The following is a 443,649-nucleotide window of genomic DNA, read 5'->3' as shown; positions in this document are numbered from 1 at the left end:
AATCATAAAAAAGTGAGTTATTCTTATGTACATTTGATGCAACAGTTTTCAATACCATTCCTGAGATATTAATTAAGATGAATATAAAATATTCATTTTTTGAAATTGCTGTTTAGTGTCCAGTAACGATCTGTAATAATCAATATTATAAAATCATATTATGGCGTGTGAAATCAAAAAATCCGGCAATACGAATTCCACAATAGAAAAGCAGGAAGGAGACGATGGATTAATAATAGAACATGACACAGAAAAAACTTTGCTTCACCCATTTTTTGTGAGTGCTTTAAAAAGTATTTATAATCATGAGAATGAAGATGGCAAGCTGGCAGATACTACCGGTTTTGATGATAAGCGTAGAGATTAAAAGGGTACAGTATATTTTATAGTTTGCTTATCACAGGCTTATTTTAACCATGAAATCAATAAATATGAACTCTCAGAAAATAATACATAGCCTGAAACACAAAGAATTTATAAAAATAATTCATAAAGGAGACTGTTTTGAAGATGGAGCAGCTGTTTATGCTAAAGAAATTGAAGAAAATATTTTTCTTTTGTTCATCATCCTGAAAGATATTGATATTGAAAATATACAAGCACTCATTGCTCATTTTGACAGCTTCACCAGCATTGGACTGAAAGAACCGGAACAAATCATGTTTTACCTGTCTATTAAAGATAAAAATGACCTCCATTATTTCGAGCAGTATTTGAAAGCTTCCCATAACTAATACCATTGTCTGAATATGATATTTGAGAACGACACCTTACGGGATTCCGGGTTGAATGATAAAAATAATATGATAGAGAATGAGTCTCTGTTTCCACCTATAATCAATTCATACGGAGTGACGGCCTTTCTGATCAATTCTTTGGAGAAGATCAAAAATAATGCAACGTGTGATATCCTTAAAGGAACAATAAATGCATGCATTGAAGAGTATATTCTTCATATCCGTGAATTTCATTCCAAGAATACATCGTTTACTGATGAGAGAGAAACTGAAGTAAGGTTTGAATCACCTTCTTTCACTTTATATGCAAAAACAGCTTATTACAAGGTTTTGAAAGAGGAAGAATATATCAGTAGATTTCTTGATATTCTTGAGAACAACAAAACAGATTAGGTTTTGAGCAGTCTTATTGAAAATGCCTTTGAATTGTAATCAGATCTTAAAAAAGACCTTTCACACCATTTACAATACTTAATCATGAAAGCTGCTGTATTCATTTGTTCAGCAGCTTTCTGGTCTCTTTTATAATCGTTTTAAATGAACCTCACAAAATAAAATATTATGGAATTTCAACAGAATCTTCTCAATTATATAAGTCAGTTTCTGGTAGCCGCTGACGAATCTGTTTCAATTGCGGAAAGTGTTACTTCCGGTTGTCTGCAGCTTGCTTTCTCACAGATGTCGGATGCCCTTTTATTCTACAAAGGTGGAATGACAACTTATACGTTGACTGAAAAAGTGAGACTTCTTAAGGTAAACAGACCCGGACCCGATGATCATGACGGAGCGGGGGAAGCAATTTCTCAGGCTATGGCTCTCAGTGTGGCAAAACATTTTGAATCCGACTGGTCCATTTCTACAACGGGTTATTGCACCCCAGTTATTAATTCTGGATATAAGGTTTTCGCCTATTTTTCGTTTTCCTATAAAGGAGAAATAATTCTTACCAAAAAATTAGAGCTGCATCCTAAGACTCAGGCTTTAAATGCTCAGCTATACTATACAGAATTTATTCTTGGATGTTTTAAAAGTGAACTCAACAGGATGCTAATTCTAAAATAGACATTGGAGTTAAATGATAGTGTATACAAAAACTTTAATTTTTATTCACCTTTGGCTTTGTCTGCATAATTGCAAAATATGATGTTGTAAATGCAGACAGACTTTGGTAACCCACCTTATACGCTACTTCACTCAAAGTATATTGTTGGGTATCTATTAGCTCAATACTTTTTAAAACTCTGGTCAACTGAAGGTATTTTTGTAAGGTAATTCCTGTTTCATTTTTAAAAATTCTCTGGAGACTTCTCACAGACATTTGTGCTTTTTCTGCTAAAGAATCAATATCCAGATTATATTTAAAATTAGAATTGATATCATTGCATACAGGAATCATCATAAAAAAGTGAGTTATTCTTATGTACATTTGATGCAACAGTTTTCAATACCATTCCTGAGATATTAATTAAGATGAATATAAAATATTCATTTTTTGAAATTGCTGTTTAGTGTCCAGTAACGATCTGTAATAATCAATATTATAAAATCATATTATGGCGTGTGAAATCAAAAAATCCGGCAATACGAATTCCACAATAGAAAAGCAGGAAGGAGACGATGGATTAATAATAGAACATGACACAGAAAAAACTTTGCTTCACCCATTTTTTGTGAGTGCTTTAAAAAGTATTTATAATCATGAGAATGAAGATGGCAAGCTGGCAGATACTACCGGTTTTGATGATAAGCGTAGAGATTAAAAGGGTACAGTATATTTTATAGTTTGCTTATCACAGGCTTATTTTAACCATGAAATCAATAAATATGAACTCTCAGAAAATAATACATAGCCTGAAACACAAAGAATTTATAAAAATAATTCATAAAGGAGACTGTTTTGAAGATGGAGCAGCTGTTTATGCTAAAGAAATTGAAGAAAATATTTTTCTTTTGTTCATCATCCTGAAAGATATTGATATTGAAAATATACAAGCACTCATTGCTCATTTTGACAGCTTCACCAGCATTGGACTGAAAGAACCGGAACAAATCATGTTTTACCTGTCTATTAAAGATAAAAATGACCTCCATTATTTCGAGCAGTATTTGAAAGCTTCCCATAACTAATACCATTGTCTGAATATGATATTTGAGAACGACACCTTACGGGATTCCGGGTTGAATGATAAAAATAATATGATAGAGAATGAGTCTCTGTTTCCACCTATAATCAATTCATACGGAGTGACGGCCTTTCTGATCAATTCTTTGGAGAAGATCAAAAATAATGCAACGTGTGATATCCTTAAAGGAACAATAAATGCATGCATTGAAGAGTATATTCTTCATATCCGTGAATTTCATTCCAAGAATACATCGTTTACTGATGAGAGAGAAACTGAAGTAAGGTTTGAATCACCTTCTTTCACTTTATATGCAAAAACAGCTTATTACAAGGTTTTGAAAGAGGAAGAATATATCAGTAGATTTCTTGATATTCTTGAGAACAACAAAACAGATTAGGTTTTGAGCAGTCTTATTGAAAATGCCTTTGAATTGTAATCAGATCTTAAAAAAGACCTTTCACACCATTTACAATACTTAATCATGAAAGCTGCTGTATTCATTTGTTCAGCAGCTTTCTGGTCTCTTTTATAATCGTTTTAAATGAACCTCACAAAATAAAATATTATGGAATTTCAACAGAATCTTCTCAATTATATAAGTCAGTTTCTGGTAGCCGCTGACGAATCTGTTTCAATTGCGGAAAGTGTTACTTCCGGTTGTCTGCAGCTTGCTTTCTCACAGATGTCGGATGCCCTTTTATTCTACAAAGGTGGAATGACAACTTATACGTTGACTGAAAAAGTGAGACTTCTTAAGGTAAACAGACCCGGACCCGATGATCATGACGGAGCGGGGGAAGCAATTTCTCAGGCTATGGCTCTCAGTGTGGCAAAACATTTTGAATCCGACTGGTCCATTTCTACAACGGGTTATTGCACCCCAGTTATTAATTCTGGATATAAGGTTTTCGCCTATTTTTCGTTTTCCTATAAAGGAGAAATAATTCTTACCAAAAAATTAGAGCTGCATCCTAAGACTCAGGCTTTAAATGCTCAGCTATACTATACAGAATTTATTCTTGGATGTTTTAAAAGTGAACTCAACAGGATGCTAATTCTAAAATAGACATTGGAGTTAAATGATAGTGTATACAAAAACTTTAATTTTTATTCACCTTTGGCTTTGTCTGCATAATTGCAAAATATGATGTTGTAAATGCAGACAGACTTTGGTAACCCACCTTATACGCTACTTCACTCAAAGTATATTGTTGGGTATCTATTAGCTCAATACTTTTTAAAACTCTGGTCAACTGAAGGTATTTTTGTAAGGTAATTCCTGTTTCATTTTTAAAAATTCTCTGGAGACTTCTCACAGACATTTGTGCTTTTTCTGCTAAAGAATCAATATCCAGATTATATTTAAAATTAGAATTGATATCATTGCATACAGGAATCAGTCTTGTATCAGCAGGTACAGGAATTTCCAGGCCGCTGCTTTCCTTGCAGAAATTGGGAAGGCTCTTTAAAATAGCTTTAAAAAAGATATCCTGCTCTTCATTTTCATCAAGAGACTGGTTCCATTTTGAGGCATACAAAAGCATTTCTTTCAAAACAGGCGGAACAGCAAATACCTGAACATTCTGATAAAATTCATCTTCAAAAACAGATTTGAAAAGAAATACCATCAGATTAACGGTTTGTGCCTCTGAGGTAATTTTATGGGCTTTTCCTGAGGGAATCCAGATGACATGATGCTGTGGGACAAGATAAATTTTCCTGTCAATATGAAAATACTGATAACCTTCTTCCACAAATGTAAGCTGGGCACGGGTATGCCTATGCTCATAATCATCATGTTTCCAGTTTTTTTCGCACCACACATAAGCTTCTTTTTCTATTGAATCTACAAACTGGCTTTCCGTTTTTTCAATCAGGCCACATTTCATGTTGTCGTTTTGTATGTATATTTTGGCAAATTTAATAAAAACGACAGTAGTAATTTTGTATTATCAATGTAATAACTACATGATTAATTCAAAATATAATCTATATCTTATTCAGAATGAAAAAATTATGTCTTTTTTTTATTTTAATTTTATTATCTAATACCAACAACATCATGGCACAAAATAAAGCTAAAATATTGGTTCTTATCCATTCAGACAATGGCGGAACTTACGAACTGGCTAAAGAAATAGCCAAAGGAATGGAAAGCGAAAATAATGCAGTTCCTTATATCAAATTAGTCAAAGCCTCACAGAATCCAACCCTGAAAAATCTTCCTGTAGCAACAGTAGATGAACTCACATCTTATGATGGAATTGCTTTTGGTTCGCCGGTTTATTTCGGGAATATCAGTACGGGGATGAGTGAATTTTTATCGAAAACCGTTCAGTTGTGGACTAATAATGCTTTGGAAGGAGTTCCTGCCACTGTCTTCATGTCTGCCGGAAGTGGAGCAGGAAAAGAACTTGCGCTTCAGGCATTCTGGAACAGCCTTGCGGTACATGGTATGATATTGGTTTCTAATGGAATTCGTGGAACTGAAGAACTTAATAAAGCTATTCCACAGGGAAATACCGTTTTAGGAGTTACAAGCATGGCTTCTTTAAAAGATGTTGAAAGACCTACTAAAGGAGAAAGAAATATTGCTGAGCTTCAGGGGAAAAACTTTGCGAAAGTAGCATTGGCACTAAAAGATACCCGCCTGAAAAAAACTGTTGCTATTGCTGAACATCACCCAAATTTCAATGAAATATTGAAGCAGAAAAATATTACACTTCCACAGGTTCCAAAACCTGCAGGGAATTATCAGCCGTTTGTCCGTTCCGGAAATCTGGTATTTATCAATCAGGTTGCCCTGAAAGACGGGAAAATTTTCAATCCGGGAAAATTAGGTGTTGAAGTAAATGAGCAGCAGGTAAAAGACGCTACAAAAGTAACCATGCTGAACGTAATTTCAGTATTAAATGAAGCGGTGGGAGGAGATTTAAGCAGAGTAAAACAATGTGTTCAGCTTACAGGAATCTTTAATACCAAAGATGATTATACAAAACATGCAGATCTGATGAACGTTGCTTCCGACCTTGCTGTTGAAGTCTTCGGGGAAAAAGGAAAACATGCCAGAGCTACTTTGGGGGCATCTTCTATTCCTGTGGGTTCTTCTGTAGAAATTCAGGCTGTTTTTGAAGTAGAGTAAGCTGTTTTTTTTAAATTACAATACAGGTGTCTCAGATATACTCAGATGGTAAGGCTATAAATCCTAAACTATTGTCGGCTTGAACTAAATTCCTGTGTAAATCTGAGACCATTATGATTGAAAAATATTAGAAAAATGTAGAAAAAACTTCAGCAATCAAGGGAATACTCTGTTCCAGCTGTTCTTCAGAAAGTGCTCCATAACTCAATCTGAACCCATTTATATTATTTAGGCTGTATTGTTTAGGATGAATAATTTTAATGTTTTTTTCCAATAATAAAGCAGTTGTCACATCCCAGTCCAATTGTATTTTAGGAACAATCCAAAAAGCCAGACCACCTTCGGGCAAAGTAAAATCGGCAATATCTTTCATGTGCTTCTTCAACAATTCAAAAACAAAATCTCTTTTGTTCTTATAATGAACGGTTGCTTTTCTGATATGCTTTTTTATGGAACCTTCTTTAATGAGCTGAAGAACCGCGTGTTCCATAATGACATCTCCATGTACATCAATAATCTTTCTAAGATCACCAATTTTTTTTAATAATTCCTGATTTTTAGTAGCCAGATAACCGATCCTTAAAGCAGGTGCTACCACTTTGCTTAAAGTCCCGATATATACATAATTGTTCAGCTCAGGAAAACTTGAAACCGGAAGAATAGGACGATATCCGAAGTGAAACTCATTATCATAATCATCTTCAATGATGGTCATATTATATTGGTTTGAAAGCTCAATCAGTTTTAATCTTCTTGAAAGGCTTAGAGTAACTGTAGTAGGGTATTGCCTGTGGGGAGTAATGTAAATTGCTTTTATATTCTGATGCTGTTTTACAAGTTTTTCAATAATCTCAATACTTATTCCTTCCTGATCTACAGGCACGGACAAAAGTTGTGCTCCCGCATACTGAAACGCTTGCCAGGCAGGCTGATAGCCAGGATCTTCTACGATAACAATGTCACCGGGACTTAAAAGACTCTGAGCAGTCAGAAACATTCCCATCTGACTGCCCCGGGTAATGGAAATTTCATTTTCATGAATATGCATTCCGCGCTGATGATTAAGCATTTGCGAAATCATTTTTCTGAATTCTATGTCGCCATGTTCATCTCCATATCCCATCATCTGCCACTTTGCTTTGATGCTGAATATTTGCCTGTAAGCTCTTGCCAGTTCTGTCACAGGTGCAATTTTACTGTCGGGATGGCCATCATCGAAATTGATTAAAATCCCATTAGGAATTACCCGTCGATTAGGGGAATCATACAATTCTTCTGGATTTTTTTCATGTAAGACAGGGAGCTTTTCTGATACGAAAATACCTTTTCTTTCTCTCGAAATTACCCATTCTTCGTTGATCAGCACCTGATAGGCTTCTACAACAGTATTTCTGTTGATTTTCAAATTCTGTGCAAGATTTCGGCTTCCGGGAAGTGCATCGCCGGCTTTTAACCTTCCTGATCGGATATCTGTAATGATGGTGTCTGCAATCTGTAGATAAACTGCTTTTTCAAGCTTCTTATCAATTTCTAATTCTAATTTCCAAGGGCGTAGCATCTGGACTATCTGTTTATATAAAAACTGAATCATTTAAACAGTCCAAATATAGAATAATTTTGTCATGCAATAAAGCACAAAACCCTAATAATTTAAAAAATCATGAACAAAAAACAATTCAGTTCTAAAGACTTTCACGAAACTTTTGCAAGACCAAAGTATGTAAAGCCAAGCCATCTGATCCACAAAAATGTAGAAAATGCAGGAGAACACAATCAGTTTTCAACAGAAAGAAAACATCCGGTTTTCTTTGTAGATCTTCCGAGTAAGAATGTGAGCATGACGATTGGAGGACTGATTCCCGGACAGCAAACCAACAGACACCGTCATACTTATGAGACTGTATTATTTGTGATTGAAGGAAAAGGCTGGACAGAAGTAGAAGATGAAAGAGTATATTGGGAAGCAGGAGATGCCGTATACATTCCTTCATGGGCCTGGCACAAACATCAGAATTTGAGCGATACAGAACCTGCCAAATATATTGCCTGCGAAAATGCCCCTCAGCTGCAGAACTTAGGTGTCGCTTTAAGAGAAGAAGAAGGCAGAGACCTTTAATCGCAGAGATTTAAACCATTAAGATACTGGATATGATTTCCTTTCAAGGCGAAACTTACTATTCTTAATTACTTACGCCTTCTTAATGGTTTACAATTATTTTCAATTTTTAAATCAGCAAAACATGAAAAATGTTCCATTTAAAGGGATTATTGCTTATCCCATTACACCTTTTGACAAAAATGAAAAAGTAGACATTCCTCTTTTTAAACACCTGGTAGAAAGACTGATCACTTCCGGAAGCCACGGTATTGCTCCATTGGGAAGTACAGGGGTAATGCCTTATTTATCTGACGAAGAAAAGGAAGAAGTTACAGAAGCTGCTTTACAGCAGGTAAAAGGCAGAATTCCTACGTTGGTAGGGGTTTCCAATCTTACAACAGAAAAAACAATTCACCATGCTCAGTTCGCAGAAAAAGCTGGAGCAGATGCGGTGATGATTATTCCGATGAGCTACTGGAAGCTTACTGACGACGAAATTGTAACGCATTATGATGCTGTAGCACGTAAAATATCTATCCCGATTATGGCGTACAATAATCCGGCAACAAGTGGAGTAGACATGTCTCCGGCTTTGCTGAAAAGGCTGTTGGAAATTCCTAATGTAACCATGATTAAAGAAAGTACGGGAGATATTCAGAGGATGTATTATCTGAGAAGAGAACTGGGGGAAGATGTTGCATTCTACAACGGCTCCAATCCTTTGGCTCTGGCGGCTTTTTCTGCGGGAGCAAGAGGATGGTGTACTGCAGCTCCCAATCTTATTCCGGAACTGAATATCAGTCTTTATCATGCGGTGGAACAAGGTGATCTTGAGAAAGCAAAAAGAATTTTCTACCAGCAGTTTGATCTTTTAAAATTTATTGTGAACAAAGGATTGCCGAGAGCTGTGAAATCAGGTCTTAATATTTTGGGTGAAGATGGCGGGAATTTGAGAAGTCCTTTGAAACCTTTACATGAAAAAGAAACTGAAGAATTAAAAAATATTATGAAAATCCTTATCAATTAGTACAATCTTATAATCTTGTAAAAAAGAGGCTGTCTGAAAAGGACAGTCTTTTTTATGCTCTTTATTTTGAGAATTCTGTTTTTTTTATGGGTATTATTTTTTATCCAGATATTCATCATCCCTCCAAATACATAAAAGATTTTTTTCATTCTGTTAATTTTTGAGATTAGTAATCTGTCAAATATATTTTTTTGAATTTTAATTTAATTCCATTGAATTTCCTACATTTCCAGCTCTATAATTCTTTTTGCCATTTTCAGATTCATGCTTTCCGGAATTAAACCCATCAGAAAATTACGGAATGAATTTCCTTTTTCCCATTGCGAAATCTTTCCTATGGTACGGCTTGTATTGACGATATAATCCACCTTTTTTCTTCTGATATTTTGAAACGCTTCAAAAACAGCATTGAAATCCTGATTTTTTTCCAGCAGTTTTCCGATAATATAAGCATCCTCAATAGCCTGGCAGGCACCTTGTCCCATATTGGGAGTGGTAGCGTGGGCTGCATCTCCGGTAAGACATAAGTTTTCAGTATACCATTTAGGAATAGGTGAGAGGTCAGAAATGATATTACAAATGATATTTTCGCTTTCAGTAGCTTCAATAAGTTGTAAAACCAGGGAATCAAAATCTTTAAAAATATCTGCAAGTGATGCATCTAGGCTGAAGCTGTTTTCATTGATGCAGGCATACCAGTAAACCTTTTTTTTAGAAATTTTTACAAATCCGAAACGCTTTCCTTTGCCCCACATTTCAAAAGCTTCCTGATGATGTTTTTCAGGCAGATCAAAATCTACCAGGCCACGCCAGCATTTTTGACCGGAACTCCGTATGATACCGGTTTTTAAGATCTGATTACGGATAGGGGATTTGATACCGTTTGCTCCAAAAACGATTTTACTTTCAATCTGATTTCCGTTTTCAAAGTGTAAAATATAGTTTTCCTCTTTTCTTATTGTTTGCAGTGAATGATTTAATTGGAGACAGCCAGAAGGAAGGCTTTCCGCCAAAATCTTTTGAAGTTCGGCCCGGTGAATAGCAACATTGCAGGAATTATAGTGTGTTTCCAGTTCAAGGATTTCTGTTTTTGAGATGGTCTGCAAAGATTCATTGGCAATAACAATCCGGTGGATTTTATTTCCTGCATTCTCAATCTTTTCTTTCAAACCTAAGTGATTGAAAACCTGCATCGCATTGACCGCCATCATAATTCCGGCTCCTACAGGCTTTATTTCAGGAGTGGATTCATAGATCGTAAAATCATACTGATGTTGTTTCAGAACATTTCCGAGGGTAAGTCCCCCGATTCCGGCTCCTATGATTGAAATATTGTTCATGTATACTTTTTTAGTAGGATGTCACAACATTGCGAAAGATTCTAATTGCTTAACTTATAAACTTAAAATATAACTTTCCGATACTTTTTTAAAACCATACTTGCTGAAAAAATTATGAGCTCCATGATTGCTGACTCCGCTTTCCAGTAAAATAAAACTGATATTCCAGTTTTTAGATTCGTGAATCGCTTCCTCCAGAAGTTTACTTCCAAGAGACTGGCCTCTCACAGACTGGTCTAAAAGCATATCCTCCAGAATGGCATATTTTTTAAAAGGACTGTTGATCACATTAAAAACCATCATACCGACAATTTGCCCGTTTTCGTTTTCAGCAATCAGAATATTAACTTTGGAACTGCCATCGGAATTAAAATCGGTGATCAGCTGTTCTGTCAGAATCAGCTCAAGATCAGGATTCCAGTGGTGTGAGTCTATCGCTCTTCCGGACATCATTTCGCCGTGAGAAATATAAGCATCTGTTTTGTGGGTAATAAAAAAGTCTACAAGCTCTTTCACGCGGTTTTTATCGGTAAGCCATTGGGTTGTATATTTCATGAGGTGATGGTTTTTATTTAAAATTTTTCAGTTCTGCCAGCAATTTATTCTGCTTATTGATAACTTGATTGAGATGATCTGTTTTCAGAGGATGCGCATTCTGGTACTTTTCAATTTCAGGAAGTGTCTTTCTGATTTTGAATACAAGGTATTGATCATGAACTGCTGCTCTGTTTGCTTTTATTTTGGCGATGAGGTCCCGTATAGTCTGTGTTTTTATATCATATTTTTCAGAGCTGGCCTTTATCTCTTTTTCAATTTGTTTCTTTGTAACAGAATCGGTTACCGAATTGGATAATGCCGTTGCATCATTATAGTATGTTTCTGATTTTTGAATAACATCATCATACTCGGTAATTGCATCCTCAGTTTCCTGATTAATAACCGTTATTCTTTTGTCAAGATCCTGTAAAGTTTTGTCGTTTTTTACAAGCTCCTGATAGATTTCATGAACAAGGTTTCCTTCACGTGAGGAGTATCTGGTATTTTTTTTAATAGTTTCTGAAACTGAGGATTCAGCATTGTCAACTGCATTTTCTACGGTAGGAGCCTGGCGGTTATTTTCTTTGCAGGAAAGTAAAGAAAGTATCAGAACAGAGCCGAAAAATATTTTTTTCATAGTATGTTTTGTTTGGATTGAAAATCAGCATCATATCCAAAGCAGCTAAAATTAATCATTTCAATTCTAACACAACTGATAAAGGATATGATTTTAATTAGTTGAACAAACGTTGAAAAATGTTACATCCATAAAAAACGGAGCCTGAAAACAGACTCCGCCTATAAAGTTTTTTACGCTAAAATTATTTACCCAGGTAAGATTTAAGGATCTTGCTTCTGGTATTGTGTTTTAGTCTCTTAATTGCTTTTTCTTTGATCTGACGAACTCTCTCTCTTGTAAGATCGAAAGTTTCACCAATTTCTTCTAAAGTCATTGGGTGTTTTCCGTTCAGTCCGAAGTATAATCTTACCAAATCAGCCTCTCTTGGCGTTAAAGTATTCAATGCTCTTTCAATCTCGATTTGCAGAGATTCAAGCATCAGATCTTTATCAGGACTTGGAGATTCTCCTGAACGTAATACATCATAAAGATTAGAATCTTCACCTTCCACTAAAGGAGCATCCATAGACAGGTGTCTTCCGGAGTTTTTCATAGATTCTTTGATATCTTCCTCGCTCATGTCAAGAACTTCAGCCAATTCTTCCGGAGAAGGCGGTCTTTCATTTTCCTGCTCAAGGTGAGCGTATGCTTTATTGATTTTGTTGATAGATCCAATCTTGTTCAATGGTAATCTTACAATTCTTGACTGTTCAGCCAATGCCTGTAGGATTGATTGACGGATCCACCATACTGCATAAGAGATAAATTTGAAACCTCTAGTTTCATCGTACCTTTTTGCTGCTTTCATTAATCCTAAGTTACCTTCATTAATCAAATCGGGTAAAGAAAGACCTTGATTTTGGTATTGCTTAGATACAGATACTACGAAACGAAGGTTGGCTTTGATTAATTTCTCAAGTGCGGCTCTGTCACCTGCACGTATCCTTTGTGCCAATTCTACTTCCTCGTCCGCAGTAATCAGTTCCACTTTACCAATTTCCTGCAAATACTTGTCTAATGAAGCAGTTTCCCTGTTGGTAACCTGCTTAGTGATTTTTAATTGTCTCATTTATTTTTTCCTCAAAAAAGAGTTACTATAATATATACGTATGAAAAGGTATAAAGGTTACACAAGGTTCAATATTTTTTGTACAATGTATATTATAAAATGTATTAATGATTTTTTTAATAATAGGTTAAATCACTGATAACTAAATTGTTGTGTGTTTTGGTTTATAATTTAAAAAAATAAATATAAATTCTAAAAGAGGTAAATTCATTTACAAACTTTATAATTTCCTTAAACCTTAAACAAAAAAAAACGAAACCGAAGTCCCGTTTTTATATTTAAGAGTTATATTTTACATTATATTGGATTAAACAACCCGCAACTTGTAACTCGAAATCCTTGCTTAGAAAAGCTCATTCAATACTTTCGCCAGTCTTAATCCTCCGTAAAGAAGCTGTCTTTCCATCGTTTCATTAAACTTGTACTGATAGTCGTAAGACAATTTAGAATCGTTTGGAGTCTGTGCATAGATCTTATTGGCAATTTTATGAGAATCATACAGCCAGTCTTCCAGTGTTCCGGATTGAACCTGTGCTACTTCTTCTTTAGATTTGATATCTAAAAGCTTGGAATATTCAGTGTAGCTGTATTTTTGAGAATCTACTAACTTTCCATCCCAAACAGAGTGTAAATTGGTTTTTTCCCCGAAATACGTAACATTGATTTTGTTTCCGCCCAAATCTTCAGCCCTTCCTACGTGAAGTGGCTGTGCAAGGTCTCCCATAATGTGAATGAGGAAGATTAAAGCAATTTTTCTGTCTTTTTCAGAAGTGTTTTTGTCTTTGATCTGGCTGGATAATGTGTTTACCTGAGTATAAAGGCTTGGTCCTGCCTGTGCTTTTAAGTTTTGTTCAAAAGCTTTAAAATCAGTCATCGGATCAATGTTTACATAATGCCATGATGAAGCCTGCTTCCATGCACCTGTTGTGTCAGATTTGATAAAATCCGGCCAGTTTGCCCAGTAAGCCAGACGCTCTTTCCCCATGATCTTTTTAATCTCTCTTCTCGCTTTGCGGGAAAGGTGGTTTTCTGCAATGTCTGCAATCACTCTGTGTCCCGTTAATCCCCACGCATAAGAATAAAGTGAAGAGGCCATGAATGCTAAAATCAGAATTTTAGAATAAATACTTTTCATTTTAAATAACAATTTTCAGTCTGCAAAGATACGGCCCGCTTTCGGAATGAGCATACATAATCCTGAATTTATTCCATAAGATGATATTAATAAAATTTAATTTACATAAAAGCATAATCATCTTAGTTTTTAATAGATTAGAAAGTACTGAAGATAAAGGCAGAAAACTTTTTATATCCTATATAAAATCTAAAATAAAACCATAATTACAAACTTACTTTAAACCTTGAATCCTAAACAATTGGTTCTGAATACTTAATTTTAAATCCTAAAAAGCAAGTAAATTTTCCATTTACCGTATTTTCACGGAATTTGTAGAAAATTATTACTATTAATGTCAACTAATTATTATTTTTAAAATAAAATTGTTGTAAAAATATTTTTTCAAACTTATGAGATATATTATCTTTACAAGTCATAATCAGAGGAAACACTATGTATGAGAATAATATTGTAGATATGCATTACAATAAACTGCAGACAGATTTTAAGGCTGAAGCTGTGGCTGTAAACCTATTGAAATACCATCGTGCGGTAAGCAATATCTTCATTGAGCGTGTGGGGGTGAATGACCGTGCTTACCTGAAAGATATTAAAAGTATTTCAAGCAGTTATTTGGGATTTGATGAGGAAGTCTTTACTATACAGAGTTACAGAGAAGGCATTTACGACTATCTTCCGGAAGGGTTATTTCATCCGCCGTCCCTGGGGGCTTCCAGAAAGAATGTAGATACTGTGGTAAGGGAGATCCGGAAGCAGAAAAGGGTAGAAGATGATGCCCGCAGGTTTTTCCGTCCTTTTGAGCTGGAAGTATTTTTTACAGAAATCAGTGCTTTGCTTAAAGAATCAGAATTTGATATCACCAGTAATACGGATTCTTTGCTGGAAACCATAAGTGAGCTTTGGCCTATGATCAAAATGCTGGACGAGCAGAGTGCTTATATTTTCATGCATATTCTGCCGTTTTTCCATCAGATCAGGGGAGACAAGAGATGGTTTGAAAGATGCATGACTGCTTTTCTGCAGATACCGGTACAGGTAAGTTTTTCACCTAATATTATTGATGGAATTGAGAAAAATGATGATTCCATGTTACTGGGGAATTCAAGATTGGGAGTTACCTATATTCCAAGCGGACCTCATATGGACGGGCAGCGAAACTGGGTGGTGAATATTGGTCCTATTCCTTATGAGGATATGAAGAAGTTTATTCCCGGAAGTCCGTTTAGAAATGTACTTCAGGCTCTTTATGACTATTTTCTTCCCGTAACAGTGGATGTGGAAGAGAATTTTGTCACAGAAAAAGAGGAATATTCATTCAGTCTTGAGGACGATGAAAGAAATGCCAGCCGCCTTGGATACTCTACATTCCTCTAAATTATTTTATTATATTTACAGTTACCAACAAAGTATAAATTCGAAAAGAAACAAATGGAAATTTCTTCAGTAAAAGGTATTTTTTTAAGGTATATCTTAATGCCTTTAATCGCAATTATTATGATGGTTATACTCGGTGTAATCAGGAGAAATAAACCTGCGATAAAAATTAAAGTAATTATTATATACGTACTCCTTTGCAGCTTATGCCTGGCTATTCCGGGTTTTTTTGGATTTGCGGGAAACCTTTTTAATCCGTATTGGTATCTTATTGCGCAGGTGATCTACCTTATTTTGGGGATTATTCATGTGAATCTGTTGCATAAATATTTCAAAAAGCACATCGATTCTTTTGCAATGAGTATTCTGTTTGAATCTATCCTTTCATTGACTTGTATAGCCTTGGGCGGATATCTTTTCACACTGATCTTCAACTGGATGAGCAAAGGCACAGGATACGCTGTGATGGCTGCAACAAGTATGGTGATTTTTGTGGTTCCAATGGTATTTTATTACTGTTATATTCAGTTTATCAGTATCCCTTTTGATATTTATAAAACATGGAGATATTCTCCGGAGCAGAAACTTCCAGATTTTGAAGGTGCAGATTTTGACAGGTTAATGGTCCTGAATGTTGAGTTAAGCAAAAAATTAGAAGATACCAACCGTTTCAGAATTAAAGCGAAAACACTTCCTACAGGAGTTACGTTCGGAGATTGGTTCTACAGAGTAGTGGATGATTACAATCACAAAAATCCGGGTTCAATAATTCATCTTTCAGACGAAGGAAATGAGCCTTACTACTGGATCTTTTACACTAAAAAATCTTTTTTCAGTTTTAGAAAATATATAGATTTCGACCATGACATTACCACAAACAGCATTTCTGAAAATGAAGTGGTGATTTGTAAGAGAGTTATTCAGCATGAAGAGGAGGGAGTCACAAGAAAATCATAAACACAAAAATTAAAAAGTATTAAACATGATACAGCCTATTAAACATTTTGCCATCAATTGGGTGGATGGGATGAAAGTTTCCCAGAGACACCTTAATGATCAGGATAATTTCTTAATTGATACTATCAGAGATTCCAATTCCCTTGGGATTACTACATATAACTACGGACTTCTGCCTATTTCCAATGAATTTACAGACCGTACCATTTTTGATGTTCACAACACGGCAACCAATGATGTACAGCTGGTAATCAAGCGTTGCAGCGCTGTGACAATGGCAGGATACCGTATTGAGCTGACGGACAGAAGAATCAGCGTGAAATCATTAGCGAAATCAATGAATGAAGACCAGGCAGATGGAGAATATTATATTCTGATCTCTGTAAATCCCTTTGATAAAGTACCTTTCGGAGATATTGATCCTGAGGAAATTCCGCCGCGTCACCCAAGTGCACAGCCGAACCATCATATTGAACTGCTTCCTGTAACGTCTTTGAACAGCAGCTATTCAGGAGGAAATTATCTTATCATCGGTAAGGTAGATTTAAAAGGAAATATTGCTCAGGTAGATTCCAACTTTATTCCGCCTTGTACTTCCGTACAGAGTCATCCGGCTTTGGTAGACTATTACAGCAGCTATGCGAAGTCTATCGGAAACCTTCAGCAGTATGCTTTTAAAATCATTCAGAAAGCATCGCACAAAAACCAGAATACAGCGTTGGCACAAAACGTTAAGTTTTTGTGTACTACCATGGTAAATACTTTCGGCGATATGTATTTCCAGTTCAGAAATATTACGCCATGGCAGCCGCCTGTATTTTTAATTGAGTCTTTTGCAAGACTGGCACTTCATTTATACAATTCAACCCAGCTTCTTGTTCCTGCAGAATTGGAGGAAATGCTGAACTACAGTCTGGAATGGAGTGAGATTGCTCCTCATACTTTACTTAACCAGCTTTCTATTGTAGCAGAAACGAATTATGACCACCACAATTGTGGTGAACCTTTGCTTTATATCCAACAGATGTTGAGAAGCCTTGAAATTATTTTCTCTAAACTAAGCGAGCTTGATTATATCGGGCAGAGAAAAGAAAATATCATCGTTAATGAGCAGGAAGTTTCCACGAACACAAACCCAAAAAGAGGTTGGAGTGTTTTAGATTAGAAATTGAATCCCGGATGAAAATTCGGGATTTTTTATAGACGTTTTTAGGAAAAATTAAAAGTAAATTTGCTGTAAGGATCAATAAAAATGAATTTAGAAGTTATAAGACAGGATACTCCGGGATGTTCGGGTAAGATATTTTTAAACAGTGCAGGGGCTTCATTAATGCCCAAATCTGTTGTGGAGACAACCATTAAGTTTTTATATGAAGAACAGGAATTGGGAGGGTATGCAGCAGCGGTGCAAAACCCGGGTATCATCAATCAGTTTTATGAAGAGACGGCAAAATTGATTAATACAAAGCCTTCCCATATTGCATTTGTAAGCAGTTCTACAGATGGATATGCAAAAGCTTTATCCAGTATTGATTTTAGAGAAGGAGATTGTATCATTACCACCAATGATGATTATATATCCAATCAGATTGCTTTTATTTCTTTGCAGAAAAGATATCATATTGAAATCATCAGAGTGGACAATCTTCCTGACCATGAATTAGATCTTGAGGCCTTTGAAAATCTGATCAAAAAGTATAACCCAAAATTAATTGCTGTTACTCACATTCCTACTAATTCTGGTTTAATCCAGAATATAGAAGGAGTGGGGAAGTTGTGTAAACAATATGATGTTCTGTATCTTGTGGATGCTTGCCAGTCTGTAGGACAGATTGTGGTGGATGTTGAAAAAATCCATTGTGATTTTCTCACGGCAACCGGGAGGAAATTTATACGTGGACCAAGAGGAACTGGATTTTTGTATGTTTCAGATAAAGTATTAAACAAGAAAATGTATCCTCTGTTTTTAGATAGTTTTGGTGCTCAATGGACAGCATTTGATGATTTTCAGCTCAATGATACTGCTAAAAGATTTGAACTTTTTGAAAGACCTTATGCTGCTTTAGCTGGATTTGCAGAAGCTTTGCGCTATGCCAATGCCATTGGAATGGATCAAATAGAGATCTACAACCGCAAGTTAGCAGATACCTTAAGAATCAATCTGCAGAACTACGGTTTCAGAGTGTTGGATCAGGGAAATAGGTTAAGCAGTATTGTAACTTTTTGCCAGGCAGATGGAAAGGTTGAAAAAATTCATAAGGCTTTGAGTGATAACAATGTATTTTTCAAGGAAAACCGCAGAGAAGATGCACTCATTGATTTTACCTCTAAAAATGTAGATCATGCGATCCGTTTATCCCCTCATTATTTTAATACGATGGAAGAAATTGAAAGAGTATCACAACTTTTAGAAAATATCAACCATTAAAATGACGGTTTTAAATTTGAAGCGTCCTGGCATCCGCCAGGGCGCTTCAATTTTATTTTTTGTTCAGAAGATCAAGCGTATGTTCCACATGTCCGCCTCCTTTCCATTCATCGTGTCCCGGAATAATCAAAGTTGCCTGTGAATATTTGGTTTTCAGCTTTGTCATGGTTTGCGGCCATTGGGCAACGTTGGCTTCTCCTGTGTAGCCAAGATCAACGGCAGCTTTGCTCTTGACAAGACATCCTCCATCCAGTATTTTATATTTTGGAAACCAAACCACTACATTATCAGCAGTATGTCCTTCACCAAGAAAGTCTACCACAAATTTTTCACCACCAATACGGTAAAGTTTTCCTGTTTTAATAAGTTCAGTGGAAGTTGCTTTTCCGTCTTTCTTCAAAAGCTCATTGGTTTTCGCTGTAGCGTAGGTTTTGATTCCTTTGTTATTATAAAAGCTTAAATCTCCGGCTCTGTCATCATGTGAATGCGTTGCAAATACAGCAATAACAGGAAGGCTATGGCGTTTCTGAATAGTATCCAGCAAACTTTGATATTGGGTTTTCTGCCATGGAACATCAAACAAAACAACTCCTTTTTTGGTTACCAGATAAACGGCATTGGTAGAATATTCTTTACCTCCAAATACACCAAAAGTTTTATAAATATAAAAGTTGGGTTTAATCTGAGGTTCAATCACGAAATCTCTTACCTGAGTAGTCTGAGCATTTGCAAATGGACTTAGTAACATCGAAATAATAAAAAACGGAATGCTTTTCTTCATAATTTTTTGAGTAATAATTAAAGGTTGGGTATTTGTCGGAAAGACAAAGCCTGTAGAAAGTTTTGCAAACCTAGGTAAAAATAAATTTTCGGGTATTTAGAGAAGAAGAGTTTAACCGTTTTTTAACAGTTTGAGGAATAGAGTAAAAGTAGATTTATATGAATGTCAGACCTAACAGGTTTTTAAAACCTGTTAGGTCTATTTGGGATAGAGCATTAAGTAAAATTTTGCTGTAAGCTTAAAATCAGAATGATTAACCTTAACTATACTTTTCTCCTTACGATTCTTAATTGTTTAAATTTTTGAAAAACCTGATTTTTTTTAATGCAAATCTGTTCGGTTTATTTTTAAGTGGTAATGGTTTATTTCTTAACCAGTATTTTCTCAGTAGCTTTTTTGCTTAGAATTTCTGTTTTGCCCTCAATTTCTATCGTCATGGATTTATCAAAACTTTCTATTTTTACAATTTTCACTTTTGTATTGAGCAGCAATTTTCTGTCGTTCAGATACGTCAGGAAAGCATCATCAGAAAGGGTAACAGAAGCAAAAGTTACATTTTCTCCCGGTTCACAACTGCTTAATTTTTGTAAATCCTGGGCAATGATATTACCATCTTTATCGGGAATAGGTTCTCCGTGAGGATCAAATTTAGGATGATCCAGGATTTCGTCCATTTTATCAAAGAAGATCTGCGAATGCACATGCTCAAGCTGCTCTGCAATCTCATGGACGTTTTCCCAGCCGAAATTCATTTTTTTAACCAAAAACATTTCCGTAAGTCGGTGTTTACGAACGACCAGGGCTGCTTCACGTCTTCCATTTTCTGTAACGATTAAGGGTTTATAGGTTTCATAAATAACCCACTTTTTTTCTGCAAATTTCTTCATCATATTATTAACACTCGGCATTTTTACATTCAAAAATTTGCTGAGCTCATTAATCGTAACCTTTCCTTCATTGTCAACTAAATGAAACAAAGCTTTCAGGTAATTCTCTTCTGTTAGGGTTGTTTTCAAAATGTTAGATGATTTTCACTACAAATCTAACAAAATAAAATGGAAAGTTGGCTCTTGTTATTTTAACTTTTTTTACTTTTACTCTATGAAATTTTCATTCAAAAACGATTATTCTGAAGGCTGCCATCCTAATATTTTACAGGCCCTTTCACAGCATAATCTTGTACAGCAGGCTGGCTATGGAGAAGATGAGTATTCATTAAAAGCGAAAGCATTAATTAAAGAAAAGATCAACAGTCCGGATTCGGAAGTTTTTTTAGTTTCTGGTGGAACGCAGGCTAACTTAATTGTTATTTCTGCCATTCTAAAACCTTATCAGTGTGTAATATCTGCTGCTCCCGGGCATATCCTGAATAATGAAACAGGAGCTATTGAAGCTACAGGCCATAAAGTACTGAGCATTGAAACGGCAGATGGAAAAATAAAACCTTCAGATATTGTTCCTATTTTAGAAGGACACAGTAATGTGCCACATCAGGTGATGCCTAAACTGGTGTATATCTCGAACTCTACAGAGCTGGGAACAATTTACCAGGCAAAAGAACTGGAAGAACTCTCCGCATTTTGTAAGGAAAATAAATTATACCTGTTTATGGATGGAGCAAGGCTGGGGCATGGACTGACAGCAGAGATCAGTGATCTCACCCTTGAAAAAGTAGCTGCTCTTACCGATGTTTTCTATCTTGGAGGAACTAAAAACGGAGCTTTGATAGGAGAGGCAATTGTGATAAATAATCCTGTGCTGCAGGAAGATTTTGCTTTTAATATCAAACAAAAAGGAGCGTTATTGGCAAAAGGAAGACTGTTGGGAATTCAGTTTATGGAACTCATGAAAGACAATCTGTATTTTGAGCTGGCACAACATGCCAATCAGCAGGCGATGAAAATTAAAAAAGCTCTGCAGGAAAAAGGAACAGCTTTTCTTTCCGATACCTATACCAACCAGATTTTTCCTATTTTAAATAACGATCTTATTGAGGTATTGTCTGAAAATTTTGAATTCTATGTCTGGAAAAAAATAGATGAAAATTTTTCAGCTATTCGTCTTATTACTTCATGGAGCACAGGAAATGAAGCTGTGAACCGTTTTATTGAAATAATTAAACAGAATTAATATAAAATTAAAAGGCTGTCTCCAAAGTGTCATTCTGAACACAGACTGAAAGTCTGCGAACAAAGTTCTGGAATGTAGTGAAGAATCTCATCTGGTTGTTTATGATTGAGATTCTTCCTTCGTCAGAATGACAAAAGTCCTAGTGGACTTTTGAGACAGCCTCTTTTTTGTTTTATAATGGATTATTTTTTCAGAGCTTCGCTTACGGCCTTACAATCTGCAGGGCTTAGCTTCTGCCCGTCTTTATAACTGATTTTTTTCTCGTCAGCATATTTGGATTGTCCGTCTTCTTCTTTATGATCGCCAATACCTTCTGTTAAAACATTATCCTTTTGAAGAAAGTAGATATCTCTTTTGCTCTTTTTACCTTCAGAAGTAAATTCATACGTTAATTTCAGGGTATCTCCGGATTTGAAACCCGTTATATCTCCTTTTGAACTGTCTTTTTCACTGTTTTTATAAGATAATTTTCCGGTGATTGTTCCTAAATTGTCATCAATAGAAGCAAAAACACTGTCTTTTCCTGTAACCCCGATATAACAGAACGATTTTGGTCCAAGAGTATCTATTACAGGTTCTTCCACGGCAATGGTATCTGCTTCTACTTTGGGAGCCGGTGCTTCAGTTTTCTTATTACAGTTGATTAAAAAAGCTGATACAGCGCCCAATAAGATTAATTTTTTCATATCCTTAATTGTTAAAAATCAAATTTCTATTCTGCTAAAATAATAATAGTATTTGTATATTAAAAATAGGATATGAAGAGATAATGATTTTATGATGAAAATTAATATTTCAGAAAATGAATTTTAATGAAAAATATTAATTGAAAAAATACATTGAAATTATTAATACTTACGGCATGAATTAACAGGTCGCTCCTCTGGAGCTATAATTTTAAAGCAAATACGTTCTATTAACAGTTAGTTCTTATTAGAGCTGAATTTGATCCCATCGGGATCTACTGTTAATAGAAAAAATGAAGTCTCCGTAATAATAAAGCTCCGGAGGAGCGACCTGTTAATTATACTTTAATCTAATTGGACAACAATGTTTAAAAATATTGCTCATAATGAAATACTATTTTAATGCTCTTAAAACTGTCTAATGTTTTTAGGCATGAAAAATGATTTACTCTTTAAAATTGATTGTAATGAAAAAGATGGCGAAAGTGCTGAGTTTGGGATTATTTATTTTAGGTTTATTTTTTGTTCCGGCACAAGCGCCCCAGAATTATATTTATACTTCCTCAGTAGATCTGCATAGAATTGAAAAGATGATAACCCGCAAAGATATTGGCGGAGTACAGATTGTCTATAACTGGAAAGCTTTGGAAACATCAAAAGATGTATATGATTTTTCTGTTATTGAAAAAGATCTGAATTATCTGACAAGCCTGAATAAAAAACTATTTATACAACTTCAGGACAGATTTTTTGAACCACAGGCAAAATATATTCCTGAATATGTTTTGAAAGATAAAGAATATACAGGAGGATTGGTTCCTCAGTATGATAACCCGGGTGAAAATAAACCTGTTGGAAACGGTTGGGCTACCCAGCAATGGAATCCGGCTGTAAGGCAGAGATTTCAGAAACTGATAGCAGAGCTGGCAAAGAAATTTGACGGAAAAATTCAGGGGATTAATCTTCCGGAAACAGCAATCGATATTGATATGAAGAAGGATAAGACAGGCTTTAGCTGCGATCGTTATTTTCAGGCCGAATTGGAAAATCTGAAATTTGCGAGAAGTGCTTTCCGTTATTCTTACGTTCTGCAATATGTCAATTTCTTTCCTTGTGAATGGGAAAATGACCATCAGTATATGTCCAGACTATTTGATTTTGCTTACAAAAATAATATTGGGTTGGGCGGGCATGATATTGTTCCGGATAAAAAAGCACAAATGAAAAATTCTTATCCTTTTTTTAATCGATATAAAGGAAAGCTTTCTCTGGTAGCAATGGCCGTTCAGGAGCCTACTCTGACCTATAAAAATCCGAAAACCAAGAAACCTTTTACCAAAGAAGAATTTACCGAATATGCTGAAAACTATCTGGGCGTTAACATTGTTTTCTGGAGTGTGGAATCTCCCTGGCTGAGAGATCCCAGTTAATTATTCTCCTCTATACTTTTAATATTCCTCTAAAACCTCTTGCCGCATAGTAAGAATCTGCACCATTGTGATAAGTAAATACAGTATTGTACCGTCGGTCGCAGAAAACAGCACCTCCAAGTTCACGGATCTGCGTTGGTGTTTTGATCCAGCTTGAAGTCTTCTGGTCAAATTTTCCCAATTCCTGAAGCTGGCGGTATTCTTCCTCTGTTAAAAGTTCAATGCCCATTTCAGAAGCAGTATCAATGACGTTACTCTCTGGTTTGTTGGCTTTTCTGGCATCCCAGGCTGGATAATCATAGCATAAGCTTCGGCGTTTGGGACTTTCCGGAGAGCAGTCAACGAAGGAATATTCATCCGTTTTTTTATTGTAATCTACTACGTCGGGTTCACCTTCTGTGGTTTCCATTTCGTATAAAGACCGGATCTTTTCGGGATTGCTTTCCAGTTTTTGCTGAATTTTTTCCCATTTCAGATCTTTATGACGGTTCATATTTTTTTCGAAACGGGCTTTTAGTGTTTTTAAAAGCTCGTTGATTTGTTCCTGGGTCAGTTTCTTTTTCATGTCAAATTTTATTTTGTTATATGGATATGTTGAGTGGTATTGTTGGAATTGCGAAGACGCAAATTTTATTAATAATGCCTTGTTTAAAGACACTAGGATTTTATCTGCGATAAAATTTATTCATTTTAATCTTAAAACATTAATCAATAATAGTGATTTTTCTTTCTGCCGGTCTGAAGTACCAGGAAATAATGACCAGTACCAATAATAATACTGCCGGAAAAGTTCTTCCTGCTGTGTCACCCACGATAAGATGGGAAATTACAGCGCCTGACATAACAAAGAAAAAGCCTGCATACGCCCATTCTTTCAACAGTAAACGTTTAGGAATTAAGATCGCAATAACGCCCAGAATTTTCCATACTCCGATAATGGTCATCAGATAAGAAGGATAGCCGAGATTGGTGAAATTAGCCAGTTCATCTTTGTTTTTCATCAGTTGGACAATGGCCGTGGAAACCATTCCCAGAGCCATCCAAAGGGTAAATATCCAATAGATGATCTTTTTTCTTTTTTGTGATGGTTGTGGTGTGTTCATGATCTGTTTTTATAGTTAGTCGTTTAATCCTATTCCTTCCATGATTTTTGGAATACATTTTTCAATGCGGGCTTCACGGGTTTTGGACTGTTTGGCAGAAGAAAAGTGGAGTAGATAGGCTCTTTGTCTTCCGGGAGTTAATGCTTGGAAAGCTTCCTGTAATGCAGGATTTTGATCCAGCTTCTCCTGAAATTCCTCAGCTATTTCAAACTCTTTTGTTTTCTTCATTTCCACTTTAGCGCCTGATTCTTCTATTTCAACGGCTTCAAACATATACGAGCGAAGAACTTCCTCCATATCATTGATTTGCGCTAGCTCTGTAAAGCGGATCTGTCTTGCTGCCTGTACGTTTTTAGACTGCTGAATCAGGATATTGTCAGGATCTTTCATTAAAGCACCTTTGAAGAAGAGAAGGGCACAGTATTCCTTAAAACCGTGGATCAGGAAAATATTCTTCCCTTCATAAGTATAACAGGGGCAGCCCCATTTTAAATCTTCTGTAAGCTCTGTACTCAGGGCAATAGTTCTTAATTTTTCAAATTCTTCCTGCCATTGTCCGGCGTTTTCGAAGAAAAAATTAACTTTTGGATTCATTGTGTGGTATGTTTTAGGGTTTGAGAGTATTAGAGTGGGAGAGGTTTGAGTTATTCTGGATAGTATATAAACCTCGAACCTCGTATCTTGTATCAAATTCTGGTATCACCTATTATCTGCTACCTGCTACCTTTCACCTAATAATTCCTGCAAACGATTATGCGCCCTATTAATACCCTGTGCAAAAGGCATTTTCAGGTGCTGATCTCTGAAGTCTACAGATTTATAAATGGTTTGGATGGTAATTTTGCTGGTGGTATCTGTTAACGTTTCAAATTCCAGAAACTCGAACTGAGCCGGAAAAGGGGTGTTTTCCATCTGGAAAGTTCTTATAATTTTTTCATTCTGAACAATGTCATGAATAGCTCCATTGGCACTGAAAACTACATCTCCCTGAGGGTTTGATGTTTCAAAGCGGTAACTTCCATGTTGTTTGTTTTCAAACTGGGTTACTTTCGTTCCCATCCATTGTTCGAACAATTCAGCTTCTGTATACGCTTTGAAAAGAAGTTCTACAGGAAGATCAAATTCTCTGATGATGAAAATTTCCTGTTTGCCGTCTTCAGCCTGAATTTTTGTTTTAAGTTCCATATTTTGAGTTTGGTGTTTAAGTTTGAGGGTTTGAGAGTGGGAGAGTTCAAGGTTTAAAGTTTAATGTTGTTATCCTTTCACTGCTCATTGACGATTCATTTGCAAAGCAAAATTCACTATTGACACTGGTGTTCACAATTTAAACTTTGACATCCATTGTCTCTTCGTCTCTTCGTCTATTATCTTTTATTACTCTTTTTTCAAGTTCTGAAACGCTTTCATCACACTTTCCAGCTTGTTGAATTTCTCATCCCACATGTTGCGGAAGGGTTCTATAAAATCGGCTATTTCTTTCATTTTATTGGGATTCAGATGATAGATAATTTCTCTGCCGTTTTGTTCAGATCGCAGCAGTTCGCATTCTGTAAGGATCTGGAGATGCTTTGAAACGGTAGGTCTTGCCGTATCAAAATTGGAAGCTATAGCTCCCGCTGTCATCGACTGTGCCGCCACCAGCATCAATATAGACCGTCTTGTAGGATCTGCTATCGCCTGAAATACATCTCTTCTTAAATTCATCGTGTAGTTATTTGACTACAAATATATGTGTAGTCATTTAGCTACGCAAATGTTTTGTATAAAATTTTTGATTGTAATGAAAAAAGCTCAACAGTATAAGGTGATACATTGTTGAGCTTTGAATTTTTATAGGAGAAGTATGCTTAAGATCTTACTTCCCAATCTTCAACTATATTGATGGCTTCCCGCAGATAGAGATCTTTCTGAAGATTTTTAATCCATACCTCAGATTTGCTTTTGAATGCGGCATCGTTTTTCTCTCTTTCAATATCCTTTGGATACATCGTGAATGTAAGACCATTTTCCCATGTTTTTAATATTTTGAATTTATCATCCTCAGTTTTTCTCTGCTTCATCAGTCCGCTGTATTTCTGAATGCTTAAAGGCACTGTTTTTTCTTTCCCCAGATTTTCTCTCCATTGGGCATACTCAAGTAACAGTTTATAATTATCATTTTTAGCAATTCTCTCTGCACTTACTTTCTGCAAAGCCTGAATATTGAGAAAGTTTTGTTTATTGAAGGTTGTTCCCGGTATTTTATCCCAGGCCAATGCGTAGTCATCATATTTTTCACCTATCTCTGCATAAGAAAAGATATCTTTCATCGGGATATCTGAGCTTACTCCTTTTCTCTGTGTAGACTCTCCGGTGATCCTATAATATTTCTGAATAGTTAGCTTTACAGAACCAAAATCTTCTTCCGTATTTAAAAACCTGTTCAGATCTACAAATACCTGTACGGTTCCTTTTCCATAGGATACAGGAGATCCCATGATAACTGCTCTTCCGTAATCCTGCATCACACCGGCTAAAATTTCTGCCGCAGAAGCAGACAGTTCATTCTGTAGAATCACAAGTGGACCGTTCCAGATGGGCACTTCATTTTTATTTTTTAAAGTGGTAATCTTTCCATTTCCGTCTTTCACCTGCACATAAGGGCCTGCATCCATGAAAAGCCCCATAATATCACCAACTTCCGTTAAAGAACCACCGGAATTACCTCTAAGATCAAGAACAATTCCCTGAATATTTTGCTCTTTAAGTTTGATAATTTCATTTTTAATATCATCAGATGCATTTCTTCCGTCTTTGTCTTCAAAATCCGCATTGAACTTAGGTAAATTGATAAGGCCGTATTTCTTATCGGATGCATTTACGATAATACTTTTAGCGAAAGTGTCTTCAATCGATATTTCTTCACGGTTCATGGTTACTTCCTGAATTGTTCCGTCTTTTTTCTGTACCGTTAAAGTAATGGGCGTTCCTTTTTCCCCTCTGATTAATTTGATGGCTTCGCCGGAAAGCATATCCACAACATTGACAGGTTCCGTATCGGGCGTAGATTTTATTTTTAAGATCTTATCACCTTCCGTAAGCTGCTTGGTCTTCCATGCGGGAGCTCCAATGGATAATGTCCCGATATAAAGGCTTCCTTTCTTTTCCTTAATCACTGCACCTATCCCGATTATTTTTCCTTTGAAGTCCATTTCAAAATCCTTCCTTCCCTGCGGTGAATAATAATTGGTATGCGGATCAAAAATATGAGTATACGCATTCATGTACACAGTAAACGAATCCATTTTTTGCCTTTTCCTGAATCTGATAAATTTTTCTTCCAGAAGATCTTTAACATTTTCTGTCGCTTTTTTTATCTTTTCATCCTGGCTGAGTATTTTGGGCTTGCTGCTGTTTTCCTCATTGGTAGAATTATCCTTCTTTTTTTCTTCACTTTTCCTGTTCAGGGATTCTATTTCCTGAAGAATATTGTATTTTACATATTTCCGCCATTCATTATATTGCTGCTGCTTGTTGGCAGGTGCATTTTTTAGTTTAGGTTCCAAAGTAAGTATTTCATCTTCTTCCAGATTAATGGGTTTACTGAAAATGTCTTTGGTCATTGTATCAATTTCATCAATCCTTTGAGACAATTTATCCACGGTCAGTTTATAAAAAGTCAGATCTCCGGTGTTCAGAAAATCGTCCAGTTGGGTTTCATATTTACGAAACTCATCCATATCAGATTGCAGGAAATAGGTTTTTGTAGGATCTATTGATTCAAAATACTGCTTATACACTTCTTTTGAATACGCATCATTAATAGGTTTGGGGCTGTAATGCAGATAAGACAAAATATTCTTTGTATTGACCATGATGATCTGCATCTTTTCTTCTTCATTGCCGGGAGGACGGAAACCGAACGCAAAAAAGGTAAGCGGAAGAAATAGTAAAAAACGAACGGTTCTAAAATTTTTCAACATATTTTTGATTGTGCTTTTAATTGAAAACTATACTTGTTTTGTTGCCATTAATTAATCTTTTTTCAATTAATTGATTGAAAATAGCAGTAAACAAGAGTTTTCAATGTGCTTTTATAAAATCATGTGAATGTATGAAAAATATTGATAATAAGGAGTTGTGGAGGAGGATTTTAAGATAAGTTTAAGGTTTAAGAGTTATGTCACTTAATTACGCAGATTTTTTGATAAATTTTGATTTAATAAAAAACTCATGTATTAATATTATTTTTAGACAATTATGGCTTCAACAAATTTATTTATATTTACACTTACTAACCATGTCAAATGTTAACAGAGAATAAAATAAAAGAAGAGCTAAATTTAGCGTATGTATTATCTGTAGCTGCTTCAAAAAAATTTGCAACAGAGATTACAAGAGTAGATTCAGATAGTGTTGATGCCACTATTACATATAATGGATATTTATCGACAGACTCAATATTACATTCGCCTGAAATAAAGCTTCAATTAAAAGCTACTTCAGGAGCAAACATTGATAATGTTAACAATGAAATTGTATTTCCTCTTCCCATTAAAAATTATAATGATTTGAGACTTCCTTCAACATGCCCAAGATTATTAGTAATAATGTGCCTACCTGAAGATTCTGAAGATTGGCTTCGACATTCTGACAATGAACTGGTAATAAAGAAATGCTGTCATTATTTAAATCTAAATGGTTTTCCGGAAAGTCCTAATATATCAACAGTTACAGTGAGAGTACCATTAGCAAATACATTTTCTCCAGATTCTATCCATGAATTAATGGTTAGAGCATCTAAGCAAGAAATATTATGAGAAGTTTAGACAAAATATTAGATATTGCTTCCAACAAAATTGGTTTTCCAATTTTGCAAAAATATTTATTGAATAATGGTTTTAAAAAAATAGAAAGCAGAAGGACTGATTTGGCAGTTTTTTTTAAAGAGGGAAGCAGACCGATTGAAATAATTGTTCCTTTAAAAAGAGATTTTATAGATTATAAAGATTCAATAAAAAGTGTTTTAGAAAAGATTTCTATTTATGAGAATAGAAATATAGAATATATAATTAATGACTTAATAATTCCTCCTTCAGATATTATTCGTTTTAGAGTTGTAAATGAGGAAACTGAAAATGGATTAATATCTTTTCAAGATGGTTTTAATCTTTTAGAAAATGCAAAAAAATCATTATATGCAACAGCATGTGATATAGTTTCACCTTCAATTTACCATAAGAAGTTATACTCAAAACAAGCTACTCAATTTATAGATTCATGCTACTTAGGGCAAACTGAAAGAGGCAGTTTTATTGCATCAATTGTTTGCCCATTTATTAATTCTTCAATAGAAGAATCGGCTATTCAGCTAAGCTTATTTAATGATGAAGAAATATTAGAAACAAGTTTAACTAGAACGATCACTAAAAAATTTATCAAATCTTTACATGAGATTAAATCAAATATAGAAGTAGGGAATTATGATTTTTTAGAAGAGCAAATAAATACAGATAGGATAAGTGTTAATTTTTTAGAATCTATCGTTGAGTTAGGAGAATATGGTGATAAAGATAAAATTGATATTAGCATAAGTTGGTCAAACCATATAGAAAAAATCAATGATTTACCTAATGAAGTTAGTTTTACTAAAGACTATATACAGCCATTGGAATATATCATAACTAAATATACACCAAAAGATGAAGGAACAAAAGGTACATTTGTTGGAAAAATATCCGAAGCAAAAACGAATCCTGATCTTGAAAAAAGGAATTTTGGCGAAATTACATTTAACTTTATAAATGAAGAAAATAAGGCTATCAAGGCAAAATTAAACTTAAATCCTGAGCAATTTAGTGATGCCTTAAAGGCTTTTGATAGTGGATATCATGTGAAAATTGAGGGAGAGTTAATTTCACATGGCAGAAGTCATGTTATAAATAATCCAACATTTAAGATAATAGAATAAAAAAATAAGAGGACTAATTATCTTAGTCCTCTTATTATATTAAAATATCTAATTAAAAATTATTTTCCCTCAATCAACCTCTCCAACTTCTCAATCATTTCCCTCTGCTGCTGAAGCATACGCTCATAAAGCTCAACCATTTTGTCAAGAGGATTAAAAGTAGGTTGAATATTTACAGCATTTAAAGTGGATGTATCATTGCTTGTGAACGTATTAGAAATAATATTCACCGCCTGTTCCTCATCAAAATTCTCAATCGCTTCTGCAGGAACTTTCAAAATCTTCGCTACCTGCGCCAGAATATCAGATTCTACGGTTTCTTTTTGCTCTAAAAGGGAGATTTTCTTCTGGCTCCAGTCGTCGCCCATTTCAAAAGCCAGTGCTTCCTGCTTGATTCCCAGCATTTCGCGGAAACGCTTTATATTTCTACCCTGGTGTATTTTTTTATTTTGCATATCTGTGTAACTCATAATAACAAATATAAAGCTTTAGATTAAAAAAATAAAGCGCTGTTTTAAAATAAATACTATTCTAAAATATCTCTCTTTCAGAATAAAATATCCTTTCCTCAGATGGTTTATGCTTCTTATTATGCCTTCATTTGTAGAAAAATAACACCTATGAAAAGAAAAAGAAGAATGACCAGCAGCAGATATAATGAACTGAACAATCGTTACCTTACGGTTTTCCTCAAATCATTTTCAAGAGCGTATGGCAAAATAGTCTACTTCCCCGAAATAAGAATAGCAGGGAAGTGGGTACAACAATGTGGTTTTAAGGCAGGAGATAAAATACTGGTTACGGTGAGCAGAAACCAGATTATTTTGGAAAGGGAAGTGGATTATGAGGGATCAGTATGATTTTTTTGATTTTTCTGCCCAGTTCAGGATAAAGAGCAGGTCTTTTAAGATAAGCTACAAATGTTTTGATAACTGTTGACATTTCATTGATTGTATTAAAGTTACAAGACAAATGTATCTTATTAAAAACCATATTGCATTGAGGCAATATTAATTTTGAACGTAAATCTGTTTAAGATTTTGTAATAAATAGAGTCCGGTAATTAATCAGTGAAATATCTTATTTTTGAGGTAAAAATGAAATTGTAAAGCATTGATATATTTTGCTTTAGAAAGATAAAGTGGTAAGCGAGCGTATCTGGTGAAGTCCAGTGAAAAGTCTCTTGCAGATTTTTGGAATGTTAATCTGCAATATCAATTTGCTTCAGGAAAGATAATATTCTTCGGTTTTCTCCTGTTTATGAGAAAAATCGTTTCTTTATACGTAAAGAGTTTTTGCTTTTTTCTTTACAAAAATGTCTGTCCAAAAATATATGGAGTACAGTCATAAAAATGGCGATTCTATTCTGCTTTTTCACTAGGGTAGGTATTTTGTTTTTCTTATTAACACACTAAAAGGTGTGTTGTTTTATGGTTGCAAATGTATAAAATAATTGTATAAAACAAAAAAAATGAGATGAAATTATCCTGAGAATTTTAATGGTTTGCTGCTATGGAAAGCATGCTCAGGAAATTGCCTTATCTTTGCGGTTTCTATGCCTCCCGGCATTAATCAATATTATTTGAAAATGAAATTTTTATTAGACTTTTTATTCCGTGTTGTACAGCTTTTTACAGAACCTTATTTTTTAGTATTTCTTGCAGTGGTTATCATTGCTCTGCTCAAAAGAAAAAACAAAGGCAAAAACCTCAGAATAGGAGTTGGCTTCTTTGCCGTTTTAATGATCGTTTTTATAGGAAATGGCTTTCTGGGTAAACTGATTTCCGGATATTTGCAGAAAAATTATGTAAGTCCTGTTGCAAGTAAAAATAGAGTTCTCCAAAATCCCGTTATTGTTGTATTGGGTGGTGGAGTTGTAGACTTTGAGCACACAGAAAAGCTCCATACATTGTCTTATTCCAGATTGGTAACTGCTTATCAGCTGTACTATGAATACAAGAAAAATAATCTGCCTTGTAAAATAGTAATTTCCGGAAAAGGAAGAGGCTATACAAGTGAAGCAGAATTATTCCGTGAAAATTTTAAAAAGATGGGAGTATCAGATGCTGACATCATTAAAGAAGATAAAAGTATGAATACGTATGAAAATGCAAGATATGCCAGCAAGATCCTAAAACAGCTGGCTCCTTCTGATGTATATCTGGTTACCTCCGGATTTCACATGAAAAGGTCTGTGGCTCTGTTTCATACATTTGGATTAAAGCCTGTTCCACAAGCCTCAGATTTTATTGATACTGAAATTACTGTATTTCCTAACAGTTATAATGCAGCATTTACTTTTGTGATGCTTAAAGAAGTATTCGGAATATGGCAGGTACAGCTGTATAACAGTTTGGGATTGAATGGATAATTCTTAATTTTAATTAAAGGCTATCGCTAAAAAAAATTAACTATAAAACTAAATATAAACGCCTTTCAATTTTTTCTGAGATTACTTTTTATTCAAAACCGTGTATTTGACGGTGATATTTTAGATTTGAAATATTCAACTTATGATTATTATGAATGGTTAGTCTTCCTGATAAACAACCAATTAATTGAAAATTATCAGCAATTGAAAATACTCCTTTATCAAACATAATATGATGATTAGGGCAAAGACAAATAACATTATCAGGATTATCATCTCCAATATGTGGCTTACCTAATGGTCTAATATGGGCGCCTTCAGCATAATGGCCTAATTTGGTAGGAATAGTAATCTGACAAACTTGACATTTGAAATTGTATAATTTTTTTATTTGCCATGCTACTTTTGTGTCTCGTACAATTCTTAGAACTGTACTTTCTACAGTTCTTTTTATTCTTTTAGAATAATCTAATTCAATTTGATGTATTGTTTTTTTGGATTTATTATTGCCAGAATATTCTAAACGGAATCTACAAATTTTGAATCCACTTTTACCAATTTCTTCCCAAGCATCTACAACACTATATAGCCCTGCATATAAATACCCTTCTTTAGGTGAAAATTCTGACTTATGGGTAGAACCCCGGATAACTCTTACTGGTAATCCTTGGTCCATACTTATGATAAGCCCTGCATTTCCTTTTTCCCATACTTGGTCTTTTACCTGTTTTCCAGTGTTACTATCGTTACCGCCTGCACCTGTATAAACGATTTCTTCTCCAAAGTCTAGATCATCTTCATATCCTCCAGAAAGAACGATAGCGGAAGTGCCTTCATTTGAATTTCCATCTATTCCTGCTGCCCAATTTCTATGAAAACTGGTTGGCATCATTTCCCTTCTATTATTAAAATGATATCCTTCATCAATACCTTCTATCTCACCAAATATAATAGGTTTACTCACGGTTATTTTTATTTAAGTGCAAATTTATAATTTTAAATAAAAAAATAACCAAAAATGATTTATAATAGAATAATTTATTTTATATGCAATGTTTTTAATGTTTTTGTTTACGCAAACAAGACATGTAATACGCCAAAATAAGCCCTGTTTATCAAGTCAGTACCTATGCTATCTGACTGAAAATAGAGTGGATATAAGGACAAAATTGGCTTTCGCTTGATTATTTTGGGTTTGTAAAGGCTGCATAGAAAAATACACTAAACTTATCATGAATCATCTGTTAATGAATGTTTCATATCATCAACAATGAAAACAATGCTATTTTAATAGATAGTATTACTATTATAATTGTAGTATTTGATACAATGGTATAAGTTTTGCTTATTTTCATTATAGTTTTATATTTGTATTCATAATAATTACTACAATGGAATTTCAGTTAAAATTTAAAGTCAACGAAAATCTTTATCTTAAAGATCCTGAAAATAGCGAAATAGGCAAAGCTATTGTAAAAAATGCTATTGAGCTGATTTATGAAACAGGATTTGAGAACTTCACATTTAAAAAACTGGCACAGAAAATCAATTCTACAGAAGCTACCGTTTATCGGTATTTTTCATCAAAACATAAACTTCTTACCTATATTCTCAACTGGTATTGGTCTTACCTGGAGCTGATATCCAAGTTTCGCTTGCTAGAAATAAAAGATCCTAAAGAAAAAATAGATAAACTGTTAAACATTATTACACATCAGGATCACGCCAATACAATGATAGAAGATTATGACCTGGTAAAACTGCATACAATAGTTATTGCAGAAAGCAGCAAAGCCTATTTGGTAAAAGAAGTAGATGAAATTAATAAAGAAATGGTTTTCAGTCCTTTGAAAAGTCTTTGTGCTTTTTTTGGTGAAGTCATTTCTGAAGCCAAACCGGATTTTCCTTATCCCAGATCATTTGCAAGTACACTTTTGGAAACAGCTCATGATCAGCATTTCTTTAGTGAACATCTTCCAAAGCTTACAGATAATCATACCCCCAAAAAGGATCATAAAAATTTTGTGCTGGATTATCTGCGTTTCATAACCACCAATCTTTTAAAATAAACCGATCGATGGAAAACTCTCCAAAAAAATACAGCAGACAACTGTTTCAGTACATTACCAAGGACAAAAAAGATGTTACCAATATCTATTTTTACGCTATCCTCAATGGTTTGGTGATGCTGAGCATACCTTTGGGCATACAATCTATTGTCAGTTTTGTGATGGGAGCAACGATGGCAACTTCTATCTATATTCTGATCGCTTTTGTAGTTTTAGGAACTTGGCTGAGTGGTTTTTTCCGGCTGAAAGTAATGCAGATCATTGAGAAGATACAGCAGAAAATTTTTGTTGAATTTTCTCTTGCCTTTGCTGAAAAACTTCCTAAAGTAGATTTATCACAAACGAGAAAATATTATTTACCAGAACTTGTGAACCGTTTTTTTGATACCCAGAATCTGCAGAAGGGAATTTCAAAAATCTTACTGGAAATTCCGACAGCTCTGATCCAGATTTTATTTGGAATTCTGCTGCTCTCATTTTACCATCCCTGGTTTTTGGTTTTTGGAGCTTTAGTGGTGATCTGTGTGGTCATTATTTTCAGATTTACAATGGAAAGCGGAATCAAATCCAGTATTGAAGAAAGTGATAAAAAATATGAAGTGGCTTCCTGGATTGAAGATATTGCTGCATCTGTAAAAACATTCAAATTCAATTCTAAGAAGCAGATTCATCTTGCAGAAACTGATAATAGAGTAGTACAGTATCTTGATAATCGTACGGAGCATTTCAAGGTATTGGTTTTCCAATATAAAACGATCATTGCATTTAAAGTAATCATTACATTGGTAATGCTGGTGATTGGAACTTATCTTTTAGTAAACCAGCAATTGAACATTGGTGCATTCATTGCCACCGAAATTGTAGTGTTAAGTATTATGACAGCTGTCGAAAAACTGATCAAAAGTCTTGAAAGTTATTATGATGTAATCGCTGCGTTGGCAAAACTGAATAAAATTACCAATCTGCCCGAAGAAAAATTGGGCACTATAGATTTTGAATCTCAAAAAGGAGGTTTTGAAATAGAATGCAAAGAAGTACATTTTTCTTTTAACGATTATCAGAAAATTTTTGAAGATGTCAATTTTAAAATTAAAAAAAATTCGCTTACCGTTATTTCAGGTAAGTTGGGAGCAGGAAAATCTATGCTTCTGAATATGATCAGCGGTTTTTATGAACCCACTTCAGGGAGTATTCTTTTTGATAAAATACCGCTTAAAAATATCGATAAATCTTCACTCAGAAACCTGATTGGTTTGTATCTAAAAGATATGACGATAATAAAAGAAACCGTTTATGAAAATATAGTTCTGGGTCACAATGAAACAACAGTTGAGCAAATTCTGAAATTATCTGAAGAAATAGGGGTTGAAGATCTGTCCAGCCAGTTCAGCAACGGTCTTTTAACCAGGATTAGCGAAACGGATACTGAAGTATCCTTTAGCATCAAAAAGAAAATATTGCTGCTCAGAACATTAGTGGGCGCCAAAAAATTATTGATACTGGAAGACCCGTTTGAAGGAATGGATGATACTTTTAAAACTAAAATGAAAGAGTATCTTATAAAACTGAAACAGGTTTCTACAATCATTGTAGTATCAGAAAATGAAAACCTAATCAACGATGCAGATCAAAGGCTGCTGGTAGAAGACGGAACAGTGAAAACTTTATTTAACAAAAACTAAAAAAGATGGAATTGCAGTCAGTTAATAAAATATATCACATCCACAAAAAATCAAGGGTTAAAATATGGTTTCTTTTCATATTGATTGGAGGCATCATTATACTGTTTTTGCCGTGGACCCAAAACATCAAGGTAATGGGAAATGTAAGTACGCTTTATCAGGAACAGCGTCCGCAGCAACTCAATTCACCAATTCCGGGCAGAATCATTAAATGGTATGTGAAAAACGGTGATTATGTAAAAAAAGGCGACACTCTTCTTCAGCTTTCTGAAGTAAAAGAAGATTACCTGGATCCGCTTTTGGTAAAAAGAACCGAAATGCAGGTGGAAGCCAAAAAGGGTGTGAGAGATTATTACGAAGCCAAAGTTGGAACCACCAACAGCCAGATCCGGGCTATGAATTCCGCAAGAGATTTAAAACTGAATCAGCTTACAGTAAAAATCAGTCAGCTCAACAATAAATTGGCAGGAGAAGAAGCAGAACTGCAAGCAGCTAAAAACGAACTGAGAATGACTTCCGACCAATACGAAAGACAGAAGAAAATGTATGATGAAGGTTTGGTTTCGCTAACCCAATTTCAGCAGAGAAGTGTTTCTTACCAAAATGCTTTGGCTAAAAAAACAGCAACCGAAAATAAATTAGCCCAAACCAGACAGGAAATTGTGAATGTAAGCATCGAACAGAATGCAGTCATTCAGGATTATAATGAAAAACTGAGCAAAACCGAGGGCGACCGTTTCCAGAGTATGGGACAGATTGAAGGAAGTGACGGCGATATTGCCAAACTCGAAAATCAGGTTGCCAATTACAAAGCAAGACAAGGTTTGTATTTCGTGATTGCTTCTCAGGACGGACAGGTTGTACAGATCAATAAAGCCGGAATTGGAGAAATTCTGAAAGATGGTGAAAGTATCGGAATCATTGTTCCTGAGAAAGTAGATTACGCCGTAGAAGTTTACATTAAACCTGTCGATTTGCCTTTGGTAAAAGAAGGACAGCGTGTGATGTGTATTTTCGATGGTTTTCCGGCGATTGTTTTTTCAGGATGGCCGAATTCCAGCTACGGAACTTTTGCAGGAAAAGTGATTGCGGTAGAAAACAACATCAGTGCAAACGGAATGTTCAAAGCATTGGTGATTCAGGATAAAAATGAAAAACAATGGCCTCCGAAGATCAAAATGGGAACCGGAGTTCAGGGAATTGCGATTCTTAATGATGTTCCGATATGGTACGAATTGTGGCGAAATATCAACGGATTCCCACCGGATTATTATGAAGTAAAAACCGAAAAATCTTCAAAAGATGAAAAGTCTAAAAAATAAATTTTCAGCGCTTCTCGTTCTGGTTTGTATTCAGTTTTCTTTTGCGCAGGATTCTCTGAAACTCTCTCATCAGGAATTTCTGAATATTGTGAAGAGTTATCATCCGCTGGCTTTCAGATATCAGCTTCAGAATAAAATTGCCAATGCAGAAATTACCAAAGCAAGAGGAAATTTTGATCCGGTGATTGCAGGAAAACTGGGAGAAAAAAATATTGACGGAACAAAATATTACGAACAGAAAAATGTAGAACTCGGAATTCCTACTTGGTACGGAATCGACATTACCGGAAGTTACAATTATCTGGATGGAGAAAAACTGAACAGCAGCGAAACAAAAGGAGGTTTGTATCAGTTTGGGGTTACGGTGCCTTTGGCAAAAAATCTTTTGTATGATAAAAGAAGAGCAATGCTTGACCAGGCAAAATTCGGATTGAAAATGACGGAAGCAGAGCAGACTGTTCTTACCAACGAGCTTCTTCTTGATGCAGAAAATACATATTGGGAATGGGTGAAAACCTATGAAATCTACAAATTACAGAAATCGGCTGTAGAAATTAACAGAGAACGCCTTGAGCTTACAAAAAAAACATATCAGTACGGTGAAAGACCAGCAATTGATACGGTGGAAGCTGCTTCTCAATTACAAAGTTTTGAGCTTCAGGAAAGAGATGCTTATCTTGGTTTTGTAAAGAGTACTCAGGAGCTTCAGATGTATCTTTGGAAAGAAAATCAGGATTTTTATGAAATTTCAACGCTTATTTTTCCGTCTTCCAATCTCGATCAGCATTCCGGATATACAGATTATGATTTTTTGGTACAGAATTTAGAATCAAAACAGCTTCAGAATCATGCTTCACTGGAATATTATTTTCAAAAGCAAAATATTCTGGAAAGTGAAAAAAGACTGAAATGGCAGAGTTTTCTTCCAAAACTGGATTTTACCTATAATTTTTTCAATAAAGAAAATTACAAATCTGAATTTCTGCCTTTATTTGATAATAATTTCCAGTACGGACTGAAACTGGAGATTCCCATTTTCATGAGACAGGCAAGAGCAGATTATGAAATTGCCAAGCTGAAGATTTCTCAAAACCAGCTGGATTCTCAGCTTAAAACCCGTGAACTGGAAACCAAAATTGAAACCTATAAAAACGAAGTCAGTAATTATTTTACGAAGATTGATATTTCCACCAGGAATCTGAATAATTACCGCAGACTTCTGAATGCAGAGGAAACAAGGTTCAGCAACGGGGAAAGTTCTTTATTCCTGATCAATTCCAGAGAAAATAAATTACTGGATGCCAGAGAAAAAAATATTGAGCTGAAAGCCAAATTCCTGAAAAGCTATAACAAACTGAAATGGCTGAATGAGAATTTTTTGAGGTAAATAGTCTTACGGATATTTCTGGGAATTGAATGCAGGTAAGCTTGATATTTTTAAATGAGTTTATACTGAAGAAGTTCCCTGAAGCCGTTAAAAGCTATTGGGCAGGAAATATGTAAAAATAACGGATTCTAAGGAGGTTAATATTCTATTTCATTTCCGGAATAAAAATCCTATAATTTATATTATGTTAAATTGTATGTTATTTTAGTTTCAAAGATGTACAACCACACGTTGAATTTTATTATTTTACACTCTGATTGATACATCAGATTTTTTCAAGTAATATCTAACTCTATCTAAGTTGTTCTAATAGCTTCTAAGTATATCAAATTCATCTGCTTGCAAATTATTTTAGAAATGGCGGATTAAGGAATTTCTACATTAAGTCCTAAACCCGCCATTTTTGTAAACTGCTGTAAGCAGAAGTTTTTCTATTTATTTAATTTTTCTAATTCGGGTAATTCATTTTTGTACTTTTCAACGTCCCAAACTAAATTCCAATTTTTAACGTAGTCAGAAATTGGACCTAGACCAACTTCCTTCCTTCTTTTATCTACATTGTCAGGATCAATTAAAGGTAAAACATATAGAGCTTTGTTATGAGGATTGGTTCCTATCTGACTCCCGTATATTTGTTTTCTGCCTTCCCGGATTTCTATTCTGTCAATTAACAAAGCTAAAGAATCTGAACTTGCATTTCCTTTTGTTACCGCTTCTTTCATCATGGGTAAATATTTTTTTTGCGTTTCCAGATCTGAATGCTGAATCACAAGAAATAATGCACTATTGGCTTGTGCGCCTACTTTGTCTTTGCCAACCCAACCTTTTTCATCTAATATTTTTTTTACCTTTAATAAGTTAATTGAGTCTTTCTGTATTGTTATTTTCCAAAGATCATTCATTTCTTTAGATTCCGGACCGAATTTTTTTTGAGTTTCGTTCATTTGGATTCTGTATTTTTGGTCTTCCTCAAGAATTGCCAATAATTCAGCCTGCAATGGTTTGTCATAATTTGCTTCTAGTAAAGCTAATTTCTCTTCTAATTTTTCAATGGTTTTCCCCCACTCTTTTTTTGAATGTAAATTTTCTAAATCAGTATCAGAATTTAAGTGCTTTAGATTGGTCCAGCCTTTTTCTATTGATAAGTTCAGCCATTTAAATGCTTGTTTTGTATTTCCTGCCAAAGAAGATGAGCATGCCCCATTATATAAGTGACTTGGATTTTCACTTTCAATTTTAAAAGCTTTACTATATAAATCTGTAGACATTTTATAATCTTTTGTCTGATATAATTTATGAGCTTCACTTATTAATTTTGAATATTCCTGAGCATTAACACCTGTGAATAAAAATAATAATAACAAAGTGTAAATAGTGTTCCTCATTTTTTTGTATTTAATTCCTAATTTTTAGATGGTTACGTTTTGTTTTTCAGCTTAATTTAATTGATGTAATTTTCCTATAAAATCTTTTACCTGTTATAAGGGTATTCATTAACCCAATGAAAACCTCTCTTATTTAACTTATAATCTTCCTTTTTCTTTCTTATTGTTTTGATTTTTATAGAATCAATACCTTTATTTCCAGTAAAAACAATACTATCTTTTTGAGTACTGTAATGCAGGTAAGCATATAGGTCCTGATGATCTATTTTACGAAGCATAAGTGTGTTTTTTTCAGTATCTAAAACACTCTGAAACGTTTTAATACTGTCATTATTCAGGATTACTTTCGTCCGGCTTGGAGAAATGACTAATAGCTTTTTCCAGCCGACAGAATCACTGTTTGGTATTTCCTGGTTGTTTATTATAAATTTATCAACAATATACGCACCTTCCATTGGAACAGCCGGAGGCGTATAGAACAGTGCTGATGAAGAACTCAATATAAAAAAAGCTACTACACACCATTTGAGTCCAGTAACTGTAATACCCTTCCATTTTTTGTCGAATATTCTTTTTTGAAAGCGTAATTGCGATGGCTGTTGCAATACAAAAAAACGATATAAAGCCATTGCATCGCCGCCTACAATAAAAAGACAAAGCCAAACAATATGACTGGAAAATATTTTAACCGGCACATCATAAAAAAAATTCAACAGAGCTACATTGATCATCACCGTCATGGAAAAAAGCGCACCAAAAGTCTTGGTTCTCCTGAAAAGAAGCAAAAGTCCACCAATAACTTCTAACAATCCGGAAACAAATGTATAACCACTGGAAGCTCCCATCATAGTCCATACCATTCCCATTGGCGACATATCTCCTACTCTTTCTTCCAGCCTGCCAATTGTGTTGGCAGGAAACTGTCCGTCGTGAAGTTTTGCAAAGCCATACGAAAGCATTATCATAGCTACATAATAACGTGCTACTACTACCGTAAACCAATGTAAGTCTTTAAATGTCCGCTGTTTTTTGTCTGCGAAAAGTATAACGAGTGCAGCCACTACCGCTAAGCCAATATTTACAAGCACTACCCAATAATCTAATGTAGTATCGCCGCTACCAGTCATTGTAATATATTCTATCTGTTTTTGCTGAAAAACATTTTTACACAACCACAAGACACCACTCTTATGTATTCCCTCTAAAGGTGAAAACTGGGATGTAAAGATAAAAAGATACACATAAGAAATAATCCACAGATGCATGAAACGTAACGCAGCATTGCGCTTTTTTTGATTGGGAAAACTGATCGATTTTGTATCCATATTAATAATATTTATTTAAGGCATTTATTTTTCTGCATCCAATGCAAGCTTCTTTCTAAATTCAAGAGTTAGCTTGTAGCTTTCTTCAATTGGAACTTCCTTTTTTGATACTTTATTAATATCCTTGCCTTGTTCCGTCCATAAGTAAGGAAAAAAGTTGAATACCTGGTCGCCTTTAAGTTTTGCTACCTCACTTTTCCAATTTGTCCATCTGTATCCTTTATAGAACTGATCAAGATTTTTATTAAAGCAAAAATTCAAAAATTCAGTGTAAGTAAGGTCAAGAGGTTCATATTCCAAATTATCAGGAGCCAAATAATAAACTTTTCCTAAATCGCTGCCCAACCCACCACCATTAAGAATAAATATACCTCCAATTGCATCGTCAGCAATTAAAAGATATGGTATTGGCTGCCCATAATCTTCAAATGTTTTTCCTCTATTCCATTCTGGCAATGACCTGCTTAGCTTATCACTTCCTGAGCCAAGAATCCTTATCCATCCATTATCAACCAAAAGTCCCCCTGTCATATAAACAATTGAACCCATTGGAGATTTAGTGGTAACTTGAGTTTTATATAAGGCATCCTTTGCCTTGTTTGTATCCACAGGCAATATTTCCACTTTATTTTTTGCTGAGTCTATCCATTCTTTTACAAGAATCCAGCCTGGATCTTTATCGTTTATTAATTCATCAATAGAGCGCATTTTTGTTTGTCCATAAGTTGTTAATGAGAATAAGGATATTATAATAATTGTCAAATATCTTGTCATGCTTTATAGTTTTCTAAAAATATAATTAACTGTATACAGTGCTGCATCATTATTTTATCTCAATTTTGTTGTAAGCAATCCATCGTTTTAAATTACCCACCATTCTTTTTAAATGATCTTCATTCAGGAAAATATTGGTCCAATATTCAAATCTGTCGCACTGGATACTGATATAATAGTTCATAATGGCCAGACAAGCGAAAGGCAATAACTTTTTTTCTTCGGGAGTAATTTTAGTTACAGTCTCATAACCTCTTATAAAGCTGTCTGCTTTTACCTGATACTCTTGTTCGTTCAGATGGGTTGTAAATAACTGAAATAGAAAGTAAGAAATATCAAAGCATAAATAACCGTTACCACAAAAATCAAAGTCAAAAAATGTGACTTCTTTTTCATCATCAATGTGCAAATTGTCGAACCAGACGTCAAGATGAACCACTCCATATCTCATTTTCTGTTTGTCTTCATTTTCCATTTTTAGCGTTAAAAAATCAGAGAGACTTTCTAAAAATTCAATTTCGCTGGTATTTTTATTATAGAATTTTTTTGTTCTTATAACAGGATTCTTAAGCAGGTTTTCAGCGTTGTAAGACATTCTCATCAGCTTGATATTTTCTGTTGATTGATGAACTTTTGCTAAAGCTTGTCCAATCAGAAAGCTTGTTTCGGGTGAGAATTTTGCTGTTTTTATGCCTTTAGCATATGAAAATAAAACGCCAAATCTGATTCCTTCCGGAGCTTCAATTTTCTGGATAAATTTATTTGATTGATCAGCTATGGGAAAAGCAATTTGTCGGTCTGCCTCTTTCAGATGATTGAGAAGTCTTAATTCTTCTTCAATTTCTAATGGAGTTCGCCAATGATGGGTGTACACTCTAAAAACGTATTTGTTTTCACCATCATGAACGATGTATAAGTGGTTCATCGCAAGCCGAAATATATTGCATTCCGTTTTGTCAGTTAATCCATATTTTTCTTGAATAAGTTGACCAATTTCATAAGGTGAAAGTGTGCTGTTTATTGTCGTAAACTTTTCTGTCATTTAATTCTCGTTCGTTTCTGGTTATAAAGTGATGCAATTTCGTTAACGTTTTTTGGATTGGATTACAGAATTTTTTTTCAAATCCAAGATTTGTTGATTTTAATATAGTGTCTTTTAGTATTTATATCATTAATAGTTATGGGCAAGCAATGAAGAAGTTTCTGAGGTAAAAATTAAAAGTAAGAGTAAATACTTTTTTATCATGGCATTGGGGCTAAATATCAGTTAAGACTCAAATTTACGGATTGTGTTGATATAAAGTTTGTAATGATGCTAATGTTTTTTTATTTTATCCAATAAAAGCTCCAAAATCCGAAGATTTTGGAGCAGAGTTAAATAGCTAACTTTTCGGCTGTTCTACTATTGCTTGGTGATTTTATTGAAAAAAGTATCACCTTTAAAGATATAGTCTCCTGAAGGATATTCAGTCAGATCGATGGTATTTTTCCCTTTTCTAAACAATATATTTTTAATGAGGTTACCGTTATTATCATATAAATAAATATTTTCATCTGCTGAGGATTCCACGTTGATCACTCCTGTCGTTGGATTAGGATAAGCGGAAGTTTTCGTTTTTGGGGAAGCTTCTCTTGTTGACAGATAACAGCCTGAAATATAGGAATCTCCAATAATATTAAACCCTTTGTTGATCAGCTGTGCTCTGGCCAGCATAGCTTGCGGTGTAGAATAAACCAATCCTGTTGCATCTATAGTTCCGGACGTAATTGTTGAGTTCGCCCAGGTAGGATTATTATTCAGAGCGATGAGAAAGTTACTGTAATTCGTACATGATAAACCTGCATTTTTAAATCCGAAATAGATTGTATTCCAGCTGAAGTTTTGAAGCTTGATATTCCACGAAAAAATATCCTGGTCAAAATGTAAAGCACCCGCAAACATATTAAATCCGGCGAAATAATCAACCTTACTTACATCCCAGTTTCCTATGGGCTGATTGAACGATACTGCATTTTCAAACATATGCTCAAAATCTGTCACTTTACCTGTATTCCAGTTATCAAGAGGCTGATTAAATACTGTCGCATTATAGAATGTATAGCGGAAATTAGTTGCATTTTCTGTATTCCATGAATTTAATGGCTGGTTAAAAGCTGTGGCATCTGCAAACATGGAGGAGAAATCAGTTCCGGATATCGTATTCCAGGCAGAAATATCCTGATTGAAAGAAGATGCAGAAGAAAACATGCTGCTGAAATTGGTTACTTTTGCTGTATCCCAGTTTCCGATATTCTGATTAAACAGTGTCGCTCCGCTGAACATACCGCTCATGTCCGTAATACGGAATGGATTCCAGTAAGAAAATGAAGTATGGCCTGTCAAAGATGAACAGTTAAGGAACATTTGTGATAAACTGGTTATCTGTGTCAAATCAGGAGTATCTGCAGCCGTTACATTAAGATTGGGACAGTTGGCGAATGCTCTGTCGAATTGCTGAAGCCATGTTGTATTTCCCCACTGGCTGAGTTCTATGAGTTCCTGATTTCCACCAGGAGGCATGATGTCGGTATTGGCCCTGAACCCGTAAAATAATCCGTTACCGCCGGATACTTTTAATTCGTAAGTGGCCTGCAGAGGATCTGGATGGAATGATGGCCCAAAATATATAAGTAAAGGCTCATTGCTGCTAGAGGTTACATAATCAAACATCCCGTTATGCTCAGGATATCCTACTTCTTGCCAGTAAATGGTGTAATTGGTTCCTGTGCCGCCGAATTTTATTGAATGATCAATGATGCCGTTTGCATTGGGTTTCCAGATGGTAGTAAATTCATTCTGCGCATAGGAAATGCAAAATAAAAGGAGAAAAATGATTATTAGTTGTTTTTTACACATAATTTAAAAAAGTTGTTTTAAGGTTAAAATTGGGTTGGGTAAGACAATTAATTTCCCGGGATTCTTTATCTTATCTCTGATACAAAAGTACTGGCGCACAGCGACAAAACTCGTCGTATTATAATTTAATAGCCTTTTTTTTTAGTTTTTTTTGATGAAAATTTTTCTATAAAAACATGGGTGAAATAAGACCAATGCAAGAGCTATAACAAATAATAACCGTGTAAAAAAATGCAGCCGTCATTGAAATAACAACTGCAGAAAAATAAGGGTTTTATATGGTGATTTTCACACCGTTGGAAATCGTAATGCCGGGAAGCGGACTTAGGAATTTTAACTGAGGGTTTTGAAATCTTACTTCACAATTAGATCATTAATCTATAGATATTTATAGACAATTCGTAAGGATGTAATTTTTAAAATCCTGGAATGTGTTGAAATTCAGGTGCTAAAAAGTACCTTTTGTTATGTGAATTATTTTTATATTTAGTGAAAACTAAAAACCAAAAAAACTCTTTATGGACAAAATATTTTTTTTATTCTATTAGAATAAAATTTAACAATATTCTTTAAATAAAAAAACATCTTTTAAAGATGTTTTAGTATATACTTAATTCGATTGAATTTAAATTTTTTTCAGCTTCTATTGCATTCCGCCTGATCATTTCTAAATCATCTTTATTCTCTATAAACTCTTCATGAACTTGCATTCTGCCAGCAATCTTATTTTTTAAAAGTTCCCAAATTTTTTCTTTTGTTGTTTTCTTTGCATTAGTAGCAATATTAGCCGATTTACAAGTATATTTTCTTTTTCTAAAGGAATATATGGTGTAATGATAATCGTCTTTACTGTCATATAATTCAGTAATTAAGCCAGGAAGACCATTAAATTTATATGGTCCATATTGAAATGGTATATCATTTGTAAACCAAGCCGTCCAGATTCGTCCGTATTTCGTTGTTTCAGCTTTTTGACATTTAAAACCTAATATAATTTTAAATTCATTTTTTACTATCCAGTTTATATTATTAGGTTCTTCGTATGAATAATCAATATAATTTATCTCTGTTGTAACATATAATTTTGCAGACGTAGTACCAATTGTTTCTCGAAAATCTGTAACATACTTCATTGATTCATTTAAAGGTATATCTACTTTTTCCACTTCTAAAGAATCTGCTATATACTTATTCATGTTTTTAAAAAAAGAAGCATCCTGATTTATCAAAAGTGCAAATGTTGTAGTTTTTTTATATTTACTGGCTTTATTAAGTTTATAGTTTAATTTATAATCGGCTTCAAAAACTACATCAAATTTTTTCTGACAGTAAAATAAGGTTACAATTAACAAATTTAGTAATAGTATAATCTTTTTCATTTTTGCTCATTATTAAAAAAAGACCGCCACACTTATGACGGTCTTATTAGTAATTCTTTTAATTATTAGTGGCTGTATATCACTGTTACGACAGTTGAGCCTGCATGTTGAGGGCATGTTTCACCGTTTAAGTCTGTAAGATAGCCCGCTAATTGATTTTGTGACATGTGATCAGCGATAGTTTGACTAACTTGAAGTACTTTTCCGCATGAGGTTCTAAAAGGAAATGCACTTACTACACCAGCGATTAATAAAGCACCTAATAAAATCGTTTTTTTCATAATTGTTTTTTTAATGATTAGTTATTAATTTAAAAATGTATCTCAAAAATATAAAATAAATCAAATTAAGTGTGAATTATTTTTTTATGTTAAATAGCTCTGAAACTTGATTTTGCATAGATTAAAAAATTGCATTAAGAAAAATACGGTTTTCCGTAAACAAGTGTAAAATATAATTTTTACTGCAACTATGTAAGAGAATAAATTATAAATTTGGAATATAAATAAATTTAAATGGCGGAATATACTAATCAGGAAATAATGGAAATTATAACCTCTAATGCAGAAAAAATCTATTCAAATGTTCTTAAAGAAGAAAGAATAGCGAATGAGATTGAACAAGCTATAACACAACTCGAATATAATATTGTAGAACTCAAAACCATTCAAATAGAGCCTGATTTAAACTATCTAAATTCGTTTTACAAAGAAAGAACAGAAGAAAACATAAACCGTCTTAATTCGCCTTTAAAAGTTCCGAAACTAAGCCTTTATATTTGGTTATCTTCTTTTACAATGTTAATTATTAGTTTCGGAGTTTTACTTTTCGTCTATTCCAAAGCTTCTGAAACCAAAGCCCTTACCCAAAAAGAATATAAAGAACAGCTTTTAAAAAATAATGTGATCATATCTAAAGAAAATGCAGAACTTTTAAAAGATATGGATCTTTGGTTTAAAAGCGATCCACAATCAACACAAAAATTTATTCATTGGCGACATAATCAAAAATAAGAACTAATTAAATTTAATACAGACTGAAAGTATAAGGTACTGAGAGCTGAAATATTAAAAGTTATAAACAATAAGGTTTTCTTAAAACTAAGTTCTAATTTTTCTGATGAAATAATGGAATGTGAAATGGTTAAGATAAAATAATTATGAAATGGTAAGCATTCCGGATTTTGTTTCGATATTTTAAATTTTCACATAAAAAAGAGACTGCTTTTTTAAGGCAGTCTCGTGATTTTAATGTCATGCTTACTGTTAGCAAGTAGAACCGCACTCAAGTAATTTGATGTGAACTACACCATTCACAACACATTGTGTCTGGCATAAAGCATTAGTAACAACAGTGCTTACACCGCCCACTGCTCCACCTACTGTAGATCCAACGCCGGAAACTACTCCACCAACGATAGTACCTACACCGCCTACTACTCCGCCCACTACTCCTCCTATTCCACCTAGAAGTCCGCCGATTGGATCCAGTAATCCATTACCTGAAATAGCTTTTAATTCGTTTCTGTCTAATTTTTTTAAGTTTTTCATAACTATAATTTTTTATATGATTATTACATCACTAATATATGAATAATTATTTATTGATTGAAAATTAATTTAAGTAAATTAATTATATGTTATTATTGTTTAATATTTTATTAATATGAATATATTTTTATCAAAATATTAATTTCGATTATATGTGATTGATTTTCTAAAAGTTAAAAATAATAATTCAATTTGGGGAATTTTGAGTTATTATTTTTATACTAAATATCATTTATTATTATCTATTTTTTAATTGGTTTTAAATTTTAAATATTTATCTGTAGATAGACCTTCAGTAAGATAAAAACTCATCTTTGAAGCATTTAAATTGATTCATTCTGGAAAAAAGATAAGAGTAGAATAAAATTTATGTTCTTCTTGTAGTAAAAACCGTTCTGTTTATTGATAACGGAATCAAATTTTGTATTTTTGCTGACATACTTATATCAATGTCAGTTTTTTCAAATAATATACGCTTTTTAAGAGCCAGGAGGAAGCTCTCCCAACAAAATGTAGCCGATGAATTATTGATTTCAAGAGTTCGGTATTCAAAATATGAAAACGGAATTTCTGAACCTCCTATCGAACTGCTGGTGAAAATCTCAAAATATTTCCATGTAAGTATTGATCTTATGCTGTCTGTAGATATTGAGAAACATCCGGTAGATGAAATGCTAAAGCTTCCGGATAACAGAATTGTTCTTCCGGTAGCGGTAGATAATCAAGGAAATGATACCATAGAAATTATTCCCCAGAAGGCTTCAATGGGTTATCTGGAAGGTTATAGTGATATCGAATATATAGAAAGTCTTCAGCGTATTGCTCTTCCTTTTCTTACCAATGGAAAATACAGAGCTTTTCCTGCGGATGGGGATTCTATGCCGCCGTTCAGAAACGGATCTTATATTGTCGGAAAATACGTGGAGGGAATCAATGAACTGAAAGAAGGTAAAACCTATGTTTTTGTCACCTTAAATGACGGGATTACCTATAAACGTTTTAAAGAAAGGAAAGAAAATGCGATCTGCGTAAGTGCTGATAATTCATTTTATGAACCTTATGATATTCCTTTTGAAGAGGTAGTGGAAATCTGGCAGTATGCTTCAGGAATTTTCCCTGAAGATTTTGAGCCGGGTGATTATGAAAGCTACAATTTTAAAGAGATGTTCCGTGAACTGAGACAGGACATCAGGGATCTTGACAAAAAGGTTTCAGGCCGTCGCCGTAAGCAATCCTAATATTTACAATATTTATTAACATACTCCTGGTTTTTACACCGGGAGTATGTTTAAACTCTCTGGTTTAAGGGGATTCAATAGCGTCATAACTTTTCGGAGTCAGGATTACTTCGTTTCCTTCATTTGGTAATTTGTGTTCAATTGTTTTAGAATCAGTTTGTCGTCTTAGACTACTATAATCAACTTAATTTTAGATTTCTAAATAATTGTAATCCTGTTGTTATTTCCCGGATCATTTCTTTTTCCATGACACTAAAATCCATGTTGGGCTCTGCTTTATTCTCCCAGCTGGCAGTAAGTTCTGTAAGTTTTACCAACCCTGCTGTTCCTGCTGTTCCTTTGAGTTTGTGAAGAATCAATTTCAGATTGGTACTGTCTTTTTCAGCGGTGCTTTTTTTAATGTTTTCTTCAGCCTGAGTAAGTTGTTCTATTACAAGATCTAAAAATACTTTTCTGAAGTCTTCATCATCATCACCTATTTGTTTATTCAGAAGATTTATATCCAGATAATTTTCTTTATTTGAGGGAAGATTATTTTCATTAGGAATGTACTTCTTCAGCATTTCCAGCAGATCATTTTGTCTTAAAGGCTTAGGAAGGAAGTCATTCATCCCGGAATCCAGGCATTTTTCTTTTTCACCCAGTACATTTCCTGCAGTAACGCCAATAATCGGAACATGGGAATATTCCGGGAGTAAACGGATTTTTTTGGTTGCTTCAATACCATCCATTACCGGCATCTGAACATCCATTAAAATAATATTGAATATTTTTTCTTTACACTGCCGAACTGCCTGTAGTCCATCCGTGGCTTCCGTAAGCAGAGCATCGGGAATGAGTGAGCGCATCATTTTATGATTAAGAACCATGTTCACCGGGTTGTCATCTACAAGTAAGACCTGTGGCGACTGCATCAGTATGGAGGTTGCGGCTTCCGGCTGTGCGTTGTTGGTTATTTCTTTTTCAGTATTTTTTACAGCACGTCTCAATGTTTTGTAAAGCTCTTCGGACTTGATAGGCTTCAGCAGGAAGTAAGAATTGTTTTCCTGACGGAAAGAATTGATAACATCGTGTTCCTCAGAAGACGTATGGAGAATAATCAGAGGAGATGATTCATTCTGTTCCTCAAATAGTTCTTTGATTTTTTCTATGGTTTCCAACCCGGAAATAACAGGCATATGATAATCCATCAGAATAACATCAAAACGTTCTCCTGCCAGCAATATCTGAAGTGCTTCCATTCCGTTGGCAGCAAGCCTGGAATCTATATTTTTATAGGCAAGCATGTGCTGAATAATAATCCTGTTGGTTTCATTATCATCTACAATAAGGACCTTGTTTATATTCAGCTCTTCATCTTCATGGCTGTAGCACATTTCATAGGGAACCTCTATATCAAAATAGAAAACAGAACCTTCCTGAAGTTCGCTCACCAGTGATAAACTGCTTCCCATGTATTTCAGAATATTATTGGAAATGGTAAGTCCGAGACCTGTTCCTCCATACCTTTTGCTGATAGAGCTGTTTTCCTGAGTAAAGGCATTGAAAATATGCTGTTGTTTTTCTTTAGGAATACCAATTCCGGTATCTCTTACTGAAAATCTGAGTGTGATATTTTTGTTGTCTAAATTCAGTTTTTCTACTTTAAGTTCTATTTCTCCCTGTTCTGTAAATTTCACTGCATTGCCAAGAAGGTTGATCAAAATTTGCTTCAGCCTTGATTCATCCAGCCAGATGGTTTCAGGAAGTCCCTGTTCTATATTCAGCAGTAATTCTATATTTTTTTTCTGTGACTGGTAAAGGATAACATTAATTACCTGACCTACCATATCATAAATATTGGACTTTTCAACGATGAGATCCATTTTTCCGGATTCTACTTTGGAAAAATCAAGGATATCGTTGATAATACTCAATAAATTTTCTCCTGATTCATTGATATAATTAAGATATTGAGTCTGTATCTCGTTTAACGGAGTTTTTAAAAGGAGGTCGGAAAAACCGATCACACCGTTCAGTGGAGTTCGGATTTCATGGCTCATATTGGCCAGGAATTCAGATTTTGCTTTGCTGGCAATATCTGCCATTTTCTTGGCATTTTTCAGTTCTCTGTTGATTTTTACAGATCCTGTAATATTTTGTGCAGAAACAATAATTCCCCCGATAACATTATTGGAAAGATACCATGGGGTGACTTCTACGCTGTAATGCTGAATAATTCCCTTGCCTGGAACCTCTATTGCCATGTCTTCATTCTTGTAAGCCTTTCCCGCCAGTGCATTCTGATATATTTTTAATCTTTCATCTGGTACATTGGGAGAAATTTTAAACATGTTTTCACCAATAAGCCTGATGTCGTTCATCTGGAACTCTTCTTTCCAGCTCCTGCTTACAGAAACATAATTAAGATCTTTGTCAAACATCGCAACTGTAGAAGGTACATATGTAACAAAAGACTGCAGCATAGCCTCTTTTTTGGCCAGCTCAAGGTAGATTTTTTTGAATGTATCAATATTCTGAATGATTCCGTAGACTCTGGTGCATACTCCGTTTTCAAATTCAGGTATACCTTTTACTCTTACCCAAATCATCACGCCGCCATTCTGTACAAGCTGTAATTCTTCATCGTAGGGTACACCTTCTTTTATAGCTCTTTCCAATAAGAATTCCAGCCTTTCCCGGCTTTTTTCACTGTAAAAGCCCAGTGCATTTTCAAAATCCGGCTTAAAATTTTTATCTATTTTATGGATTTCTCTTGTAGACTGCGACCAGGTTACGGTATTATTTTTCAGATTCACTTCCCATCCTCCCACTTGGGCAACAGCACTTGTCTGTTCCAGCATCTTTTTGGTATGAACCAAATCTTTTTCCAAAGTCACTCTTTCTGTAACATTCAGTGCGGTGCTTACAACGTTAGGGTTTCCTTCTTTATTAATTTCAACAAGATTGTGGTACATCCAGATCATTTCTTCACCTTCTTTGGTTTTCAGGATCATGGTTCCGGAATCTTCATGATTTTTGTTGATCCGTTCGAGATATTGCTCAAGAAGAGGCCAGTTTTTTTGGGGAACAAGATCTTTTAAATTCAATCCTTCTACTTCTTCGGCAGAATATTGCAGGATTTCTCTCCCTTTTTCGTTGACAGCAATGATATTACCTTCCATATCATGCATACTCATCAATCCTATGGCATTTTCAAAGAAGTTTCTGAAGCGGCGCTCAGAGCTTTCCAGTTTAAGTTTTTCTTCAATGCGTTGGGTGATATTGATTCCGAAACAAAAAATCTCTGAATGGTTTTGATTGAGCTTTAAATACCATTCAATAATAATAGTTTGATTACCATCTATATTGGTTGTAGTAGTAAAAGTTACTTCTTCATCCGTATTGGGTAGGTTTTCGGAAAGTAATTGAAGTTGAGAATTATGATTTCCTATCAGGTCCAGGAAATTCTGATTGAGAATCTTACCTTTATCTCTTTGAAAAGTATTTTCAAAAGCCGGGTTAGCCTCTTTCAGTAAGAAGTCTTTATTCAGAACACAGATCAGGTTATTGGAAATAGTAAAGGTCTGTTGAAAATACTCCGCCTGGATATTTTTTCTTTTTCCCAAAAGGACTTTTGTAATGGCCTCTCCTATTTTTCTCAGCGTTGAAACCTGATCGTCTGTAATTGTTTTAGGTTTATAATCAATCACACAGATTGTCCCTAATACGAATCCTTCATCATCAATCAGAGGTACTCCTGCATAAAACCGGATTTCGCTTTCAAGAATAATTGGATTATCAGAAGATCTTTCATCTGACAAGGTATCATTGATGACTACGATGTCCCCACTTGCAATAGAATACTGGCATAAAGTGCTTTTCCTGTCTACAAGATCCATAGAAAGTCCCACACAGCTTTGAATGGTCTGGGTTTCGCTTTCCATCATGGAAATAAGCGCTGCAGGACAGCCTGTCACCATGCATGCTGTTTCTGCAAAAATGTCTAACTGGGGATCTTTTTCAAGATTTAAAAGATTAAAATACTCCAGTTTCTTCATTCTCTCTTCTTCATTTGCAGGAATTGGATACTTCTTCATATGTTATATCAACAATTAGAGATTTTTCTTTTTTCATTATTAAAAAAATGAAAATCAAGGCATTAAGGTTAATATTTTAAATGATTTAAAGTTATTTAAAACATTATTTTAATAAGTAAACCAAAGTACGAAATAATTTTGTATTCTATTACAGTAAATGTGTTAATAAAGCTATATGAATATTTATTTCAGATTAATTGAGAGAAATATTACATTTTAAAAGAAATAATACGCATTATGAAAATGAAAAAGTACCATGCGTAAAGTATGGTACTTAATGGATGAACCGGGATCAATATAAGTATTGATTATGTATTTTCTTAAGGTCTGACGATTGGTGGTTTAGAAAAAGTCCATTCCCGAATTTTCGGGAATGGACTCACCACTTATCATCATCCAAATCACAACTAAACTATGAACAGTGAGGCAATAGTTTGTGCATCGCTGCCACTTAAGATTTCGTCATAAGCTGCAGAACCTGCTGCTGCACCAAAAAGAGCGCCTGTATTGTAACCAGCCTGATTGGTATTGTCTTCTCCGGCATAAACAGGATTGGTAGCTGAAGGCATATTTCCTCCGTTTGCAAGTTCAATCCATCCTTTGTTGGCTCTCATTCTTCTTACCTGTGAGGCATGCCTTGCTTCAACGGAGTGAATCTGCAATGCTGCCTGAAGTACCACTTTGTTGGACATCACATTTCCGGCCTGTCCTTTATAAGCCCTTACTCCGGTATCTTCAAAGGCCTGGGCTAGGATAAGAAATTGGTTATAATCTGTAAAAGGCATGAAATTTCCGCCGGCTGTAAAATCAAAAGTAGGTTTATTTCCGGGAGTTGTTCCTAAAGAAGTCAGCGTGCTTTTCAGAAAGCTTACGTGAGCGGATTCATGTTTTGAAATCTGCATGAAAACGGTTCTGTCTCCATTGGGGATCAGTCCGGGGGTTGACAATCCTATGCTGTAGTATTCATTTTCGAGATATTCCAGTACCAATGCCAGTTGTAAAGCATCTGTAAGGGTACTTTTTAAAGCAGCACCTGTTAATGCCGTTTTTGTAGTTTCTGCTTTGGCAGGAGTAGCCATCATCGCCCCCAATCCAAGAGGTATTGCTGCTGTAGCTGCTTTTTTTCCGAATAAAGAAATATTCGTAATGGTTTCCAGTCTTGAAGCTTCTGTAGTGAAAAATTTGTCATCAGAAAGCTTATCCAGTAATCTAAGAATATTCATAATGTGAGTTTTAAGGTGAATGATTAGTTGATTCCTCTTTCTTTCCAGGTAAAAGGTGTTTTGATAAACGCTCCGGCAGCCATTACAATATCTTTCGGCTCTTTGGCAAGGTCAAGTCCATTGGCATCTATCACATCATCTCCTGAAAAATCTGCTGATCCGGGATTAATTAGATTCCGGATGGCAGAGGCATGTCTGGCTTCCACGGAAACTATCTTACCGGCAATCACAAGGTAAGCGGGATTGGAAATATATTTCCCTGCTCCATTGTAAGCTGCAACACCGGTATCTTCTAATGCTTTGGCTGTTGCTAGTACTGAGTTCCGATCATTAAAATTCACATTCGGATACTGGAATTCAAGTTTAGGAAGCACATGATCTGTGGCACCGCTGATTGCAACTTTGAAGAAATCACGGTGAATAACTTCGTGGTGATAAAGATCTGTAAAAACCTCTTTTTCAATACTGGAAATTCCCGTATAAAAATTGTTGACCACTTTCGTATAAAAATCTGCTTCCAACTGTTCCAAAGCATAGGCATAATTAAGTACACCTACATCTCCTGTTCCAAGATCGTACTTGGATTCTTCTATAATCTGGAAGTCATCATCATCATTACATCCAATGATGGTAAGACCTGCGATGGCTAATCCTACTCCACCTAATTTTAAAAAGTTTCTTCTACTTGTATCAAGGGTAGCGCCCTGATTAGAAACCTGAATTGTTTTTTTCATATTATTAATTTTTAGTGTTGGACACATAAGAGGAAGAAAAACAGCATAATGGATATGCTGTTTGAAATCTTAGAATTTATTATGGCATCAATACCGTGTCTATTACATGAATTACCCCATTAGATTGGTTCACATCGGCAATTGTTACTTTTGCGCTGTTTCCTTTTGCATCTTTTATGTAAAGATCTTTACCTTTTGTCCAGAATGTAAGGTCTTCACCCTGCACTGTTTTCATCATGCTTTTTCCGTTTCCTGATTTTACGGCTGCCCAAATTTCTTTGGCACTGTATCTTCCTGGAAGAACATGATAAGTTAAAATAGAGGTAAGCATTTCTTTGTTTTCAGGCTTTACAAGGTTTTCTACTGTTCCTTTCGGAAGCTTTGCAAAGGCAGCATCTGTGGGAGCCAATACCGTAAAAGGTCCTGAACCTTGTAATGTTTCTACCAGGCCGGCAGCTTTTACCGCAGCTACAAGGGTTTTGTGATCCTTGGAGTTGACAGCGTTTTCAATAATGTTTTTGGAAGGATACATAGGAGCTCCTCCTACCATTACTGTTTTTTCTTTCATCGTTTGTGCAGTTACCTTTCCGCTGAAAGCAAATGATAATGCTACCATTGCTAAAACTGTGATTTTTGAATGTGTGTTCATTGTGTTGATTTTTTAATTAATTGTATTTAATTGTGCTTTTAATGTCATTTACGAGTTAGGTTTTATTTTAGATTTAAAAAAAATAAAAATTATTTTAACTCATTGATTTATAGTGTTTTATTTTTTGTCCGGAACAAATTCAAGACAGATCGAATTCATGCAGAAACGTTTTCCTGTAGGTTTCGGACCATCATCAAAAACATGACCAAGGTGAGAATCACATCTTCCACATCGTACTTCGGTACGCTCCATGTGATAAGAGGTGTCTTTTCTGTACTTCACGCTGTTTTTATGGATGGGCTTATAAAAAGAAGGCCAGCCACAGGTGGTGGCAAACTTAGAGGTTGAAATAAAAAGAGAATTTCCACATACAGCACAATAGTAAGTGCCTTTTTCATCAAATTCATAATATTTCCCTGTAAAAGCAGTTTCTGTGGCACCTTCTCTTGCAACCTGATAGAGCTCTGGTTTTAAAATCTTTTTCCATTCGCTATTGCTTACTTTCAGAATATTTTCTGAGGTGTGAGAATAATAGGGATTTTTAGCTTTGAAAAGTGTGCTTTGTGCTTTATAACCTTCTAAACATAAGGCAAGGCAAAAAGCAAGTATTGTTTTTGAAACGAACGTTTTCATATTGATTTTTTTTAATTATTTTCTTAAAATCATTTACGAAATAAAAGTTTACTGAGATTTTGTTGGGAATTTATTTTATTTTATTACATTTGGATAGAAAAATAAAAGCTATTAAAACAACCTATTCTGAAGAGCAACTTATCGTTTTACTAAAAGAAAAAAACGAAAATGGTTTTCATTATCTATATGACCACTATTCCGGTGCGCTGTATGGGATTATTCTTCGAATCGTTCAGTCTAAAGAATACACCGAAGAAGTTATTCAGGATGTTTTTGTTAAAATATGGAACTCTATCCATCAGTATGATACTTCCAAAGGCAGATTTTACACTTGGATGATTAATATAGCACGGAATACCGCCATCGATTATTTAAAATCGAAAGCTTTCCAAAATGAACTTAAAAACCAATCACTTCCGGATTTCGTATATAATACTGCAGAGCTTTCAACCACTAATAATTCTTCCGATTATATTGGATTTAATAATGTGCTTGAAGGTCTGGAGGCAGACAAGCAAGAGCTTATAGACCTTGCTTATTATCAGGGATATACCCAAAACGAAATATCCGAGAAACTGAAGATACCGCTGGGAACGGTAAAAACAAAAATGAGAAATGCACTGATGAAATTAAAAGATTTGCTAAAAGATTATCAATAAATTGAACACTAAAGAATACATATCATCCGGAATTATAGAATCTTATATTCTAGGCCATGCTTCTCCTGAAGAAGCAGGGATTTTGGAGTGTGTGATGAAGAATAATGCTGAAGTAAAAACAGCTTTTGAAGAAGCACAAAAAACGTTGGAAGATCTGGCGACAGCTCAGGCTGTAACACCTCCAAGTGATTTGAAATCAAAGATCTGGAATAAAATTCAGCAGGAACAGACTGTTGAAGAAGTGTCTCCTTCCCTTCCTGCAGATCTCCCTGAAGTAAAAGGACGGACAGAAAATAATACAGACATAAAAGAGTATCAGAAAAATACGCCCTGGAAAACATATGCTATAGCGGCATCAGTATTATTCCTGGTAAGTGTTGGAGGAAATCTATTCTGGATGAATACTCAATCTGCCAATCAAAAAGAAATGGCTTTAATGATAGCAGATAAAAAGCAGCAGGATCAGGCTATGGAAAAAATGAACCGGAAGATTGATATGTTTTCCAATCCAGATATGCAGATGGTTATGCTGAAAGGGGTAGAAAAACATGCTGAGGCCAAAGCAATGGTTTTCTGGGATAAAAAGACAAAAGAAGTTTATCTGAATGCGGAAAAACTTCCTAAAGCCCCAGAAGGAATGCAGTATCAGCTTTGGGCAATAGAGGATGGAAAACCGGTAAATGCAGGAATGTACACCGAAGATAAAGACAGCAGGACTGCTTTGGCTAGTATTCCTAATGCACAGGCTTTTGCCATTACACTTGAAAAAGCAGGTGGAAGTAGTGTTCCTACTATGGAAAATATGTTTGTAATGGGGAAAATTTAAACCCATTTACACAAAAAAACAAGGCGGACACAATCAATCCGCCTCGTATCTCCCAAATAATTAAATATGAAAAAATATGAATGTCTATACCAGACAGGCCTTCAGCATCAGATCGTGAAGGTCTGTATTTTTAATAAACGGCTGTAAAAGTTCGTTTCCTGGACCATACGCAGCTACTTCCACATAATCTCCGGAATGATCCATGCTGATCCATCCTACAGAATTCCTGCTTTTTTGAATTTCTGAATATAATTTAAAAGGCAGTTTCTTATAATTATAAAGTCCTTCTTCTTTTTCAAGACCATTGTAGAAGCTTAACATATGCCTGGCTTCATCGTCATTCAGAGTAATCCTGTTGCTCTCATAGATCCAGTCTTTAATGTCTTTTACCGAATAGTCTTTGTGAATCTTGTTCAGAATATATTCATTGGTGTATTGGTAATCTGAAATGCTGTTAAAATTCTTGGTTGCATCTGTTCCGTAAATCGTTCCCGGATTGGCATTTCCATGGTCTGTAGTGATGATGACTAAAGTATTTCCGTCTTTTTCAGCAAAATCCATAACTGTTTTTACTGCTTCATCAAATGCCAGCTGATCATGGATGAGTGCTGCCACATCATTGGCATGGGCAGACCAGTCTACTTTTCCGGCTTCTACCTGAAGGACAAAACCTTCGGGATGGTCTTTCATCTGATTGATGGCTGTGTGGGCCATTTCAGCAAGAGTTGGCGTATTTTTATACTCCTGAAGATTCGCTCTGTCAATACTATATGGTAATGCTCCTGTACTGAAAATGCCTAATAATTTCTCTCCTTTTTTGATTTCTTTCAGATCATTTTGTGTTTTCAGAATCCGGTATCCTTTTTTGCTGTAAACAGCATAGAGGTCTTTTTTATCGTCTCTTTTTGCAGGGTTGAAAAATTCGTCTCCACCTCCTAACAGCACATCGAATTCAAGCTCTGCATACATTTCTGCAATTTGAGGTTCAGCATTTCTTTGGGAAGAATTTATACAGAATCCTGCGGGAGTAGCATGAGTAATGGTTACCGTAGTTACACAGCCGGCTTTCTTTCCTGCTTTTTTATATTGCTGCCATATGGGAAGGTGTTTCTCTCCGTTAGCTCCCATATTCAACGTCCCGTTTTTAACTCTGATTCCGCCTCCAAAAGCAGAACTTGCCGCTGCAGAATCTGTAACAATAGAACTTGCTGAAGCGGTGTCCATCAAAGCACGGGTTACTTTTTGGTCATGATACAGATTAAGCCAGTTACTACCCTTTCCTAAAATATTCCGTGAGTACAGATCTGCCATTGAAAGTGTTCCGAGGCTCATCCCATCACTTACCATAAAGATGATATTCTTCGCTTTTCCTTTATGGCGAAGTTCGGTATTCTTCCCGAAGCTCCAGAGATCAGATGGTGATAAGGTCAATAACCCTGAAAGCAGTGCAGATCCTTTTAGAAATTTTCTTCTGTCCATATTGTTTTTGAAATAGTGCTGAAAGTTATCGTATTTAAATTTTTATCGTAACATTGTCGCATTAATTGAAAGTTAATTTTAAATGTTCTTTGGAAACGGATCTTCAAAACTTTGTTTTTTGTCAAATAGTTCCTTTTCCCTTTCATTAATAAGACAATGTTGAAGGTCTGATAACATTTGATCTTTATCCAGATTCTGTCCGATAAAAACCAGTTCATTGATTCTGTCGCCCCAGTTTTTATCCCATCTGCTTTCTATAAATTTTTGGTTATCTACAAATGAAGAATACTGCACCCTGTGATTCATAGGCATACTACTCCACCAAACTCCTGCTTTTTCCAGTCTGAAAGAACCTCCTGCCTGGGAAAAATTTAAAGCATCATCAGGTCTTGAGGCCAGCCAGAACAAACCTTTAGCTCTGATGGCTCCTTCAGGATAATGATGATTCAGGTATTCCCAAAGTCTCATAGGATGGAAAGGCTTTTTATCTCTGAAAACCAATGAGCTTATCCCATACTCTTCAGTTTCCGGGGTGTGATGATCGGATTGTAATTCTTTTTGCCAGCCTGCAGATGACTGTGCTTTTTCGAAATCAAAAAGCTTTGTATTTAAAATCTTTTGAGGATCAATTTTTCCAAATTCTGAATGGAGAAGAACAGCCTCCGGATTCAGTTTCTTTATGGCTGCTGTTAAAAAACCAAGGGTTTCAGTATTTATAAGATCTGTTTTGTTTAAGATAATCACGTTGGCAAATTCAATCTGGTCGGTCAGAAGATTGACAATCGTTCTGTAATCGCCTTCCATATCAGTAAGATCACGATCCAGTAACATTTCATTAGAGCCAAAATCATTCATGAAATTGAAACAATCAACCACTGTCACCATTGTATCCACATAACTGAAACGGGACAGATCTATTCCACTCTCTTCATCAATATAAGTGAATGTTTGGGCAACAGGAATCGGTTCACTGATTCCCGTACTTTCGATAAGGAGATAATCAAAACGGTTTTCATTCGCCAAACGTTCTACTTCTACCATAAGATCTTCACGAAGTGTACAGCAGATGCATCCGTTACTCATTTCTACTAATTTTTCTTCTGTTCTGGAAAGGGTATTTTGGTTTTCAACAAGCCTTGCATCAATATTAATTTCGCTCATATCATTCACTATGACTGCTACTTTTAAGCCTTGTTTATTGTGAAGAATATGATTCAGTAATGTTGTCTTTCCAGCTCCCAGAAAGCCGCTGAGTACCGTTACAGGAAGTTTCTTAGTCATGATTTTAATGTTTATGATTTTTAAAATTGATCAGATGGCCAGTAATCAAACCGGCAGCTCCCATATAGATCAGAGGAAGATGTACTTCAAACAGAAAATCTGCCAGTATAGAAATAAAAATAAGAGCCAGTGATACCCAGAATAGAAACTTCAGCCATTGCTTTTCTATTTTCTTCGTTATTCTGAAAACTACAACAGCTCCAATGAAAAGGAAAACCAGATCAATATAAGGGTTATGTGATATTCCCAAGGGGACAATCAGTAATAATGGAAAGACGATACAATGAATCAGGCATAAAACAGCAGCGGAGATTCCTACAGCATCAAGAATTTTTGATTTCATAATAGTATGGATTAATTTTCTTATCGTAACTTTGTTGCAAAAGTAAAGATAAAAATTTAAATACCGCAACTTTGTTGCATTAAAAATGAAACAAGTCAGAAATACTCACGCCAAAACTGAAATTTTAAACCTGATTAATGGTTCAGAGGTAGCCCTTACCCACTCTGATATTCAGAAGAAACTGGGAGATCTGTGCAATAGAGTAACCATTTACAGAGTTCTGGAAAGGCTTGAAAACGAAGGTGCTATACATAAGATCGTCAATATTGACGGTGTGGTGAATTTTGCAAAATGCAGTGGGAAATGTACCCATGAACAACATTTTCACAATCATGTTCATTTTAACTGTAAGGAATGTCATTCCGTTACGTGTATTGAAAATGCTATTCCGGAAATCAGTTTGCCGGAACATTTTATTGCACAGGAATATAATTTTATTATCAGCGGGATATGCCCTAAATGTGCTGATCTTTAAAAGTAAAAAGGCAGAAAAGCGAATATGCTGATCTGCCTTTTTTATGGAAATAGAAATTCTTTTATAATGAAGAAATATAGACTTCTATTTTGGTTCCATCATAATTGAAGGTTCCGTCAGAATTCTTTTTACCCAATACCCATTTCATATCTACAGGTACTGCCCATGCAGATCCTAATGAAAATCCGTTAACAGATCTGATTTCGTTTCCGTTTCCCGTGGTAACAGCTGAATGAAAGAATGTCTTATCAATAAGTCTGTAAAAACCAATGGCTTTTCCTGCCGGAATGGGTGTATATCCATCCCATTTTTTTCCCGCCGGATAATTGAATAAGGTTAACCATTTCTGTCCTGCCGATTCTGCAAGCTGGGTAGGGCTTATCCTGGCGCCACGCATATACAATGCATAGGCTACCACATCATGACATACTCCACTGTTGTATTTCGAAATGTTCTCTTCACCTGAGAGAACAGCATGAGCAACGGGTGCTCTTTCAGATAGGGATAGCTGAGCCTTCCTGGCTCCTTCCGGTGTTATGAATGACATATTATACTATTTTGTTTGGTGAAGTAAAGGTACGGCTTTAAAATTTAATCACCGATGTTGGAAAATATTTCAAGTTTGGGCTAAAGCCCTTTTTATAACAAATAATACATTAAGTGGGTTAAAACCCGCCTCCATTAATATATAAATTCATTTGAAAGATTATCGTTAACAATTGATTAAAAAGGAAAAAAGATAAGCAATAAAATATCTAAGGAGTTATTATATTCAATAGGAACGGGCTTTAGCCCGTTTTAATAATATGCATAAAATCCTATGGCTTCAGCCAAAACTTAATAGTTGTAAAGTTTTGGTTGAAGCCTTTAATATGGAAATAACAAACAAGTGGACTAAAGCCCGCTCCTATTGATCAAAATGATAAAAATTTTCTAACAATAATACATGCATTCATAGCTGAAAAGTTTCCCATCTTTAAAAGTAAAAATAAAAATCCCTGCATCTCCATTCTGAATATGATATTCGTGTGGAGAAGAAATCCAGCGTGTTGAAAGCAGATCACCAAAATGGTTAACAAAATCCTTTTCATTATAGTTGGAGTCCATATGTTCATTTCCCAGAACTACAGCTTCACCGTTTTTGAAGGACATTTTGTAAATACTTCCGGAAACTTTTCCTTTATATTCTTCAAAGGCTACAATCATATCAGATGTTCTGTAAAAATATTGAGGTTCCCAGCCGCATTCAGGGGTATCCGGAATGTCTTTAACCTTCTGCATCTCCAGCTTTTTCATCTGTGTCTCTGTGATTTTTCCATTAAAAAGTTCAGAATTCTTCCATAAGAAATGCATATTCAGGTCTTTTAGCTTTTTCTCATAAGCTTCTGTTCCGGTTTTTTTTGCAAATTGATCTGCCAGAAGAAGTTCAAAATCAATATCTATTTTTGTATTTTCTATCCCTGAATAAGATTCTTTCCAGTAAAGCAATGCCTGTTTAAGGTTTTTATCTTCAAGCCATGCAATTTCACGTAACCTTCCCACCTGAGCCAGTTCTTTTTCCTTATTTTTACCTTTCACTGCAAGATAATCTTTCAGAATTTTGTCGTAGGTAAGTTCATTACCCAGATATTTCATTTGAATATATTCAGGATTTTCATGAAAATGGTCACCAATATAGATCCAGCCATCCTCATATAAAGGAACATAATCTATACAGACAAGTTCATTTAGAGCTGCTCTTCTTATCGGGATGCTTTCTGTAGTAGGGCCTTTTCGTACACGCAGAGTTCAGATACCTGTATATAAAAATGCGGACATTGATATCCCTCTTTTCCTCTATAGAAATATTGTAGTGGCTCACCCGCTGATTTTTTCCCATGCATGCTTTTTTGTAATGGCTGGCGGTCAATAAAACCAATATCACCGTTGCTTACCTGTACTTTATATTGCGTTTGGGTAGAATCCAGAACGTAAACCGAAGCTTCAGTAGAAAATATTCCTAAAAGATCTTTATTTTTTCCACTTTCACGAAAGAGATGTCCCCATTCAGAAGTGTAAACAGGGCGTTGGCCGGGGTTTTGTGCCATGGTATTGTAAAAGCAGCACTGAATCATGCCGGCTGCCAGTAGTATCTTATTCAACATATTGTAATTGGTATCCGTAAAAAGATAGGTTTATAATGACTTCTATGGTTATTCCTTCAAAAATAATGAAAATTGAGGGTTTGTCCTAAAGTTGTTGTTATTCAGAATGGGTATAAATTCCATCCTATTCATCTGTTTTCATTGGGTAGCGAAAATAAAAATACTATTTTTATCGCCCAAAAAAGTAAAGATTAATTATGCCGACTGATGCTTCTCTCAAGCTGATTCCGATGACAACTTTCGTGCTGGAGTATTATTCACATGAAGGATATGCCGATCTTCAGATTTTGAATCTGATGAATAATTATGCCAATTTCTTAAAGAAGCGTTTGACTCTTGGAATGTTTGTCCCTGTAGACCGTAAAGGAAATATCCTGAAAGAACCTAAAAATTATACGGCATGGAAATCTCTTGACCATAATGATGGGAAAAGAACGGACGTTGCAGGTTTTGAAGAATATGCTGAATACCAGAAGGCTGAACAGAATTGTATGTTTGAAGGCTTTAAGGTAGATTATAATGGATATTCCAAAGTAAGAATCATTGCTTCATACGACTCTTCTATTGAATTGTCTTTTAATAAAAATGACCTCCTTCCTACAGGATTCAATGATGTAGAATCACTGACTGTTTTTGATGATATCTTTTTAACATCCAGTGCTTTAAAAGCGATTGGGATAAAATGGTAAAATATTATATAATGAAAACCACTTATCAGAGCTGATAAAGGTTTTTTTAATGTTATTGATTTTCTAATATATTTTCAAGTTCTGTTATAAAATCTTTCTGTGCAGTATTGATCCGTTTTTGTGCTTCTTCTGAAGAAAACCATTCCCATTGATCCACTTCCGGAACTTCTATTATCTTACCCGATTTGGGTGGCCATTCTAATGAAAATGTATTGCTGTAAAGGTCAGAAGTCTCAATATCTCTTTCTAAAGCCCAGGCATAAACGGTTTTTCCGCCTTTTTGTTGAACAGGTGATAATCCGATGAATTTTCCTTCTATTGTTTTACCCGTTTCTTCCTTAAATTCCTTTAATGCATGCTCCAACGGATCTTCATCAGGAAGAAACTCTCCTTTAGGAATAGACCATGCCCCAAGATCTTTATTTCGCCAGAAAGGACCGCCGGGATGAACCAGAAAGTAATACAGACTGTATTTTTCTTTTTTAAACAGCAAAATCCCGGCACTCGTTTTCATAAGCTTAAAGGTTTGATTATTAAAGGTATGAAAAATAGATAAACCCGATGATCAATAAGATGAACCTTTCTTTTTAAACTCAGAAGGTGACGTTTGCTTGTATGCTTTGAATATTTTATTGAAGTGGCTGGCATCATTGAAACCCAGCCTGTCTGCAATTTCACTGATGTTATAATGGCTTTGCAGTAAAAGCTTTTCAGCAGTTTTTATTTTATGCTGCATAATATGCTGTTGTATGGAAAATCCAGTCTGTTTTTTGATGTGAATGCTAATATAGTTCGGGGAAAGCATAAATTCTCTGGCCAGATTTTCAATTTTCATTTTATCATTATCCAAAGCATTCACATTGATATAATACAGGATTTTCTCAATTCTGCTCACATTATGAGTGATCCAGCTCTTTGTTGTAGCATTTTGTATTGTATTTCGGATAAGAATAGTAATAATACTGCAAAAGAGGTCAGTAGTAATCTCTTTGGTATAGGTGTTTTTGTGACTGAACTCATACAGAAGAATACTGGCAAGTTGTAACAGATGGGTCCTGTCTGTTTTACTTTTAATCACCGATTCATATACAAAAGAATGATCTTCCATGAGGAGCTGTACAACTTTCTGAAGTTCATTTTTCTTAGCAGACAGCAGGTTTTCCCAGATATACTGTTCTGTAAATTTTATATAAATGAATTTTGTTTTGCTTTTAATTGAAAATTCATGGCCATCACTTGGTCTGAGAAGAAAAACATCTCCCTTTTTATAAGAAAAAGTAATGTTGTTGAGATGATGAAATCCTTTTCCACTTTCTATAATGATCAGTTCATAAAAATTATGATTGTGATATTCAACGTCCCAGCTTTCCTTTTCAATGCTGAAAACATTAAAAGAGTTGAAATTAACGATTCGTTTCATAGCAGAATGGATTTTTACAAATTTACCATTAATTTTTACAATATATACTGATGGATTATTGATGAATTTTGTCTTATCAATACATTCAAAATGAAACATATAAAACAATCAGTATTGCTGCTTGCATCAACAATTGTTCTGATGTCCTTTTCTGATCATCATGATAGGGACACAACAGAAAAAAAGCAACAGCATGAAAAACAGACTCTGGCAAAAAAATACTGGCCGAATGGAGCTCAATTGGTTATTTCCATTTCTATGCAGTTTGAAACCGGCGGACAGCCGGAAGGCGCAGAAAGCCCTTTTAGTGGAACACCGTTACCAAAAGGACAGCCGGATCTTCCTGCAGAAAGCTGGTACCGTTACGGAGGAAATGAAGGCATTTACCGGATGCTGGATTTATGGAAAAAATATGACATTAAAGTTACTTCTCATGTGGTAGGAACTGCTGCTGAAAAGTATCCTGAAGTTGCTAAAGCTATTGCACACGGAGGCCATGAAATTGCAGCTCATGGTTTTACCTGGGATAACCAGTGGAATAAAAATTATGCTGACGAACTGAATTTCGTAAAGAAAGGTGTAGATGTTGTGGAAAAGATCACAGGACAGAAAGCTGTTGGCTATAACGCTAACTGGCTGAGAAGAAGCCCGAATACCCTTAAAGTATTACAGGATCTTGGTTTTCTGTATCATATTGATGATTTAAGCCATGATGAACCTTTCATTACCAAAGTAAAAGGAAAGAACTTTGTAGTCATTCCTTATACGCTTCGCAACAATGATATTGTCAATATTGAAGGCAAACACTGGAGTCCCGATCAGTTTTTGGCCCAGCTGAAATTTGAATTTGACCGTCTGTATGAAGAAGGAGCTTCAAAGAGAAGAATGATGAGCATCAGTTTTCATGACAGAATAGGCGGAACACCTGCAATGGTACATGCCATGGAGGAATTTATTCAGTATACCCAACAAAAACAGGGAGTCGTTTTTATGAGAAAAGATGACATCGCTAAAATGGTGATGAATGATCCAGATACTCCGGTTGACAACAGCGAAGAAAAGTTTAATAAGTAAGGAAGCGGGAGGCTGGAAGAAGGAAGTTATTGAAGTCTGTAAAAGCAAATTAGAGAATGATTGAAAAACACAGTAAAAGTGAATCACAACAGATCTATACCTTCCCGCTTCCATCCTAAAAATACCACTATGAATACTACAAAAACAGCCTATTTTTTCCTTCGTGTATCGATGGGAATCAACTTTTTGGGACACGGATTGGTACGTCTCGTAAAACTACAGGATTTTGCATCAGGAATGATGAAAGGTTTTGAAACAAGCTGGCTTCCACAGCCATTGGTTCATCTTTTTGGTGTCGTTCTCCCCTTTCTCGAATTTACAATCGGTCTTCTGTTGATAATGGGTTTTAAAACCCGTATTGCCGCCATTGCCGGAGCTTCTCTGATTATTTTGTTGCTTTTTGGAAGCAGTACCGTTGAAAACTGGGAATCAATGGGTATTCAGATGATCTATGCAGGTTTGTTCTATATTCTGATCAGCAGAATTGATGATAACTACCTGGCTTTGGACAGGAAATGATAAAAAGCAAAAAGTTTGGACAGCTGGGGAAATAAAGGAAGTAAAAGAATATGGATTATTCGAATGCTTTAACCTTTACTTTCCTGGCTTTTTTCATGATCTGAGATTATGTTACAACTTCCATTGATTAAGTTACTTTGTTTTTAGAGTTATGCCCGAATTTTGTATCAGAAATAAAAGCAGCTGAAAGTATTGAGTTTATTTTCAGTGAAATAGATAACCTTCAAAATAAAAAATGATGCAAACTATATTAGGAGCCAATGGACAGATTGGAGAAGAACTTGCAAGAGAGCTGAAAAGGAATTATGCATCAGATATTCGTATTGTCAGCAGAAATGCTAAAAAAGTAAATGATACGGATACTGTTTTCTCAGCAGATTTATCAGACAGAGAAAAAGCCATAGAAGCCGTTAAAGGAAGTGAGATTGCTTACTTTACCCTTGGACTTCCCATGGATACCGGTTTATGGGAAAAACAGTTTTTGACCATCATGAAAAATGTTATTGATGCCTGCAAAATCAACGGTACTAAGCTGGTATTCTTTGACAACACGTATATGTATCCTCAAAATAATGAAGTTTTAACGGAACAAACGGTGTTTGCTCCTGTAGGACGAAAAGGAATGGTAAGAAAAAAGATGGCAGATATGCTTTTAAAAGAGATGAAGGCAGAAACAATAAAAGCTGTCATCTGCAGGGCTCCTGAATTTTATGGACCGGGAAAAACTCAGAGTATTACGGATAGCCTTATTTTCAATGCTATTAAAGAAAACAAAAAGCTAAAAGTTCCTTTAAGAGATGATAAACTTCGAAGCCTGATCTGGACTCCCGATGCAAGCCGCGCCACTGCTTTAATCGGAAATACTCCGGAGGCTTATGGGCAGACATGGCATTTACCGGTAGATACTCCATTAACTTATAAGGAATTTATTGCGCTGGCTTCAGAGATTTATGGGAAAGAATTTAAATATTCGGTTATTCCAAAGCTAGCCTTTTCAATTGGATCCTTATTTAATAAAAATGCAAAAGAATTGCAGGAGCTGATTCCCAGATATCAATATGATAACCTGTTTGATGATTCAAAATTCAGAAAGAGATTCCCGGAATTTAATGTAACTACTTACAGAAAAGGAATTGAGCAGATCAAAAAAGAACAGCAATCTGCAAAATAATCCTGTTAAAATAAGTATCTTAGAAACACCATTACCATAACCGAATGGCAAAACATGGAGGCCGATATGAGATTCTTCACTACATTCCAGAACTTCGTTTGCAGACTTTCAGTCTGTGTTCAGAATAACATACTTACTATATGGTATAAAAAAGAAATAAAATGAAAACACCCGAAAAAGTAACCTCCATCACAGCACTCCACAATTACCTGAAGCTGAAAAGACCTTCCAATCCTTTGATCAGCGTATTTGATTTTAATGAAGTGAATGTAGATGCGCAAACTATTTTGAGTGCTGTAACCACGGATTTTTATGTGGTTTCCATTAAAAAAGATTGTGCAGGAAAATGTAAATACGGCCAGCATTATTATGATTTTGAAGATGGAATCATGTATTTTATTGCTCCCCATCAGGTGTTGCAGTTTGAAGACATTCTGCTTTCCGAGGTAAGAGGAAGTGTGCTGGTTATTCATCCTGATTTTTTGCAGGGATATCCATTAGCCTCTGTAATAAAGGAATATGGTTATTTTTCGTATTCTGCTAACGAAGCTTTGTATCTTTCGGAAAAAGAAGAAAAATCGGTAACGGACATCCTTGATAACATCAGCAAGGAGATAGAAGCCAATATGGATGGTTTCACCCAGGATCTGCTGGTTTCCAATATTGATTTACTGTTAAAATACTGTGACAGATTTTACAACCGTCAGTTTTTAACCCGGAAAAAAGTGAATCACGATCTTTTGACCCGGCTCGAGAATATACTGGATGATTATTTTAAAAATGAAAAACTGCTGATCGATGGGATTCCTACTGTACAATTTGTGGCAGCTCAAATGAATATCAGTCCCAATTATCTGAGTGATATGCTAAGAGTTCACACAGGACAGACAACACAGCAGCATATTCAGAACAGAGTGATTGAAAAGGCTAAAGAACTGCTTTCTACAACCACTTTATCTGTTTCTGAAATTGCCTATAATTTAGGATTTGAACACCCACAGTCTTTTCACCGTTTGTTTAAAAACCAAACCACTGTTTCACCGTTAGAATTCAGAAAATCTTTTAATTAATAGTATGATGATAAAAAAAATATTGATAATCGTAACGAATGTAGATCAGTATGCCAGCGGTAACTTTAAAACAGGATTATGGCTGAGTGAGCTTACCCATATTTACCATGCAGCAAAGGAGAAAGGATGGCAGATTACCATAGCTTCTCCCAAAGGCGGAAATACTCCCATTGATCCTGAAAGTCTGAAACCTCTTGTACTGGATGAAATTTCAAAAAGGCATTACGAAAATCCGGATTTTATAAACGAATTAACGCATACAAAAAGTCTTAATGAGGTAAAGAATGAATCTTTCGACTGCATTTATCTGGCGGGTGGACATGGAACGATGTATGATTTCCCTGATAATACTACTTTACAGACTATGCTCAGAGAACAGTACGAAAATAATAAAATAGCCGCTGCGATCTGCCATGGAGTCGGCGGATTGCTGAATGTAAAACTTTCCAATGGAGAGTATATGATTAAAGGTAAAAATATCACCGGATTTGACTGGTTTGAAGAAACTTTGGCAAGAAGGAAAAATGAAGTCCCATTTAATCTTGAAGCGGCCCTTAAAGAAAGGGGTGTACATTATAAAAAAGCTTTTATTCCAATGACTTCCAATGTTGTGGTTGACGGACAATTAATTACAGGACAAAATCCTTTCAGCTCCAAAGAAATGGCAAAAGTAGTCGTCCGCGAGCTTGAAAAATAAAAACGGGCAATGATATAATGTATTTATATATGGTTTAATAAAAATAAAAAAACGCAAAGTTTTAATGGTTTCAGATTTTTACTAAAAATGAGTAATGATAGTGTCAATACATGGCATCATTAATATCTCCCCCAGATGCCTCAAAATAAAGTAAAACATTAAAATCTTTGCGTTAAAAAAAACACGTTTTTTACAAAGCTTGATTATAATCGGTTTATTATGATAAAATTGATTTTGTTATCGTAATAAGGCTCATCAGGATCACTACTATTCCTACCACAACAAACATTTTCTTTGTTGGAAGTTTTGCCGTAAGCATCGCAGAAAACGGAGCGGTAAAAACACCACCCAGCAAAAGCCCCAAAACAATATTCCAGTGATGGATTCCTATTGTGAAGATGAATGTAATGGCACTTGTTACCGTCAATAAAAACTTGGCAACGGTAGAACTTCCTACTACATAATGGGGAATCCTTCCCTCTTTGATCAGTGTACCGGTTACCAATGGTCCCCATCCGCCACCTGCAAAAGAATCTATAAAACCACCCGCCAGTCCCAATACTCTGAGATTGGTTCTTCTTTTGGATTTACCCTGTCCCGACTTTTTATCTTTGAATGCGTTTCTTAAAATATTAATACCAAGATACAAGGTGTAGCAGGCAATAACAGGTTTTACAATATGAGCATAATGTTCACCGTAATGAGACAGTGTTAAAGCACCTACTACAGAGCCTACAATAGCCAGCGGGAACAGCACCCAGACCATTTTCTTATTGACATTTCCCAGTTTGTAATGACTGAAGCTTCCGGCGGCAGTAGTAAAAGACTCTGCAGAATGAATGCTTGCACTTACCACAGGTGGCGGAACATTCAGCAATAAAAGAATTGTGGTACATATTACTCCATAGCCCATTCCCATGGATCCGGCGACAATTTCTGCCATAAAACCGGCAAACAGCATCCAGTAAAAGATATGGCCGTCCTTATTCAGAAAATACTGAATATCATCTGCAAGATCAAATTGGTACACCAAAAGTCCAAATAACCCCAAAAGAAGTAAAACTCCAATAATGGCAAGATAAATATTAGCTTTTCTCTGGGCTGTTTTGGTAATATTGATCAGTTTTTCTATTTCCATATCAGGTTTTGAAGAAACCTTTCCATCAGACAGGTATTCTGTAGTAATTTTGTTGAGTTCTTTCACCTTATAATTGAAATCTCCGGTGAGCTGATTGCGGATATGCTGCATATTATCCAACACATGATCCATCTCGTCAGGAATCACTTCGGTAAAGGTTTCTCTTAATCTTTTAGCGATGGTTGGAGATTTTCCATTGGTGGAAATGGCTATTTTAAGACTTCCTTTTTTAACAATGGATCCTAAATAAAAGTCACAAAGATCAGGTTTATCAGCAACATTCACCAATATACTTTTTTTCTGGGCTTTTTCTCTGATTTCCCTAGCCAGCTCAATATCATTTACCGCAATAATGGCAAGATCTGTATCATTAAAATCATCATCATCATAGGCTCTTTCGTGAAGGGTTATATTGGAAAACTGATTTTGCAAGGTTCTGACCTCAGGGATAATCTCTTTCGCTACCAGTTTGATAGAAGTTTCCGGTGAATTACCCAAAACAGATTCCAGTTTTTCAAGGGCAACCTTGCCACCGCCAATGATCAGCAGTGAAAGGTTTTCAAGTTTTAAAAATATGGGATATAAAGAATTGCTCATCCTGATTACAGTTTTAAGTCATAAGTAAAAGCGAGATAATACAGTCCTCCGATTTCAGGACCTGCGGCATACTGAAAATAACGGCGGTTCAGTAAATTGGTAGCTCCAATCTTAATATTCGCATGAATTTCAGGCAGTTTCCATGTTGCCTGGGCATCAATGGTGTAATAAGCCGGAATTGCTCCCGATGCCAAAGGGCTTTCCCACATAAATCCACTCTGCCATCTTGCGACAAGCGTAAATCCTATATTTTTAACAATTTCTCTGTTTCCTACACTTACATTCACCATCCATTTCGGAGTGTTGAAAGCAGTGATAAACAGATCTGAAGTATTACTGGAAGCCAGATCATTATAAGAAACATTGGTATTGATATTATAATTTCCTGTAATATTATAACGAATCCCTAAAGATGTTCCATAGCTTTTGTAGGTACTATTGCTGTTCGTATAAACCCTATATCTGTCCTGCTTGCTTCTATCGAGCATCGCAAGAACAGCAGTATTGCTTCCTACCTGGCTGTTTTTTGGAACCGCCACTTCTACCTGCCCAAGGAATCCTTCATAAATGTTATAATAGAAATCCCAGTCCAGCACCAGTTTATTATTGAAAAAAGTAGACTTATACCCTACTTCAAATGAATTGATCTTTTCCGGCTGTAACTTCTGCAGATTGGCTGCCGTTAAAAGCTGTTTGTTATCCTGAGCTGCCTGAGACTGGGTTTTTCCTGCATCTACATCTGCATTCACAGCTGAGGTGAATTTATCAATGGAAGCCAGCGTATAGGAATTTTCCAGATAACCTAATCCGTCATTTACTTTTGAAAGACCGCCTACTCTTCTTACATTTCCGTTGTTGACGAATGAAAGTGCTTCAAATAACGAAGGAAAACGATATCCGTTTTGAAAAGAAGCTCTGAAGTTATGCTGCTTTACAGGAGAATAGACCACACTTATTCTTGGATTCAGTTTAGCTTCAAATTCCGGGTTTCTGTCGATCCGTAAAGCGGCATTGATTTTTAATTTATCATCAAAGAAAAGTCTGGTAATTTGTGCAAAAGCTCCATATTTCTGATAAATAACATCTTCCCCGAAGGTACCGTTGGCTAAAGGAATATTTCTTTCATTGACCGGACGATTGAAATCAACAAAATTATTTCCATCCGGAGTAATGCTGTACAAACGGTAGTCTACACCAGCAATAAGGTTGAAAACTTTCACAAACCTGCTGAAATCGTAGGTAAGTTCCCCCTGATAAAAACGGGATTTCTGTTCAAGTTTTGCTCCTCCTGTTGCCGGAGCTCCTGCTACTCCTCCATTGGCTGAATCCCAGTTATTAATTCCGATGATGGTATTTTTTAATTGCTCAAAGGCTGCCGTTCCCGGTACAACTCTGTTTTTATCTGCTTGCTGACGGGCCAGGATAAATGCATCGTTAAGATTCGCACCTGCATTCAGATTATTCTGAAGAGCGGTCTGAAATATATTTTTCCAGTTGGTATTGGAAAGATTCGTCAGATCAAGATTATCTGCCAAAGGTTTCAGGTTATAAGAATCTCCTGTATTTTCTATGGATACATAAGCTCTGAAGGTCAGTTCTTTTCCTGTCAGTTCTACTTTATGATTCTGAACCGTGGCATTTTGCAAACGGATTTTATTTCCTCTCTGGAAAGTTCCATCCAGTAAGCCATAGCGGTACACATAAGAAGTTCTCCACTGATCTCCGAAACGGTAATATAATCCTGCGTCAAACTTGATATTTTTCACATCAGGACTCACCAGATCTTTCTCCAGATATCCTGTCCTCGAAACGTTGAATGTAGTAGGTTTCCCATTGTAATCCACTTTTACGGCTACACGATTATTTCTTTCATCACCGTATTTATTCCAAAGGTCTTCTGCCGGATTATTGGCGAGTGCAAAATTGGGATTGGCAGTGACTAATGATGCCGGATTCTGATCGGTCTGATTATTGGAAATCCAATCTGTTCCGCTGAAATAGGAAGCATTCACCTTAACGGCAAAGTTTTTATTAATCACTTTTGCAAAACGGATGGCACTTTCTCCCAGAGAACTTATTTTATGGTTCACATTGTCTACATGATTCACTCCGCCACGGAAATAAACACTTATTCCTTCAGACGTAAACGGATCTTTGGTCTGTAAGCTTGCCAGTCCGTTGATGGCATTCATTCCGTACAACGCTGAAGCCGCTCCCGGAGTGACTTCCATCGACTGGATATCCAGTTCCGTAGGTCCTATTGCATTTCCCAATGGTACACCCAACGTTGCCGACTGTACATCTACCCCGTCCACCAGCTGCATAAACCTGAAATTATTAGGCGAATTGAAACCTCTCGAATTAGGAATCTTTAAAGTAAGACTTGAGGTTAAAAGCTGTAACCCCTTTACATTTTCCAATGTCTCATAGAATGAGGCTGCCGGACTTTCCCTGATGGTTTTGATATCAATTTTTTCAATGGCTATCGGTGATCTTAATATCTTTTCCGGAACTCTGGATGCAGAGATCACTACGTCATCAATAATGGTATTCTGAGGGTTAAGTCCTACTGTTATTTTATTGGAAGGTGAAAGTATTTCAACGGTTTGACCTGTGAATCCATCTTTCTTAATTACCACCCGGAACGGAATGGTAACTCTTGTTCTGAGCTTAAAGTTACCTGCCTGATCCGTTAATGCGGTATCCTGCGTGTTTTCGATCTGTACTTTTACAGAATCGAGACCTTTGTGTGTACCTGTATTTTTGATGCTTCCGCTAAGCTCTATGAGTTGCTGCTGTGCTTCCGCCAGGTTAAAAAATAGAAATGTAAATGCGATAATGCCTGCTTTAGGTAGAAAATTTCCCTGCTTTTTGTTTTTCATTTTTTCTTCATTTTTTAGGTTGAGAATGAAGCTGTCTGAATTTTTACTTCTATGATGAAAGTCTTATATGCTGTTTAATATTATCATTGAAGGGCTTAGAATTCCTCCTTTGGAGGGGTGGTGAAAATTCAAAGAATTTTTGACGGGGTGGTTTAAGCCATTAATATTATTGCTGAGGTTGCTTCACCTTCGGTTCGCAATGACAGTCCGGTAAAGTTTCATAATAATTAAAAAAGACTTCAAACAGCTTAGATTGTATTGTTATTTAAGAATCAACAACACATACACATTCGTCTCCCTGAATGAAGAGGTTGAGTTTTTTTGTTTTTTTTCAGATCATAATGAAAAGTAGCCATATAATTAATTTAAAGTGTGTAAGTAACGGTATGAAAAATCGCCAAATGTTTCTTCTGCAAGTCTTTTCTGTACATATATTCCGAAAAGTTCATCCAGAGTGGTAAGAATTTCTTCTTCATTAATATTTTCTTTAAATTTTGTGTTCAGTCTCATTCCTAATCGGTCTCCTCCGATGTGAAGGTTATATTTCCCATAAGCTGTCCCAACAAATCCGATTTCAGCATTTGGGGATCTTCCGCAGCCATTAGGACAGCCGGTCATACGGATGGTAATATCTTCTTCCAACAGACCATATTTTTCAAGAATAGGTTCTATTTTCGTGACCAGAGAAGGCAGATAACGCTGAGCTTCCGCTAAAGCCAGTGAACAGGTATTCAGGGCAACACATGCAACAGAATTTTTACGTAAGGCACTTGCGTTGTTGGTATGTTCTGAAATTCCGTGTTCTTCTAAAATGTTTTCAATTTCGGGCTTATCTTTTTCATCAATGTCAGCCAGGATAAGATTCTGGTTACAGGTAAAACGGAAATTGGCTTTACCCGTCTGTGCGATTTTTAACAAACCTGATTTTAAAGGATATTCTGCTGTATTAAGGATTCTTCCGTGCTCTACAAATACGGTGTAAAACCATTTTCCTTCATGATTCTGAATCCAGCCGTAGCGGTCTTTTCTTTGTGTAAAATTAAATTCTCTGGCAGGTTCAAAGCTGAAGCCTGTTCTTTTTTCTACTTCAGCCCTATACTGGTCGATACCCAATTTATCAATTGTGTATTTTAATCTTGATAATTTTCGGTCGCTTCTGTTTCCAAAATCCCTTTGTACTGTGATGATTTCATAGACAGCTTTCAATACTTTTTCTTCGGTATCTACAAATCCAAGGATGGATGCAAGACGTGCGTAGGTAGCTTCATTTCCGTGAGTTGCTCCTAATCCTCCTCCGGCAGCGATATTGTACCCTACAATTTTATCATTTTCGATAATCGCAATTAAGGCAATATCATTGATGAATACATCCACATCATTATTGGGCGGAACAGCAATTCCTATTTTCAGTTTTCTAGGAAGATATCTGTCCTGATACAGAGGATCTTCCTCTGCTTTACGGTCTACCAGAAGTTCATCATCAATCCAGATGTCATAATAAGATTTCGTTTTAGGAAGGCACATCTCACTGATTTTTCCTGCCAGTTCGTAAGCTTCCTGCTGTAAAGGAGATTCCGAAGGATTCGCTGTACAGGTTACATTTCTGTTGACATCTCCACAAGCCGCAATCGAATCCAGATGCTGAAGATTGAAGCTCTGAATGGTAGGTCTTAAATGAGACTTTAATATTCCATGCAGCTGAATGGTTTGTCTTGTGGTTACTTTTATAGTTCCTGTGGAATGATCTTCAGCGGTTTCATTCAATCCTACCCATTGTTGCGGAGTTAAAAAACCACCGGGAAGCCTAAGCCTGATCATGTAAGAATACAGCCATTCCAGTTTTTTAGAGACACGCTCTTCCCTGCGGTCTCTGTCGTCCTGTTGGTACATTCCATGAAATTTGATCAGCGTCTGGTCATCTTCCCTTATGGCTCCGGTAAATTGATCAGCAAGGCTTTCTTTTAAAGTTCCTCTAAGCCCGTTGCTGTTGGTCTTAATCCTTTCTACCGGTGAAAGGTTTTCTTTATCGTTGTTCATAACTTGTTTCCTTTAATTTTTTGAGTACTTCTTTTAATACACATCTTTAGCATATCTGCCACTCAGCTCCATTTCTTCCAGATAGTTAACAGCCTCTTCTTTGCTGCGTTTTCCTTCATTCTGAATAATCGTGAGTAGGGTTTGTTCCACATCATAAGCCATGGGTTCTTTGGCTCCGCATATGTATACGGATGCTCCGCCTTCCAGCCAGTAAAATACTTCCTGAGCTTTTTGTTCCAACCTGTGCTGAACATACACTTTTTCATGGGTATCTCTGGAAAAAGCAAGATCTAAATGCGTTAAGCTGCCTGTTTTAATAAAATCCTGAAGTTCAGCCTGATAAAGAAAATCCGAAACAAAATTTCTGTCCCCGAAAAACAGCCAGTTCCTTCCTCCTGCGCCTGTAGCATCACGTTCCCAAAGGAATGATCTGAAAGGTGCAATCCCTGTTCCCGGACCAATCATGATGATATCTTTATCCGCTTCCGGCAGTTTGAAATGTCCAGCCTCCTGAATATAAAATTCCACTTCTTCTCCTTCTTTGAATTCACTCAGAAAACCACTGCATAATCCGTTATGTTTCCGATTGTCAATAAAGAACTCCGATTTGGCAACCGTAATATGAATTTCTGTGTCACCATGAGCTTCCGGAGAAGAAGAAACTGAGTAAAGACGTGGTGCCTGAGCAGTTAATATCTGCATTATTTCTTCAAACTCATCGGCATTTTTCACCGGATAAATCCTAAGCAGATCAAGAAGGCTTAATCTGACTTCCGGAATGGAATGTCCCGTTATTTTTGCATATTGAGCTACTACAGATTTAAGCAAATAGCTGATGTTAAGATTTTTATGTAACAATTCTTCAACTGAAGCTGTAACCTTAGATGTTTCTATCTGTTTCTGAGGATCAATTCCTGTCAGCGTAATAATTTCGTCCACTATTTCTTTAGAATTGAAAGGGATTACTCCCAGAGAGGCACCAGGCTGATAACTAAGTGCTTCTTCTGTTTCAATTTCTATATGATAGGTTTCTTTTGCAGACGTAATATCATTGAGATTGATGATGGCTGAAACTTTTCCCTGATATTTCTTTCTTCCGCTAGAAACCTTAGGTGTCGTGATGATTTTTGGACTTTGACCAGCATTTTTATGAACCGTTTCAAATACATGTTCTATCCAGTGAGAAGCTTCTTGCTCGTAATCGATATCACATTTCTTTAATGGAATGATACGCTGAGCACCCAATATTTCAAAACGTGAATCTACATCTTCTCCTGTTTTGCAGAACTGGGGATAGCTGCTGTCTCCCAAGGCGAGTACTCCATATTTAAGTCCGCTAAGATTAATTTCATTTTCATAAATATAATCGTAGAACTTTTTGGCAAGGGCTGGTGGTTCACCTTCTCCCTGAGTGCTGATGACTACGAAAAAGAACTCTTCTTTTGCCAGATCTTTGGGCTTGTATTGGGAAAGGTCAGCCAGTTTCACCTGAAGTCCTTTTTTCTTAACGATACCTGCCAGTGTGGTAGCCAGTTTTTTGCTGTTTCCGGTTTCTGTTCCGTAAGCGAGTGTTATTTTCTTTACAGCATTCTGTGCAATAGTATTCGTTTGCTGTGGTGGTAAAACGGCTGTGAGTGCTGACACTCCGGCAATACCTGCCAGATATCCGCTTGCCCATATAGCTTCATCTCGGGAAAGGTCTCCGGAGATTTGTTTTAATACATTTAATTTAGTTTCAGACAGCATATTCAAAGAAATTTTGAGTTGTTGGGATTAAACTTCCGTTTTCCACTGATTTGAAGTAAAGGCCTTCCTGTTCTGCATTTTCAAGCCATGAAAATTCTTCATGCAGATTAACAATTTTACCAACCACCACCAATGAAGGTGAAGCAAAGTTTTTGTCTCCGAATTTTTCATTAAAATCATCAAATGATGAAGTGTATACCTTTTGATAAGGTGTTGTAGCCTGTTCAATGACTGCAATTTTTTTATCACTTGAAATCCCTAGCTGTATAAGCTTTTCGACAAGAGGAGTAAGATTTCCTTTAGACATGTAGAAAACAAGGGTATCATTGGTCAAAGCAAGCTCTTTCCAGTATTCTTCACTTACGATTTCCGATTTATAATAGGTCAGAAAACGAACGGATGTAGAGTACCCTCTTGCCGTTAAAGGCATCCCTGCAAATGCAGCTGCTCCTAACGCCGCTGTAATTCCCGGAATGATTTCGTAAGGAATATGATTCTCTTTTAAAGCCTGCAGTTCATCAAGAATATTGGAAAATATGGAAACATCTCCCCCTTTGAGTCTTACAATGGTTTTATTCTGAAGAGCATATTCCACCATCAAAGTATTGATATGAGACTGAGGGGTGGAAGCATTTTTACTGCATTCTTTTCCTACATAAATGATTTCTGTGTTTTTATTAACGTAGGTTTCCAGAATCTCGGGGCTTACAAGGCGGTCACATAAAACGACATCAGCTTCTGCGATTGCTTTTACTGCTTTTACGGTGATCAGTTCAGGGTTGCCGGGTCCTGCACCGATAAGGTAAACCTTTGGTGATTTTATATTTGTTTTCATTGAAGTAGTTGTTAATTAAGGGTTTAAAAGAGTCCCTCTACCGACAGATATCTTTCTCCGGTATCGTAATTGATGGTAAGGATTTTAGCGTTAGGCGGTATTTGCGGTAAATGTTTGGCGATGGCTGCTAAAGAGGCTCCAGTAGAAACTCCGACAAAAAGGCCTTCTTTTTTAGCTGCCTTAAGCGCGTATTCATAAGCTTCTTCTTTGCCTACTGTAATTACTCCATCTAAAAGGGTAATATCCAGGATAGAAGGTACAAAGCCTGCTCCCAATCCCTGTAATGGATGTGGCGCGGGGCTTCCTCCGCTTAAAACAGGTGATAATTCCGGTTCTACTGCGAAAACTTTTACGTTTGGATATTTTTCTTTAACCACTTTTGCAATTCCAGTGATATGTCCTCCGGTTCCTACTCCGGTAATGATATAATCCAAGCCGTCCGGGAAGTCTTTTAGAATTTCCTGAGCGGTGGTTTCTACATGTACTTTTACATTAGCAGGATTGTCAAACTGTCTTGGAATCCATGAATTGGGGGTTTCTTCAGCCAGTTCATTGGCTTTTTCAATAGCACCTTTCATTCCTTTTTCTCTTGGAGTAAGCACGAATTCTGCCCCGTAAGCTTCCATGATTTTACGGCGTTCTATACTCATGCTTTCCGGCATGACAAGAATGAGTTTGTATCCTTTTACAGCAGCTACCAAAGCAAGACCTATTCCCGTATTTCCGCTTGTAGGTTCTATAATGACGCTGTCCTTATTTAATAATCCTTTGGCTTCTGCATCTTCAATCATTGCTAGTCCAATTCTGTCTTTAATGCTTCCGCCCGGATTGCTTTTTTCAAGTTTGATCCAGATTTCATGATCTGAACTGAAAAGTTTATTAATTTTCACGACGGGTGTATTTCCAATCGTTTCTAATGCATTCTGAAACTTCATATCTATCTATTTTTATTTTTTTAAATTACAAAGGTTAAAGATTCCGGTAAAGAACTATTATCCTTTATTTTTATTTCACTTTTATGGTAGACCAGAGAATTGGCGGGAACATCCTGTGTCACCCAGACATTTCCTCCTATGATACTTTCTCTGCCTATGGTGGTTTCGCCTCCCAGAATGGTAGCTCCCGAATAGATAATCACATCATCTTCAATATTGGGATGTCTTTTCTGATGGGCTTTTTCTTTGGAAACATTCAATGCTCCTAGGGTAACGCCCTGATAGATTTTGACATTGTTTCCGATAACCGTTGTTTCTCCGATCACGATTCCTGTTCCGTGATCGATGAAAAAAGACTTTCCAATGGTGGCTCCCGGATGTATATCAATTCCGGTTTTACTGTGGGCATATTCTGAAATAACCCGTGGTAAAATTTTCACTTCCTGAATCCAGAGCTGATGCGAAATACGGTAGACATACGTGGCAAAAAAGCCGGGATATGCCAGGTATACTTCTTCCAGAGAATCGGCGGCAGGATCAAATTCCAAAATAGATTTTGCATCCAGCACCAACTGATCATACAGTTCCGGCAAAACTTCATAAAACTTACCGACCTGTTTTTCAGTAAGGATTTTATCTCCTGTTACAATATTAATCAGATCATAAAGTGTTTTCTGAATGGCTTCAAAATTTTTTTTCAGCTGATCTTCAGTATTGTCACTCTGAGGAAGGAAAAGTGTTTCATACAAATCCTTTACCCATTTTTTTGTCTTTATTTTATCAAAGAATCCATGAATATTATTTTGTTTGGTCTGATGAATTCTTTGAATTAATTGATCGGAAATTGCCATTTTTTCTATTGAATTATACAGGCTGCTACCGTTGAATTGGACGTTTCATCCACCAAAATGGCAGAGCCTGTTGTTTTATTATTAGTAAAACTGTCATAGACCAAAGGCTGTGCCGTTCGGAGTGTAACTTTCACAATTTCATTCAGTTTAATTTCGCCATCGGCCTGTTCCCGGACAAGAGTATTGACATTGATCTTGTAATCTACCTCTTTTACAACTGCTTTTACAAGTTTGCTGTTCTGCTGCAAAAGGTATTTATTCCCCGGCTGCAGAGGTTTCTGATCCAGCCAGCATAAAAGAATTTCAAGGTCTTTTTCTATTGCGGGAACATGTTCTTCCGTAGTAAAAATATCTCCGCGGCTGACATCTACATCATGAGCGAGATGGATAACGGCAGGCTGACCTTCAAAAGCTTCTTCTTTTTCAATCCCATTGATCTCAATTTTGGTGATTTCAGTGGTCAGATCTGCGGGAAGAATATGAATTTTGTCTCCTTTTGTGAACTTTCCGCTTAAAATTTGTCCGGCATAGCCTCTGTAATCATGGAGTTCTTCAGTCTGAGGACGAATTACATACTGAACCTGGAAACGGCTTCCGTTATTTTTTTCTTCGTGCAGCTTTACTTCTTCAAGATATTCGAGAAGGGAATTTCCTTCGTACCAGTCTGTTCTGGAAGATTTTGAAACAATATTGTCTCCTTTCAATGCTGATATCGGGAAGTAGCTTACCTCATTTAATCCCAGATTTTCTGCAATTTTTGCATATTCTGATTTTATATTTTCAAAAACTTCTTCGGAATAATCTACCATATCCATTTTGTTGATGGCTACAGCTACTTTTTTCAGTTGTAATAAAGAGGCGATGATAGAGTGTCTTCTGGTCTGCTCAATCACACCTTTTCTTGCGTCAATCAGAATAACCATCAAATCAGAGTTGGATGCTCCGGTGATCATATTACGGGTATATTGCACGTGTCCTGGAGCATCTGCAATGATAAATTTTCTTTTTGCGGTTGAAAAATAGCGGTAAGCAACATCAATCGTAATTCCCTGTTCTCTTTCAGCACGAAGACCATCCGTTAAAAGGGCGAGGTCTACTCCGTCTTCATTTTTATTTTTGGAATGTTTTTCAAGGACTTCCAACTGGTCCTGCAAAATACTTTTGCTATCGTAAAGCAGTCTTCCGATAAGGGTACTTTTACCGTCATCTACGCTTCCTGCTGTTATAAATCTTAATATATCCATCCGATTGTAATTATAAATGATAAGTGATAAATTATGAATGATAATTGATAAAAATGCTTTGTGTAATCATTAATCAATTATCTTTTATCATTGATTAAAAATAGCCTCCTTTTTTTCGGTCTTCCATGGCGGCTTCTGTTACCCTGTCATCAATTCTGGTTTCCCCACGTTCTGAAATTCTGGTGGCTACAATTTCTTCGATAACAGCATCTATTGTTACAGCATTGGATTCTACAGCTGCAGTGCACGTCATATCTCCTACGGTACGGTAACGGATTTTCTTTGTGGTGATAATATCCTCTGGTTCTAGCACAACGTGGGAAGAATTGGCCAGCCACTGACCGTTAAAGTCGATCACTTCTCTTTCATGCGAAAAATAGATGGAAGGCAGTGCAATTTTTTCTCTTCGGATATAGTTCCAGATATCAAGCTCTGTCCAGTTGCTGATTGGGAAAACTCTTACATTTTCTCCTTTATGGATCTTTCCGTTGAAAATATTCCAAAGCTCAGGACGCTGAAGTTTAGGATCCCACTGTCCGAATTCATCACGAACGGAGAAGATTCTTTCTTTAGCTCTTGCCTTTTCCTCATCTCTTCTGGCGCCTCCTATACAGGCATCGAATTCAAATTCTTCAATCGTATCAAGAAGTGTATAGGTTTGCAGCCAGTTTCTGCTTGGGAATTTACCTTTAGCCTCAGTCAGTTTTTTACTTTTTATGGTGTCTTCCACTTTTCTGACTACCAGATCTACATCTAACTGTTTTACCAGCTGATCACGAAAATCCAGTACCTCCTGAAAGTTATGCCCGGTGTCTACATGAACAAATGTAAAAGGGATTTTCCCGTGGAAGAAAGCCTTTCTTGCCAGATGAGCCAGTACAATGCTGTCTTTTCCTCCGCTGAATAGTAAAGCAGGACGTTCAAACTGACCCGCAACTTCTCTTAATATATAAATAGATTCGGCTTCCAGCTGATCTAAATAGTTTAACTGATGTATTGACATTTTTTTCTTTTTTATTGATGAATATGCAGACCGCATTCTTTTTTGTTGGCATCTTCCCACCACCAGCGGCCGGCTCTGAAATCTTCCCCTTCTTTGATGGCTCTGGTACAGGGTTCACATCCTATGCTTACAAAACCCTTTTTATGGAGGTGATTGTAAGGTAAGTGATGATCTTTTACGTATGCTGTCACCTGTTCTGTGGTCCAGTGAAGAATGGGATGAAATTTTATGATCTTATTATCCGGATCCCATTCCAGCTGCGGCATGTTCTTTCGGTTGGGAGAATGTTCGGATCTCAAACCTGTAATCCATACTTTATAGCCTTCCAGTGCTTTTTTTAAAGGGTGAACCTTTCGGATAGTACAGCATGCTTTCCTCTTTTCTACAGATTGGTAGAACGAATCAGGGCCATTTTCTGTAACAAATTCTCTGAGCTCTTCCGTATCCGGATAATAGGCTTTGATGTTCTTTTTAAAGAAAGCCTTCGTAGATGTCCAGGTTTCATAGGTCTGCTCAAAGAGTCTTCCTGTATCCAAAGTGAAGATTTCAATATTTAAATCTTTTATCAGATGAGTGATGACCTGATCTTCATAACTGAAACTGGTTGAAAAGATCACTTTTCCCGGGAATCTTTCAGTCAGTATTTGCAGCCCATTAGTTTGAATAGAAGCTTCAGAAGCCTCTTTTACAAGATTTTCGAATTCATTTTTCAGACTGTTTTCCATTTTGAATTGAGATTTAAGTCTTGCAAATATATATAAAATTCTATAACTCCTATCAAAATAGTAGAATTTAAATGTAAAAAATTTTATTTTTCATTGATAAACTTTGTCAGAGTGGCTTCCATCATACTTTTTCTGGTTTTTTCACGAACGATGATTAATTCTTTTCTCAGATAGCAGATTGCTTCATCAACACAATCATCGCATGGTTCGTAAAAATTTAAAGATACACAAGGCGTAAGTGCAATGGGTCCGTCAAAAATACGGTAAATATCTGCTAATGAGACCTCATCTGGTGATTTTAAAAGATAATACCCTCCTATTTTACCCTGCTTGCTGTTGACAAGTTTGGCTCTTTTAAGTTCAAGAAGGATTTGTTCCAGAAATTTCTTGGGAATGTTCTCGTCCTGTGCAATAATGGAAGTTGGCAGAAAGCCCTGGTTATAATTCCTTGCTAATCTGACCATTGCTTTAAGCGCATATTTGCAACGTTTCGACATCATAATTTCTGCAAGTTATGATAAATTATTGTATAAATGAAATGTTTTTATAGCTGAAGAGTTTGTATTTTAACACAAAAGTCACAAAAGATTTTAAAACACTTAAATTGATTTTAAGTAACAGATAAATTGCTGAGAAGTTCACTAAAGCTTAAAAAAATCTTTGATTTTTTATTGCCTGAGATTATTTTAGTCTAAAAATATGCACAAGCATTTGTGTAAATCTGTGAAATCTGGGGGAAAAAAGTATTCAGTAAGTTCACTTTTTTTGCAATATAAAGTAAGCCAGTTCTCTGTCTTCTCGCGCAAGGTTTTCAATTCTGCCGAAACCGCTTTTCAGCAGTACTTTCTGAGATCCGACATTATCAAGATCGGTTACGGCAACGATATCTTTCTTATGATTTAATGAAGAGCAATAGTCAACAAGTGCTTTACATACTTCTGTCCCGAATCCTTTACCCCAGTAATTTTCGCCTAAGGTATATCCTATTTCTATCTGTTCTGGGTTGTCTAGAAAGATTCTTGCCAGGCACATTCCTACAAAATCCTGATTCTGAGCATTAAATATTCCCCATCTGCTGAATGAGCTTTCCTTGTAACTGCCCAATGCTTTGTCAAACATTTCTTTATACTCTTCAGGAGTTTTGTAAGGAAGATATCGGGTAACGTTTTCATTTTCAAAAAGAGTAGAGAATAAAGGAAATTCTTCAGATGTAAATTCACGGATGATAATCCTGTCGTTTTTATACTGCATTGAAATGTAATTACAGAATAAAAATACGTAAATAAATGAAGAATTGCTCATAAACAGGATAAAAAATTGGGCTTACAAATTAAGCCCAATCAACTGCATATGAATACTGAACTATTTTTTAATGAATTTCTGGGAAGATTTCCCTAAAGAAGTTTCAATATCAATTAAATAAGTTCCGCTCTGGCAGTTTTTAAGATCAACTTTATGGCCAGTAACCGGAGCATTAATCTTTCTTCCTGACAAATCATAAACAGTAACTGATTTAATTTCTCCTTTTGTTTTAATATTCAATACATCAGAAACCGGATTTGGATAGATAGATGTTTCTGAGTTTGTTGTATCAACGTCTGCAGTGGATAATAGTGTACAAGGTGTTGTAATACTGCCATATGGTTGTGTATTATATCTAAACTCAGTTACAGAATAACCGGAACCATTGGCCCCAACAATCAGTTTGAAATAGCCGTTAATATTGTAGCCTTCGAATTGGTTTCTAAAACCAACATAGGCTGTTTTACCAGACCAGGTAGTATATGTAGGAGTGTACACGTCAAGTTGTCCGGGAGTACCAATTGGGTAACCTATATTATTTGCATTAGTTATAGTGGTGCAGGCTGGAATTAAACTGATATTTCTTGTTCCTGTTTCACATACTAATCCTTTCCAATAAGTTTCCAATTTTAATTGATTTGCGCCATAGTACCAAGCGCCATATCCTGCATCATCACTAAGCTCCGGGTTAATGATAAAATATTTCCATGGAGCTCCGGAGTTGGTTGTTACGGTTGTTGCTATTGGGTTGGCATAGCTTTCCAGAGGAGTCCCTGTAACTATTTTATAAGGATCTTTATAAGAAAAAGTTAATGCTAAAGCTGTCGTTGACCCTAGTGAAGTTGTGCCTCCTGTTATAGCTGGATTCAGGAATGTAATTGATGAATTCAGGACCTGACTTTTGGGATGACTGGTTGCAGCACCATTTATGGTAAGTGTAGCAGTTGTTGGGCTTGTAACTACTATCGCTGCTGTTAGTCCTGCCGGTAATGAAGACGTGAAATGTGTTCCTGCTGTAAGAGTTGTTCCATTGGGTACGGCAAATGTTGCTGAATTTAGTGTAATTGTTGATGTAGGAGCAGAGGCTACTGTTCCATCTAATGACACCCTACCGCTATTGTCTAAGTTCTCTGTAAATGTACTGTTGCTAAGCGTTAGCCTAGGTGGCGTATTAGCAACTCCGGTTGCTGCTAAGTTGGCAGGCTTCCATAAATTTATTCTTGAAGGATGGTTTAATGCTGCCAGCATTCTGTTAACCTGTCCATTGGTAAACATTTTATAACAACCGGCAGAACCATTGTATCCCATATAGTTTTCAATATTTACTTTTTGGCCAAGACAATTGTTACCCGCTGTACATCCTAATCCTGAAGACATATTTTCTACAGGAGTGTCTGCAACTCCATCCCCATCATTACCTGGATTTGAAGTTGAACAAAGAACATTGAACGTGTGTTGAAGATTGAGCCAATGCCCAAATTCGTGAGTGAATGTATCAGAAAATTCGTTTGAAGCTACTGTTCCTGCAGCATTAAATATATAACGTCCATTATAAACAACTCTGGCTGTATTTACTGAAGTCATGTATGAATCCGGATACCAGGCAACTCCTGATTGATATAAATCCTTATTAGCATATAGGTCATTTTGGATATACACATTCATATACTTTGTATTATCCCAAGCATCGGTGCCAATTTCTGCATCATATCCGCCTCCATTGCCATATCCGCCTTTGAAAGGGTGAAATACTACTCCACTTGTTGCTTTTCCGGTTGGATCAATTTTAGCTAATCGAAATTCAATGCTTAAAGCTCCTCTGATAGATTGGAAGTCAGGATCTACAGTGTTTGAATCAGTGTTAATTCCATTGAAATTTAAGTTGATTTGTTCCAGTAAGTCAACTACTTTTTTGTAATTTACTTTTACATTACTTTGAGATTCTCCATACACATGAAAAACCACAGGGATGATGTAGGTTGGATTGCTGATCCTATTATTCAATGAATTTTTGTTTGATCCCATTTTTTTTATGAAATCTTGAGTGTATTTTTCAAATTTTTCATATTCAGCCTTAGATTCAGGATGCAGTTCAAAATGTTTTTTCATCATTTCATCTGCTTTACACTCATGAGGTCTGTTTTCTTGAGCAAAACCTATTATTGGAAATAGGGACATAATTAATAATGATTTAAATTTCATGGTTTTTTGGATTTGTGTGTTAATAAATTATTTGAATAATCAAATTGTTTTGGACTTAAAAATGTTTTGATTGTCTCTATATAGTCTTAGTTTTTAAAAGTTATATCATTAATAAGATGTTTTGTAAGAAATATTTCTAATTTTTTAGTGCTTTCAGATACAGCTTTGGAATTTGTTTGGGATGGCTCCAATGGTTCTGATTTTTTGCTTTCACAGGGATAGCAAAATAAGAACCCGATAAAAAATGCAATCTTCATAATAGGATGCATTGTAAGAGTTAGTGTTTTCATAAATAATAATTTTGTGTGTTATGTGATGTTTTTTAACTAAATCTTTCAGGGTTGAATATCTTTATCTCAACCGTTGGCTTTTGGTCATTGGCAAGCTCTGAAACTGTTTTCCCGAAAATAGGCCCGAGACTTAACCCCATCATTCCACCGCCTCCCGCAATAATCAGATTGTTCAATTTGGAAGATTGTCCTAAGTAAGGAAGTCCGTCCGGGGCACAGGGTCTGTATCCAAACCAGATTTCAGATTCTTTGGGTATTTTAACCTGGAAATCCGGCAAATAGCCAGGAATAGACCTAACGATTCCTTCTACTCTTCTCATATTAATTTTATCCTGGTGTGAAGCCAGTTCCATAGTTCCGCCAAAGCGGATCTGCCCGTTCATAGGGGTAACTGCAACCCTCGCTTCAAGTAATAAGGCAGCATGTTCCAAGGTATTGAGTGGGTTTTCTGGCTTGTGCATGAATGAATATCCTTTCCCAGGCATTAATTGAATTTTAATACCTGCTTTTTGAGCAAGTTCAGGTAAGAATGAACCTCCCGTCATGATAAACCTGTCTGCGGTAAACTGCTTATCATTGGCAATAACAGCCTTAATATGGTTTCCGAAAGTTTCAAAACCTGTTACTTTGTGATGGGGATGAAAAATTACCCCATTATTTTTAAGATAAGAGATCATTTGTTTCATCAGTTTCATGGGATTCATATGCCCGTCACATCTATAATTGACTCCTCCGATAACATCCAATTGGGTATTGGGTTCTAGCTTCTGAATTCCCTTTTTATCCAGAATATCAACGGGTAATCCCATCTTAATTGCTTTGTGGGCTAGTTCTATCTCTTCCTGTGCAACTTTCTCTGTTTTATAAAGCATCAAAATGCCATTCTGATGAAGTTCAAAATCAAATTCATCTTTTTGTGCAATCTCATTATAAAGTCTGCTGCTTGCCAGGTTAAGATCCCTGATGGCAGCCGCAGAATGATCAACATGTTTCTGGTTGGAATGTTTCAGAAACTTCAATCCCCAGGATATCAGGTTGGCATTGAGTGAGGGCTTTACATAAAACGGACTTTTACTATCAAACATCCATCGTATTCCCTGTGCAACAACTCCCGGAGCTGCCAATGGTGTAAAATGGCTGGGTACAATCATTCCTGCATTGCCATAAGAACAGTTGTCAGTAAGGTCATTCTGTTCCAGAATCTCCACCTGCCAGCCTTTTTGTAAAAGATAATAAGCTGAACTTAATCCTGCTATTCCTGCACCGATAATAAGTGCTTTTCCTTTATTTTGTGTCATATATTTATTTACATAACCTGAAATCCCTGCCAATAAGGATCTTCATCATCAATGATAATATGATTGTACCCCGTAATTCTTGCCCAGCCTTCTACTGACGGAACAATCGCTGCTCTTCCATCAATAGTTGTGGCTTCTTCAATTCTCCCGATAAACTGAGAACCGATATAGCTTTCATGAATAAATTCTTCCCCTTCCTTCAGTTTTCCCTTAGCATACCACTGAGCCATTCTTGCAGATGTTCCGGTACCACATGGTGAACGGTCTAAGGCATTTTCGCCTACCAACACCGCATTTCTTCCGCTGGCTTTAGGATCAGTAGGTTTACCCGTCCACTGAATATGACTTAATCCGGTAATATGTTCTATTTCAGGATGGATGAACTGATATTTTTCATTGAGTAATTTCCTGATAAGTTTTCCATAATGGATGAGCTGGCTGGCTGTAAAATCAGAAATATCTCTGAAGTTTTCCTGAGGATCTATAATAGCATAGAAGTTCCCGCCATAAGCCACATCGGCTCTTATAATTCCAAGATCCGGACATTCAACTTCAAGGTTTTCAGCATATAGGAAAGATTTTACATTGGTCAGTTTTACAGACTTAACTTTTTTCCCTTCCTGTACATAATCTATGAGGATAAGCCCTGCAGGCGTTTCCAGTCGTAATTTTCCAGGAATTTTGGGAACAACAAGACCTTCTTCAATGGCAATGGTAACCGTTCCGATGGTTCCGTGTCCACACATGGGAAGACATCCGCTGGTTTCAATATATAAAACCCCGATATCGTTATTTTCATCTACAGGAGGATACAGAATACTTCCGCTCATCATGTCATGACCGCGGGGTTCAAACATTAATCCTTTTCTAATCCAGTCGTATTCTTGCATGAAATGCAGCCTGCGTTCCATCATGGAATTCCCTTTTAAAATGGGTGCTCCTCCCGCAATAAGACGTACAGGACATCCACAGGTGTGTGAATCTATACAAAAAAATGTTCTGTTCATGTGGTCTGTATATTTAATGATTCTGAATTCATTACTCCATCCACCATTCTGCTGATTTGTAATGGGTTGCTGTTTTTTAATTCTTCGGGTAGAAATTCATCCGGCCAGTTCTGGAAAGAAATTGGACGAACAAAGCGTTTGACGGCATCCGGTCCTACGGAGGTAAAACGGGAATCGGTAGTAGAAGGAAACGGTCCTCCATGCTGCATGCCATACACAACCTCTACTCCTGTAGGCATTCCGTTGAATAATAATCTTCCGCACTTATCTTTAAGAAGATTGATCAGTTTACTATTCTCACGCACGTCTTCATTGGTAGCCGCAATAGTAATCGTTAATTGTCCTTTTAACTGTTGAGCAATTTTCCTAAGCTCTTCGTCAGTTTCACATGCTACAACAATACCAAACGGGCCAAAGACTTCTTCACTTAATACCGGATTATTCATGAAATTACTGGCACTGGTTGTTATCACTGAAGCATTTCCATATGAGCCTTCTGTTTCAGTATGTGCTGATGCAATCAATTCAACATTGGGTTGTGCTATCGCTGTATTTTTATTTTTCTCGAAGCTTTCAAATATACCTTTATGAAGCATATGGGCAGGAGCAACATTTTGAATTTCCACTTTTAAAGTACTGATAAAACGGTCAAGTGGCTTCCCTTTCAATGCAATAAACACTCCCGGATTGGTACAAAATTGCCCTACTCCCAGCGTTAAAGAAGCAATATATTCCTTCGCTAATACTTCTGCTTTGGTTTCAAGCAAGTATTGCAGGGCAAATACAGGATTAATACTTCCCATTTCTGCAAATACCGGAATAGGATTGTCACGGCGGTTGGCAATATCAAACAAAGCTTTTCCACCATTAAAAGAGCCGGTAAATGCAACAGCCTGGATGTCCGGATGCTGGGTCAGATAAGCGCCAATCTCGTAAGATTTCCCTGTAATATGGCTAAAAATTCCTTCTGGCCATCCGAAAGCTTTAACGGTTGCAGTTATAACATCAGCCATTATCTGTGAAGTCTGTGGATGTGCCGGATGTGCTTTTATAATGACAGGACAGCCTGCTCCAATTGCACTCGCAGTATCACCACCCGCTGTAGAAAATGCAAAAGGAAAATTACTGGCTCCGAAAACGACTACAGGTCCAATGCCTACATTGTATTTCCGGAGATCTCCTTTTTGCTTTTCAGGCTGAGAAAGATCAATTCTGGCTTCTGTATAGATTCCGGCAGATACTGCTTTTGCATAGCTTCTCCATTGTCCCGCAGTTCTGGCCTTTTCACCGGTAAGTCTGGCTAATGGTAATGACGTTTCGGAATGAGCGGCTGTTAAAAGCTCATCCCCCAAAGCTTCAATCTGATCCGCAACAGCATTCATAAATTCAGCCCTTTCATTGATGGTGGTATTCTTCAGGAACTGAAAGGCTTCAACAGCCAATTGAATTCTTCTGTCAATATTTTGTGTTGATGCTTCTTCAATCATAATTGTTTTTCCGGAGTTAATAGTAACGGACGTTTAGCTATACCTTCTTCAATAATTTTTTGAATCTTTTCTGCTTCTTTTCCATGAAGTTCAAGACGTGGCGCTCTCACATAAGGACTGCTTATTCCTTCTGCTGTTGCTGCCAGCTTAATATACTGGATTAGTTTAGGGTGAATGTCAAGTTCCAGCAACGGCATAAACCATCTGTAGATGGCTACAGCTTTGTCATATTCGCCTGTTTTAACATAGTTGTACATGGCCATAGTTTCGTTAGGAAAAGCATCTACAAGACCTGCCACAAGACCGTCTGCTCCAAGCATCAGGGTTTCCAGACAAATCGTATCTACCCCTCCTAGAATTTTGATTCTTTTTCCAAAGCGGTTAATCATTCTGGTTACATTCGCCAGATCTCTTGTCGATTCTTTAACGGCCTGAATGGTTGGATATTCAATAAGTTCCTCAAACATTTCAAGGGTAACATATATTCCATAATCTACGGGATTGTTATAGATAAGAATAGGAAGATCTGTAGCAGAAGCAACTGCTTTGAAATATTCAACAACTTCATGGCTGTCTGCTTTATAGCGCATCGGAGGAAGAAGCATCAGTCCGTCTGCTCCAAATTCTTTGGCTTTCTGAGCAAAGTTAACTGCATTTTTGGTTGTATTTTCAGAAAGGTTAAGAATGACAGGAATTCTACCTTGTGTTATCTTTTTCGCATATTTCAGCAGTTCAAATTTTTCTTCCGTTTCCAAAGCGCTGGCTTCTCCCAATGTTCCAGCGAGGATAATTCCGTGAACGCCAGCTTTAATCTGTGCTTCCGTATTGATGGCAAACATTTCAAAGTCTATCTCACCTTCTTTTGTAAAAGGCGTTAATACAGCGGGATAAATACCTTCCCAGTTTAGTTTTGTACTCATATCAAATAATATTTATCCAAAACTAGCAGAATTTCAAAACGGTAAATGTTAATATTTTAATATGTTCTAACCGTATTTTAACATGCCGCTTTTTATTGCTCTATTGTAGCCTCTTTATAATGCTTCAGGTATTCTTTAGGCGAATATTTCATAATGGACTTGAAAACCCTGTTAAAATTGGTAAGGCTATTGAATCCACTATTGAAAGCAACAGAAGAAATGCTGTACATGCTGCTGGCTGTCAGAAGTTTGCAGGCTCTTTGTACACGAAGCTCATTGAGATATTCAATATAAGTAATGCGGGTACGTTTTTTAAAAGAGCGGCAAAAAGCCTGAGGAGTCATACAGGCTTCTTTCGCAATAAGGTCGAGGGTAAGTTTATTCTGCGCAAAATTTTTCTTAATAAAATTCTGGGCATCTATAATTCTTTGGTCTGTATCGGAAATATGATTAGACAGATTCTTTTCTGAAGATAACGGAATATGCAAATGTCTGTTTTGCATAAGATGATTTAGAATTCTGATAAAATCTATGATCTGATCTACTCCTTTAGTCTTTTGTAATGCAGCAATATTTTCTCCAATGCTTTTTGTGAGTTTGGAAGCCACCTGGAAACCTGTTTCTGAATGACTGATGAAGTTTTTAAGTTCCTCAAATTCCGGTAAGACGAAAAAGGCTGAAATCTTCTTATGAGGATCAAAGAAAATAGAGATGGAATGAACCTTCTGCTTTTCATCTTTTTCAAAATTACCCCTGAAAACATGGGATTGATTGGCGCCCAGATAGAAAATGTCACCTGCTTCAAAATTAAAAAGATTCTGCTCTATAGCCAATGTTCCATGCCCTTTAAGAATCCACATGATCTGTGTTTCTGTATGACGATGGAAATAAGGATAGAAATTAGGCATAATATCTTCCTGGATGCGGATACTTTTGTTAGTATCGGCAGGAACAGAAAACTGGAGACTCTTCATAATATCAATACTTTATGGGAACACTCTACTCGTTAGGTTAAAATATTGCTGAAGTTAAACAAAATATGAACATTGAATATCATATTAAAATCCAAATTTTACAGAATCTTAATTTTTAATGAATAAAGAGTTATAAATAGTACAAAATCGTAACTTTAAATTTTTAAAATAAAAAGTATTCATAATATATGTTTTCAGCACAAACTTACCAAGACAGACGGGAAATATTAAAGAAAAGTGTATCTAACGGAATCTTACTATTTCTGGGAAATATTGAAAATCCTGTGAACTTTGAACATAATCCTTATTATTTTCGTCAGGACAGTACCTATTTATACTATTTCGGAATCCAGGAACCTCGTATCGCAGCCATTATCGATATTGATGAAAATAAGACCATCGTTTTCGGAGATGAACTGAGTATTGATGACATCGTGTGGATGGGCAGACAGGAAACACTGAAAGAGAAAAGTTTGAAATCCGGTGTACAGGAAACACAGCCATATGCAGAACTTGCCCGATATATAGTAAAAGCACAGACTTCCGGCAGAAAAGTTCATTACCTTCCTCCTTATCAGTCTTCCAATAAAATTTTACTGGGAGATCTTCTTGGGATTAAAATAGGAGAATTACAACCTTCTGTAGAAATGATCAGGGCAATTGTAAAACAGCGTTCCATTAAAGAACCTCAGGAAATTGTACAGATAGAAGAGGCCGTAAATGTATCCAATGAAATGCATTTGCTGGCAATGCGCCTCACTCAACCCGGGATGAAAGAATATGAAATTGCCAATGCCATCCAATACCTTGCTGCTAATAAAGAATGTCAGATGTCTTATCCTCCTATTGTGACGATCAACGGAGGTATTCTGCATAATCATTATCGTCTTAATACAATGAAAGATGGGGATCTTTTCCTGAATGATTCCGGAGCAGAAACAGCAATGGGATATGCAGGTGATCTTACCAGAACATTTCCTGTAGGCAAAACTTTTACAACGAAGCAAAAAGATATGTACGAAGTGGTTCTGAATGCTTTTAATCAATCTCAGAATCTTTTGAAACCGGGAGTACGATTTAAAGATATTCATCTGAAAGCAGCACAGCATCTGGTAGAAGGTCTTATTGATCTTGGACTGATGAAAGGAAATCCTGAAGATGCTGTAAAAAACCATGCTCATACGCTGTTCTTTCAGTGCGGACTGGGTCATATGATGGGTCTTGATGTGCATGATATGGAAGACCTCGGAGAACAATATATTGGCTATACCGAGGAAGAGCCAAAAGATACCAAAACATTCGGATTGAAATCTTTACGTTTAGGGAAAGCTTTGGAATCCGGTTTTGTAGTTACGGTTGAACCTGGTATCTATATGATTCCGGAGCTGATTGACATCTGGCAGGCTGAAAACAGGAATGCAGACTTTATTAATTATGATAAAGTAAATGAATACAGGAATTTCGGAGGAATCCGTGTGGAAGATGATTTCCTGATTACATATGACAATTACAGACTTTTGGGCAACGGATTAATTAAATCGGTTGAAGATATTGAAAATTACAGAGCTGAGCATTTAGCTTAATTCAAATACTATTTATGAAGAACATAAAAAAACTGACAGCTATTGCATTGTATTTCCTGTGCTTGTCACCATTCGCGGCACAGAAGACACAATGGACTCCAGATGGCAACGCTTATTATTCATTTACTAAAAAAGGGGTGGAAATTGTTGATCTATTGCATCCCGGAAAAGATCAGACGCTTTTAAACAGTAGTGAACTGATTCCTGCCGGAAGTTCTGAAGCCTTACAGGTACAGAGTTTTCAGGTATCTCCTGATGATAAAAGTTTATTGCTTTTTGCCAATACAAAGAAAGTATGGAGAGATAATACCCGTGGAGATTACTGGATTTTCGACAAAAATACCAAAAAGCTTACCCAGTTGGGAAAAGGATTACCTGCTTCCTCACTGATGTTTGCAAAATATTCTCCGGATGGAAAAAAAGTTGCTTATGTATCTAAGCATAATATTTATGTGGAAGATCTTGCCAGCAATCAGCAGACTAAGATCACTACAGATGGTACAGACGGAATGATCAATGGAACTTTTGACTGGGTATATGAAGAGGAATTCGGAACTCAGGATGGTTTCAGATGGTCGCCGGACGGCAGTAAAATTGCTTACTGGAAGCTGGATGCACGCGGTACGAAAAACTTCCTGATGATCAATAATACAGACAGTCTATATTCTTTTACCGTTCCGGTAGAATATCCAAAGGTGGGAGAAAATCCTTCCGGATGCAGTATCTGGTTTTATGATCTTGCTTCCCAATCTTCAAAGAAAGCCGATATTGCAGGGGATGAAAAGCAAAACTATATTCCAAGAATGGAATGGGTGCTGGATTCTAAATCCATTATTCTGCAGCAACTGAACAGAAAGCAGAATCAAAGTAAAATTATCGTAGCAGATGCCAATTCCGGAAGCAGTAAGGTCATTCACACAGAAACCGATGCGGCATGGATTGATATAAAAACCCGATGGAATGACAACGATCCAAAAGGCTGGGACTGGATTGATAATGGTAAAGAATTTTTATGGCTTTCTGAGAAGGACGGATGGAGACATATTTATAAAATAGATATGAACGGTAAAGAGACATTAATCACAAAAGATGCTTACGATGTAATTAAGCCAGAATTCTTTGATGTTAAAAACAACCAGATTTACTTTTTAGCTTCCCCGAATAATGCCACTCAGAAATACCTGTACAAAGTAAGTATGAAAGGAGGAAAAGCCCAAAAAGTAACCCCTGAATCCTATACAGGCTCTAATACTTATACGATATCACCCAATGGAAAAATTGCCATGTTTACCAATAACAGTATCGATGCATTTTCCGCAGATGCAGTGATATCACTTCCGGAACATAAAGAATTGGTTGCTGCCAAGAGGTCTGCAAAAGCAGATCCGGCAAAATCTAAAGCTGAATTTTTCCAGGTGACTACAGAGGATGGAGTTACCTTAGACGGATGGGTAGTAAAACCTAAAAATTTTGATCCAAATAAAAAATACCCAATCGTTTTCTATGTATATGGGGAGCCTGCTCTGCAAACAGTAACAGATGATTTTTATACCGGCTGGAATTGGTTATATACCGGAAATATGGCTGAAGACGGTTATTTATATGTTTCTCTTGAAAATCGGGGAACACCTTCTCCGAGAGGACGTGAGTGGAGAAAATCTGTCTATCGTAAAATAGGTCAGATGAATATCCGTGATCAGGCGATGGGAGCAAAAGCTTTATTTGCAAAATGGCCTTATATTGACACTTCAAGAGTTGCCGTATGGGGCTGGAGCGGTGGAGGTTCTTCTACCCTCAACCTTTTAGGGCAGTATCCTGATATTTACCAGACAGGAATTGCTATTGCACCCGTTGCCAATCAGCTATTCTATGATAATATTTATCAGGAACGTTATATGGGGCTTCCACAGGAAAACAGAGAAGACTTTGTCAATGGTTCTCCACTGGCTTATGCTAAAAATTTAAAAGGAAACCTTTTACTGGTTCATGGAACAGGTGATGACAATGTACATTATCAAAATACGGAAGTTTACATCAATGAACTGGTAAAATACAACAAACAATTTCAGCTGATGTCTTATCCTAACCGTAGCCACGCTATTAATGAAGGTGAAGGAACATCACTGCATCTGGCAACAATGTTTACAAAATACCTGAAAGAACACTGCCCTCCGGGAGCAAAATAAAAATATACAAAAACCTGCATTATTGCAGGTTTTTGTATTTAAAGAGTATTTGTTATTAAACCTGGTATTGTAAACTACGATTTAGTAATGATAATATAGTAACTTGTGTCACCACCGGTTGGTATATTGAGAAGACACTCATTGTGGGTTAACTGATTGGGTTCTCCGCTTACATATTGAAAGAAAAGTGCTACTTTTTGATTAGGTACTGTTGTTTGTAATGTATGCGTTAAGATCTGAGCATTTGAAAATGCATAAGATACATTTACTGTATTTCCAAAATTATCCCTGTTGGCGTTAATAATTCCTCTTGAAACAGTATTGGAAGTATAAATACTGCCGGATGCTGTGGCAAAAACGGTATTTATATTCATCTGTCCGGAAAAACTATAATTTTGAGTGTTATTATATCTGTTGCAACGAATTGATCCCCAGGCTTCAAAAGTATATACGCCAGGCTCAGGAATTACAATGTATCTGACATTACTTACCGACTGTCCATTCACTGTTGCTGAAGTATCTGTACCAAAAGTAAATCCTGCGCTATTCCCTTTTAGTCCGGCATCATTAATAATGGGAATATTGATATACTGATTGGGGTCATATAGCGAAAATCCGCCTGTGTTGTTAGTAGGCGAATACGTGGCAGGATAGTTGGAACGTTGCTGATAATACAAATATTTAACAGTGACTGGCATAATTACATTATTTCCAGAGGCATCCACTCCTAATTTATTGAAGGGAGGAGTATAAGCCGGTGATAAAAGCTTAGGTAAATTTTCATGCCTGATATTAAGTATTGCTGCAGAGTTTACATGTAATAAGGCTGTGGGCATGGAAGTTCCTATATTAATTCCCACATTTCCTGTATTGATTACTTTCATAAGTTCTGAAGCAGAAGAATTATTAATTTCCAAGGCTTTCGTTGCATTGGTATTGCTTTTAGAAACAACATCAAGAGTGGCAGTCGGCGTAGCTGTATTGAATCCTACATTGCTGCTTTGAGCAAATAAAAAGAAGGAAACAAATGTAAAGGGTATCAAGAATATTTTGTTCATTACCATTTTATTTGCAGTTATAACTTAGAAATAATCAATGTTGCTTTTTTTTCCAAACCAGCAGCACCTGAAAGAGAACATGCATTTGTGTTGAACTGATCTCCTGTTCCCCAGTTAGTAAATAGTGCAAGTTTCTGATTGGCTGTTGTAGTTGCTATAATAGAAAACATACTATTTTGTGAGGGATAATCATATTGCCCAGGACTGCTTAAATTACCAGTACTGTCACGTAGAGGAAATATATTGTTGCGTATACTGGTCTGTTCTTTATAAGTAGTATTTCCTGCAGATGCCAGATAAATACTGCTGACTACACCTATAAAATTGTTTCCATTATTACTGCCGGATATAGCACCAGTACAATTAATAGAATACTTTAAATTTAGTTTATATACGCCAGGATCAGGAATGGTAATGTAAATTACATTGGTTGCCGGATTACTTCCTCCGTAGATTCTGTTAAGCGTTGCAGATGTATCAGTGCCCAATGTTACATTTAGTGAATTACTGTCAATACCGGTTGTCTGGAAAGGCAAACTGTAGAAAATATTATTATTGTAAAGAGAAAATGCTGAAGTAGTCTGGGTGTTGTCGATCGTAATGTATGAATAAAGCACAGCTGGTACATAGGTACCTACATATCCATTGGCATCTACTGCAATAGGTGTTACACCGGATGCTAATTGGGGAAGATTTTCGTAACGGACACTTCCTTTGGTATGTAGCTTCGCAGTAGGGATAGGTGCGTTTATTCCCACATTCCCATTATCAAGAACTGTCATCATCTCCGTTCCTGTGGAATTGTTTATTTCTAATGCTTTTGTAGTATTGGTATTGCCTTTTGAGACGATATCCAGTGATGCAGATGGTGATGGCTGATTAATGCCCACCTGGGAATGGCTTAATGCAAAAGTAAGCACAAAAGCCTGTAATAATATTTTTTTCATCGTGTGTTATTTGCTCACAAATCTGCATCAAAAATCAAAACATATCAAATAAATAAATGCAACATAAATACATCACGCATACATCACAAATTTTGTATTTTAATGTAAGTATTTTGTTTTCAGATGTTTAATTGTTTTTTTTACTGCCTCAAAATAATTTTTTTTATTTAATAACTGTTTTCTTTTAATATAAAAAATATCCTGAAGAATAATTTTAACCTTCTTTTTACCACGGTTCAGAAAAATAAAATCACGTTCAGCAACTTAGGCCACCGGAATATGGAGATCAAGAAACATTAAATCTACATGATAAATACTTAAAAGACTGCTGGCATATACTGTATCTCCACATTTTCCTACGAGATTCAGTTCCTGATCTCTGGAGATAAAGCTTTCCAGTATTACAGCGGCAATAGGTTCATCTTCAATGGGTGTTTTGTTCCATATTTTTAAAGAGCAAATACCTGATATTTATGAATTTTATTCATTTCTCTTTAATAAATTAAAACTTACTAAAAGTAAAGATAAACAATACATATGATGAATGAATTTCTTTTAGATTAAAAGATAAGTTACAATAATAGAATCTATAGAATAATTCAACAGTTTCAAAAGAAGGTTTTTTGTGATATATTTCATAAATTTACGCTGCTTTATCAATCTGATGATAGTGTAAAATATTTCCAAGGTGAAAATTCACAACAAAAAAAAGTACCTTAGCTTCCTTAAATTTAAAAGAGATTTCCAGAAATACGGACTGGAAAAAGCGCGCAGTTATGAGCTTATCCTGCATTGGCTGAACAACAGGCTCAGCAGAAATCAGTTTCTTGTTCTTTCCGGAATTCTGGTAGGCTGTACAGCTGGTCTGGCAGGTGTTATTCTGAAAACGCTGGTACACAATATTCATTATTTCATTACCAATAAAGTTCATTTTGAATATCAGATATTATTTTATATTGTTTTTCCATTTTTGGGAATTGTTCTTACTACGATGATCGTTCTGACACTATTTAAAGGTCAGGATCGTAAAGGTATCGGAGCTATTTTATACGAAATTGCACAGAATTCAAGTATTGTGGCATCTGTTAAAATGTATTCTCAGGTGATACAAAGTGCGGTTACCGTTGGATTGGGAGGCTCTGCCGGATTAGAAAGTCCTATTGCTGTTACCGGAGCTGCTATTGGTTCCAATTATGCACAAACCTATAGACTTAGCTACAAAGAACGTACTTTGTTGCTGGCTGCTGGTGCTACTGCAGGGATTGCATCTGCTTTCAATGCTCCTATTGCCGGGATTATGTTTGCCTTTGAAATCCTTTTAACAGGCGTGGTCTTCACGGATTTTATTCCTTTGGTTGTTGCTGCAGTCTGTGGAAGTCTTTTGTCGAGGATTTTGCTTCAGGAAGACGTGCTTTTCAGGTTTTATACCAGAGATCCGTTTAACTATAAAAATGTTCCGTATTATCTTATTTTAGGAATTGTTACAGGGTTGTATGCCCGTTATTTTGTCATTATTTCTCAAAAAGTGGAGCATTTTATAAAAGGGCTTCAGCTTTCGAGACTTCGTAAAGCGATGTTTGGGGGAGCTGTGCTTTCTTTGCTATGTGTTCTTTTTCCTCCTTTATTCGGGGAAGGTTATGAGACTGTAAAGGCCTTTACCAACGGAAACACCTACTCTATTATTGAAAACAGTTTTTTCAGATATTTTGAGATCGGAGACTGGACGATTATCATTTTTCTGGTTCTGGTATTACTTTTAAAAGCATTTGCTACTTCATTTACCATATTCAGCGGCGGAAACGGAGGTAATTTTGCCCCTTCTCTTTTTGCTGGTGGAACTTTGGGGTATCTGTTTGCATTGGTTTGCCAGCATATTGGTTTTACAGATGTTCCGGTGACCAATCTTGTTTTGGTAGGAATGGCCGGAGCCATGAGCGGTGTTTTATATGCTCCTCTTACCGCAATATTTTTGATTGCTGAATCAAGTTTCGGATATGACCTGTTTATCCCGCTGATGATTGCTTCCATCATATCTTATCTGATTGCCAAATGGTTCTCCCCGATTTCACCGGAATTAAAATCCTTAGCGGATGAAGGAAAGATTTTCACGAATAAACATGATAAAAACCTTCTTTTCGCACTAAGAACGGAAGATTTTATAGATAAATATTCCCAGACCATTAATGAAAATGCCTCTGTTAGTCAACTTTTTGAAATGGTAAAGAACGGTAATAAAAATATTTTCGCTGTGGTGGATGAAAACAGAAAACTGAGAGGAGTCCTTACGTTAGATGATATAAGACCTTATCTTTTTAACAAAGAAATGGAAACATCCCAGACGGTAGCTCAGATGATGAAAGCTCCGCCAGCAATTCTTCACAGAGAAAATAAACCGTTGGATATCCTTCAGACTTTTGATGATACAGGTGTATGGAATCTGCCCGTTGTGAATAACAATAATGATTTTATTGGTTTTATCTCAAAATCTTCAATATTAATGAGCTACAGACAGCTTCTGAAAGAATATTCTGATTAATATTAGAAGCAAAAATGACAACCGTAAACCTGAATTCCCATCCTCTGGAGGGGTGTCAAAAATTCTTTGAATTTTTGACGGGGTGGTTAGCATCGTCAAACGATAAAAATCCGTTCAGCAATGAACGGATTTAATTTTAATCTATAATAAAGTTGAAAAAATTAGCTGCTTGCGTTATTCAGCAAAGCCAAATCTTCCTGATCAAGAGCAAGTTTCGGAGCATTGAACACGGTCTCCAGCTGAGATGCACTGGTAGTACTTACAATTGGAGCAGTGATCAATGGATTGGATAGCAGCCATGCCAGAGAAACCGTTCCCTGAGTGGTATTATGTTTTGCACTTACCTGATCCAGAGCTTTTAAAACTTCAAGTCCCTTAGGATTTAAATATTTTCTTACTCCCTCACCTCTTGCACTTTTTGCCAGATCTGCTTCATCACGGTATTTACCTGTTAAGAAACCTGCTGCCAGAGACCAATAAGGAAATACACTCAAATCAAACTGCTCTGCCAGAGGGGCATAGTTTTGCTCAAAACCTTCTCTTTCCATTAAGTTGTAATGGGGCTGTAAAGCAACATATTTAGGAAGATTATTCTTTTCAGCAGCTTCAAATGATGCTTTCAAACGTTCCGGTGATAAGTTGGAAGCTGCAATATAACGTACTTTTCCTGCCTTAATAATCTCATCATAAGCAGACAGGGTTTCTTCTACCGGAGTGGTATTGTCATCAAAGTGCGTATAATAAAGATCAATATGATCCGTCTGAAGTCTTTGCAGCGATTCATCTACAGATTGTAAAATATGTTTTTTGCTGATATCATAGCCATGTTCTTTCGTCTCCGAACCTACTTTGGTGGCCAAAACGATGTCATTACGGTTTGCTCTGCTTTTCATCCATTTTCCGATGATCTCTTCAGACTGTCCGCCCTTTCCATTCACCCACCATGAATACGTATCTGCAGTATCTATAAAGTTGAATCCGGCTTCAGTAAAGCGGTCCAGTATATCAAAAGACTGTTTCTCGTCCAGTGTCCATCCAAAAACATTTCCTCCGAAATTGATTGGCGCAACCGACAAATCGGTGTTTTTGATTTTTCTTTTTTCCATAAAAATAATTTTACTAAGTGATCCGTAAGGTACGGAATATTAAACCTTGAAAATATTCAAAATAGCCATTCTCTCTATAGCTATTATAAATGAAAATGCTGATTTTTCCTGGTTTTTTTTGGTTATTAAGAGTTTGTTGGAAATTGCAAAGACGCAAATAAATTAAACGCTAACTGCTTTAAGATGCAAAGGTTTTATCTCCGATAAAATTGAATACTGTTTATTTTATGTCTATTGCAAAAAGTCTTTGATTTTCTTGCGCCTTAAAGTAAACATTTTTTGCACCATTGCATTTCTCAAAGAAAAAATACATATATTATTAACTTTAAAAAATAAAAACAGCCATTTGAAAGCTGTTTTTATTATCTATCAATTAAAAAATACGGTTATTTTTCAACCTGAGGAATCTCAATAGCGTTAAGCTGAAGTTTATATTCCTGCAACTGAAGATGGATGGTTGATAAACCGTTGCTAAAGAATGATGATGCTTTAAAAAGTTCATGATAATACTCTATCCCTTCAAGAACATTTTTTTTGAAAGCATTCCATTTTTTTGTCTGCGAATGGGTAATCTGTACAGTGGATTCGGTAATTTCCTTTCTCAGATAATCCACATACATTTTCAGTTCATTAATGAACATATTCGGACGCTGGCTGTCGGGAAGAATATTGGTATTTCCGTAGATATGTTTTACCATTTCCGAAAGAGAAACTTCTTTATCAAAAAAGGCAATATTCGGTCCCGGACATATGACAACGCCCTGTTTTTCACCTTTAATTTCGAGGTTCTGCTCCATATATGCGGCGTTTACAAGTCCCACACACAGGCAGGCTTTATTAGTAATTTCCGATTTCTTTTTATTAAATTCCTTTTCTGTAAGGGTTTCCTTATTGTCGTACAGTTCCTTGAGTTTGATATCCTGGTACTTTCTGGAAGCGGTACAGGTTCCTTCCGGAGAAAATTCTTTGCTTAATGCCAGAAGTTTTTTGGGACATGAACTTCCATATTTCCCTTTTGCTTCTTTTTCAAACTTTAATCGTTCATTGGATGTTCCTTTTACCGTATTGAAAGGCACTCCTAATGGCGAAATATTGCTCAGATAAAAATCCTGTTCTTTTGATTGTAAAAGTAAATTTCGGGTTTCTGTATCTACCGATGTTGCTTCGGGCACCAGCAAAAACGGTGAACCCCATCCTACGCTGTCTACATGATAATTCGCCAATAAAAACTCGTGTTCTTCGGCAGTTCCTACTCCACCCTGAACCGTAATTTTCATTTCTAATGGCTCAGAAACTGTGGGTTTTCCTTTTTGCTCTAAAGCAGCTGTCATTAAGGCATGGGCAGATTGTATCAGGTCATTTTTTTTCTGCTTGAATTCTTCCATAATAGGCCCGAGAAGCATTCCTTCGGTAGCAAAAGCATGGCCGCCACAATTTAATCCGGATTCTATTCTGTATTCTGAAACCCACAATCCTTTTTTAGCCAGAAAGTTTCCCTGAATCATTGCAGAACGGAAATCGCTTACTTTCAGGATGATTTTCTTTTTGATGTTTCCGTTTTCGTCCGGAAAAAAATCTTCAAATTCTTCCATATAGCTGTATAAGCGGGGATTCATGCCTGCGGAAAGAACCATTGATGATGATAATTTACTTTTGGCGAATCCACGCAGTGAAGCATGAGCATCGTTATACATCACTGGAAGCTGTTCATTGTTTTGATAATTGTCTTTATCCACTTTCGTCATGATATTGACATCAATACTTCCCGGTTTTAAGTTGGATTCAATGAAGTTTTTGATATTGGAACTCCATTCATCTTTTTGATTGATCAGGTTTTGAAGGCTGTTTTTTAGATCTGAAGTATTTGGAAGCATGGCTATGAAGTCTTTCAAAGCCTCTTTATTTTTGCTGATCTCGTGTTTGAAAGATTCAAATTTTTCATTCACGATATCATCCACCATATCCAGATAAGCCGTAACTCTTCTGGCTCTGTAATCTTCTGTTTTTGTAGAGATCCCGAAATAGTCAAGATTGAACTTTTTATTGTAAAAGTTCTTCATTTTTTCCAGGATTTCATCATCAATGATGGAGATCACAGAAGAAATTCCATACTGGGCAACACGAATAGGACTGTCTATTGTGTAAGCCAGTCCCATTACCGGAATATGGAAATTGTGCAAAGGTTTTTGTGTCATAAAGTTCTGATAAAATTTTTTATTATTCATCTAAAAATCCTTTACAACTATTCACTGCTTAAAAATATTATTTTAAAATGAATTATGCATTAAATAATATTTTATATTGTGAAAAACATGTCAAATATCATTCTTTTAAATCGATTCCTGTGAAATTGTTACTGAGATACCATTAATTGTATGACTACCACATCAGCTATAGATTTTTTACTACATTTATTAGTTAAACGATAACCATATTTTCTCTCAGAAAATTAAAAATGAGATTTTTTCATGTATTATTCTTTTGGTTTTCATGGCTTCAATATTTATTTTTGGCAGTGATTTACTTGTCCAGTTTGAAGCAATGAAAGTAGATAAACTTGATGGACAATTTGGGTTTTATATTTTTGAAAAAGCAGCCTATACCAGTTTGATATATGCTGTTGTTGGTCTTATTTATGACACATACAAAAGAAAACTTAAATGATAACAAATAAAATATATACATTAAGCTTATTTTTTAGCTCTATATGGATTTTTTCCCAAAATGTCAATGAAGAGCTTATTCACTACTTAAAAGAGGCAGGAACGATTCTTATTACCAGTCATGAAGATCTCAGACTTGATATTGAAACGCCTGGCAAGAGTAAAACAATTTACAGAGACTTACTGAAAAATGGTGTTCCCAACCATGAAATCATCATAAATAAAGTAGTACTAACTCCTGAATCCAGACAGGAATTAATAGACATCATAAAACGGCAGAAAATTGTAAAAGCCTGGGATGGAGCTTTATGTTTTGAACCGCACAATACTTTGTTCATTTATAAAGAAAATCAATGGAAAAATATTGAGTTATGTTTTGGATGTAAACAGTACGGCCACAGTAAAAATCTACCCGTTAATAGAGAAGAATTTTTACACAGTTACCAGGACTGGATCAATCTTGAAGATTTTTTCAGAAAACTAGGGGTACAGTGGGAAGTTCCAAAAAAGAAATAAAAAAAGATCAGTGATTGACTGATCTTTTTATTTTACAATGATGTTTTAACGCTATTCAGCTTTATTTTTAAGCATCATCAGAAGGCTGTAAGCCCCTTTCTGTACAATTTTCTTATCCTTTAAAAAATCGGCTTTTATAATTTCCGTAAACTGATCATCAGAAATTCCGGTCATTACAGGAATCATTCTGTAATTGGATTTTCCAAGGTCTTCAAAAACATAATTTTTATTTTCAAAAGAAACTACGGCTTCATTAGGAAGTCCCATTGTATAATGGCTGCTGATATTCACTTCAGCATTTACATACATTCCTTTTACAAATTCTGTATTCACAGAGGATAATCTGGCAATTGCCGTCGCAGAGCCTCCATTTTCAATACTAGGAACAACACTGACAATTTTAGCATTTGATTTCACATCCGGATTCTGATTGTTGTACACCAAAATTTCCTGGCCCACTTTTACATCATTCACATCATTTTCAAAAACTTTTAATTCTAAAAGTAATCCCGCCGGATTGATCAGTTCAAATAAAGTATCTGCAGGGTTTATATACTGCCCGTTATTCACAAGAATTTTGCTTACAAAACCCGTGAACGGAGCATAAACATTGATTTTACTTCTGATATTCCCGGCACTCAGACCTTTGGCATTGATTCCGATGATTTTCAGCTTTTCCTCAAGCCCTTTTAAAGTGGCATTCAAAGTTGAATAATCTGCCTGGGCAGTCTGTAGGGTCTTGTCACTGCTGGCTTTGCTCGTATTAAGGTCTTTCTGGCGGTTATAATTCAGTCTTGCCGCTTCAAGTTGTGCTTTTGTTACCAGATAATCCTGCTGCAGCTGTATAAACTGCGGATCTTCCACCACAGCAAGCACCTGCCCTTTGTTGAAATGACTTCCATTAATTACATTGATCGACTTGATGTGTCCCCCCATAATGCTTGAAACTGAACTGATATGAGACGGTGCAATGTCTGCCTTTCCGTTCAGTCTCACCAGTTTTTCCATATTCCTGTTCTGAATTGTAGTTGTTGTAAGCCCTACAGCCTGAATCTGTTTTTCTATAAGATGAACGGAATTTTTGTCATTCTTAGAAAATTTTGTGTTTTCATAAACTGTTTTTTCTTCCTCTTTTTTTCCTGAACATGAAGATAAAGTTACGATGAAAGCAAGGCTGTATAGTGATATATTCCTGAAATGCATGATGGTATTATTTTGAAATTAAGAATTGAAGTTCGGCTCCGATCTGATTAAGCTTTTCCAGCTGATCAATATAGTCTGCTTTGGTTTTTACGGCCTGATTCACCAGTATTACCCAGTCCAGATAATCTATTTCTCCCACTTCCATCTGTTTCTGAGCTGTTTTTAGAATGATTTCAGATTTGGGAAGCTGTTTTTGTTCATAATTTTGAATGATCTGCTGTTGGTTCATATAATTACCCAACTGTTGATTCAATCTGTTTTTAAGTTCCATTTCTTTTCTCTCATACTGATTTTCGGAGATGGCAATCTTAGCCTGTGCTGCCTTTGCCAAAGCTCTCTGTCCTTTTGTAAACAATGGAATTCCAACTCCCACCTGAACCGAATTGAAACGATTGTTATTGATGTTTTTCATACTCTGATTGGTATATCCTATAAGAAGATCAGGAAGCAGTCTGCTTTTCTCCAGCTGTACTTCTGCCTCGCTTACTTTGATCTGTTGCTGCAGATATTGAAGTTCAGGATGCTGTTGTACCATTTCTTCTGAAATCTGAAGCCCAATATTAATTATAGGCTTCTCTGCAACAGGTTGATATGGAATTGTAGATTGTAGTAATAATTGAAGCTGAAGTTTTACGATATTCAAATCATTTTCAAGAGTATTCAACTGTATTTTTATCTGTTCTTTCTGAATTTCAGCAGTGGACTCCTCCAGAATATTGGCTTCTCCTTTTTTTAATCTTAATCCGGCTTTGTCTGCAAAATTATTATACAGCTGGCTGATGTATTCCAGCACTTTTTTCTTTTCCTGAAGCACAAGTATCCTGTAGAAAACGTCAGTTACTTCTTTGGTAAGCTGTGTTTTGGTCAGATTCTGATTGACGACACTGGCAGACCATTCAGCATCCAGCATTTGTTTTCTTCTTGAATATACCGTTGGAAAACTGAATCTTTGAGAGATTCCGAATGAATTGTCTGTTTCCTCGCCCTGAATTTGTCCAAATCCCCCCGTAATTTCCGTCTGGGGAATGTTCAGATAGCTGGCCTTCAGCTTTTCCTGATAATCTGATATTAATTTCGAATTTTTAAGAGTACCGTTCTGCTGGTATGCTTTTTCCAGAGCCTGATCATAAGTAATGTTTTCCTGAGTCTTATAAGTTCCGAAGGACAATAACAGCAAGAAAACAGACAGTTTTTTATAATTGAGTTTTTTTGAGAATTTCATTTTATCTTTATTAATATGTTCAAACAGGACGTATAAAATTGGAAGGACAAAAAGCGTTAAAAGCGTTGCAAGCATCAGCCCTCCGATGACTACAGTTGCCAGAGGCCTCTGCACTTCAGCTCCTGCACCATTGCTGATTGCCATGGGAAGAAATCCCAGAGATGCCACAAAAGCTGTCATTAAAACCGGACGGAGTCTTATTTTTGTGCCTATGAGTACAATTCTGTTTGTATTATTTATTCCGTTCTTTTTCAATCGGTTAAATTCTGATATCAAAACAATTCCATTAAGTACGGCAACTCCAAATAATGCAATAAATCCTACGCCTGCGCTAATGCTGAAAGGCATTCCTCTCAACGCCAGAAAATAGACACCTCCTATCGCAGATAAAGGAATGGCTGTATAGATCAGCAGACTGTGTTTTACAGAACCGAAAGCAAAGAATAAAAGCAGGAAAATCATCACTAACGAAATAGGAACTGCTATACCTAATCTGGATTTAGCTTCATTTAAATTTTCAAAAGCACCTCCATAAGAAATACTATATCCAGAAGATAATTTCAGGTTTTTGCCTGCCTTTTGCTGAAGCTCTTCCACAATACTCTGAACATCTCTTCCTCTCACATTAAAACCTACAATAATCCTTCTTTTGGTATCCTCCCTCTGAATCTGATTCGGACTGTTTTTAAGTTCCACTTTAGCCAATTGCGACAATGGAATCTGTTCTCCTGAAGCCGTAGGAACCAGAAGATTTTGGATACTCGTAATATCTTTTTTATGTTCGTTATCCATTCGGACAACGATATCAAACTTTTTTTCGCCTTCATATAAAGCGCCTGCAGTTTGTCCGGCAAAAGCCATATTAATCACCCTGTTGATATCCGCCACTGAAATATTGTATCGGGAAAGTTCTGAGCGGTTATAATCTATCACAACCTGTGGAGCGCCTACTACCGGCTCGATATATAGATCCTGAGCACCTTTTACGGTATTGATAATGCTTCCCATCTTTTTGGCATAGGTGGCAAGGCTGTCCAGATCTTCACCGTAAATCTTGCACACTACATCCTGTCTTGCTCCGGTCATCAGCTCATTGAAACGCATTTGAACCGGAAACTGAAAACTGGTTGTCAGTCCAGGGATAACGCTTAATGCTTTACTCATCTTATCAGAAAGTTCAGGAAATGAGGTTGCAGAAGTCCATTTCTTTTTAGGCTTTAAAACGACTATCATATCTCCGGAATCCATGGGCATAGGTTCTGTGGGAATTTCTGCACTCCCAATTTTCATGACCACTTTTTCTACTTCAGGAAAGTTTGTTAACAGGATGTTTGCAGCCTGAGTGGTAGCTTTTTTGGTTTCATTGATATTACTTCCCTGGAGAATCCTCATTTCAACGGCAAAATCGCCTTCCTCCAACGATGGTATAAATTCTCCACCCATTCTGGAAAGGGTAAAAACAGCACCTGCAAACAGAATCAACACACCAATGATTATTGTTTTTCTAAATTTAAGGGCCTTTATCAGAAGTTTTTGGTGACCGGTTTCCACTTTACCCATCACACGGTCTGAAATATTTTCTTTCTCTTTTTTCTTTCTGCTTAATACCAGAGAGCTCATCATTGGAATATAAGTCAGGGAAAGAATAAATGCGCCAATCAGGGCAAAGGTAACGGTTTGAGCCATAGGCTTGAACATCTTTCCTTCAATTCCCTGAAGCGTAAAAATCGGAAGATATACAATTAAGATAATGATCTGCCCGAAAACCGCACTGTTAACCATTTTGGTCGCAGAGTTGGAAACCTGATCATCCATTTCTTTTTTGCTGAGCATATTGTCTTTTCCGAAATGCTTTTTATGGGCAAGCTGATGAAGAACAGCTTCCACAATAATGACGGCTCCATCTACAATTAAACCGAAATCCAGCGCTCCAAGGCTCATCAGATTTCCTCCTACACCAAAAATATTCATCATGATAATGGCGAAAAGCATAGCCAAAGGAATGACGGAAGCAACTAGTAATCCCGCTCTGAAATTTCCTAAAAATAAAACCAGAATGAAAACCACAATCAAAGCCCCTTCCATCAGGTTTGTTTTTACTGTGCTGATCGTATTATTAACCATTTTAGCCCGGTCAAGGAATGGCTCTATCACAACTCCTTCCGGTAAGGACTCCTGGATTTTTTCCAGTCTTTGTTTAATATTTCCGATCACTGCATTAGCATTCTCTCCTTTCAGCATCAGAACAATAGCTCCGGATACTTCTCCGGTATCATTGTAAGTCATAGCGCCATACCTTGTCGCATACCCTATTTTTACAGAGGCTACATCTTTAATATGAACAGGAATGCCTTCTTTTGTTTCTGAAACCTGAATGCTTCCAATATCTTCTGTAGTTCCCAAAAGTCCTTCGCTACGGATAAACAGAACGGTTTCTTTCTTTTCAATATAAGCGCCTCCGGTATTCTGATTATTCTTTTCCAGAGCCGCAAAAACATCATTGATATTGATATTAAAGGCCTGCAATTGATTAGGATTAATGGCAATTTCATACTGTTTCAGTTTTCCTCCGAAACTGCTGACATCCGCCACACCTTTAGTACCAAGAAGCTGTCTTCTCACCACCCAGTCCTGGATAGTCCTCAGTTCGGTTTCATCGTATACATTTTCATATCCTTTTTTAGCCCTTACCACATATTGGAAAATCTCTCCCAATCCTGTTGAAATAGGCCCTAATTCCGGTTTGCCGATTCCGTCCGGAATATTGTCCTGAACAAGCTGCAGCCTTTCCTGAACCTGTTGACGCGCCCAATACACATCAGTCTTGTCATCAAAAACTACAGTCACTAATGAAAGTCCGAAACGTGAAAAACTTCTAAGCTCCGTAATTCCGCTGATATTACTGGTGGCCTGTTCAATAGGAAATGTAACAAGACGTTCTATATCTGCTGCACCATAAGAAGGAGCTGTGGTAATGATCTGAACCTGATTATTGGTGATGTCCGGCTGGGCATCAATAGGAAGTTTGGTGGTTTCATAGACTCCAAAAAGGATGAGTGCCCCTGTAAAAAGAGCAATGATGAGTTTATTCTTTACAGAAAACTCAATAATTTTATTTAACATGGAAAAATTATTAATTGTAATCCGTAAGACCATACAGGAGCTGAGACCTCTCCATAACTTAAGTGTCCAAAATAAAGTTTTTGTAATTTCTTGAGTTAAGGTCTAAACACCAGTACATTGTATTACGAATTAATGGATATGTAACAAGAATTAAATACTTTAAGTAAAAAACATAAAGCATTAATTTTCAATGTGAAGTTGATTAAGAAAGCCGTGGAGGCTGAAAAATCTGAGAAAGATATTGTTGGGAGAAATCTTTTTCTTTGTAGATACTGCTTTTCTCTGAAACAGTAATTTCCTTAGGTTTTTTTATTTCGAATGAAAGCTCCGGAAGCTGGGCATGTACAGTAAGTACGATAGGCGGATTGATAAAAGGCAGTTTCTGATCGGTATCCCAGTCTGAATCCTGTTTGTGGTTATCATAATGCTCCATTACAAATTCTGAAAAGCTTCCGTGGTATTCCATGAAATGTTCAACAAACATAGGCACTTTCAGTACTTCCCCCGCATTGGTGGTAGCCAGTACATACATCATTGAGCATAATATGGAGAACCATTTTAACATGGATGCAAATATAATGTTTAAATTTTTCCCAGAAAGGCTCAGATATTAATTTTTTGAGAATTTTATAGGCGAGATCATATAAGAATTAAACATCTGTTTGAATATTATTGGCTTAGCAGAGTCTTAATTTTATAATAATTCACTTTTCGCTATTTATTTATTTTTACTTAAAAACATACGTACAATTCCTCAGATGGCGAATTATATTTAACATGAGGTATTTTCGTGCTGGTAATTCCGGAATCTTAAAGAAAACAAACAACATTTAATAAATAATTATTTTACTTAAAAATAAGTAATTTTTAAAAAAAATAAGCTTATAGTGTTTTGTATAAAGTGATTTTTGCTTATATTTGTGAATCGAAATAATTTTTTTTCATCATTTGTGTTTTTTTAAGGTCTCCATTCGTGGAGACCTTTTTGTTTTCAATAATATCATAATTGAATATTCGCTACTGAAGTGGAAAAATGTGAAAAATGTGAAATATTATGTTCTTTAATCTTTCTAATTGCTTTTATATAAAGGAATGTCTAAAGTTATTGTATATTAATAACTCTCTTTTTTGATAAATTTTACCGGCTTTATATGTGGTTTAAAACTTATTGGATGGTTTTAATAAAATCAGTTGGCCTGAGCTGCATCACAGCCTGAAAACTTCGGGTATAGGCCTGAACACTCTTATACCCTACCTCATATGCTGTTTCTGAAATCGTAAGATTTCCGGAACTCAAGTATTCCAGACTCTTAATAATACGAAGCATTTGCTGATATTTGCTTAGGGTAAGACCAGTTTCTTTTTTGAAAATACGTTCCAGTGTACGGAAAGATAAAAGAGCCATATCACTGAGATCTTCCATTTTGATCTCTCTGTGATAATGATTGTGCAAATATTCTATGACTTTGTCAAGACGTTTGTCTTTCGGGAGGCTGATATGAAAAGTCAGGGAATGTTCTGCAAACCTCGGAAGTTCGTTGAAAAGTGCTTTCAGGAATAGGCTCTCATTATGATCCCGAATCATTAGCTTAGACCACTTCTCCGAATATTTTATCATTTCCTTTAAAACAGGAGGAACAGAAAATACATTCACTTCATGATAGAAGGATTCTTGGGCGCCAACTTCTGCAAACATGATCATCAGTTTGATTTTTGCAGAATGGGAATTGGTTTTATGGACAGCATTTGGAGGAATCCATACCGCATGATTCTGAGGAAGGAGATAGATTTTTTCTTCGATAGTAATATACTGAAAACCACTTTCTACATATACGAGCTGACCTTTTTGATGATGATGAAGAACGTTATCATGAATCCAGTTTTCCTCAAACCATACAAAATAAGGCTTATTTAGTTCATCAATATTTATACTGTCGCTGGCGTTCATGTCGTTTCAGGTTAAAACTTTGGCAAAATTAAACAAAATTACTGCGTTAATTTTGTACAAAAGTTTTTATTATGATGAAGAAAGAAGTAAAAAAGAATGCTTCGTATGTTTTATTAATCATTAATGTTCTGGTTGTTATACTCATTTCCAGCAATCTCCGCTCACCGATTGTGGCCGTTGCCCCTGTATTGGGAGAGGTAAGAGATGCTTTAAAAATGGATAATTTTCAGGTGAGCCTGCTTACTTCTATTCCACTGTTTATGTTTGCTGCCTGTTCTGTACTGGTAAGCAGATTCTCCAATAAATTCGGAATCAGTAAACTTTTGATGTATTCACTGATTATTTTAAGTTTCGGGTTATTTTTACGAATCAGTGGTTCTCTATGGCTTTTGTTTTTAGGTTCTATATTCATCGGTTTAGGAATATGCATCGGAAATGTGGTCACTCCGGGATATGTTAAGAATAATTTTCCGAAGCAGATTGGCCTTATGACAGGAATTTTTGCAGTATCTATGAATCTTACAGCAGCACTGGCTTCCGGTTTCAGTGTGAAAATAGGAGAATTGACGGGCTTTGGATGGAAAGGATCTCTGGGAATATGGCTTGTGATTGCCGCATTGGGCTTCCTGGTTTTATCACTGGAACTCATATTCAATAAAAGAAATCCGGTTCAGCCTAAGACGGCAATCAGTACTTCAGATTTTAATATGTTCAAATCTGCCCAGGCGTGGAATATCAGTATTTTTATGGGACTGCAGTCTTTGTTTTATTATTGCCTGGTGGCCTGGCTGCCTTCATTTCTTGCTGATTTTCATATGCAGGGAGAAAGCTCCGGCTGGGTGTTCTTTGTGATCCAGATTACCATGATTCCGGTAACGTTCTGCTGCCCTATTATTGCCAGTAAAATGAAGGACCAGAGGTTTATGATTCTTTTTATATGTGCTCTGATGTTCGGAAGTACAATGATGTTTGTCTTTCTGAAGTCTCAGTGGATCTATGTGAATGCTGTGATTATAGGGATTTCCAACGGATTGTCTTTCAGCTTGTCGATTCTGTTCTTTTCTGCAAGAACAAAAAGCAGTATCAATGCGGTTAAAATATCAGGTATGGCACAATCCGTAGGATATCTGATTGCTGCATTCGGACCTCCGTTGTTTGGAAAACTGCATGATTGGGACATTTCCTGGAACAGTTCATTCTATTTATTAAGCTTTGCTGTATTGCTGATGCTGTATTTTGGAATGAAGGCGGCAAGAAATAAATATGTTGAGGATTAGGAAAATCAAAGGTCAGGTTACACGTCTTTTATTGCTGGACGCTACCCATTCTTCTTTTTGGCAGTTTGGGCAGCTTCCTGCATTACCCGCTTTTTTATGCTCTGTATATCCACAGAATATACAGGAGTAATGTCTTTCCTCATGAATATAATGTAACGGATTATTTAATGAGCCTGGTAAAATAGGAAGACCGTATTTTACAGATTTATCTTCAAAAAAGAATACACTGATCTCTCCTGAAATTTCTTCTATAGCCATCTCAATCTGGCCAAGCTGCGAAACTCCTTTTAGCCTTAATTCTGCGAAGAATTCGTCACTCCCTAGATTTTCTTTTTGAAAGTTTTTAATTGAAAATTCACCGTTTTCTATCAGGCAGATGGATTGTCCTTCAACCAGATTTTCAAATTCTTTACTTTTTCCGATAAAATGGGTCACAATAGAATACAGGAGAATAATAACAATAAAAACAATAAGGGATGAAATAATTCCGACATCCTTATTAAACATAGGATCTCCTGCTGCTGATCCCAGGCCGATAATGACTACCAATTCAAATATTGAGAGCTGTTTTACTCCTCTTTTTCCTAAAATTCTAAGTCCGATGATAATAGTCAGAAACATAATTATGGTACGAAGAATGATCTCTAAAAGAAAAGACCATTCTTCATGTCCCAATAATAATTCTTTCCAGTCAAAATTTAAGAGAAAAGTGGACAGCATATAAATTATTTACCACGGAATATTCAAAAAATAAGCCATAACTCCTGTTATTTATTTCATACTTATTTCAGGATTACCTCTTCTCCGTCTTTCAGTAGTAAACATTGGTTTCCAAGTCCTTTTTCGATTATTTTTTTCTGGATAAAATTCCTGTCTTCCTTACAATGGCTTACTGCTTCCAGATGAGTTACCCAAACAGTAGATTCCGGTGCGTATTCACATACTTTTGCGATGTCTTCGCTGGTCATAATAATAGGATCTCCCACAGAGAAGGTGGCAGCACCTCCTGCAACAATGATGTGCTTTGGCTTGTGTTGAGCAATTTCTGCAGCAACTTCATCATACCAGATTGTATCACCTGCAATATAGACTGACTGATTGTCTTTTTTAAAAACGAAACCGTTTACTATTCCCATTTTTTCTCCAATTTCTCCGGTACCGTGCTGGCCTTTGGTGGTAGAAATTTCAATGTTTTTCCATTGAAGATGATCATTTACAATTAAAATATTCGTAAATCCCTGTTGTGCAATATGATCAGCAATAACCTCTGAACAGATCACCGGAATATTTTTATCGAGAAGTTCTACTGCGTCAGCATCCCAATGATCCGGATGAAGATGGGTTACCGCTACAGCATCTATTCCTTCTAATTTTTTCTTTAATTCTTCTCTACTGAAAGGGAGATCTACAAGAGGATTCAGTAGTTCACTTTCTGTCATAGGCATTTTTCCCATAGACCCTTTTTCTCCGAGCATCGGATCTACCAGTATGGAAATTCCGTCAATATTCAGTAGCAATGTTGCATTGCGCCATAATTGTAATTTCATTTTGAGTATTTTTGTTGAACAAATTTATTGACTAATGAAGGTCAAACAATCGAAGGTTACCAAAAGGTTAACCATAAATATTCAGGTATATGAATTTTGAAGAATTTAAAAACTGTGGATTAAGAAGAAGCCTGAATATCCTTTCAGGTAAATGGAAACCTTTAATTCTGCATAATCTTTTTGAAGAAGATCAGGTGCGTTTTGTGGAGCTTTGGCGAAATATGCCCCGGGTTTCCAAGAAAGTACTTGCAGAGCAGCTGAAGCAGCTGGAAGAAGATCGTATTATTGAACGGATTGAAGTTTATAATTTTCCGCCGGAAGTATATTATAAATTAACGGAGAAAGGGCAAAAGCTGGGACCTATTCTTTCCGAACTTCATTCATGGGGAAATGGATTGGGTTAAAACCATTTTGGATAAATTCATCGAAGGTTTTCGATGCCATTGAGTATTTCTTTCCTCTTCTAGAATTTTATCCTACATTTGGAAACACTGCCTAAAAATAGATTTATATAGGGGTTATATAATATAACCTCAATTTTTTTTAAAAAAAACAAACCAATGAAAAAACAATTATTATTTGTGCTTACTCTTGCAGCACAGGCTTCTTTTGCACAAATCATTTCCAAAGATCCTACGTTTGCTTCAAACGGAATTTACAACCTTCAAACGGGAATCTCTTATTTAGGAGAATTAACAGAAACAACCAATGCCGTATTTTACGAATCCTTTGACTCCAATAGTAATCAGTTACTTATCTCTAAAGCGACAAGTTACAATGGCTCTCCGGATTTGACTTTTGGGACCAATGGTAAAACTGCATTGAATTACACATCGGACGCTTTAGTGGGATTTATAAGGCACAGCAATAATACATTAACCCTACTGTTAAAACGATATGACTCTGCAAATAATATTAATTATTTAGATGTAGTCCGATTGCTTGCCAATGGGCAATTGGATCCTTCGTTTTCCAATGGAGGAATAAAATCATTAGCCAATTTCAATCAGGACAATTTCAATATAAAGAATAATCTTATAGAACAAGGAAACAAAATTATTGTTTCGGGAACCGGAATAGATACTAATGGATTTTTTGATGGGTACACTCATACATTCAGATTAAATTCTGATGGTACACCAGATAACAGTTTTGGGGATAATGGAGAATTATCCACTTACGGAATTCCCCGCATTATTTTAGATAAACAGTCCAATATTATCATTTTAGAACACAATACAATAAAAAAGTATACTTCTGACGGACAGCTCATGACTGGTTTTGGTAATAATGGGACAGCCTTGTTTAATGGGGTAAATGTAAATGTTATAAAAGCAGATTCAGCTAATAGAATTATATATGCACAACTTGGATCCTTAACGCCCGCTACGATAGGAAGACTGAATGCTGATGGGACGCCGGATACCACATTCAGCTACACCGGTACTCTTGGTCTTGAATTTTGGGATATCTATGAAAAAAACAATTCTTACTATATAGCCGGCTATGCTGATCTTAATAATGCACCTGCTTATTATCTCTCTAAACTTAATCAAAACGGAGCTATTGATACGGTATTTGGAGAATATGTAGAAAATGATTCCAATTTACTCTATCACTTTATTCACGCAATCAAAGTTTTTGATAATAATGTAATTGTTTATGGAGATGGGCCAACAAAAGAAATTGTGAAATATCTTTTAAACGGTACAGCTACATTACCGACAGCGGAAACTGTAAAAAATAATACTGAATTTACTTTTGAAAGTCCTGTAAAACAAGATTTGGTGTATCAGTCAAAAGAAAAAATTAATAAAATAGAGATCTATTCTGTTGACGGAAGGCTATTAAAAACGATAAATAAAAATAATTCCGACGTTTCCGAACTTTCTAAAGGAGTTTATTTTGCGAAAGCAATTTTTGAAAATGGAAAAGTTTTTACAAAAAAACTTATTAAGAAGTAGTAAATTAATATTTTAAAACTAATAACAATTTTTACAAATGAAAAGAATCATTATTTTGATTTCCTGTGTATCATGTATGTGGGCGACGGCACAGATAACACCTCCACCTACTATTCAAAGATCAAATACCACATCCCGCGGACTTACCATCAATTCAAGAAAAGGGACGTTAATTGAAAAGAAAATCAGCAATTTGGACAAATTTAAAAATCTGAATATCCAAAAAATTGTAACGAAAGATGTATCTGACAATTCATTGGAATCTGTTCTGGGCATTATGTATGAATACGAAACCTTTGATGAAATTTTCAAGAAAACCTTAACGGTTAATAAAAATGAACTGGGAAAACTTATACAGGCACTTCAGACTGTGGAGCAGAAAGAAAATGAAAAGGCGAAGCAGGAAACCAAATATAAGTTTGTTACGATGAGCAACATAGAGTTTGGAAGTGTTTACCGGGAAAAACTTTCTTCGTGGGTTAATTATATAAAGTTACCCTCCAATCGCTTTAATCAAAATCTGCTGGAATTCAATAAAGATGAACTGAAAGAATTGATCGGCATTTTAAAGAAAGCGGAACAGGATCTTTAATACAGAATAGAATTAAATAGTAAAACATAAAAACCTTATAGGTTTTAGAAACCTATAAGGTATATTAAAAGCAAATCACAGCTGGATTATATTAGTGTTTACATTAGCCATATATATTTACAGAATGTAATTGTGGTATAATACTCCTAATGTAAAAAATCCTGTATTAAAAGACTGGATCGGAATGTTTTTTCTGGCCACTATTTTCACGATCAGTCTTTATGGGTTTGCCATATACAAAGCTTGGGCGATGAAAATATTTTTTTGCCCTTTGCCACTACTATTGTTCTATCAAAGGATGTAAGCGACTGGCTTTTTATGACTAAGGAAGGAAAACTATTTGTTATTAATGCTATTAAGGAGGTATTATCCAGTATATTGGAAAAATTAGGATATGTAAAAAAATGAAAGGCACCTATTTTGAGGTACTTTTCATTTTATTCGGATGGCTTATCTTCCCATTCATACTTTTGTTCTACAGAAAACCTTTGATTTGTAGTCACTCTGGCGTTATAGTTTTTTGGCAATGCATCTGTAAGCTTAGCAAATATTTTATTCATATGAGCTTCTTTTGCTGCAACATAATCCTTTAAACTAATTTTTTCTTTTTTTAAGAATTGAGGTTTAAAAGCAATGGCTGATTTATCATTTACATCTACCGACTCAGCTTTCCATATGTCATAATCTTTATTATCTACTCTAATATCAAGAATTAATCCAGGAAGCCCATAAAATTTGAACGGTCCCGTAGAGTAGGGCAAATCTTTAGTAAAATAAGCAGTTACTTTTGAGCCTCTAAACATTGTTGTCGCTTTTTGACACTTGTAACCAGCTATTGTTTTGGTTTCCTTTTCTTCAATATTCCATTTTGGTTGTGGAACTTTGTCGTAAATAAAAAACTCTCTACTATCTACATTAGAAGTGAAAAAGAAGTTTCTTTCCGCTTCATTATTTTTATCTAAATCAGAAACAAAGTATTGTTTTGCTGGTTTTTTACCATTATCTAAATTCACACCCAAAGTCCAAGAGTCTGTTAATTTGTTATTAATGATAATTGAATCTTGGATTGACAACACTTGATTATTTTTTATATACAAGTCTTCATGTGTTGTTGTAAAAGAGGATAATACTCTTAAATATTTTACATGGACTTGTTGAGCGAAATAAAACCCACTAATTAAAATTGAGGATAATAAAAGTATCTTTTTCATAAATTATCTTTTTTAAAATCATAACCCTTTCAAAATATGCTGAAAGGGTTAGAAGCATTAAAGTAACTTAATTAATTTAGCCAGAAACCAGCTGCCCATAAAGCTACTTTAACTCCTGTTTGGAAGTTTTGGCAACTCTGTAAATCGGGTTGATCTGATGTTATCGTTTCTTGTCCTACTATTTGGCCACCAGACCAATAAGTAACAACAACACCACACTCTTGATATGCAACAGTTTTTTGCACGGTTGTTGCTTCAATGTTTTCATTATTTTTGACAACTTTTCCAGTGTCAGTGCCTTTGGCATTAACAAGTCCAGCTACACCGAAGGCAGCTAATAAAATTACTTTTTTCATAATAATTTGTTTTTAATGTTAGTTATTGTTTTAAAAACTCATTTCAAAAGTATCAAAATAAATCAAACAACAAAGAAATTATTTTTTATGTTAAGTTGCTTTGTATTAGTTCTCTTTACATATTAAAAAATAAAGATTGTAATTTTGTTTCGGAAATTTATATTGTAATTAAGAGAGATTTTTTAATGAGTATTTCAATGGCATTGAAACGAAAAAACATCCAGATGGATGTTTTTATTTTATCTTTACATTACTCAAAAATTAAGACGTTTGGAATTCGCGATTATAATTAGTCTTTAAACTGATCCAGAACTTCCATAATATTCTGATATACAAAGTCTAATTCTTCTGAAGTAATGCAATATGGAGGAACCAGATAGATTACATTTCCCAACGGTCTCATGATAATCCCTCTCTGTAAGAATTGATTGTAAAGCTTCTTCCCTATTTCGTTGAAATAAGAAGTACCATTCCCGGTTTTAAAATCGAACGCTAAAATAGTTCCGATCTGCCGAACCTTTTCTACATGAGGATGCAAAGCAAGTGCTTTCACAAACTCCGAATGTTGATGCGTAATGCGGTTAATATTCATCTGAGTTTCACTTGTCAATAGTAATTCCATACTGGCAAGAGCTGCTGTACAGGCTAAAGGATTAGCTGTAAACGAATGCCCGTGAAATAATGTTTTATAACGGTCTTCAGAAAGGAAAGCATCATAGATTTCATTGGAACAGGTCGTAATTCCCATGGGCATTGTTCCTCCTGTCAACCCTTTTGAAAAACACATAATGTCTGGTTTTTCTGTAAGATAATCTGCTGCGAAAAGCTTACCTGTTCTTCCAAATCCTGTAAAAACTTCATCCTGGATCATAAGAACACCTTCTTCCCTGCAGTATTTCATCAACTGACTAAGATCTTCAGCTTTATACATTAACATTCCGGCAGCACCCTGAACTAATGGCTCATAGATAAAGCAAGCCACTTCATCAGCAAGTTCTTTAATCTGTTTCTGTAAGCTTTCCAGATTTTCTGCATTGGGTGTATCTATAAAAACAACTTCAAACAGCATGCTTTCAAAAGGTCTTGTCCAGAAACTCTTTCCACTGACAGACATCGCCCCGAAAGTATCGCCGTGATAAGCATTTTTAAAAGCTAAAATCTTCGTTTTCTTTTTCTCTTGATTGTATGCATATTGAATACACATTTTTAAAGCAACTTCTACTGCTGTAGAACCGTTATCTGAATAAAAGACCTTTTCCTGACCAGCAGGAAGAAGTTTCAGTAAATTTTCTGAAAGCTGTACAGCAGGTTCATGGGTAAATCCTGCAAAAATAACCTGCTCCAGTGTATTCAGCTGTTCAAAAACACGTTGTGCAATATAAGGATGTGAATGCCCGTGCAGCGTCACCCACCATGACGAGACCACATCCAAATATTTTTTTTCTTCGTTGTCATACAGGTAAATTCCTTTTCCTTTTACAATAGGAATGGCATCATCAGCTGTTTTCATCTGCGTGTACGGATGCCAGTTGACCGCTTTATCTCTCTCCTGCAGGCTGATTTCTTTTGTTATTGTATTCATATATTGATCTAAAAAGTAGAAATGAGTGATAAATTGTTTAAGTTTTAGCGTACTGATCGCTAGGTTTTTCACATTGCATGCTGTTATTTTAAGTTCGTAAAGGCGTTTCACTCAGCAATAAGAAATATTCTGCTTTGCTGAATAGAATGCCTTTGCGAGCGAAATATTTTCCGACTTAAAATATTACTTTGCGAACCTTAGCGTTAAAAACCAATACTAATATTGATGAAATCAGATATCAATGCTGCAATAAAAATCAGAATACTTGTAATCCGGCTTACCACTCATTATTTTATCATTCATAATTATCTAACAGCAGGTTTCTTTTTTCATCATAGGTTTCAGTCCTAATGTCTGAAGCATCTTCATATCTTCAGAAATTCCCGGATTAGGCGTTACCAGTAAGGTTTCTCTTTCACCCGTAAAAATAGAATTAGCTCCTGCCATAAAGCACCATGCCTGCTCTGTCTCAGACATTTCTATACGTCCGGCACTTAATCTTACCATAGAAGATGGCATTACGATTCTTGCTGTGGCGATCATTCTTACCATTTCCCAAGTATCTACTTTTTCATTATCTTCTAATGGCGTTCCCGCTACTCTGGCCAATGCATTAATTGGAACAGATTCCGGATGTTTTGGCATCGTTGCCAACGTTAAAAGCATTGAAATTCTGTCTCTATGAGTTTCACCAAGACCTATAATTCCTCCGGAACACACTGTGATTCCTGCTTTTCTTACATTATTTATCGTATTGATTCTGTTGTCAAAAGTTCTGGTAGAGATGATCTCTTCATAATATTGCTCAGAAGTGTCAAGGTTGTGATTGTAAGCGTATAATCCAGCCTCCTGAAGTCTGACAGCCTGTTCTTCCGTAAGCATTCCCAGTGTACAGCAAACTTCCAGACCAAGATCATTTACACCTTTCACCATATCAATCACTCTGTCAAAATCACGGTTATTACGAACTTCACGCCACGCTGCCGCCATACAGAATCTTGAAGATCCGGAATCTTTTGCTTTCTGAGCGTGGGCAATTACAGTTTCTGTAGGCAGTAAAGCCTGTACTTTGATATCCGTGTGATAACGGGCTGCCTGTCCGCAATATGAACAGTCTTCAGGACATCCGCCCGTTTTGATGGATAATAGTGTTGAAATCTGTACTTCAGAAGGATCATGCCATTCGCGGTGTACGGTGGCTGCTTTATAGATCAGTTCCATCAGAGGAAGGTGATAAATTTCCTCGATCTCTTCTTTCGTCCAGTTGTTTCTCAATGTTGTTTTTGTATCCATTATCTTATTTTTGTTATTGTTAATTGCTTGGCAGCATGTTGTATAGATTCCTTATCTGTAGTATTGATTTCGGGAATCCTTATAATTTTTGTTTCTTTTTCAATAAAACTGCAGATCACTCTTTCTGTATCTTCCGGAAAATCTCCGTTAAGAATTAAATATTCCAACTGAATTCCTCTCTGTTGTAAAGCCAGGATGGAGAGCAAGCTATGATTGATACAGCCTAAATAATTTCTGACTACCAATGCTGTCGGAAGGTTTAATTCTTCAATCAGATCGATCATAAAAGTTGTGTCTGATATGGGCACCATAAGACCTCCGGCTCCTTCTACAATCAGTGGGTTTTCTGTTTCTGGCAATCGAAAATCATTCAGATTGATGGTCATATTTTCTTCTCTTGCGGACTGATGTGGTGATGCAGCCAGCTGTAAACGATAGGTTTCAGGATGGCATCTATTAGTATCCGTCCATGCTTCAATTTTATGACTGTCCGTATAGTGAAGATCACCGGACTGTATCGGTTTCCAGTATTCTGTTTTAAAATGCTGAACCAAAATGGCTGAACAGACTGTTTTTCCTATTTCGGTTCCTATTCCTGTTATAAATAATTTCATGGGTTTCGGGATTCGGGTTTTGAATCTTTTTGCTTTAAATAAATTCTTTAATAATTCCTGTCAGTTTCATAATTTCCTCTTCTGTATTAAAGCTGTGAAGGCATATTCTCAACCGTTCACTTCCTTCTTTTACCGTGGGACTGTAGATGGCATAGGTTAAAAACCCTTCCTCAGATAAAGTTTGCTGTAATATTTTCAATCTTTGATTATCCGGAATTACAATAGCCTGAACCGGGCTTGTTTCTGCTGATGGAGACTGTAGATTTCTGCTTCGGAAAACTTTGATGTTATTCTGAAGTTTTTCAGCCAGTTCATCGTTTTGATCTAAAAATTCATATCCTGTTTTTATACTCATCCACTGGAAATCCTGTGCTGATGTCGTATATATGAACGGACTTGCAAAGTTGATGAGATAAGATTTCACTGTTTCATTACAAAGAATGGCTGCTCCGTGAGCTCCAAGGGCTTTTCCGTAGGTCACAACTGCTGCCGAAACATGATTCTGTAATTGATATTTTTCAATCAATCCATATCCAAAAACGCCGAAAGCGTGGGCTTCATCAACAATCAGAGAGGCCTTATGTGTATCGGCAAGTGCAGCGATTTTCTGAATAGGTGCAAAATCTCCTTCCATAGAGTAAAGACTTTCTATGGCGATATAACAATGTCCTTCCTGTCTTTTTAAAATATTTTCAAGATCTTCAGTATCATTATGTTTGAATTTCAGCTTTTTAGCATTGGATAGTTTACAGCCATCATGTACCGACCGATGAATCTGTTCATCCACAATAACGACATCATGACGGCTGGGAAGGGTAGAAAATAAGGCCAGATTTGCATTATATCCTGATGGAAAAAGTAATGCTGATTCAAACTGATGTTTCTGCGCAATTTCATTTTCTACAGAAACTGCAATATCACTGTTTCCACTAATCAACCTTGAGCCTGTACTTCCGGAAAGCAGTTGAGGATTATTCATAACCTTTTGCAACAGCAAATGTTGTAGATATTTATTTTTTGCAAAACCCAGATAATCATTGGAATAAAAATCAATTCCACCAGACGGAATCCGCAAACGTCTTAATGTTCCCTGTTCTTTTCTTTTGTCAAGAGATTCCTGAAAATGAGAGGTATTGTTAAGCATAATTCAACTGGGCTACTTCCTGGGTAATCGCATTGATCCATTCTTCATGAAGTCCTTTTTCTATGTTGAGAATATGATCTGCATGGTGTTTCCAGTCTGGTGAAAATTCATTGAGCTGATGAATCATTTCTTCCAGATGCCCTTCTTCTTCCAGAATAATAGATTTTACCATGATTTTAGAAGATGCTTCAGTAAGTGCCTGCTGATATACAGGATAAAGCTCATCGACACGCACCTCAATGGCATAGGTTACGAAAAGATAGGCTGCATATTTAATATCTGTTTTATTAAGATTGAATGCTTTCTGAAGATAACGGCAGGCCTTAATATCCAATGAGTGAAGATACTGGCTTGTTGCTACAGGAGCCAGAAGTTCTGTGCTTTCGTAGGTTTTGCAGAGTGCAGGATTTATCTTCCCGATTTGCTTTTTTAAATAATAAGCATGGCGGTGTTCTTCAGCAGCATGTTTCAGCTGGATCTGAGAAACCAATGTTGGATGTTCACATTTTGATATTTTCCTTGCACCGGCATTTTCCATAAAAGAAAGTGTGTTCAGCCACCTTGCGTGGGTGTTTCCTTCCTGTACAATTTTTTTTAACAGATGATGAAATTCCATAGATTTTTATTTTGATGTCAAAAATAGTATATTGCCGGATGGTTACATGGTGCCAGTTTTTATATTATGGATAGTCCGGTTAAGATTCCTTACGAAAGTTTTATAAAAATTGATAGAAAATCAGAGACTTCTATCTATTTACAGATTTCCAATCAGCTCATCAATGCGATTCAGAGAGGGTTTCTCCCTTTCGGAACAAAACTTCCCGGGACAAGAACGTTCAGCGAGATGCTGGAAATTCACAGAAATACAGCCGTTGCGGTGTATGATGAACTGTCGGCTCAGGGCTGGACAGAGAGTTTTCCGAACAAAGGAACTTTTGTGATCGGAAAAGATCAGGAAAAACCTGTCAAATTGAATGATTTTAAACAGAATAACCTTCAAAAATATCCTGTTTCCACTGGTTTTTCATTTAAAACATCCAATATTCTGGATAATCCTTTTGAACATTCGGACTGTGAGTATGTCTTTAATGATGGGGTACCGGATATCCGTTTGACTCAGATCGGGCAGCATTCCCGGTTTTACAGTTCTATCCTGAAACGTAAATCTAATCAGAGAGCTTTAGGACATTATAATCATGACGGAAGTGAATTTTTTAAAGAACATTTATCCCAATACCTGAATCTTTCCCGTGGACTTCCTATTTCCAAGAACAACCTGCTCATCACCCGAAGCACAGAAATGAGTATTTATATTGTGTCTGAGATTCTTCTTTCGGCTGGTGATACTGTATTGGTAGGTGCTTTGAGTTATTTCTCGGTCAATATGATCTTTATGAAAGCGGGTGTTGATATTGTTTCTATCCCTATTGATGAGGAAGGGATTATGGTGGAAAGCGTTCGGGAAGCCTGTAAAAAGCAGAAAATACGGATGCTTTACCTTACTCCGCATCACCACTATCCTACTACCGTTGCTTTGAGTGCGCAGAGAAGATTTGAACTGTTGGAGCTTGCCAACGAATACGGATTTATTATACTGGAAGATGATTATGATTATGAATTTCATTATGATAAAAGTCCAATTCTTCCATTAGCCAGTGCTGATACGAATGGAATGGTAATTTACATCGGTTCTTTCGGAAAATCTTTAGCTCCGGGATTCAGAACAGGATTTATTGTTGCGCCTGAGAATCTGATGACAGAAATGCGTAAATATCTTGGAATTATAGACCGTCAGGGCGATATTCTGATGGAAAGAGCGCTTGGAGAGATGATTGCCGAAGGAGAAATCAACCGTTATCTGAAGAAGTCTTTAAAAGTTTATCAGGAAAGGCGTGATTATTTTTCTGTTTTGCTGGAGGAAAATCTGGGTGATTTTATGACCTTCCAGAAACCTTCGGGCGGCCTTGCCATATGGCTGGAATGGAATATTCCGCTGAATCTGATGCAGCTGAGCCGGAACTGCGCAAAAGACAATCTTTTTATTCCCAAAACTCTGTTGTATCAGAATAAAGGACTTACGGCCATGCGATTAGGATTTGGAGACCTTAATTTTGAAGAGATGAATAAAGGAATTGAGGTTTTCTCAAAAAATGTGAAGGAATTGATTGGTTGATTTATAATCAAATCAATTGAATACTTATTGGTTGGAAAACGCAAGGGCGCAAATGAGATGAAGATAACTTGTTTTAAGGCGCGAGGATTTTATCTGCGACAAAATTGATACTGGATATATAATATAAGTAAAGAGGTTATTCAGAAGTGTCATTCTGAACACAGACTAAAAGTCTGCGAACGTAGTTCATCAATGTAGTGAAGAATCTCTTAACCTAAGTTATTAATGAGATTCTTCCTTCGTCAGAACGACAAAAGCCGGATTATTACTCTTTGAGATAACCTCTTCTCTTTATTAATGATGAGAAGGAAAAACTACTTTGTTTTTCTTATGTTTGGGTTTCTTTTTTTTCTTATTCAAATACATAATAAAACCGGTAATCGGTAGTGATAAAGCGATAATGGCTGCCAGAAAATAAATAATTCTGGTGGTTAGTCCCAAGATGCTTCCGGTGTGAAAATCATAATTTCTTTCTCTTAATGCAGTTCCATATCCGATATTTTTGTTTTTATACGATTGAGATTTTAAAACTTCTCCTGAATACTGATCAAAATTAAAATGTTCATTTCTGTACTGCCTTTCGTCATACACCAATTCAGCGTAATACGTTGCTTCTTCCGATCTTGGGAAATTGATAAGTGCTGATTCCTTATTTTTAAGTCCTCTTTCCATAGTATTTCCGATTAGATTGAGAATATTTTCACGGTTTGAAAATTTTACGGAAGGAATTGTACTTTTGGCTTTCTTTTCCATGGGCGTATTTCCATTTAACGTATTTTTTATCCATTGGTCTGCATCTTCAAAGCTCCATATCAGTGCGGAATACGAAATAATAAGCAAGGGAATTACGGAATAGAATCCTAAGACATTGTGAATATCATAGTTAATTCTTTTCCAGTTGGCCGATGTTTTAATGAAAAACATTCCTTTCAGCATGGCTTTACTCATTTTGCGGGGGTACCATATCACAAGCCCCGATAGAAGGATCACAGCAAATATCAATGTGGAATAACCGGTAATTGTTTTTCCGATTTTTTCACCTAATAGAAGTCTCCTGTGAAGATCCAGTACAATTTCAAAGAAATCCTTTTTGGCATCTTCTATTTCCTGTACTTTTCCGGTGTAAGGATCTACATAAATTCGATAATAATAAAGATAAGTTCCCCAATACGTCCATGCTTCTTTATTCATCTTAAGAGTACGGAACACATACGTTCGTGAAGGATTGGAAGACATCAATACTCTTTTGACTTTTAAATCTTCGGGAAGGGCTTTTTCTGCTTTTATTGTAAGTTCAGCCAATGAAAGTTTGTTTCTTCCGATGTTTTCAACGTAATATCTGTTGGGGTGAACAATATGTTTTAATTCTTCTTCAAAAGCCAGGATACATCCCGTAGCGGCCATAATAACAACTACAAGCCCGGACGTTAGTCCGAGCCATAGATGTAACTGATAGGCAATTTTTCTCAACTTTAATTTCATTCTTAAAATTTAAAGCTTACCTCAGCAACAAAATTACGAGGCATCTGAGCGACTATCACTCCCTGCCCTGCAAAATATTGCACATTGCCCAGGTTATTCATTTTAAATCCTAATCTGTATCTTTCTTTCTCAAGGGAGATGGAAGCGTTCACTAAAGTATAGGCTGGAAATGCAAACTGCCCGGTAACGGTTTTGTTTCCGGTAATCTGTTTTCCGACACGGTTTACCCCGAAACCAATTCCGAGTCCCTGAAGTCCTTTGATTGGAAGAATATAACTGATCCATGAATTGAATACATTCGCAGGACCTGCCGATTCCGGACGACGTCCATCTACATTAGGATCTGCCTTTTCATATCTGCTGTGGTTATAGCTATATCCGGCCATAATGTTTAACCCCTGAACAGGATTCATGATGGTTTCTATTTCAATTCCTTTACTTCTCTGTTTTCCATCCTGAACAACAATATTGTATTCTTTTCCGTCACGGATTACGCCGCTTCCTCTCTGGATGTTATCCACAAGAATGTCATAGTATCCAACGGTGAAATTAATTTTGTTTCTCCAAAGATTTCCTTTAATTCCAACTTCCCACTGATTCGCCATCTGAGGTTTCATCTCTCCGCTGTAGTCTGGTAACTGTTGTGTAACAGGTGCTGTATAGCTGAAACCGTTCATATAATTACCATAAGCAGATAACTGGTCTTTAAGAATCTGGTATACAATTCCCACTTTAGGAGACCATGCGGTCTGCTTGAAGTCATCTTTACGTTTGTTATCATTTAAATTCAGCTGGCCTTTACTTTCATAATGATCCATCCGTAAGCTTAAAACCGTAATCAAACGGTCTGTAATATAGGTAACGTTTGAAATGTAGGCTCCATAAAGGTTGGATGCAGAATTATTTCTTACCAAAGGTGTTTTACCTACTGCAATAGCAGCTTGAGTAACAGCCTGGATTTTCTGAAGGGCAAGATCTTTAGAAATATTCGGATACCCCTCTAAACTTTGTCCGTTAACATTATCAAAGACTACAATTGGAGAATGGTTGTTATTGATCGTCTGATTCAGATAATCCAATCCGATCAGGACTTTATTTTTAATTTTCCCGATATTAAATTGTCCATTGAAATTCTGCTGAATACTTGTGGAAGAAGCTTCTGAATTCTGCCACTGTACGTTGCGTTCCAGCAAAGCATCACTGGTTGTCCCTCTGATAAACTGATATTGATACAATCCTTCTGTCTTTCTGAAGTTTCTGGAAAGCAATGTCTGTGAAGTCCATTGATCTGAAATTTTGTAATTCGCCTCAGCTTTTACGTTGATAGATGGTGCTTTTAAGGTCATATCATTGTTGGAGTAAGATCTTTTCCAGTCGAAGCCTAACTCGTCAGGATTGTGGGCAAAATATTGCCTTGTTCTCGGAAGGAAAATAATCGGAGTGTTGGTTCCTTCATAATTGTAAATCTGTGCGCCTAAGTTAAATTTCAATCTGTCATTAACCTGATAGCTTACAGTAGGTGCCACAAAGAACGATTTTCTGAATTCAGAATCCTTGAATCCGTTCTGATACTGATAAGCGGCATTCAAACGGAACAGCATATTTCGGGATTCTGTAATAGGACCGTACACATCAGCTGTCACACGGTTCAGATTATAGCTTCCCATCAGGTAAGAAGCTTCTCCTCCGAAATAATCTTTAGGTTTTTTAGTTACAGCATTAATCAAACCTCCAAAAGAAGTTACGACACCTCCGTACAATGTTCCTGAAGGTCCTTTGATCACTTCCAGACGTTCAATATCGACAGGATCTATTTCTCCGTTGGTGGTTGCAGGAACACCATCTACCATGGATACTTTGGTAGGAAATCCTCTAAGGCTGTAGTAGAAACTTCCGTCTCCTGAACCTCTTCCCGGGCTTCCCTGCATTTTTACCATACCCGGGACGTTTTTCAATACTTCCGAAATATCGTAAGTAAGCTGTTCCTTCATGATCTGCTGATTGATGCTTGTGTAAGCCTGTGGATTTTCCAGAACTTTCAGAGGCATTTTGGCCACTGAAGTACTGTCTTTATCCAAAAATTTATTTCTGCTCACTGCATATACAGTAATTCCCTCAATCACATTACTGTGTAAAGGGGCATAGATAGCAGGGATCTCATAGACATCTTTCTGAATGTAGATTTGCTCTCTCATCAGCTCAATGTCATTTAAAACCACCTGAAGCGTATATTCTCCAGGGGGCACATTTTCAAAGTAATATTCTCCTAAATTATTGGTTTTTGCCTGATAAGACGTATTGACAAGTCTTAAAACAGCGTTTTTTACCGGTGCTTTTTCAGACAGCATGATTTTGCCATGAACTCTGTCGCCCTGCTGTGCAGAAAGCGAATTGGAAGATAAAGCAAGACCAAGAAGTAATATAAGGGTTTTAGATGTTTTCATGCTGTAGGTTTTGTAACAGGGGATAGTTTATTTTACCGTTTTGTGATAACGGGAATGATTCTATACGTTCTGTGCGTACATATTGGGGGTTGATACGCAGTTTATTTTTAATGGTTTCGGTGATGATCTGAGGATCAATATCTGGGTTATCATACAACACCACGATTTTTTTATCATTGGCGTTCAGACACACGAAGGTATTGCCCGGCATTTCATTTTTAAGAATAAATTCTACCTCATCCAGATTAAGACGTATTCCGAAAAGTTTCATGATACGTTTTATTCTTCCTGTGATATAATACATTCCGTTTTCACCTTTTCTGGCAGTATCTCCGGTATGCAGTACGGAAGGCTGCTCATACGTAGCAAGATCCTCCAGTTTATTGGCATAGCCTCCGAAAATACTTACGTGAGAAAAAAGTAATTCATCCGTTTCAGGATCAATTTTGAAGCTTCCTCTTTCTACCACATTTCCAATTGATGTTTCTTCTTCCAGCAATCCTTCTGTGGTAAGGTAAGCCATTCTTCCGCCTGCTTCTGTCTGTCCGTATTGCGCAAAGAATTCTTTTTTAAATTCATGACAATAAGAGAAAATAGTTTTTCTCAGCTCAGCATTGATCACCCCTCCGGTATGGGTAAAATATCTCAGGCTTGGAAAATCTTTTCTGAAAAATCCTATTCTGTTCAGGTTTTCATAAAGAAACGGAACTCCGCCCAAAGTACTGTAGCCGTACTCCTCCATTTCGTCCCAGAATGCTTTTTGCATAATATCTTTATCTGTACACACGATTCTTCCGGCGCGCATACAGTTGGTAGTGAAAATAGAGAACCCGTACACAAAGTTGACCGGAACGTTTAAGGGAACTACATCCGTTCCCTGAACCGGCATGTACTGAAGAATGCTCAATGCGTTCTGATAAAGGCTTTCATCTGATAATTTAACAAGCTTTGGAACGCCTGTTGTCCCTGAAGTACTCAAAAGGATTTTGATGTCAGGATGAATCGTAACTTCACTCTTATAATCATCCTTTGCAAAGATGCTGATGTTGTCTGAGAATGCTTTCAGAGTATATCCTTCAATGGCTTCTCTTTGCGGATCAAAGATATATTTCGGACGGTATTCAGCCTCAATACGTTCTTTAAATTCCTCATGCAGTTTCTGCCCCAGTACAGCAATCGTATGTGCTGTACCATAAAAATTGAGAAGCACCTCAATACTGGACAGCTGATTGTCATTGTACAAAAAGAGGAGCCCTTTTTCTACCGGGTTTAAGCCTAAAGACCGGTACAGTGTTCCCACCGGTATTGTTGTACCGGTGGAAGCATCTGTAACCGCCAGGTTCTTATTGGCAATTACATTTTCTAAAATTTTCATATGTTTAGTTTTCTACGAATACTTCGTATTTCTTCATTTTTTCACGAATCTTTCCGACGGTTCCCATCTCCAGAATATCATTAAAATCAAATTTGATCTGATAAAACTGCTCAAGCGCTTCTACGATAAGAAGATGAGACATAGAATCCCATTCCGGGATTTCCTGATACGTTAGTTTTTCATCTACCAATTCTTTTTTTATGGCGATGGCAGAGGCGATAATTTCATAAAATTCTTCTGTAGTGTTCATTTTAAATTTTTATAGTTTTCCATTTTCCATTTTTAAAAATCATGAGGAATAGTACAGCCAAAACGATTTCCGAAGAAACGATAGCGGTAAATATTCCTCTCAGTTCCCACTGAAATCTTACTCCTAAGAGATAAGCCAACGGAAGCTGAATCACATAAAACATCACGAGGTACAACAGCGTTACCTGTAATATGTTTCCGGCCGCATTCAGAGCACGGCTGATCACCATGGTGAATCCTAATAGCAAATAAGCCATAGAAACCACATGGATGTATTGAACTGCATATCTTGCGACTTCAGGTTCTGTAGTGAAATTTTTCACTACATATTCCGCAGCAATCTGCCAGAATAAGGCTACGAGTACCAGATAAGTCATGTTGATGGTTCCGGCTCTCCAGACTGTTTTTTCAGCACGTTCCGGCTCTCCGGCACCCAAATTCTGTCCTGTAAGAACTCCGGCAGCATTTCCTATTCCCCAGGCTGGCATTGTCGCTACTGAAGCAATACGCTGGGCAATGATATATCCTGCAAGTGCTGTGGTTCCGAAAGTAGAGATGATCTTCACCATAATCAGCCAGCTGGATGTTGGGATAATATATTGAACCAATCCTCCAAAGGCGAGTTTCAAAATCTTTTGCAATAAGGGTACATCAAGCTGTAAAGGAACTCTGATACTGATGCTGGTTTTTCCTGTGGCGAATATGAATGCCTGGTATAAAACTCCTAATGTTCTTGATAAAACTGTAGCATATGCCAATCCCATCAATCCGAAAGCAGGAATAAATCCTAATCCGAAAACAAGGATTACTGCAAAGATGATATTGGAAATATGGCAGATCCAAAGTGATTTCATGGCAATATCGGCGTCACCAGCTCCTCTGAAAAGTCCATTGACAGAAAGACGAAGAATCACAAGCCCGATACTCAGGAAGACCAGTCTTGAGAAAGAAACGCCTTCGGTTACCGTACTGGCATTGATTCCCAGAAAACCAACGATTTCTGATGCGAAAAAGCAGGAAACTCCACCAATAAGCACCGCAAAAAACAGGGCCAGCAAGATGATGTATTGGGCTGTTCTGCCCATTCCTTCTTTATCTTTTTCACCTGCTCTTCTGGCCGTAAGGTTTGCTGCTGCAATTCCCAAACCTACTGCAATGGCATAAGCAAAGTTGATATAGTTATCTGTAATTCCCACAAGCCCCAGAACTTTGTCGCCTAATTTTGCGATAATCAATAGATTGACACTCACAAAAACAGATTCCATGACAAGTTCCATCACCATGGGAATGGCAAGACTAAAGATGGAACGGTTGATACTTCCGGAAGTCAGTTCGACTTTTTTTCCGGCTATGGCTCCATACGTAAAAACCGCTCCTTCTTTTAGGATATGCAGGAATTTCCTCATACGGCTGCTACTGAATTTTTATTGGCAATCTGATACAGCGGATTAGGCAGTGCTCCGTCTTTTCTCGGAATAGCAAATGCCTTGTTTTCACTGTAACCGTTATTTTTCAGACGCAGACTGTTGATATAGAATCTTTTGAATGCCGGCACGTACAGGTCATACTTTTCGTATCTTTCCTGAAGATGGGTATTCTCAGCTTTATAATTTTCTACACAGTTGTGAACGAGTTCCCAGAATGTTTCTTCATTAAAGTTGGAATACGTATGCAAAGCATTCGACAGATATCTGAAGAAGGCATCAAAGACTCCAAGCAAAATAAACAACGGGATATTTTCTTTGTTGGAAGACTGGATCAAACCGTCCGCAAGGTGTGCAGGAAGCTTTTCTCTGGCTTCTGTAGTAAGTACAATATCATCTACAAAATCTTTGATTACGATTCTCTTTGGAACTCCGTTTTTCAAAACCAGCATAATGTTTTCTCCATGTGGCGTTACACATAATGAATGCGTGTAATAAATGTGTAATAATGGGGTAAGATAGGCATCAAGATAGCTTTCAATCCATTCTTTGATACTCACACCTGCTTTTTCCGCAAATGCCTGAACCAATGGAACTCCATTTTCATCTACATAAAGCAGAGAGGCCATGGTTACCATTTGCTCATCTTCTTTCAGATAGTTTTCAGCACTTTCTCTCCATAATGCGCCAAGGAATTCATTATACTGATAAGGCACACTGTCAATAGCTCCATATTGTGGATGCAAATAGGTAATTGCAGCCTCTTCTCCTAAGAAAATAGTTTCTTTATTATCCAGATAAGCATCGTCTTTAATCAAACCTTTTACCCAATCTGTAATAGCAGGAGCAATTTTCATCTGTTTAGGTGATAATCCTCTGATATTTCCTGTACTCAGAATAGAAACCGCTGTTTTCAGGTATCGTTTTTTAGGATGATCTACATTGAATAAAGTACGGATACTCTGCTGCGGACTGTACGTATCACTACCCTCACCCAATTGAATTAAAAGTCCGGAAGCAATATCCCCGGCAAAATGAATCTGAAGCTTATGCTCCCACTGCCATGGATGTACGGGGATAAAATGATAATCTTCAACATTTTTTCTTTTGCTCAACAGCTGCTGCTGAAAATCATTATATAATAAATCTCCTATTTCAGAACGATAAAACTCGTCTCTGTTAATATGTTCCAAAGACTGGAATGACGATCTGCTTTTATGAGAAGCCAGCCAGATTACTTTTAAGTTTTCATCGGCTTCAGGAGCAAATGTTTTCAGATCTCTTGGAGAAAAACCTAACCGGCTTTTGTTTACAATTACCCATGGATGTCCTGTCATATTGTGCTCTACAGTTTGATAATCCGCATCAGCAAGCTCTTTTGAAGGCATCACTCCTCTTGATAAGATTAAAGCATCACAATACAGCGTATGCAGTAATTCTTCCGTGTATCTTGCAATGGTATAAGGATCTAAGTCAAAAACAGTCTGCATTTCCAGAAAGAAAGCCGCTACATCTACTGAAGACAAATCTTCACCGTTTTCTGTTTTTGTAATGCTGTTTTTATCAATATGCCAGTAATCCATCATTCTTTTCTGTCCGCGGAAGCTGTACGAAATGTTTTCAAATCCTGTTTCAAGTTTGAAAACAGTATATCCGTCTTTATTTTCAAAGGTTACCACAGGTTTCAGAAGCTCTTCATGCATGAGTTCTGCGATGGTTTTGGCCATTAGGTTTCTGTTAGCCTGATTCCAGTTTTCCTGGCTTACTGTATTTTTTAAGTTGGTGTTCATTTTTTGATTAAATTTTGGCAGTTGGTAAATCAGCATATTTTTCTACATCGAAATCCTGGAAAGCAATTTTCTTTTCAATTTTATAATGCTCTCTTCCCAGAATATCATTGATGATGTAGGAATTACGGTACGCAGCCATTCCCAGATCTGTAGAAATATAACTGTGAGTGTGTACTTCAGCATGAAGCACATAAATTTCCCCTCCGTTGTGGTCTATTGAATAATTTCTGTTGACATCAAACAATCCGCTGGAATCTCTCTTGATTCTATCCTGAATATTTTGTAAGAATGCAGGCTCGTGGTAACGATATCCTGTTCCCAGAATCAGATAATCCGCTTCCTGATCATAAGGTACTTCCTGTTCCAGTTGGGTAAATTCGAGATTGATGAAGTCTGGATTACTGTTGTCTACTCTATTCAACTGACTGTTAGGAATAATTTTAAGATTAGGATCAGCATTGTCGATATTCAGATCATAAATAAAATCGTAGATATCATTGATCAGGTCGTAATTGATTCCTTTAAACTGAGCCTGCTGCTTGCTTAAAATGGTTTTCCTTGCAGATTCGCTTCTGTTGTAGAAATATTCAACATAATCAGGAGAAGTAAGTTCCAGCGTCAACTTAGAATATTCCATAGGGAAAAATCTGTCCGGACGGGAATACCATCCCAATTGTGTATCTTCATTTCTGTTTTGAAGAAGATCATAAAAAACTTCTGCTGAACTCTGGCCAGAACCGATAACCGCTATTTTTTTACCCTGAGACAAAAGTTCTTCTTTTCTATACAGATAAGAACTTGTATGAATAACACGGGAATCGTCCTTCGGAATGAAAGAAGGAATATGAGGCTGTGTTCCTGTTCCCAAAATCAGTCTTTCTGTTTTGAAAACTGTAGTTTCTTTGGTTTTGGTGTGAATCGTAGTTACATGATATAAACCTTCTTCAAAAGTAATATCCACTACCTGAGTAGAAAAACGGCATTGCGGAAGCTGTTCAATGACCCATTGGCAGTAACGGTTGTATTCTTTTCTCGGAATAAAAAAATCTTCTCTGATAAAAAACTTATACAGCCTTCCGGTTTCCTTCAGATAGTTCAAAAGGCTTAAAGGATTAGTAGGATCAGCCATAGATACACAGTCACATAAAAATGGGGTCTGCAGGGTTACATGGTCAATCATCAATCCCGGGTGCCAGTCGAAACCATCTCTCTGGTCCAGGAAAAGGGTTTTCAGTTCCGAAATCGGATTGGATAATGCGGCAAGTCCCAGATTGAAAGGGCCTATACCTATGCCTATTACATTGTATACGGCTTCGTTAGTCATTTTTTGTGATGTTTGTGGTGATTTGTACCTCTTTATTCTGCGGGAATTTTTCCCAGTACCATTCTCTGTAACAGAAGTTCAGATTGGCTTTTTTATGAGGCATTTCAATTACTTTATCTACTTTGAAGCCTACATGGGCTTTGTTCATCATAGATGCAAGAGAGTCTACAGATCCTTCGCCTACCATTTTTCCTACCTGTGGCTGTGCAAAAACATAGTCAACCATAGATTGAGTGGATGGAGATACAAATTTCTTTTTAGGATCAATAGGTGCAATAAACTGATGTGTACCGTAATCTGTTGGCAGCACTTCATAATAATCGCCTACAATATCTCTGCAAGCCCAATACACCTCAATATTACAGGAAGGTTCATCGTTTCCTGCGATGATATAACTGTGTGCTTCATCACCTGGTAGCATCAGCCTGTAGTACGTTTCCAGCTCATCAATGCGCCAGTTCATCTGCCAGATTTTTACGGCATGTTCACGGTTGAACCATTCATGAAGCATTTCAAGGTCATTGTCAAGATCTATAGGACGCATACTCATCGTTACATCTTCTTTCTGGAAGTATCTTTTAAAGAAAACTTCTGTTCCCTGCGGATTGATTAACTGATCCGAGAAGAAATGTTTGTGAAGAAGATTCGGAACTTGAGCATAAGAAATTGAAGAAGCATTCACGCCTCCGTCTAAATCGGACACTGCGGATTGAAGGTTTGATTTCACAGCCCAATACCTTTGATTCAATGCATAATCGGTTAGCGATGAGGGTTCAGTTTCATGAAGATTTTCAAACTCCCTGTACAGAATATGGATTAATCTTCTTTCTTTAACCAGTCCTGTTTTGCCTATGGAAGCAATCAGTGCGCTCAGGTTACTGACCAGAAGATGGTGAGAAACAATGTCCAGAAGACGCTCATCCCTGATGAAAAGATCTTCGATTTCAGGATAATTTTTGATCAGAGATTCATATTTTTCTTTGAAGCTTTCTTTGATCAGATAACCTTGTCCGTCTCTCACGTAAATAGATTGAGGAAGCAATTGATTATCTAATTGTACAAGCAGATTCTGCTGATGAACTTCCGGTGCCATGCCTAATTGATCGTACAACCTGTTTAAGGGCGAAAGCAATAGGTTTACATACTTTTCAAACCAGATAATAGCTGCTTTTTCTGCATCTACACCCAATTGATTCGCAACATTTTTAAAGAAATGGGTCGTAAAATTGAATCCGTCAGTAGATTCATCCTGGCAAAGTCTTGCTAATAAAATCACTTTATCTTCATTGGAAAAAGGATTTTCACGGAGCAGTATATTAAGACTGTCCATATTTTTTCCTCCATAATGAACGCTTAACGTAGAAGGTTCCAGCAATAATTTAAAATTCGGGAAACTTGGTTCAAATGAAGCCTTTATATTTTGCCACCAGATCGCCGAAGCATAACCTCTGTTGAGATCTTTTAAGCTGTTTGTTCTTACAGAACCTGTCATTAAAACATGCAGAGAAAATTTCAACATCCAGCTGAAATCCGGATTGTATACCGTTCTTATGGAAGATGTTGCATAAAAATCCTCTCCTAAAGGTCCGATGTGAATGATTTTCCCGGAACCCAACATTTCAGGGTATTCTGCTGTCGATAAAAGATATTGTGCCTCCCATGGATGGCATGGAACGATGTAAAAATCATTGATGTTTTCAAAATCATAACTTTCCGGTATGGATACCCATTTTTGGAAGATCTCTTTGGCCGAAATCCCCGGAAGAGATTTTTCTGTGATGCAGTCTTTATGAATCAGGAAATAATCCAGCTGAAATCCTTTTCTGAATTCAGGACCATATAAAAGCTGCTCTTCCTCGGAGAAGCCCATTCTTGATTTGGTGAAAGGATGCAGATTGTGTCCGGCAGGAAGCATTTGTTCAGATTCAAGAAAAGAATACGTTAAAAGCTGATCATCCTGAAGACAGGCTTCTGTAGTCAGTTCAAGATTTCTTAAGCTGCTCTGAATTCTTTCCACAAAATTTCTGAAACCTGTTTCGTTTGTAGTCTCAGAAAGTTCTCTGTAAACCAGTTCAGTAAGCTTTTGCTCATTCACTTCAAAAACGTCCTGATTTTGATGATCTACCGCCCACAAAACAGGTCCATATTCATGAAAAAGCGTTTCGGAACGATAAGAAACCGGAGCAAATAAAAACAGTCCGCTTTTCTTCATTTCAAATCTCATAAACAGTGGATTATTACTGTTTTGAAGAGCCTTTGCTGTGAGAATATCATATTTCGGAACGCCCTGATAGAATTTTCCGTTTCCCAGTTCTCTCAGCATTCCGTTCAGCAGAATTCTGAAAGTAATTTCCCGGGCTTTTTCTCCTGTTCTATTTTTCTGAATTAAAGTCTTTTCCATGTTTTTTGATTGTGGTGAGAATTTGATGAATGTCTTCTGTAGTCGTAATCGGATTCAGGAAGGTAAACTTCAGATAGAAATTCCCATCCACTTTGGTACTTGCTACAAGGATTTCTCCGCTGTAGAAAAGTTTCATCTTGATGTATTGATTCAGGGCATTCAGATCACTTATTTCCGGATTTACATATCTGAAAACAAGAACACTTAAGTCAGAATCTGAAAGAAGTTCAAAATCTGCATCTTCCGTAATCATGGCTGCAGCATCTTTGGTAAGATCGATCACCGTGTCTGTGTATTCTGCCAACTGTTCTTTCCCCATCATTCTTAGGGTAAACCAAAGCTTTAAAGCATCAAATCTTCGCGTACTCTGGGTAATGGATTTATTGATCTGTGCCGGAATTTCTTCCTCATCCATTTCTTTCGGATTCAGATAATCGGCATGATGTTTAAGAATCAACAGCTCTTTTTTATTTTTAACAATAAAAGCACTGCTGCTGATAGGCTGGAAGAATGATTTATGATAATCAATCGTTACAGAGTCTGCTCTTTCAATTCCATTGATCAGATCACGGTATTTTTCACTCAATAATAAGGCGCAACCGTAAGCTGCATCTACGTGCATCCAGATATTATAATGCTCTGCAATATTGGCGATATCTTCCAGTGGATCAATATTTCCAAAATCTGTAGTTCCTGCTGTCGCCACGATTCCAATAGGGATATTTCCTAACTGCTCTTCTCTTTTAATATATTTTTTCAAAAGAGAGATATCCATACGGAATCTTTCATCAGTAGGAACTTTTACAATGCTTTTCTCACCCAGTCCCATAATGGAAGCGTTTTTCAGATTGCTGAAGTGAGATTTATCCGAAACAAAGATCCTGAAACGGCTTGCCTCCGATGGCAGACCCTCCATTTTAATATTGTGGTTGTACCTTTTCTGAGAAAAACAGTCACGCATCATGACCAGTCCCATTAAGTTGCTCTGTGAGCCGCCTGCTGTGAAAATGCCATCACTTTCGTTCGTATTATATCCGATCTGACCGGCAGTCCAGTCGATCAGTTTTCTTTCCATGAAAGTTCCTCCGGCGCTCTGATCATAAGTATCCTGAGAAGAATTGATAGCACTTACAAGGATTTCTCCTGCCAATGCGGGGATTACTACAGGACAGTTAAGGTGTGCCACATATTGCGGAAGATGAAAAGCTGTGGCATGTTTCACATAGATTTCATCTACTTCTGCCAGAAGCTCATTATAATTGGAAAGTTTTTGGTTAAGGTCGATCTGTTGTACCATTCCTTTCATTGTTTTAGCTTCTATACCACTGAAAGGCTTGGTGTTTCTGTACAGGAATTCCTGAACGAGGTCTAAAGTACTGTTGACAGCATTACGATAATGATCATAATTGTCAGGATGAAAAATATTCCCGAAATTCCCCGAAATGTGAGGTGAAGTGGTGCTTGCGAACTCTTCAAGGGATATTAAATTGTTACTCATAAAAGTTTTATAATGTGATTTTTTTAATCTTTGAATTGTTGTGGTTTTTTGATATATTATTTTATATATCTGATAGTCAGGTTTTTAAATTTTGCATTTTTTATTATGTTTTATTTGGTGATTGCATAATTATTACTAAATTTGACTTCGTTATTATTATTTAGAATAATTAAAAACAAAGATATAAATTATTAGTTAACACCAAATTTATTTTTAATGAATTCTACAGAAATTTTAGATAAAGACTGTTCAACAGCGGTAAAACTGCTTCCTACGGTCATAAAAGTCACCTCTCAGGAAAGAAGAATGATAAAAGATGCGGCGCTGCATCTTCAGAAAAAGTATGACACCTATGAAAACCGTGATTTTATAAAGCATGTACATCAGCTGGCTTCTTATTTCTTACCGGAGAGAATTTTAAATATAGCGGCTGATTTTGCAAGTGATTTTTCAAAAGATCAGTATGGTGCACTCATCTTTACCGGATTAATGGACATCGATCAGGAGAATATAGGTTCTACGCCTTCCAACTGGCAGTCGGCAGATTATTCAAAATTCAATTTATATGGTTTTGCGTGTGCGCTTATTCATGGGGCACTTCCTTCAAAACCTGTACAATATTATTCACAGCGTAAAGGCGGAGGATTGATTCATGCCATTATTCCTGATGAAAAAATGAAGGAAACACAAACCGGATCAGGATCTTCTACAGATTTGTATGTCCATACGGAAGATGCTTTTCTGAAACATCAGGCTGATTTTTTAAGCTTTATGTATGTGCGAAATGAGGAACAGGTTCCTTCTACTCTATATTCAATCCGTTCTCATGAGTCTATCGGGGAAAAATACAGATCTCTTTTTGAACCAATTTATAAAATCCCGAAAGATGCCAATCTGGAAACAGGAAATAGTGAAGAAGAGACCTTGGATTCTGTTTTGTATGGTAATTACAGCCTTCCGTTTATGCGATTTGATGCTGCAGAACAGCTTTTCAATCCCAGCATAAGACAGTCAGATGAAGCGCAGAATACGCTGCATGAGTTCTGGGAGGAAGCCCGACATTTAATTTACTCAGGATTTACGCCTCAGGCTGGAGATGTTATTCTGGTTAATAATCATTTATGCGCTCACGGAAGATCAGCTTTCCGTGCAGGAGTAAGAAAAATTAACGGTATTGAACAGCCGTGTGAAAGAAGAATCATGCTTCGTATGATGAGTAAAGTGAGTCTTATTGATATGAGAGCACACACGCTTACAGAAGATCCGTTCTTTGTGATAGAGGAACATTTGGGGAAAAACTTTCAACATTTTTAAAATGCAAACCTGTTAGCATTTTTGAACCTTCAATCAATCGAAATCCTTTTTGGGCATGGCTCAAAAAGGATTTTTTTATTTGATTTTCACTTGATTGATCTTTGACAATCAAAGGTGGTAAGTTTTGGTTAAAACCATCGGAATTTATATTTATTAAAACGGGCTAAAGCCCGTTCCTATTGAATATTTAAAGTCTTCATTGTATTTTTTTAAATATGATATTTCATTCTGATGGTTTTTTATATCAATAGAAGCGGGCTTTAGCCCGCTTGTTTTTGTTATTAATATAATATTGGCTTTAGCCAAAACTTAAAAGCTTATAATTTTACTGTTTAAAAAACCTGTCAAACAAAGACAACTGTTCAGACAATGATCTGCTCCAGTATTCAGTAACATGTCCTCCCAAAGATTCTGTGTAGAGATGCTGGATTTTCATTTCGGTCAGTTTTTTATGAAAATTCCTGTTCATATTGATCATTTGAGTGTCTTCTGTTCCACAATCGAAAATATACTGCTGTTCTGCTCCTGCCATCAGCTTTATTTTACTGTCGGTAAGGAAGTTGGGATTGATAGATTCCAGTGGTCCAAGTATTTTATTTACCATATATTTCTGATAGCCTTCTCCGAATGAATTAAAATCCAATGCTCCGCAAGAACTTCCTACAATACCAAATGTTTTATTATAAGTAACTCCGATATTGGTGGCTCCATAGCCTCCCATACTCCATCCCAAAATTCCGCGGAATTTTTTCTCTGCTTTCACAGGGTAATTTTTATCAATGAATTCTACCAGTTCTTTTCCAATAAAGGTTTGATATTGTGAATCCTTAACGACAGGACTGTCCAAGTACCACGAACTGTAATTTCCATCCGGAAGTACATAGATTGTTTTCAATTCCTGTGCTTTTTTTACCAGATCCGGAATATCCTGCTTAATGATTCTGTCCGGATTGCCACTGAAACCATGAAGAATATAGATCGATGGATACTTCGTATTAGGCTGAAGATTAGGAGTGATGATTACAGTTTTAATTTTTTTATTCATTTTCGGACTGAAAATTTCCTGATGAATAATTTTTTGTGCGGATAGCTGTACAAATGCAGTCAGTACAAATAGAATGTTGATGAGCTTCTTCATGCTGAAAAATGTTTAATTAATGATAATCACAGGTATACTTTTTTAAAACATATAGCATACCAATAATCTTATGACAGAACAAAATTGTGAAATAAAAAAGAAGAAAGCCTCAACATATGTTGAAGCTTTTATTAATTTATTTTCAGGTTAAATTCAAAAATATCAGTTGATTTCCTTTCTGATCCGGCTTAGTTGCGTGGGTGTTATTCCAAGATAAGAAGCAATATGATGCTGTTTTAGTCGATTATAAAGGGATGCATTTTCAAGCAATTGCAGATACCTCTTTTTTGCAGTTTCGTATTTGAGGGAAACTTCTAAAGGTTCTTTTTTTACTACCCAGTTTTTTTCCAGATAATAGAGATGAAAAAGAGCCAGATCATGGTGTTTTTCCAGCAATTCACGGTAGGCTTTTGCAGGATATTGTATCACCGAGCAGTCTTCCAGTGCAATAATATTAAAATCGCTGGGTTCATTTTTAATAATAGCTGCTGTGGAGGCTGCAAAACTGTTTTCTTCGAAGAAGATTTTATAAATATTGTTTCCCAGCTCATCTACCGTATAATAGCCAATCAGTCCGGACTTTACAAAATAATAATATCTTGCCATGGAACCGGACTCCAGCAGAAGATCATTCTTATGATAGTATTCTTCCGAACAGATATTCAATAAATCTTGAATCGTTTCTTCGGATAAAGGATAATATTGATTGAGATGTTTTACAAATTCTGAATGGTTCATTTGGGAATATTTTACTCAAATACAATTGCCTTACTTTCTGTCTTTCAATTACAAAATTTCAGATAAAAAATTTAAAACCAATTTTTCTCAAATTTTAAAACATAATTATCTGTGGTTAAAAAAGTTTAGTCCAGTATTTTTTTCATCATCAGATCCGTCTGTTCTTCTTCTCCCAATCTGAAAATGTGTTTATCAAACTCAACAAATCCGTTTTTCCTGTAAAATTGTAAAGCCCTCAGATTCTCTTCCCATACTCCCAGCCACAGGTATGATTTCTTAAGTTGCTGAGCAGTTTCCAAGGCCTGATCATAAAGAAGCTGGCCTACTTTTTTGCCGTGATGACTTTTCTTCACATAAATTCTTTCAATTTCCAGGCTGGTTTCATCCTGAAGTTCTGTCTGGGCGCTGCCGGTATTTAATTTCAGATAACCTACGGGATTATCTTCTTCCCAGGCAATATAGAAATGGGAATCAGGATTATTGAGTTCAGATTTTATCTTTTGAGTATTAAAACTTTCTTCCAGATATTTTTTCATGGCCTCCTCTGTATTATCTTCTGCAAAAGTTTCAGAAAATGTTTGTATCCCTAAACTTTGTACAATTTCCAGGTCTTCAGCCGATGCTTTGTTGATGATGATTGAACTCATGGCGGTAAGAATAAATGTTATGAGAAAAGAATTTTCTTAAATGCTTCAGAAGCCAGATGTACCTGCACACTCCAGTCGTCGGCAGCGTCACTTCCGGCATCATCGGAAATATATTTCAGGCATAGAAACGGAATATTTTCCTTTTGGGCAATCAATGCCAACGGATAGGCTTCCATGTCTACAATATTATAATCGGTTTCGGAGTGGTTCATTTCAAAGCTGTCACCACTTCCGCAGATTCCTTCTTTCAGGGTATCCATTTTAAGTCCATATTCCAAAACAGGCGGAACTCCGGATAATGGGGTCTCATAAAGTTGAAATCCCAGCCCTCTTACATCCATATCTCTCTGGATGAATTTTGTACAGCATACTACTTCTCCTTTATGAAATCCTTTACTTCCTGCAGAGCCCAAATTCACAATCAGTTTAGGCTTTCTTGCATGAATTTCTTTGGTTAATTCGATGGCTGCATTTACTTTTCCGATGCCGGTAATTAATTTGTTTTTATCGTCGAAAACGGTTCCTGCTTCGGAATCTAATGCAAAAACAAAAAGGGTGTCATCAATTGAATAATGAGTTTCGTGGTTAATTTTTATCATTGAGAAATCAGATTTATACAGGTAATACAAAGATACGAGACTCTATTCAATTAAAACCCCCAAAATAGTTTTATTTTGGGGGTTAAATATCTTAGATACTGCAGCCGTCTGCATCACAGGAAGCTCCGTTTTCGCCGGAAAGATCCTTAAACGGACTCACCGTTTCTTTATAAGTCTGTTGCAGTGCATTTTCAAAAACTTCTGCAGGCTGAGCACCGGAAACAGCATATTTACCATTCAGAACAAAGAAGGGAACTCCGGAAATACCATTGTTTCTTGCCTCCTGAATATCCTGATTCACTTCATCATCCAATTGACCCGTTGTAACAGCCTGTCTTGCTTCTTCCTTATCTATTCCTAAATTTTCGGCCAGCGCCACTAAAACCTCTGCATCTCCTACATTTTTCCCGTCAATAAAGTGAGCAATAAATAATGCCTCTTCCATTTCATTGGATTTATTGTGCTTTTTGGCTAAATGAAGCAATTTGTGCGCACTGAAAGTATTGGTGATTAAAGTTTTTCCAAAATTAAAATCAATTCCGGCTCCCTTTCCCATTTCAGCTACCTGCCCAAGCATTTGGGTAGCCTGAGCTTCAGGAAATCCTTTTTTTTCTCTGAAATATTGTATCGTATCCTGAGTTTCTTTCGGATCTAAGCCTGGATCCAGCTGAAAACTCTTCCACTCAACTTCTACTTCATCTTTAAAAGGAAGCTTATTCAAAGCCTGCTCAAAATTATTTTTTCCAATATAGCAAAACGGACACATCACATCCGACCAGATTTCTATTTTCATTCTATTTAATTTTAAATCAAATTAACAGTGCAAAGATAGTGTATTTTATTTAATGTAATAAAAATTATTACAGTTTAAATCTAACCGGCTTTATGCTTTATTTACCTTTTTACAGAATAATAAATGAGCAACTAATGCAAGTACTCCAAATACAGTTCCTACAAAGCACACACCAGTCCATTGAGCTTTTTGCCAGGCGATAGAAGCCAGCCAGGTTCCCAATGAACCTCCTATGAAATAAGAAACCATATACACTGTATTTAGTCTGTTCACAGCGTTTGATTTAATCAGGAAATAATTGGTCTGATTCATAATGTGGCTTGACTGTACTCCCAGATCCACAAGAATTACTCCTATAATCAGTCCCCAATAGGTTTCTCCTGCAAAATAGGTAAACCCCCAGCTTCCTATAACAATCAATAAAGAATACAGGATAATTCTATTAATATCCAGATACTTTTGCAGTTTTCCCACCTTAGCCGCAGCTAAAGCGCCTACCGCTCCTGCTAATCCAAAACTACCTACTACAGATGAACCGGCATTAAAAGGAGGCTTTTCCATGTGAAAAACAAGCGTGGTAAACAGCGCGCACATTGATCCAAATGCCATAGCTCCACGGAAAGAAGCCAGCTGAAGAACAGGCTGTGTTTTTGCAAGCTGAGCAACAGAACGCATCAGTTCACTGTAGGTACCTTTAAAGTTAGGAGACATTTCAGGAAGCATTTTATACACAGCCAGCCAAACCAGAATCATCAGCCCTGCTGCAATACCAAACATGGCTCTCCATCCCCAAAGCTCTCCTACAATTCCTCCTATAAAACGGGAAAGAAGAATTCCCAGCAATAACCCTGACATTACCAGACCGATATTGGAAGATTTTTCTTTATCCGAAGAAAGTTCGGCCGCAATGGGTACAAACAGCTGCGGAATAACAGACGTCGCTCCAATCAATAAGCTTGCTGCGTATAACATCCACAACTGAGTCGCAAAAGTCATCCATAAAAGTGATCCAAAAACCAGAAACAGATCGATTAAAATTAATTTCTTTCGAAAAAATTTATCTCCCAACGGAACAATCAGCAGCAATCCCAATGCATACCCAATCTGGGTAAGTACAGATATTTTACTTGCGGCACTCTCAGAAACCTGAAGTTCTTCAGAAATGAGTGCCAATAAAGGCTGGTTATAATAATTATTGGCTACCACAAGTCCGGAAATAATAGCCATAAGCCAGATAACAGTCCGGGAAATACCATGGGAAGAACTCTCCTGCATTATATAAAGTTTTTATTTGATTTGAAAGCTGTCTGACAGCAGATTTTTAAGAGATCAAAGATAATCATTAAAAAAAGAATTAATCTGCTTCCTTTCTTTACCTTTTCATGAATAACGCAGGATTTTAGCGTAAATTGAGTGATTTCAGCATTCTGCCTGTTTGATTGTTTTTATGGATAATATATATTGACGAAAATCTTTTTGAATATTAGAAATATTAAGGAAATTTGCAGCATGAAAATCATTCCACTTAAAGAAGGTAATTTTTCGGCAAGCAAAACCAAAGACTTTACTCTTTTAACAGAAGAAAATTTTGATAAGACCGGAGGAATTAAAATGTCTGTTCAGCCGTTTCTCATTATTACTGAAAATGATTATATCCTTTTGGATGCTGGAATTGGGTGGAAAAACGAGTCTGGAAAAACTGTTGTTTCAGAAATTCTGGAAAGAGAAAATATCCGTCCCGAGCAAATCACAAAATTGTTGTTATCTCATCTTCATAAAGATCATATTGAGGGCGCTGTGAAACTTACAGAAAATGGTTTTGAAGCGGCTTTTCCAAATGCTCAGATTTATATCCAGAAACGGGAACTGGACTTTGCGGTGGAAAATAAAGGAAATCCTTCATTTGACTTTGATCTATTGGAAAAACTTATTAAGCTTCCGAATATTACGTGGATGAATGAAGATCAGGGGAAAATTACTGATGAGATTTCCTATGAAGTGGTGGGCGGACACACTCCTTTCATGCAGGTTTTCTGGGTCAGAGACAATGAAGAAACAGTCTTCTATGGTGCTGACGATCTGCCACAGGCCTCTTATTTAAAATATCATTTAGCCTATAAAAGTGATTTTGATGGCAGAAAAGCAATGGAATTAAGGCTTAGATGGGAAAAAGAAGCAAAAGAAAACAACTGGAAGATTCTTTTATATCATGATTTGGATCAAACTGTAATAGAAATTTAAATTCAGAAAAAATGGTTTAAATTTCATTAAACCATTTATAAATATCAAATTCAGAAAGAATATTCAGTTTTTTTCTGATCCTGTTTTTCCTGTTTTGTATTGCTTTTGGAGTTACAAAGATGCAGGTTGCAATCTCTTTAGTTGTCATATTAAGCTTAAGATAAATACAAAAGATTAATTCGGAATTTTTAAGAGAAGGCTGTATATCGGATAACTTTTTAAAAAAATCAGGATAAACCAGTCTGAATTTATTCAGGAGACGAGGAGAATTAGATTTGGCCAATGCCATTATCTCGTCTTGTACAAGAATCTTTTGTTTTAAATCCTCTAAGTTAGTTTCTGGGTTTCTATTTTTCATAATACTTTTTCATCTCTACTTATCTCAGATGCAATAAATTTTGCGCATCGTATAAAGTTTTTTATCTGATCAATCTGTTTCATGATAAGGTAATATCGTGAACAAAATGATTCCTATATATTCAAAAATTACTTGCTTTTTTTTAATGTAATCTAATGATCAGCAACATTTAGTTGTATTCAACAAATGATTAGAAAAAAAAACATAACCTATGAATTTCGGCTTATTTTTATATTGGCAAAGAAAGAAAAAATGATTAAAATTTTGTTAAAACCGTATACCACATAGATACCACGTTACATTTTGAGCTAAAATACCATAACGTCTTTTATCAGGTCGTTTACTCATTATCTGCTTTGTTATTTTGCCATTGTAAATGTAATACGTTTCTGTGTTTACTTTTTATGATCTGGATCAATGTTTTCAGCGTATTCTTACCGGAAATAAACAGAGTTATAAACAACAAAAACCGGATCGAAACCCAGCTTTTGTTTATGATATTTTAAAAATATTGTCTTTATGCTTTTACTACTGATCAAGCTGTCTCTGAAACTCTTCCAGATATTTAGCAATATGAATTCCGTCTGCCAATCCATGATGTGCCTCAACAGAAACCGGAAGATATTTTCTTCCTTCACGAATACTGAACCTTCCAAAGGCTATTTTAGGAACCGATTCTGTAGTATTAAAATCAGTAGGATGCAGTATTGCACTGAAAGAATTCCACGGAATGGCAGTATGTCTTACATGATCTTTCCCCAGCCTTTCATTGCTCAATCTCAACCCTGTACTTTCATGTACTCCTTTTATCTCCTCCTGTAGAGCAGCATTGAATGTTTCAAAATCTTCTGAAAAAGGAGTAAATGAAAAACCAAAAGTACCATCCGGCCTTCCAATTGTACTGCCGGCATGCACTGTGGCAAACTGTATTACCTGTCCATCAATAATTCTGAGTTTTAATTCATCTACTGTATTAACCGCCACCATAGATTTGTGATAATAATAGGCAAAAAATGAATATCCTTTCTCTTTTGCTGTATCGTACGCTTTTGTACAGTCTACCTCCGTTGTAAACCCAAAATAAGGGCTTGCCATATTAGAAAAAAATTCGAAGTGTTCTTTCCTGTTCCAGTTGTTTATATCTACAATCCTCATTAATTCTTATTTGCTGCAAATTTCAACATTTTTATGGATTTATAGCTTAAATTCCTTTTATTCAAATATTACACTGTGGTTTTCAGGAATAAAAAAACAAGAGACTCATTTTCTGGTTTGGGAACACCAGTTTATGAATCTCCAGCTTTATATTTCAAAATTATCAATACTATATCTCTTTCATCATTCTTTAATGACTTTCTGGGAAAGAATCAGGGTTTTGTTTTCTTTTACATTCAGCAGATAAGTACCTGTCGGATAGTTTTTAATATCGACCTTTATTACAGAATTATTCAATTCAAATCTGGATGGAATCATCTTTCCGGAAGCATCATAAATTTCTACATTAACATCCTTTGAAAAATCCTTTTTTCCATTGATAAAAAACTCTCCCTCTGTAGGATTCGGGTAAATACTGAAACGTCGCTCCTCTGCTTTCACATCTGAAATGTTAAGAGTCCCTTTGCTTAGTGTCCAGGTAACATTGGTAACATGAAGTGTACTGTGATTATCTACTCTCACAAGCGGACTGTTATCCACTACAGAAAACATCAAAGTATTATTACCGTTGTTGAGCTGTCCCGGAGTTATAGTAAGGGAATTCCCTGTTGATCCTCCCAGCACTGTTCCGTTCAAAGTCCAGGTATTGACTAATGTATTAGGGATAGGAAGGATTTCATTCACTGTGAAAGTAACACCAGATGTGGCATCTAATGAAGTATTGTTTGCCGGTGTATATGAATCTACAGGAGATACTAAAGAGTGAATCTTCTCAATGATTGTCTCCTTACAAACGGAACAGAACTGCCGGTCAAGATACCTCATCTCGCAATTTTCATGGGGTCTGAACCATGTCGGGCTTTCGGCATGGGGATAGATTCCTACATTGTTAGTACCTACCCAGTTTTTCCATTTGATCGTTGATGGGTTAGAATTCTGTGTTTTATTTGCGGATTCAAGCGAACCGGGAAACCAATACTCATCAGCCAAATTACCAAATGAGTGCCCCAGCTCATGTACTACAAGTTCATTTGAAGAACTATTGAGTGATGCAAAAGCATAGGTACCTCCACAACCTCCATATTCTGTAGAGTTACCCAGTACATAAGTAATATCATAGTCTGGGACATTCGTCGCCAGAACTTGTCCTACCTTATTTGGAGTATTGGTATGAATACATCTGTGCACACCAATATCAAAACTTGCACCCATATAATTATTTGGATTTGAGATAGGTATAACAGGTTCTATAACATCCGTTGCCGTTCCTGGATGCTTAACTCCGGATTCCTGAGAAATTACTTTTACAGCATAAGCATTAAAATAATTTTTATATTCATTATAAGGACTCTTTGTAAAAAGATAATTAACTGTTGACTGCGCTGATGAGACAAAAGAAGTTTGCTGTGCAGCGGTAAACCCATCGCCTAAAACAGCAATAACAATACGTTTATCATTACTTCCGTTCTGCAATAAGGTAACTTTTTCAAATGTCTGTCCAAAACAATTGCTTCCTACAAGAAGAGATAATAAAATCTTTTTCATAATTATAGTTTTTGAGTGAATAATAACTGTACTCCGGAATCTGTGGCTTTTTCAACTTTTACCCACTGAATGTTATCAGCATATGAAAATCTGATATTGAATTCTGCACTTTGAAGAGAAGCCCTGTGTCTGGAGATTCCTTCTTTTTCGTAAACTTCCAGCTCACGATTCAGCGGATCTCTTACAAGCTGCCTGGCTCCTTCTTTTCCATCAGCCTCAATGACCGTAATAATAAGGTCTCCTTTCCGCACTTCATTCCTGTCAAAGAAAGGTGTTGATTTCAGTTTCCCATCCGAAATTTTAGTTTCATGAAGAGTAATTTTTTCATTCCCGGAGCTGTCTTTATGTGCCTTAAAGAAGAAATAAATAATACGTTCACTCTTTTTTACCCTATTTTCTACTCTTATAGATCTGCCTGAAGGCGATTCACTTTTTTGAAAACTGCAAAACAGAAAGACAGTAATAAATAATAAATTTCTCATTTTTCATTTTTTTATAAAAATAATCAATTAAACATTAAATAACTAATATTATTTACTATTTAACAAACAAAATGTTTTCTATTAAAATTTTAATCAAAAAACAATATAAATATTTAAAATAAATACAAAAAACAAAATAAATAAAGAAAATAAAAATTAACTACTTATCCATTTTTAGACCTTGGCCAACAAAATAATCACCTGTTTTTGCATAACTGATGACTTCTGTTATCTATAGGTAATAAAAAATGTTATTTTTAAAACTTTGGTTAAGTTTTTGAAGCAGACTCTCTAAACCATTCACACCATTGAAATTAATCACATTTACCAAAAAAGGAATTTACTGTCCGCAAGGGAAATTCTATATAGATCCCTGGAGGCCCGTTGATATGGCGGTTATTACCCATGGCCATGCCGATCATGCCCGTTGGGGAATGAAAAAATACCTTTGCCACCACTTTACCAAACCTATTCTGCATCAGAGAATCGGGACGGATATCGAATGCCAGAGCATAGAGTATGGAGAAGTAATTACCATCAATGATGTAAAACTTTCACTTCATCCAGCAGGGCATATCATTGGTTCTGCCCAGATAAAGCTTGAGTATAAAGGATATGTAACTGTAATTTCGGGAGATTATAAAGTTCAGGAAGATGGACTGAGTACACCTTTCGAGTTGGTAAAATGTAATGAATTTGTGACAGAAAGCACCTTTGGTCTGCCTATCTACAACTGGCTGGAAGTTCAGGATTTAAATAAAAAACTTCAGAACTGGGTACTGAAAAATAAAGAAAACAATAAAACCTCTGTGTTTATTGGATATTCTTTGGGAAAAGCCCAGCGTATTATGAAGGCAGTGGAAGAATTGGGGAAAATATACGTCCATTATTCCATTGGAAAACTGAATGAAGCCTTTGAAACAGTAGGAATTGATCTTCCTGAATATACAATAGCAGATTTCAGAGAACGCCCTAAAGAAATGGAACATGAAATTGTTATTGTTCCACCCGCCTTACTCGACAGTAATATCATTAAGAAAATTCCAGATCCGGCCACAGCAATATGTTCCGGCTGGATGCAGGTGCGCGGTGCAAGAAGGTGGCGGAGTGCAGATGCAGGATTTGCAATGAGTGATCATGCAGACTGGAAGGGATTGCTGCAGACTGTAAAAGCAACCGAAGCAGAGCTGGTACACGTTACCCACGGACAGACAGAAGTTTTTTCAAAATATCTGAATGAAACAGGAATTAAAGCAGATGTTGTAGAAACACTTTACGGTGACGAAGAAGAGGAATCTGAAAAAGAAAACCCTGAAAATCCGGAATCATGAGACATTTTGCAGAGCTTATCAATGCGTTGGAAACCACCAATAAAACCAATGCTAAAATTGATGCCATCATTGATTATCTGGAACGCGCTCCTGATGAAGATAAAGTATGGTTTATAGCCTTATTTACCGGAAAAAGACCTAAGAGGAATGTCAACACCAATTACATGAAAGAATGGGCGCTGGAAATCACAAAACTCCCCTACTGGCTGTTTCAGGAATCTTACTCTTCCGTAGGCGATCTCGGAGAGACTTTATCATTAATTCTTCCGCCTCCGGAGGAAAAAATAGAACGTTCATTATCAGAATGGATGAATGATATTACCAACTTAAAAGGCAAAACAGACGCAGAAAAAAAAGAATTTGTCCTGCAAACATGGAATGGGCTGGATTATACCGAACGTTTGATATTCAATAAATTAATTGGCGGAAGTTTCCGGATTGGAGTATCAGACAAAACATTAATCAATGCGCTGACCAAATTTTCAGGGCAGGAATCCAGTGCTCTGATGCACAGTTTAATGGGTAAATGGCTGCCGGATGAAGTTTCTTTCAAAGAGCTTATTGATGCGGAAAATGTAAATCCTGACAACTCAAAACCCTATCCCTTCTGCCTTGCCTATCCTTTGGAAAAAGAAACTGAAGAATTGGGAGATCCTGATGGATGGATGGTAGAATACAAATGGGACGGAATACGCGGACAGATCATTCGCAGAAACGATGAAGTCTTCATCTGGTCAAGAGGTGAAGAACTCGTGACCGAGCAATTTCCGGAAATTACAGAAGTTATAAAAGCCATGAAAGGCAATTTTGTCATAGATGGAGAAATACTTGCGGTAAAAGAGGGTAAAGTTTTAAATTTTAATGAATTGCAGAAAAGATTAAACAGGAAAACTTTAACTAAAAAAATGCTCTCGGAAATCCCCATAGAAGTCTTTGTCTACGACTTGCTGGAACTGGAAGACAATGATCTGAGGGAAAAACCAATCTCTGCAAGAAGGGCCTTACTGGAAGAATTATTATTGAATGAAAATCCGGAACGCATCAGTATTTCCAAAAGTCTGGATTTTGAAAAATGGGATGAACTGAATTCGCTTCGTGAAAACTCACGGGATGTAAACAGTGAAGGACTCATGCTAAAACAAAAAAACTCACCTTATCACTCAGGACGAAAAAAAGGCGACTGGTGGAAGTGGAAAATCAATCCGTTTACCATTGATGCCGTTCTTATTTATGCCCAAAAAGGCAGCGGAAGAAGAAGTGCCTATTACACCGATTATACTTTTGCCGTAAAAAATGGAGATACTTTGGTCACTATTGCCAAGGCCTATTCAGGATTAACGGATAAGGAAATCATGGAAGTGAGCCGGTTTGTGACCAAAAATGCTATTGAGAAATTTGGTCCTGTAAGAACCGTAAAAGCAGAACTGGTCTTCGAAATTGCTTTTGAAGGCATTGGTTTCAGCAACCGTCATAAAAGTGGTGTAGCCCTGCGGTTTCCAAGAATTGTAAGGTGGCGGAAAGACAAAACAGTAGATGAAATCGACTCTCTTGAAGAAATTAAAAAATTAATCCAATAAAACCTTTGCTGAGTGAAACGCCCTTGCGGTCGAAAAAATAAATAATATCATATAAAACCCTAGCGTCTTTTGCGTTAAAAATTTAAATCAAATATAAATTGGCAGCTTTCGAACATACCAACGGATTAAAGATCATTCAGCAATGGATGACCAATAAAGGTATTGCCCCTTTTAAATTTCAGCTGGAAACCTGGAAGAAATTTGGAAACGGATACAGCGGAATGGTTGTTGCTCCCACAGGTTTTGGGAAAACTTTTTCTGTTTTTTTAGCCTTAATTTCAGATTTCCTGAATCATCCTGAGCAATACAAAAAAGGGCTGAAAATGATCTGGATAACCCCTCTTCGTTCTCTTTCCAAAGATATTGCAAAAGCGATGCAGGAAGCGATTGACGAAATCGGACTCGATTGGGCGGTAGGCGTAAGAAACGGAGATACCGATCCCAAAGTAAGACAGCAGCAGGTGAAAAAAATGCCTGAAATTCTTGTTGTAACCCCTGAAAGTCTCCACTTGCTTCTCGCCCAGAAAAATAATGAACGTTTTTTCACTGATATGAAATGTGTGGCTGTGGATGAATGGCATGAATTACTGGGTTCAAAGCGCGGTGTTATGGCAGAACTCGGGATTTCCCAGCTTAGAAAATATGTTCCGGAGATTAAAATATGGGGCATCACCGCCACCATTGGGAATCTGGATGAAGCTATGGATGTGCTTATCCCGTATGACTGTAAAAAGACAAAAATTACAGCCAAAGAACAGAAAAAAATAGACATTCTCCCGGTTTTTCCGGATGAAATTGAGATATTACCCTGGGCAGGACATCTTGGAAACAAACTTGCAGATAAAGTGGTTCCTATTATTCTGGAATCAAAATCTACCATTGTATTTACGAATACCAGAAGTCAGAGTGAAATGTGGTATCAGCTTTTATTGGATGCTTATCCTGATTTTGCGGGTCAGATCGCCATCCATCACAGTTCTATTGATACCCATTTAAGAATCTGGATTGAAGAAAATTTAAGTTCCGGAAAATTAAAAGCTGTAGTTTCCACATCATCCCTAGATCTTGGAATCGATTTTAAACCTGTTGACACCGTCATTCAGGTAGGATCAGCCAAAGGAGTTGCGCGTTTTCTTCAAAGAGCCGGACGCAGCGGCCACTCTCCTTTTGAAACCTCAAAAATCTATTGTGTTCCTACCCATTCTCTGGAACTGATTGAAGTTTCAGCTTTAAAAGAAGCCGTGAAACAGAAAGTGGTAGAACCCAGAGAACCACAGGTTTTATGTTTCGATGTGCTGGTTCAGTTTCTGATGACATTGGCAGTTGGAGATGGCTTTTATCCTGACGAACTATATGAAAGAATCAAAAAAGTATATGCCTTTCAGGAAATGCTGGACGAAGAATGGAAAAGCATTCTGGAATTTCTTACTATTGGCGGCAGCGTACTGAAGAACTATGAAGAGTTCCATAAAATCGTCATTATGGAAGATGGCCTTTATAAAGTAACTTCAAGAAAAATTGCTATGCTCCACCGGATGAATATGGGTGTGATTGTAAGTGATGCGATGCTGAAGGTGAAATTTATTTCCGGCGGCTATATCGGAATGATTGAAGAGTATTTTATTTCAAAACTGAAAAAAGAAGAAAAATTTATTCTGGCCGGACGTACACTGGAAGTCGCTATGATTAAAGATATGACGGTCTATGTAAGAGCAGCCAAAGGAAAAGCTTTAGTTCCGAGTTATCTTGGCGGAAGGCTTCCATTAAGCAGCAATCTGGGACATTTTTTAAGAGAAAAACTCTCACATGCTTTAAATCCGAAAGCTTCGGAAAAAGAGCTTAAATTTCTGCATCCTCTTCTGATCAATCAGGAAACAAACTCACATATTCCCAGAGAAGATGAATTTCTGGTGGAAATGATCAAAAACCGTGAAGGATATCATTTGTTCATGTATCCTTTTGAAGGGCGTCTGGTGCATGAAGTAATGGCCGCTTTGATTGCCTATCGGATCTCAAAACTGGCCCCTATCTCCTTTTCTATGGCCATGAATGATTATGGGTTTGAACTGTTCAGTGATAAGGAAATTCCCTTAAATGAAAATAATCTGCAAGAGATTTTAACAAGAGATAATCTGATGAACGATGTGATCGCAAGTATCAATTCAGGGGAAATGGCAAGAAGAAAATTCAGAGATATTGCAGTGATTTCAGGCATGGTGATTCAGAATTATGCAGGACAGCAACGTTCCAACAAATCATTGCAAAGCTCTGCCGGACTGATTTTCAAAGTACTCGAAGACCATGATCCCAATCATTTTTTAATCAAACAGGCTTATACTGAAGTATTTAATATGCAGCTTCAGGAACAGCGATTAGTAGAAGCATTTAAAAGAATTGAAAAATCTGAAATTATTTTGAAACATTCCCGTTCCTTCACTCCGCTCAGTTTCCCGATCAAAGTAGACAGCTTAAGGCAGACTCTTTCCAGTGAAGGACTGGATGCGAGGATTAAAAGAATGCTGAAACTTTCTAATATAAGTGACCTTTTATAATCAATTAATGTGTTTTCTGTAAGAACAGATATGCCGATGAATATTTGTTTATCGCAAAGACGCAAAAAATTGATAATAATAACATTTTAAGGCGAAAAGATTTTATCTCCGGTAAAATTCAGTCCCGTTCATCTTGCTAAAAATCTCACATTGAGCTAAGTCGAAATGTTCTTGCGCCTTAAATAAAAACAGATAATATAAAATTTGTGCCTTTGCGAGATTCTAAAATTTATAAAATCAAATAAAAAATCTATCGTTTTAATCTTATTCTCAGCCTGATATTCTCCGTTAATTTTCTTGATAAACTTAAATAATCATCGTAACTTAGAGTATATCTTCTTAGAATTTTAATAAAATTTAAATAATGGAAAAATTTCATGTAAGCCAGAAAAGTTGGCTGATCCTATTTATTTAAATAGTTTAACTTTAAACCTTCAATTTTTCAATCTATCAAGTGTTTATAGCAACTAAAAATATTTCCATCGGAAATGAAACTTTCATTCTGACCAATCAGCGGGCAGCATTCTGGCAAAAAGAAAAAGCATTGATTCTTTCTGATCTGCACATCGGAAAAACAGCTCATTTTCGTAAAAATGGTATTGCAGTGGCCAATCATATTATGAAAAGTGATCTGGAAAGATTATCCGCGCTGATTGAATATTTTCAGCCTGAAAAGTTTGTAGTGGTTGGAGATTTACTTCATGCCGGAGACAATTCTGATGTGGATGAATTCTGTACCTGGAAAAATCAGTATCCTGATATACAGTTTTATCTTATTGAAGGAAACCATGACCGGATTTCAGAAACCCTGGAAAAAAAATTATGTTTTCATCACAAATCTGAATGGCTGGAAATAGATGATATTACTTTCATTCATGATTTTGATGCATCAAGATCCGGATTTCAGATTACAGGACATATTCACCCGGGAATTGTGCTGAATTCTGCGGTGAAAAATATCAGGCTACCATGCTTTGCTCTCAGCAGCAATCAATTATTATTACCTGCTTTCAGTGAATTCACAGGACTGGATACGAAAAATCTACCAAAAAAAAGTGCGTTTTTTGTGTTTACAGATGCGGAAATCTATGAAATTTGATAGCTTAAGGTTTTATTTAAGAAGCTGTTCTCTGTTTTCCAAAAAGATATAATGCCTGATAAAAGAAGCCAGATGTTTAGGAGGCGAAATCTGCATTCATCAAATTTACGTAAAACTTATTTATTGAAAAGAAATCAAGCCCAGGTACCACAATTTATTCCCTTTTGGTCAGGTATTTGAATGTTTTAATGAATACCAATAACTAAAATATTATATTATGTCAACACAAAATCTTACCCACCTGGAAGCAATCAAAAAGATCAAAGAACTCTCGGAAAGTGCAAGAATATGTATGTTCTGTACAGAATTGGAAACTACTCCTATCAATTCAAGACCTATGACTTTACAGGAAACAGACGACAGCGGAAATCTCTGGTTTATCAGCAGCGGAACCAGCAATAAGAATTTTGAAATAAAAGAAGACCGAAGAGTACAATTGTTTTTTATGAACAATAGTGATTCCCAATATCTTTCTGTTTATGGGAAAGCTTCTATTTATAAAGATAAAGCAACCATAGAAGATAAATGGTCTCCTCTTGCTAAAGCCTGGTTTGACGGAAAAGACGATCCAAATGTTACCATTATCCGTGTAGAGCCTAAAGAAACTTATTACTGGGATACCAAAGCAGGAAAACTGGTAAGCCTGTTTAGTTTTGTAACGGCCGCAATCACAGGAAACAAAACCGATAATTCCGACGGTGTGGAAGGAAATGCAACGATTTAAAAATATTAAATAAAGAATACATTTTCTCACAGATTAAACAGATTTGCACTTAATTGTCAGAGCAGTTTTTGTGATCTGCGAGAGAAAAAAATGAAGCTGTCTCACAATTGAGATAGCTTTTTTTATATTTCATTGTTTGGAGGGAATTGTTTTCAAAGTAAGGGAAAGCAAATATTCTTATGCAATTCAATTCACTCCTGGCGAAAATAATGTGATGAACTTACTGTATTTTTTGAATTTCTTCTTGAAATCCGAAGAATCAGTGTATCTCGCTTTAAAAGAAACTACAAAAATGGACAATGTTTATCCAAAATTTATTGTTCTTAACCGATTTATGCGTATTTAAAAAAGGCTCAGATTATAAAATCCAAGCCTAACTTTTTTACTTACACGCTTCGCGGGATAGTGTCCAGAAAATAAGTCTGTGCTTTTTTATTCTTTATCCTGAAGATACTTTTTGAAAGAATGAAGTAAGCTGGAAATGTGAATCTGTCATTCATCATTGATAACGCTTAATTCATCATTATTCTAAAGCATTTTAAGGTTGTTTACTTCCAGTTCTGTAAGGATTCTCCAGTGTCCTCTCTTGATATTCTTCTTCGTTAATCCTGCAAACATCACTCTGTCTAAAGATTCTACTTCGTATCCTAATCTTTGGAAAATTCTTCTGATAACACGGTTCCATCCGATGTGAATCTCAATTCCGACTTCATTCTTAGGCTTTCCTTCAATATATGAAATCTGATCAACCACAGCTACTCCTTCATCAAGACGGATACCTTCAGCAATAAGGCGTAAATCTTCACCGGTAAGCTTTTTATCCAATGTAACATGATAAATCTTCTTAGCATCAAAAGATGGATGCGTCAGCTTTTTAGTCATGTGACCATCATTGGTTAATAAGATCACTCCTGTTGTGGAACGATCCAGTCTTCCAACCGGGAAAAGCCTGTACGGAGAAGCATTCGCCACAAGATCCATTACGGTTTTTCTTGCTTTATCATCTTTTGTTGTAGAAATATAACCTTTTGGCTTATTCAAAAGTACATATACAGGTTTTTCAGGAGTAATACTTTGTCCGTCAAAAACTACTCTGTCTGTTTTCTGTACCTGATATCCCATTTCAGTTACCACCTTTCCGTTTACTTCTACCAATCCCTGAGTAATCAAATCATCAGCCTCTCTTCTGCTGCAGATTCCGGAATTAGCAATATACTTGTTAAGACGGATGCTGTCTTTATGAACGTCTTTTTCAATTTTGTTCAGCCTTCTTTTCTGTACAAAAGATCTTGTTTTGTCATCATTTCTGTTATCACCGCTGGAAGGTCTTCTTCCGTATTTCAGGCTGCCTCTTTCGTACTTATCTCTTGTATCGAAGTTTTTCCCTCCTCTCTTAGGTTTTCCAAAAGATTTCTTCTCATAGCTCTCACTTTTGTTTGTGATATAAGGTTTTCTTTCAGATTTTGATCCTGAATCATCGTTGGAATTCTCGAAACTGTCTGTATTTCTTTTGAAAGGTTTCTTTTCAAATCTTGAATTGGATCCTTTATGTTCCGGGCCTTTTTTTCCTCCATCTTTAGAGAAAGGCTTGTTAAAAGGTTTTGATCCTGAAGAATTTCCAGATCTGGAAGCACGAGAATCATCAGAACTTTTCTTGGTTGAAATTCTTGGTCTCTTTGGTCTGTCTGAATTATTATTATCTCTGCTCATTCTAAAAATTTCTGCAAAGATAGTAATTTAGTTACGAGTTAAAAATTAAGAATCATAACTTTGCACTATAGTTTACATTTTAACTTTATATAAAATAGAAGATGATAACAATATTAAACGATAATTTCTCTCAGCTCAACGAGTTTCTTCACGAAAAAACTTTCAGTAAAATTTTCATTCTTGTAGATGAAAACACTCATGAATACTGCCTTCCTGTTCTTTTAGGGAATATGGAAACGGATCTTGCATTTGAAATTTTAGAGATTGAGGCTGGAGAGGAAATGAAAAATATTCATACAGCCAATCAGCTTTGGGAAATTCTTACAGAAATGCAGGCAGACAGAAAAGCACTGGTTATTAACCTTGGCGGCGGTGTGATTACGGATATGGGAGGATTTGTTGCATCTACTTATAAAAGAGGAATACAGTTTGTCAATATCCCTACTACCCTTTTATCAATGTGTGATGCTTCCATAGGCGGAAAAACCGGGATCGATCTGATGCACTATAAAAATATGGTGGGAACTTTTGCTTTCCCTGAGCAAATCTTTATTTTTCCAAAATTCTTAGAAACACTGCCTTTTAAAGAATTAAGAAGTGGTTTTGCAGAAATGCTGAAACATGGGTTGATTGCTGATAAAAATCATTGGGATAAGCTGATTCAGATCCGCAAACTGGAAGTGGAAACAGTGTTTCCTCATATTCAGACTTCTATGAATATTAAACAGAATGTTGTAGATCAGGATTTCCACGAGCAGAACATCAGAAAAACACTTAATTTCGGGCATACAATAGGACATGCGGTAGAAAGTTTATGTCTTCAGCAGGAAAATCCAATCCTTCACGGTGAAGCTGTGGCTATGGGAATGATTGCTGAAGCTCATCTTGCTTATCTTGAAAACCTTATTTCTGAAGAAGATTCAAAAATAATCATTGAAAACATTCAGAGATACTATCCTTACCTTGATATCAGTGATTTTAAAGATGAAGATATTACGGCTTTATTACTCAATGATAAAAAGAATACAGACCGTAAAATCAACTTTTCCCTGCTTTCAGGAATAGGTTCATGCCACTATGATCATCAGTGCAGCCAGGAAAACATTCTTGAAGCTATTTCTTTTTATAGAAAATTGAATGATGCTTAATAATTTTCACACAACAGTTTCATTTCTTAATACAACTTTTGACAAAATTGTCAATTTAGACAACATCTAAACAAATGTTTATTTAAAAATACAATAAGTTGATAATCAATTGCATAAAACAAAAACCACTTCAACACTAAGTGGTTTTTTTATTGATTTTAATCATAAAAAATATTTTTGGCAAGCAATTTGAAAGATACTCTGCGTTCAACTGAAAATGCTGAACAGTAGTAAAATTTAAAATTAAGAAAGAGTAAAATTAAAAAATTAAAGTTATGAAAAAGTTAATTTTAGGATTAGCGTTAACTGCAGGAACATTCGCATTCGCTCAACAGACAGGAAATACATCTTCTAATCCGGTAACATTCGGGGTAAAAGGAGGAATGAACGTTTCTTCACTTTCAAAAGACAGTGGTCTTGATGATCAGAAATCTAAAATTGGATTTAACGCAGGTGTGTTTGCCAACATTCCGTTAGCGGCTTCATTCAGCGTTCAGCCGGAGGTTCAGTATTCGCAATATGGTAATAAATCAGATTATACTTTTGCAGGAACAAAATATTCAGCTTCTACCAAATTAGATTATATTACGGTACCGGTAATGTTCCAGTATAATCTGATCCCTGATTTGTATGTTGAGGCAGGACCAGAATTCGGTTTCATGGTAAGTGCTAAAAACAAGTTCAAAAATGAATCTAATGGACAATCAAATACCACTGATAACTACAAAGACAACTTAAATACATTCAACTTTGGTATTGGTCTTGGTGCAGGATATTATTTCACTCCGAACCTTGGACTTACAGCGAGATATGTAGCAGGTTTAACAGATATCGCAAAAAACAGACCTAGTGGTTCTGATGCAGTGAGAAACAACCTATTTCAGGTAGGATTAGCTTATAAATTCAAATAAGCTGCACATTCACTAACAAATTTTATATTCAATAGAAAAGATCAGATTAATTTTTAATCTGGTCTTTTTTTATGTTAAAATAATAATGAGTTGATAAAGCACTGTAAATACATCCCAAATAGATGATTTATACATTCGTTAAAAACATATAAAGTCTTTATACAAGGGAATTGACGGTATATTGTTTGTTGCTTTCCGAGCGTTAAACAACATAAAAAATAAACTAATCTATGAAAAAGATTTTCCTAAGCCTCACACTTATCGCAGGCACTTTTGCATTTGCTCAAAGCACTTCAACTTCTACTGATGCTTCTACTCCATTAACATCTTCTTCAAAAATCAAATTTGGTTTGAAAGCAGGCCTTAATGTTTCCAATCTTTCTAATATGGATATGAATTCAAAAGCTGGATTCTATGGTGGTGCTTTTGTAAACATTCCTGTTTCTAAAGATTTCTCTGTTCAACCGGAAGTATTATATAGTGCTGCGGGAGCAAAGGAGAAAGGCGGCAGTAATGCAAAACTTAATTTAGAATATCTTTCTGTACCTGTAATGTTCCAATATAAAGCAATTCCAAATCTATATGTGGAAGCAGGACCACAATTTAACTTTTTAATTGATGCCAGATTAAAGAAAAGTGCTTCTACCGGTGCTTTAAAAAATGCAACACAATCATTTGATTTTGGAATCGGATTGGGAGCTGGCTACTATTTTACCAAAAACATTGGGATAAATCTGAGATATAACGCAGGCCTGTCTGATATTGTAAAAACAAAATATCAATATGGATATGACAGAGAAGGATCTGTAAAAAATGGGGTATTCCAGGTAGGAGTAAACTACAAATTCTAAGGCTTTATATAGCTTTTCTCAGTAATTTTTTATAATTAAAGTGGAGTCGGATTAAAATTAATCCGGCTTTTTTAATACAATAGAAAAAATTATTCTTCAAGAAAACACGGTAAATAGTAAATTAAGAGTATATTTTAACTTTGGCACGCAGTTTGATTCCTAATGAAATGTTAAATAAAACTTAAAAACTATTAAAATATAAAACTTATGAAAAAGATTTTTTTAGGTCTTGCGTTAGTAGCAGGTACTTTCGCTTTCTCTCAGAAGACTTCTACTGCTTCATCTTCTCCAGTTAGATTTGGTGTAAAAGCAGGTCTTAATATCTCTACTATTTCTAACAGCGATTTAAATTCAAAAGCTGGATTTTATGGTGGTGTTTTTGCCAACATTCCAGTTGCACAAGACTTCTCTGTACAGCCAGAAGTATTATACAGTGGTATGGGCGGGAAATATAAAGGTAATGGTGATGTAAAACTTAACACAGACTATATTGCAGTACCTGTAATGTTACAGTACAATCTGATTCCTAATCTATATGTAGAAGCGGGTCCTCAATTCGGATTTCTTATCAGTGCTAAAGGAAAGAGTAACGGTGCATCTGTAGATGTTAAAGACAATCTGAAAACTTTTGATTTCGGACTTGGACTTGGAGCTGGATATTATTTTACACAAAATATTGGTGTGAATTTAAGATATACTGCAGGATTATCTGATGTTCCAAAAAGCAATAACGGTGATGCTGCCAGAAACGGAGTATTCCAGATAGGTTTAGCTTACAAATTCTAATAAATCTTAAGCAAACCATTAATCAATACAAGCCGGATTTAATATAATTCGGCTTTTTTATTGGTCTTAATATTTTTGGCAAGAAATTTGCCTGTAAATTAATTGATTGTACTCTATCCCGGAAATTCCCAATTTATGGTTCATGTTTTCATAATGAGTATACTTTGATCCAGTTGATATTCAACTGAATATCAAAATCAAATCTAACTATTACCATTAAACTTTAACGTGAATTATGCCAGCCAGAATGGCAATTAGAGTATACAACAGAATACTGAAGATATTTTGTTTATCAATAAGATACATTTTGATTTCAATAGAAAAAGTCAGGTTAATTAGTTTAAGCCTGACTTTTTCGCTTATTATTTTATCAATTTCTCATTTTATAGCAGGTATTTTGTTGCCGGGAAGGAAATTAAACTTCAATCATGATTTTTTTTTGCAGTACTAGCAATTATGGTAGGCCTCTCTGCCAATACACAGGAAAAACAACAGGCAAAATCTTCTCCTGTCTCTTTTGGTGTCAAAACAGGCTTTAATGGTTCTACACTTACCAGAGGAGATGGTTATGAGTATGATAATAATGAAAGTGGGTTTTCACGCCTGAGTGTTTGCGAATATTCCTGTTTCTGATAAATTCAGCATCCAGCCGAAACTAATTTTCAGCCAGCAGGGATCAAAAACAGAGTACAATTACAGAACAAGTTCAGGAAAATACAGAATAACACAACACTATGATTACAGTACGACATTAAATTACCTATCTCTTCCTGTAATGGTTCAATATAATATTCTTCCTCAGCTTTATGTAGAAGCAGGACCTGAATTCGGATATCTGCCGGGAGGAAGAACAAAAGGAGATTTAACAACTATTGAGACTACCCGAAATTCAGTTACAGTTGATCGTACGGAACATATTTCAAAGAATATTTCAACAGGGCTTTTTAAGCGTTTTAATATGGGATTAGGCATTGGTGCCGGATAATATTTTACTGAAAACTTTGGCATAACGGCAAGATTTACGGCTGGTCTTAGTGAAGTTTACAGATACAACGACGGTGATAAAGTACGAAATAATGCAATTCAGGCTGGAGTTGCAAATCGATTTAAATAGAGATATTTATTATTTTCAAAACGGATGCCGGGCTTTAAGAGTCCGGTATTTTTATTTCTATTCTTAAAAAGAACCCGGAACTTCTATTAATTCGTGAAAAATCCAATTCCAGTTCATTTTTTTTATTATTTCAATTATCAATAATAAAGTGCAATGAGCATTCAACTATTTTCACAAAACATTCATTATACAAAATATTTATTCATCAAAAAGGGATAAATGGTTTAAAATAAACTTTTCAAAAAACACCTGAAAATCCCTTTAAACAGGCACTCTTCGACTTTGGCAAGCAATTTGCAAAATAATTCGGGTCTGATTGAGAGATATCCGACACACAAATAGTAAAATTAAAAAATAAAATTATGAAGAAGTTATTTTTAGGATTAGCATTAACTGCTGGTACACTAGCTTTCGCTCAGGAAACAGAAACTAAAACAGTTAATGCATCACCACTAAAAAAAGATGTACAACCCGTTAGATTCGGAATTAAGGCTGGAGGAAACTCAGCATATTTCAGCCAGCAAAAGTTTGGAATCAACACTCAGCAACTAGGTTTCCATGCCGGTGCATTTGTTAATATTCCACTTTCAAAACAATTCAGCTTACAGCCTGAGGTATTATACAACCAAATGGGGGCAAAAGATGTAATCTCATCTACAGAAACTGACAATGGAGTTACGAATGTAAAAACCAAAGTACAGGGCAGAGTAAAAATGGATTATATTTCTGTTCCTTTAATGGTTCAGATGAGACCTACTGACAAGTTCTATATTGAGGCAGGACCTGAATTCAGTTATTTCATCAACGGAAAAACTAAAGGAGAAACAAGTGTAGCAAGTACTACAGGAGGTGTTACTACAACCACTACAAGTTCTAATACTCAAGATATCGACAAAGATCAGATCAATAAATTCAATTTCGGATTGGGTCTTGGTTTAGGATATGATATCACATCCAACATCGGTATCAGTGCAAGATATGTAAATAGCTTGACAAAAATTGATAAAAGCAGACCAGCAGCTGAAAACAACAACAGAGTATTTCAGTTAGGCCTGAACTATAAATTCTAATTTAGAACCAGTTTTTTAACCGAAGTGCATTAACCCTGCACGCATAAAATAGCCGGAAGATTTTCTTCCGGCTATTTATATTGCAATAAGTTTTATTCGAATATTCCCGGATCATCGCTGATGATACCGTCTATTCCCATCTCTTTTAATTCCTTTAATCTTTCTTTTGTATTCACGGTCCATGGGATTACTTTCATGCCCAATGAATGGCATTCCTGTACTAATTGAGGGGTCACAAGACTATGTTCAGGACTGTAAATAGTAGGAGTAAAGCTCAGGAACTTCATATCTCCGGCTACTCCATTCAGGTGATGGGGATACAGGTTGAACTTTTCTACCGGAATATTTCTAAAATAAGCCTGCTGCTGAGCCAGCTTTTTATCATCTACCTTTTCCACGAGTAAAGCAGTCATTATTTCAGGATATTCTTTATGAAGGATTTCCAGCGTTCTCGGGTCAAAAGACTGGATGATCACTCTGTCCTGTATCTTTTTTTCTACAATAATCTTCATCATCAGATCCACAAATTCTTTTGGTTCCGGATGAAGAATGTTATCAGAAAAAGGACGTGTCTTTGTTTCTACATTGTAAAAAGGCAGTGGTCTTTTCAATTCACGGGCATAGGTTTCGCAAGTGTCTATTACATCTGAAAAGAGAGGTTTCTGAGCTTTCATTTTCTTTTGATCAGGATAGTTATTCAATTTTTTCAATCCCACATCAAAGGTTTTGATCTTTGCGTAAGGCATTTCATAAATTTTGTAATAAAAACCTGAATCTTTGGGAATGTAAGCTCCATCCGGCTTTGTAACCAGTTCCGGTGAGAGAAAAGCGTCATGAGAAAGAATGACTTTTTTGTCCTTCGTTATGGCCAGATCCATTTCCAGGGTTGTCACATTCATTTTCAGAGCATTTTTCATAGCCGGGATTGTATTTTCGGGGTAAAGGGATTTCCCTCCTCGGTGTGCCTGATTATCGAAAGTCTGTGAAGAATAAAGGTGGGCAAATACCAGAAAAATACCCGTAAAAAGTGCGTGTTTCATATCCTGAAGTTTTAATTTGACAAAATTAAAGCTCCATTGTATCCTGAATAATACAGGAATATTAATCTTTTGCTACATTTATAAAGTAAAAGAACCAGGCTGTACACCCGGTTCTTTTAGTATTTTAATAAAGAGATTAGTTGAATAAATCCACCTCTTCTCCTTTTCCTACAGGATATTCCTCTGTAAAGCACCCGAAGCAGTGGTTAGCTGATCCTAAAATGTCTTTCAGATTGTCTATGCTTAAAAACTCTAAGGAATCTACTCCCAGATAATTCTTAAGTTCTTCCGTAGTCATATTCGCTGAGATAAGATCATCTTTAGACGGAGTATCAATTCCCAGATAACATGGAGCAATAATTGGAGGAGAAACACTTCTGAAGTGGATCTCTTTTACGCCTGCATCTTTTAAAATTTTAACCAGTCTTTTCGATGTTGTTCCACGAACGATAGAGTCATCAATAATGACTACTCTCTTATCTTTCATCTCAGAAATGATCGGGTTCAGCTTAAGGTTTACTACCCTTTCTCTCATTTCCTGTGTAGGAACGATGAAACTTCTTCCGATATATCTGTTTTTGATCAAAACAGGGCGGAAAGGTATTCCTGAAGCCTTTGAGAAACCAATAGCAGCCGGAACTCCGGAATCCGGAACTCCAATCACCAGATCAGCTTCTACAGGAGCCTGTTCCCAGATTTTCTCTCCGGATTTTTCTCTGATCTCGTATACATTGATGTTTTCTAAAGTAGAGTCAGGTCTTGCGAAATAAATATATTCGAAAGAACAGATTCTCTGCTTACCTTTCGCTTCATCCATCATATAAGAATGAAGCTTTCCAGGTTCGTTTTCATTGGTATAAATGATCTCGCCCGGAAGAATATCACGTACATACTGAGCGCCTACAGCATCTAAAGCTACAGATTCTGAAGCCACTACATAGGATTTTTCATCAATAGCTCCCAACACTAACGGACGGATACCATTGAAGTCTCTGAATGCAAAGAATTTATTCCTGGTCATCCCAACTACGGAATAAGCACCTTCAATCTTTTCCATGGTTGCTTTGATCGCTCCACGAAGACCTAAATCAAGGTTTTTCTGGATCAGTCTCAGGATGACTTCAGAATCGGAAGTCGCTCTGAAAACTACGCCTTCTGCTTCTAATTCTGCTTTTAATTCTTTGGCATTGGTAAGGTTACCGTTGTGTGCTATGGAAAGTATAATCTGGTCATATTCGTTTTTCGCGAAAAATGGCTGGAAGTTATATTTCTTTTTATCTCCTGCAGTGGTATAACGGGTATGGCCAATTGCAGAATTTCCCATAAAAGTTTCAGGTTCCTGAATTTCTTTATAAACATCCAAAACCAGTCCTTCGTCTTTCATGTTTGTGATTCTTCCATCCTTTAAAACGGAAATACCACAAGCTTCCTGACCTCTGTGCTGTAATGCAAAAAGACCAAACTGTGAAAGGGAGAAAGTATCCAGATCATTATCCGAATACATTCCGAAGATCCCACATTCTTCATTAGGAGCATCCAGTCTTTCCTCTTCCTGAGTTCTGAAAAGATTCCTTCCGTAAGTCTGGGTTTCAAACTGTTTTAAATATTCACTTTTATGAATGTCTAAACTTTTCATTTCTATTTTTTCTAATGATTAGAAGTTAGATATTAGATGTTAGAAATTAGTCTAAGTTAACTTCAATTATAATTTTAAACTTGCTTTTAATGAATAAATCATTTTTTGAATTTCAGCTAAAAGTTCCTTTAAAGGAGCTATTTTCATTTCAGATATAAAATTTAAATCAATCAGTAACTGAAGTTGAGTTTGCAGCTCGTAAGTAGAACCAAACGCAATTCCAAGGAACTGATAAAATTCATTTTTATTATTTCTTCCGGCTCCCTCTGCAATATTAGATGGTATTGAAACTACACATCTTCTGATTTGAGATTGTAGTCCGAATTTTTCCTCCATGGGTAATTCAGCAGAAATCAAATAAACTTCTTTCACCAAAGCCATTGATTTTGTCCAAACCTTCAAATCTTCTATCCGGTGTGATTTCATACTAATTTCTAATATCTAACTTCTAATTTCTGAAATTATTTTGCAAGTAAGTTCTTCAATCGGTTGTAGATTTCAACATAAGCCTCAGTAACTTCTCCCAAGTCTCTTCTGAATCTGTCTTTGTCTAATTTCTTCATGGTATCTTTATCCCAAAGTCTGCAGGTATCAGGAGAGATTTCGTCTGCTAAGATGATTTCACCGTCTGAAGTTTTACCTAATTCGATTTTGAAATCTACCAGAATGATATTGATTTTGTCGAACAGGTCGATAAGGATGTCATTGATATCTGAAGATAGCTCATACATCTCGTCAAGCTCTTCATAAGTAGCTGCTCCTAAGAAAACGGCATGGTGGTCATTGATAAGCGGATCTCCCAATTCATCTTTTTTATAGCAGATATCGAAGATCGTTACCGGAGATTTAATTCCTTCTTCCACTCCTAATCTTTGTGCCATACTTCCTGCAGAGTAGTTTCTTACTACCATTTCCAGAGGAATGATAGAAACCTTTCTTACCAGCTGCTCTCTTTCGTCTAATTTTTGGATGAAATGAGTTTTGATCCCTTTTTCATTTAAATATTCAAAAATAAGAGTTGTGATCGCGTTGTTCATTTCCCCTTTAAGATCTACCTGACCTCTTTTTTGAGCATTAAATGCTGTAGCATCGTCTTTGAAACGTACTACTACTTCATCAGGATTATCGGTTGCAAATACTTGTTTTGCTTTCCCCTCGTACAACATTTCTTTCTTTTGACTCATAATTTTACTTTCTAAATTGTAGTTAGATTTATTGATTTATTTTATTATTATTCCTGTTAAGACAGCCAGTCCGAAGCTCAGCAGCGTACCAATTAATACATATTCTGTAAGCTTTCTCTGTTTTGCCTGTGCAAGGTCGCTGAATCTGAAAACAGATTTGGCAGCCACCATGAAACCTACGCCTTCCCAGTGATTCACCATGATAAAAGTGAAAACCAGCAGACGTTCTAAAATTCCGATATATTTTCCGGCACTTGATAAAGATTCGGTTTGAATAGTATTGGGACCATCCGGAGCGGGTGTCCAGGATGACAATAAGATTTTGATAAAAATAGAAGCAGGTGTCGTAAGAAACAATGCGGCCATGATTATCTTTAAAAATTCCTGATTCTGTAAAAAATCAAAGCTGAATTCCCGGAAATAAAAAGAAACTCCTGTAATCACCAGAACATGCAGCAGCTGATCAATGAAAAACCATCTTTTCTTAGTCTTTACATTCTGGAAAGTAAGCTTCGCTGCATCAATAATAAAGTGAGTGATTCCCACCAATACAGCAACCCACCAAAGCTGAAGATCCCATAGAAAAACAAGACTTAAAATAATGTGAATCAGAACATGAATGTATAAAAACCTGCTTTTCAGTTTAGAGTTCTCCTTATCTGCAACCCATGAATTTGGCTGAAGTATAAAATCTCCGAGTAGATGTGCCAATATGAGTTTGATAAAGATCATACCTATAATTCTGAAATTTTCTTTCTGAAATACTGATTGGTTTCCACGATGAGCTCATAGTTGGCTCGTTTCAGCCTCTGGCTTACAGAAGACTGTGAAATAGCAAATCTTTTGGCAAGATCTTCCTGAGTAATATCCTGATTCATGATCATTTCATGAATGATCTCCGCTGTAGCCATGGTCCAGTTATCAAAATCCTTGGACGACCATTTCAACAGGATATTAAGATCCCTGTCTACAGGATCACTGGATGTTTTAATAGCAACAGTATGACCGTCATTTTTAAGATCATTAAGCAATCTCCCGGAATTCACGTAAGCTGTACCGTTGGATTCAGTGATTTTCTCAGAAGAGAAACTTTCCTCACCAATACCTATAGCCATTCTTACATCCAGATTTTCGACACTTTTAATAAGAGATTTTATGGCTAGAAAACGCCAGAAAACGTCATCAATATTGCACTTGAACTGAAACTCATCCCCTCTGTAGATTTCCCATGTGTGAGGAGCGCTTCCCCATTTTTCGAGAAGATGTTTAAGCCTGGTAATCCAAACTTCAGTGTCTGCATGCTGTGAATTTATAATATCACCGGTAATAACCGCTATCATACTGCAAATATAAGCATAATTACTTATATATAAAAAATATAAGCAGAAACACTTATAGATATTCATTATTAGCGAATCAGCTTATATCAATGATGCAGTAAATATAATGGGTTTAAGGATTTATATTCCATTGTTAAATCAGAAAAAATCAAAATACGGATTAAAATTTTATGATCAGACTAAGTTTAACTCCCCATTTTTACATTATTTTGAAGAGAGAAGCTATTCGTGCTATCCGCTCATACTCCTCGCGCCCTCCTTTCCTCGAAGCTTGCTGTGGGGTAACCGCTTCTATCAGGGCTAGAATAATTATTGAGCGTAAAGTGAAACAATATCTTGAATCATTTCTACATCATATAAAAATAAACCTAACAGGTTTTTAAAACCTGTTAGGTTTAGCTCGTTAAATCTTCGTAAAAATAACCTTGACTAAAGCCTGTCAAGGTCAAGGTAAGATTATTTTTTAATAAACTGATGCGCTTTTTCATCAAGCTTCAGGAAATAGATCCCAGTAGGAATTCCCTGTACGGAAATACTTTTCTTATTTCTGAAAGGATATTTTTCAGTGTAGATCACTTTTCCGGAAAGATCTATGATCTGGGCTGTTTTTACTTTCTCTGTTTCTCCGTTTACATAAAGATGATCATCAACCGGATTCGGGTATATTATAAATTCTTTATTGTCAGCGATCAGCTCTGTGGCAGATAATGTTCCCCCCAGATTCTGGCAGTAGTTGGACGGGTAAGAATCCCACTCTCCTATACTGAATGTATTGGTTGGCTGGTTGATGGTACTCTTTCTGTATAAAGATACATTTCCGTTATTATTGGTTGTGAATTTTGTCCCAATAGCATCTACCGTCACGGTTTTGTTATAAGCAAGTTCTACGTAGTTCCCTCCGGCATACATCATAGGATCAGAAGCTGTAGCAAACTTTGCCTGCCCGGTTGTATAACATGACAAAGTACCTTTTGGATTCAAAATAACAAATGTTTCATTATTTCCTACTTTACCTTCCAGCTCATAGGTATCTCCACTATAATAAGCTCCAGAACTGCTATTTCTGAACTGAATATTGATTCTGTAATTATTTAAATTCACCTCATGCCCTGTTTTATTGACAATTTCCAGAGCATTATTCTTTATAAATTCCGTATTCGTTCCGGATATATATTTTGTAATCATAAGATCCGGAGCGTAAGAATCCGAAGCAGTCGTTGAAGCTGTCAATGTATTGCTGAACGGGGATTCCAGATAGGCTTTATCAAAAGCTTTCACTGTAAAGGTATAAGTAGTTGAAGGACTCAGATGATCTACACTGACCGAAGTCCCTTTTGTAACCGCAACAGGTGTCGTTGATCCGTTCATATAAACCCTGTACCCTAAAACATCACTATCAGGAGAGGCTGTCCAGCTCAGATTCACAAAATAAGCATTCTGCTGGGTTGAAACCAGTGATCCCGGAGCTGCAGGAGCAATATTGTCGGGGTTTTCGGACCAGATCATATCAATCCATTCAGGATGGTCAATAAATGGATTTCTGTTTTTTTGTATGGCATAAACGGCGTTGTTCCGGTCAGTTTCTCTTTGTGAAACCGGGTCTGCTGTATTCCATTGTTTCAGCATAGCAATATAAGCCAGATCAACCGCTCTTTCTTCTGTTCCGTCTAACGGACACTGATCTGTAGCAGGAGTAAGATTAGCGGAAGTAGTATAAGCTGTATTGAATGAGCCTAATTTTCCTTCATACCGTACAGCAAAATATAATAATGACCTCGCGATATCACCTTTAAATTCATTAATAGGTTCATACACTCTTCCGGTATAAGGATAATTGGGAATAGCTGCATTCGATACCCTCGACGTGTTGGAAAAAATATAATGATTCGTATTATTTCCTATCCCATAAGGATAATTACTTCTCCGCTGATTGATAAAGCCATCAACAGGAATAATAAAATTCAGATCCGAATACATAGGATAATCGCTGATGGATGAGCTTGTACTGAATGTACTTTGCGGCATCATATGCTCCCGGTTATACCCTTGACCTTCCGCACCTACACCTGCTGCCATCTGATCTACAGTGTACTCATAGGAATCAGGTCCAGAAGGGATTTCAGAATAAATATCCAGCAAATATTGAGTATTGGAAACATCATGATCATAATATATATCCAGATCAGTCTGCCCATATAACATTTTAAGGTCGTCATAATGCCAGTTGATCATTCTTTCCGAAATAATATCGTGGAGTTTTGATTTCAGTGCATATCCCGTCAGCCCGATGGTTCCGTCATAATATCCGGCAGGAGCCTGCGCGCAAATATATGAGGAAATTAAAATGATAGGAAGTAGAATTTTTTTCATACCTTAAAAATTGGGAAACTAAATTAGTGAAATAAAAAATGCAAATGACTGAATATTTTATTAAGAAAGTATTAATTATCTAAATATAAAATTTTGATAATTAAAGGGATTGACCTTTACATAGTATGAATGAAATAATTTATTTTAGCATTCCATCAATTTGGTTATCTTTGGGAATTAACTATTATTATATGAATACAGAGACTCTTGACAACATCAAAATGATAGCGGAAACAGCTAGAGAATTCGCAGAAAAGAACATCAGACCCAATATTATGGAATGGGATGAAAGCCAAACATTTCCAAAAGACTTATTCCACCAATTAGGTGAAATGGGTTTTATGGGAATTGTAATTCCTGAACAATATGGAGGTTCTGGCTTAGGTTATCATGAGTATGTTACTATTCTGGACGAAATTTCTCAGGTTGACCCTTCTATTGGTCTTTCTGTAGCTGCACACAACTCACTTTGCACCAACCATATTTATGAATTTGGAAATGAAGAACAGAGACATAAATGGCTTCCTCAGTTAGCTTCCGGAAAAGTAATCGGAGCTTGGGGGCTTACTGAACACAATACAGGTTCAGATTCAGGAGGTATGTCTACTACCGCTGTAAAAGATGGTGATGAGTGGATCATCAACGGAGCTAAAAACTTTATCACCCACGCTATTTCAGGAGATATTGCCGTGGTAATGACAAGAACAGGAGAAATAGGAGCTAAAAATAACTCTACAGCTTTTGTTTTGGAAAAAGGAATGCCTGGTTTTACTTCCGGAAAAAAAGAAAATAAATTAGGAATGCGTGCTTCCGAAACAGCAGAATTAATTTTTGATAACGTACGTGTACCGGATTCTCACCGTTTAGGCGAAGTAGGTGAAGGATTCAAGCAGGCTATGAAAGTTCTGGATGGCGGTAGAATCTCTATTGCTGCATTAAGTTTAGGTACTGCAAGAGGAGCTTACAAAGCAGCTTTAAAATACGCAAAAGAAAGACATCAGTTCGGGAAACCTATTGCAGATTTCCAGGCGATCAACTTTATGTTAGCAGATATGGCAACAGAAATTGATGCTGCTGAACTTCTTATTCAAAGAGCATCTACTCTTAAGAACGCAAAACAAAAAATGACAAAAGAAGGAGCTATGGCAAAACTATATGCTTCTGAAGCTTGCGTTAGAATTTCAAACAATGCGGTTCAGATCTTCGGAGGATACGGATATACAAAAGACTTCCCTGCTGAAAAATTCTATAGAGACTCTAAGCTTTGTACTATAGGTGAAGGGACTTCTGAGATCCAGAGACTGGTAATCGGAAGAGATATCACAAAATAACATTTTAAAATCCCAATACAAATGATTAAACAGGCACTTTTAGGTGAATTTCTGCATGAAGCTGAAAACACCAGAAAAATTTTACAGGCAATTCCCGACAGCGCACTGGATTGGAAACCGTCCGAAAAAAACTGGACCACAGGCCAGCTTGCGTCTCATATTGCTGAAGTATACAATTGGTATGAATCCACTTTCAATAAGGATATTTTTGATATGGGTACGTACAGGTATGACAAAGGAGACATTTCCAAATCGGAAAATATCCTTGCAAAATTTGAAGAAAATGTTGCCAACGCACAGAAAGTTCTTGAAAACTCTGATGAAAGCACTTATTTCAATGAGTGGAAAATGGAAATGGACGGAAATGTACTTTTCCCTCCTATGCCAAAAGTTCAGGTGATAAGAGCTTTTCTTTACAATCATTTGTACCATCACAGAGGTGAGCTGGTTGTTTATTTAAGATCAACCGGAAATAAAGTTCCCGGACTTTATGGCCCTACTGCTGATGATAATATGTAAGTAAGAATTATATTAATATACTAAGCTGTTTCATTTAGAAACAGCTTTTTTTGTGGACCAATACAGTAAACTTGATTTATCATCGTTATTTATATAGTATTAAATAATTCACAGATTATATTGTCTCAATTTAATAAATAACCAATATTTTATTTTTTTCAAATTAAAATACATTTCATCAATTTCAATTTTCTTTTATTAATGAGCTTTTTCAATTATATAAAATGCATCACATAATATATTACACGAAAAGTCCAAATGTTTCTTAAAAAAATTCGTTTTTCGTAATATATTTTTTATTACATTTGATATTCCACAATCAAATTTAATATTTAATATGAAAAAACAATTAACGCTGATTGGAATGCTCCTTATTTCGGGTATTTCTTTCGCACAGACTGACCGTCTTTGGTCTGAAGGTTCAAAAAAAACTTCATCAGAGATTTTTGAAAACAAAACCAGCATCAGCAATCCTAAGGTATACAACCTGGATATCAACGGATTGAAAAACATCCTGGCAAAAGCTCCCAAAAGACTGGCTGCAGGCGAAAAATCAGAACTCATTATCTCTTTTCCGAATTCTGAAGGCAGAATGGAAAATTTTAAAGTGAGGGAGAATTCCAATTTTGCTCCTGAGCTGGCAGCAAAATATCCGGATATCAAATCCTATGTAGGACAAGGTCTGGATGATCCTAATTCCACAGTCTATTTCAGTGTTTCCCCACTAGGGCTGTCTTCTATGGAAATTTATGGTGATAAATCAGCTGTTTTCATCGAACCTTACACCAAAGATCTTTCTTCTTATGTAGTATACAGAAAGTCTGACAAAAAAGATGATCTTAATAAGTTTGAATGTACCGTGGTGGATGCCGCACAGAAAGGAGTTTCCAATTCCGCTCTTGCAGCAAGGCCTAATGCTGATGATGCCAAACTGAGAACATTCAGACTCGCACTGTCCTGCACAGGAGAATATACCACTTATTTCGGAGGAACAAAAGCTCAGGCTTTAGCTGCAATGAATACCACCATGACCCGTGTAAATGGTGTATTTGAAAAAGACTTCGCAGCAAGAATGGTTCTTATCGCCAACAATGATGCTGTCATCTACACCAATGCTTCTACAGACCCTTATTCTGCAGCTTCAGGAATGAGCAGCTGGAATTCTCAGCTGCAAAGCACTTTAACATCTGTAATTGGGGAGGCTAATTATGACATCGGTCACTTATTCGGAGCTTCAGGAGGTGGAGGAAATGCCGGCTGTATCGGCTGTATTTGTACAAATGGTTCAAAAGGAAGCGGATACACTTCTCCGGCAGATGCCATTCCTTCAGGAGACAATTTCGATATCGACTACGTGGCTCACGAAATGGGACATCAATTTGGTGGAAACCACACATTCTCTATGAACAATGAAGGAACAGGTGCCAATATGGAACCGGGCTCAGGATCAACAATTATGGGATATGCAGGAATTACCAGCCAGGATATTCAACCGCATTCCGATGCATTTTTCCATGCAATAAGTATCCAGCAGATCACCAATAATATTAAAGCTAAAACCTGCTCTGTTAATACCAACACCGGAAATACAATTCCTACAGCTAATGCAGGATTGGATTATACCATTCCAAAAGGAACTCCATTCGTACTGACAGGAACAGGAACGGATGCAGACGGAGATTCTTTAACCTATATCTGGGAACAAATGGACAATGCTTCTTCTTCCCAAACTGGAGCAAGTTCAGCCGCAAGCGCTACAAAAGCTTCAGGACCAAACTTCAGATCATGGACTCCAACCACTTCTCCGGCAAGATATTTCCCGAGAATGGCTTCAGTTCTGGCAGGAGCAACCACTACTGCAGGTTCTGAAATCACTGTAGAGGCGCTTTCTTCCGTTGCCAGAACATTAAACTTCAGATTTACCGTTCGCGATAACAAAGCAGGAGGCTCAGGAAATAATTCCGATGATGCTGTTATCACTGTTAACGGAACTGCAGGACCATTCAATATCACTTCACAGAATTCTGCAACAACCTACGCTGGAGGAAGTTCTCAAACAGTAACATGGAATGTGGCAGGAACTACAGCCAACGGAGTAAACACAGCCAATGTTGATATCCTTTGGTCAACAGACAATGGAAATACATGGACTACCCTATTGGCAGGAACTCCAAATGATGGTTCACAGGCAGTAACCATTCCTAATGCCAATACAACAACAGGAAGAATTATGGTAAAAGGATCAAACCATATTTTCTTTGATGTTAACAATGCTAACATCTCTGTAAATGCAGGTTCCGGAACTCCTGACACTGTTGCACCTACAGCTCCTACCCTTGCTGCCTCAGGAACTACTGCTACCACAACAAATCTTTCATGGTCAGGGGCTACAGATAACGTAGGAGTTACAGGATATGACGTTTACCAGGGAGCTTCACTAATTGGTTCTACAGCTTCTACTACGTATACTGTAACAGGACTTACTCCTGCTACTACATACTCTTTCTCTGTTAAAGCAAAAGATGCAGCAGGAAACGCTTCTGTTTCCAGCAACACCGTAAGTGTTACAACTCTTTCAGGCGGAACTGTTACTTACTGTTCTTCTTCAGCATCCAATACTGCGGATGAAAGAATTGGAAATGTAAAATTCGGTTCTATTAACAATACATCTACAGGAACTGCAGGTTACGAAAACTTCACTTCAGTTTCTACCAATGTTACCAGAGGAAACGCTTATACAATTTCAATTACTCCGGTGTGGACTTCTACAAAATATAGCGAAGCCTACGCAGTGTATATAGATTACAACGGAGATGGGGACTTCACAGACAGCGGCGAACTGGCATGGACAAAAGCAGGTTCTACAACCAGCCCGGTTACCGGATCTATCACCATTCCATCTACAGCTACGGTTGGGTCTACAAGAATGAGAGTAATGATGAAATACAGCTCAATCCCTACTTCTTCTTGTGAAGCCTTTACTTACGGACAGGTAGAAGACTATACTCTTAATATTGTTTCTTCAGGAAAAGGAGATCTTCAGAATACAAAAGATCTGATCACAGATGTGAAGCTTTACCCAAACCCTGTGAGAGATATACTTAATATTTCCAATACAACTTCAGAAGATTATAAGATCTTCGATATGGGTGGAAAACTAATTGACTCAGGAAAGCTTCAAAGAGGTTCTGTAAACGTAAGCAATCTTATTAAAGGTGCTTATATGATTCAAATTGGAGAATCTTCTAAGAGATTTATTAAAAATTAGTAACTAATAAACTTTTTAAAATTAAACGATGTGAAAAACCGTTCTGCACAGAACGGTTTTTCTTTATTTAAAGTTTTATATAAAATTTTCAAAAACCTCTTTATTAATAAAATTAATTTCAAAATAATAATTTATTTTAGAGAAAATAACTAGTATTTAAGTTTTTTGATTTAAATTTATCGCATAACAATATTTTATTGTACCGTTTGCCCAGATTGTATTTAAGGGAGCTCCAGATCGTTTTTTAACGTCTGATGCTGTTGCTTCTTTTGAGTTTATTTTGGCGTACATCGGTATTTCAATAATTTACGGTCAAAATCACATTATTAATCCAGATTCCAGTCCTTAAAACTCCTGCTAAAGACCGGAAAAACATCAGCAATACTCATTTCAGTATTTTACTTAAGATGTTTATCGGGAAAAAGATGTTTCAAAAAGGTACCCTTCAAATACCCTTATAATTTTAAAACAATTTAAAATTTTTATATGAAACATTTATTTAAGTACCTCTTTTTTTTAGCTATTACTTCGTTCTCGGTTGCCTGTAATTCAGACAGAGATGATGAACCAGACACCAATCCTGATGTCGTCACTGTATTTTATAAAAATGCGGATGAACTGGCTGTAACTTATGACGCTAATAATTCGGTAAGTCAAGCAGTCAGAAATCAAGCTTATGACTTATACAAAAGGGGAAAATGGAGTGAATTGGAATCCCTTTTTAAGGCTAATAATTTAAATGGAGGCTGGCCGCCTGCCAACGGAGGTTACAATATCGTTGATGATGTTCCTTTACAGGTTGGACAAAAGTTCGACAGATACAGCGGAGCTGTCGGCAGTTATAACGGAACCGGAGTTCCGACACTGGGAGGAAGTTTCACCAGTCCTATCATTAACGGATACACATATACCTTTACACAAAGAGCTTTAAATCAGCCTGAAGACAAGTACGATTTCTATTATGAAATTGATGTTTTGAATAATTCCATGCAGTTTAAAACACAGACAGCAGACATTATTCCTTGGTTCAGCCAGGCAGGAAAAGGAAAACAAACTATGTGGAAAATCCCAATTGATATCAATACAGGATACCAGAAAACATGGAATAAGCTGGCAGAAGAAGGTTATATTAAAATTACCATTAAAAAAAGTCCCAGCGGAAAATATCCTAACTTAGTAGGCACGGTTATCCAGCCATAAATTAACTCAGATGTACTCAATATCAGAAAAAATAAACATTACCGGAAAAGCTTATGTTGAAAAAAGTTCCTTTATCAATGACGAGGCGCTCCCATCAGCAGCAACAATTTTTATCTGCTCTCATTGCGGAAACAAAAATACAATTACAATAGCTCCTTACGAATCAGGATTTCCTGTTATGCAATTATATCATGAAGATAAGGTGTTACCTAAAAGTGAATTGCTAAAACACGGAATGGTCAGCGAAACCTCCCAAAGAATGTTTCATTTCGGCGAATTGACCGTTAATGATCTGCCAACATTATACTTTGGTACCCATTGCACTTCCTGTCAATCAAAATATATAGCCATATTCAGCTATGGGGAAAAGCAGCCCGGATTGATGATACTGACCATTTCCGGAGTGTGGAAATATGAGTAATTAAAAATATACCCAAAGATTCATCACAAAACCACAATTTTCAAGTTGTGGTTTTTGATTTCTATGGATTAAATTTTTCCCACAGACAAGTTAGATTTTCACAGATGTTTGGGTTTAAATAATTTTATTCTGAAAATGAAATGCTGCAATTTATTATCTGTGATACTGTAATCATTATATGCTCTCTTCCTCTTTATTCATAGATTTCTCCCTGTACATTTCACATTTTACAAATCCTTTTCTATCTTTGTGGGAAATAAAAAAATTCATGGATAAAATTGATAGTCTGAACCAAGTAGCAGAATTCCATACTACTTTCAAAGCCCCTATTTTAGATACCCCACAAATTCCTTCTCCTGAAAGATGCAGTCTGAGAGTAGAGCTTTTACAGGAAGAATTAAACGAGCTGAAGCAAGCGATTGCAGATAATAATATCGTAGAAATTGCAGATGCATTATGTGATCTTCAGTATGTTTTGAGTGGTGCTGTACTGGAATTCGGACTTGGCAACAAATTTGTAGAACTATTCAACGAAGTTCAGCGCTCCAATATGTCGAAAGCATGTGATAATGAAGAGCAGGCAAAGGAAACCGTAGAATTTTACAAAGAAAAGGAAGTAGAATCTTTTTATGAAAAGTCCGGAGAAAAATTCAATGTTTACAGACAGGCAGATCATAAAGTATTAAAAAACAAATACTACTCTCCTGCTGATTTAAAATCAATTATCGAAAAATAAAATATGAAAAAATTTATTACCAATATTGTTGCCTTTTCAAGCTTGTTTTTGGCTGCACAACAGGTTACTGCACAAAAAGTTGTGGTAAACCGTGAAGTTGAAACTCAGAATGACGGCAAAATGCTTTTAGGAAACCAGTTGAAAGAGCAGTTTTTGAAAGCTCCTTATGCAGATTGGTATGTGAAAGAACATGATGAGTATGTTCTTGACCAAAAAGCAGTCAGTGATTTAAAAAAAGAAAAAATCGGAACTTATGATATTATTGTTTTCATAGGAACCTGGTGTGAAGACAGCCACAGAGATTTTCCAAGACTGATGAAAATATTGGAAGCCGTGAGTTATCCGGACAGTAAATTGAATATTATTGCTGTTAACCGTAAGAAAGAGTCTCCTACCGGAGATGAAAGTCTTTACAATCTTCAGAAAGTTCCTACCATTATCCTGAAAAGATATGGAAAAGAAGTAGGCAGAATTATCGAAATGCCTACTACAGGATATATTGAAAGGGATTTGGTTCAAATTCTGAAAAAGAACGATTCGTCTGTTATCAAAGAAATTTTTAAATAGATTTTGAGAAATTATAGAACAATATTATCCTTTGCAGCGGGTGCCGGCGCGATGGTGCTGCTGTTTTTTGGTCTGAAATCCTGCCTGAATCTTGGAAGTAAAACTGAAAAATCAGATTATTATATTCTGACCAATCAAATTTCCAAGATGAATAAAATGGTGGTGATGGAACAGAATACATCCAGCATGCAGAAAACCAAAATGGGTTATGAGGTTTTTGGGAAAGAAGTTTCCAGCAACAGCATCATTACGTATACAAAGACTAATGCACAGGTTTCTTATGATCTCAACAAAATGAAGATCGAAGTAGATTCCATCAACAAAAAGCTTATTATTACTGAGCTTCCTGATGCTGAGATAAGAATAACTCCAAGCGTTGAGATCCAGTCTTTGGACGATTCTTTCTTTAACAGAATCTCGGAAAAAGATATTAAAAGTGTTACTCAAAAAGCTAAGGAAACAGCAGAAAAATCAATTGACCAGAATCAGCTGAGAACCGAAGGCCGCAAACAGCTGATGGAAAACCTGAATAATGTTTTTGTTCTGGCGAAGGCTTTAAATTATGAAATAGAAGACAAAACCGGAAAAATTGGCATTCTGGGACTTTAGAAGAAAATATTTCTGTTTGGCAAACCCTTTGAATGATATGATCCATATTGTTGACATTTAAAATTCAAAATCATGGATACAAAAGGAAAAAACCATAAAAAAGAATCTGCCAATACCGCAGAAACCCAAAAGCAAAATCAGGATTTCCAGAATATTCCTGCAGCATCAAAAAAGACCAATCCGCCTGATATTGATAAGGAAGATGTTCAGAAATCTTCAAAAAACCAATCAGGAAAAACGGATAATACAAAAAGATAAAAAAGCTCTTAGGGCTTTATTTATAATGAAAAACGACAAGTTCCGCCTCGTATGAGGCGGAACTTCTCTTTCTAACTATCTAACTAAACATTTGTTTCTATACAATGGTGGATTTTCCGATCTTGATATTTTCAAAATTGTAATAGGACTTTTCGGAATATCTGATATGATCAGCAATAAAGCTACCCACTTCACTTGTGGAGTAATACTGCTTGGTATTAAGATCAATTGTTACATACTTATTCTCAATAGCTTGTTCTACAGACTGTCTTAATTTATCTGCTGCATTCTGTAAGTTAAGATGATCCAGCATCATGGCAACGCTTAAAATAGATGCAACAGGATTGGCAATTCCTTTTCCTTTTGCCTGTGGATAAGACCCATGAATAGGCTCAAACAAAGCATTTTTCTCTCCTACTGAAGCAGAAGGCAATAATCCGATAGAACCTCCTATTACACTTGCTTCATCAGAAATAATATCACCAAACATATTTTCCGTTACAATAACATCAAAATGCTTAGGATTAAGAATCAGCTGCATGGCTGCATTGTCTACAAACATATAATCAAGCTGTACATCAGGATATTCCGGTGCAATTTCCTGGCAGGTCTTTCTCCACAATCTTGAGGTATCCAGAACATTGGCTTTATCAATAAGGGTAAGCTTTTTCTTTCTTTTCTGAGCTTCCTGGAATGCCATGTGTGCAATCGGAATAATATCTTCGCGGCTATATTTGCAGACATCATAAGCGTAGTTACCTTCCGGATCTGTAAATTTTTCACCAAAATAGATCCCGCTCACCAGTTCTCTGAAAATCTGGATATCGGCACCCTCAATAATTTCTCTTTTGAGCGGACTCTTATCAATCAGAGACGCATAGGTTTTCAAGGGACGGATATTGGCAAACAATCCTAACTCCTTACGAAGTCTTAATAATCCCTGTTCAGGTCTTACTTTCGCTTCCGGATTATTATCAAAAACCGGATCGCCTATAGCTCCGAAAAGTACTGCATCAGACTCTTTACAGATTTTCAGTGTTTCTTCAGGCAAAGGATTTCCTGTTTTAAAAATAGCCTCTGCACCAATTAATCCATAATCAAAATGGAATTTATATTGAAAAACTTCAGCAATAACATCTAATATTTTAATGCTTTCACTGATGATTTCCGGGCCAATCCCATCTCCGGGAAGAACCGCGATTTTAAAATAATTGTCGCTCATTTGCTTTTTGTGTTTTTAATTCAAATTCTGTGATGGTCTGCTTTCTGCTGATTAAAAAATCAATATCATCGTAGCCGTTCAGCAGGCATATTTTTTTATAGGAATCAAGTTCAAAGGTTTCCGTGGTATCTTTAAAGCTGACAGACTGCAGCTCTACATCAATGGCAATTTCATTATCAGGATTTTCATTAATTCCTTCAAGGATTTCTTTTAAAAATTCTTCTGAAACTTTTACAGGAAGAAGTCCGTTATTCAGGGCATTTCCTTTAAAGATATCTGCAAAATAACTTGAAATAATTACTTTGAAACCATAATCCGTCAATGCCCACGCTGCGTGTTCACGGCTGCTTCCACAACCGAAATTATTTCCCGCCACTAAAATTTCACCCTCGAATTTTGGATTGTTTAAAACAAATTCCGGATTAGGTTCTCCCGTATGGATATTGAACCTCCAGTCTCTGAACAGATTTTCTCCAAAACCTTTTCTGTCTATACTTTTCAGGAATCTTGCCGGAATAATCTGGTCTGTATCTATATTTTCTGCCGGCAATGGAACTGCGCGGGATTTTAAAACAACTAATTTTTGCATGTGTTCTACATTGTTAGACTTTAACCACAAAAGTTTTTTTTACTTTATTAAAAGAATCCACATAAGAAGTTCGCATAAGAATGAAAATCAAAGATTTTCAAAAAAAGCTTAAGTGCTTTTTTCATGTAAGTAAATAATAACTTCTTCTTACATAAGCATTGCTTTCTTTTGTGTCTTTGTGGTTAAAACATAATTTAAAATACTTTTAATTTAAACTTTCAAAAGCTGAGATCTTACCTTCTATGGCTGCTTTTGCTGCAGTAAGCGGGCTGGCAAGAATAGTTCTTGAACCTTGTCCCTGCCTGCCTTCAAAGTTTCTGTTGGAGGTGGAGACACAATATTCTCCTTCCGGGATTTTATCATCATTCATGGCCAGACAAGCTGAACATCCCGGCTGACGAATCTGAAATCCTGCGTCACTGAATATTTTATCCAAACCTTCCTCATAAATCTGTTTAACAACCTGTTGAGATCCGGGAACAATAAGTGCTTTTACAGCATCAGATTTACTTTTCCCTTTAATATACTGGGCCGCAGAGCGGAAATCTTCTATTCTTGCATTGGTACAGCTTCCTATGAAGACATAGTTAACCTTGATACTGTTAACTGTCTGTCCGGCTTCCAGCCCCATATATTTCAAAGCTTTCTCTTCGGATTCATTTTGCGGTGCCGGAATAACTTCGCGGATTGAAATACCCATTCCCGGATTGGTACCATAAGTTATCATTGGGTAAATATCCGAAGCATCAAAGCTGAGTTCCTGATCAAAAACAGCTCCTTCATCTGTTTTCAAGGTTCTCCAATACGCTGCTTTTTCATTCCAGTCTTCTCCTTCCGGAGCAAATTTCCTTCCCTTTACGTATTCTAAAGTAGTTTCATCCGGAGCAATCATTCCGCCTCTGGCACCCATTTCAATACTCATGTTGCAGACCGTCATTCTTCCTTCCATTGACATTTCTTCAAATACATTCCCTGCATATTCACAGAAATATCCTGTTCCTCCGTCTGTTCCTATTTTTGAAATGATATAAAGAATCACATCTTTAGGCTGAACATTTTCATTTAATTTGCCGTTGACTGTAATTCTCATTGATTTCGGCTTATTCAGCAATAAACACTGGCTGGCAAATACCTGAGCCACCTGGCTGGTTCCAATCCCAAAGGCAATAGATCCAAATGCGCCATGGGTAGAGGTATGACTGTCACCACATACAATGCTCATTCCCGGCTGGGTAATCCCTAATTCCGGAGCGATAATATGAACAATTCCCTGATATTGATGTCCCAATCCGAAAAGTTCAATATTATTTTTCTTACAGTTTTCCGTAAGCTGTTCTACCTGATTTCTTGAAAGATCATCTTTAATGGGCTGATCCTGATCCAAAGTAGGTACGTTGTGATCTGCAGTGGCTACAATCTGTTCCGGTCTGAAGAGTTCCAGATTTCTGGATTCAAGTTCCGCAAAGGCCTGAGGACTGGTTACCTCATGAATAAGATGCTTGTCTATATAAATGATCTGAGGTCCGTCAGGAATAGTTTCTACCACGTGAGCGTCCCATACTTTATCAAAAAGTGTCTTTTTATTGTTGTTCATTGTTTACTTTATCTTGATTTTACATCAAACCTATCCTATTTTTCTGCTGAAAGAATCTATCATTACATTCAGATCATCATTATCTATTTCTTTTTTAAGATCAGCGATCTTCAAAAATTCCTGATATAAGTAATCAAGTTCATTCTTAGTTACTTCATAGCCTATATGCTTAAAACGGTAAGCCAATGCTGAACGTCCGCTTCTCGCAGTCAGTATAATCGAAGAAGCATTTACACCTACTTCTGCGGGATCAATGATTTCATAGGTCTCCCTGTTTTTAATCACACCATCCTGATGAATTCCTGAGCTGTGAGCAAAGGCATTAGCTCCTACAATGGCTTTGTTAGGCTGTACGGACATTCCCATCAGATCAGAAACCATTGCACTCATTTCATTCAGCATTCTGGAATTCACATCGGTATGCAGATTCAAATCCTTATGCTGTTTTAAAATCATGACAACTTCCTCCAATGCTGTGTTGCCAGCTCTTTCTCCTAATCCGTTGATGGTACATTCTATCTGGCGCGCTCCGTTGATTGCTCCTGCAATAGAATTTGCTGTAGCCAGTCCGAGATCATTATGGCAATGACATGAAAGCACTGCTTTTTCAATTCCTTTTACGTTTTCTCTCAGGTACTTTATTTTCTGACCATACTCTTCCGGAAGACAGTATCCTGTGGTATCAGGAATATTCAGTACAGTTGCTCCTGCTTTAATGACCGCTTCACATACTCTTGCAAGATATTCATTATCCGTTCTTCCTGCATCTTCAGCATAAAATTCTACGTCTTCCACATATGTTTTTGCATATCTTACCGCATCAACTGCTCTTTCAATAATGTCTTCTCTTGTGGAGTTGAATTTGTATTTAATATGAGAATCCGAAGTCCCAATTCCTGTGTGGATTCTTGGTTTCTTTGCAAACTTCAGTGCTTCTGCCGCAGTATCAATATCTTTTTTATTGGCTCTTGTGAGTCCGCATACCTTCGCATTTTTCACCAGTTTTGAAATTTCTGAAACAGATTCAAAATCTCCGGGGCTGGAAATTGGAAATCCCGCCTCGATAATATCAATTCCTAACGTATCAAGCCTTTCAGCAATAATCAGTTTTTGTTCCGTATTCAGTTTGCATCCCGGAACCTGCTCCCCATCTCTCAGTGTCGTGTCAAAAATTTCAATTTTTTCGGAATTCATAAGTGAAGTTTTTTACTTAATTTTGGCTCAAAACTACAGCTTGCGTTATTTTTTCATTTTCACTTTTCCTGAAAATTACAATATTCAATAGCTTAGAAAACAATTGTATTTATTTATTAATCAGTAATTTAATTCCCCAAAATTTACAATGGCAGAATTGCAGAAAGATTTTTTGTTTGTATTGGTAAAGTCATTGACGACCTCTGAAAAAAGACAGTTTAAACTCTACGTAAACCGGCTCGGAATTAACGTAGATGCCAAATTTCTGCTGTTATTTTCTGAGATGGACAAAATGAAAGAATACGATGAAAGTATTATTATTGATAAAAAAATATCTACAAAACAACAGCTTTCCAACCTTAAAGCCCATCTTTACAAACAGATTCTTGTAAGTCTCCGTATGAACCCGAGTCATCAGAACTACAGAATACAGCTTCGTGAACAGTTGGATTTCGCCAACATTCTGTATCAGAAAGGGCTTTATAAACAGGCTTTAAAAATATTAGACAAGACCAAGCAAACGGCACTGGAACTGGATGAAAAAAGTATTGCATCGGAGATCATAGATCTTGAAAAAGTAATTGAATCACAATTTATTACACGAAGTATTGAAGGCCGTGCGGAAGAGCTTATCAAACAGTCCCGGGAGATCAGTAAACAAAACCGTTATACCACAAAATTATCTAATCTTTCTCTGAAATTATACAGCGAAATGCTTACCCATGGTTATGTAAAAAACGATGCAGACCGACAGGAAGTAATGGATATCTTTAATGCTGAGATTAAAAATATTAACCCTGAGAAACTGAATTTCACGGAGAAATTATGGTATTACAAAGCCCATGTCTGGAAAAACCAGCTCTTACAGGATTATAAATACACCTTAAAATATGCCTATCAGTGGGTAGATCTTTTTCATAAAAAGCCTGAAATGATCTACAGCCATCCTGTTTGGTATATCAAGGGGAATACTTATTTGCTGAAAATCCTGTTTTTATATGGAAATATTGATATTCTGGAAGAGCATTTTCAGAATTTCAACAAAATGGTACATACGGAGAATTTTGTTCAGAATGAAAATCTCCAGTCTCTTATTTTCCTTACCCATTACAATACCCTGATGAATATTCACTTTGTAAAAGGAGAATTTTTTACAGGAACCAAACTTATTCCTGAAGTGGAATTAAAAATGGAAAAACTTAGAGAAAGAATAGATGAACACCATTTTATGATTCTCTACCTTAAAATGGCGGCCATGTTCTTCGGCAGTAAAATGTTTGACAAATCTATTGAATATTCCATGAGGGTCATCGAATCCAAAGGAAATGTACAGGAAGATCTGTTGTTCCATACCCGGATTCTGATCTTAATGGCAAAATATGAGTCCGGTAATGATGAAGATTATGATGAATTTATTGCTTCTACTTTGAAGTTTGCCAAGAAAATGAAGAAGCCGGAAGAATTCCATTTTGAAAGCATCCAGTTCTTCAAGAACCTTAATAATCAGGTGCCGGATCATAGACAGAAAGCATTTGAAAGTTTTGATAAAAAGCTGGAAGAGTTTTCCAACAATGAGTATTACCGACGCTCCTTATTCTATATTGACATCCATGGATGGATCAAATCTAAAGTTCAGCATGTGGATGTGATTGAGATTATCAAGCATAAAGTGAAGTACAAAAGAAAACATTAAATAAAAACATGTAAAATTCTATTTTACAATATTTTAAAATAATTTATCTCATGTAAAAAAGAGCATAAAAAACTGTTTTCTTTTTAATATAGTCTCGCAGACTTAGGTATTAACAGGTCGCTCCTCCGGAGCTTTATTTCTATGGGGAATTCATTTTTTTCTACCAACAGTAATCCCGGTTGGAGCGACCTGTTTAATTATGCTTTGATTTAATCGGACAGAAATATTTTTTATTGATACATATTCTCTATGAAATCCAATGCATTTTTATGACTGATCTTTTCTGCTAATTCTGAAGAGAAGCGTTTTTCAATTTCTTTATTGATGGCATTAAAAACGGACGCATCATCATATCCTTCAAAGAAAACAGGATATCGGGATTTATCCGGGTGGTTTTTCCAAAAGAAAAAATCGGCTCCATATGCAAGCGCATCTTCTCCTCCTAAATCAAGACCGTACTGAATATGTTCATACAACATTTCCGGGTTGGTATCATCAACACAATTGCGGATAAAGTTGAGCCCTATTAATCCTTTTCTTTTAATGACTTCTTTTGCCAGTTCATCAGGAAGATTTCTTTTTTTGTCGTGGACCTGTCTATAGTTAGAATGACTTGCTAACACAGGAATCTTATAGTTTCTCTGATCGATATAATTAAGAATTCCATAAGCAAGCTGATCACTGGTATGAGCCAGATCAATAGCAATATTTTTTTCTGAAAAATAGTCAAGCAGGACTTTTCCGTCATCTTTCAGTCCGACATCAGAATTGTTTCCTCCTCCAAATCGGTTTTCAGTATGATGGGTTATTCCAAGATAAAGAACTTTCTGTGTTTTTTCAATGATCGCTTCCAAATTTTTAAAGCCAGCATCAAGGGTATCATTTTCACCACAAAAGCCAGATGCATTTTCAATGGAAGCAATAACGCCTACCTTATCTGTGTTCTCAGGATTCTTATAGTTTTCACCATCAAATAAGAAAAAGCTTTCATTTTGAAGGAGATCTGAAAATATTTCGCTCTGCTTTGCTCCATAAACAGTACTATTTTCATCTGTTGCTGAGTATATAGCCATCACCTGAAGCTTTACATTTCCTTCCTGCAAATATGGAAGCGAACAGCCAAGCTCTTTGTCATCTGTTAATGACCCCGGCCGCAGTAAATAGCATAATAAATCGCAATGCAGATCAATATTAATAGGATTCATATTATTGTAATTTTAAAGTTTTATTTCTTTACTTTTTTAAGTTCATCATTGATAAATTCTACAGAACTGTTTTCAAAAGCTTCAAGCAGTCTCGGGACGAAATCTCCGAATGTTTTATATTTTTTTCTGTTAGAATTGTAATCTTTTAATTTTTCTTCTAATAGGGGTATAAAAATGAAATTATTTTTCAAATGATATTCCTGAAGTCTTTTTACCCTTTCTTCATCTTTCTGAATTCTGGCAGTTTCAATCTCACCCAATCTCACCAGATGTTCCGCAACACAGGTTTGATAATCCCCATAACCTCCTGTTTTAATCATCACTTCTTTTAATTTTGACTTTTCAAATAAATCTTTAAACCTGGTCAGCTGTTCCTTATTTTTATATATTTCTTTATTCACAAAAGAGTGTCCGAATTCATGAACACTTAAAAAACGTGCCTGAAACTGATTGTCATAGCCAAATTCTGCAGTTTTCTGTACTCTCACGAACGGACTTGCAATCTCATAAATATTTTTTGCTCCTGATTTCAAAACGACTTCTGCAGCAATTCCTCTTCCTTCATTATCTTCTATAGGCCACATCATCATAGGAGAAATAATAATGGTATAGGCATTAAAGCTTTCGCCGTAAAACCGCTCCATAGCAGCCGTAAATCCGGCAGGAATCTGTTTGTTATATTCCTCTATCCCACCATTATAGAAGCTTTCATTCTCTTTAAAAAACTGCCCTATATTCTCCTGAATATAGAATATTGAAAGATCAGAAATATAATTTTTAATTAAATCTGTAGCTTCTTTATTTTGTTCCCTGGTCAGATTATTGTTTTCAAAATGATAATCATTGAGCCAGTCTACTGCCGGAAATTCCTTATGATACATAAGAGGTTTCATGAGGACATCATTTCCGGAACCATATTTTTCCATTAAAACATCATTGAGTTCTGCTGTAGAAACAGCAATTTTTGAATTCTTCAGCCGGCTATATTTCTGTAAAGCTTTTTTTACAACAGGCTGGTAAACAGAGCACTCTTTTATCTTATAAAGTTCAAAGTCTTTATTGTTCCTTCTATGCTCTGCGGAAAGAATTTCTGCAAGAAAATAGGTTTCAATATTTTTGTTATAAGTAACAGAAAATGGAGTGTTTTTTTTCTGTGAAAAGCTACAAACGGAACTCAGTGATAGAAATACAACCAGTATCTTTTTCATTTTAAATATTAATTCTCATTCTAATTATAGGCTAATATAGTATTTTATCTAAAAATTCCGTATTTTTGCATCTTAAAATTTCTTAGTAAACAATGATAAAAATTACACTTCCAGACAATAGTGTCAAAGAATTCGAGGGAGCAGTGACTCCTCTAGATGTGGCAAAATCTATAAGCGAGGGATTGGCTAGAAACACCATTTCCGCAATTGTTAATGACAAACAAGTAGAAACGACCACACCTATAACCACGGATTCTACGGTACAGCTTTTGACCTGGAATGATGATCTTGGAAAGAAGGCTTTCTGGCACTCTTCTGCCCACCTTCTGGCGCAGGCAATCCTTGAGTTTTATCCTGATGCTAAGTTGACCATCGGTCCTGCAATTGAAAGCGGATTCTACTATGATGTAGATTTCGGGGATGAAAGCTTATCTGAAAAAGATTTTGAAAAGATTGAGAAAAAGATCTTGGAAAATGCAAAGAAAGGTTCTACCTTCTCTTTGTATCCGGTTTCTAAAGAAGAAGCTTTAAAAACGTATGCAGACAATCCTTACAAAGTGGAATTAATCTCTAATCTTAATGATGGGGAAATCACTTTTGTAACACACGATAACTTCACAGATTTATGTCGTGGCGGTCACATTCCAAATACAGGAATCGTAAAAGCGGTTAAAATATTAAATGCTGCAGGAGCTTATTGGAGAGGTAATGAAAAGAACCCTCAACTGACAAGAGTATACGGTATTTCTTTCCCTAAACAGAAAGACCTTACTGAATATCTTGAAAGACTGGAGGAAGCTAAAAGAAGAGACCACAGAAAACTAGGTAAAGAACTTGGAATTTTCGCATTTTCTGAAAAAGTAGGTGCCGGTTTACCACTTTGGCTGCCAAAAGGTACTGCTTTAAGAAGAAAACTGGAAAATTTCCTTTCTGATGCCCAGAAAAAAGGAGGTTACGAATTTGTAATGTCTCCACACATCGGGGCAAAAGAATTATATGTAACTTCAGGACACTGGGATAAATATGGAGAAGACAGCTTCCAGCCGATTAAAACTCCGAATGAAGGAGAAGAATTCCTGCTAAAGCCAATGAACTGTCCTCACCACTGTGAAATTTACAAAACTTCACAATGGAGCTACAGAGATTTACCTAAGAGATATGCAGAATTCGGTACGGTTTACAGATATGAGCAAAGTGGAGAGCTTCACGGATTAACGAGAGTTCGTGGATTTACTCAGGATGATGCTCACCTTTTCTGTACTCCGGATCAGCTTTCTGAAGAATTTGAAAAAGTAATTGATTTGACGCTTTATGTATTCAAATCTTTAGGTTTTGAAGATTTTGTAACTCAGGTTTCATTAAGAGATCCTGAAAACAAGCAAAAGTACATCGGTTCTGATGAGAACTGGGAGAAAGCAGAAAGTGCAATCATCAATGCAGCTCAAAAGAAAGGTTTAAAAACAGTAATAGAATACGGAGAAGCTGCATTCTACGGTCCTAAGCTTGACTTCATGGTGAAAGATGCTTTAGGAAGAAAATGGCAGCTTGGAACCATCCAGGTGGATTATAACCTTCCGGAAAGATTCGATCTTCATTATATCGGAAATGATAATGAAAAGCACAGACCCGTGATGATCCACAGAGCACCATTCGGTTCTATGGAGCGTTTTATTGCTATTTTGCTGGAGAATACAGCAGGTGATTTCCCACTATGGCTAAGTCCGGATCAATTTATTATTCTACCGATCAGTGAAAAATATGTAGATTATTCAAAAAAAGTTTCACAATTTTTGGAAAATCACGATATTAGCGGTCAGATTGATGACAGAAATGAGAAGACCGGTAAAAAGATCCGTGATGCTGAATTGAATAAAATTCCTTTTATGCTTGTCGTAGGAGAAAATGAAGAAAAAGAAGGCACGATCTCTGTAAGAAGACGCGGTGAAGGAGATCTTGGAGTGATGAAGATGGAAGATTTTGTAGCTTACTTCAAAAAAGAAGCAGCAATATAAATTAAAGATTGAAGGATTCAAAGATTAAAAAAATTAACGGAATCTTTAAATATTTGAATCAATTAAATTAAGTAATTAACCAATAAAATTATAATACAATAGCACAAAGATTTAACAACAGGGGCCCACAAAGACGTCCGGTACAAGAGGACTTACACTTGATCAACGATAAAATTCGTGTGAGAGAGCTTCGTTTGGTGGGCGATAACGTAGAGCCAGGAATTTATCCAATTGACAAAGCAAGACAGATTGCTGCGGAACAGGAATTGGATTTAGTAGTAATTTCTGACAAGGCAGAACCTTTTATTGCAAGAGTATTGGAATATAAGAAATTCTTATACGAGCAAAAGAAAAAACAGAAGGAACTTAAAGCTAAGCAGGTAAAAGTGGTTGTAAAAGAGATCCGTTTCGGGCCTCAGACTGATGATCACGATTATGAATTCAAAAAGAAGCATGCTGAAAAATTTCTTGAAGAAGGTTCTAAATTAAAAACCTACGTATTTTTTAAAGGACGTTCGATTATCTTTAAAGACCAGGGAGAAATCTTGCTTTTAAAACTTGCTCAGGAATTAGAGCACGTGGGAAAAGTAGACCAGCTTCCTAAACTTGAAGGAAAAAGGATGATTATGATGATGAGTCCTAAAAAACCGGCAAAATAATTAAGTCATTATTTTACATATAAACCTCAAAGCAATTTGAGGTTTTTTATTGCCCGGATTTCAGAAAAAGCTTAAGATTGTTGATCCGGACTACCCTATCGCCCGGATCAATAATCCAACTTTTATAAAATTTTATACAATCTTACTATCCTTCAAAATCACCGCAATCGTGCTCTGTAAAAAGAGGTAAAGCTTTTTGCGTGGTAAAATATCTGGATATCCTTTTGTTTTTTAATTCCGGTTTTTTGCCTTCTATCACGAGTTCGTAAACGGGCGCTTTATCTATTTGGGTTAAAATAAAGGTTCTTTCCGGTGTCTTCAAGATGGTTTTATTTCCTTCATTAGAGTATGAAAAATCATCAGTTTCGAAAGTGTCTTTTTCATCACAGATATTGGTCCATCTGATCTGCTTTTTTGTTATAGAAAGGCTTGCCAAGTCACATGAATAACAGTTTCCGGAGAATTCTATCCCATATTTATCATGCACATTAGTGCTTTTACTATTCAACACATCAATAGGAACCAACGTTGAAAAATCACTTGGCATTTCTGCTGTTTCAGGATCACTCTTCACGGGTTCCGGTGCAGATGCTGCAACTTCTTTTGGGGTATCCGGAGAGGTATTTGTTCCTGATTTTTTGTCTGCAGAGGGTGAGCAGGATGCTAATAAAGCAGTCATCACTGAAAGGCTGATTATTAAGTTTTTCATTTTACTAAGTAAATTATAATATTGGGGTTATCGTTTTGTAAAATTCTCCAAAATCCATCGTTCAATATATCCCTGTTTTCAGCCATTTATTCCCTGTATCAGGGAGTTTTGTTGGCTGCTGGCCTTAATACTGATACATTTGCTCAAAAATATAAAAAATGAAAGTATTCAACCATTTCTTCATATCATCTATGATTGTTCTTACAGGATGCAAACAGGAGAATAAAAAATCAGAAACTAACAAAGCACAAACTGAGGTTAAGCAGAAAACAATAACCCTTGCTGATTTCAAAAAAATAAAAGGAGTGGATAATATTCAGGAGGTACCGTTTCAATTATTTACAAAGCTTGATTCTGTACTGTTTTTTGTAACACCTGGTAAAGATGCCGCCCATTTAAAAATACCTTACAATAAACTTGATAATTATTATGGATTTGAAGAGTTTAAGGACTTCTATTCTATTCACTACAGCATTAATAATGACATTTCAAATAGTATTGAAGCTTTTGTTCTGAAGTCGGAATTTACACCAGCATATGAACTTACTTTAAAGGGGGTTGATCTTTATGAGATCAGAAGCAGTACCTTTAAGGAATCGAGTGATTTTAAGAATAAATCTTTCAAAAAATTTGGGAGTATTGATGAGATATCAGAACATGAATTTAATACAAGCTCAAAAAAGCAAATGGGTGAAAAGCTGGTAAAGAATCCCAGTATACAACTACAGGCAGATAACTGGGTATACAAAGAAAATGGCAGAGAAGAAGTGATTACACAACATGAAAGTGTCTCTACGGAGACCGGACCGCTAGCCAATGAATATGTAGGAAGGTCATCTTACTTAAATCTGGAAGTATTCAAAGAAAATTCTGATGAAGTTGTAGATTCCTATTATTCTTTTTTCAGTGTAAAAAATGCAGTGATGTTTGAGCTGAGTACCGAAGGCTACCCACAAATCCTTCCTTCTAAAGGCTTGGTTGCCTTTGTTTCATCCAATAATGATGTGGGGAGTAATTTTGTCATTTCAAAATACTTTCCTCAAACCAAAAAACAGGACAATCTTTTATATGTGAATTTCACCAACTTCAAAATAGCAGATGATAAAAAAGCATTCTGGACAGATAATGACACCTTCTACGCAGAAGTTTACCCTATTAATTCTTCTTCATCCAATGGTAAAAAGCAGAAAACAGCTTATATAAAAATCCAGTTGAAAGCTAATTTATTTTAGAGAATACAATTAAAAACCCCTGAAATCAGCCAGTGTGTAAGGGAATAAAGTCCAATATCTTTGCTGCAATTATTTAAAGAGATACAATGAAAAAATTAAGTTTGACCCTTCTTTTTTGTTTGCTAAGTTTTATGGCTTTCTCACAATCGTTAAAAGTTGTTATTAAACAGGACGGAAAAGTAATTGAACCTGTAAATGATGTTTATGAACTGAAAAAATCTCCTTTTTTGTTTGAAATTACATCTGCCAATCTGGAAGGATTTCTAGTGGGTGCTACAACAAATAAAGACATCTACGCAGGAGCTTTGGGCGTCTTGAACACCGAAATTCCCTGGTTTCAGAATACAGGTATGGCTGAAGAACTCTATAACAAGGATAAAGAAATGTTTCTGAAGGATTCAGCACCTTCATACTGGTATTATACAGATGAAAAAGATCACAGATTTGATAAAAATCCTAAAGGCAATGCAAAGCAATGGACTGCTACCCGTACTATTACAAGGTTTTATGATATCATGGCAGATCAGCCCATCAATGTAAAAGATTTTGACGGCAGCGTTTTTATACTGATGTACCATCCCGTTTATAATGATGAATATGATTTAGTAGACAAAAAAAACCTGTTTCAGGCTGCGTTGAAATTCAAGAATTAACCATACACAACCAAATTATTTGATTATATAAGAAAAAGGCTGCTTACATGATGTGAGCAGCCTTTTTCCGGATGACAATTTTATTCGATAATCAAGCCGTATTCTATGGCTAATTTTATAGCTGAACTCAGGTTAGATGTCTGAAATTTTTCAATAAGATTTTTTCTGTGGCTTTCTACCGTGTGCGGACTTATAAAAAGTTTTTCTGCCATTTGATTGGTGGTAAGCCCCTTCGCTGCTTCACCCAGAATTTCCTTTTCTCTTCGGGTTAATTTTGGAACCCGGCTAAGTCCGTCTGTTGATTTTTTATCCAGAACAGCCTTGGTTTGAGAGCATAAAAACCTGTTACCGGCATATACGGTGGTGATTCCTTCCAGGATTTCGGAAACTGAAGCATTTTTTTGAATGTATCCCAAAGCACCTTCTGCCAGAGTGCTGTTGATGACGGGCATTTCATTGTGAACGCTCAGGATAATAATCTGAAGGTTGCTGTACTTTTTCTTTAATGGTTTGATGAGTTCAATGCTGTTGGTTTCTGCCAGATTAATGTCCAGAAGCAAAATGTCAACCTCTTGTTTTGCAAGACCTGCATTCATTTCTGAGACGTTTTTGAAACATTCTACCACATCTATTGTTTCACTATGTCCTAAAATATTCTTAAGTCCTTCCAATAGAAGCGGATGATCATCCGTTATGGCTACTTTTATCATGTTTAATGAATAGGGATTTGAAGTTCTATACTCGTACCAATATTTAATTCGGAGTTAATATTCATGGTTCCTTTTAAAAACTGGACTCTAAGTTCAATGTTATGAAAACCTGCTGTTTTTCTAACGTCTAAGCCTGTATGATCAAAGCCTTTACCGTTATCCTCTACAGTAAGGTTTAACAGGTTTTCTCCTTCACTTATCTGAATAATAATTTCTGAAGTATCAGCATGTTTTATAGCATTATTAACCAATTCCTGAATAATCCTATAAATAATCAATTGTTTTTCTTTCGATATGGAATTGCTGTAATTGATAAACTCTGTATGGATTTCCAGGGTATGATTGGAAATTCGGGAAGCAAACTCCTGAATAGCCACCTCCAGACCGTATTTTGTTAATAAATCAGGCATTAAGTTATGCGCCACCCGTCTCAGCTCTTCTACAGCACCATCTATTTGTTCAATTGATTTTGAAATTCCTTCTTCTATATTTTCGGATTGATGAGGATTTAAATAAGACAGTTGATGTTTCGTTCCGGAAAGCAAGCCTCCCAATCCGTCATGGAGATCACGGGCAAGACGGCCACGCTCCTGCTCCTGCCCCTCAAGCAATGCGGTAAGGGTAGAAATTTTCGAATTTTGTTTCTCCTGTTCCATTGCTAAAGCATGCAATTCGTCTCTTCGCTTAATAGACCTGGCACGTTGTTTATAGGTATACAACAATAAGAGGATCAAAACAATGAAGAATACAATAAAAAAGATATAGTATGTATTAATCTTTTCTTTAAATGCCAGCAGCTTTTTGTAGTTATGAATATCATTATTTTTCTGTTGAGTTTCCAGTTTTGCCAGACGAAGCTGCTGTTCTTTTTTTTCGGACTCAAGTTCTGAAAACTTTAGTCGCTCACGCTGGTTTTCTTCCACCAGTTTCAAGTTGTTGTAAACCTGTTCACGCTGTGCGCGCAAAATATTGATCAGTTTAATTTCCTGTGCTTTCTTGTCACTTTCAAGCTGTAGCTTGATGTATTTCTGTTCCTGCCGTTCTTTATCAAACTGAGATTCCAATCTTTTGGTAATATCCAGCTTTTCCTGATCATAAACTTTTTTGTACTCATCAAGATAATTTTTATAATAGGTCAGGGCTTCTTTATAATTTCCCTGCTCTTCGCTGATCCCTGATAAAGATTCAAGAATGGATAATTCTATATTATGATCTCTCACCGGGCTTTTTCCAATTTCCATGGAGGCTTTCAAAAAATAAGATTTGGCTGAATCATAATTTTTATCCTGCAATGCAAGCTCTGCCAAAATTCCGAATGAAGAAGCAATATGAATAGGATCACCAATTTCCAGACTCACTGTATTGGCTAAATTTGCATAGTGTATGGCCTTATCTCTGTCAAATCCGGTGTACAAATTCGCCAGATTGATGGCGGCATACGATAGGCTGCTCCTGTTGAGCATCACATTTTTATTTTTATTGAAAGTAGCAATAGCCTGTAAATAATATTGTTCAGCCTTATTTCTAAACTCCGTATCAGATGGAGTTTGGGTGTATTTTTGTTCATACACATAACCCATTCGCATATATGCATCAAAGGTAAGATTGGGATCATTTTGTTTGGATGCCAACAATAAGAACTGCTTGCTGTATTTTTCTTCCAGCTGGTATTCATTGAGGTTAGAATAGATAGCTGACAGCTCTTTCGCTGCGTTGCCAAACCTTCCATACAATGTGGAAGTGGTTGGTGAGTTTTCATAATATTTAATCGCTTTTAGATAAGCGGCAACAGCATCGGTCGTTTTATTATTACGTGCCAGGATCCAGCCTTTGGCATAGTAAAAGTAGCCTTTAGCTTCATTACTGTTTGTTTTTAAACTGTATCCTTTCGCCATATCAAGGCTTTTAAAGGATTCATGTATTTTATTATCCAGTCGATAATTCATAGCCTGTACGGCATATAAAATAACAGCATACTTACCATCGCTCTGTTTTGCAGCGATGGAAATATTGGTATTTAAAATCTGATACGATTTAGGTTTATGGTTATGGAAAAATAAAGCAGTGGCATACTTGGAAGCCAGATTCAGCTGTTCTGCTGTATTGTTTGAAGCATGGCCATATTCTTTTTCTAATCTGTTCAAAACATCCTGTGCCTGAGCAAAAAAAGGACAAACCAACAAAGCAAACATAAATAATAACCTGTACATCAAACCCTTATCTTTATTAAGTTGTATTATAGTAAAGAACGTAAATATAGGTAAATACCTGCTAACCTGTTTCGAAACCATGCTTTTCGGCAAAAGCTCTCCATTTCAGGTATTTCTTTTCATTTTTAAATACCGGATCTTCACCATAGTAATACATCAAACGTTGAGTTGCATATTCATAGGTACTGTAAGTATTGGCCTGCTCAAAATAGTTAATGGCTTTCTTCAGATCCGTTTTTACTCCCATACCGTGCTCGTAGATAATGCCGTAATAAATCCCGGAATAAGACTGATCATAGTCTTTTTTTAAGTACACCAAAAGGTTTTTATAATCTCTTAACTGATAATAAATTTCTGAGATTTTATCGTAATTGTAGGCGTATTTTTTCTCCGCTTTCTGATAAAAATCCAAAGCTTTATTGTAATCCTGCCTCACATGTTGTCCAAAATAATACAGATCACCCAGGTTGACAAGAGCCATTTCGTCACCAAGCTCAGCACTCTTTTCATAAGCCTCAATTGCTTTTTTGATATTAAAAGAATAGCCTATTCCGTTCTGATATAAAGCCCCGATATTGTTCCAGGCTACAGCATGGTTTCGTTGTGCAGCTTTTTCGTAACAGATAATTCCTTTTTGTGGATCAAACAATGATTCTATTTCAGGATCGGTAAGCAGTAATCCTATTTCTACCAGACTATCCATGTCACCTTTTTGAGCAGATAACTCAAACAGACGAAGTGCTTCGTGGTAATTCTGATTTTCTTTTGCGTCAAAAGCCATTTTTTTAACTGCTCCAACCTCCATGAATTGTTCTGCGTTCTTACCTGTCTGGCTTTTCCAACGGTTATAAAAGGAAATAAAGTATTCCAAATCTTTTCCCCGGAATGAATACCGGTCCAGATAAACGGTACCATATTCGGAAACCTCTACCCTATGATTTTTTTTGTCTTCATGGATTCTAAACATGCTTTCACCCTGATACAAAAACAACAAACCTTCTTCTGTCCTGTAATTCAAAGGATTGGAAATATAATCATACAATTGGGCTGACAGACCATTCTCAAAATCGAACAATTGATACCCTTCATTTTTTTGAACCGATAAAAATCCATTTTCCAGATAGTGAATCTTCCTGACTTCTGGTTGCGGAGCGATTAACCAGCTCTCATTATCTGCATCAAAAAGTCCTGATCCTGTGTTGGTTTCCATGATAAAGACATTGTTGTTATATCCTTTATTTGATTCTGCTCTTACTTTACTAATAGATTCATTTTCCAGCAGGAAACGATGTTTTAAAGCATGATAAATCTTCCAGATTTTGTCTTTACGAACAGCAAGAGTTTCAAAATTCTCGATTAAAATCAGTTGATCTGCTTCGTCTATGATAAGGTGGCCTTTTTCATCTATTAATCTGCCTTTTTTATCGAATTTGTTCGGTTTAACCCAGAAACAGGTACTTGCTTTTGAGATACTGCCTTCTATAAATTCTCCCAGATAGTTTCCTTCTTTCGTATAATATTTTCGTTTGACGGTACCTTTTTGCTTGGTGAAAAATAGTTCAGAGAAATAATCATACTCATAAGGAGTTTCACTTTCAACAGGAATAATCAGTTCGTTTTCGACACTGAACACTCCGAACTTTCCATCTTTTTCTACCCCAAAGAATCCATAGGCTGTTCTTTCGAGAGCATCATATTCCGCAGGAACCAGCAAGGTGTTTGAATAGATTTTTAGAATCCCTGATTTCCCATTTACTTTTACCTCACCTAAAGGTTCCTGCTCAAAATCGAATACATCAAAAGCATCTTTATATACCGGAGAAACTAATTCTTTTCCATCACTTTGCAGGTAACCGAACAAAGAACCTTTTTGAATTACCGATATATTGTAATGATCATCTGCTTCAAAAATATCGTCATAAAGCGCTGGAGTTAAAATAGCCCCTTTTGCATCTTTAAGACCGAATTTTCCATTTTTTTCAAATACAGTAGATTCCGCTTTTTTACAGGCAAGTTCTTCAAAATATCCCAATCCGTAATTAATCCAGTCGGTTTGTAAAATTTCAAGAAATGAGGAATATCCGGTCTGCAATAACAGGGAATCCAGCAGCGAAAGATTCTGAGCTTTCACAGCCTTTTTATACAGCTTGCTTTTCTGCTGAATTTCTACCAGCCATTCCTTTGCCTGTACTTTGTGTTTTTCTTCGTTCATATTGAAAACGTCTGTTGCATTCAATACAAAGGTGTCGTAAGGTAAAGCTTCCAGAAACCCGAACATTTTATTTACAGGTTCGTAATAAGCTTTCTTGTAATGCAGCTGATAGGTATCTGCCAGCATATTGAAAAAATAACGCAGCTGGACAATTCCCTGATTTTTATCTGAGAAAAATTCAACGCCTTCCATTTTGATGTCTTCTGCCAAAAGAGGATAAAGCAATAAGGGAATTTCATAGTTCCACTCACCCAGATAGGTATCGAATGTCTGATTTGTTTTTTGATCGTAATTGTATAAATAAATCCGGTGTGCCATTCGTCAAATTTTATCATATTGGAATGCATTACAGCATTTTCCGTTACCTAAGGTTACTTTCAGATTAAATGTAAAATTCTAAAGATACGCAGTAATATTACTTTTACAGCTTCTTCCCCACTCCATTTTATTTGGCTAGTGTTTTTACCCATAGTTTTTTAGTGTTTATTCGAAATAAGGATTTATCGTTAAATCGGGTGTGAAAAAGAAAGCTATAAAAGTTATAAATGAAAGATTTTAATCGTTTTATCTTTAGTGAATTTTGAGTCAAAGATAAAAATAGACCTGGTACAAAAACATCCCTGATAACAGGGGTTTTCAGGTACCTCTCTTTTTTAGGATATACAGCATCATATGTTCTTTCAAGGCATATAGACTTCAGCCTGTTCAAACAGGATCATGTAACAATAGAATGCGGTTAAGACTACTCCGACAAGACCCGAAATAATAAATGTAAGAAGATAATACGTACCATTCTTATCCTTTTTTTGTAGAAAATTGATAATAGAAGTAATCAATGTACACAAAAATCCTGCTCCCAAAAATATAATTAAGACAGCAAGGAATAAGGTTCTTTCAAGGTGTAAATCTGCAGATGAAAGCATAATGATTTAAATTTATAGGTTGAAATAAATTCGGAAGTCTGGCAGCTGAAGAAATCGTCAGGCATAACTGAATTGTATCTATTACATTAATCTTCAATAGTAGAGAGAATCTGAAAATACAGCAATCCCGATTATCAGCTATATTTGACAACATACAGAATTTTTTCAAAGACCATTTAAAACTTATTTTGATCTTTTTTATGTGAGTTCTTCATAATATAAAGATTTCCAGCATATTTTAGTTTTAAAAACAGTATCTATATATTATTATTGTTTATAAATTTTTAATGAATTATTATCTTAGATCAAGATATTGTGATTATTTTCTGTCTACATTTGTGATTATAAAAAATCAAATACACTTTTATTAATTATTAAAAAAAAGAAACAATGAGCACACTTACATTAAAAGACGGAACAGAAATTTATTACAAAGACTGGGGAAAAGGACAGCCGGTTTTCTTTCATCACGGATGGCCATTATCCAGTGATGACTGGGATGCACAAATGTTCTTCTTCTTAGAACAGGGATACAGAGTAATTGCTCATGACAGAAGAGGGCATGGAAGGTCTGAACAGACTCCTTACGGACATGATATGGATACATATGCTTCTGACGTAGCAGAAATTGTAGAGGCTTTAGACTTAAAAGATGTGATCCATGTAGGACATTCTACAGGAGGTGGTGAAGTTATCCGATATGTAGCGAAACATGGTAACGGAAGAGTTGCAAAAGCTGTTCTTGTAAGCGCAGTAACTCCTATTATGGTTCAGAATGAAAATAATCCTAACGGAGTTCCAATTTCTGTTTTTGATGATATCCGAAACAATACGGCAAAACACAGACAACAATTCTTCATTGATATTACTTTCCCTTTCTACGGATACAACAGAGAAGGAGCCAAAGTTTCTGAAGGAATTCAGAGAAACTGGTGGAGACAGGGAATGAGCGGTTCTATTAAAGCACATTATGATTGTGTAAAAGCATTTTCTGAGACCGATTTTACAGAAGACCTTAAGAGCGTAGAAGTACCGGTATTGGTAATGCATGGTGAAGATGATCAGATTGTCCCTTTTGAAACCACAGGTAAAGTAGCTGCTACTCTTCTTAAAAACGGAAAATTGATTTCCTATCCCGGATTCCCTCACGGAATGCCAACAACAGAAGCAGAAACAATCAACAGAGATCTTCTGGAGTTTTTCAAATCCTAAATTTACAGATATCAGATCAATTCTATTAAAAAATCACTGATAAAAGGCAGGCCTGTTTGTATGCAGGTTTGCCTTTTTTTTTTTAGTGTTATTATTACCCCTGTTCATGCTAATTAAAAAAACTTTCATGTATCACTTTTTTTCCGTACTTTTGCAAACTATTATTCCTAATGTCCTTAGGGGTATCTCAAACAGATATTGATAACAAAAACAATAAAAAAGCAAAACAATGCCAAAATTAAAAACGAAATCAGGTGCTAAAAAGCGTTTTGCTCTTACTGGTTCTGGTAAGATCAAAAGAAAAAATGCTTACAAAAGCCACATCTTAACGAAGAAAGAAACTAAGCAGAAGAGAAATCTTACTACTACTTCTTACGTAGCTAAAGTGGATGAGAAAAGCGTTCAACGTCAATTAGCAATTAAGTAGTTTTTATAAATCTATATTCGGTTTATAAGAATTCAAAACAAATTCAACAATTTAACCCTGGAACGGTGCCAATAAGAGCAATATCATTTGCCGCCCTTTTCAAAAAAACAATTTAAATTATGCCAAGATCAGTAAATGCCGTAGCTTCAAGAGCTCGCAGAAAGAAAATTTTTAAGCACGCTAAAGGTTATTTCGGAAGAAGAAAGAACGTTTGGACTGTAGCTAAAAACGCGGTAGAAAAAGCAATGCAATATGCTTACCGTGGTAGAAAAGAGAAAAAGAGAAATTTCAGAGCACTTTGGATCACTCGTATCAACGCGGGAACCAGAGAGCACGGAATGTCTTACTCTCAATTTATGGGAGCTCTTAAAAAGAACAACATCGAACTTAACAGAAAAGTTTTAGCAGATTTAGCAATGAATCATCCTGAAGCTTTCAAAGCTGTTGTAGATCAAGTAAAATAATGTAGAATAGATTTTGTTATCAATATAAGTCCCGGGGTTTCCCGGGATTTTTTCGTTATATACTTCTCATCTTTATTATTTTTCAAATCCTGGTGTAATTGATATTAACAGCAAACCTTATTAGACAGAACTGATAAAACATGAATTTATCATTAAATACCATCCATAATAAAGAAAAAATTACCTATATTTTATTCATTTAGCGAATTTTAATCTAAAAAAGTAATAAATTTAACAAAAATACATATTATTATTGATAAATAAATCAAATAAGCACTATTCCAGTTGAAAATTAGCAATAAATAATGATTTATTGCTATATTAGCAATCTCTAAAGAAAGTATCAAAAATGAAAAAAGTTGCCACTTTTTTGCTCACTTCCATTGCACTGCAAAATATAAGTGCGCAAAGTTTTATTCAGACTTACAAGGACAGAGCAGATATGGTTACTCAAACCAATATCAGTACAAACCTTCAGGAATTTGCAGGATTTGGGATTAAGAAAACAGGCACAGCAGCCAATAACAATGCTCTGGACTGGCTTAAAAACAAATATTTGTCCTACGGATATACCGTAAGTAACATGTCTGAAGATTCTTTTACTTACGGAAGCAGCACTTCAAAAAATTTAATTATTACCAAGACAGGAACTGTATATCCTAATAAATATGTTATTATCTGCGGGCATTATGATACAATTACAGGTCCCGGAGTAAGTGACAACGGCAGTGGAACCTCCATTATCCTGGAAGCAGCAAGAATATTGAAAAACGTTCCTACAGAATATTCTATCAAGTTTATTCATTTTTCCGGAGAAGAACAAGGTCTTGTGGGCAGCAACCATTATGTCAATAACGTCGCTTATCAGAATGGCAGTCAGGCTCTGGATATAAAACTGGTTTTAAATATTGATCAGGTTGGCGGACTCATTGGAAATAACAACAATACCATTACCTGTGAAAGAGATACCGGAGGCGTATCTTCCAATAATGCAGCTTCTACAGCTGTAACACAGGAACTGATGAACTGCACTAGCCTTTACTCTCCTCTTCAGACGAATCTTTCTTACGCTTACAGTTCTGATTATATGCCTTTTGAAGCAAAAGGATACACCATTACAGGTTACTACGAGTATCAGAAAAGTGAAAATGAACATACAGTAAATGATACTTTTGCCAATCTGGATCCTGTCTATGTTTTCAATGTAGGAAAAGCAGCTGTAGGAGCTTTACAGCATTTTGCTGTTGCATCCACAGCCAGTAACCTGCTAAATACCAACGAAGCATCTGTTCAAAAATCTGGTGAAACAATCAGGGTTTATCCTAATCCGGCTAAAGATCTTGTAACTGTGGAATTTCAGGAAAAAGTAAAACAATTTAAAGTTGAAGTCAATGACATGGCAGGCAATACTGTTTTAACGCTTGAAAATCAGGAGAAAATAAATACTTCAGGATTAACAAACGGGCTGTATACTTTTACTATTACAACCGATAAAGGAAGTATCACAAAAAAAATAATCATTAATAAATAATATCAGGTAGAATATTCTGAATCTGGTTTACATTCAGGAATATTCAGCATTACTCCCACAAAATGAAGAAAATTGCTACTTTTTTATTGGTTTCTATCGCTATTCAAAGTGTTGAAGCCCAAAGTTTTATTCAGGCTTATCAGGACAGAGCAGATATGGTAACTCAGACCAATATTACAACCTACCTTCAGGAATTTGCTAACTTAGGCGTAAAAACGACAGGCTCAACTGCTAACGCCAATGCACTGACATGGCTTAAAAACAAGTATCTTTCTTACGGATATACAGCCAGCCAGATAGCAGAAGACCCATTCACGGCAGGGAGTTATAATTCTAAAAACCTTGTGATTACTAAAACGGGTACAGTATATCCTAATAAATATGTCATTATCTGTGGACATTTCGACAGCATTAACGGCTTAGGAATTAATGACAATGGAAGCGGAACGTCTATTATTCTTGAAGCCGCAAGGATTCTGAAAGATGTCCCTACTGAATATTCTATAAAATTCATTCATTTTTCAGGGGAAGAGCAAGGACTTCTGGGAAGCAAACATTATGTCAACAATGTAGTCTATCAGAGCGGCATCCGTGTTCTGGATATTAAGCTTGTATTTAATCTGGATCAGGTAGGCGGTGTGATGGGAAATAATAACAACACGGTTTACTGTGATGAAGATCAGGGCGGTCTGTCAACAAATAATGCCGCTTCTGCTGCTGTTACCCAGGAACTTAGAAACTGCACAGCACTCTACTCTCCTCTTTTAACCGCTGTAGATCCGGCTGCCGATACGGATTATATTCCTTTTGAACAGAAAGGAGAAGTGATCACTGGTTTTTTTGAAAGAATCAGAAGTACCTATCCGCATACAGTGAATGATACTTTTGCCAATACAGATCCTGTTTACATTTACAAGATAGGAAAAGCATCTGTGGGAGCATTGCAGCATTTTGCTGTTGCTACCGGCACATTGGGAACACATGAAGCATCTGGAAAAAACACTTTAGAAAGTGTAAAAATCTATCCAAATCCAGCAAAAGATATTATCAATATTGAACTTCCGGACTCCGGGATTAAAAACTTCACTTTTGAAATTACAGACTTTCAGGGACGTTCTATTTTCAAGAGAAACAATGAAACAAAAATTAATGCTTCAGAGCTGGAAAACGGAGCTTATATCGGAATTTTAAATACTGGAGATCAAAAGGTTGTAAGAAAAGTTATGATTGAGAGATAATACGATTTAGAAAACCCTCTAATACATAAAACCTTTGAAAGAATTCAAAGGTTTTTATTTTTAACCAAATTGCAAGATTCACAAAAGTTTTACAAAACTAATATGACATTCATAATAAATATACTATTAATTTGAATCATTAAACACTTTATTGTGATTTATTTACTACATTCGTGTTACCAAAATAATATTATTTATATGAAAAAATTCACAACACTTTTATGCTCCGCATTGATGATGCAGAGCATTGCGGCTCAAACTTTTATTCAGGCTTACAAAGACAGAGCAGATATGGTTACCCAGACCAATATCACCAACAATCTTCAGGAATTCAGTAATTTAGGTGTAAAGACTACAGGCTCAGTAGCGAATACCAATACACTGAACTGGATCAAAAACAAGTATCTTTCTTACGGCTATACTGCCAGCCAGATAGAAGAAAGCCCTTTTACTTTTGGAAGTACCAGCTCCAAAAATTTAATTATTACCAAAACCGGAACACTGTATCCTAACAAGTATGTCATTATCTGCGGGCATTTTGATACCATTTATGGCCCGGGAGTAAATGATAACGGCAGTGGAACGTCTATTATCCTTGAAGCTGCAAGGATTCTGAGAAATGTTCCTACTGAATATTCTATAAAATTCATTCATTTTTCCGGTGAGGAACAAGGATTAAAAGGAAGCAGCCATTATGTAAACAATGTGGTATATCAGGGAGGTGTCCGCAAACTGGATATTAAACTGGTCTTCAATCTGGATCAGGTAGGCGGTGTAAAAGGAAAAAATAACACTACGGTATATTGTGATGAAGATCAGGGAGGTGTTTCCAGTAATAATGCCGCTTCTGCAGCAGTTACCCAACAGCTGAGAAATTGTACAGCACTCTACTCTCCTCTTCTGACTGCCGTAGATCCTGCTGCGGATACAGATTACATTCCTTTCGAACAGAAAGGTGAAGTGATCACTGGCTTTTTTGAAAGAATCAGAAGCACCTATCCTCACAGCTCTAAAGATACTTTCACTAATATGGATCCTGTTTATGTATACAAGATCGGAAAGGCAACTGTGGGAGCATTACAGCATTTTGCAGCAGCTTCTGCTACCATGAGCAAACCTGCCCCTAAAAATTTACTGGAAGCTGTAAAAATCTATCCTAACCCTGCTAATAATATCCTGAATATTGAATTACCTGATTCTAAGGAAACCAACTTCAGTTTTGAAATCAGCAATTCTATGGGAAGATCACTTTTGAAAGTAAATAATGAAAGGCAGATTAATGTTTCCGGTCTTCAGAACGGAGTCTATATTGGAGTTTTGAAAGTGGGCGAAGAGACACTTGTAAAGAATATTATGATCGAAAGATAAATAGCATTTCACACAGATAAAAAAACAGAGCAGAATTTCTTTTTTCTGCTCTGTTTTTATAAAGTAGATATTTTAAAGCTCTTCAACAATCTGTTCACTTGTTTTATCCTTTACACTAATAATTTTTGCCGGAATCAGTTTATTTGGCTGTAAATTCCCTGCTGGTCTTATCCATTCTTTCACCCCAAAAAGGAAATCCAGTTTTGTATTGGGAGTCTGAAATTTTATCAGTTCACCAAAATGATTGGGATGTCCTTTTTCAGGAATTTCACCTGCTACTTCTGCCAATTTATTATCCAAAACCATCACACTGAACATCATAGCACTGGAAAATGTATTTTTCCCAACAATAACATAAGTCTTCCCATTGAATCGTAACGGGTTATGATCTGCTGTTACAGAGCGGGAAGAGATCGGATAATAATCACCGTCTTTTATTTTGTTATATTCTGCAGATTCTTTATTGTTTGCCTTTAAATAATCAGCATACTCTTTACTTTTTTTAAATTTACCCTGATAAGTACGGTAAGTTTTATCTGAAAAATAATTGATAAGCAAGCTTCCCACCGCAGAATTTCCTCCGGAATTGTTGTGAACATCAATGACTAGCTTTTGGGCATTGTCTTTTTTGATCTGGCTGAAAATACTGTCAAATTTTGTTTTCCATTCTTCCAGAGTGAATGTATTTCTATCGTCAAAAGTATTTACTGTTACATAAGCATAATCCTTTATCTTTTTATAATCAATAGGTTTAAAATCTTCTTTTTTCTTAGGCTGAGACTTTGAAGCATTGGCTTTCAGCTGTTCCAGAGAAATACTTTTAACCACTGTTTGCAGTCCGCTTTTAAACTTCAGATTGTAGTCATCTGTGATAAAGTAACAGTATTTATTAATCACTATCCAAAACTTGTCAACAGCTATTGGGATTCGTTCTTCTATAGTTCCCGGAATAGTCTGGGCGCAGTTTTCCAAGACCTGATCAATTGGTATATTATTCAACGAGAGCACTTCGTCACCAATAGTAAGTTTGCGGTCTGAATAGTTTTCCGTAAGAAGCATTTTGCCATTTTCATATTTGAATTTCAACGGTAAAACTTTCATGTTTTTTCTAATGCTGTCAGTAACGCAAAAATCTGACATTGAACTATGTTCGTCGTTTAAAGTGACAATCAAAGGCTTTGCGAGGTAATAAAAATCCTTCTGTGTCATCCCATCTTTCAGAGAATTACGGATATCTGTATATTTTTTTTCAAATTCTGATTTTGAAATTTCTGTATAGGGATTAACGTGCGCATTGGTTATTTTTGTCCTAATAAAGTCTATATCCTCTTCCAGCTGCTGCTTGGTAAATTTCTGAGAATAAAGTACATTACAGTTTTTCTGAGCAAAAGCGACCTGAACCAACAATGCAGCTATGAGGGCTAATTTTAATTTCATAAGTATTCGTTTCTGGTGGGATTAGTATTTTGAAACCTGTCTTTGTTACATCTTTTTGCTAAGCTTTATTTCCAATCAGAACCATTTTATCTGTTATCATTGGTCCCTGTCTTTAAGAACTTCCTCAACTTCTTCCAGCGAAAACCCTTTGGCTTTCAATAAAATCAGGAAGTGATACAGCAGATCTGCGGCTTCATTTTTAAAAAGATCATCATTATTGTCTTTTGCTTCTATAACCAATTCTACGGCTTCCTCTCCTACTTTTTGAGCCATTTTATTGATTCCTCTCTGATAAAGTGAATACGTATAAGAACCTTCGGCTTTCGTATCTATTCTCTGTGATATCTTATCTTCCAGCTCATACATAAATCCTTGAGTATTCTTTTCTCCAAAACAGCTGAAACTCCCTGTGTGACAGACTACATTTTTCGGAACGGCTTTAATTAAAATGGTATCCTGATCACAATCTATGTCAATACTTTTTACCGTTAGAAAATTACCGGATTCTTCTCCTTTGGTCCACAGTCTGTTTTTGGAGCGGCTGAAAAAAGTAACAATTCCTTCTTTTTTTGTTTTTTCAAAAGCTTCTTCATTCATGTAGCCCAGCATCAGAACCTGCAGTGTTCTGTTGTCCTGAATGATTACCGGAACAAGCCCGTTATCTTTATTAAAATCTATATTCATCGTACTTCTATTTTCTGAGTTTTTAACTGTTGTTTTAAATCCTGAATGCCTATTTCATTAAAATGGAAAATGCTGGCTGCCAAACCTCCTGTAGCTTTTGTTTCATGAAATACTTTAACAAAGTCATCCACCTTACCAGCACCTCCGGAAGCAATCACAGGAATACTGATATTGTCTGAAACAAGCTTTGTAATGCGAAGGTCAAAGCCGTTTTTTGTGCCGTCACCATCCATTGAAGTCAATAGAATTTCGCCTGCTCCTAAACCCGCTGCTTCTTTTGCCCATTCCACAGTAAGAAGCTCCGTGGCTTCTCTTCCTCCTTTAATGTGGACAAGATCTTTATCTCCCACCTGTCTTGTATCAATGGCTACCACCACACACTGACTTCCGAATTCTTGGGCCAGATCAGAGATAAGACCCGGATTTTTTACGGCTGAAGAATTGATACTGATCTTGTCTGCACCTGCTTCTAAAAGCTTTCTTACATCTTCCACAGAAGAAATTCCACCTCCCACCGTAAAAGGAATACTTAGTTCTTTGGCAATCTCTTTTACAAGTTCCACAAAAGTCTTCCTGTTCTCAATAGTAGCTGTAATATCCAGGAAAACAAGCTCGTCTGCTCCTTCCTGCTCATATCTTTTGGCCAATTCTACGGGATCTCCTGCATTTTTAAGGTCTTCAAAATTGATTCCTTTCACCGTAGCTCCGTCTTTTATATCCAGACATGGAATAATTCTTTTCTTAAGCATTTTCAATAAATTTCTTAAGTTGTTGTAAGCTGATTTTTCCTTCGTAAATTGCTTTCCCGATAATCGTTCCGGTACATCCTATATCTTTCATTTTATAGACATCAGTGATGCCTGAAATACCACCGCTTGCCACCAGCTGAACAGAGGTCTTGTCTAAAATCTCAATATAAAGTTCTGTTGAAGGACCTTCCAGCATTCCGTCTTTTGCAATATCAGTACATATTGTGGACTGTATTCCTTTTTCCTGATACTGAAGGATAAAATCAATCACATCATTATCGCTTTCCTCCAGCCATCCGGATGTTTTAATCTTTCTGTTTTCACAGTCTGCCCCCAAAATGATCTTTTCTGATCCATATTTTTGGATCATTTCATAGCAGAATTCAGGATCCTGAACGGCTATACTTCCTAAAGTGATCTGTTGAGCACCGGAATTAAATGCTGTTTCAATATCCTGCTGAGTTTTTAAGCCTCCTCCAAAGTCGATATGCAGCGAAGTAGAACGGGCAATATTTTCCAGCACTTTCTGATTGACGATATGCTTTGATTTCGCTCCATCAAGATCCACCAGGTGAAGAAACTGAATGCCGAAACTTTCAAATTCTTTCGCCACTTCTACAGGGTCTTCATTGTATATTTTCTTTGTGTTGTAATCTCCTTTTGATAGACGGACACATTTCCCGTCGATAATATCAATAGCCGGAATAATTTTCATCATTATAAATTTATAAAGTTCTTAACGATCTGATTTCCTATCATTCCTGATTTTTCAGGGTGAAACTGTACTGCATAGAAATTGTCTTTCTGCAAAGAAGCACTGAATGGCAGGATGTAATCACAGACAGAAGTTGTACAATCTGAAAGCTCACAGTAATAGCTGTGAACAAAATATACATCACTGTTCTTTTCAATTCCTGAAAACAGTGGAGAAACCTGCTCTGAAAGCGTATTCCAGCCCATATGCGGAACAATATCCGTTGATGGAAATTTTCTGACATTGATATCAAAAATTCCCATTCCTTCAGTATCTCCTTCTTCATTTTCCTTGCACATCAGCTGCATTCCGAGGCATATTCCTAAAACAGGCTGCTTAAGGCCAGGAATCAAAAGATCAAGTTCTTTTTCCTTCAGCAGTTTCATAGTGGATGAAGCTTCTCCAACGCCCGGAAAGATCACTTTATCAGCTTTAAAAATCTGTTCAGGATCATCGGTGATCACAGAATCAACATTCAGCCTGTTGAGAGCATTCTGGACAGAGTTAACATTTCCTCCGTTGTATTTTATTATAGCGATCATATTTATAAACTTCCTTTTGTAGAAGGCAGACTGTAGTTACTATCCGATTGGTTGACTGCCATCTTAACAGCTTTTGCGAAGGCTTTAAAGATGGATTCAATTTTGTGGTGTTCGTTACCTCCTTCTGCTTTGATATTCAGATTGGATTTTGAAGCATCAGTAAAGGATTTAAAGAAGTGAAAAAACATTTCCGTAGGCACATCTCCTATCTTTTCTCTTTTAAATTCAGCATCCCAAACCAGCCATGACCTTCCCCCGAAATCAATAGCCACCTGAGAAAGACAGTCATCCATCGGAAGCAGGAAACCATACCTTTCAATGCCTTTTTTCTTTCCTAAAGCTTTTAAAATAGCTTCTCCCAGAACAATTCCCGTGTCTTCAATGGTGTGGTGCTCATCTACAGCAAGATCTCCGTTCACTTTAATCGTAAGATCCATATTTCCGTGTCTGGCAATCTGATCCAGCATGTGATCAAAAAAGTGAAGTCCGGTTGAAATATCTGATTTTCCGTTTCCATCCAGATTGACTTCAATTTCAATATCAGTCTCATTGGTTTTTCTGGATACTTTAGCCTTCCTCATTCCTGTTTTTAAGAACTGATAAATCTCTGACCATCGTGTTGCAGACAGCTCCGCCTCACTGTTTAAGTTTTCATTAAGATAAATAGCTTTAGACCCAAGGTTTTTAGCAAGTTGCACATCTGTACTTCGATCACCAATTACATAGGAATTTTCAAGGTCGTAATTTCCATAAATGTATTTCCCGAGCATTCCGACTCCTGGTTTTCTGGTAGGAAGATTTTCAGATTCAAAGCTTTTATCAATTAAAATATCACTAAAAATGATGCCTTCATTTTCAAAGGCTTTCAGCATTTTTTCCTGGGGTTTGATGAAATCTTCTTCAGGAAAACTCTCCGTTCCCAGGCCATCCTGATTGGTGACCATCACCAGTTCGTAATCCAGTTCATTGGCGATTTTTGCTAAGTTTTGAAAAACGCCCGGATAAAATTCAAGTTTTTCCAGAGAATCTACCTGAAAATCTGTTGGCGGTTCAATAATCAGTGTTCCGTCGCGGTCTATAAAGAGTACTTTTTTCATTGTTAAATACTTTTCAAAAGGTTAATTAATTTTTCATTTTCTGCACGGCTTCCTACATTGATCCTGATACAACCCTGAATTGCAGGATCTCTTCTGCTGGTTAAAATCTCTTCTTCAAGCATTTTTCCGTATACATGATCTACATTTTCCATTCTGATCAGAAAGAAATTCGCATCCGTTGAAAATATTTTCGAAATACATGTAATCCCTTCAAACTGTTGCTTCAGCCATGTTCTCTCTTCCAGAATACGGTTTACGTTTTCCTGAAGTCTGTTTTTATCCTCCAGTGTTTTCAGAATAAGTTCCTGGCTAAGAACATTTACATTATAGGGAGCTTTTACGGCATTGATAAGGGTGATAATCTCTTCAGACGCATAAGCCATACCTACTCTTGCTCCGGCAATTCCCCACGCTTTGGAAAATGTTTGCAGTATAATCAGATTGGAATATTGATTCAGAAGTTCAATACTTGATTTTTTTCCGGAAAATTCAATATAAGCTTCATCTACCACTACAATCCCGTTGAAATTCTGAAGATAGAATTCAATATCATCAATGCTGTTGCCTGTAGGATTATTTGGAGAGCATAGAAAGAATATTTTAAGAGAAGGATCTTCCGCAGCTTTTAAAAATTTCTCTTTTACAATCTCGAAGTTTTCATCCAAATCAAGTTTCTGCACTTTATTTTCGTTGATTGCCGCATAGAAACCATACATTGCAAAGGACGGGTTCATCATCAGAATGGCATCTTTTTTAGGCTCACAGAAGATTTTGATGATAAGGTCTATCAGCTCATCACTGCCGTTTCCTATGGCGATCTGTGAAGACAGAACGTTTTTAAGCTCTGCAAGTCTCTTCTTAAGCTTTTTCTGGGTAGAATCAGGGTAACGGTTGCATTCTCCAAAAGGACTTTCATTCGCATCCAGCATAACGGGAGCATTAAATTCATTGTGGTCCCTGAAACTGATGTAGGGCTGTAATTGTAATATATTGTCTCTTACGAGTGTTTTGATACTGTTATTTTTCATTGTATTGTTTGTTTAAAACTATTTTAAACCATTAAGATGAATTGAGTTAAAGGATATTGAAGAAAATATCTTCAGATCTTTATTAAGTAGTGAGTTGAATTTAAATGTATTTGGATCTTAACTTTACTTAAACCTTTATTTTCTTAATGGTTCATTTTTGCGCGCTTTCCAACAATTATCATTTTAATCTTATTGATACTGCATTTTTGTGGGCAAACAGACCTTCTGCTTCTGCCATGAGTTCTATGGTTTTTCCTAAATTCTGAAGTCCTTCTTTTGAAAGTTGCTGGAATGTTATTTTCTTCACAAAGCTATCCAGGGATACTCCGCTGTAATTCTTCGCATAGGCATTGGTAGGAAGTGTGTGATTGGTTCCGCTGGCATAATCTCCAGCACTCTCACAGGAGTAGTTCCCAAGGAAAACTGATCCCGCATTCTGAACTTCCGGAATATATTTTTCAAAATCACTAATCGCCAGAATAAGGTGCTCCGGAGCATAAAGATTGCTGAACTCAAGAGCCTCTTTCAGCGTATTGATCAAAATAAAAGAGCTGTTTTCCAAAGCCTGACCAGCAAATTCATTTCTGGGTAATTCTTTGATTTGCTGTTCAACACACTCTATTGTTTTATCAAACACTTTAAGGTTTGTTGTAATAAAAACAACCTGACTATCGCTTCCGTGTTCTGCCTGCGAAAGAAGATCGGCAGCACAAAATTCAGGAACAGCCTGTTCATCTGCAATCACAAGAACTTCACTCGGACCGGCAGGCATATCGATCGCAACTCCATAACGCTGGGCATATTCTTTGGCTGCTACGACAAACTGATTTCCAGGCCCGAAAATTTTATTGACAGCTGGAATGCACTCTGTTCCGAAAGTCATTGCAGCAACAGCCTGCGCTCCTCCTGTTTTAAAGATTTCCGAAACCCCGCAAAGTTTTGCTGCATAAAGAATTGCGGGATTAACATTCCCATTCTTATCCGGTGGTGTGCAAAGGACTGTTTCTTTACATCCGGCAAGATTTGCAGGAACTGCAAGCATCAATACCGTAGAGAACAAAGGAGCCGTTCCTCCCGGAATATAAATTCCCACTTTTTCTACAGCACGGTTTTCACGCCAGCAAACAACTCCTTTTGTTGTTTCAATTTTCTGAATTTCCTGTACTTGAGAGGCGTGAAATTTTGAAATATTTTCTTTTGCCTGTTGAATGGCTTGTTTCAACTCCTTATTAATCTGTTTTTCTGCCTCCAGAATCTCAGCTTCAGAAACTTTTATGCTTTGGGTTTCTGCTTTATCAAATTTTTTATTGAATTCTATTAAAGCGCTATCTCCTTTTTTTTCAACTTCTGCAAAAATTTCTGTGATAAGTCCTGAAATTTCTTTCTGTTCCAAAACAGGGCGTTTTACCAGGTTTTTCCAGGTGTCTTTTGTAGGATATCTGTATATTTTCATTGTATTATTTTAAATTTAAATGCCTTTTTTAACTGCTAAGTTGTTAATTTATATGGTTTTAAATGCTTTTAAAAAAAAGGCGCAAGGTTTTTAATTCTGTTGCTTTTTTTAGGCGCAAAAAAATCTAAGATTTTCAGCAAGTATGAGAGTATAATTTTGTGAATTAAAGCAGCATTCAATTTTATTGCAGATAAAATCTTTGCGCCTTAAAACAGTATTAATTTCATGTTCATTACGCCTTTGCATTAACCAACATTTATCATCTTAATAGTCAATATTTTAAATAACCATCTTATCAATTGGAATGATTAAAATATCCTGTGCTCCATTTTCTTTGAGTTCGTCAATCACTTCCCAGAAACGTTCTTCATCAATCACGGAATGAATGCTGCTCCAGCCTTCTTCTGCCAACGGAATCACTGTAGGGCTTTTTAATACAGGAAGAACTTCTGATACTTTCTGTATTTTTTCATTGGGAACATTCATCAGAATATATTTTGAATTTTTTGCTTTTAACACCGCTTTGATTCTGAAGACAAATTTTTCAAGAATCGCCTGTTTTTCAACCGACAATCGAGGTGTTTGAGCCAGCACAGCTTCCGATTTCAGCAGAGTGACGGTTTCTCTTAATCCGTTTTTGAATAAGGTACTTCCGGAGCTTACTATATCACATATTCCGTCTGCCAAACCGATATTTGGAGCAATTTCTACAGAACCTGAAATAACGTGAATATCTGAAACAATTCCTTGATTTTCTAAAAAGTTTTTAAGAGTATTGGGATAAGAAGTAGCAATTTTTTTACCCTGAAAATAAGAAAGTTCATCAGTTTCCACTTCTTTGGGAACTGCCAATGAAACACGGCATTTTGAAAACCCAAGTTTCTGGATTGTTTTGATATTTTTACTTTTCTCAGTCAGAAGATTCTCGCCTACAATAGCAACATCCACTACTCCATCTTCCAGGTATTGCGGGATGTCTGAATTCCGAAGGTACATGATTTCCATCGGAAAGTTATCTACTGAAACTTTGAGCTGATCTTTCCCGTTGTTGACGAAGATTCCGCAGTCTTTGAGAAGCTGAAGAGATTCTTCATAAAGCCGTCCGCTTTTTTGGATTGCAATTTTTAATTTACTCATTTTGCCTTTTTTGGGTCCGAGCAAATAAAAACTGATCTATTGAAATTTCTGAGGAGAATTCAGGAAACAAAAAAACCGCCTATTTACTCAGACGGTTTTAATTATTTTGATTTTAGCACATACTTATTATCAATCAATTCCGTCTAACAGAGATGATGATGATAATGATGTAATGCTAAAAAAGTTGGTTTCATTGTTTGAATTATGATGCAAATGTAGGATTTATTTTTAAAATGCAAAGTTTTTTTAAATTAATTTTTGATAAAAATTCATCAGCTGCTTTGCAATGGGTTCGTCATTAAACTTCTGAACAAACTCGAAACCCTTTTCCTCACGGCGTTTTCTCTCAGATTCATTTTCCCAGAGAAATTTTAATTTGGCCCGGATATCAAGATCGTTCTCAGGATTCACATACACAGAGTCTTTTCCACCTGCTTCAGGCAGACAACTGGTATTGCTGGTAACGACCACAGTTTTGGAGAAAAGAGCTTCAATAACCGGGATTCCGAAGCCTTCAAAGAAGCTTGGATAGACAAAAATATCTGCCAGTTTATAGAGGCAAGCCAGCTCATCCATAGAAACTCCTTCCAGGAAAAGCACCTGTTTTTCCATTTTATTCTTTTTAAGGAAACTTTCTATTTTCTGGTAATATTTGGTCTTTCTTCCTACGACTACAAGAGGAATTCCTGTACCGTTGACTGCTTTTACAACATTCAAAAGGTTCTTACGGTCTTCGATAGTTCCAACATTCAACACAAACCTTTCCGGAAGCTTAAATTTCTCTTTGACAGCTTCCATTAATTCCGGAGACTGCTGCTCTTTGAAAGCATGATGACATCCCTGATAAATGACTTCAATCTTTGTCTCAGGAACTTTTAAATACCGGATAATATCTCTTTTGGTCTGTTCTGAAATAGCAATAATTTTGTCAGCGGTGTCAGCCGCTTTTTTGAATTTCCAGAAATGGATTTTTCTGTCAAAAAAAGAATAATACTGAGGATATCTTACAAAGATCAGATCATGAATAGTAACGACCTTTTTAATAGGCTTTGGATCCCATTTTAAAGGAAGTTCACCCGATAATCCATGGAAAATATCAGCACCTTGCTTCTGGGCATCTTTACCCATTTTTAACTGGCGGGAAAGGTTTCCTTTTGAGGTTTCAATAAATTGAACATTCGGGTGTTCCAGAATATCTTTCCCACGCTCCGATTTGTTTTTGTTGAGTAACAGATATTCATTGTCCGGTTCGTATTCTGAAAGGATTCTTACAAGATCCCTCGAGTAATTTCCAAGACCGGATGTATTGTGGAAAAACCGTTTTGCATCAAAGGCAATCTTCATCGTTCTATCTGTTTTTGAAATTCCTGAAATGTACCGAATGGATGTCCTTTTTCTTTCAGCCAGCCTACAAACGAATCAAACCTTTCCACCATATCTTTTCCTGAATTTTTTACCGTAAATCCGGGAAGTTTAAAGGCTTCATCTTTAATTTCTGCAAATTCCCACGGGTGGAAATAAATGTTCAGATACTGATCTTTTTTCAGACAGTCCGAAGCCAGTTTCCTGTAGAAAAATAAAGGAAAATTGTGAAAACTTAACCAGAATAAAGGAATTCTGAAATTAGGAGAAACCGATGCCGGAACCTGCGTTACATTTCCTTCTTTGAAATAGGTTCTGGATACTTTTAAATTATTATATCGTCCCGGCAAAAATGTCGGATTGATGGATGAATTGTAAGAATATCCTGCTTTTTCCACTTCTTTTTCGTCTACAGGCATCATTCTCGGCATTCTTAATCCGGTAACCTTTGTGGAGAATAATTCTTCCAGCCTTTCTCTTGATTCTTTGAGGTGTTTGTCTTCAAATTCTGAATGAAACCAGGTGTGAGAAGCCAGCTCATGGCCTTCCTGTAATAACCTTTCAATAAGATGTCTGCTGTTTTCTGCAAAAACTACGGTGGAAAAAAAAGTAGCTTTAGCATTATGTTTTTTAAGGATATCAAGAATTCTCTCTAATCCTGTCTGTGAAATTGAAATCTGCTTTTCAAAGGGAATTTCACCCTTATATTCTAATGGCATATCAAATTCTTCAATGTCAAAACTCAATAAAACCATTTTAAAAATTTTTGTTTTTAATAATATAATTAGGTCTGTTTTTCACCTGCTTGAATATTTTACCTAAATAAATCCCCATAATTCCGAGGATAATCAGCTGAAGTCCTCCAAAGAAAACAATAGTCATAATCAATGATGCCCATCCCGAAATCTCTGTTTTTGCAATAAATGAATGAATAACGTATGCTCCATATCCAATAACTGAAAGCGCAGAGAATAAAAATCCCAGATATGCAGCCAGATAAAGAGGCTTTACACTAAATGCAGTGATTCCCGTGAAGGCAAAAGTAAACATTTTTTTAAGGTTGTAACTGCTTTTCCCTGAGAGTCTTTCTGCTGCAGTAAAGTCGATTCCTGTTTGTTTGAAACCCATCCAACTGGTTAATCCTCTGAGGAACAGATCATCTTCATTGAAGTTTCTCATGACTTCAACAGCGCTTGCATCCAACAGTCTGAAATCTGAGCCGCCACCTTTCGTTAAATTAACATCGGATAAGCTTGATAAAAGTTTATAAAATAAGTCTGATGTTTTTCTTTTAAAAAAAGAAATCTCCTTAGGATACGTTCTATAGGTAAAAACTACGTCATAGCCTTCCTCCCATTTCTTAATCATTTCCGGAATAATCTCCGGCGGATGCTGAAGATCTCCATCCATAGAAATGACTGCATTTCCGCGGGCACTGTCCATTCCTGCTTTTACAGCCGGCTGGTGTCCGAAATTACGGGAAAATTCGATGAATTTCACTTCATCATATTGTCTGGAAAGTTCTTCTAATTTTTGCTGCGTATTGTCTCTGCTGCCATCATTGACAAATATGATTTCAAAGTCATAATTGTTCAACCCATCAAAAACTTCTTTAATTTTCTGATGGATCATAGCGACATTTCCCTCTTCGTTATAGGCAGGAATTACAATTGAAATTTTCTTCATATGTATTAATTCAGGCTGTAATTTTTCTCAAAATCTTTAGTCAGAAGTTCATAAGTTACTCTCAACCAGATTACAATACAAGGTACGGCTTTTAATGAATATTTAATGATATAATTCTCTTTTACAAATTTCGGGAACAGATCCGAAGTGGAGAAACATGTGAAAATAATGACAAAAACCAGTAATCCAATAATCAATGGTGTTCTTTCTTTCTGAAGGAAAAACCAGATCAGCACTCCTACCACCGCAATAATATAGGTTGGAGATTCTGAACTGGAGCTGAACAATACTAAAAACAGTAATGTGGAAGCCAGAATCATCAGTTGGAAAGCATAGTGCTTATATTGCTTAATTCTGATGTATGGCAAAGCAAAAAGCGGTAATCCGCCTGCTAAAAATACAAGATTTGAAATGGATGCATCTGCTAAAATTCTTCTTACAAATCCCATCAAAGAGATGTCCTGCATATTTCCCAGCACCTGATTTTCATTATTTTTCTCTACAATAGACTGAAACCAGTCTGAATAACACTGAATCACAAACTGTGGACTTGAATAGGCCATCGGAAGGACGAAAAACAATAGAGCAATAGCAACTCCTGAAAGAATAAATTTGGTTTTGTTTTTAATAAAGAAAAACTGTGTCAATCCTACAATTCCGTAGATTTTCACGAATATTCCTATTAAAATTGCAGTTACAGATTTTACTTCTTTTCTTTCGTAAATATACACTGCAGACAACAGCAAAAGACCTGTGAGTGCTACATTGAACTGCAGACTTAAAGCAGCAGTAATATATTCCTGAAGACAAAGCAAACCAAAGATTGCTTTTTTGCTGTCTGAAAAGGGCAGTTTATAAATTCCGTAGATAAAGATGAAAGTATTGGCAATATTCCAAAGTGAAATTCCAAGCCAATCCGGCATCATGGCAAATGGAGCTATCAACGCACTGAAAAATACCCCATAATGGTTCAGATCAAAATAAAGATCAGGATAATGGATAAACAGGTTTTTCTGATGAATTGTATTAAAGAATACATTTTTAAAAATCAGATAATTATTAATCGCATAATCTCCTCTCAGGTATTTGGAAATTGCTGTAACAACGGATATAATAAGATAAACCCCAAATATGTATTTAGGGTTTAATAATATTTTAAGAAATTTTTCTTTCAAGATTGTTGTATTAGATTAAAATAGTAATCTTACACCGCTACATTATTATCTCTCAGTGCATCATTCAGAGATGTCTTCTTATCGGTAGATTCTTTTCTCTGACCGATGATCAGTGCACATGGAACCTGATATTCTCCAGCAGGATACTGTTTTGTATAGCTTCCAGGGATTACTACTGAACGTGCAGGAACTCTTCCTTTGATTTCAACAGGAGTATCTCCTGTAACGTCGATAATTTTTGTAGAAGCGGTTAATACTACATTGGCACCCAATACGGCTTCTTTTTCTACGTGAACTCCTTCTACAACGATACATCTTGAACCGATAAAGCAGTCATCTTCAATGATTACCGGAGCAGCCTGTAAAGGTTCCAATACACCCCCAATACCAACACCACCACTCAGGTGAACGTTTTTACCGATCTGTGCACAGCTTCCTACTGTAGCCCAGGTATCTACCATTGTTCCCGAGTCTACATAAGCACCAATATTCACATAAGAAGGCATCATAATTACACCCGGAGCAATGTAAGCTCCTTCTCTCGCTACTGCATGTGGTACAACTCTCACCCCTTTTTCAGCATAACCTCTCTTCAAAGGCATTTTATCATGAAATTCAAACGGACCTACTTCAATCGTTTCCATTTTCTGGATCGGAAAATACATTACTACAGCTTTTTTCACCCATTCATTTACCTGCCATCCGTTTTCTGTAGGTTCTGCAGTACGAAGTTCCCCTTTATCAACTAAAGAAATAACTTCTCTGATTGCCTTCTGGCTGTCTTCATTCTGCAATAATTCTCTGTTGTCCCAGATATTTTCAATAGTTTGTTGTAATGACATGTTTCTTATTTAAATTAGTTTGAAAAATTATACTGCCCAAAGATACAAAAAAGTTCAGCAAAACTGTTTTTAACATTGTGTTTTAATAAAAGGTGAACATACGCTTCACGGTCTTTTTATAGGTCTTGTAAATTTCTCCGTGTTCCTTTAGAAGGAACTCTTCTTCAAGCCTGATCTGAATCTGTATTAAAATATTTCCCGTCAGAAGAAAAGCAAAAGCAATTACAGTAGGGAAAGCAAGGAAAAATCCAATAAAACTGATGGTCATTCCCAGGAATATGGGATTTCTTGAAAATCTGAATAATCCGTGAGTTACCAGTTCTGTTTTTGCTGAGTTATCAATTCCAATCCTCCATGAGTTTTTCATTTGTAACTGGGCTATGATCACCCAAATCAATGCAAAAATCATTGATATAATTCCTGTGTACTGAAAAAAATCATATTCCAGCACATTGATTTTAAAAGCAGAGAAAATTTCTTTCGGAAAAAATAAAAGTAGCATTGTATAGATAAACAAAGCAAATAAAATCAGCTTAAAATACAATCCCACAAGTCCGTATGCGGAATCATCTTTAGGAAGAACGTCAGGATTTTTTCCAATTTGTTTAGCCACTTTGTAGCTAATGCCAACAAATGAGACCAAAAAGAAAATGATGAAGTAAAAAGGGATAAAAAATCTGATGAAATCTGCCATATGATAATAGTTTTGGGCAAATTTGCTAAGTTTTGTTATGCAATGCTATTGCAATGATTGGGGATTTTATTGGGATTGATGAAATTTGCAATTGTAAGCTTAGAAATTCCTATCCTCCGGAAGTGATGAAAATTCAAAGAATTTTTGACGGGGTGGTTTAAAGAAGATGATGATATAAGTTTTGGCTAAAGCCGGTTGATTTCTTTTTTTCGATTAAACGGGCTAAAGCCCATTTCTATTGATAGAATATTTACAACACTCTTTGAGCATGAAGATAGGCCTTATTCCAGTATTTTTCGTTCAGGGATGAGATGATCACACCTTTTGAGGTAGAAGCATGAATAAATTTCACTTCTCCGTCAGGACCAATATCATGAACAATTCCCACGTGAGATACTCTGCTTCCTCCGGCTGTTGCAAAAAACAACAGATCACCAGGTTTTACGTCTCTTATATCAATATTCTTTCCGGCTTCGGCCTGATCAGAAGATCTTCTGGGAAGATTAAAATCATTTTCTTCAAATACTTTTACCGTAAATCCCGAACAGTCGAATCCTGACGAAGTATTGCCTCCGAATTTATAAGGTGTCCCGATATACTTTTCTGCATCTTTCAGAATATCATTGATTGATCTGGAAACACTACCATTAAATTTGGAATCCAGCTTTCTGAGATTTTCGGTTTTTGCAATGGTTTTCGTATTTGATTTTTTACTTCCTGAAGCACTTTTCGAGGATCCGCAGGATACTACAAAGACTGAAGCTGCTAATACCGCAACAATCTGCTTTATGTTCATTTTTTGTTCAAATAATCCCGTTTCCATACTCTTCTGATTTATAATTAATTAACAAAACATACACAAATATACATTTTATATTTTAATTATAAAATAACTATACTACAACTATATGATAAACATAAGTTAAAATTTTGATTTTCATTATTTATTGGTATATTTGATTTCTATTTTCAAGATATGGCAACCTATGAAAGTGTAATCAAGATCACCGGAGCGGTGGGAGATCTGGTATTTTATACTCTGAATGGCAAAAATGTGGTTCGGAAGAAAAGCGGGTTCAATAAAGCTGCCTTTAAAAAAAATCCTTCGTATGAGAAAGTGAGACAGAACAGTTCTGAATTCGGCCACTGTTCCAGAATGGGGAAAATTATCAGGAAAAGCCTGGAAGTATATATTAAAGAAGCAGGTGATCCCCTCCTCTACCAGAAGTTTGCAAAGGTAATGACGATCATTAAAGATTTAGATACACTTTCTGAAAGAGGAAAAAGAACGGTTGAAAATGGTTTAAAGACTGAAGAAGGAAGAAAAATTCTGAGAGAATTTCAATGGGGTGCAATTAATAATCTTTCTGATGGTGTAACAATGAAAGATCATGTTCTGTATAAAAATGATCATTGTACATCAGACCATGGAGTGATTTTAACTTTAAAACTGGATTCTGAAAATTATAGTATCGAAAGTAGTAAGGAAATAATCCGCTGGAATCAGCAACAAGATAAGTCTTTTAAAAAATACTTTTCCGATGATGATCTTTTGCTCTATTTTGTAACATTAAAGAATGAAAATGACAAGGTTACCCATATAGGATTTGTTTAAATAAAAAAAGTCTGCAGTAGATTCTGCAGACTTTCTTGTTTTATTTCTTTTCTCCTTTCCAGCTTCCTGATATTGCAGGTGTTGGAAGTGAGTTGGACCAATTTCCGTTTCCTTTTTTTTCTTTCGTTAACGTTCCTTTGAAATCTCCTTGTGAAGGAAGCCCTACTCTGGCGTTAAGATCTCCTGTCTCACTTAAATTTCCGGTAATACTGTAGTTTTCATTATTCACATCGGAATGCATTGTCCCTACTACTTTGCCGCTCTCATCTACCACAAAATTCCAAACTCCTTTATCTGCTCCTTCATAAGAACCAGACCATGTTCCTACATAATCATAAATAGTATCATCATCAGAGCTGCACCCGATAAATAAAAACGCTGTTAATAAAAGTAAAAAAAGTTTCTTCATAGTTTCAGTAGTTTTATAACCTAAATCCTGTTATTCTCCTGCGCTTTCTTCCTAAAAATCCAGTTACAGAGAATGTTTCTTAATATTTATTATTTTTTTGTTCCGTGCAAATCTACTAATTTTTTTATTCAGATTATCTGAATTTTAATCAGCACCCAATATGTTTATTAAAAAACAACATATTTTGGCTAAAATACAAATATTTTTCAAACAAATACAAGGTATATAAATTTGACTTATTATAAAAATATGGTTAAAAAATAATAGTAATAAGCTCAATATTCGTTTATAATTATATCAATATTAGATTTAAAGCTATTTTTATTTCTACTTTAAAGATATTTCTTACCTTAGTGAAAAAATAAACTTTTAAAAAATTACATGAAAACAAAAACACTATTTTTAGCAGCATTTGTTATTTGTAGCAGCTCAAAAGCACAAGTTGGGATTAATACATCTACTCCGAGCCATACTTTGGATGTAAATGGCCTGGTAAGAGTAAGAGGACTTTCAAATGCTGAAAAAAAAATTGTTGCAGCAGATGCACAGGGAGTTTTAACTCTTATTTCTCCAGAAGAAATTTTTGCGCCAAAGGCTATACTAAACACATCAACCTCTTCCAATGAACAAAGATCCACTGTATACGAAGGAAAATGCTTTCAACCTGGTGACAATGCTTCTTCCTGTACTGTTTCTGTAAACCATTACTCCTCTTGTGCAGGGTTCACCAATCCTGTAGATACTCAAATTATTGTGGGACAAGGTATCAATACCGGCAACGGACAGTTCCTAGGCACCTGGACTGCCCGATATGTTGATAATAAAGGTTTTACCGGCACAGCTCCTGTTGCTAACCAAACGGCACCTGACTATCCCAGAATCTCATATCCAAGTACCAATACAGCCAACTACCTAGGAAACGGAAACTTTGCTGGTCAATGTAATACAGATCTGGTAACTACTATTAACCAGAGTACCGGAGATATAAAAGTAGAGTCTGTAAAGCGAAGCATGTACGCACACCTTGTATACCTTATTAATATTGCCCGCTCCAGATCTTTATAATAGTTGATATTTGATTTCAAAAAGACAGCCCCAATATTTTCATTGCGGCTGTTTTTATTTTTTTCAAATCCAGTTTATTCGGTTGGAATTCCTGGAGGAAGTAAAAAGAACTATAAAACTATAAAAGGTTAGCCCTAATTAAGGGGCTATTGTTTAATACTGCTTTTTCTTTTCAGAAAATTAAAATCATAGAAGAAAAAATAAATGCATCAAAAAGATCCAATAGAAAACGTTCAACCGAGAGACTAAAAAAATTGATAATGTCTCCGTTACTATTTTCCGGGGTTTTATGAAATTTTGAAAATCTTCGGGCGCTTCTCTGTTCTGTAATAGTACTATCCCATAGAAGTAATCTTCCCGTATAGAGTTACATGATTGTAATATAATTTCACACAAGAATAGGATTAATTGAGAAGTTATTCAATTGAAAATGGTTACTTTTACTGCGCTGAGCGTATTTCCCCTTTAATTCAATTCAATAAAAACTACAAAATATTTGTAAATATCAATTAAATACTTACTTTTGTACCACTTTAAAATAAAGACGGGGGATTGGCGCAGTTGGCTAGCGCGTTTGACTGGCAGTCAAAAGGTCACGGGTTCGAATCCCGTATTCTCCACAAAAGAGCTGTAACACATTGAATTACAGCTCTTTTTTTTATCAAAGTTTGTTTTTTTAAATTCTACAATTCCAATAGTATAAAAAAAGCATAGAGTTTATCTCTTTTAATCCTGTGATCAAGCTTTGTCTGCAAGGGATGAACTTTGAAGAGAAAGAAATATCTGTAAAGCTGCTTATTGCAGAACCAAAAGAAAATTTCGAAAATCATCCCAATGTTACAGATAAAAAATTTCCTGGAAACCCAAGGCAGTCTTATCGTTCTCAGGTGCCTTTGAAAATGACCAGAGAAATCACCCGACTTTAGCAGAAATATTCACTGCTCAGAAAGAAAAATCAAGAGCATCAGCAGAAGGTCTGAAATTGGAATGCATTGCCGCTGTAAAATAGTCACAGAACACCTGATAAACTGCAGAATAAGGATCTGTAGCACGGATTCCAAGCTGTGTATAAGCAGTAAGGATATGATGGGATAATTTGTGGACCAGCTCTACCCCATATTCATGAATCTCGTTTTGTTTATCCTCTGAAATTTCTTTCTGATCATCAAGTATATTTTCTACTTCTCTGGCAATATATAATACTTTATCCAAATTCTTTTCAACAGATTCTGCAAAATTTTTGAAATTGATCCCAGGACGAATACATTCTGCTTCTTCAATAAAATGAGAAGCCATTCCCAGATAATTGACCAATAGCGTCAGATCCGCAAAAACCCGAAAAGGAATACTGTCCAGAATATCATTCGTGAAAAAAGTATCATAAACAAAACTGTAATCTTCGCTTACAATGACATTTTCAATGGTGAACGAATAGGTTCCGCTGGCTTTCATCCCCATAGACTTCCAGTTGGGGATAATCTGAGCCTGCTCCTTTGGGACAATGAATGAGTGAATAATCTCCTTACCGTCTTTATCCATTATAGGTTTCCCGTTTTCCGTAACCTTGGCATTTAATGTAAAATGGGTCAGATGAGGTGCTCCTGTTGCAAAATTCCATAAACCGTTTATCAAATAGTTGCCGTTATCTTTTTTTTCTGCAGTTCCGCCAATCATTCCGCTTCCGCCAAAGCAGGTTTCAAAATGGGTAAAGAGTAACTGAGCTACTTCTGGTTTGATATTTCTGGAAAAATAATTCGCTCCTGCACAAAGCGTCAGCATCCAGCCGAAACTTCCATCGGTTTCAGCCCAGCCAAATAATGCTTTAAGTCCTTCTTCAAAACGATAGCCGAGTCCTCCATATTTTTTGGGAATCCATATTTTAAGTAATCCTTCCTCATGAATATATTGTATTACCTCATCAGAAATTAGAGAAGCTCCATGAAGTTCGTGTCTGATCTCTTTACTACTCAGCATTGGCTTTGGATTTAATAATTTTCTGCCATTCTATATATCCGGAAATTGCTACTAAAAATAAAAACGACGTTAAAACAGCATATAGATATAATTCTTTATGAATCATCAAAGGGATGGAAATGATATTACTGACATTCAGTATCACCCAGTTTTCAATTTTTCTTCTTGCCATGAGCCACATTCCTGCCCAGGCAAAAGCACTCACCAGAGAATCCCAAACAGGAACATCCGAATCGGTAAAATAAGTAAGAAAAGACCAGAATAAGATAAACGTTCCCAGAACAATTCCTCCTGTAATCCATTTTTCTGTGGTGGTGGTAATGGAGATTTCCATTTCGGATTTCTGTTTCCCGAATTTCCAGTACAGCCATCCGTACATACTCATAATCAGATAATAAAGATTTAAGGTAAATTCAGCATAAAGCTTTGAAGTAAGCATCACATACAGCGTAAGCAGAATGCCTGCAATTCCGAAAAGATAGTTGTTGACATTGTTTTTACGGGCCAGTAAAACCTGAATGACTGAAAATAAGACTCCAAACCATTCCGGTAAGGTAATTTGTTTTAAAATGTCCTGCATCATATTAATTATTAGAAATCAAATGATGAGATGATAAATAATCAATCCCTACACCGGCATTATCCGGATCAGGTGTGGAAGTATATTCCTGGGTATCATCTCAGCCACTTTTATCTGTAGCACCCCATTGTTGGGGCAAAGGTGCAGTTTTTTTGTGGAAAAAGAAAGGACTTCAGTCTTTTTATTTTGAAATGGAATATCCTAACTCATCCATTACAATAAGTATTTTATTCTTTACAAACTAACCGGAATGTAAGATTAATACGCTCCTTCATAGAGATTACAGACTTAGCAATCCTATGTTCCCAGTTTTCCTGAAGATCTCCTTTCATAATCAATAATGAACCGTGAGGAAGCGGCAGGCTGTATTTACTCTGATGATGGTCTTTTTTCCTGAAATCAAAGTTTCTGGTGTGCCCTAAACTTACTGATGCAATCACAGGACGTTTTCCGTATCTGCTTTCTTTATCTCTGTGCCAGGCAACAGAATCATTATGATCTCTGTAAAGATTCAGCAATACAGAATTGAACTTATAACCGAATGTTTCTTCTATCCTTTCTTTTAAAGAAAAAAGTTCAGGAGTCCAGAGGTTATTGTCTACTTCACCATTTCCTGATGGATAATCCGTTTTAGGATCACCATACCAGGCTGTTAAGCGTGGTGTAAGAACTGTTTTATCATACATTTTCTGAGTACGCTGTTTCCAGGGTACTGTTTCAAGCAGATGGTTTTTAAGATCATCCGCTTCATCCTGATTCAGAAAATGCGCTTTGTATTCCAGAAGCTCTTTCGGAAATTCATATAAATCTTCTGAATGGAACAAACTGAGCTGAGTCATTTTTTATTTATTTAAATAAAAGAAAGGCTTATGTTATTTGAGTAAATAATTTTGATACAAATAATATCTGCAAATATATAAATAATGATACAAAATAAATCAAACTCTAAATATCATTAGAAAAAAATACTTTCTGGTAGACTTTCAGATGAATTGCATCATTATTTTTATTCGTTAAAAACAATACTCTTTTTTGCATAATTCACTTTTATAACAAATTGTAAATTAAAGATCTGAAATAATTAATATGCTCAAAAAAATCAGTAATAATGCATTATACACATACAATAGGAAATCACTTCGTTAAGATTTAATACTTAATTCAAAAATAATTATTCATCTTTGCAGCCTTAAATTCAAAAACGCTAGTTTATTTCATGAGCATTATTTTTAAAAAGCGACTAATTATAGCGCTTGTATTACCTACGGCAGCCTTATATTATGGGCAGAGTACGAAGGATTCTTTAGAGAAATCTAAATCTATTGATGAGGTGATGTTGGTGGGTAGAAACCTTTCCCAAACAGCCAAAGAAAGAAAAACTCCTGTTGCAGTTTCCAATATTAAGGCAGCAGAAATTCAGGAAAAACTGGGAAACAGAGAATTTCCTGAAATTATGAAGTCTACCCCATCCGTTTACGTTACCAAAGTAGGTGGAGGATTCGGAGACAGCAGAATTAACATGAGAGGCTTTGACGGGGCAAATATTGCAGTGATTATCAACGGGCAGCCGGTGAATGACATGCAGGGAGGTACGGTGTATTGGTCAAACTGGACAGGATTGGCTGATATTGCAAGCAATATTCAGATCCAGAGAGGTTTGGGAGCTTCTAAATTTGTTGTTCCTTCTGTAGGAGGAACCATCAATATTGTAACCAAAGCTACGGATTCTGAGCAGAAAGCAATGATTAAAGGAGAAGTTGGTAATGACAACTACTCCAGAATATCTGCAATGTATTCTTCCGGTTTAAAAAACAAATGGGGAACAACCGTATTACTTTCCCGGTGGCAAGGTGACGGATACATCAATGGAACAAAAGGAGAAGGTTACTCATGGTTTTTCTCTACAGGGTTTAAGCCTAATGAAAAGCATGCGTTCAATTTAATCGCTACCGGAGCACCACAGGTACATGATACGAGAAGATCTTCAGCAACCGGAGCAAACGTAGCAACGCTGCAACAGTTTGAAACCTACGGAAGAAGATACAATCCTCAAACAGGAATGCTGAATGGCTCTCAATTCAATTTAGCACCTAACTTCTATCATAAGCCTATTGCATCCCTGAACTGGGACTGGACGATGAATGACAATCTGAAGTTATCTACCGTTCTTTATGGCTCATGGGGACGTGGCGGCGGAGGAACAGGACTTAATGGTTCTATCAAAAATGCAGCCGGACAAACCATGAACTTCATGAATTATGGCGCTGGCGGAGATGGTACCATCAACTGGGATATGATTTATCGTTATAACAGAGGCGGTATGGTAACCGATTATAATGGAAATAACTTCCAGAAATCTACCTTTACAGCACCTGCTGGCTCTCCTGGTGATTATAACGGACAGTATGTATCTACCCTTAACGGAACCAGCGGTATCGTGAGAAAGCAAAGTATCAATGCTCATGACTGGTATGGTGTGATTGCAGATCTTAATTATAAAAAAAATAACTGGACTTTTAACGGAGGTATTGATCTTAAAACATACAAAGGAGCATTATATGATATTGTAACTGACATGTTAGGATCAGATGCATTATTTGTTACTGGTACAGCCAATGCTCCAAAAGGTTACTATATCAATCAAACCGTAAAACCGGAACCGCTTACCAAGCTAAAAGATGCTCAGAAGGTATCTATCCACAACGAAGGTCTGGTAAAATGGGCCGGGATCTATGGAATGGTAGAATACAGCTCTGAAAAACTAAGTGCATCTGTTCAGGGGTCTGTTTCTGAGCAATATTACAAGAGAAGAGACTATATGTTATATACTCCCGGAAATCAGGAGACAAAATGGTATCACAAAACAGGTTATATTGTAAAAGGAGGTGCGAATTATAATATAGATGATCACCATAATGTATTTTTCAATACAGGGGTAATTTCAAGACAGCCGTTATTCAACGCTTTATTCCCTTCAAACCAGAATATTTATAACGATGCAAAGAATGAAAGAATCTTCTCTGTGGAATTGGGATATGGTTTCAAATCGCGTTATATCGATGTGAATATCAACGCTTACAGAACACAGTGGGACGACCGGTTTATTTCCAGAACGTTCAATGCTACGGCAGCAGATGTTGCTAAATTCTCCCAGCTAAGTCTTGGAAATGCTTATTTCTACAATGCACTGAATGTAGGCCAGCTCCACCAGGGAATCGAGCTGGAAGCAAAGGCAAGACCTTTGGCTAACCTTAGACTGAGAGGAATGGTATCATTGGGTAACTGGAAGTATAAAGGAAATGCCAACTTCAACATCCTTGATGTTCAGAACAACCAGGAAATCACAGGAGCTACAGGAACAATCAATATCAAAGACCTGAAGGTTGGAGATGCAGCCCAGACAACAGCAAGCATCGGAGCGGATTACAATATCACCAAAGCTTTCAGCATTGATGCCAACTGGGAATATTATGACAAGCTTTATGCTCAGTTCAACCCGATCAACTTCCTTACTGAAGCCGCAAGAGAAAAAGGAATTGTAAAATTGCCAAGCTACCATTTATTTGATGTAGGAGCTTCTTACAAATTCACGCTTGATGCTAAAAAATCTTTAACATTAAGAGCGAATGTATACAACTTATTCAACAAATATTATATTTCTGAATTGAGCTCCAATATTTTTGCAGGTGATAAAATTGCCAATGGTCCGGATGCCGGAAAAACTTACCAGGAAGCTGGCAGAGTATATCAGGGCGTTGCTGATGGCAATACAGGATTCCTTGGTTTTGGAAGAACCTGGTCTGTTGCAGCCACTTTGAGGTTCTAAGCAGCCTTATCTGAATAAAACAAAGAGTTGTAATTGTAATGATTACAACTCTTTTTTATTGTTAAACTTCAGCGGGTTTACTGCTTAACTCCATGTCTATCCGATAAGCCAGATGCTCATGCATTTTTTCTACAAAATGGAGTTCAGCGTTCAGGATCTTAGCTGTTGATTTTTCAAAATTGTATTTGATTTTGATGCTGAATTCAAACTGATCAATAGAAAAATATTTCTCCTTTTCATAAAGCTTTTTGATATGGTCTTTCATAAGTTCGTCCTGATTGTTCAGTACGGAATGAAACTCTACAAAAAGGTTGTTGTTTTCTTCTTCAAGCTTTACCAGTTTCAGCTGATAGTTATATTCTACCCCATCAATCAGCCTTGAGTGAATAGCTGACGGACTGAATAGAAAACTGTAATATTCATTAGGAGGAAATATAAGGTTATAAACTTCCGGCAGTAAAAGAATGTATTGCAGATTCTTCTTCAATTCGACATCAAAGTTTTTCAATCCCTTTTCATAATTTGTAATCAACTTATTCTGATCCTTTTCCTCCGGGAAAGTATTGGTCAGCTTACTCTCTTTCCATTCTTCCCAATTTTTCCAAAGATCAGCTTTATTTTCAACGGAAAGGATTTTGCCACTGGTATCCCTTTTCAGCTGAATAGTACGGGAAATATCTGCAAGGGCAATACTTTGCAGCAGAAAAGGTTTCATCACATGATCTTCAGTATCCCCTGTGATTTCCTGTAGTTTTATGGTCGTATTTATATCATGACCTCTTTTTTCCTGTTCAATAATAATATCTGATGAGGTTTTTAAAGAAATTGCAGGGTTTTCTTTACCCATCAGAAATGTATTCTCAACATTCAGAATATACTCCTGTGAAAATTTTTCAAGCCGAAGAAGAGGAATATTTTCCCCGAATAAAAAATTTGAAATACTCATTTCATTAAAATTGTGTCACTGAATGGTTTTTCATCGTTAAAGATCATAATATGATATTCTTTATTATGTTCAAAGGCATATTTTGCCCAACTTTCAACATCTTTTGCCGCCTCTTTTTCTTCTTTTGATGATTTTTTTTCTACTATTAAATCATTAATATTATTCTCTTCATCATAAGCCCACACCTGATCTCCAATTCTGATGTCTTCGATATTTTATTTATTTTTTTTACTTTCCGCTATCATCTGATCTAATAAATCATCAAACTCATTTCTTTCCGGATTGACATCCATATAATTGAGTGTAAAATTTTTTTTCAGATAATCAAGAAGTTCTTCACCAACTAATAGCGACTTTTCTGGGCCAATAATGATATCGTCAAAATCCTGCTTTCCAATAATCTTCATCCAGTAAAATTCAGGTAATGATTTATTCAATTGGTAGTTATCGTTGAAGTACTCATCTTTAGTTACGATCATTTCTGAAAACTCAAATCCTGTGAATTTTGTTGTCTGTAATCCGGTTTTGAGCTTTTCAGTAACAATATAACAAGGATGGCATTCCATTAGGTCATCACCTAACCAGTCTTCAAGTTGGATATGTAATTTTATGACTGTTAAAAATGGAGCTTCTTTCTCCAGAAATTCAGTTTTTTCGCCAAGCCCAACAATAACTTCTGGCTGGATTGTTTGATATGTTTTCATATAATTGATATTTCTTATTTTAAATTGGCGGATCAAAAAGGTGTCCGAATTTTTTGTCTATTGCATTTGCATAATTTAATACTTGTTCTTTTGTTGGTATTATACCTGCATCATCAAATTTTTTATAAAATTTATTCCATTCTTTTCTAATAGTACTTAAATGTAGTGTATTATTTACGCTTTTGGGAATACCTCGTAAATTGTCTAAGGAATGCATAAATTCCTTATCAAATAGTCCTGGCCATTTTTTTAACACTTGTTGCTCTACGGCATGGTGTACAACTACTTTTCCTTTTAATAATGGATTTGCCTTAAAGAAAGTCGTATGATAACAAGCATTTAGAACTAATAAGCCTTCTGTGCCAACAAAATAGCAATGATCATCCTCTACTTCAAAGTTATAAACTTTAGCAATATCAGGAATATAATTTAGTGAAATTACTTTGGCTATTGTTTGATTGTATGTAAATAATGTTTCGCCTGCTTCTATCTGTTCTGCATCTTTAAATTGCCCATTTATAAAGAAAGGATGAGTACGTGTTGTTTTAATTATCTCCTTTTCGGTTTCAAGTTCAAGTGTTTCTGTAACATTTTCTTCATGTAAATGGATGACTCGTTTAATTGTTATTATTTTTTTTTGTAGATCATAGCTAAAAACCTCATCATTTATTTTAATATCTTTTATTTGTCTTAAACCATTAGGAGTATGAATTAAAGTATCTCCTGTAAAACAAGCTTTTACAAAAAAACAGCCTATTTTTCCAGCTAAATTTTGCATACTTTTTTCTAAAGCTTCTTTGCTCAGCTTTTTCAGTGCAGCTTTTCCCATCTGCTGAAGTGCTTCTTTAGAGATGGCTTTTGCCCCGGCTTTAATAGCGCCTTTCACTCCGGCTTTTGCACCCTGCATCGCTACCGTTCCGGTTCCAAAAGAGACTACTCCTACAGCAATAGAAGCTACATCCCAGATTAAAAATCCTGCATTCATAAGGCTGCCGCCTACATCTCCGGTTTGTATATCGTTGATAAGGTCACGGCCGCTTCCCCAGACCGGGATCATCCCTTCCACAAAACCAGCTTCGCCCACACTGTCTCCATGCCCGCTGTCATCAAGCTCGCGCTGTGCCTGATCCTGCATATCTTTTACTTCCTGTGCAGCATCGTCCGGAAGAGGGACCTGGCCGCTGGTCATAAATTCTATCTTCCCACCCACAGGGCATTGACAGGTACTTTTTCCTATCAAAGATCTGATTCCGTTAATTTTTACCTGCCAGGTATCCTGCCAGGTCATAGGAACGGTGGTGGGGGTACACGGACCACCACTGATTTTGCATACCTTAAAGGAAGGAATATTAATCAGAGGAGTGGCATCCTGATTGGTTGCTACCAGACAGCCATGAATTTTCACCTTCGTATTGAACGTAGGCTTAAAGAAATCCGGAGCGGCACCCTGGTCGCACATCATCAGGGCATTGAGGGTTATGTATTCTAACTCATCCATGATTCCTGTTTTGAATTACATAATATTGGTATCTCCTGAAGACATCACAGCACTTGGTCCTCCGGTAATGGTGAGTGGTGAGTCTGTACTGATATCCATTGGGCCTCCTTTGCTTGAAAGTCCTAAAGCTCCCGTAAGTGCGGTAATATCAATCATTCCTTTTCCTGCTGATGCCATAATACCTGCTTCGGATATGGTAATAGAATTATCACCTACCTGCAGGGTTATGCTTGTCTTTCCGTCAAGCGTAATATTTCCGCCGGCATCCATTTTTAACAGTGATTGCGGTGGAGCATCTTTTTTGCCGCCCACATTGATGACGTTGGTACTGCCTGCATTCACGGTATGATTGCTATTGGCGTTGGTGGTTGCATTGCCTGTTCCGTCAAAATTCATATTGGCCCCCCCTTGATCTTTAAGATTAACAGATCCGGCGCCGTTGTCATACTTGAGTTCTGCACCGCTCCGGCCGCTGAAACTCATGATATTATTTCCAGCGCCGCCACCGGCTCCGATTCCACCATGATACATTCCTCCCATCACAAAAGGGCGGTCCGGGTGAAGGTGTACAAAATTGACAATAATCTGGTCTCCTACTTCGGGAACAGACATAAAGCCACGGTTTTTGCCTACTTTTTCACTGCTTCCGGCATCCGGAGACATCACGCGGATAAATTCTGTAGTATCCTGCCCGCTCTGCCAGTCGAGCTGAACCTGTACACGGCCCTGGTTTTCAGGGTCCGTATTGGAAACCACCTTTCCAAACTGGGGTTCTGCTGTGGGAACTGTAAATTCCGGTCTTGGTATAAATCCTGTATCAGAAGCTATTGCCCGGAAAGAGCCGTCGTAATATCCGCGGGCATCCACTTCATGGGTTACTTCTATAAGCATGAGCCTGGTAAAATAACCGGTATCATTGGTATCCGTTTTACGCATCTCTATATCTGCAATACATCCAGGATAAAGAAAGGGTACGGTTGTATTGCCGGAGGTTACAAAAACTTCTGAAGCCTTGCTTCCGGCTGCCCCTTTCTGTGAAGCATCAATATCCATAAAAGAGGATGCTTTAATGGGAGCTACTCTCAGAGACGGGGTCTGAAAAGTTTTCTCCGAAATTTCATAAGCTCTCTTCGCAATATCTGAGGTATGGGTTATTTTTGAACTTCCGCCTTTAAATTTTTCATTTTTGCTGCTGTTATATCCGTAAAATGATGGATTTACATGCTGGGCTTTCATTCTAATTTTAACATCGGTAAGATTACTGCCATAAGTCAATAATACTGGTTTTTCCTGTGGAGGCAGCTGTCCGAAATGTAAAACTTCCCCATCATAGAAAAATTGTTCTCCATACGCTTCGGCCATTCTGGCCAGATAATTATAATGGGTTTCTTCATACTGACAGCTGTAAGATACATTGCCATGACGCGCATCCACCCTGAAATCAAATTTCCCCTGTCCCAATCCCTGTTTAATCACTTCATTGGCAATACTGTTCAAACTTACCGGTTGCGCGCCTCCAAAACTTTGAATATGAGGGGCAGCATCCAGCAAGATTGTTGGACTGAAACCAGACAAAACAAGATTTCCCAGACTTCCTTTTTCCTGGCTGAATCCAACTTCAGTGATAACACCTATAAAATTCCGTTCAGCACCACCTTCCACATCTTTATATTTGAAAACAACGGTAATTCTTTTTCCGAGAAAATTCTGTGCTTTTTCAAGATTATGATTTTCTGTATCTCCTAAAGCATCATGGGCAAGAATGAGTTCAAATTCATGATGCTTGGTTGTACTTTGTGTCAGTTTAAAATGTTTGAAATATTGTACAGGCTTACCTTCCACATGAATATCAAGCTTTACTACCCGATTAATCCCTGCTATAGCGCTCTCCGGAATACTGTCGGCATTGAATATTCCGGAAGTAGGCTGTTTAGCCCAAAGTTTCTCTTTTATGATGGCTGGTTCATTGGGTAATAAGGGCTGGTTCAGAAACTGTTTCCCTGTATTTACCACCTGGGCTGCATTAGTAGCTTTTGAAGCCGCTTTCTTTACTTCTTTGATTTTTTTATTTTCTTTGATTTTTTTTACAAAATCTTTCTTTTCTGAACCTATTTCCGGTTTGGGAAAATTATTCTGTTCCTGAAACATGATATCATAATTTTTATCGGTTCTATTGATAAACGGAGATTTTCACCTAAAAGGCGGGACCATTCTGCTCGGAAAGACAATCAGTAATATGTGATGGTCTCAATACAAAATTACTGTCAGACTGTCTTGAGAATTATATCAGAAAGAGTATGAATAAAGATCAATACTCAAAAGCTAATTAAAAGCAGCCATTTTTCAGGCGCATGAATGTTCTTTTTCATAAGTTTTTTATTGATTTGGTTCTGCCAATTTATCATCTTAAATATTCACTTCAAAATGAATTAGCTATTATTTTAAAAATTGTAGTAGTTCTACTACAGTGAATGAAAAAATTCCATGCTAAACCCTTATAAAGTAAAGGCGTAATATTTTTATGATTCTCGTCCATTTTCCAGACAAGCAACAATATAAGTTGTAAAGAATTATTCATATTATTTTAGAAAGAATCAATGGAATAAAATTGTTTAAAGAATGAGTTGACAGACTTGTTCCAAACTCTATTCTTAATCTTAAATAATATAGGATAAATCCAAAAAAAATCTGAGGAGCGAATGTTACAAAAGAATACATAAGTAAGTTAGTAGTTGTATTGTATTATCCTAACGAAACATTGGCTGCCCTCTGGTGTTTTATAAATTCTTTAAGCACACAAAAAACGTATGCCATTGCTGACATACGTTTTTTATGATATTATATTGAAGAATACGGTTATTTCCAGCCTCCGCCTAAAGCCTGATAAAGCTCTACGGCTGCTTTCATTTTACTGTATCTTGCATTGGAGATGTTAAGCTCTGCATTCAATGAATTCACACTGGCGTTCAACACTTCAAGATAGTTGGCCATCCCATAGTTTACCAATTCCTGAGAATAGTCTACCGATTTTTTGTAGGCATCCAGCTCTTTTTGTTTCAAATCAATAAATGAATCCTGAACCGAGAAAACCCTGATGGCATCTGAGACTTCTTTTCCGGCAGTCAGAACTGTTTTTCTGAAATTAAGATAAGCCGTTTCCTTATTGGCAAGACTTACGTCATAGTTGGTCTGTATCTGTCTCTTATTCAAAATCGGCTGAGCCAGTCCCGCGACTACATTTGCAAACAATGAATTTACACTGAATAAATGGTCAATATCCACAGACTGCAGTCCGCCGCTTCCTGTTAATTTTAAAGTTGGATAAAACTGAGCTTTGGCTGCGTTGGTTAACTCAAAAGCATTCATTAAATTAAATTCTGCTCTCATGACATCCGGGCGATTGGCCAGAAGTTGAGTGGGGTAGCCCAGTTTCAAATCGATTGGAAGCTTCTGCCCTTCTAATGTAGATCTTTCGATAGAATGGGAAGGTTCTCCCATCAAAAGACTCATGGTATTTTCAAGCAACTGGATCTGTGTATCAATATCAATCAGTAATGATTTGGCATTGAAAACAAGTGCTTCACTTTGCTGTACTGCTACTTCAGTAACTGTTCCGGCAGTTTTTAAAGCCTTGGTAGCTTCAAGGTTTTTCTCTCTTACCGCAATGGTTTCCGTAATAATTCTCTTCTGTGCATCAAATGTCAGTAATTGATAATATGCAGAGGCAATGGAAGATACCAAACTGCTTTTAACAGCTTTATGAGCTGCAACAGTTCCCAAATAAGTCGCAAGCTGTGCTTTCTCCTGAGCTTTTAATTTCCCCCAGATATCAGCTTCCCATCCGATGCTCGCTGTAATGTCAAACTGATTTACATATCGCCTTTCTCCAATGATCTGTCCAAACTGGGTATTGATAGACTGCGTCTGAAATGTATAGTTGGGTCCGATAGCAAGGGTTGGCTGATAGGCTGCTTTACTCTGTTTAAGATAAGCTTCCGCAGAATTAATACTTTCCAAAGCAATTCTGATATCAAGATTGTTTTCCAGTGCCTTAGAAATATGCCCCTGCAATATCGGATCAGTGAATATCTCTTTCCAGGAAATATCTGCAATATTGGTACTGTCCGAAGGAAGCATGTCTGTACGAAAAAGCTTTTCGTCCACAACGTTCTTCGGTCTTTCATATTCTTTTCTTGCCATACAGGATGAGATGGCTCCGAGTATGAAAACTGAAAAGGTGATTCCTTTTATGATGTTTAATAAACTCTTCATTATTTTTAATTAGAAGTTAGAAGTTAGAGTTTAGAAGTTAGTTTTTAGACTTATCTTTAATTTCTAATTTCTAACTTCTTAAATCTTAATTTTATTCTGCTAAATTGATATCTTCTTTTTTGATAGGTTTAATTTTTTCCTGCAGTGTTTCAAAAATCACATACAGAACCGGAATTACGAATAATCCCAAAACAGTTCCTATCAACAGTCCGATGGCCGCACCCGTAGCGATAGACCTGTTCCCTACTGCTCCGATTCCACTTGCCAGCACCAACGGCAATAAACCGAAAATAAAGGCGAATGAGGTCATTAGAATAGGTCTTACCCTGGCTTTCGCTGCATTGATGGCTGACATCACAATGGTTTCACCATGATGCCTTCTCTGAACAGCGAATTCAACAATAAGAATTGCATTTTTCGCCAATAGTCCCACGAGCATGATCAGAGCAATCTGGAAATAAATATTATTTTCCAATCCCATAATCTTCTGGCCGAAGTAAGCTCCCATTACCCCAAGAGGAAGAGAAATAATAACGATCAGCGGAAGGATATAACTTTCATACTGTGCGGAAAGGATAAAGTAAACGAAGACCAAACTCAACCCGAAAATCAGAAGGGTCTGAGATCCTGAATTTAATTCTTCTCTCGTTAACCCTGTAAATTCTACGGCATAGTTTTGATTCAGGGTTTCATCCGCTACCTGCTGTACCGCAGCAATAGCATCCCCGGAACTGTATCCGTCAGAGTTTGCTCCTGTAACCTTCACGGAAGTAAACAGGTTATAACGGCTTACAGATTGTGGTCCGTAGGCTTTTTTCAAGGTTACAAACTGTGAGATCGGAGTCATGATACCTGATCCTGTTCTCACATAAAGCTGATTCAGGTTTTCAATATTCTTTCTGTTCTCAGGAAGCGCCTGAACCATAACCCTGAATTGCTTTCCATACTTGGTAAAGTCGGCTGTATAAATACCACCAATATACCCCTGCATGGTAGACAGGATGTCGTTTACAGAAACTCCAAGCTGTTTGCTCAGAGGAACATTAATTTCCATCTGATACTGAGGATATTTCGTATTGAATGAAGTCTGTGCAAACTGAATTTCCGGTCTCTGCATCAGTTTGCCGATGAATTCATTGGTTTTAGCATCCAGATCAGCATATTCTCCACCTGATTTATCAAGCAACACCATTTCAAAACCAGCACTGCTACCAAATCCCGGTACACTTGGCGGCTGGAAGAATACCACTTTGGCATCAGGAACAGATCCTACAATTCCGAATAATTTTTTGGTGATGTCTTCAGAAGTCTGTCCGTCTTTTTTTCTTTCTTCGAATGGTTTCAGTTTCACAAAGGCAAGACCGTTGTTACTTCCGTTTCCGGATAAGAATCCTCTACCTGTTGAAATGGTTACGTTCTGTACGCCCGGAACTTTCAGTGCTTTTGCCTGAAGCGTTTTCAAAGTGTTGTAAGTTCTTTCCATAGAAGCTCCGGGAGGAAGCTGAACATCTGTAAAGATAATTCCCCTGTCTTCTGTAGGTACAAATCCCTTCTTCATACTGCTGCTTGCCCAGAATAAGATCCCTCCGGTAACAGCAAAAATAATCAGGGTTACCCATTTATGTCTTAACAGGAATACAAATCCTCTTCCGTAACGTTCAGTAGTTGTTTTAAAAGCAATATTAAACTTATAGAAAAACTTCTGTAGTAAGTTTAAGTTCTTATACTCTGCATGATGTGCTTCATGAGGTTTCAGGAATAATGAACATAAAACGGGACTCAGCGTTAATGCATTAATTGCAGAAATGATGATGGCTATAATCAGTGTAATACCAAACTGCTGGTAGAATACCCCTGTAGGCCCTGTAATGAAAGTTACCGGGATAAATACGGCTGCCATTACCAACGTAATAGAGATAATAGCCCCTGTAATCTCATCCATTGCTTCTACTGTTGCCTTTTTAGCATCTGAAATACCATGTTCCATCTTAGCATGAACGGCCTCGACGACGACGATGGCGTCATCCACTACAATACCAATTGCCAGTACCAATGCAAATAAGGTTAAGAGGTTTAATGAATACCCAAAAAGGTTCAGGAAGAAGAACGCTCCTACAATAGATACCGGAACCGCAATGGCCGGGATCAGCGTAGATCTGAAATCCTGAAGGAAAATATATACTACAATAAATACCAGAATAAAGGCCTCAATCAGGGTATGTACTACCTTTTCAATGGAAGCTTCCAGGAATTCGTTGGTATCAAAGTTAAAAGTATACTTTACGCCCTTTGGAAAAGTTCCCTCGGCTGATTTAAGATAGGCTTTGATATTTTTAATAATCTCCTGTGCATTGGATCCCGGGGTCTGGAAGATCCCCATACTGATGGAAGGATTGTTTCCGTTCTCCCCTATTCCTGTATAAGACTGTCCTGCCAGTTCTACTTTAGCAACGTCTTTCAGCATCAGGTTTTGTCCGTTTCCAAGAGATTTAATGATGATATTGTCGTATTGTTCTTTATCGTTGAATTTACCTACATATTTGATGATGTATTCAAAAGAACTTCCGCTGTTCTGTCCGATAGAACCCGCAGCTGCTTCTCTACTCTGCTCGTTGATGGCATTGGTAACATCAGTAGGCGTTACACTGTAGGCAGCCATTTTTGCAGGATCAAGCCAGATTCTCATTGAGTAGTTTTTACCACCAAAAACGTTGGCATCTCCAACACCATTTACCCTTTTCAGATTGGGAATAATATTGATATTCAAAAAGTTCTGAAGGTACACATCATCAAGATCCTTATTTTCAGAATAAAAAGACATATACATCAGGGCACTGGTCTGCTGCTTCTGGGTTACAACCCCTGAACGTGTTACTTCAGATGGTAAAAGAGGTGTTGCTCTGGCCACACGGTTCTGTACGTTTACCGCTGCGATATCCGGATCTATTCCCTGTTTGAAAAAAACCTGGATCTGAGCAGAACCGTCATTCCCGGCACTGGAAGTGATATAATCCATACCTTCCACCCCATTGATCTGTTCTTCCAAAGGTACTACTACACTTTTCATTACCGTCTCGGCATTGGCTCCCGTATAATTGGCAGAAACGCTTACCGTAGGCGGTGCAATATCCGGATACTGTGTAACCGGTAACGAGATCAGTCCCAGCACACCGAGAATCACAATCAAGATTGAGATTACGGTGGATAAAACCGGTCTGTTAATAAAGTTCTTTATCATTAGAATTTCGGTTTTATAGATTGAACAAGACTATCCATTTTGACTGGCTTCGGCTTCACTGCTGTTCCCGGTTTCAACCCTCCGATACCAGCTGCAATAATTTTTTCTCCTTTATTAACTCCTGATTTGATAAGAGCCATATTGTCGATTCTGTCAATAACATTCACAACGACGTTTCTGGCAGTATCTCCTTTTTCTACTTTGTATACGTAAACGATACCCTGTTGTTCGTAAGTAGCACTTTCAGGTACCACAAGAACATTATCGTAATGCTGAGGGAATCTGATGGTTCCGCTGTTACCATTACTTAATAATTTCTGAGCATTCGAGAAAGCAACTCTGAACTGAATAGTCCCGGTTGTAGGATCAATCTGCCCTGTAATGGCTTCAATTCTCCCTTTTTCAGGATAAAGACTTCCATTGGCCAGCTGAAGCTCAACCATGGGTAAGTTTTTGATTTTCTCAGGCATAGAAGCTCCCGGAGATTTTTCAAGAAAATCAAAATATTCTTTTTCATTCATCGCGAAGTAAGCGTAGATCTCAGAAGTATCAGAAATCGTTGTCAGAGGCGTCTGATCAGACGGCCCTACCAAACTTCCTACTTTCAATGGCAGTCTTCCGATTACCCCTGAAATAGGTGCACGGATAATAGAATATTCGATATTGGCTTCTACGCCTTTGTAATTAGCTTCAGCCTGTTTTTTGGCGGCATTCGCCTGTTGCAGCTGAGCCTGAGCCTGAGCCAGCTGAGCCTGAGCGGTCTGTAACTGCACGTTACTGATGATATTTTTCTGAACCAGAGGTTTTAGTTTATTGACTTCTACCTGAGCTGCATTTACAGAAGCCTGGGCTGCGGCAACACTAGATGCTGCAGCACTGATTCCTGCTTTGGAAGCGGCTGCATTTTCGGTCAGAATATTGGTTTCCAGACGGAACAATGGCTGTCCTTTTGTTACATATTGTCCTTCATCTACCAATACCTGGGTAATATATCCCTGTATCTTTGCACGTACATCATTGTTTACCCTACCCTGGATGGTAGCCGGAAACGTCTGATAACCCACTATATTTTTTGACTCCACGGAAATGACAGGATACGGCTTGGCACCATCCTGTTTCGGAGCTTCTTTTTTGCAGGCCGTCAGTGAAAACGCTGCAATGGAAAGTATAACTAGCTTATTATTCATTTTATAGTTTATTAAGAGATTCCTGAATATTTTCTATATTTTTATTTAAGAGTGCTTTGTAAACTTCTATTCTTTCATTGTATCCATCGTCTTTACTTTTTTTAAAATTGTTTAAATCATCTAATAGTCTTAATTCGTCCTGCATTTTCTGGACAATTTTCTCGAATCGTATTTTTTTGTATTCATCATTGATGAAAAAATACCGTTTCCGCTCATCCATTTTGTTATGGTCTACGATAAGCTGAGCATTAAGCAGTAATGAAATACTGGTGGAAACTGAACTCTTGCTCGCGGAGAGCACTTCAACAAACTCGTCAAAAGTAATTCCTACTTTCTCATAGTCGAAAAGAAGGTAGGAATAAATTTTTGAGGCTAAAGGAGGTAAGCTAAACACAGTGCCATAGAATTTTACGGCATCCTGAAAAATTTTTTCATCAACTTCTATACTTTGGTGCATAATATAAAAATTTGAACAAAAGTAGAAATTAGTTCAGAACCAAACGAACAAACCTGATAGAGTTTATAAATACAGAGCGTTTTAAAAATTCAATGAAAGTTGATTTAACTTTTGGGCTAAATTATAATCTTCTCAAAAGCTTTCCTCAATCCGTCTTTCAAAAGAACCTCACCGCAATAAGAATAACCTTTGCCTTCAAGGATTTTCAACATAGCCATATTATCATGGTTGGTATCTACTTTAACACTCTGAATTCCATGGGATTTAGTAAACTCCTCAATCTGATCAAAAAATTTTTTTACCATACCCTGCCCTGCAAATTTTTCATCTACAGCTACTCTGTGAACCACAACAAATTCACCGTCACTTAACCATGCTCCTTCAATGGTGCTGTAAGCCGGTTCATCATTCAAGATCAGGGCTGCATATACTGCAATCTCTCCATCTACAGTCAATACATGCCCGAATCCTTTCGCAATATCACTTTCCACTGTCCCGAGATTAGGGTATCCGTTCTGCCACTGGGTGCTTCCATCCTGTCTTCTTCTTTCGATGGATTGCTGAATGATTTCCCAAATAATGTTTCTGTCTTCAATTTCCGCTTGTCTTAGTTTAATCTCTGGATTCATGTTATAAAATTTGATTAAAAGATTGAATGATTTAAGAATTTAAAATCAGGTTTACTGCTTTTCGTTTAATCCTTGAAATACTTATTCTTTGATGATTTGCAATTAAAAAACCGAAAATTAATTTAAATTAATTTTCGGTTTGAAGTAGTAAAATTTAAAATTATGAAATTGTTTATTGATTTTCACTTTGTTGAAGATAAGCATCAATAATTTCAAATGCTCTTTTTTCTTCTTCCAGATCTACCATAAGCTTCAGCGAAGTTGCCGTTGGCGTAGTGGTAAACGTAAGATAGTTATTTTCAACGGTATTTGCAATTTGTGCGTCATCCAATTTAGACTTAACCAACTGAATTTCTGAAGGGTTATCACTTACATAAACTGATACTCTCGTACTTCTTTCCATATCCTAAATGTTTGAGTATCTAAATATACGATGTTTTTTTTAAAATTACAAATCCCGGATTTTAAATTTTATTAATATTGTTTTCAATTTTGTCTAAAGCAAGCTGGATCTCTTCTTTAGTAACATTTAAATGAGGTCTGAAACGAAGAGACTGATCTCCACAAGGAAGAATGATTAAGCCGTCGTTGAAAAGCTCACTCATCAGGTGATTTCTCTGCTCTGCAGTGGGAAGATCAATAGCACACATTAAGCCTCTTCCTCTTGCGTTGGATATTTTTTCAGGATATTTTGCAGCAAGGGCTTTTAAGCTTTCCAGTAAGAAATCTCCCACTACTCTTGCATTCTCAACAAGATTTTCTTTTTCGATCACTTCCATTACCAATTGGAAACGAAGCATATCAATAAAGTTTCCTCCAAATGTAGAGTTGATTCTTGAACTTTCTCTGAAAACATTGTTCGGAACCTGGTCAAACTTCTCTCTATTGGCCAGTACGCCGCAAACCTGAGCTTTTTTACCGAAAGAAATAATATCAGGTTTTGCTGTAAAATGCTGGAATGCCCACATTTTTCCTGTAATGGCAATCCCTGTCTGAACTTCATCAAAAATAAGTAAGATTTCATTTTGATCACAGATTCTTCTTAATCCTAATAAGAATTCGTCTCTGAAATGATTGTCACCTCCTTCAGCCTGAATAGGCTCAATGATGATACAAGCCACTTTATCAGGATTCATCAAAATAGCTTCTTCAATCTGAACTAAAGCAAGGTTTTCGTTTTTAATGGTTTCTTCAAGGTTCTCTTCTGTAATCGGGAACTTTAATTTGGGGTTTAAAATTCTCGGCCAGTTGAACATCGGGAAATACTGGTACTTTCTTGGATCAGACGTATTGGTTAAGCTTAAAGTATAACCACTTCTTCCATGGAAAGCCTGTTTGAAATGAATACAGATTCCTGCTTCTGTGTTTAAGCCTTTTGCAAAGTTTTTGCGGGTTTTCCAGTCGAAGCACGCCTTCATTGCGTTTTCAACCCCCATTGTTCCGCCTTCAATAAAGAAAGCATATTGTAATTCTTCGGGAATAACTACTCTTTCAAAAACTTCAAGGAAGTGAGCGTATTCTTCTGAGTAAACGTCAGCTAAAGTAGGTTTGTTCACAGCCATTCTTCCTAACCATTCTGATTTTTCTACAAGATAAGGGTGGTTGTACCCGATAGATGCTGACGCAAACATAGAGAACATATCCAGGTATTCTCTGTCTGTCAGTTTATCATAAAGCCATGAGCCGTGTGATCTTTCAATATCCATCACAAAATCGAAACCGTCTGCCAACACATGTCTTCCTACTGTTTCTTTTACTTTATTTGCTTTTATATCTAATGTGTGTTCCATAATAAATTTGTAGTGTGATTTAATAAGTGAGTGATTAAATAATCCAATGAATTGAGTATTTAATCATTCAGGTTATTAATTTTTTTGTTTTTAAGTACTTTAAGCAAAACTTTTATAAATCAAATTTAATACCTTGTGCTAAAGGAAGTTGCGCTGTATAATTTATAGTATTGGTTTGTCTTCTCATATAGTATTTCCAGGCGTCAGATCCTGACTCTCTTCCTCCTCCGGTTTCTTTTTCACCACCAAAAGCTCCCCCAATTTCAGCACCGGAAGTTCCGATATTGACGTTGGCAATACCACAGTCTGAACCGGCATGAGAAAGAAACAGCTCTGCTTCTCTTAAATTCTGGGTCATGATCGCAGAGGATAATCCCTGAGGAACATCATTCTGGATAGCGATAGCTTCCTCTAATGTTTTGTATTTGATTAAATATAGGATTGGTGCGAAAGTTTCGTGCTGAACAATTTCATAAGAGTTTTTCACTTCTGCAACGCAAGGCTTCACATAGCATCCGGATTCGTAGTCTTTTCCGGTTAGAACTCCGCCTTCAACAACGAATTTTCCACCTTCTTTTTTACATTTCTTGATAGCTTCTTCGTATTGATTTACAGCATCAGTATCAATAAGCGGTCCAACATGGTTTTTCTCATCCAATGGATTTCCGATTTTCAACTGTCCGTAAGCCTTTGCCAATCTTGTTTTCACTTCGTCGTATACACTTTCGTGGATAATCAGTCTTCTTGTTGAAGTACATCTCTGGCCAGCAGTTCCTACAGCTCCGAAAACAGATCCGATGATCGACATGTCGATATCAGCTTCTTTTGTAATGATGATGGCATTGTTTCCACCTAATTCAAGGATAGACTTCCCGAATCTTTCTGCTACTTTAGAAGAAACCATTCTTCCTACTCTGGTAGATCCCGTGAAAGAAACAAGAGCAACTCTTTTATCGTCTACCAGTTTCTGCCCGATTTCATGGTCTGATACCAATACACTTGAAACGCCTTCAGGAAGGTTATTTTCCTTCAGAACTTCCATCATGATATTCTGGCATGCAATAGCGCAAAGCGGTGTTTTTTCAGATGGCTTCCAGATGGTAACGTTACCACAGATCCATGCTAAAGCTGTATTCCAGGACCATACTGCTACCGGAAAGTTGAATGCGGTGATAATCCCGACAACTCCCAGCGGATGGTACTGCTCATACATTCTGTGTCCAGGCCTTTCAGAGTGCATGGTGTACCCCTGAAGCTGTCTTGAAAGTCCTACTGCAAAGTCACAGATATCAATCATCTCCTGAACTTCTCCAAGACCTTCCTGTAAAGATTTACCCATTTCATAAGAAACAAGTTTACCCAGATCGTCTTTATATTCTCTTAATTTTAAGCCCAGCTGTCTTACCATCTCTCCTCTTTTAGGAGCCGGGATCAGCCTGAATTCCTGAAATGCTTTTTGAGCAGTTTCAATTACTTTGTCATAATCACTTTCTCCGGAAGTTTTTACTTTAGCGATCAATTTTCCGTCCACAGGAGAAATGCTCTCTATCACCTTTCCTGAAGCGAAATATTTTCCGCCCACTGAAGTCCCTTTGTTTTCTTCTTTAATCCCAAGATTTCTGAGTGTTTTTTCGATTCCGAAATCCTTTACTTTTTTTGACATAAAATCTTACTTTTCGTTCTCTCTAAAGATAAAAATATTATGCGAACCTCAAAACTTTAATTTTTAATACGTTTTTTATTTGGACTAATTATAAACATGTTTATCTTTGCAGGGTAATCTTTTTGATAATCACCAATGGAAAATTCACAAGAAAACAACTCAAAGCTTAAAAAGTGGTTCAAGCGTGTGGGATGGGCAGGATTAGCTTTCTTTACCATAAAAGGCTTGATTTGGCTCGTCATATTCTACGTTGGAGCAGACAGTCTCCAAAGCTGTATACAATAAAAAAGCAGAGAAAATTTCTCTGCTTTCTTTTTGGGTAGAAGATTAATTGAATTATTATTTCTTTATTGAAAAGCTAAAAAACAAGGTCTTTTTTATATTTTCTGCAATTAAAAAAAGGAAAAAAATAATTGATTTCTGTACGATTAATCCCGAAAAAGATTATTTCACTTCTTCTATTTGTCTTTTTAAACTACTCGTTCTTTTTTCTCCCTGCGTTCACCAGGCTCTGATGCAGCAGATATTCTATCTGTCCGTTCACACTTCTGAATTCATCATTGGCCCATTTTTCAAGGAGTTTATAAGTAGACTCGTCTATTCTTATCACAAAGGATTTTTTCCCTTTGCTTTCTGAAGAGTTCTGAGCTTTTTCTGATTTCATTTTCTAAATTCTCTTACATTATTTCTGATTACTTTAGTGTAAAACTCTATACACTAAAATCCAACTGTTTTTTCACTTCTTAATTGTAAAGTGTTCCAGCATTTAATATAGGTGTTGCTGCTTTTTCACCGCAAAGAACTACCATTAAATTGCTTACCATTGCCGCTTTTCTTTCATCATCCAATTCAACAATATTATCTTCTGAAAGTTTTTTCAATGCAAGGTCCACCATTCCTACAGCCCCTTCCACAATCTTGGTTCTTGCTGCAACAATAGCTGTTGCCTGCTGTCTCTGAAGCATTGCTCCGGCAATTTCTGAAGCATAGGCCAGGTGTGAAATTCTTGCCTCCTGAATCACAATTCCAGCTTTTGAAAGGCGGTCTGTAAGCTCCTGTTCCAAAATAGAATTGATTTTATCTCCTCCTTCTCTTAAGGTAATCGGAGCATGATCATCTTCTAAATTATCATAAGGAAAGCTCATCGCCAAATGTCTTACAGCTGCCTCACTCTGCATTTTTACAAAGTCAGAATAACGCTCTACATCAAAAGCCGCTTTATAAGTATCTCCCACTTTCCATACAATTACAACTGCAATTTCAATAGGGTTACCCATTTTATCATTTACCTTCAAAGTCTGACCCTGCAGATTTTCGGAACGTAAAGAAATTTTTTGTGATGAATATAAAGGATTGATGAAGAATAATCCGTTCTCTTTTACACTTCCCACATATTTTCCAAAGAAGTTTAAAACTCTCGAATGGTTCGGCTGAATAATCATTAACCCTTTTAAGAAAAAGCACGAAAGAAGAAAGCACAGCATAGAGATAACCACATAGGCTATACTTTGATCTACTCCACTCACAAAGAAGTATACTGCTGCAACAAACAAGGCCAGACAAATGACCAATGTAAGATAACCCGACATAGGTTTTAATGTTTTTTCCATAATTGAATTTTATTTTGATATTATTTTGATATCATAAAGATAGTAATCAATTTTGAATTACAAATGATAAATTTTGTTTTTTTTTGAATGAGCTGCGGGTTTCGGGTTTCGAGATGTGGGTATTTTTAACTAACGCAAAGTTCGCGAGGTTAATGCATTAGGATGCATTATATTTTTGTTCGCAAAGCTACTTCGCTTAGCGAAGACCAATACTCTCTTTGCTGAGTGAAATGGTTTTGTGAACAATATTTTATCATCAGTAAAATAATTGCGAACCTTAGCGTTTGGAAAAATAGCAGCTACCTTATATTTTACAAAGCATCAGAAATAATATAGACAAAAAAATCCCGGAAAGTGAATTCCGGGATTTGAATTTGTATGTTCAGATCTTTATTTCTTTGTTAAAGTTTTAAACTTCCAATAAGAAACAGCTGCTAAAATAATCATTGTTGAGATTCCTATGTATACCCAGGCTGGTACCGGTACCGGATCTCCTGCTGCGTATGAGTGAAGTCCGCTCAGGTAATAGTTTACTCCAAAATACGTCATTACCATTGAGCAGAATGCAAACATTGTTGCTACGTGGAATGCCCATCTGCTTCTCAATCCAGGTACTAATCTCATATGTAATACAAATGCGTATACCATGATAGAGATGAAAGCCCATGTTTCTTTCGGGTCCCAGCTCCAGTATCTTCCCCATGATTCGTTTGCCCAGATTCCTCCTAAAAAGTTTCCTACTGTTAATGCAAACAATCCGATGGTTAATGACATTTCAGAAACGATAACCAATTCCTTCAATGTAGTATCATGGTGAATTTTATAGGTTTCTTTATTGGAAATGATATAAAATACCAGGGAAATTACCGCAATGATCATCGACAAGGCGAAAAATCCATAACTGGAGGTAATAATAGCCACGTGAACAATTAACCAGTAAGATTTCAATACAGGAACAAGCGGTGTAATCTGCGGATCAAGTGCAGAACCTCCGTGCGCAAATCCCATCATGATTACAGCTACCATGAATCCTGCCGCAGGAATCAATGCGTTGGCATTTCTGTACAGGATTAAACCTGCCGTAATACCTACCCATGAGATAAAGATAATGGCTTCATATCCGTTACTCCAGGGAGCGTGTCCTGAGATGTACCATCTTGCCACAAGTCCTAAGAAATGACACAGATAACCAATTAAACCAACCGCAATGATTACTTTAATTATTTTGTTTAATTTTTGATTTGATTTGAATAACTCAACAAAACCTAATATAAGAAGAAGACCTCCGATAAGGGTGTAGAAGATTAACAATTTGAAGTTAATATCTACTTTATTCATGAATACTTCCAGATCCACTTTGGATTTAGCAGGAACAACTGCTTTTCCCCATTTCTGCTGATAGTCTGAAAGCTTTGCCAATTCAGCATCTGCTTTGCTCCAGTCACCGGTTTTTTGTGCGGTAAGCGCTTCTGCAAAGTAAGGTCCCATTACCTGCTGAGATTCCATATCCGGTTCGAATTTTTGGTCTAACCATGAATGCCATGTATGGTTGGCATCATTTTTCACAGGAACAATTCTCATGAACTGACCGCTGAAGAACTCATTAAAGATCTGTACTCTTTCGTTGACAGCAATTACTTCTTTATCATAATTCGTTTGTTCAGCAGGCTTCTTACGGAATGCAGTATTGTAATCATGTTCCAAGATATACGTAAGATTACCATTTGCATCTGCAGGGAAAAGGTTCATCAAAGAAGTATAGCCATCTTCATCTGCTTTTGTCTTATTCTTCAGCTCATCTCCTCCTTTAGTTCCCACTTTAATAATCGGAACCATTGTCCAGCTTGGAGTATCTGTATTGATAGAAAGGAACCATTGGTTGGCTGTAAGAGATTTTCCGTCTGTTCCTTTAAATTCGTCTTTCTTGTATAGTTTTCTTAAAATATCGATTGCCTCTGTATTGATAGGAACAATTCTTCCTTCAAAGTTCTGAACCAAAAGATATCCGAATTTATCCGCATGTTCTTTGCTGATTTTGTTTCTTGCAATGATTTCGTCCGGAGAAATAGATCTCATTTTCCCCATTGGAGTTGCCAGAGAGTTCTGCTTAGGAGCAGCACCATCAAGTGGCTGGGCAGACGGAACCGGAGTGTGAGAATGATTGTCTCCTTCTACATGAATGTGTTCTCTGCTTCCATCTGTTGTTCCGTGGGTTTCTATTTTCTGTGCATTTAAACCTAAACTTAAGAACAATAAAAGTATACCTGCTGCTTTCTTTTTATTAACGTCAGCCAGCATTTTATTCAATTTCCAGAAATGAGTTCCTTTCCAGAAGAAGATTACAAACATTCCCAGGAATAAAAGTCCGTATCCGATATAAGAAATCAAAGTTCCCCAGTAATCGTGGTTTACGGAAAGAACGGTTCCCATTCGGTCCGGATCAAAACTCGACTGGAAGAAACGGTATCCTTTATGGTTAAGAACGTGGTTCATATAGATTTTATAAGGAGTTTCTTTGCCTTCATCAATGATTTTTACGTGGCTTTCATAAGCACTCGGAGATGAACTTCCCGGATACGTTTCCATTACGAAGTCATCCAGTTTCAATGCAAAAGGTGTGTTATATACTTTAGGTCCGAAACCAACCATGATGTTCAATCCGTCCATAGTAACCTGCTTGTAAGCGTTTGGATTTCCTTTTTCAACAGAAAGATCTACAATTTGTTTTGTTTTTGGTCCCTGAAGCTCAATCTGAAGCATATCGGGTACGTTAGCATCTTTTTTTCTGTCACCTTCAATCGCCATCAGTCTTCCTTTTTTAAGACCTTCAGGTACTACCAGTTTCAGCTCATTGATGGTATATAAACTTCTTAATGCCAAAGGCTGGAACTGATCTTTCACTGTACTTCCTGTTGCCTGTGTAGCCATGGTCATATAGCTTGCATCTACAGGAGTTTTGATGAATAATTTTCCGCCTTCATTTTTAAATTCAACAGCTCCTTCAATGGCTCTGTTGAATGTCACCAAAGTACCGTTGATAGATTTTGTTTCTCCCGGTTTGATGTAAATATTTTGTCTTCCGGTGCTTCCGGTAGAAACCAAATGAAGATACTCTGCCCCGTTGGGTTCAGCTACGAGACTGTCTTTTTTTCTTTGGATGTATTCCTTGGCAAACACTTTCACTTCTTTTCCGTGGAAGTCATAGGTTGCTTTGAAATCTTTGTGTAGTGGAGACATCAGATAAGGAACATCCTGATAATTCAGTACATCACCCTTTTCTTCGATCTGAATTTTAAAGAAATTTTTATCGGTTACAATTTCGTTGGACGTTTCACCTTCTCTGATGTGCATTGTTCCTTCAAAACTGATGTATCTGGTGATAGCACCACCGATAAAAATAAAAACAAAGGCAAGGTGGAAAACAAGAACCGGCCACTTATCTTTCTTCCACAGTCTGTATCTTCCGATATTTCCTATGAAATTGAGAATAAGCAGGACCATGATCAGTTCGAACCATTTAGCCTCATAAATTAATGCTTTTGCTGTAGGAGTTCCGTAGTCGTTTTCTAAGAACGTTGCATAGGCCATTGCGAATGCGTACACCAGCAACAATACAGCCATTGTCCTGGTTGAGATAAGAATATCTTGGAGCTTCTTCATGATTTATTGTACTTGACATGCAAAAATAAGCATGATAAACCACAAAGAGCTTAAAAAAAGCTGTTTTTTATCACTTTGGCCTCGGTTTTGCTTATTTTGAAACATTCTTAATAAGCCCGGAAACATTAGGAAAAATTCAATTTTTAAAACCGAAAAAATATAGATTCATATTACCTATAACCATGATTGAGGGCTTCTATTCCAATCCTCATTTATTTATTAAAAGAAACGTCTAAAATGGTTAGGAATCTGATAATTTCCAGGACTTTTTTCATCATTATTTTTCAAATATTTTCCTCCTGATTTTACTTAAAAATTCATGAGTAATTCCCAGGTAGAATGCTACCTGCTGCTGGGTAATTCTTTGCTCCAATCCCGGATACTTTTCAAGGAATTCAAGATAGCGTTTGTCGGCTGTTTTGCCTGTTAAGGAAAGAATTCTCCTCTGCAGTGCTACCGAAGATCTCTGGTTCATGATTCTGAAAAGCTTTTCTATCTGTGGCATGGTTTCATACAAATGTTCTTTATCTTTTTTGGAAATCATCAACACTTCGCTGTCTTCAAGGGCTTCTATATTGAGAATACTGGGAACATTATTGATAAGACTGTCAATATCTGTAATCCACCAGCCTTCAACTGCAAAATATAAGGTTTGTTCAAATCCGTTTTCATTGAGATAACAGATTTTAAAACATCCGTTCAGAACAAATCCTTCAAAGAAACAATAATCTCCTTCTTTGAGAATCACCTCTTTCTTTTTAAAAGTTTTGAGCTCAAAAGGTTTTACAAACTGTTGAAAATCCTCTTCTGAAAGATTGATATACTGACTGATATTTCTAAAAAGTAAATCGGACATGGGATTATTTAAGCTAAATAAAGGTATCAAAATTATTGACACCTTTATAAAATTACGATAAGTTAAGTTATTTTGTATTTAAACAATAGAACTCTGGTCTTTTGTTGGGCAAACGCAAAAGCGCTAATAATTTTTGAAATATCAGATGTTTTTAAGATCGCAAAGATTTTATCTCCGATAAAATTTAAAACATCTCAGTTTGCTGAAAACCTCCGCTAATACACCTTTCCATGTCCAAAATAGCCTTATTGTAAAAATTCATTGGTGTTTATTACACTTGCATAGAGATTTCCAAGAGCAGAAATCCCTGCCAAAAAGGACTTTTGCACGTCTGCTGCTTTTATAACTTCCCCATTCAGTTCACGCTCTCTCGTTGCTGTAGCATCACCGATAACTGTATTGATAAACCCGAAATCAAAAGCGGCTCTGGTGGTAGACTCCACACAAACATCTGTCATCATTCCCGTAATAACCAGATTTTTAATGTTCTTTGACTGAAGATAGTTCAGAAGATCAGTATCCCTGAAACTATTGGGAAAATGCTTAACAATAACTTTTTCATCCTCCATTGGTAAAACCAGATGGTTGATTTTAGCGCCATCTGTATCCGGAAGGAAAAAGGTTGCACCATCATTGGTAGAAATATGCCGGATATGAATGACAGGAAAATTATTTTTCCTGAAATAATCTAGAATACTTCGGATATTTTCAGCAGCCTGTACAGCTTTTTCAAGTATCATCTTTCCTCCAGGGAAATAATCATTTTGTACATCGATAATGATTAATGCAGTGTGTTCCGTTTTTTGTTTTTGTGCGTTCATTGTAATCAGTGAAATTAATATCAGACCTAAGGTCAGAATAGTTTTGAATGTGTTTTTCATATATGAAATTTTATAGGTCAAAATTAAATAGGTTTCAGATCCTGACCTTTGAACTAGTTCAAAAAAAACACTATCGAGACATAATATTGTTATTTTTTTCAATTAAGACTGTTTAAATAGAAAATTTTATTATCTTTTTAAAGAAAAATAAATAATAATCAGTTAATATAACGTAACGGTATCAGATTTGGATAAGCAAAAAATAACCTTATTTTATTCTGTCATACAAGAAAATATTTTTAAAGTAAAAATTTTAAATAACCATTATAAAAGCGGGATTCCCAAAATGTTTTTTGGGTAAAAAAGATTCATTTAGTGTTGAATAAAACATTAAATTTGCGATATTGATATTATGGATAAAAAGACACAAAAAAAACCGACTGAATCGCCTGAAAAAGGCAGAATCTTATCTAAGCCACGTATTTTTTTCGGGCTTACTTTTATACTTTTATCGGCTGTTCTCGCATTCTCATTCGTCTCTTATCTGATGAACTGGAAAGCAGATCAAAGCCAGGCAGGAACCATGCTGGACAAAAGCATAAAATCTTCCAATATCTTTGGTAAGGTGGGTGACTGGCTTGGGAATATTTTCATTTTTGAAAGTATTGGTATTGCCTCCTTTATCATCGCATTTTTACTGCTTGTAGTAGGTACTCTGATTCTTAAGAAGAAAATCTTCAAACCCTGGAAAACTATTGGCCACTCTTTATTTTTTATCTGCTGGCTTCCTATTTTCATGGGGGCACTTACGAAAGGTCAGGGTGTTTTAGGAGGTGTTTATGGATATCAGATCATGGACTATCTTAACTCCATCATCGGAGCAGTAGGTCTGTGGACCGTATTAGCAGCAAGCATTCTTCTTTATTTTATTCTTGAATTCAATCTTCGTCCAAGTTCTATCAAAGCGAAACTGGATAAGATCAATGAAAATACAATTGGAAAAGTAAAATCTATGATGCCGGACTCCAATGATGATTTCGAAGCTGATGAGCAGTTGAGAGAAGAAGCAGAGAAAGCGGAAGAAGAAACTTCACCCAGAGTTACCGTAAGTGATGCTACCAATCATACTGTCAATAGTCTAATTAATACCAAGAAAGAACCAGAACCGGTAAGTGCACCGAAAGGATTCCCTGAAGTTCCGGTTTCCAACGAGATAGAGACCATTACCACACCCAACCATACTTCTTTTGATGCAGAACCTAAAGAAGTTTCTCAACCTGTAAGTTTAAATCTTTCTACCAAACCAGTTGTTCCGGTTTCCAGCCCTGAGGAAGCATTTGACATCAGGCCTTCTACTCCGTCTCCGGCAGTAACCACTGCTCCGGCACAGGATAATATTAAATTCAATGTAGAAGTAGCTCCGGTAATTGATATTCTGGATGATTCCGATAAAAAGTCTCAGGAACTGGTAGAAAAGCACGGATTGTATGATCATAAGCTTGATCTGGCCAACTTCCAGATGCCGCCTGTAGAATTACTGAAAGACTATGGAAATGAAGAAATTTCTATCAATAAAGAAGAACTGGAAGAAAATAAAAATAAGATTGTTGGACTTCTGAAGAATTTCAACGTTGGAATTGCAGAGATTAAAGCTACAATCGGGCCTACCGTTACGTTATATGAAATTGTTCCTGAAGCAGGTATCAGAGTGGCAGCGATTAAAAAACTGCAGGATGATATTGCACTGAACCTTTCTGCATTAGGAATCAGAATTATTGCGCCAATGCCAGGGAAAGGAACTATTGGTATTGAAGTGCCAAGAAAGAATCCTACCATGGTTTCTATGCGTTCTGTCATTGCTTCTCAGAAATTCCAGAATACGGACATGGACCTTCCGGTAGTTTTCGGAAAGACTATTTCCAACGAAATCTTTATGGCTGACCTTTCAAAAATGCCTCACTTATTGATGGCGGGAGCAACAGGCCAGGGTAAATCTGTAGGGATCAATGCTATCCTTACTTCCCTTCTTTATAAAAAACACCCAAGCGAACTGAAGTTCGTCATGGTAGACCCTAAAAAAGTGGAACTTTCATTATATTCAAAAATTGAAAGACATTATCTGGCAAAATTACCGGATGCAGAAGAAGCTATCATTACAGACACCAATAAAGTAATCAATACCCTGAACTCTCTTTGTATTGAAATGGATACCCGATATGACCTTCTTAAAAATGCTTTTTGTAAAAACTTAAAAGAATATAATAAAAAGTTTACGGAAAGAAAATTAAATCCCGAAAACGGACACCGTTATTTACCTTATATTGTATTGGTAGTGGACGAGTTTGCGGATTTGATCATGACAGCAGGTAAAGAAGTTGAGTTACCGATTGCCAGACTTGCACAGCTTGCAAGAGCCGTAGGAATCCACCTTATAGTGGCTACACAGAGACCATCCGTAAACGTAATTACAGGGATGATCAAAGCCAACTTCCCTGCAAGAGCTGCCTTCAGAGTAATTTCCAGTGTAGACTCCAGAACCATCCTGGACTCTCCGGGCGCAGATCAGCTGATTGGTAAAGGAGATATGCTTTATTTCAATGGAAACGAAATTTTAAGACTTCAGTGTGCTTTCGTAGATACTCCGGAAGTAGAAAGACTGGCAGAGTTCATCGGAGAACAAAAAGGATATGCTTCAGCATTGCTGCTTCCTGAATATGTTTCTGAAGACTCAACAAGTTCAGTAGGTACTTTTGATCCGAACGAAAAAGATGCTTTATTTGAAGAAGCAGCAAGAATCATTGTTTCTACCCAGCAGGGATCTACTTCAATGCTTCAGAGACAATTGAAACTGGGATATAACAGAGCCGGCAGAATTATGGATCAGCTTGAAGCAAGCGGTATTGTAGGAGGATTCAATGGAGCTAAGGCAAGAGAAGTTCTGATCAGTGATCTTCATTCTCTGGAACAGTTCCTTGAAGATTTAAGAAACTAATTATTATAAAAATCATCAATACAAAAATTAATCCCGGATATTCCTGATCGGGAACCGGGATATAAAAAATTCAACAAAACTATTACTATGAAAATCACAACAAAACAAACTATTAGATGGGGACTTTTTGCATGTATACTTACCTTATCTTCATGTGCATTAAGAACTGTACCCAGTGATTATGCTTCTGTGAAACTGGATGTTATTGATTATAATACTCTGGGAAATGGCAAAGTCCTTATTTATAATGGTGCAGGAGTTCTCCATAAAATGGATAACACGGCAAGACTTAATATTGGCCTTGACGGTAAATCATTAGGGCAAATCAGACCCAAAGAATATGTTATTGTTGACTTAGAAAAGGGAAAGCATGAGTTCACAGCTCTTCATATAGATATGGTGAATATGAGAAGTAAGCATCCTGTTGAGATCAATGAAAATACCAAAGTGATTAAAATTGAACCCACCATTACTTCTAATAAATTAACAGTGACCAATATTCTCCCTGAAAAATTTGATCAGTACATTGAAAGACCGGAAACAAGGTAATTTGTAAAACAATATCTGTTATAAAGTATCCGGCGTTACAGGGTGGATTTTTGGAACAGTTTTTGGAAGATCTGCGTAGTTAAAGGAAAAACAACAAGTTTTAACCTTAAGAATTAAAGAAAATCTAACGATTATTAAATTAAGAAAATGAAAAATATTATTTCAAAAGTTATATTAGGAAGTTTTGTTGTAGGTGCAGTAGGTATGGCCAACGCTCAAAAGATTGATGCGAAAGCTAAAAAGATATTGGATGATATTACAGCCAACTACAATTCTAAAAAGAATTCTTACTTCAAATTTTCTTTTGGAAGCGGTCTTAACGGACAGGTGACAAAAACAGAACCTGGTATTTATTATGTTGCCGGAGAGAAATACAAACTGAAGATCATGGATACGGAACAGATCTTCGATGGTAATAAAATTTACAACATCAATGCCGATGATATGGAAGTAACCATTGCCAAACCTAACGGAAGCAGCACCATGTTCTCCCCTATCAACTATCTTACGACGTATAGAAATGATTATAATGTAACCTACAACGGTAAGAAAATGATCAATGGTGTAAATGCGGACTTTATTAAACTGACTCCGGTGAAAGCAAACGGAATAAAATATGTATATCTTTTTGTAGATTCAGCAAAAAAGCAAATGGTAAAACTGGAACAGCACGGAAACAACAAAGATGTTGCTGTAATTGCCATTAAAGAATACAAAGAAAACCAGGAGCTGGATCCTAATATGTTTGTTTTTGACAAAAATAAGTTTAAAAACTACATCGTTACAGAACTTTAAAAAGCTGAAAGTGAATCCGCAACTAAGTAAATTGACTTTTAAAGTTAAAAAAATAACAAAATATAAAAAGCCACAAGTAAACTTTGTGGCTTTTTGATTAATTTTGGCGCATGTTAAAAATACTAGACCGATATATCATAAAAACCTTCTTTGGACCGTTTTTCTTTATATTCAGCGTATTGTTTTTCATTTTTATTGTAAACATTATCTGGGTACAGTTGGGGCAGTTTATGGGAAAAGGATTAAGCTACTGGCAGATCCTCAAACTTCTTTTTTACCTTGGGGTAAACGTAATCAGTATGGTTCTTCCCCTTACGATCCTTCTGGCGAGCATTATGTCATTCGGTGAATTTGGAGAACGTTACGAGCTTGCAGCCATGAAAGCAGCAGGAATTCCTTTGACCCGGGTAATGACTCCCCTTCTTGGAATTTCAACAATACTTGCAATTATGCTGTATTTTTTCTCAAGCAATATCATTCCTGATTTTCAGAAAAAGGCTAAAAACATGCTTTTCAACATTGCGCAAACTAAGCCTGCTCTTAATTTCACACCAGGACAGTTCATAGATCAGATTCCCGGCTATATGGTAAAATTTGATAAGATACATGGTGAAAGCGGAGAAAATATTGATGGCGTTTTTGTGCATAAAAAAGCCAATGCTTATGAAAACCAACAGTCTATTGTAGCTGAAAAAGGAAAGTTTGTTCCCGCAGCTAATAAAAATTTCCTAAAACTTGTATTATATAACGGATATGTATTCGAAGATGCTTTCGCCGGGAAAGGTGATAATGTAAGATTGAAACAACCTGACCAGGCTATTAAATTTGATACATTGGTATCTCACTTTGACATTAGTGAAATCATCAATAAAGCCATCGAAAAAGAACAGATTACGGATGATTACCGTTTTGAGAGTTATCCTCAATTGAACAAAACTATTGTCAAAACCAAGAAAGACAACAAACAGTTCTTTGATAACATTGGCTCAGAGGTTCTTAATCAGGCCAATTCCGTTGTCACCTACATGGACAAGGGTAATAAGCATAAAGTAGCCCCAAAAACCCAGATAAAACTGGATACTGTAAAAGGGGAAAAAAAACTGGAAATTATTTACAACTCCTATAACAGATTAGACAACCTGAAATCTACTTTAGAGTCTAAAAAGAATGAATACAGTTCTAATGTAAAGTATTTCAGCAAGGTTGTTATTTACCAACAGAGAATGGTGGCTTATTCGGTGACGTGTATCATCTTCTTCCTGATCGGAGCCAGTTTAGGATCTATCATCAGAAAAGGGGGAATGGGACTTCCTGTCATCATCGCTATTGTTATTTTCATTATCTTTTATGTAATGAATGTTGGGGTAGAAAACATGTCATGGAGTGGAAAAATGAATCCTTATCTTGCAGCATGGCTTCCCAATCTGATTCTTCTTCCTTTTGGAGTTTGGATGACCTATAAAGCACTTACAGATTCACAGCTGTTTGATGCGGAAAAATACAAAGTACTGTTCAAACCAATCACCAAAAGGTTTACGAAAAGTAAAGAACATCAGAGATATCAATAATTCTGATTTTAAAACAGAACTAAAGCTTCGGAGAAATTCCGGAGCTTTTTTATTGATTACTAATTAAAATATTTAGTGGATAACGATTTTAAATTTAAAAATTTATATTTGTGAGAATTTAAAACAAAACCATGAAGAAATTACTACTTATTGGCCTGTTCGGTCTTGCATCACTGAACGCCTCTGCTCAGGAGCAGAATGAAACCGGGACATACAACGGTGAAAAATACGGTTACATTATTGACAAATCCGGAAAGAAAACTGAAGGTGTTGTACAATTGCACGGCGGTTATTCAAGCCCGTGGCAAAATCAGTTAAAAGTAAAGTTTGCAGCCATTGCTGATATTGATAAAGTAAAGAACAGAATAAAATTTAAAACGTACGACACAGACGATATCAAAGAATATATGCTGTATGAAGGTGACACTCCGAGAGTTTTCAAATCGGTAAAATACTCAAACATGAGAGAGGCTTTAAATAGCTCAGAAAGTTCAACAGGATTATCGGCAGGCTTTAAGGCAATCAATAACCTTTCAAGAACGGAGCAGTTTGCAGAAGTAGTAACGGAGGGCAAAATTACAGTTTATAAGCTTTATGGCTACCCTACCGCTCTTTCTGCAAACAGCACACAGGCCATTACGCAGAGTGAAACAGACCGGTTAAAAGAGAATCCCAATTATATCTTTTCGAAGAAAGGAGGAAAAGCTGAAGAATTAACTCCCGCAAAAGCCAAAATCATACTGGCAGACTGCCCTTACGTAAAAGCAAAAATAGCAAAGGGTGAATATGGTTCCCTGAAAAATGAGGAGAAAAAAAGAACAGGTCTTGGAAAATTCATCCGGGATGAAATCAGCAATTCAACAGTGGATAAACTTTCAATCATCAATGAAGTGATCTACGATTATAATGAAAACTGCAAATAAAACAATATAAGGCTTTCTGTTGGAAGCCTTTTTTTATGTCATTAAATCTTTTGTATTCTTATACACCACCAAACACTTAATTCTATGAAAATTCTAATTCTGACAGCCGGCCTGCTTCTTTTTGTTTCCTGTAAAAATGAAAAAGATAAAACCATTCCCAAAGAATCCGCTTTCATAGATAATTCTGTTGTAAAAAAGGATTCTGTAAAAGCAGACATAACAGAAAACCCCATTGATCAGATCAAAAAAGAATATGCTGTGCTTCAGGCTCAGCTGGAAGCTGAGAAGCTAAGTTCTTCAAAATTCAGTTATGACTGTAATGATGAACCTTCAGGAGAAGTTATTTTTCATTCTGACAAGGAAGGGATTAAAGTAATAGAGCATTTTTATGCAGAACACAGTCATTTTTCGGCATCTGAAAAGTATTTTATCAAAGAGGGAAAGCCTTTCTTTATTTTCAGACAGGAAACCGTATGGAATTTTGATGGCGGCACTCCCGAAAAACCGGTTACCAAAGATGAAATTACAGAAACTCGTATGTATCTTCAAAATAATCAGCTACTCAAATGTCTTGAAAAGAAATACAGTATAAAATCCAATCAGAAAGAAAAAACAGCTCCGGATACAATTCCTGGTAAAGAAATTATGTGTAACATGGAGGAAATCGTTAAGAGCTACCAATCTCTATTAAAACATAAAGACCAGAAAGGCTCCATACAATGTTTGTAAAAACAAAAGAGATTGTCCAAAAGTCAATCTCTTTTTTATATTTTGGGAGAGCCTGTATTTTAAAACTGATAAACAAAAGCATTAATATTCATTCCTGCGCCTACGGATGCAAATAAGACTACATCATTTTTTTTGATTTTATGATGTTCCAGTTCATCCTTTAAAATCATCGTCAGCAAAGAAGGAATAGTTGCAACGCTGCTGTTTCCTAATTTATGAATAACCATAGGCATAATATTTTCCGGAACTGGCTTTCCATACAATTGATAAAACCTGCTAACGATGGCTTCATCCATTTTTTCGTTTGCCTGATGAATGATAATTTTATCTAACTGATCAATGGAATACCCACTGTTGTCAAGACATTTTTTCATCGCATCCGGAACATTGATGAGGGCAAATTCATATATTTTTCTGCCATCCATCTTGATGTATCGGGTATCCGGACAGCTTTCGTTGTTGTAAGACTTTCCAAAATACAAATAGTCTTTTTCTTCAAGTGTATAAGAAGCTGATAAATGAGACCTGATCCCGGAATCATCATTTTCATTCACTTCCAGAACAGCCGCTCCTGCTCCATCTGCATAGATCATACTGTCTCTGTCGTGGATGTCCACTACACGGGAAAGTGTTTCTGCCCCAATAACCAGGCATCGTTTGGCTATACCAGACTTGATCAATGCATGAGCCTGTATGACTCCTTCAATCCATCCCGGGCATCCAAAAAGAACATCATAGGCTACGCAGAAATTATTTCTGATTCCCAATAAATGTTTCACCCTTGCAGCAAGACTGGGCACGGTATCAGACTGAACCGTTCCAAAACGAACATCCCCAAAATTATGGGCAAATATAATATAATCCAATGTTTCAGGATCGATTCCTGCATTTTCTATGGCTGAACGCGCTGCAATAAGTCCCAGATCTGAAGTAACCTGTGTACTGTGCGCATATCTTCTTTCTTCAATACCTGTAATCTTCTTTAGCTTGTCCGTAATGGAAGCATTATTCTCTTTTAATAAAATCCCTTCTTCATTAAGAAAAACATGTTTATCAAAAAATAAATTGGTTATTGTTTCTGATGGGATATAATTTCCTACCCCGATTATTTTTGTCATCATTTTAGTATTTGGCTCCTGTTTTTTAATTAGACCTCAGGAATGATTTATTAAATATAATGAATGAACGTAAATACTTCTCAATATAGTATAGAACAAGAATGCATTGCATTATAAAAAATTAAATGTGATAGCAGAAAAATAATAAAAAAAGAGGTGTCCCATCGGAAACCTCTTCTTTATTTTCAACAGCTTTAGAATTATACTTTCATAATTTCAGCCTCTTTTGTCTTAAGATGCTCATCACAAAGCTTAACGTATTTATCAGTATAAGTCTGGATTTCTTCTTCCACTCCTTTTACTACATCTTCAGAAACTCCTTCCAGCTTTTTAAGTTCTTTTAAACCATCCTGTCTTGCGTTTCTTACCGTCACTTTAGTGTTCTCAGTTTCTGCTTTAGCCTGCTTTGCAAGTTCCTTTCTTCTTTCCTCAGTTAAAGGCGGAACATTCAGGATAATGTTTTCTCCGTTGTTAGAAGGGGCAAAACCTAAGTTTGAGTTGATGATTGCTTTTTCAATCGCGTTGATTGCTGTTCTGTCCCAAGGTTGAATAGAGATTGTCATTGCATCCGGAACAGAAACATTCGCAACCTGGTTGATAGGAGTCATTGCTCCGTAATATTCTACCATTACATCCTGAACCATTGATGTAGAAGCACGTCCTGCTCTGATTCTTTGAAATGCGTGATCCAGGTGCTTTACCGCTGCATCCATGTCTTGTTTTACAGATTCTAATATAAGATCTAATTCTTCCATTATTATATTAAAGTTTGATAAATTACACATCTATTAATCCATCTGAATATCAGTTAATTAAAACTAAAAAAACGCTGTAAACATCAGTGTTTTCTTATTGTTTTAAATTATTTTTTTACTATTCAGTGCTGCAAAAATAGTGATTATTTCCATATTTTGGTAAGACTGCATTCTGTATTTTAAGAAAACTATAATATTTTAAAATGTGATTACTTTAACATATACATTTTGTGTGTTTAATGTTTTGGAAATAGTTGACGATTAGATTAATTAGTTTATTCTATAAATCCTTTTACAATAATAAAAGTTCGCTGTTTAGATCAGGCTTATTAAAATAAAAAAAACACCTGTCACAGTACTGCAACAGGTGTTTTTATATTTTTTAGTAGTTAAATTAATTATAAATCAACCAAAGTCCCTACATTTTCTCCGTCTACGATTTTTTCTAAATTTCCATCTTTATTCATATCGAATACTATGATTGGCAATTTGTTTTCGTGGCTCAAAGTAAAGGCTGTCATATCCATTACTTTAAGGTTTTTCTCAAATACTTCATCAAAAGATAATGAATTGTATTTTACAGCATCTGCATTCTTTTCAGGATCACTGTCGTAGATTCCGTCTACTCTTGTTCCTTTTAAGATCACATCAGCTCCGATTTCGATGGCTCTTAAGGTAGCCGCTGTATCAGTAGTAAAATAAGGGTTTCCTGTTCCCGCACCGAAGATCACTACTCTTCCTTTTTCAAGGTGTCTTACCGCTCTTCTTTTGATGAAAGGTTCAGCTACTTTATCCATTTCGATAGCAGACTGAAGCCTTGTTTTGATTCCTGCATCTTCCAATGCTCCCTGTAAAGCCATTCCATTGATTACAGTGGCCAGCATTCCCATATAATCTCCCTGCACTCTGTCCATTCCTTTGGCAGCTCCTGCTACACCACGGAAAATGTTTCCTCCTCCAATTACAATCGCAACTTCACAGCCTTTTTCAACTACTTTTTTGATCTCAGCTGCATATTCCTGCAGTCTTTCATTGTCAATACCGTATTGTCTGTTTCCCATTAAGGCCTCACCGCTTAGTTTCAGAAGGATTCTTTTATATTTCATCTTTTATTTTTAATAACTATTTATTAGTATGGGTTTCCCCTGAATTTGATTTTGCAAATATAATCATTAAAGATATTGATGAAAGAAAAATATTTAAATAGAAATAATGTCAGAAATATTTTGAAAAGTACGAAAAAGGATTATTTTTGCATTAATTATAAATTGAGTTGAAGAAAATTATCATTTTTTCATTATTTCTATCAGGAATTGTTTCTTATGCACAAACAGGAACAAATGTTTATCCGTTCTTAAATGTACCTGTATCTGCAAGACAGGCTGCTTTGGGCGGAGATGCAATTTCAGTAAGAGATTATGATGTTTCCTTTGCTATTGCAAACCCTGCCCTGTTAAATAAAGATTCTGACAAACAGCTTTCTGTAAACGCAACGGCTTATCTTGCCGACTCGAAATACGGAACTATTGCTTATGCCAAAGACTTTGAAAATGGCCACATGGCTACCATCAATGCAAGGTATATGAGCTACGGAAGTATTCCAAGGACGGATGAAAGCGGTTTTGAAAACGGAGAATTCAAAGCTTCAGATGTCGCTATTGGTGCGGGCTATGCTTACCAGTTTGAAGAAGACTGGACGATTGGTGGAGGACTTAATTTTATTACCTCAAAAATCGACAACTATACTTCTTCCGCGATCTCAGGAACAGCGGGAATTACCTATCATAATAAAAAGAGTAAAGAAGTAGTTTCATTGGTCATGAGAAACTTTGGGTTTCAGCTGAAATCTTTTAACGGAACAAGAGAAAATCTTCCTTTCAGAATAGATCTGGGCTATACCAAGACCATCAAGAACTTCCCTCTTGCCATCACCATTACCGCACATGATCTTCAGAAGTTTGATATTTCTTCAGAAGAGAATCTGGATGGGCAGAAAGTGGGTGCCGGCAGAAAAATCGCAGATCACTTTTCGTTGGGGGCAGAATTGTTTCCGGAAAAGAATTTCAATATCAGGCTGGGCTATAATGTAAAAAGAGGAAATGAGCTGGCAGTTGCGGACCAAAGAAACTTCTCAGGACTTTCTGCAGGATTTGGAGTTAAAGTTTCCAGATTCCGTATTGATTATGCCCACGTGAGATACCACAACTCTTCGAACGTCAACCAGATAGGAATTTCTATGGACCTTTCCAGCCATAGAGGGGAATAATCTTCCTGACCGAAAATTTCTCAATTATTCCGAAAATTTCCTACTTATTCTTGATTTTCTAAAAAAAATCTTGAAATTTGCAGTATGAAAAAACCTGTAATTGCTATCGATGGGTACTCGTCTACCGGAAAAAGTTCTATCTCAAAAATCATTGCTGATCAGCTGGGACTTATTCATATGGATACAGGAGCGCTTTACAGAGGAGTTACCTGGTATGCTTTGCAGCATTGTCTGAATGAAAACGGTGAGATTGATCTGAATACGCTGTTCTCTTCTTTTAATCAGATCAGACTTGAATTTAAAAACAACGAAGGAACACTTATTTTATTCCTTAATGACACCGATATCTCTAAAGAAATCCGTACCAATACAGTATCGGACAATGTAAGCCTTGTTGCCAAACAGAAAGAAGTAAGAGACTTCCTGCTGCAGTCGCAGCGCAGTTTGGCAGAAAAAGGAGGCGTTATTATGGACGGACGTGACATTGGGACAGTAGTTCTGCCAAATGCGGACTATAAATTCTTCCTTACTGCCAGTATTGACGAAAGAACCAACAGAAGATTTCTGGAACTGAAAGGCCTGGGAATACAAGCAGATAAAGAACAGGTAAAACAAAATCTTATAGAACGTGACAAGATCGACAGCGAACGTGAAATAGCCCCATTGAAGCAGGCTGAAGATGCAATCGTTATTGATAATTCTGAACTTACAAAAGAGGAAACCATACAGCTTATTTTATCTCACATCAAAAAGATTTAACAATTTTTAATAGGCTTCAGGCCTCCTTTGGTATACAAATTGTAAGTTTTATTACTGTAAAAACTAATCTATTATTAATTATTAAAAAACTTAAAATGTCTAGAAAAGGAAATAATACAGCAGGTATATTGGCAGGACTTCTTGCAGGTGCTGCAGCAGGTGTAATCTTAGGAATGTTATACGCACCTGAAGAAGGTAAAGAAACAAGAAAAAAAATCAAAACTAAAGCAAACGATCTTAAAGATCAGGCTAAAAATAAATACGGAGAGGTTTCAGAAAAAGTAAAAGACCAATATGGTAATATTTCTTCTACTTTCAAAGAAACAGCAAGCAGCGTAGCACATACTGTGAAAGACGGATATGATAAATACAAAGATCAGATTGTTTCTAAAACTGCAGATTTGGCCAAAGATGTAGAAGCGGAACTGAATGATCTGAAAAAATAAGTAATTTATCTTTTTTAAGTAAATTACAGAAAGGAACTTTTGTGTGAAAGTTCCTTTTTTTGTAACTTTAAAAAAAAACAATGATAGAAACTATTAAAGAATACGCCTCCAAGAGAATAGATCTTCTGAAAATTGAAGCGACTGAAAAGTCTTCACTTTCTGCCGGGCTCATTACTTACTTTGTAGTACTGCTTGTTGCTTTTGCTTTTTTTATTATCCTTTTCAATTTTGGAATTGCTTTTCTTATCGGAAAAGCACTGGATAATTACTCATATGGATTCTTAATTGTTGCTGCTTTTTATGCGCTGATAATGGCCTTTGTTGTAGCCTTCAAGAATAAGATTGTCAATACCGTTGCTGATCAGGTTATTAAATTTTTAAATCATTAAACTATGGGCATAAAATACGAGAGCATTGAAGAATTAAGAAGAAAGAAAAAACTGCTTAAAGGGGAAATAAATGATCTGGAAAATCTTCTGACCTTCAAAAATACAAAAGAAAGCCTAAGTGCATTTACCAATGGTTTAAGTGATCAGTATCTTCAGGAAAAGATTGATGAAGACGGTGATGAAAAAGTAGTTTTAAGAAAAGATGTCATTGCCAAACAGCTTACTTCCGAGGTGAAAGATCTTCTGATCAGCAAAAATACCGCCGTAGGAATTGCAAATTCCGCATTCAAGGGAGGAAATATTACAGACGGTCTTGTTAAACTGGGTGTTACTGCCATCGTAGGAAACTACGCCAAAAAGAATATGAAAAGTTCCAACTGGAAGAAAAAACTGATTGGTGCCGCATTGATTTATCTTGCTCCTATAGCACTGAAATATGTCAGAAAAAAGATGGAGGTATATCAGAAAAACAAAAGTGTTTCAAGTTTGGAACAATTGATATAAAATCAGATATTGGAAACCAGATGCTGGATTATATTCAGTAATATTTTACAATAATTTCTAACCTCTGGTTTCTGATTTTCTATTTTGAGAATAACTGCCCTAAAATAATCCCTGCTGCCATTGATACATTCAGGCTTTCTGTAGACTGGGATTTTCCAAACCGCGGAATACTGATACTTTTTTGTAAAAGCTTTTCTGTTTCCGGTCTCATTCCGTTTCCTTCATTTCCTAAAATCAGATTTAGCTTTTCAGGTTTCTGAAAAGTATAGATATTTTCTCCTTCCATATCGGTTCCGATATTTACATTCTCTGTTGTAGAAAGATATTCCACCAGATCAGTATAAACAATATTGACTCTGGTAAAAGATCCCATCGTTGCCTGAATCACTTTCGGATTGTAAACATCTACAGTATCTTCACTACAGATGATCTGTTCAATACCAAACCAGTCTGCCAGTCGTATAATAGTACCTAGATTTCCCGGATCCTGTATCCCATCCAACACCAATTGTATATTCTTATCCTCCCATTTTTCCTCCCCGGCAAGATAACATACCGCAACAGAATCTTTCGGAGTTTTAAGAAAACTTATTTTTTTTAATTCATTTTCAGAGATATGGGTAACAGGGATATCAGTACGGTCCAATTTTTGTGGATCGGTTGACAATATTTCTTTAACTTTAAAGTTAGAATTAGAAAGTTCACAAATGATTTTATTACCTTCAACCAAAAACAAATTGTATTTTTGTCTGAACTTCTTTTTATCTAAAGATTGTAAAACTTTTATTGTATGAGCTGTAAGCATTATAAGAATTCTCCTCAAAAATATTATAAAATTATCTCATTTGCAACATTTGTTGGTCTCCTTTATGCTTGTAGTACAACAAAAAAAGTTCCTGATGGCGAATATCTGCTCACCAAAAACAGTTTAGAGTTCGAGGATAAGAGAGAATTTTTCGACGAAGAGCTGAAAGATTACATCCAGCAGAAACCTAATAAAAAGCAGTTTCTTTTCATGCCATTGAGTTTACTGCTCTACAATATGGCAGATCCGAAGTACGATACCATACTTAATGAATACATGACCTATCCCGGTGAAATGAGAAATCAGAAACTGAGAGACTCTTTATTCCTTAAATATAATATGAAAAGCAGCGTCGGAAAAAGTCTGCTTTTTGACCGTCTACTGCACAATTGGGGAACACCACCGGTAATTCTTGATCAGACAAGAAGCGAAAAAAGCGCTGAATCTATCAAGAAAAGACTTACCTACAGAGGATATTGGGATGCTGATGTAAATTTTAAACACACATTGGATTCAGCTTCAAAAAAAGCATCTGTTAATTATTCTATCAAGCATAACGATCCTACCCGCATTAAAGATTATTATTATAATATTCCGGACCAGGGCATCAAAGGGTATTACAACTATAATCTGAACAGAAGTCTTGTGAGATCAGGACAGATTCTTGACCAAACCGTTCTTGAAAGAGAGGTTACCAGAATTACGGATCTGATGAGGGAGTTTGGTTTCTACAGGTTCAATGCTTCCAATGATGAAGTTTATTTCGTTGCGGATTCTCTTAAAAGCAGAAAACAGATTCCTTTAACCCTGGAAATTCATAAAGATTCTCTGGATACTCCCTATAAAATAGCCACTTTTGGAAATATTGACGTTGCCATTGTAGATGAACCCGGTGACTATCCTAAAAATACCAGGAAAGACAGCTTAAGGAGAATAAGATTTCATACGATGAATGATAAATACAAACTTTCATCTGTATGGAGAGCGATTATTCCGGACAGTAAAAAGGTTTTTGACCAAACGAAGCTGGATGTAACCAAGAGAAACATTTTATCGATGAATAACTTTAGCATCGTTAAAGCAAGAGACTCTCTGAGACAAGGCGGAATGACCTCTCCTAACGACAGTATTGTAGATGTTTTGTATGTACTGAAACCACTTCCGAAGTATGAACTTAAAGTGGGAACAGATATCAATTATTCTCAGGTTTTAAATCTGGGAATCTCCCCTTCTGTGGACCTTACCACCCGAAATGTTTTCAGAGGAGCAGAAAACCTTTCTACCAGTCTTTCAGGGACATTTGGTTCTATCAGAAGTACAAAAGATATCAGTAAAAGAGTTGCAGCCTACGAAATATCAGCTCAGGCATCCCTGAATTTCCCAAGGCTTTTATTGCCTTTTAATTATTATAAATTCATTCCTAAACGATATACCCCTACATCATCTATTTTGCTGGGGGCATCAATACAGAACAACATCGGTTTGGGTAGGTTAATTTTTAATACGGGATTAAACTATCAGGCAAGTGTGAATGATCAGGTTTATCATAAGCTTACATTATTCAATACTCAGGTCAGTCTGACGAAAAATAAAGATGCCTACTATGACTACTTTGTGAATGACGGAAGGGTAAAAGATGAGGTATTCGGGAATTATTTTATGTTTAACCCAGAAACTGCGCAAACCGGACAAGATTACAGAGATGGAAAACTTAGTGTGGATGAGGTTTCCAAAAAGATTATTGAGAATGATGCTTACCGTGGAAGTCTCAATCAGCAGGGAAGAGATCTTTTAACGGCATTTACCGGAACACTGGTTAACAAAGACAGACAAACTCAGGATGTCCTTATTTCTTCCATGATCTACAATTTTGTTTATAGCGAAATTGGAAAAAAAGAATATCCAAATGCTTTTTATTTTAATGGAAAAGTAGAACTTGCGGGTAATATCTTAAGCTTATTTAATAAAAAAGATAATGGCGGAGGTATTGTTACCGGTCCACAAGGAACTATTTTTGGGCTGCCATACGCACAGTTTGTAAAATTTGATATTGATACAAGAAAATATTTCAAATTTAATGGTAACCAGACATTGGTGCTGCGCCAGTTTATCGGAGTTGGAATTCCATATGGAAATTCTGAAGATATGCCTATTATCAAATCTTACTTCAATGGAGGTTCTAACGATATCAGAGCATGGGTAGCCTTTGGAGGATTAGGTCCTGCTGATTCTCAGGTTGATGAGAGAGTTCGTACTTATATGACTGATAATTTAAAGCTTACTACCAATATTGAATATAGAATTCCTTTCAATAAAACCTATGAAGGAGCTTTATTTACGGATATCGGAAATACATGGAGTCTTCGTAACTATAACGATGGTTATGGGGATGAATTTAAATTCGGTAAGTTCTGGAAACAAGTAGGTATCGGAAGTGGATTCGGATTAAGATTAAATATTGCCTACGTAACAGCGAGAATTGACCTTGCGTATAAGATCTATGACCCAAATAAACCTGAAGGCGACCGATGGAGATTCAAATTCATCCAGCCTTTCAAACCTACAGTTAATATCGCGTTCGGGTATCCTTTCTAATCCGGAGAAACGCCTAGAATAAAATATACTACAGCAATCACACGGGCGAGGATTTCCCTCGTCTGGTTTCTGTAGAAACTTTCAGGTCTTGTGACATCCTGCGCATCAAATCCCAAAGCATTCATATCATTATTTCTTGCAAAAAATAATGCTCTCAGGTTGTGATATCCCTGAGATACGATAATGACATTTTTCTTCTTATAAACATCCTTACAGCGGAGAATGCTTTTATAGGTGTTAAAGCCCTTCGGATCTTCCACAATAATATCTTCAGGCACTCCTTCCTGATTGATCAGATAGTTTTTCATTGCACCCGGTTCATTATACCCCTTACTCTTCTCCCCGCTCACTATAATTTTCCTGATTTTTCCATGATGGTAAAGAAGTGCTGCAGCATCCATCCTTTTGGTGAAATAAGGATTGGATTTTCCGGATCTCATTTTCGGAGATGTTCCCAGAACTAATGCAATTTCCCTTGGCGGAATTTTTGAAATTTTGGTATACGTTCTCCCGTTGGTAAGTCCGAAAACCCACACATTACAGAAGCATATCATCAGAATTCCCAATTCCAGTGATATAAACCCAAGGTTAAATATGTTCCTAATAATTCTCAACTAAGATCAAAGTTAAGCTTTATTTTTTTACTTTTCACAATAGACATACAAGCTAAAATATGTCCCTGCTCTTCCTCTTTTTCCGTAAGATACTCATTTTCTAACAGTTCCACCTCTCCTTCCTCTAAAGAACATTCACAACTTCCACAGATTCCGGACTTGCAGGAATAAGGAACAGGGAATTTCTGCATAAGAAGCTGCTGAAGGATTTTATCCTTATTATCAGGGAGCTGAGTTGTATATTTTTTCCCCAGCATGGTAAATTCTACCTCAATATTTTCAATCAGAGGGAATTCTTTTTCTACAGGATAAATATCATCATTAAATTCTTCAAAAAGCTCAAAATGAATATTCTTTTTCGGAATTCCGTGGTGATAACATGCATTGGCTAATGTCTTGATCATTTCACCTTTACCGCATATCAATACTTCATCTACCGCATCCCAGATGGTAGATTCTTCATCTGTATCGTCTAAATGAAGGATCTGATTGATGATAAGATTCAGTTTCTTTTCATCCAGCCTGCCATAGAAAAACTGGTCTGCTGTTTTTTCCTGTGAGAAAAAGTAAAATATCTGAAGCCTGTCTCCACATGTTCTGGCAAGATTATCCAGCTGCTCGCGATAGACTAAATCTTCTGAACTTTTATTTCCAAAAAATAAAAACAGACGTGTTCTGGGTTCATTGTGAAGAATATTTTTAAAATGACTCAAAATGGGGGTGATCCCAATACCCGCAGCAAAAGCAACAATAGTCCTGAATTCGTTGGGTTTGGATACGATTGTGAATCTCCCTGCAGGTTCACTCACCCATAGCTCATCACCAGCGCTATAATTTTGAAATAGCTGCGAAGTAGCTCCTTCATTGGAATTGATCTTTATTCCCAAAGATATTTTACCTTCATAAGGTGCTGAAGTCATTGAATAATCATTAATAACCTCTTTCCCATGTGAATGAAACCGTATACTGACGAACTGGCCTGCTTCAAATCTGAAATTTTCCTTTAAATTCTCAGGAATATCAAACTCCAGAGAAAAAGTATTTTTGGTCAGCTCTTCCTTTTTCGCTATTTTTAACGGATGAAACTGTATCAGTTTCCCTTTATAGATTTGTTGTTCCATAACTTCAATTCAAAAATAGATAAAAAATAATTTATGAAGAAGATAATTTTTTCCATGTTACTTCTTACTGCACTGTACAGCTGTAAAAAAGAAGGTCAGAAAACTGAAAACACTGCAGCCGCAGACTCCCTTTCGGCATCTCAAACTACAGAAAATGAAGAAAGTAGTGTTCTTCCCAAAGAACTTTCTCCCGAAAATGTAAGCCAGCATTTAGCAAAAAATAATGATACATTATATGTCACCAATTTTTTTGCAACATGGTGCGGCCCTTGTATGAGAGAAATCCCAAGCTTTAAAAGCAAAATGGAGGAGCTGAAGGGAAAACCTGTAAAATTCACTTTTGTAAACCTTGACGAGAAGGCAGAATGGGCTGGTGCTGTTAAGAATTTTGCCACAGAAAACAAACTGGGAGGAAATATTATCTTACTGGACGGACAAAAACTGGATCAAAACTTTTTCCATAACAATTTCAAACAGTGGGACGGAGGTTCTATTCCTTTTACTTTCATGAGAAAAGGTGATAAAACCGATGAATATCTGGGAATGATGACGGAAGATGTATTGAATTCAAAAATTGATTCTTTCTTAAAATAAAATAGGCCGAACTCTTTCTGAATCATGTCAAAAAAGTTTAAAATCCTGTGTTTATTATTTGTGATTGCTATTATTATAAGTGCTGTCATTAATCTGAACACAGGATTTTTAAGTTTAAGCCTCCAGGATTTTTTTCAGGACTCTGCTCATAGTCAAATCGCCGAGATCCGTATCAACCGTGTTCTGGTGATGATGCTGGCTGGAATTTCAATTCCCACTTCTGGTTTCCTGATGCAGGAATATTTTCAAAACCCGCTGGCAGGCCCTGATATACTGGGAATAACGTCGGTTGCCAGTTTGTCAGTTGCCTTTTACATCTTCTTTTCTCATGATATTTTCCTTCCTGAATTTTTACAGAATAGTTTCCTCAGCTTAGCAGCTATTGGAGGAAGTTTACTGTTAATGTTGATACTGCTCTCCATGTCCAATAGGTTTCAGGATAAGTCCTATCTTATTATTTTCGGATTTCTGATATCTGCTTTTGCGGGTGCCATTGTATCTCTGTTACAATTTTATGCAGAAAACCAAAGTCTGAAAAACTATATTTTATGGTCTTTCGGAGCTAATAATATGGTAACGAGAAACCAGATTTATGTCCTGTTTATTTTAGTTTTAATCGGTATGTTGATCTGTTTCAGAGCGATAAAGCCACTCATTGGTAATTCACTTGGTAATTCCTATGCACAAAGTTTGGGAGTAAATTTGAAACAGCTGAAACTTTTAATAATAGTAGCATCGTCTATTCTATCCGCTTCTGTTACGGCATTTTTAGGACCTATTCTCTTTATCGGAATTATTGTTCCTCACTTCTGCAGACTCGTTTATAATCCATCAAAATTATGGCAGCAATGGATTCTTAATATGTTTCTGGGAATGCTGATCATGCTATTCTTCTCAGTTATTGCAGAAAAAACGCAGATCCCTTTGAATGTGATAAGTTCTGTATTCGGTATTCCTGTCATTCTGATGATGCTGTTGAAGCAGAATAAAGCGTGATCGTGATATACACAAACCGGACAACCAGTTTCAAAATTAATACAGGGGTCAGGAAAATAACCCATAGAATTTGAGAATAATTTTATAACTTACTTCAGTGGATAAAAAAGGAAATCAATCATACTGTGTCATTCCGAAGGAATCTAAATTACTTTGTCGAGATGCTTTCAGCATGAAAAAACAAAACTGAAGCAGAGAGATAACAAATCATAAAATCCACAGAAATCAATAAAGAAGAATCAAACATGTATCTACAGATCAAACAGGCAAATATCGGCTACAATACAATATTAATCTCCAATGCTAATGCAAATTTGAAGCTTGGTGATGTATGCCTGCTGATTGGTAATAACGGTGTAGGAAAAACAACATTAATCAAATCTATTCTGCATCAAATGCCTTTACTGAATGGAGAGATTGCTATTAATGGAAAAAATATAAAAAATCTTTCTGTAAAAGAAATTGCGGAGAATGTTGCTATTGTCTTTTCCAAATCTGTTATTCCGCAGCATTATACAGTTGAGGATCTTATTTCTCTGGGAAAATACATCTTCTACCCTTTCTATTTTGAACTGAAAAAAGAAGACCGCGAAGAGGTGGCTCATATTATTGAAGAACTGAATTTGAATCAGTACAGATATACTCTTTTGAAAAACCTCTCTGACGGAAATCTTCAAAAAGCATTTATCGGACGGGCTATCACCCAGAATTCCCCTATTATTATTCTGGATGAACCGACTACCCATCTGGATGAAAAAAATAAAATTATTATTCTTAAAACTTTAAGAAAGCTTGCTAAGGAACAGAACAAACTTATTCTGTTTTCTTCCCACGACTGGAGACTCGCCAAAGAATTCGCAGACAAAATATGGTATGTAAAAGAAAATCATCTGTATTCAGGGATTGTGGAGGACATTTTGCTGCAGCACGATGAACTTACTAATGCTTCGTTATTTCAAATCAATGAGACTTTTATTCCACCTTTAATCTCAGCACCACAGTTTCACAAGGAAATGCTGTATTCTCTACTTCAAAAAAACTTCCCAAAAGATCTTTCTGACCTCAATTTCGAATTTCAGCCCCCATTTTGGGTAATTGCTAAGGATTCTATGACTTACCAATGTGAATCTTTTGAAGAAATTATCAATTTAGTCAAAAACATTCATTAATACTTGATTTTCTTTGATTTATCTACATACTATGCATGCATAGTATTATGCTAATCATACAATTTAATCCGCTTATTTACAGTCTATTAACAAAATTTAACGTTAATAAATATTATGCATGCATAATATTTATTAAATTTGGGTAAAACCATTGGCGCAAAAATGATGGATCATAATAAGGAAAAAATAGAAAACGTAGATTTAATTTTAAAGCAGACCTGGCTGGCTGTTTCTAAAATGTACACAGAATTAGCTCAGGAACATGATTCCACGGCGGTACAGGCACTCACTCTTCTTAAAATAGATCCCAAAGAAGGAACGCGAAGTACCAATCTTGGACCGAAGATGGCTATTGAACCCACTTCATTAACGAGAATCATTAAACTTCTTGAGGATAACGGATACATCTATAAGGAAAAGACCACCACTGATAAAAGAGAGGTTATCATCAAACTTACAGACAAAGGATTAAACTCCAGAAATATGTCTAAAGAGGTGGTGGTGAATTTCAACAAGAAGGTTATGGAAAAAATTCCTCCGGAAAAACTGGAGGCTTTCAAGGATGTAATGGGGGAAATCATGAAAATAGCCAACGAATTATTAAATAACAGAAAATAAATTTTGATGAAGCCTTCGGGTTCATATCATCTTATACAAATAAAAATTTACATATGAAAAGAAGAATCAAACATGTAACGGTTCTTGGTTCAGGAATTATGGGAAGCGGTATCGCTGCTCACTTCGCCAATATCGGCGTTGAAGTATCACTTTTGGATATTGTTCCTTTTGAACTTACTGAAGCTGAACAGAAAAAAGGTTTGACCAAAGATGACAAGGGAGTAAGAAACAGAATTGCTTCCGAAAACTTTGAAAAACTGAAAAAAGCAAGTCCTGCACTTCTTTATTCACCTAAGTTTGCAGACAGAATTACAATCGGAAACTTCGATGATGATTTGCCGAAAATAAAAAACACAGACTGGATCATTGAAGTAGTCGTGGAAAGACTTGATATCAAGAAGTCTGTATACGAAAAGATTGAACAGTTCAGAAAACCTGGAACATTAATTTCTTCCAATACATCCGGTATTCCTATTCATTTCCTTACAGAAGGAAGAAGCGAAGATTTCAAAAAATACTTTGCCGGAACGCACTTCTTCAACCCTGTAAGATACCTTCCTCTTTTAGAGATTATCCCAACTAATGATACAGATCCTGAGATCATTGATTTCTATATGAATTACGGAGCGAAATTCTTAGGCAAAACTACTGTTTTAGCTAAAGACACTCCAGCTTTCATCGCCAACAGAATCGGTGTATTCTCCATGATGGATCTTCTTCATAATGTACAAAAATTAGGACTTACCGTTTCTGATGTTGATAAATTAACAGGTCCTGTCATCGGACGTCCGAAATCAGCTACGTTCAGAACAGCGGATGTTGTGGGTCTTGATACTTTGGTAATGGTAGCCAACGGCGTTCGCCAGAGCGGTGCGGAAGCCAATGACTTCAATGATGTATTTGCCCTTCCACCTTATATCCAGAAAATGATGGATAATAAATGGTTAGGTTCAAAAACAGAACAAGGTTTCTATAAAAAAGTGAAAAATGCAGAAGGAAAATCTGAAATTCATGGATTAAACCTTGACACTTTAGAGTATGAACTTCAAGGAAAATCGTCATTCCCGACATTAGAATTAACCAAATCCATTGATAAGCCAATCGACAGATTCAAAGTATTAATCGGAGGTAAAGACAAAGCAGGTGAATTGTACAGAAAGTCTTTAGGAGCATTATTCGCTTACGTTTCACACAAAGTCCCTGAAATCTCTGACGAAGTTTATAAAATTGACGATGCCATGAGAGCCGGTTTCGGATGGGAAAACGGTCCATTTGAAATCTGGGATGCTGTAGGTGTTCAGAAAGGTATTGAACTGGCAAAAGATGCAGGATACGAAGTTTCTGAATGGGTGAAAAATGTAGAAACTTTCTATAAAGTGAATGACGAAGGACAAAGCATTTACGTTGATAAAAATTCAGGAGAATACAACAAAATTCCTGGTCAGGATGCATTTATCATCTTAGATAATATCAGAAAAAATAAAACACTTTGGAGCAATTCAGGTGCTGCAATTGAAGATTTGGGAGATGGTATCATCAACTTTGAGATCCGTTCAAAAATGAACTCTCTTGGAGGCGAAGTTCTTGACGGATTAAACAGAGCCATTGATTTAGCTGAAAAAGAATATGACGGATTGGTTGTAGGAAACCAGGGAACTAATTTCTCTGTAGGTGCAAACCTTGCTATGATCCTTATGATGGCTATCGAGCAGGATTGGGATGATCTGAATATGGCGATCGCTTACTTCCAGAAATCAATGATGAGAGTACGCTACTCTTCTATTCCTGTAGTAGTTGCTCCTCACGGAATGACTTTAGGTGGAGGATGCGAAATGACAATGCATGCAGACCGGGTGGTTGCAGCCGCAGAAACGTATATCGGACTTGTAGAAACCGGAGTGGGAGTAATTCCTGGTGGTGGTGGTACTAAAGAATTGACTTTGAGAACTTCCAGAGAATTCCACAACGATGACGTGAAGAATAACAGACTTCGTGATGCCTTCATGAACATCGCCATGGGTAAAGTAGCTACTTCCGCTTATGAAGCTTACGATATGGGAATCCTTGAAAAAGGGAAAGACATCGTTTCTGTAAGCAAAAACAGACAGATTGCTGAAGCTAAAAAAGTAGCAAAATTATTAGCTGAGCAAGGTTATACCCAACCTATAGAGCAAAAAGTAAAAGTTCTTGGTAAAGATGCATTAGGAATGTTCTACGTAGGAACTGACCAGATGTTAACCGGAAACTTTATTTCTGCACACGATAAGAAAATTGCGGATAAACTGGCCAACGTAATGGTAGGCGGAAACCTTTCCGAGCCAACAGTGGTAACAGAACAATATCTGTTGAACCTTGAAAGAGAAACTTTCCTTCAGCTTTGTGGGGAAAGAAAAACTTTAGAGAGAATTCAGTATATGTTGCAAAATGGGAAACCTTTGAGAAACTAACGGGAAGCTCCGTAGGAGCGAACTGTTAATAGCATGAATAATTTTAAAAGTTGGAAAGCCTCGTAGAGGCGACCTGTTAATGTATGGCAAACACCTACACTCAGATTTATATTCACATTGTTTTCGCTGTAAAAGGAAGACAAAATCTGATTTCAAAAGAAAACAGAGAAGAATTACATCAGTTTATTACAGGTATTATTTCCAATAGAAATCAAAAATTATTCGCAGTTTTTGCAATGCCTGACCATGTGCATATTCTTGTAAGTATGAATCCGACACTTGCGGTTTCAGATTTAGTAAGAGATATTAAAGCGGGTTCTTCAAAATTCATCAATGAAAAAGGATGGATCAATGGAAAATTCAATTGGCAGGAAGGGTACGGAGCTTTTTCTTACTCTAAAAGCAGTGTTGATTCTGTTGTAAAATATATTTTATATCAGGAAGAACATCATAAAAAGAAAACTTTTAGAGAAGAATATCTGGATTTTATGTCAAAATTTGAGATAGAATATGATCCAAAATATTTATTCGAATGGATTAATGATTAACAGGTCGCTCCTACGGAGCTCCGCAAAAAGCAAAAACAAAAATCTATGAACAGTTTACCTCTACGAGGCAAAAAAGTCTTAAAACAATTTAATTAAACAAAAAAATGAAAACAGCATACATAGTAAAAGGTTTCAGAACTGCCGTTGGAAAAGCTCCAAAAGGGAGTTTAAGATTTACAAGACCTGATGTAATGGCAGCTACCGTTATTGAAAAATTAATGGCTGAGCTACCCCAATTAGATAAAAACAGAATTGACGACCTTATCGTAGGAAATGCAATGCCGGAAGCTGAACAAGGGCTGAACGTTGCACGTCTGATCTCTTTGATGGGATTAAATACAGATAAAGTTCCGGGAGTAACCGTGAACAGATACTGTGCATCAGGAAGTGAGGCAATTGCCATTGCTTCTGCAAAAATTCAGGCTGGTATGGCAGACTGTATCATCGCGGGTGGTACAGAATCAATGTCATATATTCCGATGGGAGGTTATAAGCCGGTTCCGGAAACGGATATTGCCAAAACAAACCCGGATTATTACTGGGGAATGGGTTACACAGCCGAAGAAGTGGCAAAACAATATAATATTACAAGAGAAGAACAGGATCAGTTTGCTTTTGAATCTCATATGAAGGCTTTAAAAGCCAATCAGGAAGGAAAATTTGCCAACCAGATTGTTCCGGTTCCTGTAGAATATAATTTCCTTGACGAAAATCAGAAACTGCAGACTAAAAAATTCGATTTTTCTGTAGATGAAGGTCCGAGAGCTGATACTTCTTTAGCTGGTTTAGCAAAACTAAGACCTGTATTTGCCAACGGAGGAAGCGTAACTGCCGGAAACTCTTCACAGATGAGTGACGGAGCTGCTTTTGTGATGGTAATGAGTGAAGAAATGGTAAAAGAATTAGGATTGGAGCCTGAAGCAAGGTTAGTGGCTTATGCTGCTGCAGGATTAGAACCAAGAATTATGGGAATGGGACCTGTTTATGCTATTCCAAAAGCTTTGAAACAGGCAGGTCTGGAATTAAAAGATATCGATTTGATCGAGCTTAACGAAGCATTCGCTTCTCAATCGGTTGCAATCAAAAAAGAATTAGGTTTAAATCCAGACATTCTAAACGTAAACGGAGGGGCAATTGCTCTTGGACACCCGCTAGGATGTACAGGAACAAAATTAACCGTTCAGCTTCTTGATGAAATGAGAAGACGCGGTAACAAGTACGGAATGGTTTCTATGTGCGTTGGAACAGGACAGGGAGCGGCCTCTATTTTTGAACTTCTATAATTGTATAATGTCAGTTGTACAATGTATAAAGTATTAAAACTTACTTAATAATAATCTCATAAAAAAGTACCATGTACATTTTACATTATACTTTTTACAAAAAATAAAAAAAACAAATATGGCAACATTAAAAGGCGGGGAATTCCTGATCAAACAAATTCCTGCAAACGAAATTTTCAGTATTGAAGAACTGAATGAAGAACAAAAGATGCTTCGTGATTCTGCGAAGGAATTTATCGATAGAGAAGTTGTTCCTCAAAGAGAGCGTTTTGAGAAGAAAGATTATGCATTTACAGAAGAAACAATGCGTAAACTGGGCGAAATGGGAATGTTGGGAATCGCTGTTCCCGAAGAATACGGAGGTCTTGGAATGGGCTTTGTCACTACAATGCTTGCCTGCGACTATCTTTCCGGAACTACAGGTTCATTGGCTACAGCGTATGGAGCACACACAGGAATCGGAACGTTACCAATTGTTCTTTACGGAACTGAAGAGCAAAAGAAAAAATACCTTCCGGATTTAGCAACAGGAACAAAATTCGGGGCTTACTGTCTGACAGAGCCGGATGCCGGTTCTGATGCGAATTCAGGGAAAACAAAAGCAAAACTTTCCGAAGACGGAAAACATTATATCATCAACGGCCAGAAAATGTGGATCTCTAATGCAGGATTTGCTGATACATTCACATTATTCGCTAAAATTGATGATGATAAAAATATCACAGGATTTGTCATCAACAGATCTGAACTTGAAAATCCTGAAAGCTTAACTTTCGGAGAGGAAGAGCACAAATTAGGTATCCGCGCATCTTCTACCCGTCAGGTTTTCTTCAATGATATGAAAATCCCTGTGGAAAATCTTTTAGGAGAAAGAAACAACGGTTTCAAAATCGCTTTAAATGCACTGAACGTAGGCCGTATCAAACTGGCAGCAGCTTGTCTTGATGCACAGAGAAGAATCTTAAACCACTCTATCCAGTACTCTAATGAAAGAAAGCAGTTTGGTGTTTCCATTGCTACTTTCGGAGCCATCAGAAAAAAACTGGCAGAAATGGCAACCGGAGTTTTCGTAAGTGAAGCAGGTTCTTACAGAGCTGCTAAAAACGTTCAGGATAAAATTGATGAGCTTGTTGAAGCAGGATTAAGCCATCAGGAAGCAGAATTAAAAGGTGTTGAGGAATTCGCGGTAGAATGTTCAATCCTTAAAGTATTTGTTTCTGACCTTGCCCAGCATACAGCAGATGAAGGAATTCAGGTGTACGGAGGTATGGGATTCTCTGAAGACACTCCTATGGAAGCTGCCTGGAGAGATTCAAGAATCTCGAGAATCTATGAAGGTACCAACGAAATCAACAGATTATTAGCTGTAGGAATGCTTATCAAGAGAGCCATGAAAGGTGAACTTGATCTTTTATCTCCTGCAATGGCCATCAGCAAAGAATTGATGGGTATCCCTTCATTTGAAGTTCCTGATTATTCAGAATTCATGAGTGAAGAAAAAGCAATTATCGCTAACCTTAAGAAAGTATTCTTAATGGTTTCCGGAGCAGCTCTTCAGAAATACATGATGGATATTGAAAAACAACAGCACTTATTATTAAATGCTTCTGAAATCCTTAACCAGATCTACATGGCAGAATCTGCAGTATTAAGAGCAGAGAAACATTTCTCTCCTGAATCTGTAGAAGCAGCTATGGCTCAGCTGAACCTTTACAAAGCTGTAGAGAAAATCATCACGGCAGCTAAAGAAGGAATTGTTTCTTTCGCTGAAGGAGATGAGCAGAGAATGATGCTTTCAGGATTAAGAAGATTTACTAAATATACCAACCATCCGAATGTAGTAGCACTTACTGAAAAAGTGGCAGCTCACTATATTGAGAAAGGAGCTTATTAGTCTTTAATACCATAAATTTGATTCAGCGTCCCAATTTTGGGGCGCTTTTATTTTTAGCCCACATTTCTTATGGTTATCATTGGATTTATTGGCAGCCAATAAGTATATTCAAAAAAAATCATTATTTTTATTCTAAATTAAATAACACATGAAGAAATTATTATTTCCCCTAGTCTTCATTTCGGCCATGTTTACGGCACAAAAAAAAGAAAATGTAATCCCTGTTCCCAAGGTTGATACAACCAAAATAGTTTCTAAAGGAAAATTCCCGGGATATTTTGCTCTGAAACCTGAGCATGCTCAGAAAGAACTTTACAAAATACTGACAGTTAAGCCTAAAGATACTGCTCTATATCTTGCTTTAAAAGAACCATCAAAGGATGAGTCACAATATAAAATTTTAAATTCAATTACTTCTGATAAGCTTCAGCCAAGCAGGAAAAAGATAATACCATCCAAATAAACACAATACAAAATAAAAATTATTACCATGGGAAAGTTTATTATCTCTCAAAAAACAAACGGAGACTTCCAGTTTAATCTTAAAGCAGGAAACGGACAGATCATTTTAACCAGTCAGGGATACAGTACCAAACCATCCTGTGAAAACGGAATCGGATCCGTAAAAATCAATGCACAGGAAGATGCAAAATTTGAAAGAAATACAGTGAATGACGGCAGGTGTTACTTTAATTTAAAAGCAGGAAACGGACAGATCATTGGAACCAGCCAGATGTATGAATCTGACAATGGTATGGAAAACGGGATAGAATCTGTAAAAAACAATGTTCCGCATGCTCCTGTAGAGGACGAAACAAACTTGTAAAATCATCTGAAATATTCTTCATAAAAAGGCCTTAGTTTTTAAGGCATTTTTTATTTTTGTAATCTATTTTTCGTAAAAAATGACAAAAGAAGAATTACTGAATAAAGCAATCAAAATTGCCGATAAGGCTCATAAAGGACAAACCGATAAATACCATGCTCCCTACATTGCCCACGTAATGCGTGTAATGAATTATGGTAAAACACTGGATGAAAAGATTGTTGGCGTTCTGCACGATGTGGTAGAGGATCACCCACTGGAATTCAGCCTGGATTATTTAAGATCGGAAGGGTTTCCTGAATATATTATTTTTGCCATCAGCTGTCTTACAAAGCTTGATCCTGAAGAAGATTATGATGAATTCATCAAAAGAACAGAACGATCTCTCCTTTCCGTTGCTGTAAAACTGAATGACCTTCGTGACAATATGGATCTCAGAAGAGTAAACAGAGAGCTTACTCCTAAAGACATCAAAAGATTCAACAAATATCTGAAAGCTTATCGTTACCTGATAGAGAAATATTAATCAAGAAAAATTTAATAAAAACACACATGACTAATAACCTACCTAAAATTTCATCGGCTTATCAATCTAAGCTGGTTTCTGCTATTGTATCCATCTCAGTTTTTTTTCTGATCTATCTGATACTTATTCTCGCGTCTCTGCTCATGATATTCTTATTAGGATATGGTGCCATAAAAATGCTGAGTGTTTCTCTCAATTACTTTACCGTTTTTGGTGCGGCAGGATTATTAAGTGTAGGGATTTTTGTTTTTATTTTCCTTGTCAAATTTATTTTCAGAAAAAACCATTACAGTACACGTCACCTGCTGGAAATTAACAGATCTCACCAGCCTCAGCTTTTTGCAATTATTGATGAAATTGTGGCTGAAACAGGAGTGAAAGCCCCTCAAAAAGTTTTTCTTTCTCCGGATGTAAATGCCAGTGTAAGCTATAACTCTGTTTTCTGGAGCATGTTTTTGCCGGTGAAGAAAAATCTGACGATTGGCGTTGGGTTGATCAACACTACAAGTGTAGGAGAATTGCGGACAATTCTGGCTCACGAATTTGGACATTTCTCTCAAAAAAGCATGAAAATAGGCGGTTATGTAAGCCAGGCAGAAAAGATTATTTTTGAAACCGTTTACAATAATAAAGACTATGAAAACTTTATCATGGAGTTTTCGGGAGGGAATGCTATTTTTAAAATTTTCGGTCTGATTTCCGTTAGTTTCATTAATGCATTTCAATCTGTTCTTAAAAGCATGTCCAGCTTTCTTTTCAAAAATCATGCTTCCCTGCAAAGAGAAATGGAATACCACGCAGATGCTATTTCAACCTATATAACCAATCCTGATGAGCAGACTTCATCTTTATTAAGACTGGAACTGAGTGATGTTGCTTTTAATACTTCCTTTAATTTTTACATTGAAAGTAATCAGAAATATCTTCCAAAAGACCTGTACAAGAATCAGATCTCTTTAATGAAAATTTTATCCGAAAGGAATAACCATCCTTATATCAACGGATTTCCAAAAATTGATGCTGAAGATCTTACCCGCTATAACAAATCCAGAATAGAAATTGAAGACCAGTGGACTTCACATCCTGATATTTTAAAAAGAATTGAAAGAATTAGAACAAACGAAACCAGAAGAACAGCCGCAGACCACAGATTTGCAAAAGAAATTATCAGCGGGTTTGATAAGATTTGTGAAATTATGACGTCAAAATACCTCACTTTACACATGGTGAAAAACGTGGGTGAAGTGATAGAGGATGAAACTTTCATCAAGCTTTATCTGGATCATAATATCTATCAGTCTTTCAGTTCCAATTTTAACGGATATTACGAAAGGCACAATCCTGTTATAGAAAACATTGAATCATGTATTCCTGATGCTGCGGCTCATGATGATGGAGATCTTTTCAGTGACAAAAAGGTATCTTTAGTCTATGAAAAATCAGGAATAGAAGGTGATATACAGATCCTGCAATACCTGGATTCCCACCCGAAAGAAATAAAAACATTCAGATTTGAGGGCACTTTATACAAAGCAAAAGATGCTGCAGGCCTTATCCCTCAACTGGAAAATGAACTGAGAAGAGTAAAAGACGAACTTTTGGAAAATGACAAGGCTGTTTTTCAATACTACTATCATATTTCCGATGAAGATATTAAAAAAGACCTTCTTAAAAAGTACAAAAATTTTGCGGTAATCGATAAAGAATTTGATCATTTTCAGAAAAGTCTTAATGATTTTACACCATACCTCCAGTTTATGGCTGCCACTTTACCTTTTGAAGAAATCCGTAAACACAGGGCTAAACTATTGAAAGCAGAAGAACCTTTTAAACTGAAGACGCAACAACTGATTGAAAACTCGGCTTACAAAGAAGCTTTAAAGCCTGATGATAAAAATATTTTACAGGAATTTGTAAAATCTGAATACATCTACTTCAATAAAGACAAATACCTTGAACATGAAGTAAGTGCCATATCGTTAGTGATTGAAAAATATCAGACATTACTGAATGATCATTATCTTAATTCTAAACTGGAGCTTTTAAACTTTCAGGCCGGTTTGAATAATAATTAATCCGCCCCCGGGAAATCGTAAGTCTTCGTGTGATGATCTGTTCCGTCGATATTGATGTTTAACGCAAGGTAAACGAAATGTAAATTTTTGTTTCCTTTTGCTTCAAATTCACGCTGCCACAGATATCCGCTCACGATGCCAAAATAATCATCAATCTGATAGCCGAAACCGCCATAGACTCTGTTTCTGGCAAAAGTAGGCTTCATCGGAGAGACAAAGAATACTTCGTCATAAGCATTGGCGAAAACAGTTCCTTTCTTGATGGTTTTGGCGTTTAAAGGGACACTTACGTTCAGACGATATCTGTAACGCATTCTCTGTGAAGTCTGGTCTGTTTTCGGCTCATAGAACCAGCTCTTTTCAGCACGGAAACGATTTTCAAACTTTACGATACCTTTCTTGATATCTATAATGTCCTGAAGCCAAACTCTGAACTCCTCTCTGCTCAGACTGTGTTCTTTATAGTTAACATATCTTCCAAGCCCTACAAAAGGTTTGTGGTTTTTGGTAAGATTATACCCTAATCCTCCTTTTATTTCATAATAATCGGGATAAGTATAATCTTCGTTACCACGCAGCTGACCTTCTGCATAAAGGAAAAATTTCGGATGAAACTTATAGGTCAGAGTTACTGCATTGAAGCTGGAAATGTGTTCCTGTGCTTTAAAAAAAGAAATTCCAAGTAGTAAACCTAGGCCTATAAGACGTTTCATAAAAAATTTTTGCAAATGTATATTTTTTAACAATTTGTTAATATTAACTTTCATTAATATTAAATTAACAGCTACTTAATATTAATAGTATAAGAAAACCCAATGTGGAACCATCTTTGCGGCATTCCTACTCCAAATGCTTCCGTATATTTTGTATTTGTTACGTTGTTAATCAGTACATAAACCGAATAATCTTTCTTGGCAAAGCTCAGCTTCTCATCTACAAGATTATAGGTTCCCAGATTGACTCTTTCATTGTAACGGTAAACAAGCTCATTGGTAAAGTTTTTCAGGAATTTTACTTCTAATTTGGAAACAAACTGATGTTTCAGATTTTCCAGAATATATCGAGAAAACAAGCCCGCTTTTTCTTCATATCTGCTGTCAATATAAGTATATCCAACGGTATATTTTAACCAGTCTGCAGGTCTATGGCTCCACTCTGCTTCTATTCCTTTCGTTTTAATATTTCCCACATTCTGAGCAAACCATACTTTATCACTCAGCTCCTTTTTAACCCAGTCAATGGAATTGTTGGAATTCCTCAGGAAACCACTGATTTTAGCCAAAATTCTGTTGTTCTGGTACTGATATCCTACCTCGGATGAAACTGCATTTTCAGGAAGCAAATCAGGATTTCCATGTTCCGTGGGACTTACATAATACAGTTCGGTAAATGTTGGTATACGGTGTACTTTTGCAATATTTCCGTAGATTTTATTATTAGAATTAAAGTTATACCCTACATCCAGGCCAGGATAGAAAAAGTTTCCTTCTTTAGAATAATTAGCCCAAGAAATTCCAGGACTGATATTCAGTTTTTTGTCCAGCAATGAAAAATGATGTTCAAAGAAAACCTGAGAAACAAAACGATTTCTGTCTCCCAAATTACTACTTACCAAAACCTCTTTTCTAAGCTCAACTCCAATTCCGGTTGTTCCTAATCCCCACTGGTAACTGGAATTCACTTCTCCACCCACATTATTTCCAATATGCATATTTCGGTAAAAAATAGGATTCCATCGGTCATAAAGGTACATATCCTGTCCTCTTCTCCAGTATACATTAGAATTAAGTTTCAGTTTTCCAAAAGTCTGCTGATGAGCCACACTTACGATAGAAGCTTGTGTTTCCTCATATTGTTTTGTAGCAGCACTGGAAGCATAAAAACCATTGGCTCCGAATTTCTTTTCCGAAAAACCAGCCTGTACTCTTACATCTCCGTTTTTGATGTTCAGTTTTCCCTGATAAAATACATTTCTGATTTCATAATCTGTATTGAACATATAGCCTTCTGAAGAGGCAGAATTTGCCTGAAGAGAGTTCGTGAACTTCTCATTTCCAATCTGCGCATTAAATCCAAGACCATACGTGCTGTAATCTCCGCCCTCTGCACTGATTTTTACTTTCTTGCCTGGTGTAGTCCTGGTAATAATATTAATAACACCGGCATATGCATTCTGTCCGAAACGTCTTGCTGCCGGGCCTTTTATGATCTCTATCTTTTCTACGTCATCAAGATCTACCGGAATATTCATACTATTATGTCCGGTCTGGGAATCATTCATCCTGATTCCGTTCAACAACAGCAGAACCTGCTCAAAAGAACTTCCACGAAAACCGATATCACTCTGCACCCCATTAGCTCCTCTCCTTCTGATATCCATCCCTGGCACCTGCTGAAGAATTTCATCGATACTTTTAGCCGGAGAATTTACAATGTCTTCTCTGGTGATAACGCTGATGTTCTGATTAGCGCTTTTATAAGGTGTAGAGATAAATTTTCCCTGAAATTCAATGCTTTCAATATCTGTTGTCTTTTCCTGTGCATTTACCCAAAGTAAAGTTCCCAGAAAAAAAGCACTTCCTATCTTTTTGATCATAACCGTTTTCGTAGTTTTTTTAACAGAGTCCAAAAGTAAGGGAGTTCACCAAGACAGGCAAATGATAGTTGTCATAAAAAAAGATGCAGCGTAATGCTGCATCTGTGTGAGGGAGTAATTCTATCTTTTTTTCATTAAATGTGTAACTAGATCTCTGAATAATTTTCTCATTTCTATATTACATATTTACAATTACAATTTTAAATAATTTTACAACATAAAACAATAGTTACATAAAAAAACACAACACATTTTAAAAATATACATAAAACACTGTAAAACAAATAATAAAACAAAATTAAGTCCACAAAAAACATTTATTTCTATCATTTATCTACAGGTCTTTTTCTTTTTTTGAATTCTTATTTCATGTTGATAATAACAATTTTTAACAATAAGATAAGCGTAAATTTTTCGCTAAAATTTCGTAATTTTGTGGGTCTTAATTTTACGATGAAAGTATTCTGTTTCAACAGTAATTTTTGTCCGCATTTATAAAAATGCAGCAACAGGTTTCGGATGAATTCAGAATAGAGGTAAAAGTTCAATTGATACCGGCTGCAGAATATTTGTAGCCAAACACCATTACTGGCAGCCTTAATGCTGTGCAGTCTTTTTATGAATAAACAAAATATGGCTAACACAACAGAAATAGATATAAAAAAACAGATTTTCGTTAAGAATGCCCATCTTAACAATCTGAAACATATAGACGTCCTGATTCCGAAGAATAAGCTTATTGTTATCACAGGAGTTTCAGGAAGCGGAAAATCCTCTTTAGCCTTTGATACTATTTATGCGGAAGGACAGAGAAGATATGTTGAAAGCTTAAGTTCTTATGCCCGTCAGTTTTTGGGAAAATTAGAAAAACCAAAAGTAGATGATATCAAAGGACTTGCTCCTTCTATTGCTATTCAGCAGAAAGTAATTTCTTCCAATCCTCGTTCTACAGTGGGAACTTCTACAGAGATCTACGATTATATGAAACTCCTGTTTGCAAGGATTGGGAAAACCTTTTCACCGGTTTCCGGAGAAGAAGTGAAAAAAGATTCGGTTTCTGATGTAATTGACTTCATCAAGGCTTCAAAAAAAGATACTTCATTTCTATTGACCGCTCCTTTGGAATATGACATTAATAATTTTAAAGAAACATTAAATGTTTTAAAACTGGCCGGTTTCACGAGACTTGAAATCAATGGAAATGTAGCCGGAATTGAAGATCTGGAAAGTTTTGGTTTTGCTCCGGAAAAAGGAATGACGATCAACCTTGTAATAGACCGTTTCTCGTACGAAGAAGACGAAAGCTTTTTACAAAGACTTGCAGACTCTATTCAAATGGCATTCTATGAAGGACGCGGATATTGTTCATTAAAAAACACCGATACCGAAAAAGTAAAAGAATTCTCTAATAAATTCGAACTGGACGGTATGGAATTCCTTGAACCCAACGTTCATTTTTTCAGCTTCAATAACCCATACGGAGCATGCCCGGCATGTGAAGGATACGGAAAAGTAATCGGGATTGATGAAGATCTTGTAGTTCCCAATAAAACGCTTTCTATCTATGAAGATGCTGTTGTCTGCTGGAGAGGAGAAACGATGAGTGAATGGAAAAAAGATTTCATCAAAAAAGCAGGTGACTTCCCTATCCACAAACCTTATCATCAATTAACAAAAGAACAGAAAAACTTCCTTTGGAAAGGTGACGGAAAGAGTAACTTCCCATGCATCAATAATTTCTTCAAAATGCTTGAAGAAAACCTTTATAAAATCCAGTACAGAGTAATGCTTTCCCGCTACAGAGGAAAAACACTTTGCCCTACATGTGAAGGATTGAGACTTCGTGAAGAAACAAGCTGGGTAAAAGTAGACGGACATAATATTCAGTCGATGATCGAACTGCCTTTGGATGAACTCGCTCCGGTAATTAACGGATTAAAGCTTTCCGATCACGACAAAGAAGTGGCCAAAAGACTGATCTATGAAATCACTACCCGCCTTGAGTTTTTATTAAAAGTAGGATTAGGATATTTAACATTAAACAGAACATCGAATACCCTGTCGGGAGGAGAAAGTCAGAGAATTAATCTGGCAACCAGTTTAGGAAGTTCTTTGGTAGGTTCTATTTATATATTAGACGAACCTTCTATCGGGTTGCACTCTAAAGACACGGAAAACCTGATCGAAGTATTGAAAAATCTTCGTGATCTTGGAAACACCGTCATTGTAGTTGAACACGATGAGGATGTGATGAGAGCGGCAGACTATATTATTGATATTGGCCCGGAAGCGGGTTATCTTGGCGGCGAACTGGTATTTGCCGGAGATTATAAGGATCTGAAAAATGCAAACACGCTTACTTCAGAATATCTTACCGGAAGACTTGAAATAGAAGTTCCGAAGAAAAGGAGAAAAGGAAAAGAATGGATTCACATTAAAGGAGCCCGTCAGAATAACCTTAAAAATATAGATGTAGACGTTCCTTTGGAAAGTCTGGTAGTCATTTCCGGAGTTTCAGGAAGTGGAAAATCTACTTTGATGAAAGAAATCCTTACCAATGACATCCAGATCCAGCTTGGAATGGGGGGTAAAAAAGGAGATTATGACTCTGTAGAATTCCCGAAGAAAATGATCAAAAATATTGAACTGATTGATCAGAACCCGATTGGAAAATCATCACGTTCAAACCCTGTAACTTACTTAAAAGCTTACGATGACATCCGTGATCTTTTTGCCAAGCAGAAAGTGGCTAAAATGATGGGTTATAAGCCTAAACATTTCTCTTTCAACGTAGATGGCGGAAGATGTGATGAATGTAAAGGAGAAGGTGTAATCAACGTTTCCATGCAGTTTATGGCAGACATTGAACTTGAATGTGAAGTTTGTAAAGGCACACGATTCAAAAATGAGATCCTTGAAGTAAGATTTGATGAGAAAAACATCTCTGATATTCTTCACATGACCGTAGATGAAGCATTGGAGTTCTTTAAAGACAATAATGAAGAGAAGATCGTAACGAAACTGAGACCTTTACAGGAAGTAGGTTTAGGCTACTTACAACTGGGACAAAGCTCTTCTACCCTTTCCGGTGGTGAGGCGCAGCGTGTGAAACTGGCTTCATTCCTTGTAAAGGGGATTACAACAGATAAAACTTTATTCATCTTTGATGAGCCTTCCACAGGACTTCACTTCCATGATATTCAGAAATTACTGAAATCATTACAGGCATTGATTGATCTTGGACATTCGGTGATTGTTATTGAACATCAGCCAGATATCATCAAATGTGCAGATTATATTATCGATATTGGCCCGGAAGCTGGAAAACACGGTGGAGAAGTTGTATTTGCAGGAACACCTGAAGATCTGACTAAAAACAAAAAGTCCTATACGGCAAAATACATCAAAGAAAAACTGGAACAATAAATACATACAATCGGCTGTTTTGAAACAGCCGATTTTTTATTGAGATTTTCTATATTTATTCAACGTATTAAACCATTACAAAATTATTCTTTATGCCCTGGAATCCTGAATTATACGATCAGTACAAAGATCTACGCTACAAGCCTTTTTATGATCTAGCAGCATTGATTAAGCCCGGAAACAATATAAAAGCTATTGACTTAGGCTGTGGAACCGGAGAACAGACCTCTATCCTTACGGAAAAACTGACAGGTTCCACATTCTTAGGAATTGATTCATCAGCAGAAATGCTTGAAAAATCAAAGAAGTATGAAAATAAAAACCTTCATTTTAAGCTTCAGTCTATTGAAGAAACAGCACAGTCTGATCAGAAATGGGATCTTGTGTTCAGTAATGCCGCTTTACAATGGGCTGATGATCACCAAGCCCTATTTCCTAAACTTATTGGATTGCTTTCACAAAAAGGACAATTAGCCATACAAATGCCTGTTCAGAAAGAAAATATTCTCAATCAGATTCTTACAGAAATGGCAGATGAAGAACCCTACGTATCCCAGTTAAATCATTTCAACCGTGATTCTCCGGTGCTTTCAATGGATGATTATGCCCAGATATTATTTGATAACGGAATTCAGGATATTGAAATATTTCAGAAGGTATACCCTATTATTGCAGATGATTCTGAGGCATTATACACCTTTATTTCCGGAACAGCATTGTTACCTTATTTAGAACGTCTTAAAAAGGAACAGAAAGAAAATTTCATTTCAGAATTTAAATCACGCATTGCAAAAAGATTTACAAAATATCCGGCCATCTATGCATTTAAGCGCATCCTGATGTATGGCTGTAAGAAATAAGTCTTCCATCTGAGAAACCAGAAACGCTGCCAGATCTGCAGCACAGACATCTTCACCTTTGCAGTCTGTAAGATTTATTTCCGTTGGAAAGAGTTTCCCTGTAAGATGAATCAGCGGTAATAATTTTGATGGCAGCCTTAAACAGAACCTGCATTAAAAAGCTAAATAAAGGAAGATGATTTTCCTCACCGGAACTACCTCCTATATTTGCAGATGAACTAAATTCCGGATTATAAAAAACAAATCATGAAATACTCTAAAATCATTATTAGCTCCATTCCTCTATTCATATTCAACTGTTCCGTACAAAAGAAAAATACTGGAAATAATGATTATGAAGTAAAGCTGGATACATTAACCTTATTTGACCAGAGCAGAAACCGAAAGATTCCTGTTGCTTTTTACCATCCTAAAACTGTTAAAAAAATCCTACATCAGCCAGTCGTTATCTTTAGTCATGGATATGGAGCCAACAAAGGTGGAGATTATTTTGTATATTCTTATTTAACGAAAAAACTGGCTTCAAAAGGCTATTTTACAGTAAGCATTCAACATGAACTTACGACAGACAGTCTTTTACCAACCGAAGGAAATTTGCAGATTGTAAGAAGACCTTTCTGGCAAAGTGGTTCTGATAATATTCTGTTTGTACTGAATGAACTCAAAAAGACTCACCCGGAGCTGGATTATCCGCATCTGACTCTTATAGGCCATTCTAATGGAGGGGATATGGCAGCATTATTCACCAATCAGCATCCTAACCTGGTATATAAACTGATTACAATGGATAACCGCAGAATGTTCCTGCCGAGAACTTCCCTTCCCAGGATTTACACATTACGCTCCAATGATTACCCTGCTGATGAAGGCGTTCTGCCTGATGAAGAGAACCGGAATAAGTACCATATCACCGTACAGCCTACGCAGATCAATCATGGACATATGGACGATAAAGGAACTGATGAAGAGAAAAAAACCTTGAATGATTTTGTTTTACAATACCTTTCTGAACCATGATTTCAGAAAACCCAATAAGTTATCCACATTTTTTTGTGGATAACTTGTGAATTTTAACATTAAATTCATATTCCGTATTAAAATTATTACTACATTTACTATGTAATAAACATCGAAGTGGAAACTTTATTTGCTTTTCTTACTACTCTTGAAATTGCAATTAAATTTGAAATAAAAATTTAAGCACAGCATTGTCGGCTGTGCTTTTTATTGTTGTCTAATTAAAAAAATGAGATGTATTATCTACTGGATCTGCCCCTAAAGGGCAGATTCTTTTATTTAGGTAGTTTTGCAAATAGTACTTGTAAGAATTTACTATGAATTTTCAAATGCATATTCGTCATAAACAGTGTTAATAAGCTGATCTGAGTTGATGTTTCGCGAAAAAATAGGATAATGAAAACGATCCAGTTTATTGAGAATACGAATCAGATCCATCTTCTCTTTATGGTTAAGATTTCCTGCCACAATGTTGGTAGCCTGCCGGATCTTCTCCATTTGTTTTTCAAGGGTTAACAACCCTCTTTCAGAAATACGGATTAATTTGCTTCGCTTATCCAGATCAGAATCTGTTTGCTCAACAAGCCCCTGACGCAATAGTCTTGTAATGATAAGCATGCCTACCGGTTTATCATGAATATTCTTTTTGATAAGGGCCATTTTGGTCATTTCACCAAATGCCTTCAAATTGATTAAATAAATAAAGTCTTCCTGGGTAGAAAATTCAGAATCTGATATCGCAGATTTTGAGTAAGTTTTTGCATATCGGTTAAGATGAACAAGTAATGTATTGATTGCACTTTCCGGTGTTCGTCCATTTTCTTTACCTTCCCAATAAGGCTCATCAAAAGTATCAGTCTGCTGGGTAGTCTCCTGATCAGAAATCCAGGTCTTAAAGCCTTCTATTGTAGCAGGATAGACATCGGGATATATATTAGCTTCTGATTCAAATTGCTCGAGGAGCGTCATAAAATCTTTAATAAGGGCAAAATTCATGTTGATTAAAATAGTATACAAATATACCTTATTTTATTATAATGTTAAGTATTTTCCCCTTATACGGTATAAGATTTGTACTTTAAAGTATAATTATCAATAGTATGGATGAAACAAAAATAGAATTATTGGATCTGATTAATGATAAGTATTTAATAGATGAATATTTTAATTTCAAAATAAAGAGGGAATTGAATATCGACATTGATCTTAGTTCTGAATATATTACTGCACATAATATAGTTTCAAAAAAATTAATTCTTGTGCAGACATTCTCAAATACGATAATAGACAACCCGCAGTTATATCTTTTATTACGCTCTTTAATTCATAATATCAACAGCTATTATCTGACAAAAAATGAAATAATTTCTACTCTGAAAAATCAATAATCCCTCAAAATTTGAGAGATTATTGATGCCTGGAAAAGTATATGGTATTTATACCTGTTCTTTTAGATGTTTTGCCACCATTTCTTCAAGGTCATCCAGATTGAAAGGTTTTGATACATAATCATCTGCCTGTGCTTCGGAAGCTAAAGCCGCGATATCGTTATTTGCAGTAACATAGATGACAGGAATATGATTAAATTCTTCACTGCTTTTAAGAAGTTTTGTAGCTTCTACTCCTCCTATTTTCGGAATCCAGTTATCCATCAGAATAACATCAGGATGATATTCTGCTACTTTCTCCAGAATGTCATGTGAAGTTTCTGAAATCTTAACTTCGTAGCCATTCTCTTCAAATATGATGGTAATTACTTCCAAAATAGCAGCATCATCATCAAAAATTAAAATTTTCTTTTTGTTCATATTATTTAGGTTATTCTTATTACAATTGATTGATATAATCTGCCAAATTATCCGGTCTGATAATGAGATCATAATTAATTTCTTCTACGGCATGTTTGGGCATATATTCTACTTCTGCCGTGGCCGGATCCTGAATCCACACCTGTCCGTTATTTTTTTTGATATAGCACAAGCCTTCTACTCCATCAGCATTGGCACCTGATAAAAGGATTCCGGTCATATGCTCTCCAAAAATTTCCGCTGCAGATCTGAAGGTAACGTCTATTGAAGGGCGGGAATAATTCATTTTTTCTGAGCTGTCCAATGACATATTTTTCTTATTCTCAAACAGTAAATGATAATCAGCAGGAACAATATATATGGCGTTATCATTTAATTCAGTTTTATCTTCTGCTTCTATCACCGCTATTTTAGTAAACTGCTGTAGTAAAGCCCGCAAAATATCTCCGGATTGGGCTTTACGGTGAAGCACAACAACTATTGGGATTTTCAAAGTATCATCAAGATTTTTGATCATTTCAATAATGACCTGCAGACTTCCTGCCGATCCTCCTATAACAATCAGTTCAATGTTCGTCTGTGATTTCATAGCAGTATTTATTAATGGTGATCAAGCTTTTTCCAGATTTTCTGGTCTTCCACCTGGTGATAATTCTTTTCAATGGTAGAAAACCTAAGTGTTTCTTTAGCTCCAAGAGCCAGAAAACCTAAATTTTCCAGACTGTTGTCAAAAAGGCTGAATACCCTTTCCTGCAAGTCTCTATCGAAATAAATCAAAACATTTCTGCATATAATCAGCTGAAAACTATTGAAAGAACTGTCTGACACCAGATTGTGAGTAGACAAAATAAGTTTTTCCTGTAAGCTTTTATCAAACTTTACACTGTCATAATTGGCCGTATAATAATCAGAAAAATCACTTTTCCCACCTGAAAGCATATAATTTTCGGAGTACAATTTCATCTGCTGCAGCGGAAAAACTCCGGCTCTGGCCGTCTCAAGAACTGCAGGGTTTAAATCAGTACCATAGATAAGGGATTTATGATAAAGACCTGCTTCTTTAAGCAAAATAGCAATAGAGTATGCTTCTTCCCCCGTGGAGCATCCTGCAATCCAGATCCTGATCAAAGGATAGGTTCCTAATTGAGGCAAAATTTTCTCCCTTAATGCTTTAAAAAAAGAAGGATCGCGAAACATTTCTGTGACATTTACTGTAACTTCCTCTACAAACCGTTTTAAATATTCGGCGTCATTCATGATGGTATATCTCAGTTCCGCGAAGCTGGTAAACCGGTCTAAAAGGCATATACGATTCACCCTTCTTTTAAACGAAGCCCTGCTATAACCGGAAAAGTCATAGCCATACATCTCATAAACATCGTTGATCAGATATTCTACTTCTTTATCTTTTATGATACTTGGTTCCAGCATCTATGAAAGTTTTTCTATTGCCATTATTAAAAGGTCTACATCAATGGGTTTCGAAACATAATCATCAGCCCCTACCTCAATACATTTCTGACGGTCTTCAGGCATTGCCTGTGCAGTAACGGCAACAACGGGAATATCTTTGATTTCAGGGGTGTTTCTTATAATCCTTACTGCCTCATAGCCATCTATTCCAGGCATCATCATATCCATCAGTACCACTGAAAACTGAGCATCAGCCTTTAGCATATCTAAAGCTTCCTGAGACATAGTACAGGTTTCAACCGCATATCCACGAGCCTTAAGAGTTAGCTTCAATGCGAATATATTGCGTGGATCATCATCCACAATTAAAATTTTCTTATTCATCAGAATTTTATCTGTTTAACTTTCATATAACCAAACGCGAAGAAGCGACAATAGCTGATCAATATCCACGGGTTTTGAGATATAATCCGAAGCTCCGGCTGTAATACATTTCTCGCGATCTCCAATCATTGATTTTGCAGTTACGGCTATGATAGGAAGCTTTTTAAATGCCGGCATTTTTCTTATCTGCTTTATGGTTTCATAGCCATCCATTTCCGGCATCATCATATCCATTAAGATCACATCTATATCAGGATTGTGGTGAATTTGCTCAAGGGCATGCTTTCCATCCATGGCTACAATCACTTCCACCTTATATTTTTCCAGGGCTTTGGTTAAAGAAAAAATATTACGGACATCATCATCCGTAATGAGTACTTTTTTACCACTCAGCACTTCAGTGAGAGATCCCAACATTCTGCCTGTGGTATTTTCTGAGGAATTATTTTTTTCTTCCACCAAATGCAGGAACAACCCTACTTCATCTAAAATTCTCTGGTATGAATGTGCTGTTTTTACAACAATTGAATCTGCATACTGTTTTATTTTAAGCTCTTCTTCTTTAGATAAATGGTGTTCTGTAAAAATGATAATAGGAAGATTTTCCAGCCCTTCATGACTTTTGATTGATTCTATTACATGATAATCATTTCCTTTTGAGCTTCCGATATCCAGAATAACGCAGTCAACAAGATCCGAAGTCAGAGCTTTTACACTATCTTCCACCGTATGTTCTACTGATAAAGAGATATTGAAATTGCTCAGGAAATAAGACAATGCACTGGCATGCTTGGCGTTTTCTTCTACAATCAGCACTTTTTGAGATCCTTTTTTTAAGGCTTCTTCGATTTTTCTGAATACATCAGTCATTTTATCCAGCGCTACCGGCTTGTTAATAAAGTCTACAGCACCTTTCATCAGGCTTTCCTTTTTAAGATGAAGGACAGACATCATATGAACCGGAATATGTTTGATATAAGGATCAGATTTCAGTTCGTCCATTACCTCCCAACCGTCTTTTACAGGAAGCTGAACATCCAGTAAAATGGCATGTGGGTGGTACTTCTGAGCTGCTGAAAGACCATAATCTCCTCTCACTACAACAACTCCTTTATAGTTTTGCAAATGAGCATATTTCAATAAGGCTTTAGCAAAATTGATATCATCTTCAATAATTAAAATAACTTTATCCCCTTCCTGAATATTTTCTCTGTCATCCGCCACATCATCAGGAATCTCAAGGGTATTTAACAGAGTGTTTTTTTCTTCTCCATCATCAAGTATATTTTGGATTTCTTCCACATCTTCACGTATCACTTCTACAAGATTCTGATCCGTCTCAGAATGAGCAATTTCCGTTACGGCATGTACAGGAATGATAAAACTGAATTCACTTCCTTTGTCTACCTCACTTTTCAGAGCCAGCTCTCCTCCCAGAAGCCTGGCAATTTCACGGCTGATTGATAAACCAAGGCCTGTCCCTCCAAATTTTCGTTTGGTAGAACCATCTGCCTGCTGGAATGCTTCAAAGATGATCTTTTGCTTATCTTCTGCGATACCAACACCTGTATCTTTAACTGAAAATATTATGAAATCAGGTTTTTCAGAATGTTTTTTGATGTGTAAATCGATGCTCCCTTTTGTGGTAAATTTTAAAGCATTGGACAATAGATTTCTTAAGACCTGATCAATTCTAAGACGGTCACTTTCGATAACGTTCTGAACGTCTGCTTCAATTTCAATGTTAAACGGAAGGGCTTTCTCCTGAAAGACAGGGTTAAAAAGACTCTTTAGATCTTTTACCACTTCTTCGATAATCACCTCCTGATATTCAAGAGTCATTTTACCGGATTCTATTTTTGCAAGATCCAGGATTTCATCAATAAGGGTTAATAAACTGGTTCCGGAACTATGAATTACTTTTGCAGATTCTACTTGATCTTCATTGAGGTTTTCATCCGGATTTTCCGTCATTAGTCGTGATAAAAGAAGGATTGAATTCAGCGGAGTTCTCAATTCATGAGACATATTGGCTAAAAACTCAGATTTGTATTTGGTACTTAATGCCAGCTCCTCTACCTTCTTCTGAATCTCATTATTACGTTCAGCAATCAAATGATTTTTCTCTTCCAGCAATCTGGAACGCTCTTCCAGTTCTGCATTGGCCTGCATCAGTTCTTCCTGCTGTACTTTGAGCTCTTCTTCCGAAGCCTGAAGTTTCTGTGTTTGTGCTTCAAGTTCAGTATTCAGATTTTCAAGTTCAGAGTGCTGAACCTGCAGTTCTTCAGACTGTGCCTGGGTTTCTTCCAGTAACTGTTGTTCTTTTTCCCGGCCTTTTGCAGCACTCAGGGCAATTCCTATATTAACGCAACATTCTTCAAAATAACTTATTCTGTCTTCATCAAAGTTAGAAGTGGAGCCAAGTTCCAGAACTCCGATTATATGACCGTCTGCAAAGAGTGGAAGCAGTATAATTCCATAAATTTTAATCGTACTGCTGGCAAAAGTCACTACAAAATCATCTTCATGAAGATTATTATAAACCTGTGTTTTAGTTTTAACAAAAGCCTGCCCCACCATTCCTTCTCCAGGTTCAAAAGATTTTTTCATATTGGATTCCAGTCCGTAAGCTTTATTAAGCTTTAAGAGGCCTTCATCATATAAATACAGCGAACCGTTGATACAGTTTCCATATTCAATCAATTGCATTAAAGCTTTATCAGAAACTTCCTGCACCGATTTATTTCCTACCAGTGATTCATTCAGCAAAGCAAGACCTTTCTGACGCCAGTCACTTCTATTAATTTTATCAAAGGAGGTTTTGAGAGACTCTGTCATATTATTCAGAGATTCAACAAGGTCTCCGAGATCATCCTGAGCGTTATCCACTACTTTTTCACTGTAATCACCGTTAGCTACTCTGTTGGCAATTTTTTGAATAGCACTTACACGACGCGTTGTTTCTTCATCCTTCTCCTTAAGCATTTTTTCCAGTTTATCTCTTCGGATAAGATCTGCGCGCATTTTTATATAGAAAAATGCAGTTACAACAACTGCAGCAATTGCGGAAAAAATGATAAACAGAACCGTTGTCTGGGATGAACGGTTAAGATCCTTATTTTTAATTTGCAGCTGCCTTTCTTCGTATTGTACAAAATCATTAACAATTTTCCGGGATTGATCCATATAGGCCTTGCCTTCAATAATCTGCTGTTGAGTCATTATAATACCTCTTCGTCTGCTCTCAACCAAATGCTTCAGATTATCCATTACCCGATCCACTGCTGCTTTCAGACCGGCAAGTCTTTGTAATTGATTCTGATCATTGATACCCAAAGATTCAGCGCGTATCAAAGCTTCAGGATATTCTTTCAATCCCCTTTTATAGGGTTCAAGAAAGTCTTCTCTTCCGGTAAGCTGATAACCTCTGTTTCCGGTTTCTGCATCCAGTAAAGCAACCAGCACATCTTTCACTGCTGTTACAGAACGTCTGCTTTTAGAAAGATTCTCCCTATGATTCATCTGGTTCCGGATACTCCAATAGGAAGCCAGTGAACTTGCGATTAAAATCAAAAGCGAAAGACCTACTCCAAACTGAAGATTTCGTATTATTTTTTTTGGCATTAAAATTAATTTAGTGGTAATGTAAAATAAAAAGTAGAGCCTTCATCTAGAATGCTGGAAACGCCAACACTTCCATGGTGCTGCTTGATGATTTCAGAACAAATGAACAATCCGATCCCCATACCCTGAAACTGCAATGAAGATTCTTCTACACGATAGAATTTCTTAAATACAGCATCCTGTTTAAAATCAGGAATTCCAATCCCAAAGTCGGTTACATTCACTCGTACTTCTTCCGCTTCCTTGTCTACAAAAGTGGTAACTATAACCTGATTGTTATCTGGTGAATATTTAATGGCATTTGTGAGAAAATTAATGAGAACCTGCTCTATACGGATCTCATCTAAAGGAATTAAAATATCAGGTTTTGTTCCATGACGCTCAATTTTCACTTCGCGCTGATCATGGGTTTGCAATATTGTTTCAATAGCATTATTGATCAAATTTTCGAGGTTAACCGGTTTTTTATTAATTTTAAGCTTACCATTTTCTATTTTGGAAACATCCAGCAGATCTGTAATAAGGGTATTCAGCTTTTCAATCTGTCCCTGAACTTTCATAACAAATCCTGCTTCTGAGCTTTCTTTATCAAGTTTCAACTTTCTTTCTAATAACTGCACATATGCTTTAATACTCGTTAGAGGTGTCTTCAGCTCATGGCTTGCAATACTTAAAAATTCGTCCTTTTCTTTTTCGATTTTCTTCTGGTCATCAATATCAGTAAAAGTTCCAACCCAGTTTTTAATACGACCTTCATCATAAACCGGAGTTACTCTTAGCAAATGATAGCGGTAATTACCTGAAATGACATTTTTAATTCTAATCTCCAGCTCAAGAGCTTTTCCTTTTTTCCTGCATCTTGCAAACTCGTCTGTGATATCAGGATCATCCGGATGTATTTCAGGGAAATTCTGTTCGGTTTTTGAATATTCGTACCACTTACCATTCACAAAATCAACGGCTCCTGCTTCATTCAGCGTAAATGCAATTTGTGGAAGCGATTCCAGCATTAAGTGAAAATGGTCTATCTGAGACTTCATCGTCACTTGTGATGCACGTCTTCCTTTAACCTCCAGTTCAAGATTCTGCTGGGTCTTTTTCATGGCTATATTCTGTTCCTGAAGATTGTAGAAGGTTTTCACCTTAAGCAAAAGGATCTCAGGATCCACAGGTTTGGTTACATAGTCTTTAGCACCGGAAGCATAGCCTTGCGTTATGAATTTTTTGTCTGTGCTGACAGCCGATAAAAATATAATGGGAACTTCTTTTGTTTTGCTATAATCTGCCAGTGTTTCCGCCACTTCAAAGCCGTCCATATCAGGCATTTGAACATCCAGAATAATGAGGGCATAGTCGTTTTTGAGGGCTTTGCCCAGAGCCTCTTCACCGGAATTGGCTGTTTCCACCTGAAAATCCTTGGATTCAAGTAATTTTTGCAGTGAATAAAGATTACTTTGATTGTCATCAACAATTAAAATCATAGAAGTTAAAATCAATAATTAGTTACAGATATTTAAACCTCAAAAATACTCACAATATTTCAAAACATAGCAATTTTTAAAGGATTATGAGTAAGTATTTCATACCACATTTTTTCCCCGGAAACTATGCATTCGCATTATCATTTTTCAGATTATAATTGGCAGGATAAAGAGAAGAAGTTTATGAAAACAAAAGAATATGTATTCAAAATATTTGGGGTAAAATCAAATTTTGGGGAATCCGCTTATTTTTATTGATAAACTCTATGAAGAGTGTGAAATTTTATATCAGGTTAGCATAACAATGCTGGAAAGATAAAACACATCAGAATATAGAATACAAATAAACTATATAAAATAATAAATGACCAGAACTTTAAGAGTTCTGGTCATTCATCAAACTAACCTTAATTTGTTTTCTTTCTCCATTCGGCTTTTACATCTTCTGCAGCATCTTTTGTTTTTTCCCAAGCCTCGTCCGCTTTATCTTTAATATCATCCCAAGTGTCGGAAATATTTGATTTTACTCTTTCCAGCCAATCTTCCTGTGTTGCTTCTTCATCACTATTTCTTTTTTCATTGATATAATCTCTGGCTTTATCTGCTAAGTCATTCACTTTCCACTTTGCATCATTTGCTGCATTTTTTAAAGTGTTTTCTGTTTCGTTTACCGCTTTTTCCGCTTTGTTGTAATCTGAATTATTCATAATATAATATTTAAGTATTTGGTATATAAATAAACAACCTTCATGCCTAAAAAATACATACTATGTTAAAATATTCCCAAAATTGAAATTTGTAGAATTTTTTAAGTGAGAATTTTATTTTTGCTTTCCACTGAGTCTTCTAATCATTCCTTTGAAGATAAATCCATGGAATGGCAGTACCATCAGCCAATACAACCTTCCCCAAACACCTTTTGGCCGAAAGACAGCTTTTTGCCAGATTTTATTTCTGTAAATTTTAAACATCAGCCATGCTTCTCCCGGAAGTTTCATCTCCGCCAATAAGATGAGTTTTCCTTCTTTACGGTTGGCATACAGTACTCTCCAGAAGTCCAGTGCATCACCTTCTATAAGATCTGTAGGATGCCTGCGCCCCCTTCTCAATCCCGGGCCGCCAACCATTTTATCAAATAATCCTCTTATTTTCCAAAGACTCTGCCCGTACCATCCATGAGTTCCTCCTAACTCAAAAACACGATCCATACAAGCTTCCCTATCATCATATTCTTCACTTCTGAGGTCTGTAAAACAACCATATTTCGGTACGTCCTGATATTGTTTTAATGTTGAATCATTACGGCTGCTGATAAAACTGTCTTTCCAGCTGGATATAATTTCATTAGCCTGAATTTTTGCAAGAGTCCGTTTCAGTGCTGTATTATACGAAAACGGCTGAATGCCGGTAATTAATTTAATTTCAGTAAGACTTTCAGGACGGCAGACCACTTCTATTTTCATGCTTCCAACTAATGCTTTTGCCAGATTATAAGAAGTTGAAGTAATAAAATAGAGCCAGTAGGAAGATAATCTGGGGGTCATTACGGGCAGTGTAAAAATAGTTCTTTTAAGACCTCTTACTTTTGCAAACTGTAACAACATCTCTTTATAGGTTAGCACATCATCACATCCAATGTCAAAGTTTTTCTGATAAGCATTTTCTTTAAAGAGTACAAAAATCAGAAAATCCAGAACGTTGGCAATACCTATCGGCTGACATCTTGTATACAGCCACTTAGGAGCTACCATGACGGGCAGCTTTTCAACAAGATCTCTGATGATCTCAAACGAAGCACTTCCTGATCCAATGATAATTCCTGCACGCAGAACGGTTGCGGGAACCCTGCACTCCATAAGGATTTTTTCAACTTCATACCTGGAGTTCAGATGCTTTGAAAGTTCTTTTTCATTCACCAGCCCTGAAAGATACACAATATGTTTACATTGTGTTTTTTCTATATAACCAGAAAAATTAGAGGCACATTTTTTTTCTGAATCTTCATAATCAGCAGAATTGCTCATAGAATGCATCAGATAATAAGCACCCGCAATATCTTCAGGAATATTTTTAAGTGTTTCCGGCTTGAGAAAATCAACTTCAATGACTTCAATAAGCTGTTCATCGATATCCATGTTTCTGGTAAAACGACTAACGTCTCTACAGCAACAGACTACTTTATATCCCTGTGCAGCAATTACACTGATCATTCTTTTACCAATATAGCCGGTAGCTCCTGTAAGCAGTATTTTTTCCATAATTATTGGATTTCACAGGTTTATATCATTGTGTCTGCCTGATGGTTATTATATTTTTTCCAAGAGATGACCAAAATAGTCCTTTTTTTTAACAAGATAACCTTCATTAACTTCATTGGGATCTATTTCTAGGGGAATTCTGCTATTGAGTATCATTTCACTGTTCTCTATTGATTTAATCTTATCAGGATTATTCGTTAAGAGATTAATTTTTCTGATGCTCAGCAGATTCAGCATTTCCACGGCCACATCAAAGTTCCTTGCATCAGCGGGAAGACCCAGCCTGAGATTAGCCTCAACGGTATCCAGCCCCTGCTCCTGAAGGGCATACGCTTTGAGCTTATTAATAATTCCGATATTTCTACCTTCCTGGCGGAGATAGATAATGACGCCTCCGTTTTCAGACATATATTTCATTGCGGCATCAAGCTGCTGCCCGCATTCACATTTTTTAGAATGGAAAACCTCTCCGGTAATGCATTCTGAATGAAAACGTACATTAACTGTCTTATCAAAATCTGTATGTTCTGCTACCAGAACCAAATTTGGACTCCAGTCTTCTTCATGTTCTGAAAATGCATATACTGTGAATAATCCATAATCAGTAGGTATTTTTGATTGAGCTTGTATTTTGAGCATAGGTTTAGAGTTTAAAATTAAAGCTTTATTTGTCAAAAGGATTTTTTTTATCCTGTTTCACCCAGATGAGCTTAGAGGTATCATAGCCAATTTCCTGAGCTTTGGAAATAAAATTCTTTTTTATATTTTCCGGGATGGTTTTTTCACGGGAAAGAATCCAGAGATAGTCTAAATTTTTCCCTGCAACCAGGGCATACTTGTATTCTTCCAGGGCAACTACATTATAACCGGCATAAAAAGGCCCGAAAAAACTGACCTTCAAAGCAGCCACATTTTTTTCTCCTCTGAATTTAGCAGTACCATTGGCAGAAACCCATTTGTTCTTTTTAAAATTATATCCGCTGTTGACCACGTTTACATTTCCGTCTGCATTAAGGCTGTACTGAGCGATTGCATTATCAAGGTCTTTTTCAAAGCGATAATCGAATCTGGCAATTTCATACCATGTTCCTAAATATCTGTTGACATCAAACTGGCTCACGGGCTGTGCTTTTTCAGGCATGGAAGAACAGGATGAAAAAATGTTTAGAAGCCCCAAACTTAATAGTAATGTAAGAATGATTTTATTTTTCATTTTTAGTTATTTTTTTAAAGAAATAAATATTTAATAAAAACTGACTGTAACCATAAACAGCATCTTCAACAGGAATGGTTCCCATTCTGATGCCTAAAAAGTCATCAGGATTGTAGTTTACAACTGGAGACGGAATAAAAGATCCTGTCAGGATTCCATTCACTGCAAAAAATCCGGGCATTAATAGCAGGTATACAAAGCTGGCCTTTCCTATCCATTCTTTTTTAACAATAAAATGCAGATAGCAAAGCGTGAATAGGGTTACAATTACCGTAAGTAAAGTATAAATTCTGTCATAATAAAGAAACCCTGTTACACTGAGAACAATGACGGAGGTAAATACAATGAGATTATTAAAAGCATTAGCCCCATTCATATTAAAAAATTTCTCAAGGCAGTAATAGGTAAAAACACAAGAAAAAGGAATACAATAAAAGAACAGCCATTCTTCAAGGGGAAGCCCTGATATCTTAATTCCTAATGTATAATTAAGATTAAACCACCATACTCCTTTTGCGGTGAACCATATATCCCAGATAATAAAGGGAACTGCAACGATTGTAGATGACAACAGAAACTTTCCAAAAAGCTTGTTAAATTGTATCCTCCTGTCAAAAGAGGCTAAAAAGCAGATGATGACAGTGAAAAAATTAATCAGTATGTAAGTATAAGGCATCATTTTTTATTGAAATACATTTTAAAATATTTAACAGGAATCCACAGAAATCCGAAGCACTCTCCCTCTTCTTTACCCAAATGTTTGTGGTGCTGCTTATGAGCACGTCTTATGGCAAGGAAATAGGGATTTTTGGTTTTTGTAAACATTTTTACTCTTTGATGGATAAATATATCATGCACAAAGAAGTAAGCCATTCCGTAAAGACTAATTCCGAGACCAATAAAAAACCAGTAACTGAATTCCTGCTTTACGCCTAAATACAATAAGGCAATAGCGGGACTTGCAAAAATGAAAAAAAACAGATCATTCCTTTCAAGTTTTCCGTTATGGCTGTGATCATGATGATCACGATGCAGACTCCAAAGAAAACCATGCATAATATATTTATGAATAAGCCACGTAGCCCCTTCCATAGAAATAAAAACAAGCAAAACAACCAGAAAATTCATGTCAATTGTGTTTGTGGTTAAAAAGTTCATTCAATACTTTGTATCTGAAATCGAAAATGCCTCTGAGCTTTTCTTTAACAAATAAACTATGAGCTATCCTTCCAAAAACCCCTAATGGAAGTTCATAATATACAGTATCTTTCATTAATACACCATTCTCATCTGGAATGAACTCATGTAAATGATTCCAGTATTTATAAGGTCCTTCTTTCTGAAAGTCTGTAAAATTTCTGCCTTCTTTTACCTGACTGATAATCGTTTTCCATTTCATCGGAATTCCCAATACAGGAGATACGGTATAATCTATTTCCATGCCTTCAAAAATAGATCCGTCCTGTATATCTGAAAGAACCACAAAATTCATGCTTTTAGGTGTTATTTCGGATAAATTATGAGGAGAGGAAAAGAATTTCCATGCTGTCTCAATATCACAGTTCAAATGCTGTTCTCTGTATAATCTGTACATCGTTATTTTTTATTGATTTATAAATTCTAAAAACATTCTTCTAAACAAAGGAGCTATCAGAAATAAGCAGATTTGTATCTTATATAGCTTTTGAATGCTACCAATAATTTCTGTGAATTGGCAATCCTGATTCTTTGCTGCAGAATATTCTGCGAACTTGTTTTCTTTATTTTTTCAAATAATGACAGATAGTACCTGTATGCGAGATATACTCCAAAAACAGAAGACCCGGGCAGCTTCTTAATTCCCTGCAGGGCTTCTTTGAATTCTTCTTCAATTTCTTTTTCAATCTGAGCTTTAACGGTATTATCAAACACAGACATATTCAATGATGGAAAATACGTTCTGCCCAAAATCTGGTAATCATCTTTCAGATCACGTAAAAAATTCACCTTTTGAAAAGCTGATCCCAGCTTCATGGCGAATGGTTTAAGCTTTTCAAATTGCTGTTTATCACCTCCTGTAAATATCTGCAGACACATAAGACCTACCACTTCGGCAGAGCCGTAGATATATTCATTATAGAGATCAGAATTGTAATCTATTTTCTGCAGATCCATTTCCATGCTGTGTAAAAACTGATTGATAAGCTGGATATCAATATCATATTGGCGAACTGTTTCCTGAAATGAGTTCAGGATAGGATTGATCGAAATGCCGTCTTCCAATGCATCATAGGTTTCAGCTTTTAACCTTTTCAACAGCTTTTCTTTATCATAGCCATGAAAACTGTCAACAATTTCATCTGCAAGACGTACATAACCATAAATGGCGTAAATAGCAGATCTGATGGATGGTTTTAATGCTAATATTCCTAATGAAAAACTGGTACTGTATTTCCGTGTAGTATACTTGCTTACCTCACAAGACAACTCATCAAACAATTTTTTCATATTAATTTAGTTTTAGTTTATTAACTTCAGATGCTACAATTTTTCCCGAAATAACTGATGGTGGTACTCCGGGACCCGGGACAGTTAACTGCCCAGTATAAAAGAGATTACTGATATTTCTGTTCCTTATTTTAGGTTTTAACACCGCTGTTTGGGATAAAATATTGGATAAGCCATAGGCATTTCCCTGATAAGCGTTATAATCTGCAATAAAATCACTTACACAGTAGCTCTTTTTATATTCAATCCTTGATGCCAGATCGCTTTCTCCGGTATGCTTTTCAATTCTTTCAAGCATATTCATCAAATATTTTTCCCTGAGAGATTCTTCATCATGTATTCCCGGCGCCAGAGGCAGAAGCAAGAAAAGGTTTTCACAATCTTCAGGAGCTACTCCCGGATCTGTTTTTGAAGGACAGCATGTATAAAAAAGCGGTTTTGAAGGCCATTTTTTATTTTTATAAATACAATTTATATGATCGTCCAGTTCATTTTCAAAGAAAAGAGTATGGTGTTTCAAATGGGGAATTTTTCCTTTGATTCCCAGATAATAAATTAAGCATGAAGGAGCAAAGGTTTTTGATTCCCAATAGGCATTATTATAGTTCCTGAGGGATTTAGGAATTAATGTTTCCGTATGATGATAATCTGATGAAGCGATGACTGCATCAAATTCATAATCTTTACCATTTACTTTTATTGAGGAAATCTTTCCGTTTTGAGTATAAAGTTTCTGAACCTCATGATTAAAATGAAAAGTTACCCCCTGTTTTTCTGCTACTTTTTTCATGGCCAAAACAAGCTGATAAAAGCCTCCCATCGGGTATTTCGTTCCTAAAACATAGCCTCCGTAATTCATAAGACTGTAAAGAGCAGGAATATTTTGCGGGGAAGCTCCCAGAAAAATAACAGGAAACTCCATCAGAGACCTTAATTTTTCATCAGAAAAATACCCTGATACATATTTTCGGAAGTTACTCAGAAGATCAAGCCTGAGGGCACTGCCGGCAATTTTTAAAGAAGCAAACTCCAGCCAGCTGTAACAAGGTTTGTTAACAAATTCCTTCATTCCCACTTCATATTTAAATTTTGCTGATTGCATAAATTTATCATACTTAACAGCTGCTCCCGGCTCTATCTTTTCGAACAGCCCGCGGATTTCATCATTTTTCTCAGGAACTGAAATTTTCTCTTTTGAAAAAACCATCTCAAACTGAGGGTCTAAAGAAACCAGTTGAAAAAAATCAGAAACTTTATAATTGAAATCAGCGAAAAAACCTTCAATAATATCAGGCATCCAATACCAGCTGGGTCCCATATCAAAGATATATCCTTCATTTGTTTCAAATTGTCTCGCCCGGCCGCCGGGCTGATTATGCTTTTCAAATACATGTACTTCATTTCCTGATTTTGCAGCATATGCAGCCGCCGAAAGTCCGGAAAATCCAGAACCTATAACCGCGATCTTTTTCTTTGAATTTCCAGTATCCATTGTTATTTAATTAATAGTTTTACAGAGCTTTTAAGACTGACTGAGCTTAGTTAAGTTTTTTACAGGCAATATCAATCAGATCCTTTGTTTCCAGATTCATTCTGTACACAGAATAGTGAAATTCATCCAGTTTAGACAGGATAGAAATGAGCAGCATTCTCTCTGATTGATTTAAATTTCCTGTTACTAACCGAGAAGCTTTTCGAATTTCATCCATGTGATTATTCAATATTATCAATCCTTGTTCGGTGATCTGAATTTGCTTTATTCTTTTATCTTTTTGAGAGGCAACCTGCTCCACCCAGCCATTACTTATTAAGCGATTAATAACAAGGATCCCTGAAGATTTTTCATGTACATTATACCTTATCAATTCCATCTTTGACATTGGTCCCATTGTTTTCAGGCTTATGAGGTATATAAAATCATCCTGGCTTGAGAAAACTGAATTATTCATTGCAGAACGGGAGTAGGATTTTGCATACCTGCTCATTCTTATTAATAATGTATTGATGACACTATCAGAACTTCTTCCCAGTTCTCTTCCTATCCAATCCGGATCTTGTATCTCAGAATTCGTTTTTTGAGAAGCCTTGATCCATTCTGTAAAACCATGAAGATCATTGCTATAGATAGCTTTTTCTTCATTTTCTTCTACAAATTGCTGAACAATTTCTACAACTGATTTTATTAGATCAAAATTCATAGCAAACAAATTAGTATACAAATATACTTAAAAAATGAGATAAAGTATATTAATATACTTTTTTTTAATCAAGTAAAAGTATAAAATGCTGTTTTTCAATATATTAATTTAAAAATAAACAAAAAAAATAGTAAATATTAAAGTGTATAAATATACTTTTATATAAAATGGAAAGATTATTAAACTATTTATGGTTGAAAATATATCTTAAAAATTCTTGTCTGATTAAATTAAAGCATTATTAACAGATCGCTCCTCCGGAGCTTTATTTTTTACGGGACTTCGTTTTTTCTACTAACATCAAATCCTGATGGGATCAAATCAAGTTCTTATGAGAACTGACTGTTAATAGAAAGTATTTGTTTTAAAATTACAGCTTCGGGGGAGCGGCCTGTTAATTCATACCGTAAATATTGATATTTTAAATGTATTTATACTTTTTATCGGACAGTAATTCTTAAAAATATATAAAACACTCAGTAGTTTAAACTATTCCGGTGAATAATTTGTAATTTTATGATTTAAGCTAAGGCCCTATAGTTCAATGGATAGAATAAAAGTTTCCTAAACTTTAGATCCAGGTTCGATTCCTGGTGGGGCTACAAATCAAAAGCCTGAGCCATTAAAACTAAAAAACCTCCCGATTCATCGGAAGGTTATACTGTAATTTGTCAGAAATATGAAATTTTCAATGCCCAAATATAATCAAGTGTCTACATCATCGAATATGATCTCAGTCATATCGTAAAAACTATTTCTAATTTAATAAATTGCAGGTAAACAATACCTGAATTTCATCCCTTATTTTATGAAAATGTTTGATTTATAGCAAAGCAAGTTAGAGAATATAATTGCTTAAGTAGAGTGATGTCAGACTTTTTTATTTACCTTTACACAAAGTGAAAACTAAAAACATCCGTTACTTTTCCTTCACGATTCAATTTTTATCAAATTTAATTGTACATTTGTTTTCCAATTATGCAAAAATTTCTCAGAGTCTTTTTTGTCTTTTCTTTACTCCTGATATTTATTTCAAATGTCAGTGGTGTTACCACATGTCTTGATCACCACAGGCACGCCAAAAGTAAAGTAATTTATAAAAAGGATTCAAAAGAAGAGAAAATTCCTACCTTTTCACAGGACGACGAATGTCAGTGTGCACTTCATATGCATATGACCAATATTCTTCTCCCTGAACCTTTGAATTTAGATTTTACCATTAACGCGAGCAATGATGATGAAATGCCACAACCAAAAGCCATTTCATATCGTTGTCTTCTGGACTTTTTCAGCTCCAGAGCTCCCCCAGCCGTATTCTCTGTGGCAGCATAATCTATGCTGTCTTAATATTTTGTTTACAGATTTTATAGTCTGTACTGTAATTCCGTGGATACCTAAGTCTTAATATTCTTAAGGATATCCTTTTATTAATGGGCACATTCACTGCCCGTACATCCCTGTTCATGATTACCAGTAATTTTAATTATTTGGGAATATTTCATTGCATTTCCCTAAATCCTGTGAAACTTTTCAGTGTAAGTTTCATCATATCAGCATCATTTCTGCATGCTCAATCCAGTTCTGAAGATTCATTATCTACAGTAGTTCAAACCGTTGAAGTTATCGGAAGAAAATCCAAAGATTATACTTCCGACTATTCTTTTGCCGCCACTAAAATTGCGATGAAAAACAAAGAACTACCATTAACACTTAATACCGTTACCAAAGAACTGATCACCGACCGTCAGGCTTTTCAGCTTGGAGAGGTCATGAAAAATGTAAACGGAGTTTCTCCTTCCAGCTACTATAATCAATACAACATCCGCGGGATCAGCCAGAATGAGGAAGGCCAGATCATCAATGGAATGCGGACAAGACAATATTATTTTTTACAGCCTATGACTTCCAATATAGAACGTGTGGAGGTTTTTAAAGGTCCGGCAAGTATTACCATGTCCAGCGTAGATCCCGGAGGAACGATCAATATGGTTACCAAAAAGCCATTGTCAAACCCTCGTCACGAAATTAGTTTATCGGGAGGTAGTTTTGAAACTTATCGTATCACTACAGATCTTACAGGTCCTTTAAATAAGAACAAAACCTTATTATATCGTTTCAACGGAGCGTATCAGAATGCTCATTCATTCAGAGATCATGTCAAGAACAGCGGTATTCTGATCTCACCTTCTATCACTTTTGTTCCAAATGAAAAAACATCCGTGAATGTGGAAATGATTTTCAATGATCTTCATGGAAATCTGGATCGTGGACAGCCTATTTTCGGGGCTGTCGCAGGAAAAACAGATTTGTACAGCACTCCGAGGTCTTTGAATCTGGGGGCTCCGGATGATTTTTTTAAAACCAGAGAGCTCATAATAATGGGAACTGTTGCCCATCATTTTAACCAATCCATCAGTTTTAATGCTTCTTATATGAAGCAATACTGGAGAGAAAACCTGCAAGAACACAGAACAACTAACTCTTTTGTGCCTGATATGGATAATAAACCGGTTTCCAGTCTTGCTATGATGCAGTTTGTGCAGAGAAAACAAAACTGGGCAACAGATAACATTAATGCTTATTTTAATTTTAAATTCAAAACCGGTTCTGTTCTGCATCAGGCCTTGATAGGCTATGATAACCAGATCTGGGAAAAACGTAAAGGCGGACAACAAAATGCTGCAAGAGGTTTTCTTTTGAAAAACGGTTCTATTGCTTCTTCTTATAATCCTTTAAAAGCTTCAGAATATCAAACCGTAAATTATAATGGAACAATCATTCCTAAGCCTAATGTTACGCCATTTGATCTGAATCCGGGTGCTGCCAACTATCAGGGTGCTGATTTTAATACGCTTAATATAATCACACCTTTAACTTCCGCTCTTACGACTACCCATGCAGCTTATTTCCAGCATCTTTTTACCTGGAAAAAGTTTACAATATTATCGGGAATCCGTCAGGAATGGTTTCAGGATATCACCAATTTCAAAGAAACCAATGAGACCTCTTTTAATAATAACAAACTTCTTTACAGATTCGGGATCACCTATCGTTTAACCGATAATATCAATGTCTACGGAACGTATCTTACAGGCTATCAGCCCCAGTCCAATACGGTAACATTGATGCCTAATACTTCAAGTCTTACAGGATCTGCAGCAAGATTTAAACCTTTAACTTCTGATCTTAAAGAACTGGGAATCAAAGCACAGCTTTTTGGCAGGATTTCATTGAATCTTGCAGTGTATGAAATCTACCAGAGAAATATTTTAATCAATGCCAATAATCCTTCAGAACCTGATGAGCTTGTACAGCGCGGGGCAGACCGAAGCCGCGGATTTGAAGCAGAATTTTCCGGTCATATTCTTCCTCAGTGGCATATTTACGGAGGCTACAGCTATATTGATGCTAAAATACTGGATGATACAAACAGTGATCTCGTGGGAAAAAGGAAAGAAAACACTTCTAAAAATTCTGTGAATATCTGGACTCGTTACAATTTTTCAACTATAGAATTCCTGAAAGACTTTGGAATCGGTGCCGGAATGCTTTATCAGAGTTCTAAAGTTCCATGGTTCACAAGAAGTTTTGAACTTCCTGCCTATACTACAATAGATGCTGCTTTATATTATACTCCCAAAAAAACAGTCCAGCTCTCTTTTAATCTGAATAATATCACGAACAAAGTATACTGGATTGGGGCTCAGAACTACTTAAGATTATTTCCGGGAACTCCAAGGAATTATTTACTAACTGCTACTTATAAATTTTAAATTATGGCTATTTCAAACTTACAATTGATGGTGAGAAAAACCTGGCAGGATTTGTTTAAAGGAAAACAGAATCTGCTCACCACTATTGCTGTAATCCTGTTCTGTATGCTGAGTATTGGCATAGGATATACAAAATACACGGACTCTTTTTCAAAAATAAAAGAATACAGGAAAGCAGTCAGGGAAAGCTGGGAACACAGACCTGATAAGCATCCGCACCGTATGGCTCATTATGGTTATCTGGTTTTCAGAATCGGGCATCCTTTGAATATTTTTGATAACGGACTGGATGATTATCTGGGAAATGTCATATTTCTGGAAGCCCATAAACAGAATACTGCCAACCTTTCGGAAGCGGGAAGTTCTGGTACTTTGGTCAGATTCGGGGCATTTAGCAGTGCATTTATTTTGCAGAGCATTGTTCCACTGATTATACTTTTTTTAGGATTTGGATTAATTGTACAGGAACGTGAGAATGCCACTTTAAAGATCATCAGTGTGCAGGGAGCTTCCGGAAGGGATATTATCTGGGGGAAAATTCTTGGACTCTGGCTGTTTTCTCTTTGTTTTCTGATTCCGGTTATTCCTGTTGTTTTCATGGCTGCATTAATGTCAGAAACTACAAATTCTACGGATATTCTATTACGCTTATCATTTATCCTGCCTGCTTATATGATCTATTATTTTTTTATCTGTACGTTGACCGTTGTGGTTTCCGCGAACAGTAAAAATACATCATCAGCGTTGATCAGCCTTATTGGTTTCTGGCTTCTTTTCATAATCGTTTTGCCTAAAGGAATTCAGTTTGCAGCACAGAATATATATCCGGCTCCTTCCCGTATTGCTTTTGAAACCACTCTGGAAAAGGATATTCTAAAATCGGGAGACAGTCATAATCCGGATGATCCGCATTTCAAAAAGATCAAAGATTCTTTACTGGCAAGGTATCAAGTGAAAACAACCAATGAACTTCCTTTCAATTACGGAGGATTCGTCATGAAGGAAGGAGAAAAAATAAGTTCACAGATTTATATCAGACATCAAAAGGAATTGCAGACCATTTACAACAAACAGCAAAGTCTGACAGATTTTTCAGGACTGATTAATCCTGCGATTGCTATTAAAAACTTCTCCATGATTGCTACAGGTACAGATTTCTTTTCTTATAACCAGTTTCAGGAACAGGCAGAAGAGTATCGTTATCAGATGGCCCAGCATCTAAATGATTTACAAATTGAGCAGATCAGCAATATTAAACCGGAAAACGGCGGACCGCCTGCTGTCATCGACAAACATAACTGGGAAAAGTTTCCGGACTTTCAATACCGGTATACTTCTGTTTTGAACAGTATGAAACAACAGCCAGTACCCGCAGCGGCATTAGTTTTATGGATGGCTGTCTGCATTATTGCAATTGAACTCAGTGGAAGAAAATTAAAATTAATCTAAATGAACCGTTATTTATATACCCAATTTTACCGTAACAAAGCCTATATCATTGCACTGCTGTTTTTATTGATAGCCGGACTGATGGCTATTTATACCGGAAAAAAATTTCTGGACAGAAACGAAGATATCATCTCCAAAAGCGGAACATTTCAGAAAGAAAGTATAGAAAGAAACACAAAATTTCATAAAGATGATCTGGGACTGGTGCTTTATTATATTAAATTCAATCTGGTGAATGAAACGCCCAAACTGGCAGCTTTAAATATCGGAATGCGTGATTTAAATCCCTCTATTCAAGGGGTTACCATCAGGAATCTTGAAGAACAGCGTTATAATGCGGATTTTTATAATCCCGCCAATGCAGCAGTTGGAAATTTTGACTTTAGTTTCGTTGTTGTTTTCCTTTTTCCACTGGTAATTGTGGCATTCTGCTATAACCTGATTTCTGAGGAAGAAGAAAAAGGAACCTGGAAGCTGCTTTCGGTTCAGAGCAATAATTTACAAAAGCTTCTGGATCATAAGATGTTCATACGTCTTTTGGCTGTGACAGTTGTTTATCTTGCATTAATTATCATCGCTTCGGTATGGATTAAAATACCTTTAGATTTCTATTATATCGCTTTTATCATCAGCGGCTGGCTTTATATTTTATTCTGGTTTACCCTTTGCAGATGGATTATTTCCTTTCGGAAATCATCAGCTCAGAATGCATTAATTCTCCTGACTGTATGGGTAGGAATCAATTTCATTATCCCGATGAGCAGTAATATCCTGATACAGAAGCTCTATCCCGTTCATGAATCCCTTAAAGCAGTGATGGAACAGAGAGAAGGCTATCATAATAAATGGGATGAGGCTAAGCAGCCAACCATGGAAAAATTCTACAAAGCCTATCCCCAATACAGAAATTTCACCGTGGAAGAAAATGCTGCATTCACCTGGACCTGGTATTATGCCATGCAGCATATGGGAGATCTTGAATCTGCGAAATCGTCGGAACAATACACAGAAAAAATGCAAAAGCGGAATCAGGCGGCAACTTATTTGGGTTATCTTCTTCCGAATCTTCATACCCAGCTTACAGAAAGTCATCTGGCGAAATCTGATATGCAGAATCATTTACAATATGCTGCATCACTCAAGAGATTTCATGAGCAAAAACGGCTGTTTTTCTACCCTCTTATCTTCTCCGGAAAGAATGCAGAGTCCATTAACTGGTCACAACAGACCATACAGGTATTCAGATTTTCTTCATCTGTTAAATGGATACAGATCATTCTTCCCTATCTCATCTTTATTGCTTTATTTATCATCCTTTCACAATACAAATTCAGAAAACTATGTTAAAAACGGTCAACCTACATAAAAAATACAACGATTTTACAGCGCTCCATTCTCTTAATCTGGAAATAAAGAGAGGAGAAATTTTTGCGCTACTCGGGCAAAACGGAGCAGGCAAAAGCACAACTATTAATATCCTTCTGGGACTCATTAAAGCTACTTCCGGAGATGCATTTATTAATACTGTTTCGGTGCAGGAGGAACCTCAGAAAATAAAAAAATATCTCGCTTATATTCCTGAAACCGTTCTTTTATACCCTAACCTTACCGGAATAGAAAACCTTGATTTCTTCTCTAAAATTGCAGGTTTTGATTATCAGAAGGATGAATTATCCGCATTACTCAAACGAACAGGATTACAGGAAACCGCCCATCAAAAAGCATTAGGAGGATATTCCAAAGGAATGCGCCAAAAAGTAGGTATTGCCATAGCTCTTGCAAAAGATGCCAAAGTACTTCTACTGGATGAGCCTACCAGCGGACTGGATCCTATAGCAACAGCAGAGTTTACAGAAATTGTCCGTCAGCTGGGCAAAGAAGGCAGAACTGTTTTAATGGCAACCCATGACATCTTCAATGCTGTAAGTGTTGCTACCAACATCGGCATTATGAAACAGGGAGAACTCGTACAGAATTTACCTTCGAAGGAATTTACAGCAAAGGAATTACAGGAGCTGTACCTGAAAACAATCTGATGATTCCGTTACTTCGGTAAGTAACTTTTCATATTAAATATCAATTGGTTGATGCCCGGTGACAATTTGTTACCGGGCATTTTGTTTATCCTGATATTGATGTCAGTGCTTTCTTATACTCTGATAACACTCTTTCGCGGGCAAAAGCATGTTCTACTATTGGCTTAGGATATGCAGAGGTACCCCACTCCGGAATCCATTTTTTGATGTACAGTAAATCTTTGTCAAATTTTTCCATCTGGGCGGTAGGATTAAAAACCCTGAAATAAGGTGCGGCATCACAGCCGGAGCCTGCGGCCCACTGCCAGTTTCCATTGTTTGCAGACAGATCGTAGTCGTTCAGTTTTAAGGCAAAATAAGCTTCCCCCCAACGCCAGTCGATCAGCAGATGTTTGCATAAAAAACTCGCAACAATCATTCGTACCCGGTTATGCATATAGCCCGTCTGATTCAGTTCTCTCATTCCGGCATCTACGATCGGATATCCTGTAGTTCCTTCGCACCAGTGTTTAAACTCATCTTCATTATTCCGCCATTGGATATTGTCATATTGTATTTTAAAAGACTGAGAAACCACATGAGGGAAATGATATAGAATCTGCATAAAAAACTCACGCCAGATCAGCTCCGAAAGCCATACCGCATTATGCTTCAGTGCAAAATCCACGCATTTCCTGATGCTGATGGTCCCAAAGCGTAAAGCAATTCCGAGTTGTGTGGTATGCTGCAGTGCCGGATAATCACGAAATTGGTCATAATTATCTATAATGGAGACATCCAGAAACGGCTTTTTACAATCAAAATCCGTTTTTTTGAAACCAATCTCTGTTAAAGTAAGAATCTCAGAATATTCCTGTGTAAAGAAATTTTTAAAATCCAATTCAACAGATTGATAATGTTCAGGAGTTAAGGCTTCCCGCCATTTCTTTGCAAAAGGGGTGTAAACCGTGTAGGGTGAACCATCTTTTTTAATAATCTGGTCTTTATCAAAAATCACCTGATCTTTATAAGCTTTAAAAGGAATATTCTTTTCTTTAAAAAAATAATAGATTTCTTTATCACGTTCAATCGCCTGAGGTTCATAATCACGGTTGCAAAAAACACCTTCAATAGTATATTCTTCGGATAATTTTCTGAATAGGTCTATCGGCTTACCATAATACGTATTGACTTTTGAGTGGTATTTTTTCAATGCAATATTGATGTTCTCCAAAGCCTGATGGATATAATCTACCCTTCGGTCTTCTTTATCCTGCAGCTTTTCAAGAATATCAGTATCAAATATAAATATGGGTATTACCGGTGCATCAGACTGCAGAGCGTGGTGAAGTCCTATATTGTCTTCCAATCTCAGATCACGCCTGAACCAGAAAATGGTGATTGTATCTTTCATAATAGCTTAATTCAAATTCATCGATCATTCCTGCTTTGGAATGACTCCATAACGAACGATAAATATACAGTTTTTAGCACATTAATATTTTTAACAATTAACATTATTCTACTTTATCATTACAGTTTATATGATGATATGAATTAAAATTTTCCGACATTTGCCCCAATTATAATAGAAGCTTAAGCATGGAAGAATTTGAAGTACCGGTAACCTACAAGGGTAAAGACATGATTTTCAATGGAAAGCTCGCTACATTTTCTTACGGATATAAGCTTTACGTAGATGTAAATGGAATTGAAGTTATTATTGAGCGTGATGATCACGGTGACTTAAGGGCTCTTCTGCCGGATGCCGCTTCAGAAAAAGATATAGACAAGGGGCTTATTGAAGCTATTATTGAAGTGTTTAAAGAGCTTCAGGTTTTATAATTCGTGCTGACCCAATGAGATTCCGATAAATTTGGCTTCTCTTCCTTTGGCTCTGATCATGATTTTCGTTTCCATTGCCGAAATCATACTGTTGAAAAAAGAAACGCAGTGATAAGAATCAATGCTTTCATAATGGGTTTGATTTTATTGACTATCCCTTTAATTAATACTCGATATTAATGATTAACAAAGGTTTTCTTATTGATAGCCCTTCGACAAGCTCAGGGTGACAAACCGAATACCAATCGAAATTTTTAAGTGTTGTCAGGCTGGATCTGTCGAAGCTATTATTGCTAAAAGGGACAGGTCAAAAAATATGATAGATTTAACAATAAACAATGCAGAAAAGATTCATTATGACTTCCTGAATACTTTCATCTGCCCCGCCATTAGGGCCAGTAAAATTCCAAAACAGGCAAAAAGACCGTAGGAATATCTAAGATCAAAGCTTTCTGCAATATACCCGATAAGAGGCGGCCCCATCAGAAATCCTAAAAACGAAATACTGGAGACAAATGACAAAGCAATGCTTGGAGCTACCGTGCTCACTTTTCCTACGGTACTGTAAACGGACGGCACGCTTAATGAACTTCCAAGGCCAATAATCATGAAAGCAATAATGCAGATCCACAGTTCCGGAAAGAAAACACTTAGAAAAAGACCTCCGCTCATCAATAAGCCACAACATTGCAGAACAATCTTTTTTCCATATTTCTCAATGATTTTATTTCCAATAAATCTGCCTAAAGTCATCATTAAGATAAAACTTGTATATCCCAGTATGACAAGATTTTCAGGTGCTTTAACTATTGTTTGAAAATACACCCCGCTCCAGTCGAACATTGCTCCTTCAATCGCCATACTCAGAAATCCTATAATTCCCAAACCAAACAGTGTTGGATTCACAGCTTTGAATAGGGACCGGGTCTGCGGCTCCGCTTTATGAATGATATTGGTAAGGTTTCTTTTACTGTAGAACCAAAGGATTCCCACCAAAATGAAAATAACAGCAAAATGGTAAAAAGTTCCCACTTGAAAATTAATCATCAGTAAACCGATTACTGCACCTGTAAGACCTGCAAAACACCAGGCTCCATGATACGAAGAGAGAAGCGTTCTTTTCGAGATAGATTCTATTTCAATAGCCTGCGTATTGATAGCAATATTGCACATGTTACCGGAAACTCCAAAGAAGAACAGAACAATGCCTAACGTCCAGTAAGAAGGGGACAGACCAATTAATAAAAGAAAAAAAGGATAGAGTAAAAAACATCTTTTAATAATCCCGCTGCTTCCGTAAATACTAATCAGTTTTCCGGCCAAAACCATTGTGGAAAGCTGTCCTATCGGCATAAGAAGCAAGAGTGTTCCCAGCTGTGCTTCATTGATGGAAAGAGCCGTTTTAATGATAGGAATCCGGCTCGCCCAGGAAGAAAAAACAAGCCCATGGGCAAAGAAAAGTAAAAAACAGGCTGTCGGCATTTTTGCATTAAAAGGTGCGCTCTCATTCATTATATCAGGGTAATAAAAATTCCTTTTGCAAATTTAAACACGTTACGTCATTAAAATGTAGTTCATTTTTGTCATTTTTATGTTCCATTTTAACCAATAACATTAATACAGACTTTATCTGGTAGAAAATCACCTGATTTTTTGAACACCGATATTCATTTTTTGTTAATTTCGAGGGATAAAAATAAATCATGAAAGAAAAATGGATTCCCTATCCTACCATTTTGGAAGGAAAAACAGTTGAATTAATTCCTCTTGAAAAACAGCATTTTGAAGAATTATACGCTGCCGCATCAGATAAAGAACTCTGGAAACTGATTCCTACAGACTGTTCAGAAGAGACAATGTTCTATAAAACCTATGAATTCGCCTTATCAGAAAGAGAAACCGGGAATCAGTACCCGTTTGTAATACGTCATAAAGAAACCGGAAAACTGATTGGCTCCACCCGATTTTTTGAAATATTCCCTGCCGACAGAAAACTGGAAATCGGATGGACATGGATCACTAAAGAATTCTGGGGCACAGCCATCAACCTTGAATGCAAATTACTACTGCTCAGCTTCTGCTTTGATGTATTGAAAACAAACAGAGTACAGTTGAAAACGAAAGACGATAATTTCAGATCGCGAAAAGCAATTGAAAAGATCGGCGGTGTATTTGAAGGTATTTTACGTAAAGACAAAGTTCTCAGCAATGGAAGTACAAGAAATGCAGCATATTACAGTATTTTGGATGATGAATGGACAACTGCAAAATGCAAGATTGAATCTTTGATCAAAGAAAAACAAAAGCAGGACTAAAACGATAAACAGACAAAAAATAAAACACCAGATATTTGAACCGGATATTTTGTATTAATTGAAAGATTGCGTGTAACTCAGAAGTGTTTTATCTGTTTTGAAATAATTGGGCTGCTGCTTTTCCTAATCCTGTAGAAGCACCTCTTATAAAAATTGTTTTCATTTTTCTTGGTTTAAAATTACAGGATAAAGTTCAGCATCAGGACCCACACGGGAGTCGCCAAAATGGGGCAAGCTGTAGCCAAAACGGATGCTGAAATACATTTGTTTTTTGTAAGTTTGTCTCCATCTATTTTTATGGCAGAATATATTCTTGACAAGATCAATATCAGTACACTTTCCGTATATGACCTGCTGAAACATACCTCAGACAGCGCGTTTATCGGATTAACGGATTTCCGTGAAATCTATCCGGCTGCTATTGAAAACAATACAGGAATATTTACCAAACAGTCTTCATTACAGGATTTCCCGGCAGTTACCATCAGTAAAATAAACAGCACCCTGATTTGTTCCTGTACCTGCGACAATGAAAAGAACATGCTTTGTTCTCATCAGACAGAGGTCATTCACAGCATTATTGAGAATAAAAATTTCCGGTTGTTTTTTGATGAAGCACTACGCAAAAAGACCTTCCTTACTAAAGCCAAAGGATATGGCCTGGAAAATGAACCGGATCTGGATCAGTATTTTGAACTGGTATACAAGGATGATAAAATTGAAATACTGCCTAAGATCAAGGAAATGCTTCCTGTAGACGATCTAATGCTGACTAGGGAGCTTCTTCCTCAATCTTCTTCCCAACTTGATCAGCTGGCCATGCTGGAAACAGGTAAAAAGATGATATTGGTTATCGGAAAGCACCGTTATTACAACCATATGACGTTTTCGCTGATGAAGGCAGAAATTACACAGACAGGAAAAATAAAAAATCCGGTTAGTCCCACAGATGCCCTTCAGCTGATATGGAAAGCGGAAAAGCCTGCAGACATTAAATTTTATACTGCCATTGCCTCCTTTCAGAATAATTATAATGAAGATTACAATCCGTCAGAACTGGAAGCTTTAAAACTTATTGTACAAAATCCTCTGAAACTGGAAGTCTATTATCACGACCGGGAAATTGCAGAAACAGTTTCTTCAAAATCACTTTTTCCGATTGAATTAAATACTTTAGATGCGGAGGTTCAATTGTCTGTATTTAAGAAAGATCCGTTTTTTGAAATTACCGGAGAATTGCTGTTTAATGATATTTCCATTCCTTTTAAAAATATTGTTCTCAGAAATGAGTATTTCGTCTATAACCGAAACATTTTCAGCTTTGTAGACGATCCGGACATGCTCAGAATTATCCGGTTCTTTAAGGCCAATAATGAAATTTTACTGGTTCATTCTTCAAAATATGAAGCGTTTATGCAGAACATTCTCTCTGTTATAGAAGAACGTATTCATATAAATTACAGTTATATACAGACCGCAACAAAAGTACAGCTTGAAGACAAGAATTATCAGACTGAAAAAGTCATTTATCTTCGCCAGCAGGAAAATTATATAGGAATTACTCCCGTCATGAAATACGGTGATGTAGAAGTTCCGGTGTATTCCAGGAAGCAGCTCTTCGATACGGATCAGAATGGAAATCCTTTTAAAATAGAAAGAAATGAATCAGCCGAAGCCCGTTTTATTTCATTGGTGATGCAGCAGCATCCTGATTTTGAAGAACAGATGGATGGCTATCAGTATTTTTACCTTCACAGGGATAAGTTTCTGGATAACAACTGGTTTCTTGACGCATTTGAAACCTGGAGAAATGAAGGAATTATCATATTGGGCTTTAATGAATTAAAAAACAATAAATTAAATCCTCATCGGGCAAAAATCAATATTCAGATTACCAGCGGACTGGATTGGTTTAATACTAAACTGAAAGTGGGATTTGGTCCCAAAGAAGCTTCTCTGAAACAGCTTCACCGGGCCATCCGGAATAAGAGTAAATTCGTTCAGCTGGATGACGGCAGCATGGGAATTCTTCCTGAAGAATGGATGGAAAAAATTTCCGCCTACTTCCGTGCAGGAGAAATTGATGAAGAACTTTTAAAAATTCCGAAAATCAATTTTTCAGAGGTGACGTCACTGTTTGAAAAAGAAATCCTGAGCAAAGAAATTCAGGAAGAACTTACTTGCTATTCCACAAAGTTTTCAAAGGTAAAAGACATTCCGGAAGTAGCTGTTCCCGCTGATCTGGATGCTGAACTGAGAGATTATCAGCACGACGGTCTGAACTGGCTTAATTTTCTTGACAGTTTCAACTTTGGAGGATGTCTGGCTGATGATATGGGGCTTGGAAAAACCATCCAGATCATTGCTTTCATCCTTTCTCAAAGAGAAAAACGAGGCCATACAACCAACCTGATTGTCGTTCCCACTTCCCTGCTTTTCAACTGGCAGGAAGAGATGAACAGATTTGCTCCTTCCATAAAAGTTCTGCTTCATTATGGTGCAGACCGGCCAAAAACAACGGCTCACATGCCTGAATACGAGGTTGTTCTTACTACGTATGGAATGCTTCTTTCGGACATTCAGTTTTTGAAAAACCTTAATTTCAATTATGTATTTCTGGATGAATCACAGGTGATTAAAAATCCAAATTCAGAAAGATATAAAGCAGCACGTCTGCTACAATCCAGAAACAGAATTGTATTAACGGGAACACCTGTTGAAAACAGCACTTTTGACCTCTACAGCCAGCTCTCTTTTGCCTGTCCGGGATTATTGGGAAGCAAACAGTATTTTAAAGATATTTATGCCATTCCTATTGATAAATTCGAATACAGCAAACGTGCCGTAGAACTTCAGCAAAAGATAAAACCATTCATCCTCAGAAGAACCAAAAAGCAGGTTGCCAAAGAACTTCCGGAGAAAACTGAAACAGTCATTTACTGTGAAATGAATACGGAACAGCGCAAAATCTACGATGCCTATGAAAAAGAGCTTCGTGAGTTTATTGCGGCTAATGATGAAGATGATCTGAACAGAAACAGCATGCATGTTCTTACGGGACTTACAAGGCTCAGACAAATCTGTAATTCCCCTGTTCTGATGAAAGAGGGATATTCCGGTGAAAATGCCGTTAAAATCGAAATTCTGATGGAACAGATCCTTGGGAAGTCCAAAGATCACAAGATCCTTGTTTTCTCACAGTTTGTGGGCATGCTGGATCTCATAAAGGCAGAACTGGAGCGCCACAACATCCAGTTTGAATATTTAACGGGTCAAACTAAAGACAGAGGGGAAAAAGTATCGAATTTCCAGAAAAATAAGGATATACGCATATTTCTGATCAGCTTAAAGGCCGGAGGTGTGGGTCTCAATCTTACTCAGGCAGATTATATTTACCTTGTAGACCCATGGTGGAATCCTGCCGCCGAAAACCAGGCTATTGACCGAAGTTATCGTATAGGACAAACCAAAAATGTAATTGCTGTACGAATGATCTGCTCCAATACCGTAGAAGAAAAAATTCTTACGCTGCAGAAAAAGAAAAAAGAACTGGCTCAGAATCTGCTGACCACGGACGGAAAGAAGTTTCAGGGACTTTCCAGGCAAGATCTTATGGATTTACTGGCATCTGAATCGTAATACAAGCTTATAAGCCGACAAATAAAAAAACCGACAGGTAAAAGACCTGTCGATTAAAAAACAAAAATTGATATGGATATGATTTAGATATGATGTGTCTATTTTTTAATAATCTTTTCTGTGACTATTTTCTGATCTTTAGTCTGAATTTTAATCAGATAGGTTCCCGGAACAAAGCTTTCCATAGAAACCGTCATAGAATTACTTTCCAGCATCTTTTGTCCGGACATACTGTAAATTTCATATTTCGCTAATCCTTCTTTCATTTTGATTGTCAATGAACCTGAGGTAGGATTCGGATATATTTTCACCTGGGCTGATGCCTCTTTGGAAACTTCTGATGTTGAAAGATTTTCAGGCTGAATATTTAAAGTATAATCCTCTGCCTGACCAATAAACCAATCTGAAGGACACGGAAGATTCTTCAAAGCTCCCATCCATGAATTGGATTCATAGGCTTTTACCAATCTGAAACGGGTTTCTCCCAGCTGTGCTCCTGCCGGAATGGTGATATTACCTGTTGTAACTCCGGATTGCTGACCAGGAACCGGATTGGAGTTATCCAGATAGCCCAGATTAAATTGCTCATCAGCATCAAACTGATTGTTATGGTTAAAATCAATATAAGCATAGGCAGATACGGTAATCTGGCCATGCGTACCTCCTGTAACACTTATAGGATAGCTATTCCCACGGTTGACATTGAAAACCGTTGCTGTGAAGTTTTCAAGTACATCAGAATTCCCATCGAGTGCACTGTTTCTTACAACTCCGGCAAATTCTACCGTACTGATCTCACTCACGGTCAAACTTGTAATATTTTCAGTACCACAGTAAGGAGCAGGGAAAGTTGGGGTATTCCCTGTGATATTGACTGTATAATCCTCTGTCTGTCCTGCTCTCAAGCTGCTGTCACAAGCTGAACTTATAGAATTAGCTGCTGCCGGATTTGAATAAGCCTGAACATTGGTATTCTTAAGAACTCTCATTCTTGTACTTCCACTGGCAGCATTCGCAGGGATTATTATGGTGGTATTGATTGTAAAAGCATTGGCTGGATTGGCTGCTCCAAGTCTTCCGATATAAAAGCTTTCTCCTGCATCATCAAAATTTCCGTTCTGATTAAAGTCTATGAAAACAACTACATCACTGGGAAATGTACTGGATGGTCCTTCCACAGATATAGGATAGGAATTTCCCGGCTGCAGATCTGTAGATATTGCGGTAAAGTTCTCATAAATTTGTGCATTTGAGGAATTGACTGGTGATGAATTATTAATCGTTCCGAAAGTAACATTGCTGATCATATTGCCGTCAGCTCCATACTGAAAGGTTGGCATACAGTATTGCAGCTGTGCATTCATCAGCGATGCAAGTACAATACCAGAAAGAGTAGTTATTTTTTTCATTTTCTTTATTAAATTTCCTGAGACAAATTTATATTTATTTAGAATGAATAAAAATAACAACGTAATGATATTTGTCAGTTTAACAAAAATAAAATATTTATAACTCTGATAACTATGTCAAATGATTTGATTTATCCGTAGATAATCAATCTGTTATCAAGAAAAAGCCCTTTCTCAGATTTGATTTTGAGAAAGAGCTATTTAAATGTACTAATTAAATTTCAAGCTATTTAATCCCTTTTAGCCTATATTTTCAATAAGAACTGCAGAAGCACCTCCTCCACCATTGCAGATGGCAGCGACTCCGTACTTTCCTTTTTCCTGACATAAAACATTCATCAAAGTGGTTATAATTCTTGCTCCTGAAGCTCCGATCGGATGCCCTAATGCCACTGCTCCTCCATATATATTTACTTTGTTTACATCATAGCCAAGGATTTTCTGATTGGATAAAATCACCGAGGAATAGGCTTCATTAATTTCAAAAAAATCAATATCAGAAAGCATAAGGCCTGTTTGCTTCAACAGTTTTTCAATGGCTATGGAAGGTGAAGTGGTAAACCATTCCGGAGATTGTGCGGCATCTGCATAGGCTATTATTCTTGCCAGTGGTTTAAAATTATATTGTTCTATAGCTTCAGACGAAGCTAATAAGACAGCTGCTGCACCATCATTCAGATTGCTTGAATTGGCAGCGGTAAGAGTTCCGTCAGCTTCAAATACAGGTTTCAGAAGGGAAATTTTCTCTGGAATCAGTTTATCGATATCTTCATCTTTATCAACTATTGTAGTTCCTTTTCTGCCTTCAATCGATATTGGGATCAATTCATTTGCAAACTTACCATTTTTAGCAGCTTCCTGCGCTCTATGATAGGAAAAAAGCGCATATTCATCAATCTCCTGTCTGGTAAGTCCGTATTTTTTCACCCCCAGTTCAGCTGCACTTCCCATGTGAAAATCATTGTAAACATCCCATAATCCATCTTTGATCAATCCATCAGTAAGATTCGTATCTCCCAATTTTGTCCCCTGACGGATTTTGACATAATGCGGAACATTGCTCATACTTTCCATTCCTCCCGTCATAACGATATGATCCAGCCCAAGCTGGATCTGCTGAGCCCCAATCATCGCTGATTTCATCCCGGAAGCACAGACTTTGTTAATGGTGACAGCATCTTTATCCACCGGAATTTCAGCAAAGATCGCCGCCTGTCTCGCTGGTGACTGGCCAAGTCCGGCACTGAGTACATTTCCCATATACACACTGTCGATGTGTTCAGGAGAAAGTCCGGCACTTTCATAAACATTCTTAATGGCAAAAGCTCCCAATTGCGGCGCTGTAAATTCTGACAGACTTCCCATAAAACCACCACCCGGGGTTCGTTTTGCTGCTACTATAAATACTTCTTTCATATAATTTATTTTTACAATATACCGATCGGTATATTTTTAATTAAAAAAACCTTAATTTTTTATCGTGGAATTACAACAAAGATAATCAAAATATACCAATCGGTATATTTATAAATAAGAAAAAATCTTACTTTTTAGTAAGACTTTATCATTTATGCTCTGCTTAGCTGATCAAGTTTTTTTAATAATGCTGGAATTCTGTAAGCACCATGCATCTGTGCAACTTTACACTGAACATCATCTACATTCATCCCTCTGGCAGTCACAAAAAGCGGCGTTTTACTTTCTCCACGCACTACACTTCTCCGCTGTGAATCCGGTGTTGCAAATTCATTTTTTGCAATCCCAACTATAGGATACTTTTCTCCCAGCTCTTCGTAAAGGTGTCCGCCGAGACCAATTTTACCATCATTATCCAGGGTAACATATCCGTCTACAATGATGATATCTTCTGGTTTTAATGTTATTTTTTTCAACAGGCTTACAATGCAGGGCAATTCTCTTTTGTAAAAGGCTCCGCTTTCATATTCCGAACTCACAGGAGTCTGTTCTGTAAAAGTTTCGACTTCCTTTTCAGAGGTCCAGTCTTCAAATGCAATACACACGGTATTGGCATAATCCTCATAATAATAGGTATCAAATGCGTAAATCATACTTCTTTCTTAAAAAACTCACCAAAATGCCACAGTATCCCTGATGGATCATGTACAAAACATTCTTTCCCCCAATCCATCACTCTTACAGGGGTGAGTCTTACATTTTCATATTTATCCGTAAGTTCCAGAGAAACAAGATCTTTCCAGAATTCATCTGTATTGGCAACTTCCATAAAGATCATGGTATTGTCAATCCAGTCTTTTGTATAGTAATCCTGAAGATAAAAGCCAATTTCTTCACGTATAAACAGGGATAATTTGGATTCCAGAACAACTTCTTCAAATCCCAGATCTCTGTAAAAATTTCTGCTGATCTCAAAGTTTTGTGCTCCAATAAAAGGTCTGATGGATTTTAATTTCGGGATCATACTACTTTATTTTTCCAGTTTTCAAAGGTCATTTCAAATTTGATTTCTCCTTTTCCATGAGTCCCTACTTTTTTCCATCCAGATTTTCTGTAAAAAATTTCAGCTCTTGTTTCAGGTGAAGTACCCAGCCATACGGAATCTTTATTTTGTTCAAAATACCAGTCCAGCATGATATCATGGAGTTTTCTGCCAATTCCGTGATTTTCAAAATCCGGATGTACAAAGAGTGCCCAGATATTATTCTCTTTGAGATCTGCAATGGAGAAACCAACAATCTCATCTTCAATCTCACATACCCACCCTTTTCCTCTTTGAAACAAAAACTCACTACAGTCTTCATCGGTAACCAATCCCGGATCCGACAGTGTATTTTCTTTCACAGAGTTTCTTACCCTCTGTATTTGTGGAATGTCTTCTGGTTTTGCTTCCCGGATCATAATTTTCATGGTAATGGTATTATTGTGCAAGGATTTTATCTTCGATAAAATTCAATCCTGCTGAAAACGTCTTTCAATCTATAACCCTTGTCAAGGTTTAAAACCTTGACAAGGATAACAATTCCAATAAAAACTGGTGATTATTTTCTGTCAACGACAATTCTTTCTTCTCTGTTGGCAATGTCCCAGGCTGTTGTAAAGATGAGCTGGGTTCTTTTTTCCAACAACTGATAATCAATCTTTTCAGGATCATCTCCCGGTTTGTGATAATCTTCATGAATACCGTCAAAGAAAAATGCTACAGGAATATTATGCTTGGCAAAATTATAGTGGTCTGAACGGTAATATAACTGTTCAGGATCATTCAAGTCATCGTATTTGTAATTCAGTTCCAGGTTGTTGGTTCTTTTGTTAGCTGCTTCGTTAATTACTTTAAGCTGAGAGCTTAACATTTCAGAACCAATTACATAAACATACTGCTTTCCTCTGTTGGCAGGATCATCCCGTCCGATCATATCAATATTAAGGTCAACAACGGTATTGGCTAATGGGAAAACAGGATTCTCTGAATAATACTCTGAACCAAACAGACCGTGCTCTTCACCGGTAACGTGCAGAAACAGGATTGATCTTTTAGGTCCTTTTCCTGCTTTTTTTGCCTGCTGGAATGCCTTGGCGATTTCCATTACCGCTACAGTTCCGCTTCCGTCATCATCTGCCCCATTGTATACGACTCCATTTTTTGTTCCTACGTGATCATAATGCGCAGAAACTACTACAATCTCATCCGGTTTTTCACTTCCTTCAATAAAAGCTAAAATATTTTCAGAATCCGGAAGATTTCTTCCTCCTCTTTTCTTCATGAATTCAGACGGTACTTTCTGATAATAAGAGCCTAATGCTTTAGGAGCTGCAATACCCAGGTTTTTATAATAATTAATCATATACTCACCCGCTTTTTTCTGTCCTTTGCTTCCGGTATCACGCCCTTCCATATCGTCTGCTGCAATAACGTACAGGTTTTTCTTTAAATCCTCTGCATTAATCTCTTTATAGGCGTTGTTAAATGCTTTGTTATGTTTTGTTGAAACAGGATGCGAAGCATTCCCGTCAGATATTTTTGCCATTCCACAACTGATCACTACAGCCATTGTGAATAACGGAATAAGTATTTTTCTCATAAAGAATAAATTTCTTAAAAATAACAATTTTTATTGAATCCCAGCATCAATAGTCAATAGAACAAAATAATATGCCGTTCATTATAAATCTAACAATACACAGTTCTTAAATATGATTTTGATATTAAAATTTTATTATATTTGATTAGAATACAAAATATATGGATGAAATTTACGGATTTACTCATTACTCTTTTTTTACGGACATGTCAGAACTGGCAATCAGACACGGAAGCTTTGATCTATCTTTGGGACTTCCCGATTTTGATATTGATGAGCGCCTGAAAATATTTTTAAAAGAAGCTGCAGAAAATAGTACTCATCATTATGAACCTCTTGCAGGAAATCCTCTTCTGAGGGAAAGCATTATCCGTTTCAATGCAAAAAGAACCCATGCAATTTCTCTTACAACCAAAGAAATCACCATTATTCCGTGTGCAACCTTTGGTTTATATACTTCCCTCAAATCTATTCTTAATCAAGGTGATGAAGTTATCGTTATTCAGCCTTCTTATTATACGTATGGGCCTGCTGTTGTTATGAATGGAGGAATTCCTGTTTATTATGATCTTGATGGCGACTTTACAATCCAATGGGATCTGTTCAAAAAATGTATAACTAAAAAAACAAAAGCCATCATTGTTAATTCTCCACAGAATCCAACCGGAAAAGTATGGAAGAGAGAAGACTGGAATCAGCTTTATGAACTGATTAAAGATCACGATATTTATTTAATTTCTGAAGAAATCTATGATACTTATTGTTATGATGAAACTGAACATTACAGTTCTTTCATCCATCGTGAACTCAGGGAAAAGACTTTCTGTATTTTTTCTTTTGGTAAAATGTTTCATACTTCCGGCTGGAAAGTGAGTTATATGCTCGCTTCTGAAAGTTTAACCACAAGATTTCAATGTCATCAGCAGTATATTTCTTACAGTGCGAATGCTCCGGCACAATATGCTATCGCAAAATATCTCGATATATTCAATCCGGATATCAATAAAAAACTCATGCAAAGGAAAAGAGATATTTTTAATGAAATGATTAAAGAAACACCTTTTCTGATTGAACAACCAGCCGAAGGAAGTGTTTTTCAGGTGGTAAATTTCAGAAATATTTCTAAAAGCATGACGGATGGAGAATTTTCGAAATGGCTTACTATTGAGAAGAAGGTTTCCTGCCTTCCGCTTTCTGCTTTCTATAATTCAAGGCAAAATTCTGATTATGTAAGGTTTAGTTTTGCTAAAAAAGATGAATTGATTATTCAGGCACTGGAACATTTAAAAAGGAATCTTTGATGTTTCCCACAGACCGCACAGATTTTTACAGATAATGGTGGATATTTTTTGCATGTTTATATTTTTATGATTTGAATAGATCCGAAAAAAGCACCGCCGGAGCGATGCTTTTCTAGTATATTTTATATTGATTTTAGAGAGCCAATACTCTTACGTCAATTCTTCTATTTTTTGCTTTACATTCTTCAGCATCATTAGCTTCACATACCGGATGCTGTGATCCATATCCTTCAGCTTCTATTCTGTCTGATGCAATCCCCAGCTCAAGAAGTTTGAGTTTGGCTGTCTGTGCTCTCAGATTGGATAATTTAAGATTACTATCCTCATTACCACTGTTGTCTGTATATCCGCCCAATTTTATTTTCAGATCCGGATAAGCATTTAAAATTTCTGATAAAGTATTCAATTGAAGTGCAGATTCTGCTTTCAGGTCACTTGAACCGGTTTCAAAATAAAGGTTTTCAATAGTGTACCATTTATCAGGATCTAAAACCGATTTATCATTTTGTTTCACCATCGTATAAAGTTGGTAAAGCTGGCTTCCATCGCCTATGGCAATCGTTTTTCCTCCGTCCAGTTTTATTTTCTGAATATTTCCTGTTTCATACACAAAGTCTCCGTTTTCATTAAGATGTCCTTTAATTTCTCCCGGAACTACTGCAATTATTTTGGTATCAGCACCTACACCTGTTGCAGCGGTAGTTATCCCTGTAAGACTTTCAATTTTTGATTTTCTGTTGGCCTCAATTTTATCTTTATGTAAAACAGCCAAAGTAGGTGCAATAACAAGAGAAACGATGGACATTAGTTTGATCAGGATATTCATAGATGGCCCTGATGTATCTTTAAAAGGATCTCCTACTGTATCTCCTGTTACGGATGCTTTATGAGGTTCCGAACCTTTGTAATAAGTCTGTCCATTGATATCAACTCCTTTTTCAAAAGATTTTTTGGCGTTATCCCAGGCACCTCCTGCGTTGTTCTGGAACATTCCCATTAACACACCACATACCGTAGCACCAGCCAGAAATCCTCCTAATACTTCAGGGCCGAAAATAAATCCGATTAATAAAGGGGAAACAATCGCAATCGCACCGGGCAGCATCATTTTTCTGATGGAAGCATCGGTAGAAATGGCAACGCATTTTTCATATTCAGGCTGTGCTTTCCCTTCCAGAATTCCCGGAATTTCGCGGAACTGCCTTCTTACTTCTTCTACCATCGCCATTGCAGCCTGTCCCACTGCGGTAATTGCCAGTGATGAAAAGATAAATGGTATCATTCCGCCCACAAAAAGTCCGGCAAGAACGTCTGCTCTGTAAATATCAATACCATCAATACCTGCAATTCCTACAAAAGCTGCAAATAAAGCCAATGCCGTTAAAGCAGCTGAAGCAATGGCAAATCCTTTTCCGGTAGCTGCGGTTGTATTTCCTACAGCATCCAGAATATCTGTTTTCTCACGTACTTCTTTGGGAAGTTCACTCATTTCGGCGATACCTCCTGCGTTATCTGCAATAGGCCCAAAAGCATCAATGGCAAGCTGCATGGCTGTAGTAGCCATCATTCCTGCTGCTGCAATAGCTACTCCGTAAAGTCCGGCGCACAGATAAGAACCATAAATTCCTCCTGCCAGTACAATAATCGGAAGTAAGGTAGATTCCATCCCAACGGAAAGTCCGCCGATAATATTGGTTGCATGCCCTGTAGAAGACTGTCTCACAATACTGGAAACCGGTCTTTTCCCCATAGCAGTATAATATTCTGTAATAATACTCATTAAGGTTCCTACCACTAATCCAACCATTATCGCTCCGAATACCCCCATTTTCGTAAATTCATGTCCTCTTAGAACCATTTTTTCAGGAAGGATATAAGTTACCAGGAAATAGGAAGCAATGGCAGTAATTACAATACTTCCCCAGTTTCCAAGATTTAATGCATTCTGTACGCTGGAAGTGGATGAACCTTCATTGTCATTAATTTTTACAAATAAAGTTCCGATCATTGAAAATATAATTCCTGTTCCTGCAATCAGCATAGGTAAAAGAATTGGGGCAAAACCTCCGAAGGCATCATCAGAAATAGTTTCTCTGCCCAATACCATGGTGGCCAAAACTGTTGCTACGTAAGAACCAAAAAGGTCAGCTCCCATTCCCGCAACATCTCCTACGTTATCTCCTACGTTATCTGCAATGGTAGCAGGATTTCGGGGATCATCTTCAGGAATTCCGGCTTCTACTTTTCCCACAAGGTCTGCACCTACGTCTGCTGCTTTTGTATAGATACCACCTCCTACTCTTGCAAAAAGAGCAATAGATTCAGCTCCAAGAGAAAATCCGGTAAGAATTTCAATTGTTCTTTCCATTTCGTGGGAATCTACTGTGGCTTCAGGGGCAAAAATCTGTTTAATAATAAGAAACAAAGCTCCCAAACCTAAAACAGCAAGCCCAGCTACTCCCATTCCCATCACAGAACCTCCGGTAAAAGATACTTTAAGTGCTTTTGAGAGTGAAGTTCTTGCTGCTTCTGCCGTCCTCACATTGGCTTTGGTAGCTATTTTCATCCCGATAAAGCCTGCACATGCTGAGAACACGGCTCCTACCACGAAAGCAAGCCCGATACTCCAGTGTGAATTGGCATTCGTTGATCCCATTACTGCTAACAGAATGGCGACGACTACCACAAAGTACGTTAAGATTTTGTATTCAGCCTTTAGAAAAGCCATTGCACCGTCTGCAATATGGCCGCTGATTGTTTTCATTTTTTCATTTCCGGCATTCTGTTTATTAACCCAGTTGCTCTGAAGAAATGTATAAAGCAAAGCTATGACACCAAAAACTGGCACTAACATAAATAGATCCATAGTTTATTATTTTATATTAAAAAATTGAGATTAGTCTTATAAATATAATGAAATTATAAACACATAATAAAATTCACTAATAATAATCTATTATTTTGTAAATTTGTTTCTCACCATGATTTGAATTAATTATTTATTTATGAAAAAGATACTATATACTCTTCTTTTATCTGCAGGCATAAGCAGCTGTCATAATAAGATACCTCATGAAAAAGCTGAGATACTCTATTTTGGAGGTCCTATTATTACAATGGAAGATTCTTCTCCCCAGGTTGAAGCTGTAGCCGTTAAAGATGGTAAAATACTTTTTGCCGGAACAAAATCGGATGCAGAGCGTTTTTCAGAGCCAGGCACCAAAATGATTAATCTCAATGGAAAAACCCTTCTCCCGGGGTTTATAGATGTTCATGGACATCTTACTTCAAGAGCCGGGATGATGGATGCTGTAGACCTATCTCCGGAACCTTATGGCACAGTGAATTCAATTAAAGATTTACAGACTACGATTAAGAAATTCATTAAAGACAATACAAGTACAGATCAACAGCCGGTTATCGGAAATGGGTATGATGATGCGATTATGGCGGAACACCGTCATCCTACCAAAACGGAACTGGATGACATTAGCAAAACCAATCCTATTATTGTTATTCATGCCTCAGGTCATGCCAGTGTAGCAAACAGTGCAATGCTGCAACTTCTGGGAATAACAGATGCATCAAAAGATCCTGAAGGAGGACACATCGGCAGGGATAAAAAGACAGGAAAACTGAATGGAAAATTAGAAGAGAATGCGAGTTTCACCGCTTTATTGACCTTAATGGAAAAAATGAATAAAGGCAAAGATACTCATGCTCATGCCATAAAAAATCTGATGAAAGCCCAGGATGAATGGCTCAGCTACGGACAGACTACTATTTGTGATGGGAGAACTATGGGAGAAAGTGTTGCTTTATTAGAAAAAGCAGCGTCCCAAAATCTTTTTAAAGCCGATATCGTTTACTTTCCCGATTATGAGTATTTCAAAAAGGATTTAAGCCGTTTCAAACCGAAGTATATGAAATATGAAAATCACTTGAAACTGGCAGGGTTTAAATTTTCTGATGATGGTTCTCCACAAGGTAAAACGGCGTGGCTTACCCAGCCTTATTTAGTGCCACCTGAAGGCCAGTCTAAAGATTACAAAGGATTTCCCATCTTCACGGATGAAATTTTATATAACGATCTGAAAATACTTTTTCAAAATCATATCACCGCACAGCTTCATGTGAACGGAGATGCCGCAATTGATCAGGCTATACGCGTTATTGAAAGATTAAAAGATGAAAATATTTACAAACCGGAATTGCGTGCAACATTAATTCATGTACAAAACAGCCGCCCCGATCATATTCAAAAGATAAAAGAATTGGGAGTAATTCCTTCTTACTTTTCTACTCATGCGTATTTATGGGGAGACTGGCATTATTCAAGTGTTTTTGGCCCTGAAAGAGCTGCTTTTATAAGTCCGGCCAACTCAGCATTAAAAACAGGAATTACGTTTACCATTCATCATGATGCCCCGGTTACACCACCAGACCTGATTACTGCTGTATACGCAGCAGTGAATAGAAAGACGCGTTCAGGAATGATTTTAGGATCCAATGAAAGGATCACTCCCATAGAAGCTTTAAAAGCAATTACCATTAATGGAGCATATCAATTGCAGGAAGAAGACAGAAAAGGTTCTATTAAAGCAGGTAAAATAGCTGACTTTGTTATTCTGGATCAGAATCCTTTAACGATAAGTCCTGAAAATCTCAGAAACATTAAGGTTCTTGAAACTATAAAAGAAGGAAATTCAGTATACAAAAGAAACTAATTCTGTTGATATATCACAAAATATTCACAAAGAAAAAGCAGATGAAAATTCATCTGCTTTTTTGTATGCATTGGGAAGACAATCTTATCCTCCGAATTTTTCTGCGTAATCAGCCTGAGAAGCTTTGATCACTTTTCTTGCATGCTCAGCTCCGTAAACTTCCTGGATTCTGCATTTTGCAGGCTCATCCGGTAAGTTTTTATACGTCAGGAAGTAGTGCATTAATCTTCTCACTTCAGCTTCTGGTAATTCAGCAATATCTCTGAAATGTCCGAAAGCGTGGTCATTGATCATTACTGCAACAATTTTATCATCTGCTTCACCTCCGTCTATCATTTTGAAACCACCAATTGGAATAGCTTCCATCAATAAACCTCCTGCGTGGATATTGTGAGAACTTAAAACACAGATATCAAGCGGGTCATGATCTCCCATTGTTACATCATCAGCTCCGGCCTCTATAGCAAGTTTCATAACTTCATTGTGGCAGTAAGTTCTTGGAACAAAACCATATAAAGCAGGGATAATGTTAGAAAATTTCTGCGGCCTGTCTACCTTCAAATATCCTGTTTCTTTATCTACTTCATATTTAATAGTATCTGAAGGAACAATTTCCACAAATACGTTTACAACATTTGGCGCATCTTCTCCTGCAGAAATTCCGTGCCATGGATGTGCTTTAAAATTTGGAATCATTATTTATCTGTTATTTTTTTAAGTTATTATTAAAATTTCTTTTCTTAAATCTTCAATAGTTTCAGCAATATAATCGTTGCTTTCCATATAGTTCATGATGAAAATCGTTTTGAACTCATCCAGCTGAACATCTCCTTTCAATCCGTCATACGTTTTATGAAGCAGTTCTATAATGGCATTCTTTGAGTCTACAATGTTCTTCCATGAGTTTTTTGTGATGTATAACTGCTGTGAAGAGTTATACTCAAATTCTTCATTGATTGCCTTTTCCGTAAGGAAAATAAATTCATGAACAGCCAGTTCTCTGTCAAATCTCTGTATAAGGTTTGACGGTTTCATTCTATCCAGAAATAGTGTCATTCTTTCATAAGAATGTGCTTTGTTCTCTGAGTTTGATTTCACAGTGAGTAGTTTGATTTCCTGGTTCTTAAGAGTAATGTATGAATGTACAAATTGTCTGAGCAAAACCAGAAAAGGAATTGCAATAATCAATGCAAATGCATAGGGTAAATATCCTGAGAGACTCGTCATAATTTTAGACTGCAAAATTACTAATTATTTTCCGTCTTCTAAAGAGTTTTTAAAGATATCCACTTTAGAAATTTGTATATACACCAATGCAAGGATAATTAAAAGATAAAAGCCAAGCATCATCCTGTTTACCAGAGACGGAAAAACCAAAAATCTCAACATAACAGTTCCATAAATAATCGCAAAAAACAAGATCTGGGCCTGGCTTTTTTTATTATAAAATGAAAAACGATCAGCCAAAATAATCACGATAAAAATCAATAAGACTGGAAAATAGGAAGAGTTGAATTCCAACATTATATTGCCTTTAATAAAGTGAATATAATCTGCAAAGGAAAACGGATCAGGCTGTGAAACAGGATAGATCTGAACTTTGGTAAACTGATTCATAAAAAGTGCAGACCATGAAACCTGATTAAAAAACTGTATTAAAAAGAAGGAAAGAAACAGATAGCCATATGATATCAATAATGGAGCTGTTTTAACCTGAAGTCTGTTTCTGTAAAAATAAATAAGAGCATACATGAATGAATAAAGAATGAAATATTCCGGTCTTGTGAATACACACAGCATGGCCAATATGCCTGCGAAAAAGAAATTTTTTCTTATTAAAAATACATAAAAGCTCAGAAGAAGCAACAGACATGATAAAGAATCTGCTGAAACATGTCGGGCCGACTCTGGCAAAGGCTTGAACAGTGAAATTAAAACAGTAAGGATGAAGGCAAGAGGATAATTTCTAAGAATTTTTATCAAAAAGCTGAAAATCAGAATCAGAATCAATACATAAGAGATAACTGAAATCAGGGATATAGAGGCAGAAGCACTGAAACCCATTTTAAAGAATGACCAGCTGATAAAGTTATAAAAGGGTTTCACCACAAAAAGCTGCAGCTCTTCTTCATAAGCTTTAGGATTTTGCGAGATAATTTTATAATAAGTACTTTCGCCTTCTGCTACTTCTTTCACCATCGGATCTACAGGACCTAATCCTGCAAAATCGGGATTCTTTTCCCTCAGCTCTTCATAAACCTTCTGATGAATTTCTTCAATTTTCATTTCAGGATATTCCGTTTTATAGATCAGTCCCATATAGGCTTCCATATCAGTGTTGTAATAATGGTGGGTATACAGGTAGTATGACATGGCGCATACATACATTGAAAATATAAAAACAAGAATATTCTTCTTTTTTTCCATACACTGATATTAAAAATACAAATGTAAAAAAACTATCCTGTAAATGTGCTTATGGAAAGTTTTTATAAAGAAGGTTCTTCCCATTAAAGTTCAAAAAGAGCGGGTCTTTGTGTTACTTCATGATAGCAAACACTATTTTCATCGAAGAAGTGGTATACAAGACTTTTTCTCGTTCTGTTTTTATCTGTGTGAGGTTCTCCACCATGAAGAATATTGGCATGCCAGATTAATAAATCCCCTTTTTTGGCTTTAAAAATTTCTTTTTTTAATCCTAATTCTTTTACTTTTTCCTCAAGAAAGGTTTCATACGCTCTGTAGCTTTTCTTTCCTATTTTCAGGGCTGTGCCTTCATTATCGTAATCAGAATTCAGGAAGTAAGGAAGTTTGTGGCTTTTAGGAATATAATGAAGCGCTCCGTTACTCTCATCTACATCTTCCAGAGCTATCCATACTCCCAATAATCCACCTAACGGATAAGTAGTCATGTGAATACTGTCAGAATGGGTTTTCTGCTGACTTCCGTTAATGAAATTGATACTTTGGAAAAGTTTGGATTTTCCATCCAGCAGAACAGATAAAAAGTCTAACAGTTCTTTATCACTTCCAATATTTTTAATGATTTCTGAATGATGAATCGCAAACATCAGTTTTCCTCCGTAAATAAATTTCAAAGTCCCGTCCTCCATCAGTTTATCAATTTCAGTATTGATTTGATCCGCCGTTTCCGGAGTGAGGAAATTTCTCAGAATCATATAACCATTCTCATCGTACTGAAGAGCACTTTCTTTATTCTCTTCAGAAAGCTTCCTAAAAAAAGGAGTTTCCCTAAGTTTTGTATCATCTAGCGTTCTTTCCCTGGACGGAAGATGAGCAAAATCTTTACTCGAAATACTTGAAAAATAGTTCTTTTTGATTCCATATTTTTTATACAATGGAATATTGTGCTTTAATTTGTCCCTTTTAAACAAGTTATAAAGCATGTATGATAATTTGTACTGACGAATCTTTTGTAACATAACTGTTTTACTAAGTATTTTATAAAGTTACGGAATATTACTTAATTAGAACCAATCTAAACAATGCTTTTCATCATAAAAAAGGCTTTCCTCTCAACATAAGATATCCTAACTTTTTGAAAAGATTTTTTTTTGAATTCTCAATAATTCCGTAAGGTCTTAATTCGGGACGGAATCCTCGGAAAAACTCTTCAATGTTTGGCAGATCTCCTCCTTCAAAATCAAAAATATGAGTTTCAATATTTTCTTTAATAACATGATCAATCAATACAGATGCTCCTGATAATTTCACATAATCTTTATCATTGAAATTCCCTAAAAGCGCTACCATATTGCCGTCCGAATAAGTGGCAATCACATTAACAATCTTATGCTTATAGTAAAAAGCTGTAAATTTCAGGTAACTTAGCTTATAAAAATTTTCAAAAATCCTCATGAATTCAAAAAGATCATGGTCTTTGTTCATTCCTATCGTATTGGATTCAATAAAAGCTTTTGCTTTTTCATAAGAAATCGTTTTGATTTCGGATTCTTTTAAAACAACTTCATCTAACCGAAGTTTTCGCTTTCTTTTGGGCGAATATCTCGAATATACTTTCTCATAAGCCTCAGGATATAACAAAAAGTTCTTCTTGATTCTGATCTTTGTACGAAGCTGATTGACATCGTTAAAAGAATATGCCCTGATCATATAATTTTTTTCCAGATATTCTAAAAAAGCCTCATTAAGATCCACATTATCTTTGGCGGAAAAAACACCAAGCTGCTGACAAAGCTTAGGATTGTGTACAATTTTCATCCCGTATTTCCTTACAAAAGGGACAGGCATTACTGCTTCGTAATCTTTATAAACAAGAATTTCCCAGGGCATTGTAGAAGTAGTATCTAAAAAATGTTTTGCAGCAGAATATTTTCTCTGTTCGGAATTTTCTAAACATTGAGCATATTTTGCAAAATCAATTTCATGGTATTTCAATCTTCTAATCATAATAATCCTGCGTCCGAGAAACTAAAATAAGAATCCTGCGTGACAATAATATGGTCTAAAAGCTGAATACTTAATGTATTTCCAGCTTCTTTTATTTTCTGTGTGATATTAATATCTTCCCTGCTTGGCTTTAAACTCCCGGAAGGATGATTGTGGGCAATTATAATGCCTGTTGAAAAATGATCCAATGCGCCTTTGTAAAGGGTTCTTACATCCACAATAGACTGGCTGATACCTCCCTGTGTGAGTTGGGAAACATGAATCACTTTATTACTGTTATTAAGGAAAATTGCCCAGAATTCTTCTGTTCTCAGATCAGAAAGCTGGTTTCTAAGAACTGCATAAGCATCATGGCTATTCCCAATGATTGTTTTTTCCGGAATTTCCTGCAAAGCCCTTCTTTTTCCGATTTCTAAAGCAGAAATAATTGAAATGGCTTTTGATTCTCCGATGCCTTTAAATTTCATCAGATCTTTGGCAGAAAGTAAGCTTAATTCATGCCAGCTATTATTGACAGAAGTTAAAATTTTTCTTGCCAATTCCAAAGCATCTTCCTCCCTATTCCCACTTCCCATAATAATTGCCAGGAGTTCAGAATCAGAAAGTGAGCTTTTGCCCTTCTGCAAAAACTTTTCTCTCGGTCTGTCATCTTCGGCTAGGAGTTTTATGGCCATGGAAAAAATTATAGATGAATAGTATCAATTAATAGAAAACATATAAAATGACAGGTTTTGTAGAACTATCAATATATTTTGCTGTTTCTTTAAGTGCATTTACTGAAAGCATCGGACATCCCAAACTGAGACATGCGGGAGCCCGGGATTCTACATCCGGAATACATCCGTAAGAATGAAGAACTATTGCTCTTTGCATGGCATTGCTATTGGTAGCATCCAGCCCTGCCAGGCGGTAAGCTTTACCAAACTTTCCTACATAGCTTTCTCCAATAGCATATTTTCCAAGAGATGATTGATAAGAGCCTTCAACATTGCTGAATCTCAAAGCATCCGACTTGGGAATAACAGAACCTGAACCATGAGAAACTACAGCCTTCTGTAGAATTGTATTATTTTTCAGATTATAAATAAAATAACGATACTTTCCAGAGGGAATTTTAAAGTTGATAAAAACAGCCAATTCCTGATTGTACTCTTTTCCTTTAATATAATTTTTAATCTCCGAAATCCTTGTCTGAGGAATACCCAATGGGTTCAACTGCTGAGATTCAGCCTTTGAACAGGAAATTACAATTAAAAGAAGAAAAATAAAGTATTTCATCATCTGGTATGGTATACTGCTACTCTATAATCATTCCGTCTTTCATAACGAGCTTACGGTCTGTTATCTCTGCAAGATTCGGGTTATGTGTTACAATCACAAAAGTTTGGTTATATTTATCTCTAAGGTCAAAAAACAATCGGTGAAGATCATCTGCATTTTTAGAATCCAGGTTACCTGTAGGTTCATCTGCAAAAATGATTTTCGGTGAGTTGATTAAAGCTCTGGCTACAGCTACCCTTTGCGCCTCTCCACCTGAAAGCTGGTTGGGTTTATGGTTCAGTCTCTGTTCAATCTTCAGATCTTCAAATAAAGCATAAGCCTTTTCAAGAGCTTCTCTTTCATTGGCTCCTGCTATTTTAGTCGGAAGCAAGACATTTTCCAGCGCAGTAAACTCCGGAAGAAGCTGGTGAAACTGAAATACAAACCCTATATTCTGATTTCTGAATTTCGACAGCTGCTTATCATTCATATTAATAAATGATTCTCCCGCTATTTCAATCTCAGTATCATATTTGTTTGACTGGGTTGGATGATCCAAAGTTCCTAAAATCTGCAGCAACGTAGACTTACCTGCCCCCGATTCTCCTACGATAGAAACCACCTCGCCCATTTTGATGTGAATATCAACACCTTTCAGTACTTCTAAATTCCCATAAGATTTATGGATATTTCTTGCTTTAATCATGATTCAAAAATAGTGAATTGCCTGCAAATAAAAAACCGCTTTTTGAAGCCGTTTATATTTTATTTCAGTTTTACGGTTATTAGATTTTCTTAATCCATTTATATCAGACTTTTTCTTTAATTTTTTAATTATTTCCGGGAAATTTTTATGTAAAATTTATACAAAAAATAATGCTTTCTCTTTTCAGAATTTCACTTTTCTAAACCTGTAAGGTTTTTGAAACCTTACAGGCTTAACTAGAGATCTGTATTTTAATTTACAAAAAACAAAAAACCTCCCGATTTGGGAGGTTTTATTATCTTCACTTCAGAAAATTACAGTAACAATGTTAATGGACTTTCTAAATAGGTTCTTAATGTCTGTAAGAATTGAGCACCTGTAGCACCGTCTACTACTCTGTGATCACACGCTAATGAAAGCTTCATGGTGTTTCCAACTACAATCTGGCCATCTTTAACGATTGGCTTCTCAATAATTGCCCCTACTGAAAGAATTGCAGAGTTAGGCTGGTTGATGATACTTGTAAATGTCTCGATTCCGAACATTCCTAAGTTAGAAATAGAGAATGTAGATCCTTCCATTTCATTAGCTTTAAGACCTTTACTCTTAGCTCTTGAAGCCATATCTTTTACGGATGCAGAAATCTGAGTATACGTCATCTGATCTGTATTTTTCAATACAGGAACCACCAATCCGTCCGGAATAGCTACCGCTACACCAATGTTGATATTTCCTCTGTGGATGATCTTATCTCCTGCCCAGCTTGAATTTACCTGAGGGTGTTTTCTTAAAGCAATTGCAGTTGCTTTAATAATCATATCATTGAAAGAGATCTTAGTGTCAGGTAAAGAATTGATTTCTTTTCTTGCTTCAATTGCTTTATCCATATTGATCTCCACCATCAGATAATAGTGAGGTGCAGAGAATTTACTTTCAGAAAGACGTTTTGCAATAATATTTCTTACCTGTGAGTTTGGAGTCTCCGTATCTTCACCCTGTACAAAGCTTACTGCAACAGGAGCAGCAGTTGCCGCAGGAGCTGAAGCAGCCGGTTTTGCAGCTGGCTGATAATTTTCAATATCTTTTTTAACGATTCTTCCGTTTTCACCAGATCCCTGAACAATGTTGATATCAACGCCTTTATCCTGAGCCATTTTCTTAGCCAGTGGAGAGATTGCTACTCTGTCAGAAGATGAAGAGTTCGCAACCGGAGCCGCTTTTTCTTCTGTTTTAGCTTCTGTTTTTTGTTCAGCTGGTTTTTCAGTGGACTGACCGGCAGCTTTTGGAGCTCCTACAGCGGAAACATCTGTTCCTGCAGGGCCAATGATTGCTAATACGGAATCCACCGGAGCAGCCCCTCCTTCTTCTACACCCTGCTTCAATAATACTCCATTGAATTCAGATTCGAAATCCTGTACCGCTTTATCTGTTTCGATCTCAGCAAGAAGATCTCCTTCTTTTACTGTATCACCTACGTTTTTGTGCCATTTAGCTACCTTACCTTCTGTCATTGTATCAGAAAGTCTTGGCATGGTAATAATTTCTACTCCTGCCGGAACTTCTGCAGCAGGTTCAGCAGTTTCTGCTTTAGGCTGTTCTTCTGATTTTTTTTCTTCAGTTCCAGCACTGGGAGCAGCAGCTCCACCTGTTAATCCTGAAATATCTTCTCCTTCATTCCCGATAATAGCTAAAACGGAGTCTACAGCAGCAGCAGCTCCTTCTTCTACACCTACGTATAAAAGGGTACCTTCTATTTCAGATTCGAAATCCTGAACTGCTTTATCAGTTTCAATTTCAGCTAAAATATCTCCTTCTTTTACTTTATCTCCTACTTTTTTATGCCATTTTGCCACCTTACCTTCCGTCATCGTGTCAGACAGGCGGGGCATCGTAATTACTTCTGCCATAATTTATTTTAATTTGAAAATTTAGCAATCTGAAAATTTGAAAATTAAAAAAGGACATCATCTATCACATTTTCAAATTCTCAAATTGTCAAATTAACTCATTATCTTTTAGTTTTCTAATTTGTCTAGGAATGGATAGTCTTCCTGAGCATATACATACTCATAGATTTTTTCTGCATCCGGATACGGAGAGTTTTCCATAAATTCGATACACTCTTCAACAAAGTCTCTGGACTTGTTATCCATCACTTCCAATTCTGCTTCTGTAGCCCATCCGTTTTCTAAAATTCTATGTTTTATCAATTCGATTGGGTCATCATTTTTATGAAGAGCTACTTCTTCTTTAGATCTGTATGGCTCAGCATCAGACATAGAGTGTCCTCTGTAACGGTAAGTTCTTGCTTCAATGAAAGTAGGTCCGTCTCCTCTTCTTGCTCTTTCAATAGCTTCGTAGGCAGCTTCCGCTACTTTTTCAGGATCCATTGCATCTACAGCAAGGCAAGGCATTTCGTATCCTAATCCTAATTTATAGATATCTTCGTGGTTGGCAGTTCTTTTTACAGAAGTTCCCATTGCATATTGGTTGTTTTCCACAACAAATACCACAGGAAGTTTCCAGTTCATTGCCATATTGAAAGTTTCGTGTAAAGAACCTTGTCTTGCAGCACCATCTCCAAAGAAACAGATATTTACTGCTTTTCTGTCGAAATATTTATCTGCAAAAGCAATACCTGCACCTAATGGAATTTGTCCTCCAACGATACCATGCCCTCCGTAAAAACGGTGCTCTTTACTGAAAATGTGCATAGATCCACCCATACCTCCGGAAGTTCCGGTAGCTTTACCACAAAGTTCAGCCATGATTCTTTTAGGGTCTACTCCCATAGCCATTGGATGGATGTGACATCTGTAAGCAGTAATCATACTATCCTTTGTAAGATCCATTGCATGTGTAAAGCCGGCAGGGATAGCTTCCTGACCGTTATACAAATGTAAAAATCCTCTGATCTTTTGTTTTAGGTAAAGAGAACGGCATTTGTCTTCAAACCTTCTCCACATTGTCATATCTTCATACCACTTCAGGTATACCTCTTTAGAAAATTCTTTCATGTGTTAGCTCTTGCTTTTTTATGATGAAATAGTTGAGCAAAATTATGAAAAAAACTTTGTTTTTATTCTATACATACATAACTTTTCGATTTTTCTGTAAAATCTATTTGCGGGCTGTATGGATTATTCTTAATTTCCGACCCCTTGGAAGGGTGAAAAAGCAGCATTTTATTCTTTGCCTTCCTCCCGCGATCTACGAGGTATCAGCCTATCCATAAGGCTTTGCCGAAATAACAGTTGATTCGGAGATATTTGAATTCATTACATTTTGTTCTTCTATTTCACTCCTCTTTAATTATTGTTAATATATATTTTGGTTATTTCAACAGCTTCTTTTCCGGAGAAAACCTGTAAGTTTCAGGATTCTGTCTTCAATTTCATTGACGAAATCACCATATTGCTGTGCAGTTCGGGCTTTAATTTCCTTTCATTCTTTATCTGCCATAAATCCTTCCCATGAAATTGTCATTGCATGTTCATCTTTCCATTCAAGCAGGCAGACAAATTCTGTCTTTTCCTGAAACTCCGATTCCCGGATCGCTACAATCGTAAATCCATATTTCTTCATTATTCTCAACGCATGATCCCTGAAGCGGTCATGGAATATCTGTTTGTTTTCCTTCGGAATTTCATATATTCTTAAATTGATGGATAGGTTGTAGCGTAGAAATATTTTCCTTGGAATCTTTTTGACCCAAAGTAAAGTATCCTAAGATTAACATTGATAAAGTGAACAGATGTTTCATGATAATGATGATTAAAACAGATCAATTAAAATTAAACATTTACTTCAAAATTTAATATTAATTTAAAAAAATGAAAAAAGTCTAACTCACTAAAACCTACTGATAATGAATTATTTTCTGAATTCACCCATCCATTTCAACCGCCTTTTCCTCCTTGTTTTTTGAGGTTATAATGGTATATTTGATTTTTAAACTAAATTATGGAAGAAAAGCAGTCTTCATTCTTACACAACATTTCAAAAGTCATTTCTGATTTTTTTAATCCTTTAGTTTCTCTGATTATTTTTTTTGTATACATGAGCCTCAGGGAATATTCTCTGAAAGATTCTATTCTTTATTTTCTGCCTGTATTATTAATGATTATCATTCCTGTAGTTATATGGCTGGTATGGAATGTAAAAACGGGAAGATATACCAATATGGATGTTTCCAACCGTGTCCAAAGGAAGACCTTATATATATTTATTGCAGTCTGTGTGATCGCCTACCTTCTTTTTAATTACATCAGAAACGGATATATTGATCTTGTCATGCTGTTTATTTTAGTCCTTCTTTTCGCACTTCAGATCAGCAATCTTTTTATCAAAAGCTCGATGCATACTGCCTTCAATGTATTTGTGGCAGCACTCTTTTTCTCCCTGGAATGGAAAATGGGTCTGGTGTGGCTGGGAATCGCTATTTTGGTTGGAGTCACTCGTGTTATATTAAAAAGACATACCGTAAAAGAAGTATTTATGGGGGCTGGAATAGCTTTTCTGGTATCTTTTATCTATCTTTATTGCAATATTCAATTTCAACATTAGAATACTTTATGAAAATAAATCATCTTACTGCCGCAGAAGAAAACTTTATGAAGCTGTTTTGGAAAATGGAATCTTTCTATCTGAAGGATGTTATGGAGCAGCATACTGAACCGAAACCACATCAGAATACGGTTTCCACTTATTTGAAAATATTAGTTGAAAAAGGCTATCTATCTACTGTAAAAGAAGGAAGAATCTTTAAATACAGCGTGCTTGTTCCTTTAGAAGAGTATAAAAAATTTCTGTTAAAAGAGCTTTCCCATAACTTTTTTAATAATTCCGGGAAGGAAATTCTGGAGCTTTTATTAAGCGAAAAATTAATCTCCCAGGAAGATATGAAGGGTTATTTTGATCTTAAAATCGAAATAAAGCCGGCCAAGATTGAAGAACCTAAGTTTGAGTTTGCTGAAGAAATCTTAAGTCCGAAAAAAGAGAAGAAAACCAAGGGAAAGGAAAAAGAAAAAGACAGGGACAAAAAGAAAAAAAAGAAAAAAGATTAATCCCAATCCTAAAAACACCAAATCATGAAAACAAAATTCCAGGAAACTCTAAACCGGGCCAATGAAGTCATTTTCCGATATCCTATGGTTTTGGTAATGGCTTTATTAGCTTCTGTTGCCGTCATCTGCATTGTGGAAACCGAACGCAGTGAAATTACTTCTTATATTAAATTCATCATTTGTTCCTGTCTTGGAATTTCTCTGATGTTTGCATTAAAAATGTTGTCCCAGAGAATCGGGAAAGAGTTACTGCTGCAGGTATCCGGTATAATTTTCCTTATAGTTTTTTATTGTATTCTCCCCGATAAAAAAAACAATTTTACAGAAGTTTATGCTTATACCATCGCTGTTACTGCCCTTCTATCCCACTTACTGGTATCATTTGTTCCTTTTCTGGAGAAAGACAGGGAACTCAGATTCTGGCAGTACAACAAAAATCTTTTTATCAATATCTTTCTCACCGCCATATTTACAGGAGTTCTGACTGGCGGTGTGGAATTAGCAATCTTAGCGGTTGATAAACTTTTTGACTTTAACTTCCACGACAGAATTTACAGAGATACCTTCTTTGTTCTCGCTATTTTTGGAAGCAGTTTTATTTTCCTTTTATTTAATGACAAAGGCTTAAATAACCTTGAGAAAGATGGTACCTATCCTGTTGTTTTGAAGTTTTTCACTCAGTTTATTCTAATTCCATTACTCCTTATCTATGTAACGATTCTTTATTTCTATTCTGTTAAAATACTGATCAACTGGCAGCTTCCCAGAGGCTGGGTTTCTTACCTTGTTTTAGCTTACAGCATTGTTGGCATTCTTGCATTACTTCTGGTTCATCCGTTGAAAGAAGAAAATGCAAAATCTTGGGTGAGAATATTCTCAAAAGCATTTTATTACACAATTGCTCCTTTGATCATTCTGCTTTTCACTGCTATTTTTACCAGAATTTTAGAGTATGGTTATACAGAACCAAGGTATTTCGTTCTCCTTCTTGCTTTATGGCTGTTAATCATTGTTGTTTATTTTATTTTCAACAAAAAAGCTACGATAAAGTTCATCCCTGTCAGCTTATTTTTATTTGGAACTTTTGCATTAATTTTCCCTTACCTTAATGCATTCAGTGTAGCTAAGAGAAGTCAGAAAACAGAATTAATGAATATTTTAAACCAGTATCAGCTAATGAGTGCCGGCAAGATTAACTTTCAGCAAAAAGTTACAGATACCGTCCGTAATGAAATTGCTGATAAATTTGAGTTTCTGGCCGAAAGAAAGCAAAGTAAATTTCTATCATCGCTGCTAAATGAAAAAGATCAGGCTGAATTAGATGATAATATTAAAAACGGCACATTTTATAATATCAATTATAATATTCAGAACAAATTTTCGGAGGTAGATGTCACTGTAAAAAACAGAGCATATGAAATGAACAGACTCGTTCTTGTTCGTGAAGAACAGGCCGTAGAACTCGGGAATTATCAATATTTGATTTCTTTCCATAGGTATAGCAGAGAGACCCAAAAACTAAATAATGACCAGTTTGAACTGACAGACGAACTGACAGAAAAATCCTCATTGAAACTCAATTTAAATTCTCAGGAAGAAATAGATTTCGGACCACAGATTATCAAGCTATTTGAGAAAAATAAAGACAAAACCGGAACCGTAAAAGTGCCGGAAATAGCAATGGAATCTGATGTAGGCAAATATCATGTCAAAATTATTTTCAGTGAAATTACGCGGGAGAAATACTCGGATAATGACACTGCCAGTATATATTACGAAAATGTTTATATTCTTATAAAATTAAAATAAGCATTATAACAAAAAGAGACTACCGTTCGGATAGTCTCTTTTATTTTTATCTGAATAGATTCTTATCTATTAGTTCCTGAACTCCACAATGGAGAATAATCACTATAAATCACTAAGTTTCCGTCATTTTGTACAGAAAGCTTATTGGCTCCTCTGCGAGAAGTATTTGAACTCCATACCGCCTTATTATAAGAATCATAAACAACCAGGTTTCCATCTGCCTGAAATTCAGCTCTGCTTCCTTTATTATCTGTTCCGGATGCCCAGATAGCATCACCATTATCATAGGATAAAACCAGATTTCCGTCGTTCTGGAAAGTCAAATAATAGCTGCCATTAGGAGAAAACACTTTTCCTCCTTTACGGAATTTGTACCCGGTACTGATATTTCCGTTTCCACGGCCAAAACCATTATCTCTTCCACTGTTTTTCAAATCACTTTTTGACGCCCATAACGGATTGGAACCATTATAAATAACAAGGTTTCCATCGTCCTGAATCGTTAATCTTTCAGCTCTTCTTCCGTTAGTATTAGAGCTAAAAGCCACACCATTTCCCGGAGTATAAACCACTAAGTTCCCATCATCCTGAAAAACAGCTCTCACTCCCTTGTTATTTGTACCTGTATCCCACATTGCAACTCCGGCTCTGTTATATAAAACCAGGTTACCATCATTCTGGAAAGTCAGATAGTATCGGTTATTACTTGCCCAGTATTTTCTGTTTTGCTCTATATTCTGTCCTGGATAAATGTTTTGTGCATTGATTAATAATCCACCAAACACCATCATTAATGCTAATAAATGTTTTTTCATTATAATTACTTTTTGATTGATTGATAATTTCTAAAATTATGCCAAAACATCATTATATTCCAACCCCGATTATAATTAAATGATTTACTGGAAATTAAATTCCATAAAAAAAGCGGCTTAAAAGCCGCTTCATATTTTTACCAACGATTTCCGCCTCCGCCACGGTTGTTACCATAGCCTCCGCCTCTATTGTTGTTGTTACCATAACCTCCACCTCTGTTGTTATCAAAGCTTCTTCTTGGCTTTTCTTCTCTTGGCTTAGCTTCAGATACATTTAGAGCTTTTCCGTTGAATTCTTTCTGGTTAAGAGATTCAATAGCTTGCTTTCCTTCTTCATCACCCATTTCTACGAAACCGAAACCTCTGGAACGACCAGTTTCTCTGTCTGTAACGATTTTAGCTGATGATACATCCCCAAATTCTGCGAATAGATCGTGCAACTCATACTCTTTAGTTGCGTAATTGATGTTTGAAACAAAAATGTTCATTTTAAATAAATTAAAAAATTAATAAAAATTTGGTATATAAAAGAAAAACAACATAAATTAATGAACAAATATTGATTCCAAATATAAACGTATGCAAGATACAATTAAAAATTTCAAATCAAAGCTTTTTTTAAACATTTCTTACATTATGTTTAATCTAAAAATAAAACAAGCACATAAATCAAATTCAAACACTTGAAAATCAAGTGCTTAAATAAAAACATATTTAATCATAAAGTTAGTTAAAGATTTAAAAACAAATGCCAATACTGAGCACTCAAAATCAAGTTACTAGATACATATCATTCTATTTATCAACTTCCTTGCCCCACCATTCTACTTAACATTTAAAATGCTAAAACAAAAATATAACCATACACCACCAATTATACTAACACACTCATTGAAATTGCCGAAGACTGCTCTGTTTTCCAGGCACAGGTTCATCCTGAAAAGAAAGAAAAAACACTCGCCAATCTACCATATGAGAAACTTATAAAAGTTCCTATCAATATTCATCCGATCATCTAATTTTTAAATGCTATGCTATTAAAAATGAAATTTCAGACAACGAAAAAGAGAATGAAAGACAAAAGTTCTTTTCTAAGGGCCACCCCTGCCTCAGATGTTCTCCTTTAGCGAAAAAGTATGGATTGGTATTCCATCATAATCCGGAATGAAAAGTAGCGATGATTGCCATAGAAAGTAAAGAATATCAAACACTGCTGAATGATTCTTCTATAACAAAAACGAAAGCCCGCGCTCCAAAAGAAAATGATTGAGAAAATGAATGATTCTTTTCAGATCAATAAATACTATTCTTTTGAAAAGATCAGCTTTTAACACTAAATTTGTGCTGCAAATTATTAACAGATGAACTACCATACCAGAAAATGGGTAAAGCCCGAAGATTTAAACCCCAATCATTCACTTTTCGGAGGAAGACTTCTTCAATGGATAGATGAAGAGGCTGCTCTTTATGCTATTATTCAGTTAGAAAATACCAAAGTAGTAACCAAATTTATTTCTGAAATCAACTTTGTCAGCTCAGCCAAACAAGGAGATATTATAGAGATAGGAATTGAAGCTACTCATTTCGGATCTTCTTCTATTACTTTAAGATGTGATGTAAGAAACAAAATGACTCATCAAACCATCATTACTGTAGAAAGAATTGTCATGGTGAACCTTAACGAAGAAGGCAATCCTGCTCCTCATGGCAAAACCCAGATAGAATTTGTAAAAGACAGGTTAAACAACAACCTATGAAGATCTTTATAAAAAATATGGTCTGCAACAGATGCATTGCGGCGGTAGAAACTATTTTCCGTAATGCAGAGGTAAAGACAGCGAATGTTTTACTGGGAGAAGTTGAAACAGAATCTGATGTTTCTGCTCAAACAATGCATATCATAGAAAAAGAGCTGCTTGATACAGGTTTTGAAAGGATTATGGACTCTGCTCATCAGACCGTAGAAAAAATTAAAAACCTGATTATTGTCAAAATAAGTGATCTTGATATCCCGGAAGACTTTCTGCTTTCTGAATTTTTAAGTTCAAAACTTCACAAAGATTACAGCGCTCTTTCAAAAACATTTTCACAAAACGAAAATATCACATTAGAGCAGTTTTTCATTCTTCAGAAAATTGAAAAAGTGAAGGAGCTTCTTTTATACAACGAATTCAATCTTACCGAAATTGCAGGAAAACTCGGTTATAAGAGTGTACAGCACCTTTCTTCCCAGTTCCGTAATGTGACCGGATTCACACCCACTGAATTCAAAAAGCTCAAAGAACATCATCGCAAACCGCTTGACAATCTATAAGTTTGAGTGTTTAGGAGTAAAGGAATTAAATATTCCTATTTCACTTACAAACTCTCAAACGCTCACACCCAACAACTCTCAAACCCTCTTACTCTTATACTCTCCCAATCCACCTAATTTTATAACTATTATCCTTAAATTTATAACAACCTTCGTTTTCCATTGTGGAAATTTGCAGTATAAATTTAAGAATCATGGAACAACAGTATAAAATACTCGGAATGACCTGTTCCGGCTGCCAGAAAAAGATATCAAATCAACTGAACAGTGTTGATGGTGTTAAAGCCGATGTTAATCTGGAAAACAATACAGTCACCATCACTTCCGATCATGAAGTAAAACTTTCAGTATTAAATGATGCTCTGGCAGAAATAGGAAAATACATACTTGAAGATCCTAATACTCCTAAGACAGCCTTCGCAAAACCTCAGGACCGTGTATCGCCTTCTTCAGTATATTATTGTCCAATGGAATGCGAAGGAGATAAAGTATATTTCAAACAGGGTGAAAGATGCCCTGTCTGCAAAATGTATCTGGTTCCTATTGAAGAAAAGCTGGCTAAAGATCCTAATCATAAACCAGCTTATTCATCAACCAACCTTCCTGAAAGCTTTAAAGATAGTATAGGGAAGCATTATTGTCCAATGTTTTGCGAAGGCGACAAAGTATATGATGAGAAAGGAAGTTGCCCTGTTTGTCATATGGATTTAGAACCGATTACGGAAGAAATTGCCCAAAAAGCAAATTCGCACCAGCATCACTCTCATTTTCAAAGCCATAGTTATGAAACGCCTAAAGTAACTGATGAAATGGCAGGAAGATATTACTGTCCCATGTATTGTGAAGGCGACAAAACCTACGATTCCAATGTAGGATGTCCGGTTTGCGGAATGGACCTTGTAAAATATCCTGAAAAGAAAACCGCAAAATACACCTGTCCTATGCATCCGGAAGTCATTCGTGACGAACCGGGAGACTGCCCTATCTGTGGAATGGATCTCGTAAGAATGCCCGACAGCAGTGATAATGATGAAGATGAAACCTACAATATATTAAAAAGAAAATTCATTACTTCCCTGGCGTTTACTATACCGGTTTTCATTCTCTCAATGGGAGGAATGTTGATCAACTTTCCTTTCTCTCATCAGATTCAGGGATTTATTGAACTTGCTTTTACACTTCCGGTGATGTTTTATTCAGGCTGGTTCCTGTTGAAAAGAGGCTGGATTTCATTCAAAACATGGAACCTCAATATGTTCAGTCTTATTGTTCTTGGGATTGCTGCAGCATTTTTTTTCAGTATTGTTGCTCTGATATTTCCAGACATTATTCCACATGAAATACGCGGACATCATCAGGAAATTCCGTTGTACTTTGAGGCAGTCTGTGTAATTTTAACCCTTGTCATTTTAGGTCAGCTGATGGAAGCCGCAGCCCATAAAAAAACTGGAAATGCCATCAAAGAATTAATGAACCTTTCACCGGATGAAGCTAACCTTATGGTGAATGGTGAAGAAAAGAAAGTGCTGCTTTCTCAGGTAAAAATAGGAGATTTATTAAAAGTAAAACCTGGTGAAAAAATTCCTGTAGACGGAAAAATCACTGAGGGTAATTCTATTGTAGACGAAAGTATGATTACAGGAGAACCTGTTCCTGTTGAAAAAAATATAGACGATAAAGTATCTTCCGGAACCATCAACGGAAATCAGGTATTCGTTATGAAGGCAGAAAAGGTAGGCGATGAAACTCTGCTTTCCCAAATCATTAAAATGGTGAATGAAGCCAGCCGCAGTAAAGCTCCTATCCAGAAACTTACAGATAAGGTTTCAAAAGTATTTGTACCTGCAGTCATTCTTATTGCTGTGCTTACTTTTGTTTTGTGGCAATTCTTCGGTCCGGAAGGAAAAAGAACCTTATTTGCTTTTGTGAATGCGGTTGCCGTTTTAATTGTGGCTTGTCCCTGTGCACTTGGGCTGGCAACTCCCATGTCTTTAATGGTAGGAATCGGGAAAGGTGCTAAAAACGGAATCCTTATCAAAAATGCAGAAGCTCTTGAGCAGATGAATAAAGTAAATGTTTTGATTACTGATAAAACAGGAACTTTAACAGAAGGGAAACCTTCAGTAGAACATATTGAAACAGTAAACGGAGATCAGCATCAGATCTTAAAACTGGCTTTTTCTTTGAATCAGAATTCTGAACATCCGCTTTCCAATGCTGTCATAAAAAGAGCAAAAGAAGAGAATCTGACGGCTGAAAAAGTAGATCAGTTTGAAAACATATCCGGAAAAGGAGTCAAAGGAAATATCAACGGCAAGACCGCTTATCTTGGAAATGAAAGTCTATTGACCTCGCATCAGATTATAATTCCGGAGAGCTTAAAACAGAAAGCATTAGAATTTCAGTCTAAAGCCCATACGATTTCTTATATCGCACAGGATCAGCAGGTGCTGGGATTTGTAAGCTTTACAGATAAAATCAAAGAAAGCTCTAAAAAAGCCGTAAAACAGCTGATGAGTGAAGGAATAGACGTCATCATGATGACAGGAGACAATGAACATACTGCCAAAGCCGTTGCTGATGAGTTAGGAATTAAACATTTCAAAGCCAACTGTCTTCCTGAAGATAAACTGAATGAAGTAAAAAAACTGCAGCAGCAGGGTAAAATCGTAGCGATGACCGGAGACGGGATTAATGACTCTCCTGCCCTTGCACAATCTGATGTGGGAATTGCGATGGGAACAGGAACAGATGTTGCGATTGAAAGTGCTGAGATCACTTTATTAAAAGGAGATATCTTAGGTGTTGCAAAAGCTAAATTACTGAGTGAAAAGCTCCTCAAAAACATTAAAGAAAATCTGTTTTTCGCATTCATTTATAATGTTTTGGGTGTCCCGGTAGCGGCAGGATTATTGTATCCATTCTTTGGAATTCTGCTATCTCCTATGATTGCAGCTGCAGCAATGAGCTTCAGTTCATTATCTGTCATCCTGAATTCATTAAGGTTAAATTCTGTAGATCTGGATATACAATAATATCTTCTACATAATATGAATTGATGTGTCCCTTCCAGTGAAAACAGTTTCAACAGGTTTAGCCTGACAATGCTTAAAAATTCCGGCTGGTATTCGGGTTGTCACCCTGAGCCTGTAGAAGGGCTGTCAATAAGAAAACCTTTGTTAATAATCATTAATCTCGAGTATTAATTAAAAGGATAACCCAATAAATGAGTTTTGTCTTTCTGTAATAACAAAACTCATTTATATATTGATATGCATTATTTTTCCATTAAAACATCAACATTGATGGACGGTTCTCCTGAAGAATATTTTTGCCATTCTCCAAAATAATTTCTGTAGTATGTGTTTTTTGAAAAGGCAAAGATATTTCCCCCAAAATAAAGCTCTCCTTTAAAATCTTCAGAAACACGAAATGAAACAAAAAAATCTTGATCTATCCAGATATTTTTATCTGAAACATCAAGACTTAATGTATTATTTTTAATATCATCCTTGGTAAATGTAAGTTTTAAAGTTTCATTCACCTGAGACTCACCTGGAAGATCATTTATAGAATTTTGAACATCAAAGATAATTGCAACAGGCTGTTCAAAAGAAAAATAAGCTAAGCTGATATTAATATTCTTTATTTTAATTCTTTTATTATTCTTTACCTTAATAGCATATTCCCGGAATAGCCTTTCTGGCTTATCAGAATTGTACCCTCCATAAGAACGCTTTGAATTTTTAGTTCCGAAGTTTTTCGTTACATATTTTTTAGAGATAACATCGATATTGGGAATTTCAATGGATTTATTTTTAAGTAAAACAGTATGATCTGGCAAAACCAAAAAATCAGAAAGTTTCATACGGAAAGTTTCATATCCACTTATCTCTACTTTTACAACTTTACTTTTTGCTATATCCGTAATATCAAGAGTATAGTTTCCTGCATGATCGGTAATATCCCCTACATTCTCATTTTCCACTCCAATTCTTGCATCCGACACCGGGCCTTCTTTATCTGTTAAAATTCTTCCAGAAATCTTCTGAGCAGAAAATTGCCCGGCCAAAAGAACAATAATTAAATATCTAAAACTCATCAATATCAAAATAATCATGCAATATAGTAACAATATTGAAATTCCAGCATTAGTAGAAAAAAACTATCGTTTTCATATTTATAAATGTTAAATTTTACAGAAAAGCAGATCATAAATTTACAATTCATCAGGTAATGCAAACATCGTTTAAAATAAAGTTCTTAAAATAAACTTAAAAAGAAAAATACCTGCACAGCATGGCATATAATTTGTTAATTTTCAGCTGTTATTTTTAACGATTTTTAACAATTTAATACTCCATTATCTTTATGAAAAAAATTTTTGCGGGAAAGTCAAAAAATATGACTTTTCTAGGGATGGTTGCATTGATGAGTGCAACTTCGGCTTTATTAAACAGCTGTAATTTCAAGAATGAGGTGAACAATGTCCCCGTCGTCAGTTCACAGGAACATCCTTCCGCAGAAATAATCCCCAATAATATGGATGATGAAAGTGTTGATCCGGATAAAAGAGTAATCTACCTTACCTTTGATGACGGCCCCAATCAGGGAACTGAAAATCTTTTAAAAATCCTGGACAAAAGAAATGTTTGCGCCACTGCCTTTCTGGTAGGGAAACATGCTTATGGCAGTAAAAAACAGAAGGATGATCTTCTCTTGCTTAAGCAAAACCCCTTGATAGAACTGGCGAACCATAGCTTTTCCCATGCCCACAACAAATACACAGATTTTTATAAAAATGCTGATGCTGTAGTTCACGATTTTGATATCGCCAAAGACAGCCTGAAACTTACCGATAAAATAGCACGAACTCCCGGAAGAAATATCTGGAGGCTCAACAATATTAATGTAACAGATATTAAAAGTTCTACTGTGGCAGCAGATGGTCTTAAAAAAGCCGGTTATAAAGTAATTGGCTGGGATCTTGAATGGAGGCCTTCTCAAAAAATGACTTTAAAAGGAAGTCATGAGGCCATGATCAAGAAAGTAGACAGCATTTTCCTGAACGATCTTGAGAAAACATCCAGACACCTGGTATTCCTTACTCACGATCAGTATCTGAGAGATGCGGATTCTATCAATGAGCTGGACATGTTTATTGAAAAACTGCAGAAGAGCAACAGGTTTGTCTTCAGAAAAATCTCTCAGTATCCAAAGATCAATGAGGTTCTGAATTAATTTTACTGTAAAAGTACCGTGTAAAATGTATTCATCACTGGCAACTGTCAGGGAATTTTCGGAAATTTGCAACTATGAGTATTAAAGAAAATTATAAAACTATAAAAGACCAGCTGCCATCGGATGTCCAGCTGGTTGCTGTTTCAAAAACACATCCGGCTTCTGCAGTACAGGAAGTATACGATCTTGGACAAAAGGTTTTTGGAGAAAACAAAGTACAGGAACTGATGGAAAAAGCCCCTCATCTTCCTCAGGATATACAATGGCATCTGATTGGTCACTTACAGACCAACAAAGTGAAATACATTGCTTCCTTCATAGATACCATACAGAGTGTGGATTCTGAAAAATTATTAACAGAAATCAATAAAGAAGCAGGAAAGAATAACAGAATCATTAAAGTTCTTCTGCAGGTAAAAATTGCAGCTGAAGAAAGCAAGTTCGGGCTTGATATTTCCGAAGCCAAAAATCTTTTCCAACAATACACTGAAGGCAGATTTCCTCATGTTGAAGTTACCGGACTGATGGGAATGGCTACATTCACTGACGATGAGCAGCAGGTTAGAAATGAATTTTTAACATTAAAGATGCTTTTTGATGAATTAAATCAATTAAAAACTTTAAATACCTTATCAATGGGAATGAGTGACGATTTCCCTATAGCCATTGAGTGTGGGGCTAACTCTGTAAGGGTTGGATCTGCCATTTTTGGGAGAAGAGACTACTCCAAATAGAATATTTAGGTATAGTTTTTGCTAATAATTGAAACAAAAAATTTAAATTTGCAACTATGCAAAAAATCCTTATAGTAGAAGACGAAAAAGCAATCTCGGGAGTACTTCACAGTATTCTTTCGGATGAACTCACCGATTATGAATTTGTTATCGCCGAAGATGGCCTTGAAGGTTACAAACAGGTAGAAAAAGAAGATTTCGCACTGGTGATTTCCGATATTAAGATGCCTAAAGTTTCAGGAACCGAACTTTTGAAGCAAAGCCTTGCATTAAAACCAGAAACTACTTTTATCATGATCTCAGGCCACGCAGATATTGATTCTGCCGTTTCCTGTTTAAAGGAGGGTGCATACGATTTTATCTCCAAACCAATTGATATCAACAGATTGATTACAAGTGTAAAAAACGCATTGGTTAAAGAGACTCTGAAGAAAGAAAACAAAAATCTTCAGACTGAAAATAAAACCTTAAAGAAAAAAGTAAGCAAAAAATACCAGATGATTGGTACATCTCCTGCTCTTCAAAAGATTCAGGATATGATCGAAAAGGTAGCTGTTTCCGACGCCAGAGTTCTGATCACAGGACCTAACGGTGCAGGAAAAGAGCTGGTTGCTCATGCTATCCATAATCAGAGTGACCGGGCAAGAGGTCCTATGATAGAAGTAAACTGTGCTGCGATTCCGTCTGAACTAATTGAATCTGAACTTTTCGGGCACGTAAAAGGATCTTTTACGGGGGCTATTAAAGATAAGCAGGGAAAATTTGAGCAGGCAAATGGTGGTACTATCTTCCTTGATGAGATTGGAGATATGAGCCTTATTGCCCAGGCTAAAGTACTGAGAGCGCTACAGGAAAGCAAAGTTTCTCCTGTGGGAAGTGATAAAGAAATCAAAGTTGATGTAAGAGTAATTGCAGCAACGAATAAAAATATGCAGAAAGAAATTGAGGAAGGAAAATTCAGAGAAGATCTTTACCACAGACTTTCTGTTATTGAAATCTATGTTCCGCCATTGGATGAAAGAAAAGAGGACATCAAATTATTGGTTGAGCATTTTTCAGGCATGATTGCTGATGAGCATGGTACTGCTACGAAAAAGTTTGATGATAAAGCTATTGATGCTTTAAAAGCACTTTCATGGACTGGAAATATCAGAGAGTTAAGGAATGTTGTCGAGAGATTGATTATTCTTGGTGGAAACACTGTTTCTGAAGGTGACGTTGCAAGTTTTGTAAGGAAATAATAAACTATTATTTACCATATTATAAAAATTTGCAGTGTTACCACTGCAAATTTTTTTTTGACCCTATTTGAATGATAAACTATATGAATCTTAAAATATTATGAACTTTTTAAACAAAAACTATACAAAGGAATGCCTGACTTTGGCTCTGCCTGTGATGCTTACCCAGGTGGGGCAGGTTTCAGTAAACTTATTCGACAATATTATTGTCGGAAAACTGTTGGGTGCTGATGCACTGGCATCCGTTTCATTGGGAAATGCTGTTTTTTTCTCCATATTTGTGTTAGCCCTGGGGTTTTCATTCGCCATACCGCCATTGGTTTCGGAGGCGCATTCCAAAGAGGATCATGCTACGATCAATTCTGTATTCAGCCACGGTTTTATTATCAATATGTCTGTCGGAATTATTCTGATGGTTATTCTCCTTTTGGGAATGCCACTCCTGTATCATTCAGGACAGCCTGCCAAGATTATTCCTGATACCGTAGGTTTCTTAAGTATTATGGTAGTCAGTATGATTCCATTCATGGCATTTCAGACGCTTCGAGAAGTTTCTGAAGGTTTATCCTATACCATTGGAGTTACCAAAGCAACCATTATTGCGAATATCATCAATATTGCCTTAAACTATGTCTTTATCAAAGGACTTTGGGGAATTCCGGCAATGGGGGTACAGGGATCCGCACTGGCCACCTTGATTTCCAGAATCTTCATGGTGGTTTTCCTTTATTTTGTGTTGGTAAAAGAAGAAAGAACAAGACGTTATATCAAGGACTTTTCTTTAAAAATTCAGGATTTCTCAAAGCAGATGTTTGATAAAATGGTGAGACTTGGATTACCTACAGCTTTACAGATGTTCTTTGAAGTAACCGCTTTTGCCGGAGCAGCATTTATTTGTGGACTGATCTCTGCTCACGATATTGCTTCTCACCAGATTGCTTTAAGCATGGCTTCATTTACCTTCAATTTATGTGTAGGCTTCAGTGTTGCCTCTACGGTAATGATTGGTAGAAAACTGGGGGAACAGAATTTTGTGGAACTGAGAAAAGTAGGAATCAACAACCTGAAAATTGCCTTTATTTTCATGTGTATCTGTGGATTGGTATTTATTTTAGGCAGAAATATCCTTCCGACTTTCTTCACGAAAAAAGAAGAAGTGGAAGTTATTACCCTGGCTGCAAAACTGATGATCATCGCTGCTTTATTCCAGCTTTCTGATGGAATTCAGGTAACAGCTTTGGGAATGCTGAGAGGTTTGCAGGATGTGAAAATTCCTTCTATTTATACCTTCATTGCCTATTGGGTAATTACTATTCCATTAGGATATTTCTTCTGTGTTACTTTGGAAATGGGCGCATTCGGAATGTGGATTGCACTTGGGCTGGGATTAACAGTCTCCGCTGTTTTCCTAGTGAAACGATTCCTGAATATGTCTGCGAAAAGAATTAAGCAGAATTCATAAAACAAAATAGCTGTTTCAGATTTGAGACAGCTATTTTTATATTCTTTCGCTTTTTTGCTTAACCGCAGATTTCACGGATGAGCACAGATGATTGTGCATAATTCTTTTTTATAGATTAAATGATTATAAACCCGTTTTACAAGTTTATCTTTTCTCTTTCTCCACAATTATAATTAATCTATTCTTTTTCCTAAAATCTTCAGACTTCTCTCCACGCCATCCAGAATCGCTACATTAGGAAGACTTCCCCAATCTTCAAATCCAAAATGCCTGAACAGTTTTAAACTGGGTTCATTATGAAGGAAAATAAGCGCTACAAGGTTTTTTACTCCAAACTTTCCGGCGTTATCAATGCAATACTGAAGAATAGTTTTTCCATACCCTTTTCCTCTGAAGGTTTCATCCAGATAAATGCTCACTTCTACCGTCCTATTGTAAGCCGCTCTTTCATGGAATGAACTGAAACTTACCCAACCAACGGTTTGCTCCTGGCTATCTTCAACTACCCAAAGAGGTCTTGTCTGAGGATTGTGTTCTTCAAACCACTTTAGTTTGCTTTCTACAGAGACTTCTTCCATATCTGCAGTGACCATTCTTGAAGCAATGGTTGAGTTGTAGATGGCTACGATTTTATTTAAATCAGCCAACTCAGCATTTCTGAACTTTAATTTTTCCATGAATATTGGATTCAACTTATTGTAACACAAAAATACTAAATTTTAAAAACACCCCCTTAAAACACATACTTAATTTATTAAATTTTAATATTTAAACCAGCATACCCCTTTGAAATACTATTAAAATACAAGATATTGTATTTGTAAAAAAATTATTTCAAATCTTTTAAAATTCTATTTAAACTTCTTACTGCAATTCCGAGGTAAGCCGCCATATCTTCTTTGGAAATCTGAATATTCTGCTTAGACTGCATTTGAAGCAATTGTTTTAAAGTATGTTCTACCGTATAGAGTTGTTGATAGGAAGCTCTGCTGGATGTATTGATAATTCGTTCCGCAAAAGACTCTAAAAGAAGATTATTGAGTGCGAGATCATTTTTTATCAAAGATCTGAAAGCAGGAATTTTTACTGAGTATGCTTCAACTTCCGTAAGAGCCTCAATACTACACAGGCAGTTTATATTTTTAATCAATTCCACTTCACCGATTATTTCTCCACTTCCCAGAAACTCAACAATATATTCTTTTCCGTTCTCTTCTACTAAATAACATTTGACAATGCCTTCTTTAATCAGCATGACATGAGAAAGCTGATGATCCTGTATAAGCACTTTATCCCCTGCAGAAAAGAGTTTTACTATAATATTATCACTATCATTCTGCTTTTCATACAGATCATTGAGATAGTTTAAAAATGCCTGATTCGTTCTTAACATATTCACCCGGGACAAATGTCCTTTTGTTATTGAGTTTTTATATTGAATTTTGCGGAAAGAAAATTACAAAACAAAAATGAATAATCATATTACTACGATTGCCTTTGATGCAGATGACACACTTTGGATCAACGAACCCTACTTCCAGGAGGCAGAGAATGAATTCTGCAGGCTGCTTGAAGATTATCTTCCACAGCATTCAATATCACAGGAATTGTTTAAAACAGAAATGCAGAATCTTCATTTATATGGCTATGGAGTAAAAGGATTTATGCTTTGCATGATTGAAACCATCGGTAGAGTTTCTAATAATACAGCATCATTGGAACTAGTAAACAAAGCTATCCAGCTAGGTCAGGAACTTCTTCAGAAACCCATTGAATTGCTTGATGGCGTTACTGAAACCCTTGAAAGCTTAAAGGGAAAATACAGACTGGTTGTCGCTACAAAAGGGGATCTTCTGGATCAGGAACGTAAACTTAAAAATTCGGGATTACAGGATTATTTTCATCACATTGAAATCATGAGTGATAAAAAAGAACACGATTACAAAAAGCTTCTGGAGCATCTGGACTGCCAGCCTGAAAACTTTCTGATGCTTGGAAATTCTATCAAATCAGATGTCTTGCCGGTATTAGAAATCGGTGGATCTGCCGCTCATATTCCTTATCATATCACCTGGAGTCATGAACAGCATGATGTAAACCTGGAACATCCGAATTTTATGGAGCTTAAGAGTATTGATGAGATTTTGAAGCGCTTTTAACTACAATATAACTAACACCCCAACTTCCTTATTATTTTTTTTAATCAAAAAAAGAGACTGTTGATAGGAAACAGTCTCTTTTATTATTTATTTCTTCAAGCACTTTTCAAGGAACTGATCCTGCTCCCATAAAAGGTGTAAGATATTTTCTTTCGCCTGGTAACTGTGGGCTTCTTTTGGAAGAAGAACCATTTTTACCGGAGCGCCCAGATTTTTCAATGCCTGAAAGTATCTTTCAGTCTGCAATGTAAATGTTCCCGGGTTATTATCTGCATCACCGTGAATCAGAAGAAGCGGAGTCTTCATTTTGTCGGCATGCATGAAAGGAGACATTGTGTTGTAGATTTCCGGAACATCCCAATAGTTTCTCTGCTCACTCTGGAACCCGAATGGTGTCAACGTTCTGTTATAAGCACCACTTCTTGCAATTCCACATGCAAAGAGGTTAGAATGGGTCAGAAGGTTTGCCGTCATAAATGCACCATAAGAATGTCCTCCTACAGCCACTTTCTTTCTGTCGATATATCCTAAATGATCTACCGCATCAATAGCTGCCGCTGCATTGGCAACCAACTGGGGAATAAAAGTATCATTAGGTTCTGTTTTTCCTTCACCGATAATCGGGAAAGCGGCATCATCAAGAACAGCATATCCTTTCGTTGTCCAATACACAAAAGATCCGTAATATGGGAAAGTAAAGTCATTCGGGTTTTGTGTGTTCTGGCCTGCTGTATTCTTATCCTTATATTCAGTTGGATAAGCCCATATTAGCAACGGAAGCTTCTCTTTTTTCGCTTTTCTGTCGTAGTTGGCAGGCAGATAAAGAGTTCCCGTTAAAGTAACGCCATCATTTCTCTTGTAAGTAATCACTTCTTTGTAAACATCTTTGATGCTTTCAAAAGGATTGGCAAAGTTGGTTACAGCTTCTGCTTTATTAGATTTAATATTTTTTTTGAAATAATTAGGATAAAGGCTTGGTGACTGTTGAGTCGTAAGGACTTCACCCTTAGAGGCGTTAAGGATATCAATAATTTCTTCCTTACCGTTTTTTATATTGGAAGTATAAAGCCTTTTCTTTTTCAGGGATTTTACATCCATTTCATCAATAAAAGGATGCTGTCCGTCTTTGGTAAATCCATCTCCGATCAGATAAGCTTTTCCTCCTTTCATATCGATTACATACCGTCCATATTGGTTTTTCGTTGTGTTAAATCTTCCCGGATCACTGTATACATCCTGATAATTTCTGTCATCAAAAATTTTAGATTCTCCGTTGTTAATATCTATCAGGTAAGACTTTGTATTTCTTGTGTCATACCAGCCTTCAGAAACAATCGCATAATGATCATTGGTCCAGACTACATCTTGATATCTCTGCTTGGTTTTAAAGAAAGATTTTGGTGCTGCTGTGAATGGGGCTTCCCATGTAAATATCTCATCTCTGAAATCTGCTGTTTTAGACTGATCTCCTCCGTCCAAAGCTTCAGCGTAGGTAAGTGTTGCAGGCGCGTCGCTTCTCCACCCCATATTTCTTTTCCCGGTTCTTACTGAAGAGAATCCTTTAGGCATGATCTCATTTAAGGGAACATCATTTACTGTTTTCACAATATTTCCTTTCATATCATAGACAACCGTTGTGGATGGGAATCTACTGAGCGGAACGATATAGGAAAATGGTTTTTTGATCATAGTAGCCAACAGGTAATTTCCATCCGGAGAAAAACTTAAGCCGGCATACATATCCTGATCTTTCAGTTTATTAAGATTTCCTGTAAGATCTACCTTATAAATTTCAGAAGCAGTAAGGGTCTCAAAGTTCTTTTCGTCCTGAGGATTTTTCAAAAGGTCCTGATACGTTCTGTTTTGAGAAACTTTGCCATCTGCTGTTGAAACAATAGGGCCTGTAGGAAGATCTTTAGCGGCATCTATAAGAACAGCTCTGTTCTGTGGAAGTGTTCTGATCAGGAAACTTTGAGAATCATTATACCATACATAAGGCATTCCCAGATTGGCATTCAGATTATCTGCTGTAATTTTTTTGGCAGACGCAGTTTCCATATCCACTACCCAAAGTTCTACTCCTTTAACAGTGGTATTGGTAAAAGCCAGTTTTTTTTCATCCGGTGAAAAAGAAACGTAGGTAATTTTTGGATTGGATGGCAGATTTTTTACCTGAATTTCATTTTTATCATTGATTTTTCTGATCTTCAGATTATTTGAATAAGTTGCAGTGCTAGAAATATTAGTCACCGGATTGATTCTTAGTCCTCCAAGTTTCATTTCCTGCTGGCTGAGATCTTCCAATGTTTTATATGTTGGACGATAGGTAAAAACTACCCAGTCTTTTTTGCTGTTCATCAAAACACCCGGAGGTCTGTCATAATCTGCCAGCTTTAAGATCTCAGCAGAAGGTTTTTGATACGTAATATTTTCCTGTGCATCATAAAAATTGAGAAATGCCAGAAGGCAAATAGTCAGTTTTATCTTCATAAAAAATTCATTTTCTACGAATGTAGTGAATTTTAAAAGAATTTTAACACTGAAAATAAGACTCCTTTTAGTGTCATATTTCTTTTTTTATATTGTTTATCTTACAAATAATAATATGAGAAATTAAAAAAAATGATCAACGGAGGAAATGCTCCGTTATGTGATAACGGTTTGATGGCTTGCAGAGTAAGAGATGAAAACAGAGCTCTGATCTGAAAATGCTTACCACAGTGCAATTATTAATAACAGAAAAGGCACTTCACGAAATGAAGTGCCTTCTTTATTTTGTATTGTTGTAAAATTACCAGTCTGAAGCTCTTTTTCTTCTTTCAATCATATGATCTACTGAAAATTTTCCAGCCCCAATTACCATAAGCAAAAGATAAACGGAAAGATAGATAAGGCTCATTTCTCTTTTTTCGAATGGATCTGCTCCATGTACTACAAAAGCAGCAATGATCATGGTAAAGATCAGAAATCCCAGAGAAATTCTTGTAAAAAGTCCTAATATCAGTAGTATTGAACATACAAACTCAGCAAAAACCGTCAGAATCAGAGATACCTGCGGTCCTAATCCCATAAAATCAAAAAACTCAATTTTACCACCTGCCAATAGCATCTGAAGCTTTGGAAAACCATGAGAAAGCATGGCAAAACCAACAAACACTCTCACAGCCAGTAAAATAATATCTTTAGGTATTGAGCTGAAATTTGAATTATTATAGTTCATGTACTAAAAAATTTACACTAAGGTACTAAAAAATCTGTTAATATAATGGGATTACAGGCTATTTTAGTCTATCTGTAACCGAAATTTTTAAGATCTCTGTCGTTCTTTCTCCAGTCTTTTTTCACTTTTACAAAAAGGTTTAAGTGAATTTTTTTGGTGAAAAACTTTTCAAGGTCTATTCTGGCTTCTGTTCCAACTTTTTTGATAGCTTCTCCTTTATGACCGATAATAATTCCTTTCTGAGTATCTCTTTCTACATAAATAATAGAGTCTATAAAGATAATTCCTTCTTTCTCTTTGAACTGTTCAGTCACTACTTCTACAGAGTATGGAATTTCTTTATCATAATTCAAGAGAATTTTCTCACGAATAGCCTCATTAACAAAAAATCTTTCAGGTTTATCTGTATACTGATCCTTATCGTAGTAAGGAGGGTTTTCAGGAAGTAAAGATTTTATTTTAGGTAAAATAACGTCTGTATTAAAGGCATTCAATGCAGAAATAGGTAAAATTTCAGCCTTAGGAATTCTGTTATGCCATTCTTCTACCAATTTTTCAAGGCCTGCCTGATCCGTCTGGTCTACTTTATTAAGAAGAAGAAGAACAGGTACCGGGATTTTATTCAGTTTATCTATTAAAAATTCTGATGGTTCTGCTTTATCGGTAACATCTACAATAAACAGGAAAACGTCAGCATCCTGCAAAGAGTCCTTTACAAAATCCATCATTTTTTCCTGTAGTCCGTATTTTGGATCCAATACTCCCGGAGTATCAGAAAATACGATCTGAAGATCATCTTCATTATAAATCCCAAAAATTCTGTGACGGGTTGTCTGCGCTTTCTGCGTTACAATCGCCAGCTTCTCCCCCATTAATTGATTGAGCAAGGTCGATTTTCCCGCATTGGGCTTTCCAACTATATTTACAAATCCAGCTTTGTGCATAAAAATAATATTACGAACTGCAAAGTTAGTAAAACAAAATTGGTCTTTACGGTTAATCTTAATTTTTAAAGGAAAAAAGAGAGTTATATTTCTAAATATGGGATGAGAAAAGGAGATTTACAGAGAGTAGATTGCTGCGCAAACCACCCCGTCAAAAATTTGTTAAATTTTTGCAACCGCTCCAAATGGAGCAATTACTGTTCTTTCCATTGTAATTTTGACAATAAATAGGTTGAATTCGGAATAATTTTGATCATCTTTATAATAATATTTCTTACAAAAACTATCGGATAATTTTGTATTGCATTAGTTAAAACTGATATTTTTGACTATTAGAATTCACCTTTATGAATATAGACCAGATTCTTGATAAGGTTTACCTTCTTCCTGAAACCTCAAAAAACAGCTTAAAAGAGCATATTAGTGAAGTTTCCCATCCTAAAGGTTTTTGTCTTATGGAAGCTGATAAAGTGATTCCTTATCTTTATTTTATAAGAAAAGGGATCGCACGTGCTTATTCTTCAACAGCTGACAATGATATTACTTTCTGGTTCGGAAGCGAGGGACAGTGTATTCTCTCGATGAAAAGCTATGTGGAGGACAAACCCGGCTATGAAAGCATTGAACTTCTGGAGGACTGTGATCTGTACAGAATGGAAACAGAAAACCTAAGAAAACTGTTCAATGAAGATATCCATATTGCCAACTGGGGACGAAAGCTGGCAGAAGCAGAAATGATAAAATCTGAAGAACTGATTATTTCCAGACAGTTCAAAACTTCTCTGGAACGTTATAAAGATATTATGGCGTATCAACCTGAACTGCTAAAAAGGGTTCAGCTGGGATATATTGCGTCGTATCTTGGGATTACTCAGGTAAGTTTGAGTAGGATACGGGCCGAAATCAAGTAGATTAAAAATTGAAGGATTAAATGATTAAAAAATTCTGTGATCCTTAATTTATGTTTGGGCTAAAGCCAACGGAATGATTCTTATATTATAAGCGGACTAAAGTCCGCCTCTATTGATATTGATACTGATATTATATATTCTGTTTTTTCTTCCAGCTTCCAGCTTTCATCTTTTCCTCCGTCTTCATTTTTTAACAATTGTAAAATTTTTTCTCCTGTCAAATTCTGAAATTTGCATTAGAAAAATTTAAAAAATGAATTGGTTAATATTAGTTATCGCAGGATTATTTGAAGTTGCCTTCGCATCATGTCTGGGAAAGGCAAAGGAAACCTCAGGAACTGAAATGTACCTGTGGTATGCGGGATTTTTGATCGCACTGACAATCAGTATGCTTTTGCTGATCAAAGCGACTCAAACACTACCTATTGGAACTGCTTATGCGGTATGGACAGGAATCGGAGCAGTGGGAACTGCCTTAATGGGAATTATATTCTTTAAGGATCCTGTAAGCTTTTGGAGAGTATTTTTTATTGTAACACTTATTGGCTCTGTGGTAGGATTAAAGGCTGTATCTTCCTCACATTAAAAAGCGCACAAACTTCTATCTATAATTAAAAATGGAAACCGTCTTCGTATTGAAGGCGGTTTTTTATTTTATATGGCTGAATATATGTTTTTCTTATTTTTAATTTTACCCTGAAGCAAAAGTATACAAAAGTTCAGAGGATTAGATAAACAAATATTCTTTTGTAGAATCAACTTCCAGAAGCATTCACGCATTTACTGGTCATTCTTCATATAAAAACCCGTTTCAACTACTGAAACGGGTTTTGCTTTATTTTTTATAAACTACAGGTAAGATTTCATTATGCCTTAACCCGAATTTTTTTATTTCTTCTTCAGAGAATTTCTGTGAATAGAAGTTCGGTTCTACCTGGAAGCCTGCCTGTCTTAAACGGTCAAAATAATCCATTCCGTACCAACGAACGTGATCGTACTGCCCGAAGTGTTTCTGACGTTCTTTTGGATCTTTAATTGTGAAATCTTCATAGGTTTTCTCCAATGAATTTTTCATCGGAACCTGAAGAATTCCCCACCCGCCGGGTTTCAATACCCTGTACAGCTCGCTCATTGCTTTTGCATCGTCTTCAATGTGTTCCAGAACATGGTTACAGAAAACAATATCAAAACTGTCATTTTCAAAAGGTAAATCCAGAATATCGGCCTTCACATCCACAATGGGAGAATATAAGTCTGCCGAGATATAATTCAGATTGCTCATTCTCTTGAATTTCCTTAAAAATTCCTGTTCGGGAGCAATATGGAGAACTTTATAATTCTTAATGAAAAAATCAGTTTCGTTCTGAAGATACAGCCACATCTGGCGGTGTCTTTCCAAACTTAACGTTCCCGGAGAAAGAGCATTTTCTCTTTGTTTTCCATATCCGTAAGGAAGAAATTTCCTGTAAGATCTTCCATCAATAGGATCAAAGAACTGATCTCCTTTGAAAAACTGATAAATAAGCGGTCTTGCCCAGATACTCATTTTAATAAGCATAGGGCGAGGAATTTTATTCAGTAAAAGCTTCGTTACCTTTTTCATTAAAAATCCAGTTGGAACTGCTTTTCTTCATCACTTACAATCCCTAAAGCTTCGTATACATAATCAAATGTAGAAAGCAATACCGGCTTACCATTGATGACTGCCACATCATGCTCGAAGTGAGCAGATGGCATGTTATCTAAGGTAGTTACTGTCCATCCGTCATTATGGAACTTCACTTTTTCAGTTCCCATGTTAACCATTGGTTCGATTGCAATTGCTAAACCGTCTTTAATCACTTTTCCGCTTCCCTGTCTTCCGTAGTTAGGAACCTGTGGATCCTCGTGCATTTTTCTTCCCAATCCGTGTCCTACAAGCTCTCTTACCACTCCATATCCTTCTTTTTCACAATGTGCCTGAATCGCATGGGAGATATCTCCGATCCTCTTTCCTCTGACACACTGCTCAATCCCTTTGTATAGAGATTCTTTGGTAACCTGCAGTAATTTTTTAATTTCAGGCTTTACTTCCCCAATTTCAAAAGTATAGGCATGATCTCCTACAAAACCGTTCAGAATAACTCCACAGTCTACAGAAAGAACATCTCCTTCTTTTACTACATCATTGTTTGGGAAACCATGAACTACCTGCTCATTGGGAGATATACAAAGAGAGTTTGGAAATCCTCCGTATCCTAAGAATGCAGGTTCAGCACCATGATCTTTAATAAAATCATGGGCCAGTTTATCTAAATATAAGGTAGTAATCCCCGGTTTAATTTCTTTTGCCAACATTCCCAGTGTTTTCGAAACCAGACGGGCACTCTCCTTCATCAGACGTAATTCGTCTATCGTTTTTAATTGAATCATTGTATTAATTTACCAATGTATAATGTATCAGTGTAACAATCTTAATTGATAAATTGGTACACTGCTAAATTGTTATATTTTACCAGAAAAGTCCTTTTTTCTTTTCTTTTTTAAGTTTTGAATAGGCAAGAACTTCTTTTCCTTCCACACGGAATTCTATTCTTTCCTGAATGATATTGTAAATCTCGCCCCAACCCGGAAATCCTCCTAAATTTCTGTCATCGATAAACCAGTCTGCATCCAATTTTCTGGACTGATTTTCAGGATCAAAAACTTCTCCTTCAAAGCTTGAGTTCACAGCATAAAACTCGATTCCGTTTTTTTTACAGAATTCTACCGCTTCATCTAATGTTTTTCCGTGTCTGTATGTCCAAAGTATCAATCTGAATCCTTCAGACTGAAGTCTTTTTAAAGTTTCGAATGCAAAAGTTTTCGGTTTTCCAATGGCCGGGTAAGCGTCATCAACAATAGTCCCGTCAAAGTCAACAGCAATCTTTTTATTATTTAACATTTTGTTCTTTTTTTAGCTTTGCAAAGATAAGAAATAAAAAGAGTGCCAAAAAGAAAGGCACTCAATACTTTTATATTTTAAATAATAATACAGATCTTATTAGCTTTTTACCCAGCTAAACTGGAACTGAAGATCCGGAGTGGAAACTCTGTCTGTTATCTTCTGTAGCCTAGCAGGAAGCTTCATCAGGTATTCCTGAGCTTTTTCTGCTTTTTCTGTAAGACCTTTTACGTGCTCAATTTTCCATTCATCTAGAAGGTCTTTCATAATATTGATATAATCCTGACCTGTGTAGACCATACATCTTTGTGCAGCATCTGAGAAATGTCCCCAAAGTTCACCAGCTTTTTGTCCGGACTGTCTCATTAAGTGAGCAGGCATTACAATTTTCTTACGCATCATATCTTCAAATGCAAGAATCATTTCTGAGGGGTCTACTTCCAAAATTTTTGCTACGAAATGTTTGTACGCTTTAGCGTGTCTTGCTTCGTCTGCAGCAATAACACCACACATTTTTGCTAATTTCCCGTTTCCGGATTGTTTTGCCAATGTTCCTACTCTTCTGTGAGAGATATTGGTAGCTGTTTCCTGAAAGCTTGTGTAAATGAAATTTCTGTAGGGGTCCATACTTGTTCCCAAATCGAATCCGTCATTGATAAGATATTGAGTTGTGATTTCCACTTCTCTCATGTTTACTCTTCCGCACAGATAAAGATATTTGTTTAATAAATCTCCGTGTCTGTTTTCCTCTGCGGTCCATGCTCTTACCCAGTTCGCCCAGCCTAATTTTTCTTCCTGATTGATTCCGTCAACACCCATCAACCAAGACTCATAAGAAGGAAGAGCTTCTTCTGTGATACAGTCACCAATCAATGTTACAAAAAGATCGTAGGGCATTTCGCGGGCAAAAGTCTGAATTTCTTCTAAGTCATGTTTAAATTCTTCACTTGAAGGATCTGGTAAATAATCGGAAGGCTGCCAGATTTTTTCAATTGGCGTTAAAAATTTATCAAGAAAAGAACCTACTTCCTTTTCCAATAATCCCATTACTTCTTTCCTAACAAGCTTTTGATACATTTTACTATTCAGTTTTAATTAACAAAGATATGATTTATTTATTATTTAACGCATAATAAATTATGCAAGTCATACATTTTCTGACATAAATCATAAAAAATGCCGCTACTAAAGCATAACGGCATTTTTTTAATAATATTATTGAATTTTAATTAACCAAAACGTCTCCTGTCATTGCATCTGGTATTTCAACACCCATTACTTTAAGGATTGTAGGCGCTACATCGCCAAGTTTTCCCGGCTTGAGATTCCATGTATGCTCTTTATCCATCACGATAAAAGGAACCAGGTTTGTGGAATGCTGGGTATTAGGAGTTCCGTCTGCGTTGATCATAACATCAGAATTTCCGTGGTCGGCAAGAATGAAAACAGCGTAGCCATTTTCATAGGCAGCTGCAGCCACTTTTTCAATACACTGATCCACAACCTCGGCCGCTTTTACAGCAGCTTCAAAAACGCCTGTGTGCCCTACCATGTCTGTATTGGCGAAATTTAAACAAACAAAATCAGCGGTTCCCTGCTCCAGTTCAGGTACGATAGCATTGGTAATGTCATATGCTGACATTTCCGGTTTCAGGTCGTAAGTGGGAACATCTTTCGGGCTTGGACAAAGAAGTCTTTTTTCTCCTTCAAACTCCTGTTCTCTTCCTCCTGAGAAGAAGAAAGTAACATGTGGATATTTCTCTGTTTCTGCGATTCTGATCTGGGTTTTTCCATTTTTTTCAAGAATTTCGCCCATGGTTTCCGTCAGTACATTTTCATCAAAAACTACCTGTACATTCTGGAATGTTTTATCATAATTCGTTAATGTGATATAATAAAGATTCAGCTTTTTCATATCATATTCCGGGAAATCTTTCTGAGAAAGAACTTCTGTAATCTCTCTACCTCTGTCTGTACGGAAGTTAAAGCAGATCACTACGTCATTATCAATGATTTTTGCCACTGGCACTACATTTCCTGTAGCCTCAGTATTCATTAAAATGATGGGTTTCAGGAATTCATCGGTAACGTTGTTATCATAAGAAGTTTTAATAGAAGCCAACGCATCTGTTGACGGCTCGCCTACTCCTTCTACAAGGGCATCATAAGCCAGTTTTACACGTTCCCATCTCTTATCTCTATCCATGGCATAGTATCTCCCAACCACTGTTGCCAGTTTTCCTGTAGTAGCTTCCATGTGCTTCTGAAGCTCATCGATAAACCCTAGTCCAGAGTGCGGATCACAGTCTCTGCCATCGGTAAATGCATGAACAAAAACATTTTCATTTAGTCCGAACTCTTTTGCAGCGGTCAGTAATCCTTTTAAGTGATTGATATGTGAATGTACTCCTCCATTGGAAACCAACCCGATAAAGTGTACTTTTTTATTTTCCCTTTTAGCATATTCAAAAGCATCCTGGATCACTTTTTCCTGCCCCAGTGTTCCATTTTCAACGGCCATATTCAGCTTTACCAGATTTTGGTATACTACTCTTCCGGCTCCCAGGTTCATGTGTCCTACTTCGGAATTTCCCATTTGCCCTGCAGGCAGCCCAACAGCCAATCCACTTGCTTCAAGCGTAGTGTGTGGAAATTTTTGGTAACAGCTGTCTATGAATGGTGTGTTTGCTTTATCTATTGCAGAAACGTTAGGGTTTGTTCCCAATCCCCATCCGTCAAGAATGGCAAGTATTGCTTTTTTCGACATTTTGTAAAACTTTTGTTAGACAAATTTACCTAATTTCCTATGAATAGAAGAATTTGGACTCTTGAATTTTATTTGCCCCCGGTTTCTTTATGAAAAGGCATAAAAAATCTGCGTCTTCAAGAGGATCTACAAGCTCTATTGTTTTTCTATTAGCAGATTTTAATGATGACGCAGATTGGAATTTTATCTTCTATTGGTTATTCTTTAAAAAAGTCATCGAATTTCATATTGTTTTTCTTTGTATATTCTTTTATATAGCTATCCAGAAAGCCGCTTTCTTTCAGAAACAGCAATGGATTTTTAATATTCAGGATATCATGAATTGCCTTATGCTTGTCTGCGCGTTTATTGAAATAAGATTCGGTTATTCTGTAACCTATCCAGTATCCCAGGTCATTGGGGCGATCATCTTTTTTGCTCACTCCGTACAACCAGTCTTTCTGCTCTTCCTGTTTCAGAATGGATACAAATTCTTTAAACAACTGATCAGAATGCGTTTCCCCGTATTGGAACGGTACGGGATTGATATGTTCTCCGGAGATAAACTCCCCTATAAAATCTGCTCCGCCTTCTACCAAACATTGCTTCAGTAAGGTATTCTTTCCTTCTGCGTTCTGTTCGAAATGAATCAGCTCATGGGCAATAAGTCCGGTAACGCCGTCAAGATTTTTGAGCATTTCAGTTCCGATGATAATTCCATCGTCAGAGGTTGTTCCGCCTGAATTGAATCTTCCGTAAACAAAATATATCGGTGGGAATTTTGCCTCCGGATACCAGTATTTCAGGGCACTGTAGATCGCTCTTATCTTTTTTTCCTTTTGCTTTATCCCAGCCAGCACATTGCGGCTTTTCAAATAGTCTTCCCTTCTCTTTTTTACTTTTGAATATAACGAATCGGCATTGATGATTCTGAATTTCGTAAATCCTTTTACTCCCTGGGATCCGTTTTTGACATAATCTGCAAACGGGTTTTCTTTAGAGGTTTCCATCTTGTCAAATGCTTTCCAGAAGCAGTCGGTATCCCTGGTTTCAAATACGGCATTCAATGGATCGGTGGAAAATCCTGTCTGGGCTTTGGCAATTCCAAAAGTTAAAGGAAGAAATGCAAAAATGTATCTGGCTTTCATACTAGTTTTTAAATATATTGTATATAACGATCAAAAATATAAAAACTTATGTCTGAGTTTTAATTGATTTGTTGTTTCCATACAATTAGCTCTCTCAAGGTTTAAAATCTTAACAGTATTGAAAAACTGAAATTTCGTTACTCATTTCAGTCTATTAATCAGTAAATCTTTTTAATTTTGCTTTATGGATTTACGAGATCAATTGAAGAATCTTTTTCCTGATCATGAAGAGCAGGATTTTGAGATGCCTGAAGAACAATTCAAGCAGAAAGAGCCTTTGGTATGCAAGTTTGAGAAAAAAGGGAGAAATGGTAAGCCTGTAACGATTGTTGAAGGCTGGGAAGGCAGCGAGGAAGACCTGAAAAAAATCTCAAAGAAAATAAAAACCACCTTGGGTATAGGCGGCTCTGAGAAGGATGGAACGATTATCATTCAGGGAGATAACCGTGATAAAATAATGAATATCCTTAAAGAAATGGGATATAAAACCAAACGTGTTGGCGGATAGTTCTAGAAATAGATCTGGGTTTCCGGCAGTAAGGTTTTTAAAATCTCAATGGTAGATTTTTCTATAGGATTTCCTGTGAGAATCAATGTTTTCAGCTTTTTAAGTTGTTTGATTTCTACAGGAATATCTTTCAGATTATTATTGGCCAGATTCATGCTGACGATATTTTTCAGCCCTTTTACTTTGGGTGAAATTTCTGTGATATGATTTCCGCTTACATTCAGAAATTCAAGATTCTTTGCTTTGAAAAGATTCTCAGGGAGTTTTATGATAGCGTTCTGCTGCAGTTCAAGATATTTTAAATTTTCAGGAAAAGACAGGTTTCCAAGATCATTGATCTGATTATCTGAAAGGTTCAAAAATTTCAGGTTTTTGATCTGATCAAGTTTGTCTGCAATAAAGCTGATCTGGTTTCCCTGAAGATTGATTTCTTCCAGTGCGGGAATTTCCACAAGGACTTCCGGAAAGGTATTTAGATTATTGGCATCAAAATGTACTGCTCTTAATTTCTGAAGTTTTGCAAGATTGGGATTAATGCCTGTCAGACTGTTCAGATTCATTGAAAAGGTAGTCAGTTTCTTCAGATTGCCTACCTCATCCGGAATATATTTAATGCTGTTTTCATTCACATTTAATATTTCCAGTTCTTTTAGGGCAAAGAGTTCGTGATCCATTTTCTCAAGCTTATTCGCCATAATATTCAAAAAGAATAATGAATCCAGTTTTACAATCTGAGGAGGAAGGTTAAAAAGACCTTTTTCTCTGAAACTCATACTATAGACTGTTTTTTCACTATTTAAAGCATCTTCAATATTAGTAAACGTAGGATACTTCACCGGATCAATCTGTGCTTTAACCTGTGAAAGGGAGATCATGGAAATCAATAAGAAAAGCTTTTTCATAAACATAAAAAAGGTCTGCCAGCAACCCAAGCTGCCGACAGACAAGAATTATAAATAATTTATTTCTTTACAAGTTTAACTGTTTTCTGGAATCCTCCTTCAGCTTCAATATTTAAAACCAAAACTCGCGATCCTTCCAACTGTTGTGTGAAATCAAGGTCCAATGCTTTGTTGGTTCCGTTGAACTTCTTGGTGTAAACGATTTTCCCATCCATGCTGTAAGCTGTTACAGAAATATCTTTCAATCCTTTTACAGAATTGATTTTTACGATTCCTGAGGTTGGGTTTGGTGCTACCGTTACTGTATTTTCTTCAATTTTGCTATCAACAGTTCCTAAAGTTCCTTCAGTTCCAAGGTTATTTTTAAGGGCAATTACAATTGTTGCCGATTTCCCTCTGTAATCAATCGTATTCCCTGTAGCATCCACATCGGTAGAGATCGTTGAATCCGGATGCTGAATAGAGAAGAAACCAAATTTGTGATCTGGTGTAAATGTAAGTCCTGTAGGTTCTGCACCTGCCGGCATAGAAGCAAATAGTCTTACTTTAGGGTTGGCCTGCGTATGATCAGGAGCAATAACCCAGATATAGTTTTTACCTCCATCCTGAAGCACCCAAAGGTTTCCAAGTTCATCGAAAGTAAGGTTGTCATTTCCGTCTCCCCAGGCTTCAGACTTCGTTCCCTGAGCTGTATTGAAAGAATATACAGAAGAACCTCCTCCTACAAATGTTTCTACCTGAGACGCTGTAGTTCCGTTATCCTGCAGACGATATACCCTGTCTAATCCTTTGGCTGTAAAATAGATCTTTCCGTCTAACGGACTGATGTCCACGTCTTCTACTCCATTGAATTTTGTACCCAAAGATTGTGCAAGTGATGCGGTATTGTTCTGGTCTGCTTTCATTTTGTTTGGAACCTGAACCCATGTTGCCGTAGTTCCTGCCGGATCTCCCGCTGCAGTTAATCCCTGATCTAATTTTAAAACATAAAGATTTCCGGAAGAAAGATCATTGGGAGTATCCATTACATATTTGTATACCATGTGAGTTCCGCCGTCTTCTCCATAGTAAGCTATAGTTCCTGCATTATTAATTACTACATTTTCGTGGTTCATGATTCCCATCTGCCAAAGTTTTCCTTTGGAACCATCAGTATTTTTAGAAATAACCTGTGCTGTTGCAGGATCAATTTCCACTAACCATCCGTAGTCTTTGTACCCGTCATTATTCACATCATTAGATGTAACAGATTCTTCAGCTGTCACCACAGTTCCCCATGGCGTAATTCCTCCTGAGCAGTTTCTGATGGTTTGTACCAAACTTGGATCTGAAAAACTTACGGCTCTTGATTTTGTCAGCTGCCAAAGCTTTGAAGTTGCATTATAATTAATTTCGGCCATGGTAACTCCTCCGGGATTCGTTTCATGGTTTACCGAAAGATATCCGTTGGTACTGCTTCCTGTTTTTGGAACGTAGCCGGTAAAGTCATTCTGACCTCCTACCATTCCTCCTCCTTCAGTATAGCTGTCTCCTTCTTTTAAAATAAGCTGATATTTATGCTCCGCAGGGATAATTAATTTATTGGTTTGTGCTGTAGGAACAATTGAAGTAAAGCAGCTGATATGTGTTCCGTTACAAGCTACAGGTGTAGTTGTATTGGTGGTTGTTTTCAGATAAGCATCAATTCTTAAATCTGAGCTGGTTGTACTTCTGTTGTGTAATTCAATAGAAAATCTGTTGACACCGTTTACAAATTTTGATTTTGGAATGGAGAAAATATTATAAACACTCTCTGCTGCTCCATCTATAGTAGTACTGGAGAAAGTATTGAATGTAACAGCACCTGCAGGCATATTATCTCTTACAACTTCTTCTCCGTTAAGATATACAATAATACCGTCGTCTCTCATTACTCCAAGTTCCATAGTATCGGAAAGTGTTGAAAGATCTACTGTAAAATCTTTGGCGAAATAAGCTGTAGTAAGCCCGGAATTGATGGTAGTCGTTACCGGATCTCCATATCCTAAGGGACCGTTTCCGGTTGTCCAGGTTGAAATATCATATGTTGCAGCATTCCATCCTGCCGGCTGAGCCTGGTTATTATCTTTATACTTCCATGACGCATTCTTATTGAATATCAGAGTCTGCGCCTGAATACCAGAACCGGCCAGTATGGCCAACGCTCCCACTGTGAGTAATTTTTTCTTCATTTTTTATTTTATTTATTAGACTTTGCAAAACTATTTTTTTAGAACTTTTCCTCTGTTAATAGGATTTTAAATCTAAATCACCCAATATTAACTTATCAAAAACCTAATGTTAATGGGATTAATTTTGTGTTAAGTAATCCGGGATACGAGGTGCGGGATCTCGGGTTGGGAGCGAAATGCAATTATTTTATTTACTAATTGTTACCAAACAAGATCTATTTAACACGATAAATCTGCCAGAAAAGAGAAATTTTTATTCGAAACATGAGTATTTTAGAAGATAATTTATTTTAAAAACGAGTTTTATTCTTATCTCTTAAAACTTTATATTTGTTATTATGATTGACACAGCTATGCAAAACAAAAAAATACATCAGGGCAGAAATATTAAACGTTTCCGTGAAATGCTTGGTATCAAACAGGAAGCTTTAGCTTTTGAATTAGGTGACGACTGGAATCAGAAGAAAGTCTCTCTTTTGGAACAAAAAGAAATTGTAGAGTCTGATGTTTTGGTGCAGGTAGCTCAGATTTTGAAGGTTCCGGCAGAAGCGATTGAGAATTTTGATGAAGAACAAGCGATAAACATTATTTCTAATACAGCCTCTTTTGATAATTGTCAACAACCAGCCTTTTTTAATAACCAACCCACATTCAATCCCCTTGACAAAATGGTTGAACTTTATGAGCGTATGCTAAAACAACAGCAGGAAATGATTGATAAGCTGGAAAAGCTGATCAAAACAAATAAAAAGACAGGTTGAGCCAATCTGTAAAGCTTTAGGCTAAATTTTGAAACCTTCATAGATCACATCTATATAAGTTTCAAAATTTAGCCTGTTTTTTATTAAAACCATATCATTCCTACCGAATCCCGGTCTTCAGAAACCCGAAACCCCGAATCTCCATCTTCTCACTCTCAAACCCTCAAACCCTCAAACTCCACCTACTTCGCTTTACTCACATCCGTAAGAGCATTCAGAAAGGCGATAATCTGCTTCTTTTCTTTTTCGTTGAGGTTTAATTTATCCGGTGCCAGCGTCTGGTTTTTAATTTTTAATCCTAATCCTTCTCCGCCGCCTTCATTATAAAAGTCGAGAACATCTTCCAGGGTGTTGAAAGCTCCGTTATGGAAATAAGGTTTTGTAAGCGCAATATTTCTAACGGTTACTGTTTTGAAAGAGTAATCATAAATCCATGATTTTTCTTTTTTTACCGGGCTGTTTCCTCTTCCCAAATCTTTGTCAAGTTCCACAGGAAGCTGTTTGATGGGTCTGGTAGTTATTCCCAGTACTTCGGATTCATTTTCATTAAAAAACGGAGGTACCAATCCGGAAAAAGTGGGTGCAAAATGACAGGTTGCACAATTGGCCTTTCCCATAAACAGGTTGAATCCTTTTTTCACATCATCGGAAACATTGTTTTCATTCCTCATAAAACGGTCAAAATCGCTGTCAAATGAATAGAGTGAAGCCACGTAAGAACTTAAAGCTTTTGAAAAGTTTTCTTTGCTTATTCTGCCATCTTTGAAGGCATTTCGGAATGCTTTTCTATATTCTGGTTTTGTTTTTAATTTCTGAATAATGCTTTCATAGCTTGTATTGAATTCCTGCTCATTATAGATGACATGTTCTGCCTGCTGCTCAAGGTAAAAGGCACGAAGATCATAGAAAAATCTTTTGGCAAAAACAGCATTATACAGAGAGGGAGAATTCCTCAGAACCGTCTTCCCTTCTACATTGCTTTGTGATTTTGCTTTAAGATCTGTAAAAGCATTTTCCTGAAGGTGGCAGGTTGCACAGCTCATTTTCCCGTTACCGCTTAAGTTCTGATCATAGAAAATAGATTTTCCTAGTTTACGGAGTTCCGGGTTATCTTCCGGGGACTTCAGTAAAGTATAAAAATAAGGATCTAAAAAGTTGCTGCTGAAAAAGTTTTTGCTGCCCGCATTCCAGCCTGAAAATTCTTTAAGATCGTCCGGTCTTCCGTCCCATTTCCCCAACTCTTCATATAAAGGCTGTATATATTTTTTATAAAACTCAATCCTGTCAAAGGTTTCAAAATCGGTATTTTTTGAAAGGTAATTAATTGCTTCTGTTAAAGTTTGATTGGCTTTCTGAGTATTATAATTTTTAAAATAAAGATCATCATTAATATACTTCTGCATTCCCGAAAGAGCATGGCTTGTCTCCTCAGAAATATTAAGAGAACCCGGTGTATCAAAGCCTGAGACTCCAAGCGAGTAGATCCTGATCAGCTCTACACGTAAAGGCAATGTTTTGTTGTTTCCTTTGCTCAATCCATTTTTTAAAGCACTTAGATAAAATCTGGAATAACTGTTGTATAAAAAGGCGGTAATGGTTTTGATCTTTTCTTTCTCGTTTCCTGCCTCTTCTGAAAATATCAGTTCATCAAGCACCTGCAATCCTTCAGGAGGAAGTGTATATGCGGATGTTCCCGCTGCTTCAATATGGAACAATGGCGCTGCGTTAAGGTGGGTTTTTGTAAATTCCGGATAATGGTAAGCAATGTAGAATTCTATTTCTTTGAATGAGTTTCTTGTACTGCTCAGGGATTTCTGCAGTTCTTCTATAGAAATACGGTCTTCAGAGAACTTATCAACATCTGATTTCAGCTGTTCAAGCTTCGTTTTAAAGTTAGACAACCCTTTATTGATAAATGTATTTTCGCTTTCTTTTCCTTTATAAACAGGATTAAAAGACATTACTGCAAATGCTATCAGAAGGACAATTACAAGCAGTGGATAAGCTCTCATGAATTTTTAGCGGCAAAAGTATTGATCTGATGTTATCTCAGTTTTAATAGCAGATTAAATAATGTTTATATTTCTGATAACATATTTTTTACTAATTTTAAACCCCGAAATCAAATTCATTATTCTAAAGAAACGGTTCTTCGAAATACCGAAAAAAATAATGGCGGGAGATTATTGGGAGAGGATATTTTTAATTTAAATTCAACACATCAAAAACAAAAAAATATACATATTATGCTAAACAAACTTGCTGCCTCAGAACTTGTTCTGAATGAAGACGGAAGTGTATACCATCTGAATCTTTTACCTGAAGATATTGCTGACAAAATCATCCTTGTAGGTGATCCTGACAGAGTGGCAAAAGTTTCAAAATACTTTGATACCGTAGAAATCAAAAAAAATAAAAGAGAATTTTATACGCATACAGGAACGCTTCGTGGAGAAAGAATTACCGTAATGTCTACCGGTATCGGAACTGAAAACATCGATATCGTAATGAATGAACTGGATGCTTTGGTGAACATTGACCTTCAAAACAAAGAATTCAAGACTGAACACAAAGCTCTGGAGCTTTTCCGTATGGGAACTTGTGGAAGCGTAAACCCGGATGTACAGGTAGACAATATGCTGGTTACTCAGAATGTTGTAGGTTTGGACGGACTGATGCACTTCTATCAGGATTACAACTTCGAAAATGAGTTTTCTAAAAGCTTTATGGAAAAATTCCCTTACGAAAGAATCAAGCCAATGCTTTATTTCTCAGACTGGGCAGAAGAAATGGGAGAATATTACAAAGATGCCAAATACCACGGAAATACGGCAACATTCCCGGGATTCTATGCTCCACAAGGAAGACAGCTTCGTTTAAAGGCAGTAGATGATCAATTCCTGGAAACATTAAATGACCTGGGAATTACCAATTTCGAAATGGAAACCTCTGCGATCTATGCTCTTTCAAAATTATTAGGACACAAAGCCATTACCGTAAACAACGTTATTGCCAACAGAAGACGTGGAGAATTCTCCGCAGACCACCATGCTTCTGAGAAAAACCTTATTGAATGGGTATTGGAAAGAATTATTAAGTAATTATTTTATTTATATAGATAAAAACTCCGGAAACAGTTTCCGGAGTTTTTTGTTTCTTATCCATCCAGCTTTCCATTCCGATTTCCAAATACCGGTTTTTAAAAATAACATAGAGATTCCTGCAGAGTGACAAAGGGGTTTAAAGAAATTCTGGAGGCAAAATAAATCAGGTATTACAAATGAAACGTTCTCGGATCCGGATACTGAAATACATAGTTCAGCTCTGAAACCAACTTTGAAGACAGAACCTTCTTCCCTTTCACCTCAAGCTCTTCATCTTCCGTTATATTTTTCTGAGCATTAATCACCTGACTTTTTGCCGGATGAATGGGAGCTGTAACATTATATAGTTTTGATTGAGTTTTCTTTTCAATCATTTCAGAAATAATCCCGCTGATATCTGCATAATGAATATGATTTACCGCATGATCCAGATTACTAATATTATAGTTTTTCAAAAGTCTGTTATCCCCCATCAGACCACCAAGCCTTAAAATATTAAGCTGCGGATATTTATTTCTCAGCATTCTTTCACCCGGTACATTCTCCCAAGGAATATCTTCTTCTGTAAATTCTTTGGGAAAATCTGGATAAACACCCGTAGAACTCATGAGGAACATCTGTCCTTTAAAATCTCCGATAAATGATGACAAATTCTGAATCCGGTTGTACAAAGAGCTTACACAGCATCTTTTTTCAGAAATATGGACTGTAATAATCAAAACATCAATATTTTCAATATCTGACCATTGAGAATAAGGCTCTGTGAGCTGATAATCCGGGAAAGAAGCTATTACCGTATGGATTCCTTTATTATTCAGCTGATCTGCTTTGTTTTCTGTTGTGGTTGTTGCTGATAAAACGTATTTTCCGGATAAGGAGGATGCTATTCTCTCTCCCAGCCATCCATACCCTATAATTCCTATTTTCTTCATATTTCAGAGAAGATTTTCATTTTTTAATAACACAAAAATAGTCTATTTACCCGTGTACAATATCTTATTCAAACAAAATTCAAATAAGTAATCCCCGGGGCAAGCCCACGAGGTATTTAAATACGCTTAATTATTAAAATTATATAATTAACAATAAACTTCACTAAATTCTGAATAAAAAGCAACTATTTTCCCCGGGTAAAACATTCTTTTATGTGATCATTAACCATTCCGGTAGCCTGCATATGGGCATAAATAACTGTAGATCCTACGAATTTGAATCCTCTTTTTTTAAGCTCACCGGAAATAAGATCAGAGATCTCTGTTGTGGCAGGAATATCGGACAGCTTTTCAGGGTGATTATCAATTGGTTTCCCACCAATAAAATTCCAGATATAATTGGAAAAGCTTCCAAACTCCTTCTGAACTTCTATAAATTTTTGAGCATTGGTAACTGCTGACAGAATTTTAAGTGTGTTTCTGATAATTCCGGGATCATTCATTAATTCCTCAATCTTTTTATCCGAATAGACAGCTACCTTTTTATAATCAAAATGATCAAAAGCTTTTCTGAAATTTTCCCTTTTAGACAAAATAGTATACCAGCTCAGGCCAGCCTGAAAACTCTCCAGAATCAGAAATTCAAATATTGTTTCATCATCATGAACTGGTTTTCCCCATTCTTCATCATGATACTTCCTGTAGAGGTCATCTTTTTCACACCAAGCACAACGGATTTTTTCCATAATTATCATATTTTACAGGTTAAAGTTACTACCGATTTTGAAAGAATATAACAAAACATTATGAAAAGTTTAACACAGGTGTTTAGTTTTAGGAATGGTTATTGTTTATTTATTGATACCAAACTAAAATTTATACTATTATGAACAATTCAGAATACAACAAAGCGGAAAATGCAGTAAACAATGTAGAAAATTCTTTACAGAATGCAACGGACAAAGCCCAATGGAAAATCAATGAATTGGCAGACAAGGCTAAAGATTATATCAATGAGAAGAGGAACAATGATCAGGAAGCCAGCCAGGAAGACTGGCTAGACAGGGTAAAAGCTAATGTATCCGATGCCTGGGAGGATATCAAAGATAAAGCAGATGAAGCATGGGAAAAAACCAAAGATGCGGCAGAAGATGTAAAGGCAGAATGGAATAAGAAAACCAATTAGTATTTCAGTCATATAAATATTTTCAATAAAATGGAGTCTTAAATTGATAAGGCTCCATTTTTTATTATGCCATAAGCACAATTATTGTTACATTTGTAGTATAATAAACATTAAAAAATTATGTCATACGGTTTACTTAAAGGCAAGAAGGGAATTATTTTTGGAGCCCTTAATGAACAATCTATCGCATGGAAAGTTGCTGAAAGATGCCATGAGGAAGGTGCTGAATTTATTTTATCTAACGCTCCTATTGCTTTGAGAATGGGAGAACTTAATGGTTTAGCAGAAAAAACAGGTTCTGAAGTAATAGGTGCTGATGCTACTTCTATAGAAGATCTTGAAAAACTTTTTGATGCCGCTGTTGCAAAATTTGGAAAAATTGACTTTATCCTTCACTCTATCGGTATGTCTATCAACGTAAGAAAAGGAAAACACTATACAGAAATGAATTACGACTGGTTGGAAAAAGGCTGGGATATATCCGCTGTTTCTTTCCATAAAGTAATGCGTGTAGCCTGGGAGAAAGACTGTATGAACGAATGGGGAAGCATTTTGGCACTTACTTATATTGCAGCTCAGAGAACATTCCCGGATTACAATGATATGTCTGATAATAAAGCGTATCTTGAAAGCATCGCAAGAACTTTCGGAAACTATTGGGGAGAAAGAAAAGTACGTGTAAATACCGTTTCTCAGTCTCCAACAATGACTACTGCTGGTAGTGGTGTGAAAGGTTTCGGAGGATTCCTTGGATATGCAGAAGATATGTCTCCGCTAGGAAATGCTACCGCTCTTGAATGTGCAGACTACTGTGTAACTTTATTCTCTGATCTTACTAAAAAAGTGACCATGCAGAACCTGTTCCATGATGGAGGTTTCAGCAGCTCAGGAGTTACTCAGAGAGTAATCAGTAAATATGATGCTGAATAATTAGCAGATTTTTTTTTCAATATAATAAAGGAGTAATCCTATTCAATACAAGCAATGCATTTATGATGCATTGCTTTTTTTACGACCGTAAACAAATATGATGCTGAATAATTAGCAGTTTTTTTTTCAATACAATAAAGGAGTAATCCTATTCAATATAATCAATGCATTGTAAATGCATTGATTTTTCACAACCATAAACAAATACATATTAATAATACAGGCAAATAAAAATATTTATATTAATATTTGAGAAGATTAATATAAATTATTTACAAATACTTCAAAATATCCATAAATTAGTATTACCAAAACAACCTATTTTATGGAAAAAAAATTTAAAGCTTGCACTGCAACAGTACTTATTGCTGCATCTTCACTCTTCAATGTTTCCCAAGCTCAGACCTGCCCAAGCTGGGGTCCTTATCTTGAAGGATTTGATATGACGAACTCCGGAGAACTCTGGTATTCTGAAGTGATGGCAGACAACAGTTGTAAAAAGGTTAATACCTACTACTCTACGCTGAATTTTTCTTTGGGTCCGCGGGGCGGATATGCTGGAATTCAGTACAAACAAAACGAAATCTACAATAACATTTTTTCTATGTGGGATCTGCAGGATGCCAACGTTCCTCAGTGTACTACAGAATATACTGCTCCGAATACTTTTGTAGATGGTTTCGGAGGAGAAGGAACAGGTCTTCATACGGATAATCCTATGCCATGGACGCCAGGAATATGGTACGCTACAGTTGTCAGAAGATGGTCTACCGGTGATGGAAAAACCAGAATCGGGTTCTTTATGTTTGATTACGGCACCGGAAAATGGAAACATTATGTTACGATTATCACTCCTGAAAACGATGCAAAATTCACAGGAACCAAACTGGGAGGTTTTGTCGAAAACTGGAATACAGCAGCAAGCAAGGCAACCCGCTGCGGGTATTTCAGAAATTTTTGGAGCATGAATGCACAGGGAAACTGGTCTAAACCTTCAAGATATACCGCTTCTGCCGGAACCGGTTCCTGGGGAGCAGCAACAGCATTCAACAACACAGCAATTAAAGTAACTTCATGTGGAACTGCTCCTGCACCTGCTGGTAGTTCGGTAACATTTAACGGAATTACTCAGAATGGTACTAAACCTTCAACAACGACTCCTGTGACTGTAACAACCGTCACTCCATCTTACAATACCTCTAACAATTCGGTGAATGTCAATTGGACTAACTCAGAAACTACAAGTCCGCAGCTTACTTATAAAGTTTCATTATATACTGAAGCAAGCTGGGCAAATTCTTACACTCCCGTTGCAGTGGTCACAGGTATTCGTCCTGATCAGAGAAGTGCTCAGGTACCACTTCCTGCAAATTCACAACCGGGAAAATACTATGTGAGTGTTGTTTTGGAAGATATTTTTAAACAAACTTCGAATTTCGGGTATAATAATTTAACGATCAGCAGTATTGTAACTGCACCAACTATTGATCCAAATGCTTATTACCGAATAAAATGTGTGGGAAGCGGCCAATACATCAGTCCTGCCAATTACAGCACTGCATCCAATACTAAAATGGTTCAATACCCTTTTAACAGCAATATGGCTCAACAATGGAAACTTCAAAAAACCGGAAATAATTATATTATTATCAATCGTGCTTCCGGGTTAGCTATTAATGTTCCGGGATCCAATATAACTAACGGCACTACGCTGGTACAATATCCTAAACACGGCGGCAACAATCAACAATGGGTATTAAGACCTTATACCTCAAATACGCTTGTCATAGGAACCGCATTATCCAATATGAAAGCCATGGATAATCCCGGCAATTCACAAAATTCGGGTACTAATATCAACATCTGGGATCAGGATATAAACGGTACCGCTGGAGTAAATCATCAGTGGGTGCTTGAACAGGTAACAGCATCCAAGATGTCTGCAAAACAGGAAATGACTTCTACCGCTTATCCTAATCCTGTAAAACAAGGTGAAAATCTTACCATCAGTCTTCCAGAAAACGGAAATAACTATGAATTGAAGATCGTTAACGCGGAAGGATTAATAATAAAATCCCAACAGGCGAAAGCGGGTACAACAATCATCTCAACTTCAGGAATGAGAACCGGAATTTATTTCTATAATGCTCAAAACAGTAACGGAACTATTTCCGGAAAATTCTCGGTGCAATAACGTTTACCTGTTTCTAAAGATATTTTAAATGCGAATAATGCGAATCGGCGGCCTCTTCGAGGCCGCCGATTCTGTCAAAAATAATGTTAATATGAAATTATAAAATTACGGTCTGTATAGAGTGTGCGGGGGCATTCAGTTTGGCAGCCATTCCTTCAATCCATAGATTCGTTTCAATATCATTATCTGAATCGTTCATGATAACGGTTACCAGCTGTCCATTTTCATTCATAAATGCAGAAGACGTAAGAGCTGCTCTGTTCGAAGAACTTCCGATCCTCTGCGCATTTGGCTTGATATATTTTGAAACGTGGCCTATATAATAGTATTCATAAGTGTAGAATACCTCGCCTGTTTTGGTATCAGCAATAATTGGGGCAAAGCAGAAATTTCCTTTATGATTAGGTCCTCCGGTTTCATCCAGAAGAATATTCCAGTCGGTCCATAGTGCATTTCCTTTGTTGAAATCATTCAGCATATTTTTGCTGTAAAGCTCTCCCAGGCTTACATCATAGATTTTATCCATACTGAATTGTTCTTTACATCCTTCGGTGAATGCCAGAAATTTATCCGGAAAAGCTCTGTGAGTTTCAGCTAAATTATCAAAAAGCTGAGTTTTGTTATTCCATGTTTCATACCAATGATAGCCAATTCCGTGAGCATATTTTGATGTTTCAGGATCACTCAATGTGGTGGTTGCTCTTTGGTAGATAAGATCTCTGTTATGATCCCAGATCATTACTTTTTTATCTTTATATCCGTTTTTCCAAAGGGTTGGTCCAAGATTCTTTTTCAGGAATTCTCCTTCTTCTTCAGCAGTATAGATGCATGATTCCCAGCTTTGGGTAGCCATCGGCTCATTCTGAACGGTTAATCCCCAGATATTGATTCCTCTTTTTTCGTATTCTTTAATGAATTTGATATAATAATCTGCCCACGTCTGATAGTACTGATTTTCCAATCTTCCGCCCTTGTATAAACTTTTGTTAGATTTCATCCATGCCGGTGGGCTCCATGGAGAGAAATAAAAGGTAAAATCATTTCCTATCGCTTTCTGAGCTTCTTTAATCATAGGAATTTTATATTTCTCATCATGAGCAATATTGAAGGTCTTTAAAGACGTATCATTATCCTGTACATACGTATAAGAATCGCTGGAAAAATCACAGGAGTTCATATTGGTACGAACTACGGTATATCCCAATCCGTTTTTCCCAAAATAGGCATCCAGAATTTCCTTTTGCTTATTCTTTGGCATCTTATAGAAAGTCTCTGCTGAAGCATCTGTAATAGCACCACCAATTCCTATCAGTTTCTGATATTTAAAATTAGGAGCCACAAAAATACAGGCTTCAGTTTCTTTAGGCTGCCCGAATTTTTCAAATGTAACAGCTCCTTTATCCACCATCTTCTCATTTGCTTTTGAGTTGGTAAGGATTACTTTAGCTGTTTTTCCTGCATTCTTCTTCCAGTAATGCTGAGCATTGACATTGATGACAACACCTATTACAAAACAACTTACAATTAGTTTTCTCATGATTTTTTCTGTTTCCGGACCCGTCTGGTCCTCATTTTCATTATTTATTCTGGTAGACTCTTACATAGTCTATATAATACTTCTGTGGAAAAATAGAATCATCGATTCCTTTTTGTCCTCCCCACATTCCACCTACAGCGAGATTTAAAATGATATAGTAAGGTCTGTCAAAAGGCCATGCTTCATTACTTTTCTCTTTATTTTCATAGGTGAAAAATTTCTTATCATCGATGTAAACATCAATCTTTTCGGGAGTCCAGTCTGCTTTATAGACATGGAACTTTTCACTGGCATCTTTTACAAACAATGTATCTGTTTTCTGCGTTCCCTGGATATGGTTGTACTTTTTGGTATGAACGGAAGCATGGATATACCCTTGGTTATAGCCCACATGTTCCATGATATCCAGTTCACCGTCATCCGGCCATTTCTTCATATTTTCGCTCATCATCCAGATGGCAGGCCATGTTCCACGACCTTTGGGAAGTTTTGCTCTGACTTCTACTGTCCCATATTGAAAGGCAAATTTTCCCTTGGTTAAAAGTCTTGCAGAAGTATACTTATTATTTTCCCAATTTTCTTTTCTGGCTTCAATGATCAGATTTCCCCTTTCCATTCTGGCATTTTCAAGCCTGTTTCTGGTATAAAACTGAGCTTCTTCATTCCCAAAACCGTTTCCTCCGGTATCATAATTCCATTTTAAAGAATCCGGAAGTCCTTTGCCATTAAATTCATCATTCCAGATCAGGGTTCTGCCAGTATCCGGCTTATGTGATGCACAATTGAGAGCCGAAAGAAAGAATATTCCTCTTGCACAGATACTTATTATATTTCTGAATTTGATTTTCATGTATATTAAGTTTTGGCTAAAGCCAGTTTTTCTGACTTCTTTATTAAGCGGACTAAAGTCCGCTCCTATTGAATTCAATTCCAATCAATTTATTTTGTCCAGTTAATTCTTTTGGTCTGAACATTTTGAGAATTGGTTCCAATCATAATTTCAAATTCTCCGCTTTCCCAATCAAAATTCAGATTATCATCAAAAAATTTCAGATCTTCCGGTGTCAATTTAAATTCGATCTTTTTGCTTTCTCCTTTTTTGATGAATACTTTCTGAAATCCTTTCAGTTCTTTTACAGGTCTTACTACTTTTCCGAAAAGATCCCTGATATAAAGCTGTACCACTTCTTCCCCGTCATATTTTCCTGTATTGGAAACATTAACGCTGATGTTCAATGTTTGATTTCCTGTAAGAGTTGTGGAACTTAAAGCCATATCAGCATATTTAAAATCTGTATAGCTTAAACCATATCCAAACGGATATTTCGGGTCATTATCCAGATCTATATAGGCTGAAACATAGTTTCTGTCTGTATTATTTTTTGCCGGTCTTCCTGTGTTATAATGATTGTAGTATACAGGAATCTGACCTTCTGTTCTCGGAAAGCTCATTGGAAGCTTACCTCCGGGATTCACAGAACCAAATACAACATCTGCAATAGAGTTTCCTGCTTCTGTTCCCAGCCACCATGTGTACATAATGGCAGGAATATTGTCGGATGCCCAGTTGAAAATCAGAGGTCTTCCGGCATTGATCATCAGAATGACAGGCTTACCTGTTTTGGCAATTTCTTTCAATAAATCTTCCTGAACACCTGTAAAGCCAATGCTACTTCTGCTTTTTGCTTCTCCGCTCGTTGCATGGCCTTCACCCAGTGTCATGATGACAACATCTGCTTTTTTCGCCGTTTCTATTGCTTCTGCAAACTTGCTTTTATCCTGATCGTCCACATTGCAGCCTTTTGCATATAATAAAGTGGAGTTTTTATCCAGCTGGTTCTTAATTCCGTCAAATTGTGAAACAATTCTTTGGTTGTCATCTTTGAAAGCAACAGACCAAAATCCGTGGTTCGCTACCGTTTCTTTCCCGAAAGGGCCAATCAGCGCAACGGTTTTTGTAGTTTTTGAAAGCGGAAGAATATTTCCCTGGTTTTTAAGAAGAACGATACTTTTGGAACCGAATTCTCTTCCGAATTTTCTGTTTTCCTGATTATCGGTCTGTTCTTTCTGTCTTTTCTCGTTACTGAACCTGTAAGGATCATCGAAAAGACCCATTTCGAATTTCTTGGTTAAAATTCTTCCCGTTGCGTCATCTACCAGTTTAGGATCTATTTTTCCTTCTTTAACCAATTTGGGAAGTTCTGCCATATACACACGGCTTTCCATATCCATATCGCTTCCGCCTTGTATTGCTTTTTCAGCGGCTTCGGCACCATCTTTAGCATAACCATGAGGAACCATTTCTCCGATGCTTCCCCAGTCTGATACGACAAAGCCTTTATAATTCCATTTTCCTTTTAAAAGGTTTCTCTGAATATATTGATTGGCTGTTGCAGGAATTCCGTTAATATCATTGAAGGAGTTCATAAAAGTGGCTACTCCTGCCTCCGCAGCGGCTTTGAATGGCGGAAGATACGTTTCATTCAATTGTCTGAGACTCATATCTACAGAATTGTAATCTCTTCCGCCTACGGCCGCTCCGTAGGCTGCGAAATGTTTCGCACAGGCCATCACTGCATCCAAACTTCCCAAACCTCTGCCCTGAAATCCTTTGATTCTGGCTAAACCTATTTTTGTTCCAAGGTAAGTATCCTCGCCTGAACCTTCCATCACTCTTCCCCATCTCGGATCTCTGGCAATATCCACCATGGGAGCAAACGTCCAGTGAATGCCATACGCAGCAGCTTCCGTTGCAGCGATTCTTTCTGATTTCTCAATCATTCCAAGATCCCAGCTCGCTGCCTGCCCCAAATTTACAGGAAATGTGGTGCGGTATCCATGGATAACATCCTGCGCAAACAATAAAGGAATTTTCAGTCTTGACTGCATGGCCAGCTTCTGAAATGCTCTGGTTTCTTCTGATCCCGCAACATTCAGCATTGAGCCTACCTTTCCTTTTTTAATTTCGTCCAACACCGCAGCCGAATTAGAATGCTGAGGTCCTGTGGCATATTCAAACCCACTATATTGTACCATCTGTCCTACCTTTTCTTCCAGGGTCATTTTAGACAGGAGTTCTGCTACTTTCTGATCGATTGTTTTTTGTCCGTAAGCATTCAGTCCCAATACGGAAAATGCCAGTAAGAAATATACTCTTTTCATGGTATCAAATTAAAAAATGCAGGTTGCAGTAGAACGCCCTGAAATTGTTACAGCAGCGGTTTTCCCGGCAAATTTAATATTAAAATTTTCATCTTCTTTATTATCGTTCTGAACAATTAATACTATTTTCCCAAATTGAGTCTTAAAAGCCGCCGTGGAAAGGTTATCGGTTTGGGAGGAAGCAATACGCTGAGATCCTGCCGGAATAAATTTTGAAGCATGGGCAATAATATAATAGGAAACATTTCTGGTGAAGTTTTCACGATCATAAACTGTGATAGCACCTTTACATTCCGTACATCCGCCCTCTGTATGCGGGGCAAATTCCGGATCGTTGGCAAGATTCCATTCTAAAGCTATCTTGCTCCAGTTTCTCATAGAACCAATAATTACATTCTTCGTATGCCAGTTGAGGTCTTCAGTAAAAGTTCCTTTTGAACCTGTCCATTGTTCAGTAAAGTATAAATTTTTATCAGGAAAAGCATCATGCACAGTGTTTAATGCCGAGATATCTCCTTCATACAAATGAAAAGCAGATCCATCAATATATTGGTTGGCTTCAGAATCTTTTAAAATATCAATTGCATATTCAGGTTTGTTGCAATTGTGATCATAGACAACAATTTTGGTGGAGATTCCATTCGTTTTAAAAACCGGCCCAAGATGATTTTTGATAAAATTCCCCTGTTGCTCAGATGGCATATATAAACTAGGATTATTTCCAGGATGCAGGGGTTCATTTTGCGGAGTTACAGCATCAATGGTAATCCCTTCTTTTTTCATTCCCTGAATATATTTTACAAAATATTGAGCATACGTTCCATAGAATTCAGGTTTTAAACTTCCTCCTTTTGATTTACCGTTGTCTTTCATCCAAACCGGAGGAGACCATGGAGCAGCAATAATTTTAATAGAAGGATTGATTGTCAGAATCTCTTTCAGCATACCAATCAAAGCGTTGTCTTTTGCCAGACTGAATTTTGAAAGCGAAGGATCAGTTTGTCCCTCAGGAAGATCATCATATGAAAAGACTTCACCATCAAGATCAGATGCACCTATGCTCAGTCTTAAATAGTTGATGGATATTGAATTTTTATCATTTCCAAAAAGTTCGTTAAGCAGTGCTTTTCTTTTGGAAGGCGACAACCGGTTGATTACCTCAACACTTCCTCCTGTTAATGTATAGCCAAAGCCATCAACATATTGAAATTTTTGAGTCTCATCAATTTCAATATTCTGAAAGCGGTTGGTGTTATTTACAAATTTAACGGGAGTCTGCTGCTGTAATTTTACACTTTCATCTCCTTTTGTGAGCCAGTATTGAACTTCGTTTCCTTTATTGGATGCCACTGAGGTACATGATAAAGGAAAAAGTGCCACACCACTAAGCAGTGCGGCACCTCTAAAGAAACTATATAAGTTGTGAAACTTCATATTTTAGTAACCAGAATTTTGTTTTAAAACGGTATTTGTTAATTCATTAAATGGAATTGGTAGAATTTCGTTTTTACCAGTTTTAAATCCTCGGGTTCCAAGTTTTGCTGGTGCATCACCCCATCTCACAAGATCAAACCATCTGTGTCCTTCCCCTGCAAGCTCTCTTCTTCTTTCATCTTTAATTGCCTGTAAAGAAACAGGAACTGATGCTAAGCCTACTCTTGCTCTTACTGCATCCAATAAAGCCTGGGCTCTTGCTCCTGTTCCTCCTAAGGCTTCAGCTTCCATCAGATAAGTATCTGCTAATCTTATTGCAATATAATTCTGACGGAAATTCAGTTCTGTAGGTCCGGGAAGATTAGATTTATCTGCATTTCTAGGCAAATATTTGTTTAAGAAATATCCTGTATCTTTATATCCTGGAGAGTAAGTAATCTTACCTTCTTCTTTAAATTTTTTACCATTGAATATGGTGGCATCTAAACGAGGATCTCCCTGCATAAAATTAAATAAATCATCGGTCACAGGATTAAATCCCCAGCTTGCATAAAGATCCGGAGCATCATTATTAGGTACGTTTGCAACTCTTCCGTAAGATTTAATCCCTAACATTACATTCACTGAGTTCCCTTCATCCTTTCCAGAACCCCAAAACGGCCAGTCTGCATTACTTACATTGGTATGCATTACTTCAAGAACTGATTCTGTTGTAAATTTGTTATCAACCTTCCATAAATCTGCAAAATTGCTTACTAATTTGTATCCATATTGACTTGTTTGTCCTGGTGTACCATTTACCATTTCGAATTGGGCAGCTGCTTCAGCATTCTTTTTATCATATAAATAGATTTTACCCAAAATAGCATGGGCTGTCCCTTGTGTAATTCTTCCTTTTTCACTTGCCCCGGAAGGAACCATCATAAGATCCGGTAAAGCAGAAACAATATCAGCTTCTATCTGTGCATATACTTTCGCAGGATCTTCCTGAGGAATATTATAGAAATCGTCAGTAGCCAAAACAGGTTTCAGAATCATAGGAATATTTCTAAACATTCTTAATAGTTCAAAATAGTATAATGATCTCAAGACTTTGGCTTCTGCAATGAATCTTTTTCTGGTCTGATCATTCATATTGGCATTTGGAATTCTATCCAGTAAAAGATTAGCCTTCGCAATTCCCTGGTAATAATCTTTCCAATAACTGGCAGGCATGATAATAGGGTTAATTGAATAATTTGAAAACCCTTGAATTCCCGCACCGTCTGAAGAATTCCCTCCCCCTGAATAGAAATCATCAGAAGCACCGTTAAAAAAGGTCACCATATTTTCAAATCCTCCGGCATATTTTCTCAGCATATCATAGGTAGCAACAAGACCACTAAATGCCTGTTCTTCATTTTTAAAATAGTTACCTGAATCAAAGGTTCCTGTATTTTTCACATCTTCCAGATTTCCTTTATCACAGGATACGGCTCCAAAACTTATACCTGTTAATAATAAAACAGCTACGCTTTTATATATAAATCTTTTGTTTTTCATTTTTTTGTCATTAAAATTGAACATTAGCTCCGAAAAGGAAAGTTCTTGCCTGTGGATAGAAAGCTCTATCGATACCATAAGTATCAGTACCTGCAATTTCCGGATCATACCCTGTATATTTTGTAAAAGTCACAAGGTTTTCTGCTGTCACATAAAATCTTATTTTTGAAGCTCCAACAGTTTTTGCTGCATCTTTAGATAAAGTATATCCAAGTTGAACTAATTTTAAGCGTAAATAATCTCCTTTCTGAAGATAATAGTCTGACATTCTTGTATAATTCTGATTATCATCGTTTCTGGTAACTCTGGCGATCGTATTGGATGTTCCTTCTCCTGTCCAACGATCTAAAATGGCTGTTTGGTAGTTAGCTTCCTGAATATCAAGTCTTCTAAGTCCCTGGAAAATTTTATTTCCGGCCTGTCCCTGAGCAAAAATCATCAAATCCAGATTTTTATAATTCATATTGACCGTTAAACCAAATGTATATTTTGGAACAGAGTTACCTAGGTTTACGAAATCTTTTTCATCAATCACACCATCTCCGTTTGCATCAAGTCTTTTAAAATCGCCGGGTTTTGCATTAGGCTGAATTAATGCTCCATTAGCATTTTTGTAGGCATCAATTTCAGCCTGATTTTGAAATACTCCAAGATTTTTATATCCATAGAAAGAACCATATGATTCTCCAACCTGTAGTCTGGAAACAGTTCCTAAGGTTTGGAAACTGGCAAAGTTTACATAAGGTCTGTTATCTTCAAGTCTTGTAATTTCGTTTTTCAAATAGGCAAAATTACCATTCGCAGAAAATCCGAAGTCTCCCCAGTTCTTTTTATATCCTAAGCTTACCTCAACTCCATCATTGTTCATATCCCCAATATTTCTAAACGGGTTATTAATTAAACCTAAATAACCTGGTAGCTCAACTCTTCTTAAGATATCCGTACTCTTTTTTCGATAGACGTCAACACTAAGATCAAAATTTCTGAAAATCTTAATGTCTGTTGCAATATTGAGCTGTGAAGTTCTTTCCCATTTTAAGTTAGGGTTTTCAAGGGTACTTGGGGCATAACCAACCCGGATTATATTATCCCCAAATGTATAATTGCTTCCAGCAACCAGGAAGTTAGCAAACTGGAAATCATCTATCGCATCATTACCAAGCACTCCGTACCCTCCTCTCAATTTAAAACTGGTAATTACTTTATTTTCCGGCCAGAAATTTTCGTTAGAAACATTCCACCCTAGTGACATTGCCGGGAAATTCCCCCAGTGGTTATTACCTCCGAATTTTGAAGACCCATCTCTACGGATAGTCCCTGTGAAAAGGTATTTATTACCATAATCATAAACTACTCTTGCAAAATAAGAAGCTTTGTGGGTCTGTTTTCCGTCCCAGGCATTACCTGTTTTATTTTCCTGAGCAATATCAAAATTGAAAGACGCATCTTCCCAATTATTGACAGGAAGATTAGTAAATCTTATATTTTGCCCTGAAGAGATATTATACTCATAGTAGCCCTGTCCTAATAGAACATTTAAACTATGTAATCCAAACTTATTTTGATAGGTTAATGTATTTTCAGTACTCCATTCAAACTTTTTATCGGTCTGTCTGAATAAATTATTGATATCATTTTTATTAGCAGTACTCAAATAATTGGTGGGAGTAAATATCTGCTCACCCCAATAGGAAAGTTTTCCATTTGCACTTGACTTAAAAGTGATATGTTTATTCATTTTGAGCTCAGCAAATACATTTGCAATAATATCATCGGACCACTTATATCCTCCAAGTTTAGTTTGTCTGAAGGCCAGCGGATTGCTCATTTCTTTACTTACGTATTGAGAAATTCCATATGGATTTCCATTCGGATCTCTTACGTAGTTTGGATTATTAACGTAGTCACTGAAATTAGGTTCATTATTTATCCCATTAGTTACTATGACAGGCGTTAATGGATCCAGATTTATCGCAGAACTTAAGGGCCCTCCGAATTCTCCATTATCCGTAACCCCCTGAGATCTTGTATGGGTATATGCAAAGGTTTGCCCTATTGTTAAAAAGTCAAATACTTTATGGGTTGAATTTAATCTAGCGTTGACTCTTTTATAGTTTGAAATATCTCTTAAAACAATACCTTGCTGATCATAATAGCCAAAAGATGAATAAAAGGTAGATTTATCATTTCCTCCATTAATACTGAATTCATGAGATTGACGCTGCGCGCTGTTAAAGATCTGTTTTTGCCAGTCTGTTCCTGTTCCATATGAAGAGGGATCTCCAAGTACCGGTTTTAAACCATCATTGAGGTATGCCTCATTCATAATCGTTGCGTATTGTGAACCGTTTAGCAGATCCAGCTTTTTAGAAACAGTTCCAACACCAAAGAACCCATTATAGGAAAGTCCCAGTTTTCCTTTGGTACCTTTCTTAGTAGTGATCAAAATAACTCCTTTTGCTGCAGATACACCATAAATAGCCGCAGAAGCACCATCTTTTAAGACTTCAATATTTTCAACATCTGATTGGTTTAACCACCCTATATTATCCACTACAATTCCATCTACTACCCATAAAGGATCATTACTTCCGGCTCCAAAACTAGTAATACCACGAACACGAACTGTAGCGGCAGTTCCTGGCTGACCAGAATTTGATACGACAGAAATTCCGGCAGCCCTTCCTTGAAGTATCTGTTCCGGCCTGCCTGCTGTAGGTGCATTCTCTATGTCGCTGGCTTTAATGCTTGCTATAGCTCCTGTCACATTACTCTTTTTCTGAGTACCGTAACCGATAACCACCACTTCGTCTATTTTGTTTTCTTTAGCAAGTGTGTCCTTCGCCTTGGTGGTCTGGGCACTGAAGTTGGCCGTAAAATAGAGGACGGCAACCACTCCTACACTTCTTGATATTCTTACATTCATATACAGTTATTGTTTAATTCTCAAATTGAGACAATAAAAATATATTTTTTTTTAATTAATTAACATTCTATTCACAACTATTTTAATTTTTCTTTTATTTTTCAGGGTTAGAAGCCCTATCTTCGCATCAATATTTCATAAAATATCATAAAAAATTAATAAAGTTATCTCCCAAAATGATCGTCAAGCCTTCAAAAATTTCTCTTCCATTAAAACTTACCTTTCTCATTTTTTCAATGGTTCTAAACTGTATGGGACTTGTGATTCTACAGTTGTCAGAAGAAAAAATCACCTATGGAGAACTGGGACTTTTAGAATCTTTCAAAGACTTACCCATTGCTTTTATTTCGCTTTTTGCGGTTAGCTTTATCAATAAAACCGGACCTAAAAAAGCATTGATTCTGGCCCTGGCTATTGTTGGATTCTGTTCCTGCCTTCTTCCTTTTGTAAAAGTTTTCTGGTTTTATAAACTGTGGTTTGCGATTATAGGAGCCTGTTTCGCTATTGGTAAAATCTGTGTTTTCGGAATTATCAGGAATAATATTTCGGATGAAAAATCCCTGGCAAAGACCATGAATAATGTAGAAGCCTCTTTTATGATCGGGATTTTCCTAGTGAATACGGGTTTTGGATGGTTAATTTCCAGCCAGTACTCGGAATTCTGGAAGTTTGGTTTCCTGCTGATTGCTTTATTATCTGTATTGACTATTTTTTTGCTTTCAAAGATAGAAATAGTAGAGTCCAGGTCTATGGAAAGCAAGAGTATTTTCTCAGAACTGTCAGGGTTTACCACACCTGTGGTAGCTTTATTTTTAGCAGTGGTCTTTTTTATCGTGTTTGTAGAACAGGGATTCAATTCATGGCTTCCCTCTTTTTATAAAAACCACCTGAAGGTCAATTCTTTTTTTGCACTTCAGGCGACTTCTTTTCTATCTATTTTTTCTTATGCCGGGCGAACAGCTACGGCAAGTATAATTAAAAAGTTTTCATTACCCAGGTATTATATTACTTGTATGGCTCTTATTATCGCCTTACTGATTATTATACTGGGGATACAGTATTTTGATTCCGAAGACTCAAGATTCTTACTTTTTTTATTTCCGGTTATCGGATTGTTTCTTTCCCCCCTCTATCCTGTAATCAATTCAAGAATGATTGCGCAGGTGGATAAAGATAAAATTAATCTTTTCACTTCGCTTATTGTCATTTTTTCTTCTCTGGGCAGCTCCGTCAGTTCTATTATTATGGCAATTTTATTTGAAAAACAATTATTAAACTACTACCCTTTATACATCTTATCTTCCGTAATTCTGCTTTTTGTGATTAGTTTTATATATTTTACTGTCACAAATAGAAAATAGTTTTATTTTTACTGCCATGAAAATCAAAGACACAAAAAGTAAAGAAACGCTACAGGAGCTTATTGACACTAAAGATTTCGTAGCGCATATTTCTGTTGACTGCACTATATTCGGCTTTCATAATAATATTCTGAAAGTTCTGCTTTTAAAATATCATGATCTGGATCTATGGTCACTTCCGGGTGGTTTTGTTTTCAATGACGAAGACCTTAGAGAAGCAGCTGAAAGAGTTTTATTTGAAAGAACCCATCTTAAAGGATTATTTTTGAAACAGTTTCACACCTTTGGAAGAATAGACCGTACAGAGAATAATGTACATCAGATTCTCCTTAAAAATAAAGGAATAACCGTTCCTGAAGATCACTGGATTTTCCAGCGGTTCGTCACAGTAGGATACTGCAGCCTAATTGATTTTTCGCTGGCTGACACTTTTCCTGACGCATTTAATGAAAGCTGTGAATGGTTTGAGGTCAGCAAACTGCCCAAAATGGCATTCGACCACGACAGAATTATAGAGACAGGTCTTGAATATCTGAGAATGAATATCAATACAGAAGTAGCGGCCAGCAATCTGCTTCCAGAAAAGTTTACCATGAAGGACCTTCAGGCTCTTTATGAAACTATCTTAGGCCAGAAATTCAGAAGAAATAATTTTCAGCGAAAAATTTTAAGTTTAAATATTCTGGACAGAATGGAAAAACTCTATGATGGTTCTGCCAATAAAGCACCTTATCTGTATAAATTTAAAACTGAAGTTCATAATTCTACCAATCAGTACCCCATCTCTAATGATGAGGAGTCATAAAAGGCCAAATTTATCTTAATAAATAAAGTAAAAAACCATTATCTGTCTGAAAACCAATACCAAGATAAGTTTTTAAAAAAATTTTCAGGACACCACGAAAAATGTTACTTTTAACCAAATCAAAAAATCATGTCATATTATCCTCTTACAAGCATCCCTGACTATTATGGAATTGATGCTTTGCTTACTGAAGAACATAAACTAATCCGCCAATCTGTAAGAGACTGGGTTGAAAGTTTTGTAATGCCACAGATAGATCAGGCTGCTCAAAATCATACAGATATTCCTAATCTTATGAGAGAATTGGGGAAAATCGGAGCGCTGGGACCTTATATCCCGGTTGAATATGGCGGTTCAGGTTTAGACCAGATTTCTTATGGTTTGATTATGCAGGAGTTGGAAAGAGGAGATTCTGCAGTACGTTCTGCTGCTTCGGTACAAAGTTCATTGGTGATGTTTCCTATCAACGAATTCGGTTCTGAGGAACAGAAAAAGAAATATCTTCCTAAGCTTGCTGCCGGAGAAATGATCGGATCTTTTGGATTGACTGAGCCTAACCACGGTTCTGATCCGGGTTCTATGGAGACTTATTTTAAAGATATGGGAGATCATTATCTTTTGAACGGGGCTAAAATGTGGATCACCAACTCTCCTTTATGCGACATCGCAGTAGTATGGGCAAAAAATGAAGAAGGGAAAGTACAGGGATTAATCGTTGAAAGAGGAATGGAAGGTTTTACCACTCCTGAAACCCACAATAAATGGAGCCTGAGAGCTTCCAAAACAGGAGAACTGGTATTTAACAACGTAAAAGTTCCGAAAGAAAACCTGCTTCCGGGAGTAACAGGCCTGAAAGGACCTTTATCTTGTCTGAATTCTGCAAGATACGGAATTTCATGGGGAGTAATCGGTGCTGCTATTGACTGCTACTGTACTGCTGTTCAATACTCTAAAGAAAGAAAACAGTTTGGAAAGCCAATCGGTTCTTATCAGCTTCAGCAGAAAAAATTAGCCGAATTCCTTACAGAGATTACAAAAGCTCAGTTATTATGTCTTCAGCTGGGAAATCTTAAAAATGCCCACAAAGCAACTCCTGCTCAGATCTCTATGGCTAAACGTAACAACGTACATATGGCAATTGAAATAGCCAGAGAATCCAGACAAATTCTTGGAGGTATGGGAATCATGGGGGAATTCCCAATGATGAGACATGCTGCAAACCTGGAATCTGTAATTACTTATGAAGGAACACATGATGTTCACTTGCTAATCACCGGATTGGATATTACAGGAATCAACGCTTTCTAAAAAGATAAAAATATAAATAGAGAGTCTGGCCAATGGTCAGACTCTTTTATTTTACTCACTTTTTAGAGAATTGATATTCAGTGAATAATTATTGATATTATAAAGTTTTTGTTGTTTTATTAAAATTATTACTTTAATACCACGCAAAAACAAACAATATGAAAAAAATCACAACTTTTTTACTAAGTCTTACAGCTTCATTCTATTTTGCACAGCAGGCTGGTGATGTTGTAAGTGCCGAACAGAAACTGGATTTAACGCCTCAGGGAGTCATCAATTTTATCGCCAACAATCTTGGTGATCAGAATACTCCGGAATTTGCAAACTACCTGAACAGCTTCAATCTTGGGCTGAAAGGATACAAAATCACTTATTACACCAAAAATGAAAACAATGTTCTTGTAAAAGCAACAGGATTGCTGATGTATCCTAATGTACCCTTTAAACTCTCAACAGTAGTGTCGGATCACGGAACTACAGACAGCAGGCATAATGTCCCGTCTAATTTGAAAGGAGTATTAACCGCTGGATTTGTTGTTGAGCTATCCTATGTACTCAACGGTTATATTTTGATGGCACCCGACTACGTAGGGATGGGAACCGGAGACGGAACTCACCCTTATGTAGATTATGCTACCGAAGCCGGAGCTACCATAGATTTTATAACGGCCGCGAATAAAGTATTGGCCCAACTGAACATTAAACGCTATGATGAGTATTTCCTGGCCGGATATTCGCAAGGTGCTCACGCTGCTATGTCTACGCTAAAAAGATTAAGTATTTCAAATCCCACTCAAATAAAATTCAAATATGCTTACATGGGAGACGGACCTTATGATTTTTCCGGAGTAACGTTAAATAAAGGAGTCCTGGAAAAAGATATTTATCCGTTTACTTCATTCCTGGCAAATGTTCTTCATACCTGCAACAATACAGGATATAAAACGTATAATAATGATATTTCAGAAGTTATATCTGCTGAATATCTTGACAAATACAATTATCATGTGGTTCAGGATAATGGCGGACTTCTATGGGGACCTGTTATATGGAGAAAGCTTTTTACAAACAGCTTTGTTAATGATGTTACTAATAATCCTAATAACAAACTAAGACTATGTATGAAGCCTAAGGATGTCTACGACTGGTATAATAAAACACCTATGACACTGGGGCATTCTACCATAGATTTAGCTATTCCACCAGAAAACACCTCCAAAACTATTGATGTTCAGCGTGGCTATTATCCATGGTGGGATCTGAATAAATATAAACTGGATTCTTTTTACTGGGGACCATTAGGGCATGTGGGAGGAATTCTGCCATTCACTTTAGCTTCCAATGCTAAATTCAATATGCTGAGAAGTGGCGGACTTTTTAATGAATGGGCGATTGCAGGATCAGTTTTCGGTAAACAGTCAGCAGAGAAAACTTCTGACAGATCTACCCTTTTATCTTCACAGATAAAACCGGATCTGGGCAATATACAGCTGGTTGAAATTACAGATTTCAATAAAGAAAAAGCTCAGAGCAGAACGGCCAGCAATCAAAATTTATCCACTCTAAAAGATGGAGTCTATTTATTGAAAGTATCAGAAAACAATGAAAATAAAATAATTCCATACATCAAAAACACGCCTCAGCAAGTTGCCGAAAACGAAATTGTACAATCTGTGAATGATTCGGTTTTACAATTAAAAGTAGATCAGGAAGAACTTACTGTTGTACATATTTTTGATGAAAATAAAACGCTGATCAAAAGTATTTCGCAAAAACAATATCGTGAAACCGGAGGAATCAACATTCAGGATATGGAAAACAAAAACTATACGTTTGAAGTTGTTACTCCTTATTACAATCTTCAGTTCAGCAAGGTTGCTGGAGGAACGGTATCATCAGAAAACAGTACTGATATTTATACTCTCAGACAACAAATTATAGCTAAATCCGGGAATGGTATTAAAAACATTAGCATTTACAGTATTTCTGGTGCTCTGATTGTTCAGCAGGAAATTAACAAAACAGTATTTGAATCCGGAAACCTGGAATCAGGAGTATATCTTGTGCAAGTCACACTTTCTAATGGAAAAACTATCAGCAAAAAGATAAAACTGTAAAATCAATCACTCTTCATATCTCATTTCAAGTTAATTTTTGGCACTTCAGCAATGAAGTGCTTTTTGCTTCAGTAATTTAATTATAGATGGTACATTCCCTTAAAACTTAAATCCGACACTAAAATAGATTCTTGAGAAATCAAGCTGGTTGTTTCGGGAAATATTCAAACCAATAGGACCGATAAGAGATTCGTAACCAAGATTCAATCCGTAGCCAAACATATCAAAACTGTCATTAAAAGGCGAAAACTCTTCACTTACCTTTCCATAGCTGAACGAAGGGGTGATATAAAGTTTTTTCATAATTCTGTACTGAAATGAAATGGCTGCCTTCGCCACCGAAGTCATCGGAAGCTCTTTCTGACGAAGACCATTAAATTCAGGGCTTAACAGATCGTAATTGTATTCGCTGCCTCCCAGATTATACTTTTGATTCAAAAACAGATAGGGAACCTGATCTTCTTTCTTTGATCCAAAACTTGTCCCCAAAAATACGTTAGCCTTTACCGTCAGCCTTCTTGTGATCGGATAGAAAAAATTTTCATTTAATGTGAATGAAACAAGGTTTTTAGGCTCGGAATAGTAAGATTCTTTCGGGTTAAGGATCAGATACAGAAGAGGCTGAACCGTGTTCAGGTCATAAAGCTCATACTGATCTCCGTAATAAAATCTTGTACTCACCTGAAGATGATTTCCTTTTGTAGTAAAATATCTTTTATTGAGATTGTTCTGTTCAAATTTCAGGAAAGTATTGAAATTACTGTGGTTATATAGCTTTTTACTGTAATTGTCCACTTTCGACTGGTCTACTTTATCCAGTAAGCTGTACATTCTTTCTGTACTGAATTCCGTTCCCAGAGACAGATAAGAATTAGGGGTTATATTATAATTCAGAGCAATTTTTCCGGTTATGTTACGATACATATGGTTAGGAAAACGGTCACTACCATTTTCACTTATATCATACAGTCTGAAGTTCAGATCATTACTTTTCAGGTGAACCATCTTGGCTTCCAGATCCAGCCATAGACGCTCTCCGCTATCCAGAAACTGCTGATAAGCAAGTTTAGCTTTAAAACGTTCGGAAACATCTACTGTTGCGAGAAACCTTGATCTGTTCAGCAGGATATTCCTGTACGTATAATTGATGATAATTCCTACAGACTGTTCTGTATCATAGTGCAGTGCCAGTTTAAAAGCTCCTTTTTTTGCTCTTTTCACAAATACATTCATCACAAGACCATCATTTACATTCGTGTAGGTATAGTACACTTTAACGTACTGGCGCATTCCGAATACACGGTCTATGGCTTCATTAACCGTTTTTGCATCGTAATACTTCCCTTCCGTAAGTCCCATCTGCTTTTTCATTACTTCAATTTCAGCCGCATCAGTAATAGGCGTTCCGTCTTCTTCGTTAAAAGTAAATTTTGTTGTAGGCAGTTTCACCTCTTCAATCATCCTATGCTCATATTGGATTCCGGCTTTTCGCTGCGCCTCTGCCAGAGCTACAAACTCAGGCAGGTGTTTTCTGGCTTCAGTCTCTCCTATTTTGATAATCTTTCTGAATCTGGCAAAATCCTTTGTGGTAATTTCTCCCAATGGATCCACAAAGTCTACGAGAATATTAGAGAGCTCTTTTTGATGTTTAAAATCTTCCACAGAACGGATGGCATGAGTCTGATAAATCATCTTCATCGGATTCTCAATCTCTTTTTTCGTAAAAAGCCTGAAACCGGTATAGCCTCCAATCACAAAATCAGCCCCCATCTCACGAACTTCATTAGCTGGGTAATTACGGTCCAAACCACCATCTACCAGAAGTTTTCCATCAATATAGACAGGAGCAAAAGCGGCAGGAATGGCCAGTGTGGAACGAATTGCCAACGGTAATGATCCTTCTTTCTGCATCACCAGACCTCCGTTTTCAATATCAGAAGAAGTAAGCTGCACAGGAATCCTCAGTTTGCTGAAATCATTAATATGTTTAGCATTGAAAGTAAGCGTATTAAGCACTTCTCCCATGTACTGTCCTTCAATATAAGAACTCGGAAGAGTAGGAAATCCTTTGACAACAGGAAATTCGAGAATATACTTATCATATTCATCTTTCTCGCTGATATTGACTTTATTATAAGGAATTTTATTACTTAAAATCCTGTTCCAGTCCATTTTATAGATCGTATTCTTCAGCTGGTCAGCATTATACCCCATTGCATACAGACCTCCCAGGATTCCTCCCATACTGGTTCCTGTAATATAATCTACTTTGATTCCCAATGAGTCAATCATTTTCAGAATTCCGATATGGGCAAACCCTTTTGCACCGCCACCACTGAGAGCAAGACCAAATTGGGTATCCTTGGTTACATTCTGAAGCGCAATATTCAGGGAATCGTTTTTTTGCTGAGATTTGATAATAAGAGAGAAAGCAATAGCTAAAAATATCAGGATCTTTTTCATTGGTGCTGCTTAATGTATCTGATTTAAACTTTATAAGTTTTTAATATGTAGTAAATATACACAAAAAGTTACCTGCTTAATGGACTATTCTACGAAGTAAATAAATGTATTTCAGTCTATAAATTAAAAAAATATTCCCTCATTTTTCAGATCAGGCATGTTTTCCAATGCATGTCAGCTATTTTTAATACGTTTTTATGGTTTCCACAAAATTGATATCCGGATTCAGGATTTCAAGAATAAGACTTTTGACAGATTTCATGGCATCATCAATATTTCCTTTATCAAACTGTAACGAAACCATTCCCTTTTTAGCGTCTGCAAAACTCCAGATTCCTGTTTCAATCGGGAACCCCCAAAACTCAGGAAGGTGCTGAACAACGTAATGATAAATACAAAGCTGAAGGGCCTGTTTTCTTTCGCTGTTATGAAAATATTTATCTGCATTATCCTGATCAATCTTTACATTGAGATTTTTAATCTTCGCTGTTTTATAATCAATAATTCTTAGAGTACCGTTCAGTCTATCAATCCGGTCAATGAATCCGAAGAAAGAAATCTTATCATTTCCTTCCAGAGGAAAATCTATATTTTCAAATCTTCTTTCGATATCAATAATCTCCAGTTTATTGCCTTGTTTTATCAGCTCAAGATCATGATTTAACACGTTTTCAATTACTTTTTTGGCAATGGCTTTATGGATATAGTTCATCCCTTTTTCATAAAATTCTGGCTGGTGTTTCAGCTTTTCAATGGCAGTATTTATATATTCATCTATTGCTTTAACTGAATTCTTTAAATCACTTTCCTTTAAAACCTTACCCTTCAATACCTCATATACTTCTTGAAGTGAATAATGGACCAGATTTCCATAATTTTTTATCGATAGTTCTTCTTCAATTTCATCTGTTTCCGAGGTATTTAAAATCTTGGAAAGGTAGAAATCGATCGGATTATAAAGATAACTCGTTAAGTGGGAAGCTGATACTTTTTCCTTCCATTTCTGAAGACGCTGCTGCACAATATGTGTCTTTGCAATTTCGATAGGTTTGGTAGTAATAGGCTCCGAAGAATTTTCAATAATGAGATGTTCAATGTCATGAGAACTTTCCATTTCTATCTGTGTAATGAAACGGCTTTTTTCTCCGGTATTTACTCCTGAACTTAATGCGTTGTACAGCAAATGTACATTCTTCGCATCCTGAATCAGCCTGTAAAAGTGATAGGCATAAATGCTGTCATTTTCCAGGAAAGTATGAAGATCAAAGAACCTTCGGATATCAAAAGGAATATAGGTATTCTGAGAGTTTCCAAGCGGAAGTTTTCCTTCGTTTACAGAAAGCAGAATAACGTTTTCAAAGTTCAAAAGACGCGTTTCCAGTAATCCCATGATCTGTAATCCTCTCAATGGTTCTCCCTGAAAATCGATACTTTCAGAGTTGATATGCTGGTTGATCAGAATTTCCAGCGTTTCCATTTTGATCTCAATATTGTAGGGAGTCAGCTGGTTTTTGATGATTCTGAATGCATTTTCAAAGTGAGAGACATTCTCATACTGAATATCGTCTATTTCAAGCCATTTTACCTGCTGGCAGAACCCAATAAGCATATCCAGATAACCATTGGTTCCTGTTGCTTTTTGAAGAAGGCCGTAGTAAGACAGGCCGCCCAGCAGTTCATGTAGAAGTTTCCTGGAAATATAAACAATATTTCTCTCTTCTATTTTAGCTTTAAAATCATTGATAATTTGTTCATCTTCTACAGATTTTGGCAGTTCTTCCAGAATAGGGAAAACATCTCTGTAATAATAAGACAGTTTGTTTTTCTCCAATTGTTTCTGCAGGTAGAAAAGACGTTTCACGGCATTGGAGAAAGATAAATTTTTCAACGGAAATCCCATTGTAATATTCAAATTATCAACATCATGCATCACATCAAGACTGGCAGGAAGAAGATTTTCATCAAGGAGTACCACTGCCGTATTGGAATAGGTTTTATTATTGATCTCTTTAAAGATCTCAGGTAATACTTTGGTCTGGGTTACATTTCCGGACACTTCGTACACCTTAATTTTTTTAGGCTGATTAAAATCGTCTTCTATCCACTGAAAAGCTCTGTCATCATCAAATTCTTTCCAGGTTTTATGATTCCTGAGAAATTTTCCGGCCTCCTGTCTTTCATCATTGAAGTAATAGCGGTCTGCCTGAAAGAAACACTGAGCTTTATTCCACTGCAAAAGGCTTCTTACAAGCTTTTCCTCTACCGGAGTAAAGGCATTGAAACCACAAAAGACAAATTCTTCTTTGGTATTTTTAGCAAAGTCTACAATCCTGGCTTTAGCCGCCTCGTGAATCATTCCGGTAGTTGCCCAGTTTTTCTCCTGTAGTTTTTCTTTTAAAACAGGGAGAAAAACGTTCATATTCTGCCAGAAATTAAGAAACTTCTTTCTCGGGACATCATCATATTCTCCAAGGTCCTGCGCCCATTCTTTGATTCTTTCCTCATCAAACATATACTGCAGAACTGCCTGATCGCTATCTGAAAATTTGAGAATATCATCCCAGTCTTTCTGTAAGGTGGGAAACCATTTCAGGAAATCTGAAAAATCATCTCTTGGAATAAGATTCAGGCTTAGGTACACATCAAAAGAGAAAAGCCACAGCGGAATCCCCTGAATCGTCTGTTGATCGGCAATTGTGTTGATGAGTTCCTCAATCGTAAAAAAGTTGGGAAGAAACCCTGAATAATTATTTTCTTCCAGGATCTGTCTGATAAAAACGATAGGACGTTTTCCGGGCAGAATGATATTAAACGCAGAAAGGTCAGTGTTTTGTGCCAGCAGTTCGTGGATGATCTTATTGAGGAATTTCAAAGGGTTTGGTAGCTTTTTAAGTTGTCGAGTTGTTCAGAAATTGAATGATTATATTCGGTTTGCTTTTCTTTATCGAGTCCGTGACGGGTTTCTCTGTCATACGCCATCTGAAAGTTTTTATAATCAACGGATATCCCGTTATAAATTGCTTTGAAATATTTGTTGTAGTCTCCGGAATTTTTAATTTTTTCAGCGACTGCTTTTCGGAATTTTCTCACAAATAATTCTGCAATATCAAAATGCTTCTGCTCATGGAGTAGAATATAATCATCCATTCTTTTGACATCTTTCCATGATTTATCTTCGTGAAAAAGCGTCTTAATAGTAATGGTAACCGGTGCTTTGGGATCGGAAGATTTTACAGAATAAAACTCCCAGCCACAATGGGTGTATGCTGCCACATCAGGATTCTTTTTCTTGTTAACCGGACTTTTAAAGTTATCCCAGGTTAGCTTTCTGCCTTCCTCCCAGAAAATTTTCTGCCCGTATAGAGCCTGCACAGCCAATACACATAATACAAAAGTCAATCTCATTATTCCACTACAATTGTTTTGGTAATCCAGTTGTTGCCTCCACTCCAGAATTTAAAAGTATAAGTCCCTTTTCTTTGCGGGCTGAAGTTAATCTGATTTACTCCTACATATTTGCCTTGTGTACAAGGTCCGTCGGTAATGTATTTATAGGAAGTAACTGTTCTTTCCAGACTGGTATTATAAATATAATCATATCCATAAAAACCCTCACAATGAGACGGATACGTGGAATACGTTTTGATGCTTTGTATCGAAAAAACACTCATGGTATCATGAACAATCTTTACGCTGTCTATTTTGATTTTATCAATAGATTCAATGGTATGATAATCGTCATCATTACACGAAACCAGAAGCACGCTCAACACGAATACTGAAAATCCAATATTTAAAAGTTTTTTCATAACCTTTACTTTTCTGATTATTAACAAATATTAGCAAAAATTATTCCTTATTTACATAAAAATCAGGAATTAAAATTACCTTTTGATACATAAACTACTTTCTTGGTATCAAAAAATTCTTCATCAAAATAGTGTTTGAGATTGAAAATTTCACATTTAAGTCCGGCAAGCTCTTCTGCAAGATCACCTCCTTTTAAATATAAAATTCCGTTATGTTTAGGGTTAAACTGTTCTTTTTCAAACTTTCCTTTCAGCCATCTTAAAAATTCAGGCATTTGGGTTACCGCTCTGCTGACAACAAAATGGAATTTTTCTTTCAGCTTTTCTGCTCTTCCATGGATAGCCGTTACATTGGTTAATCCTACTCCTTCCGATACAGCCTGTACTACACTGATTTTCTTACCGATAGAATCAATCAGAGTAAATTCTACCTCAGGAAACAGAATAGCCAGAGGAATCCCAGGAAAACCGCCTCCGGTTCCTATATCCAATACTTTGGTTCCCGGTGCAAATTCCATCACTTTTGCAATTCCCAAAGAGTGCAGAATATGCTTTTCATACAGCGATTCCATATCTTTTCTGGAAATTACATTGATCTTTTCATTCCATTCATTGTACAGATTTTCCAGTTTTGAGAACTGCTCTTTCTGTTTTTCAGTAAGATCCGGGAAATATTTTAATAGTAACGATGCAGACATGTGAATTATTATAAAGCGCAAAAATAAGTTTTATTTCTCTTGTATTCAAATCTACTTTTCCTGATGCAATTGTAAATTCTGGTTTTTATCAAAATCCATTACTTTGTAATACCCGGAATTACAGGTACACTCAGGTTTCCTGACGGACTCACGCTCTGTACAGCAAAAATGTAATTGTCTTTTGAAAGCGGAAGCTTTACAGAAAGTCCTGTTGTAAATATTCTTTTCTGCCATACCGCACTGTCTGTTTCCCTTGCCAGCACATAATATCCTGCCGGAGTTCCGGATTTCGGTTTTTCCCAATGTAAAGTTGTTGAGTTGGTCAGCTCTTTCACATCCATTTCAACTTTCTCCGGTTTTGAAGGAGATTTTGCAAGATTGGCAAGGACTGCAATATTAGCTGCAACATTCTTTTTCAGGTATTTAAAATCTATAAATTCAGGAAGGTCACCATACTGCTTATTGTTTTCTGTTCTTATATCCTGATGCTGATGGTCGTAGTTTTCATAATATTCAGTCAGTCTTACAGAAGGAAATCCGTTATTCACGAAACTTGTGTGGTCTCCTCCGCGCAAAAACCTGTCATTTCTGTAGATCAGCTTTATCTCCAATCCTTTGACATATTGTTCTGTAATTTCTTTGATATAACGTGCCAGTTGTCTGGATTCACTGTCGTTTTCAAATCCCAGATTCCTTATTGTCATTGCTTTTTTATCGAGGTCTTTGTAAGGCAGCCCTTCACTGAATACACGAAGAATCCGGGTATTGACCTCTCCGGTTTCTCCTTCTTTGGGATTGCCGATCATATCATTGTTCAGAACCGCTTCCAGCTGTAAATTTTCTTTTTTCATTTTTTCTGCCAGCTGCTTAGATCCCAATAACGATTGCTCTTCTCCGGAAAAAGCCACAAAAATAATAGATGCCGGAAATGAAGATGTACTCAGTATTCTGGCAGATTCTATCAAAGCACTTACTCCACTTCCGTCATCATTGGCACCAGGCGCAGAGGAAGTTCTGTTCATCACATCGCTCACTCTTGAATCCAGATGTCCTCCGATGAGAAAAATCCTTTTGTCGTTCGGATCTGTTCCTTTCAGAAAAGCAACAGCATTTCCAAGATTTACTACGTTGTCTATTCGTTTTCCATCAGGCTGAATATCTTCCTGCTGAAGATATACTTCCATTCTGCCACCGGAATTTTTAGCATAATCGTTGAATTTTCCGACCACCCATTTTCTGGCCGCTCCTATTCCCTGTTCAGGATCATTTGTAGAGCTTAACGTATGCCTTGTTCCAAAACTTACCATTTTCCGGATATAAGATTTTAGAGAATCTTGATTCACCTGACTCACATATTTTTTCACTTCATCATCTTTTGAATGTTTTTGAGAGAAAAAAGAACATGAAATGAGCAATAAAAAAACAGAATATTTCATAGAACTGATGTTAGATTGTTTAAAGATACAAACGCTAAGCTGCAAAATTATTCCCTACAATAATTTATTTTGAATTACGTTTTTTGAGCTAAAATAGTATTAAATTCAATCTCTTACTTCAAAATAAAACATTTTTATAATCCAATATATGATTTGACAAAAAACTGATAAAAATCTTTAAAACACCCTTATTTTTATTACCTCCACACCACGTTTTTATTATATATTTGTTCAAATTCAAAAAAATACAATGGATAAACTTTCAGATAGAGTAAAAAGATTAGGATACTCCCAGACATTTGTAATGTCTAACAAAGCCAGAGAAATGAAAGCAAGCGGAATAGATGTGATCAGCTTAACTCTTGGTGAACCGGATTTCGATGTTCCGGACAATATCAAACAGGCAGCATTCGATGCCATCAATCAAAATTACAGCCACTACTCTCCTGTTCCAGGATTTCCGGAACTGCGTGAGGCTATTGCATATAAATTAAAAAGAGATAATAACCTGGAATACAAATCTACCCAGATCTGTGTTTCCAATGGAGCTAAACAGGCAATTATCAATGTTCTGGCAGCTATTATCAATGATGGTGATGAAGTTCTTCTTCCTGCACCTTACTGGGTAAGCTATGATGAAATGGTAAAAATGATGGGTGGAACTTCTGTAATGCTTTCTACATCTTATGTTACCGATTTCAAAGTGACAGCAGAACAAATTGAAGAAGCTATTACAGAGAAGACCAAAGCAATACTTTTCAGCTCACCGTGCAATCCGTCAGGAGGATATTATACTTATGACGAATTAAAATCTATCGCCAAAGTAATTGCCAAGTATCCTCAGATAACGATAATTTCTGACGAAATTTATGAATACATCAATTATGAAACGAATACCACTTCAATTGCACAGTTTCCTGAAGTCTATGAACAAACGGCCGTAATCAACGGAATGTCAAAAGCATTTGCTATGACCGGATGGAGAATTGGGTATTCTGCATGTCCTGAATGGCTGGCAAAAGCTTGTGAAAAAGTTCAGGGGCAGATGACCAGCGGTGCTAATACAGTAGCACAGAGAGCTTCTATCGTTGCATTGAAAACAGATCCTTCCGAATACAGATATATGATTGATGCTTTCAAAAAAAGAAGAGATCTTGTCTATGAACTGATCAAAGAAATCCCAGGATTCAAAGTAGTGCTTCCCAAGGCAGCTTTCTATTTCTTCCCGGATATTTCGTACTACATCGGAAAAACCCTTGATGGAACAGAAATTAAAGATTCTGACGACTTTGCCATGTTCCTTCTGGAAAATGCTCACGTTGGGTGCGTAGGCGGATTCTCTTTCGGAAGCCCGGAATGCATCAGATTCTCTTATGCCGCCTCTGAAGAAGATTTAAGAGAAGCAATGAAACGAATTAAAGACTTATTGGAAAAATTCAATTAACAAATTAATAATCCAAAATAAACACGACAGCAATGAATCTGTTAAAAAAACTAACCATCGTTACAAGTATTGCCGCTGCAAGTTTTGCAGGGTATGCTTTTGGCCAGGATTTTCAGTGGAAAGAAGCTACTTCCAATGGCTACAAGTACAAATACGTAACCAATGACCCTACTTCTGCAAGGTACTACACTTTGAAAAACGGACTAACGGTTATTTTAAGCCCTACCAATAAGGATCCGAGAATCCAAACGTATATCGCAACAAAAGCGGGAAGTAAAACCGATCCTGCAGATCATACTGGTCTTGCCCATTATCTGGAGCATATGCTTTTTAAAGGAACAAACCAGTTCGGATCTAAAGACTGGGCAAAAGAAAAACCTCTGCTGGATCAGATTGATGCTCTTTACGAAAAGTACAATCAGACCAAGGATGAGGCTAAAAGAAAAGAAATCTATAAAGAAATTGACAGAGTTTCCGGAGAGGCAGCAAAATTTGCAATCGCAAATGAATATGATAAAATGATGGCCGGGATGGGAGCTGATGGAACTAACGCCTTCACTTCTTTTGAACAGACAGTGTACACAGAAGATGTGCCTGCAAATGTTCTTGACAAATTCCTTGCTGTACAGGCTGAAAGATTCAGAGAACCGGTTTTAAGGCTCTTCCACACGGAACTTGAAGCTGTATATGAAGAAAAAAACAGATCACTTGATGATGACGGAGATAAGGTTTTCGACACCATGTTCGCCAATCTTTTCCCTAACAACAATTATGGTAAGCAAACCACCATCGGAACGATTGAACACCTGAAAAACCCTTCTCTGCACGCTATCAGAGAATATTATAACAATTATTATGTCCCTAATAACATGGGAATCATTATGTCCGGAGATTTTAATCCGGATGAAGTAATTGCAAAGATTGATAAGGCTTTCTCTTATATGAAGCCTAAAGCCATTCCTGAATATAAAGTGGGACAGGAAAAACCGATCACTGCTCCGATTGTAAAAGAAGTGGTGGGACCGAATCCTGAAAACGTAATGCTTGGGTTCAGATTTCCGGGAGCTTCTACCAAAGATGCAAGAATGCTGAATCTTGTCGGAAATATGCTTACCAACGGACAAGCAGGATTAATTGATCTTGATCTGGTAAAAAAACAGAAATTACTGGGTGCTTACGCCGGATCTTATGCGTTAAAAGATTATTCCGTTTTACTTTTACAAGGAAAACCGACCGAAGGACAGTCTCTGGATGAAGTAAAGAATCTTCTTCTTCAGGAAGTGGATAAGTTAAGAAAAGGAGAGTTTTCTGATGATCTGATTCAATCTATTGTTAACAACGAAAAGAAAGGTATTATTCAGAAAGATGAAAAATATTCGTCAAGAGCAAGTATTCTGATGGATGAATTTACTTCGGATGTTGACCACAAAGCATCGTTGGAATATGTTGACGAAATTTCAAAACTTACCAAGAAAGATATCATGGATTTCGTATCCAAATATCTTCAGAACAATAACTACGTTGCTGTTTACAAAAGAAAAGGAGAAGACAAGAGCATTGTAAAAGTTGATAAACCAACAATTACTCCGGTTTCTGTTAACAGAGAAGACCAGTCTCCTTTCCTTAAGAAGATTGACGAGATGCCTGAAAATCCTATCGCTCCGGTATGGTTGAACTATGACAAAGACATTGCCAAAAATAAATTAGCTGATGTGGATGTACTTTCTGTAAAAAACACAGACAACGCTTTGTTCAGAATGTATTACCACTTTGATTCAGGAAAATGGAACAACAAAATTCTTCCATTGGCAGCTGAATATCTTCAGTACTTAGGAACGAAAGACAAATCTTCCGAGGTAATCAGTAAAGAATTTTACAAACTTGCTTCAAGTTTCAATGTAGGAGCCGGAAATGAAGAAACGTATGTATCTCTGGAAGGCTTAAATGAAAACTTCGATAAAACAATTGCTTTATTTGAAGATCTGATTAAAAACTGTCAGGCAGACCAGGGAGCTCTGGATGCTTACAAAACAAGGCTGAAGAAGGCCAGAGCCAACGCTAAACAAAATAAAGGAACCATTATGGCCGGATTGAGAAGCTACGCTCAATATGGTGCACAGAATCCTTTCAACAATGTACTGAGCGATGCTGAACTTGATGCTTTAAAAGCAGAAGATCTGATCAATGTTCTTCATGATCTTTTTAATTTCAAGCATAAAGTATTGTATTACGGACCAAAATCAGGAAATGAAGTGGTAGCATCTTTGAAACCTGTCCACAAACTTCCTGCAAGTTTAAAAGATCTCCCTAAGTCTAAAACTTTCGCTCAGATTCCAACTGATAAGAACAAAGTATTATTTGCTCATTATGATATGGTACAGGCTGAAGTGTTCTGGGTAAGAAATTCTGACCAGTATAATCCTTCTACGACTCCAACAGTAAGTTTATTCAACAACTATTTCGGAGGCGGCATGGGATCTATTGTTTTCCAAACGATCAGAGAATCAAAAGCACTGGCTTATTCTACGTATTCCTATTTTGCACTTCCTAGCAAGAAAACAGATAAGGATATGGTAATGGCTTATGTAGGAACACAGGCAGATAAATTCAATGAGTCTACAACGGCTATGAATGAGCTTTTGACTACCCTTCCGAAATCTGAACAGTTATTTGAAACCGCGAAAAGCGGATTGAAAAAATCTATTGCTTCTGAAAGAATCACACAGGACGGAATTATTTTCTCTTATCTGAAATCTCAAAAGCTTGGAAACAACTTTGATATGAGAAAGAATGTCTATGAACAGGCACCAAAATTGTCTTTTACAGACATCAATTCTTTCCACGACAAGGAAATGAAAAATAAGAATTACACATATTGTATTGTCGCTTCCCAAGACAAAGTGAACGAGGAAGATATGAAGAAATTAGGTGAAGTAAAAAAACTTAATTTAACTGAAATATTTGGTTATTAAAATCAACAAAAAGCCCTTATAAACAGGGCTTTTTTATTTAACAGTATACCAAAAACAATTATAGATTTTATTTATCGATTTCAGTTTGTTCGATAGATGAATCTTTTGTATATTTGCACAAGAAATTTAAATATAAAAACAGAAAAATTATGTCTTTAGTAGGAAAAAAATTCCCAAACTTAACAATTGACGCAATGTCTGAGATGGGTGACGATTTAAGAATCAACATCCTTGATGAAGCAGTAAACAACCAGCAAAAAGTTCTTTTATTCTGGTACCCTAAAGATTTCACTTTCGTATGCCCTACTGAGCTTCACGCTTTTCAGGAGGCTTTAGGTGAGTTTGAAAAAAGAAACACTAAAGTAATCGGTGCATCTTGTGATACTAACGAAGTACACTTCGCTTGGTTGAACACACCAAAAGATAACGGAGGGATTGAAGGAGTAACTTACCCGCTTTTAGCTGATACTCACAGACAATTGGCTAACACATTAGGAATTGTTGATCAGGATTTTGAATATGATGAAGATGGAAACGAAGTTTTCACAGGTTCTAACGTAACGTACAGAGCAACTTACCTTATCGACGAAACTGGAAAAATTTTCCACGAAGCGGTAAACGATATGCCTCTGGGAAGAAACGTAAAAGAATTCTTAAGATTAATTGACGCTTACACTCACGTACAAAAGCACGGTGAAGTATGTCCTGCAAACTGGGAAGAAGGAAAAGATGCTATGAAAGCAGACAGAACTTCTACTGCAGAATACTTAGCAAAAAATTAATATCTTAATTTAAATATAACAATGTAACAATCTAACAGTATAACAATTTGAAAAGTCATTTCTTGAATTGTTAGATTGGTCAATTTTTTAGATTGTTACATTGTTTATTTTTTAAAAAATAAACTTATGTACACAGAATTAACCGAAGATACATTACAGAATATAGTTAATGACAACGAAAAAGTAGTTGTTCAATATGGCGCAACATGGTGTGGAAACTGCAGAATAATGAAGCCGAAATTCAAAAAATTAGCTTCTGAAAATGATTCTATTCCATTTTTGTATGTAGATGCTGAAAAGCTTCCTGAAAGCAGAAAATTAGCAAAAGTAGATAACTTACCTACTTTCGCCATCTTTAAAAACGGAGAACTGGTTAATCAGGTTCAATCTAACCAGGCAGAAAGTTTAATTAACCTATTTAACGAATTAGCATAATGAAATTACCCGTAATCAGACAGTTTTATCAGAATCAGACTCCTGAAAACCTTGAAAAAACATTAGAAGTACTGGAAAGTTTCTGCGAGTTCAGAGGAACAAGTGAAGAAGATCTGAATGTTGCAGGAGAGTTGATTACCAACATCTGCGGAGCTTTGGAAGTTCACGCCAACGTACAGAACGGAATGAGCGAGAAAGATGCTTTGAACTCATTTGCACAAAAGGTTTTAGGATCAATCGACAAATAAGATCCTGCGATTTTTCCTAATCAATAGATGATAAAAAACACAATATACGATACCTCTGAGGTTTTCCTCATTACTATACTTTTTTCTATTCTTTAGAATCTTTATTTACAACTGTAAAATGTACTTCAGAAGACCTTAACCAGTCACATGAAGCTGGAAGTTGCATGAAAATTTCAAAAGAATAACCAATTAAAATCCTGGTGAAAATATCACCAGGACTATAATTTTAAAAGATAAGAGACAGCTCCTATTAGTTTCTTCTGTTCATCAGAATACTTAGAATATACCAGAATAAAAGCATAATGGAAGCAAAAAGCTGTAATGCCGCTCCTACATATTGGTTCGTTCCATAAGAATCTTTCAATTTACTTGTCTGATATAAAATAGTAGCTGAAGCCAAAATTACCATTCCAACAGAGAACCACAATCCAAGGTTAAAACCGAAGATCATCCCTCCTACAATAAGTCCGATAGAAATAAATCCACCGATTACAATGATATTTCTTAAAAAAGAAAAATCTCTTTTAGAAGTGAATGCTACTGCAGAAATACCTGCAAACATTGCAATCGTTAAAGTAGCAGCCTGGAAAATTAGATTAGCTCCTCCTTCAATATTAGTCGCAATAAAAAGCAGTGGCATGAAAATAATTGCCTCTAGTAAAATGTAAAATCCTAATCCCATATATTGGGTAGATTTACTTTGTGAAAGAGACCATTTGGAGGCTAAAACAGAAGCCAGCCAGAAAACCCCGATAATTAGTAACCAGATATATTTTTGTTCGAACATCATGAAAATGATTTCTTTCGGAACAGTTTTTAATAATATGGTTTCAACTCCAATAAATGCAAGAATCGATAATGCAACATGCAGATACGTCTTCTTGTAAAAATTCGCTTTCTCCACATCCGAAGAATGAGCGACTAAAACATCTGTCATCATAGTTAATATTTTTTTATTTAATCGAAAATAAGTTTATTTTGCCGGCAATACACCCAAAATCTTTCCATCATCTTCAAATACAGCCGTTATAGCTTCTTTCGAAGAAGATTCTCCTGAATATTTATATTTAATACTTGGATGATTCAAACCATCCATCGTTTTATAATATCCTGCCTTTAAGATTTCAAGCTTTTTATTGGGATCAATGCCATCTTTAACTTTTTTAAGAACATTATCCGTCACAATTTCCTTCACTTTCTCAGAAAGCAGCCCATCAATAGTCTTTCGGTCAGATGCCTGTAAAGCATCAATAAACTTAAGAAAATTATCATTATACAAACTGATATTTTCCTTACTGATACTAGCCTGCTGCTCTTTTTCGGGTCCGTTTTCAACCTTTGCTCCGGCGACTTTCTGTGCAAAAATCAACTGCCCGCCCACAAGAGCAAGTCCCAGCAATAATTTTTTCATAGTATTCATTTTGTTCTGGTGAAATAAGTGATGGAAGATACGAAAATCAGACCAGTTCTAAAAATTTCATTGTATCTACATTATCTGCATACGTATCAAGTCCCGGATTTTGTGCTTCACCAAAAGGAATGGCATTCATTTTCAATTCCTCTTTTGCCACTACACACTGAATATTTTCTTCATTTTCTGCAATAAAGTTTTTCACATCATCTAATGATTCATATCTGCTGAAATTGATTACAGAAAGCGGACTGAACAGCTTATCATCCTCTTTCAGCATGACAAAATTGTTATCCCAGAACTTATCCTGATTTAAAAGATAAACCGCTCTGTTATAATCATAATTGTTGGCATATTTATTATGGTTGATAATATCCTGGTATCCTAAGAAATTTTCAAACAATCTGTCTATCACAAAATCCTGCGGAATGAAAATTCTCGTCACATTTCTGCATCCTAATCCAAAATACTGGAAAATATCTTTCGCCAGAAGCTGCAGTTCCTCATCCGTTTCATCACCTTTCAAAACCGCAACAGAGGTTCTGTTTTTACGGATAATACTTAAATGATTCTTGAAATAATATTCCAGATATCTCGCTGTATTATTACTTCCCGTAGCAATAACTGCATCAAAATTCTCCAATTTTTCAACAAATTCAAAAGCTACATTTCCATTGGAAAGCTCATTCCACTTCTTTAATAAAAACGGAATCATATACTTATCCTTTGAAGATAATTTAATGACAGGGATATGATTGCTCAAGATAACAGAAAGCACGTCATGAAAGCCAACCAAAGGAATATTTCCCGCCAGAATAAGTCCAACTCTTTTTGAAATTTTTGAGATTGAATAATTTCCAAGCCAGTTCTTAATGTTTTCTTCAGTGAGAAGATCTGTCCATTGCTGTAAAGCAAATTTCTGATTATCAATGGTAAACCACGGATTCTCTATTTCTGATCTTTTTAACAATAATTCAATATCAGAATCATCTTCATTGTGATCTTCCGGTTTCTTCGCTAAAAACGCTTTTATATAATCACTTAATTTAATAAGTCCTAAAACTTGATTTTCGGTATTCATAATTACTTTAAAATTGGGTAAAATTTTGTAATTTTGTGCAAATTTAAAAAAAATTAGCGATGGCTATTAAAATAACTGATGAATGCATTAACTGCGGGGCTTGTGAACCAGAATGCCCAAACAATGCAATATATGAAGGAGCTGTAGATTGGAAAGCTTCTGACGGTACGGCTCTTCAAGGTACAATTACTCTGCCGTCCGGACTTACTGTAGACGCCAATTCACCACAGGAACCGGTAAGTGATGATGTATACTTCATTGTAACAGATAAATGTACAGAATGTAAAGGATTCCACGAAGAGCCTCAGTGTGCAGCGGTATGTCCTGTAGACTGCTGTGTGCCTGATGAGGATCACGTAGAATCTGAAGAAGCTCTTCTTAATAAAAAAGCATTCTTACACGGCGAATAAAAAATTCCGTCTCATTTCCGTGAGGCGGTTTTTTTGACCCAAAATCCAATAAATCAAAATAAAGCAAAGGGGATTTAAAACCCTGAAGCATCAAAAAAAATAAAATATGAACAAAAAGCACAACTTCAGCGCAGGACCATGTATTTTACCACAAGAGGTATTTGAAAAATCAGCAAAGGCTATCCTGGATTTTAACGATATCGGATTGTCTCTTCTTGAAATTTCTCACAGAAGCAAGGATTTCGTTGCGGTAATGGACGAAGCGCGTGCCATTGTAAAAAGATTGATGAATCTTGGTGATGATTATGAAGTACTTTATTTAGGGGGTGGTGCCAGCCTTCAGTTTGCAATGGTTCCTTACAACCTGATGAAAGTAGGCGGAAAAGCAGCTTACCTGGATACGGGAACATGGGCAGCCGGAGCCATCAAAGAAGCAAAAAAAGTAGGAACAGTAGATGTGGTAGGTTCTTCAAAAGAAGAAAACTATTCTTTTATTCCTAAAGACTATACGGTAGGTGCAGAATATGATTATTTCCACTGTACCTCCAACAATACCATCTACGGAACTCAAATGAAATCTTTCCCTGAAGTGGATACCCTGATGGTATGCGATATGAGTTCTGATATTTTCTCAAGACAGCTGGATTTTTCCAAGTTTGACCTGATCTACGCCGGTGCTCAAAAAAACATGGGGCCTGCAGGAGTTACTCTTGTAGTTATCAAAAAAGAAATTCTTGGTAAAACAGGACGAGAAAATATGTTTTCTATTCTGGATTATTCCCAGCACATTGCTAAAGAATCTATGTACAATACTCCACCGGTATTCCCTGTATATGCTTCTTTACTTACCCTTCAATATCTTGAAAGAAATGGAGGAATTGCTGCTGCGGAACAAAGAAATGAAGCTAAAGCACAACTTTTATATAACGAGATTGACAGCAACCCGTTTTTCGAAACTTTCTGCGTAAAAGAAGACCGTTCACTCATGAATGTTTCTTTCAAAATTACAGACGAAAGCAGGAAAGAGGAATTTGACAACGCATGGAAAGCAGCCGGGATCAGCGGATTGAACGGACACAGAAGCCTGGGCGGATACAGAGCTAGTTTATACAATGCTTTACCTATCGAAAGCGTACAGGTTTTGGTGGATGTAATGAAGTCAATAAAATAGCTTATATTAGGCGACCGAAAAATAAAAGGATATCAGACAAAAGATGTCGGATAACAGACCTCAAAATCTAACTTCTGACATCTTCAATCTAACATCAATAACATACTCATGAAAGTTTTAGCAAACGACGGAATTTCAAAAGCAGGAGAAAATACTCTAAAAGAGGCAGGAATTGAAATTCTCGACAATAGAGTGGCTCAGGATCACGTTATTAATTTTATCAACGATAATAATGTGGATGTTCTTCTGGTAAGAAGTGCAACGAAAGTAAGACAGGATCTGATGGATGCGTGTCCCGGCCTTAAAATTATCGGAAGAGGCGGTATCGGAATGGATAATATTGATGTAGAATATGCCAAAAGTAAAGGTATCAAAGTAATCAATACGCCTACAGCATCTTCAAAATCAGTGGCAGAACTGGTTTTTGGCCACTTTATTTCACTGGCGAGATTCCTTCACGAATCTAACAGACTGATGCCTCTGGAAGGAGAAACTCACTTCAACGCCATGAAAAAGTCATTCAGCAATGCCTATGAACTTTCAGGAAAAACATTAGGAGTTATCGGTTTTGGAAGTATTGGCCAGGAAGTTGTAAAAATAGGAATTGCTTTGGGAATGAAAGTAACCGTTCTGACCAGAAGCCCGAAAACAGAAGTTCTTACGCTGAACTTCTTCGACGGACAGTCTGTGAACTTTGAAATCACCTCCACCAATGATATGGATGCATTCCTTAAAGAGGCGGATTTCATCAGTATCAATACGCCGAAAACGAATGAGTATATTATAGATACCCCTCAGTTTGAAACAATGAAAGATGGTGTCTATATTGTAAATACTGCAAGAGGAGGTGTCATCAATGAAGTGACCCTTATCGATTATATCGAATCAGGAAAAGTAGCAGGAGCAGCATTGGATGTTTTTGAAAATGAACCGAACCCTGAACTACCGCTGCTGATGAACCCTGCATTATCACTTTCACCTCATGTAGGAGGCAATACAGTAGATGCGCAAGAGAAAATCGGTATCGAACTTGCAGAACAAATTATTAAGCTACAAAAAGAAACTATAAGATAAATATGCCTGTTTTTAAACCTTTCCGTGGAATAAGACCTCATAGAGACTTTGAGAGTACTTTCCCTACCCATCCACTGGATAATTTCACCCAGGAAGAGATCGCAGAGAAGGCTCAAGTTGAAAATACTTACATCAATATGATTAAACCTTATGTTGTAAGTAAATCCAAAGATATTGACCGAAACCTTCGAAAGATCCGTTCTACCTTTGAAGAACTTCTGGAAGAAAAGAAATTGGTCCAGGACAATTCGTCTTACTATCTTTATGAGCAGATCTACCCCAACAAACAGATGTTCAGAGGACTTCTGGGGTTGGCAAGTATTGAAGATTTCTGGAATGGAAAAATCAAAAGACATGAAAGTACCATCCCTCAGAAAAAGGAAAAACTGGCTCACTACCTTGAAAAAGTAAACCTGCAGGCAGAACCTGTACTTCTTACCTACCCTGCCAATTCAAAAATTGAATTGCTGATGAACCATGAGGAAAAAAATGTTCCTATCTTCAATCATGTGGATTCTATGGGGATCAGACATAAAATCTGGAGAATAGACAATCGTCTGAAGCTACAGCAGTTTAAAGAAGTTATTGATCAGATTGATTCATTTTATATTGCTGACGGACACCATAGAATTGGTTCTACAGCAATGAATGCCAAACATCATAAGGAGAAAAACAAAAAACATAATGGTACAGAGCTTTACAACTTTGTATATAGTTTCATTGTTTCCAACCAGTCGATAAAGATTCATGATTACAACAGAATCTTACATGATCTGAATGGTATTTCTCCGGCAGATTTCCTGAAAGAACTTGAGAAATATTTCCTGATTCACGAAAAAGGAGAAGCATCATACTACCCTTCTCAAAAATTCCATATTTCAATGTATATGGATGGGAAGTTCTATTCTCTTCACGTGAAGCACGATCTTCGTTCCAAAGAAATGTCTCTGGACAATCTGGATCACCATCTTTTAGATAAGTATATTTTCAAAAATATTCTGAAAATTGAAGATCCGGACAGCTCTGAACTCATCTCTTACGTAAAAGGAACATCAAACATTAATGGAATCAATCTTTTAAAAGAAAAAGTAGACAATGGTGAAGGTAAGGTTGGTTTCGGAATTTATCCTGTAAGTTTTAATGATATGATTAAAATTTCAGACCTGAAATTAAGCATGCCTCCAAAATGTACATTTATTGAGCCAAAATTAATTACAGCTCTTTTAATGTACGATATGAAACCTTAATAAATTCCTATTTTTTCCCTACTTTTATCAACGGAAAAGATAAGTAAATAATAAATGAAAAAAATATTCATTATACTTCCACTCTTTTTGAGTGGATTTTTATTTTCTCAAAAAAAACCACAAAAAAACCCGGCAAAAAAAGGGAATATTGCCAGATTTAACTATCATGATGAATTCCGAAAAATTTCAGATGAAATTATGACCAACGGCACTGCTTATGATAATCTCGGGGAACTTACCAAAGGCATAGGCCCACGTTTCAGTGCAACTCCCGGATATGCAAAAGCCGTAGAATGGGCAGAAAAAAAGTTTAAAGAAATTGGGATTAATATGATCTGGAGACAGGAAGCCAAAGCACCAGTCTGGATCAGAGGAAAAGAATCTTTACAAATCAAATCCGGAAATGGAGATTGGAAAAGCATCAGAATGCTTTCTTTCGGAAATTCTGAAGGAACAGGCGGAAAAGATCTTGTGGGCGAAATCGTTTTAATCAATTCCACATCAGAGCTGAATGCCATGTCAATAGGCCAGTTAAAAGATAAAATAGTTTTTGTGAATGTTCCTATGGATCCGAAAATTATTAATACAAGTGATTCCTATTTACAGGCCGCAAAATCAAAACTAATTTCCGCTTCAGTAATTGCTAAAACAGGTGCAAAAGCATTAATCATAAGATCACTGACAACAGCCAATGATGATACTCCTCATGCCAAGATGATTTACTACGAACCTGATGATAAAGTTAAAATTCCGGCTTTATCAATTGGTGTAAGATCTGCAGATGAGTTGGAGAAGACATTAAAGAAGCAAAAAGTTACGGCTAAAATCAACATGACCGCCGAATCAAAAGGTGATACTACAAACCCCAATATCATTGCTGAAATTCAGGGTAAAAAAGATTCTAAAGTAATTGTTTTAGGTGCTCAGCTTGATTCTTGGGACGTTGGCGAAGGTGCAGTGGATGACGGAACAGGAGTTGTGCAGTGCATCGAAGTATTAAGGACACTGAAAGCGCTTGGATATGAAAACAACCACACTATCCGTGTCGTTCTGTACGCCAACAGTGAAAACGGAGGACAAGGCCGTGAGATGTATGCTGCTTATGTAAAAAAGAAAGACGAAAAACATGTATTTGCCTTAGGGACTGATGCGGGAGGATATTCTCCACGAGGTTTCTCTTTGGACATGTCACCTCAGAGAAGAAGACTGGTGTATCCCTGGAAAGAATATTTTCTTCCTTATGGGGTTTATGATTTCGACCAGACAGAAGCCATTCAGGATATTTCACCTTTAAAAAAACTGGATATTCCTTTAGCAGAAATTGTCGTGGACACACAGAGGTATTTTGATTATCACCACTCCGAACAGGATACTTTTGACAAAGTAAATAAAAGGGAGCTTCTTCTCGGAGCAGTCGCCATCACACAGATGATTTTTATGGTTGATAAAAACTGGTAACAATGAAAAAGATAGCAGGAACGGCATTATTATTTTTCGGAATGGCTGTTTTTGACCAGACTAAAGAAGATTATATCCAGTTCAGAAAAATCTCAACAGAAATCCTGAACAACGGAAAAGGTTACCATGAGCTGAAAGAGAAACATATTTTCGCCCTGAATCTGATGCCGGAGGTTTTTCTCCACGTGGAATGTATACGAAAATGAATGAACCTCAATTAAACCAGATCAAAAGATCGCTATTTTAACGGCCACCATACCGAACAGGATACTTTTGAAAAAGTGAACCGAAGAGAATTACTATTAGGTTCTGCGGTGATGACACAACTTATTTATATGATTGATAAAAATTGGTAAACAATGAAAAAGATACTAGGAACTTCATTATTGCTTTTTGGAATGGTTGCTTTTGGCCAGTCTAAAGAAGATTCTGTCCAGTTCAGAAAAATTTCTACAGAAATTCTGAACAACGGAAAAGGATATACAGAGCTGAAAGAGCTTACAAAAAATATAGGCCACCGCTTAAGCGGATCCGAGGCCTATGAAAAATCTGTTAAATGGGCAGAACAGAAACTTCGTGATGCCGGAGCTGATAAAGTATGGCTTCAGGAAGTCATGATTCCGGTATGGGAAAGAGGAAAAGAATCTCTGAACATTCAAACCTCCAGTGGAAAATGGAAAAGCCTTAAAATGCTTTCCCTTGGGAATTCTGAAGGAACCGGCGGAAAAGATGTTTCCGGAGAAATCATCATGGTGAAATCTATGGAAGAATATGACAGACTTCCTGCTGAAAAAGTGAAAGATAAAATAGTATTCTTCAACTACCCTTTCAGCCAGTCATTTGTAGAGACTTTCAAAGCCTATGGTGATGCTTCAAAATACAGAACAACAGCAGCTTCGTTAACCGCTAAAAAAGGAGGAAAATTTGCCATCGTAAGATCTTTGTCTTCTGCTTTTGATGACGTGCCTCACACCGGAGCAATGCGCTATGAAGAGAAAGTTTCCAAAATACCTGCGATAGCCATCGGAAGTACGACCGCAGATGAACTGGAGACCTTACTGAAAAGCCAGAAAGTTACGGCAAAACTTAACTCCAACTGTGGAATGAAAGGAGAAAAACTATCCCATTCTGTGATTGGGGAAATTACGGGTAAAAAGGATCAGAGTGTGATTGTTGTTGGTGGCCACCTTGATTCCTGGGATGTTGGTGAAGGTGCTCATGATGACGGAGCCGGAATTGTACAAAGCATTGAAGTTTTGAGAACCTTTAAAAAGTTAGGCATTCAGAATAACCATACCATCAGAGTGGTCTGTTTCGCCAATGAAGAAAACGGAGTAAAAGGCGGTATTCAATATGGAAAAACAGTAAAAGAGAAAAACGAAAAACATCTCTTTGCGATAGAAACAGATGCCGGAGGTTTTGCACCGAGAGGAATTGCCCTGGATATGGATGATGCGAAAAGAAATCAGATCAAAAGCTGGTCGAATTTATTCCTTCCCTACGGAGTTTACAATTTTGAAGAGCGATTTTCAGGAACAGATCTTTATCCGCTTCACGATATGGGAATTCCGGCAGCCGAGCTAATGCCGGATTCGCAGCGATATTTCGATATTCATCACACGGAAGAAGATACTTTCGAAAAGGTGAACCGAAGAGAACTTTTACTGGGAGCCACTGCTTTGACCCAGATTATTTATATGATTGATAAAAACTGGTAAAATATGAAACCGTCTGTAAAGGCGGTTTTCTTATTATAATATTATATCACTCTTTAATTCAATAGGAACGGAATTTATTTTTTAATCAATGAATTTCACATTATTCCATTAGTGAAATTTGTGGAAAAATATTGGTGGTATTTGTGGTTATTAAAATTAAACACAAATTACACCAATGATTTCACGAATAACACAAATTCAATAGGAACTGACTATAATCCTCAGCTTACACGAAGGAAGCCTGTTGATCTTTATAGAAATCTACCACCTGCTTTAACCAAAACATAGAACCAACTTGTTTAAAAAGCTGTGATCTTTCAAATAAAAAACTACTCTAAAATCTGCGTGATATTATTTCACAATCAGTAATTACCTATTAAATGATCTTTTAAATCTTCCTCATTTATTTTTTCATTATTCTACAAATATTTTAAGTTACATAAAAATATAATCTCACCGTAATATTTTCTTCACTTCAGATCATTCAAGTTTAAAAATAGAAAATTTTTCTTTGTTTAAGGAAATAATAGATGAAAACATGCTTCAATACTGACCTCATCAATCCCGTGAAACAAAGTGTTAATCGCAAAAACAGAACTTTGGCATGATATTGGCATATGATTTTGTGAAAAAAATTTAAAAAAAACACTAAGGATGAAAAAAAAGGTTTTCTGTGGATTTTCAGTTTTTCCACCGATTCAAATTCATATCTAGTATATGATCCTTTTTTTTCTACGATGCCGTAAAAGATACGGGTCCGTGATTAGCTAACCCCCGTTAGTTTTTCACAGCAGTTTTGCACCCCGTATCTAACTGGTATCACAATAACCAAGAATCTTTATTGATTCGAAAAAACAAAAATATCCCGGACTTTGTGCCCGGTGTTATGATATAAATAAATGGCAAAGTCATCGTGAACCTTAGCCCAGTAAAGGAATTTATTCTTTTTACCGTGATGAGTGTGCCTTTATACTATAAATTAATGTATAACCCTTAAAATGTTAGTAATGATGAGAGACTTTTTTGAAATGATTTTTAAGAGAAATGAAGATGCTGCAAAATTGCATATATGGAGCCTAATGCTGGTGTTGAGTTTTGCTGCATTTTCAGTGTTGGTATACGCCTTAAAACCAAGCTTTAACAGCTTAATTATATACCTGACGGCATTTGCCGCTTATATCGGGTTTGGCCTTGTATTCATCAGTTCTTTAGCGGGAACGCGTATGAAGAAAAGATAGCAGAACATATAACTTTTCAATTTATTTTACTGAGAAAACCGTCCTTTTTTGGGGGCGGTTTTTGTTTACAGTCTTACCTCATTTAGTATTATAAATAAGAATCCAGTAATTCCTAACAAAAAAAGCTACTCCTTCCGGAGCAGCTTCCGATAACAAAGTTATCTTAACATCGTAAAAACTTATTCTTTAAACAGATCCTTTCTTATTTCTTCAAGGATTTTCCTGATTTCTGATTTCTTCTTCAACCTTTTTCAACAGGCTCTTCTCTGAAAGTTTAGCAGAGGGCTTTTATTCCAAAGGCTTCGTCTGTTTTTGCAAATTCAGGATGCATACCGTGTTCTTTACACACTTCAGATTCTATTTCGTTCTTTATCTGAGTATAGTTCAGGTCAAACATATTCTTGTATTTTGTTCTTTTAATTGCATGATAAAGATAGAAGTAATAAAGCCTTGCCGAAATCCGTATTTCTACGGTATTTACAAAACAAAAAAACTGCTTTTTCAAGCCATATAATCTCAACTATAAAGCTAATGCTTAACCCCTTTAGAATTTATCCAGAATTTTCTTCGGTAAAACGTTCAAAAGTTCTTTCTTATATTGCTTTTCAAGAATCACAAATTTCCATGCTTTTTTATCTTTTGAAACTGCACAGGCCTTCATATTGGCATTGATGAGATACGAACCTTCATTGGCCAGATATTTAACATTATTTGCACCATATTTAGCTGTTAAAGCACTGTTCATTTTCTTTTTTATTTCATCGTTTAATGAACTTACATTACATTTCAGTTTCAAAAAATAATGGGTAATAGAAAAATATTCACCGGTAATGAGTTCAGGTTTTTCAATATTTCCAAACTTCAGATCCTGTACTTCAATTTTCATGAATGGATTGTTATAGGTCATATTCAAAATCTGCGTCATTTGTTCTTTTGAAACTATAGTGAAGTACTTTGGATATATACAGCTTACTGCCTGATCTATCTGTTTAGATTGAATACCGTTTATAAAATAGGTAAGCGACTTTTTTATCGCAGCGTCATCAGGATTTGCCTTAGTCTGCGAAAAAGTCATAGACGACAGCAGAACGAACAGAAACAGAAGCGATTTGGTTTTCATTTTTTTGATTGTTACGAGTTTTAAGATTAATTTGTATCAGAAAAACAATTAGCCTTTCCAGATAGTTAATGGGTCGTAATCTGTACGCCAATCGTTACAGAATGTATTTAAGTCCAATAAAAAAAGCCATCCTTTCGGACGGCTTTTGATACTATGCTGAAGATTCAATTATTTTACTTTTACAAGCTCAACATCGAAAACTAACCAGGAGTTTGGCGGGATCACTCCTCCTGCTCCTCTTTCGCCGTAAGCCATTGCAGGCGGGATCAATAATGTAGCAGTTTCACCTTCTTTCAATAAAAGGATACCTTCATCCCATCCTTTGATTACTCTTCCCATTCCGATTGGAATTTCGATTGGCTCGTTTCTCTTGAATGAAGAATCGAATTCAGTTCCGTCTACCAATTTACCTGCATAATGTACAGATACGTTATCACCCGCTTTAGGAGCTTTTCCGTCAGCTGTTTTTGTAATTTTATAGTAAAGACCTGATTCAGTTTTTTGCATACCAGCTTTTAGGTTTTCCACCAATTTCTCCTGGTTAGCTTTGAATTCTTCTTCTCTTTTCTTCTTTTCAGCTTCTTCTTTAGCGATAAAAGCTTTATTGTTTTCTGCAATTTTAGCTTTTCCTTCATTGAAAGTTTTAGCCGCATCGTAGTGCTTGTACTCGTCACCTTTGCTGAAAACAGAAACTTTTTCTAAAACGATATCAGTTTTAGGTTTATCCTGAGCTCCTTTCTCAACGTTGGCAATCGCATCAATCACATCATTTCCTTTTACCACTTTTCCGAAGATCGTGTGTCTTCCGTCTAACCAAGGTGTAGCTACTTCAGTAATGAAGAATTGAGAACCGTTGGTATTGGGTCCAGAGTTCGCCATAGAAAGAATACCTTTTCCTGTATGCTTAAGATCGTTTTTCTCATCCTCGAATTTATATCCGGGATCTCCCATTCCAGTTCCCTGAGGATCACCTCCCTGGATCATAAAATCTTTGATTACTCTGTGGAAAATAGTTCCGTCATAGTAAGGAACTCCTTTAGCCTTGGCTTTGTTGTCGATTTTCCCTTCTGCAAGACCGATAAAGTTGGCTACAGTTACTGGTGCTTTCTTGTCCTCAAACTTTACAATTAAGTTACCTTTTGTAGTTTGAAGATTGGCATAAAGTCCGTCATTAAGACCTTCGTAAGTTTCTTTGTCTACGTTCATTTTTTTATAAATTGGGGTACAACTCATCAGCGAAATACTTGCCGCTGCCAGAATTATATTCTTGTTAAACAATTTCATATATTTATAAAGCTTTTAATTTTATGATTAATGGAATATCGTTGTCTATTTTCTTTTCGTCTCCGTAAGTTCCGTAGGCCAAAGAAGACGGCACCAAAAGTGTTACTTCCTCTCCATCATGTATAAAACGCAAAGCGTTCTCCACTGCTCTCAGTTCATCAAAGTGCCCGAATCTGGCATCTCTTCTTTCAAAAGGCTGATCATAGATTTTAGTCTGATCAAAATCATACAGATCATAAGAATAGGAAATTGTAGTTTCATCTTTCCTTCTTTCCCTTTGATCATAACCTTCTACTGTTACCCAATAATTAAGCTGTGTTGGATAATACTTTACAGACTGGCCGCTGATCCAATCCTGAATCTGCCCACGTTCTATAATGTTAAGATTTTTCATCCTGTTCTTAGAAACATCCAGATCTTTCTGGCTCAAAACACCACCTACAGGAGGATGGGCCGTCTGTGCATTTCTGTTGCAGCTCAACAGGCTTATGGCTGATATGAAGATTATTTTTTTCATAAACTTTTGCGAAAATACACATTTCGCGAATCAATTACAAAACTTGACACACAAATATGTAAATGTTGTAATGTATTGATCTCCGCTAAAACGCTTTGTAAATTTTATGTGAATACTTCAATACGAAAAAGCCGGGAAAACCCGGCTTTCATATCGTTATATCAATAGTATTACACTGTTTCCAATACGTGATCTACCATCACTCTCCATCCGAACGGATCTTCAGACAAGTTGGTCTGCAAGTCTACCAAATCTTTCTTAAGAAGAGCCGCATAGCTTTCATCATCAGATAATCTTGGAAGTTCAAGTTTTTCTCCCTGATATCCTAATGCATGGAACTGAGTGGTTACTACTGCTGTACCTACTCCCCATACTTCTTTAAGCTCACCTTTCTTTAAAGCTTCAATTACTGTTTTCACAGGAATTGGTTCTACTTTTACTTCGATACCTCTTTTCTTAGCTAACTGAATGAAGCTGTCTCTTGTTACTCCGTCAAGGATTTTCTCAGATGTCGGAGGGGTATAAATTGTATCGTTAATTCTTACAAACACATTCATTGTACCACTCTCTTCGAAATATTCGTGAGTAGCATCATCAGTCCAGATGATTTGCTCATACCCTTCTTCAATCGCCAACTGTGTTGGATAGAAAGAAGCCGCATAGTTACCTGCAGCTTTTGCAGAACCTACACCTCCGTTTGCCGCTCTTGAATAGTGATCAGAAATTTTCACAGATACCGGCTCAGAATAATAGCTCTTTGCAGGTGTTGCAACAATGGCAAACATATATTTATTAGATACTCTTGCTTTCAAAGCTTCCTCAGTGGCAAAAATCAAAGGTCTGATATAAAGTGACATTCCTTCCCCCTGTGGAATCCACTCTCTGTCAATATCTACCAAAGCTTTCAATCCGTCTAAAAACATTTCTTCAGTCACTTCCGGCATAGCAAGACGCTTCGCTGACTTGTTGATACGTTCAAAATTCTTTTCAGGCCTGAAAAGGAAAACCTGCCCGTCTTTGTCTTTATAGGCTTTCATACCTTCAAAACAAGCTTGTCCATAATTTACTCCCATCATGGCAGGTGTAAATGGAATCGGACCGTAAGGAACTAATTTTACATCACCCCATTTTCCGTTTTCATACTCACAAATGATCATATGATCAATGAAAGTACCACCAAATGAAAAATTGTTAGGGTCAAATGTAGAAATTCTGGAGTTTTCAGTTTTTTGAATTATCATTTTTTAAAATTTTTACGATGTTCTACAAATTTAACATAATTTTCTAAATATAAAAATTTTAGAGTAAATTTGACAAAAAAATAGCTTGAAAAGAGAAATAAAGACCACTAACGACGGTAGCAAAACATTGTTTATCAATGATTTAAATGAGAACTATCATTCTCATCATGGAGCCCTGCAGGAAGCCGAACACGTGTTTATCAAAAATGGACTTAATTTAGTAAATGATTACGAAATTAATATTTTAGAACTCGGTTTTGGAACAGGTTTGAATGTTTTGGTAACAATTAATGAATATTTAAAAACTGACAAAAATCATGTCATCAATTATTTTTCGCTGGAAAAATACCCCATAAATGAATCCGAAGTTAAGGATTTGGCTTACTTTGAACTTTTCGATAACCCAGAGTTTAAAAATATTTATCAGAAAATTCATCTGGCAGATTGGGAAAAGTCAGTAGAAATCATTAGTGGATTCAATTTAAAAAAGATAGAATGTGATTTTTTCGATCTGAAAGACATTGATCTGCCAAAAATAAACCTTGTTTACTTTGACTGTTTTGGAGCCAGAGTACAGCCAGATCTTTGGGAAAAGCCATTATTTGAAATGGTTTCTGACAAAATGGCCATTAACGGATTATTAACTACCTACTCTTCTAAAGGCAGTGTGAGAAGAATCCTTCAGGAACTGAATTTCCAGGTTGAGAAAAAGCAGGGACCTCCTGGAAAGAGAGAGATGATTAATGCTATCAAATTATAGGATGGAGGATGGAAGTTGGATGTTGGGTGTTTACAGCCCGCTGCTTAATTAATTTGATTTTTTATTTAAAAATAACAATATATATAATATATGGTACTTCCACTTTATTAAGAATGAATAGTGTTAAAACTTCCGGCTTCGCACTTCCAGCTTTTTCTCAACAAAATTTCTTACATTAGCTATACAAATATTATACATTATATATATGATAGATAAGATCAACATTAGAGTGTATGCGTGTGCAGTAAAAGATAAACAAGTTCTGACTTTATTTGAGGAATATGCCGGCGAACCTTTAATGAAATTTCCGGGGGGTGGATTAGAATTCGGTGAAGGCGTACTGGAATGCCTGCATCGTGAGTTTGATGAAGAACTTAACGTGAAGATCAATGTTCTGGAACATCTTTATACTCAGGAAAACTTTCTTGTATCCCGTTTCAGAGAGAATGAGCAGCTTCTTACCATATATTATATAGTAGATATTGTTAACGAGGAAGATTTCATTATTTTGGACCCCTGCATCGAAAAAACAGAATGGATTGATATAGACAGACCAGATAATCCCTTCCCTCTTCCAATAGATAAGATTGTATTCGATAAACTAAAAGAAAAATTCCTGTAAGTGTTCTTACAGGAATTTATATTATTTCTTTACTTTAAAATCATTGGCTCCTGAATAAGGCTGCAGATAACCTGAGTTCCAGTTGGATTGCAATAATGATTCTATAAATTCATCACTTCTGTTAGTATGAGGATTATAGCGTTCTTTCAGATCAATATCAGCCATTTTTCCTTTTACATTCCACCAGAAAGCACTCCATCCACCTCTTAATTCCTTGATAATTTCAAATACATTTTTACCGGTTGCCCTATTCATCAGCTTTGCAAAAACCTGCCCTTCGGTAGTCGTAAGATCTCTTAATTGTTTTTCATATTGGTCAGCAAGCATATTTTGTCTTTCTCTTACAAATTTTCTTTTGGCTTTACTGTCCATGTCATTCATATCTTTCTGGATATCTCTGTACTGCTGGAGTGCAGTAACAAACAAAGGATAAACTCTGTACAGCTTTTTATTCAGGAAGTAATAGTAATTCTTATCCAGCTGGTTATTAAATCGTGGTTTATTTACTAAAACCAACTCATCTAAAACGACTACAGGCTCACCATTGATTTCATACACCTTAATCTTCTGCTGTTCGTCATAATAATATTTATTACCAAACTCATCCACTTTCAGGGATTCAGGCGGGTACTGATTAAGCGGTTTTGCGACAATACCATCCTTCTGGCCAAAAACATTGACTCCAAAAAAGAGAATAAAAAGGCAGATAGTCTTACTAAAATTCATTATTTTTACACTTATAACAACGAAAATTAAACGCAAAAATCATTCCTTTTTATGAAATTTGAAAAGAAATCTTTGAATTTTTTAGAGAAATATTTAAACACTTCATCACCAACCGGTTACGAACATAAAGGACAGGAAGTCTGGATGGACTACATCAGACCTTATGTAGACAAAGTAGAAGTAGATCATTATGGAACCTGCTATGGGATCATCAATCCTGAAGCTGAATTTAAAGTAGTAATTGAAGCACATGCTGATGAAATCTCATGGTACGTCAATTATATTACGGATGACGGATTGATCTACGTGATCAGAAACGGAGGTTCTGACCAGACGATTGCTCCTTCAAAAGTTGTTCATATTCACGGTGAAAACGGAATTGTAAAAGGAGTATTCGGATGGCCGGCTATTCACACAAGGACCAATCAAAATGAACCTACTCCAAAAATCGAAAATATCTTTATAGACTGTGGCGCTACTTCTAAAAAGGAAGTAGAAGAAATGGGAATCTTTGTAGGATGTATGATTACTTACCCGGATGAATTCTTTGAAATGAACGACAGATATTTTGTCTGCAGAGCTTTGGACAACAGAATCGGTGGTTTCATGATTGCTGAAGTTGCCAGACTTTTAAAGGAAAATAAGAAATCTATCCCATTCGGACTTTATATTACAAACTCTGTGCAGGAAGAAGTAGGTTTATACGGCGCGGATATGATTGCTGACACCATCAAACCGAATATTGCTATCGTAACTGACGTTACCCATGATACTACCACTCCGATGATTGAAAAGAAAAAAGAAGGAGATCAGAAATGTGGTGCCGGACCGGTCGTATTTTTTGCACCAAGTGTTCATCATACCATCAGAGAGTTAATTATTGATACTGCGAAGACCAAGAAAATACCTTTCCAAAGAGCTGCCGCCAGCCGAGCTACCGGAACTGACACAGATGCTTTTGCCCATTCTAACGGCGGAGTACCAAGTGCTTTAATTTCCTTACCTTTGCGTTATATGCATACTACAGTAGAAATGGTATCTAAAGAAGATGTAGGTAATGTGATTAAACTTATCTATGAAACGGTTCTTAAGATCAAGCCGGAAATGAAACTGAAGTATCATTAATAAAAATGAAAAACATCTTTTATCATCTAATCCGAAAACCAACTTTTATATCAGTTTTAACTGCTGTCTTTTTTAGCTATATCATCTTTTTAGCTGTATATAAAATATTTTATCCTCCCAAAATAGGGTCTGCATATAACATGATCCTTGAGATGTTGTTAATTGTCAGTTTTGTACCTTTAGGATTATTTATAATTGACAGATTATTAGTTATTAAAATTAATCATATCAGATTAACAATCGTAGAAGCTATTATATTCGGATGTATTTCCCTGTATTATTTTTTGGTTGTTAATCCATTTTAAAGAAAGAAATCTAAGTAAAAGTATAAAAAGTAAAAATGAAAACGAAGCTTATTGCTCCATCCCTTTTATCGGCAGACTTTGGGAATCTGCAAAGAGACATTGAAATGCTGAACAATTCTCAGGCTGACTGGTTTCACATTGATGTCATGGACGGAAGATTTGTTCCTAACATTTCTTTTGGGTTTCCGGTAATGAAAACCGTTCAGCAGCATGCTAAAAAATTTGTAGATGTTCACCTGATGATCGTAGAACCTGAAAAATATGTTGATGAATTCATCAATCATGGTGCTGATCTTGTTTCTGTACATTATGAGGCATGTACTCACCTTCACAGAACCATCCACCACATTCAGAGTAAGGGAGCAAAAGCAGGTGTTGTTTTAAATCCTTCTACTCCTGTATTAATGCTTGAAGACATTATTGCTGATGTTGATCTTGTATTATTAATGAGTGTAAATCCTGGTTTTGGAGGTCAGAAATTTATTGAGAATACTTATAAAAAGATAGCAGAAACAAAAGATCTGATCTTAAGCAACAACTCTACAGCACTTATCGAGGTAGACGGAGGAGTAAATCTTGACAATGCTTCCAAATTATTTGAAGCCGGAGCTGATGTTCTTGTTGCAGGAAATGCTGTTTTCTCAGCTGAAAGTCCGGAAAGAACAATTGAACTTTTAAAGATATAAAAGAATCAAAATAATAAACAAAAGGCAGCCATTGGCTGCCTTTTCTCTTGTCTGGAAATTTAAGTCGTCTTGGTTATAATCTTTTTTCAACTTATTTGAAAATGTTTAAAACTATCTTGCTAACAATACAAAGATCCGAATAAAACCATACGTACACATCCGTATAAACACTTAATTTAGCAGTAAGTATTTTCACTTAATTCCATTATATTTTTGGTAATGTGGTCAAAAATAGTTGGTGTTTTTGTCAAAAATAATTCGTAATATTTTACAGTTGATTGGAAGAGGAAGTAAGCAATGCTGAGGAGCAACTTACCAGCAATACAATCAACG

General features: G+C 36.4%; 396 protein-coding genes, 2 tRNA genes, 2 pseudogenes and 1 riboswitch. Of the genes and pseudogenes, 164 read left to right on the top strand and 236 right to left on the bottom strand.

Features of this window, described 5'->3' with window-relative positions:
* Nucleotides 1-160: 160 nt before the first annotated feature.
* From C8D70_RS02020 to C8D70_RS02005, 4 genes are all read left to right on the top strand, one after another.
* A complete protein-coding gene (locus C8D70_RS02020; protein WP_110366229.1) occupies nt 161-367 on the top strand; it encodes a hypothetical protein in 207 nt (68 codons plus the stop codon).
* A gap of 49 nt (nt 368-416) precedes the next feature.
* A complete protein-coding gene (locus tag C8D70_RS02015; protein WP_110366228.1) occupies nt 417-734 on the top strand; it encodes a hypothetical protein in 318 nt (105 codons plus the stop codon).
* A gap of 15 nt (nt 735-749) precedes the next feature.
* Nucleotides 750-1,130: a hypothetical protein gene (locus C8D70_RS02010; protein WP_076594652.1), complete on the top strand. Its 381-nt coding sequence runs from the start codon at nt 750-752 to the stop codon at nt 1,128-1,130.
* Nucleotides 1,131-1,298: 168 nt separating this feature from the next.
* Nucleotides 1,299-1,799 carry a CinA family protein gene (locus C8D70_RS02005; protein ID WP_110366227.1) on the top strand — a complete coding sequence of 167 codons (501 nt, stop codon included), beginning with the start codon at nt 1,299-1,301 and terminating at the stop codon, nt 1,797-1,799.
* A 34-nt stretch (nt 1,800-1,833) separates the two neighbouring features.
* Here the strand turns inward: C8D70_RS02005 and C8D70_RS02000 are convergent.
* Nucleotides 1,834-2,133, bottom strand: a pseudogene (locus tag C8D70_RS02000) (helix-turn-helix domain-containing protein); the annotation flags it as partial.
* Nucleotides 2,134-2,290: 157 nt separating this feature from the next.
* Between C8D70_RS02000 and C8D70_RS01995 the strand changes: the two are divergent.
* The 4 genes from C8D70_RS01995 (at nt 2,291) to C8D70_RS01980 (ending at nt 3,929) form a co-directional block, all read left to right on the top strand.
* The gene (locus tag C8D70_RS01995; RefSeq protein WP_110366229.1) at nt 2,291-2,497 is read left to right on the top strand and encodes a hypothetical protein; all 207 of its coding nucleotides are present in this window, start codon (nt 2,291-2,293) and stop codon (nt 2,495-2,497) included.
* 49 nt (nt 2,498-2,546) lie between these two features.
* A complete protein-coding gene (locus C8D70_RS01990; RefSeq protein ID WP_110366228.1) occupies nt 2,547-2,864 on the top strand; it encodes a hypothetical protein in 318 nt (105 codons plus the stop codon).
* A gap of 15 nt (nt 2,865-2,879) precedes the next feature.
* Nucleotides 2,880-3,260 (top strand): hypothetical protein, encoded by a 381-nt coding sequence (locus C8D70_RS01985; protein ID WP_076594652.1) that lies wholly within the window; start codon nt 2,880-2,882, stop codon nt 3,258-3,260.
* Nucleotides 3,261-3,428: 168 nt separating this feature from the next.
* Nucleotides 3,429-3,929, top strand: a complete 501-nt coding sequence (locus tag C8D70_RS01980; protein WP_110366227.1) for a CinA family protein — start codon at nt 3,429-3,431, stop codon at nt 3,927-3,929.
* A 34-nt stretch (nt 3,930-3,963) separates the two neighbouring features.
* On the opposite strand, the gene C8D70_RS01975 is transcribed toward C8D70_RS01980, so the two are convergent.
* Nucleotides 3,964-4,752: an AraC family transcriptional regulator gene (locus C8D70_RS01975; RefSeq protein WP_228407956.1), complete on the bottom strand. Its 789-nt coding sequence runs from the start codon at nt 4,750-4,752 to the stop codon at nt 3,964-3,966.
* A 116-nt stretch (nt 4,753-4,868) separates the two neighbouring features.
* Between C8D70_RS01975 and C8D70_RS01970 the strand changes: the two genes are divergently transcribed.
* Nucleotides 4,869-6,005, top strand: a complete 1,137-nt coding sequence (locus tag C8D70_RS01970; protein WP_110366225.1) for an Atu1372/SO_1960 family protein — start codon at nt 4,869-4,871, stop codon at nt 6,003-6,005.
* Nucleotides 6,006-6,132: 127 nt separating this feature from the next.
* Here the strand turns inward: C8D70_RS01970 and C8D70_RS01965 are convergent, their stop codons facing one another.
* Complete coding sequence (locus C8D70_RS01965; protein WP_110366377.1) at nt 6,133-7,563, bottom strand: PLP-dependent aminotransferase family protein; 1,431 nt, start codon at nt 7,561-7,563, stop codon at nt 6,133-6,135.
* Between the two features lie 102 nt (nt 7,564-7,665).
* Here C8D70_RS01965 and C8D70_RS01960 point away from each other — a divergent pair, with 102 nt between their 5' ends.
* On the top strand, nt 7,666-8,121 hold the full coding sequence (locus C8D70_RS01960) for a cupin domain-containing protein (protein WP_076594656.1): 456 nt from the start codon (nt 7,666-7,668) through the stop codon (nt 8,119-8,121).
* 124 nt (nt 8,122-8,245) lie between these two features.
* A complete protein-coding gene (locus tag C8D70_RS01955; RefSeq protein ID WP_110366224.1) occupies nt 8,246-9,130 on the top strand; it encodes a dihydrodipicolinate synthase family protein in 885 nt (294 codons plus the stop codon).
* 221 nt (nt 9,131-9,351) lie between these two features.
* Here C8D70_RS01955 and C8D70_RS01950 read toward each other — a convergent pair whose 3' ends face one another.
* From C8D70_RS01950 to C8D70_RS01930, 5 genes are all read right to left on the bottom strand, one after another.
* A complete protein-coding gene (locus C8D70_RS01950; RefSeq protein ID WP_110366223.1) occupies nt 9,352-10,470 on the bottom strand; it encodes an FAD-dependent monooxygenase in 1,119 nt (372 codons plus the stop codon).
* Between the two features lie 54 nt (nt 10,471-10,524).
* Nucleotides 10,525-11,025 carry a GNAT family N-acetyltransferase gene (locus C8D70_RS01945; RefSeq protein WP_110366222.1) on the bottom strand — a complete coding sequence of 167 codons (501 nt, stop codon included), beginning with the start codon at nt 11,023-11,025 and terminating at the stop codon, nt 10,525-10,527.
* 13 nt (nt 11,026-11,038) lie between these two features.
* Nucleotides 11,039-11,644, bottom strand: a complete 606-nt coding sequence (locus C8D70_RS01940; RefSeq protein WP_110366221.1) for a hypothetical protein — start codon at nt 11,642-11,644, stop codon at nt 11,039-11,041.
* A 184-nt stretch (nt 11,645-11,828) separates the two neighbouring features.
* Nucleotides 11,829-12,695 carry an RNA polymerase sigma factor RpoD/SigA gene (locus C8D70_RS01935; protein WP_002979276.1) on the bottom strand — a complete coding sequence of 289 codons (867 nt, stop codon included), beginning with the start codon at nt 12,693-12,695 and terminating at the stop codon, nt 11,829-11,831.
* A 343-nt stretch (nt 12,696-13,038) separates the two neighbouring features.
* A complete protein-coding gene (locus C8D70_RS01930) occupies nt 13,039-13,830 on the bottom strand; it encodes a S1/P1 nuclease (protein ID WP_110366220.1) in 792 nt (263 codons plus the stop codon).
* A 435-nt stretch (nt 13,831-14,265) separates the two neighbouring features.
* On the opposite strand from C8D70_RS01930, the gene C8D70_RS01925 reads away from it, so the two are divergent.
* The 4 genes from C8D70_RS01925 (at nt 14,266) to C8D70_RS01910 (ending at nt 18,592) form a co-directional block, all read left to right on the top strand.
* The gene (locus C8D70_RS01925) at nt 14,266-15,207 is read left to right on the top strand and encodes a type VI secretion system baseplate subunit TssG (protein WP_076594662.1); all 942 of its coding nucleotides are present in this window, start codon (nt 14,266-14,268) and stop codon (nt 15,205-15,207) included.
* Nucleotides 15,208-15,261: 54 nt separating this feature from the next.
* Nucleotides 15,262-16,164 carry a TssN family type VI secretion system protein gene (locus C8D70_RS01920; protein WP_110366219.1) on the top strand — a complete coding sequence of 301 codons (903 nt, stop codon included), beginning with the start codon at nt 15,262-15,264 and terminating at the stop codon, nt 16,162-16,164.
* Between the two features lie 25 nt (nt 16,165-16,189).
* Nucleotides 16,190-17,329, top strand: a complete 1,140-nt coding sequence (locus C8D70_RS01915; protein ID WP_076594664.1) for a hypothetical protein — start codon at nt 16,190-16,192, stop codon at nt 17,327-17,329.
* Nucleotides 17,330-17,416: 87 nt separating this feature from the next.
* On the top strand, nt 17,417-18,592 hold the full coding sequence (locus C8D70_RS01910; RefSeq protein WP_110366218.1) for an aminotransferase class V-fold PLP-dependent enzyme: 1,176 nt from the start codon (nt 17,417-17,419) through the stop codon (nt 18,590-18,592).
* Between the two features lie 52 nt (nt 18,593-18,644).
* Here the strand turns inward: C8D70_RS01910 and blaIND are convergent, their stop codons facing one another.
* A complete protein-coding gene (gene blaIND, locus C8D70_RS01905) occupies nt 18,645-19,373 on the bottom strand; it encodes an IND family subclass B1 metallo-beta-lactamase (protein ID WP_110366217.1) in 729 nt (242 codons plus the stop codon).
* Between the two features lie 362 nt (nt 19,374-19,735).
* Nucleotides 19,736-20,389, bottom strand: a complete 654-nt coding sequence (locus C8D70_RS01900) for a metal-dependent transcriptional regulator (protein WP_076594667.1) — start codon at nt 20,387-20,389, stop codon at nt 19,736-19,738.
* A gap of 85 nt (nt 20,390-20,474) precedes the next feature.
* On the opposite strand from C8D70_RS01900, the gene C8D70_RS01895 reads away from it, so the two are divergent.
* On the top strand, nt 20,475-21,503 hold the full coding sequence (locus C8D70_RS01895) for a threonine aldolase family protein (protein ID WP_110366376.1): 1,029 nt from the start codon (nt 20,475-20,477) through the stop codon (nt 21,501-21,503).
* Between the two features lie 182 nt (nt 21,504-21,685).
* Here the strand turns inward: C8D70_RS01895 and C8D70_RS01890 are convergent, their stop codons facing one another.
* A complete protein-coding gene (locus C8D70_RS01890) occupies nt 21,686-22,189 on the bottom strand; it encodes a hypothetical protein (RefSeq protein WP_110366216.1) in 504 nt (167 codons plus the stop codon).
* Between the two features lie 467 nt (nt 22,190-22,656).
* On the opposite strand from C8D70_RS01890, the gene C8D70_RS01885 reads away from it, so the two are divergent.
* Nucleotides 22,657-23,619 (top strand): hypothetical protein, encoded by a 963-nt coding sequence (locus C8D70_RS01885; protein ID WP_110366375.1) that lies wholly within the window; start codon nt 22,657-22,659, stop codon nt 23,617-23,619.
* 10 nt (nt 23,620-23,629) lie between these two features.
* Here the strand turns inward: C8D70_RS01885 and C8D70_RS01880 are convergent, their stop codons facing one another.
* From C8D70_RS01880 to C8D70_RS01855, 6 genes are all read right to left on the bottom strand, one after another.
* On the bottom strand, nt 23,630-24,184 hold the full coding sequence (locus tag C8D70_RS01880; RefSeq protein ID WP_110366215.1) for a DUF4256 domain-containing protein: 555 nt from the start codon (nt 24,182-24,184) through the stop codon (nt 23,630-23,632).
* A gap of 139 nt (nt 24,185-24,323) precedes the next feature.
* Nucleotides 24,324-24,722 carry a DoxX family protein gene (locus C8D70_RS01875; RefSeq protein ID WP_110366214.1) on the bottom strand — a complete coding sequence of 133 codons (399 nt, stop codon included), beginning with the start codon at nt 24,720-24,722 and terminating at the stop codon, nt 24,324-24,326.
* Between the two features lie 15 nt (nt 24,723-24,737).
* Nucleotides 24,738-25,316: a YdeI/OmpD-associated family protein gene (locus C8D70_RS01870; protein ID WP_110366213.1), complete on the bottom strand. Its 579-nt coding sequence runs from the start codon at nt 25,314-25,316 to the stop codon at nt 24,738-24,740.
* 126 nt (nt 25,317-25,442) lie between these two features.
* Complete coding sequence (locus C8D70_RS01865; RefSeq protein ID WP_110366212.1) at nt 25,443-25,907, bottom strand: SRPBCC domain-containing protein; 465 nt, start codon at nt 25,905-25,907, stop codon at nt 25,443-25,445.
* 189 nt (nt 25,908-26,096) lie between these two features.
* On the bottom strand, nt 26,097-26,426 hold the full coding sequence (locus tag C8D70_RS01860) for an ArsR/SmtB family transcription factor (protein ID WP_076594672.1): 330 nt from the start codon (nt 26,424-26,426) through the stop codon (nt 26,097-26,099).
* Nucleotides 26,427-26,569: 143 nt separating this feature from the next.
* The gene (locus C8D70_RS01855) at nt 26,570-28,684 is read right to left on the bottom strand and encodes a carboxy terminal-processing peptidase (RefSeq protein ID WP_110366211.1); all 2,115 of its coding nucleotides are present in this window, start codon (nt 28,682-28,684) and stop codon (nt 26,570-26,572) included.
* 324 nt (nt 28,685-29,008) lie between these two features.
* Here C8D70_RS01855 and C8D70_RS01850 point away from each other — a divergent pair, with 324 nt between their 5' ends.
* Together C8D70_RS01850 and C8D70_RS01845 are read left to right on the top strand one after the other, a co-directional pair.
* Nucleotides 29,009-29,521, top strand: coding sequence for a DUF4365 domain-containing protein (locus tag C8D70_RS01850; protein WP_110366210.1), 513 nt, complete (start codon nt 29,009-29,011; stop codon nt 29,519-29,521).
* Nucleotides 29,518-30,672, top strand: a complete 1,155-nt coding sequence (locus C8D70_RS01845; protein ID WP_110366209.1) for a hypothetical protein — start codon at nt 29,518-29,520, stop codon at nt 30,670-30,672. The genes C8D70_RS01850 and C8D70_RS01845 overlap by 4 nt, the downstream gene beginning before the upstream one ends.
* Nucleotides 30,673-30,731: 59 nt before the next feature.
* Here the strand turns inward: C8D70_RS01845 and C8D70_RS01840 are convergent, their stop codons facing one another.
* The gene (locus tag C8D70_RS01840; RefSeq protein ID WP_110366208.1) at nt 30,732-31,142 is read right to left on the bottom strand and encodes a helix-turn-helix transcriptional regulator; all 411 of its coding nucleotides are present in this window, start codon (nt 31,140-31,142) and stop codon (nt 30,732-30,734) included.
* Nucleotides 31,143-31,292: 150 nt separating this feature from the next.
* Between C8D70_RS01840 and C8D70_RS01835 the strand changes: the two genes are divergently transcribed.
* Together C8D70_RS01835 and C8D70_RS01825 are read left to right on the top strand one after the other, a co-directional pair.
* Entirely contained in the window at nt 31,293-31,532 is a 240-nt protein-coding gene (locus C8D70_RS01835; RefSeq protein ID WP_181416082.1) for a SymE family type I addiction module toxin, read from the top strand.
* 728 nt (nt 31,533-32,260) lie between these two features.
* Nucleotides 32,261-33,043, top strand: a complete 783-nt coding sequence (locus C8D70_RS01825; RefSeq protein WP_110366374.1) for a YdcF family protein — start codon at nt 32,261-32,263, stop codon at nt 33,041-33,043.
* Nucleotides 33,044-33,131: 88 nt separating this feature from the next.
* On the opposite strand, the gene C8D70_RS01820 is transcribed toward C8D70_RS01825, so the two are convergent.
* Nucleotides 33,132-34,007: a YDG/SRA domain-containing protein gene (locus C8D70_RS01820; protein WP_228407954.1), complete on the bottom strand. Its 876-nt coding sequence runs from the start codon at nt 34,005-34,007 to the stop codon at nt 33,132-33,134.
* A gap of 427 nt (nt 34,008-34,434) precedes the next feature.
* Here C8D70_RS01820 and C8D70_RS01815 point away from each other — a divergent pair, with 427 nt between their 5' ends.
* From C8D70_RS01815 to C8D70_RS01800, 4 genes are read left to right on the top strand one after another with little or no spacing between them, the layout of a single operon-like run.
* Nucleotides 34,435-35,112 (top strand): TetR/AcrR family transcriptional regulator, encoded by a 678-nt coding sequence (locus C8D70_RS01815; protein ID WP_110366206.1) that lies wholly within the window; start codon nt 34,435-34,437, stop codon nt 35,110-35,112.
* A gap of 8 nt (nt 35,113-35,120) precedes the next feature.
* Nucleotides 35,121-36,794, top strand: coding sequence for a peptidase domain-containing ABC transporter (locus C8D70_RS01810; protein WP_110366205.1), 1,674 nt, complete (start codon nt 35,121-35,123; stop codon nt 36,792-36,794).
* Nucleotides 36,795-36,799: 5 nt separating this feature from the next.
* Entirely contained in the window at nt 36,800-38,116 is a 1,317-nt protein-coding gene (locus C8D70_RS01805) for an HlyD family secretion protein (RefSeq protein ID WP_110366204.1), read from the top strand.
* A complete protein-coding gene (locus tag C8D70_RS01800; RefSeq protein ID WP_110366203.1) occupies nt 38,097-39,503 on the top strand; it encodes a TolC family protein in 1,407 nt (468 codons plus the stop codon). Before C8D70_RS01805 ends, C8D70_RS01800 begins: the two co-directional genes overlap by 20 nt.
* A gap of 431 nt (nt 39,504-39,934) precedes the next feature.
* Here the strand turns inward: C8D70_RS01800 and C8D70_RS01795 are convergent, their stop codons facing one another.
* The 7 genes from C8D70_RS01795 to C8D70_RS01765 all read right to left on the bottom strand — a co-directional run bounded on the left by C8D70_RS01795 (nt 39,935) and on the right by C8D70_RS01765 (nt 47,543).
* Nucleotides 39,935-40,888 carry a DUF6624 domain-containing protein gene (locus C8D70_RS01795; protein WP_110366202.1) on the bottom strand — a complete coding sequence of 318 codons (954 nt, stop codon included), beginning with the start codon at nt 40,886-40,888 and terminating at the stop codon, nt 39,935-39,937.
* 86 nt (nt 40,889-40,974) lie between these two features.
* On the bottom strand, nt 40,975-42,213 hold the full coding sequence (locus C8D70_RS01790) for a hypothetical protein (protein WP_146212842.1): 1,239 nt from the start codon (nt 42,211-42,213) through the stop codon (nt 40,975-40,977).
* 24 nt (nt 42,214-42,237) lie between these two features.
* Nucleotides 42,238-42,987 (bottom strand): DUF2625 domain-containing protein, encoded by a 750-nt coding sequence (locus tag C8D70_RS01785; RefSeq protein WP_228402432.1) that lies wholly within the window; start codon nt 42,985-42,987, stop codon nt 42,238-42,240.
* 49 nt (nt 42,988-43,036) lie between these two features.
* The gene (locus C8D70_RS01780; protein WP_228407953.1) at nt 43,037-43,912 is read right to left on the bottom strand and encodes a phosphotransferase; all 876 of its coding nucleotides are present in this window, start codon (nt 43,910-43,912) and stop codon (nt 43,037-43,039) included.
* 477 nt (nt 43,913-44,389) lie between these two features.
* Nucleotides 44,390-45,883, bottom strand: coding sequence for a BspA family leucine-rich repeat surface protein (locus C8D70_RS01775; RefSeq protein ID WP_110366199.1), 1,494 nt, complete (start codon nt 45,881-45,883; stop codon nt 44,390-44,392).
* 599 nt (nt 45,884-46,482) lie between these two features.
* Nucleotides 46,483-47,262, bottom strand: coding sequence for a GLPGLI family protein (locus C8D70_RS01770; RefSeq protein ID WP_110366198.1), 780 nt, complete (start codon nt 47,260-47,262; stop codon nt 46,483-46,485).
* Nucleotides 47,263-47,327: 65 nt separating this feature from the next.
* Nucleotides 47,328-47,543, bottom strand: a complete 216-nt coding sequence (locus tag C8D70_RS01765; protein WP_110366197.1) for a hypothetical protein — start codon at nt 47,541-47,543, stop codon at nt 47,328-47,330.
* Nucleotides 47,544-47,777: 234 nt separating this feature from the next.
* On the opposite strand from C8D70_RS01765, the gene C8D70_RS01760 reads away from it, so the two are divergent.
* Nucleotides 47,778-48,275, top strand: a complete 498-nt coding sequence (locus tag C8D70_RS01760) for a hypothetical protein (protein ID WP_110366196.1) — start codon at nt 47,778-47,780, stop codon at nt 48,273-48,275.
* A 252-nt stretch (nt 48,276-48,527) separates the two neighbouring features.
* Here the strand turns inward: C8D70_RS01760 and C8D70_RS20695 are convergent, their stop codons facing one another.
* Nucleotides 48,528-48,812: a bacteriocin-like protein gene (locus C8D70_RS20695; protein WP_168801991.1), complete on the bottom strand. Its 285-nt coding sequence runs from the start codon at nt 48,810-48,812 to the stop codon at nt 48,528-48,530.
* A gap of 449 nt (nt 48,813-49,261) precedes the next feature.
* Here C8D70_RS20695 and C8D70_RS01750 point away from each other — a divergent pair, with 449 nt between their 5' ends.
* Nucleotides 49,262-50,050 carry an XRE family transcriptional regulator gene (locus C8D70_RS01750; protein WP_110366194.1) on the top strand — a complete coding sequence of 263 codons (789 nt, stop codon included), beginning with the start codon at nt 49,262-49,264 and terminating at the stop codon, nt 50,048-50,050.
* A gap of 179 nt (nt 50,051-50,229) precedes the next feature.
* On the opposite strand, the gene C8D70_RS01745 is transcribed toward C8D70_RS01750, so the two are convergent.
* The 5 genes from C8D70_RS01745 to msrB form a co-directional block, all read right to left on the bottom strand.
* Entirely contained in the window at nt 50,230-54,129 is a 3,900-nt protein-coding gene (locus tag C8D70_RS01745; RefSeq protein WP_110366193.1) for a response regulator, read from the bottom strand.
* 407 nt (nt 54,130-54,536) lie between these two features.
* Nucleotides 54,537-55,352: a ferritin-like domain-containing protein gene (locus C8D70_RS01740; RefSeq protein WP_076594697.1), complete on the bottom strand. Its 816-nt coding sequence runs from the start codon at nt 55,350-55,352 to the stop codon at nt 54,537-54,539.
* Nucleotides 55,353-55,375: 23 nt separating this feature from the next.
* Nucleotides 55,376-56,086, bottom strand: a complete 711-nt coding sequence (locus C8D70_RS01735; RefSeq protein WP_110366192.1) for a ferritin-like domain-containing protein — start codon at nt 56,084-56,086, stop codon at nt 55,376-55,378.
* 79 nt (nt 56,087-56,165) lie between these two features.
* Nucleotides 56,166-56,735, bottom strand: coding sequence for a fasciclin domain-containing protein (locus tag C8D70_RS01730; RefSeq protein ID WP_110366191.1), 570 nt, complete (start codon nt 56,733-56,735; stop codon nt 56,166-56,168).
* A gap of 117 nt (nt 56,736-56,852) precedes the next feature.
* Nucleotides 56,853-57,368, bottom strand: coding sequence for a peptide-methionine (R)-S-oxide reductase MsrB (msrB, locus tag C8D70_RS01725; protein ID WP_110366190.1), 516 nt, complete (start codon nt 57,366-57,368; stop codon nt 56,853-56,855).
* A gap of 89 nt (nt 57,369-57,457) precedes the next feature.
* On the opposite strand from msrB, the gene C8D70_RS01720 reads away from it, so the two are divergent.
* Nucleotides 57,458-58,027: an RNA polymerase sigma factor gene (locus tag C8D70_RS01720; RefSeq protein WP_228402436.1), complete on the top strand. Its 570-nt coding sequence runs from the start codon at nt 57,458-57,460 to the stop codon at nt 58,025-58,027.
* 1 nt (nt 58,028) lies between these two features.
* On the top strand, nt 58,029-58,853 hold the full coding sequence (locus tag C8D70_RS01715; protein WP_076594701.1) for an anti-sigma factor domain-containing protein: 825 nt from the start codon (nt 58,029-58,031) through the stop codon (nt 58,851-58,853).
* A gap of 84 nt (nt 58,854-58,937) precedes the next feature.
* Here C8D70_RS01715 and C8D70_RS01710 read toward each other — a convergent pair whose 3' ends face one another.
* The 3 genes from C8D70_RS01710 to C8D70_RS01700 all read right to left on the bottom strand — a co-directional run bounded on the left by C8D70_RS01710 (nt 58,938) and on the right by C8D70_RS01700 (nt 61,956).
* Nucleotides 58,938-60,332, bottom strand: coding sequence for an alkaline phosphatase (locus C8D70_RS01710; RefSeq protein WP_110366189.1), 1,395 nt, complete (start codon nt 60,330-60,332; stop codon nt 58,938-58,940).
* 78 nt (nt 60,333-60,410) lie between these two features.
* On the bottom strand, nt 60,411-61,613 hold the full coding sequence (locus tag C8D70_RS01705; protein ID WP_110366188.1) for a GTP-binding protein: 1,203 nt from the start codon (nt 61,611-61,613) through the stop codon (nt 60,411-60,413).
* A 4-nt stretch (nt 61,614-61,617) separates the two neighbouring features.
* Nucleotides 61,618-61,956 (bottom strand): MerC domain-containing protein, encoded by a 339-nt coding sequence (locus tag C8D70_RS01700; RefSeq protein WP_076594704.1) that lies wholly within the window; start codon nt 61,954-61,956, stop codon nt 61,618-61,620.
* A gap of 85 nt (nt 61,957-62,041) precedes the next feature.
* Here C8D70_RS01700 and C8D70_RS01695 point away from each other — a divergent pair, with 85 nt between their 5' ends.
* On the top strand, nt 62,042-62,431 hold the full coding sequence (locus C8D70_RS01695) for a Fur family transcriptional regulator (RefSeq protein ID WP_076594705.1): 390 nt from the start codon (nt 62,042-62,044) through the stop codon (nt 62,429-62,431).
* A 61-nt stretch (nt 62,432-62,492) separates the two neighbouring features.
* Here C8D70_RS01695 and C8D70_RS01690 read toward each other — a convergent pair whose 3' ends face one another.
* The 3 genes from C8D70_RS01690 to C8D70_RS01680 all read right to left on the bottom strand — a co-directional run bounded on the left by C8D70_RS01690 (nt 62,493) and on the right by C8D70_RS01680 (nt 64,575).
* A complete protein-coding gene (locus C8D70_RS01690; protein ID WP_076594706.1) occupies nt 62,493-62,978 on the bottom strand; it encodes a hypothetical protein in 486 nt (161 codons plus the stop codon).
* A gap of 386 nt (nt 62,979-63,364) precedes the next feature.
* Nucleotides 63,365-64,066, bottom strand: a complete 702-nt coding sequence (locus C8D70_RS01685) for a hypothetical protein (protein WP_110366187.1) — start codon at nt 64,064-64,066, stop codon at nt 63,365-63,367.
* Nucleotides 64,067-64,173: 107 nt separating this feature from the next.
* Complete coding sequence (locus C8D70_RS01680; RefSeq protein ID WP_110366186.1) at nt 64,174-64,575, bottom strand: hypothetical protein; 402 nt, start codon at nt 64,573-64,575, stop codon at nt 64,174-64,176.
* Nucleotides 64,576-64,772: 197 nt separating this feature from the next.
* Here C8D70_RS01680 and C8D70_RS01675 point away from each other — a divergent pair, with 197 nt between their 5' ends.
* Nucleotides 64,773-65,264, top strand: coding sequence for a hypothetical protein (locus tag C8D70_RS01675; RefSeq protein WP_076594708.1), 492 nt, complete (start codon nt 64,773-64,775; stop codon nt 65,262-65,264).
* Between the two features lie 52 nt (nt 65,265-65,316).
* Here C8D70_RS01675 and C8D70_RS01670 read toward each other — a convergent pair whose 3' ends face one another.
* Both C8D70_RS01670 and C8D70_RS20635 read right to left on the bottom strand, forming a co-directional pair.
* On the bottom strand, nt 65,317-65,778 hold the full coding sequence (locus C8D70_RS01670) for an NUDIX hydrolase (RefSeq protein WP_076594709.1): 462 nt from the start codon (nt 65,776-65,778) through the stop codon (nt 65,317-65,319).
* Between the two features lie 51 nt (nt 65,779-65,829).
* Nucleotides 65,830-66,684 carry an AraC family transcriptional regulator gene (locus C8D70_RS20635; protein ID WP_181416080.1) on the bottom strand — a complete coding sequence of 285 codons (855 nt, stop codon included), beginning with the start codon at nt 66,682-66,684 and terminating at the stop codon, nt 65,830-65,832.
* Between the two features lie 90 nt (nt 66,685-66,774).
* Between C8D70_RS20635 and C8D70_RS01655 the strand changes: the two genes are divergently transcribed.
* The 5 genes from C8D70_RS01655 (at nt 66,775) to C8D70_RS01635 (ending at nt 71,215) form a co-directional block, all read left to right on the top strand.
* Nucleotides 66,775-67,758 (top strand): polysaccharide deacetylase family protein, encoded by a 984-nt coding sequence (locus C8D70_RS01655; protein ID WP_110366185.1) that lies wholly within the window; start codon nt 66,775-66,777, stop codon nt 67,756-67,758.
* 129 nt (nt 67,759-67,887) lie between these two features.
* Nucleotides 67,888-68,277, top strand: a complete 390-nt coding sequence (locus tag C8D70_RS01650; protein WP_181416079.1) for a DoxX family protein — start codon at nt 67,888-67,890, stop codon at nt 68,275-68,277.
* 238 nt (nt 68,278-68,515) lie between these two features.
* Nucleotides 68,516-69,448, top strand: a complete 933-nt coding sequence (locus tag C8D70_RS01645; protein ID WP_110366371.1) for an NAD-dependent epimerase/dehydratase family protein — start codon at nt 68,516-68,518, stop codon at nt 69,446-69,448.
* 161 nt (nt 69,449-69,609) lie between these two features.
* A complete protein-coding gene (locus C8D70_RS01640; RefSeq protein WP_110366183.1) occupies nt 69,610-70,518 on the top strand; it encodes a helix-turn-helix domain-containing protein in 909 nt (302 codons plus the stop codon).
* A 7-nt stretch (nt 70,519-70,525) separates the two neighbouring features.
* Nucleotides 70,526-71,215 (top strand): type 1 glutamine amidotransferase domain-containing protein, encoded by a 690-nt coding sequence (locus tag C8D70_RS01635; protein ID WP_410493701.1) that lies wholly within the window; start codon nt 70,526-70,528, stop codon nt 71,213-71,215.
* A 217-nt stretch (nt 71,216-71,432) separates the two neighbouring features.
* On the opposite strand, the gene C8D70_RS01630 is transcribed toward C8D70_RS01635, so the two are convergent.
* The 18 genes from C8D70_RS01630 to C8D70_RS01540 form a co-directional block, all read right to left on the bottom strand.
* Nucleotides 71,433-72,950, bottom strand: a complete 1,518-nt coding sequence (locus tag C8D70_RS01630) for a TSUP family transporter (RefSeq protein ID WP_110366181.1) — start codon at nt 72,948-72,950, stop codon at nt 71,433-71,435.
* 5 nt (nt 72,951-72,955) lie between these two features.
* Nucleotides 72,956-75,832, bottom strand: coding sequence for a TonB-dependent receptor (locus C8D70_RS01625; protein WP_110366180.1), 2,877 nt, complete (start codon nt 75,830-75,832; stop codon nt 72,956-72,958).
* Between the two features lie 360 nt (nt 75,833-76,192).
* Complete coding sequence (locus C8D70_RS01620; protein WP_110366179.1) at nt 76,193-77,869, bottom strand: NADPH-dependent assimilatory sulfite reductase hemoprotein subunit; 1,677 nt, start codon at nt 77,867-77,869, stop codon at nt 76,193-76,195.
* A gap of 33 nt (nt 77,870-77,902) precedes the next feature.
* Nucleotides 77,903-79,615 (bottom strand): sulfite reductase flavoprotein subunit alpha, encoded by a 1,713-nt coding sequence (locus C8D70_RS01615; RefSeq protein ID WP_110366178.1) that lies wholly within the window; start codon nt 79,613-79,615, stop codon nt 77,903-77,905.
* Nucleotides 79,605-80,450, bottom strand: a complete 846-nt coding sequence (gene cobA, locus C8D70_RS01610) for a uroporphyrinogen-III C-methyltransferase (RefSeq protein ID WP_110366177.1) — start codon at nt 80,448-80,450, stop codon at nt 79,605-79,607. Before cobA ends, C8D70_RS01615 begins: the two co-directional genes overlap by 11 nt.
* 23 nt (nt 80,451-80,473) lie before the next feature.
* Nucleotides 80,474-81,385, bottom strand: a complete 912-nt coding sequence (cysK, locus tag C8D70_RS01605; protein WP_076594721.1) for a cysteine synthase A — start codon at nt 81,383-81,385, stop codon at nt 80,474-80,476.
* Between the two features lie 20 nt (nt 81,386-81,405).
* Nucleotides 81,406-82,236, bottom strand: coding sequence for a serine O-acetyltransferase EpsC (gene epsC, locus C8D70_RS01600; protein ID WP_076594722.1), 831 nt, complete (start codon nt 82,234-82,236; stop codon nt 81,406-81,408).
* 5 nt (nt 82,237-82,241) lie between these two features.
* On the bottom strand, nt 82,242-83,480 hold the full coding sequence (locus C8D70_RS01595) for a sulfate adenylyltransferase subunit 1 (RefSeq protein WP_110366176.1): 1,239 nt from the start codon (nt 83,478-83,480) through the stop codon (nt 82,242-82,244).
* Between the two features lie 94 nt (nt 83,481-83,574).
* Complete coding sequence (cysD, locus tag C8D70_RS01590) at nt 83,575-84,483, bottom strand: sulfate adenylyltransferase subunit CysD (RefSeq protein ID WP_076594724.1); 909 nt, start codon at nt 84,481-84,483, stop codon at nt 83,575-83,577.
* Nucleotides 84,484-84,494: 11 nt separating this feature from the next.
* A complete protein-coding gene (locus C8D70_RS01585; RefSeq protein WP_110366174.1) occupies nt 84,495-85,208 on the bottom strand; it encodes a phosphoadenylyl-sulfate reductase in 714 nt (237 codons plus the stop codon).
* 83 nt (nt 85,209-85,291) lie between these two features.
* Nucleotides 85,292-85,708 (bottom strand): RrF2 family transcriptional regulator, encoded by a 417-nt coding sequence (locus tag C8D70_RS01580; protein WP_076594726.1) that lies wholly within the window; start codon nt 85,706-85,708, stop codon nt 85,292-85,294.
* Between the two features lie 256 nt (nt 85,709-85,964).
* Nucleotides 85,965-86,459: a GNAT family N-acetyltransferase gene (locus tag C8D70_RS01575; RefSeq protein ID WP_110366370.1), complete on the bottom strand. Its 495-nt coding sequence runs from the start codon at nt 86,457-86,459 to the stop codon at nt 85,965-85,967.
* A gap of 111 nt (nt 86,460-86,570) precedes the next feature.
* On the bottom strand, nt 86,571-88,688 hold the full coding sequence (locus C8D70_RS01570) for a zinc-dependent metalloprotease (protein WP_181416078.1): 2,118 nt from the start codon (nt 88,686-88,688) through the stop codon (nt 86,571-86,573).
* Nucleotides 88,689-89,034: 346 nt separating this feature from the next.
* On the bottom strand, nt 89,035-90,300 hold the full coding sequence (locus tag C8D70_RS01560; RefSeq protein WP_110366171.1) for an NAD(P)/FAD-dependent oxidoreductase: 1,266 nt from the start codon (nt 90,298-90,300) through the stop codon (nt 89,035-89,037).
* A gap of 8 nt (nt 90,301-90,308) precedes the next feature.
* A complete protein-coding gene (locus C8D70_RS01555; RefSeq protein ID WP_076594730.1) occupies nt 90,309-91,307 on the bottom strand; it encodes a 4-hydroxyproline epimerase in 999 nt (332 codons plus the stop codon).
* Complete coding sequence (locus C8D70_RS01550; RefSeq protein ID WP_110366170.1) at nt 91,304-92,794, bottom strand: aldehyde dehydrogenase (NADP(+)); 1,491 nt, start codon at nt 92,792-92,794, stop codon at nt 91,304-91,306. Before C8D70_RS01550 ends, C8D70_RS01555 begins: the two co-directional genes overlap by 4 nt.
* On the bottom strand, nt 92,791-93,714 hold the full coding sequence (locus C8D70_RS01545; protein ID WP_076594732.1) for a dihydrodipicolinate synthase family protein: 924 nt from the start codon (nt 93,712-93,714) through the stop codon (nt 92,791-92,793). Before C8D70_RS01545 ends, C8D70_RS01550 begins: the two co-directional genes overlap by 4 nt.
* A gap of 92 nt (nt 93,715-93,806) precedes the next feature.
* A complete protein-coding gene (locus tag C8D70_RS01540) occupies nt 93,807-94,688 on the bottom strand; it encodes an AraC family transcriptional regulator (RefSeq protein ID WP_110366169.1) in 882 nt (293 codons plus the stop codon).
* A 188-nt stretch (nt 94,689-94,876) separates the two neighbouring features.
* On the opposite strand from C8D70_RS01540, the gene C8D70_RS01535 reads away from it, so the two are divergent.
* Together C8D70_RS01535 and C8D70_RS01530 are read left to right on the top strand one after the other, a co-directional pair.
* On the top strand, nt 94,877-96,271 hold the full coding sequence (locus C8D70_RS01535) for an aminopeptidase P family protein (protein WP_110366168.1): 1,395 nt from the start codon (nt 94,877-94,879) through the stop codon (nt 96,269-96,271).
* 14 nt (nt 96,272-96,285) lie between these two features.
* Nucleotides 96,286-98,457, top strand: coding sequence for a S9 family peptidase (locus C8D70_RS01530; protein ID WP_110366167.1), 2,172 nt, complete (start codon nt 96,286-96,288; stop codon nt 98,455-98,457).
* A 74-nt stretch (nt 98,458-98,531) separates the two neighbouring features.
* Here C8D70_RS01530 and C8D70_RS01525 read toward each other — a convergent pair whose 3' ends face one another.
* A complete protein-coding gene (locus C8D70_RS01525) occupies nt 98,532-99,515 on the bottom strand; it encodes a hypothetical protein (RefSeq protein ID WP_146212840.1) in 984 nt (327 codons plus the stop codon).
* Between the two features lie 17 nt (nt 99,516-99,532).
* The gene (locus tag C8D70_RS01520; RefSeq protein ID WP_110366165.1) at nt 99,533-100,462 is read right to left on the bottom strand and encodes a hypothetical protein; all 930 of its coding nucleotides are present in this window, start codon (nt 100,460-100,462) and stop codon (nt 99,533-99,535) included.
* A gap of 688 nt (nt 100,463-101,150) precedes the next feature.
* Here C8D70_RS01520 and C8D70_RS01510 point away from each other — a divergent pair.
* Nucleotides 101,151-102,998, top strand: coding sequence for a chloride channel protein (locus tag C8D70_RS01510; RefSeq protein ID WP_110366164.1), 1,848 nt, complete (start codon nt 101,151-101,153; stop codon nt 102,996-102,998).
* A 161-nt stretch (nt 102,999-103,159) separates the two neighbouring features.
* Here the strand turns inward: C8D70_RS01510 and C8D70_RS01505 are convergent, their stop codons facing one another.
* Nucleotides 103,160-104,104 (bottom strand): aldo/keto reductase, encoded by a 945-nt coding sequence (locus tag C8D70_RS01505; RefSeq protein ID WP_110366163.1) that lies wholly within the window; start codon nt 104,102-104,104, stop codon nt 103,160-103,162.
* A gap of 386 nt (nt 104,105-104,490) precedes the next feature.
* On the bottom strand, nt 104,491-106,299 hold the full coding sequence (locus C8D70_RS01500) for a hypothetical protein (RefSeq protein ID WP_110366369.1): 1,809 nt from the start codon (nt 106,297-106,299) through the stop codon (nt 104,491-104,493).
* Between the two features lie 465 nt (nt 106,300-106,764).
* Between C8D70_RS01500 and C8D70_RS01495 the strand changes: the two genes are divergently transcribed.
* Nucleotides 106,765-107,283 carry a hypothetical protein gene (locus C8D70_RS01495; protein WP_110366162.1) on the top strand — a complete coding sequence of 173 codons (519 nt, stop codon included), beginning with the start codon at nt 106,765-106,767 and terminating at the stop codon, nt 107,281-107,283.
* Between the two features lie 51 nt (nt 107,284-107,334).
* On the opposite strand, the gene C8D70_RS01490 is transcribed toward C8D70_RS01495, so the two are convergent.
* From C8D70_RS01490 to C8D70_RS01475, 4 genes are all read right to left on the bottom strand, one after another.
* Nucleotides 107,335-108,486: an efflux RND transporter periplasmic adaptor subunit gene (locus C8D70_RS01490; protein WP_110366161.1), complete on the bottom strand. Its 1,152-nt coding sequence runs from the start codon at nt 108,484-108,486 to the stop codon at nt 107,335-107,337.
* Between the two features lie 7 nt (nt 108,487-108,493).
* A complete protein-coding gene (locus C8D70_RS01485) occupies nt 108,494-112,831 on the bottom strand; it encodes a CusA/CzcA family heavy metal efflux RND transporter (RefSeq protein WP_110366160.1) in 4,338 nt (1,445 codons plus the stop codon).
* A 202-nt stretch (nt 112,832-113,033) separates the two neighbouring features.
* Nucleotides 113,034-113,366 carry a hypothetical protein gene (locus C8D70_RS01480; protein ID WP_076594742.1) on the bottom strand — a complete coding sequence of 111 codons (333 nt, stop codon included), beginning with the start codon at nt 113,364-113,366 and terminating at the stop codon, nt 113,034-113,036.
* A gap of 630 nt (nt 113,367-113,996) precedes the next feature.
* Nucleotides 113,997-114,779 (bottom strand): helix-turn-helix domain-containing protein, encoded by a 783-nt coding sequence (locus C8D70_RS01475; RefSeq protein WP_076594743.1) that lies wholly within the window; start codon nt 114,777-114,779, stop codon nt 113,997-113,999.
* Nucleotides 114,780-114,850: 71 nt separating this feature from the next.
* Here C8D70_RS01475 and C8D70_RS01470 point away from each other — a divergent pair, with 71 nt between their 5' ends.
* Complete coding sequence (locus C8D70_RS01470; protein ID WP_228407952.1) at nt 114,851-116,056, top strand: CynX/NimT family MFS transporter; 1,206 nt, start codon at nt 114,851-114,853, stop codon at nt 116,054-116,056.
* Nucleotides 116,057-116,068: 12 nt separating this feature from the next.
* Here the strand turns inward: C8D70_RS01470 and C8D70_RS01465 are convergent, their stop codons facing one another.
* Nucleotides 116,069-116,776, bottom strand: coding sequence for a DUF421 domain-containing protein (locus C8D70_RS01465; protein ID WP_110366158.1), 708 nt, complete (start codon nt 116,774-116,776; stop codon nt 116,069-116,071).
* A gap of 62 nt (nt 116,777-116,838) precedes the next feature.
* Complete coding sequence (locus C8D70_RS01460; RefSeq protein ID WP_110366157.1) at nt 116,839-117,603, bottom strand: MBL fold metallo-hydrolase; 765 nt, start codon at nt 117,601-117,603, stop codon at nt 116,839-116,841.
* Nucleotides 117,604-117,692: 89 nt separating this feature from the next.
* Here C8D70_RS01460 and C8D70_RS01455 point away from each other — a divergent pair, with 89 nt between their 5' ends.
* The 3 genes from C8D70_RS01455 (at nt 117,693) to C8D70_RS01445 (ending at nt 120,159) form a co-directional block, all read left to right on the top strand.
* On the top strand, nt 117,693-118,007 hold the full coding sequence (locus tag C8D70_RS01455; protein WP_076594747.1) for a winged helix-turn-helix transcriptional regulator: 315 nt from the start codon (nt 117,693-117,695) through the stop codon (nt 118,005-118,007).
* Between the two features lie 156 nt (nt 118,008-118,163).
* Complete coding sequence (locus C8D70_RS01450; protein ID WP_110366156.1) at nt 118,164-119,567, top strand: T9SS type A sorting domain-containing protein; 1,404 nt, start codon at nt 118,164-118,166, stop codon at nt 119,565-119,567.
* Between the two features lie 37 nt (nt 119,568-119,604).
* Nucleotides 119,605-120,159, top strand: coding sequence for a hypothetical protein (locus C8D70_RS01445; protein WP_110366155.1), 555 nt, complete (start codon nt 119,605-119,607; stop codon nt 120,157-120,159).
* Nucleotides 120,160-120,596: 437 nt separating this feature from the next.
* Here the strand turns inward: C8D70_RS01445 and C8D70_RS01440 are convergent, their stop codons facing one another.
* The 7 genes from C8D70_RS01440 to C8D70_RS01410 all read right to left on the bottom strand — a co-directional run bounded on the left by C8D70_RS01440 (nt 120,597) and on the right by C8D70_RS01410 (nt 126,975).
* Nucleotides 120,597-121,370 carry a GLPGLI family protein gene (locus C8D70_RS01440; protein WP_110366154.1) on the bottom strand — a complete coding sequence of 258 codons (774 nt, stop codon included), beginning with the start codon at nt 121,368-121,370 and terminating at the stop codon, nt 120,597-120,599.
* A gap of 71 nt (nt 121,371-121,441) precedes the next feature.
* Complete coding sequence (locus C8D70_RS01435; protein ID WP_110366153.1) at nt 121,442-121,726, bottom strand: hypothetical protein; 285 nt, start codon at nt 121,724-121,726, stop codon at nt 121,442-121,444.
* A 289-nt stretch (nt 121,727-122,015) separates the two neighbouring features.
* Nucleotides 122,016-123,308, bottom strand: coding sequence for an adenosylmethionine--8-amino-7-oxononanoate transaminase (bioA, locus tag C8D70_RS01430; protein WP_110366152.1), 1,293 nt, complete (start codon nt 123,306-123,308; stop codon nt 122,016-122,018).
* Nucleotides 123,309-123,617: 309 nt separating this feature from the next.
* A complete protein-coding gene (gene bioB, locus C8D70_RS01425; protein WP_110366151.1) occupies nt 123,618-124,601 on the bottom strand; it encodes a biotin synthase BioB in 984 nt (327 codons plus the stop codon).
* Nucleotides 124,601-125,215: a dethiobiotin synthase gene (bioD, locus tag C8D70_RS01420; protein WP_110366150.1), complete on the bottom strand. Its 615-nt coding sequence runs from the start codon at nt 125,213-125,215 to the stop codon at nt 124,601-124,603. The genes bioB and bioD overlap by 1 nt, the downstream gene beginning before the upstream one ends.
* A 34-nt stretch (nt 125,216-125,249) precedes the next feature.
* Entirely contained in the window at nt 125,250-126,359 is a 1,110-nt protein-coding gene (locus C8D70_RS01415; RefSeq protein WP_110366149.1) for an aminotransferase class I/II-fold pyridoxal phosphate-dependent enzyme, read from the bottom strand.
* Entirely contained in the window at nt 126,352-126,975 is a 624-nt protein-coding gene (locus C8D70_RS01410; RefSeq protein ID WP_110366148.1) for a hypothetical protein, read from the bottom strand. Before C8D70_RS01410 ends, C8D70_RS01415 begins: the two co-directional genes overlap by 8 nt.
* A gap of 66 nt (nt 126,976-127,041) precedes the next feature.
* Between C8D70_RS01410 and C8D70_RS01405 the strand changes: the two genes are divergently transcribed.
* On the top strand, nt 127,042-128,532 hold the full coding sequence (locus C8D70_RS01405; RefSeq protein WP_110366147.1) for a PLP-dependent aminotransferase family protein: 1,491 nt from the start codon (nt 127,042-127,044) through the stop codon (nt 128,530-128,532).
* Nucleotides 128,533-128,826: 294 nt separating this feature from the next.
* Here C8D70_RS01405 and C8D70_RS01400 read toward each other — a convergent pair whose 3' ends face one another.
* The 9 genes from C8D70_RS01400 to C8D70_RS01360 are packed head-to-tail and all read right to left on the bottom strand — an operon-like array spanning nt 128,827 to nt 142,519.
* Entirely contained in the window at nt 128,827-130,014 is a 1,188-nt protein-coding gene (locus tag C8D70_RS01400; RefSeq protein WP_110366146.1) for a PepSY-associated TM helix domain-containing protein, read from the bottom strand.
* Between the two features lie 2 nt (nt 130,015-130,016).
* Nucleotides 130,017-132,458: a TonB-dependent receptor gene (locus C8D70_RS01395; RefSeq protein ID WP_181416077.1), complete on the bottom strand. Its 2,442-nt coding sequence runs from the start codon at nt 132,456-132,458 to the stop codon at nt 130,017-130,019.
* Nucleotides 132,445-133,833, bottom strand: a complete 1,389-nt coding sequence (locus tag C8D70_RS01390; RefSeq protein ID WP_110366145.1) for an AMP-binding protein — start codon at nt 133,831-133,833, stop codon at nt 132,445-132,447. The genes C8D70_RS01395 and C8D70_RS01390 overlap by 14 nt, the downstream gene beginning before the upstream one ends.
* A 4-nt stretch (nt 133,834-133,837) precedes the next feature.
* On the bottom strand, nt 133,838-134,083 hold the full coding sequence (locus C8D70_RS01385; protein WP_047374822.1) for an acyl carrier protein: 246 nt from the start codon (nt 134,081-134,083) through the stop codon (nt 133,838-133,840).
* 1 nt (nt 134,084) lies between these two features.
* Nucleotides 134,085-135,488 carry an MATE family efflux transporter gene (locus C8D70_RS01380; protein WP_110366144.1) on the bottom strand — a complete coding sequence of 468 codons (1,404 nt, stop codon included), beginning with the start codon at nt 135,486-135,488 and terminating at the stop codon, nt 134,085-134,087.
* On the bottom strand, nt 135,485-137,296 hold the full coding sequence (locus C8D70_RS01375) for an IucA/IucC family protein (protein WP_110366367.1): 1,812 nt from the start codon (nt 137,294-137,296) through the stop codon (nt 135,485-135,487). The genes C8D70_RS01380 and C8D70_RS01375 overlap by 4 nt, the downstream gene beginning before the upstream one ends.
* Before the next feature lie 7 nt (nt 137,297-137,303).
* On the bottom strand, nt 137,304-138,620 hold the full coding sequence (locus tag C8D70_RS01370) for a lysine N(6)-hydroxylase/L-ornithine N(5)-oxygenase family protein (RefSeq protein WP_110366143.1): 1,317 nt from the start codon (nt 138,618-138,620) through the stop codon (nt 137,304-137,306).
* The gene (locus C8D70_RS01365; protein ID WP_110366142.1) at nt 138,613-141,021 is read right to left on the bottom strand and encodes a GNAT family N-acetyltransferase; all 2,409 of its coding nucleotides are present in this window, start codon (nt 141,019-141,021) and stop codon (nt 138,613-138,615) included. The genes C8D70_RS01370 and C8D70_RS01365 overlap by 8 nt, the downstream gene beginning before the upstream one ends.
* Nucleotides 140,993-142,519: a pyridoxal phosphate-dependent decarboxylase family protein gene (locus C8D70_RS01360; protein ID WP_110366141.1), complete on the bottom strand. Its 1,527-nt coding sequence runs from the start codon at nt 142,517-142,519 to the stop codon at nt 140,993-140,995. Before C8D70_RS01360 ends, C8D70_RS01365 begins: the two co-directional genes overlap by 29 nt.
* Before the next feature lie 216 nt (nt 142,520-142,735).
* Here C8D70_RS01360 and C8D70_RS01355 point away from each other — a divergent pair, with 216 nt between their 5' ends.
* Complete coding sequence (locus C8D70_RS01355; protein WP_110366140.1) at nt 142,736-143,833, top strand: TauD/TfdA family dioxygenase; 1,098 nt, start codon at nt 142,736-142,738, stop codon at nt 143,831-143,833.
* Nucleotides 143,834-144,158: 325 nt separating this feature from the next.
* Here C8D70_RS01355 and C8D70_RS01350 read toward each other — a convergent pair whose 3' ends face one another.
* The 6 genes from C8D70_RS01350 to C8D70_RS01325 all read right to left on the bottom strand — a co-directional run bounded on the left by C8D70_RS01350 (nt 144,159) and on the right by C8D70_RS01325 (nt 149,023).
* Nucleotides 144,159-144,971 (bottom strand): alpha/beta hydrolase, encoded by an 813-nt coding sequence (locus tag C8D70_RS01350; protein WP_110366139.1) that lies wholly within the window; start codon nt 144,969-144,971, stop codon nt 144,159-144,161.
* A 162-nt stretch (nt 144,972-145,133) separates the two neighbouring features.
* Nucleotides 145,134-145,709: a Crp/Fnr family transcriptional regulator gene (locus C8D70_RS01345; protein ID WP_110366138.1), complete on the bottom strand. Its 576-nt coding sequence runs from the start codon at nt 145,707-145,709 to the stop codon at nt 145,134-145,136.
* Between the two features lie 125 nt (nt 145,710-145,834).
* Nucleotides 145,835-146,356, bottom strand: coding sequence for a GNAT family N-acetyltransferase (locus C8D70_RS01340; protein WP_110366137.1), 522 nt, complete (start codon nt 146,354-146,356; stop codon nt 145,835-145,837).
* Between the two features lie 17 nt (nt 146,357-146,373).
* On the bottom strand, nt 146,374-146,955 hold the full coding sequence (locus C8D70_RS01335) for a nucleosidase (RefSeq protein ID WP_076594766.1): 582 nt from the start codon (nt 146,953-146,955) through the stop codon (nt 146,374-146,376).
* Between the two features lie 91 nt (nt 146,956-147,046).
* A complete protein-coding gene (locus C8D70_RS01330) occupies nt 147,047-147,748 on the bottom strand; it encodes a DsbA family oxidoreductase (RefSeq protein WP_110366136.1) in 702 nt (233 codons plus the stop codon).
* 90 nt (nt 147,749-147,838) lie between these two features.
* Nucleotides 147,839-149,023, bottom strand: coding sequence for an MFS transporter (locus tag C8D70_RS01325; RefSeq protein WP_110366135.1), 1,185 nt, complete (start codon nt 149,021-149,023; stop codon nt 147,839-147,841).
* 234 nt (nt 149,024-149,257) lie between these two features.
* Here C8D70_RS01325 and C8D70_RS01320 point away from each other — a divergent pair, with 234 nt between their 5' ends.
* Complete coding sequence (locus tag C8D70_RS01320; protein WP_076594769.1) at nt 149,258-149,989, top strand: MBL fold metallo-hydrolase; 732 nt, start codon at nt 149,258-149,260, stop codon at nt 149,987-149,989.
* Between the two features lie 16 nt (nt 149,990-150,005).
* Here C8D70_RS01320 and C8D70_RS01315 read toward each other — a convergent pair whose 3' ends face one another.
* The 4 genes from C8D70_RS01315 to C8D70_RS01300 all read right to left on the bottom strand — a co-directional run bounded on the left by C8D70_RS01315 (nt 150,006) and on the right by C8D70_RS01300 (nt 153,529).
* The gene (locus C8D70_RS01315) at nt 150,006-150,347 is read right to left on the bottom strand and encodes a helix-turn-helix transcriptional regulator (RefSeq protein WP_076594770.1); all 342 of its coding nucleotides are present in this window, start codon (nt 150,345-150,347) and stop codon (nt 150,006-150,008) included.
* Between the two features lie 528 nt (nt 150,348-150,875).
* The gene (locus C8D70_RS01310; protein WP_110366134.1) at nt 150,876-151,502 is read right to left on the bottom strand and encodes a chloramphenicol acetyltransferase; all 627 of its coding nucleotides are present in this window, start codon (nt 151,500-151,502) and stop codon (nt 150,876-150,878) included.
* 183 nt (nt 151,503-151,685) lie between these two features.
* Nucleotides 151,686-153,047: a M64 family metallopeptidase gene (locus tag C8D70_RS01305; RefSeq protein ID WP_110366133.1), complete on the bottom strand. Its 1,362-nt coding sequence runs from the start codon at nt 153,045-153,047 to the stop codon at nt 151,686-151,688.
* Nucleotides 153,048-153,049: 2 nt separating this feature from the next.
* Nucleotides 153,050-153,529 carry a hypothetical protein gene (locus C8D70_RS01300; protein ID WP_110366132.1) on the bottom strand — a complete coding sequence of 160 codons (480 nt, stop codon included), beginning with the start codon at nt 153,527-153,529 and terminating at the stop codon, nt 153,050-153,052.
* 308 nt (nt 153,530-153,837) lie between these two features.
* On the opposite strand from C8D70_RS01300, the gene C8D70_RS01295 reads away from it, so the two are divergent.
* The 5 genes from C8D70_RS01295 to C8D70_RS01275 all read left to right on the top strand — a co-directional run bounded on the left by C8D70_RS01295 (nt 153,838) and on the right by C8D70_RS01275 (nt 160,812).
* Nucleotides 153,838-154,860, top strand: a complete 1,023-nt coding sequence (locus C8D70_RS01295; RefSeq protein WP_076594774.1) for a ligase-associated DNA damage response exonuclease — start codon at nt 153,838-153,840, stop codon at nt 154,858-154,860.
* The gene (locus tag C8D70_RS01290) at nt 154,857-156,437 is read left to right on the top strand and encodes an ATP-dependent DNA ligase (protein ID WP_110366131.1); all 1,581 of its coding nucleotides are present in this window, start codon (nt 154,857-154,859) and stop codon (nt 156,435-156,437) included. Before C8D70_RS01295 ends, C8D70_RS01290 begins: the two co-directional genes overlap by 4 nt.
* A gap of 98 nt (nt 156,438-156,535) precedes the next feature.
* Nucleotides 156,536-158,989, top strand: a complete 2,454-nt coding sequence (locus tag C8D70_RS01285) for a ligase-associated DNA damage response DEXH box helicase (protein ID WP_110366130.1) — start codon at nt 156,536-156,538, stop codon at nt 158,987-158,989.
* 454 nt (nt 158,990-159,443) lie between these two features.
* Nucleotides 159,444-160,088 carry a ligase-associated DNA damage response endonuclease PdeM gene (pdeM, locus tag C8D70_RS01280; protein ID WP_110366129.1) on the top strand — a complete coding sequence of 215 codons (645 nt, stop codon included), beginning with the start codon at nt 159,444-159,446 and terminating at the stop codon, nt 160,086-160,088.
* A gap of 217 nt (nt 160,089-160,305) precedes the next feature.
* Complete coding sequence (locus C8D70_RS01275; RefSeq protein WP_076594777.1) at nt 160,306-160,812, top strand: pyridoxamine 5'-phosphate oxidase family protein; 507 nt, start codon at nt 160,306-160,308, stop codon at nt 160,810-160,812.
* A gap of 528 nt (nt 160,813-161,340) precedes the next feature.
* Here the strand turns inward: C8D70_RS01275 and C8D70_RS01265 are convergent.
* Nucleotides 161,341-162,255, bottom strand: a complete 915-nt coding sequence (locus C8D70_RS01265; protein WP_110366366.1) for a pseudouridine synthase — start codon at nt 162,253-162,255, stop codon at nt 161,341-161,343.
* 368 nt (nt 162,256-162,623) lie between these two features.
* Between C8D70_RS01265 and aroB the strand changes: the two genes are divergently transcribed.
* The 7 genes from aroB (at nt 162,624) to C8D70_RS01235 (ending at nt 168,402) form a co-directional block, all read left to right on the top strand.
* Nucleotides 162,624-163,670, top strand: a complete 1,047-nt coding sequence (gene aroB, locus C8D70_RS01260; protein WP_110366127.1) for a 3-dehydroquinate synthase — start codon at nt 162,624-162,626, stop codon at nt 163,668-163,670.
* A gap of 275 nt (nt 163,671-163,945) precedes the next feature.
* Nucleotides 163,946-164,581, top strand: coding sequence for a porin family protein (locus tag C8D70_RS01255; RefSeq protein ID WP_076594780.1), 636 nt, complete (start codon nt 163,946-163,948; stop codon nt 164,579-164,581).
* Between the two features lie 230 nt (nt 164,582-164,811).
* The gene (locus tag C8D70_RS01250; protein ID WP_110366126.1) at nt 164,812-165,432 is read left to right on the top strand and encodes a porin family protein; all 621 of its coding nucleotides are present in this window, start codon (nt 164,812-164,814) and stop codon (nt 165,430-165,432) included.
* Nucleotides 165,433-165,639: 207 nt separating this feature from the next.
* The gene (locus tag C8D70_RS01245) at nt 165,640-166,218 is read left to right on the top strand and encodes a porin family protein (protein ID WP_110366125.1); all 579 of its coding nucleotides are present in this window, start codon (nt 165,640-165,642) and stop codon (nt 166,216-166,218) included.
* A gap of 456 nt (nt 166,219-166,674) precedes the next feature.
* On the top strand, nt 166,675-166,851 hold the full coding sequence (locus C8D70_RS20690) for a hypothetical protein (RefSeq protein WP_181416076.1): 177 nt from the start codon (nt 166,675-166,677) through the stop codon (nt 166,849-166,851).
* The gene (locus C8D70_RS01240) at nt 166,826-167,203 is read left to right on the top strand and encodes a porin family protein (RefSeq protein ID WP_110366124.1); all 378 of its coding nucleotides are present in this window, start codon (nt 166,826-166,828) and stop codon (nt 167,201-167,203) included. The genes C8D70_RS20690 and C8D70_RS01240 overlap by 26 nt, the downstream gene beginning before the upstream one ends.
* A gap of 491 nt (nt 167,204-167,694) precedes the next feature.
* On the top strand, nt 167,695-168,402 hold the full coding sequence (locus C8D70_RS01235; protein WP_076594784.1) for a porin family protein: 708 nt from the start codon (nt 167,695-167,697) through the stop codon (nt 168,400-168,402).
* Between the two features lie 92 nt (nt 168,403-168,494).
* Here C8D70_RS01235 and C8D70_RS01230 read toward each other — a convergent pair whose 3' ends face one another.
* The 7 genes from C8D70_RS01230 to C8D70_RS01200 all read right to left on the bottom strand — a co-directional run bounded on the left by C8D70_RS01230 (nt 168,495) and on the right by C8D70_RS01200 (nt 175,972).
* The gene (locus C8D70_RS01230) at nt 168,495-169,442 is read right to left on the bottom strand and encodes a glycerophosphodiester phosphodiesterase family protein (protein ID WP_110366123.1); all 948 of its coding nucleotides are present in this window, start codon (nt 169,440-169,442) and stop codon (nt 168,495-168,497) included.
* Between the two features lie 136 nt (nt 169,443-169,578).
* The gene (gene purF, locus C8D70_RS01225; protein WP_034698287.1) at nt 169,579-171,078 is read right to left on the bottom strand and encodes an amidophosphoribosyltransferase; all 1,500 of its coding nucleotides are present in this window, start codon (nt 171,076-171,078) and stop codon (nt 169,579-169,581) included.
* Between the two features lie 66 nt (nt 171,079-171,144).
* Nucleotides 171,145-171,504, bottom strand: coding sequence for a four helix bundle protein (locus C8D70_RS01220; protein ID WP_076594787.1), 360 nt, complete (start codon nt 171,502-171,504; stop codon nt 171,145-171,147).
* A gap of 35 nt (nt 171,505-171,539) precedes the next feature.
* Nucleotides 171,540-172,262, bottom strand: a complete 723-nt coding sequence (purC, locus tag C8D70_RS01215) for a phosphoribosylaminoimidazolesuccinocarboxamide synthase (protein ID WP_034698289.1) — start codon at nt 172,260-172,262, stop codon at nt 171,540-171,542.
* A 36-nt stretch (nt 172,263-172,298) separates the two neighbouring features.
* Nucleotides 172,299-172,994, bottom strand: a complete 696-nt coding sequence (locus C8D70_RS01210) for a DUF3307 domain-containing protein (protein WP_076594788.1) — start codon at nt 172,992-172,994, stop codon at nt 172,299-172,301.
* A 2-nt stretch (nt 172,995-172,996) separates the two neighbouring features.
* Nucleotides 172,997-173,602, bottom strand: coding sequence for a SatD family protein (locus tag C8D70_RS01205; RefSeq protein ID WP_076594789.1), 606 nt, complete (start codon nt 173,600-173,602; stop codon nt 172,997-172,999).
* 456 nt (nt 173,603-174,058) lie between these two features.
* On the bottom strand, nt 174,059-175,972 hold the full coding sequence (locus C8D70_RS01200; protein WP_110366122.1) for an endonuclease: 1,914 nt from the start codon (nt 175,970-175,972) through the stop codon (nt 174,059-174,061).
* Nucleotides 175,973-176,163: 191 nt separating this feature from the next.
* On the opposite strand from C8D70_RS01200, the gene C8D70_RS01195 reads away from it, so the two are divergent.
* From C8D70_RS01195 to C8D70_RS01155, 9 genes are all read left to right on the top strand, one after another.
* On the top strand, nt 176,164-177,303 hold the full coding sequence (locus C8D70_RS01195; RefSeq protein ID WP_076594840.1) for an acyl-CoA dehydrogenase family protein: 1,140 nt from the start codon (nt 176,164-176,166) through the stop codon (nt 177,301-177,303).
* A gap of 21 nt (nt 177,304-177,324) precedes the next feature.
* On the top strand, nt 177,325-177,822 hold the full coding sequence (locus tag C8D70_RS01190; protein WP_076594791.1) for a DinB family protein: 498 nt from the start codon (nt 177,325-177,327) through the stop codon (nt 177,820-177,822).
* A 337-nt stretch (nt 177,823-178,159) separates the two neighbouring features.
* Nucleotides 178,160-181,090 (top strand): reprolysin-like metallopeptidase, encoded by a 2,931-nt coding sequence (locus C8D70_RS01185; protein WP_110366121.1) that lies wholly within the window; start codon nt 178,160-178,162, stop codon nt 181,088-181,090.
* 486 nt (nt 181,091-181,576) lie between these two features.
* Nucleotides 181,577-182,290 (top strand): glycohydrolase toxin TNT-related protein, encoded by a 714-nt coding sequence (locus C8D70_RS01180; protein ID WP_076594793.1) that lies wholly within the window; start codon nt 181,577-181,579, stop codon nt 182,288-182,290.
* Between the two features lie 10 nt (nt 182,291-182,300).
* The gene (locus C8D70_RS01175; RefSeq protein WP_076594794.1) at nt 182,301-182,711 is read left to right on the top strand and encodes a hypothetical protein; all 411 of its coding nucleotides are present in this window, start codon (nt 182,301-182,303) and stop codon (nt 182,709-182,711) included.
* Between the two features lie 268 nt (nt 182,712-182,979).
* Nucleotides 182,980-183,447, top strand: a complete 468-nt coding sequence (locus C8D70_RS01170) for a nucleoside triphosphate pyrophosphohydrolase family protein (protein WP_076594795.1) — start codon at nt 182,980-182,982, stop codon at nt 183,445-183,447.
* A gap of 3 nt (nt 183,448-183,450) precedes the next feature.
* Nucleotides 183,451-184,014, top strand: coding sequence for a TlpA family protein disulfide reductase (locus tag C8D70_RS01165; protein ID WP_110366120.1), 564 nt, complete (start codon nt 183,451-183,453; stop codon nt 184,012-184,014).
* 3 nt (nt 184,015-184,017) lie between these two features.
* Nucleotides 184,018-184,623 carry a DUF4230 domain-containing protein gene (locus tag C8D70_RS01160; RefSeq protein WP_076594797.1) on the top strand — a complete coding sequence of 202 codons (606 nt, stop codon included), beginning with the start codon at nt 184,018-184,020 and terminating at the stop codon, nt 184,621-184,623.
* A gap of 72 nt (nt 184,624-184,695) precedes the next feature.
* Nucleotides 184,696-184,881 carry a hypothetical protein gene (locus C8D70_RS01155; RefSeq protein ID WP_076594798.1) on the top strand — a complete coding sequence of 62 codons (186 nt, stop codon included), beginning with the start codon at nt 184,696-184,698 and terminating at the stop codon, nt 184,879-184,881.
* A gap of 97 nt (nt 184,882-184,978) precedes the next feature.
* Here the strand turns inward: C8D70_RS01155 and leuB are convergent, their stop codons facing one another.
* The 4 genes from leuB to C8D70_RS01135 form a co-directional block, all read right to left on the bottom strand.
* Nucleotides 184,979-186,103 carry a 3-isopropylmalate dehydrogenase gene (gene leuB, locus C8D70_RS01150; RefSeq protein WP_110366119.1) on the bottom strand — a complete coding sequence of 375 codons (1,125 nt, stop codon included), beginning with the start codon at nt 186,101-186,103 and terminating at the stop codon, nt 184,979-184,981.
* Nucleotides 186,084-186,692 (bottom strand): 3-isopropylmalate dehydratase small subunit, encoded by a 609-nt coding sequence (gene leuD / locus C8D70_RS01145; protein ID WP_076594800.1) that lies wholly within the window; start codon nt 186,690-186,692, stop codon nt 186,084-186,086. Before leuD ends, leuB begins: the two co-directional genes overlap by 20 nt.
* A 205-nt stretch (nt 186,693-186,897) precedes the next feature.
* On the bottom strand, nt 186,898-188,286 hold the full coding sequence (gene leuC / locus C8D70_RS01140) for a 3-isopropylmalate dehydratase large subunit (protein ID WP_110366118.1): 1,389 nt from the start codon (nt 188,284-188,286) through the stop codon (nt 186,898-186,900).
* A 30-nt stretch (nt 188,287-188,316) separates the two neighbouring features.
* Nucleotides 188,317-189,480 (bottom strand): 2-isopropylmalate synthase, encoded by a 1,164-nt coding sequence (locus tag C8D70_RS01135; RefSeq protein WP_110366117.1) that lies wholly within the window; start codon nt 189,478-189,480, stop codon nt 188,317-188,319.
* A gap of 148 nt (nt 189,481-189,628) precedes the next feature.
* Here C8D70_RS01135 and C8D70_RS01130 point away from each other — a divergent pair, with 148 nt between their 5' ends.
* On the top strand, nt 189,629-191,173 hold the full coding sequence (locus tag C8D70_RS01130) for a hypothetical protein (protein WP_110366116.1): 1,545 nt from the start codon (nt 189,629-189,631) through the stop codon (nt 191,171-191,173).
* Nucleotides 191,174-191,403: 230 nt separating this feature from the next.
* Here the strand turns inward: C8D70_RS01130 and C8D70_RS01125 are convergent, their stop codons facing one another.
* Both C8D70_RS01125 and C8D70_RS01120 read right to left on the bottom strand, forming a co-directional pair.
* Complete coding sequence (locus C8D70_RS01125) at nt 191,404-192,378, bottom strand: dipeptidase (protein WP_110366115.1); 975 nt, start codon at nt 192,376-192,378, stop codon at nt 191,404-191,406.
* A gap of 20 nt (nt 192,379-192,398) precedes the next feature.
* Nucleotides 192,399-193,586 (bottom strand): DUF4932 domain-containing protein, encoded by a 1,188-nt coding sequence (locus tag C8D70_RS01120; protein WP_110366114.1) that lies wholly within the window; start codon nt 193,584-193,586, stop codon nt 192,399-192,401.
* Between the two features lie 92 nt (nt 193,587-193,678).
* On the opposite strand from C8D70_RS01120, the gene thrS reads away from it, so the two are divergent.
* Both thrS and infC read left to right on the top strand, forming a co-directional pair.
* Nucleotides 193,679-195,598 carry a threonine--tRNA ligase gene (thrS, locus tag C8D70_RS01115; RefSeq protein WP_076594806.1) on the top strand — a complete coding sequence of 640 codons (1,920 nt, stop codon included), beginning with the start codon at nt 193,679-193,681 and terminating at the stop codon, nt 195,596-195,598.
* Between the two features lie 158 nt (nt 195,599-195,756).
* Nucleotides 195,757-196,257 (top strand): translation initiation factor IF-3, encoded by a 501-nt coding sequence (gene infC / locus C8D70_RS01110; protein WP_027372223.1) that lies wholly within the window; start codon nt 195,757-195,759, stop codon nt 196,255-196,257.
* A gap of 145 nt (nt 196,258-196,402) precedes the next feature.
* Here infC and C8D70_RS01105 read toward each other — a convergent pair whose 3' ends face one another.
* Nucleotides 196,403-196,966, bottom strand: a complete 564-nt coding sequence (locus C8D70_RS01105) for a hypothetical protein (RefSeq protein WP_110366113.1) — start codon at nt 196,964-196,966, stop codon at nt 196,403-196,405.
* A 158-nt stretch (nt 196,967-197,124) separates the two neighbouring features.
* Between C8D70_RS01105 and C8D70_RS01100 the strand changes: the two genes are divergently transcribed.
* Together C8D70_RS01100 and C8D70_RS01095 are read left to right on the top strand one after the other, a co-directional pair.
* A complete protein-coding gene (locus C8D70_RS01100; protein ID WP_110366112.1) occupies nt 197,125-198,198 on the top strand; it encodes a resolvase in 1,074 nt (357 codons plus the stop codon).
* A gap of 86 nt (nt 198,199-198,284) precedes the next feature.
* Nucleotides 198,285-198,851, top strand: a complete 567-nt coding sequence (locus tag C8D70_RS01095; protein WP_110366111.1) for a hypothetical protein — start codon at nt 198,285-198,287, stop codon at nt 198,849-198,851.
* Nucleotides 198,852-198,931: 80 nt separating this feature from the next.
* On the opposite strand, the gene C8D70_RS01090 is transcribed toward C8D70_RS01095, so the two are convergent.
* From C8D70_RS01090 to C8D70_RS01075, 4 genes are all read right to left on the bottom strand, one after another.
* Nucleotides 198,932-199,561, bottom strand: coding sequence for a response regulator (locus C8D70_RS01090; protein ID WP_110366110.1), 630 nt, complete (start codon nt 199,559-199,561; stop codon nt 198,932-198,934).
* A gap of 2 nt (nt 199,562-199,563) precedes the next feature.
* Entirely contained in the window at nt 199,564-201,771 is a 2,208-nt protein-coding gene (locus C8D70_RS01085; protein ID WP_110366109.1) for a histidine kinase, read from the bottom strand.
* A gap of 61 nt (nt 201,772-201,832) precedes the next feature.
* Nucleotides 201,833-204,301: a tetratricopeptide repeat protein gene (locus C8D70_RS01080; protein WP_110366108.1), complete on the bottom strand. Its 2,469-nt coding sequence runs from the start codon at nt 204,299-204,301 to the stop codon at nt 201,833-201,835.
* Nucleotides 204,302-204,663: 362 nt separating this feature from the next.
* The gene (locus C8D70_RS01075; protein WP_076594814.1) at nt 204,664-204,906 is read right to left on the bottom strand and encodes a hypothetical protein; all 243 of its coding nucleotides are present in this window, start codon (nt 204,904-204,906) and stop codon (nt 204,664-204,666) included.
* A gap of 390 nt (nt 204,907-205,296) precedes the next feature.
* Here C8D70_RS01075 and C8D70_RS01070 point away from each other — a divergent pair, with 390 nt between their 5' ends.
* The 6 genes from C8D70_RS01070 to C8D70_RS01045 all read left to right on the top strand — a co-directional run bounded on the left by C8D70_RS01070 (nt 205,297) and on the right by C8D70_RS01045 (nt 211,146).
* Nucleotides 205,297-206,118: an alpha/beta fold hydrolase gene (locus tag C8D70_RS01070; protein WP_076594815.1), complete on the top strand. Its 822-nt coding sequence runs from the start codon at nt 205,297-205,299 to the stop codon at nt 206,116-206,118.
* Nucleotides 206,119-206,347: 229 nt separating this feature from the next.
* The gene (gene rpmI, locus C8D70_RS01065) at nt 206,348-206,545 is read left to right on the top strand and encodes a 50S ribosomal protein L35 (protein ID WP_002979658.1); all 198 of its coding nucleotides are present in this window, start codon (nt 206,348-206,350) and stop codon (nt 206,543-206,545) included.
* Between the two features lie 119 nt (nt 206,546-206,664).
* Nucleotides 206,665-207,009 (top strand): 50S ribosomal protein L20, encoded by a 345-nt coding sequence (gene rplT / locus C8D70_RS01060; protein ID WP_002979659.1) that lies wholly within the window; start codon nt 206,665-206,667, stop codon nt 207,007-207,009.
* A 349-nt stretch (nt 207,010-207,358) separates the two neighbouring features.
* Complete coding sequence (locus C8D70_RS01055; RefSeq protein WP_110366107.1) at nt 207,359-208,540, top strand: M28 family peptidase; 1,182 nt, start codon at nt 207,359-207,361, stop codon at nt 208,538-208,540.
* Between the two features lie 62 nt (nt 208,541-208,602).
* A complete protein-coding gene (locus C8D70_RS01050; protein WP_110366106.1) occupies nt 208,603-209,778 on the top strand; it encodes a M28 family peptidase in 1,176 nt (391 codons plus the stop codon).
* Between the two features lie 198 nt (nt 209,779-209,976).
* Nucleotides 209,977-211,146: a M28 family peptidase gene (locus tag C8D70_RS01045; RefSeq protein WP_110366105.1), complete on the top strand. Its 1,170-nt coding sequence runs from the start codon at nt 209,977-209,979 to the stop codon at nt 211,144-211,146.
* A gap of 72 nt (nt 211,147-211,218) precedes the next feature.
* Here C8D70_RS01045 and C8D70_RS01040 read toward each other — a convergent pair whose 3' ends face one another.
* From C8D70_RS01040 to C8D70_RS00965, 16 genes are all read right to left on the bottom strand, one after another.
* Complete coding sequence (locus tag C8D70_RS01040; protein ID WP_110366104.1) at nt 211,219-212,583, bottom strand: S41 family peptidase; 1,365 nt, start codon at nt 212,581-212,583, stop codon at nt 211,219-211,221.
* A 96-nt stretch (nt 212,584-212,679) separates the two neighbouring features.
* On the bottom strand, nt 212,680-213,267 hold the full coding sequence (gene hisIE / locus C8D70_RS01035; RefSeq protein WP_110366103.1) for a bifunctional phosphoribosyl-AMP cyclohydrolase/phosphoribosyl-ATP diphosphatase HisIE: 588 nt from the start codon (nt 213,265-213,267) through the stop codon (nt 212,680-212,682).
* The gene (gene hisF / locus C8D70_RS01030; protein ID WP_076597308.1) at nt 213,264-214,016 is read right to left on the bottom strand and encodes an imidazole glycerol phosphate synthase subunit HisF; all 753 of its coding nucleotides are present in this window, start codon (nt 214,014-214,016) and stop codon (nt 213,264-213,266) included. The genes hisIE and hisF overlap by 4 nt, the downstream gene beginning before the upstream one ends.
* On the bottom strand, nt 214,009-214,731 hold the full coding sequence (hisA, locus tag C8D70_RS01025) for a 1-(5-phosphoribosyl)-5-[(5-phosphoribosylamino)methylideneamino]imidazole-4-carboxamide isomerase (RefSeq protein WP_110366102.1): 723 nt from the start codon (nt 214,729-214,731) through the stop codon (nt 214,009-214,011). The genes hisF and hisA overlap by 8 nt, the downstream gene beginning before the upstream one ends.
* A gap of 2 nt (nt 214,732-214,733) precedes the next feature.
* Nucleotides 214,734-215,312 carry an imidazole glycerol phosphate synthase subunit HisH gene (hisH, locus tag C8D70_RS01020; protein ID WP_110366101.1) on the bottom strand — a complete coding sequence of 193 codons (579 nt, stop codon included), beginning with the start codon at nt 215,310-215,312 and terminating at the stop codon, nt 214,734-214,736.
* Between the two features lie 2 nt (nt 215,313-215,314).
* Nucleotides 215,315-216,409 (bottom strand): bifunctional histidinol-phosphatase/imidazoleglycerol-phosphate dehydratase HisB, encoded by a 1,095-nt coding sequence (hisB, locus tag C8D70_RS01015; protein ID WP_110366100.1) that lies wholly within the window; start codon nt 216,407-216,409, stop codon nt 215,315-215,317.
* 2 nt (nt 216,410-216,411) lie between these two features.
* Nucleotides 216,412-217,437 carry a histidinol-phosphate transaminase gene (gene hisC / locus C8D70_RS01010; protein WP_110366099.1) on the bottom strand — a complete coding sequence of 342 codons (1,026 nt, stop codon included), beginning with the start codon at nt 217,435-217,437 and terminating at the stop codon, nt 216,412-216,414.
* 178 nt (nt 217,438-217,615) lie between these two features.
* A complete protein-coding gene (gene hisD / locus C8D70_RS01005; protein ID WP_110366098.1) occupies nt 217,616-218,890 on the bottom strand; it encodes a histidinol dehydrogenase in 1,275 nt (424 codons plus the stop codon).
* Nucleotides 218,891-219,169: 279 nt separating this feature from the next.
* A complete protein-coding gene (gene hisG / locus C8D70_RS01000) occupies nt 219,170-220,027 on the bottom strand; it encodes an ATP phosphoribosyltransferase (RefSeq protein ID WP_076597314.1) in 858 nt (285 codons plus the stop codon).
* Nucleotides 220,028-220,273: 246 nt separating this feature from the next.
* Nucleotides 220,274-221,371, bottom strand: a complete 1,098-nt coding sequence (locus tag C8D70_RS00995) for a glycosyltransferase family 4 protein (RefSeq protein WP_110366097.1) — start codon at nt 221,369-221,371, stop codon at nt 220,274-220,276.
* On the bottom strand, nt 221,368-222,144 hold the full coding sequence (locus C8D70_RS00990) for a polysaccharide deacetylase family protein (protein WP_076597316.1): 777 nt from the start codon (nt 222,142-222,144) through the stop codon (nt 221,368-221,370). Before C8D70_RS00990 ends, C8D70_RS00995 begins: the two co-directional genes overlap by 4 nt.
* 1 nt (nt 222,145) lies before the next feature.
* The gene (locus C8D70_RS00985) at nt 222,146-223,075 is read right to left on the bottom strand and encodes a glycosyltransferase family 2 protein (protein ID WP_110366096.1); all 930 of its coding nucleotides are present in this window, start codon (nt 223,073-223,075) and stop codon (nt 222,146-222,148) included.
* 5 nt (nt 223,076-223,080) lie between these two features.
* On the bottom strand, nt 223,081-224,250 hold the full coding sequence (locus C8D70_RS00980; RefSeq protein ID WP_110366095.1) for a glycosyltransferase family 87 protein: 1,170 nt from the start codon (nt 224,248-224,250) through the stop codon (nt 223,081-223,083).
* Nucleotides 224,251-224,279: 29 nt separating this feature from the next.
* Nucleotides 224,280-225,092, bottom strand: coding sequence for a 2,3,4,5-tetrahydropyridine-2,6-dicarboxylate N-succinyltransferase (locus C8D70_RS00975; protein ID WP_076597319.1), 813 nt, complete (start codon nt 225,090-225,092; stop codon nt 224,280-224,282).
* An 82-nt stretch (nt 225,093-225,174) separates the two neighbouring features.
* Entirely contained in the window at nt 225,175-225,786 is a 612-nt protein-coding gene (locus C8D70_RS00970; RefSeq protein WP_110366094.1) for a methyltransferase family protein, read from the bottom strand.
* Nucleotides 225,787-226,036: 250 nt separating this feature from the next.
* On the bottom strand, nt 226,037-226,609 hold the full coding sequence (locus C8D70_RS00965) for a C40 family peptidase (protein ID WP_110366093.1): 573 nt from the start codon (nt 226,607-226,609) through the stop codon (nt 226,037-226,039).
* A gap of 153 nt (nt 226,610-226,762) precedes the next feature.
* Between C8D70_RS00965 and C8D70_RS00960 the strand changes: the two genes are divergently transcribed.
* Nucleotides 226,763-227,401 (top strand): hypothetical protein, encoded by a 639-nt coding sequence (locus tag C8D70_RS00960; RefSeq protein ID WP_110366092.1) that lies wholly within the window; start codon nt 226,763-226,765, stop codon nt 227,399-227,401.
* Between the two features lie 40 nt (nt 227,402-227,441).
* Here the strand turns inward: C8D70_RS00960 and C8D70_RS00955 are convergent, their stop codons facing one another.
* A complete protein-coding gene (locus C8D70_RS00955) occupies nt 227,442-227,810 on the bottom strand; it encodes a hypothetical protein (protein WP_110366091.1) in 369 nt (122 codons plus the stop codon).
* 381 nt (nt 227,811-228,191) lie between these two features.
* Between C8D70_RS00955 and C8D70_RS00950 the strand changes: the two genes are divergently transcribed.
* The 3 genes from C8D70_RS00950 (at nt 228,192) to C8D70_RS00940 (ending at nt 229,801) form a co-directional block, all read left to right on the top strand.
* Nucleotides 228,192-228,875, top strand: a complete 684-nt coding sequence (locus C8D70_RS00950; protein WP_110366090.1) for a hypothetical protein — start codon at nt 228,192-228,194, stop codon at nt 228,873-228,875.
* Between the two features lie 546 nt (nt 228,876-229,421).
* Nucleotides 229,422-229,495 (top strand) — tRNA-Ala (locus C8D70_RS00945).
* A gap of 90 nt (nt 229,496-229,585) precedes the next feature.
* Nucleotides 229,586-229,801 carry an NAD(+)--rifampin ADP-ribosyltransferase gene (locus C8D70_RS00940; RefSeq protein WP_110366089.1) on the top strand — a complete coding sequence of 72 codons (216 nt, stop codon included), beginning with the start codon at nt 229,586-229,588 and terminating at the stop codon, nt 229,799-229,801.
* A 16-nt stretch (nt 229,802-229,817) separates the two neighbouring features.
* On the opposite strand, the gene C8D70_RS00935 is transcribed toward C8D70_RS00940, so the two are convergent.
* The 3 genes from C8D70_RS00935 to C8D70_RS00925 all read right to left on the bottom strand — a co-directional run bounded on the left by C8D70_RS00935 (nt 229,818) and on the right by C8D70_RS00925 (nt 232,268).
* The gene (locus C8D70_RS00935; RefSeq protein ID WP_110366088.1) at nt 229,818-230,849 is read right to left on the bottom strand and encodes a hypothetical protein; all 1,032 of its coding nucleotides are present in this window, start codon (nt 230,847-230,849) and stop codon (nt 229,818-229,820) included.
* Complete coding sequence (gene pnuC, locus C8D70_RS00930) at nt 230,839-231,432, bottom strand: nicotinamide riboside transporter PnuC (RefSeq protein WP_076597327.1); 594 nt, start codon at nt 231,430-231,432, stop codon at nt 230,839-230,841. The genes C8D70_RS00935 and pnuC overlap by 11 nt, the downstream gene beginning before the upstream one ends.
* Before the next feature lie 25 nt (nt 231,433-231,457).
* Nucleotides 231,458-231,566: riboswitch (TPP riboswitch) on the bottom strand.
* Nucleotides 231,567-231,656: 90 nt separating this feature from the next.
* Nucleotides 231,657-232,268, bottom strand: a complete 612-nt coding sequence (locus C8D70_RS00925; protein WP_110366087.1) for an alpha-ketoglutarate-dependent dioxygenase AlkB family protein — start codon at nt 232,266-232,268, stop codon at nt 231,657-231,659.
* Nucleotides 232,269-232,645: 377 nt separating this feature from the next.
* Between C8D70_RS00925 and C8D70_RS00920 the strand changes: the two genes are divergently transcribed.
* The gene (locus tag C8D70_RS00920) at nt 232,646-235,255 is read left to right on the top strand and encodes a TonB-dependent receptor (RefSeq protein WP_076597329.1); all 2,610 of its coding nucleotides are present in this window, start codon (nt 232,646-232,648) and stop codon (nt 235,253-235,255) included.
* 61 nt (nt 235,256-235,316) lie between these two features.
* Here the strand turns inward: C8D70_RS00920 and C8D70_RS00915 are convergent, their stop codons facing one another.
* The 13 genes from C8D70_RS00915 to C8D70_RS00855 form a co-directional block, all read right to left on the bottom strand.
* The gene (locus tag C8D70_RS00915; protein ID WP_110366086.1) at nt 235,317-236,201 is read right to left on the bottom strand and encodes a hypothetical protein; all 885 of its coding nucleotides are present in this window, start codon (nt 236,199-236,201) and stop codon (nt 235,317-235,319) included.
* Complete coding sequence (locus C8D70_RS00910; RefSeq protein ID WP_110366085.1) at nt 236,198-236,386, bottom strand: hypothetical protein; 189 nt, start codon at nt 236,384-236,386, stop codon at nt 236,198-236,200. Before C8D70_RS00910 ends, C8D70_RS00915 begins: the two co-directional genes overlap by 4 nt.
* 30 nt (nt 236,387-236,416) lie before the next feature.
* Nucleotides 236,417-236,905 carry a hypothetical protein gene (locus C8D70_RS00905; protein ID WP_110366084.1) on the bottom strand — a complete coding sequence of 163 codons (489 nt, stop codon included), beginning with the start codon at nt 236,903-236,905 and terminating at the stop codon, nt 236,417-236,419.
* A gap of 19 nt (nt 236,906-236,924) precedes the next feature.
* A complete protein-coding gene (locus tag C8D70_RS00900) occupies nt 236,925-238,403 on the bottom strand; it encodes a polymorphic toxin-type HINT domain-containing protein (protein ID WP_110366083.1) in 1,479 nt (492 codons plus the stop codon).
* A 15-nt stretch (nt 238,404-238,418) separates the two neighbouring features.
* Nucleotides 238,419-240,551: a type VI secretion system Vgr family protein gene (locus tag C8D70_RS00895; protein WP_110366082.1), complete on the bottom strand. Its 2,133-nt coding sequence runs from the start codon at nt 240,549-240,551 to the stop codon at nt 238,419-238,421.
* 708 nt (nt 240,552-241,259) lie between these two features.
* Nucleotides 241,260-242,675, bottom strand: coding sequence for an efflux transporter outer membrane subunit (locus C8D70_RS00890; protein ID WP_110366081.1), 1,416 nt, complete (start codon nt 242,673-242,675; stop codon nt 241,260-241,262).
* 91 nt (nt 242,676-242,766) lie between these two features.
* On the bottom strand, nt 242,767-245,913 hold the full coding sequence (locus C8D70_RS00885) for an efflux RND transporter permease subunit (RefSeq protein ID WP_076597335.1): 3,147 nt from the start codon (nt 245,911-245,913) through the stop codon (nt 242,767-242,769).
* Nucleotides 245,913-247,100 carry an efflux RND transporter periplasmic adaptor subunit gene (locus C8D70_RS00880; protein ID WP_110366080.1) on the bottom strand — a complete coding sequence of 396 codons (1,188 nt, stop codon included), beginning with the start codon at nt 247,098-247,100 and terminating at the stop codon, nt 245,913-245,915. The genes C8D70_RS00885 and C8D70_RS00880 overlap by 1 nt, the downstream gene beginning before the upstream one ends.
* A 1-nt stretch (nt 247,101) precedes the next feature.
* Nucleotides 247,102-247,557 (bottom strand): transcriptional regulator, encoded by a 456-nt coding sequence (locus tag C8D70_RS00875; protein WP_076597337.1) that lies wholly within the window; start codon nt 247,555-247,557, stop codon nt 247,102-247,104.
* Nucleotides 247,558-247,673: 116 nt separating this feature from the next.
* Nucleotides 247,674-248,186, bottom strand: a complete 513-nt coding sequence (locus C8D70_RS00870) for a GNAT family N-acetyltransferase (protein ID WP_110366079.1) — start codon at nt 248,184-248,186, stop codon at nt 247,674-247,676.
* Nucleotides 248,187-248,358: 172 nt separating this feature from the next.
* Nucleotides 248,359-248,589, bottom strand: a complete 231-nt coding sequence (locus C8D70_RS00865) for a DUF2007 domain-containing protein (RefSeq protein ID WP_076597339.1) — start codon at nt 248,587-248,589, stop codon at nt 248,359-248,361.
* 61 nt (nt 248,590-248,650) lie between these two features.
* Nucleotides 248,651-249,976: an L-lysine 6-transaminase gene (lat, locus tag C8D70_RS00860; RefSeq protein ID WP_110366078.1), complete on the bottom strand. Its 1,326-nt coding sequence runs from the start codon at nt 249,974-249,976 to the stop codon at nt 248,651-248,653.
* A 112-nt stretch (nt 249,977-250,088) separates the two neighbouring features.
* On the bottom strand, nt 250,089-251,639 hold the full coding sequence (locus C8D70_RS00855; protein WP_110366077.1) for an aldehyde dehydrogenase family protein: 1,551 nt from the start codon (nt 251,637-251,639) through the stop codon (nt 250,089-250,091).
* A gap of 135 nt (nt 251,640-251,774) precedes the next feature.
* Here C8D70_RS00855 and C8D70_RS20685 point away from each other — a divergent pair, with 135 nt between their 5' ends.
* The gene (locus C8D70_RS20685) at nt 251,775-251,924 is read left to right on the top strand and encodes a histidine kinase (RefSeq protein WP_002979804.1); all 150 of its coding nucleotides are present in this window, start codon (nt 251,775-251,777) and stop codon (nt 251,922-251,924) included.
* A 190-nt stretch (nt 251,925-252,114) separates the two neighbouring features.
* Here the strand turns inward: C8D70_RS20685 and C8D70_RS00850 are convergent, their stop codons facing one another.
* From C8D70_RS00850 to C8D70_RS00830, 5 genes are all read right to left on the bottom strand, one after another.
* Nucleotides 252,115-252,303, bottom strand: coding sequence for an Arc family DNA binding domain-containing protein (locus C8D70_RS00850; RefSeq protein ID WP_076597342.1), 189 nt, complete (start codon nt 252,301-252,303; stop codon nt 252,115-252,117).
* A gap of 79 nt (nt 252,304-252,382) precedes the next feature.
* Entirely contained in the window at nt 252,383-253,249 is an 867-nt protein-coding gene (locus tag C8D70_RS00845) for an SPFH domain-containing protein (protein WP_110366076.1), read from the bottom strand.
* 390 nt (nt 253,250-253,639) lie between these two features.
* Nucleotides 253,640-256,909 (bottom strand): cytochrome c biogenesis protein CcsA, encoded by a 3,270-nt coding sequence (ccsA, locus tag C8D70_RS00840; protein WP_110366075.1) that lies wholly within the window; start codon nt 256,907-256,909, stop codon nt 253,640-253,642.
* A gap of 277 nt (nt 256,910-257,186) precedes the next feature.
* A complete protein-coding gene (locus C8D70_RS00835; RefSeq protein WP_110366074.1) occupies nt 257,187-257,765 on the bottom strand; it encodes a Crp/Fnr family transcriptional regulator in 579 nt (192 codons plus the stop codon).
* Between the two features lie 245 nt (nt 257,766-258,010).
* Entirely contained in the window at nt 258,011-258,646 is a 636-nt protein-coding gene (locus C8D70_RS00830) for a cysteine hydrolase family protein (protein ID WP_110366073.1), read from the bottom strand.
* Between the two features lie 352 nt (nt 258,647-258,998).
* Here C8D70_RS00830 and C8D70_RS00825 point away from each other — a divergent pair, with 352 nt between their 5' ends.
* The 6 genes from C8D70_RS00825 to C8D70_RS00800 all read left to right on the top strand — a co-directional run bounded on the left by C8D70_RS00825 (nt 258,999) and on the right by C8D70_RS00800 (nt 266,142).
* Complete coding sequence (locus tag C8D70_RS00825; protein ID WP_110366072.1) at nt 258,999-261,578, top strand: FtsK/SpoIIIE family DNA translocase; 2,580 nt, start codon at nt 258,999-259,001, stop codon at nt 261,576-261,578.
* An 87-nt stretch (nt 261,579-261,665) separates the two neighbouring features.
* The gene (locus tag C8D70_RS00820; RefSeq protein ID WP_110366071.1) at nt 261,666-262,127 is read left to right on the top strand and encodes a hypothetical protein; all 462 of its coding nucleotides are present in this window, start codon (nt 261,666-261,668) and stop codon (nt 262,125-262,127) included.
* 147 nt (nt 262,128-262,274) lie between these two features.
* The gene (locus tag C8D70_RS00815; RefSeq protein ID WP_076597348.1) at nt 262,275-262,922 is read left to right on the top strand and encodes a LolA family protein; all 648 of its coding nucleotides are present in this window, start codon (nt 262,275-262,277) and stop codon (nt 262,920-262,922) included.
* Nucleotides 262,923-263,032: 110 nt separating this feature from the next.
* Complete coding sequence (locus C8D70_RS00810; RefSeq protein WP_110366070.1) at nt 263,033-264,490, top strand: LptF/LptG family permease; 1,458 nt, start codon at nt 263,033-263,035, stop codon at nt 264,488-264,490.
* 131 nt (nt 264,491-264,621) lie between these two features.
* The gene (locus C8D70_RS00805; protein WP_076597350.1) at nt 264,622-265,413 is read left to right on the top strand and encodes a hypothetical protein; all 792 of its coding nucleotides are present in this window, start codon (nt 264,622-264,624) and stop codon (nt 265,411-265,413) included.
* Nucleotides 265,414-265,497: 84 nt separating this feature from the next.
* Nucleotides 265,498-266,142: a hypothetical protein gene (locus tag C8D70_RS00800; protein WP_110366069.1), complete on the top strand. Its 645-nt coding sequence runs from the start codon at nt 265,498-265,500 to the stop codon at nt 266,140-266,142.
* Nucleotides 266,143-266,201: 59 nt separating this feature from the next.
* On the opposite strand, the gene C8D70_RS00795 is transcribed toward C8D70_RS00800, so the two are convergent.
* The 3 genes from C8D70_RS00795 to pyrH all read right to left on the bottom strand — a co-directional run bounded on the left by C8D70_RS00795 (nt 266,202) and on the right by pyrH (nt 269,121).
* Nucleotides 266,202-267,263 carry a 3-oxoacyl-ACP synthase III family protein gene (locus tag C8D70_RS00795; protein ID WP_076597352.1) on the bottom strand — a complete coding sequence of 354 codons (1,062 nt, stop codon included), beginning with the start codon at nt 267,261-267,263 and terminating at the stop codon, nt 266,202-266,204.
* Between the two features lie 197 nt (nt 267,264-267,460).
* On the bottom strand, nt 267,461-268,015 hold the full coding sequence (gene frr / locus C8D70_RS00790; RefSeq protein WP_076597353.1) for a ribosome recycling factor: 555 nt from the start codon (nt 268,013-268,015) through the stop codon (nt 267,461-267,463).
* A 398-nt stretch (nt 268,016-268,413) separates the two neighbouring features.
* Nucleotides 268,414-269,121: a UMP kinase gene (gene pyrH / locus C8D70_RS00785; RefSeq protein WP_076355472.1), complete on the bottom strand. Its 708-nt coding sequence runs from the start codon at nt 269,119-269,121 to the stop codon at nt 268,414-268,416.
* 167 nt (nt 269,122-269,288) lie between these two features.
* On the opposite strand from pyrH, the gene porQ reads away from it, so the two are divergent.
* The 5 genes from porQ (at nt 269,289) to C8D70_RS00760 (ending at nt 272,379) form a co-directional block, all read left to right on the top strand.
* Nucleotides 269,289-270,281: a type IX secretion system protein PorQ gene (gene porQ / locus C8D70_RS00780; RefSeq protein ID WP_110366068.1), complete on the top strand. Its 993-nt coding sequence runs from the start codon at nt 269,289-269,291 to the stop codon at nt 270,279-270,281.
* Nucleotides 270,282-270,365: 84 nt separating this feature from the next.
* Nucleotides 270,366-271,040: a (d)CMP kinase gene (gene cmk / locus C8D70_RS00775; protein WP_110366067.1), complete on the top strand. Its 675-nt coding sequence runs from the start codon at nt 270,366-270,368 to the stop codon at nt 271,038-271,040.
* A 95-nt stretch (nt 271,041-271,135) separates the two neighbouring features.
* Nucleotides 271,136-271,486: a YtxH domain-containing protein gene (locus tag C8D70_RS00770; protein ID WP_034694334.1), complete on the top strand. Its 351-nt coding sequence runs from the start codon at nt 271,136-271,138 to the stop codon at nt 271,484-271,486.
* A gap of 80 nt (nt 271,487-271,566) precedes the next feature.
* Nucleotides 271,567-271,875 (top strand): phage holin family protein, encoded by a 309-nt coding sequence (locus tag C8D70_RS00765; protein ID WP_076597356.1) that lies wholly within the window; start codon nt 271,567-271,569, stop codon nt 271,873-271,875.
* A 3-nt stretch (nt 271,876-271,878) separates the two neighbouring features.
* Entirely contained in the window at nt 271,879-272,379 is a 501-nt protein-coding gene (locus tag C8D70_RS00760; RefSeq protein ID WP_110366066.1) for a phosphoribosyl-ATP pyrophosphatase, read from the top strand.
* 79 nt (nt 272,380-272,458) lie between these two features.
* Here the strand turns inward: C8D70_RS00760 and C8D70_RS00755 are convergent, their stop codons facing one another.
* Nucleotides 272,459-273,184 carry a TrmH family RNA methyltransferase gene (locus C8D70_RS00755; protein ID WP_076597358.1) on the bottom strand — a complete coding sequence of 242 codons (726 nt, stop codon included), beginning with the start codon at nt 273,182-273,184 and terminating at the stop codon, nt 272,459-272,461.
* Between C8D70_RS00755 and C8D70_RS00750 the strand changes: the two genes are divergently transcribed.
* Nucleotides 273,170-275,779, top strand: coding sequence for a BamA/TamA family outer membrane protein (locus C8D70_RS00750; protein WP_110366065.1), 2,610 nt, complete (start codon nt 273,170-273,172; stop codon nt 275,777-275,779). The genes C8D70_RS00755 and C8D70_RS00750 overlap by 15 nt on opposite strands.
* Here C8D70_RS00750 and C8D70_RS00745 read toward each other — a convergent pair.
* Together C8D70_RS00745 and C8D70_RS00740 are read right to left on the bottom strand one after the other, a co-directional pair.
* Nucleotides 275,776-276,333, bottom strand: coding sequence for a vancomycin high temperature exclusion protein (locus C8D70_RS00745; protein WP_410493465.1), 558 nt, complete (start codon nt 276,331-276,333; stop codon nt 275,776-275,778). The two genes, C8D70_RS00750 and C8D70_RS00745, sit on opposite strands and share 4 nt — an antisense overlap.
* 56 nt (nt 276,334-276,389) lie before the next feature.
* Nucleotides 276,390-277,514, bottom strand: coding sequence for a ferredoxin--NADP reductase (locus C8D70_RS00740; protein WP_110366064.1), 1,125 nt, complete (start codon nt 277,512-277,514; stop codon nt 276,390-276,392).
* Nucleotides 277,515-277,547: 33 nt separating this feature from the next.
* On the opposite strand from C8D70_RS00740, the gene C8D70_RS00735 reads away from it, so the two are divergent.
* The 12 genes from C8D70_RS00735 to C8D70_RS00680 all read left to right on the top strand — a co-directional run bounded on the left by C8D70_RS00735 (nt 277,548) and on the right by C8D70_RS00680 (nt 290,490).
* Nucleotides 277,548-278,108, top strand: a complete 561-nt coding sequence (locus C8D70_RS00735) for a TlpA family protein disulfide reductase (protein ID WP_110366063.1) — start codon at nt 277,548-277,550, stop codon at nt 278,106-278,108.
* Nucleotides 278,109-278,132: 24 nt separating this feature from the next.
* Nucleotides 278,133-279,104, top strand: coding sequence for a FecCD family ABC transporter permease (locus tag C8D70_RS00730; protein WP_181416075.1), 972 nt, complete (start codon nt 278,133-278,135; stop codon nt 279,102-279,104).
* A 245-nt stretch (nt 279,105-279,349) separates the two neighbouring features.
* On the top strand, nt 279,350-280,273 hold the full coding sequence (locus C8D70_RS00725; protein ID WP_110366061.1) for an ABC transporter ATP-binding protein: 924 nt from the start codon (nt 279,350-279,352) through the stop codon (nt 280,271-280,273).
* Nucleotides 280,274-280,438: 165 nt separating this feature from the next.
* Nucleotides 280,439-280,891 (top strand): MarR family winged helix-turn-helix transcriptional regulator, encoded by a 453-nt coding sequence (locus tag C8D70_RS00720; protein ID WP_110366365.1) that lies wholly within the window; start codon nt 280,439-280,441, stop codon nt 280,889-280,891.
* Between the two features lie 53 nt (nt 280,892-280,944).
* Nucleotides 280,945-283,338, top strand: coding sequence for a 3-hydroxyacyl-CoA dehydrogenase/enoyl-CoA hydratase family protein (locus C8D70_RS00715; protein ID WP_076597366.1), 2,394 nt, complete (start codon nt 280,945-280,947; stop codon nt 283,336-283,338).
* Nucleotides 283,339-283,421: 83 nt separating this feature from the next.
* Nucleotides 283,422-283,886, top strand: coding sequence for an IS200/IS605 family transposase (tnpA, locus tag C8D70_RS00710; protein ID WP_076597367.1), 465 nt, complete (start codon nt 283,422-283,424; stop codon nt 283,884-283,886).
* A gap of 104 nt (nt 283,887-283,990) precedes the next feature.
* A complete protein-coding gene (locus C8D70_RS00705; protein WP_110366060.1) occupies nt 283,991-285,169 on the top strand; it encodes a thiolase family protein in 1,179 nt (392 codons plus the stop codon).
* A 118-nt stretch (nt 285,170-285,287) separates the two neighbouring features.
* Nucleotides 285,288-287,063 carry an acyl-CoA dehydrogenase family protein gene (locus tag C8D70_RS00700; RefSeq protein WP_110366059.1) on the top strand — a complete coding sequence of 592 codons (1,776 nt, stop codon included), beginning with the start codon at nt 285,288-285,290 and terminating at the stop codon, nt 287,061-287,063.
* Nucleotides 287,064-287,211: 148 nt separating this feature from the next.
* A complete protein-coding gene (locus tag C8D70_RS00695) occupies nt 287,212-287,526 on the top strand; it encodes a hypothetical protein (protein WP_076597371.1) in 315 nt (104 codons plus the stop codon).
* Nucleotides 287,527-287,553: 27 nt separating this feature from the next.
* On the top strand, nt 287,554-287,889 hold the full coding sequence (locus C8D70_RS00690; RefSeq protein ID WP_110366058.1) for a YegP family protein: 336 nt from the start codon (nt 287,554-287,556) through the stop codon (nt 287,887-287,889).
* A gap of 79 nt (nt 287,890-287,968) precedes the next feature.
* Nucleotides 287,969-288,415 (top strand): phosphohydrolase, encoded by a 447-nt coding sequence (locus C8D70_RS00685; RefSeq protein ID WP_034694511.1) that lies wholly within the window; start codon nt 287,969-287,971, stop codon nt 288,413-288,415.
* A gap of 26 nt (nt 288,416-288,441) precedes the next feature.
* Complete coding sequence (locus tag C8D70_RS00680; RefSeq protein WP_110366057.1) at nt 288,442-290,490, top strand: M48 family metallopeptidase; 2,049 nt, start codon at nt 288,442-288,444, stop codon at nt 290,488-290,490.
* Here C8D70_RS00680 and C8D70_RS00675 read toward each other — a convergent pair.
* Both C8D70_RS00675 and C8D70_RS00670 read right to left on the bottom strand, forming a co-directional pair.
* Nucleotides 290,487-291,203, bottom strand: a complete 717-nt coding sequence (locus tag C8D70_RS00675) for a DUF2490 domain-containing protein (protein WP_076597374.1) — start codon at nt 291,201-291,203, stop codon at nt 290,487-290,489. The two genes, C8D70_RS00680 and C8D70_RS00675, sit on opposite strands and share 4 nt — an antisense overlap.
* 71 nt (nt 291,204-291,274) lie before the next feature.
* Nucleotides 291,275-293,086 (bottom strand): TonB-dependent receptor plug domain-containing protein, encoded by a 1,812-nt coding sequence (locus C8D70_RS00670; protein ID WP_110366364.1) that lies wholly within the window; start codon nt 293,084-293,086, stop codon nt 291,275-291,277.
* A gap of 633 nt (nt 293,087-293,719) precedes the next feature.
* On the opposite strand from C8D70_RS00670, the gene uvrA reads away from it, so the two are divergent.
* From uvrA to C8D70_RS00655, 3 genes are all read left to right on the top strand, one after another.
* On the top strand, nt 293,720-296,512 hold the full coding sequence (gene uvrA / locus C8D70_RS00665) for an excinuclease ABC subunit UvrA (RefSeq protein ID WP_110366363.1): 2,793 nt from the start codon (nt 293,720-293,722) through the stop codon (nt 296,510-296,512).
* A 92-nt stretch (nt 296,513-296,604) separates the two neighbouring features.
* The gene (locus tag C8D70_RS00660; RefSeq protein ID WP_110366056.1) at nt 296,605-297,372 is read left to right on the top strand and encodes a methyltransferase domain-containing protein; all 768 of its coding nucleotides are present in this window, start codon (nt 296,605-296,607) and stop codon (nt 297,370-297,372) included.
* A gap of 246 nt (nt 297,373-297,618) precedes the next feature.
* A complete protein-coding gene (locus tag C8D70_RS00655) occupies nt 297,619-298,389 on the top strand; it encodes an alpha/beta hydrolase (protein WP_110366055.1) in 771 nt (256 codons plus the stop codon).
* Between the two features lie 315 nt (nt 298,390-298,704).
* Here the strand turns inward: C8D70_RS00655 and C8D70_RS00650 are convergent, their stop codons facing one another.
* From C8D70_RS00650 to C8D70_RS00565, 17 genes are all read right to left on the bottom strand, one after another.
* Complete coding sequence (locus C8D70_RS00650; RefSeq protein WP_076597377.1) at nt 298,705-299,385, bottom strand: MarR family winged helix-turn-helix transcriptional regulator; 681 nt, start codon at nt 299,383-299,385, stop codon at nt 298,705-298,707.
* Between the two features lie 440 nt (nt 299,386-299,825).
* Nucleotides 299,826-300,197, bottom strand: coding sequence for a response regulator (locus tag C8D70_RS00640; RefSeq protein ID WP_110366053.1), 372 nt, complete (start codon nt 300,195-300,197; stop codon nt 299,826-299,828).
* Between the two features lie 19 nt (nt 300,198-300,216).
* The gene (locus C8D70_RS00635; protein ID WP_110366052.1) at nt 300,217-300,786 is read right to left on the bottom strand and encodes a chemotaxis protein CheB; all 570 of its coding nucleotides are present in this window, start codon (nt 300,784-300,786) and stop codon (nt 300,217-300,219) included.
* Between the two features lie 11 nt (nt 300,787-300,797).
* On the bottom strand, nt 300,798-301,628 hold the full coding sequence (locus tag C8D70_RS00630) for a CheR family methyltransferase (protein ID WP_076597381.1): 831 nt from the start codon (nt 301,626-301,628) through the stop codon (nt 300,798-300,800).
* On the bottom strand, nt 301,629-301,994 hold the full coding sequence (locus C8D70_RS00625) for a response regulator (RefSeq protein WP_181416074.1): 366 nt from the start codon (nt 301,992-301,994) through the stop codon (nt 301,629-301,631).
* A 15-nt stretch (nt 301,995-302,009) separates the two neighbouring features.
* Nucleotides 302,010-305,618: a response regulator gene (locus C8D70_RS00620; protein ID WP_110366050.1), complete on the bottom strand. Its 3,609-nt coding sequence runs from the start codon at nt 305,616-305,618 to the stop codon at nt 302,010-302,012.
* A 5-nt stretch (nt 305,619-305,623) separates the two neighbouring features.
* Nucleotides 305,624-307,099 (bottom strand): response regulator, encoded by a 1,476-nt coding sequence (locus C8D70_RS00615; RefSeq protein ID WP_076597384.1) that lies wholly within the window; start codon nt 307,097-307,099, stop codon nt 305,624-305,626.
* A 407-nt stretch (nt 307,100-307,506) separates the two neighbouring features.
* Nucleotides 307,507-307,806: a hypothetical protein gene (locus C8D70_RS00610; protein ID WP_076597689.1), complete on the bottom strand. Its 300-nt coding sequence runs from the start codon at nt 307,804-307,806 to the stop codon at nt 307,507-307,509.
* 114 nt (nt 307,807-307,920) lie between these two features.
* Nucleotides 307,921-309,357 (bottom strand): SDR family oxidoreductase, encoded by a 1,437-nt coding sequence (locus tag C8D70_RS00605; RefSeq protein WP_110366049.1) that lies wholly within the window; start codon nt 309,355-309,357, stop codon nt 307,921-307,923.
* A 48-nt stretch (nt 309,358-309,405) separates the two neighbouring features.
* Complete coding sequence (gene ribA / locus C8D70_RS00600) at nt 309,406-309,996, bottom strand: GTP cyclohydrolase II (protein ID WP_110366048.1); 591 nt, start codon at nt 309,994-309,996, stop codon at nt 309,406-309,408.
* A 25-nt stretch (nt 309,997-310,021) separates the two neighbouring features.
* Nucleotides 310,022-310,570, bottom strand: a complete 549-nt coding sequence (locus tag C8D70_RS00595; RefSeq protein WP_110366047.1) for a lipocalin family protein — start codon at nt 310,568-310,570, stop codon at nt 310,022-310,024.
* Complete coding sequence (locus C8D70_RS00590) at nt 310,560-311,246, bottom strand: lycopene cyclase domain-containing protein (protein WP_228407966.1); 687 nt, start codon at nt 311,244-311,246, stop codon at nt 310,560-310,562. The genes C8D70_RS00595 and C8D70_RS00590 overlap by 11 nt, the downstream gene beginning before the upstream one ends.
* Nucleotides 311,246-311,698: a sterol desaturase family protein gene (locus C8D70_RS00585; RefSeq protein ID WP_076597694.1), complete on the bottom strand. Its 453-nt coding sequence runs from the start codon at nt 311,696-311,698 to the stop codon at nt 311,246-311,248. The genes C8D70_RS00590 and C8D70_RS00585 overlap by 1 nt, the downstream gene beginning before the upstream one ends.
* A gap of 1 nt (nt 311,699) precedes the next feature.
* Entirely contained in the window at nt 311,700-312,164 is a 465-nt protein-coding gene (locus tag C8D70_RS00580) for an SRPBCC family protein (protein ID WP_110366045.1), read from the bottom strand.
* A gap of 56 nt (nt 312,165-312,220) precedes the next feature.
* Nucleotides 312,221-313,057 carry a phytoene/squalene synthase family protein gene (locus C8D70_RS00575; RefSeq protein ID WP_076597696.1) on the bottom strand — a complete coding sequence of 279 codons (837 nt, stop codon included), beginning with the start codon at nt 313,055-313,057 and terminating at the stop codon, nt 312,221-312,223.
* Nucleotide 313,058: 1 nt separating this feature from the next.
* Entirely contained in the window at nt 313,059-314,549 is a 1,491-nt protein-coding gene (locus C8D70_RS00570) for a phytoene desaturase family protein (protein WP_110366044.1), read from the bottom strand.
* Between the two features lie 46 nt (nt 314,550-314,595).
* Nucleotides 314,596-315,255, bottom strand: a complete 660-nt coding sequence (locus tag C8D70_RS00565; protein WP_076597698.1) for a MarR family winged helix-turn-helix transcriptional regulator — start codon at nt 315,253-315,255, stop codon at nt 314,596-314,598.
* Nucleotides 315,256-315,785: 530 nt separating this feature from the next.
* Here C8D70_RS00565 and C8D70_RS00560 point away from each other — a divergent pair.
* The 6 genes from C8D70_RS00560 (at nt 315,786) to C8D70_RS00535 (ending at nt 322,513) form a co-directional block, all read left to right on the top strand.
* Nucleotides 315,786-315,857, top strand: a tRNA-Arg gene (locus C8D70_RS00560).
* Between the two features lie 376 nt (nt 315,858-316,233).
* Entirely contained in the window at nt 316,234-316,587 is a 354-nt protein-coding gene (locus C8D70_RS00555; protein ID WP_110366043.1) for a hypothetical protein, read from the top strand.
* A gap of 188 nt (nt 316,588-316,775) precedes the next feature.
* Entirely contained in the window at nt 316,776-319,028 is a 2,253-nt protein-coding gene (locus C8D70_RS00550; RefSeq protein WP_228407950.1) for a TonB-dependent siderophore receptor, read from the top strand.
* A 3-nt stretch (nt 319,029-319,031) separates the two neighbouring features.
* Nucleotides 319,032-320,477, top strand: coding sequence for an ABC transporter permease (locus C8D70_RS00545; protein ID WP_076597700.1), 1,446 nt, complete (start codon nt 319,032-319,034; stop codon nt 320,475-320,477).
* The gene (locus C8D70_RS00540; protein WP_110366041.1) at nt 320,478-321,824 is read left to right on the top strand and encodes a DUF3526 domain-containing protein; all 1,347 of its coding nucleotides are present in this window, start codon (nt 320,478-320,480) and stop codon (nt 321,822-321,824) included. It begins immediately after the preceding gene.
* Entirely contained in the window at nt 321,818-322,513 is a 696-nt protein-coding gene (locus C8D70_RS00535; protein ID WP_110366040.1) for an ABC transporter ATP-binding protein, read from the top strand. The genes C8D70_RS00540 and C8D70_RS00535 overlap by 7 nt, the downstream gene beginning before the upstream one ends.
* Nucleotides 322,514-322,598: 85 nt before the next feature.
* Here C8D70_RS00535 and C8D70_RS00530 read toward each other — a convergent pair whose 3' ends face one another.
* A complete protein-coding gene (locus C8D70_RS00530; protein WP_110366039.1) occupies nt 322,599-323,906 on the bottom strand; it encodes a cryptochrome/photolyase family protein in 1,308 nt (435 codons plus the stop codon).
* 188 nt (nt 323,907-324,094) lie between these two features.
* On the opposite strand from C8D70_RS00530, the gene C8D70_RS00525 reads away from it, so the two are divergent.
* Nucleotides 324,095-324,337 (top strand): hypothetical protein, encoded by a 243-nt coding sequence (locus tag C8D70_RS00525; protein ID WP_076597704.1) that lies wholly within the window; start codon nt 324,095-324,097, stop codon nt 324,335-324,337.
* 354 nt (nt 324,338-324,691) lie between these two features.
* Here C8D70_RS00525 and C8D70_RS00520 read toward each other — a convergent pair whose 3' ends face one another.
* Nucleotides 324,692-325,849 (bottom strand): MFS transporter, encoded by a 1,158-nt coding sequence (locus C8D70_RS00520; protein WP_110366038.1) that lies wholly within the window; start codon nt 325,847-325,849, stop codon nt 324,692-324,694.
* Nucleotides 325,850-326,040: 191 nt separating this feature from the next.
* On the opposite strand from C8D70_RS00520, the gene C8D70_RS00510 reads away from it, so the two are divergent.
* Together C8D70_RS00510 and C8D70_RS00505 are read left to right on the top strand one after the other, a co-directional pair.
* Nucleotides 326,041-326,652, top strand: a complete 612-nt coding sequence (locus C8D70_RS00510; RefSeq protein WP_110366037.1) for a GNAT family N-acetyltransferase — start codon at nt 326,041-326,043, stop codon at nt 326,650-326,652.
* A gap of 297 nt (nt 326,653-326,949) precedes the next feature.
* Nucleotides 326,950-330,291, top strand: coding sequence for a DEAD/DEAH box helicase (locus C8D70_RS00505; protein WP_110366036.1), 3,342 nt, complete (start codon nt 326,950-326,952; stop codon nt 330,289-330,291).
* A 98-nt stretch (nt 330,292-330,389) separates the two neighbouring features.
* On the opposite strand, the gene C8D70_RS00500 is transcribed toward C8D70_RS00505, so the two are convergent.
* The 6 genes from C8D70_RS00500 to C8D70_RS00475 all read right to left on the bottom strand — a co-directional run bounded on the left by C8D70_RS00500 (nt 330,390) and on the right by C8D70_RS00475 (nt 335,758).
* Nucleotides 330,390-331,700, bottom strand: a complete 1,311-nt coding sequence (locus C8D70_RS00500; RefSeq protein ID WP_110366035.1) for a T9SS type A sorting domain-containing protein — start codon at nt 331,698-331,700, stop codon at nt 330,390-330,392.
* A gap of 240 nt (nt 331,701-331,940) precedes the next feature.
* Nucleotides 331,941-333,116 (bottom strand): acetyl-CoA C-acyltransferase, encoded by a 1,176-nt coding sequence (locus tag C8D70_RS00495; protein WP_110366034.1) that lies wholly within the window; start codon nt 333,114-333,116, stop codon nt 331,941-331,943.
* Between the two features lie 152 nt (nt 333,117-333,268).
* Nucleotides 333,269-333,769: an endonuclease V gene (locus C8D70_RS00490; RefSeq protein ID WP_110366033.1), complete on the bottom strand. Its 501-nt coding sequence runs from the start codon at nt 333,767-333,769 to the stop codon at nt 333,269-333,271.
* A complete protein-coding gene (locus C8D70_RS00485) occupies nt 333,766-334,140 on the bottom strand; it encodes a glyoxalase (RefSeq protein ID WP_110366032.1) in 375 nt (124 codons plus the stop codon). The genes C8D70_RS00490 and C8D70_RS00485 overlap by 4 nt, the downstream gene beginning before the upstream one ends.
* Nucleotides 334,137-334,586 carry a GNAT family N-acetyltransferase gene (locus C8D70_RS00480; protein WP_228407949.1) on the bottom strand — a complete coding sequence of 150 codons (450 nt, stop codon included), beginning with the start codon at nt 334,584-334,586 and terminating at the stop codon, nt 334,137-334,139. The genes C8D70_RS00485 and C8D70_RS00480 overlap by 4 nt, the downstream gene beginning before the upstream one ends.
* A gap of 131 nt (nt 334,587-334,717) precedes the next feature.
* Nucleotides 334,718-335,758, bottom strand: coding sequence for a M28 family metallopeptidase (locus C8D70_RS00475; protein ID WP_110366031.1), 1,041 nt, complete (start codon nt 335,756-335,758; stop codon nt 334,718-334,720).
* A gap of 161 nt (nt 335,759-335,919) precedes the next feature.
* Here C8D70_RS00475 and C8D70_RS00470 point away from each other — a divergent pair, with 161 nt between their 5' ends.
* Nucleotides 335,920-337,059: an aminotransferase class I/II-fold pyridoxal phosphate-dependent enzyme gene (locus C8D70_RS00470; protein WP_110366030.1), complete on the top strand. Its 1,140-nt coding sequence runs from the start codon at nt 335,920-335,922 to the stop codon at nt 337,057-337,059.
* Between the two features lie 133 nt (nt 337,060-337,192).
* On the opposite strand, the gene C8D70_RS00465 is transcribed toward C8D70_RS00470, so the two are convergent.
* Nucleotides 337,193-339,925 carry a sodium-translocating pyrophosphatase gene (locus C8D70_RS00465; protein WP_110366029.1) on the bottom strand — a complete coding sequence of 911 codons (2,733 nt, stop codon included), beginning with the start codon at nt 339,923-339,925 and terminating at the stop codon, nt 337,193-337,195.
* A gap of 139 nt (nt 339,926-340,064) precedes the next feature.
* On the opposite strand from C8D70_RS00465, the gene C8D70_RS00460 reads away from it, so the two are divergent.
* Nucleotides 340,065-341,786 (top strand): amidohydrolase, encoded by a 1,722-nt coding sequence (locus C8D70_RS00460; protein WP_110366028.1) that lies wholly within the window; start codon nt 340,065-340,067, stop codon nt 341,784-341,786.
* An 84-nt stretch (nt 341,787-341,870) separates the two neighbouring features.
* Here C8D70_RS00460 and C8D70_RS00455 read toward each other — a convergent pair whose 3' ends face one another.
* The 11 genes from C8D70_RS00455 to C8D70_RS20980 all read right to left on the bottom strand — a co-directional run bounded on the left by C8D70_RS00455 (nt 341,871) and on the right by C8D70_RS20980 (nt 351,768).
* Nucleotides 341,871-342,482 carry an inorganic pyrophosphatase gene (locus C8D70_RS00455; RefSeq protein ID WP_110366027.1) on the bottom strand — a complete coding sequence of 204 codons (612 nt, stop codon included), beginning with the start codon at nt 342,480-342,482 and terminating at the stop codon, nt 341,871-341,873.
* 18 nt (nt 342,483-342,500) lie between these two features.
* The gene (locus tag C8D70_RS00450; protein WP_076597718.1) at nt 342,501-343,013 is read right to left on the bottom strand and encodes a hypothetical protein; all 513 of its coding nucleotides are present in this window, start codon (nt 343,011-343,013) and stop codon (nt 342,501-342,503) included.
* A 24-nt stretch (nt 343,014-343,037) separates the two neighbouring features.
* Nucleotides 343,038-344,213 (bottom strand): hypothetical protein, encoded by a 1,176-nt coding sequence (locus C8D70_RS00445; protein WP_110366026.1) that lies wholly within the window; start codon nt 344,211-344,213, stop codon nt 343,038-343,040.
* A gap of 83 nt (nt 344,214-344,296) precedes the next feature.
* Complete coding sequence (locus C8D70_RS00440; protein ID WP_110366025.1) at nt 344,297-345,229, bottom strand: phytanoyl-CoA dioxygenase family protein; 933 nt, start codon at nt 345,227-345,229, stop codon at nt 344,297-344,299.
* 73 nt (nt 345,230-345,302) lie between these two features.
* Nucleotides 345,303-346,217, bottom strand: coding sequence for a hypothetical protein (locus C8D70_RS00435; RefSeq protein ID WP_083688926.1), 915 nt, complete (start codon nt 346,215-346,217; stop codon nt 345,303-345,305).
* A complete protein-coding gene (gene radC / locus C8D70_RS00430) occupies nt 346,214-346,891 on the bottom strand; it encodes a RadC family protein (RefSeq protein ID WP_076597722.1) in 678 nt (225 codons plus the stop codon). The genes C8D70_RS00435 and radC overlap by 4 nt, the downstream gene beginning before the upstream one ends.
* 28 nt (nt 346,892-346,919) lie before the next feature.
* Nucleotides 346,920-347,498: a murein L,D-transpeptidase catalytic domain-containing protein gene (locus C8D70_RS00425; RefSeq protein ID WP_110366024.1), complete on the bottom strand. Its 579-nt coding sequence runs from the start codon at nt 347,496-347,498 to the stop codon at nt 346,920-346,922.
* A gap of 16 nt (nt 347,499-347,514) precedes the next feature.
* Entirely contained in the window at nt 347,515-348,183 is a 669-nt protein-coding gene (locus C8D70_RS00420; RefSeq protein WP_076597724.1) for an ABC transporter ATP-binding protein, read from the bottom strand.
* 314 nt (nt 348,184-348,497) lie between these two features.
* Nucleotides 348,498-350,090 (bottom strand): pyruvate dehydrogenase complex dihydrolipoamide acetyltransferase, encoded by a 1,593-nt coding sequence (locus tag C8D70_RS00415; RefSeq protein WP_110366023.1) that lies wholly within the window; start codon nt 350,088-350,090, stop codon nt 348,498-348,500.
* A 108-nt stretch (nt 350,091-350,198) separates the two neighbouring features.
* Nucleotides 350,199-351,200, bottom strand: a complete 1,002-nt coding sequence (gene pdhA / locus C8D70_RS00410; RefSeq protein WP_034696713.1) for a pyruvate dehydrogenase (acetyl-transferring) E1 component subunit alpha — start codon at nt 351,198-351,200, stop codon at nt 350,199-350,201.
* A gap of 427 nt (nt 351,201-351,627) precedes the next feature.
* Complete coding sequence (locus C8D70_RS20980; protein WP_228407948.1) at nt 351,628-351,768, bottom strand: hypothetical protein; 141 nt, start codon at nt 351,766-351,768, stop codon at nt 351,628-351,630.
* 378 nt (nt 351,769-352,146) lie between these two features.
* Here C8D70_RS20980 and C8D70_RS00400 point away from each other — a divergent pair, with 378 nt between their 5' ends.
* The 3 genes from C8D70_RS00400 to C8D70_RS00390 are packed head-to-tail and all read left to right on the top strand — an operon-like array spanning nt 352,147 to nt 355,058.
* Nucleotides 352,147-352,749, top strand: coding sequence for a phosphatase PAP2 family protein (locus C8D70_RS00400; RefSeq protein ID WP_110366022.1), 603 nt, complete (start codon nt 352,147-352,149; stop codon nt 352,747-352,749).
* 8 nt (nt 352,750-352,757) lie between these two features.
* Nucleotides 352,758-353,249, top strand: coding sequence for a BlaI/MecI/CopY family transcriptional regulator (locus tag C8D70_RS00395; protein WP_076597727.1), 492 nt, complete (start codon nt 352,758-352,760; stop codon nt 353,247-353,249).
* Between the two features lie 24 nt (nt 353,250-353,273).
* Nucleotides 353,274-355,058, top strand: coding sequence for a DUF4153 domain-containing protein (locus C8D70_RS00390; RefSeq protein WP_110366021.1), 1,785 nt, complete (start codon nt 353,274-353,276; stop codon nt 355,056-355,058).
* Nucleotides 355,059-355,120: 62 nt separating this feature from the next.
* Here C8D70_RS00390 and C8D70_RS00385 read toward each other — a convergent pair whose 3' ends face one another.
* Nucleotides 355,121-355,873 (bottom strand): hypothetical protein, encoded by a 753-nt coding sequence (locus C8D70_RS00385; protein WP_076594522.1) that lies wholly within the window; start codon nt 355,871-355,873, stop codon nt 355,121-355,123.
* A 137-nt stretch (nt 355,874-356,010) separates the two neighbouring features.
* On the bottom strand, nt 356,011-356,361 hold the full coding sequence (locus C8D70_RS00380) for an RNA recognition motif domain-containing protein (protein WP_076594521.1): 351 nt from the start codon (nt 356,359-356,361) through the stop codon (nt 356,011-356,013).
* A gap of 390 nt (nt 356,362-356,751) precedes the next feature.
* On the opposite strand from C8D70_RS00380, the pseudogene C8D70_RS21285 reads away from it, so the two are divergent.
* From C8D70_RS21285 to C8D70_RS00365, 4 genes and pseudogenes are all read left to right on the top strand, one after another.
* A pseudogene (locus C8D70_RS21285) lies at nt 356,752-357,041 on the top strand (DUF6157 family protein); the annotation flags it as partial.
* 193 nt (nt 357,042-357,234) lie between these two features.
* A complete protein-coding gene (locus C8D70_RS00375; protein ID WP_076594520.1) occupies nt 357,235-357,630 on the top strand; it encodes an acyl-CoA thioesterase in 396 nt (131 codons plus the stop codon).
* The gene (locus C8D70_RS00370) at nt 357,627-358,187 is read left to right on the top strand and encodes a helix-turn-helix domain-containing protein (RefSeq protein WP_110366020.1); all 561 of its coding nucleotides are present in this window, start codon (nt 357,627-357,629) and stop codon (nt 358,185-358,187) included. The genes C8D70_RS00375 and C8D70_RS00370 overlap by 4 nt, the downstream gene beginning before the upstream one ends.
* Before the next feature lie 194 nt (nt 358,188-358,381).
* A complete protein-coding gene (locus C8D70_RS00365) occupies nt 358,382-361,222 on the top strand; it encodes a heavy metal translocating P-type ATPase (RefSeq protein ID WP_110366019.1) in 2,841 nt (946 codons plus the stop codon).
* A gap of 242 nt (nt 361,223-361,464) precedes the next feature.
* Here C8D70_RS00365 and C8D70_RS00360 read toward each other — a convergent pair whose 3' ends face one another.
* The gene (locus C8D70_RS00360) at nt 361,465-362,289 is read right to left on the bottom strand and encodes a hypothetical protein (RefSeq protein ID WP_110366018.1); all 825 of its coding nucleotides are present in this window, start codon (nt 362,287-362,289) and stop codon (nt 361,465-361,467) included.
* 269 nt (nt 362,290-362,558) lie between these two features.
* On the opposite strand from C8D70_RS00360, the gene C8D70_RS00355 reads away from it, so the two are divergent.
* The 4 genes from C8D70_RS00355 to C8D70_RS00340 all read left to right on the top strand — a co-directional run bounded on the left by C8D70_RS00355 (nt 362,559) and on the right by C8D70_RS00340 (nt 366,865).
* A complete protein-coding gene (locus C8D70_RS00355; protein WP_076594517.1) occupies nt 362,559-363,428 on the top strand; it encodes a polysaccharide deacetylase family protein in 870 nt (289 codons plus the stop codon).
* A 74-nt stretch (nt 363,429-363,502) separates the two neighbouring features.
* A complete protein-coding gene (locus C8D70_RS00350) occupies nt 363,503-364,162 on the top strand; it encodes a YggS family pyridoxal phosphate-dependent enzyme (RefSeq protein WP_110366017.1) in 660 nt (219 codons plus the stop codon).
* 56 nt (nt 364,163-364,218) lie between these two features.
* Nucleotides 364,219-365,403: a sigma-54-dependent transcriptional regulator gene (locus tag C8D70_RS00345; protein WP_110366016.1), complete on the top strand. Its 1,185-nt coding sequence runs from the start codon at nt 364,219-364,221 to the stop codon at nt 365,401-365,403.
* A 100-nt stretch (nt 365,404-365,503) separates the two neighbouring features.
* Nucleotides 365,504-366,865 carry an MATE family efflux transporter gene (locus C8D70_RS00340; RefSeq protein WP_076594514.1) on the top strand — a complete coding sequence of 454 codons (1,362 nt, stop codon included), beginning with the start codon at nt 365,504-365,506 and terminating at the stop codon, nt 366,863-366,865.
* A gap of 173 nt (nt 366,866-367,038) precedes the next feature.
* On the opposite strand, the gene C8D70_RS00335 is transcribed toward C8D70_RS00340, so the two are convergent.
* Nucleotides 367,039-367,542: a GNAT family N-acetyltransferase gene (locus tag C8D70_RS00335; protein ID WP_110366015.1), complete on the bottom strand. Its 504-nt coding sequence runs from the start codon at nt 367,540-367,542 to the stop codon at nt 367,039-367,041.
* A gap of 152 nt (nt 367,543-367,694) precedes the next feature.
* A complete protein-coding gene (locus tag C8D70_RS00330; protein ID WP_110366014.1) occupies nt 367,695-368,258 on the bottom strand; it encodes a Crp/Fnr family transcriptional regulator in 564 nt (187 codons plus the stop codon).
* Nucleotides 368,259-368,334: 76 nt separating this feature from the next.
* Between C8D70_RS00330 and C8D70_RS00325 the strand changes: the two genes are divergently transcribed.
* The gene (locus C8D70_RS00325) at nt 368,335-369,024 is read left to right on the top strand and encodes an HAD family hydrolase (protein ID WP_110366013.1); all 690 of its coding nucleotides are present in this window, start codon (nt 368,335-368,337) and stop codon (nt 369,022-369,024) included.
* Between the two features lie 87 nt (nt 369,025-369,111).
* Here C8D70_RS00325 and C8D70_RS00320 read toward each other — a convergent pair whose 3' ends face one another.
* The 3 genes from C8D70_RS00320 to era all read right to left on the bottom strand — a co-directional run bounded on the left by C8D70_RS00320 (nt 369,112) and on the right by era (nt 373,188).
* On the bottom strand, nt 369,112-371,514 hold the full coding sequence (locus C8D70_RS00320) for an alpha/beta hydrolase family protein (protein WP_110366012.1): 2,403 nt from the start codon (nt 371,512-371,514) through the stop codon (nt 369,112-369,114).
* A gap of 301 nt (nt 371,515-371,815) precedes the next feature.
* Nucleotides 371,816-372,244, bottom strand: coding sequence for a DoxX family protein (locus tag C8D70_RS00315; protein ID WP_110366011.1), 429 nt, complete (start codon nt 372,242-372,244; stop codon nt 371,816-371,818).
* A gap of 68 nt (nt 372,245-372,312) precedes the next feature.
* On the bottom strand, nt 372,313-373,188 hold the full coding sequence (gene era, locus C8D70_RS00310; protein ID WP_076594509.1) for a GTPase Era: 876 nt from the start codon (nt 373,186-373,188) through the stop codon (nt 372,313-372,315).
* Nucleotides 373,189-373,535: 347 nt separating this feature from the next.
* On the opposite strand from era, the gene C8D70_RS00305 reads away from it, so the two are divergent.
* On the top strand, nt 373,536-374,099 hold the full coding sequence (locus C8D70_RS00305; protein WP_076594508.1) for a Crp/Fnr family transcriptional regulator: 564 nt from the start codon (nt 373,536-373,538) through the stop codon (nt 374,097-374,099).
* A 253-nt stretch (nt 374,100-374,352) separates the two neighbouring features.
* Nucleotides 374,353-374,685: a DMT family transporter gene (locus C8D70_RS00300; protein ID WP_110366010.1), complete on the top strand. Its 333-nt coding sequence runs from the start codon at nt 374,353-374,355 to the stop codon at nt 374,683-374,685.
* Nucleotides 374,686-374,934: 249 nt separating this feature from the next.
* Here C8D70_RS00300 and C8D70_RS00295 read toward each other — a convergent pair whose 3' ends face one another.
* From C8D70_RS00295 to C8D70_RS00270, 6 genes are all read right to left on the bottom strand, one after another.
* Complete coding sequence (locus C8D70_RS00295) at nt 374,935-375,702, bottom strand: class I SAM-dependent methyltransferase (protein ID WP_076594506.1); 768 nt, start codon at nt 375,700-375,702, stop codon at nt 374,935-374,937.
* Entirely contained in the window at nt 375,702-376,511 is an 810-nt protein-coding gene (map, locus tag C8D70_RS00290) for a type I methionyl aminopeptidase (protein ID WP_110366009.1), read from the bottom strand. Before map ends, C8D70_RS00295 begins: the two co-directional genes overlap by 1 nt.
* A gap of 79 nt (nt 376,512-376,590) precedes the next feature.
* On the bottom strand, nt 376,591-377,022 hold the full coding sequence (locus C8D70_RS00285; protein ID WP_062670258.1) for a BT0820 family HAD-type phosphatase: 432 nt from the start codon (nt 377,020-377,022) through the stop codon (nt 376,591-376,593).
* 99 nt (nt 377,023-377,121) lie between these two features.
* On the bottom strand, nt 377,122-378,099 hold the full coding sequence (locus tag C8D70_RS00280; protein ID WP_047431293.1) for an acyl-ACP desaturase: 978 nt from the start codon (nt 378,097-378,099) through the stop codon (nt 377,122-377,124).
* Between the two features lie 148 nt (nt 378,100-378,247).
* Nucleotides 378,248-379,789, bottom strand: a complete 1,542-nt coding sequence (gene gpmI, locus C8D70_RS00275) for a 2,3-bisphosphoglycerate-independent phosphoglycerate mutase (protein WP_110366008.1) — start codon at nt 379,787-379,789, stop codon at nt 378,248-378,250.
* Between the two features lie 197 nt (nt 379,790-379,986).
* Complete coding sequence (locus C8D70_RS00270) at nt 379,987-380,916, bottom strand: DUF2268 domain-containing putative Zn-dependent protease (protein WP_110366007.1); 930 nt, start codon at nt 380,914-380,916, stop codon at nt 379,987-379,989.
* A 184-nt stretch (nt 380,917-381,100) separates the two neighbouring features.
* Between C8D70_RS00270 and C8D70_RS00265 the strand changes: the two genes are divergently transcribed.
* Nucleotides 381,101-381,424, top strand: coding sequence for a translation initiation factor (locus tag C8D70_RS00265; protein WP_034696743.1), 324 nt, complete (start codon nt 381,101-381,103; stop codon nt 381,422-381,424).
* 2 nt (nt 381,425-381,426) lie between these two features.
* Here the strand turns inward: C8D70_RS00265 and C8D70_RS00260 are convergent, their stop codons facing one another.
* Both C8D70_RS00260 and C8D70_RS00255 read right to left on the bottom strand, forming a co-directional pair.
* Entirely contained in the window at nt 381,427-382,326 is a 900-nt protein-coding gene (locus C8D70_RS00260) for a leucine-rich repeat domain-containing protein (protein ID WP_110366006.1), read from the bottom strand.
* 59 nt (nt 382,327-382,385) lie between these two features.
* Nucleotides 382,386-384,536, bottom strand: coding sequence for an alkaline phosphatase PhoX (locus C8D70_RS00255; RefSeq protein ID WP_110366005.1), 2,151 nt, complete (start codon nt 384,534-384,536; stop codon nt 382,386-382,388).
* Nucleotides 384,537-384,874: 338 nt separating this feature from the next.
* Here C8D70_RS00255 and C8D70_RS00250 point away from each other — a divergent pair, with 338 nt between their 5' ends.
* Nucleotides 384,875-385,297: a helix-turn-helix domain-containing protein gene (locus C8D70_RS00250; RefSeq protein ID WP_110366004.1), complete on the top strand. Its 423-nt coding sequence runs from the start codon at nt 384,875-384,877 to the stop codon at nt 385,295-385,297.
* Nucleotides 385,298-385,479: 182 nt separating this feature from the next.
* Here the strand turns inward: C8D70_RS00250 and C8D70_RS00245 are convergent, their stop codons facing one another.
* Complete coding sequence (locus C8D70_RS00245; protein ID WP_076594499.1) at nt 385,480-387,309, bottom strand: cytochrome-c peroxidase; 1,830 nt, start codon at nt 387,307-387,309, stop codon at nt 385,480-385,482.
* A gap of 234 nt (nt 387,310-387,543) precedes the next feature.
* Here C8D70_RS00245 and C8D70_RS00240 point away from each other — a divergent pair, with 234 nt between their 5' ends.
* Nucleotides 387,544-388,398 (top strand): nucleoside phosphorylase, encoded by an 855-nt coding sequence (locus C8D70_RS00240; RefSeq protein ID WP_110366003.1) that lies wholly within the window; start codon nt 387,544-387,546, stop codon nt 388,396-388,398.
* 173 nt (nt 388,399-388,571) lie between these two features.
* Here C8D70_RS00240 and C8D70_RS00235 read toward each other — a convergent pair whose 3' ends face one another.
* Nucleotides 388,572-389,333: a hypothetical protein gene (locus C8D70_RS00235; RefSeq protein ID WP_110366002.1), complete on the bottom strand. Its 762-nt coding sequence runs from the start codon at nt 389,331-389,333 to the stop codon at nt 388,572-388,574.
* A 185-nt stretch (nt 389,334-389,518) separates the two neighbouring features.
* Nucleotides 389,519-390,079 (bottom strand): DNA-3-methyladenine glycosylase I, encoded by a 561-nt coding sequence (locus tag C8D70_RS00230; RefSeq protein ID WP_110366001.1) that lies wholly within the window; start codon nt 390,077-390,079, stop codon nt 389,519-389,521.
* A 140-nt stretch (nt 390,080-390,219) separates the two neighbouring features.
* Here C8D70_RS00230 and C8D70_RS00225 point away from each other — a divergent pair, with 140 nt between their 5' ends.
* The 3 genes from C8D70_RS00225 (at nt 390,220) to C8D70_RS00215 (ending at nt 393,643) form a co-directional block, all read left to right on the top strand.
* Nucleotides 390,220-390,519 carry a hypothetical protein gene (locus C8D70_RS00225; RefSeq protein ID WP_076594495.1) on the top strand — a complete coding sequence of 100 codons (300 nt, stop codon included), beginning with the start codon at nt 390,220-390,222 and terminating at the stop codon, nt 390,517-390,519.
* A gap of 120 nt (nt 390,520-390,639) precedes the next feature.
* Nucleotides 390,640-391,449 carry an enoyl-ACP reductase gene (locus C8D70_RS00220; protein ID WP_062670284.1) on the top strand — a complete coding sequence of 270 codons (810 nt, stop codon included), beginning with the start codon at nt 390,640-390,642 and terminating at the stop codon, nt 391,447-391,449.
* Nucleotides 391,450-391,774: 325 nt separating this feature from the next.
* Nucleotides 391,775-393,643, top strand: a complete 1,869-nt coding sequence (locus C8D70_RS00215) for a DUF3472 domain-containing protein (RefSeq protein ID WP_110366000.1) — start codon at nt 391,775-391,777, stop codon at nt 393,641-393,643.
* A gap of 97 nt (nt 393,644-393,740) precedes the next feature.
* Here the strand turns inward: C8D70_RS00215 and C8D70_RS00210 are convergent, their stop codons facing one another.
* The 6 genes from C8D70_RS00210 to C8D70_RS00185 form a co-directional block, all read right to left on the bottom strand.
* The gene (locus tag C8D70_RS00210) at nt 393,741-395,180 is read right to left on the bottom strand and encodes a glycoside hydrolase family 30 protein (RefSeq protein WP_110365999.1); all 1,440 of its coding nucleotides are present in this window, start codon (nt 395,178-395,180) and stop codon (nt 393,741-393,743) included.
* 40 nt (nt 395,181-395,220) lie between these two features.
* Complete coding sequence (locus C8D70_RS00205; RefSeq protein WP_110365998.1) at nt 395,221-396,030, bottom strand: family 16 glycosylhydrolase; 810 nt, start codon at nt 396,028-396,030, stop codon at nt 395,221-395,223.
* 89 nt (nt 396,031-396,119) lie between these two features.
* A complete protein-coding gene (locus C8D70_RS00200; RefSeq protein WP_110365997.1) occupies nt 396,120-398,342 on the bottom strand; it encodes a glycoside hydrolase family 3 N-terminal domain-containing protein in 2,223 nt (740 codons plus the stop codon).
* Nucleotides 398,343-398,351: 9 nt separating this feature from the next.
* Nucleotides 398,352-399,776: a glycoside hydrolase family 30 protein gene (locus C8D70_RS00195; protein WP_110365996.1), complete on the bottom strand. Its 1,425-nt coding sequence runs from the start codon at nt 399,774-399,776 to the stop codon at nt 398,352-398,354.
* A gap of 3 nt (nt 399,777-399,779) precedes the next feature.
* Nucleotides 399,780-401,318: a RagB/SusD family nutrient uptake outer membrane protein gene (locus C8D70_RS00190; protein ID WP_110366361.1), complete on the bottom strand. Its 1,539-nt coding sequence runs from the start codon at nt 401,316-401,318 to the stop codon at nt 399,780-399,782.
* 10 nt (nt 401,319-401,328) lie between these two features.
* Nucleotides 401,329-404,244 carry a SusC/RagA family TonB-linked outer membrane protein gene (locus C8D70_RS00185; RefSeq protein WP_110365995.1) on the bottom strand — a complete coding sequence of 972 codons (2,916 nt, stop codon included), beginning with the start codon at nt 404,242-404,244 and terminating at the stop codon, nt 401,329-401,331.
* Nucleotides 404,245-404,420: 176 nt separating this feature from the next.
* Between C8D70_RS00185 and C8D70_RS00180 the strand changes: the two genes are divergently transcribed.
* The 4 genes from C8D70_RS00180 (at nt 404,421) to C8D70_RS00165 (ending at nt 409,835) form a co-directional block, all read left to right on the top strand.
* A complete protein-coding gene (locus C8D70_RS00180; RefSeq protein ID WP_110365994.1) occupies nt 404,421-405,605 on the top strand; it encodes an MFS transporter in 1,185 nt (394 codons plus the stop codon).
* A gap of 16 nt (nt 405,606-405,621) precedes the next feature.
* Nucleotides 405,622-406,410, top strand: a complete 789-nt coding sequence (locus C8D70_RS00175; RefSeq protein WP_076594487.1) for an NUDIX hydrolase — start codon at nt 405,622-405,624, stop codon at nt 406,408-406,410.
* Between the two features lie 129 nt (nt 406,411-406,539).
* A complete protein-coding gene (locus tag C8D70_RS00170) occupies nt 406,540-407,718 on the top strand; it encodes an acyl-CoA dehydrogenase family protein (protein WP_076594486.1) in 1,179 nt (392 codons plus the stop codon).
* Between the two features lie 158 nt (nt 407,719-407,876).
* Nucleotides 407,877-409,835 carry a T9SS type A sorting domain-containing protein gene (locus C8D70_RS00165; RefSeq protein WP_110365993.1) on the top strand — a complete coding sequence of 653 codons (1,959 nt, stop codon included), beginning with the start codon at nt 407,877-407,879 and terminating at the stop codon, nt 409,833-409,835.
* Nucleotides 409,836-409,934: 99 nt separating this feature from the next.
* Here the strand turns inward: C8D70_RS00165 and C8D70_RS00160 are convergent, their stop codons facing one another.
* The 6 genes from C8D70_RS00160 to C8D70_RS00135 form a co-directional block, all read right to left on the bottom strand.
* On the bottom strand, nt 409,935-412,298 hold the full coding sequence (locus tag C8D70_RS00160; protein ID WP_110365992.1) for a patatin-like phospholipase family protein: 2,364 nt from the start codon (nt 412,296-412,298) through the stop codon (nt 409,935-409,937).
* Nucleotides 412,299-412,482: 184 nt separating this feature from the next.
* Complete coding sequence (locus C8D70_RS00155) at nt 412,483-415,170, bottom strand: PD-(D/E)XK nuclease family protein (protein WP_110365991.1); 2,688 nt, start codon at nt 415,168-415,170, stop codon at nt 412,483-412,485.
* Nucleotides 415,167-415,703 carry a DUF922 domain-containing protein gene (locus C8D70_RS00150; protein WP_110365990.1) on the bottom strand — a complete coding sequence of 179 codons (537 nt, stop codon included), beginning with the start codon at nt 415,701-415,703 and terminating at the stop codon, nt 415,167-415,169. Before C8D70_RS00150 ends, C8D70_RS00155 begins: the two co-directional genes overlap by 4 nt.
* Nucleotides 415,703-416,107, bottom strand: coding sequence for a hypothetical protein (locus C8D70_RS00145; protein WP_076594481.1), 405 nt, complete (start codon nt 416,105-416,107; stop codon nt 415,703-415,705). The genes C8D70_RS00150 and C8D70_RS00145 overlap by 1 nt, the downstream gene beginning before the upstream one ends.
* Before the next feature lie 62 nt (nt 416,108-416,169).
* Entirely contained in the window at nt 416,170-416,805 is a 636-nt protein-coding gene (rsmG, locus tag C8D70_RS00140) for a 16S rRNA (guanine(527)-N(7))-methyltransferase RsmG (protein ID WP_076594480.1), read from the bottom strand.
* A gap of 98 nt (nt 416,806-416,903) precedes the next feature.
* A complete protein-coding gene (locus C8D70_RS00135) occupies nt 416,904-418,241 on the bottom strand; it encodes a M20/M25/M40 family metallo-hydrolase (RefSeq protein ID WP_110365989.1) in 1,338 nt (445 codons plus the stop codon).
* 250 nt (nt 418,242-418,491) lie between these two features.
* Between C8D70_RS00135 and C8D70_RS00130 the strand changes: the two genes are divergently transcribed.
* The 5 genes from C8D70_RS00130 to C8D70_RS00110 all read left to right on the top strand — a co-directional run bounded on the left by C8D70_RS00130 (nt 418,492) and on the right by C8D70_RS00110 (nt 424,122).
* Complete coding sequence (locus tag C8D70_RS00130; RefSeq protein WP_076594478.1) at nt 418,492-419,685, top strand: pyridoxal phosphate-dependent aminotransferase; 1,194 nt, start codon at nt 418,492-418,494, stop codon at nt 419,683-419,685.
* Nucleotides 419,686-419,717: 32 nt separating this feature from the next.
* The gene (locus C8D70_RS00125; protein ID WP_076594477.1) at nt 419,718-422,657 is read left to right on the top strand and encodes a M16 family metallopeptidase; all 2,940 of its coding nucleotides are present in this window, start codon (nt 419,718-419,720) and stop codon (nt 422,655-422,657) included.
* A gap of 149 nt (nt 422,658-422,806) precedes the next feature.
* Complete coding sequence (locus C8D70_RS00120; RefSeq protein ID WP_034698496.1) at nt 422,807-423,439, top strand: peroxiredoxin; 633 nt, start codon at nt 422,807-422,809, stop codon at nt 423,437-423,439.
* Nucleotides 423,440-423,565: 126 nt separating this feature from the next.
* Complete coding sequence (locus tag C8D70_RS00115; RefSeq protein ID WP_034698499.1) at nt 423,566-423,874, top strand: thioredoxin family protein; 309 nt, start codon at nt 423,566-423,568, stop codon at nt 423,872-423,874.
* Nucleotides 423,874-424,122 (top strand): DUF6952 family protein, encoded by a 249-nt coding sequence (locus C8D70_RS00110; RefSeq protein WP_002980002.1) that lies wholly within the window; start codon nt 423,874-423,876, stop codon nt 424,120-424,122. The genes C8D70_RS00115 and C8D70_RS00110 overlap by 1 nt, the downstream gene beginning before the upstream one ends.
* Before the next feature lie 250 nt (nt 424,123-424,372).
* On the opposite strand, the gene C8D70_RS00105 is transcribed toward C8D70_RS00110, so the two are convergent.
* Genes C8D70_RS00105 through C8D70_RS00095 form a run of 3 tightly spaced genes read right to left on the bottom strand, consistent with a single transcriptional unit; the run spans nt 424,373 to nt 426,614 of the window.
* Nucleotides 424,373-425,062 (bottom strand): Bax inhibitor-1 family protein, encoded by a 690-nt coding sequence (locus C8D70_RS00105; protein WP_110365988.1) that lies wholly within the window; start codon nt 425,060-425,062, stop codon nt 424,373-424,375.
* Between the two features lie 33 nt (nt 425,063-425,095).
* Nucleotides 425,096-425,533 (bottom strand): peptidylprolyl isomerase, encoded by a 438-nt coding sequence (locus C8D70_RS00100; protein ID WP_228407947.1) that lies wholly within the window; start codon nt 425,531-425,533, stop codon nt 425,096-425,098.
* Between the two features lie 46 nt (nt 425,534-425,579).
* The gene (locus C8D70_RS00095) at nt 425,580-426,614 is read right to left on the bottom strand and encodes an acyl-CoA reductase (protein WP_110365986.1); all 1,035 of its coding nucleotides are present in this window, start codon (nt 426,612-426,614) and stop codon (nt 425,580-425,582) included.
* Nucleotides 426,615-426,673: 59 nt separating this feature from the next.
* On the opposite strand from C8D70_RS00095, the gene C8D70_RS00090 reads away from it, so the two are divergent.
* The 8 genes from C8D70_RS00090 (at nt 426,674) to C8D70_RS00055 (ending at nt 434,930) form a co-directional block, all read left to right on the top strand.
* Nucleotides 426,674-427,024, top strand: a complete 351-nt coding sequence (locus C8D70_RS00090) for a 4Fe-4S binding protein (protein ID WP_076594473.1) — start codon at nt 426,674-426,676, stop codon at nt 427,022-427,024.
* Nucleotides 427,025-427,130: 106 nt separating this feature from the next.
* Nucleotides 427,131-428,195, top strand: coding sequence for a 3-phosphoserine/phosphohydroxythreonine transaminase (gene serC, locus C8D70_RS00085; RefSeq protein WP_076594472.1), 1,065 nt, complete (start codon nt 427,131-427,133; stop codon nt 428,193-428,195).
* 108 nt (nt 428,196-428,303) lie between these two features.
* On the top strand, nt 428,304-429,269 hold the full coding sequence (locus C8D70_RS00080; RefSeq protein ID WP_110365985.1) for a D-2-hydroxyacid dehydrogenase: 966 nt from the start codon (nt 428,304-428,306) through the stop codon (nt 429,267-429,269).
* Between the two features lie 2 nt (nt 429,270-429,271).
* Complete coding sequence (locus tag C8D70_RS00075; protein WP_076594470.1) at nt 429,272-430,516, top strand: DUF1015 domain-containing protein; 1,245 nt, start codon at nt 429,272-429,274, stop codon at nt 430,514-430,516.
* A 54-nt stretch (nt 430,517-430,570) separates the two neighbouring features.
* Nucleotides 430,571-431,974: a M28 family peptidase gene (locus C8D70_RS00070; RefSeq protein WP_110365984.1), complete on the top strand. Its 1,404-nt coding sequence runs from the start codon at nt 430,571-430,573 to the stop codon at nt 431,972-431,974.
* Nucleotides 431,975-431,976: 2 nt separating this feature from the next.
* A complete protein-coding gene (locus C8D70_RS20675) occupies nt 431,977-432,180 on the top strand; it encodes a hypothetical protein (protein ID WP_076594469.1) in 204 nt (67 codons plus the stop codon).
* 153 nt (nt 432,181-432,333) lie between these two features.
* On the top strand, nt 432,334-433,692 hold the full coding sequence (locus C8D70_RS00060; RefSeq protein ID WP_110365983.1) for a M20/M25/M40 family metallo-hydrolase: 1,359 nt from the start codon (nt 432,334-432,336) through the stop codon (nt 433,690-433,692).
* 1,007 nt (nt 433,693-434,699) lie between these two features.
* Nucleotides 434,700-434,930 carry a hypothetical protein gene (locus C8D70_RS00055; protein ID WP_136521593.1) on the top strand — a complete coding sequence of 77 codons (231 nt, stop codon included), beginning with the start codon at nt 434,700-434,702 and terminating at the stop codon, nt 434,928-434,930.
* 274 nt (nt 434,931-435,204) lie between these two features.
* Here C8D70_RS00055 and C8D70_RS21150 read toward each other — a convergent pair whose 3' ends face one another.
* The 5 genes from C8D70_RS21150 to C8D70_RS00030 all read right to left on the bottom strand — a co-directional run bounded on the left by C8D70_RS21150 (nt 435,205) and on the right by C8D70_RS00030 (nt 439,092).
* Nucleotides 435,205-435,327 carry a hypothetical protein gene (locus C8D70_RS21150; protein WP_262484556.1) on the bottom strand — a complete coding sequence of 41 codons (123 nt, stop codon included), beginning with the start codon at nt 435,325-435,327 and terminating at the stop codon, nt 435,205-435,207.
* A 147-nt stretch (nt 435,328-435,474) separates the two neighbouring features.
* Entirely contained in the window at nt 435,475-436,050 is a 576-nt protein-coding gene (locus C8D70_RS00045; protein WP_110365982.1) for a hypothetical protein, read from the bottom strand.
* A 168-nt stretch (nt 436,051-436,218) separates the two neighbouring features.
* Nucleotides 436,219-437,256, bottom strand: a complete 1,038-nt coding sequence (locus C8D70_RS00040) for a peptidylprolyl isomerase (RefSeq protein WP_228402413.1) — start codon at nt 437,254-437,256, stop codon at nt 436,219-436,221.
* A gap of 82 nt (nt 437,257-437,338) precedes the next feature.
* Nucleotides 437,339-437,851: an FKBP-type peptidyl-prolyl cis-trans isomerase gene (locus tag C8D70_RS00035; RefSeq protein WP_110365981.1), complete on the bottom strand. Its 513-nt coding sequence runs from the start codon at nt 437,849-437,851 to the stop codon at nt 437,339-437,341.
* 170 nt (nt 437,852-438,021) lie between these two features.
* Complete coding sequence (locus tag C8D70_RS00030; RefSeq protein WP_110365980.1) at nt 438,022-439,092, bottom strand: branched-chain amino acid aminotransferase; 1,071 nt, start codon at nt 439,090-439,092, stop codon at nt 438,022-438,024.
* An 85-nt stretch (nt 439,093-439,177) separates the two neighbouring features.
* On the opposite strand from C8D70_RS00030, the gene mnmD reads away from it, so the two are divergent.
* Nucleotides 439,178-439,852, top strand: coding sequence for a tRNA (5-methylaminomethyl-2-thiouridine)(34)-methyltransferase MnmD (mnmD, locus tag C8D70_RS00025; protein WP_110365979.1), 675 nt, complete (start codon nt 439,178-439,180; stop codon nt 439,850-439,852).
* A 205-nt stretch (nt 439,853-440,057) separates the two neighbouring features.
* The gene (locus C8D70_RS00020) at nt 440,058-440,474 is read left to right on the top strand and encodes an NUDIX domain-containing protein (RefSeq protein ID WP_110365978.1); all 417 of its coding nucleotides are present in this window, start codon (nt 440,058-440,060) and stop codon (nt 440,472-440,474) included.
* A gap of 21 nt (nt 440,475-440,495) precedes the next feature.
* Here C8D70_RS00020 and C8D70_RS00015 read toward each other — a convergent pair whose 3' ends face one another.
* Nucleotides 440,496-441,200 (bottom strand): DUF4294 domain-containing protein, encoded by a 705-nt coding sequence (locus C8D70_RS00015; RefSeq protein ID WP_076594461.1) that lies wholly within the window; start codon nt 441,198-441,200, stop codon nt 440,496-440,498.
* A gap of 51 nt (nt 441,201-441,251) precedes the next feature.
* On the opposite strand from C8D70_RS00015, the gene C8D70_RS00010 reads away from it, so the two are divergent.
* Together C8D70_RS00010 and rpe are read left to right on the top strand one after the other, a co-directional pair.
* Complete coding sequence (locus C8D70_RS00010; protein WP_110365977.1) at nt 441,252-442,325, top strand: M42 family peptidase; 1,074 nt, start codon at nt 441,252-441,254, stop codon at nt 442,323-442,325.
* Between the two features lie 340 nt (nt 442,326-442,665).
* Nucleotides 442,666-443,316 (top strand): ribulose-phosphate 3-epimerase, encoded by a 651-nt coding sequence (gene rpe / locus C8D70_RS00005; RefSeq protein WP_034698534.1) that lies wholly within the window; start codon nt 442,666-442,668, stop codon nt 443,314-443,316.
* The last annotated feature ends 333 nt before the right edge of the window (nt 443,317-443,649 follow it).

Source organism: Chryseobacterium sp. CBTAP 102 (assembly GCF_003201365.1).
Lineage (GTDB): Bacteria > Bacteroidota > Bacteroidia > Flavobacteriales > Weeksellaceae > Chryseobacterium > Chryseobacterium candidae.
This window is presented reverse-complemented; position numbering and strand designations above follow the sequence as displayed.

What these genes read in the sequence shown, in the direction of transcription:
- C8D70_RS01325 (WP_110366135.1), bottom strand. Translation starts at nt 149,023, where the DNA reads ATGCAGGAGAGTTCTTCCCATGGTATTTCCCGGACTGTTATCTGGCTT.
- cobA (WP_110366177.1), bottom strand. Translation starts at nt 80,450, where the DNA reads ATGAAAACAAATATAAAATCACCAAAGGTTTACCTTATCGGTGCAGGA.
- C8D70_RS01245 (WP_110366125.1), top strand. Translation starts at nt 165,640, where the DNA reads ATGAAAAAGATTTTTTTAGGTCTTGCGTTAGTAGCAGGTACTTTCGCT.
- C8D70_RS01580 (WP_076594726.1), bottom strand. Translation starts at nt 85,708, where the DNA reads ATGATGTCGAAACGTTGCAAATATGCGCTTAAAGCAATGGTCAGATTA.
- C8D70_RS00335 (WP_110366015.1), bottom strand. Translation starts at nt 367,542, where the DNA reads ATGGAAAAATTAAAGTTCAGAAATGCTGAGTTGGCTGATTTAAATAAA.
- C8D70_RS01950 (WP_110366223.1), bottom strand. Translation starts at nt 10,470, where the DNA reads ATGAACAATATTTCAATCATAGGAGCCGGAATCGGGGGACTTACCCTC.
- C8D70_RS00605 (WP_110366049.1), bottom strand. Translation starts at nt 309,357, where the DNA reads ATGGAAAAAATACTGCTTACAGGAGCTACCGGCTATATTGGTAAAAGA.
- C8D70_RS00685 (WP_034694511.1), top strand. Translation starts at nt 287,969, where the DNA reads ATGACAAAAGAAGAATTACTGAATAAAGCAATCAAAATTGCCGATAAG.
- C8D70_RS00060 (WP_110365983.1), top strand. Translation starts at nt 432,334, where the DNA reads ATGAAAAAGATACTAGGAACTTCATTATTGCTTTTTGGAATGGTTGCT.
- C8D70_RS00280 (WP_047431293.1), bottom strand. Translation starts at nt 378,099, where the DNA reads ATGTATCAAAAGCTTGTTAGGAAAGAAGTAATGGGATTATTGGAAAAG.
- C8D70_RS00445 (WP_110366026.1), bottom strand. Translation starts at nt 344,213, where the DNA reads ATGGAAAAAAAGAAGAATATTCTTGTTTTTATATTTTCAATGTATGTA.
- C8D70_RS00170 (WP_076594486.1), top strand. Translation starts at nt 406,540, where the DNA reads ATGTCATATTATCCTCTTACAAGCATCCCTGACTATTATGGAATTGAT.
- C8D70_RS01075 (WP_076594814.1), bottom strand. Translation starts at nt 204,906, where the DNA reads ATGCTTTCATCTGCAGATTTACACCTTGAAAGAACCTTATTCCTTGCT.
- C8D70_RS01560 (WP_110366171.1), bottom strand. Translation starts at nt 90,300, where the DNA reads ATGACACAAAATAAAGGAAAAGCACTTATTATCGGTGCAGGAATAGCA.
- C8D70_RS01895 (WP_110366376.1), top strand. Translation starts at nt 20,475, where the DNA reads ATGAAATTTTCATTCAAAAACGATTATTCTGAAGGCTGCCATCCTAAT.
- C8D70_RS00655 (WP_110366055.1), top strand. Translation starts at nt 297,619, where the DNA reads ATGAAATACTCTAAAATCATTATTAGCTCCATTCCTCTATTCATATTC.
- C8D70_RS00160 (WP_110365992.1), bottom strand. Translation starts at nt 412,298, where the DNA reads ATGAAAAAGATCCTGATATTTTTAGCTATTGCTTTCTCTCTTATTATC.
- hisF (WP_076597308.1), bottom strand. Translation starts at nt 214,016, where the DNA reads ATGCTTAAGAAAAGAATTATTCCATGTCTGGATATAAAAGACGGAGCT.
- blaIND (WP_110366217.1), bottom strand. Translation starts at nt 19,373, where the DNA reads ATGAAGAAAAGCATTCCGTTTTTTATTATTTCGATGTTACTAAGTCCA.
- C8D70_RS20635 (WP_181416080.1), bottom strand. Translation starts at nt 66,684, where the DNA reads ATGAAACGAATCGTTAATTTCAACTCTTTTAATGTTTTCAGCATTGAA.
- C8D70_RS01170 (WP_076594795.1), top strand. Translation starts at nt 182,980, where the DNA reads ATGGATAAAATTGATAGTCTGAACCAAGTAGCAGAATTCCATACTACT.
- C8D70_RS01840 (WP_110366208.1), bottom strand. Translation starts at nt 31,142, where the DNA reads ATGAGTTACACAGATATGCAAAATAAAAAAATACACCAGGGTAGAAAT.
- C8D70_RS01835 (WP_181416082.1), top strand. Translation starts at nt 31,293, where the DNA reads ATGAAAAGAAAAAGAAGAATGACCAGCAGCAGATATAATGAACTGAAC.
- C8D70_RS00500 (WP_110366035.1), bottom strand. Translation starts at nt 331,700, where the DNA reads ATGAAAAAAATAACTACTCTTTCTGGTATTGTACTTGCATCGCTGATG.
- C8D70_RS00555 (WP_110366043.1), top strand. Translation starts at nt 316,234, where the DNA reads ATGCAAAAATTTCTCAGAGTCTTTTTTGTCTTTTCTTTACTCCTGATA.
- C8D70_RS01640 (WP_110366183.1), top strand. Translation starts at nt 69,610, where the DNA reads ATGAAAACACCCGAAAAAGTAACCTCCATCACAGCACTCCACAATTAC.
- hisB (WP_110366100.1), bottom strand. Translation starts at nt 216,409, where the DNA reads ATGAAAAAAGTACTCTTTATAGACCGCGACGGAACACTGATTATTGAA.
- C8D70_RS00565 (WP_076597698.1), bottom strand. Translation starts at nt 315,255, where the DNA reads ATGAATTTTGATCTAATAAAATCAGTTGTAGAAATTGTTCAGCAATTT.
- C8D70_RS01930 (WP_110366220.1), bottom strand. Translation starts at nt 13,830, where the DNA reads ATGAAAAGTATTTATTCTAAAATTCTGATTTTAGCATTCATGGCCTCT.
- C8D70_RS00350 (WP_110366017.1), top strand. Translation starts at nt 363,503, where the DNA reads ATGAGTATTAAAGAAAATTATAAAACTATAAAAGACCAGCTGCCATCG.
- C8D70_RS01490 (WP_110366161.1), bottom strand. Translation starts at nt 108,486, where the DNA reads ATGCATTTCAGGAATATATCACTATACAGCCTTGCTTTCATCGTAACT.
- C8D70_RS00720 (WP_110366365.1), top strand. Translation starts at nt 280,439, where the DNA reads ATGGATCATAATAAGGAAAAAATAGAAAACGTAGATTTAATTTTAAAG.
- C8D70_RS00210 (WP_110365999.1), bottom strand. Translation starts at nt 395,180, where the DNA reads ATGAGAAAACTAATTGTAAGTTGTTTTGTAATAGGTGTTGTCATCAAT.
- C8D70_RS00970 (WP_110366094.1), bottom strand. Translation starts at nt 225,786, where the DNA reads ATGGCAGATTTCATCAGATTTTTTATCCCTTTTTACTTCATCATTTTC.
- C8D70_RS00585 (WP_076597694.1), bottom strand. Translation starts at nt 311,698, where the DNA reads ATGAATTTTCTGGTTGTTTTGCTTGTTTTTATTTCTATGGAAGGGGCT.
- C8D70_RS00625 (WP_181416074.1), bottom strand. Translation starts at nt 301,994, where the DNA reads ATGAATAAGAAAATTTTAATTGTGGATGATGATCCACGCAATATATTC.
- C8D70_RS01525 (WP_146212840.1), bottom strand. Translation starts at nt 99,515, where the DNA reads ATGAACAAAATATTCTTGATACCCTTTACATTTGTTTCCTTCTTTTTA.
- C8D70_RS01685 (WP_110366187.1), bottom strand. Translation starts at nt 64,066, where the DNA reads ATGAAATATCTGGGTAATGAACTTACCTACGACAAAATTCTGAAAGAT.
- C8D70_RS00830 (WP_110366073.1), bottom strand. Translation starts at nt 258,646, where the DNA reads ATGAAAAACACATTCAAAACTATTCTGACCTTAGGTCTGATATTAATT.
- C8D70_RS00365 (WP_110366019.1), top strand. Translation starts at nt 358,382, where the DNA reads ATGGAACAACAGTATAAAATACTCGGAATGACCTGTTCCGGCTGCCAG.
- C8D70_RS00130 (WP_076594478.1), top strand. Translation starts at nt 418,492, where the DNA reads ATGGATAAACTTTCAGATAGAGTAAAAAGATTAGGATACTCCCAGACA.
- C8D70_RS01915 (WP_076594664.1), top strand. Translation starts at nt 16,190, where the DNA reads ATGATACAGCCTATTAAACATTTTGCCATCAATTGGGTGGATGGGATG.
- C8D70_RS01360 (WP_110366141.1), bottom strand. Translation starts at nt 142,519, where the DNA reads ATGAGTAACAATTTAATATCCCTTGAAGAGTTCGCAAGCACCACTTCA.
- C8D70_RS01340 (WP_110366137.1), bottom strand. Translation starts at nt 146,356, where the DNA reads ATGAGTTCAATCATCATCAACAAAGCATCGGCTGAAGACCTGGAAATT.
- C8D70_RS00885 (WP_076597335.1), bottom strand. Translation starts at nt 245,913, where the DNA reads ATGATAAAGAACTTTATTAACAGACCGGTTTTATCCACCGTAATCTCA.
- C8D70_RS01355 (WP_110366140.1), top strand. Translation starts at nt 142,736, where the DNA reads ATGAATTCTACAGAAATTTTAGATAAAGACTGTTCAACAGCGGTAAAA.
- C8D70_RS00750 (WP_110366065.1), top strand. Translation starts at nt 273,170, where the DNA reads ATGAGCTGTAAGCATTATAAGAATTCTCCTCAAAAATATTATAAAATT.
- C8D70_RS00020 (WP_110365978.1), top strand. Translation starts at nt 440,058, where the DNA reads ATGATAGATAAGATCAACATTAGAGTGTATGCGTGTGCAGTAAAAGAT.
- C8D70_RS01330 (WP_110366136.1), bottom strand. Translation starts at nt 147,748, where the DNA reads ATGAAAATAGAAATCTGGTCGGATGTGATGTGTCCGTTTTGCTATATT.
- bioA (WP_110366152.1), bottom strand. Translation starts at nt 123,308, where the DNA reads ATGAATACAATAACAAAAGAAATCAGCCTGCAGGAGAGAGATAAAGCG.
- C8D70_RS01250 (WP_110366126.1), top strand. Translation starts at nt 164,812, where the DNA reads ATGAAAAAGATTTTCCTAAGCCTCACACTTATCGCAGGCACTTTTGCA.
- C8D70_RS01385 (WP_047374822.1), bottom strand. Translation starts at nt 134,083, where the DNA reads ATGAACACTACAGAAGAATTTTATGAAATTATCGCCTCTGCCATCGCC.
- ccsA (WP_110366075.1), bottom strand. Translation starts at nt 256,909, where the DNA reads ATGAAGAAGCTCCAAGATATTCTTATCTCAACCAGGACAATGGCTGTA.
- C8D70_RS00965 (WP_110366093.1), bottom strand. Translation starts at nt 226,609, where the DNA reads ATGGAAACGGGATTATTTGAACAAAAAATGAACATAAAGCAGATTGTT.
- C8D70_RS00375 (WP_076594520.1), top strand. Translation starts at nt 357,235, where the DNA reads ATGAACTACCATACCAGAAAATGGGTAAAGCCCGAAGATTTAAACCCC.
- C8D70_RS20690 (WP_181416076.1), top strand. Translation starts at nt 166,675, where the DNA reads ATGGTAGGCCTCTCTGCCAATACACAGGAAAAACAACAGGCAAAATCT.
- C8D70_RS00090 (WP_076594473.1), top strand. Translation starts at nt 426,674, where the DNA reads ATGGCTATTAAAATAACTGATGAATGCATTAACTGCGGGGCTTGTGAA.
- C8D70_RS00235 (WP_110366002.1), bottom strand. Translation starts at nt 389,333, where the DNA reads ATGAAGAAAATAGGAATTATAGGGTATGGATGGCTGGGAGAGAGAATA.
- C8D70_RS00955 (WP_110366091.1), bottom strand. Translation starts at nt 227,810, where the DNA reads ATGAAGAAACTTTTTTTACTTTTATTAACAGCGTTTTTATTTATCGGG.
- C8D70_RS00620 (WP_110366050.1), bottom strand. Translation starts at nt 305,618, where the DNA reads ATGCCAAAAAAAATAATACGAAATCTTCAGTTTGGAGTAGGTCTTTCG.
- C8D70_RS00890 (WP_110366081.1), bottom strand. Translation starts at nt 242,675, where the DNA reads ATGAAGAGTTTATTAAACATCATAAAAGGAATCACCTTTTCAGTTTTC.
- C8D70_RS01700 (WP_076594704.1), bottom strand. Translation starts at nt 61,956, where the DNA reads ATGAAATCAAAAATTCTTGATGCTGTAGGAATCTCCGCTGCTGTTTTA.
- C8D70_RS01455 (WP_076594747.1), top strand. Translation starts at nt 117,693, where the DNA reads ATGAATTTTGAAGAATTTAAAAACTGTGGATTAAGAAGAAGCCTGAAT.
- C8D70_RS01185 (WP_110366121.1), top strand. Translation starts at nt 178,160, where the DNA reads ATGAAAAAACAATTAACGCTGATTGGAATGCTCCTTATTTCGGGTATT.
- C8D70_RS00010 (WP_110365977.1), top strand. Translation starts at nt 441,252, where the DNA reads ATGAAATTTGAAAAGAAATCTTTGAATTTTTTAGAGAAATATTTAAAC.
- C8D70_RS00575 (WP_076597696.1), bottom strand. Translation starts at nt 313,057, where the DNA reads ATGAAAAAATTGTTTGATGAGTTGTCTTGTGAGGTAAGCAAGTATACT.
- C8D70_RS01180 (WP_076594793.1), top strand. Translation starts at nt 181,577, where the DNA reads ATGAAACATTTATTTAAGTACCTCTTTTTTTTAGCTATTACTTCGTTC.
- C8D70_RS02020 (WP_110366229.1), top strand. Translation starts at nt 161, where the DNA reads ATGGCGTGTGAAATCAAAAAATCCGGCAATACGAATTCCACAATAGAA.
- C8D70_RS00805 (WP_076597350.1), top strand. Translation starts at nt 264,622, where the DNA reads ATGAAGAAATTACTACTTATTGGCCTGTTCGGTCTTGCATCACTGAAC.
- C8D70_RS01220 (WP_076594787.1), bottom strand. Translation starts at nt 171,504, where the DNA reads ATGAAATCACACCGGATAGAAGATTTGAAGGTTTGGACAAAATCAATG.
- C8D70_RS01465 (WP_110366158.1), bottom strand. Translation starts at nt 116,776, where the DNA reads ATGCTGTCCACTTTTCTCTTAAATTTTGACTGGAAAGAATTATTATTG.
- C8D70_RS00305 (WP_076594508.1), top strand. Translation starts at nt 373,536, where the DNA reads ATGAATATAGACCAGATTCTTGATAAGGTTTACCTTCTTCCTGAAACC.
- uvrA (WP_110366363.1), top strand. Translation starts at nt 293,720, where the DNA reads ATGGCTAACACAACAGAAATAGATATAAAAAAACAGATTTTCGTTAAG.
- C8D70_RS01315 (WP_076594770.1), bottom strand. Translation starts at nt 150,347, where the DNA reads ATGAAAAATAGAAACCCAGAAACTAACTTAGAGGATTTAAAACAAAAG.
- C8D70_RS01480 (WP_076594742.1), bottom strand. Translation starts at nt 113,366, where the DNA reads ATGATGTATGTACTGGCTACCACCAATGCGGGGGAAGTACTGAAAGTG.
- C8D70_RS01645 (WP_110366371.1), top strand. Translation starts at nt 68,516, where the DNA reads ATGCAAACTATATTAGGAGCCAATGGACAGATTGGAGAAGAACTTGCA.
- C8D70_RS00525 (WP_076597704.1), top strand. Translation starts at nt 324,095, where the DNA reads ATGGAAGAATTTGAAGTACCGGTAACCTACAAGGGTAAAGACATGATT.
- C8D70_RS01615 (WP_110366178.1), bottom strand. Translation starts at nt 79,615, where the DNA reads ATGCTGTCTGAAACTAAATTAAATGTATTAAAACAAATCTCCGGAGAC.
- C8D70_RS00610 (WP_076597689.1), bottom strand. Translation starts at nt 307,806, where the DNA reads ATGAATAATTCAGATTACAACAAAGCGGAAAAAGCGGTAAACGAAACA.
- C8D70_RS00735 (WP_110366063.1), top strand. Translation starts at nt 277,548, where the DNA reads ATGAAGAAGATAATTTTTTCCATGTTACTTCTTACTGCACTGTACAGC.
- C8D70_RS01050 (WP_110366106.1), top strand. Translation starts at nt 208,603, where the DNA reads ATGAAGAAAATTGCTACTTTTTTATTGGTTTCTATCGCTATTCAAAGT.
- C8D70_RS00650 (WP_076597377.1), bottom strand. Translation starts at nt 299,385, where the DNA reads ATGAATTTTGCCCTTATTAAAGATTTTATGACGCTCCTCGAGCAATTT.
- C8D70_RS20675 (WP_076594469.1), top strand. Translation starts at nt 431,977, where the DNA reads ATGAAAAAGATAGCAGGAACGGCATTATTATTTTTCGGAATGGCTGTT.
- C8D70_RS01855 (WP_110366211.1), bottom strand. Translation starts at nt 28,684, where the DNA reads ATGTTGAAAAATTTTAGAACCGTTCGTTTTTTACTATTTCTTCCGCTT.
- msrB (WP_110366190.1), bottom strand. Translation starts at nt 57,368, where the DNA reads ATGAAAACGTTCGTTTCAAAAACAATACTTGCTTTTTGCCTTGCCTTA.
- C8D70_RS01695 (WP_076594705.1), top strand. Translation starts at nt 62,042, where the DNA reads ATGAAACAAGTCAGAAATACTCACGCCAAAACTGAAATTTTAAACCTG.
- C8D70_RS01935 (WP_002979276.1), bottom strand. Translation starts at nt 12,695, where the DNA reads ATGAGACAATTAAAAATCACTAAGCAGGTTACCAACAGGGAAACTGCT.
- C8D70_RS01165 (WP_110366120.1), top strand. Translation starts at nt 183,451, where the DNA reads ATGAAAAAATTTATTACCAATATTGTTGCCTTTTCAAGCTTGTTTTTG.
- C8D70_RS00925 (WP_110366087.1), bottom strand. Translation starts at nt 232,268, where the DNA reads ATGACTCAGCTCAGTTTGTTCCATTCAGAAGATTTATATGAATTTCCG.
- map (WP_110366009.1), bottom strand. Translation starts at nt 376,511, where the DNA reads ATGATTCAATTAAAAACGATAGACGAATTACGTCTGATGAAGGAGAGT.
- C8D70_RS00690 (WP_110366058.1), top strand. Translation starts at nt 287,554, where the DNA reads ATGGGAAAGTTTATTATCTCTCAAAAAACAAACGGAGACTTCCAGTTT.
- epsC (WP_076594722.1), bottom strand. Translation starts at nt 82,236, where the DNA reads ATGGCAATTTCCGATCAATTAATTCAAAGAATTCATCAGACCAAACAA.
- C8D70_RS00075 (WP_076594470.1), top strand. Translation starts at nt 429,272, where the DNA reads ATGCCTGTTTTTAAACCTTTCCGTGGAATAAGACCTCATAGAGACTTT.
- C8D70_RS00915 (WP_110366086.1), bottom strand. Translation starts at nt 236,201, where the DNA reads ATGAGTATTTCAAATTTTTTATTCGGGGAAAATATTCCTCTTCTTCGG.
- C8D70_RS00635 (WP_110366052.1), bottom strand. Translation starts at nt 300,786, where the DNA reads ATGAAATCACAGACGAACATTGAACTGATTGTTATAGGAGGATCGGCA.
- C8D70_RS01290 (WP_110366131.1), top strand. Translation starts at nt 154,857, where the DNA reads ATGAGACATTTTGCAGAGCTTATCAATGCGTTGGAAACCACCAATAAA.
- C8D70_RS02010 (WP_076594652.1), top strand. Translation starts at nt 750, where the DNA reads ATGATATTTGAGAACGACACCTTACGGGATTCCGGGTTGAATGATAAA.
- C8D70_RS00325 (WP_110366013.1), top strand. Translation starts at nt 368,335, where the DNA reads ATGAATAATCATATTACTACGATTGCCTTTGATGCAGATGACACACTT.
- C8D70_RS01940 (WP_110366221.1), bottom strand. Translation starts at nt 11,644, where the DNA reads ATGAAAAAAATATTTTTCGGCTCTGTTCTGATACTTTCTTTACTTTCC.
- C8D70_RS01100 (WP_110366112.1), top strand. Translation starts at nt 197,125, where the DNA reads ATGAAAGTATTCAACCATTTCTTCATATCATCTATGATTGTTCTTACA.
- rpmI (WP_002979658.1), top strand. Translation starts at nt 206,348, where the DNA reads ATGCCAAAATTAAAAACGAAATCAGGTGCTAAAAAGCGTTTTGCTCTT.
- C8D70_RS00190 (WP_110366361.1), bottom strand. Translation starts at nt 401,318, where the DNA reads ATGAAAAACAAAAGATTTATATATAAAAGCGTAGCTGTTTTATTATTA.
- C8D70_RS00255 (WP_110366005.1), bottom strand. Translation starts at nt 384,536, where the DNA reads ATGAAGAAAAAATTACTCACAGTGGGAGCGTTGGCCATACTGGCCGGT.
- C8D70_RS01450 (WP_110366156.1), top strand. Translation starts at nt 118,164, where the DNA reads ATGAAAAAACAATTATTATTTGTGCTTACTCTTGCAGCACAGGCTTCT.
- C8D70_RS01155 (WP_076594798.1), top strand. Translation starts at nt 184,696, where the DNA reads ATGGATACAAAAGGAAAAAACCATAAAAAAGAATCTGCCAATACCGCA.
- C8D70_RS01475 (WP_076594743.1), bottom strand. Translation starts at nt 114,779, where the DNA reads ATGAACGCCAGCGACAGTATAAATATTGATGAACTAAATAAGCCTTAT.
- rpe (WP_034698534.1), top strand. Translation starts at nt 442,666, where the DNA reads ATGAAAACGAAGCTTATTGCTCCATCCCTTTTATCGGCAGACTTTGGG.
- C8D70_RS00895 (WP_110366082.1), bottom strand. Translation starts at nt 240,551, where the DNA reads ATGTTTCAGGAACAGAATAATTTTCCCAAACCGGAAATAGGTTCAGAA.
- C8D70_RS00165 (WP_110365993.1), top strand. Translation starts at nt 407,877, where the DNA reads ATGAAAAAAATCACAACTTTTTTACTAAGTCTTACAGCTTCATTCTAT.
- C8D70_RS00660 (WP_110366056.1), top strand. Translation starts at nt 296,605, where the DNA reads ATGCCCTGGAATCCTGAATTATACGATCAGTACAAAGATCTACGCTAC.
- C8D70_RS00850 (WP_076597342.1), bottom strand. Translation starts at nt 252,303, where the DNA reads ATGAAATCAGAAAAAGCTCAGAACTCTTCAGAAAGCAAAGGGAAAAAA.
- C8D70_RS01970 (WP_110366225.1), top strand. Translation starts at nt 4,869, where the DNA reads ATGAAAAAATTATGTCTTTTTTTTATTTTAATTTTATTATCTAATACC.
- C8D70_RS01435 (WP_110366153.1), bottom strand. Translation starts at nt 121,726, where the DNA reads ATGAAAAAAGTAATTTTATTAGCTGCCTTCGGTGTAGCTGGACTTGTT.
- C8D70_RS01805 (WP_110366204.1), top strand. Translation starts at nt 36,800, where the DNA reads ATGGAATTGCAGTCAGTTAATAAAATATATCACATCCACAAAAAATCA.
- C8D70_RS01040 (WP_110366104.1), bottom strand. Translation starts at nt 212,583, where the DNA reads ATGAAATTAAAATTAGCCCTCATAGCTGCATTGTTGGTTCAGGTCGCT.
- C8D70_RS01080 (WP_110366108.1), bottom strand. Translation starts at nt 204,301, where the DNA reads ATGGCACACCGGATTTATTTATACAATTACGATCAAAAAACAAATCAG.
- C8D70_RS00425 (WP_110366024.1), bottom strand. Translation starts at nt 347,498, where the DNA reads ATGATGAAATACTTTATTTTTCTTCTTTTAATTGTAATTTCCTGTTCA.
- C8D70_RS01410 (WP_110366148.1), bottom strand. Translation starts at nt 126,975, where the DNA reads ATGGAATTTCATCATCTGTTAAAAAAAATTGTACAGGAAGGAAACACC.
- era (WP_076594509.1), bottom strand. Translation starts at nt 373,188, where the DNA reads ATGCACAAAGCTGGATTTGTAAATATAGTTGGAAAGCCCAATGCGGGA.
- C8D70_RS01630 (WP_110366181.1), bottom strand. Translation starts at nt 72,950, where the DNA reads ATGAGCAATTCTTTATATCCCATATTTTTAAAACTTGAAAACCTTTCA.
- tnpA (WP_076597367.1), top strand. Translation starts at nt 283,422, where the DNA reads ATGGCAAACACCTACACTCAGATTTATATTCACATTGTTTTCGCTGTA.
- cysD (WP_076594724.1), bottom strand. Translation starts at nt 84,483, where the DNA reads ATGTCAATACATCAGTTAAACTATTTAGATCAGCTGGAAGCCGAATCT.
- C8D70_RS01850 (WP_110366210.1), top strand. Translation starts at nt 29,009, where the DNA reads ATGTTAACAGAGAATAAAATAAAAGAAGAGCTAAATTTAGCGTATGTA.
- C8D70_RS01825 (WP_110366374.1), top strand. Translation starts at nt 32,261, where the DNA reads ATGAAATTTTTATTAGACTTTTTATTCCGTGTTGTACAGCTTTTTACA.
- C8D70_RS00225 (WP_076594495.1), top strand. Translation starts at nt 390,220, where the DNA reads ATGAACAATTCAGAATACAACAAAGCGGAAAATGCAGTAAACAATGTA.
- C8D70_RS00825 (WP_110366072.1), top strand. Translation starts at nt 258,999, where the DNA reads ATGGATAAAAAGACACAAAAAAAACCGACTGAATCGCCTGAAAAAGGC.
- C8D70_RS01770 (WP_110366198.1), bottom strand. Translation starts at nt 47,262, where the DNA reads ATGAAAAAGATTATACTATTACTAAATTTGTTAATTGTAACCTTATTT.
- C8D70_RS00460 (WP_110366028.1), top strand. Translation starts at nt 340,065, where the DNA reads ATGAAAAAGATACTATATACTCTTCTTTTATCTGCAGGCATAAGCAGC.
- C8D70_RS01670 (WP_076594709.1), bottom strand. Translation starts at nt 65,778, where the DNA reads ATGAAAACGAGTGCCGGGATTTTGCTGTTTAAAAAAGAAAAATACAGT.
- C8D70_RS00150 (WP_110365990.1), bottom strand. Translation starts at nt 415,703, where the DNA reads ATGAGATTGACTTTTGTATTATGTGTATTGGCTGTGCAGGCTCTATAC.
- C8D70_RS01530 (WP_110366167.1), top strand. Translation starts at nt 96,286, where the DNA reads ATGAAGAACATAAAAAAACTGACAGCTATTGCATTGTATTTCCTGTGC.
- C8D70_RS01275 (WP_076594777.1), top strand. Translation starts at nt 160,306, where the DNA reads ATGTCAACACAAAATCTTACCCACCTGGAAGCAATCAAAAAGATCAAA.
- C8D70_RS00315 (WP_110366011.1), bottom strand. Translation starts at nt 372,244, where the DNA reads ATGAACTATAATAATTCAAATTTCAGCTCAATACCTAAAGATATTATT.
- C8D70_RS00700 (WP_110366059.1), top strand. Translation starts at nt 285,288, where the DNA reads ATGGCAACATTAAAAGGCGGGGAATTCCTGATCAAACAAATTCCTGCA.
- ribA (WP_110366048.1), bottom strand. Translation starts at nt 309,996, where the DNA reads ATGCTCAAAATACAAGCTCAATCAAAAATACCTACTGATTATGGATTA.
- C8D70_RS00680 (WP_110366057.1), top strand. Translation starts at nt 288,442, where the DNA reads ATGACTAATAACCTACCTAAAATTTCATCGGCTTATCAATCTAAGCTG.
- C8D70_RS00340 (WP_076594514.1), top strand. Translation starts at nt 365,504, where the DNA reads ATGAACTTTTTAAACAAAAACTATACAAAGGAATGCCTGACTTTGGCT.
- C8D70_RS00995 (WP_110366097.1), bottom strand. Translation starts at nt 221,371, where the DNA reads ATGAAGATTGCCTTTGATGCAAAACGGTTTTTCCACAATACATCCGGT.
- C8D70_RS01765 (WP_110366197.1), bottom strand. Translation starts at nt 47,543, where the DNA reads ATGAAAAAAACGATTTTATTAGGTGCTTTATTAATCGCTGGTGTAGTA.
- C8D70_RS00270 (WP_110366007.1), bottom strand. Translation starts at nt 380,916, where the DNA reads ATGAAAGCCAGATACATTTTTGCATTTCTTCCTTTAACTTTTGGAATT.
- C8D70_RS00845 (WP_110366076.1), bottom strand. Translation starts at nt 253,249, where the DNA reads ATGGAAAAAACATTAAAACCTATGTCGGGTTATCTTACATTGGTCATT.
- C8D70_RS00215 (WP_110366000.1), top strand. Translation starts at nt 391,775, where the DNA reads ATGGAAAAAAAATTTAAAGCTTGCACTGCAACAGTACTTATTGCTGCA.
- C8D70_RS01400 (WP_110366146.1), bottom strand. Translation starts at nt 130,014, where the DNA reads ATGAAATTAAAGTTGAGAAAAATTGCCTATCAGTTACATCTATGGCTC.
- frr (WP_076597353.1), bottom strand. Translation starts at nt 268,015, where the DNA reads ATGGAAGAATTAGATCTTATATTAGAATCTGTAAAACAAGACATGGAT.
- C8D70_RS00760 (WP_110366066.1), top strand. Translation starts at nt 271,879, where the DNA reads ATGGGCATAAAATACGAGAGCATTGAAGAATTAAGAAGAAAGAAAAAA.
- C8D70_RS01920 (WP_110366219.1), top strand. Translation starts at nt 15,262, where the DNA reads ATGGAAATTTCTTCAGTAAAAGGTATTTTTTTAAGGTATATCTTAATG.
- C8D70_RS00675 (WP_076597374.1), bottom strand. Translation starts at nt 291,203, where the DNA reads ATGAAACGTCTTATAGGCCTAGGTTTACTACTTGGAATTTCTTTTTTT.
- C8D70_RS01985 (WP_076594652.1), top strand. Translation starts at nt 2,880, where the DNA reads ATGATATTTGAGAACGACACCTTACGGGATTCCGGGTTGAATGATAAA.
- C8D70_RS01375 (WP_110366367.1), bottom strand. Translation starts at nt 137,296, where the DNA reads ATGAACACCAACTTAAAAAATACAGTAAGCCAGGAAAACTGGAATCAG.
- C8D70_RS01520 (WP_110366165.1), bottom strand. Translation starts at nt 100,462, where the DNA reads ATGAAAAAAATATTATTACAGGCTTTTGTGCTTACTTTTGCATTAAGC.
- C8D70_RS02015 (WP_110366228.1), top strand. Translation starts at nt 417, where the DNA reads ATGAAATCAATAAATATGAACTCTCAGAAAATAATACATAGCCTGAAA.
- C8D70_RS00035 (WP_110365981.1), bottom strand. Translation starts at nt 437,851, where the DNA reads ATGAAAAAAATAATCTTCATATCAGCCATAAGCCTGTTGAGCTGCAAC.
- C8D70_RS00765 (WP_076597356.1), top strand. Translation starts at nt 271,567, where the DNA reads ATGATAGAAACTATTAAAGAATACGCCTCCAAGAGAATAGATCTTCTG.
- C8D70_RS00385 (WP_076594522.1), bottom strand. Translation starts at nt 355,873, where the DNA reads ATGAAAAAACATTTATTAGCATTAATGATGGTGTTTGGTGGATTATTA.
- C8D70_RS00185 (WP_110365995.1), bottom strand. Translation starts at nt 404,244, where the DNA reads ATGAATGTAAGAATATCAAGAAGTGTAGGAGTGGTTGCCGTCCTCTAT.
- C8D70_RS00285 (WP_062670258.1), bottom strand. Translation starts at nt 377,022, where the DNA reads ATGTTAAATAATAAAAAGATTGCTGTTGACTTTGACGGGACTATTGTT.
- radC (WP_076597722.1), bottom strand. Translation starts at nt 346,891, where the DNA reads ATGGCCATAAAACTCCTAGCCGAAGATGACAGACCGAGAGAAAAGTTT.
- C8D70_RS01320 (WP_076594769.1), top strand. Translation starts at nt 149,258, where the DNA reads ATGAAAATCATTCCACTTAAAGAAGGTAATTTTTCGGCAAGCAAAACC.
- C8D70_RS00095 (WP_110365986.1), bottom strand. Translation starts at nt 426,614, where the DNA reads ATGAATACCGAAAATCAAGTTTTAGGACTTATTAAATTAAGTGATTAT.
- C8D70_RS00380 (WP_076594521.1), bottom strand. Translation starts at nt 356,361, where the DNA reads ATGAACATTTTTGTTTCAAACATCAATTACGCAACTAAAGAGTATGAG.
- C8D70_RS00960 (WP_110366092.1), top strand. Translation starts at nt 226,763, where the DNA reads ATGGCAACCTATGAAAGTGTAATCAAGATCACCGGAGCGGTGGGAGAT.
- C8D70_RS01885 (WP_110366375.1), top strand. Translation starts at nt 22,657, where the DNA reads ATGAAAAAGATGGCGAAAGTGCTGAGTTTGGGATTATTTATTTTAGGT.
- serC (WP_076594472.1), top strand. Translation starts at nt 427,131, where the DNA reads ATGAACAAAAAGCACAACTTCAGCGCAGGACCATGTATTTTACCACAA.
- C8D70_RS01495 (WP_110366162.1), top strand. Translation starts at nt 106,765, where the DNA reads ATGATAACAAATAAAATATATACATTAAGCTTATTTTTTAGCTCTATA.
- C8D70_RS01135 (WP_110366117.1), bottom strand. Translation starts at nt 189,480, where the DNA reads ATGAATTCCGAAAAAATTGAAATTTTTGACACGACACTGAGAGATGGG.
- C8D70_RS01865 (WP_110366212.1), bottom strand. Translation starts at nt 25,907, where the DNA reads ATGGAACTTAAAACAAAAATTCAGGCTGAAGACGGCAAACAGGAAATT.
- C8D70_RS01680 (WP_110366186.1), bottom strand. Translation starts at nt 64,575, where the DNA reads ATGTTGAATAAGATACTACTGGCAGCCGGCATGATTCAGTGCTGCTTT.
- C8D70_RS01485 (WP_110366160.1), bottom strand. Translation starts at nt 112,831, where the DNA reads ATGTTAAATAAAATTATTGAGTTTTCTGTAAAGAATAAACTCATCATT.
- C8D70_RS01960 (WP_076594656.1), top strand. Translation starts at nt 7,666, where the DNA reads ATGAACAAAAAACAATTCAGTTCTAAAGACTTTCACGAAACTTTTGCA.
- C8D70_RS00240 (WP_110366003.1), top strand. Translation starts at nt 387,544, where the DNA reads ATGCTAAACAAACTTGCTGCCTCAGAACTTGTTCTGAATGAAGACGGA.
- C8D70_RS00870 (WP_110366079.1), bottom strand. Translation starts at nt 248,186, where the DNA reads ATGAATCCAGAGATTAAACTAAGACAAGCGGAAATTGAAGACAGAAAC.
- C8D70_RS00295 (WP_076594506.1), bottom strand. Translation starts at nt 375,702, where the DNA reads ATGAAAAAGGTAACGAAGCTTTTACTGAATAAAATTCCTCGCCCTATG.
- C8D70_RS00045 (WP_110365982.1), bottom strand. Translation starts at nt 436,050, where the DNA reads ATGAAAACCAAATCGCTTCTGTTTCTGTTCGTTCTGCTGTCGTCTATG.
- C8D70_RS00630 (WP_076597381.1), bottom strand. Translation starts at nt 301,628, where the DNA reads ATGCTGGAACCAAGTATCATAAAAGATAAAGAAGTAGAATATCTGATC.
- C8D70_RS00125 (WP_076594477.1), top strand. Translation starts at nt 419,718, where the DNA reads ATGAATCTGTTAAAAAAACTAACCATCGTTACAAGTATTGCCGCTGCA.
- lat (WP_110366078.1), bottom strand. Translation starts at nt 249,976, where the DNA reads ATGGAACACACATTAGATATAAAAGCAAATAAAGTAAAAGAAACAGTA.
- C8D70_RS01880 (WP_110366215.1), bottom strand. Translation starts at nt 24,184, where the DNA reads ATGAAAAAGAAACTGACCCAGGAACAAATCAACGAGCTTTTAAAAACA.
- C8D70_RS00420 (WP_076597724.1), bottom strand. Translation starts at nt 348,183, where the DNA reads ATGATTAAAGCAAGAAATATCCATAAATCTTATGGGAATTTAGAAGTA.
- C8D70_RS01575 (WP_110366370.1), bottom strand. Translation starts at nt 86,459, where the DNA reads ATGCAGTATAAAAACGACAGGATTATCATCCGTGAATTTACATCTGAA.
- C8D70_RS00530 (WP_110366039.1), bottom strand. Translation starts at nt 323,906, where the DNA reads ATGAAAGATACAATCACCATTTTCTGGTTCAGGCGTGATCTGAGATTG.
- C8D70_RS00180 (WP_110365994.1), top strand. Translation starts at nt 404,421, where the DNA reads ATGATCGTCAAGCCTTCAAAAATTTCTCTTCCATTAAAACTTACCTTT.
- C8D70_RS01760 (WP_110366196.1), top strand. Translation starts at nt 47,778, where the DNA reads ATGGCGGAATATACTAATCAGGAAATAATGGAAATTATAACCTCTAAT.
- C8D70_RS01955 (WP_110366224.1), top strand. Translation starts at nt 8,246, where the DNA reads ATGAAAAATGTTCCATTTAAAGGGATTATTGCTTATCCCATTACACCT.
- C8D70_RS00490 (WP_110366033.1), bottom strand. Translation starts at nt 333,769, where the DNA reads ATGATTTACGCATTTGATACCTATTATTATGAGGATTATGCCAATACC.
- hisIE (WP_110366103.1), bottom strand. Translation starts at nt 213,267, where the DNA reads ATGAATATAGATTTTAATAAAGATAACGGGCTTGTTCCGGTAATCATT.
- cysK (WP_076594721.1), bottom strand. Translation starts at nt 81,385, where the DNA reads ATGAAGTTTCAGAATGCATTAGAAACGATTGGAAATACACCCGTCGTG.
- C8D70_RS01750 (WP_110366194.1), top strand. Translation starts at nt 49,262, where the DNA reads ATGTCAGTTTTTTCAAATAATATACGCTTTTTAAGAGCCAGGAGGAAG.
- pyrH (WP_076355472.1), bottom strand. Translation starts at nt 269,121, where the DNA reads ATGAAATATAAAAGAATCCTTCTGAAACTAAGCGGTGAGGCCTTAATG.
- C8D70_RS01800 (WP_110366203.1), top strand. Translation starts at nt 38,097, where the DNA reads ATGAAAAGTCTAAAAAATAAATTTTCAGCGCTTCTCGTTCTGGTTTGT.
- C8D70_RS01120 (WP_110366114.1), bottom strand. Translation starts at nt 193,586, where the DNA reads ATGAAAAAGATACTGGTTGTATTTCTATCACTGAGTTCCGTTTGTAGC.
- C8D70_RS01440 (WP_110366154.1), bottom strand. Translation starts at nt 121,370, where the DNA reads ATGAAAAAGATACTTTTATTATCCTCAATTTTAATTAGTGGGTTTTAT.
- C8D70_RS01090 (WP_110366110.1), bottom strand. Translation starts at nt 199,561, where the DNA reads ATGATAAAAGTAGCCATAACGGATGATCATCCGCTTCTATTGGAAGGA.
- C8D70_RS01925 (WP_076594662.1), top strand. Translation starts at nt 14,266, where the DNA reads ATGTATGAGAATAATATTGTAGATATGCATTACAATAAACTGCAGACA.
- C8D70_RS01995 (WP_110366229.1), top strand. Translation starts at nt 2,291, where the DNA reads ATGGCGTGTGAAATCAAAAAATCCGGCAATACGAATTCCACAATAGAA.
- C8D70_RS00590 (WP_228407966.1), bottom strand. Translation starts at nt 311,246, where the DNA reads ATGCCTTATACTTACATACTGATTAATTTTTTCACTGTCATCATCTGC.
- pdhA (WP_034696713.1), bottom strand. Translation starts at nt 351,200, where the DNA reads ATGAAAGAATTTTCTAAAGAGGTATACCTGAAGTGGTATGAAGATATG.
- C8D70_RS01890 (WP_110366216.1), bottom strand. Translation starts at nt 22,189, where the DNA reads ATGAAAAAATTAATCTTATTGGGCGCTGTATCAGCTTTTTTAATCAAC.
- C8D70_RS00080 (WP_110365985.1), top strand. Translation starts at nt 428,304, where the DNA reads ATGAAAGTTTTAGCAAACGACGGAATTTCAAAAGCAGGAGAAAATACT.
- C8D70_RS00800 (WP_110366069.1), top strand. Translation starts at nt 265,498, where the DNA reads ATGAAAATTCTAATTCTGACAGCCGGCCTGCTTCTTTTTGTTTCCTGT.
- C8D70_RS01730 (WP_110366191.1), bottom strand. Translation starts at nt 56,735, where the DNA reads ATGAACACACATTCAAAAATCACAGTTTTAGCAATGGTAGCATTATCA.
- C8D70_RS01550 (WP_110366170.1), bottom strand. Translation starts at nt 92,794, where the DNA reads ATGATTGAAGAAGCATCAACACAAAATATTGACAGAAGAATTCAATTG.
- purC (WP_034698289.1), bottom strand. Translation starts at nt 172,262, where the DNA reads ATGAGTCAAAAGAAAGAAATGTTGTACGAGGGGAAAGCAAAACAAGTA.
- C8D70_RS00175 (WP_076594487.1), top strand. Translation starts at nt 405,622, where the DNA reads ATGAAAATCAAAGACACAAAAAGTAAAGAAACGCTACAGGAGCTTATT.
- C8D70_RS01470 (WP_228407952.1), top strand. Translation starts at nt 114,851, where the DNA reads ATGATGAAGAAAGAAGTAAAAAAGAATGCTTCGTATGTTTTATTAATC.
- rsmG (WP_076594480.1), bottom strand. Translation starts at nt 416,805, where the DNA reads ATGTCTGCATCGTTACTATTAAAATATTTCCCGGATCTTACTGAAAAA.
- C8D70_RS00615 (WP_076597384.1), bottom strand. Translation starts at nt 307,099, where the DNA reads ATGATTTTAATTGTTGATGACAATCAAAGTAATCTTTATTCACTGCAA.
- C8D70_RS01965 (WP_110366377.1), bottom strand. Translation starts at nt 7,563, where the DNA reads ATGCTACGCCCTTGGAAATTAGAATTAGAAATTGATAAGAAGCTTGAA.
- C8D70_RS00510 (WP_110366037.1), top strand. Translation starts at nt 326,041, where the DNA reads ATGAAAGAAAAATGGATTCCCTATCCTACCATTTTGGAAGGAAAAACA.
- C8D70_RS00100 (WP_228407947.1), bottom strand. Translation starts at nt 425,533, where the DNA reads ATGAAAAAATTATTGCTGGGACTTGCTCTTGTGGGCGGGCAGTTGATT.
- C8D70_RS00670 (WP_110366364.1), bottom strand. Translation starts at nt 293,086, where the DNA reads ATGATCAAAAAGATAGGAAGTGCTTTTTTTCTGGGAACTTTACTTTGG.
- C8D70_RS00450 (WP_076597718.1), bottom strand. Translation starts at nt 343,013, where the DNA reads ATGACGAGTCTCTCAGGATATTTACCCTATGCATTTGCATTGATTATT.
- C8D70_RS01105 (WP_110366113.1), bottom strand. Translation starts at nt 196,966, where the DNA reads ATGAAAAACTTAATAATCAGCCTTTCAGTGATGACTGCTTTATTAGCA.
- C8D70_RS00135 (WP_110365989.1), bottom strand. Translation starts at nt 418,241, where the DNA reads ATGAAATATTCTGTTTTTTTATTGCTCATTTCATGTTCTTTTTTCTCT.
- C8D70_RS01625 (WP_110366180.1), bottom strand. Translation starts at nt 75,832, where the DNA reads ATGAAAAACAAAAAGCAGGGAAATTTTCTACCTAAAGCAGGCATTATC.
- C8D70_RS00455 (WP_110366027.1), bottom strand. Translation starts at nt 342,482, where the DNA reads ATGATTCCAAATTTTAAAGCACATCCATGGCACGGAATTTCTGCAGGA.
- C8D70_RS20980 (WP_228407948.1), bottom strand. Translation starts at nt 351,768, where the DNA reads ATGAAGAAATATGGATTTACGATTGTAGCGATCCGGGAATCGGAGTTT.
- C8D70_RS00195 (WP_110365996.1), bottom strand. Translation starts at nt 399,776, where the DNA reads ATGAAGTTTCACAACTTATATAGTTTCTTTAGAGGTGCCGCACTGCTT.
- C8D70_RS00905 (WP_110366084.1), bottom strand. Translation starts at nt 236,905, where the DNA reads ATGAAAACATATCAAACAATCCAGCCAGAAGTTATTGTTGGGCTTGGC.
- C8D70_RS00495 (WP_110366034.1), bottom strand. Translation starts at nt 333,116, where the DNA reads ATGAAAGAAGTATTTATAGTAGCAGCAAAACGAACCCCGGGTGGTGGT.
- C8D70_RS00030 (WP_110365980.1), bottom strand. Translation starts at nt 439,092, where the DNA reads ATGATAATTCAAAAAACTGAAAACTCCAGAATTTCTACATTTGACCCT.
- C8D70_RS00480 (WP_228407949.1), bottom strand. Translation starts at nt 334,586, where the DNA reads ATGAAAATTATGATCCGGGAAGCAAAACCAGAAGACATTCCACAAATA.
- C8D70_RS00815 (WP_076597348.1), top strand. Translation starts at nt 262,275, where the DNA reads ATGAAAAATATTATTTCAAAAGTTATATTAGGAAGTTTTGTTGTAGGT.
- hisA (WP_110366102.1), bottom strand. Translation starts at nt 214,731, where the DNA reads ATGAAAATTATTCCGGCTATTGATATTATCGACGGGAAATGTGTCCGT.
- C8D70_RS00485 (WP_110366032.1), bottom strand. Translation starts at nt 334,140, where the DNA reads ATGATCCCGAAATTAAAATCCATCAGACCTTTTATTGGAGCACAAAAC.
- C8D70_RS01945 (WP_110366222.1), bottom strand. Translation starts at nt 11,025, where the DNA reads ATGAAATATACAACCCAATGGCTTACCGATAAAAACCGCGTGAAAGAG.
- C8D70_RS00595 (WP_110366047.1), bottom strand. Translation starts at nt 310,570, where the DNA reads ATGAAAAATAAAATCATTCTTACATTACTATTAAGTTTGGGGCTTCTA.
- C8D70_RS01705 (WP_110366188.1), bottom strand. Translation starts at nt 61,613, where the DNA reads ATGACTAAGAAACTTCCTGTAACGGTACTCAGCGGCTTTCTGGGAGCT.
- C8D70_RS00570 (WP_110366044.1), bottom strand. Translation starts at nt 314,549, where the DNA reads ATGGATACTGGAAATTCAAAGAAAAAGATCGCGGTTATAGGTTCTGGA.
- C8D70_RS00355 (WP_076594517.1), top strand. Translation starts at nt 362,559, where the DNA reads ATGAAAAAAATTTTTGCGGGAAAGTCAAAAAATATGACTTTTCTAGGG.
- C8D70_RS00345 (WP_110366016.1), top strand. Translation starts at nt 364,219, where the DNA reads ATGCAAAAAATCCTTATAGTAGAAGACGAAAAAGCAATCTCGGGAGTA.
- C8D70_RS00330 (WP_110366014.1), bottom strand. Translation starts at nt 368,258, where the DNA reads ATGTTAAGAACGAATCAGGCATTTTTAAACTATCTCAATGATCTGTAT.
- C8D70_RS00975 (WP_076597319.1), bottom strand. Translation starts at nt 225,092, where the DNA reads ATGTCATTACAACAAACTATTGAAAATATCTGGGACAACAGAGAATTA.
- C8D70_RS01045 (WP_110366105.1), top strand. Translation starts at nt 209,977, where the DNA reads ATGAAAAAATTCACAACACTTTTATGCTCCGCATTGATGATGCAGAGC.
- C8D70_RS20695 (WP_168801991.1), bottom strand. Translation starts at nt 48,812, where the DNA reads ATGAAAAACTTAAAAAAATTAGACAGAAACGAATTAAAAGCTATTTCA.
- hisH (WP_110366101.1), bottom strand. Translation starts at nt 215,312, where the DNA reads ATGATCGCTATAATAAAATACAACGGAGGAAATGTTAACTCTGTCCAG.
- C8D70_RS00920 (WP_076597329.1), top strand. Translation starts at nt 232,646, where the DNA reads ATGAGCATTATTTTTAAAAAGCGACTAATTATAGCGCTTGTATTACCT.
- C8D70_RS00545 (WP_076597700.1), top strand. Translation starts at nt 319,032, where the DNA reads ATGGCTATTTCAAACTTACAATTGATGGTGAGAAAAACCTGGCAGGAT.
- C8D70_RS00250 (WP_110366004.1), top strand. Translation starts at nt 384,875, where the DNA reads ATGATTGACACAGCTATGCAAAACAAAAAAATACATCAGGGCAGAAAT.
- C8D70_RS00245 (WP_076594499.1), bottom strand. Translation starts at nt 387,309, where the DNA reads ATGAGAGCTTATCCACTGCTTGTAATTGTCCTTCTGATAGCATTTGCA.
- C8D70_RS00580 (WP_110366045.1), bottom strand. Translation starts at nt 312,164, where the DNA reads ATGTACAGATTATACAGAGAACAGCATTTGAACTGTGATATTGAGACA.
- C8D70_RS00230 (WP_110366001.1), bottom strand. Translation starts at nt 390,079, where the DNA reads ATGGAAAAAATCCGTTGTGCTTGGTGTGAAAAAGATGACCTCTACAGG.
- cmk (WP_110366067.1), top strand. Translation starts at nt 270,366, where the DNA reads ATGAAAAAACCTGTAATTGCTATCGATGGGTACTCGTCTACCGGAAAA.
- C8D70_RS01095 (WP_110366111.1), top strand. Translation starts at nt 198,285, where the DNA reads ATGAAAAAATTAAGTTTGACCCTTCTTTTTTGTTTGCTAAGTTTTATG.
- C8D70_RS00745 (WP_410493465.1), bottom strand. Translation starts at nt 276,333, where the DNA reads ATGATATGCTTCTGTAATGTGTGGGTTTTCGGACTTACCAACGGGAGA.
- C8D70_RS01535 (WP_110366168.1), top strand. Translation starts at nt 94,877, where the DNA reads ATGTTTTCAGCACAAACTTACCAAGACAGACGGGAAATATTAAAGAAA.
- hisC (WP_110366099.1), bottom strand. Translation starts at nt 217,437, where the DNA reads ATGAAAAATAACAGTATCAAAACACTCGTAAGAGACAATATATTACAA.
- C8D70_RS01235 (WP_076594784.1), top strand. Translation starts at nt 167,695, where the DNA reads ATGAAGAAGTTATTTTTAGGATTAGCATTAACTGCTGGTACACTAGCT.
- C8D70_RS00740 (WP_110366064.1), bottom strand. Translation starts at nt 277,514, where the DNA reads ATGGAACAACAAATCTATAAAGGGAAACTGATACAGTTTCATCCGTTA.
- C8D70_RS01500 (WP_110366369.1), bottom strand. Translation starts at nt 106,299, where the DNA reads ATGACACAAAAACCTTTGCACAATTTCCATATTCCGGTAATGGGACTG.
- C8D70_RS01975 (WP_228407956.1), bottom strand. Translation starts at nt 4,752, where the DNA reads ATGAAATGTGGCCTGATTGAAAAAACGGAAAGCCAGTTTGTAGATTCA.
- C8D70_RS00435 (WP_083688926.1), bottom strand. Translation starts at nt 346,217, where the DNA reads ATGATTAGAAGATTGAAATACCATGAAATTGATTTTGCAAAATATGCT.
- C8D70_RS01230 (WP_110366123.1), bottom strand. Translation starts at nt 169,442, where the DNA reads ATGAAACACGCACTTTTTACGGGTATTTTTCTGGTATTTGCCCACCTT.
- C8D70_RS00070 (WP_110365984.1), top strand. Translation starts at nt 430,571, where the DNA reads ATGAAAAAAATATTCATTATACTTCCACTCTTTTTGAGTGGATTTTTA.
- C8D70_RS01070 (WP_076594815.1), top strand. Translation starts at nt 205,297, where the DNA reads ATGAGCACACTTACATTAAAAGACGGAACAGAAATTTATTACAAAGAC.
- C8D70_RS00935 (WP_110366088.1), bottom strand. Translation starts at nt 230,849, where the DNA reads ATGCTGAGTAGTAAAGAGATCAGACACGAACTTCATGGAGCTTCTCTA.
- C8D70_RS00755 (WP_076597358.1), bottom strand. Translation starts at nt 273,184, where the DNA reads ATGCTTACAGCTCATACAATAAAAGTTTTACAATCTTTAGATAAAAAG.
- C8D70_RS00260 (WP_110366006.1), bottom strand. Translation starts at nt 382,326, where the DNA reads ATGAAAAAGCTTTTCTTATTGATTTCCATGATCTCCCTTTCACAGGTT.
- C8D70_RS01310 (WP_110366134.1), bottom strand. Translation starts at nt 151,502, where the DNA reads ATGAGGATTGTAGATATAAACAACTGGAACAGGAAAGAACACTTCGAA.
- C8D70_RS01620 (WP_110366179.1), bottom strand. Translation starts at nt 77,869, where the DNA reads ATGAACAACGATAAAGAAAACCTTTCACCGGTAGAAAGGATTAAGACC.
- C8D70_RS01415 (WP_110366149.1), bottom strand. Translation starts at nt 126,359, where the DNA reads ATGCTTAACAATACCTCTCATTTTCAGGAATCTCTTGACAAAAGAAAA.
- C8D70_RS00470 (WP_110366030.1), top strand. Translation starts at nt 335,920, where the DNA reads ATGGATGAAATTTACGGATTTACTCATTACTCTTTTTTTACGGACATG.
- C8D70_RS00320 (WP_110366012.1), bottom strand. Translation starts at nt 371,514, where the DNA reads ATGAAGATAAAACTGACTATTTGCCTTCTGGCATTTCTCAATTTTTAT.
- C8D70_RS01790 (WP_146212842.1), bottom strand. Translation starts at nt 42,213, where the DNA reads ATGGATACAAAATCGATCAGTTTTCCCAATCAAAAAAAGCGCAATGCT.
- C8D70_RS01635 (WP_410493701.1), top strand. Translation starts at nt 70,526, where the DNA reads ATGATAAAAAAAATATTGATAATCGTAACGAATGTAGATCAGTATGCC.
- C8D70_RS01130 (WP_110366116.1), top strand. Translation starts at nt 189,629, where the DNA reads ATGGCAGAATTGCAGAAAGATTTTTTGTTTGTATTGGTAAAGTCATTG.
- C8D70_RS00200 (WP_110365997.1), bottom strand. Translation starts at nt 398,342, where the DNA reads ATGAAAAGAGTATATTTCTTACTGGCATTTTCCGTATTGGGACTGAAT.
- C8D70_RS00810 (WP_110366070.1), top strand. Translation starts at nt 263,033, where the DNA reads ATGTTAAAAATACTAGACCGATATATCATAAAAACCTTCTTTGGACCG.
- C8D70_RS01745 (WP_110366193.1), bottom strand. Translation starts at nt 54,129, where the DNA reads ATGAAGAAGTATCCAATTCCTGCAAATGAAGAAGAGAGAATGAAGAAA.
- C8D70_RS01190 (WP_076594791.1), top strand. Translation starts at nt 177,325, where the DNA reads ATGATTAAACAGGCACTTTTAGGTGAATTTCTGCATGAAGCTGAAAAC.
- C8D70_RS00900 (WP_110366083.1), bottom strand. Translation starts at nt 238,403, where the DNA reads ATGGATGAGTTAGAATACATAACCCTCAATGCCCTGATGATGTGCGAC.
- C8D70_RS00120 (WP_034698496.1), top strand. Translation starts at nt 422,807, where the DNA reads ATGTCTTTAGTAGGAAAAAAATTCCCAAACTTAACAATTGACGCAATG.
- aroB (WP_110366127.1), top strand. Translation starts at nt 162,624, where the DNA reads ATGATAACAATATTAAACGATAATTTCTCTCAGCTCAACGAGTTTCTT.
- C8D70_RS00695 (WP_076597371.1), top strand. Translation starts at nt 287,212, where the DNA reads ATGAAGAAATTATTATTTCCCCTAGTCTTCATTTCGGCCATGTTTACG.
- C8D70_RS01870 (WP_110366213.1), bottom strand. Translation starts at nt 25,316, where the DNA reads ATGAATCCAAAAGTTAATTTTTTCTTCGAAAACGCCGGACAATGGCAG.
- C8D70_RS00465 (WP_110366029.1), bottom strand. Translation starts at nt 339,925, where the DNA reads ATGGATCTATTTATGTTAGTGCCAGTTTTTGGTGTCATAGCTTTGCTT.
- C8D70_RS00015 (WP_076594461.1), bottom strand. Translation starts at nt 441,200, where the DNA reads ATGAATTTTAGTAAGACTATCTGCCTTTTTATTCTCTTTTTTGGAGTC.
- C8D70_RS00110 (WP_002980002.1), top strand. Translation starts at nt 423,874, where the DNA reads ATGAAATTACCCGTAATCAGACAGTTTTATCAGAATCAGACTCCTGAA.
- C8D70_RS01365 (WP_110366142.1), bottom strand. Translation starts at nt 141,021, where the DNA reads ATGGAAAAGACTTTAATTCAGAAAAATAGAACAGGAGAAAAAGCCCGG.
- C8D70_RS01845 (WP_110366209.1), top strand. Translation starts at nt 29,518, where the DNA reads ATGAGAAGTTTAGACAAAATATTAGATATTGCTTCCAACAAAATTGGT.
- C8D70_RS00990 (WP_076597316.1), bottom strand. Translation starts at nt 222,144, where the DNA reads ATGGTTTTATTGAGTTTTGACATTGAAGAATTTGATATGCCATTAGAA.
- C8D70_RS01545 (WP_076594732.1), bottom strand. Translation starts at nt 93,714, where the DNA reads ATGAGTACAAAACTAAACTGGGAAGGTATTTATCCCGCTGTATTAACG.
- C8D70_RS01335 (WP_076594766.1), bottom strand. Translation starts at nt 146,955, where the DNA reads ATGATAAAAATTAACCACGAAACTCATTATTCAATTGATGACACCCTT.
- C8D70_RS01875 (WP_110366214.1), bottom strand. Translation starts at nt 24,722, where the DNA reads ATGAACACACCACAACCATCACAAAAAAGAAAAAAGATCATCTATTGG.
- C8D70_RS01380 (WP_110366144.1), bottom strand. Translation starts at nt 135,488, where the DNA reads ATGAGGAAATTCCTGCATATCCTAAAAGAAGGAGCGGTTTTTACGTAT.
- C8D70_RS00875 (WP_076597337.1), bottom strand. Translation starts at nt 247,557, where the DNA reads ATGCACCAAAGTATAGAAGTTGATGAAAAAATTTTTCAGGATGCCGTA.
- C8D70_RS01655 (WP_110366185.1), top strand. Translation starts at nt 66,775, where the DNA reads ATGAAACATATAAAACAATCAGTATTGCTGCTTGCATCAACAATTGTT.
- C8D70_RS20685 (WP_002979804.1), top strand. Translation starts at nt 251,775, where the DNA reads ATGGAAAATTCACAAGAAAACAACTCAAAGCTTAAAAAGTGGTTCAAG.
- C8D70_RS00865 (WP_076597339.1), bottom strand. Translation starts at nt 248,589, where the DNA reads ATGGAAAGAAGTACGAGAGTATCAGTTTATGTAAGTGATAACCCTTCA.
- C8D70_RS01350 (WP_110366139.1), bottom strand. Translation starts at nt 144,971, where the DNA reads ATGAAGAAGCTCATCAACATTCTATTTGTACTGACTGCATTTGTACAG.
- C8D70_RS01710 (WP_110366189.1), bottom strand. Translation starts at nt 60,332, where the DNA reads ATGGACAGAAGAAAATTTCTAAAAGGATCTGCACTGCTTTCAGGGTTA.
- C8D70_RS01650 (WP_181416079.1), top strand. Translation starts at nt 67,888, where the DNA reads ATGAATACTACAAAAACAGCCTATTTTTTCCTTCGTGTATCGATGGGA.
- C8D70_RS00535 (WP_110366040.1), top strand. Translation starts at nt 321,818, where the DNA reads ATGTTAAAAACGGTCAACCTACATAAAAAATACAACGATTTTACAGCG.
- C8D70_RS01175 (WP_076594794.1), top strand. Translation starts at nt 182,301, where the DNA reads ATGTACTCAATATCAGAAAAAATAAACATTACCGGAAAAGCTTATGTT.
- bioD (WP_110366150.1), bottom strand. Translation starts at nt 125,215, where the DNA reads ATGAAATTATTTATAACAGGAATAGGAACCGAAATAGGAAAAACAGTC.
- C8D70_RS01390 (WP_110366145.1), bottom strand. Translation starts at nt 133,833, where the DNA reads ATGAAAATTTTAGAAAATGTAATTGCCAATAAGAACCTGGCGGTTACA.
- C8D70_RS00205 (WP_110365998.1), bottom strand. Translation starts at nt 396,030, where the DNA reads ATGAAAATCAAATTCAGAAATATAATAAGTATCTGTGCAAGAGGAATA.
- C8D70_RS00640 (WP_110366053.1), bottom strand. Translation starts at nt 300,197, where the DNA reads ATGAACAAAAAGAAAATTTTAATTTTTGATGATGATGCTGCTATTTTG.
- purF (WP_034698287.1), bottom strand. Translation starts at nt 171,078, where the DNA reads ATGAAAAGTTTAGACATTCATAAAAGTGAATATTTAAAACAGTTTGAA.
- C8D70_RS01210 (WP_076594788.1), bottom strand. Translation starts at nt 172,994, where the DNA reads ATGATCTTTATCAAACTCATATTGGCACATCTACTCGGAGATTTTATA.
- C8D70_RS01775 (WP_110366199.1), bottom strand. Translation starts at nt 45,883, where the DNA reads ATGTGTAAAAAACAACTAATAATCATTTTTCTCCTTTTATTTTGCATT.
- C8D70_RS01195 (WP_076594840.1), top strand. Translation starts at nt 176,164, where the DNA reads ATGAATACAGAGACTCTTGACAACATCAAAATGATAGCGGAAACAGCT.
- leuC (WP_110366118.1), bottom strand. Translation starts at nt 188,286, where the DNA reads ATGAACAACAATAAAAAGACACTTTTTGATAAAGTATGGGACGCTCAC.
- C8D70_RS00770 (WP_034694334.1), top strand. Translation starts at nt 271,136, where the DNA reads ATGTCTAGAAAAGGAAATAATACAGCAGGTATATTGGCAGGACTTCTT.
- C8D70_RS00115 (WP_034698499.1), top strand. Translation starts at nt 423,566, where the DNA reads ATGTACACAGAATTAACCGAAGATACATTACAGAATATAGTTAATGAC.
- leuD (WP_076594800.1), bottom strand. Translation starts at nt 186,692, where the DNA reads ATGCAAAAATTAGTTGTTTTAAAATCCCGCGCAGTTCCATTGCCGGCA.
- hisD (WP_110366098.1), bottom strand. Translation starts at nt 218,890, where the DNA reads ATGAAAATATACAGATATCCTACAAAAGACACCTGGAAAAACCTGGTA.
- C8D70_RS01980 (WP_110366227.1), top strand. Translation starts at nt 3,429, where the DNA reads ATGGAATTTCAACAGAATCTTCTCAATTATATAAGTCAGTTTCTGGTA.
- C8D70_RS00725 (WP_110366061.1), top strand. Translation starts at nt 279,350, where the DNA reads ATGTATCTACAGATCAAACAGGCAAATATCGGCTACAATACAATATTA.
- bioB (WP_110366151.1), bottom strand. Translation starts at nt 124,601, where the DNA reads ATGGATACAAAAACAACATTGAGAAACAACTGGACGAAAGAAGAGATC.
- C8D70_RS00390 (WP_110366021.1), top strand. Translation starts at nt 353,274, where the DNA reads ATGAAAACAAAATTCCAGGAAACTCTAAACCGGGCCAATGAAGTCATT.
- C8D70_RS01300 (WP_110366132.1), bottom strand. Translation starts at nt 153,529, where the DNA reads ATGAGAAATTTATTATTTATTACTGTCTTTCTGTTTTGCAGTTTTCAA.
- C8D70_RS01860 (WP_076594672.1), bottom strand. Translation starts at nt 26,426, where the DNA reads ATGAATTTAAGAAGAGATGTATTTCAGGCGATAGCAGATCCTACAAGA.
- C8D70_RS01735 (WP_110366192.1), bottom strand. Translation starts at nt 56,086, where the DNA reads ATGAAAAAAACAATTCAGGTTTCTAATCAGGGCGCTACCCTTGATACA.
- C8D70_RS00855 (WP_110366077.1), bottom strand. Translation starts at nt 251,639, where the DNA reads ATGTCAAAAAAAGTAAAGGATTTCGGAATCGAAAAAACACTCAGAAAT.
- C8D70_RS00395 (WP_076597727.1), top strand. Translation starts at nt 352,758, where the DNA reads ATGAAAATAAATCATCTTACTGCCGCAGAAGAAAACTTTATGAAGCTG.
- C8D70_RS00105 (WP_110365988.1), bottom strand. Translation starts at nt 425,062, where the DNA reads ATGATGACAGATGTTTTAGTCGCTCATTCTTCGGATGTGGAGAAAGCG.
- C8D70_RS00145 (WP_076594481.1), bottom strand. Translation starts at nt 416,107, where the DNA reads ATGAAAAAACTTTTAAATATTGGATTTTCAGTATTCGTGTTGAGCGTG.
- C8D70_RS00715 (WP_076597366.1), top strand. Translation starts at nt 280,945, where the DNA reads ATGAAAAGAAGAATCAAACATGTAACGGTTCTTGGTTCAGGAATTATG.
- C8D70_RS00505 (WP_110366036.1), top strand. Translation starts at nt 326,950, where the DNA reads ATGGCAGAATATATTCTTGACAAGATCAATATCAGTACACTTTCCGTA.
- C8D70_RS02005 (WP_110366227.1), top strand. Translation starts at nt 1,299, where the DNA reads ATGGAATTTCAACAGAATCTTCTCAATTATATAAGTCAGTTTCTGGTA.
- C8D70_RS00475 (WP_110366031.1), bottom strand. Translation starts at nt 335,758, where the DNA reads ATGAGAAAAATACTTATTCCGTTATTCACAATGGCTGTAGTGATCAGT.
- C8D70_RS00730 (WP_181416075.1), top strand. Translation starts at nt 278,133, where the DNA reads ATGTCAAAAAAGTTTAAAATCCTGTGTTTATTATTTGTGATTGCTATT.
- gpmI (WP_110366008.1), bottom strand. Translation starts at nt 379,789, where the DNA reads ATGTCGAAAAAAGCAATACTTGCCATTCTTGACGGATGGGGATTGGGA.
- C8D70_RS01255 (WP_076594780.1), top strand. Translation starts at nt 163,946, where the DNA reads ATGAAAAAGTTAATTTTAGGATTAGCGTTAACTGCAGGAACATTCGCA.
- C8D70_RS00415 (WP_110366023.1), bottom strand. Translation starts at nt 350,090, where the DNA reads ATGGCAGAAGTAATTACGATGCCCCGCCTGTCTGACACGATGACGGAA.
- C8D70_RS00300 (WP_110366010.1), top strand. Translation starts at nt 374,353, where the DNA reads ATGAATTGGTTAATATTAGTTATCGCAGGATTATTTGAAGTTGCCTTC.
- C8D70_RS01540 (WP_110366169.1), bottom strand. Translation starts at nt 94,688, where the DNA reads ATGAAGAGTCTCCAGTTTTCTGTTCCTGCCGATACTAACAAAAGTATC.
- C8D70_RS00820 (WP_110366071.1), top strand. Translation starts at nt 261,666, where the DNA reads ATGAAAATCACAACAAAACAAACTATTAGATGGGGACTTTTTGCATGT.
- C8D70_RS01595 (WP_110366176.1), bottom strand. Translation starts at nt 83,480, where the DNA reads ATGGATATATTAAGATTTATAACAGCAGGAAGCGTAGATGACGGTAAA.
- C8D70_RS21150 (WP_262484556.1), bottom strand. Translation starts at nt 435,327, where the DNA reads ATGTTTGACCTGAACTATACTCAGATAAAGAACGAAATAGAATCTGAA.
- C8D70_RS00400 (WP_110366022.1), top strand. Translation starts at nt 352,147, where the DNA reads ATGGAAGAAAAGCAGTCTTCATTCTTACACAACATTTCAAAAGTCATT.
- C8D70_RS01055 (WP_110366107.1), top strand. Translation starts at nt 207,359, where the DNA reads ATGAAAAAAGTTGCCACTTTTTTGCTCACTTCCATTGCACTGCAAAAT.
- hisG (WP_076597314.1), bottom strand. Translation starts at nt 220,027, where the DNA reads ATGAGTAAATTAAAAATTGCAATCCAAAAAAGCGGACGGCTTTATGAA.
- C8D70_RS01460 (WP_110366157.1), bottom strand. Translation starts at nt 117,603, where the DNA reads ATGAAATTACAATTATGGCGCAATGCAACATTGCTACTGAATATTGAC.
- C8D70_RS01305 (WP_110366133.1), bottom strand. Translation starts at nt 153,047, where the DNA reads ATGAAAAAGATTTTATTATCTCTTCTTGTAGGAAGCAATTGTTTTGGA.
- C8D70_RS01780 (WP_228407953.1), bottom strand. Translation starts at nt 43,912, where the DNA reads ATGAACCACTTATACATCGTTCATGATGGTGAAAACAAATACGTTTTT.
- C8D70_RS01740 (WP_076594697.1), bottom strand. Translation starts at nt 55,352, where the DNA reads ATGAATATTCTTAGATTACTGGATAAGCTTTCTGATGACAAATTTTTC.
- pnuC (WP_076597327.1), bottom strand. Translation starts at nt 231,432, where the DNA reads ATGATGCAGGACATTTTAAAACAAATTACCTTACCGGAATGGTTTGGA.
- C8D70_RS01675 (WP_076594708.1), top strand. Translation starts at nt 64,773, where the DNA reads ATGCCGACTGATGCTTCTCTCAAGCTGATTCCGATGACAACTTTCGTG.
- C8D70_RS01125 (WP_110366115.1), bottom strand. Translation starts at nt 192,378, where the DNA reads ATGAATCCTATTAATATTGATCTGCATTGCGATTTATTATGCTATTTA.
- C8D70_RS00950 (WP_110366090.1), top strand. Translation starts at nt 228,192, where the DNA reads ATGAAAACAAAAACACTATTTTTAGCAGCATTTGTTATTTGTAGCAGC.
- C8D70_RS01345 (WP_110366138.1), bottom strand. Translation starts at nt 145,709, where the DNA reads ATGAACCATTCAGAATTTGTAAAACATCTCAATCAATATTATCCTTTA.
- C8D70_RS01405 (WP_110366147.1), top strand. Translation starts at nt 127,042, where the DNA reads ATGGATAGTCCGGTTAAGATTCCTTACGAAAGTTTTATAAAAATTGAT.
- C8D70_RS01555 (WP_076594730.1), bottom strand. Translation starts at nt 91,307, where the DNA reads ATGAACAGAACATTTTTTTGTATAGATTCACACACCTGTGGATGTCCT.
- C8D70_RS01910 (WP_110366218.1), top strand. Translation starts at nt 17,417, where the DNA reads ATGAATTTAGAAGTTATAAGACAGGATACTCCGGGATGTTCGGGTAAG.
- C8D70_RS01200 (WP_110366122.1), bottom strand. Translation starts at nt 175,972, where the DNA reads ATGAAAAAAATTCTACTTCCTATCATTTTAATTTCCTCATATATTTGC.
- C8D70_RS01085 (WP_110366109.1), bottom strand. Translation starts at nt 201,771, where the DNA reads ATGTACAGGTTATTATTTATGTTTGCTTTGTTGGTTTGTCCTTTTTTT.
- C8D70_RS00795 (WP_076597352.1), bottom strand. Translation starts at nt 267,263, where the DNA reads ATGATGACAAAAATAATCGGGGTAGGAAATTATATCCCATCAGAAACA.
- C8D70_RS01990 (WP_110366228.1), top strand. Translation starts at nt 2,547, where the DNA reads ATGAAATCAATAAATATGAACTCTCAGAAAATAATACATAGCCTGAAA.
- C8D70_RS01585 (WP_110366174.1), bottom strand. Translation starts at nt 85,208, where the DNA reads ATGGAAAACAGTCTGAAAAATGAATTCGAAAATCTTGTAAAAGAGGCT.
- C8D70_RS01785 (WP_228402432.1), bottom strand. Translation starts at nt 42,987, where the DNA reads ATGACAAGATATTTGACAATTATTATAATATCCTTATTCTCATTAACA.
- C8D70_RS00705 (WP_110366060.1), top strand. Translation starts at nt 283,991, where the DNA reads ATGAAAACAGCATACATAGTAAAAGGTTTCAGAACTGCCGTTGGAAAA.
- C8D70_RS00520 (WP_110366038.1), bottom strand. Translation starts at nt 325,849, where the DNA reads ATGAATGAGAGCGCACCTTTTAATGCAAAAATGCCGACAGCCTGTTTT.
- C8D70_RS00880 (WP_110366080.1), bottom strand. Translation starts at nt 247,100, where the DNA reads ATGAATAATAAGCTAGTTATACTTTCCATTGCAGCGTTTTCACTGACG.
- C8D70_RS01205 (WP_076594789.1), bottom strand. Translation starts at nt 173,602, where the DNA reads ATGATAGCGGTTATTACCGGTGATATTATAAATTCACAGCATGCAGAC.
- C8D70_RS01810 (WP_110366205.1), top strand. Translation starts at nt 35,121, where the DNA reads ATGGAAAACTCTCCAAAAAAATACAGCAGACAACTGTTTCAGTACATT.
- C8D70_RS01395 (WP_181416077.1), bottom strand. Translation starts at nt 132,458, where the DNA reads ATGAAAACATCTAAAACCCTTATATTACTTCTTGGTCTTGCTTTATCT.
- C8D70_RS00360 (WP_110366018.1), bottom strand. Translation starts at nt 362,289, where the DNA reads ATGAGTTTTAGATATTTAATTATTGTTCTTTTGGCCGGGCAATTTTCT.
- C8D70_RS01795 (WP_110366202.1), bottom strand. Translation starts at nt 40,888, where the DNA reads ATGAGGAACACTATTTACACTTTGTTATTATTATTTTTATTCACAGGT.
- C8D70_RS01690 (WP_076594706.1), bottom strand. Translation starts at nt 62,978, where the DNA reads ATGTCATTCATAACACCGGAAGGAGCCAGGAAGGCTCAGCTATCCCTA.
- C8D70_RS01445 (WP_110366155.1), top strand. Translation starts at nt 119,605, where the DNA reads ATGAAAAGAATCATTATTTTGATTTCCTGTGTATCATGTATGTGGGCG.
- C8D70_RS01505 (WP_110366163.1), bottom strand. Translation starts at nt 104,104, where the DNA reads ATGGAAAAAAGAAAAATCAAAAACACCGATTTGTCGGTTGCGCCAATC.
- C8D70_RS00540 (WP_110366041.1), top strand. Translation starts at nt 320,478, where the DNA reads ATGAACCGTTATTTATATACCCAATTTTACCGTAACAAAGCCTATATC.
- rplT (WP_002979659.1), top strand. Translation starts at nt 206,665, where the DNA reads ATGCCAAGATCAGTAAATGCCGTAGCTTCAAGAGCTCGCAGAAAGAAA.
- C8D70_RS00835 (WP_110366074.1), bottom strand. Translation starts at nt 257,765, where the DNA reads ATGTCCGATTTACTTTTTAGAAATATCAGTCAGTATATCAATCTTTCA.
- C8D70_RS00040 (WP_228402413.1), bottom strand. Translation starts at nt 437,256, where the DNA reads ATGAACGTAGACAAAGAAACTTACGAAGGTCTTAATGACGGACTTTAT.
- C8D70_RS00220 (WP_062670284.1), top strand. Translation starts at nt 390,640, where the DNA reads ATGTCATACGGTTTACTTAAAGGCAAGAAGGGAATTATTTTTGGAGCC.
- C8D70_RS00370 (WP_110366020.1), top strand. Translation starts at nt 357,627, where the DNA reads ATGAAGATCTTTATAAAAAATATGGTCTGCAACAGATGCATTGCGGCG.
- C8D70_RS00440 (WP_110366025.1), bottom strand. Translation starts at nt 345,229, where the DNA reads ATGTTACAAAAGATTCGTCAGTACAAATTATCATACATGCTTTATAAC.
- C8D70_RS01370 (WP_110366143.1), bottom strand. Translation starts at nt 138,620, where the DNA reads ATGACTAACGAAGCCGTATACAATGTAATAGGCATAGGTATAGGCCCT.
- C8D70_RS00265 (WP_034696743.1), top strand. Translation starts at nt 381,101, where the DNA reads ATGGATTTACGAGATCAATTGAAGAATCTTTTTCCTGATCATGAAGAG.
- C8D70_RS00055 (WP_136521593.1), top strand. Translation starts at nt 434,700, where the DNA reads ATGATGAGAGACTTTTTTGAAATGATTTTTAAGAGAAATGAAGATGCT.
- leuB (WP_110366119.1), bottom strand. Translation starts at nt 186,103, where the DNA reads ATGAGCGACAATTATTTTAAAATCGCGGTTCTTCCCGGAGATGGGATT.
- C8D70_RS01570 (WP_181416078.1), bottom strand. Translation starts at nt 88,688, where the DNA reads ATGTCCCTATTTCCAATAATAGGTTTTGCTCAAGAAAACAGACCTCAT.
- C8D70_RS01815 (WP_110366206.1), top strand. Translation starts at nt 34,435, where the DNA reads ATGGAATTTCAGTTAAAATTTAAAGTCAACGAAAATCTTTATCTTAAA.
- thrS (WP_076594806.1), top strand. Translation starts at nt 193,679, where the DNA reads ATGATAAAAATTACACTTCCAGACAATAGTGTCAAAGAATTCGAGGGA.
- C8D70_RS00985 (WP_110366096.1), bottom strand. Translation starts at nt 223,075, where the DNA reads ATGAAGAAAATTTCAATTGTAATTCCTGCCTATAACGAAGAGGGAAAT.